Annotated in this window: 373 protein-coding genes, 1 tRNA gene and 2 pseudogenes (1 of these 376 cut by a window edge); 181 read left to right on the top strand and 195 right to left on the bottom strand. The window is 43.3% G+C overall.

Annotated elements, in window-relative coordinates:
- From uvrA to FSB76_RS18260, 3 genes are all read left to right on the top strand, one after another.
- Positions 1-2,361 carry the 3' portion of an excinuclease ABC subunit UvrA gene (gene uvrA / locus FSB76_RS18270; protein ID WP_225976542.1) on the top strand. The gene continues 576 nt to the left of window position 1, outside the view, so only the last 2,361 of its 2,937 coding nucleotides appear in the window; its start codon lies beyond the left edge, outside the window; the stop codon is at positions 2,359-2,361.
- Positions 2,362-2,652: 291 nt separating this feature from the next.
- Positions 2,653-4,944 carry an IPT/TIG domain-containing protein gene (locus FSB76_RS18265; protein WP_147055808.1) on the top strand — a complete coding sequence of 764 codons (2,292 nt, stop codon included), beginning with the start codon at positions 2,653-2,655 and terminating at the stop codon, positions 4,942-4,944.
- 226 nt (positions 4,945-5,170) lie between these two features.
- Positions 5,171-5,758: a glycoside hydrolase family 19 protein gene (locus tag FSB76_RS18260; protein ID WP_147055806.1), complete on the top strand. Its 588-nt coding sequence runs from the start codon at positions 5,171-5,173 to the stop codon at positions 5,756-5,758.
- A gap of 15 nt (positions 5,759-5,773) precedes the next feature.
- Here FSB76_RS18260 and FSB76_RS18255 read toward each other — a convergent pair whose 3' ends face one another.
- The 3 genes from FSB76_RS18255 to tsaD form a co-directional block, all read right to left on the bottom strand.
- Positions 5,774-6,169 carry a contact-dependent growth inhibition system immunity protein gene (locus FSB76_RS18255; protein ID WP_147055804.1) on the bottom strand — a complete coding sequence of 132 codons (396 nt, stop codon included), beginning with the start codon at positions 6,167-6,169 and terminating at the stop codon, positions 5,774-5,776.
- Between the two features lie 400 nt (positions 6,170-6,569).
- Positions 6,570-6,740 carry a hypothetical protein gene (locus FSB76_RS32195; RefSeq protein WP_158642930.1) on the bottom strand — a complete coding sequence of 57 codons (171 nt, stop codon included), beginning with the start codon at positions 6,738-6,740 and terminating at the stop codon, positions 6,570-6,572.
- 93 nt (positions 6,741-6,833) lie between these two features.
- The gene (gene tsaD / locus FSB76_RS18250) at positions 6,834-7,835 is read right to left on the bottom strand and encodes a tRNA (adenosine(37)-N6)-threonylcarbamoyltransferase complex transferase subunit TsaD (RefSeq protein WP_147055802.1); all 1,002 of its coding nucleotides are present in this window, start codon (positions 7,833-7,835) and stop codon (positions 6,834-6,836) included.
- Between the two features lie 210 nt (positions 7,836-8,045).
- Here tsaD and FSB76_RS18245 point away from each other — a divergent pair, with 210 nt between their 5' ends.
- The gene (locus FSB76_RS18245; protein WP_147055799.1) at positions 8,046-12,455 is read left to right on the top strand and encodes a translocation/assembly module TamB domain-containing protein; all 4,410 of its coding nucleotides are present in this window, start codon (positions 8,046-8,048) and stop codon (positions 12,453-12,455) included.
- A 123-nt stretch (positions 12,456-12,578) separates the two neighbouring features.
- Here the strand turns inward: FSB76_RS18245 and FSB76_RS18240 are convergent, their stop codons facing one another.
- The 3 genes from FSB76_RS18240 to FSB76_RS18230 all read right to left on the bottom strand — a co-directional run bounded on the left by FSB76_RS18240 (position 12,579) and on the right by FSB76_RS18230 (position 15,821).
- Positions 12,579-13,784, bottom strand: a complete 1,206-nt coding sequence (locus tag FSB76_RS18240; RefSeq protein ID WP_192910088.1) for a bifunctional 3,4-dihydroxy-2-butanone-4-phosphate synthase/GTP cyclohydrolase II — start codon at positions 13,782-13,784, stop codon at positions 12,579-12,581.
- A gap of 129 nt (positions 13,785-13,913) precedes the next feature.
- The gene (locus tag FSB76_RS18235; RefSeq protein WP_147055795.1) at positions 13,914-15,332 is read right to left on the bottom strand and encodes an LptF/LptG family permease; all 1,419 of its coding nucleotides are present in this window, start codon (positions 15,330-15,332) and stop codon (positions 13,914-13,916) included.
- A gap of 108 nt (positions 15,333-15,440) precedes the next feature.
- Positions 15,441-15,821, bottom strand: coding sequence for an START-like domain-containing protein (locus tag FSB76_RS18230; protein ID WP_090642033.1), 381 nt, complete (start codon positions 15,819-15,821; stop codon positions 15,441-15,443).
- A gap of 162 nt (positions 15,822-15,983) precedes the next feature.
- Here FSB76_RS18230 and FSB76_RS18225 point away from each other — a divergent pair.
- Positions 15,984-16,057 (top strand) — tRNA-Met (locus FSB76_RS18225).
- A gap of 110 nt (positions 16,058-16,167) precedes the next feature.
- On the opposite strand, the gene FSB76_RS32190 is transcribed toward FSB76_RS18225, so the two are convergent.
- From FSB76_RS32190 to FSB76_RS18205, 4 genes are all read right to left on the bottom strand, one after another.
- The gene (locus FSB76_RS32190; RefSeq protein ID WP_158642929.1) at positions 16,168-16,338 is read right to left on the bottom strand and encodes a hypothetical protein; all 171 of its coding nucleotides are present in this window, start codon (positions 16,336-16,338) and stop codon (positions 16,168-16,170) included.
- A 437-nt stretch (positions 16,339-16,775) separates the two neighbouring features.
- On the bottom strand, positions 16,776-18,185 hold the full coding sequence (locus FSB76_RS18215) for a S41 family peptidase (RefSeq protein ID WP_158642928.1): 1,410 nt from the start codon (positions 18,183-18,185) through the stop codon (positions 16,776-16,778).
- A gap of 42 nt (positions 18,186-18,227) precedes the next feature.
- The gene (locus FSB76_RS18210) at positions 18,228-19,679 is read right to left on the bottom strand and encodes a DUF4932 domain-containing protein (RefSeq protein ID WP_147055790.1); all 1,452 of its coding nucleotides are present in this window, start codon (positions 19,677-19,679) and stop codon (positions 18,228-18,230) included.
- Positions 19,680-19,780: 101 nt separating this feature from the next.
- Positions 19,781-20,539 (bottom strand): AraC family transcriptional regulator, encoded by a 759-nt coding sequence (locus FSB76_RS18205; protein WP_147055788.1) that lies wholly within the window; start codon positions 20,537-20,539, stop codon positions 19,781-19,783.
- Between the two features lie 492 nt (positions 20,540-21,031).
- On the opposite strand from FSB76_RS18205, the gene FSB76_RS18200 reads away from it, so the two are divergent.
- A complete protein-coding gene (locus FSB76_RS18200) occupies positions 21,032-21,271 on the top strand; it encodes a hypothetical protein (protein WP_147055786.1) in 240 nt (79 codons plus the stop codon).
- A 134-nt stretch (positions 21,272-21,405) separates the two neighbouring features.
- Here the strand turns inward: FSB76_RS18200 and FSB76_RS18195 are convergent, their stop codons facing one another.
- From FSB76_RS18195 to FSB76_RS18150, 10 genes are all read right to left on the bottom strand, one after another.
- Entirely contained in the window at positions 21,406-23,073 is a 1,668-nt protein-coding gene (locus FSB76_RS18195; protein ID WP_158642927.1) for a trypsin-like peptidase domain-containing protein, read from the bottom strand.
- 107 nt (positions 23,074-23,180) lie between these two features.
- Positions 23,181-24,332, bottom strand: a complete 1,152-nt coding sequence (locus tag FSB76_RS18190) for a TlpA disulfide reductase family protein (protein WP_192910087.1) — start codon at positions 24,330-24,332, stop codon at positions 23,181-23,183.
- A gap of 157 nt (positions 24,333-24,489) precedes the next feature.
- On the bottom strand, positions 24,490-25,437 hold the full coding sequence (locus FSB76_RS18185) for a hypothetical protein (RefSeq protein WP_147055782.1): 948 nt from the start codon (positions 25,435-25,437) through the stop codon (positions 24,490-24,492).
- A 26-nt stretch (positions 25,438-25,463) separates the two neighbouring features.
- Complete coding sequence (locus tag FSB76_RS18180) at positions 25,464-26,414, bottom strand: hypothetical protein (RefSeq protein ID WP_147055780.1); 951 nt, start codon at positions 26,412-26,414, stop codon at positions 25,464-25,466.
- Positions 26,415-26,430: 16 nt separating this feature from the next.
- Entirely contained in the window at positions 26,431-27,843 is a 1,413-nt protein-coding gene (locus FSB76_RS18175; protein WP_147055778.1) for a PKD-like family lipoprotein, read from the bottom strand.
- Positions 27,844-27,860: 17 nt separating this feature from the next.
- On the bottom strand, positions 27,861-28,709 hold the full coding sequence (locus tag FSB76_RS18170) for a DUF4843 domain-containing protein (protein WP_158642926.1): 849 nt from the start codon (positions 28,707-28,709) through the stop codon (positions 27,861-27,863).
- 10 nt (positions 28,710-28,719) lie between these two features.
- Complete coding sequence (locus FSB76_RS18165) at positions 28,720-30,189, bottom strand: RagB/SusD family nutrient uptake outer membrane protein (protein WP_147055773.1); 1,470 nt, start codon at positions 30,187-30,189, stop codon at positions 28,720-28,722.
- Positions 30,190-30,200: 11 nt separating this feature from the next.
- Entirely contained in the window at positions 30,201-33,638 is a 3,438-nt protein-coding gene (locus FSB76_RS18160; RefSeq protein WP_147055771.1) for a SusC/RagA family TonB-linked outer membrane protein, read from the bottom strand.
- Between the two features lie 158 nt (positions 33,639-33,796).
- Entirely contained in the window at positions 33,797-34,918 is a 1,122-nt protein-coding gene (locus tag FSB76_RS18155; RefSeq protein WP_147055769.1) for a FecR family protein, read from the bottom strand.
- A 197-nt stretch (positions 34,919-35,115) separates the two neighbouring features.
- Complete coding sequence (locus tag FSB76_RS18150; RefSeq protein WP_147061022.1) at positions 35,116-35,664, bottom strand: RNA polymerase sigma factor; 549 nt, start codon at positions 35,662-35,664, stop codon at positions 35,116-35,118.
- Between the two features lie 837 nt (positions 35,665-36,501).
- On the opposite strand from FSB76_RS18150, the gene FSB76_RS18145 reads away from it, so the two are divergent.
- Together FSB76_RS18145 and FSB76_RS18140 are read left to right on the top strand one after the other, a co-directional pair.
- Positions 36,502-39,645: a SusC/RagA family TonB-linked outer membrane protein gene (locus FSB76_RS18145; RefSeq protein WP_147055767.1), complete on the top strand. Its 3,144-nt coding sequence runs from the start codon at positions 36,502-36,504 to the stop codon at positions 39,643-39,645.
- A gap of 11 nt (positions 39,646-39,656) precedes the next feature.
- Positions 39,657-41,210 carry a RagB/SusD family nutrient uptake outer membrane protein gene (locus tag FSB76_RS18140; RefSeq protein WP_147055765.1) on the top strand — a complete coding sequence of 518 codons (1,554 nt, stop codon included), beginning with the start codon at positions 39,657-39,659 and terminating at the stop codon, positions 41,208-41,210.
- A gap of 504 nt (positions 41,211-41,714) precedes the next feature.
- On the opposite strand, the gene FSB76_RS18135 is transcribed toward FSB76_RS18140, so the two are convergent.
- On the bottom strand, positions 41,715-43,184 hold the full coding sequence (locus FSB76_RS18135) for an RICIN domain-containing protein (protein WP_147055762.1): 1,470 nt from the start codon (positions 43,182-43,184) through the stop codon (positions 41,715-41,717).
- An 875-nt stretch (positions 43,185-44,059) separates the two neighbouring features.
- Between FSB76_RS18135 and FSB76_RS18130 the strand changes: the two genes are divergently transcribed.
- The 3 genes from FSB76_RS18130 to FSB76_RS18120 all read left to right on the top strand — a co-directional run bounded on the left by FSB76_RS18130 (position 44,060) and on the right by FSB76_RS18120 (position 51,517).
- Complete coding sequence (locus FSB76_RS18130; protein ID WP_147055761.1) at positions 44,060-48,166, top strand: hybrid sensor histidine kinase/response regulator transcription factor; 4,107 nt, start codon at positions 44,060-44,062, stop codon at positions 48,164-48,166.
- Positions 48,167-48,479: 313 nt separating this feature from the next.
- A complete protein-coding gene (locus tag FSB76_RS18125; protein ID WP_147055759.1) occupies positions 48,480-50,303 on the top strand; it encodes a glycoside hydrolase family 35 protein in 1,824 nt (607 codons plus the stop codon).
- A 125-nt stretch (positions 50,304-50,428) separates the two neighbouring features.
- Positions 50,429-51,517 carry a glycoside hydrolase family 43 protein gene (locus FSB76_RS18120; RefSeq protein ID WP_147055756.1) on the top strand — a complete coding sequence of 363 codons (1,089 nt, stop codon included), beginning with the start codon at positions 50,429-50,431 and terminating at the stop codon, positions 51,515-51,517.
- A gap of 138 nt (positions 51,518-51,655) precedes the next feature.
- On the opposite strand, the gene FSB76_RS18115 is transcribed toward FSB76_RS18120, so the two are convergent.
- The gene (locus tag FSB76_RS18115; protein ID WP_158642925.1) at positions 51,656-53,806 is read right to left on the bottom strand and encodes a glycoside hydrolase family 31 protein; all 2,151 of its coding nucleotides are present in this window, start codon (positions 53,804-53,806) and stop codon (positions 51,656-51,658) included.
- A gap of 184 nt (positions 53,807-53,990) precedes the next feature.
- On the opposite strand from FSB76_RS18115, the gene FSB76_RS18110 reads away from it, so the two are divergent.
- Genes FSB76_RS18110 through FSB76_RS18080 form a run of 7 tightly spaced genes read left to right on the top strand, consistent with a single transcriptional unit; the run spans position 53,991 to position 61,551 of the window.
- Positions 53,991-54,845, top strand: coding sequence for an ABC transporter ATP-binding protein (locus tag FSB76_RS18110; RefSeq protein WP_147055753.1), 855 nt, complete (start codon positions 53,991-53,993; stop codon positions 54,843-54,845).
- On the top strand, positions 54,829-55,617 hold the full coding sequence (locus tag FSB76_RS18105) for a hypothetical protein (protein ID WP_147055751.1): 789 nt from the start codon (positions 54,829-54,831) through the stop codon (positions 55,615-55,617). Before FSB76_RS18110 ends, FSB76_RS18105 begins: the two co-directional genes overlap by 17 nt.
- 6 nt (positions 55,618-55,623) lie before the next feature.
- A complete protein-coding gene (locus FSB76_RS18100) occupies positions 55,624-56,016 on the top strand; it encodes a GntR family transcriptional regulator (RefSeq protein WP_147055749.1) in 393 nt (130 codons plus the stop codon).
- Positions 56,013-56,765, top strand: coding sequence for a head GIN domain-containing protein (locus FSB76_RS18095; protein WP_147055747.1), 753 nt, complete (start codon positions 56,013-56,015; stop codon positions 56,763-56,765). The genes FSB76_RS18100 and FSB76_RS18095 overlap by 4 nt, the downstream gene beginning before the upstream one ends.
- Before the next feature lie 6 nt (positions 56,766-56,771).
- Positions 56,772-57,659 (top strand): ABC transporter ATP-binding protein, encoded by an 888-nt coding sequence (locus tag FSB76_RS18090; protein WP_147055745.1) that lies wholly within the window; start codon positions 56,772-56,774, stop codon positions 57,657-57,659.
- 21 nt (positions 57,660-57,680) lie between these two features.
- Positions 57,681-61,313 (top strand): ABC transporter permease/M1 family aminopeptidase, encoded by a 3,633-nt coding sequence (locus FSB76_RS18085; protein WP_147055743.1) that lies wholly within the window; start codon positions 57,681-57,683, stop codon positions 61,311-61,313.
- 22 nt (positions 61,314-61,335) lie between these two features.
- Positions 61,336-61,551, top strand: a complete 216-nt coding sequence (locus FSB76_RS18080) for a hypothetical protein (RefSeq protein WP_147055741.1) — start codon at positions 61,336-61,338, stop codon at positions 61,549-61,551.
- Between the two features lie 69 nt (positions 61,552-61,620).
- On the opposite strand, the gene FSB76_RS18075 is transcribed toward FSB76_RS18080, so the two are convergent.
- On the bottom strand, positions 61,621-61,875 hold the full coding sequence (locus FSB76_RS18075; RefSeq protein ID WP_147055739.1) for a hypothetical protein: 255 nt from the start codon (positions 61,873-61,875) through the stop codon (positions 61,621-61,623).
- A gap of 278 nt (positions 61,876-62,153) precedes the next feature.
- Here FSB76_RS18075 and FSB76_RS18070 point away from each other — a divergent pair, with 278 nt between their 5' ends.
- Together FSB76_RS18070 and FSB76_RS18065 are read left to right on the top strand one after the other, a co-directional pair.
- Positions 62,154-62,687, top strand: a complete 534-nt coding sequence (locus FSB76_RS18070; protein ID WP_158642924.1) for an RNA polymerase sigma-70 factor — start codon at positions 62,154-62,156, stop codon at positions 62,685-62,687.
- A 136-nt stretch (positions 62,688-62,823) separates the two neighbouring features.
- Positions 62,824-63,633 carry a lysophospholipid acyltransferase family protein gene (locus tag FSB76_RS18065; RefSeq protein WP_147055734.1) on the top strand — a complete coding sequence of 270 codons (810 nt, stop codon included), beginning with the start codon at positions 62,824-62,826 and terminating at the stop codon, positions 63,631-63,633.
- Between the two features lie 84 nt (positions 63,634-63,717).
- On the opposite strand, the gene FSB76_RS18060 is transcribed toward FSB76_RS18065, so the two are convergent.
- Together FSB76_RS18060 and FSB76_RS32185 are read right to left on the bottom strand one after the other, a co-directional pair.
- Entirely contained in the window at positions 63,718-64,176 is a 459-nt protein-coding gene (locus tag FSB76_RS18060) for a nucleotidyltransferase (RefSeq protein WP_147055732.1), read from the bottom strand.
- 2 nt (positions 64,177-64,178) lie between these two features.
- A complete protein-coding gene (locus FSB76_RS32185) occupies positions 64,179-64,343 on the bottom strand; it encodes a hypothetical protein (RefSeq protein WP_158642923.1) in 165 nt (54 codons plus the stop codon).
- Positions 64,344-64,529: 186 nt separating this feature from the next.
- Here FSB76_RS32185 and FSB76_RS18055 point away from each other — a divergent pair, with 186 nt between their 5' ends.
- Both FSB76_RS18055 and FSB76_RS18050 read left to right on the top strand, forming a co-directional pair.
- Positions 64,530-64,727 (top strand): hypothetical protein, encoded by a 198-nt coding sequence (locus tag FSB76_RS18055; protein WP_147055730.1) that lies wholly within the window; start codon positions 64,530-64,532, stop codon positions 64,725-64,727.
- A gap of 35 nt (positions 64,728-64,762) precedes the next feature.
- A pseudogene (locus tag FSB76_RS18050) lies at positions 64,763-65,017 on the top strand (type II toxin-antitoxin system YafQ family toxin); the annotation flags it as partial.
- 5 nt (positions 65,018-65,022) lie between these two features.
- Here the strand turns inward: FSB76_RS18050 and FSB76_RS18045 are convergent.
- From FSB76_RS18045 to FSB76_RS18010, 8 genes are all read right to left on the bottom strand, one after another.
- Complete coding sequence (locus tag FSB76_RS18045; RefSeq protein ID WP_147055727.1) at positions 65,023-66,006, bottom strand: glycoside hydrolase family 43 protein; 984 nt, start codon at positions 66,004-66,006, stop codon at positions 65,023-65,025.
- A 202-nt stretch (positions 66,007-66,208) separates the two neighbouring features.
- On the bottom strand, positions 66,209-67,216 hold the full coding sequence (locus FSB76_RS18040) for a family 43 glycosylhydrolase (protein ID WP_147055725.1): 1,008 nt from the start codon (positions 67,214-67,216) through the stop codon (positions 66,209-66,211).
- Between the two features lie 330 nt (positions 67,217-67,546).
- Entirely contained in the window at positions 67,547-69,520 is a 1,974-nt protein-coding gene (locus tag FSB76_RS18035) for an alpha-L-arabinofuranosidase C-terminal domain-containing protein (RefSeq protein ID WP_225976242.1), read from the bottom strand.
- 301 nt (positions 69,521-69,821) lie between these two features.
- Positions 69,822-71,309, bottom strand: a complete 1,488-nt coding sequence (locus FSB76_RS18030) for an arabinan endo-1,5-alpha-L-arabinosidase (RefSeq protein ID WP_147055723.1) — start codon at positions 71,307-71,309, stop codon at positions 69,822-69,824.
- Position 71,310: 1 nt separating this feature from the next.
- Positions 71,311-73,398, bottom strand: coding sequence for an alpha-L-arabinofuranosidase C-terminal domain-containing protein (locus FSB76_RS18025; protein ID WP_147055721.1), 2,088 nt, complete (start codon positions 73,396-73,398; stop codon positions 71,311-71,313).
- 128 nt (positions 73,399-73,526) lie between these two features.
- Complete coding sequence (locus tag FSB76_RS18020; RefSeq protein ID WP_147055719.1) at positions 73,527-75,086, bottom strand: RagB/SusD family nutrient uptake outer membrane protein; 1,560 nt, start codon at positions 75,084-75,086, stop codon at positions 73,527-73,529.
- A 20-nt stretch (positions 75,087-75,106) separates the two neighbouring features.
- Positions 75,107-78,385, bottom strand: coding sequence for a TonB-dependent receptor (locus FSB76_RS18015; RefSeq protein WP_158642922.1), 3,279 nt, complete (start codon positions 78,383-78,385; stop codon positions 75,107-75,109).
- A 220-nt stretch (positions 78,386-78,605) separates the two neighbouring features.
- Entirely contained in the window at positions 78,606-79,700 is a 1,095-nt protein-coding gene (locus FSB76_RS18010; RefSeq protein ID WP_147055715.1) for a FecR family protein, read from the bottom strand.
- Between the two features lie 153 nt (positions 79,701-79,853).
- Here FSB76_RS18010 and FSB76_RS18005 point away from each other — a divergent pair, with 153 nt between their 5' ends.
- The 3 genes from FSB76_RS18005 (at position 79,854) to FSB76_RS17995 (ending at position 82,109) form a co-directional block, all read left to right on the top strand.
- Complete coding sequence (locus FSB76_RS18005) at positions 79,854-80,900, top strand: PDDEXK nuclease domain-containing protein (protein ID WP_147055713.1); 1,047 nt, start codon at positions 79,854-79,856, stop codon at positions 80,898-80,900.
- Between the two features lie 67 nt (positions 80,901-80,967).
- Positions 80,968-81,642 (top strand): cyclase family protein, encoded by a 675-nt coding sequence (locus tag FSB76_RS18000; protein ID WP_147055711.1) that lies wholly within the window; start codon positions 80,968-80,970, stop codon positions 81,640-81,642.
- An 86-nt stretch (positions 81,643-81,728) separates the two neighbouring features.
- Positions 81,729-82,109: a hypothetical protein gene (locus FSB76_RS17995; protein WP_147055709.1), complete on the top strand. Its 381-nt coding sequence runs from the start codon at positions 81,729-81,731 to the stop codon at positions 82,107-82,109.
- A gap of 136 nt (positions 82,110-82,245) precedes the next feature.
- Here the strand turns inward: FSB76_RS17995 and FSB76_RS17990 are convergent, their stop codons facing one another.
- Both FSB76_RS17990 and FSB76_RS17985 read right to left on the bottom strand, forming a co-directional pair.
- Positions 82,246-82,836 (bottom strand): RNA polymerase sigma-70 factor, encoded by a 591-nt coding sequence (locus FSB76_RS17990; RefSeq protein WP_147055707.1) that lies wholly within the window; start codon positions 82,834-82,836, stop codon positions 82,246-82,248.
- Between the two features lie 53 nt (positions 82,837-82,889).
- Positions 82,890-84,062, bottom strand: coding sequence for an aldose epimerase family protein (locus FSB76_RS17985; protein ID WP_147055705.1), 1,173 nt, complete (start codon positions 84,060-84,062; stop codon positions 82,890-82,892).
- Between the two features lie 307 nt (positions 84,063-84,369).
- Between FSB76_RS17985 and FSB76_RS17980 the strand changes: the two genes are divergently transcribed.
- The 6 genes from FSB76_RS17980 to FSB76_RS17955 all read left to right on the top strand — a co-directional run bounded on the left by FSB76_RS17980 (position 84,370) and on the right by FSB76_RS17955 (position 92,798).
- Positions 84,370-85,077, top strand: a complete 708-nt coding sequence (locus FSB76_RS17980; RefSeq protein ID WP_147055703.1) for an NUDIX hydrolase — start codon at positions 84,370-84,372, stop codon at positions 85,075-85,077.
- Positions 85,078-85,178: 101 nt separating this feature from the next.
- Positions 85,179-86,897: a ribulokinase gene (locus FSB76_RS17975; protein ID WP_147055701.1), complete on the top strand. Its 1,719-nt coding sequence runs from the start codon at positions 85,179-85,181 to the stop codon at positions 86,895-86,897.
- Positions 86,894-87,592, top strand: a complete 699-nt coding sequence (locus FSB76_RS17970; protein WP_147055699.1) for an L-ribulose-5-phosphate 4-epimerase — start codon at positions 86,894-86,896, stop codon at positions 87,590-87,592. Before FSB76_RS17975 ends, FSB76_RS17970 begins: the two co-directional genes overlap by 4 nt.
- A 1-nt stretch (position 87,593) precedes the next feature.
- Entirely contained in the window at positions 87,594-88,964 is a 1,371-nt protein-coding gene (locus FSB76_RS17965) for a glycoside hydrolase family 27 protein (protein WP_147055697.1), read from the top strand.
- Positions 88,965-89,018: 54 nt separating this feature from the next.
- The gene (gene araA, locus FSB76_RS17960) at positions 89,019-90,509 is read left to right on the top strand and encodes an L-arabinose isomerase (protein WP_147055696.1); all 1,491 of its coding nucleotides are present in this window, start codon (positions 89,019-89,021) and stop codon (positions 90,507-90,509) included.
- 582 nt (positions 90,510-91,091) lie between these two features.
- Positions 91,092-92,798 (top strand): sodium:solute symporter family transporter, encoded by a 1,707-nt coding sequence (locus FSB76_RS17955; RefSeq protein ID WP_147055694.1) that lies wholly within the window; start codon positions 91,092-91,094, stop codon positions 92,796-92,798.
- Positions 92,799-92,896: 98 nt separating this feature from the next.
- Here FSB76_RS17955 and FSB76_RS17950 read toward each other — a convergent pair whose 3' ends face one another.
- Complete coding sequence (locus FSB76_RS17950; protein WP_147055692.1) at positions 92,897-94,831, bottom strand: PAS domain S-box protein; 1,935 nt, start codon at positions 94,829-94,831, stop codon at positions 92,897-92,899.
- A 641-nt stretch (positions 94,832-95,472) separates the two neighbouring features.
- Between FSB76_RS17950 and FSB76_RS17945 the strand changes: the two genes are divergently transcribed.
- Positions 95,473-97,947: a TonB-dependent receptor domain-containing protein gene (locus FSB76_RS17945; protein WP_147055690.1), complete on the top strand. Its 2,475-nt coding sequence runs from the start codon at positions 95,473-95,475 to the stop codon at positions 97,945-97,947.
- 691 nt (positions 97,948-98,638) lie between these two features.
- Here FSB76_RS17945 and FSB76_RS17940 read toward each other — a convergent pair.
- From FSB76_RS17940 to FSB76_RS17930, 3 genes are all read right to left on the bottom strand, one after another.
- Positions 98,639-100,480, bottom strand: a complete 1,842-nt coding sequence (locus tag FSB76_RS17940; protein WP_147055688.1) for a gliding motility-associated C-terminal domain-containing protein — start codon at positions 100,478-100,480, stop codon at positions 98,639-98,641.
- Between the two features lie 324 nt (positions 100,481-100,804).
- Positions 100,805-102,553 (bottom strand): ATP-binding protein, encoded by a 1,749-nt coding sequence (locus FSB76_RS17935; protein ID WP_147055686.1) that lies wholly within the window; start codon positions 102,551-102,553, stop codon positions 100,805-100,807.
- 27 nt (positions 102,554-102,580) lie between these two features.
- The gene (locus FSB76_RS17930; protein WP_147055684.1) at positions 102,581-102,790 is read right to left on the bottom strand and encodes a hypothetical protein; all 210 of its coding nucleotides are present in this window, start codon (positions 102,788-102,790) and stop codon (positions 102,581-102,583) included.
- Positions 102,791-102,943: 153 nt separating this feature from the next.
- Between FSB76_RS17930 and FSB76_RS17925 the strand changes: the two genes are divergently transcribed.
- Together FSB76_RS17925 and FSB76_RS17920 are read left to right on the top strand one after the other, a co-directional pair.
- Positions 102,944-104,434 carry a ligand-binding sensor domain-containing protein gene (locus FSB76_RS17925; RefSeq protein ID WP_147055681.1) on the top strand — a complete coding sequence of 497 codons (1,491 nt, stop codon included), beginning with the start codon at positions 102,944-102,946 and terminating at the stop codon, positions 104,432-104,434.
- 267 nt (positions 104,435-104,701) lie between these two features.
- Positions 104,702-106,186, top strand: a complete 1,485-nt coding sequence (locus FSB76_RS17920) for an IS1182 family transposase (protein ID WP_147052047.1) — start codon at positions 104,702-104,704, stop codon at positions 106,184-106,186.
- A 138-nt stretch (positions 106,187-106,324) separates the two neighbouring features.
- Here the strand turns inward: FSB76_RS17920 and FSB76_RS17915 are convergent, their stop codons facing one another.
- Complete coding sequence (locus tag FSB76_RS17915) at positions 106,325-106,726, bottom strand: hypothetical protein (RefSeq protein WP_147055679.1); 402 nt, start codon at positions 106,724-106,726, stop codon at positions 106,325-106,327.
- A 1,112-nt stretch (positions 106,727-107,838) separates the two neighbouring features.
- Here FSB76_RS17915 and FSB76_RS17910 point away from each other — a divergent pair.
- The 4 genes from FSB76_RS17910 to FSB76_RS32175 all read left to right on the top strand — a co-directional run bounded on the left by FSB76_RS17910 (position 107,839) and on the right by FSB76_RS32175 (position 109,725).
- A complete protein-coding gene (locus tag FSB76_RS17910) occupies positions 107,839-108,975 on the top strand; it encodes an MFS transporter (RefSeq protein ID WP_147055677.1) in 1,137 nt (378 codons plus the stop codon).
- A 205-nt stretch (positions 108,976-109,180) separates the two neighbouring features.
- A complete protein-coding gene (locus FSB76_RS32180; RefSeq protein ID WP_158642921.1) occupies positions 109,181-109,354 on the top strand; it encodes a hypothetical protein in 174 nt (57 codons plus the stop codon).
- A 35-nt stretch (positions 109,355-109,389) separates the two neighbouring features.
- Positions 109,390-109,518 carry a hypothetical protein gene (locus FSB76_RS32720; protein ID WP_262713482.1) on the top strand — a complete coding sequence of 43 codons (129 nt, stop codon included), beginning with the start codon at positions 109,390-109,392 and terminating at the stop codon, positions 109,516-109,518.
- Between the two features lie 42 nt (positions 109,519-109,560).
- Positions 109,561-109,725: a hypothetical protein gene (locus FSB76_RS32175; protein WP_158642920.1), complete on the top strand. Its 165-nt coding sequence runs from the start codon at positions 109,561-109,563 to the stop codon at positions 109,723-109,725.
- Between the two features lie 80 nt (positions 109,726-109,805).
- Here FSB76_RS32175 and lpxB read toward each other — a convergent pair whose 3' ends face one another.
- The 3 genes from lpxB to surE are packed head-to-tail and all read right to left on the bottom strand — an operon-like array spanning position 109,806 to position 111,979.
- Positions 109,806-110,918 (bottom strand): lipid-A-disaccharide synthase, encoded by a 1,113-nt coding sequence (lpxB, locus tag FSB76_RS17905; protein ID WP_147055675.1) that lies wholly within the window; start codon positions 110,916-110,918, stop codon positions 109,806-109,808.
- Complete coding sequence (locus FSB76_RS17900) at positions 110,915-111,184, bottom strand: hypothetical protein (protein ID WP_147055673.1); 270 nt, start codon at positions 111,182-111,184, stop codon at positions 110,915-110,917. The genes lpxB and FSB76_RS17900 overlap by 4 nt, the downstream gene beginning before the upstream one ends.
- A 21-nt stretch (positions 111,185-111,205) precedes the next feature.
- Positions 111,206-111,979: a 5'/3'-nucleotidase SurE gene (gene surE, locus FSB76_RS17895; protein ID WP_147061019.1), complete on the bottom strand. Its 774-nt coding sequence runs from the start codon at positions 111,977-111,979 to the stop codon at positions 111,206-111,208.
- Positions 111,980-112,005: 26 nt separating this feature from the next.
- Here surE and FSB76_RS17890 point away from each other — a divergent pair, with 26 nt between their 5' ends.
- Complete coding sequence (locus tag FSB76_RS17890) at positions 112,006-112,551, top strand: Uma2 family endonuclease (protein ID WP_147055671.1); 546 nt, start codon at positions 112,006-112,008, stop codon at positions 112,549-112,551.
- Positions 112,552-112,582: 31 nt separating this feature from the next.
- Here FSB76_RS17890 and FSB76_RS17885 read toward each other — a convergent pair whose 3' ends face one another.
- From FSB76_RS17885 to acs, 3 genes are all read right to left on the bottom strand, one after another.
- A complete protein-coding gene (locus FSB76_RS17885; protein WP_090641334.1) occupies positions 112,583-112,768 on the bottom strand; it encodes a CsbD family protein in 186 nt (61 codons plus the stop codon).
- Between the two features lie 161 nt (positions 112,769-112,929).
- Complete coding sequence (locus tag FSB76_RS17880) at positions 112,930-113,493, bottom strand: hypothetical protein (RefSeq protein ID WP_147055669.1); 564 nt, start codon at positions 113,491-113,493, stop codon at positions 112,930-112,932.
- A 128-nt stretch (positions 113,494-113,621) separates the two neighbouring features.
- Positions 113,622-115,523, bottom strand: a complete 1,902-nt coding sequence (acs, locus tag FSB76_RS17875) for an acetate--CoA ligase (RefSeq protein ID WP_147055667.1) — start codon at positions 115,521-115,523, stop codon at positions 113,622-113,624.
- 263 nt (positions 115,524-115,786) lie between these two features.
- On the opposite strand from acs, the gene rpmB reads away from it, so the two are divergent.
- The 6 genes from rpmB to bshC all read left to right on the top strand — a co-directional run bounded on the left by rpmB (position 115,787) and on the right by bshC (position 120,957).
- Positions 115,787-116,020 (top strand): 50S ribosomal protein L28, encoded by a 234-nt coding sequence (gene rpmB / locus FSB76_RS17870; protein ID WP_090641306.1) that lies wholly within the window; start codon positions 115,787-115,789, stop codon positions 116,018-116,020.
- 104 nt (positions 116,021-116,124) lie between these two features.
- Positions 116,125-116,307 (top strand): 50S ribosomal protein L33, encoded by a 183-nt coding sequence (gene rpmG, locus FSB76_RS17865; RefSeq protein WP_067063463.1) that lies wholly within the window; start codon positions 116,125-116,127, stop codon positions 116,305-116,307.
- Positions 116,308-116,408: 101 nt separating this feature from the next.
- Positions 116,409-116,567, top strand: coding sequence for a DUF4295 domain-containing protein (locus FSB76_RS17860; protein ID WP_090641302.1), 159 nt, complete (start codon positions 116,409-116,411; stop codon positions 116,565-116,567).
- A gap of 190 nt (positions 116,568-116,757) precedes the next feature.
- Positions 116,758-117,723, top strand: a complete 966-nt coding sequence (gene ftsY / locus FSB76_RS17855) for a signal recognition particle-docking protein FtsY (RefSeq protein ID WP_090641298.1) — start codon at positions 116,758-116,760, stop codon at positions 117,721-117,723.
- 107 nt (positions 117,724-117,830) lie between these two features.
- The gene (rimO, locus tag FSB76_RS17850) at positions 117,831-119,165 is read left to right on the top strand and encodes a 30S ribosomal protein S12 methylthiotransferase RimO (RefSeq protein WP_147055665.1); all 1,335 of its coding nucleotides are present in this window, start codon (positions 117,831-117,833) and stop codon (positions 119,163-119,165) included.
- A gap of 142 nt (positions 119,166-119,307) precedes the next feature.
- Entirely contained in the window at positions 119,308-120,957 is a 1,650-nt protein-coding gene (gene bshC, locus FSB76_RS17845; protein WP_147055663.1) for a bacillithiol biosynthesis cysteine-adding enzyme BshC, read from the top strand.
- Between the two features lie 294 nt (positions 120,958-121,251).
- Here bshC and FSB76_RS17840 read toward each other — a convergent pair whose 3' ends face one another.
- The 6 genes from FSB76_RS17840 to FSB76_RS17815 form a co-directional block, all read right to left on the bottom strand.
- Positions 121,252-123,255, bottom strand: coding sequence for a M1 family metallopeptidase (locus tag FSB76_RS17840; protein WP_147055661.1), 2,004 nt, complete (start codon positions 123,253-123,255; stop codon positions 121,252-121,254).
- A 263-nt stretch (positions 123,256-123,518) separates the two neighbouring features.
- A complete protein-coding gene (locus tag FSB76_RS17835; protein WP_147055659.1) occupies positions 123,519-123,869 on the bottom strand; it encodes a Spx/MgsR family RNA polymerase-binding regulatory protein in 351 nt (116 codons plus the stop codon).
- Between the two features lie 9 nt (positions 123,870-123,878).
- Entirely contained in the window at positions 123,879-126,317 is a 2,439-nt protein-coding gene (locus FSB76_RS17830; RefSeq protein WP_147055658.1) for an outer membrane beta-barrel family protein, read from the bottom strand.
- 105 nt (positions 126,318-126,422) lie between these two features.
- On the bottom strand, positions 126,423-126,983 hold the full coding sequence (gene pth / locus FSB76_RS17825; protein ID WP_147055656.1) for an aminoacyl-tRNA hydrolase: 561 nt from the start codon (positions 126,981-126,983) through the stop codon (positions 126,423-126,425).
- A gap of 147 nt (positions 126,984-127,130) precedes the next feature.
- A complete protein-coding gene (locus FSB76_RS17820) occupies positions 127,131-127,583 on the bottom strand; it encodes a nuclear transport factor 2 family protein (protein ID WP_158642919.1) in 453 nt (150 codons plus the stop codon).
- Between the two features lie 502 nt (positions 127,584-128,085).
- A complete protein-coding gene (locus tag FSB76_RS17815) occupies positions 128,086-129,075 on the bottom strand; it encodes a glycosyltransferase family protein (protein ID WP_147055652.1) in 990 nt (329 codons plus the stop codon).
- 198 nt (positions 129,076-129,273) lie between these two features.
- On the opposite strand from FSB76_RS17815, the gene FSB76_RS17810 reads away from it, so the two are divergent.
- Both FSB76_RS17810 and FSB76_RS17805 read left to right on the top strand, forming a co-directional pair.
- Complete coding sequence (locus FSB76_RS17810) at positions 129,274-130,146, top strand: ABC transporter ATP-binding protein (RefSeq protein WP_147055650.1); 873 nt, start codon at positions 129,274-129,276, stop codon at positions 130,144-130,146.
- A gap of 6 nt (positions 130,147-130,152) precedes the next feature.
- Positions 130,153-131,724 carry a hypothetical protein gene (locus tag FSB76_RS17805; RefSeq protein ID WP_147055648.1) on the top strand — a complete coding sequence of 524 codons (1,572 nt, stop codon included), beginning with the start codon at positions 130,153-130,155 and terminating at the stop codon, positions 131,722-131,724.
- Positions 131,725-131,845: 121 nt separating this feature from the next.
- Here FSB76_RS17805 and FSB76_RS17800 read toward each other — a convergent pair whose 3' ends face one another.
- The 5 genes from FSB76_RS17800 to FSB76_RS17780 form a co-directional block, all read right to left on the bottom strand.
- Positions 131,846-132,175, bottom strand: coding sequence for a type II toxin-antitoxin system PemK/MazF family toxin (locus FSB76_RS17800; protein ID WP_147055646.1), 330 nt, complete (start codon positions 132,173-132,175; stop codon positions 131,846-131,848).
- A complete protein-coding gene (locus FSB76_RS17795) occupies positions 132,160-132,378 on the bottom strand; it encodes a DUF2281 domain-containing protein (protein WP_147055644.1) in 219 nt (72 codons plus the stop codon). The genes FSB76_RS17800 and FSB76_RS17795 overlap by 16 nt, the downstream gene beginning before the upstream one ends.
- 48 nt (positions 132,379-132,426) lie before the next feature.
- Positions 132,427-134,013, bottom strand: a complete 1,587-nt coding sequence (locus tag FSB76_RS17790; protein ID WP_147055642.1) for a capsule assembly Wzi family protein — start codon at positions 134,011-134,013, stop codon at positions 132,427-132,429.
- 23 nt (positions 134,014-134,036) lie between these two features.
- A complete protein-coding gene (gmd, locus tag FSB76_RS17785) occupies positions 134,037-135,173 on the bottom strand; it encodes a GDP-mannose 4,6-dehydratase (RefSeq protein WP_147055640.1) in 1,137 nt (378 codons plus the stop codon).
- Positions 135,174-135,290: 117 nt separating this feature from the next.
- A complete protein-coding gene (locus tag FSB76_RS17780) occupies positions 135,291-136,478 on the bottom strand; it encodes a hypothetical protein (RefSeq protein WP_147055637.1) in 1,188 nt (395 codons plus the stop codon).
- Between the two features lie 127 nt (positions 136,479-136,605).
- Here FSB76_RS17780 and FSB76_RS17775 point away from each other — a divergent pair, with 127 nt between their 5' ends.
- From FSB76_RS17775 to FSB76_RS17765, 3 genes are all read left to right on the top strand, one after another.
- Positions 136,606-136,809 (top strand): type II toxin-antitoxin system HicB family antitoxin, encoded by a 204-nt coding sequence (locus FSB76_RS17775; protein ID WP_225976241.1) that lies wholly within the window; start codon positions 136,606-136,608, stop codon positions 136,807-136,809.
- The gene (locus FSB76_RS17770; protein ID WP_147055635.1) at positions 136,806-137,336 is read left to right on the top strand and encodes a DinB family protein; all 531 of its coding nucleotides are present in this window, start codon (positions 136,806-136,808) and stop codon (positions 137,334-137,336) included. Before FSB76_RS17775 ends, FSB76_RS17770 begins: the two co-directional genes overlap by 4 nt.
- Before the next feature lie 258 nt (positions 137,337-137,594).
- A complete protein-coding gene (locus tag FSB76_RS17765) occupies positions 137,595-138,449 on the top strand; it encodes a UDP-2,3-diacylglucosamine diphosphatase (RefSeq protein WP_147055633.1) in 855 nt (284 codons plus the stop codon).
- Between the two features lie 282 nt (positions 138,450-138,731).
- On the opposite strand, the gene dxs is transcribed toward FSB76_RS17765, so the two are convergent.
- Positions 138,732-140,663 (bottom strand): 1-deoxy-D-xylulose-5-phosphate synthase, encoded by a 1,932-nt coding sequence (gene dxs, locus FSB76_RS17760; RefSeq protein ID WP_147061017.1) that lies wholly within the window; start codon positions 140,661-140,663, stop codon positions 138,732-138,734.
- A 198-nt stretch (positions 140,664-140,861) separates the two neighbouring features.
- Here dxs and FSB76_RS17755 point away from each other — a divergent pair, with 198 nt between their 5' ends.
- On the top strand, positions 140,862-141,608 hold the full coding sequence (locus FSB76_RS17755; protein WP_147055631.1) for a segregation and condensation protein A: 747 nt from the start codon (positions 140,862-140,864) through the stop codon (positions 141,606-141,608).
- 211 nt (positions 141,609-141,819) lie between these two features.
- Positions 141,820-142,548 (top strand): YjjG family noncanonical pyrimidine nucleotidase, encoded by a 729-nt coding sequence (locus FSB76_RS17750; RefSeq protein WP_147055629.1) that lies wholly within the window; start codon positions 141,820-141,822, stop codon positions 142,546-142,548.
- Positions 142,549-142,692: 144 nt separating this feature from the next.
- On the opposite strand, the gene FSB76_RS17745 is transcribed toward FSB76_RS17750, so the two are convergent.
- From FSB76_RS17745 to FSB76_RS17695, 11 genes are all read right to left on the bottom strand, one after another.
- Entirely contained in the window at positions 142,693-143,256 is a 564-nt protein-coding gene (locus FSB76_RS17745; RefSeq protein ID WP_147055627.1) for a DUF3109 family protein, read from the bottom strand.
- A gap of 7 nt (positions 143,257-143,263) precedes the next feature.
- Positions 143,264-144,040 (bottom strand): DUF3108 domain-containing protein, encoded by a 777-nt coding sequence (locus FSB76_RS17740; RefSeq protein WP_147055625.1) that lies wholly within the window; start codon positions 144,038-144,040, stop codon positions 143,264-143,266.
- A 146-nt stretch (positions 144,041-144,186) separates the two neighbouring features.
- Positions 144,187-144,702 carry a DUF2480 family protein gene (locus FSB76_RS17735; protein ID WP_090642291.1) on the bottom strand — a complete coding sequence of 172 codons (516 nt, stop codon included), beginning with the start codon at positions 144,700-144,702 and terminating at the stop codon, positions 144,187-144,189.
- Between the two features lie 548 nt (positions 144,703-145,250).
- Complete coding sequence (locus FSB76_RS17730) at positions 145,251-147,392, bottom strand: peptidylprolyl isomerase (protein ID WP_147055624.1); 2,142 nt, start codon at positions 147,390-147,392, stop codon at positions 145,251-145,253.
- A gap of 95 nt (positions 147,393-147,487) precedes the next feature.
- Positions 147,488-148,084: an LPS export ABC transporter periplasmic protein LptC gene (gene lptC / locus FSB76_RS17725; protein ID WP_147055622.1), complete on the bottom strand. Its 597-nt coding sequence runs from the start codon at positions 148,082-148,084 to the stop codon at positions 147,488-147,490.
- Complete coding sequence (locus FSB76_RS17720; protein ID WP_147055620.1) at positions 148,077-149,393, bottom strand: hypothetical protein; 1,317 nt, start codon at positions 149,391-149,393, stop codon at positions 148,077-148,079. The genes lptC and FSB76_RS17720 overlap by 8 nt, the downstream gene beginning before the upstream one ends.
- Positions 149,386-150,129, bottom strand: a complete 744-nt coding sequence (locus FSB76_RS17715; protein WP_147055619.1) for a type III pantothenate kinase — start codon at positions 150,127-150,129, stop codon at positions 149,386-149,388. Before FSB76_RS17715 ends, FSB76_RS17720 begins: the two co-directional genes overlap by 8 nt.
- Positions 150,129-150,821 carry a phosphoribosylformylglycinamidine synthase subunit PurQ gene (purQ, locus tag FSB76_RS17710; RefSeq protein ID WP_147055617.1) on the bottom strand — a complete coding sequence of 231 codons (693 nt, stop codon included), beginning with the start codon at positions 150,819-150,821 and terminating at the stop codon, positions 150,129-150,131. Before purQ ends, FSB76_RS17715 begins: the two co-directional genes overlap by 1 nt.
- A 126-nt stretch (positions 150,822-150,947) precedes the next feature.
- Positions 150,948-151,934: a DUF6427 family protein gene (locus FSB76_RS17705; protein WP_147055615.1), complete on the bottom strand. Its 987-nt coding sequence runs from the start codon at positions 151,932-151,934 to the stop codon at positions 150,948-150,950.
- A 77-nt stretch (positions 151,935-152,011) separates the two neighbouring features.
- Entirely contained in the window at positions 152,012-152,617 is a 606-nt protein-coding gene (locus FSB76_RS17700) for a hypothetical protein (protein ID WP_147055613.1), read from the bottom strand.
- Positions 152,601-153,077 carry an RNA polymerase sigma factor gene (locus FSB76_RS17695; RefSeq protein WP_147055610.1) on the bottom strand — a complete coding sequence of 159 codons (477 nt, stop codon included), beginning with the start codon at positions 153,075-153,077 and terminating at the stop codon, positions 152,601-152,603. The genes FSB76_RS17700 and FSB76_RS17695 overlap by 17 nt, the downstream gene beginning before the upstream one ends.
- A gap of 182 nt (positions 153,078-153,259) precedes the next feature.
- Between FSB76_RS17695 and FSB76_RS17690 the strand changes: the two genes are divergently transcribed.
- From FSB76_RS17690 to FSB76_RS17680, 3 genes are all read left to right on the top strand, one after another.
- Entirely contained in the window at positions 153,260-153,613 is a 354-nt protein-coding gene (locus FSB76_RS17690) for a YciI family protein (RefSeq protein ID WP_147055608.1), read from the top strand.
- Positions 153,614-153,660: 47 nt separating this feature from the next.
- A complete protein-coding gene (locus FSB76_RS17685) occupies positions 153,661-154,890 on the top strand; it encodes an RNA polymerase sigma factor (protein WP_147055606.1) in 1,230 nt (409 codons plus the stop codon).
- 156 nt (positions 154,891-155,046) lie between these two features.
- Positions 155,047-155,394 carry a TfoX/Sxy family protein gene (locus tag FSB76_RS17680; protein WP_147055604.1) on the top strand — a complete coding sequence of 116 codons (348 nt, stop codon included), beginning with the start codon at positions 155,047-155,049 and terminating at the stop codon, positions 155,392-155,394.
- Positions 155,395-155,531: 137 nt separating this feature from the next.
- Here the strand turns inward: FSB76_RS17680 and FSB76_RS17675 are convergent, their stop codons facing one another.
- Positions 155,532-159,770: a hybrid sensor histidine kinase/response regulator gene (locus FSB76_RS17675; protein WP_147055601.1), complete on the bottom strand. Its 4,239-nt coding sequence runs from the start codon at positions 159,768-159,770 to the stop codon at positions 155,532-155,534.
- 150 nt (positions 159,771-159,920) lie between these two features.
- Between FSB76_RS17675 and FSB76_RS17670 the strand changes: the two genes are divergently transcribed.
- Positions 159,921-160,271, top strand: coding sequence for a DHCW motif cupin fold protein (locus FSB76_RS17670; RefSeq protein WP_147055599.1), 351 nt, complete (start codon positions 159,921-159,923; stop codon positions 160,269-160,271).
- Between the two features lie 94 nt (positions 160,272-160,365).
- Here FSB76_RS17670 and FSB76_RS17665 read toward each other — a convergent pair whose 3' ends face one another.
- Positions 160,366-161,409, bottom strand: a complete 1,044-nt coding sequence (locus FSB76_RS17665; RefSeq protein ID WP_147055597.1) for a helix-turn-helix transcriptional regulator — start codon at positions 161,407-161,409, stop codon at positions 160,366-160,368.
- Between the two features lie 131 nt (positions 161,410-161,540).
- Between FSB76_RS17665 and FSB76_RS17660 the strand changes: the two genes are divergently transcribed.
- On the top strand, positions 161,541-162,995 hold the full coding sequence (locus FSB76_RS17660) for an RtcB family protein (RefSeq protein WP_147055595.1): 1,455 nt from the start codon (positions 161,541-161,543) through the stop codon (positions 162,993-162,995).
- 965 nt (positions 162,996-163,960) lie between these two features.
- Here the strand turns inward: FSB76_RS17660 and FSB76_RS17655 are convergent.
- Positions 163,961-165,118, bottom strand: coding sequence for a glycoside hydrolase family 130 protein (locus tag FSB76_RS17655; protein ID WP_147055594.1), 1,158 nt, complete (start codon positions 165,116-165,118; stop codon positions 163,961-163,963).
- Between the two features lie 476 nt (positions 165,119-165,594).
- Between FSB76_RS17655 and FSB76_RS17650 the strand changes: the two genes are divergently transcribed.
- The 5 genes from FSB76_RS17650 (at position 165,595) to FSB76_RS17630 (ending at position 172,368) form a co-directional block, all read left to right on the top strand.
- Positions 165,595-167,007 (top strand): 3' terminal RNA ribose 2'-O-methyltransferase Hen1, encoded by a 1,413-nt coding sequence (locus FSB76_RS17650; protein WP_147055591.1) that lies wholly within the window; start codon positions 165,595-165,597, stop codon positions 167,005-167,007.
- 300 nt (positions 167,008-167,307) lie between these two features.
- The gene (locus FSB76_RS17645; RefSeq protein WP_147055589.1) at positions 167,308-169,869 is read left to right on the top strand and encodes a polynucleotide kinase-phosphatase; all 2,562 of its coding nucleotides are present in this window, start codon (positions 167,308-167,310) and stop codon (positions 169,867-169,869) included.
- 341 nt (positions 169,870-170,210) lie between these two features.
- Positions 170,211-170,963, top strand: coding sequence for a nucleotidyltransferase domain-containing protein (locus FSB76_RS17640; RefSeq protein WP_147055587.1), 753 nt, complete (start codon positions 170,211-170,213; stop codon positions 170,961-170,963).
- The gene (locus FSB76_RS17635; RefSeq protein WP_225976240.1) at positions 170,960-172,030 is read left to right on the top strand and encodes a DNA polymerase beta superfamily protein; all 1,071 of its coding nucleotides are present in this window, start codon (positions 170,960-170,962) and stop codon (positions 172,028-172,030) included. Before FSB76_RS17640 ends, FSB76_RS17635 begins: the two co-directional genes overlap by 4 nt.
- A gap of 44 nt (positions 172,031-172,074) precedes the next feature.
- A complete protein-coding gene (locus FSB76_RS17630; protein WP_147055585.1) occupies positions 172,075-172,368 on the top strand; it encodes a hypothetical protein in 294 nt (97 codons plus the stop codon).
- A gap of 5 nt (positions 172,369-172,373) precedes the next feature.
- On the opposite strand, the gene FSB76_RS17625 is transcribed toward FSB76_RS17630, so the two are convergent.
- The 3 genes from FSB76_RS17625 to upp form a co-directional block, all read right to left on the bottom strand.
- The gene (locus FSB76_RS17625; RefSeq protein ID WP_147055583.1) at positions 172,374-176,513 is read right to left on the bottom strand and encodes a hybrid sensor histidine kinase/response regulator; all 4,140 of its coding nucleotides are present in this window, start codon (positions 176,511-176,513) and stop codon (positions 172,374-172,376) included.
- Between the two features lie 326 nt (positions 176,514-176,839).
- Positions 176,840-178,414 carry a Na+/H+ antiporter gene (locus FSB76_RS17620; RefSeq protein WP_147055580.1) on the bottom strand — a complete coding sequence of 525 codons (1,575 nt, stop codon included), beginning with the start codon at positions 178,412-178,414 and terminating at the stop codon, positions 176,840-176,842.
- 121 nt (positions 178,415-178,535) lie between these two features.
- The gene (gene upp, locus FSB76_RS17615; protein ID WP_147055578.1) at positions 178,536-179,180 is read right to left on the bottom strand and encodes a uracil phosphoribosyltransferase; all 645 of its coding nucleotides are present in this window, start codon (positions 179,178-179,180) and stop codon (positions 178,536-178,538) included.
- A 268-nt stretch (positions 179,181-179,448) separates the two neighbouring features.
- On the opposite strand from upp, the gene FSB76_RS17610 reads away from it, so the two are divergent.
- The 5 genes from FSB76_RS17610 (at position 179,449) to FSB76_RS17590 (ending at position 187,378) form a co-directional block, all read left to right on the top strand.
- Positions 179,449-180,768 carry a glycoside hydrolase family 2 TIM barrel-domain containing protein gene (locus FSB76_RS17610; RefSeq protein ID WP_147055576.1) on the top strand — a complete coding sequence of 440 codons (1,320 nt, stop codon included), beginning with the start codon at positions 179,449-179,451 and terminating at the stop codon, positions 180,766-180,768.
- Positions 180,765-183,755: a glycosyltransferase family 2 protein gene (locus tag FSB76_RS17605; protein ID WP_147055574.1), complete on the top strand. Its 2,991-nt coding sequence runs from the start codon at positions 180,765-180,767 to the stop codon at positions 183,753-183,755. The genes FSB76_RS17610 and FSB76_RS17605 overlap by 4 nt, the downstream gene beginning before the upstream one ends.
- A 5-nt stretch (positions 183,756-183,760) precedes the next feature.
- Positions 183,761-185,452 carry a glycoside hydrolase family 26 protein gene (locus FSB76_RS17600; protein WP_147055572.1) on the top strand — a complete coding sequence of 564 codons (1,692 nt, stop codon included), beginning with the start codon at positions 183,761-183,763 and terminating at the stop codon, positions 185,450-185,452.
- A gap of 142 nt (positions 185,453-185,594) precedes the next feature.
- A complete protein-coding gene (locus FSB76_RS17595; RefSeq protein WP_147055570.1) occupies positions 185,595-186,413 on the top strand; it encodes an SDR family NAD(P)-dependent oxidoreductase in 819 nt (272 codons plus the stop codon).
- Between the two features lie 59 nt (positions 186,414-186,472).
- Positions 186,473-187,378 (top strand): helix-turn-helix domain-containing protein, encoded by a 906-nt coding sequence (locus FSB76_RS17590; RefSeq protein WP_147055568.1) that lies wholly within the window; start codon positions 186,473-186,475, stop codon positions 187,376-187,378.
- 85 nt (positions 187,379-187,463) lie between these two features.
- Here FSB76_RS17590 and FSB76_RS17585 read toward each other — a convergent pair whose 3' ends face one another.
- The 6 genes from FSB76_RS17585 to FSB76_RS17565 form a co-directional block, all read right to left on the bottom strand.
- Entirely contained in the window at positions 187,464-189,125 is a 1,662-nt protein-coding gene (locus tag FSB76_RS17585; RefSeq protein WP_147055565.1) for a glycoside hydrolase family 28 protein, read from the bottom strand.
- A gap of 391 nt (positions 189,126-189,516) precedes the next feature.
- Positions 189,517-190,227 carry a LytR/AlgR family response regulator transcription factor gene (locus FSB76_RS17580; protein WP_147055563.1) on the bottom strand — a complete coding sequence of 237 codons (711 nt, stop codon included), beginning with the start codon at positions 190,225-190,227 and terminating at the stop codon, positions 189,517-189,519.
- Positions 190,224-191,243, bottom strand: a complete 1,020-nt coding sequence (locus tag FSB76_RS17575) for a sensor histidine kinase (protein WP_147055561.1) — start codon at positions 191,241-191,243, stop codon at positions 190,224-190,226. The genes FSB76_RS17580 and FSB76_RS17575 overlap by 4 nt, the downstream gene beginning before the upstream one ends.
- A gap of 193 nt (positions 191,244-191,436) precedes the next feature.
- Positions 191,437-191,598: a hypothetical protein gene (locus FSB76_RS32360; RefSeq protein WP_192910086.1), complete on the bottom strand. Its 162-nt coding sequence runs from the start codon at positions 191,596-191,598 to the stop codon at positions 191,437-191,439.
- Positions 191,599-191,621: 23 nt separating this feature from the next.
- Positions 191,622-192,509: a universal stress protein gene (locus tag FSB76_RS17570; RefSeq protein ID WP_147055559.1), complete on the bottom strand. Its 888-nt coding sequence runs from the start codon at positions 192,507-192,509 to the stop codon at positions 191,622-191,624.
- Between the two features lie 182 nt (positions 192,510-192,691).
- Positions 192,692-193,291 carry a GIN domain-containing protein gene (locus FSB76_RS17565; protein ID WP_147055557.1) on the bottom strand — a complete coding sequence of 200 codons (600 nt, stop codon included), beginning with the start codon at positions 193,289-193,291 and terminating at the stop codon, positions 192,692-192,694.
- 596 nt (positions 193,292-193,887) lie between these two features.
- Between FSB76_RS17565 and FSB76_RS17560 the strand changes: the two genes are divergently transcribed.
- A complete protein-coding gene (locus FSB76_RS17560) occupies positions 193,888-194,805 on the top strand; it encodes a helix-turn-helix domain-containing protein (protein ID WP_147055555.1) in 918 nt (305 codons plus the stop codon).
- Positions 194,806-194,930: 125 nt separating this feature from the next.
- Here FSB76_RS17560 and FSB76_RS17555 read toward each other — a convergent pair whose 3' ends face one another.
- Together FSB76_RS17555 and FSB76_RS17550 are read right to left on the bottom strand one after the other, a co-directional pair.
- On the bottom strand, positions 194,931-195,395 hold the full coding sequence (locus tag FSB76_RS17555) for an SRPBCC family protein (RefSeq protein ID WP_147055553.1): 465 nt from the start codon (positions 195,393-195,395) through the stop codon (positions 194,931-194,933).
- On the bottom strand, positions 195,376-195,717 hold the full coding sequence (locus FSB76_RS17550) for an ArsR/SmtB family transcription factor (protein WP_147055551.1): 342 nt from the start codon (positions 195,715-195,717) through the stop codon (positions 195,376-195,378). Before FSB76_RS17550 ends, FSB76_RS17555 begins: the two co-directional genes overlap by 20 nt.
- A 453-nt stretch (positions 195,718-196,170) precedes the next feature.
- Here FSB76_RS17550 and FSB76_RS17545 point away from each other — a divergent pair, with 453 nt between their 5' ends.
- The 19 genes from FSB76_RS17545 (at position 196,171) to FSB76_RS17455 (ending at position 219,167) form a co-directional block, all read left to right on the top strand.
- The gene (locus FSB76_RS17545; RefSeq protein WP_147055549.1) at positions 196,171-197,280 is read left to right on the top strand and encodes a ligand-binding sensor domain-containing protein; all 1,110 of its coding nucleotides are present in this window, start codon (positions 196,171-196,173) and stop codon (positions 197,278-197,280) included.
- 17 nt (positions 197,281-197,297) lie between these two features.
- A complete protein-coding gene (locus FSB76_RS17540; RefSeq protein ID WP_147055547.1) occupies positions 197,298-199,199 on the top strand; it encodes a sensor histidine kinase in 1,902 nt (633 codons plus the stop codon).
- Between the two features lie 52 nt (positions 199,200-199,251).
- Positions 199,252-199,878, top strand: coding sequence for a response regulator (locus FSB76_RS17535; protein WP_147055546.1), 627 nt, complete (start codon positions 199,252-199,254; stop codon positions 199,876-199,878).
- Between the two features lie 130 nt (positions 199,879-200,008).
- Positions 200,009-201,811, top strand: coding sequence for an IPT/TIG domain-containing protein (locus FSB76_RS17530; RefSeq protein ID WP_147055544.1), 1,803 nt, complete (start codon positions 200,009-200,011; stop codon positions 201,809-201,811).
- 376 nt (positions 201,812-202,187) lie between these two features.
- Entirely contained in the window at positions 202,188-202,715 is a 528-nt protein-coding gene (locus tag FSB76_RS17525; protein WP_225976239.1) for a hypothetical protein, read from the top strand.
- Positions 202,716-203,442: 727 nt separating this feature from the next.
- The gene (locus FSB76_RS17520; RefSeq protein ID WP_147055540.1) at positions 203,443-205,032 is read left to right on the top strand and encodes a vitamin K epoxide reductase family protein; all 1,590 of its coding nucleotides are present in this window, start codon (positions 203,443-203,445) and stop codon (positions 205,030-205,032) included.
- Between the two features lie 108 nt (positions 205,033-205,140).
- Entirely contained in the window at positions 205,141-205,332 is a 192-nt protein-coding gene (locus FSB76_RS17515; protein ID WP_147055539.1) for a bacteriocin-like protein, read from the top strand.
- Between the two features lie 276 nt (positions 205,333-205,608).
- The gene (locus FSB76_RS17510; RefSeq protein ID WP_158642917.1) at positions 205,609-206,832 is read left to right on the top strand and encodes a TlpA family protein disulfide reductase; all 1,224 of its coding nucleotides are present in this window, start codon (positions 205,609-205,611) and stop codon (positions 206,830-206,832) included.
- Between the two features lie 35 nt (positions 206,833-206,867).
- Positions 206,868-209,048, top strand: a complete 2,181-nt coding sequence (locus tag FSB76_RS17505; RefSeq protein ID WP_147055534.1) for a peptidase domain-containing ABC transporter — start codon at positions 206,868-206,870, stop codon at positions 209,046-209,048.
- 61 nt (positions 209,049-209,109) lie between these two features.
- Positions 209,110-210,510, top strand: coding sequence for an HlyD family secretion protein (locus tag FSB76_RS17500; RefSeq protein ID WP_225976238.1), 1,401 nt, complete (start codon positions 209,110-209,112; stop codon positions 210,508-210,510).
- 697 nt (positions 210,511-211,207) lie between these two features.
- The gene (locus tag FSB76_RS17495; RefSeq protein WP_147055533.1) at positions 211,208-211,705 is read left to right on the top strand and encodes a GNAT family N-acetyltransferase; all 498 of its coding nucleotides are present in this window, start codon (positions 211,208-211,210) and stop codon (positions 211,703-211,705) included.
- Between the two features lie 10 nt (positions 211,706-211,715).
- Positions 211,716-212,207: a MarR family winged helix-turn-helix transcriptional regulator gene (locus tag FSB76_RS17490; RefSeq protein ID WP_147055531.1), complete on the top strand. Its 492-nt coding sequence runs from the start codon at positions 211,716-211,718 to the stop codon at positions 212,205-212,207.
- A 161-nt stretch (positions 212,208-212,368) separates the two neighbouring features.
- Complete coding sequence (gene uvrB, locus FSB76_RS17485; RefSeq protein WP_147055529.1) at positions 212,369-214,393, top strand: excinuclease ABC subunit UvrB; 2,025 nt, start codon at positions 212,369-212,371, stop codon at positions 214,391-214,393.
- A gap of 156 nt (positions 214,394-214,549) precedes the next feature.
- Positions 214,550-215,134, top strand: a complete 585-nt coding sequence (locus FSB76_RS17480) for a Uma2 family endonuclease (protein ID WP_147055527.1) — start codon at positions 214,550-214,552, stop codon at positions 215,132-215,134.
- A gap of 218 nt (positions 215,135-215,352) precedes the next feature.
- On the top strand, positions 215,353-215,601 hold the full coding sequence (locus FSB76_RS17475; RefSeq protein WP_147055525.1) for a DUF4834 family protein: 249 nt from the start codon (positions 215,353-215,355) through the stop codon (positions 215,599-215,601).
- Between the two features lie 7 nt (positions 215,602-215,608).
- On the top strand, positions 215,609-215,896 hold the full coding sequence (locus FSB76_RS17470; protein WP_147055523.1) for a hypothetical protein: 288 nt from the start codon (positions 215,609-215,611) through the stop codon (positions 215,894-215,896).
- Between the two features lie 90 nt (positions 215,897-215,986).
- Positions 215,987-218,479, top strand: a complete 2,493-nt coding sequence (locus tag FSB76_RS17465; RefSeq protein WP_147055521.1) for a YfhO family protein — start codon at positions 215,987-215,989, stop codon at positions 218,477-218,479.
- A gap of 98 nt (positions 218,480-218,577) precedes the next feature.
- On the top strand, positions 218,578-218,808 hold the full coding sequence (locus tag FSB76_RS17460) for a DUF433 domain-containing protein (protein ID WP_147055519.1): 231 nt from the start codon (positions 218,578-218,580) through the stop codon (positions 218,806-218,808).
- The gene (locus tag FSB76_RS17455) at positions 218,808-219,167 is read left to right on the top strand and encodes a DUF5615 family PIN-like protein (protein ID WP_147055517.1); all 360 of its coding nucleotides are present in this window, start codon (positions 218,808-218,810) and stop codon (positions 219,165-219,167) included. The genes FSB76_RS17460 and FSB76_RS17455 overlap by 1 nt, the downstream gene beginning before the upstream one ends.
- Here the strand turns inward: FSB76_RS17455 and FSB76_RS17450 are convergent.
- A complete protein-coding gene (locus FSB76_RS17450) occupies positions 219,164-219,916 on the bottom strand; it encodes a glycosyltransferase family 2 protein (protein WP_147055515.1) in 753 nt (250 codons plus the stop codon). The two genes, FSB76_RS17455 and FSB76_RS17450, sit on opposite strands and share 4 nt — an antisense overlap.
- Entirely contained in the window at positions 219,909-221,201 is a 1,293-nt protein-coding gene (locus FSB76_RS17445; protein ID WP_147055513.1) for a glycosyltransferase family 4 protein, read from the bottom strand. The genes FSB76_RS17450 and FSB76_RS17445 overlap by 8 nt, the downstream gene beginning before the upstream one ends.
- A gap of 257 nt (positions 221,202-221,458) precedes the next feature.
- Between FSB76_RS17445 and FSB76_RS17440 the strand changes: the two genes are divergently transcribed.
- Positions 221,459-222,205 (top strand): class I SAM-dependent methyltransferase, encoded by a 747-nt coding sequence (locus tag FSB76_RS17440; protein WP_147055511.1) that lies wholly within the window; start codon positions 221,459-221,461, stop codon positions 222,203-222,205.
- A 1-nt stretch (position 222,206) separates the two neighbouring features.
- Here the strand turns inward: FSB76_RS17440 and FSB76_RS17435 are convergent, their stop codons facing one another.
- Genes FSB76_RS17435 through FSB76_RS17420 form a run of 4 tightly spaced genes read right to left on the bottom strand, consistent with a single transcriptional unit; the run spans position 222,207 to position 225,683 of the window.
- The gene (locus FSB76_RS17435; protein WP_147055509.1) at positions 222,207-223,124 is read right to left on the bottom strand and encodes a glycosyltransferase; all 918 of its coding nucleotides are present in this window, start codon (positions 223,122-223,124) and stop codon (positions 222,207-222,209) included.
- Between the two features lie 12 nt (positions 223,125-223,136).
- Positions 223,137-223,910, bottom strand: a complete 774-nt coding sequence (locus FSB76_RS17430) for a class I SAM-dependent methyltransferase (protein WP_225976237.1) — start codon at positions 223,908-223,910, stop codon at positions 223,137-223,139.
- A gap of 22 nt (positions 223,911-223,932) precedes the next feature.
- Positions 223,933-224,673, bottom strand: a complete 741-nt coding sequence (locus FSB76_RS17425; protein ID WP_147055507.1) for a class I SAM-dependent methyltransferase — start codon at positions 224,671-224,673, stop codon at positions 223,933-223,935.
- A complete protein-coding gene (locus tag FSB76_RS17420; RefSeq protein ID WP_147055505.1) occupies positions 224,673-225,683 on the bottom strand; it encodes a glycosyltransferase in 1,011 nt (336 codons plus the stop codon). The genes FSB76_RS17425 and FSB76_RS17420 overlap by 1 nt, the downstream gene beginning before the upstream one ends.
- Before the next feature lie 54 nt (positions 225,684-225,737).
- Here FSB76_RS17420 and FSB76_RS17415 point away from each other — a divergent pair, with 54 nt between their 5' ends.
- Positions 225,738-227,216 carry a lipopolysaccharide biosynthesis protein gene (locus tag FSB76_RS17415; protein ID WP_147055503.1) on the top strand — a complete coding sequence of 493 codons (1,479 nt, stop codon included), beginning with the start codon at positions 225,738-225,740 and terminating at the stop codon, positions 227,214-227,216.
- A gap of 211 nt (positions 227,217-227,427) precedes the next feature.
- On the opposite strand, the gene typA is transcribed toward FSB76_RS17415, so the two are convergent.
- From typA to FSB76_RS17400, 3 genes are all read right to left on the bottom strand, one after another.
- A complete protein-coding gene (typA, locus tag FSB76_RS17410) occupies positions 227,428-229,239 on the bottom strand; it encodes a translational GTPase TypA (RefSeq protein WP_147055501.1) in 1,812 nt (603 codons plus the stop codon).
- Positions 229,240-229,719: 480 nt separating this feature from the next.
- Positions 229,720-229,947 carry a type II toxin-antitoxin system VapB family antitoxin gene (gene vapB, locus FSB76_RS17405; protein WP_147055499.1) on the bottom strand — a complete coding sequence of 76 codons (228 nt, stop codon included), beginning with the start codon at positions 229,945-229,947 and terminating at the stop codon, positions 229,720-229,722.
- 24 nt (positions 229,948-229,971) lie between these two features.
- Positions 229,972-230,787 carry an alpha/beta hydrolase gene (locus FSB76_RS17400; RefSeq protein ID WP_147055497.1) on the bottom strand — a complete coding sequence of 272 codons (816 nt, stop codon included), beginning with the start codon at positions 230,785-230,787 and terminating at the stop codon, positions 229,972-229,974.
- Between the two features lie 134 nt (positions 230,788-230,921).
- Here FSB76_RS17400 and FSB76_RS17395 point away from each other — a divergent pair, with 134 nt between their 5' ends.
- The 4 genes from FSB76_RS17395 (at position 230,922) to FSB76_RS17380 (ending at position 235,021) form a co-directional block, all read left to right on the top strand.
- Positions 230,922-231,629 (top strand): alpha/beta fold hydrolase, encoded by a 708-nt coding sequence (locus tag FSB76_RS17395; RefSeq protein WP_147055495.1) that lies wholly within the window; start codon positions 230,922-230,924, stop codon positions 231,627-231,629.
- 127 nt (positions 231,630-231,756) lie between these two features.
- Positions 231,757-232,848, top strand: coding sequence for an ATP-grasp domain-containing protein (locus FSB76_RS17390; protein WP_147055493.1), 1,092 nt, complete (start codon positions 231,757-231,759; stop codon positions 232,846-232,848).
- 237 nt (positions 232,849-233,085) lie between these two features.
- Positions 233,086-234,183: a carboxylate-amine ligase gene (locus FSB76_RS17385; RefSeq protein WP_147055491.1), complete on the top strand. Its 1,098-nt coding sequence runs from the start codon at positions 233,086-233,088 to the stop codon at positions 234,181-234,183.
- 7 nt (positions 234,184-234,190) lie between these two features.
- Positions 234,191-235,021, top strand: a complete 831-nt coding sequence (locus FSB76_RS17380; RefSeq protein ID WP_147055489.1) for a type 1 glutamine amidotransferase — start codon at positions 234,191-234,193, stop codon at positions 235,019-235,021.
- A gap of 123 nt (positions 235,022-235,144) precedes the next feature.
- On the opposite strand, the gene FSB76_RS17375 is transcribed toward FSB76_RS17380, so the two are convergent.
- Both FSB76_RS17375 and FSB76_RS17370 read right to left on the bottom strand, forming a co-directional pair.
- Positions 235,145-235,846 (bottom strand): LytR/AlgR family response regulator transcription factor, encoded by a 702-nt coding sequence (locus FSB76_RS17375; RefSeq protein WP_147055487.1) that lies wholly within the window; start codon positions 235,844-235,846, stop codon positions 235,145-235,147.
- A gap of 2 nt (positions 235,847-235,848) precedes the next feature.
- Entirely contained in the window at positions 235,849-236,997 is a 1,149-nt protein-coding gene (locus FSB76_RS17370) for a sensor histidine kinase (RefSeq protein WP_147055485.1), read from the bottom strand.
- 562 nt (positions 236,998-237,559) lie between these two features.
- Here FSB76_RS17370 and FSB76_RS17365 point away from each other — a divergent pair.
- Entirely contained in the window at positions 237,560-239,821 is a 2,262-nt protein-coding gene (locus FSB76_RS17365; RefSeq protein WP_147055483.1) for a TonB-dependent receptor, read from the top strand.
- Between the two features lie 51 nt (positions 239,822-239,872).
- On the opposite strand, the gene FSB76_RS17360 is transcribed toward FSB76_RS17365, so the two are convergent.
- From FSB76_RS17360 to FSB76_RS17345, 5 genes are all read right to left on the bottom strand, one after another.
- A complete protein-coding gene (locus FSB76_RS17360; RefSeq protein WP_225976236.1) occupies positions 239,873-240,940 on the bottom strand; it encodes an alpha/beta fold hydrolase in 1,068 nt (355 codons plus the stop codon).
- Positions 240,941-240,995: 55 nt separating this feature from the next.
- On the bottom strand, positions 240,996-241,454 hold the full coding sequence (locus FSB76_RS17355) for an organic hydroperoxide resistance protein (RefSeq protein ID WP_225976235.1): 459 nt from the start codon (positions 241,452-241,454) through the stop codon (positions 240,996-240,998).
- Positions 241,455-241,587: 133 nt separating this feature from the next.
- Positions 241,588-241,992 carry a DoxX family protein gene (locus FSB76_RS17350; RefSeq protein ID WP_147055481.1) on the bottom strand — a complete coding sequence of 135 codons (405 nt, stop codon included), beginning with the start codon at positions 241,990-241,992 and terminating at the stop codon, positions 241,588-241,590.
- A gap of 58 nt (positions 241,993-242,050) precedes the next feature.
- Positions 242,051-242,221 (bottom strand): hypothetical protein, encoded by a 171-nt coding sequence (locus FSB76_RS32170; protein WP_158642916.1) that lies wholly within the window; start codon positions 242,219-242,221, stop codon positions 242,051-242,053.
- A gap of 5 nt (positions 242,222-242,226) precedes the next feature.
- On the bottom strand, positions 242,227-243,009 hold the full coding sequence (locus FSB76_RS17345) for a DUF1223 domain-containing protein (RefSeq protein WP_147055479.1): 783 nt from the start codon (positions 243,007-243,009) through the stop codon (positions 242,227-242,229).
- Positions 243,010-243,405: 396 nt separating this feature from the next.
- On the opposite strand from FSB76_RS17345, the gene FSB76_RS17340 reads away from it, so the two are divergent.
- Both FSB76_RS17340 and FSB76_RS17335 read left to right on the top strand, forming a co-directional pair.
- Complete coding sequence (locus FSB76_RS17340; RefSeq protein WP_147055477.1) at positions 243,406-244,410, top strand: sensor histidine kinase; 1,005 nt, start codon at positions 243,406-243,408, stop codon at positions 244,408-244,410.
- Positions 244,407-245,168 carry a LytR/AlgR family response regulator transcription factor gene (locus FSB76_RS17335; RefSeq protein WP_147055475.1) on the top strand — a complete coding sequence of 254 codons (762 nt, stop codon included), beginning with the start codon at positions 244,407-244,409 and terminating at the stop codon, positions 245,166-245,168. The genes FSB76_RS17340 and FSB76_RS17335 overlap by 4 nt, the downstream gene beginning before the upstream one ends.
- A 38-nt stretch (positions 245,169-245,206) precedes the next feature.
- On the opposite strand, the gene FSB76_RS17330 is transcribed toward FSB76_RS17335, so the two are convergent.
- The gene (locus FSB76_RS17330) at positions 245,207-245,914 is read right to left on the bottom strand and encodes a Crp/Fnr family transcriptional regulator (protein ID WP_147055473.1); all 708 of its coding nucleotides are present in this window, start codon (positions 245,912-245,914) and stop codon (positions 245,207-245,209) included.
- A gap of 184 nt (positions 245,915-246,098) precedes the next feature.
- Between FSB76_RS17330 and FSB76_RS32165 the strand changes: the two genes are divergently transcribed.
- Positions 246,099-246,260, top strand: a complete 162-nt coding sequence (locus FSB76_RS32165; RefSeq protein WP_158642915.1) for a hypothetical protein — start codon at positions 246,099-246,101, stop codon at positions 246,258-246,260.
- A gap of 250 nt (positions 246,261-246,510) precedes the next feature.
- Here the strand turns inward: FSB76_RS32165 and FSB76_RS17325 are convergent, their stop codons facing one another.
- From FSB76_RS17325 to FSB76_RS17300, 6 genes are all read right to left on the bottom strand, one after another.
- On the bottom strand, positions 246,511-248,706 hold the full coding sequence (locus FSB76_RS17325; RefSeq protein WP_147055470.1) for a family 43 glycosylhydrolase: 2,196 nt from the start codon (positions 248,704-248,706) through the stop codon (positions 246,511-246,513).
- A gap of 392 nt (positions 248,707-249,098) precedes the next feature.
- Positions 249,099-249,500 (bottom strand): DUF1348 family protein, encoded by a 402-nt coding sequence (locus FSB76_RS17320; protein WP_147055468.1) that lies wholly within the window; start codon positions 249,498-249,500, stop codon positions 249,099-249,101.
- 97 nt (positions 249,501-249,597) lie between these two features.
- Positions 249,598-250,473, bottom strand: a complete 876-nt coding sequence (locus tag FSB76_RS17315; RefSeq protein ID WP_147055466.1) for a helix-turn-helix domain-containing protein — start codon at positions 250,471-250,473, stop codon at positions 249,598-249,600.
- Between the two features lie 177 nt (positions 250,474-250,650).
- On the bottom strand, positions 250,651-251,967 hold the full coding sequence (gene ahcY, locus FSB76_RS17310) for an adenosylhomocysteinase (protein ID WP_147055464.1): 1,317 nt from the start codon (positions 251,965-251,967) through the stop codon (positions 250,651-250,653).
- A gap of 179 nt (positions 251,968-252,146) precedes the next feature.
- Positions 252,147-252,509, bottom strand: a complete 363-nt coding sequence (locus FSB76_RS17305) for a bactofilin family protein (RefSeq protein WP_147055461.1) — start codon at positions 252,507-252,509, stop codon at positions 252,147-252,149.
- Between the two features lie 98 nt (positions 252,510-252,607).
- Positions 252,608-253,480 carry a M23 family metallopeptidase gene (locus FSB76_RS17300; protein ID WP_225976234.1) on the bottom strand — a complete coding sequence of 291 codons (873 nt, stop codon included), beginning with the start codon at positions 253,478-253,480 and terminating at the stop codon, positions 252,608-252,610.
- Positions 253,481-253,678: 198 nt separating this feature from the next.
- On the opposite strand from FSB76_RS17300, the gene FSB76_RS17295 reads away from it, so the two are divergent.
- Positions 253,679-254,089 carry a BrxA/BrxB family bacilliredoxin gene (locus FSB76_RS17295; RefSeq protein WP_090640641.1) on the top strand — a complete coding sequence of 137 codons (411 nt, stop codon included), beginning with the start codon at positions 253,679-253,681 and terminating at the stop codon, positions 254,087-254,089.
- Positions 254,090-254,338: 249 nt separating this feature from the next.
- On the opposite strand, the gene FSB76_RS17290 is transcribed toward FSB76_RS17295, so the two are convergent.
- Both FSB76_RS17290 and FSB76_RS17285 read right to left on the bottom strand, forming a co-directional pair.
- On the bottom strand, positions 254,339-256,837 hold the full coding sequence (locus tag FSB76_RS17290) for a M1 family metallopeptidase (protein ID WP_147055458.1): 2,499 nt from the start codon (positions 256,835-256,837) through the stop codon (positions 254,339-254,341).
- A gap of 137 nt (positions 256,838-256,974) precedes the next feature.
- Positions 256,975-258,255 (bottom strand): metal-dependent hydrolase family protein, encoded by a 1,281-nt coding sequence (locus FSB76_RS17285; RefSeq protein WP_147055456.1) that lies wholly within the window; start codon positions 258,253-258,255, stop codon positions 256,975-256,977.
- A gap of 251 nt (positions 258,256-258,506) precedes the next feature.
- On the opposite strand from FSB76_RS17285, the gene FSB76_RS17280 reads away from it, so the two are divergent.
- The 6 genes from FSB76_RS17280 (at position 258,507) to FSB76_RS17255 (ending at position 273,821) form a co-directional block, all read left to right on the top strand.
- A complete protein-coding gene (locus tag FSB76_RS17280; protein WP_225976233.1) occupies positions 258,507-261,269 on the top strand; it encodes an ABC transporter permease in 2,763 nt (920 codons plus the stop codon).
- Positions 261,270-261,394: 125 nt separating this feature from the next.
- Positions 261,395-263,824: an ABC transporter permease gene (locus FSB76_RS17275; RefSeq protein ID WP_147055454.1), complete on the top strand. Its 2,430-nt coding sequence runs from the start codon at positions 261,395-261,397 to the stop codon at positions 263,822-263,824.
- 138 nt (positions 263,825-263,962) lie between these two features.
- Complete coding sequence (locus FSB76_RS17270) at positions 263,963-266,350, top strand: ABC transporter permease (RefSeq protein WP_147055452.1); 2,388 nt, start codon at positions 263,963-263,965, stop codon at positions 266,348-266,350.
- Positions 266,351-266,476: 126 nt separating this feature from the next.
- On the top strand, positions 266,477-268,849 hold the full coding sequence (locus FSB76_RS17265; RefSeq protein WP_147055450.1) for an ABC transporter permease: 2,373 nt from the start codon (positions 266,477-266,479) through the stop codon (positions 268,847-268,849).
- Positions 268,850-268,960: 111 nt separating this feature from the next.
- Positions 268,961-271,321 carry an ABC transporter permease gene (locus FSB76_RS17260; protein ID WP_147055448.1) on the top strand — a complete coding sequence of 787 codons (2,361 nt, stop codon included), beginning with the start codon at positions 268,961-268,963 and terminating at the stop codon, positions 271,319-271,321.
- 106 nt (positions 271,322-271,427) lie between these two features.
- Complete coding sequence (locus FSB76_RS17255) at positions 271,428-273,821, top strand: ABC transporter permease (protein ID WP_147055446.1); 2,394 nt, start codon at positions 271,428-271,430, stop codon at positions 273,819-273,821.
- 82 nt (positions 273,822-273,903) lie between these two features.
- On the opposite strand, the gene FSB76_RS17250 is transcribed toward FSB76_RS17255, so the two are convergent.
- The 4 genes from FSB76_RS17250 to FSB76_RS17235 all read right to left on the bottom strand — a co-directional run bounded on the left by FSB76_RS17250 (position 273,904) and on the right by FSB76_RS17235 (position 278,492).
- Entirely contained in the window at positions 273,904-274,542 is a 639-nt protein-coding gene (locus tag FSB76_RS17250; protein ID WP_147055444.1) for a gluconate 2-dehydrogenase subunit 3 family protein, read from the bottom strand.
- Positions 274,543-274,564: 22 nt separating this feature from the next.
- Entirely contained in the window at positions 274,565-276,301 is a 1,737-nt protein-coding gene (locus FSB76_RS17245; RefSeq protein WP_147055442.1) for a GMC oxidoreductase, read from the bottom strand.
- A gap of 126 nt (positions 276,302-276,427) precedes the next feature.
- Entirely contained in the window at positions 276,428-277,090 is a 663-nt protein-coding gene (locus FSB76_RS17240) for a 3-keto-disaccharide hydrolase (RefSeq protein WP_147055440.1), read from the bottom strand.
- Between the two features lie 346 nt (positions 277,091-277,436).
- On the bottom strand, positions 277,437-278,492 hold the full coding sequence (locus FSB76_RS17235) for a hypothetical protein (RefSeq protein ID WP_147055438.1): 1,056 nt from the start codon (positions 278,490-278,492) through the stop codon (positions 277,437-277,439).
- A 486-nt stretch (positions 278,493-278,978) separates the two neighbouring features.
- Between FSB76_RS17235 and FSB76_RS17230 the strand changes: the two genes are divergently transcribed.
- Positions 278,979-279,407, top strand: coding sequence for a CBS domain-containing protein (locus FSB76_RS17230; RefSeq protein ID WP_090640676.1), 429 nt, complete (start codon positions 278,979-278,981; stop codon positions 279,405-279,407).
- A 168-nt stretch (positions 279,408-279,575) separates the two neighbouring features.
- Entirely contained in the window at positions 279,576-280,808 is a 1,233-nt protein-coding gene (locus FSB76_RS17225) for a DEAD/DEAH box helicase (protein WP_192910085.1), read from the top strand.
- Positions 280,809-280,850: 42 nt separating this feature from the next.
- Here FSB76_RS17225 and FSB76_RS17220 read toward each other — a convergent pair whose 3' ends face one another.
- The 4 genes from FSB76_RS17220 to FSB76_RS17205 all read right to left on the bottom strand — a co-directional run bounded on the left by FSB76_RS17220 (position 280,851) and on the right by FSB76_RS17205 (position 286,096).
- Positions 280,851-282,092: a YdcF family protein gene (locus FSB76_RS17220; protein WP_147055436.1), complete on the bottom strand. Its 1,242-nt coding sequence runs from the start codon at positions 282,090-282,092 to the stop codon at positions 280,851-280,853.
- 289 nt (positions 282,093-282,381) lie between these two features.
- Positions 282,382-284,970 (bottom strand): TonB-dependent receptor, encoded by a 2,589-nt coding sequence (locus FSB76_RS17215; protein ID WP_192910084.1) that lies wholly within the window; start codon positions 284,968-284,970, stop codon positions 282,382-282,384.
- Positions 284,971-285,060: 90 nt separating this feature from the next.
- Complete coding sequence (locus FSB76_RS17210; RefSeq protein ID WP_147055434.1) at positions 285,061-285,402, bottom strand: winged helix-turn-helix domain-containing protein; 342 nt, start codon at positions 285,400-285,402, stop codon at positions 285,061-285,063.
- A 361-nt stretch (positions 285,403-285,763) separates the two neighbouring features.
- A complete protein-coding gene (locus tag FSB76_RS17205) occupies positions 285,764-286,096 on the bottom strand; it encodes a hypothetical protein (protein WP_147055432.1) in 333 nt (110 codons plus the stop codon).
- 434 nt (positions 286,097-286,530) lie between these two features.
- Between FSB76_RS17205 and FSB76_RS17200 the strand changes: the two genes are divergently transcribed.
- On the top strand, positions 286,531-288,015 hold the full coding sequence (locus FSB76_RS17200) for an aldehyde dehydrogenase (NADP(+)) (protein WP_147055430.1): 1,485 nt from the start codon (positions 286,531-286,533) through the stop codon (positions 288,013-288,015).
- Positions 288,016-288,090: 75 nt separating this feature from the next.
- Entirely contained in the window at positions 288,091-288,555 is a 465-nt protein-coding gene (locus FSB76_RS17195) for an SMI1/KNR4 family protein (protein ID WP_147055428.1), read from the top strand.
- An 8-nt stretch (positions 288,556-288,563) separates the two neighbouring features.
- On the opposite strand, the gene FSB76_RS17190 is transcribed toward FSB76_RS17195, so the two are convergent.
- Together FSB76_RS17190 and FSB76_RS17185 are read right to left on the bottom strand one after the other, a co-directional pair.
- The gene (locus FSB76_RS17190; RefSeq protein ID WP_147055426.1) at positions 288,564-289,094 is read right to left on the bottom strand and encodes a hypothetical protein; all 531 of its coding nucleotides are present in this window, start codon (positions 289,092-289,094) and stop codon (positions 288,564-288,566) included.
- A 104-nt stretch (positions 289,095-289,198) separates the two neighbouring features.
- Positions 289,199-290,011 (bottom strand): DUF3108 domain-containing protein, encoded by an 813-nt coding sequence (locus FSB76_RS17185; protein WP_147055424.1) that lies wholly within the window; start codon positions 290,009-290,011, stop codon positions 289,199-289,201.
- Positions 290,012-290,248: 237 nt separating this feature from the next.
- Between FSB76_RS17185 and recF the strand changes: the two genes are divergently transcribed.
- Complete coding sequence (gene recF / locus FSB76_RS17180; RefSeq protein ID WP_147055422.1) at positions 290,249-291,349, top strand: DNA replication/repair protein RecF; 1,101 nt, start codon at positions 290,249-290,251, stop codon at positions 291,347-291,349.
- Positions 291,342-291,632, top strand: coding sequence for a DUF721 domain-containing protein (locus FSB76_RS17175; protein WP_147055420.1), 291 nt, complete (start codon positions 291,342-291,344; stop codon positions 291,630-291,632). The genes recF and FSB76_RS17175 overlap by 8 nt, the downstream gene beginning before the upstream one ends.
- 453 nt (positions 291,633-292,085) lie before the next feature.
- On the opposite strand, the gene FSB76_RS17170 is transcribed toward FSB76_RS17175, so the two are convergent.
- On the bottom strand, positions 292,086-292,505 hold the full coding sequence (locus tag FSB76_RS17170) for a nucleoside-diphosphate kinase (RefSeq protein WP_147055418.1): 420 nt from the start codon (positions 292,503-292,505) through the stop codon (positions 292,086-292,088).
- A 201-nt stretch (positions 292,506-292,706) separates the two neighbouring features.
- On the opposite strand from FSB76_RS17170, the gene FSB76_RS17165 reads away from it, so the two are divergent.
- The 5 genes from FSB76_RS17165 to FSB76_RS17145 are packed head-to-tail and all read left to right on the top strand — an operon-like array spanning position 292,707 to position 297,622.
- Entirely contained in the window at positions 292,707-293,717 is a 1,011-nt protein-coding gene (locus FSB76_RS17165) for a DHH family phosphoesterase (protein ID WP_147055416.1), read from the top strand.
- Between the two features lies 1 nt (position 293,718).
- Positions 293,719-294,711: an FKBP-type peptidyl-prolyl cis-trans isomerase gene (locus FSB76_RS17160; protein ID WP_147055414.1), complete on the top strand. Its 993-nt coding sequence runs from the start codon at positions 293,719-293,721 to the stop codon at positions 294,709-294,711.
- Between the two features lie 56 nt (positions 294,712-294,767).
- Entirely contained in the window at positions 294,768-295,748 is a 981-nt protein-coding gene (locus FSB76_RS17155; protein WP_147055412.1) for an FKBP-type peptidyl-prolyl cis-trans isomerase, read from the top strand.
- Positions 295,749-295,796: 48 nt separating this feature from the next.
- Positions 295,797-296,564, top strand: a complete 768-nt coding sequence (locus tag FSB76_RS17150; protein WP_147055410.1) for a TatD family hydrolase — start codon at positions 295,797-295,799, stop codon at positions 296,562-296,564.
- A gap of 35 nt (positions 296,565-296,599) precedes the next feature.
- The gene (locus FSB76_RS17145) at positions 296,600-297,622 is read left to right on the top strand and encodes an asparaginase (RefSeq protein ID WP_147055407.1); all 1,023 of its coding nucleotides are present in this window, start codon (positions 296,600-296,602) and stop codon (positions 297,620-297,622) included.
- A gap of 311 nt (positions 297,623-297,933) precedes the next feature.
- Here the strand turns inward: FSB76_RS17145 and FSB76_RS17140 are convergent, their stop codons facing one another.
- Complete coding sequence (locus FSB76_RS17140; RefSeq protein ID WP_225976232.1) at positions 297,934-298,479, bottom strand: GNAT family N-acetyltransferase; 546 nt, start codon at positions 298,477-298,479, stop codon at positions 297,934-297,936.
- Between the two features lie 10 nt (positions 298,480-298,489).
- Complete coding sequence (locus FSB76_RS17135; RefSeq protein ID WP_225976231.1) at positions 298,490-299,899, bottom strand: MATE family efflux transporter; 1,410 nt, start codon at positions 299,897-299,899, stop codon at positions 298,490-298,492.
- 91 nt (positions 299,900-299,990) lie between these two features.
- Here FSB76_RS17135 and FSB76_RS17130 point away from each other — a divergent pair, with 91 nt between their 5' ends.
- Positions 299,991-300,860 (top strand): LysR family transcriptional regulator, encoded by an 870-nt coding sequence (locus tag FSB76_RS17130; RefSeq protein ID WP_147055405.1) that lies wholly within the window; start codon positions 299,991-299,993, stop codon positions 300,858-300,860.
- A 683-nt stretch (positions 300,861-301,543) separates the two neighbouring features.
- On the opposite strand, the gene topB is transcribed toward FSB76_RS17130, so the two are convergent.
- From topB to FSB76_RS17055, 15 genes and pseudogenes are all read right to left on the bottom strand, one after another.
- Positions 301,544-303,394 (bottom strand): DNA topoisomerase III, encoded by a 1,851-nt coding sequence (gene topB / locus FSB76_RS17125; RefSeq protein ID WP_147055403.1) that lies wholly within the window; start codon positions 303,392-303,394, stop codon positions 301,544-301,546.
- Between the two features lie 289 nt (positions 303,395-303,683).
- Entirely contained in the window at positions 303,684-304,046 is a 363-nt protein-coding gene (locus tag FSB76_RS17120) for a hypothetical protein (RefSeq protein WP_225976230.1), read from the bottom strand.
- Positions 304,047-304,374: 328 nt separating this feature from the next.
- Positions 304,375-305,091 (bottom strand): pirin family protein, encoded by a 717-nt coding sequence (locus tag FSB76_RS17115; RefSeq protein WP_147055401.1) that lies wholly within the window; start codon positions 305,089-305,091, stop codon positions 304,375-304,377.
- Between the two features lie 188 nt (positions 305,092-305,279).
- Complete coding sequence (locus tag FSB76_RS17110; protein WP_147055399.1) at positions 305,280-305,864, bottom strand: Crp/Fnr family transcriptional regulator; 585 nt, start codon at positions 305,862-305,864, stop codon at positions 305,280-305,282.
- 22 nt (positions 305,865-305,886) lie between these two features.
- Entirely contained in the window at positions 305,887-306,615 is a 729-nt protein-coding gene (locus FSB76_RS17105) for an ABC transporter ATP-binding protein (RefSeq protein WP_147055397.1), read from the bottom strand.
- A gap of 2 nt (positions 306,616-306,617) precedes the next feature.
- Positions 306,618-308,096: a DUF5687 family protein gene (locus tag FSB76_RS17100; RefSeq protein ID WP_147055395.1), complete on the bottom strand. Its 1,479-nt coding sequence runs from the start codon at positions 308,094-308,096 to the stop codon at positions 306,618-306,620.
- A gap of 182 nt (positions 308,097-308,278) precedes the next feature.
- The gene (locus FSB76_RS17095) at positions 308,279-309,559 is read right to left on the bottom strand and encodes a replication-associated recombination protein A (RefSeq protein ID WP_147055393.1); all 1,281 of its coding nucleotides are present in this window, start codon (positions 309,557-309,559) and stop codon (positions 308,279-308,281) included.
- Between the two features lie 276 nt (positions 309,560-309,835).
- Positions 309,836-310,702, bottom strand: a complete 867-nt coding sequence (gene tatC / locus FSB76_RS17090) for a twin-arginine translocase subunit TatC (RefSeq protein ID WP_147055391.1) — start codon at positions 310,700-310,702, stop codon at positions 309,836-309,838.
- 75 nt (positions 310,703-310,777) lie between these two features.
- Positions 310,778-312,111, bottom strand: a pseudogene (gene accC, locus FSB76_RS17085) (acetyl-CoA carboxylase biotin carboxylase subunit).
- A gap of 107 nt (positions 312,112-312,218) precedes the next feature.
- Positions 312,219-312,689, bottom strand: a complete 471-nt coding sequence (accB, locus tag FSB76_RS17080) for an acetyl-CoA carboxylase biotin carboxyl carrier protein (RefSeq protein WP_147055389.1) — start codon at positions 312,687-312,689, stop codon at positions 312,219-312,221.
- A 274-nt stretch (positions 312,690-312,963) separates the two neighbouring features.
- Positions 312,964-313,953 carry a beta-ketoacyl-ACP synthase III gene (locus FSB76_RS17075; protein WP_147055387.1) on the bottom strand — a complete coding sequence of 330 codons (990 nt, stop codon included), beginning with the start codon at positions 313,951-313,953 and terminating at the stop codon, positions 312,964-312,966.
- Positions 313,954-313,963: 10 nt separating this feature from the next.
- Entirely contained in the window at positions 313,964-314,902 is a 939-nt protein-coding gene (gene plsX, locus FSB76_RS17070; RefSeq protein WP_147055385.1) for a phosphate acyltransferase PlsX, read from the bottom strand.
- 15 nt (positions 314,903-314,917) lie between these two features.
- Positions 314,918-315,109, bottom strand: coding sequence for a 50S ribosomal protein L32 (gene rpmF / locus FSB76_RS17065; RefSeq protein ID WP_090652090.1), 192 nt, complete (start codon positions 315,107-315,109; stop codon positions 314,918-314,920).
- A 15-nt stretch (positions 315,110-315,124) separates the two neighbouring features.
- A complete protein-coding gene (locus FSB76_RS17060) occupies positions 315,125-315,649 on the bottom strand; it encodes a YceD family protein (protein WP_090652089.1) in 525 nt (174 codons plus the stop codon).
- A gap of 210 nt (positions 315,650-315,859) precedes the next feature.
- Positions 315,860-316,456 (bottom strand): hypothetical protein, encoded by a 597-nt coding sequence (locus tag FSB76_RS17055; RefSeq protein ID WP_147055383.1) that lies wholly within the window; start codon positions 316,454-316,456, stop codon positions 315,860-315,862.
- A gap of 299 nt (positions 316,457-316,755) precedes the next feature.
- On the opposite strand from FSB76_RS17055, the gene FSB76_RS17050 reads away from it, so the two are divergent.
- From FSB76_RS17050 to FSB76_RS17025, 6 genes are all read left to right on the top strand, one after another.
- Complete coding sequence (locus FSB76_RS17050) at positions 316,756-317,211, top strand: hypothetical protein (protein ID WP_147055381.1); 456 nt, start codon at positions 316,756-316,758, stop codon at positions 317,209-317,211.
- Between the two features lie 23 nt (positions 317,212-317,234).
- A complete protein-coding gene (locus FSB76_RS17045) occupies positions 317,235-317,891 on the top strand; it encodes a hypothetical protein (protein WP_147055379.1) in 657 nt (218 codons plus the stop codon).
- Positions 317,881-318,657: a sensor histidine kinase gene (locus FSB76_RS17040; protein WP_147055377.1), complete on the top strand. Its 777-nt coding sequence runs from the start codon at positions 317,881-317,883 to the stop codon at positions 318,655-318,657. Before FSB76_RS17045 ends, FSB76_RS17040 begins: the two co-directional genes overlap by 11 nt.
- A complete protein-coding gene (locus FSB76_RS17035; protein WP_147055375.1) occupies positions 318,657-319,322 on the top strand; it encodes a response regulator transcription factor in 666 nt (221 codons plus the stop codon). Before FSB76_RS17040 ends, FSB76_RS17035 begins: the two co-directional genes overlap by 1 nt.
- Positions 319,323-319,675: 353 nt before the next feature.
- Complete coding sequence (locus tag FSB76_RS17030; RefSeq protein ID WP_147055373.1) at positions 319,676-321,418, top strand: hypothetical protein; 1,743 nt, start codon at positions 319,676-319,678, stop codon at positions 321,416-321,418.
- 100 nt (positions 321,419-321,518) lie between these two features.
- Positions 321,519-324,935, top strand: coding sequence for a hypothetical protein (locus FSB76_RS17025; protein ID WP_147055372.1), 3,417 nt, complete (start codon positions 321,519-321,521; stop codon positions 324,933-324,935).
- Between the two features lie 164 nt (positions 324,936-325,099).
- Here the strand turns inward: FSB76_RS17025 and FSB76_RS17020 are convergent, their stop codons facing one another.
- The 5 genes from FSB76_RS17020 to FSB76_RS32845 all read right to left on the bottom strand — a co-directional run bounded on the left by FSB76_RS17020 (position 325,100) and on the right by FSB76_RS32845 (position 335,038).
- Positions 325,100-327,091, bottom strand: coding sequence for an alpha-L-arabinofuranosidase C-terminal domain-containing protein (locus FSB76_RS17020; RefSeq protein ID WP_147055370.1), 1,992 nt, complete (start codon positions 327,089-327,091; stop codon positions 325,100-325,102).
- 184 nt (positions 327,092-327,275) lie between these two features.
- Complete coding sequence (locus FSB76_RS17015) at positions 327,276-328,217, bottom strand: glycoside hydrolase family 43 protein (protein WP_147055368.1); 942 nt, start codon at positions 328,215-328,217, stop codon at positions 327,276-327,278.
- Positions 328,218-328,315: 98 nt separating this feature from the next.
- Positions 328,316-330,088 carry a family 43 glycosylhydrolase gene (locus FSB76_RS17010; protein ID WP_147055365.1) on the bottom strand — a complete coding sequence of 591 codons (1,773 nt, stop codon included), beginning with the start codon at positions 330,086-330,088 and terminating at the stop codon, positions 328,316-328,318.
- 18 nt (positions 330,089-330,106) lie between these two features.
- Positions 330,107-331,612: a family 43 glycosylhydrolase gene (locus tag FSB76_RS17005; protein WP_147055363.1), complete on the bottom strand. Its 1,506-nt coding sequence runs from the start codon at positions 331,610-331,612 to the stop codon at positions 330,107-330,109.
- Positions 331,613-332,236: 624 nt separating this feature from the next.
- The gene (locus FSB76_RS32845; protein WP_147055361.1) at positions 332,237-335,038 is read right to left on the bottom strand and encodes a PKD domain-containing protein; all 2,802 of its coding nucleotides are present in this window, start codon (positions 335,036-335,038) and stop codon (positions 332,237-332,239) included.
- Positions 335,039-335,408: 370 nt separating this feature from the next.
- Between FSB76_RS32845 and FSB76_RS16995 the strand changes: the two genes are divergently transcribed.
- Entirely contained in the window at positions 335,409-336,101 is a 693-nt protein-coding gene (locus FSB76_RS16995) for an OmpW/AlkL family protein (RefSeq protein ID WP_147055359.1), read from the top strand.
- Positions 336,102-336,250: 149 nt separating this feature from the next.
- Here FSB76_RS16995 and dnaA read toward each other — a convergent pair whose 3' ends face one another.
- From dnaA to FSB76_RS16980, 3 genes are all read right to left on the bottom strand, one after another.
- Complete coding sequence (gene dnaA, locus FSB76_RS16990; protein ID WP_090651550.1) at positions 336,251-337,678, bottom strand: chromosomal replication initiator protein DnaA; 1,428 nt, start codon at positions 337,676-337,678, stop codon at positions 336,251-336,253.
- Between the two features lie 434 nt (positions 337,679-338,112).
- The gene (locus FSB76_RS16985; RefSeq protein WP_147055357.1) at positions 338,113-339,657 is read right to left on the bottom strand and encodes an acyl-CoA mutase large subunit family protein; all 1,545 of its coding nucleotides are present in this window, start codon (positions 339,655-339,657) and stop codon (positions 338,113-338,115) included.
- 5 nt (positions 339,658-339,662) lie between these two features.
- Complete coding sequence (locus FSB76_RS16980; RefSeq protein WP_147055355.1) at positions 339,663-340,193, bottom strand: DUF7935 family protein; 531 nt, start codon at positions 340,191-340,193, stop codon at positions 339,663-339,665.
- Between the two features lie 93 nt (positions 340,194-340,286).
- Between FSB76_RS16980 and FSB76_RS16975 the strand changes: the two genes are divergently transcribed.
- Positions 340,287-340,634, top strand: a complete 348-nt coding sequence (locus FSB76_RS16975; RefSeq protein WP_147055353.1) for a HesB/IscA family protein — start codon at positions 340,287-340,289, stop codon at positions 340,632-340,634.
- A gap of 91 nt (positions 340,635-340,725) precedes the next feature.
- Here FSB76_RS16975 and FSB76_RS16970 read toward each other — a convergent pair whose 3' ends face one another.
- The gene (locus FSB76_RS16970) at positions 340,726-341,571 is read right to left on the bottom strand and encodes a peroxiredoxin family protein (RefSeq protein ID WP_147055351.1); all 846 of its coding nucleotides are present in this window, start codon (positions 341,569-341,571) and stop codon (positions 340,726-340,728) included.
- A gap of 159 nt (positions 341,572-341,730) precedes the next feature.
- Here FSB76_RS16970 and FSB76_RS16965 point away from each other — a divergent pair, with 159 nt between their 5' ends.
- On the top strand, positions 341,731-342,969 hold the full coding sequence (locus FSB76_RS16965) for an ABC transporter permease (RefSeq protein ID WP_147055349.1): 1,239 nt from the start codon (positions 341,731-341,733) through the stop codon (positions 342,967-342,969).
- A gap of 126 nt (positions 342,970-343,095) precedes the next feature.
- Here FSB76_RS16965 and FSB76_RS16960 read toward each other — a convergent pair whose 3' ends face one another.
- The 10 genes from FSB76_RS16960 to FSB76_RS16915 all read right to left on the bottom strand — a co-directional run bounded on the left by FSB76_RS16960 (position 343,096) and on the right by FSB76_RS16915 (position 351,399).
- A complete protein-coding gene (locus FSB76_RS16960) occupies positions 343,096-343,566 on the bottom strand; it encodes a phosphatidylglycerophosphatase A family protein (RefSeq protein ID WP_192910083.1) in 471 nt (156 codons plus the stop codon).
- A gap of 117 nt (positions 343,567-343,683) precedes the next feature.
- A complete protein-coding gene (locus FSB76_RS16955) occupies positions 343,684-344,502 on the bottom strand; it encodes a TerC family protein (RefSeq protein ID WP_147055345.1) in 819 nt (272 codons plus the stop codon).
- A 37-nt stretch (positions 344,503-344,539) separates the two neighbouring features.
- Positions 344,540-345,502: a hypothetical protein gene (locus tag FSB76_RS16950; RefSeq protein ID WP_147055343.1), complete on the bottom strand. Its 963-nt coding sequence runs from the start codon at positions 345,500-345,502 to the stop codon at positions 344,540-344,542.
- A 407-nt stretch (positions 345,503-345,909) separates the two neighbouring features.
- The gene (locus tag FSB76_RS16945) at positions 345,910-347,052 is read right to left on the bottom strand and encodes a toxic anion resistance protein (RefSeq protein WP_147055341.1); all 1,143 of its coding nucleotides are present in this window, start codon (positions 347,050-347,052) and stop codon (positions 345,910-345,912) included.
- A gap of 137 nt (positions 347,053-347,189) precedes the next feature.
- Entirely contained in the window at positions 347,190-347,804 is a 615-nt protein-coding gene (locus FSB76_RS16940) for a TerD family protein (RefSeq protein WP_147055339.1), read from the bottom strand.
- A 5-nt stretch (positions 347,805-347,809) separates the two neighbouring features.
- Positions 347,810-348,364 carry a TerD family protein gene (locus FSB76_RS16935; RefSeq protein WP_147055337.1) on the bottom strand — a complete coding sequence of 185 codons (555 nt, stop codon included), beginning with the start codon at positions 348,362-348,364 and terminating at the stop codon, positions 347,810-347,812.
- Positions 348,354-349,199 carry a phosphoribosyltransferase family protein gene (locus tag FSB76_RS16930; RefSeq protein WP_147055335.1) on the bottom strand — a complete coding sequence of 282 codons (846 nt, stop codon included), beginning with the start codon at positions 349,197-349,199 and terminating at the stop codon, positions 348,354-348,356. The genes FSB76_RS16935 and FSB76_RS16930 overlap by 11 nt, the downstream gene beginning before the upstream one ends.
- Positions 349,199-349,891 (bottom strand): HAD family hydrolase, encoded by a 693-nt coding sequence (locus tag FSB76_RS16925; protein WP_147055333.1) that lies wholly within the window; start codon positions 349,889-349,891, stop codon positions 349,199-349,201. Before FSB76_RS16925 ends, FSB76_RS16930 begins: the two co-directional genes overlap by 1 nt.
- Before the next feature lie 192 nt (positions 349,892-350,083).
- Positions 350,084-350,758, bottom strand: coding sequence for a TerD family protein (locus FSB76_RS16920; RefSeq protein ID WP_147055330.1), 675 nt, complete (start codon positions 350,756-350,758; stop codon positions 350,084-350,086).
- 65 nt (positions 350,759-350,823) lie between these two features.
- Positions 350,824-351,399: a TerD family protein gene (locus FSB76_RS16915; RefSeq protein ID WP_147055328.1), complete on the bottom strand. Its 576-nt coding sequence runs from the start codon at positions 351,397-351,399 to the stop codon at positions 350,824-350,826.
- A 530-nt stretch (positions 351,400-351,929) separates the two neighbouring features.
- Between FSB76_RS16915 and FSB76_RS16910 the strand changes: the two genes are divergently transcribed.
- Both FSB76_RS16910 and FSB76_RS16905 read left to right on the top strand, forming a co-directional pair.
- Positions 351,930-353,261 (top strand): serine hydrolase domain-containing protein, encoded by a 1,332-nt coding sequence (locus FSB76_RS16910; protein ID WP_147055327.1) that lies wholly within the window; start codon positions 351,930-351,932, stop codon positions 353,259-353,261.
- A gap of 150 nt (positions 353,262-353,411) precedes the next feature.
- Positions 353,412-356,189: a family 78 glycoside hydrolase catalytic domain gene (locus FSB76_RS16905; RefSeq protein WP_147055325.1), complete on the top strand. Its 2,778-nt coding sequence runs from the start codon at positions 353,412-353,414 to the stop codon at positions 356,187-356,189.
- Positions 356,190-356,475: 286 nt separating this feature from the next.
- Here the strand turns inward: FSB76_RS16905 and FSB76_RS16900 are convergent, their stop codons facing one another.
- Positions 356,476-357,366 carry a winged helix family transcriptional regulator gene (locus FSB76_RS16900; RefSeq protein WP_147055323.1) on the bottom strand — a complete coding sequence of 297 codons (891 nt, stop codon included), beginning with the start codon at positions 357,364-357,366 and terminating at the stop codon, positions 356,476-356,478.
- A 150-nt stretch (positions 357,367-357,516) separates the two neighbouring features.
- Here FSB76_RS16900 and FSB76_RS16895 point away from each other — a divergent pair, with 150 nt between their 5' ends.
- Positions 357,517-358,620, top strand: a complete 1,104-nt coding sequence (locus FSB76_RS16895) for a WD40/YVTN/BNR-like repeat-containing protein (RefSeq protein ID WP_225976229.1) — start codon at positions 357,517-357,519, stop codon at positions 358,618-358,620.
- A 156-nt stretch (positions 358,621-358,776) separates the two neighbouring features.
- On the opposite strand, the gene FSB76_RS16890 is transcribed toward FSB76_RS16895, so the two are convergent.
- Positions 358,777-361,179 (bottom strand): ABC transporter permease, encoded by a 2,403-nt coding sequence (locus FSB76_RS16890; protein WP_147055319.1) that lies wholly within the window; start codon positions 361,177-361,179, stop codon positions 358,777-358,779.
- A gap of 393 nt (positions 361,180-361,572) precedes the next feature.
- Here FSB76_RS16890 and FSB76_RS16885 point away from each other — a divergent pair, with 393 nt between their 5' ends.
- Together FSB76_RS16885 and FSB76_RS16880 are read left to right on the top strand one after the other, a co-directional pair.
- The gene (locus tag FSB76_RS16885; RefSeq protein WP_147055317.1) at positions 361,573-362,019 is read left to right on the top strand and encodes an AAA family ATPase; all 447 of its coding nucleotides are present in this window, start codon (positions 361,573-361,575) and stop codon (positions 362,017-362,019) included.
- Positions 362,009-362,782: a tRNA(His) guanylyltransferase Thg1 family protein gene (locus FSB76_RS16880; RefSeq protein ID WP_147055315.1), complete on the top strand. Its 774-nt coding sequence runs from the start codon at positions 362,009-362,011 to the stop codon at positions 362,780-362,782. Before FSB76_RS16885 ends, FSB76_RS16880 begins: the two co-directional genes overlap by 11 nt.
- 144 nt (positions 362,783-362,926) lie before the next feature.
- On the opposite strand, the gene FSB76_RS16875 is transcribed toward FSB76_RS16880, so the two are convergent.
- The gene (locus tag FSB76_RS16875; RefSeq protein ID WP_147055313.1) at positions 362,927-364,039 is read right to left on the bottom strand and encodes a DUF2911 domain-containing protein; all 1,113 of its coding nucleotides are present in this window, start codon (positions 364,037-364,039) and stop codon (positions 362,927-362,929) included.
- Between the two features lie 216 nt (positions 364,040-364,255).
- On the opposite strand from FSB76_RS16875, the gene FSB76_RS16870 reads away from it, so the two are divergent.
- Complete coding sequence (locus FSB76_RS16870) at positions 364,256-365,272, top strand: sensor histidine kinase (protein WP_147055311.1); 1,017 nt, start codon at positions 364,256-364,258, stop codon at positions 365,270-365,272.
- A complete protein-coding gene (locus FSB76_RS16865; protein ID WP_147055310.1) occupies positions 365,269-365,979 on the top strand; it encodes a LytR/AlgR family response regulator transcription factor in 711 nt (236 codons plus the stop codon). Before FSB76_RS16870 ends, FSB76_RS16865 begins: the two co-directional genes overlap by 4 nt.
- Positions 365,980-366,011: 32 nt before the next feature.
- Here FSB76_RS16865 and FSB76_RS16860 read toward each other — a convergent pair whose 3' ends face one another.
- Positions 366,012-366,953, bottom strand: coding sequence for a tetratricopeptide repeat protein (locus tag FSB76_RS16860; RefSeq protein WP_147055308.1), 942 nt, complete (start codon positions 366,951-366,953; stop codon positions 366,012-366,014).
- 114 nt (positions 366,954-367,067) lie between these two features.
- Here FSB76_RS16860 and FSB76_RS16855 point away from each other — a divergent pair, with 114 nt between their 5' ends.
- Together FSB76_RS16855 and FSB76_RS16850 are read left to right on the top strand one after the other, a co-directional pair.
- Positions 367,068-367,886: an AraC family transcriptional regulator gene (locus FSB76_RS16855; RefSeq protein WP_147055306.1), complete on the top strand. Its 819-nt coding sequence runs from the start codon at positions 367,068-367,070 to the stop codon at positions 367,884-367,886.
- Positions 367,887-367,913: 27 nt separating this feature from the next.
- Entirely contained in the window at positions 367,914-368,399 is a 486-nt protein-coding gene (locus FSB76_RS16850) for a cupin domain-containing protein (protein WP_147055304.1), read from the top strand.
- 223 nt (positions 368,400-368,622) lie between these two features.
- On the opposite strand, the gene FSB76_RS16845 is transcribed toward FSB76_RS16850, so the two are convergent.
- The 7 genes from FSB76_RS16845 to FSB76_RS16815 form a co-directional block, all read right to left on the bottom strand.
- Entirely contained in the window at positions 368,623-369,084 is a 462-nt protein-coding gene (locus tag FSB76_RS16845) for a MaoC family dehydratase (RefSeq protein ID WP_147055302.1), read from the bottom strand.
- A 93-nt stretch (positions 369,085-369,177) separates the two neighbouring features.
- Positions 369,178-370,794: an ATP-dependent DNA ligase gene (locus FSB76_RS16840; protein ID WP_147055300.1), complete on the bottom strand. Its 1,617-nt coding sequence runs from the start codon at positions 370,792-370,794 to the stop codon at positions 369,178-369,180.
- Positions 370,791-371,915: a ligase-associated DNA damage response exonuclease gene (locus FSB76_RS16835; RefSeq protein ID WP_147055298.1), complete on the bottom strand. Its 1,125-nt coding sequence runs from the start codon at positions 371,913-371,915 to the stop codon at positions 370,791-370,793. Before FSB76_RS16835 ends, FSB76_RS16840 begins: the two co-directional genes overlap by 4 nt.
- A gap of 79 nt (positions 371,916-371,994) precedes the next feature.
- A complete protein-coding gene (locus tag FSB76_RS16830; protein ID WP_147055296.1) occupies positions 371,995-373,569 on the bottom strand; it encodes an alpha-amylase family glycosyl hydrolase in 1,575 nt (524 codons plus the stop codon).
- Between the two features lie 550 nt (positions 373,570-374,119).
- A complete protein-coding gene (locus FSB76_RS16825) occupies positions 374,120-374,683 on the bottom strand; it encodes a dihydrofolate reductase family protein (protein WP_262713516.1) in 564 nt (187 codons plus the stop codon).
- Positions 374,684-374,885: 202 nt separating this feature from the next.
- On the bottom strand, positions 374,886-375,260 hold the full coding sequence (locus tag FSB76_RS16820; protein ID WP_147055292.1) for a TolC family protein: 375 nt from the start codon (positions 375,258-375,260) through the stop codon (positions 374,886-374,888).
- 104 nt (positions 375,261-375,364) lie between these two features.
- The gene (locus FSB76_RS16815) at positions 375,365-377,602 is read right to left on the bottom strand and encodes a CRTAC1 family protein (protein ID WP_147055290.1); all 2,238 of its coding nucleotides are present in this window, start codon (positions 377,600-377,602) and stop codon (positions 375,365-375,367) included.
- Between the two features lie 76 nt (positions 377,603-377,678).
- On the opposite strand from FSB76_RS16815, the gene FSB76_RS32160 reads away from it, so the two are divergent.
- Positions 377,679-377,843 (top strand): hypothetical protein, encoded by a 165-nt coding sequence (locus tag FSB76_RS32160; protein ID WP_158642914.1) that lies wholly within the window; start codon positions 377,679-377,681, stop codon positions 377,841-377,843.
- A gap of 229 nt (positions 377,844-378,072) precedes the next feature.
- Here FSB76_RS32160 and FSB76_RS16810 read toward each other — a convergent pair whose 3' ends face one another.
- Positions 378,073-378,621 (bottom strand): hypothetical protein, encoded by a 549-nt coding sequence (locus FSB76_RS16810; protein ID WP_147055288.1) that lies wholly within the window; start codon positions 378,619-378,621, stop codon positions 378,073-378,075.
- Between the two features lie 152 nt (positions 378,622-378,773).
- Positions 378,774-379,127 (bottom strand): winged helix-turn-helix transcriptional regulator, encoded by a 354-nt coding sequence (locus FSB76_RS16805; protein ID WP_147055286.1) that lies wholly within the window; start codon positions 379,125-379,127, stop codon positions 378,774-378,776.
- A 113-nt stretch (positions 379,128-379,240) separates the two neighbouring features.
- Here FSB76_RS16805 and FSB76_RS16800 point away from each other — a divergent pair, with 113 nt between their 5' ends.
- Positions 379,241-379,843, top strand: coding sequence for an FMN-dependent NADH-azoreductase (locus FSB76_RS16800; protein WP_147055284.1), 603 nt, complete (start codon positions 379,241-379,243; stop codon positions 379,841-379,843).
- Positions 379,844-379,939: 96 nt separating this feature from the next.
- Here FSB76_RS16800 and FSB76_RS16795 read toward each other — a convergent pair whose 3' ends face one another.
- The 5 genes from FSB76_RS16795 to cobA form a co-directional block, all read right to left on the bottom strand.
- Positions 379,940-380,374 (bottom strand): LIC_13387 family protein, encoded by a 435-nt coding sequence (locus FSB76_RS16795; protein ID WP_147055282.1) that lies wholly within the window; start codon positions 380,372-380,374, stop codon positions 379,940-379,942.
- The gene (locus FSB76_RS16790) at positions 380,371-380,829 is read right to left on the bottom strand and encodes an SRPBCC family protein (protein ID WP_147055280.1); all 459 of its coding nucleotides are present in this window, start codon (positions 380,827-380,829) and stop codon (positions 380,371-380,373) included. The genes FSB76_RS16795 and FSB76_RS16790 overlap by 4 nt, the downstream gene beginning before the upstream one ends.
- 1 nt (position 380,830) lies before the next feature.
- On the bottom strand, positions 380,831-381,142 hold the full coding sequence (locus FSB76_RS16785) for an ArsR/SmtB family transcription factor (protein WP_225976228.1): 312 nt from the start codon (positions 381,140-381,142) through the stop codon (positions 380,831-380,833).
- A gap of 293 nt (positions 381,143-381,435) precedes the next feature.
- Entirely contained in the window at positions 381,436-381,804 is a 369-nt protein-coding gene (locus FSB76_RS16780) for a DUF7009 family protein (protein WP_147055278.1), read from the bottom strand.
- Between the two features lie 6 nt (positions 381,805-381,810).
- Entirely contained in the window at positions 381,811-382,539 is a 729-nt protein-coding gene (gene cobA, locus FSB76_RS16775) for a uroporphyrinogen-III C-methyltransferase (protein WP_147055276.1), read from the bottom strand.
- 288 nt (positions 382,540-382,827) lie between these two features.
- On the opposite strand from cobA, the gene nirB reads away from it, so the two are divergent.
- On the top strand, positions 382,828-385,323 hold the full coding sequence (gene nirB, locus FSB76_RS16770) for a nitrite reductase large subunit NirB (RefSeq protein ID WP_147055274.1): 2,496 nt from the start codon (positions 382,828-382,830) through the stop codon (positions 385,321-385,323).
- Between the two features lie 88 nt (positions 385,324-385,411).
- The gene (gene nirD, locus FSB76_RS16765) at positions 385,412-385,762 is read left to right on the top strand and encodes a nitrite reductase small subunit NirD (protein WP_147055272.1); all 351 of its coding nucleotides are present in this window, start codon (positions 385,412-385,414) and stop codon (positions 385,760-385,762) included.
- Here the strand turns inward: nirD and FSB76_RS16760 are convergent, their stop codons facing one another.
- Complete coding sequence (locus tag FSB76_RS16760) at positions 385,763-386,458, bottom strand: Crp/Fnr family transcriptional regulator (RefSeq protein ID WP_147055270.1); 696 nt, start codon at positions 386,456-386,458, stop codon at positions 385,763-385,765.
- 439 nt (positions 386,459-386,897) lie between these two features.
- Between FSB76_RS16760 and FSB76_RS16755 the strand changes: the two genes are divergently transcribed.
- From FSB76_RS16755 to FSB76_RS16700, 12 genes are all read left to right on the top strand, one after another.
- The gene (locus FSB76_RS16755) at positions 386,898-388,439 is read left to right on the top strand and encodes an alginate export family protein (RefSeq protein WP_147055268.1); all 1,542 of its coding nucleotides are present in this window, start codon (positions 386,898-386,900) and stop codon (positions 388,437-388,439) included.
- A gap of 114 nt (positions 388,440-388,553) precedes the next feature.
- Complete coding sequence (locus FSB76_RS16750) at positions 388,554-389,843, top strand: MFS transporter (protein ID WP_147055266.1); 1,290 nt, start codon at positions 388,554-388,556, stop codon at positions 389,841-389,843.
- A 206-nt stretch (positions 389,844-390,049) separates the two neighbouring features.
- Positions 390,050-393,568: a nitrate reductase gene (locus FSB76_RS16745; RefSeq protein ID WP_147055264.1), complete on the top strand. Its 3,519-nt coding sequence runs from the start codon at positions 390,050-390,052 to the stop codon at positions 393,566-393,568.
- A gap of 4 nt (positions 393,569-393,572) precedes the next feature.
- Positions 393,573-395,012 (top strand): rubredoxin, encoded by a 1,440-nt coding sequence (locus FSB76_RS16740; protein WP_147055262.1) that lies wholly within the window; start codon positions 393,573-393,575, stop codon positions 395,010-395,012.
- Positions 395,013-395,084: 72 nt separating this feature from the next.
- On the top strand, positions 395,085-395,678 hold the full coding sequence (locus FSB76_RS16735) for a Crp/Fnr family transcriptional regulator (RefSeq protein ID WP_147055260.1): 594 nt from the start codon (positions 395,085-395,087) through the stop codon (positions 395,676-395,678).
- A gap of 79 nt (positions 395,679-395,757) precedes the next feature.
- A complete protein-coding gene (locus FSB76_RS16730; protein ID WP_147055258.1) occupies positions 395,758-396,510 on the top strand; it encodes an SDR family oxidoreductase in 753 nt (250 codons plus the stop codon).
- 256 nt (positions 396,511-396,766) lie between these two features.
- On the top strand, positions 396,767-397,774 hold the full coding sequence (locus FSB76_RS16725; protein ID WP_147055256.1) for an aspartate-semialdehyde dehydrogenase: 1,008 nt from the start codon (positions 396,767-396,769) through the stop codon (positions 397,772-397,774).
- Positions 397,775-398,051: 277 nt separating this feature from the next.
- Positions 398,052-398,459 (top strand): hypothetical protein, encoded by a 408-nt coding sequence (locus tag FSB76_RS16720; protein WP_147055254.1) that lies wholly within the window; start codon positions 398,052-398,054, stop codon positions 398,457-398,459.
- 47 nt (positions 398,460-398,506) lie between these two features.
- Entirely contained in the window at positions 398,507-399,100 is a 594-nt protein-coding gene (locus tag FSB76_RS16715) for a penicillin-binding protein activator LpoB (protein WP_147055252.1), read from the top strand.
- Positions 399,101-399,148: 48 nt separating this feature from the next.
- Entirely contained in the window at positions 399,149-400,570 is a 1,422-nt protein-coding gene (locus tag FSB76_RS16710; RefSeq protein ID WP_147055250.1) for a COG3014 family protein, read from the top strand.
- 359 nt (positions 400,571-400,929) lie between these two features.
- The gene (locus FSB76_RS16705; RefSeq protein ID WP_147055248.1) at positions 400,930-401,952 is read left to right on the top strand and encodes a nucleoside hydrolase; all 1,023 of its coding nucleotides are present in this window, start codon (positions 400,930-400,932) and stop codon (positions 401,950-401,952) included.
- Positions 401,953-402,208: 256 nt separating this feature from the next.
- Positions 402,209-402,364, top strand: coding sequence for a lmo0937 family membrane protein (locus FSB76_RS16700; protein ID WP_147055246.1), 156 nt, complete (start codon positions 402,209-402,211; stop codon positions 402,362-402,364).
- Positions 402,365-402,420: 56 nt separating this feature from the next.
- On the opposite strand, the gene FSB76_RS16695 is transcribed toward FSB76_RS16700, so the two are convergent.
- A complete protein-coding gene (locus tag FSB76_RS16695; RefSeq protein WP_225976227.1) occupies positions 402,421-403,188 on the bottom strand; it encodes an SDR family NAD(P)-dependent oxidoreductase in 768 nt (255 codons plus the stop codon).
- Positions 403,189-403,377: 189 nt separating this feature from the next.
- Between FSB76_RS16695 and FSB76_RS16690 the strand changes: the two genes are divergently transcribed.
- Positions 403,378-404,940, top strand: a complete 1,563-nt coding sequence (locus FSB76_RS16690; protein ID WP_147055244.1) for a M20/M25/M40 family metallo-hydrolase — start codon at positions 403,378-403,380, stop codon at positions 404,938-404,940.
- A 678-nt stretch (positions 404,941-405,618) separates the two neighbouring features.
- Here FSB76_RS16690 and FSB76_RS16685 read toward each other — a convergent pair.
- Complete coding sequence (locus FSB76_RS16685; RefSeq protein ID WP_225976226.1) at positions 405,619-406,398, bottom strand: GH12 family glycosyl hydrolase domain-containing protein; 780 nt, start codon at positions 406,396-406,398, stop codon at positions 405,619-405,621.
- Positions 406,399-406,699: 301 nt separating this feature from the next.
- On the opposite strand from FSB76_RS16685, the gene FSB76_RS16680 reads away from it, so the two are divergent.
- Positions 406,700-407,188, top strand: coding sequence for a CAP domain-containing protein (locus FSB76_RS16680; protein WP_147055242.1), 489 nt, complete (start codon positions 406,700-406,702; stop codon positions 407,186-407,188).
- 12 nt (positions 407,189-407,200) lie between these two features.
- Here FSB76_RS16680 and hemH read toward each other — a convergent pair whose 3' ends face one another.
- From hemH to FSB76_RS16665, 3 genes are all read right to left on the bottom strand, one after another.
- The gene (gene hemH / locus FSB76_RS16675; RefSeq protein ID WP_147055240.1) at positions 407,201-408,232 is read right to left on the bottom strand and encodes a ferrochelatase; all 1,032 of its coding nucleotides are present in this window, start codon (positions 408,230-408,232) and stop codon (positions 407,201-407,203) included.
- A gap of 207 nt (positions 408,233-408,439) precedes the next feature.
- On the bottom strand, positions 408,440-409,150 hold the full coding sequence (locus FSB76_RS16670; RefSeq protein ID WP_147055238.1) for a fatty acid desaturase: 711 nt from the start codon (positions 409,148-409,150) through the stop codon (positions 408,440-408,442).
- Positions 409,151-409,180: 30 nt separating this feature from the next.
- Positions 409,181-410,032 carry a 4-hydroxy-3-methylbut-2-enyl diphosphate reductase gene (locus FSB76_RS16665; protein WP_147055236.1) on the bottom strand — a complete coding sequence of 284 codons (852 nt, stop codon included), beginning with the start codon at positions 410,030-410,032 and terminating at the stop codon, positions 409,181-409,183.
- Between the two features lie 439 nt (positions 410,033-410,471).
- Here FSB76_RS16665 and FSB76_RS16660 point away from each other — a divergent pair, with 439 nt between their 5' ends.
- The 4 genes from FSB76_RS16660 (at position 410,472) to FSB76_RS16645 (ending at position 413,873) form a co-directional block, all read left to right on the top strand.
- Entirely contained in the window at positions 410,472-411,032 is a 561-nt protein-coding gene (locus FSB76_RS16660; RefSeq protein ID WP_147055234.1) for an RNA polymerase sigma factor, read from the top strand.
- Positions 411,029-411,592, top strand: a complete 564-nt coding sequence (locus FSB76_RS16655; RefSeq protein WP_147055232.1) for a hypothetical protein — start codon at positions 411,029-411,031, stop codon at positions 411,590-411,592. Before FSB76_RS16660 ends, FSB76_RS16655 begins: the two co-directional genes overlap by 4 nt.
- Complete coding sequence (locus tag FSB76_RS16650) at positions 411,573-413,012, top strand: DUF4097 family beta strand repeat-containing protein (protein WP_147055230.1); 1,440 nt, start codon at positions 411,573-411,575, stop codon at positions 413,010-413,012. The genes FSB76_RS16655 and FSB76_RS16650 overlap by 20 nt, the downstream gene beginning before the upstream one ends.
- Positions 413,013-413,096: 84 nt before the next feature.
- Positions 413,097-413,873, top strand: coding sequence for a TerC family protein (locus FSB76_RS16645; RefSeq protein ID WP_147055228.1), 777 nt, complete (start codon positions 413,097-413,099; stop codon positions 413,871-413,873).
- A gap of 78 nt (positions 413,874-413,951) precedes the next feature.
- Here FSB76_RS16645 and FSB76_RS16640 read toward each other — a convergent pair whose 3' ends face one another.
- Positions 413,952-415,139 carry a class I SAM-dependent rRNA methyltransferase gene (locus tag FSB76_RS16640; RefSeq protein ID WP_147055226.1) on the bottom strand — a complete coding sequence of 396 codons (1,188 nt, stop codon included), beginning with the start codon at positions 415,137-415,139 and terminating at the stop codon, positions 413,952-413,954.
- Between the two features lie 330 nt (positions 415,140-415,469).
- Between FSB76_RS16640 and FSB76_RS16635 the strand changes: the two genes are divergently transcribed.
- Positions 415,470-416,321 (top strand): DUF2911 domain-containing protein, encoded by an 852-nt coding sequence (locus FSB76_RS16635; RefSeq protein WP_147055224.1) that lies wholly within the window; start codon positions 415,470-415,472, stop codon positions 416,319-416,321.
- Positions 416,322-416,468: 147 nt separating this feature from the next.
- Here FSB76_RS16635 and FSB76_RS16630 read toward each other — a convergent pair whose 3' ends face one another.
- The 3 genes from FSB76_RS16630 to FSB76_RS16620 form a co-directional block, all read right to left on the bottom strand.
- Positions 416,469-418,181 (bottom strand): sodium:solute symporter, encoded by a 1,713-nt coding sequence (locus tag FSB76_RS16630; RefSeq protein WP_147055222.1) that lies wholly within the window; start codon positions 418,179-418,181, stop codon positions 416,469-416,471.
- Positions 418,182-418,289: 108 nt separating this feature from the next.
- On the bottom strand, positions 418,290-418,481 hold the full coding sequence (locus FSB76_RS16625; RefSeq protein WP_147055220.1) for a hypothetical protein: 192 nt from the start codon (positions 418,479-418,481) through the stop codon (positions 418,290-418,292).
- Between the two features lie 441 nt (positions 418,482-418,922).
- The gene (locus tag FSB76_RS16620) at positions 418,923-420,911 is read right to left on the bottom strand and encodes a M13 family metallopeptidase (RefSeq protein ID WP_225976225.1); all 1,989 of its coding nucleotides are present in this window, start codon (positions 420,909-420,911) and stop codon (positions 418,923-418,925) included.
- A 205-nt stretch (positions 420,912-421,116) separates the two neighbouring features.
- On the opposite strand from FSB76_RS16620, the gene FSB76_RS16615 reads away from it, so the two are divergent.
- Positions 421,117-421,851: a toll/interleukin-1 receptor domain-containing protein gene (locus tag FSB76_RS16615; RefSeq protein ID WP_192910082.1), complete on the top strand. Its 735-nt coding sequence runs from the start codon at positions 421,117-421,119 to the stop codon at positions 421,849-421,851.
- A gap of 40 nt (positions 421,852-421,891) precedes the next feature.
- Here the strand turns inward: FSB76_RS16615 and FSB76_RS16610 are convergent, their stop codons facing one another.
- Together FSB76_RS16610 and FSB76_RS16605 are read right to left on the bottom strand one after the other, a co-directional pair.
- Positions 421,892-423,943 (bottom strand): M13 family metallopeptidase, encoded by a 2,052-nt coding sequence (locus FSB76_RS16610; RefSeq protein ID WP_147055216.1) that lies wholly within the window; start codon positions 423,941-423,943, stop codon positions 421,892-421,894.
- Between the two features lie 87 nt (positions 423,944-424,030).
- Positions 424,031-424,273 carry a helix-turn-helix domain-containing protein gene (locus tag FSB76_RS16605; RefSeq protein ID WP_147055214.1) on the bottom strand — a complete coding sequence of 81 codons (243 nt, stop codon included), beginning with the start codon at positions 424,271-424,273 and terminating at the stop codon, positions 424,031-424,033.
- 399 nt (positions 424,274-424,672) lie between these two features.
- Between FSB76_RS16605 and FSB76_RS16600 the strand changes: the two genes are divergently transcribed.
- Entirely contained in the window at positions 424,673-425,812 is a 1,140-nt protein-coding gene (locus tag FSB76_RS16600; protein WP_147055212.1) for an acyl-CoA dehydrogenase, read from the top strand.
- Between the two features lie 58 nt (positions 425,813-425,870).
- Positions 425,871-427,127, top strand: coding sequence for a peroxiredoxin family protein (locus FSB76_RS16595; protein WP_147055210.1), 1,257 nt, complete (start codon positions 425,871-425,873; stop codon positions 427,125-427,127).
- 330 nt (positions 427,128-427,457) lie between these two features.
- On the opposite strand, the gene FSB76_RS32840 is transcribed toward FSB76_RS16595, so the two are convergent.
- Positions 427,458-428,426 carry a collagen-like domain-containing protein gene (locus FSB76_RS32840; RefSeq protein WP_317131351.1) on the bottom strand — a complete coding sequence of 323 codons (969 nt, stop codon included), beginning with the start codon at positions 428,424-428,426 and terminating at the stop codon, positions 427,458-427,460.
- Positions 428,427-428,630: 204 nt separating this feature from the next.
- On the opposite strand from FSB76_RS32840, the gene FSB76_RS16585 reads away from it, so the two are divergent.
- Entirely contained in the window at positions 428,631-428,903 is a 273-nt protein-coding gene (locus FSB76_RS16585) for a hypothetical protein (protein WP_147055208.1), read from the top strand.
- A 142-nt stretch (positions 428,904-429,045) separates the two neighbouring features.
- Here FSB76_RS16585 and FSB76_RS16580 read toward each other — a convergent pair whose 3' ends face one another.
- Together FSB76_RS16580 and FSB76_RS16575 are read right to left on the bottom strand one after the other, a co-directional pair.
- Complete coding sequence (locus FSB76_RS16580; protein ID WP_225976224.1) at positions 429,046-431,688, bottom strand: zinc-dependent metalloprotease; 2,643 nt, start codon at positions 431,686-431,688, stop codon at positions 429,046-429,048.
- An 84-nt stretch (positions 431,689-431,772) separates the two neighbouring features.
- A complete protein-coding gene (locus FSB76_RS16575) occupies positions 431,773-433,020 on the bottom strand; it encodes an aspartyl protease family protein (RefSeq protein ID WP_147055206.1) in 1,248 nt (415 codons plus the stop codon).
- 59 nt (positions 433,021-433,079) lie between these two features.
- Between FSB76_RS16575 and FSB76_RS16570 the strand changes: the two genes are divergently transcribed.
- From FSB76_RS16570 to FSB76_RS16515, 12 genes are all read left to right on the top strand, one after another.
- On the top strand, positions 433,080-434,405 hold the full coding sequence (locus FSB76_RS16570; protein WP_147055204.1) for a D-alanyl-D-alanine carboxypeptidase/D-alanyl-D-alanine-endopeptidase: 1,326 nt from the start codon (positions 433,080-433,082) through the stop codon (positions 434,403-434,405).
- Positions 434,406-434,639: 234 nt separating this feature from the next.
- Complete coding sequence (locus FSB76_RS16565) at positions 434,640-434,975, top strand: tRNA-binding protein (RefSeq protein WP_147055202.1); 336 nt, start codon at positions 434,640-434,642, stop codon at positions 434,973-434,975.
- Positions 434,976-435,446 carry a nucleoside deaminase gene (locus FSB76_RS16560; protein ID WP_147055200.1) on the top strand — a complete coding sequence of 157 codons (471 nt, stop codon included), beginning with the start codon at positions 434,976-434,978 and terminating at the stop codon, positions 435,444-435,446. It begins immediately after the preceding gene.
- Between the two features lie 182 nt (positions 435,447-435,628).
- Positions 435,629-436,240 carry a superoxide dismutase gene (locus tag FSB76_RS16555; RefSeq protein ID WP_147055198.1) on the top strand — a complete coding sequence of 204 codons (612 nt, stop codon included), beginning with the start codon at positions 435,629-435,631 and terminating at the stop codon, positions 436,238-436,240.
- 63 nt (positions 436,241-436,303) lie between these two features.
- Positions 436,304-437,329 carry a ferredoxin--NADP reductase gene (locus FSB76_RS16550; protein WP_147055196.1) on the top strand — a complete coding sequence of 342 codons (1,026 nt, stop codon included), beginning with the start codon at positions 436,304-436,306 and terminating at the stop codon, positions 437,327-437,329.
- A 135-nt stretch (positions 437,330-437,464) separates the two neighbouring features.
- A complete protein-coding gene (locus tag FSB76_RS16545; protein WP_147055195.1) occupies positions 437,465-438,178 on the top strand; it encodes a DUF4397 domain-containing protein in 714 nt (237 codons plus the stop codon).
- A 314-nt stretch (positions 438,179-438,492) separates the two neighbouring features.
- Entirely contained in the window at positions 438,493-439,908 is a 1,416-nt protein-coding gene (locus tag FSB76_RS16540; protein WP_147055193.1) for a DUF3863 domain-containing protein, read from the top strand.
- Between the two features lie 1,098 nt (positions 439,909-441,006).
- Positions 441,007-441,783 carry a metallophosphoesterase gene (locus FSB76_RS16535; RefSeq protein ID WP_147055191.1) on the top strand — a complete coding sequence of 259 codons (777 nt, stop codon included), beginning with the start codon at positions 441,007-441,009 and terminating at the stop codon, positions 441,781-441,783.
- Between the two features lie 633 nt (positions 441,784-442,416).
- Positions 442,417-442,908 (top strand): TIR domain-containing protein, encoded by a 492-nt coding sequence (locus FSB76_RS16530; protein WP_147055189.1) that lies wholly within the window; start codon positions 442,417-442,419, stop codon positions 442,906-442,908.
- 1 nt (position 442,909) lies between these two features.
- Positions 442,910-443,515 (top strand): Nmad2 family putative nucleotide modification protein, encoded by a 606-nt coding sequence (locus FSB76_RS16525; RefSeq protein ID WP_147055187.1) that lies wholly within the window; start codon positions 442,910-442,912, stop codon positions 443,513-443,515.
- Between the two features lie 5 nt (positions 443,516-443,520).
- Positions 443,521-444,066: a toll/interleukin-1 receptor domain-containing protein gene (locus FSB76_RS16520; protein WP_192910081.1), complete on the top strand. Its 546-nt coding sequence runs from the start codon at positions 443,521-443,523 to the stop codon at positions 444,064-444,066.
- A 1-nt stretch (position 444,067) separates the two neighbouring features.
- On the top strand, positions 444,068-445,519 hold the full coding sequence (locus FSB76_RS16515; protein ID WP_147055185.1) for an SIR2 family protein: 1,452 nt from the start codon (positions 444,068-444,070) through the stop codon (positions 445,517-445,519).
- Between the two features lie 41 nt (positions 445,520-445,560).
- On the opposite strand, the gene FSB76_RS16510 is transcribed toward FSB76_RS16515, so the two are convergent.
- Together FSB76_RS16510 and FSB76_RS16505 are read right to left on the bottom strand one after the other, a co-directional pair.
- Positions 445,561-446,541: a nucleotide kinase domain-containing protein gene (locus FSB76_RS16510; protein ID WP_225976223.1), complete on the bottom strand. Its 981-nt coding sequence runs from the start codon at positions 446,539-446,541 to the stop codon at positions 445,561-445,563.
- 22 nt (positions 446,542-446,563) lie between these two features.
- Positions 446,564-447,448 carry a nucleoside triphosphate pyrophosphohydrolase family protein gene (locus tag FSB76_RS16505; protein WP_147055183.1) on the bottom strand — a complete coding sequence of 295 codons (885 nt, stop codon included), beginning with the start codon at positions 447,446-447,448 and terminating at the stop codon, positions 446,564-446,566.
- A gap of 316 nt (positions 447,449-447,764) precedes the next feature.
- Here FSB76_RS16505 and FSB76_RS16500 point away from each other — a divergent pair, with 316 nt between their 5' ends.
- The 6 genes from FSB76_RS16500 to FSB76_RS16475 all read left to right on the top strand — a co-directional run bounded on the left by FSB76_RS16500 (position 447,765) and on the right by FSB76_RS16475 (position 451,906).
- A complete protein-coding gene (locus FSB76_RS16500) occupies positions 447,765-448,010 on the top strand; it encodes a hypothetical protein (RefSeq protein ID WP_147055181.1) in 246 nt (81 codons plus the stop codon).
- A gap of 175 nt (positions 448,011-448,185) precedes the next feature.
- Positions 448,186-448,383, top strand: coding sequence for a hypothetical protein (locus tag FSB76_RS16495; protein WP_147055179.1), 198 nt, complete (start codon positions 448,186-448,188; stop codon positions 448,381-448,383).
- A 769-nt stretch (positions 448,384-449,152) separates the two neighbouring features.
- Positions 449,153-449,392 carry a hypothetical protein gene (locus FSB76_RS16490; RefSeq protein WP_147055177.1) on the top strand — a complete coding sequence of 80 codons (240 nt, stop codon included), beginning with the start codon at positions 449,153-449,155 and terminating at the stop codon, positions 449,390-449,392.
- Positions 449,392-449,685, top strand: a complete 294-nt coding sequence (locus FSB76_RS16485) for a type II toxin-antitoxin system RelE/ParE family toxin (protein WP_147055175.1) — start codon at positions 449,392-449,394, stop codon at positions 449,683-449,685. Before FSB76_RS16490 ends, FSB76_RS16485 begins: the two co-directional genes overlap by 1 nt.
- Before the next feature lie 131 nt (positions 449,686-449,816).
- The gene (locus FSB76_RS16480; protein WP_147055173.1) at positions 449,817-450,425 is read left to right on the top strand and encodes a hypothetical protein; all 609 of its coding nucleotides are present in this window, start codon (positions 449,817-449,819) and stop codon (positions 450,423-450,425) included.
- A 461-nt stretch (positions 450,426-450,886) separates the two neighbouring features.
- Positions 450,887-451,906, top strand: a complete 1,020-nt coding sequence (locus FSB76_RS16475; RefSeq protein ID WP_147055171.1) for an LLM class flavin-dependent oxidoreductase — start codon at positions 450,887-450,889, stop codon at positions 451,904-451,906.
- Positions 451,907-452,211: 305 nt separating this feature from the next.
- Here the strand turns inward: FSB76_RS16475 and FSB76_RS16470 are convergent, their stop codons facing one another.
- From FSB76_RS16470 to FSB76_RS16450, 5 genes are read right to left on the bottom strand one after another with little or no spacing between them, the layout of a single operon-like run.
- Positions 452,212-453,000 carry an SDR family oxidoreductase gene (locus tag FSB76_RS16470; protein WP_147055169.1) on the bottom strand — a complete coding sequence of 263 codons (789 nt, stop codon included), beginning with the start codon at positions 452,998-453,000 and terminating at the stop codon, positions 452,212-452,214.
- A 33-nt stretch (positions 453,001-453,033) separates the two neighbouring features.
- Positions 453,034-454,311: an L-fucose:H+ symporter permease gene (gene fucP, locus FSB76_RS16465; protein WP_147055167.1), complete on the bottom strand. Its 1,278-nt coding sequence runs from the start codon at positions 454,309-454,311 to the stop codon at positions 453,034-453,036.
- Between the two features lie 36 nt (positions 454,312-454,347).
- Positions 454,348-455,559, bottom strand: coding sequence for a DUF6786 family protein (locus FSB76_RS16460; RefSeq protein WP_147055165.1), 1,212 nt, complete (start codon positions 455,557-455,559; stop codon positions 454,348-454,350).
- A gap of 7 nt (positions 455,560-455,566) precedes the next feature.
- On the bottom strand, positions 455,567-456,424 hold the full coding sequence (locus FSB76_RS16455) for a fumarylacetoacetate hydrolase family protein (RefSeq protein ID WP_147055163.1): 858 nt from the start codon (positions 456,422-456,424) through the stop codon (positions 455,567-455,569).
- Positions 456,424-457,602, bottom strand: a complete 1,179-nt coding sequence (locus FSB76_RS16450; protein ID WP_147055161.1) for a glycoside hydrolase family 172 protein — start codon at positions 457,600-457,602, stop codon at positions 456,424-456,426. Before FSB76_RS16450 ends, FSB76_RS16455 begins: the two co-directional genes overlap by 1 nt.
- Positions 457,603-457,992: 390 nt before the next feature.
- Between FSB76_RS16450 and FSB76_RS16445 the strand changes: the two genes are divergently transcribed.
- Positions 457,993-458,403 carry a DUF1801 domain-containing protein gene (locus FSB76_RS16445; RefSeq protein ID WP_147055159.1) on the top strand — a complete coding sequence of 137 codons (411 nt, stop codon included), beginning with the start codon at positions 457,993-457,995 and terminating at the stop codon, positions 458,401-458,403.
- A 226-nt stretch (positions 458,404-458,629) separates the two neighbouring features.
- Positions 458,630-461,308 (top strand): ThuA domain-containing protein, encoded by a 2,679-nt coding sequence (locus FSB76_RS16440; protein ID WP_147055157.1) that lies wholly within the window; start codon positions 458,630-458,632, stop codon positions 461,306-461,308.
- Positions 461,309-461,373: the final 65 nt, after the last annotated feature.

The raw sequence follows: 461,373 nt of genomic DNA, 5'->3' as shown, positions 1-461,373 counted from the left end.
TCAAAAATTGAAGCGCTTTTAGAGGATGCCAGCATTGTAGATGACGGTTCATGGCTGTTAGAAGAAATATCCGGCGAAGCCGTAACTGAAAAAACAAAGGCGAAAGGCAAAAAAACAAAGACGGTGAGCGATACTGAAAGTGCTACCGCCGCCATGCACTCTGCCGATACTTACAACGCGGTTCGTATTGTTGTCGACCGTATCAGCAAAAACGAAGAGGATGAAACGGTAAGCCGCCTGGGCGACTCTATCCAGACCGCCTTTTTTGAGGGCAAAGGCGATTGCTACGTGCGTTACCAGGAGGCCGACGCTGAGCAGGAAACCGAGCGCTTTTTTTGCGACCGTTTTGAGTTGGACGGTATTAAATTTGAAGAGCCTACCCCCAACTTTTTCAGCTTTAATAACCCTTACGGCGCCTGCAAAAAATGCGAGGGCTATGGTAAGGTAATTGGCATTGATGAAGATTTGGTTATCCCTGATAAAAGCAAATCGATATATGAAGGGGCCATTGCCCCATGGCGCGGCGAAAAGATGCGCGAGTGGAATGACAACCTGGTGAGGCATGCCCTGAAATTTGATTTCCCTATCCACCGCCAGTATAACCAGCTTACCGCTAAGGAACAAAAGTTATTATGGACAGGTAATAAATTTTTCCGCGGCCTTGATGAATTTTTCAAGGAGATGGAAGAGCAAACCTACAAAATCCAATACCGCGTTTTGCTATCGCGATACAGGGGCAAAACCACCTGCCCCGAGTGTAAGGGCAGCCGTTTGCGCCAGGATGCATCGTATGTAAAAATTAATGAACGCTCCATTACCGATGTGGTTTTGATGCCGCTTGATAAAGCGCTGGAGTTTTTCCAGGGCCTGGAACTTAACGAAACCGACGCCAAAATTGGTAAACGTTTGTTAATGGAAATAACCAATCGTTTGGTTTTCCTGAATGATGTTGGCTTGAGCTATTTAACGCTAAATCGTTTATCAAACACGCTATCGGGCGGCGAATCGCAACGGATTAACCTGGCTACTTCGTTAGGAAGCAGCCTGGTGGGCTCGGTATATGTATTGGATGAGCCGAGCATAGGCCTGCACCCGCGCGATACCCAACGCCTGATTGGCGTATTAAAATCCCTGCGCGATGTAGGCAACACCGTTTTGGTAGTTGAGCACGAGGAAGAGATTATGAAGGCAGCCGACCATATTATTGATATTGGCCCCGAGGCCGGTACCCATGGCGGCGAACTGATTTTCACCGGAACTTATGACCAGATTATAAAAGACGATAACAGCTTAACCGGCCGCTACCTAAGCGGTAAGGATGAGATAGCCATACCATCCACCCGCCGTAAATGGTACGATTTCATCGAGATAAAGGGCGGCCGCGAAAACAACCTGCAGCACGTAAATGCTAAATTTCCGTTGGGGGTACTTACCGTAGTTACCGGCGTATCCGGATCTGGCAAAACCAGTTTGGTAAAGCGCATACTGGCCCCTGCCCTGCAAAAAACACTGGGCAATTACTCGGGCGAGCAAACCGGATCATATGATAGTATTGAAGGTGATTATGCCAAGATAGAACAGGTAGAAATGGTTGATCAAAACCCTATCGGCCGTTCATCGCGCTCAAACCCGGTTACCTATGTAAAAGCCTGGGACGAGATCCGCAACCTTTACGCCGCACAACCGGCAGCTAAAGCAGCCGGCTTGAAACCATCGGCATTCTCATTTAACGTAGAGGGTGGCCGCTGCGATGTTTGCCAGGGCGAGGGTGAAGTAAAAATAGAGATGCAGTTTATGGCCGATATTTTCCTTACCTGCGAAACCTGCGGTGGCAATCGCTTTAAACAGCACATACTGGATATTACCTACAACGAAAAGAACGTAGCCGAAGTATTGCACATGACCATTGACGAAGCGTTGCAGTTTTTTGCCAAAGAGCCAAAGATCATATCCAAAATAAAGCCCCTGGTTGATGTTGGGTTAGGCTATGTACAGCTGGGCCAATCATCAAATACGCTATCGGGCGGCGAAGCACAGCGTATAAAGCTTGCATCGTTCCTTGTAAAAGGTAACAATACGCACAAAACGTTATTTATTTTTGATGAACCCACTACCGGGCTGCATTTTGCCGATATTAAAAAGCTGCTAAAATCATTTGATGCCCTGCTTGAACATGGTAATACCATTATTGTTATTGAACATAACATGGATGTCATTAAATGCGCCGACTGGGTGATTGACATTGGTCCCGAAGGCGGCGACCGTGGCGGTAAAGTGGTATTCGAAGGCATCCCTGAAAACCTCATCAAAGAAAAAAAATCGCATACCGGGCATTATTTAAAAGAACGGTTTGGGAAATAACCTATCTAAAATCAAGAAAGACTTCATAATTGGAGTCTTTTTTATTCCCTCTTAAATTTTATTTGCGGCAGCCGCAGTCCAATTATAAACCATGGTTGCAAAAAAATGCCCGCTTTAACGTCGGCGTCGTTAACCGGTTTATGTTCAATGGTGTATAAAGGAATAAACAACATCATTTTGTAACAACACCGTTATTACCATTAACGATATTTATGGTTAACCTTATCCGATTATTTTACGTTTAAATTAAAAAATACAACAAAAGGTCTATTCCTTATCATCATCATAAACATGGCGTTAAAAAATCTATCTAAATTATCTGCATTGGTATTATTGCTAATGGTAGGTTATTCATGCTCAAAAGGCAAAAACGATTCAGCGGATCCTTCGCTAATTACAAAACCCTCGCTTACGGCAAAAATAGACAGCACCGATTATAACCTGGATGCCGCGGCTATTACATCAACTTATTATAGTACGGATGGGGATGACGTAAAAGCACTGAAAGCTACAGGCCGGTTAAATACAACAGGAAATAAGATTGTATTTTTTATTAACGATTTTAAAGACGGCGCCATTGAGTTAAGCAAAAAAGCCGGAACGTCTTTCAACCCGGGTAATCCTCACTTAAAGATAAATGCGGTAGTAACCACCCCGCCGGTTCAAACCTATATCCAATACATTAAAGATGGCAATACTTATTATGCGGTATCGGGCACTATCACGGTTATTATAAAAAGCAATGGCACGGCAACCGTGAAATGGGATATTAAGTTTACCGATGCCAGGGGCCGTTCGTTTAATTCATCAGGCTCATTCGATCTTACTAATTTCCGGGCCAATGTTAAACCAAAAACTGATATAGTTGACCCAACACCTGTAAGTGATAAACCAACTATCGAAAGTATTAGTCCGCAAAAAGGGTTTGCTTTAGATACAGTTAGAATTACCGGTACAAATTTTAGTGCGGTAAAAACCAATAACGAGGTTAGCTTTAATGGCACTAAGGCAGTTGTAAGCTCGGCAAGCGCTACCCAACTGGTTGTTATCGCGCCCGCAGCGGCAGGCACGGGAAACATTACAGTAAGCATAAACAACGGCACTTCGGTAACCGGCCCTGTATTCACGTATTTATTACCGGCAACAATAACCGGAATTAGCCCGGCGAGCGGAAAAACAAACGATACCGTAGCTGTTAGCGGTACAAACTTCAGTACAGTATTGGCAGAAAACAAGGTATTTTTTCAAACAGGCGTTGGCATAGTATTAACCGCTACAAGTACAAAATTAACCGTGCGGGTACCTGCCGGCGGGTCAACAGGTGCAATAGCTGTAAATGTTAATAATGCCCGCACAAACATTACCGGCCCGGTGTTTACGTATACTAACAAACCCATTTTGCAAAGTATATCGCCCGCACAGGGCAACCCGGGCGATGTTATCACTTTTACCGGTACCAACTTTAGCACCACTCCAGCCACAAATATTGTTTTCTTTAATGGGGTGCGCGCAACGGTACTAACGGCTACTGCAACCAGGCTTACAGTGAAAGTTCCGGCCAGCGCTACTACCGGCAAGATAATTTTAAGTGCTGATGGGAATAGTGTCAATGAAGCATTGATTTTTACAGTGAACCCTCCAAAAACCTCGCTTGACTGGGCAGAGGTTTTCTCATCAATTAATTTGCAACAAAGCAACCAAATGGTAAGTACAGGGAGCAGCATCATGGTTACAGGAGGGCCACAGCAGGGCTATCTGTATTTTAGTGCAGACGGCAAATCATATACCGACGTTTATAATAATTTACCGTTTGGCCAGGGGCAAAAACCATCTATCAACATTATCAAAGCCGATAACAACAACTACTACGTTACCACAAGCCTTGGCATTGCAAAATCTACAAATGGCACTAACTGGGTAAAATTAGTTCCGGATGCTACATCGCCCAACAGGAGTTTTACGGGCATTACTGTTAACCAGGATAAAATCACTTTAATAGCGGGCAAAAAGGTTTATAAATCGCCTGATGGCGGCTCAACCTGGTCAAGCGCAGATATTTCCGGTCCGGGTACGCTCAATTACATCAGTAGTTTTTCAAATGAAAAGTACATGTTTGCTGTTGATACCAGTAAGAATTTTACTTCGAAAGAAGAGAAAATTTTTTACCAGTCGATAGATCAGGGCCGCACCTGGCGAGAAACCAGCGGCGTAACAGGTATCTACAATTATAACCTGGGCGAGCGCGATTTTTTAACAACATCGTCATACAATGTATTTTGTTCCTTTAGTTATAAAGGCTCGGGACAAAGCCTTGGCAGCACCCGCATATATCGTTCTGTAAACCAGGGCGCCACATGGGAAGACATAGGCAGCGAAGCATGCAGAGTAATAAAAACAGCCGGCGATATTGTAGCTTACGGCGCAGCTTACCTTAACCTATCCTTTAATAACGGTGATACATTTACAAAATACACTATACCAACGGGATATACTTTAGGAGGCATTGTAATTACTCCATCTTATTATTACATCAGCGCGTATACCACCACAGGTTCCAATAAGATATTCAGGGCTGCCCGATAGGTAATCCAAATCTCAAAAAACGGCTACGCTTTATAACAGCATAGCCGTTTTTTTATCTCCCGATATCCCCGGCAGCACTACTTAAAATCCTTAAAAAGATTTGCTACTTCGCTCCTAAATCGTTATATTTGACTAACATCCAACACCTTACCCAAATAAACTTTGCAGTTTTTTCTACCCGGGCGGGCGTCGGCTCAATCATCAACATACCTAAACTTACACTATTATGCCAGGAAGTAAAGCATTTTACGACACCATTCGCCCATTGTTTGGCGGACATTTCTCTCAAAGCCAGATTGATGGCATCGAAACTATCTTAACCGTTATTGCAGCAGCTGGCATAACCGATAACCGCAAAACAGCTTATATGCTGGCTACGGTGTTTCATGAATGCGCTCAAAAAATGCAGCCAATAGCCGAATTTGGCAAGGGCGCCGGCCATGATTATGGCAAAAAATTAAAAATGGGGGCTGGTCCTGGTCACCGGGTACCCTATACCACGCCCGATAAATTATATTATGGCAGGGGCTACGTACAACTAACCTGGTATGAAAATTATGAGAGCATGGGCCATTTATTGCATGTCGACCTGCTCGGAAATCCCGAACTTGCCTTAGATCCAACTATAGCCGCAAACATCATGGTTAAAGGGATGGTTGGCGGGCTATTTACAGGCAAGAGCCTTGGCAAATATTTTACACCAGACTTAACCGACTGGATAAACGCCCGCAAAATAATTAATGGCCTTGACCAGGCCACAACCATTGCGGGATATGCTCAAACGTTTTATAAAGGATTAACCGCGCCGGTTTAAAATAAGCAAAGGAGTTTAGGTGGCGAAAGAGCCCAGGGAAATTCCTGCGTCCTCAATTTCGTCATACCGGCTGTTTATCAAGCTTGTTACAGCGTTAAATAATTGTTGGTTATCCTCCCAAAAGGCAGTTTTGATTTTTAGCACAACTGCTAATAAGTCGCCGGGGTAGTAATCACCCTCGGCAAAAAGGTCTTCGGTAAGTTTTTCGATAGCCAGCGGTACAAGATATGGCAAACTAAACTCCTGCCCTATCATCAAACGCAGATTCTCTGTGTTAAATTCATTTAGCGGGACTTTTAATAGTTCCAGGCAACGTCTTACAAGTCGCGTTGGTGCTGTTGCCGGATCTTCAAGGGCTATCTTCTCCAGGTTTTGTAGTGACTTGTAGCGCCAATTATTTTCCAGCTTCATAAAATATAATCAACATGCCTAAGAAGCTCTATTAAATAAAAACGTCATTGCTTTATACACACCATCACGTATTAGGCTATATATACATCCGGTTGAACGCCGGCCACGACTCACCCGGCCGACGCTACGCTGGGCCACCCTCTCTTCACCTCCGGTGGAAAGAGGGCTCCGCATAGTAGTGTATTATTAATCAATTACTTACAAAATATAAATTTCCTAAACCCTCTATGCGGCGTAAGCCGGAGAGAGGGTCGGCCAGCGCAGCGTAGCCGGGGTGAGTCGTCTCCGCCATGCTATACTCCGCTGCGTGTCGCATGGGTTTAACGCTCAATAATCGTCTTTCTTTTATTTTCAAACAGCTTCTAAGTCCATTAACTTAATCAACCACTTAACTAATCAACTATTTGCCACCCGTTTTAACGTACATGTAAATAATACCGCCTATAACGGTAATGGCCAATACAATAAGCCCTGTAACGCCTTTCTTTTTATCCTGGCGCATTAGCCATACTAAAAATGCAACCAGCGGCAGCACAAAAACCGCCCAGAATATTAATGATGGAATACTCATAATTATTGATTTATTGAATTAGTGAATTACTGATTAGAATTGCAAAGTAGTTATTAGACATTCCCTTCAATTCAATAATTCAGTAATTCAAAATTAAAATATCATTCTTGCCATAGGTGCAATTTCCTGCCCTGCAAATTCACCTTTTAAATATTTATAGTAACCGGCAATTGCAATCATGGCAGCGTTATCTGTACAATATTGCATAGCCGGAATAAAGCTTTCCCAGCCGTTTTTTTCGCAAAGGGCCTGCAGGCCCAATCTTAAACCTGTATTGGCCGATACGCCGCCGGCCAATGCCAATTGTTTAATACCGTACTCTTTTGCCGCCCTTTCAAATTTATTGAGCAATATGGTTGCTATCCGTTTTTCAACCGATGCGCAAATATCGGCCATGTTTTCGCTGATAAAATCGGGGTTCCTGGCCACGTTATCGCGAATAAAATACAATATCGATGTTTTGAGTCCGCTAAAACTAAAATCAAAGCCCGGGATCTGTGGCTCGGGGAACTTGTAAGCATCCGGATTACCCTGCCGAGCGTATTTATCTATAAGCGGGCCACCCGGATAAGGTAAGCCTAATATCTTACTGGTTTTATCCATAGCTTCGCCTGCGGCATCATCCAGTGTTTGGCCAATAATTTCCATTTCAAAATAATCTTTTACCAAAACTATTTGCGTGTGCCCGCCCGATACGGTAAGGCATAAAAATGGAAACACGGGCTTATGATCGCCAATAAAGTGGGCCAGGATATGGGCCTGCATGTGATTAATTTCGACCAATGGCGCGTTTTGGGCAAGCGCAAATGCCTTGGCGAACGATACACCAACTAATAATGAGCCTAAAAGGCCCGGCCCGCGGGTAAAAGCTACCGCATCAATATCATTTTTGTTTACTTTTGCGTTCAATAGTGCTTGTTGAACGGCAGGAACAATATTTTGCTGATGTACCCTTGAGGCAAGCTCGGGGACAACGCCGCCATATGCCTCATGAATGCTTTGGTTAGCAATAACATTGCTCAGGATAACCCCATCAACGCAAACAGAGGCAGATGTGTCATCGCAAGAAGATTCAATTCCTAATATTACAGGCACAGTTTTAAATTATTGATTTATTGAATTAGTGAATTATTGATTTAGTAAATGTTTTTCAAACTATCATTTGGTTAAATTGTAAATGAAAGAAAATTCAATAAATCAATAATTCAATAACTCATTAATTAAAAAGGCAAAGTTATTAAAAAAGCACTCAAAATAGTATTCGGGCTGGTGTTGTTGATATTATTGACACTTAGCATACTTTTATTGGCTTTTCAATATAAACCTGTACAAACATGGGCTGCTAAAAAAGCGACCAAATATTTGTCGGATGAATTGCGTACTACAGTAAGTATAAAAAGCCTTTACATAAGGCCTTTTAGCACCGTAGTTATTGAAGGCTTATATGTACTGGATAAAAAGAAGGATACGCTGCTGAATACCCCTAAGCTGGCAGTAGATATTAATGGATTCTCTATTTTTAACAGCATCAAACAACGGCTTATCACTTTTTCGGCCATCGAGCTTGATAACGGCTCGTTTTACCTTAAAAAACAAAAGGACAGTACCACCAACCTCGATTTTATTATCAACTATTTTAACTCGGGCGATACTGCAAAAACCACCAGCAAACCCTGGACACTTAATTTTGATAAGATCACTATTAACAACTTCCACTTCCGGTACAAAAACCAGCTGATTGATACCGCAATGGCCCAGGTTAATTTTGACGATATTGATGTAAAACATTTTAGCACGGTAGTTTTAAACATGGATATCAAAAACCACCTGTTTAAAGGCAACGTGCAAAAGCTAACACTTGTAGAAAAAAGCGGGTTTTACGTTAAAAATTTAACCTCAAACATCACCATAGATACTAACCAGATCCTGGCTCAAAACCTTCATTTAAAAACCGGGCATTCTGATTTGAAAGATTATTTCAGGATGAAATTCAAATCGTTTAGCGATTTTGATGAATTTAACACGAAGGTTTACATGGATGGCGATTTTAAATCGTCGCGGGTATCATCGGCAGATATCGCCTACTTTACCAGCGGGCTCGAAAAAGTAAGCTTCGATCTTGGTTTGGATGGCCGGGCCCATGGGCCGGTTAGCAATCTAAAATCAAAAGGAGTTACCATAACCGGCGGCCAGGCTACCTTTATAAAAGGCGATTTTAATTTAAGGGGCCTGCCCGATTGGAATAACACCTTCCTGGAGTTAAGGTTTGACCAGATAGCATCCAACAAAAAAGATATCGATTATCTTATCAGTCATTTTTCGGGCCAGCCTAACCTAAAAGTTCCCGATATTATTAACAAATTTGGTAATATCAATTTCACAGGCAGGTTTAGCGGCTTGCAGAACGATTTTGTGGCATACGGTATTTTTAAAACCAAACTTGGCCGCTTCGATTCGGACATTAATTTAAAGATTGACAAAAAAGGGAACCCCAGTTACAGCGGTAAACTGGATGCTTTTAACTTTGACCTGGGCACCCTGCTTGATGAAAACAGCCTGGGCCGCACCACGTTTACATCAAACATAAAAGGCAGCGGCGACGACCTGAAAACCCTGAGCGAAAAGGGCGATGCTAAAATCAAATACATCGATTTTAATAATTACACTTATAATAACCTTACCATCAATGGCTCGTTTATAAAAAAACTTGCTGATGGGCATATTACTATCAATGACAAAAACATAAAGCTGGACCTGAAGGGCAAGGTAAATCTAAACGGCCAGCTGCCTGCTTATGATTTAGCTGCCACTATTAAGGATGCCAAATTAAACGCCTTAAAACTGATAAAAGATACTATCACCCTTAGTACGCAGCTAAAAACCACGTTCAAGGGCGATGACCTCAAAAACTTACAGGGCAATATTTTGCTATCGCCCATAAAAATTGTAGACCCACGCAATAACTACCAGGCCGACTCACTTTACCTATCGGCCAATGGCAGCGGTAATGCAAGGGAGATAGCCCTTAAATCTGATTTTGCGGATGCCAATATTAAAGGCAGTTTTGACCTTGCTACCCTGCCATCGTATTTTAAAACCATTGTTAAAAAGTATATCCCCTCGTTACAAACTACTATTGTACCACCCAAGCCGGAAGAGTTTGATTTTAACCTGACCATCAAAAAACTCGATCCGCTTACATCAATATTTTTACCCGAATTAAAAATCCCCGACCAGGGGAATTTTACCGGGCATTTTGATTCCAATAACAAAACAGCTACGCTATCGGGCTACATCAAAACGTTTAAATTCGGCAAAACAGTTTTTCATGATTTTATTATTGATGAAAGCACATCCGACAATTTGCTGGGGCTTAACGTTTCGCTAAAAAAAGTTGACCTAACCGACAGCCTTTTTATAAAGGACATTAACATAACCAACTTTCTTAAAAACGATAGTTTAAATTTTAACGTTAAGCTATCCGATAAAAATGCGGTGAACCAGCTGGATTTATACGGCCTGGTTGAATTTGGTAAAGATACTACCGCCAAATTAAAACTATTACCCTCGGATGTGATCCTGGAGCACGAAAAATGGAAAATACAAGACCAGGTACGTATCCGCCTGCTTAATGGCAAAACCCAGGTAACCGGCTTTGAGTTATCAAACGGAACCCAGAAGGTACGGATAAACGGTTTTATATCTGATAACCCTACTGATGTATTAAAACTCTCGTTTGAGCAATTTAATATGCGTACGCTTAACCAGCTTACCAAAACATCGGGCATATTTTTAAAGGGCTACCTTAATGGTGATGTAAACATGACCGCCATTACCGCAGATCCCGGGGTTGACGCAAAACTGTCTATCGATTCGCTTACCATGAATAAAACGCTTATCGGCAATGTAAAACTGGTATCAGCGCTGGATAACGACCGCAAGCAGGCCGATATGAAATTAAACATCGTGAACCGCGGCCTGGAAACCATGAACCTATCGGGTATATACGCCTTTGGAAAAGATACAGAAAACAACCTTGACTTTGATGTAAAAATGAACCAAACCGAGGCTATCATTTTTGAACCCTTTATTAAAGACCTGGTATCAGATATTAAAGGCAATATATCTACCAACCTGAAGCTGACGGGGCCATTATCAAAACCGCAACTGAATGGTGATGTAACCCTGGTAAACACAGGTGTAACCGTTAATTATTTAAAAACGGCTTATACCGTCAATACCAAAGTAAACGTAACCAATAGCATTATTAAGGTAGACAACATGGTGCTAAAAGATAAAAAAGGCGGCACAGGCACGGCCAATGGAACGGTAGATTTGAATAACCCATCTAATCCGGATATTGAGGTTGACCTGGTTGCAAAAAACCTTCTGGCACTGAATACCACTTTTAAGGACAACCATGTTTATTACGGTACTGCTTATGGCACCGGAAACTTTAGCTTTAAAGGGCCGGTTGATAACATGAAAATTGATATAACCGCGCGTACCGAGGCAGGCACAATTTTCAATATCCCGCTTAATACCTCATCAACAGCAAGCGAATACGATTTTATAAAATTTGTAAGCCATAGCGATACCGCAAAGGTTGTAGCCAAAGAGCGTGCATTCAACGGCGTAACCCTTAATTTTGATTTAACCGCCGATGAAAAAACCGTAGTAAGAATAGCCACCGATTATGGATTGCTGGAAGGCAGCGGGGTAGCCAATAACCTAAAGCTGAACATTAACAGCCTGGGCGATTTTGAAATGTATGGCGACTTTTTAATAACCACGGGCAAATTTGAATTTACCGCCAAAAACTTTATCAGTAAAAACTTTACCGTAAGCCAGGGCGGTACCATCAGGTGGACAGGCAACCCGGCAAATGCCGAGATAAACCTGAAAGCGCTATACGAGGTACGTACAGATCGTTCGCCGTTGTATACTGCCGCGGGCCTGCAATCGCCGCAGGGTAATAAGCAGGTATTGGTACAGGCCGAACTGATCCTGACCAAATCGTTGTTATTACCTGTCATCGACTTCGACTTTAACTTCCCTACCGATCCATCGGTAAAGGATGATGTGGCCACTTACCTATCCGATAATAACAACCGAAGCCAGCAGGCGTTAAGCATTATTGTACGCAGGCAGTTTTCGTCGGGCAGTAACAACAGTTTAACCAACCAGGTAATAAGCACCGCCGGCGATGCCGTTACCGAATTTGCTTTTAACAAATTAAACAACCTGATAGCACAATCAAACATTAAAAACTTTGATTTAAACATCCGCTCGTTTAATGAGGCCAGCGCCTCGCTGCGCTTTTTTAATGACAGGCTATCGTTCAACGGAAGTTTGTTTACCAATACCGCCTCAAACGATTTATTTAACAACAATAACACTACCCTTTTCAATCAAAGCTTTAATTCCATTAACAAAGATTTTGAAGCCCTGTACCGCATCCGGAAAGATGGTAACTTAACAGCCCGGTACTCGTACCGGATTTTAAACAGCACCACGCTAAACAATTTAAATAACCAGTTGCTGCCACAGTATGTAAACGGGTTGGGCCTGGTTTATCAACGGGATTTTGACACCTTCCGCGAGTTTATCCGCAACCTTTTCAGAAGCGGCAAGCGCGCCCAGGCCCCGGTAACACCATTACCGGTAACAAACCCCAATCCTATTGTTACCAAACCGGATGACGATGATCAATAGATGTGCAGATAAATACACCCATGGCCACAGAAAATTGTCCTATCCAATACAAAAAAAGCAGGCTGACATTAATCAACCTGCTTTTTTATTATCTGATTTCCGTGTATCTGCACATCTAAAATCTTAATGATCGCGCATAATGGCATGATCCATTTTGTCGCGTTTGGTACGCAGGTATAATTCGTTATGTGGGTTTGATGCTATTTCGATAGGAACGTTTTCAACAACCTCCAGCCCGTAACCAATAAGGCCTGCGCGTTTTTTGGGGTTATTGGTCATCAGCCTCATTTTTGAAATTCCAAGGCTGCGCAATATCTGCGCTCCAACGCCATAGTCGCGCTGATCCATTTTAAAGCCCAATTTAACGTTTGCTTCAACGGTATCGTAGCCGTTTTCTTGCAGGTGATATGCTTTTAACTTATTGATAAGGCCTATGCCGCGGCCCTCCTGGTTCATGTAAACAACAACGCCCTTACCTTCTTTACTTATCATCTCCATTGCTTTATGCAGCTGTGGACCACAATCGCACCGGCACGATCCAAAAATATCGCCGGTGACGCATGAACTGTGCACCCGGGTTAAAATGGGCTCACCGGGCTCCCAGGTGCCTTTTACCAAAGCAAGATGATTTTCGCCGGTATCCAACTGGGTGTAGGCTATCATTTCAAAATCGCCCCACTCGGTAGGCATTTTTACCGACACTTCTTTTTTCACAAGTGTCTCGGCATTTAAGCGGTAAGCTATCAGGTCTTTAATAGATACAATCTTCAGATCAAACTCTTTTGCCATAACCAGCAGGTCGGGCAGGCGGGCCATGTCGCCGTCTTCTTTCATGATCTCGCATATTACTCCGGCGGGCTCAAAACCAGCCAGTACGGCCAAATCAATAGCAGCTTCGGTATGGCCCGAACGGCGTAAAACGCCTCCATCTTTGGCAATAAGCGGAAATATGTGCCCCGGCCTCCCTAAATCTTCGGGCTTAGTGGCCGGATCAATTAATGCCAAGGTTGTTTTTGAACGGTCGGTGGCGGATATACCGGTTGTACAGCCGTGCCCCAGTAAATCAACAGAAACCGTAAAATTAGTTTCGTGCGATGTGGTGTTATGGCTCACCATCGGCTCCAGTTCAAGCTCGCGGGCTCTATCTACAGTAATAGGCGCGCAAACCAGGCCGCGGCCATAGCGTACCATAAAATTTATTGCCTCGGGGGTGGCGTTACGGGCGGCAGTTAAAAAATCACCTTCATTTTCCCTGTCCTCGTCATCAACCACAATGATCATTTTACCTGACCGTATATCTTCTATAGCTTCTTGTATTGTATTTAACATTATGTGGATATTACGTATGGCAAGCCTAAAAGGGTGCCATGATGTATTAAAGTTTAAACAAATTTAAACTATATTAAAATGATTCTGGTCGGTGCTATGTAAAATGATTTTGGATCGGTAGCTTGCCTATCAGGCTTCCTTGCGTTTAAAGATTTTATTAAAATATCTTTTATAGGCCTCCATATCAAATATCACCGAATCGGTAGCTGCTTTATAAGAAAGGAAGAGCCCGATGGGCGTTAGCACAATAATAGCCACCCACATACCAAATACAGTATTAACATTACCTGCCTTTACAGATTTTTCGCCTATGGTAGATATAATGTAATAGATGAGGAAAAATATCACCGAAATTACCACCGGCAGCCCCAGCCCCCCTTTACGGATGATGGCGCCAAGCGGCGCACCTATTAAAAACAATGCAATACAGGCCGCAGATAGCGTATATTTCTTTTGCACTTCCGAATCGTACCTGCGAATGGTAGATGCATCATTGCTATACTTATCGGCTCGATTTTTCAAAAAATCCTTTACCGACCGCACCTCAGATGCAGCGCTGGATAAGGCCATCTGCTGATCTGCAACTTTCATGCTTTTTAATACATCCTTATCGGCAGCAATATATTTTACTTTTGATTTAGCCGGTAAATTAAAATACTTGATGTATGGCGTAATAAGTTTGTAATTTAACATTACGGCAGCATCGGTAGCCTTTTGACTCGAATCGACAAAAAACTTAAGCTGCCTTAAATTCATCATCTGCGATGCGGATTTAAACTCATTTTCATCGGTTCGGCTAATTTTAAAGCCATCCAGCGAAAATTTTTGCTCCATCTCTTTAAACCGGAAGCGGGTAAAGCGTTGCCGCAGATCATAATTGGCGCCATCGCTTTTTGACTCTACGTAGTTTACACCTTCCTTTAGTTTTAACACCAGGTACTTATCGCCCATGGTACGGAACATGGTACCCTCGCGGGCCATGGTTACTTCGGTGTTATTGGTTTCGTCGTTTTTTTTATAAATAATAATGCCGTAAAGCCTTTGTCCGTCGGGATCTTTTTTGGTTACGCGAATAGTATAGCCCGGAAAGCTGGAACTGAAAATCATCTCGGGTAGTAAATCGGCCGATTTCTGTTTTCGGGCGTCATACAAAAGAGAATAGTATTTCAGGTTAGCTATCGGCAGCATGTAATCCGAAAAGAAGAAAGCTGCTATACTTAATACCGATACAACAATGATCATGGGATACATTGCCCTGCGTAACGAAATGCCTGCAGCTTTAATGGCCACCAACTCGTAATTTTCGCCAAGGGCGCCATAGGTCATAATGGTTGACAGTAATACCGATAGCGGCAGTGCCATGGCCACGTTGGTTGCCGAGTTGTACATCATCAGCTCCAGGATGATATACCAGGCAAAGCCTTTGCCAATAAGGTCGTCGATGTATTTAAACAAAAACAGCATCAGCAACACAAACATTACGATGAAAAGCGTGCTTACAAAAGGCCTTATAAATGATTTAAGCAGTAAAAGGTGGATCTTTTTCATCGGGGCAATTTGTATTTACAGGATAAAAACGCGCAACTGTGCAGGTTAATTTTCATTAACGCAAAATTAGCGTTTGGTAATACAAAATTAGCTAAAATTAAATTGGCCTTACGCGCCCAGTACGCTAATGAGATAATCGATCTGGTTGTCCCATATCAATTTTCGTTCAGGGATCTGGTCTTCCGTTGCAAAGTCGGTGATACTCAGGGCTACATCGTTGGTAAGTTCGTCTTGCAAAATTTCCATTTCAAAATAGCATTGTGGCTCATCCTCAAGCCATTTAAACCTAACCAGTTTATTTTCTTTAACTAAAATAAGTTTTGCTTTTTGCGGCTCATCATCCCAGGTAAAAGTAAAAACCTGGTCACGAACATTTACATCATCGGCAAACCATTGTGCTAACCCGTTAGGCTCATTTAGGAAAGTGAACAGTATTCTGGGAGATGATTTTATCTCATACTCAATAGTAAATTTCTTTTTTTCGGACATCGGGGTTTATACTTGAAAACAGGTTATGCAGTAAATGTTAACATTTTTTCTAAAGAAAACGAATTTCTGCTATATTTGCAAACCTTTTTAAGGAAGCACATTGTTTTATAAACATAGCTACTCTTTTTAACAACCATATAAAAAGAGGATTAAATTAAAAACGGCGGGGTAGCTCAGATGGTTAGAGCGTAGGATTCATAACCCTAAGGTCGGCAGTTCGATCCTGCTCCCCGCTACTTAAGGAAACGACACTTCGGAGTTGTTTCCTTTTTTTATGCCCATAAAAACCGGTTAGTCAAACAATTACGATAATCCTTTTGGTAGTTAGATTTTAGCAAAGAACCTCTTAAACCGTTTGACACAGTATAGCTTGCTCAAGGTCTTTTTCATAATAAGACGCCACCTGGTGTAATCCTAAAAGCTCCTGGTACATGGGGGCTTTAATGATTTCTTTAGCATCAGACTGTTGCTTTTCATTTCGTGCTACAGCTAATATACTATCCCTGTCGTTACTCATTAACAGCCGTTGCCATAAACTACTATGAATTTGTCTTTCTAACTGGCGGGTGGTCCAGTTGTTTTTTATCGACTCTGCTATATAGAAGTCGATTTTATCTTAACTATCAACACGCAGTAGTGTCTTGTAGTGTGTTCAGCCCAATTGCGAACGCAGTGTATTCGCAATTGGGAATGTGCGGTGAAACTGACGAAATAATTCTATCTGCCGTTTTTAAAATCCACTGCCATACTCCGGCTCCAACTGACCAGCAATAAATTTAGTGAGGTAATTGCCATAATCCGCCCGGTCTTTCCCTTGTGCTCCTCGTCGAAAATGCGTAAATCAATTATAAAAAGGACAGCTCTTTACTGATGCTGCCCAGCGGTACCTCTTGCCAGTGCCGCGAAGAAACGACAGGTTAAAGAAGATCAACAGCACAAAGCTAATCTTTGATCTTATAATTTCTTTATAAAGTCCAGCACCTCATCCTGTGGTGTTGCCAGATCATCGGCGATATCATATTTTGGCAAAACCGGATGCTGGTCTTTCGAATCACCATTTGCCCGCACAAACTGTTTGGTGGATGTCGCAAAGGAAAGGCCTGTGTTGGGCAGTTTGAGAAAGATCAGTTCCCCGTAGTCATTAGCGGGTTCGCCGGTAGGTTCGCCAACGAGCGTGGCCAGGTGATAGTCTTGTATGGCGTTTACCGTCATATTGGCGCTGGAAAAAGTATTAGGGCCGATCAGCACAAATACTTTTCCGGTATAGCGCAGGGGATTGGGAGCAGGTATTTTTGGCTTTTCCGCGTTACCGGAAATGATGCTACCATCAGGCGCATTCAGGTAAAAAGCCATCTGGGCCGTGTCTTTCGAATTTTCCCTGATCCGCTGTTTGTATTCAGCGCTTACCTTCCAGCGTTCACCGCCCGACATGCGGAAGGGTTTGCCGGTAATATAACCCAGCAGCGTTTCACCCAGAACCGAGTTGCCGCCGCCGTTTTTCCTGAAGTCAATGATGAGCTTTACGGCTGGCCTCTTCTTTAAGATAGTGAAACAGGAGTCGAGGTAATGTTTGAATATTTCCGGCTTTTCCGTCAGGTGAGTGATGTTGAAGTATGCCGTAGTTTTATCCAGGTAGGTAAAATTGTCTGCAGGCTGCCCGGATGCAGCCGGTAACTTAACTTTGCGTGCGGCCTGGTTGTCGCGCAGTTCCGGCCAGTTAACGGCGGTGAGCGTGGCGCTTCCGGGGTTCCCATTACGCAGGTAAGCGATATGATAGGGCGATTCGATACGGTAGAGGTACATGAATGTGATAATATTCCGGCATACATCAAGGGCACGGAAGGTTTTCAGACCACCCGCATAGCCGCTAAGCGTATCGATGAGTTTGCCTGCGCTGATTCCGTTGATCGAAGTAATCTGATCGCCGGGTAAAAGCTGGTTCTCATTAGAGCGGTCGAGGTTGACTACCAGGTTCCTGCCATCAAACCGGCTGATGCTGACCGGGAAAAGCAAGCGCCCGCCATTTTTGAGCCGGTCGATAATTCCCGGAGGGAAATCAAAGGTGCTGTGCCCCTCGCCAATAGCCCCTACCAGCCGGGCCAGCGGCGGCCAGGCTTCCCGTTCGGTCATGCCGTCATACATAACTTGCCGCACACTATCCGTAATTTTTTCATATTGTACTTTAGGGCAATGATGGTACATATCGGGATGTACCCGCGCTATTACAGCGGTAAGATAGGTGATATCGTTTTCCAACTGCTGCCTGCTGAAATGCTTTTCATTATTTTCGCTATCCTGCGCCCTTGCCATTGATGTTAAAGAGCATAGTAATAATAAGGCTGCTAATAGTTTGTTAGGTTTCATGCACGGAAGATGAAATAATAACGGGAAAGGTTGCATCCGGGATCACGATTTGGGGTGTAAAGTTTTCAGTTTTTGCAATACCAGGGGGACAAAATCATCGTAGGAAGGAAACCGGTGCTTGTTATGGTTATAAATTTCGAGTTCGGTTACGATGTCCGGCAGGTAGACGAATCCCGACTGCAAATTATCTTTCATGATCCGGTCTGCTGTAGCCGGATCACCCAGGTTCCTGGCGATCACAACTTCTCCCGCGCGTACGAAACTTTCATTTAAACAGATACGCCAACTGGGATAAGAGAGTTTGGTCATCTTTTCCTTAATTGGTGTAAACAGATATGCCGACGATCGGATCAATGTGTCCGGGACTTTTTCAATGGCTGGGTTGACAAATGAATGCCCGAACTCATGCACCGAAAGATCACGGATATGCTGCGGGTCGTCATAGCCAACCGCTGGATGTTTGGGATCAAAGGACTGGAGCGTAAAAGGTCCGAACGTATTATAGATCTTTCCCGGCTTCCGGTTCAGCTTGCCAAAACCCATTCCCGACGGTATGTTCAGGCTCGGTACCAAATAATAGCCGTTAAAGCTTTTTTGATAAAAGCCTTCCATAACCGAAATAAAATTAGCAGGCGGCAGGTTTTTCTCCACGTTAGCCCTCGCCTGTGCATAAAAAGGTTCGTTCTCTTTAAGATATTGCCCAAAGTTTACCTGCTTATAAAAAGCATTCAGCATGTTTAAAAACGCCGTGGCTTTTTGTTTTCCTTCTTCCAGGTCGCCCCTGGATGAAAAGGCCATGATCTGGTCCTCATCGGTGCCCCCATTCAGCCGGGCATTAGGTACCTGGTCTACCTCCAGCATTAGACTGATAAAAAAATCATTATAGAAGCCCTTAGCCTGGTAAGCCCGATAATTTTGCAGCATCGCGCAGGAATCGAAGTGCTGATAATGATAGTAATTGGCAATGGTTTTTTTGTACCACTCGGCGATGGTTACCCTTTTGCCATAGATAGTGACCGAGTCTTTTGTATTCATCACGTCCGGGCCATTGTCCAATTGCAGCATCAGGCCAAACAGTTCGATATTCTTATTGGTGATAACCTGTATATGCTTGTATTGCATTCTTGAATAATCCAGCTCAAATTTTCCCGAGGCATTCCTGCCTTCATACACAATTTTATACCTTCCGCTATTTGTAATTGGTAGCGTAAACGTAGAATCGACCGCGCCATCAATCTCGCTGTGCCAGATCATCTTGCTTCCCAGAACAACCGATAGGTTGAGGGTACCAGTGTTGTTGCTGGCTTTGCAGTGCAGCCGTAACAGCTCGCCGGTGGCCAGATAAATGGTATCGGTAGTTTTCCCGTTTAAATAATCAAAGTGAATGGTATTGGAGCCTGCAGCGGGGTAGCTGCTCCAGCCGCGTATGCTGTTAGCGCAGGAGCCCAGTACAAATGCGATAAAACAAGTGAATAAGGTACGTTGAATTTTCATGCTCAATGGTATCGGTTGTTAAACTGCAATAATATTGAACAGAAACTTTTTTCCTTTGTAAAATATTGCTCTTGTAAAAAAAACGGATGGGATGTAACAGTTCAGCCCAGGTAGCCGCCCGGCGTAACGCCAAAGTACTTCTTAAAGCTGTTGGTAAAATGGCTCTGGTCATAAAAGCCGTTCAGGTAAGCCACCTCCGCTAAAGGTACCTCGTTTATAAGCATTTGTTTGGTTTTACCCAGCCGGTATATCATGATATAGGTTTGGGGCGTAACGCCTTTCGCTTTCTTAAACTCCCGGATAAAATGGAATTTGCTCATCCGGAACATCCGGGCCAACCACTCCGTATCGATCGGTTTGTTCGGGTGCGATTCAATGATGTCATCGATTTGGCCGAAGATACCTAACCAGCGATTACTCTGCCCCGGATTAACCGAATACCCGGCAAGCGAACGAATACTATTTTCAAGCTGTGTCGCCTGGTGCTGTTTGGTGTCGAACAATTGCCGCAGGCTGTTAAAAAGCAAAGGATCATTAATAACCCTTTCAAGCGCCGCAACCTCCTTGCCATCGCTATAGTATTCCAGCAGCTCTTTGCTCAGGTAAAGGGTGTTGTAGCTGTAGCCCGGTTCGGCAAGCGAATAATTCCGGTGTACTTCGTTAAGCTGGGTAACGCTGATTGTACCGGCCGGCGCGATAAACTCCTGCTCCTGATTGTTTAATATTTCCGTACCCTTGGTAATCAGCGAAATACAGTAGTAATCATGGTAATGGAAAGGGAAATAGTTGTTCTCGTTCTCCGAAGAAAACAGTTCCAGGTTATCCAGGATATTTAGTCGCTTATACTCAAATGACGGCATCGGCAAAATGGTATAAGTCAAATATAACAGAATTTTCTGGCTTACAGGCCTCCCGTAAAGTACTGATTTATAATATATATGAACGCCGACATCGCCAAATGAGGCAAATACACACCCTGCAACTTTTCAAAGCTATCCTCCCCAGGGCAAACGCATCTAATTGGGTTAACATAACTTAACACATTTCAGAGATATTTTTTATATACACCTCATAATCAATATTTTATATTTAATCATGGTTAACATTAAACTGATAGTGCAATTTAGGCATATCCCAATATTTGTGCCGTTGCCGGCCAATGGCAGTCTCTTTGGTAACCGGATCATTTAACCACGATCAGGTTATAAAAAAAGTATAGTTTGATGCTTAAAGCTTATTCCGTTAGCTTTTATTAAATAAAAGCTTATCGACGTTAACTACTTAGATGCCGTTTGCGCTGCTATCCTCCCGGATAACTTTTTTGTTATATAAAATCGTCATAAATTCGGGCAATGAAAATTTTTAGTAATAGCAAAAAGTTCTTAGCTAGCCAAATTGTATCATACATTACATTTGGGTTAGCACTAATAGGAAAAAACTTTTCAAATATAGGATCTGAATTAGCACCTTTCAAGTATTATATTATAGCGTCTTTTTTCCTGGCTCAGGCATTTATGGTGTATTTTATAATTCAAGAAAACAAGCAAAAAGCAATAGCTAAAAATCGGTTAAAAGAGCTAAATCAATCATAAAATAGTCCAAGAATTGCCGGTAAGGGCTACATTGACAAAAAGCCCCGTGAAAGGGGCTTTTATTGTACTTAAGTGTATACGGCAAAATCAGAAGCGGTGCCAGGTAAAAAGCAGCAGCGCATTTAAGGTACGCGCTACTCCTTTTGAAATGAATCGGCGATAAATTTCAACACTTTTTTTGAGGGAATAGTTATGCTGACGGCACGGCTATACCTCGCAATGTTGATACCATAAAAATGGCCCTCGCAGTCAAATGCCGGCCCACCGCACCTTTGGGGCGTTAGCCTTGAATCGTGCGCAAATACTTCCTTAAAACCATCCCTCCTGTCGCTTTTGCCACCTGCAAATAACTCTGCCGGGTGATCAAAATGAACTGCAGGAACCGTACCAAGCACGGTTGCTTTAGTCATAAAAACTTCTGCTCTTTTTATTTTTAAGATTAAGGTATCACCCGGCCAATGCGCTTGCATCCGGGCTTTAAACTCACTTGCCGTATGAACTGGCAGGCCATTTATTTCGGTTACAGCATCTTTTGCAACTATTCCGTTTTTGGCCGCGGGCGAATTTGGCTTTACCCATAATGCCGACGTTGACGCATTATTATCGCCAACAAATATGCCCAGGTAACCTGCGTTCACCACCTTGGGCAACAAAAATAGTTTGCTGCCCAAAACTCCGGTTATATCTGCGGTATCGGGCTGTGGCGAGCGCAAAAACGTGCCAGGCGCTAAATCCAACAATGTATCTTTACATATTGCCTGATAATTTATTCCTCCCCTGATATCAGATGCAGGCACTAAAAGTACAAGGTCGTTTTCTTTATCACGGGAAATAATAGTAGCAGCAACCATTTTTTTGCCGACCATCACCACTGGTGCATCAGCTACTATTGAACTTTTACTTACAATGATGGTATGGTTTTTACTTGTTTTCAAATGCAATCCATCAACAAAAAAAAGCGCACCCAAGGCCTGTTGGCTTACACCATTTGAACTGCTGCGGATGGTTACACAAGTACCGTTAAGTTTGGATAAACGGGCTGCGGCAGGCTCTTTAAAAACGCTTTTGTTAACCCGCGGAACCGATATAATTACACTATCGGGCAATGCATGATAAACCGTTGGGAGCATTAAGCTTTTCCAATATTTTTTATAAAGATCAACCGGCACATCGTAGTTGGCGTCTTCGGGAACCTCTATGGCGCTGTGCAAACCGATTACGTTTCCCGAAAGATCGAACAGCGGGCCTCCCGAATCCCCCGGTTCCATCATACAGGTTGATTTGATAAATCCGCGGCTATTTTTCACTTCAGTTACATGGCCAAACCTTACGGTAGGCTTATCCTGGTTCAATGTTTCGGGATAGGCAATGCTGATTAATGGTTCGGCTACAACAAGCGCGGCCGAACTCCCCATATCGGCATAAGGCCAATCGCCTTTGGTTATGACCTGCATTATGGCTACGTCAGGGCGGGTTTTATCGGCTGCCAATTCTATCTTACCCAAGGCAACTGCAATTGCCTCTCTTCCATCCGGGAACATAACCTTGTAGGTAAGGCCAGGCCAGGTAACATGGGCCGCTGTAAGTATGTGGTGTTCTTTATCTACAACAACCCCGCTAAACTGCCCGCCGGTACGCTTATTGGCCGTTGTATCGTAACTCCACATACGTACACAGGCCGGGTAAGCTTTTTTAATACCAGCTTTTAACGCTTCTTCGGCTTTGTTTGGTTTGTTTTGCTGAGCACAGGCATATTGTGTTAGTAACACTGCCGCCAGGAAAATAAAATAAAATTTCTTCATCAGCTGTTTTATAACATCGCACATCGGGTGCATATTAAAAACCCAGGTATACAGTTTTTCAAAGCAAATTAATCAGCCTTCTATCTTTGTATAACCTGGGTTTTAAATTAGTTTTTAAATGTTTCGGCCAGTTTTTTGTTCAGCTCTTCTCCTATCAGGTTTACGCCTATCACCTTACCATCTTTATCAAGTAAAAAGTTTTGCGGTACAGCCCTAACGCCATAAAGGTGACCAACAGCGTTGTTCCAACCTTTTAAATCGGATACGTGGGTCCAGGTAAGGTTATCGGCAGCAATAGCGTTTACCCATTTGCCATGATCGCTATCAAGGGATACGGAGAGTATTTCGAAACCCTTGGCCTTGTATATTTTATACTGATCAACCAGGTTAGGATTTTCTGCCCGGCATGGCGAGCACCAGCTTGCCCAAAAATCTACTAAAACGTATTTACCTTTGTAGCTGGCTAAAGAAACCGGTTTGCCGTTTACATCATTTTGCGTAAATGCAGGGGCTTGCGCACCAATAACAATGTTTTCCATTGCCTCAATACGTTGCTTTAGCTCCTTACCGGCATCTGTTAACTGGTATTCTTTTTTGAGGGCATTAAAAATCGGCTTAACTATTTTAGGATCGAATTTATTCCCTATACCTTCAGACAACCCTACCAAACCGAAGTAAGAATCAGGATGATCTTTGGCAAACTGGATTTGCTTAGCAAAATGTTCGTCCATTTTTTTGTGGTACCGCTCGCCTACTTCCTTTACAAATTCCTGGTCGTTTTGTAATTCCGGTGAGCTGCTTATCTCGGCATTTGCTTCTTTTGCAAACTGCATTACCGTGCCGCCGGTTGTTTTTACATAAGCCTGGAACTCGTCATAAACTTTTGATCCGGTGAAAACAGCGTTGGCCAACGAATCTTTAGAGGCGATCACTACATTTTCTTTACCAAAGTAAATATATATCACATCGGAAGTTGGCATGTAAATAGCCCGGTCTTTACCACTGCCATCGTGAGATAGCGCCATACGCGCGGTAGCATAGCCCGAGTTATGGCCGGTAAACTTAAAAGTTCCGTTAACCAGCACAGCCGAGTCGGTGTGATTTGCCCCATTGTCCATATTATCCATATAGTCAAGATAAGCTTTGGCGGGTGCGTTCAGATTACCGATATGACCGGTAATGGTGAAATTGTTAGCTGTTTGTGCCGATGCGATGCATGGTGCCAAAGCGGTAAGGATCATTATAATTCCTTTTTTCATTTTTATGTGTTTTAGATGTTTCATTTTGATGTTTTTTTAAACAAACTAATGGATGGCCGCCAACGCTTTCCGTCGACAATGTTTCGTTCTCACCGAAACTGCTGCCGGGAGCTTTTTTGACGGCCTTTCCAAAAGCTAACTATTACTGATTTTAGTTTCAATACGGATATTTCACAGCTGGAAAATCCTCCTGCGCGTTTTTAAACTCCTGCTCCCACTCCATGCTCCAGCCAAATGCCAGGGTGGCTTGCGCCTTCAGGTTTACACCCGCGGCCCCGCTCCAGAAGTGAATAAACTCGCCCCAGTTTAAGTTGCGGGTGTACTCATAGCCTATGGCATTTTGCTTTTTGGGGAAATTTGCTGCCAACAACTTGAAATACTTGCTCAATACTGCCGCATGGCCGTATTTTGAATAAATAGGGTAAAACCAGTTTTTAAACCACTGCGAGTTTGCCCGGGGAAAATTATCATATTGTGACTGCATTTGCGTAAATACACGACCGGCTTCATCTTCCATCCCAATGTTCATGAGTACATCATAATTATATATCTCCATAAACTTACTATCGCCCCAAAGCACATCTGAAGGTGAACCCTGTACGCCGTTGTTGGCCCCGCAAATAATGTGACCGGTTTCATGTACCGGGATACCGATGATTTGCCCGGTTGGTGTAGACCAATCGCCCAGGCCGCAATCAATTGCATTACGGTAATCATGGCTGGCATCAAAATACGATGCCGGGTGGCCGCCTCCTAACGCATCATCAAATGGCGTTACTATACCGTGTAATACAACGTATAAACGCGAAGAGTCGCCAAAAGCGCCGTACGTTTTCTTTGCATACTGCCAAACTTTCGACATTGTTTTGTATGGCCAGGTAACCGTGGTATCCATATTGGCATCATAGTAAATAGCATCGTCAGCATCATAATACACTCTTTTCAGTAAATAAACATGTGGGCCGCCCCAATGCTCCTGCCAGGTTTTAGGCGGCGGGCCGCCATAAATTATCCCGGTACTTTTTGCTAAATCCTTTTTGCACGCGCTTAATAAGGCAAGGCATGCCAGGCATATTAAAATGCTTAATTTATTAATGGCCTTCATTGTTGTAATTTCTTGTTATTAAAAATCTAATAGGCGTACTTCACATTAGGAAAATCTTTTTGGGCCTGCCTGAATTGCTGCTCCCACTCATCAGTCCAGCCGAATGCGAATGTTGCCTGGGCTTTCATGTTATCGCCGGTAGCACCGCTCCAAAAATGGATAAACTCGCCCCAGTTTAAATTCTGGGTATATTCTGCTCCGTGCGGGTTTGCCATTTTAGGATAGTTGGCAGCCAGCAGTTTAAAGTATTTGCTAAGCACAGCAGCATGGCCATATTTGGAATAAATAGGATAAAACCAATTTTTAAACCACTGCGAGCCGGCACGCGGAAAGGTATCTACCTGTGCCTTAAGCTGATCATATACCCTTGCGGCCTCATCCTGCCTGCCAATGTTCATGAGCACATCATAATTGTATATCTCCATAAACTTACTATCGCCCCATAATACGTCAGACGGGGAACCTTTTACGCCATTATTGGCTCCGCAAACAATGTGGCCGGTTTCATGAATAGGGATGCCTATTTGCTGCCCTGTAGGATACTTCCAATCGCCCAGCCCGCAATCTATGGCGTTGCGATAGTCATGGCTTTCATCAAAATAAGATGCCGGATGGCCACCGCCAAGAGTTTCTTCAAATGGGGTAGATATTCCGTGTAAAACCACGTATAGCCTGGCCGAATCGCCGAAAGCGCCATACGTTTTTTTAACATACTTCCAGGTATCAGACATGGTTTTGTAAGGCCAGGTTACCGATTTATCCATTGACGGATCGTAATACACCGCTACATCGCTATCAAAATAAACCCGGTTTAGCAAAAATGTATGCGGACCGCCCCAATGCTCCTGCCAGGTTTTGGGTGGCGATCCCGGCGGGTCTTTTTCTACCGTGGCTGTTTGTTTATTTTTCTTACATCCTGCTGCCAGGAAAACGCAAAGCATGGCCGAAACAAGAATTATGTTTTTTGAAAATTTCATGATCTTAATTTTTTACTTACTTAATCACGATATCAACCGGCGAACCGGGGATACCGTCAAGCTGTTTTGTTACTACACCATTTTTACCTACGCTAACATCAAGGGTATACAAGCTCCCGGGCACACCCGCAGTAAGTGTATTACCATCGGCACTCAATTTTATCATGCTTACTTTTTTGCCGCCCATGTTGGCATCCAAAGTGCGTAAATCCTGATTTAAAGGGTTGTAGCGATATATTTTATCATCGGATGTGAAGTAGAAGACATCTACTGCCGATTTTTGCCATTTGGTATCGGCTTTTACATACGTTTCGCCTTTAAACTCGCGTTTGTAATATGTTTCTATAGCGCGTTGCGAGTAATCATCCATATCTATGTAAAACGAAAACTCATATATCTTGCCATCGGTATCCCTGAAATACGCGTAAGACTGCCCGGGCTGCGCCTGCATAAATACAATGTCGCTCATGCCTGTATTTAATGGGTTAAAGGCTTTACCTTTTACAGTATAGTCGGCCCCCATATAATTACCGCCGCCGTCAAAAGAAACAAATGCTTTGGTTGCTAAATCGAAACCAAAAAAGTAGCCTGGCGTACGGGTAAAAAACTTAGATAGTGTGTAAGTGCCGGATTGCGGGTTTGAAAACTTCCCAAAATCAGGTGCAAACGGCGCCGTTGAAGTAATGGACAAATAAAGCTTATTATTGATAACACCTGTTGGTACCCCTATGGAGGCTTCAAAACCCTGTGGGGTTATGGTGGCCGGCGCCACAAAGAATTGCTCATTAAAATACTTTTTCCTGAGCATGGTATTGCCATCAATAGTAACGCTGTTTTTGGTTGGGTCCTGGCAAATAACCCAGTAATCTTCGGCTGTACCGGGCTGATAGGCCAATGGCTTGGCAAATAGCTGGATAGGGTTATTGGGCAGATTTTCGCCCATCAGTGAAAAATAAAGGTTACTCAACACAGATCTGTCGGGCTTAATAAACGATAGTTTGGTTACCCCATTATCAACACTCAATACTGTTGTGCCGGTGGAAAATTGGGTATTGCCCTGTATTTTGAACGGAAAAAAGTATTTGATGCCGTTGCGTTTATCGGTAACTGTTAATTTAGCGTTACGCAGCTTTGGCGGCAGGTTATACACTATGGCAAGCGGGTAACCAGTATAAGTATCTGTACGCGCATCTTCATCAACGTAAATGTCCCATTGGTAAGAAAGATCCTTCAGGTAATCGGCATCATCAAACTGAACGTATGGTTCAAGCCTTAGGGTATCGCCGACCAGCGCGTTAAACGTACCATCAGTAAAATTTACCACAATGGGCTGCGATGGCGGATTATACTTATAGTTACCTAAATCCTTTTTGCAGGCGCAAAAGAACAAGGCAAACAGCATAGGTATATATAATATTTTGTACTTCATTGCTTTTAAATTAATTGTTATATCAGTATCTGATTTTTATTCTCATCCATAAAAATGAGCTGCTTAACTGTTGGGAAGTATTTGAGCCAAAACTTTTTATTTGGCGCGGCTTGATTATAAAAATCATAGTCGCCGGTGTTATCGTTCCGTGGGGTAAGCACAAATCCCTTGCTTGGATTTTGCTTGATCCAATTAAAGGGATCTATCAAAAACTCATGCATGTTGTTGATATAGTACAAATCGCGGGGGATATATAAGAAGTAATTAGGATCAACCTGTGGATCAAGCTGCACCAGATCTGTAGTGCCTGATGAAATTAAAAACAGTTGGTGCTTTACCCTGCTGTAACCACCCAATTGTCCCCAATATGGCCACCATACGGGCTCCTCTAACCGGTTAGAAAAAACAATTTGCTTGGAGCGGATATCCAACGGCAGGTTCGACGAAAAATCTGTCCCGCCCGAAACCTGCAGTGCAAGTTTTACCGAGTAATTAACCAAACCTGTATCGGTATTTAAAATGATAACCGGCACATGTATCGTGCCCGAATCGGCAGGCATGATATATGATGGTTTTAACGGCTGATAATGCAAAGTGCGCACAGCCGAAGAATTGGCCGCATCAACACTCAACACAAAGCTGCGGGGATGGTTAACCCTGTTGCCCGATATTTTTACAGGCACCCAAACGGTATCCTGGTTTAAGGTTGGGTTATAGGCAAATGAATATACTACGCTGTCGGTATTGGCATACCCAAGGTAAATATTATCCTTGCCGCCAGGTGCATTATATGTAATTAACGTCTCTTTTTTACAACTGGCCAGGGCCGCGCAAATAAGAAAGGCAAATATTAATTTTCTTTTCATATCTGTTTTTTTAGTTGGTTCTGTAAGCCTGTTCATCTTGTGGCAGCGGGAACATAAACACACCATTTGATGGCTGTATATTTTGCGTTGATGATACTACTACCGCATGATTTAATCGCTTATACATATAAAACATCTGGTTCTCGGCATAAAACTCTTTACGGGCTTCGGCCAGCAATAAATCGATGAAGGTGTTTTTAGCCGGTACATCGGTAAGTGTGTTGCCTATCCCGCGTTTCGCCCTTATGGTATTATAGTAGCCTATCGCCTTAACCGGGTCTGTGTCGTAGCTTGCTTCGGCAGCTATATAATACATTTCACTTAATCGAATAGCCGGCGCAACCAATGGATGGAGATTAGGTTCGGGATCAAGATTGGTAATGTATTTTTGCAAAACAGCCCTGTTTGGCCCACCTGTAGTAGCCGCGGTTGATAAAAACCATTGCTTGTAGCGCCAGTCTTCGGCTCCATCCTGTCCTACCTGGTAAATGTCATTAACCTGGTCAACAGTGGCGCTGTAAAGCGGGTTGCTTACAGTGAACAGGCTTTGAAGCTGGCCGTTTATGGCTTTAGTGTTAATAAACCAGGCGGCAATCAGTTCTTTATAAAAAATCCTGTCCTTTTTCTGAATGTCGCTATTAAAAAAATCGTCCTGATTTGTAAAAGGGAATCTTTTAGCGTTTATTACTTCCAATGCATTGGCAAGGCTGTTAACCTGGTCGCTTTTATACAGATAAACCCGGGCCAACTCGCCACATACTGCGTAATAATTAAGGCGATGACGCCTGTTTTGCAAAAACAGATCATTACTTGCTGTTTCGGTACTACCAACTGTTGATGGATAGCCAATTACATAGGCCGATGAAATGATAGGATCAGACATCAGCAATGTTTTCGCAGCGGTGAGGTCGGCAATTATCTTCGTGATCGCGTCGGCAGTAGTCGAAAACGGCGTACTGGTAACACCTACGGTGGTAACGTATGGTATTGCTTTGATATTTGGCCCCACTTTATATGATGGACCAAACATGCGAAGTATATCAAAATGCAGGTAAGCCCTTAAAGCCAGGCTTTCGCCTTTAATCAACTGATAATCCTTATCGGCAAACAGTGCTTTTTTATCATCAATAGCTGCCAGGATATAATTACAATTGGCTATTGCACGATAGGCTGATGACCAGGTGTTATCGTTTTTTGCTACCACACCACTAAGGCTATAATTAAAATTAGCGGTAGATTGTAGTATCACATCATTAAACTGGTAATTCTGCGATAAAATATCATTATTGAATGTCAGAACACCACCGTACAGCGATGACGATGCACATAGGGTGTAAACCCCGTTTAAAGCCTCTTTAAATCCCTGTTCTGTAGTAAAAAGATCGTCTTCATTGATTTGTGACTGCGGCTTTACATCCAAAAACTTTTTGCATGATGTAAGCAACATGATAACCACTACGGTGTATAAATATTTTTTCATGTTAGTCATTATTAAAATGTGGCTTGTATTGAACATGTTAAACTGCGGGCATAAGGGTAGGTAATGCCACGTTCTGTTTCGATGCTTGATGTGTGGAAAACATCATTAACTGTAAGGCTGGCCCTAACCATTTGCATACCTAACCTTTTAGCTAAGCTTTTTTTGATATCGTATGATAGGGTTACCGCCGGAAGATCGATGGTATTTTCCTTTTGCACAAAGCGCGATGTGGCGTAAGAGGTACCCAAATCGGCAATGTTTTTATATAGCGCTACATCCCCGGGTTTCTGCCATCTTTGTGCAAGGGCGCGGCTATCCACGTTAAAGCGCGGATCGGCGTTTTCAACCCGGTCAATCAGGGTTTGGTTAAACTGCTGGCCACCAAATTTGTAGTGAAAAGTAAAGCTCAGTAAAAATTGTTTATAGGTGATATTGCTGCCTAAGTATCCTTCAACCTTGGGTTCAGAATCGCCAATTGGCTGCGTATCGGCGATATCATAATTGTAGGTTAAAGAACCGTCTTTTTTAACAAGAATTTCTTTGCCGCTTTCAGGATCGATACCTAATGATTTTACACCCCAGATGGTATTGATGGATTGGCCCTCTGCAAAACGCAATAACGGGGTGCCTTGTACACCATTACTGGCGTTTGACTGATAATCATCGACGCTTTTATTGTAGGCTTTTAACGCGTTAGATATGCTTACTATCTTATTGGTATTGTGCGATAAGTTGCCGACGATATTGATATTCAAATCTTTCGACCGGTAAGCATTGGCGGTTAAATAAAGCTCATAGCCGCGGTTGCCCATATCGCCTAAATTGGCTTTGTAGGTACTGTAGCCAGTTGATGGGGCTATGTTAATGTCAGACAGTAAGCCTTTGGTAAGTTTGTAATAATAATGAGGGTTAAGTACGATGCGGTCTTTAAATAATCCCAGCTCTAACGACAGATCAAAATTGTTTGTTTTTTGCCATTTAAGATCAGAATTGCCATAACCGTTAACCGTTGCACCTACTCCGGTTGAGTACCAGTTAGATGTTTGATAAGTGTAAGTGGTATTGGACAACGATGGTGGAAAATCTACAGAACCAGTGATACCTGTTGACGCGGTTATTTTTAATCTTGAAATAGAAGGAAAGTTATTTTTAATAAAGTCCTCATAATGCATATTCCAACCGATACCGGTGGCCCAGAACGGCGCAAAACGCTGGTTTGAACCAAAAGCCGAAGAACCGTCAAGACGAAAAGTAGCATCAAGTAAATACTTGTTTTTGAAGGAATAGCTGCCACTGAAAAAAGAACCAATTAACCGGCTTGTAGCATCATTCCCTGCGGGCGCGGCATTTGGCGTGTAAGTACGGGCAAAACCAATATTAGTGAATTTGTCGTTTGAAAAGCCACGGGCCTCAAACGCTTTATAGCTTGAAGTTGCTGATGTTATATTTGAACCTAAAGTGGCATTTACGTAATGATCGCCAAGTTGTGTATTGTAAACAAACCTTAAATTACCATCAAGCTTTAAAGAGTTATCGGCCACATAATCATAACTGCCCCTGTTTTGAATATCGGCAGTAGGACCGTAAAAAAAACTGTTGCTTAGGGGCGATACAAATACATCTGAAGTCCCTTTGGTATCGGTAACGCTCATTAAACCAATTAACCGCAAGCCCTTAAAAATTTTCCAATCGATTGAAATATCGTCTAAAAGCTCCAGGTATGCCGACTTGTTAAAATTACCAAGGCTGGCTTCAAACAAGGGGTTATAAACAGGTTCGTTCCTGTACTGGCCGTATACCGGATCATTATAATGGGTATCTACAACCCAGTTGGCTATCTCCCTGATGTAATTGCCGTTTGCATCCTTTATGGGATAGTACGGGTTCATACTTACGTAATTAGAAAAATCGCCGTATTTTGATACAACGGAGTTAACCTGGCTCACGGTAACCTCGTTTTTTATCAAAACGTTACGGCTGGGATTATAAAAGAAACTCATTCCGCCGGTATACTGGTTACGTGACGACCCTTTCATTACGCCCGGATTGGTTTGATACCTCAAATTGATGCCGTACCTGAAAGTTGAATCACCACCTTCGGCATATAGTGAATGTTTATGGCCATATGAATTAATAAGGGGCTGCGATAGCCAATAGGTGTTTATGCCACTCACCACATTGCGCAGTTTACTGTAATATTCATTATCTAACTGATCCTGGCTCGATGCAGTATTATTAACAGTACTATATAAACCTGCAAGTTTTTCATATTGTAATTTATCGGCTGCGTTTAATACATGATACCCGGTAAGGTCTGGCGCTTGTACCGTAAGCTGGTAGTTGTATGAAAGCTGCAGTTTACCCGGTATTGGCGCTTTGGTTGTAATTACAATTACGCCGTTTGCAGCTCTTGAGCCGTACACAGCGGTGGCTGCAGCATCTTTTAAAATAGTTACCGACGAGATACGGTTCATATCCAGATCCACTACTTTTTCTAAAGACACTTCAAATCCGTCCAGTAAAAAAACAGGTAAATTATACGTGCTTGAAAGGTTATTTCGATCAATGATTTCACCATTTACCGATGGCAGAGTTGTTGAACCGCGAACGGTGATCTTTGGCAAAGCGTTAGGATCGGATCCGAGCAGGTTATTATCAGCAATCCGTAAAGAAGGATCAAACGTGGCAATACTTTTAATCAGGTTTTGAGGGTTTACCCGCTGCAGGTCGTCACCTTTGATCACGATGGCGCTACCTGTATAGTTGTCTTTTTTGATAACCTGGTAACCGGTGATCACCACATCGCTAATGGTGCTGTTTTTAGATGACAGGTTTATCTTCAGATACTGGCCATTTTTAATGGTCACTTCTTTAGTTTGGTAGCCAACATATGAAAATAACAACACGTCGCCCTGCTGAACACTTAAAGTAAACTCACCGCTGGCATTAGTTTGTGTGTATTGGGCTTTATTTTTTACGCTGATATTAACTCCGATTAATGGAATATTTGCCACCGAGTCAATCACCTTTCCCTGGATAATTACCGGTGCGGCAAAGCTGCCCGTTGCGGCGCCCGGTGCATGTTTTTCAGGAGCCTTACGACTGATCACAACGGTTTTGTTGATAATGGTATAACTCAAATCAAGCCCCTTTAAACAACTTGTTAAAGCCGTTTCAAGCGGTACGTTATCGATATCGATGTCTTGAGTTTGTTTAAGGCTGATCTTTTCCGGGTAAAAGAACATATACCCGGTTTGCTTTTTAATTTCTTTAAAAATAGTTTCGAGCGATGCATTGTGCCTTTTGATGGTTACGTTTTGCGCAAAAGTTGCCGCAGATAAGTGTAAGGCACAAATGAATACAAATAATGTAGTTAGTTTGATGATAGCGTGTTTTTGCTTTAACCCCCGTAATAAGCAAAGAAGAGGGTAAAGAAATTTTAATTTCATACTTTTGATTTAGAAATAGGTGATAATTAAGCAGGACACCGGTCAAAGTTTACTGCTTGCCTTTTTGATAGCCGGGAGATTAGCGTCTTTCGGCTTTTCTTTTGCGGAGGTTTTTAGTATTATTTTATCATAGGCGATTTTTCGTTTTAGGGTTTAGTTTAATCATTAGTTGAATGTGGGTTATAGGATACGATAAGGTTGTTATCTTTTTGTTCAAAATGAACCTGGTAAAGCTCCAGGATTTTTAACACATCACTTAAATTGCTGAACCTGGAAATTTCGCCATGAAATTTCTCATCAGAGATGGTTCCTGAGTAGCTTACATCTACATTGTACCAGCGCGACACCTGGCGCATAATTGTTTTAAGATCATCGCCGTCAAAAGAAAAAATGCCATTTTTCCAGGCTACTTCTTTTTCAGTATCAACCTCTTTTTTCAGCAAACCACCCCGATCTTCGGATATGCTTTGCTGCCCCGGCGCGATTATGGTTTTAGCATATTGGTTACTAACTTCAACAGAGCCTTCAAGCAGGGTTGTTTTAATACTGTTCTCGTCAGCGTAAGCATTTATATCAAAATGGGTACCAAGTACCCTCACGGCCTGAAAACCCGATTTAACTATAAATGGCATGGCCTTGTTTTTGGCCACTTCAAAGTAAGCCTCGCCCGTTAGCTCTACCTGTCGTTCTACCCCTTTAAATACAGTGGGAAAACGAAGGGAGGACATTGCGTTTAGCCAAACTTTGGTACCATCTTCCAGAATGAGCTGGTATTGGCCCCCCTTAGGGGTTGTTATGGTGTTGAAGCCTTCTGCCGCCTGGCCTTTTCCCTTTGCAGCATAGCTTAACTGGCCGTCGGCCACTTTAAGTACCGTTACGTTACCCTGGGTTGCAATACTTCCGTTTTTGGCATTATTTAAAACAATTTTGTTGCCATTTGCAAGTGTCAGAAAAGCCTTATTACCGCCTGGAAGAACGTTTGCAATATGAACGCCGCTTTGCTTAACATCCGGCTTCTTTAAAAGGAGATAAAAACCGAGCGACAATAAAATCAATACTGATGCAGCTATAGGCATCCACAATTTTGCAGGAGCTAATTTTTTAACATGACTACCCTCCTCCTCTTCTCCCGGTGATCCCAATTCTTCGTCCATCGAATCCGAAAGGTATTCATCGAGTTCCCCTTTTTCGGCCAGGTGGAAAAAAACCTCCAGTTCTTCCTCGGTCGACTTTTTCTCCAGGTATCGTTTTACAAGCTCTTTGTAATAATCTTTATCCATAAAAACAGATTTCTATGCCTAAGACAACAAAAAGCCACCTGTAGGGTAGCTTGATTTTATAAAAATTTAAAAAAAAGTTAATATTGACGAGAAGGATGGCCAAATGACTACGCCACGACAGAAAAATCGGGTATTTTGTAAGGATTACCTGCCAAAAACCGGAACAATTGGCAAAGTCAGTTGAAACCAAGGTTCAATTAACGGGATACTATTGCAAAAAAAACAGTCAAAGAAATACCAAGTTCTTTTTTTAAGGAAAAACTCAGCGCCTTCATGGAGGCCACCATATGATTTTTGACCGCATTCCTCGAAATTCCCAGTTCCTGCGCCACTTCGTCGTAAGTTTTTTCCTGTTCACGGCACATATAAAAAATTTCCCTTGTTCTTGGCGGCAGGCTTTCTAATACCCGCCTTAAAAATGCAAGATATTCCTGGTGTATCAATTCATCTTCGGTACTATTTCTTGCCGCATTAAAGCTATTTACAACCAGGCCCAGTGCAGCTTCGGAACGAAAAGCCGCCTTCATACAATTTAGCGTGTGGTTTTTGGCAGTTGTAAATAAATAACTTTTGAAGGATGTGACACCGGACAGATTACTTTTGTTTTCCCATAATTTAATGAATATCTCTTGGGTTAGGTCTTCTGCCAGCAATGGCGAGTGAACATACTTCATTACAAAATGGTAAATCAGCCCCTTGTACTTTCCAAATAAGCGGGCAAATGCCAATTCATCTCCTGCAATCATTTTTTGCAAAAGGCCCTTATCATCAACGGTATGGCTTAATCTCAAAATATACTTACACTATCAATTTAGTAATAAATCGGGCGGTAAATTCAAAAATAATTAAAATAAATAGGATTTCAATGAAGAATCGCCATTTAGGTGTCTGTATTTAAATCCCTGACCAATAGCAGGCCAATGTTCCATAACAGAACGTATTTTAATCAATTTAATAAGGCTATTGCGGTTTATTACCCCATCAATATTTTTTATCAAAATCGTTCGCCCAAATCCATCACAAGTTTAAAATGATTGTTTCTGGCGTAACAATGTTGGTATGAAATTTACCAATGAAGAAACATAAGATCGTTACTTCAATAAACCTTAAAAGATCACAGAAAGCTGGAAATGGAATACACCCCATTCTTTGGACAAATTTTCATGGCGAAACCTTCGGGAAGCGTTCTTTCAATCTAAAACTCCCTTTTTGCCCCTTCTTTTTTGCAGGTTAGCCCCTTTTGTTTTTAGCGTTTTTCAAAGACTTTGCCCTCTTGAATACTCGTCTAAAAATGACGGCTTCATATTAACCAATTACTCTATTTAATTAAACACCATCATGAGGAAAATTCCAAGAACCGCGTATGCTTTCAAAAAAGAGAAGCCGCCGGCATCTTATTAAAAACATTTCGACGAAAATGCCGGGATAAATTCCTGGCCCTGGCAATTGCTTGTTATTGTTAACTCCGGAGGCTGTGTTAGGATGCCAATATTACGTTTGTCTATGCGCTATCGCCAGCAGCATTAACATATAACTTGTACTTGCCCACTGAACCAACCAACTTAAATTTTAATAACCCAATTATGAAACGAAAATTACTTTTTCCAAATTATTTGTATTCCAGGGGGGGCCGCACTACGTTTAAAACTTTGGCATTATTTATATTGCCAATTGGTGCAAATGCCTTAACCCCTAATTTAATAACACACAACAATAACCCTATAATAGCGAAAATAGCTTCGAATAAAGCTGCGATTACTGTAAAAGGATCCGTGGTAGACGCTATTGATGGCCAGCCGCTGGTTGGTGTTTCTATCAGTATAAAGGGAACCAACAAAGGTACCCTGAGTGACTTAAAAGGAAGCTTTCAACTTTTGAATGTACCCGAAAATGCAGTACTGGTTGTAACTTATATCTCTTACGAGAAAGTTGAAATTGCAGTAAGTGGAAAAACTGACATTGCAATAAAGCTTCAACCTTCAATGAAAACACTGAACGATGTAGTGGTGGTAGGTTACGGAACGCAGAAGAAAGAAAACCTGACAGGCTCAGTAGGCGTTGTAAACACAAAGGATTTAGAAAGCAGGCCATTAACAAACACCGGCCAGGCCTTACAAGGTACTGTTTCTGGTGTTTTTGCGCTGCAAAGTTCAGGTAAACCCGGCGATGATAACACAGTTATAGACATTCGGGGGGTAGGCACTTTTGGAGATAATTCGCCACTGGTGTTAGTTGATGGTTTTCCCGGAAGCATAGGCGATGTAAACCCCAACGATGTTCAATCCATTTCGGTGTTGAAAGATGCTGCATCATCGGCCATCTACGGAAGCCGGGCGGCAAACGGCGTTATTTTAATTACTACCAAGCGGGGATCGGCAGGTAAAATACATGTTAACTATAGCGCATATGCAGGTATCCAAAGCCCAACCAGGCTACCCAATGTATTAAACTCGGTTCAATATACCACACTTTACAACGAAGCCGCGGTAAATACCGGATCGGCACCTGCGTATCCGGATTCGATTATTCAAAAATACGCGGCCCACAACAACCCGTTATACCCCGATATTAATTATTTCAAGGTGTATTATGGAAATGCCTATATGCAAAATCATCGTGTAAGCGCAACGGGCGGTAATGACAACGTTAATTATGCATTTATGCTGGGCCATTTGAATCAGGATGGAATCCTGGTGGCCACCAATTACAAAAAAACAGACTTCCGTTTGAACCTTGACACCTACCACTTAAAAGATAAAAGGCTTCGTGTTTCCGGTAATATTTCGGGTAATTTAGGAGTAACGGGGCAACCTACCGACCTTTGGAATGCCGAATGGTATTCTACCCTCGCTCCAATACACCCCCTTAAAGATGCAAACGGAAACTGGGTTTCTGTTAACGGAGAACGTAACTACTACGGAGAAATTAAAGAAGGCAGCACAAGCCTGCAAAAACGTTACAACTTTAACGGACAGGCAGAAGCAGAATATAAAATCCTTCCCGGTTTAAGCGCACAGCTTACTTACGCCTATAGTGCCATTTACACAAATACAAACGCTTTTCATGCCAATGTATCGCTGCAAAATCAAAACGGAACAACTACACAACTGGCTTCAAACCTGAATGTGACCGACGAAATTGATGGTCACTCGCTGCTTAATGGCTTATTAAAATATAATAAAACATTTAACCGGCATTCATTCAACTTATTGGGCGGTTATAGTGAAGAGGATTTTACCTATGATTGGCAAAGTGGCTATCGCGCAAATTTTGTGAACAATACGCAGCGTGTATTGAATCTTGGCGATGCAGCCACGCAGACCAATAACTCCGACAGCTACGACCTTGGCCTTCGCTCATTTTTTGGCCGGTTCAACTATGCATTTGACGACAAATATTTATTTGAAGCCAATATCCGGAGGGATGGTTCTTCCAGGTTTTCAAATGGTATAAAATGGGGCTCATTTCCATCATTCTCGGCCGCCTGGATTATATCAAAGGAAAATTTTATGAAAAATCTGAACTGGCTGGATTTTGCAAAAATTCGTGCATCCTGGGGGCGTTTAGGCAATCAGAATATTGGTAAATACTATAATGGCAGCGATGTCCTAAGCTCGGGCCAGAATTATTCGTTCGGCGGAACGCTGTACTCCGGTGTTGCCATTACACAAATGACCAACAAATACCTGACCTGGGAAACATCCCAGCAACTGGATTTAGGGATTGACATCTCTCTTCATAATAACATTGAACTTACAGCAGATTATTTTGATAAAAGAACCAAAAACCTGGGCCTGGTTCAACCGATTCCGTTAACCATGGCTCAGGCCGCCCCATGGGCAAATGCAGGCGAAGTGCAAAACAAGGGTTTTGAATTGGGCATATCTTATAAAACCACGTTTGACAATGGTATTAAGTTGAGGACTTCCTTAAATGTTTCCCACATCGTCAACAAAATTATCAGCATGGACGTACCTCAGCAGTATACCTCTCCCAAAGCTATTGTTGTTGGCTCTGCTATAAACTCATTCTACGGTTACCAGATGACCGGCATTTACCAGATCTCGGACTTTACATGGCAAAACAACAGCGATGCATCCATTCCTTATGCAAACCGCACCTATACACTTAAACCAGGTGTTGTTAAAGTAAGCGATTACAGTGCACAGCCCGGCGATATTAAATATGCCGACCTGAACGGTGACGGCATAGTAGACCAAAATCATGATCGTAAAATTATTGGCAAGCAGTTTCCTGATATAACCTATGCCTTTAACTTCAATGTAGCCTGGAAAGGCCTTGACCTTGGCGTATTTTTACAAGGCGTACAAGGCATGCAGGGTTATACCTACTATGAAATAGCTTCGCCTTTTAGCGGCTTTGCAAACGTTGGTACATGGTGGTTAAACAGGTGGACGCCGCAAAATCCATCTAATACCTATCCCCGCGTTACATTGGATGGCGTAAGAAATAATATCCACTCTTCTTTCTACGTAGAAAATGCATCCTATCTGAGGATTAAAAATATCGAATTAGGATATACTTTAAGCCCGGCTGCCATTAAAAAGATCGGTTTAAGCTCGCTTAGGATATATGCTAATGTGCAAAACGCTTTCACATTCACCAAATTCAAAGGATTTGACCCGGAACAGACCTCCGATCAAACAAGAGCTGAAGCATATCCGCAGGTGCGGATAATGACCGCAGGTATAAATGTTAATTTCTAAAGGATAAAATCATGAAGACTATATATAAAATCGCATTATTAGTATCTGTTATTAATCTTGCCGGCTGCCAGAAAAACCTTCTGGATAAGACGCCTAAAGCCCAGTTATCTCCGTCAACATTTTTTCAAAATGAAACCCAGGTAAAAATGGCTCTTGTCGGTATTTACAATGCATTACCGCCAAACGCTACTCCCGGCCATTTTTTCCAGTTTGAATTTGAATCGGATAACGCCTATTGCCAGGATGCCTGGCAGGGTTCAAAGGAAGTAGGGGCATGGCAAACCACATCTAACAGCTGGGCTCCGTATGCTAAGTGGACCCAGGACTACACTATTATTTCCAGGGCCAACGAGTTTTTGCAGGATGTTGCCTCCGCTAACGTTGATGCTGCTGTAAAAAGCCAGATGTCGGCAGAAGCGAAGTTTTTACGTGGTTATGCATATGCCGATCTGATTAACTATTTTGGTGATGTACCTTTAATTACCAAAGTTCAATCGCTCTCGGAAGCATATGTTTCAAGGACCGCTAAAGCCACCGTGCTAACCCAGATCATAACTGATTTTACAGACGCCGCAACGGCACTACCTGCCTCTTACTCGGGTTCTGATGTTGGCCGGGTAACAAAAGGAGCCGCATTGGCTTACAAAGCAAAAGTACTTTTGTATAATGAAAAGTGGGCCGATGCTGCACAGGCTGCACAAGATGTGATTAATCTGAATGCGTATAGTTTATATCCTAATTATGGTTTGATGTTTGATGAATCGCATGAAAATAACAGCGAGGTAATTTTTGATATCCAGTATATACCAACTACCCAGCCACAACCATGGCCATCATCTGCACTATCATTAAGCGTTTGGCCAACACCAAACGTTACTGCCGATTTGATAGATTCGTATTACATGACTAACGGATTGCCTATTACTAATTCAGCTTCGGGATACAATGCTCAAAACCCATATGTCAATCGCGATCCAAGATTGGCGGCCTCGGTAGTGTTGCCGGGCTCTTTGTGGGGCACAACAACCTACATACCTGCTAATGATGTGGTTCCATCCGGAGCACGCCCCCGTAAATACGCAGCAATAGGTATTGCAGACCCCAATAATTGTTCTCTCAATACTATACTGATGCGTTATGCCGACGTATTGCTGATACGTGCCGAAGCCCTGATTGAATCCGGAAGCACCGCAACGGAAATCTATACACTTATAGACAAGGTACGGGCCAGAGTAAGCATGCCAAAGGTTGAAGATGTAGAAGGAACAGGCTTAAGCCAGTCACAATTGCGAGCAATTTTGCGCCATGAACGCAGGGTTGAATTCTTTATGGAAGGCACAAGGTATGCAGATATGTTACGCTGGAAAGATCAGTCCCTGGTTCATGATGTTTATGGCTATGACAAATCGTTGTTGAGCAATCCGGCAAGCGCATCTACCTGGAAATTTAGTCAGGTTAAGTTAGATACCCGGACATTTGATGCTACCAAAGCATGGTTATGGCCGGTGCCCCAGGCTGATATTGACATTAACAAAAAATTGTTGCCCAACAACCCGGGATATTAAGGCGTTGTGGTATTACATCATTAAATGATATAATTTACTATCGCCTTAGCGATTTAACCCCCGATAGAACCGCGCATAGCGGCATATCGGGGGTTTTATTTTTAAATACGATATATCTGCTTTGTACACGTTTTTGAAATTTCGCAGCTGCCATAATATCAGCAGTATTGCAGCAAAGCACTTACTCCCATGATGCCGCAAAAGATGTATGTTTTTCCTGTATTTAGGTTGCTTTGCGTAAGTGCTGCATTCCCTATGATGCAGCTTTTAATTTCTTTTGCCGGCTTTATAAGCGTTACTTAAGATTAAGATGCCCTTTTGTGGAAACGATGAGTTAAAGCAATCTGCCCGATTTTAATTTCAATTCTTTTATATTGATGAATACACTGCTTTGCGAATTTTCAGTTACCAGTTACTATCAGGAACAAATCGTAAAATAAAAAAGGCTGCCCTTTTAAGGCAGCCTCCCAGATGTAGTGTTTCTTATCTTAATTTATAATGTTTTTACTGAGCTATAAGCGTCCATTGCTGGTTATAGCTTGTGCCGCTCGTCCACTGTTGCATAACAGAGCCATTGGCAGTTAAACCTCCTGTATCAAGGCATTTGCCTGTAGCCAGGTTAACTATCTTATAGTAACCGCCTCCGGCCGAAACTATTGACCAGCGCTGGTTATTACTGGTGCCTACTGTATATTGTTCAACTGACGATCCATCGGCGGTATTACCCCCGGTATCCAGGCATTCTTTACCGGTTACGCAGCTTAACGTATAATAACCGGCGGTATAGCTGATATTCCATTTCTGGTTGGCACTTGTTCCTGATGCCCATTGTGCTACGGTAGCACCATCGGTTGTACTGCCTAAATTATCAAGCATCAGGCCCGATGCCCGATTTTGTAGTTTGTACCGGCCATCTGCAATAGGGCCCAACCATACAGGCGATGCAGTAAGCTTCCATGACCACCTGAACATATTTGCTGTGCCGGGGCTAACTTCAACAAGGTTGTTATTAGCCTGGTACCACCGGTAGGTATCTATATCATTAACGCCCGACCATGCTATTGTTCCCATTGAATTATCTTTGGCATAAGCAAGCGCCCCGGTTAAAAATGCCTGATCAACATATACACCGGTATCCCATTGCCACCAGAAACTCATATTCCTGAATGTTTCTATACCAACTTCTGTTACTACAGTGCGTGAGGCATAGGAACCTGTTCTGGCCGACATGATATTGTAGTAGCTTGACCAAACATTATAGGAGCCCCAGAACCACCAGTAGCAGTGCAGGCCCAGGTATTGATTAGCCAATCTTGAATCGGCGCCAACCGCAGTTACATCAGCTGCGTAACCGGTACCATCCAGAATGCATTTCCCGTCTGCAGTGCTAAATGTGGTCAGGAAACCGGCATACAAATTATTTAAATCGGTACTTGAATAGTCCACAGGTTCATTTATAGGTTCATACAAAACAGATGTGTTGTTTTTATAAACATTATTTACAGTTGTCCACATGGTGGTCCATTGCGAAGTATCAGGTACATGATGCACGCCTACAGGCCAGTAGCAAAGTATAACCTTGCAACCATTGGATACAATTGCATTAATTGCAGCCTGGTACACCGGCCAATAGGTGGAACTTGAAGCCGTCCATGGGTTTATGGGCATCCTGATGGTGGTACCGCCGCTTATTTTAACTGCGCTTGAAATACTGGTGGCTAAAGCAGCAGCCTGGGTAGCGGTGAGCGATGTTGTCATGCCGCTGGGTAATACAACCCTTCCATCGCCCTCGTTACCGTTAGGGTCGGCCCAGTTTATACCACGAAAGCCATTGGTGTTGGTAGTTGAAAGGGCAAGGCTTTTCTTAGTAGATAAGCCCGAGATATCAGGGTTCTTTTGAATGGTGTTTTTTGAACAGCCCGTAATAACGGCTAACAGGCAGCATAGTACCCGGGTGGTTAATTTTTTTCTCATAAGTTTTATATTAAATGTTAAATAATCAGTCTTTACAATCAATTGGTTTTGTTTTTAAACATGGAGGAGATCTTCCCGGCGTGGGCACAAAACAAGTAACAACATCGGCCAACCGCAAAACAACCAAATGAATATGCAGCAACAGTTTTAATATTTTCATGGTAAACGTGTTAAAAAATTCAGATTTCCCGAACCAATAACTATTCATCAACCGCTGCCGGATGCTACCGTCAGCAATCTGGTTAGCCGGCAAAAGGGGCTGTAAGTAATGATGGAAATAGGAAATCCGTGTTTATATGGTTTAATCTAAATGTCCCATTAAAAGGATGTATTGAAAAGGGGCAAAGCCTCAATATTGCGGGGATAAAGTGTCATTTCAATTGATTTTTAAGGCAATAGCTCAACTTATTTCCATTTCATTAATTCTTTTTTGCCTCATCAATGCGAAAAAGGTACCGCCTTTCAGATGATATGCGTTTAAATTATTGTTATAAATACAATTAATATTTATTTAAATTTGAGTGCCATATAAACTTAATGTTTCACGTTATACGAAAGGTTCGGCTATAAATTTAAAAGCACCGATAGATCATTCAATCCTGGTCAAATAAAATTTGATCTTATCACCGCTAAGGAAAGACGTGTATCAAATAAAGATTTAACACTTCGGCCTTACACCTGCGCTTTTAATATGTCAACGGTCTGTGTTCTGCACTTGGCCGGAGTCGGGCCCGCTTATGTATAATAAGTGTACTAAATACAATATTTATATTAAATGACCTATTAAACAAGGTTGTGAAGCTGATTTTGTTCTGGCGCAAAATACCGGCAATAAACCGGTATAGTATTTATCTAATTAAAAGTGAAACGGATTTATGTATAAAGCTGTCTTGTTCTTCATCATTAATTTTTTGTGTGTAACCGGCCTAAATGCACAAACCCTACCTACCTCTCCAACCAACGACATCAAGAATTTTGCCTTAAAATCATATAATACGCACGACGGGCTACCATCCGAAAATGTAACCGTAGCACTTAAAGACAGGCGCGGCTACATGTGGATAGGAACCGACAATGGCCTTTGTAAGTTTGATGGCTATTCCTTTGAAAACCTAGTGAACATTCCGGGAAACACCACAAGTATAAGTTCAAATTATATTAATGCGCTTGCCGAAGATAAAAACGGCAACATATGGGTCGGGACGATGGACGGCTTAAATGTTTTAGATGCCAACACCGAAAAATTTGAACGGTTTTATCATAGCGATAACATCAAACAATCAATAAGTAACAACAAGATTTTTTCGATCTTATGCGATAGCGAAGGAACTATCTGGATAGGAACAGATGATGGTTTTGACCAATTTGCGGCAAGCAGCCGATCATTTATTACCTATAAACCTAACTCACAAAACAAGTTTTCGATAAAAGGAAAGTCGGTAAACGCCATTGTTGAAGATAATAACAAAAATCTTTGGCTGGGCAACTGGAATGGCGGGCTGAACAAGTTTGATAAGGTTGGCAAACGCTTTACCAATTATCCGCAACCTGAACCTTTGCATAAAAAAAGTCCTAATGATATCTGGAGCCTTTTCTACGATCAAAAAAAAGATTGTATTTGGGTTGGTACCTATTGGAGCGGCCTTTTCTGTTTTGATCCTAAAATTCAACAATATACCGCATTTCCAAGTCATGACAATCTTAATATAGGCGTTTTTAGCATCGATAATGCTAACGACTCCACCTTAGTTGCCGGAAGCAACGCCGGGTTTTACTTTATAAATAAGGGCAATGGCCAATGGCATAAAATTGGCGATGCTAACAGTACAGCCGATGGCTACGTTTACAATGATCACACCGGGATTATGTGGCTGTGCGGTAAAGATGCCTTAACAAAAGTGGATTTTACACAATATAAATTCCTTTTCATTCCATTATCAATTAAACCGCGCGAAGCAAAAAGCATGCTGCTACAAGGCAACATGTTGTGGCTGGCAACAAACAACGGACTTTATCAGTTTGATTTAATAAAGAAAACCACAAAGCTATTTAATCACACAAATGATCCGTCAAGTATCAGCAGCAACCAGGTTGGCAAAATATATTTAGATAATGATGGTGTATTATGGGCCGCTACCGAAAATGGCTTTGATAAGTTTGACGTTAAGAACAACCGGTTTATACACCACTTTCATCATTCGGCCCTGAGCAATTTTTTTAATGAAGATGTTTTCAGGGATATTCTTGAAGTAAGGCCCCATGAATACTGGCTCGCTACAGATGCCGGGCTTAAGATATACAACGAAGAAAAACAGCAATTCAAACATTATTATAACGATGATAAAAACCCTAATTCAATTGCCAGCAACCACATTTATAATCTTTTAAAAGATAAAAAAGGCAATGTGTGGATTGGAACGAACGGAAATGGGGTTGATCGTTTTGACCAAAAAACGGGTATTTTTCATCATTATGCTTATAACGACAAAAATGCCGGTAGCCTCAGCAATAATATTGTACATTGTATATTTGAGGATAGTAAAAAGAATATTTGGATTTGCACAGCCGCGGGCCTGAATAAGTATGTCCCGGAAAATGATGCTTTTATTGTTTACTCAAGCAAAGACGGATTTGCAAGCAATGTTTTCAATAACCTTGTTGAAGATAGCTTTGGAAATCTTTGGATTAACTCGGCTACGGGAATATCAAAATTTACTCCCCAAACATTAACTGTTACCAATTTTGATGAAGGCGACGGCGTATTTTCCCACTCGCTTATTTACAAGTCTGCAAATGGGCAGATTTATTTAGGCGGAAATTCTGGTGTAGTTGTTTTCGAACCGTCAAAAATCAAGCTTAATAATAAGGTTCCCCCGATTTACTTATCCGATTTTCAGGTTTTTAATAAATCTGTAAAACCGGGTAACAATTCGCCATTGAAAAAGCCGGTTAGTTTGGCTGATACGGCATCGCTTAATTACGACCAAAATGTATTTTCAATTGAATTTGTTTCACTTAATTATACCCATTCCGAGAAAAATGTTTACCGGTATAAGTTAGAAGGCTTTGACGAGAAATGGAATTTTAACGGCAGCCAGCGAAAGGTTACCTACACCAATCTTAATCCGGGAACCTATACATTTAAAGTAATTGCAAGTAACAATGACGGCGTGTGGAACAGAACGCCCAAATCCTTAATCATAATTATTTCTCCACCATGGTATCAAACCTGGTGGGCGTATACAATTTACACCATATTTTTTGCAGGGTTGGTTTATTTGTACCTGTTATACAGGGATCATCAGTCCAAATTAAAATATGAAATTCAGATTGCACATTATGAAAGCGAAAAAGAAAAGGAACTAAGCGAACGAAAACTTGCTTTTTTTACCAATATTTCTCATGAGTTCAGGACGCCATTAACATTGATCATTAACCCTGTTAAGGAGCTCTTGTTTAACGAAAAGAAGGCTATGGATGCCTCCAGTTTAACCATTGTTTACAGAAACGCGCGCCGGCTATTAGGCCTGGTAGATCAGTTGCTTCTTTTCAAAAAGGCCGAATCAGAATCCGATCAGCTTAAAATAAGCAATGTTAACATTGTCGATTTATGTAAGGAGGTTTATTTATGTTTTGTACACGAGGCGAAAAGGAAACAAATTCATCTTGAATTCATATCATCGGCCGATTGCCTGAATATTTATGTAGATAGAGAAAAAACAGAAATAGTGTTATTTAATCTCCTCTCGAATGCTATAAAGTTTACTGCGAAGCATGGGAAGATTCGCATCTCTATAGAAGAAACTGAGCAAGTGGTGTCAATAATTGTCGAAGACAATGGATGTGGAATCCCACCCGAAGTGGGTGATAAACTTTTTAGTCGTTTTTACCAGGTATCCGATTTAACCAGCACACCAACCGGAGGATTTGGGCTTGGATTGTACCTTGTCAAAAACTTTGTAGAACGCCAGGCCGGAACAGTTGAATACCAAAGTCAGATTGGGAAGGGTACATCGTTCACCATCACTTTTAAAAAAGGTAGTTCGCACGTTAAAGACCCGGTTATTTTAGAGCAACCAGCAGTTACTTCCGAGTTTTTGAAAGAGTTGATTGATTCTGAAACTACCGCCAATGATATAGTGTTGGCAGCAGACCCGGTTGAAGAACAATCACTGTCTGACTTCAAAACGTTATTAATCATTGATGATCATGAGGATATGAGAGAATACCTCCGTCAGATTTTCAAACTTGAATACAACGTTCTTGTTGCGTCGGGCGGCGAAGACGGCATAAAAATAATAAATGAACAATGGCCGGATATTGTTATATGTGATGTAATGATGCAGGGTATTACAGGCATAGAGGTTTGTGCGGCCATTAAAGGAAATATGGCAACTTCACACGTTCCGGTAATTCTTTTAACGGCCAGTGCATCAAATGAGATAAAGTTAAAAGGCATTGAAGGTGGCGCTGATGATTATATCGGAAAACCTTTTGACAAAGATATCCTGAAAGCAAAGGTGAATGGACTGCTAAGGAGCAGGAATACCCTTCAGCAATATTTTTATAATGAAATTACCCTGAACACCAACCCCCACAGCATCTCGATAGAGTACAAACGGTTCCTGGATTCCTGCATCCGGATTGTTGAGGATCATATCACCGATCCGGATTTTAACCTGCAATCCTTAGCCTCCGAATTAAACATGTCTTATTCCGGAATCTATAAAAAAATCAAAATGATTTCCGGGCAATCTGCAAATAGCTTTATACGGTCTATCAGGTTGCGAAAAGCGGCCCAGCTATTTGTACATAGCGATTTAAACATATTGGAAACCGCTTATGCTGTTGGAATAAAAGATATCAAATATTTTCGTGAGCAGTTTAAAAAAGTGTTCGACTTAAAACCCTCCGAATACATTAAAAAATTCAGAAAAAACTTCAAAAACGCTATGGTCAACCAGGTGGCCGAAAGAAAATAGACTGGTAAGTAGCAACTTGGTTTTGTCCCTATCTGAAATCTTAAAAAAATCTTCAGTTGGCAATGTATTGGGTATTGTGCAATGATATTTTTTTTAGCCGGCAGAAACCTTTACGAAAATAATTTCCCTGGTCTTTTTTTAGTGGTTTGCCCCTTCAATTTTGCTGGTTAGCCCCCTTTTTATTAATTGATTTTAAATCCATTTTAGCGGCATCAGCCAATGGCCTGAAGTATTAGTGAAGTTTAACCGCATCGTTAATACAATTTGAGAAAGTGTGCCAATTATCTAATCAATTATACTTTATTTATTTTTAATGAGATCATTTATTCTTTTTTTGACAGCAACCATTTTGCTAACGGGCGGCCTGGTCAAAGCTCAACCTAAACATCAATTCACTTTAGGCGATAACGACTTTCTGTTAGATGGCAAGCCTTTCCAGATGATCTCGGGCGAATTACACTATCCACGCATACCACGGGAGGCGTGGCGCGATAGAATGAAAATGGCAAAGGCCATGGGACTTAACACGATAGGTACCTATGTTTTTTGGAACCTGCACGAGCCTCAAAAAGGGCAATTTGATTTTGCCGGCAACAATGATATTGTTGAATTTATTAAAATAGCCCAGGAAGAAGGTTTGTGGGTAATTTTGCGCCCAAGCCCTTATGTATGTGCCGAGTGGGAATTTGGCGGCTATCCGTATTGGCTGGAAAATGAAGAAGGCCTGGTTGTAAGGAGTAAGAATCCACAATATTTAAACGAATATGACAAGTACATTAAGGAATTAGGAAAGCGATTGTCACGCTACCAGGTAAATCATGGCGGCAACATCCTGATGGTACAAATTGAAAATGAGTACGGGTCATACGGCTCTGACAAAGATTACCTGGCCATTAACCAAAAAATGTTTAAAGACGCTGGATTTGACGGGCTGTTATATACCTGCGATCCGGCTGCTGACCTGGTGAAAGGACATTTGCCAGGTTTACTGCCTGCGGTAAATGGGTTAGATAACCCGGCGAAGGTGAAGGATCTCATCAATCAAAACCACGATGGCAAAGGACCTTATTATATTGCCGAGTGGTATCCGGCGTGGTTCGACTGGTGGGGCACAAAACACCATACGGTGCCGGCAGAACAGTATACCGGGCGCTTAGACTCTGTACTTTCAGCCGGCATTTCGATAAATATGTACATGTTTCATGGCGGAACAACAAGGGGATTTATGAATGGGGCCAATTATAATGACAAATCCCCGTTTGAACCGCAAATAAGCAGCTACGATTACGATGCCCCACTTGATGAAGCCGGAAACGCAACACCCAAATTCTGGGCTTTTAGAAACATAATTCAAAAACATTTACCCGCCGGCGTTAATTTGCCTGCTGTTCCACCGGTTAAGCCCACCATCGTAATACCTCAAATTGAGCTTAATAATGTGGCAGGACTTGACGACTTAAAACTTGAAAGTAAGAACAGTCAAAATCCGTTAACCTTTGAGGATATGAAACTTGATTACGGTTTTATGTTATACCGAACCACGATTACAGGAGGAAAATCCGGTATATTAAAGGTTAAAAACCTCAGAGATTTCGCAGTAGTGATGATCAATGGGGAAACGGTGGGAAACCTTGACCGCCGTACCGGGTTAGATAGTATTAGTGTGAGCTTGCCTGCTGGAAATGTAACATTGGATATTTTAGTGGAAAACCTGGGTCGTATCAATTTTGGTAAATACCTGTTACAGAATAAAAAGGGAATTGTTGGCAAGGTATTTTTTCAAAATAATGAAATAACAGGTTGGCAAAACTTCCCTTTGCCATTAAAAACTGCGGGGAGCTACAAACCTAAACCTGGTTTGGCAAGTTCAAACACACCAGTTATGAAAAAGGGGGTTTTTTCATTGGCCTCATTAGGCGATACCTACCTGGACATGAGCGATTGGGGTAAGGGCATGGTTTGGATTAACGGACATAACTTAGGCAGATACTGGCGCACCGGCCCTCAACAAACGCTATATGTGCCACGCGAATGGTTGCACACCGGCACAAATGAGGTATTGGTTTTTGAACTGCTAAAACCCCAAAGCCAAAAACTTTCCGCGGTGGACAAACCGATTTTAGATCGTTTACAATAAGCCGGCATTTTATTCGCAACGCTTCTGAAAAATGCTTACCGATGGCAACATCGTCGGGCGGCTAATCATATATACTTTAACTGCAGGCTAATGCTTTTGCAAAAAGGATGACCTTTTATTTTAACATGAACCATATAAGAATTAAAATCAGTATTGCTTTAATTGCTTTTTTCTCGCTCAATTGTCAGTTTGCAGCCTTGGGGCAAAAAAGCAAACACAATTTTAACCAGGGATATAAAGGCTACTTATTTGCCTACTTTACCGGCAATCAGAAAAGTGAAGAGGCCATCCGGTTCGCAATCAGCATGGATGGATATCACTATCTTGCATTAAACCATAATGAACCGGTTATAAATAGTTCGGTTATCAGCGAAACCGGCGGCGTTCGGGACCCTCATATCCTGAGATGTGCCGACGGGAAAACATTTTATATGGTTGCAACAGATATGGTTTCTGCTAATGGATGGAACGCTAACCGCGGGCTGGTGTTACTTAAATCAAAAGATCTCATCCACTGGGCTTCATCCCCTATCAATTTTCAAAAACGTTTCCCAAATCAGGATAGTCTTTTGCGGGTATGGGCACCTCAAACCATATATGACAATGTTGCCAAAAAGTATATGGTTTACTTTTCATTAAAGCACGGCAGTAACCCGGATAAGATATACTATATATACGCCAATAAAAATTTTACTGATTTTGAAGGTGAGCCTAAACAGCTATTCTTTAGTCCGGATAACGCGGCCTGCATAGATGGGGATATAGAACAAAACGATGATAAATACTATTTGTTCTTTAAAACTGAAGATAGGGTACCGGGAATTAAGATTGCGGTTTCCAAAAGTTTAACCAGTGGATATGAGCTTCAAAGTGACCAATACGTTCAGCAAACTACGCTACCGGTTGAAGGGGCTGGCACTTTTAAATTAAATGATGGCAGCGGATTTATCCTGATGTACGATATGTATACCAGTGGCCGTTACCAGTTTACAAAATCGACCGATTTAAAAAACTTTAAGGTTATAGACAAAGAAGTAACCATGAATTTTAAACCACGGCACGGTACTGTTATGCCGGTTACCTTAAAGGAAATTAAAAAGCTTATTAGTAGTTACACTACTGCGGATATTGTTCTCCGAACCGTTAATGAGGGTGGGATAGTCCGAAACGAGTTGGTAGCTGATACAGTTAAAAAAAAGGTTCTGCGTCCTTAGTGCCAGGTTCAAACGCGAAGCTTTTAAACTAAAATTCGCCAAGGAATGTCTATTTTTTTAACAACTGTTAATTCATTACAAATAAGCATCATACAGAACATACCCAACGGGAGATGTTTAAAACTTCGGGCAGGAACTTTACCTGATCACTTCCCAGCTTTTTAAATAATACCTGCTGCCTTTAAAAGCACCGGTTTTTTTCACCACACCCTTACCATTCTGATAGCTCAAACTAAGGGTATTGTATTTCCCTTTTTCAAAGTCGAAGGTAACGCCATCATCTTCGAATAAGGAGAAAGGTTTCGGTTGATCGCCATACACATAGCAGGTAAGTTCAAAACGGGTTTCCGGGCTTATGTATTCTACGGGTCTGGCCAAAGGCAATATAGTGCCCTCTTTTACAAATATCGGCAGGTCGGTATAACTGGTTTTTATGATATATTCCTGTCTGCCCGGATATTTTTTACGGGTGTTAAAATCGTACCAATTGCCTGCAGGAAGGTAAACCTTTCGCTCATCGCTATTTTCAGTAAGCGGAGCGGCCAAAATTCCCTGTCCAATCATATATTCATCATCTATATTGAACACCTTCGGGTCAGTTGGATAATCAACAACCAGGGCTCTGAACGGCGGAATGCCCTTTGTATGGTAGTCGGCAAAAGCGCTATACAGATAAGGAACCAGGCTCATCCTGAAATTCAGAAGCTTACGCACATCGGCTTCTACAGCTTTCGCGTTCTCCATAAACTCGTTTTTATTGTTTTTATCTCTGTTGATTTGCAGCCATGGCGGATTTTGCAGATACCAGGAATTGTAAAGTGTTTGAGCAGAAAGTACCGCCGTTTGGCTGCGGCGCATCAGGTCGGCAACAGACCTTGATTCCCTCACCTCTGGCGACCAGATCAAACCTGAAAATCCGGAATTGCTGATCATCTGGATATATTCATGGTGATTATAGGTATCACTATAAAGCGACGCAGGATAAGAGGATGCAAATGCATTAGAGGACCGCACATCCAGAAAAGTGCGGGTGTTAAGTTCTTTATAAATATTATAAACTGTTTTTTGATATACAACACCGAAAACCTGGTGCATCTGCTCGCCGTTAATTCCTGAAGGAAAACGACTATGCTCCGGGAAGCTCCAGGTAGCATTCCCCGTGGTGAGGTTGGAGTTATCACACTCATCCATTTTAAAACCGGATATACCTTTGAGCACAAAGGTATCCTTATGATAGTCGGCAAATAATTTACTGGCTGCAGGATCAACAAAATCCGGAACAAGTCCGTTCCAAACCAGGTAATCTCCCGATTTATTTTTAAGGGGTACATAAAGCGGCGATTTAGGATTTACGAACGCATGTTCCCACAAGTTGATGTGAAACCCTTTAGTTTTCATCGTATCTATGAACTTGTCATGATCAGGAAAAAAATCCTTATTCCACACGTATGAGCAGGAATAGGCGGTTGTTTGCCATTTCGGTTCCAGGCCCAGCACATCGCAGGGAATGTCATTCGCTCTGAAATAATCAGCCATCTTTTCTACCTGTTGCTGGTTAAAGTCGGCCTTTACACGGTATTTAACGCCAAGGCCCCACATAGCCGGCAAGGCCCCGCCTCCCGAAAATAAATTATAACGCTGTAAAACATTAATCAAGTCAGGGCCTTCAAATATATAAACCTCAACGCCCTGTACACCCGGAACATCTACCGCCACATAGCCCGACGCAGGACGATCATTTTTATACAGTTCTTCAACAGAGTTACCGCTTTTGCCATCATTTACATGAACCGCACCCGTATTTTTAGCGGTGCTGCCACAGTAAAATGTAGTGTAATGCGAAGTATTCACCAGGATGCCATAACCTTTGTTCGATACATAAAATGGCATGGGAGCGTGGCTATAACCCAGGTCATGTGAAGGGTTATCATTTACTATCGGCTTTTTCCGAAGGCCTTTTTGATTGAAAGACCCCATTTGCAGGCCGAATCCATACAGCTGTTCTTCGTTGTCTAAAGGTATCTCTATAACCGCCCCGCGATCAGAAACATTGATCTTAATGTCGTTAACATTGAAGGGCAGTTTGGCTTCAGGCAATCTGCTCATCTCTGCCACCATCGGTTTTTCACCACAAAAGCTGTAAGGCGAAAACTTTTCCGGCTGGCCCGATGTGAGTTTTTTTACACCAGGTGCAACCGTTGCAACCTGCGGAGATTGTTGTGCGATAGCAAAAAAGGAAATGTTGTGAAGAAGTACAAACAGAAGTGCAAATCGGGTGGTAAGTTTCATAAACAAATATACAATCAAGCTTTCGTATCTCTCAATAATACAATGATGCATTAAAAGTTGGGCTAATGCTATATGTTGAAAATATTCCACCGGAAATATTATCGAAAATTATTTGTTAAGGGCTTGTATTTCTCAAATTTAGTTATGTACATTTGTAGTGCACTATCTAACTATAGCACCTATTATGATAGAGATTAAAGAACTGCATTTCGGGTACCAAAAAAACAAGCCGCTTTTTAATGGGCTAAACCTTTCCCTGAGCAAAGGCCATATCTACGGCCTGCTTGGTAAAAACGGGGCTGGCAAATCAACCCTGCTCAAAAATATGGTAGGCCTTACCTACCCGGCAAAGGGCGCCTGTTATTATAACAACAAAAATGTTTTCGGCAGGCCGGTTTCTGTTTTGGAAGATGTTTACTTTTTGGCCGAAGAGCTTTTTGTGCCCGATATTACACCTGCCCAATATGTTAAAAGCACCGCTGTATTTTATCCCAGATTCAGCAAAGCCGATTTTTACCGGTACCTGGCCGCTTTGGATGTTGATATGGATGCTGTGATGGATAAGCAAAGCTACGGCCAGCAAAAAAAGGCGATGATTGCTTTCGGGCTTGCCACCAACACAGGGTTGATGATTATGGATGAGCCTACCAACGGATTAGATATTCCGTCCAAAGTGCAGTTTCGCAAACTGATAGCTTCGGTATTAACCGAAGACAGGTGCATCGTGATATCCACCCACCAGGTACGCGACCTGGACAGCCTGATTGATACCCTGCTCATTTTACATCAAGGCGATATAGTAGTTAACCAATCGATGGATGAAGTGGCCGAAAAAATAACCTTTGGCAGCTATCCCGATTCCGAAGGCTTGCCTGTACTGTACGAAGAAAAAGGCCAGCGCGGCAAAAACGTTATTATGCAAAACACTACCGGCGAGTATAGCAAAGTAGATCTTGAGCTGCTGTTTAACGCCATTATTACCGGCAACCACCCTGTTTTACAAACCTTAAAAGCAACAGCAAATGAACCAGATATTTAACCTGAAACGTTTTGGACGGCTGTTTTACAAACATACAACCGAGCATTATAAAAGCTACCTGATGTCAATAACGGTACTTACCTGCGTACTGTTGCTGGGAGGGAGTTTACTGGTGTTTTTGATGGATGTGCGTATGGAACTGCCACTGCAGCTTTTGCTATTGGGCTGGGTTATACTATTCACCGGCACCATATTTACCAGTACCATATTTGCCGACCTTGGCGACGATAAAAAAGCGCTGGGCGCATTAACCCTGCCAAGCACTCATTTTGAAAAATACCTGGTGGCCTGGCTATACTCGTTCGTGGTATTTTTGGTGGTATCAACAGGATGTTTTTACCTGGTAATGCTGTTTTTATTACATGCTAAACATTTTCCCGGTCCGCCGCTTGAAATATTCAGCCTTTTTTACCGCGTGGTTGGTTTTGGCGGCAATGTGGTATTCATCATCCTTATTTTGTACTCGCTGTTTCATTCTATCGCTTTTTTGGGGGCTATCTACTTCAAAAAACTTCATTTTGTAAAAACCGCGCTGCTGTTTTTTATCGTGATAGCCATACTCATCACCCTTAACAACATCGCTATGCAATATATGATACACCGCGATATTATCCAGGTGGTGCCATTTACATCAGTAGGTTTTATGGAAAAAGGGAAGTACTATGCCGTAAACCCCGAAGATTTTGTTTGGACGGGCCAATTGGTATACATCATTATGGCATTTATTTTATGGACGGCTGCTTACTTTCGCCTAAAGGAAAAACAGGTGTAATGCATTATGGAATTTAAAGATAAGGATGCCATATACCTGCAGATAGCAGCTTATGTGAGCGAAAATATATTATTGGGCAAATGGCTACCCGAAGAAAAGATCCCCTCTACACGCGACCTGGCTGTTGAACTGGAGGTGAACCCTAATACTGTTATCCGGTCGTACGAGTTTTTGCAATCGCAGGAGGTGGTGATCAATAAACGCGGGCTGGGCTTGTTTGTGGCGCCCGATGGACCGCAAAAAGTGAAGGCCTATCGCAAGCAGCGTTTTATTCAGCAGCAACTGCCCGATTTTTTCAGGAATATATACCTGCTGGATATCGATATCAAGGATCTGGAGAACATGTACAAGGAATACACGGCCGGTTTAAGCCAGCCTAAAGCAGATGAAAACAAATGAAAACGAGTACAAAAATATTTATAGCCGCTTTAGTGTTCCTGGTGCTCTGCATCGGGGGATACGACCTGCTGCTCAAAAAGGAATTTTTAACCGGCCGGTACAAAAACTATTATTCGCACTTTACCCCGCTGCCATATAAGGATTTTGATGCCCTGGAAATAAATGCAGCACATAAAGCCAGTGTTGAGGTAGTACAGGGCCCCTTTGGTGTAAAAGCCGATCCCAATATACTTGATTACGTACAGTTTACCCAAAAGGGCGGGTTGCTGCAAATGAATATTCAATACAATACCAACCGGTTTTACAATGATGAAAATTACCGCATCATCATATCCTGCCCCAGCCTTTCAAGCGTAACCGCCAATGCCTTCATCGTTATCAATAAACAACGTGTTATTGATACTACAACAAACGACAACTGGAATTATGGTAAAATAATGATTAATGGCTTTAAGCAGGATAGCTTAGTCATAAGCCAGGATTATGGCAGCCAGGTTGTATTGGCCAATAACAATATAGGCTTGTTAAATGCTACCGTTGGGTTAAGCCCTTTCAGCGGTTCGCACATTACCATTTTAAAAAACAACCGCTTTAATGTGGCAAAACTACAGTTGCTTAACAAAAGTACCCTAAACCTTAACGAAGCTAAAATAAACCAGCTGGACTATCGCCCCGGCGATAGTACCCGGCTCATTATAAACGGGGCTGCCAAAAACAGCCTGCTACCCTATATCCACCTTAAACAATAGTAACTTATGAAATTACAAATCAATTCCCTTTCAAAAACTTACGCCAACGGGGTACATGCATTAAAGGATGTATCCCTCACTTTAAATAACGGCATGTTTGGTTTATTGGGCCCAAACGGCGCCGGCAAGTCATCGCTGATGCGTACCATTGCAACCTTGCAGGAAGCCGATAAAGGCAGCATTTTTTTAGATGACCTGGATGTGCTTAAAAACAAAACCCAGGTAAGGCAGCTGCTTGGCTACCTGCCGCAGGAGTTTGGCGTGTACCCCAAAATATCGGCCGAGCGTATGCTTGACCACATTGCGCAACTTAAAGGCATTGGCAATGCTGCCGAGCGTAAAGAACTGGTAGGCAGCCTGCTGGAGAATGTGAACCTATCTAAAGACCGCAAAAAACACCTGGGCACCTTCTCGGGCGGGATGAAACAGCGTTTTGGTATCGCCCAGGCACTGATAGGCAACCCCAAACTCATCATAGTTGATGAACCAACCGCGGGCCTTGACCCTGCCGAGCGCAACCGCTTTTACAACCTGCTGAGCCAGTTGGGCGAGAATACGATAGTGATACTATCTACCCATATTGTAGAGGACGTGAGCACGCTTTGCGCCAACTTTGCTATTATTTGCCAGGGCGAAGTACTATATGCCGGCCAGCCCGATACCGCCGTAAACGAGCTGGAAGGCAAAATTTACAGCAAAGCCATCAACAAGGCCGATCTTAATTTTTACAAAGATGATTTTTCGGTTATCTCTACCCAGTTAAAAACGGGGCAGCTGCACATCCGCATTATACAGGACGTGGAACCGGGCAACGGCTTTATTGCCGCAACCCCAAACCTGGAGGATGTATACTTTAGCAATATTGCCACCCGCGTCGATGTAAATACTATTTAACACGCTTAAAAACAAAACATTATGTTTCGGAAAATATTCATTTTCGAGGTGCAAAACCGCCTCAGAAGGCCCGCGGTTTATCTTTATTTTGCCGCCGCCCTTGCATTTACCATCATGACATTTGCCACCGGATCGTTACCCCTGGGCGATAAGGAGCACATCAACGCACCTTTTGTGCTGGCTTTATGGTGCGCTGGCATTACCATGTTTATGATGCTGGTAAGTTCATCAATCATGGGCGAACCGCTTTACCGGGATATTGAAAACAACACTAAAGATTATTACCTGACCTACCCAATTACCAAGGCAGGCTATTTTTGGGGCAGATATTTAGGCAGCTTTGTATTTATGCTTTTTATAGCCACTTCCATTATTATCGGGGCTTATATAGGCACAAAGCTTGGGCCGGCCATGGGCTGGAAAGATGCAAAAGAATATGGTCCTAATAAACTGATCTATTACCTGCACCCTTTTTTGGTGATGGCCTTGCCCAACCTGTTTTTTACCTCGTCGTTGTTTTTTGGCCTGGTGGCGCTTACACGGAACGTAAAGGTGATTTATACGGGTGGCATCCTGTTGTTTTTAGGTTATTTTATTTCTGTTTTTTTCCTGCAGCACACCAGTAATGCCACAGTAATTATCAATGCCGATCCTTTCGGCCTTAGTGCAGTACGTTTTATGTCGGGCATTACCACATCGGCCGATAAAAACACGATGCTGTTCCCGGTTACCGGCGCTTTTTTGGCCAACCGGTTAATATGGACGGGTGTTGGCCTGGCTATTTTGATATTTACCTACGTACGGTTCAGCTTCGAAAGATTTTTTAGCGGCAAGCGCGATAAAGCGGCAATCGATGATGTGGTTTCAAAAACAAAACGACCATTGGTATTAAAAGCCGATATTAGTTTTACCGGCTCGTACAACCGCAAAACCTTGTTTAACCTTGCACGGGTAGAACTCACCAACATCATCCGCGATAATTATTTCTGGATAATTTTACTGGCCGGCATGGGTTTCCTGGGCTTTGTATTCTGGCTGGGCATGAATGATTATGGGGTCGATTATCTCCCGCGTACGGTACAGTTAATGGCTATATTCAACGACGTCTTCCCTTTCTTCATTTTCTTTATCATCATATTTTACACCGGCGAAACCCTGCATCGCGATAAAGTTACGCGTTATGCTTTCATTAATGATTCTTTACCGCCGCCAAACTGGGTACTTAATGGTTCAAAGCTCATCGCCTTGCTGGTATTGGGTTTCGGCTTATCACTGGTGCCGCTGGTAACGGGCCTAGTTGTACAAACCATCAAAGGCTTTCATCAATACAACCTGTCGTTCTTTTTAATGTACGTATTTACGGTAATTATGCCACGTTTCCTGGAGATGGTGATTTTTGCTTATGTGGTACATGTTGTCATCAACAATAAGTTTGTGGCGCACGGGGTTGGGGTAGCTATATGGGTGCTGGTTTTCTTTTTAAATACCACCGGGATATTCAATTACAACCTACTCATTTACTCATATACCCCGTGGTACGGCATATCAGATATGGATGGTATTGGCCACATGCAGGCGCCGGTTTACTGGTTTAACCTGTACTGGCTGTTATGTGGCGGACTGCTCATCATTATAGCCGCTTTGTTTTATTACCGTGGCGTTACCAGTTCCTTTAAAGAGCGGCTGCAATTAGTTGGCCAACGGTTTGATACCAAAACCAGGCTATTCACCGCGGTTGTGGGCATCGCTTTTTTGGCTGTAGGCGCTTACAATTACTACAACATTAGCTACCTGAACAACTTTTTAACCAAAGGCGAAAACGACGACCGTGCAATTGTTTACGAAAAGACGTTAAAAAAATACGCCGGCCTGCCCTTGCCAAAGGTTACCCGCATAAAAATGTTTGCCGACATTTATCCGGACAAGCAACAGGAAGTGGTGAAGGCTTTTGTCACCGTTTTTAACCGTAGCGCAAAACCCATTGAAAAGTTATTGTTGGACGGAGACAACCTGACCGGCTATTCCATAAAAATAGCGGGCAGGCCTGTACCTTTTACCTATCCGCTTTTATACAAACGCGGCATGTTTAACTGGTTCAGGCCGAAACAGGATACAGCCGAATTCAGGTTATATCAGTTTGAAAAACCATTGGCTCCCGGCGATTCGGCGGTGTTCGAAATCAATTCCTATATAGCACACCAGGGTTTCGGGAATGGTCTGTATGCTCAAAACCAACTGCATAACGGCACATTTTTTAACGGTGGTCTGCCCGGTATGGGGTACGATGAGGATGATGAATTAAACAGCAATTACGAGCGTAAAAAAAATGGCCTGCCCGAGAAGCATGAAGAAGAAATAGCCCAAAATGATCTGGCAGGTATCAGCACCCTCAAATCTGGCAATGCATCCGATTTATCTGGCATCGACATTACGGTAAGCACTGCTGCCAACCAGACAGCTATAGCACCCGGCGATCTGCAGAAGCAATGGCGGCAAAACGGCCGGAATTATTACCGTTATACCAGTAACAAATTTTATGGCCCGCTGGCAATGGTATCGGCCAGGTATGCAAACCGGCACGAAAGCGTCCAACTTGACCATAAGGTAAACATCGACATTTATTATCACCCCAGGCATAGCACCAATATTGGCCGCATGATAATGGCATATAAGGATGGGCTGCATTATTTTTCAAAAGCATTTGGCCCCTATCCTTTCAATGATATCCGCCTGGCCGAAACCAGTGATTTTGGTCCGCACGATGCCTCGTTAAGTACGCTTGATACTTATGCCGAGCGCTATGCCTGGAACGCCAATTTTGAAAACCCCAACCAGTTTGATTTTGTATATTTTAACACCGGCCGCCAGCTGGCCCAGCAATGGTGGCGCTACCAGGTTGCGCCAAACGCAACCGTAGGATCGCTAGTAATACCCGAAGGCCTTGCCAGCTATAGCGCCCTGCTTTTGGCCGAGCAAAAGTATGGCAAAGACAATATGAAATGGATATTGTATGACCAGGTGAGCTTTTACACCTTTATCAGGCACAGGCTGGAAGAAAGGGAACATCCGCTGATAAAGGCAAATGAGTGGTTTTTATGGGGCGGCAAAGCAGGCCTGGTATTGTACACCCTAAGAGATTTAATGGGCGAAGACAGCCTGAACAGCGCCCTGCGCGAATTTAAAAATGCCTATGCTTTTAAAAGCAAGCCACCTTATGCGGGCAGCAATGATTTGTACAGTTACCTGCAAAAGCACGTGCCCGATTCGTTACAATATTATTTAACCGATACCTGGCAAAAAATCACGTTGTACGATAATAAATTGGTTGATTTAAAATCGACGCCAACGGGCAGGAAAAATGAGTACAAGGTTACCTTAACAGTAAATGTGGGTAAGGTTTGGATTGACAAAAAAGGCAATGATGTAGAAGCCAAAAACATGAACGATTATATAGATATCGGCGTGTTTGGGGCCAATACCACCAACAAGGAAGGCCGGTTGGTAACCAATCCGCTTTACCTTAAACGGCATAAGCTTACCGCCGGTAAGCACACCATAACCATGATTGTAAAAGGCAAACCCGTAAACGCAGGCATCGACCCATACAACAAACTGATAGACCGGCTTATGGGCGATAATTCAAAAGATTTTTAATAAACGGCCAACTATTTACCCAGTGCACCAAAAACAACTCCTAAACCTTACCATCAAAAAGCTCATCGGCGAGGCAACCGCCGATGAGCTTTTAGCACTTGATAACCTGGTAAAAAACCATCCCGAAGATGCATTTTTTGTAAATACCATGACCGCCTTTTTCAATACCGAAGCTGAAATTGAGGAAGGGCAGAGTGAACGGCTGTTTAACCGCATTAAGGGCAAAATAAAGCCATAGCAATGCAGCCCTTATGAAAAATTGCAGGCACCTGATTTTGTAGGGACAACCGAATTACCATTCCAGGCTTTAAATTTTACCACTCATAAAACCGATAGAGCGGGCTTCCTGCTCCTTCCCGGCAAGGCCCTGTATAAAAAGCTGCCCATCCTCAATTTTAAACTGAAGGCTGCGTTCATCAACCTTAAAACCATCTGCTTTTAAAACATCTTTTATCTTTTCAACCAGTTCTTTACGATCAAACACCGGGCTCAGCTTCAGTTGATCGGTTACCGGCTCAAGCACAATGCCATCGGCCTTATAAGAAAATATTTTTGATTCCATGCGATAAATGTCGTGATTATTGGATAGCCGATGCTTTATTGAATGTCACGATTTTTGATTTACTTTTCTGCAAACTGCGTATTTAATCATAAGCGCAATTGTACTTACTGGTTGTAATGATTAAGCCTGAACTGCCATAACTTTCATGTCGATAAGTTTTACTGAAAACGTTTTTTACGGAACCGGCTTAAATTGTTAAAATTGCAATTGTGAATACCTTATTTTTATACTGCTAAACAGGCGATTTATAACTTCATATACTGAGAAAATTAACCGGTTTGAGTATACAGGATTTGATCAGACGTATCCAGATTAATCAAGATGAATCTGCATTTAACGAGCTTTACAGACAGCAGTTTGCTAAGTTATTTCAGTTTGCCTTTTCGTTTTTAGGAGATAAGGAGGCGGCAGAAGAAATTATCAACGATGTGTTTCTTAAAGTTTGGTTGAACCGTAAAGATATGGGCCAGGTGCTCAATATCCAGGTATACTTGTACGTTACGGTAAAAAACGCCTGTTTAAATTACTTAAGGGGAGCCACCTCCAAACAACTCAAAGAGTTAAACATAGCCGAAGCTTACTATTTTCACCTCTCGGTTGATCCCGCCCAATTGCTTATCAGTAAAGAGTTGCAGGCTTTTCTTTTAACGGCTGTTGATAGCTTGCCGCCACGCTGTAAGCTCATTTTTAAAATGGTTAAGCAGGACGGCTTATCTTGTAAAGAAGTTGCTGCCATCCTTAACTTATCTGATAAAACGGTGTTTGCACAACTGGCCATCGCACTCAAAAAACTCGAAAGCGTTTTGCTATAATCCATCATTGTTTTTTGGCGATACCGATAAGGCCACAAAAGCAACTGTTTCCTCTCAAAACGTTACCCAGTCAACATGCAGAAAGCATAGCAACAACCGGGGGCATTCCTTTACATTGCCGGCATATATTTACCAAATGAGTTTAATCAGCAAAAACGATATCATAAAAGCTACCGGCACCGCCAGGCTTCCCGGTTTGGCTTCGCTGTTGATGAGACTGATGAAGATAGATGCTTTTAATAATATGATGCAACAGGCTGGGATTTTAACGGGTGTTGAATTCACCAGTTTTGCGCTTCAGTTTTTAGGCATCACCATCCGGGTTGACGAAGAAGACCTGGCCAACATCCCGACATCAGGTGCATTCATCGCGGTGGCCAACCATCCCTATGGCGCTGTTGAATCACTGGCGCTGCTTAATTTATTGGTATCGCGCAGGCCCGACACACTGTTTATGGGTAACTTTTTGCTTAAACGGGTGCCCAACCTGGCCGATTACATCATAGCAGTTAATCCGTTCGAAAAAATCAAAGACGGTTCAAGTATCAGCGGACTAAAAAACACATTGAGTCAGCTGCGGAACGGCACCCCCGTTGCCATTTTCCCGGCAGGCGAAGTTTCGGCATTTGACTTTAAAACGCAGCGTGTTACCGATAGGGAATGGCACCCCGTTGTTGGAAAGCTGATTGCCAAAGCCGGCGCACCCGTGCTGCCTATCTATTTTCATGGCGACAATGGCTTAGGTTTCAGCCTGCTGCGTTACATCCACCCTTCGCTCCAAACAGCCATGTTACCCGCTGAACTTTTCAATAAAAAAGGAATGGTGCTTCGGGTACGCATAGGTAAACCCATATCGCCCAGTGACTTCCATGCACAGCAAAAAAACGACGAACTGTTGCCTATACTAAGGGCTAAAACATACGGGTTAAAAGAGGAGGCTGCGTAGAGGTAGTATCTTTAGCCCATTTATGCAATGTGATTTGATCCTTACTTCGGCAATAAACGACCTTTAGATATCATCCCTTAATTTCTATATCTGTTCAAGCGCCAAAACATCGCTTTGATCTTTCGGCCCGTTTACCTGCTTTTTGTTGATTATCAGTTGATTGATATGCAGGAACGGTATTTTTACATTTTCAATATCGGCTATTGAGGCCATTTGCAAACATTCCTCAAAGGTGTATTGCTCCAGACCCTTCATTTCGGTGAGTATATCAAGCCGGAGACTATTGTTTAGGTGAAATTCAGTCCAGCCAGGTACAAATTGCATGGTTTCTATTATCGGATAGTCACCCATATTACAGGCTATGAAAGTTTTACGTAAAGCTCGCCTGTTTTCTAAATTGTCGTTAAGCCAAATATCCAGGTCGCCTGTGAAACGCAGATATCCATAGAAATTTATAGCATAGCCACCTATCAGAATATATTGCACATGGTGGTTTTGAAGGGCTTTCCAGAAATTTACAATTTCCTCGTCAAATACATCCACAATTATTTACTGATAAATGGTTTATGAGTTATTGAAGCTTTGCCGGCGGCTTGATGTATTTTATATAAACGGGTAGCCATTTCAAAACGCTCTTTATAGCTTCGCTTTAAACCCTCTTTTAAAAGTTCTAACTCTGCCTTATCAAATGATTGCTTCGCTTTTTCCATAACTTAAGCCATTAAATATTATCAAATTTAAGGAAAATACCTGCGAAAATAACGAACACACATATTTAAGCATAACGACTAAAGCTAAAGTAACAGCAAAACTCATCAGGGTTATAAAAACATAACATGTTTCTATTCAAGCTCATCACAATTCAGTAAATTTGTTTTAAATACAAAAGTGTTATTATGCAAATACTTGAAATAAATGTACCAGATAATAAAACCCGCCTTGTTAAGCAATTTTTAAAGGAACTTGGAGTGACTGTTAAAGTGAAAAAACAATCCAGCATTCCAAATGCGGATACTATTGCAGCTATGGCGGAACTTAAAGCCGGAGAAGGACGAAAATTCAAAAGTGTCGATGAACTGTTCGGTAGTATCTGATCAAGGAAGATGTTTGAAATAGTTACCTCACAAAATTCTTAAAAGATCTGAAACTGCTTAGAAAACGATCTGCTAAAGATTTACAGTTATTACAACAGGTTATTACTACGCTTGCCGAAAAAGGGCACAGCGGATTATCTAAAAAACACAATGCCCATAAACTCAGCGGCGACTATAAAGGTTATTGGGAATGTCACGTAAAACCTGATCTACTACTTATTTGGGATGAAAATGAACAAATAATGCTTCTTGAATTAGTGCGCACCGGCACACATTCCGATCTTTTTTAACCGTTTTACTTAACCTTACTCACCCCCTCGCTGGTCATCACCACTCTTTTTATAGTACCATCTTTATTGTAGTACAAATAATCGATACATACCGAACGGTGGAAGCTGCCTGCATCGGGCACCAGGGCGCCATTGTGGTATATAAAATAATCTTTGCCTTTAAAGTTGATGATAGCCTGGTGATTAGTGTTGGAGTTACCTGCAATTTCGTTGATGATGCCTTTATAAACCCAGGGGCCATTAATATTTCGGCTCATGGCGTAGGCTATTTTCTCGGGAAACTCATAGGCGTATGAAAGGTAATACCAGCCATTACGCTCATGTATCCACGGCGCTTCGGTATAGTGCGACAGGGTAATGGTTTTAATTTCGCCATCCAGTTCGGTCATGTTGGGCTTTAGTTTGGCGTAGTAGCAAATGCCGTTGCCCCAAAACAGGTAAGCCTGCCCGTCTTTATCAATAATAACCGATGGGTCTATGTCGTCCCAGGAGTGTTTAACGGCTTTGGTCATATCGTTGGTAACCAGGGCCGTCCCGCGGGCATCTTTAAAGGGGCCGGTTGGGCTATCGCTTACACCAACACCAATGGCTTTGCCGTGTATAGTAGCGTGCTCAACCGCTACATACCAGTAAAATTTGCCATTGCGCTCAATTACTTGTGATGCCCAGGCATCATCCCGCGCCCAGGTAAAATCTTTCACATTCATCGGCGAAGGATGTTCTGTCCAGGTAACCATATCCGAAGATGAAAAACATGTCCAGTTGTGCATTACGTAGCCGTTATGGTTGGCTGGGGCCTCGTCGTGTCCGGTATACAGGTATACTTTTCCTTTGTATACCATAGCGGCAGGATCAGCCGTAAATTCATGACGAATGATTGGGTTGCCGTCGGTATGGATAACGGTATCCGATTTTACAGTTTGCGCTTGGGCCGAAGCGAGGCAGCATAGTGTTAGTGATAGTACAAGCAGGTATTTTGATGTTTTCATAATGTATTAGATAAATCGTCATTGCGAGGTACGAAGCAATCTCCTACATGCTAAGTCCCACATAGTTCGGGATTGCTTCGTACCTCGCAATGACGGTTGTTTAGAACATTCGTTTAACTATATACGTTGCACGTCATAACGATTTTTTTCAGGTTTTACCTGGTGGATACCCGCAATGACGCAACTTTTATTTATCGTTTTTTTACCGTTCCCCTATCACCGGCCATCCATCAACCCAGCTCAATTTTTTTAATTGTAATTTGGATATACCCCTATCTGCAGCGTCGTAACCGTGGTAAATGATGTAATCGTCGCCGTCAAAGCGGGCAACACCATTATGGCCTACGCCATACCATTTATTATCGCCCTCCAATAAAATGCTGCCGCCGCCTTTGTTCATGGCCAGGCCGGTTTTATCAAGATAAGGCCCTTTTAACGTTTTTGAACGGCCGATGATCATTTTGTAAGTACTCTTAGGTCCTTTACAGCAGTAGTCTATCGATGCAAAAAGGTAAAAGTATTTATCATGCCTGTAAATAAACGGGCCTTCAATGGCGTTACCACCTGCATCAACCGGGTTACCATCCACAGCGGGGAGGTTTTCGCTAACCACTTTTCTGCGCGTTGCAATGGTTGGGATATTATCTATATTTTCGGCAACGCTTAACCTGTCGTTATTAAGCTTAACCAATTTCAGTCCATCCCAAAACGAGCCGAATACCAGGTAAGGCGTACAATCTTTATCGGTAAATAAATTAGGGTCGATAGCATTCCAATTGGTTTTACCGGGCACAGATTGGATCACTTTACCATGATCAACCCATTGATAAGCCGGATCATTAGGATGTAAAGTGGTATTGGTAGCCACACCAATGGCTGACGTGTTTTTGCCAAATGCTGATACCGAATAAAACAGGTAGTAAAGCCCGTTATAATACGAGATATCTGGTGCCCAGATATGCCCTTTAAAGCCGGGGATAGCATCAACCGCCCATTGTGGCGCGCTTGTAAACACAGGCTGTTCACGTTTCCAATGCACCTTATCTGCCGATGACCACATGGATATACCCATGCCGGTGCAAAAAATATAATACGCGCTATCCTGCTTCATGATCACCGGATCATGCACCGATATATCGGTTTTTAACTCCTGCGCATGCGTGATAATGCAGGAGGTTATTAAAAGGATGGCGATGGTTAGTTTTTTCAAAATGATGTTTGAAATTAGTTGTCATTTCCGAGTGATAAAATCCGCGGATTCTAATGGGGAAATGACATTTAAAAATAAAAGACTGTCATCCTGAGGAACGAAGGATCTATTTGCGAACTTTCTATCGGTCATGTACAGTTGATAGATCCTTCGTACCTCAGGATGACAGGAAAATTGGGTATGTCATCCGTAAACAAGGGACGAGTAAGAAACCCTCTCTTGACCTATTGCTAAAAATCTTGAACAATTTACATTCACAAGCTAATTAGGATGCAAAGCGTATAAGATTTCTCACTCGTGCCTCGTTTCGAAATGACATAAACTCAGTTCCTACTTACTCTTCAACCTGATTATTTTAAACGTATTAGGCTCCACGTTAACATTTACCGATTTGCCGCTTACCGCGATGTTGCTTTGTACCGGGCTTATCGCGGTTGGGTTATCCAACGAGTTTTCGTCGCTGCCTTTTTCGCTGTGTAGTGTAATCACCGTAGCTTTTTTCTGGTAGTTTCCACCGTCTATTTTAAAGCTTACATTTTGGGCCGTGGCGGCAGTATTTACAAATTTGATGATCAGCTCGTTGGTGTTTTTATCCAAACTGGCGGTGGCATAACAGCCGTCTTGCCCGGCGACCGACTCGTTGCCCAGCATCAGGGGTACCACATCGGTACCTTTGTTAAGCGAAAACAACTGCTGTACGTAGTAGTTTGGCGTACCGTAGCTTTTCAGGTTATCAAACCAGATCAAATCTGGTGTCCATTGCCAGCCGTCTACATGGGCAAAAAGTGGCGCGTATGATGCCATGTTAACAACATCGGCATTACGTTCAAGGCCGGTCATAAAGGCTGCCTCGGCAAGGGCGCATTCCCATGTATTTTTGTTTAGCGGGCTACCTGTTTGTACACTCTGCGCGGCATATTCGCCGGCAAATATTTTTGGCCCTTTGCGGTCGTAATTATCATAACGGCGGGCATTGTCCCTGAACCATTTTGGCGACGCGTAATAATGTTCGTCCAGGATGTCAGCGCCCAGGCTGCGGAAAGTTTTGTTCAGCAAATCAAACTCCGGCCCTTTAGGGAACGGACCTAAGGCCGATACAATTTTCACATCAGGGTATTTTTCTTTAATGGCTTTGGTAAATATCTTCCACCTGTCAATGTACTGCGGGCCCCATTGCTCGTTACCCACACCAATCAATTTCAGGTTAAAAGGTGCCGGGTGGCCAAGATCAGTACGTAACTTGCCCCATTGGGTATTCACATCGCCATTGGCAAATTCAATCAGATCAAGTGCATCCTGTAAATAAGGATCAAGCTGATCCAACGGAACCATTTCGGATGTGTTAAACTCGCAGGCCATACCGCAATTCAGGATAGGCAGCGGCGATGCGCCGATATCTTCGGCTGTCATGAAATATTCCATAAAGCCCAGGCCAAAAGTTTGGTAATAATCGGGCGCCGGGCGATGTGCGAATTCGGTGTTCCAGCGGTTAATAATGTTGGTGCGTTTGTCAATATCGCCAATACTTTTTTTCCACTGATAGCGGGTATTCAGTTCGCGGCCTTCTACAATACATCCGCCGGGGAAACGCAGGAAGCCAGGCTTAATATCGGCAAGCTTTTGTACCAGGTCGGCGCGTAAGCCTCCCGGCCTGTTTTTCCAGGTATGTTCAGGAAACAACGAGATCATATCCAGGTCGATAACGCCTTTGCCTGTTAGCCAAACATAAACCTTCGCTTTTTTTGCTGTAGCCGATGCCGTAAATTTTACGCTGTAACGGTTCCACTCTTTATCGGGCGCGCTCAAATCGGCTTTGCCAATGATGGCATCATTATCGCCATGCAATTCTATATTCAGTTTTACATTACTGTCGCCGTTTTGCCTTGCCATTACCGAAAAGCTGTACGTTTCGCCTTCCTTAATGCCGGTTCCACCACGGAAGCCTTCATTTTCCAAACCGAATGATCCGGTTTCTGATGTTACATAGGCTTTTATAAAATGAGGGTTTTCCGGCCTTTCGGTAGCACGGTTAATTACTTCTACCCGGCCTTCGCCGCCGTCTTTTTTATGATCGTCCCAGGCCATCATAGGCATGTTAAACTCAAACGACCGGTTTTTTATTAATTCGGCATACACACCACCGTCGGCAGCCTGGTTAATATCTTCAAAAAAGATACCGTACATGGTTTTTTGTATGGGTGTTTTAATTTTATCGGCCTGTATGGTATAAACCCGGGGCGTTTGCGCCTGTGCCGATAAAAGCATGCCTGCACCGCAAAAAGTAAAAAAAGCTTTCCTGATCATTGTTGGTTTGTATTGGTACGCTAAAACTACAAAAAAATATTAATAAGTGTAATTTTCACAATCATTATTTAAAAAATAAACAAATATCATTTCGGGTTATAAAATCTGCGGTTCTGTCGGAGGAAATGACATTAAAAATAAACTACTGTCATCCTGAGGAACGAAGTATCTCTCGTGAACTTTTCTATCGGTTATGCATGGCTGATAGATCCTTCGTACCTCAGGATGACAGGAAAATTGAACGTGTTATAGGTAACCAATTTATAAGTGAGAATGAATATATCCTACAACTTGTTACTACCTATTTCTTCTTCCCCCAAACAGCTATACCAGCATTATCCAGCCCGGTAAATATTAACGTTGATGCAACTTTGTTTTCCCAGTCGCGTTCGCGTTCAACTTTTAATTTGTAGGTGGCACCTGCAGCGTACTTTAAGGTGATATAAGGCGATGCGTAAGTCCAGGTATCGGTAGCGTTGCCATCTATGGTACCGGCGGCATCCAGTTTAAAGGTAGTAGCTACCTGGAAATCGGGATTGGTTTGCTCGGTGCCGTAACCTACCACTACATGATAACCTAAAGTTATCTTTTCGTAAGTACCTGCTATATCGGCACTGGCAATAGCTGTTTGGGCAACATTGGCATAACGCTCCGGCGATACAACCGGCCAGCCATCAGGTGTCCATGATATTTTGCGAACATGAAGATCCATAAAATAGGAGTTAACGCCCGGCCGGCCCTGGTGCGCCATAAAATATTGCCCGCTGCCATCGTCAAATACGGCACAATGCGCGGTTCCCTGCCAGCCACCATGGCCGTTGAACTGGTATGGTGCCAAAACCATCGGCCCATGATCAACATTGGTATTGATATCCACCCCGTTATAATCATAAAACGGACCGGTTGGGCTATCGCCCCTGCCCACCCTAACATTGTATTTGGTTTGCAGCCAATCGTAACTGATAAACAGGAAATATTTTTTCAGGTCGGGATTGTAAATCACCTCGGCGCCTTCAATGTTGCCATTGTATTTGCCACCCGTAAAACCACGGTTAGCAATGCGTTTGCCTTTATCGCCGGGAGATGCCGCAAGGCCGGTTGAAGCATCCAGCTTTAAAATATAAATACCATCCCATGCCGAACCGTAATACATATACTGCTCGCCTGCGGTGGTGGTTACGACCGTTGGATCGATGGCGTTGGTTTGGATGGATGCATCATTGGCCGATGTTACCACTACCCCTTTTTCGGTCCACGGCCCTTCGGGCGATGTGGCGGTTGCCATGCCGATAACGCTTAAACGCGCTACGGCCGATGACAGGGAATAATACAGCCGGTATTCTGACCCTACGTTCATTACATAGGGTGCCCATAACGAGTTAAACGGCGTACCACCCTTGCCTGTGATATACGCCGAACCCTGCGCCGGTAATGTTGAAAACACCCAGCCCACAAATTCCCATTGCACCAAATCCTTTGACCGGCGGATTTGCAGGCCCGACCGGACATCTATCCCAAAACCAACATCGGTACTGTAGCAATAATAATAATCGCCAAATTTTTTGATGGATGGATCGTGTACGTTGTATACTGTCCATTTTGGGTAATAAGTAAAAGCCGAGATATCGGCATAGGTATCCGTAATGGAATTGATATCAAAAGCTGCGGGGGGCACCGGTGTTGTAGTTGTATCTGTTTTGGCTGGCGCAGGTGTTTCCTTTTTTGAGCAGGATAACATTACTATTGCTAATGCTGCTGTTGCCAATAGGTATTTTGCTTTCTTCATCATGCTATTTCCCGGTTTTATAATTGTTTATGTTGAGTTCGAATAGTGTTACGCTTAAAGGCCAGGTGATGAGTACCTGACCGGCATTTTTTACTGCTGATGGTATAATGCCGATTGTTGGTTTAGCTCCCGGCACATTGATGGCTTTTAAATCGCTGCCTGCTATAGTCCATTTTTGCCCGTCGGCGGCAATGCTTATGTTTTTATATAGTATATGCAGCGTTTGTGTTTGCCTTGTTGGATTAACCACCGCGATGGTTATTTTTTTACCATCATTAGTCAGCGCGGCCATTACATCTAACGGATAGGTGCTACTGCCCGATGAAACAGCCGGCCTGTCGGCACCTGTGGTTCCGGCAATTTGGGGCTGATCGGCATTACCGCTTACCATTACCGGGATACTGCCAAAATGATCGGCATATAGTTTAATAACCAGGCCATTGGGCTGCATGGCGCTTGCGGTTGCGTTGTACAGCAAACCCAGCGGCGCGCTTGTAGATGTATAGGCCGACATTTTGATAATATCCGTATGCCGGGCTATTTCATTAAAACCTTCGGCAGTTGCCAGCGCGTCTTCCAATCCCCAGCCATCTTTCATGCGCCATTCGTCCATCGCCATCAGGATGTTCCTGCTTTTAACTTCGGGGATAGTGTTCAGGTATTGTTCAAAAGCTTCTGTCGCCCCTTTTATACGGTTGGGCAGGCGCCTGATGCGTTGCGGTAACGAATCGTTTACATGATCAAACCGTTGCGTTTTTTCGTTGTAGGCCGAATCGGATATGGGGTATAAATGTTCGGCTATAAAATTCATGTACCTGGCATCGCGGGCCAGCAAATTGCCCGACCAATCCTGCTCCGAGCCGTAGCTATACGGCACATGTGCAATTTCGGGGTGACTAACATATACCGATGTCGCACCCATTTCAAATGGCGATGCGCCGGATGCCACCAGGATAATTGATGGGTCTTGTTTTTTCATTTCCCGGGCAAAAACCTCGTGTTTTATCACGTAATATTTTATAGGCATGTGGCCCAGTTGCCACTCGCCATACATCTCGTTACCTATACCCCACCATTTTACGTTATAGGGCTGCGGATGCCCGTTTTGGGCCCTCAGTTTACCCATTGGAGTTGATGCCGCACCATTAACATACTGTACCCATTGAGCAGCTGAATATGCCTCGCCAAAACCGGCATTTACGCCAATGTAGGGCACCACATTCAGTAACTTGCAAAGGGTCATATATTCATCCGTACCAACATCGTTTGATTCCATGGCGCTCCAGGCGTAATCATATTTGGGGGCTCGTTTGTCCCTCTCGCCGATACCATTGCGCCAATCATAACCGGATGATGCATTACCGCCCCAGCGGATGATGCCCAAATTCATCTCCCTTAAATCATGCAAAATATCGGCCCTGAAACCTTGTACATTATCGGCAGGCATTAAAGAAACCGCGCCGATATTAAAGAAACCATTACCTTTTGCCGAAACCTGAAAAGTGGCTTTGCCTGTAGTTGCCCTAAACTTAAAAGGATATTTATGAAACCCGCTGGTTATCACCGGAAGCGCGATGCTCAGGTTGCCTAAATTATCATCAGCAGTAATATTTATATTTATTGTGGTGCCTTTTTTGGCTTTAACAATTACGTAACCGGCATAAGCCTTATTTTTAAAAAAAGTAAGGCCGCCTTGTTGTATACCGTGTGCTGCCTTATTTTCCATGATAACTTTAACCGAATGCTCCCCTGTGTAGACGTTCGCGCTATCCATTTTTACAAACGCATCGGGACCAAGCGGCTTCCATCGGCCTAAATAGTTACGGGAATTACCGGGTATTAATTTTTCATTTGAGTTTACCGGGTAAAAGAATTTCCGGTCGCCCAGCATTTCGGCCCACAGGCCACCTTCAAAATAATTAAACAACAATTCAATAAACTGCCCGTACACCAGTTTTGATATTACCGGCCCTTTATGGTCCGCATCAATAGTAACATCAACAACGGCTTCCTTTTGATTTATGGATTGCGCATTAACCCGTTGCTGAAACGCAAGGCATATGCAAATTATAAAGCAAAGTTTTTTTATCACCGCAAATTTTTTTTGGAGTTAAATAAGCTGCACCGTTTATAAAAAACGGCACAGCTTTAACCTAACCTGAATTATTTACTCTTATGCAGAAGCGCTTATTTACGCCTCTGCATAATATTTAACCTTGCTTAGTAAGTAGCATTTTGTTTAAAACCAGGATTGTTATCAATTTCTGATTGCGGGATAGGGTAATATTCGCGACCGGCCTGGTAAGTATTAAACTCGGCGTCGCGCGATTTTAATAAAGCCAGTTTAGCCGGATCCTGCAACCATCCCCAACGGCGGATATCATCAAAACGGTGGCCTTCCAAACAAAATTCCAACAACCTTTCGTGTGCAAGCTGGTCGCGCATCTGGGCCTGGTTCATGCCTGGTTTGGTAGTTGCCAAATCGGGCAGTTTGGCACGGGTGCGCACCATCTGTATGTACGGATAAGCCTGTGCTGTCTGGCCGGTCTCGTTCAGACACTCAGCATACATCAGCAATACATCGGCGTAACGCATAATCCTTTCGTTGATGCCCGAGCGCCAGTCAAATTCATCGGCACGGGTATCTCCGTTTTCATATTTGCGGCAAAATATATCGTTCAAATCGGCAGGGTTATTCTTGTACCTTTCAAAAAACGATTGGCCATATAAAGTTTCGCCCGGTTTGTTGTAGTAAATGGTGGCATCAACCCTTGGGTCAACGTTGCCATCAACCGTTTTTTCGATCATGTATTCATTCAATGCCGAAAATGTAGGCTGCACGTCTGTCCACCCAAAACTACGCGGAGCAAATGTAATAGCCCTTGCCGATGTACGGCCCCAGGTTGATACCGGCGCACCGCCCCAGCCAAGGTCGGTTCCCCCGGCATCGCGTGAAAACTGAACTTCGAAAATCGACTCAGAATTATTTTCGTTGGCCTCGGTAAAGTTGTCTTTATAGTTTGCAACAAGGCTGTACACGTTTGCGTCAATAATCGCTTTAAACTGCGTAGCGGCGCCGGCAAAATCTTTATTAAACAATAAAGCTTTGCCCAGGAATGCCATGGCGGCGCCTTTAGTTGCGCGGCCAATTTGCCCTGCATCGGGGCCATTGGTTGATGTATAGGATGCCGGCAGTAAAGCAGCAGCCGCGGTAAAATCATCCTCTACCTGTTTCCAGCCTTCGGCCTCGGTTGATTGTTTTACAAAATAATCGGCCGATGTTTTTACATAATGGGTAGGTAATGATACCTTACCAAAAAAGTTAACCAGGTGAAAAAAGTACAATCCTCTTAAAAAATGGGCCTGGCCAAGTATGCGGCTTTTTAAACCAGCATCCATTGTAATATTAGGCACATTATCCAGCACCTGGTTGGCGCGGGCCACACCTTCGTAATACGCACCATAAGCCCAGCCGTAGCCTGCGCCATCGGCAGTACCCAACGCAAAACGGCCAATGTTATAAAATGCTGTCCACGGGCTGTTGCTGCGTACATCATCGCCCCTTATATCCAGCATAGCGGGTGTAAAACGCATGTAAGTACCATCAATAATTAAACTGCCATAAGCCGCATTTAAGCCCGCGATGGCATCGGCCTGCGTTTTCCAGAATGACGCCGCTGTTTGCTGATTTGGGTTTACCTGGTCTAACTTCTTAGTACAGGCGCTAAGGCATACTACAGCTGCGAATGCCCATATAAAATATTTTGTGTTTGTTTTCATGACTCTGTTTTTAATAAATTTTACAATCCTACCTGTACACCTAACATAACCGTTCTTGGATTTGGAAACGATCCGTAATCGTAGCCACGGCTAAATAAACCGTCGCTTATAAAATCAGGGTCGTAGCCACGGTATTTAGAAATGATCAATAAATTCTGACCAGACAGATACACTCTTAAGCTGCTGAAAACATGTGTTTTATTTAAAATATTTTTAGGTATGGTGTAACCTAACTGCGCGTTTTGTAATTTGATATAGCTTCCGCTTTCCACAAACCTGTCAGAGAAACGCGCATTGCCGTTAGGATCGCCAATGATTGGCCGCGGGATGTTGGTATTGGTGTTTGTGGGCGTCCAAAAATTCAGCTCGGCTGTTGATGAATTGCCGTACTGGCCAACCATCAGATCATGATATACACCGTTAAATACTTTGTTGCCAGAGCTGCCCTGCAGGAAGAACGAAGCATCAAAGTTTTGATACGATGCGCCCACGTTTAAGCCGTAATATAGTTTCGGAATTACCGAACCCAGGTAAACCCTGTCGGCATCGGTAATCACATGGTCGCCGTTCACATCTTTAAATTTAACGTCGCCGGGCGCTGCCAATGTTTGGGTGGCATGGCTGGTAATATCGGCCTGGTTCTGGAATATACCTTCGGTAACAAAGCCATATAGCTCGCCTACTTCGCGGCCAACTTCTGTTTTACTGCCTGCGCCGTATATAGGGTTGTTGGTGCCGCCCAATTTTAACACTTTGTTTTTAAGTGTATTGGCATTGGCAGTAACATTCAATTGCAGCTTGCCAATATTTTCGCGATAGCTCACAGAAAACTCAACACCTTTATTTTCTGTTGATGCCGCGTTGGTAGTTACCGATGCAGGTACCGAACCCACCGATAAAGGCAGCGGAATACCCGCCAGGATATCGGTAGATTTTTTATAAAAATATTCGGCGGTAAATGCCAGTTTATCCTGGAAGAAGCCAAAATCGATAGCTGCGTTAGCAGTTGATGTAGACTCCCATTTAATGCTAGGATCGCTCACAGCCACTGTAGTTGCACCAGGTGCAAGGGTATTGCCAAACAGGTAGCTGGCGTTGCCATTGATGTACGATTGGTACATGTAGTTGGCAAAATTTTGGTTACCCAATACACCATAACCGGTGCGGAGCTTTAAGCTGCTGATGAATGATGGTAAATGAAAAGCTTTTTCGTTACCCACATTCCAGGCAGCAGCAACTGAAGGAAAGTTACCAAAGCGATTTTTAGGACCAAACCTTGACGAGCCATCCCGCCTGAAGTTTACGGTTAACAAGTAACGGCTATCGTAGTTGTAGTTTAACCTGCCAAAGTATGATAGCAAGGTGCTGGCATCTTTATACCCATCTAAACCTTTTGAGGTTGGATCGGCAATGGAACCGAAGGTAAAAAACTGAAGGCTGCCGGCTGCCGATGCTGTACCGGTAACAAACTGGTTATGATCTTCCTGGTATGATGTACCCGCCAAAACGTCAAACTTGTGTTTGCCTGCGGTTAGCTGGTATGATAAGGTATTTTCAACCAGGCCGGTATGCGCGTTCCCGTTTTGATCGTTAAGGTAATATTTGGTATTCAGGTAATAAAAACCAAGGTCGTATGAGGGTTCATAATGAAAGTTCTCATAATCGGTACGGTCGTAGCTTACGTTAACCTTGTATTTAAGATTTTTAACCAGTTCCAGCTCGCCCCAAAAATTGCCGAACATGCGGTTACGGTTGCTGTAGTCGGTTACCAGGTTATTCATACCAATAACGTTAAGGGTAATAGCCCTTTGGGTTACGTTATCGCTGCCGCCGTAGCCGCCCAGCCTGTTAGGGTCATAAACCGGCATGGTAGGTATAGCAGTTAACATGCTGGTAAGGCCACCGCCAAATACCGCGTGCGAACTTGTGATAGCCGGGTTGTTTTTATGCGATTGAGTGTAGGCTGTTTTACCGCCAAAGCTAAATATGCCTTTTTTACCCTGGAAACTGCCGGTAAAGTTATAGCGCTTGTAACTTTGCGGACCTGATAATGTGCTGGTGTTATCAAAGTACCCAAGGCCAACGTTATAGCTTATGGCATCGCTGCCGCCGGATAAATTCAGGTTATGATCCTGTATTTTACCGGTTTTAAACATTTCTTTTTGCCAGTCGGTATTGGTTTTACTGATGAAAGCAGCATTTGTAGGGTCATTTGCCGGGGCAATGGTTAAGCCGGCATTTAACTCCGCTGCGGTAGTTATTTTTTGATAACCTACCCTATCGGTAACATCCATCCGTTTGGCAATATTTTGCAGGCCGTAATAGCCATTATAATTAACTTTTAAAGGGCCCGATTTGCCTTTTTTAGATGTAATGATAACCACACCTGTAGCCGCGCGCGAACCATAAATTGCTGCTGCTGACGCATCTTTTAATACCTGTATGGTTTCTATATTATCGGTAGGGAAATCAAACGGCGCATCAATGGGCACGCCATCAATAACAAACAGGGGGCTGTTGTTACCAAATGTAGATATACCCCTGATTTTGATTTGTACAAAGCCCCCCGGCTCGCCAGATCCCTGTACACTTACACCGGCTGCCTGGCCCTGTAATAGCTTGGCCACATCATATGATGCTGTTTTTTTGGCATTATCAACGTTTACTACCGATACAGAACCTGTAAGGTCTTTCTTCTTTACCGATCCGTACCCAACAACAATAACCTCGTTTAATGAATTTGACGATGCTTTAAGCTGAACATTAAGCGACGAGCTACCGTTCAAAGGCACCTCCTGCGTAGTATAGCCTACAAACGAAAACACCAATACCACGTTACTGGCGCTGGCATCCGGAATGTTTAACACATACCTTCCCTGAACATCGGTTTGCGAGCCGGCGCTTGTTCCTTTTACTTTGATGCTTACGCCGGGCATAGGCATGCCTGCCTCATCGGTAACCTTACCGGTTACGGTAAGTACCGATACCGTGGCACCTTTTTCTGACAGTATCACCAGGTTATTTTCGCTTAACTTGTAAACCAGGTTTGTTTTGGCAAGCAGGGCGGCCATTGTTTCATCTAACGATGCATTGGCAACGTTAAGGCTGGCGGGCAATTCATTTTTTGCCAGTATATCGTCGTTGTACAAAAAGCGGTAGTCAGATTTTTTTTCGATCTCCTTGAACGCCTTTTTTAAGGTAACATTCTGGAAATTAACATTGATAACTGTCTGGCCATATCCTTTTGCAAAAACCTGAAATGACGATACAATCACCAGGGCAAGGATAAATTTAAACATAAGAAATATTTTCAAAAATTGGTTTAACCGCACTTGGTTAATGCGGGGTACATTTTTTTTCATAATTTAGCATTAAGGTTGTTTTAACTATTTGGTTTTCAAAAGGGCTGGTAGTTAACTTTTACCATATTAGCGGGGGAATGGTGGAACATTCTTCCGCTTTTTGGCTTTCAGTTTAGATACTTATTTAAGCATAGGCTGTTAATTAATGGTTTAATGGTTAATAAATTAAAACTTGATTATTGTCGGTTTTATAATGGAAATAGGTTGTAGTTTTTAATGCTTTTAAAGCTTTGCCTATGGTTTCGTTTTTAAACTTACCGGTAAACCTTAGTTTTTTAAGCTCATCGTTTTTAAAAACAATGGTAACATTATAGCGGCGTTCCAGTTGTTTGGCCAGGCTTTCAAAGTCTTCGGCGTCAAAAGCAAGCTTATTTTCAACCCACATGGCTTCAGAAGGCAGCGTGTCTTTTTTGGCCTGGTGAATCTGCCCCAAAACCATCAATGGCGTTTCTTCGGTTATGCTTTTGTCTGATGGCACTAAAGCCTTGCCGGTTAAAACGGGCTGCTCATTATTGATGGTGAGCTTATCGGCGGCTTTTAAAATGATCTTTTTCTCGGGTGTTTTTAAGATGGTTAATTCTATGCGCCCATGTATCAGCGATGCTTCGGATGTTTTATCGTTATTATAGGCCCTTACATTAAACCGGGTGCCCAGTACTTTAATGCTGATTGTAGAGGTGGTAACTATAAACGGGTGCTGAGCATCTTTAACCACGTCAAAAAGCGCCTCGCCCTGTAACGTGACTTTTCTTTGTTCAAGCCCGTAGCTGGCATCATAAACCAGTTTACTGCCGGCGTTTAGCCATACCCTGGTGCCATCAGACAGCTGAATTTTACTGATACCGTTTTGTGGGGCAGTTATTTGGTTTGACTTAACAGGCCCTGTTGCATCTTTTTTATTTATCACAAAAAACAGCAGCGCAAAACAGGCGGCCACTACCATCGAGAAAAACTTAAGAAACTTAATAATGCCCGATTTGGATTTACCGTGTTCCTGGTTTTCTGATTGGGCCAACTCGTCGGCCTCTGCTTTATCGGCTGTATCAAGCTTATCTTCAAAGGCAGCCCATTTGGCTTCCAGCTTGTCGTCGGCTTTTATTTTATTTTCTTCGCGCCATAAATTTTCCAGCAAATCAACCGGATATAAATCGGTACCGCCTTGTCGCAAAAGTTCTTCAAGTTCGGCCAACTCCTCGGCGGTAGCCTCCCCACTTAACTTTTTACCAATAAGTATCCAGATATTGTTGATCATTATTTATGTCTCTATTTGTAAAGACTGTAATTAATGAGGATACCCTGGTGGAAAATGAAAATTATTTAAAAAAGATCAGCTTGCGATTTTTGTTGGCCACATCTATCGTAGGTATAATGATTCTTATTAGTTTTGAAATAGCAGCATGTAAAAATGAAATCAAAAAACAATCCTTTCCCGCTTTTTGAAAATATCAAAACCATAATAGCCGAAACACAGCATTATATCGTCAGGAATGTTAATGCAGCTATGATCCTTACTTATTTTCAAATAGGTAAAATGATTGTAGAAGATGAGCAGCAAGGAAGCCAACGTGCTGAATATGCTAAAGAAACATTGACGCATTTAAGTAATGGATTGAATAAAGAGTTTGGAAAGGGGTATTCCTTGTCAAACCTGGAATACATGAGAAGCTTTTATATTATTTACCGCCATCGAATTCCCCAATCAGTGATTGGGAAATTCAATCAGTTATTAATTCCCCAGACAGTGTCTGGGGAATTAACCATCCCATTTCATTTAAGCTGGACTCATTATATCCAGCTCCTTAAAATTAAAAACGAAGATGAACGTAACTTTTATGAAATAGAAGCGGCGGGAAATAATTGGTCGGTAAGAGAATTGCAGCGGCAATACAATTCAGCGTTATTTGAAAGGTTAGCTTTAAGCAAAGATAAAGACGGAGTTAAACAGCTTGCAACAAAAGGGCAAATAGTAGAAAAGCCTGCCGACGCACTTAAAAGCCATTACGTGTTAGAGTTTCTCGGGTTAAAGGAAGAAAGTAAATACTCTGAAAGTGACTTTGAAACCGCCATTATAGATAAGTTAGAGCATTTTATGCTGGAACTTGGTAAAGGGTTTCTATTTGAAGGAAGGCAGCGCAGGTTCACATTTGAAGGAGATAACTTTTTTGTTGATCTTGTTTTTTATAACAGGCTTTTAAAATGCTTTGTACTTTTCGACTTAAAGATTGGAAAGCTAACCCACCAGGATATCGGGCAGATGCAGATGTATGTAAACTTTTACGACAGAAAAATAAAAACGAAGGATGAAAACCCAACAATAGGTATAATTCTTTGCAAAGAGGAAAACAGAACGGTTATAGAATTCACTCTTCCGGAGGATAACAATCAAATATTTGCCAAAGAGTATAAAGCGGTATTACCGAGCAAAGAAGCTCTTAAAAGACAGCTGGAATAAACAGATATATTATATTAAAGCACCAGTAAAGTTAAATCCACCCAAAAACCATCAGTTCTCGCAGCCAATGAAGCCATCCAACAACAAACCCAAACTGATAGACCTGAGTCACATCATTTTCGACGGATTAATAACCTATAAAGGCCTGCCGGCACCCATCATTTGCGATTATTTAAGTCGCGAAAAATCAAGAGGGCTTTATGAAACCGGCACAGAGTTCCAGATAGGGAAAATTGAAATGGTAACAAATACGGGCACATACATTGATTGCCCTTTCCACCGGTTTGAGCATGGCGCCGACCTGGCCGAAGTTTCCCTTGAACAATTTGCCAACCTTGAGGCCATCACCGTAAATGCCTGCAATGCAACATCAATTGGCGCCGATTTTTTTAGTGATAAAGATGTGCGGGGTAAGGCCGTAATTGTATTTACCGGTTGGAGCAAACACTGGAATACCGACGCCTATTTTGAAAGCCACCCCTACCTTACCGCCGAAGCTGCTCAATATTTAAAGGAGCAGGAAGTAAAACTGGTGGGTATAGATAGCCATAATATTGATGATACTACAGGCAAGAGCCGGCCGGTACATACCACATTATTGGGTGCCGGCATTTTGATAGTGGAGCATTTATGCAACCTGGACAAACTCCCCCCGGATGGTTATAAATTTAACGCTGTACCACCTAAGTTTAAGGGCGTAGGCACCTTCCCGGTAAGGGCTTACGCGATGGTGACGGGCTGATGAGGAAGCTTCATGGTGTTAACAAAGCAATTTTCAATAGCCTGTTTATGTTTATATACCAGATATTTGATCAAAAAAATCACCAAATGACCAGGAAGATAATATCGGTTATTGCAGGCTATGCCGTGTTTGCAGTCAGTTCGGTTTTGCTGTTTAAGTTAATGGCCCAGCCCCCTCACCAGGATGCACCAGTCACTTTTAAAATGTTGACCATAGTTTATGGTGCATTTTTTTCAATTTTAGCCGGATTTATACTGCAATTGATAGCCAGACAAACAAAACTTACATTAAATTTCATTTTAGCCTTAGTTATTTTTTTGTTGGCGGCCATATCCATGCTAACATCCGGCGGCAGCCATTGGACGCAGCTATTTGCTATGTTTATTTTTGCGCCGATATCTGTTTTAGGCGGGTATTTGAAGTTGCGGTTGGTGAAGCAGGAAGTTAAAGAAAAAGCTAAAGAATGACATTGCCTTGTATAAATGTAAACTTTCGACCCTTATTGCCTTGTATAAATGCAAACTGCACAAAAAACCACTACTCACAACCAATCTACGCTGTATCAGAATTGAATCCATCAGTATAAACAGATGCTATCCCTCATTACTTTTCAGAAAGCACTTTTCCGTGAGCCGGAACCTGGTCTTTTTGCGAATTAATTATCCCAACCGAAATCTGTCGGAGCGCGTTACCCATATGGTATTCTACCGTTTTGATAGACAGGTTTAACAGTTCGGCAACTTCGCGATATTTAAGGCCATCCTCTTTTACCAGTTTAAAAACCAGTTTGCATTGGTCGGATAATTTACTGAGCGAGTTGTTGATAAGTGCTGTAGTATCGCTGCATATCATTTTGTCTTCGCCTGTAGCTGCCGAATCGGCAATCTCTACCTCAACATCATCAATATTTACCTGGTTCAGCTTCGCTTTTGAAACATGTGTTAATGATTTGTTTTTAACCGCCATGTAACAGTAATTGCTAAAGTTACCAATGTCGGTTAGTCTTGCCCGCTGCATCCAAAGGTTTAAAAACACATCGTCTATGATCTCCTCGGCGGCCTCATCCGTTTTTACAAACGATTTGGCAAACCAAAATAATTTGCTGTAATAAAACAGGTACACCCTTTTAAAGGATGTCCTGTTGTTATTTAAAGCAATATCATTTAGCAGATATTTTATTTCGGTATCCAACATCTCAATTCGGGATAATAATCATCAAACGATAATACCAATTAGCTTAAAAAATTCTATTTATTGCTGAATTTGTAGATGGTTGTGGTATGATAAGTCTGCCCTGGCTTTAACTCAGTTGATGCAAACGAAGGCTGGTTTGGCGCATCAGGAAAATGCTGTGTCTCCATACAAAATGCCGACCGGTGCAGGTATGCTTTACCGCCTTTACCATCTTTGGTGGCGCCTGTTAAAAAGTTACCGCTATAAAACTGCAGGCCCAGCTCGTCGGTGTATATGTCCATCACAATACCGGTTTTAGGGCTGCTTACCGTTGCTATCGATTTGCTGATATCATGCTTATTCAACGCGAAGTTATGATCGTAACCTTTACCGTTTTTCAGTTGATCGTCTTTATCGTTAATGTTGGCACCAATGGCTTTTGCAGTGGTAAAATCAAAAGGCGTGCCTTTTACCGGCTGTAATTTCCCTGTCGGTATCAGTGTTGTATCAACCGGGGTTATGTTGTCGGCGTCAATTTTTACAACGTTATCTAATATAGTAGAGTCGCCCGCGCCGTTCAGGTTAAAATAAGCGTGATTGGTAAGGTTTACTATGGTAGTTTTATCTGTTGTTGCAGTATACTCTATTTTCAGGGCGTTATCAGCTGTTAGCGTATAGGTTACTTTGCTGGTAAGCGTACCGGGGTAACCGCCTTCGCCATCTTTAGATACGTAAGTAAGGTTTAGCGTACTGTCATTGGGTTGCGCGGCATCAAATACCTGTGCGTAAAACCCTTTAAAGCCGCCATGCAACGTATTAACACCATCGTTTATATCCAGCTGGTAAGCTTTGCCGCCCAGGCTAAATTTCCCTTTGCCAATGCGGTTACCGTAGCGGCCTATAATGGCGCCAAAAAATGGCTCTTTAGGTTTCTGGTAGGTTTTTACGCTATCATATCCTAAAACCACATCGGTCAAAACTCCTTTATTATCGGGTACCAACAGGCTTACAACGCGGCCGCCATAGTTGGTAATGGCTACGCTGGCGCCTTTGCTGTTTTTTAACGTGTAAAGTTTAACAGCCTTGCCATTTATGGTAGCCTCAAAGTTTTTGGCATCGGGAGCTGCAGCTTTAACTGTTGATGTAGAATCGGCGGCAGGCTTCTTTTCGGCTGGGCCGCTGCAACCAACTAATAGCGATAACGCCATGCTGTAAAATAAGTACTGTTTTTTGTATACTTTTTGCATAATTCCTGAAGTTTTTTGCCGCTTTCTTAAACCTTTTTGAAGTTTTTTTAACGGTTTAACTGGTTATAATTTGGTGTTTGGTTTTGTGATCGGGGCAATTGGCCACCCTAATTAAAATCTAAGGTAGAATAAAATTTATTTAATTGTGAAAAAAACAATTAAAATATTTTTACTTTTATTGGTGTAAGCCAAACACCAATAAAGTTCGCTAAATCAATTTTAAACCTATTTTGCCAGTAAAATGGCATTGTATTTTGATTTTTTGGCGGTCAAAAAAATTACTTTTGGCGCTTTTTTATCCCACTTCATGCAAAAATATTCTAAACAAACGCGACTTTTACTGGCAGTTGACTGCATTATATTTGGATTTGATGGCGATACGTTGAAAATTTTGCTGATTAAAAGAGGCTTCGAACCCGAGAAAGGGAACTGGAGTTTGATGGGCGGTTTTGTACAGGTTGCCGAAAGCCTTGACCAGGCTGCCAACCGTATTTTAAAGCAACTAACCGGCCTTGAAGGTGTCTACTTAGAGCAATTACACACATTTGGCAGCACAAAGCGCGATCCTATTGAACGCACCGTATCAATTACTTACTTTGCTTTAATAGATATCAACAAATACGAGATACAACTAAGTAAAGATTACCATGCCGATTGGTTCCCCCTAAAGCGTGTTCCCAAACTCATTTTCGACCAGCAGGAAATGGTAGAGACTGCAAAAAAACGCATCAGGTACAAAGCCGCCATGCACCCTATTTTGTTTGAACTTTTACCGGCCAGGTTTACAATTCCGCAATTGCAAACGCTTTACGAGAGTGTTTTTAACACCCAGATTGACAAGCGGAATTTCAGCAAACGAGTTTTGGCCACCGGTTTGCTCATTAAACTAAACGATAAAGATAAATCCGGCTCAAAGCGAGGCGCATACTACTATCAGTTGAATATGCAAAACTATTATGCTAAATTTCAGGCATTTATGAATTTTATCCCCAACCCCGATACACTATCAAATTAAGTTTTAAAGCCCCTGTTTTAGTAGCAATTAAAATGTTTTTGAATAAAAATTTTTTATTGTAAAAAAATAAGTGTTACTTCAACACGAATTATTTAACCAATATGAGAGAAGACCAATTTGTGATTGGAGTGGACTATGGGTCCGACTCTGTTCGCTCCGTGTTAATCAACGCACACAACGGCGAAGAAATAGCCTCATCAGTATTCAATTACCCACGCTGGCAGCAGGGTTTATTTTGCAAACCGGCCGAAAACCAGTTCAGGCAACATCCCCTTGACTATATAGAAGGATTAGAAACTACTATAAAAGACTGTATTGCAAAGGCAGGCGGCGCCGAAGTTGCAAAAAAGGTAAAAGGCCTATCGGTAGATACTACAGGATCGACCCCAATTGCGGTTGATAAAACTGGTAAGCCATTAGCTTTAACACCCGGTTTTGAGCAAAACCCCAATGCCATGTTCATTTTATGGAAAGACCATACTTCGGTATTGGAAGCCGCCCAGATCAATGAACATGCCACAAAATTCGATACCAATTATTTAAAATATGTTGGCGGCATCTACTCTTCCGAGTGGTTTTGGGCCAAATTGCTGCATATTGTAAGGGTTGATGCCCAGGTACGCGAAGCCCTGCACTCGTGGGTAGAACATTGCGATTGGATCCCGTTCCTGTTAACAGGCGGTACCGATGTTAAGGAAATTAAACGTGGCCGCTGCTCTGCCGGTCATAAAGCTTTATGGGCCGAGGAATTTGGCGGCTTGCCACCTGATGAATTTTTCTCGTCGCTTGATCCGTTATTGACGGGTATTACCGATAAACTATTTAAAGATACCTATACCGCAGATGAAGCCGCAGGAACACTGAGTGCAGAATGGGCCGAAAAATTAGGCTTATCTACCGATGTTATTGTAGGTACCGGTGCCTTTGATGCGCACATGGGTGCGGTAGGCGGGCAAATTGAGCCTTACCACTTAAGTAAAGTAATGGGTACATCAACCTGCGATATTTTGGTAGCGCCATCTGTTGAGGTTGAAGGCAAACTGGTAGCAGGTATTTGCGGGCAGGTAAATGGCTCGGTTATACCTGGGATGACGGGCTTAGAAGCAGGCCAATCGGCCTTTGGCGACACTTATGCCTGGTTTAAAAATGTGCTTTTATGGCCTTTAAATAACCTGTTATCGCAGTCAGCCATTATAGATACAGCAACCGCCGAGGCTTTAAAAGCCGAAATGGCCGAGCTGATCATCCCCGAATTAAGCCGCCAGGCCGATTTGCTGCCTTTGGATTTTGATAACGAGTTATCTATCGATTGGTTTAATGGCCGCCGTACACCTGATGCCAACCAGGAGTTAAAAGGCGCAATAACCGGTTTAGGTTTAGGCAGCGATGCGCCACGCGTATTCCGTTCACTGGCCGAAGCTACCTGTTTTGGGGCTAAAAGCATTGTAGAGCGTTTTATCAGCGAGGGTATCCCGGTTAAAGGTATTATAGGTATTGGCGGCGTGGCCAAAAAATCGCCGTTTGTAATGCAGATGATGGCCGATGTATTGGGTATGCCTATCCGCATTCACCAATTTAAACATACCTGCGCTCTTGGCGCGGCCATGTTTGCGGCTGTTGTTGCAGGCATTTACCCAACGGTTGAGGATGCCATGCAGGGCATGGGCCGCGGCTTTGATGTGGAGTATTATCCTAATAAAGAAAAAGAAGCCTTATACCTGGCCCGTTACAATAAATACAAAACCTTAGGCAGTTTTATCGCTCAGCAAATAGCTGCAAAAGCAACCCAGGGTGTTAAAGATAATTCTGTTTTGGCATGAGTAAGTATCAACACATAAAACAAGCTGCTTATGAAGCTAATATGCAGCTGCCCAAATTGGGGCTGGTGCTTTTCACCTTTGGCAATGTAAGCGCTGTAGATAGGGAACTGGGCGTTTTTGCTATAAAACCAAGCGGTGTACCTTACGAAGATCTGTCGCCCGAAAAAATGGTGATTGTTGATTTTGATGGGGTTACGGTAGAGGGCGATCTGCGCCCGTCGTCGGATACCAAAACGCATGCGGTGCTTTATAAACACTGGCCAAACATTGGCGGTATTGTGCATACACACTCTACTTATGGCACCGCCTGGGCGCAATCTCAGCGTGACATTCCTATCTTCGGCACCACACATGCCGATCACCTGACAGCCGATATCCCCTGTGCCCCGCCTATGAGCGATGAAATGATTGAAGGCGACTATGAATACCAAACCGGTTTCCAGATCATGGATCATTTTGCCGCCGAAGGGCTGGACTATAACGAGGTAGAAATGGTGTTAGTAGGTAACCACGCGCCATTTACATGGGGTAAAACGCCACATAAAGCCGTGTATAACAGCGCCGTTTTAGAGGCCGTAGCCCAAATGGCTTACCTTACCGAGCAAATCAACAACCAGGCGCCGCGCCTTAAAGATTCGCTCATTAAAAAGCATTTTGAACGCAAACACGGACCAAACTCTTATTACGGCCAATAAAATGAAATCGACTTTAATTTATATCGGTATCCTGGCGGCAGGACTATTGGGCGCGAACACCGCATCGGCACAAACTGTAGCCGCTACCCCGCCCATGGGCTGGAATAGCTATAATTGTTTTGGTTCGGCAGTGCATGAAGATGAGGTAAAAGCCAATACAGATTACATGGCCGCCAATTTAAAACAGCATGGCTGGGAGTACATTGTAGTCGATTTTTTATGGTCGTACGATAACCCTCCGGGAAGCAATATCGGGAATCCGTTTCAGTTGCGTTTACAGGATGGCTCATACGTGCCCTGGTTAAGTATGGATAAATTTGGTAGGTTAACACCTCAACCCACCAAATTTCCATCGGCATTTGGCGGTAACGGGTTTAAGCCTTTGGCTGATTATGTACATGGCAAAGGTTTAAAATTTGGCATCCACGTAATGCGGGGCATTCCAAGGCAGGCTTACTGGTCAAAGTCGCCGGTAAAGGGCACCAACGGTATCACGGCCGATATGGTTGCCGATACCAACAGCAAATGCCCATGGATGAACCATATGTACGGCCTGGATATGAAAAAGCCCGGCGCACAGGAATACCTCAATTCTATTTTAGAACTGTATGCCTCATGGGGTGTTGATTTTATTAAGGTAGATGACCTATCGCGCCCTTACAGTAATGCCGAGGTGGAAGGTTACCAAAAAGCCATCCAAAATTGTGGCAGGCCTATAGTATTGAGCCTTTCGCCGGGCGAAACTCCTGTAGCACAAGCGGCTCATGCGGTTAAGTATGCCAATATGTGGCGCATGGCCGATGATTTTTGGGATAACTGGAAAGAGATATTGCACATGTTTGATTATGCCAAAAGCTGGGAAGGTGTAAGTGGTGCTGGCCACTGGCCCGATTGCGATATGATACAAATTGGTAAGCTAAGCAAACGTGGCCCGGTTGGGCAAGAGCGTTACAGCCGCTTTACCGAAGATGAAGAAATTACTCACATGACCTTCTGGAGCATTTTCCGTTCACCATTGATGATTGGCGGCAATATGCCCGAAAATCGGGAATTTGAACTAAGCCTGTTTACCAACGACGAAGTTTTGGCCGTTAACCAAAAAGGAGCAAGCCCCAAACAACTGTACAAAAAGGATGGCGCTATGGTATGGTATTCTACTATTCCGGGCACTAAAGATGTATACGTTGGGTTATTTAACATCAGCGATGCAAACGGAAGCGTAGCTGTAAACTTTGCCGCCCTTGGCCTTAAAGGCAAAGTAAAAGTGCGCGACTTATGGAAAAAACAAGATGTTGGCCAGTTTAAGAACAACTACCAGCAAAACATTAACCTGCATGGTGCAGCCTTACTAAGACTTTCGCCTGCAAACTAACCGACTAAACAAGCAATCAATAACTCAATAAATCACTAATACACTAATTATAAAATGATTGACCTTAAAACATTTGAAGTTTGGTTTATTACCGGGAGCCAAAACTTATACGGGGAAGAAACACTAAAAAAAGTTGCCGAACACTCGCAGGAAATAGCTGCCGGCATTGACGCGACCGGCAATATCCCTGTTCGTGTGGTATACAAACCTGTGGTAAAATCGACCGAAGAAATTTATGAAACCCTGCAGGCTGCAAACGTTGCCGAAAACTGTATCGGCATCATTACCTGGATGCATACTTTTAGTCCGGCTAAAATGTGGATCCGCGGGCTAAGCATCCTTAAAAAACCGATGCTTCACCTGCATACCCAGTTTAACCGCGATATTCCATGGAGCTCGATAGATATGGATTTCATGAACCTGAACCAAAGTGCCCATGGCGACCGCGAGTTTGGCTTCATGGTATCGCGCATGCGCATGAACCGTAAGGTGGTTGTTGGCCACTGGCAGGATCCTGAGGCATTAGCACAAATTGAGACATGGGCCCGTGCTGCCGCCGGCTGGTACGACTGGCAAGGTGCCAAATTTGTACGCTTTGGCGATAATATGCGCTTCGTAGCTGTTACCGATGGCGACAAAGTAGAGGCTGAACTGAAATTTGGTTTCTCGGTAAATACCTACGGTATTGGTGACCTGGTAGCGGTGATTAACGCAATAAGCGAAGAATCGGTTAGCGAACTGATAGAAGAATATGAGGCTACTTACACCATGGCCGATGACCTTAAAAAAGGCGGCGCTAAACATCAGTCGGTATATGATGCTGCTAAAATTGAGCTGGGTTTGCGCAAGTTTTTGGTTGACGGCGGCTTTAAAGGCTTCTCGGATACTTTTGAAGACCTGCACGGCATGATCCAGTTGCCAGGTATTGCCGCCCAGCGCCTGATGGCCGATGGCTTTGGCTTCGCCGGCGAAGGCGATTGGAAAACTGCCGCCCTGGTGCGCGCATTTAAAGTGATGGGTGCTGGCCTGCCGGGTGGTAATGCCTTTATGGAAGATTACACCTACCATTTTGACCCTAACAACGCCTTGGTATTAGGATCGCACATGCTGGAGGTGGATGCTTCATTGGCAAATGGCAAGGCAGCGTTAGAAGTTCACCCGCTGGGTATTGGCGGCAAGGCCGATCCTGCGCGTTTGGTATTTAACGTGGCCGGCGGTGCAGCGCTTAATGCATCAATTGTAGATATGGGCAACCGTTTCCGCCTGTTGGTTAACGAGGTTGAAGCCGTTGAACCGGTTGAAGACCTGCCAAACCTGCCTGTTGCCCGCGTACTTTGGAAACCACTGCCCGACATGAAAACCGGCTGCGCAGCCTGGATTTACGGCGGCGGCGCACACCACACCGCCTACAGCCAAAATCTGACTGCCGAACACTTGCAGGATTTTGCTGATATGGCAGGCATTGAGTTTTTAAGGATTGGCAAGGATACAACTATACCACAATTCAGAAATGAGATATTGTGGAACGAGGTGGCTTATAAATAGGAAGAAGAAGCCCCCTCTAAATCTCCCCCTGAAGGGGGAGACTTTTGATTTGCATGACATCAACCCGTCATTGCGAGGTACGAAGCAATCCCGAACTATGTGGGACTTAGCATGTAGGGGATTGCTTCGTACCTCGCAATGACGGATTATTTAAGAGTTAGCAGAAAACGAAGAATTCTGTTAATTCTTAAATTCTGATTCAGACAATGCGTTAGGGATAGCAGCGGATACCGGCCCGTGACTAAGGCCTATGTAGTATGAGCGGATAGCCCGGGCCAAAGGCAACGCCGGGGAAAGAGTCAAGAGATTAGAATCAAGAGTTAAGACTTTTGAGGATTGGGGAGTAAGGACGAGAGAATACACATTAATAAAATACTGTCATGCTGAGGTACGAAGCATCTATTCGCGAACTGTTCTGTAGGTCAGGTATGGCGTAGAATAGATCCTTCGTTCCTCAGGATGACAGTTGTTTAAAAACAATAATACCAAACACACAACCCACGATGGGATTCCGGTTGTGTGTTTTTATACAAAACAGCAAAAGAGAGAACGAATACAATAAAACTAATTTAAACCCAATTTATGAACAAATTTTCAACCATTGATTACGTCATATTCGTGATCTATTTTATTGTGGTATCCAGTTATGGTTACTGGGTGTACAGCCGCAAAAAAAAGGCCAGCATATCGGCGAGTCATGATTTCTTTTTGGCCGAGGGGTCACTTACCTGGTGGGCCATCGGAGCTTCGCTTATTGCATCCAATATTTCGGCCGAGCAGTTTATTGGCACCAGCGGGCAGGGTTTCGCAGTGGGCTTGGCTGTGGCAGCTTACGAGTGGGTGGCGGCAATAGCGCTCATTATAGTAGCGGTATGGTTTATCCCGGTGTATCTGAAGAACAAAATTTTCACGATGCCGCAGTTTTTGCATACGCGGTATAACGAAACGGTGAGTTTTATTATGGCCATCTTCTGGCTGTTTTTATATGTGTTTGTTAACCTTACCAGTATATTGTACCTGGGCGCGCTGGCTATTAATAACCTAATAGGCGGCGACATCAGTTCGATGCACAATATCATCATAGCGCTTGCTGTGTTTGCCTTATTCATCACCCTTGGTGGTATGAAGGTAATTGGCTTTACCGATGTAATACAGGTATTGGTGCTTGTAATAGGCGGCTTGGCTACTACTTACATAGCTTTAACGCTGGTGAGCGAGCATTTTGGTTTAGGCAAAGATGCTATAGCCGGTTTAAAAATGATGTTTAAGGATTCGCCCGAGCACTTTAAAATGATGATGGCTAAACCAAAAACAGACGCGCCACAAGCCGAGATTACCAAATACCTGGCACTGCCGGGTATAGCCATGTATTTTGCAGGGCAGTGGATTGTGAACCTGAACTATTGGGGCTGTAACCAGTACATTACCCAGCGTGCCTTAGGGGCCGATTTAAAAACCGCACGTACAGGTATCCTGTTTGCCGGTTTAATGAAACTGGCCATGCCTATCATCGTAGTAATACCGGGTATTGCAGCTTATGTATTATACAAAAATGGTGGCTTGCAACATGAAATGGCATCGGGCGGACATTTCAATTCGGATAATGCTTACTCGGCTATATTGGGCTTTTTGCCCACCGGGCTAAAAGGGCTTTCGGTAGCGGCGCTTACTGCGGCTATTGTGGCTTCATTGGCGGGTAAAGCCAACAGTATCAGCACCATTTTTACGCTGGATATTTACAAAAAGCACATGGTTAAAGATGCCGACGAGAAAAAGATGGTTTGGGTGGGCAAGCTCACCATTTTGGCGGCGCTTGTATTCTCCATCATCCTTACCTGGAAAGATCTTTTAGGTATTGGCGGCGAAGGAGGTTTTACCTTTATCCAGAAATATACCGGCTTTATTAGCCCGGGTATCTTCGCCATATTCATCTTAGGTTTTTTCTGGAAACGTACTACAGGCGCGGCTGCTATTGCAGGGATACTTACAGGCTTTGCCATGTCGGTACTGTTTAATAACTATGCACCTGCTTTATTTGGTCACGAAACTATCCTGTACACCGCCTTCCCTAATGGCAAAGGAGGCTGGGAAATTCCATTCCTGATCTGTATGGGCTTATCGTTTATGTTTACCATCATTGTGATGGTGATCATCAGCCTGGCCGGGCCAAAAATAAACCCTAAAGCTTTTGATATTCCGAAGGCTATGTTTAAGGTTGATAAACAAACCCTGGCATTAATTATAGTTACACTTTTATTACTTACCATGCTGTATGCCAAGTTCTGGTAGTACAAGAATTTTGTTATAGGTTACATTGATTGAATCCCCCGATGGCTTAATTGCCAGGGGGATTTTTTGTTGCCCATTATGACACCGTAAATCGGCAATTACGATAAATCCACAGCATCATCTATCTTGCTGTGTATTTGGTAAACAATGCCATCCATCTCGTTCAGGGTAATTTTAAGCAATGCAAATATTTCCTCCTTATCTTCTGCACTGTCGGCCATATCTGCCAGTGTCATCAGGCCCAGCATGGTGGCAACCGGCCGCCTGATCTCATGCGAGCTTAGCCATGCTATTTCTTTTAAAAATTCATTCTGCCGCTTATTTTCCTGGATGGATTGCTTTAAATCGTTGATGTCTTTAATAACCCCTATCAGCCTTACCGGCTCCTTTTGTTCATTATAAATAAAATAGCCCTGGTCCATAATATATTTATAAACGCCATTGCCGCAATTTATGCGGTATTCGCAGGCCCAGTTTGTTTTGCCTTCGTTTCTGATTTTTTGCTGGCTTGTTAATACTTCTTCAACATCATCTGGGTGGATGAGCTGGCGCCACCATGCCAGGTTATAAACTATCTGGTGATAAGCAACATCAATTAATTGCATTAAACTGGCGTTGTAAACAATAGTATCTGCGGGTATATTTAAATCATAAATCACATCTTTGGTTGCCTGTGCCAGCAGTTCATACCGTTCAACAGCCTCCTTTAACTTAGTATCTTTTAGTTTGTTTTCGGTTATATCCGAAAAATAAACCGCAACGCCATCGTCGGTTGGGTAGGCAGCCAGCCTTATCCATTTGTTTAATACCAGCGAATATTCCTCTATTTTTACTATCACCCGCTCCTCCAGCGCTTTTTGATAATAAGGATACATGCGGTTTCGCTCTTTGGGGAATAGCGTAAAAATACTTTCGCCAACAATTTTGGCAAATCTGCCGCCTACAATGTCTTCAAAAGCCTGGTTAATACGGGTAATGCACATGTTATAGTCTAATGCAAAAAAAGCATCACTAATACTATTCAGGGTATTTTCAAGGTTGCTTAAATGCCTGTTTTTTTCTACTTCCAGCTCCTTTAACTCGGTAATGTCCTGCATCGAGCCAATTACCTTTAGCGGCATGCCCGGCACGGTTTCTAAACGGGCCAGTTGCCGCATATACCGGGTCTCGCCATTAAGCACTTTTGTCCGGTGAGTAACATCAAGCGTTTTGCCATGGGTCATTAAATCATTAAGGCCGGCAATCATCATTGGCCTGTCTTCCGGAAAAACATGTTCCAGGTAAATATCAAAAGGTTCACGCTCATGATCCCGATTGATACCGGTAAGCGTGTACAACTCATCCGACCATAGCAGCTTCCGGGTATCCGGAAAATATTCCCAGCCGCCAACCTTTGATATCAGTTGCGTTTCTCTTAAGTTTTGTTTCTTACTTAAAATATCCTGGTTTATCTTCTCTAACCTCTGCTCAAATAATAACTGCTCGGTCATATCCCGAACCATTACCATCACATTTGGGTTATTATTGAAAGTTATTTTATGCGATGTAACGCTTACATGAATAATGCTGCCATCTTTTTTAATATGCCGCCAGTTGCCGTTCAAATTCAAACTGGCCGATAAACGTCCGGCAGCCCCAATCAACCTTTCAGTATCTTCGGCCGGGCGAATATCCAGGATACTTTTTGTTAAAAACTCGTCGCGGCTGTAACCGTAGGTGCTAACAGCGGCATCATTAACCGAAACTATGTTTAATTTATCGTCATATATCCACATAGGCACCGGGTTACTCTGGTACATACTGCGGTACTGCGTTTCGCTTTGTTTTAACTTCGTGTCGTTCTTTTTTATCAGGTAATACAAAAAGAACCCGCTGGCTATTACAAAAAAATACCCTTTGGCACTGCTGATAAGTAAAACCTGCTCACCGGTAAAATTATGCTCCAGATAAAACAGCAAACGATCACTAAAAGTGATCCAGAGCAAACTGATAATGATATAAATAATGGCTATCCGTAAAGCACCATGCCGCATTAGCTTCGCGTTAAATTATTTATTAAATTAAACGTTTAAATACATTATTGGTTACAATAAATATTTATAGGCGCCAATATATTGTATTACTTCTTTTACTAAGAAAGTATTTTTAAAGCATGCTATCAATGTAATCAATATTTGCTTTAAAACAATAATGGCTTGTAAATACAACATAAGTGTAAAAAAGAGGGGGGCGGTTTTGAGGGCAACTTGATTGCTGACGGAATAAGCTTGTGACATACAAGTATTAAGCGATACTTTGTTTTTATTACCCTGATCCTGCCTAAATAATAGAGGTATCAGGTGTTAACCATGATAAAATATAAAATATTGATTACCAAATATTTATAATATTTTATCTAAAATGTGTTAAGTTATGTTAACCCAATTGCATGCGGTTGCCTGTAGCGCCCCAGGGAGACGCCCCGGCCGTTCGTAATGGTGGCATTGTTTCTTATAAGTTCCTACAAACCATTAATCCCGCTTATCTATCGACCAGGGGGCTGTTTGTGTCGATAAACCGCTACCAGCTATACCCAAGCAACTCTCCGTCATGTTGATTTGTCTTCTGGTCGATTATTTCTTTACGCCCGTCTATCGCGTTTTACCAAACGGCCTCATTAGTTTTTATTTGGAGCATGAAACTAAAATTACAATTCCTGCTATTGTTCCTTTTACCAATCACTATGGTAAAGGCCGCTACTATAATTACCGATGCGGGCACCGGCATTACCGGTACCGTTATTGATTCAGTGAGCCAAAAACCGGTAGATTATGCTACCGTATCTGTTTTTGACCAGGCAAGTAATAAGGTTGTAAATGGCACCGTAACAGCTACCGATGGCAAATTTACCATTGATAAATTACCTGCGGGCACTTACCGCATAAGGATAAACTTTATGGGCTATGCCAATAAAACCATCGCCAATATTAAAGTTGAGAGTGGCATGCTTAAACTGGGCCGAATTTTACTTAGCCCCGATAGCAAATTGCTGAAAGAAGTACAGGTTACCGGCAAAAAAGCATTGATTGAAGAAAAGATAGACCGCACCGTATATAACGCCGAAAACGACCTTACCGCCCGCGGCGGCGATGCCACAGACGTAATGAAACGCGTGCCCATGGTATCTGTTGACCTTGATGGCAATGTAAGCGTGCGCGGCAGCTCAAATATTAAAGTGCTCATTAACGGCAAGCCTTCGGCCATGGCCTCGGCCAGCGTGTCCGACGCTTTAAAACAAATCCCTGCCGATTTGATTAAAAGCGTGGAGGTGATCACTTCGCCATCGGCCAAATACGATGCCGAAGGATCTGGCGGGATTATCAACATCATCCTGAAACAAAACACATTGCAGGGCCTTACCCTTAACCTGAATGCAGCCGCGGGTACACGCGGTGCCGATTTGGGCCTTAACGGCGGCTACAAAACCGGCAAGCTTACCTTTTCATTGGGTGGCTTTGGGCGTACTGGCTACAATATCCCCGGCGAGTTTAACAATAGCCAAACAGTAACCAGCCTTACTAACGGCGATGCCTTACAAACCACACAATCGGCCAATACACACAACAAATATTTGTTTGCCCGGTATAATGCCGGATTAGATTATGATATCAGCGCGCATAACTCGCTTAGCCTGGGGGTAGTATTTGGTGCCAACAACCACCCCACCGTACAGGACAACTTTTTAACCAACAGCTACCTGAATGATGTGCTTACCGGTTCGTCGCTGCAAAAAAACAATATCACCAACAATTCCAACTCGGTTGATGCCACCCTAACTTACACGCTCACCGGCAAAAAGCCCGACCGGGAGTTCAGTTTTTTGACCGAGTACAGCCAGAATAACCGCCACAACAACTTTGAAAGCATTTTTCTTGATCAAACAGATGGCGCATCAACGGGTGGTTTAAAAAACAATAACAACAGCGTTAATAAAGAACTTACCCTTGAGGCCGATTACCAAACGCCGCTTGCCAAAAACCAGCTGCTTGAATTTGGCGCCAAGGATATTGTAAGAACAGTAACCAGTAATTACACCTACCTATCGGCAGCCGATGGCTCGCTTGACTATCAGCCTGTATCATCGGCCAGCCTGTCAAACGCGTTTAATTACAAGCAAAATGTGGCATCGGGATACGTGTCATTTACCTTTAACCCCTTTAAAAATTACACCATTAAGGCCGGTACCCGGTACGAGTACACCTCCATCAGCGCCGATTTTCAGAGCGGGCAGGCAGTCAACATCCCCGATTATGGCATATTGGTGCCCAGCCTTAACATCAGCAAAAAGTTTGATAACGGCGACATGATTAAACTGGGCTACAACCGCCGCATACAGCGCCCATCTATCGAGTTTTTAAATCCCAATATACAGGCGTCCAATGCGCTAAATATAACCAGCGGTAACCCCGGCCTGCAACCCGAGTTTACCAATAATTTTGAGCTGGCCTACAGCACCAATATCAAGAGCAACCATTTCAATATTTCGGCTTTTATGCGCAATACCAATGATGCTATCCAAACCATCCGGTCAAGCAGCGGCGATACCATAAAAACAAGCTATCAAAATTTGGGCAAGCAAAATGCCTATGGCATGAGCTTATCGGCCAACCTTACGCTCACCAGCAAACTAAGTCTCAATGGCGGCCTTGATATGTACTATTTAGATTTGGATAACCAGGACCCCGACCCGCTTTTCCGCGCGTCAAACCATGGCTGGGTGGCCAACTACCGCATATTTGGCAGCTATGACCTGTCAGACAAGTACTCGGTACAGGCATTTGCCTTTCGCCGCTCGCGCCAAATACAGCTACAGGGTTACCAGGGCAGTTTCGGGGTATATAATTTAAGCTTTAACCGGAAGTTTGCCAACAAAAAAGGAAGCATCGGGATTGGTGCAGATAACTTCCTGACTAATGGTTTCAGGATACCAACAGTTGTTAATTCGGGCAACATTAATCAGAATGCGGTAAACATTATGCACAACCGCAGTATCGAACTTACATTTACTTATAAGTTTGGAGGCCTTTCGGCAGAGAAGCCTAAGAAACCCAAAAAGGCCATTAACAATGATGACTTGAAGGAAGGCAGCAGCAATAATAATAACAATTAAAAAAACCGCCCCTCGCTTTGGTATCGTACACCAACGAGGGGCGGATAGTTTATCACTTCACCTTATCTGTTATTTCAATCTCCGCCATGGCGCGACTGCTAAATTCCAGAAACTAAGTTTTACTTCTTTTTATATACTTTCTATACAAGTATTCGGCATATCCCACACTAATATAATCTGGAAACTTCCAGTTGGGATAGTACTGTCTTTTAATATATTTTAAGGCGCTAAAAAACAGAATAGCCGCAATTAAAAAGATACCTAAACTCAATAGTATGATACCGAGTACTACAACAATATCCATAATTTATTCATTTTGGGTTTGTACGCTTCAGCTAAAATAAAGGTTTCATTTGTTTTGATTAATAATTTTTGCTTCCTGTGCCAAAATTAACCTTTAAACAAACTTATCAATAAATCTTCAGTTATTATATTCTCCGGGGTAGTAAATGCAAACTGTGACAACAACTTTCATTTAACATACATAAAAAAGGTTAATGCCCATCAAGAATTACGTGGCCGGATGTCGCCGGAACAATATTATTTAAATTTTTAACAAATCATTGCCATAAACAACGCTGTTAACAGGAATGGCAAACAGCCTCGGATATCAGAACGCCAGTACACAAGTTACCAATATCAGTCGGCCCGTGCTTTAAAAATGCCGGGGCTTTTTAAATACATGGCATTGCTAATTCAGTAAGGTAATAGATCCTGAAAACAATTGTTTGCCGTTTTTGCCCGATATAACGTAGTAGTAAACGCCTGCCGGCACAGGTTGTCCGTTCTTTCTGCCATTCCACGATGCTGTAGTCCCGGTGCTCCGGAAAACTATTGATCCGTAGCGATTAAATACTTTTACCAGTACCGATGCATCTGTCTCCAGCCCTGTAATGTTCCATGTATCATTTTTACCATCGCCATTGGGTGTAAATGCCGATGGGATATGAATATCCGGGCACGAACTTATTACATGTATCACCTTATCGCTGGGGCAGCCGTTGGCATTTATTACGCTAAGACTTATTGTTTGCGGGCGATCTGCAATAAACGTATTGCCGCCGTCAACACCGTTCCATGTATATTTTGAAAAACCCGTGGGCGCGGTTATGGTAACCGGCGCGCCGGTATAAGTGCAAAATGAGGTATCGGCCATATTAAGAATAGCTACCGGTAAAAACTGTAGGTCGATACCCGCAACTGCCTGGCAGCCCGCTGCCGAAGTTGCCGTTACGCTGTAAGTGCCCGTGGTACTTACGCTAATTTTATCGGTAGTTTCGCCGGTTGACCAACTGACCGTGCTGCCCGCGCTATGAACTGCAGTAAGCTCCAGCGGTTGTCCTTCGCATAATTTAGTTGTAACGGCCTGGGTAATGCTCACCGTGGGCAATGGATTAAAGGCCAACCGATATGCTGCCGAATTAACCACGCAGGTGCCCAGCGCTGTACTGGTAACAATTACCGAATAATTACCGGCATCGGTTGTAGTAACGGTTGGCTTGTTTTGCCAGGCGGTTACCGTGGTGCCATCGCGTTGCCAGGTAATGGAATAAGCGGCATCGGTAGTAATACCGGCATCAAGCCGGGCTAAATCGCCTGTGCAATAGCTTACTTTATCGGGCGTAATTACCGGTGTTGGCAGGTTGTAAACGTTTACCTGTACCTCTTTTGATGGTATCCAGGTACCCGGGCAGGTGCTTACCTCCACTTTATATTTGCCGTTTTGGGTTGTTGTAAGTGTTTGAGATAAATTACCGGTAAGCACGCCGTCCTTGTACCAACGATATTGATAAGCAATATCGCCCCCAACTGTTAACACTGCTGTACCCCCCTGGCAAACGTTTACATCGCCGGGATAATTAAATGTAAAGGTGGGAGCAGGCGTAAATACAAGATGATATACCGGCGACTCCTTGGAACAGGTATTAATAGGGTTGCGCACTGTAAGCATATAGGTTCCCAACTCGCTCACGCTTATTGATGCCTTGTTAGTAAACTGCGTAAGCTCATGCCCGTTAAGGTACCAGTTTAATGAGTAGTCACTGCTGGCAGGTAAATTTGAATTTAAAATGGCGTTGCTGCCTCCGCAATGGGTAGGCTGATCGGGCAGTATCTGTGGTTCCGGAAGATAAATTACATTAACCTGCACTTCTTTTGTTGATACCCATACATCTTTTTCGGAGCTAATTTCGGCCCGGTATTTTCCTGTTACCTGTATGGGATATAGTGTGGTAACATTGGTAGTTAGTACACCATCCTTATACCACCGGTACAGGTATTCGGGATGGCCTTGTACCTGCAGCGTTAAAGGCACATTATCGCACTTGGGCAAAACATCGGGATAATCAAAACTAAATATAGGCGCTACATTAATAATTTTTTTGCGGCTTGCAGACGTTTTCAAAACAGCCTTGCGTGACGACAAATGGTGGGCCGACACGAGTGCCACGCCTTGTTGGGCATTGGCTTGAGGAATAGCGATAAAGGCAGCCAGTAACAATAGTATAAACCTGGCTATACGGTGTAAAGTCAATTTCAATCAGGGGTTTGGCAAATATAGTTTTTATTAAAAACCATACACATACCTTTTACCGAATTTGTAAACTAATTGTTACGCTGTTTGATTAAAAAAATAGCGGGAAAGAGTCAAAAACCAGGGGTTAAAAATCAAAGACAAGACTTCTTTTGGCTGCTTTACGAGGACCGACCGCTGTTAAATCTTAAAAAATTAAAATCACTTCCTTAACACACGGATTTGCAAGATGCAAAAAAACCTCTCTGCCCTCTCGAGAGCGCACGGGCCTGGGCCTGGGCCTTTTAAATTCTAAAATAAAAAGTCCGAAATCCTAGATCCCAGCTACACCCCTTCTTTAACCCCGGTATGTTTTTTAATAACGGTTGATAGTTGCTGCGGGTTGAAGGGCTTGAGGATGCAATCGTTAAAGCCGCTGGCCAGCAGGTCGGCGAGCATTTTTTGGTCTACAAGGGAGGCGGTGAAGGCGATGACGGGTACCAGGGGGTATTTCTTTTTGATTTCGAAAACGGCTTCGTAGCCGTTCATTACGGGCATTTCCAGGTCGAGCAGGACAATGTCATAATGGGGGAAATCTTCCAGTCGGGCCAGGGCTTCCACGCCATCGTAGGCGGCATCAACCGTGGCGCCAAAGCTGGTGAGGGCCTTTTTGGCTACCATCATGTTTATTTTGTTATCCTCGGCCAGCAGCACCCTTAGTAATTTAAGATCGCCATTGTCGGCTACCGGCTTTAGCGGTATAGGAAGCGGCGCCACATGGGCAATGTTAAAGGTTAAGCCGAACGAAAACTTGCTGCCCCTGCCTTTTTCGCTTTCGAGGGATAGCTTGGCCCCCATCAGCTGTAATATGCGGTTACAAATAGTAAGGCCAAGGCCGGTGCCGGTAAGCTCGCGGGTGCCCTCGTGGTACACCTGCCAAAAGCCCTCAAAAATCTTCTCCTGGTCGGCCTTATCAATGCCGATGCCGGTATCTTCAATCACAAAGTCGACGGCTATTTGCTTGTCGTTTTTTTTAAGGCAGGTAGCTTTTAGCTTTACGTAGCCGTTGCCGGTAAATTTAAGGGCGTTGGCAAAAATATTGTTGAGCACCTGTGTAAGGCGCATATCATCGGCCAGTACCAGGATATCCAGTTGGCGGTCAATATCGGCCAGTACCTCAACATTACTGTTTGCCGATAGCACTTTAAAAGGTAGACATACATTGAGCAAAAAGTTGCTTAAATTGATGGTGATGGGGTGCAGTTCCAGTTTGCCGGCCTCTATCTTGTTAAAATCGAGGATATCATTTACCTGCTGCAGCATATGATCGGCCGAGCTTTGGAGGATACTGATATACTCGGCCTGCCGCGTGGCCGAGTTCTCCTGCTTCAGCAGGTTTACAATACCGATGATGCCGTTTAAGGGCGTGCGCAGCTCGTGCCCCATGGTGGCCAGGAACTGGGTTTTGGTATTGATAACCCTATCACTTTGGCTAACTATCTCTTCTATATACTTTTTTTCGAAAAACGTGTACAGCGCCGCCAGCACAATGGTTGAGCCAAGCGCGGTGAAGCGGTTAACCAGGGCCAACCGGGCCGATTGGCCGGCGGTAAAATCAGCCAGCGGGGGCACATAGTTACCAATAACAATACAGGCAACAAAGGCAAATATCATAATGCCCACAAAAATGCCTGGCTTTTTACCCTGCTTATGCTTTAGGTCGACAACCAGGGGTACTGCTATAAGGGCCGGAAAAAAGTAAAGGTACTGGTCGGTTTGCAACCCCTCCAGCAGCACCAGGCATATTAGCAGTCCGCAGATGACCGAAAATATAGATATGGTAAGATCTTTAATGGCATCCTGCCACTTTAGTACCACAAACATTAAAATAGCCAGGCAAAAGCAAGCCAGCAAAAACGACGACACATACATGCCGATAAAAGCATCATAAACCGATAAAAACACCCCAAGCGACAAGGCCGACAATCCCAGCTGGTAAGTGCGTTTGGATACTTCCTTTAAATCAAACAAAAGATCCTGCCGCTTAGGGTCTGTATTAACCGGCTGATGGTATTTATCGGTAATTTTATCCATAGAGGTAGCAGTTAGCCTGCCTTAATTTTATTTGATATTGTTTTTACAAAAGCATTTACCTGTTGCAGGCGAAGCACTTACAACTGTAGGCAACAATTTGGCTTTGTAAAAGTACTTATATATTCTAAAAAATTGCAATGCAACAGGAGTGTCGGCGAGTCGACTCACCCCGACGAGGCTGCGCCCGTCTGCCCCTCTCTCCGCTTCGCGCATAGAGGGGCGAATTTTTTTTTTCATTTCCTCAACCCTCTTTGCGGCTTCAGCCGGAGAGAGGGTGGTCGGGCGCAGCCTCGACCGGGTGAGTCTTCGCCGGCGTTCCCCTTTGTAACAAAACTTTAACCTAATTTAACTATTATAAGTTTGGTGGTTTGCGTTTGCTTTCTTTATTTTATGAAATTAATGCTGACATTGTTATACCCATCCAAAACCGGTAAGCTATTGGTGCTTACATGCTTTTTAGTTTTCGTATTTCCCGCGGTAGTTTGCGCGCAAAATCTTTTTTTGCAAAAGATTGAACTGTGCAGCGCCGAAAATTATTGCATCGACTGCGGCAGCCCCAAAGCTACCTGTAGCCAGTTTACGCTCGACCAGCTATGCGACCGTATTAACCGCAAGTATTCGTTTAAAGATGCCAACGGGTCATTAACCTTCCAGGTATTGGTTGAGCCTTCGGGTTTTAGCTGTGTACTAAGCCATACCGATGTAACCAACAGCCCACTTACCGCCGATATCATTCGCCTGCTGAACGGCAGCTTGTGGAAGGCCGCTGTTGACCATGGCAAACGCGTGGCATCATCGGTAAATGTGCAGTTTAAAATAGCTTTTGGCCGTATTTCGGCCCAGATGCTGCGGATGGACCTCGAGCAGATGAAGCCGCCCGGCCCGCCAACTATTTATAATACCAGTACCCAGTATACCAACCCATCGCTCAACAGCTACGAATTTACCAAATGGACGCGCTACGATTCGCCCCTGCCCGATAACGTGAGCCAATCAAGCGCGGTTGACGCTACCGACGTGCTTTGGTACGCCACCGCCCACGGCCTTACCCGTTTTGATGGCACCACCTTTAACCCGGTTAATGAATACAACTCGCCCTTTACATCCGAAACGGCTGTACAGGAAATTACCGTCGACAAGGAAAACGCCAAATGGGCCTACATTGATAACGGTATTTACAAATGCACCGATGCCGGCTGGCAGGTGTACGATTTTAAAAAGTTTATAAAAAGCCCGGTTACCCACATCATAAAAAGCCGCAACGGCGAACTGCTGTTTACCACCAAAGATGGCATGGTAGTGGTACGCAAAGATAAAGTGGTGGTGCTTAACAAGAAAACCATCCCGCTGCTGCCCTCAAGCAACGTAACTTTTGCTTATGTGGATAACCGCAAACGCCTGTGGATTGGTACATCAAAAGGCACCATCCTTATCGAGAAAGACCTGCTGCCTACCACATTTACCACATCTGATACGCCACTGAAAAACGCCAGCATATCCGGCGCAGCCGAAGATGAACAGGGCAACCTCTATTTCTCATTAATAAGCACCAACAAAGCCGCTGCCGATGATGATAACGAAGGCATCGCGGTATTACGCCCCGATGGCACGTGGCTGCATTTAACCGACAAAAATTCGGGCATGCCATCAAACCACGTAACCAGCATTATGTACGATAAGTTTGAACACGTACTATGGCTGGGCACCGATCAATCGGGCCTGGTGCGGTACGATTTAAAAAACAGCTGGGAAAACTACAACAACGCCAACTCGCCCGCTCCCGGCTTCAAAATTTACCAGGTGGTGCAGGATTCCAAAGGAGTTATTTATGTTACAACAGCCAATGGTTTGCTGAGGATAAGAAAAAGAGGGACGTTTTGAGTTAGATTTGAGATATGAGACGTGAGATTTGAGATGGAATTAGCCGGCGGCAACGCTGGTTAATACTCACCCGCCCATCGCTGCGCTGGGGCACCCTCTCTTCTGCTGCGCAGGAAAGAGGGGCTTGAACGACTGATACTTAATCTAAAAAATAATATAAAACGCTTCCAGGCCCCTCTTTCCGGCGAAGGTGGTTGTTGCACAACGCGACGATAAAAAGTTCTTTGAAGTATTGATTAAAACAGTGCTTTTTAGTAAATTAAAGGCATGCAAGGGAAAAAGGTACAGCAGGAAAGCTTGTTCATTCAGTTTCAGCTTTCAGACTATGTTCCGGCCGATAATTTCTACCGTCGGCTGAAAGGAATGCTTGATTTGGATTTTTTATATAAAGCCACTTCAAAGCACTACGGTAAAGAAGGTCAAAAAAGCATAGATCCTGTCGTGTTTATGAAATTGATGCTGGTAGGTTACCTGGAAAATATCAATAGCGACCGTCGCATCATTACCTCGTCGGGAATGCGCATGGATATCCTTTATTTTCTTGGATACAATCTTGGCGAGGATTTGCCTTGGCACTCTACTCTAAGCCGTACCCGTAAGCTGTTTGGCGAGAAAGTTTTTCTTGAAATTTTTAAACAAGTGCTGAAGCTATGCATTGACAAAGGCTTGATTTCGGGCAAGCGGCAGGCTGTCGACAGTGCATTGATACCGGCAAATGCTTCCAAACATAGTATGGTTGAAAGGATTGTAATGGAAGATGCATCCGTTTTCAGCCGGGAACTCAATGATAATATAGAAGATGTGCCTTCGAAACCGGAAACGCCGAAAGAAAACAACAAGAATGACCAGGAGAAAAAGGATAAAAAAGGACCGACGAATCAAACACATTACAGTCCTTCAGATCCTGATGCCCGCTTAACCACTAAACCCGGAAAACCGATGAGGTTATATTACCGGGCACAGATGAGTGTGGATACCGCCAGTCACTTTATTACCTATATCCAGGCTTTTAAGGGGAATGAGACCGATAACACCAGCCTGCCGGTGATGTTGCCGCAGATCATGGACAACCTTTCCGGCGGTCATGTTTCGCCGCCCAGAGAAATCCTGGCAGATACAGGCTATAGCAGTGGCAAGGCTATCAGGGCTTTAACGGCAAACAAACTTAAAGGATATATACCTAACCCCGGAAGTTATAAATCTTCAAGGGAAGATGAAGGCTTTAAATATGATGACAAATATGACAGATACATTTGTTTAATGGGAGTACAGTTACCCTTCAGACGTGTCGAGTGTGCTTATAACGAACCAACAGTACATAAAAAGATCTATGAATCAAACATCAGCGATTGCAAGAACTGCCCCCTCAAAGAAATCTGTGCCAATAAAAAAGGGTTTAAAAAGCTGGTTGATTCGGCCGATAAGCCACTCTATGAATATATGCGGCAGCGAGTAGAAAGTCCCAAAGGTAAACTGATGAAGTCGCTACGCTCCAGTACCGTTGAGCCGGTCTTTGGTTCCTTAATTAACTATACCAGTTTAAGAAGGATAAATACTAAAGGTCTTAAACAAGCTAACAAAGGGATGCTTTTAGCTGCTGCCGCTTACAATATCAAAAAACTGCTCGCCTACAAACCCAAGCGGTTAAAAGAACTGAAAATGCCAGTCATAAGAGCAATAAACGACTTATTTTACCGAATGTATACTTTATTTACTCAGCATTATCTTTCAAATCCAATGCTATCGTTTTAATCAATATCTCAAAGAACGTTGTACAATCTCACGACTGTAATTATTATTAGTAGTTGCGCAACGATCACCGAAGCCGAAGAGAGGGTGGCGGGCGCAGCCTCGCCGGGTGAGTCTTCGCCGCCAAACCCAACTCACAACTTACATCCCCCTCAGCCTCACATCATCCGCCACAATCCTTTCAACCATAATACTGCGTGTACCGGTTGCATTTTCGTCAAAAGCATTTACATCTATAGCGCCGTAATTGTTAAGCGCGTCAACAGCCTCCTGGGCCAGCCTGGCCGATGGCGCGTGTACGGTTACAATGGTGCCGTTACGGCCTGCTGTGGCATGGGCTTCGGCCTCATGCCTGTTATCAAACAGGTGGTTAAAAAAAGTGGCTATCCGGTCAATAGCGCCGGGCTCGTGCGCATTGTGGCCTGCCAGGGCTTTATGGGTGTGCTGGTCTAAACTATCGGCGTCAAACTCGTTGCCCAACAGGTATTCGCATACATCGTCGGCAAGGGTAACATCTTCAAAAATACCTACTACTGTAATCATACGTTAGTAATAGGTGGTTGGGTTAAATTGTTTGCGCTTTGAGTCGGAAAGTCCGGAAAGTTAAAAAGCGGCCACTATACAAATAATTCAAAAATCTCATATCTCATATCTAACATCTCAAATCTAAAACCGGGCGTTTCCCGCTGGTAGAAGCGGGCCGGGCTTTCCCCTCATACGCACACAGGGCCTTAGCCACGGCCTTCCCTTATAGCCCCCCCCACCGCGGCCGGTATCCGGTACAATCCCTAACGCTGATATTGGGGTGAGCTTTTAGCTTTGCAACATAAAAATATGCTTACCGCCCGCAGTAGCTTTACATCAGGCACAATCATCAAAAAGTGACTACAGGTAACACGGCGCAATTTTTATTTGATGTTATAATATCTGATTTTGGGCAGGCGGAAATTATTTTAATTCAGTTGTTAACCGGGGTGTTAGAGAACCCCTTAAAACAAGTAAAGCCCCTGATGGGCAGGGGCCTTTACTAACCAATTATAAACCTAAATTATGAGAAGACTTTTTTTGTGTTTGTATTACGGTGTAAAAGTAACACTAAGTTTTTATATTCCTTTAAATTATTTTGTAATTTTATTGTAACTTTTATCAAAACAAGTATATCCTGCTGTTTGATTATCAAAAATACAAATATTTTATTATTAATGTGATAATTTTTTAAAAAATTAATTGCACCGTATTAAAAAGTCACTAATGCCAAAAGAATACAATACTTTTCTCAGTTTTTTTTCATAAAAAATCAAAACAAACTAAAATAAACATCTAAAAAATTAAAAATTACCTTGAAAAAATATTTTAAAATGCTTTTTCACTGAGTTTATGTCAAATTTTATTCCAAAAATAGATCCTTAAATAAAAAAATCACATATAATTAATTTTTTTCTCTCACTTATCAAAAAAAATCCGATTTTTTATTAATAATCTAAACTCCCTACATCTGAAGATATTGTGAGTCCGGGTATAAAATTTACTTTAAATAAGCACAATTTAAAAACTGCTTCCTCATTTTTGCAACGCGTTTTTCCGTTTTTCAATTTATGACAGTCACCACGCCTACAAAAACACACCCACATTTAACGTCTTTCACCTTATGGATCATGACCATTGCCACTTGCCTGGTAGTGGCCAATATTTACTACAACCAGCCCTTGCTGGCCGATATTGCACACACTTTTAAAATATCTGATAAAAAAGCCCAGCAAGTGTCGCTGTTTACCCAAATTGGCTATGCTACGGGTTTATTGTTTATTATACCGCTGGCCGATATGCTTAAACGCAAGCGATTAATATTGATAGATTTTACTCTTGTTATAATCTCGCTGTTAATAAGCGCAGCGGCGCCATCGGTGCTTGTGCTAACCATAGCCGGTTTTTTACTGGGAGTATCATCTGTAATACCGCAATTACTAATACCCATGGCCGCACACCTGGCTAAACCGGCAGAGCGCGGCAAAAAAATTGGCTTTGTGATGAGCGGCCTGTTAATAGGTATATTATTATCACGTACACTAAGCGGTTTTATTGGCGAACATTTTGGCTGGCGTACTATGTACTATATAGCTACGGGATTAATGCTGGCTATGTGGCTAATGATATTTTTCTTTTTACCCGAAGTTGAGCCCGACTACAAAGGCAACTATAAAAACCTGATGAAATCGCTTATTCACCTGGTTAAAACTCAGCCTAAACTCAGGATGGCTGCTTTCCGGGGCGCTTTATGCTTTGCCGGCTTCAGTGCTTTTTGGACCACGCTTGTGTTTTTACTAAAACAACCCCAGTTTAACGCGGGCAGTTCTGTAGCCGGCCTGTTTGGCCTGGTAGGAGCGTTTGGCGCATTGGCAGCCGGCTTAATGGGAAGGCTAAGCGATAAAATGGACTCGTACAAACTATCAGGTTATACATTATTATTGGTGCTCATTTCTTTTATCATCTTTTACTTCTCAAACAGCAGCATTACTGGTTTGGTTATAGGTGTAATTGTGCTGGATATGGGAGTACAGGCCACACATATTTCCAACCAATCTATCATATTCGGTTTGATACCCGAGGCCCGCAACAGGTTAAATACAGTATACATGGTGTCTTATTTTATAGGCGGCGCATCGGGCACATTTTTGGCCAGCCTGGTTTGGAAAACTTACCAGTGGACCGGTGTGTGTGCTATTGGTGTTACATTGGCCGTCATCGCGCTGGCTGCGCACTTTATTAACTACAAAAAAAACGTTCGGAATTAAAGCAAGTGTTCGGTTATTGAGTACTAAGCGAACAGTGATTTTTGCGTTCTGAAACCCACGTTGTCCAAAATTTGAATTTTTATTCAAAATAAAAGTTACTCAAAAACAGCTATTTACATGTTATTGTAAAAATATTTTGAGCCAAAGATGACTTTTATGTTTTTTTGGCACGCTGTTGGAATACTACTCAACAAATGTAGCTGTTATGGAAACTAAAAAGACAACGGTTAAGGAAAGCGAAAAGGAATGGGAAAATCCGGTGGAGCCAACAAAAACAACAGATGCACGCGATGAGGAGCAAATTTTAAGGCAATACAACGAAGCAAAACGCCGCAAAAATAACCTTACCGAAAACCAGGAAACTGAAAAAAAAGATTGAACAAAGACATTTAAAACATACAAAAAACTAAAACTATGAAAAGCACCAAAAAATTATCTACCAACAAATTAGTAGCGCGTTTTGATAACGAATTAAAATTGTTACTAATGAATGATTTGAAATCTATAAAAGCTAAAGCAATCCGTTTAGCAACCGCAGCCTAATTAAACTTACAACACACTTACCTATATATAAAACATCTACCTATGAAAGCCTCTAAAACAAACCCAACCATCAGCGAATTAATTGCCCGCTTTGACGACGAGTTACTGAACATTTTATTGGAAGATCTTAGGAACTTCAAAGAAAGAAATCAATTTGTGCACAACAACAAGAAGGTAGCAGTACCATCAACACGTAAAGCTGCCTGATCATCATATATATCTACATCTACCTTTTAAAGTACAACATCGCACCTATGAAAACGATAAAGCCCTGCTAAAACAGGGCTTTATTTTTTTACAGCGTATTTAACAATCAGGCTGGCCGTTTTGGCCGATGCGCCAGGCCGGCCCATTCTTGCGTCAAGCGTATCATAATCTGCCAGCATCTGTTGCCGGTAGGCCCCTTGTTTAGCAATAGCGCCAAGCTCGGCCGCAATTTTCAGTTCGTTACAGTCGTCCTGGATAAGCTCTTTTACTATTCCCTTATCTACAATGAGGTTAACCAGCGATATAAATTTAATTTTAACCAGCATGCGGGCTATAGCAATGGTTAATGCGTTGCCCTTATATACCACCACCTGTGGTATGTTAAACAAGGCAGTCTCTAAGGTTGCTGTTCCGGAGGCAACAATGGCGGCGTGCGCGTTGGTTAACAAATCGTATGTGGCATTAAATATTACAGGAATATTGGCATCCTTCACAAACTGGCTGTAAAATTCAGGTTTAAATGAAGGTGCGCCCGCTATAACAAACTGGTAATCTGCAAACTGTCCGGCTACGGCAATCATATCTGGCAATAAATAGTTTATCTCTTGTTTCCGGCTGCCAGGCAACAGCGCTATTATTTTTTTACCCGATATATCATTCTGCTTTAAAAATTCAGAATTAGGCTCAAACGCGGTTATGGCATCCAAAAGCGGGTTGCCTACATAATCAACCTCCATTCCCCAGCTTTTATAAAAATCAACCTCAAAAGGCAATATGCAAAACAGGTGGTCAACTATCCGCTTAATTTTCAACACCCGTTTTTGGTTCCAGGCCCAAACTTTGGGCGAGATGTAGTAATTAACCGACAGACCAATGGTTTTAGCGTATTCTGCTATTTTCAAGTTAAAACCCGGGAAATCTATGAGCACCAAAACATCGGGTTGGTAAGCCGCAATATCGTCTTTGCAGGCTTTCATGTTTTTAAGGATGGCGCGCAAATTAATTACAACCTCTACAAAACCCATAAAGGCCATATCGGCATAATGCTTCACTAGGGTTCCGCCTTCAGCCTGCATCAGGTCGCCGCCAAAAAAACGAAACTCGGCCGCCGGGTCAAGCTCCTTTAGCGCCTTCATGAGGTTAGCCCCGTGCAAATCGCCCGATGCTTCGCCGGCTACCAGGTAATACTTCATCTGATGGGTTGTAATTTGAGTAAAAACACCGCCGCTGCAAATACAAAGGTCGTCAATATCATGCCCGCGCCTATGTTGTCTTTGCCTGCCTTAAAACAATACCGGATAATGAAAAGATTGAGCGCGATGGCAATCAGATAAGGGATACCTGGTTTATTCAATATCAAAAAGCTGCCTTTAAGCAGGTATAAAAAAATAAACAGGCTAATTCCCGGCAATACAGCCCCGCCAAGCAAACCAACCACTATACTATTATTTTTAAGCATGTATATTATTTAACAAGCAATTTATACATTAAATTTCCAGGTGTTTAAAAACGGGATAGCATGGTGCGCCGTCATATCAAACTGAATAGGCACTACCGACGCGTAATTGTGTTCTAAAGCCCAAACATCGGTATCCTCGCCCCCGTCATTTAACTGAAAAACGCCTGTGAGCCAGTAGTATGGCCGTTTATGCGGATCAACCCGTTCATCAAACTCCTCGGCCCATTTGGCGTTGGCCTGGCGGCAAATCTTGATCCCTTTGATGTTGTTCGTGTTCGGAAAATTTACATTGAGTAATGTATTGGCCGGCAAACCGTTAGCTAAAACCTGTAAGGCAAGCTCCTTCACATATTTAACGCAGTGGCTAAAGTTGGCATCCAGGTTATAATCATCTAAAGAAAAACCAATAGATGGAATACTTTCAATAGCACCTTCAACCGCGGCCGACATGGTGCCCGAATACAATACGTTGATAGAATTATTTAAGCCATGGTTAATGCCGGATACGCATAAATCGGGCTTAAGCCCTTTAAATATTTTATTTACAGCAAGCTTCACACAATCAACCGGAGTGCCGGAGCAGCGGTACATTTCAATACCTTCGTAAATATCCACCTTATCTAAACGCAGGGGTTTACCTATGGTAATGGCATGCCCCATGCCCGATTGCGGACTATCGGGCGCAACAACCACTACCCTGCCTATCTCGCTCATGGCTTCAATTAATACTTTGATGCCAGGGGCGGTTATGCCATCATCGTTAACAACAAGTATGGTCGGTTTGATTGATTTCATCATGCGAAATTAATTATATTTGATTTATGCTGACGACTGAAAAGAAATTAACTCTTGATGAATATATGCAGATGCCCATTGGTGCACCTTACCAATACATTAATGGCTGTTTAATTGATTGGCCGTCCCGAACAGTAAATCATCAACTTACCCTTGCAGCGGTAGCTACAGCGTTTATAACTTATGAGGACAGGGTTAAAAACGAAGGCACTTATTTAATGGGACCAATTGAAGTAATACTCGACACTCAAAACTCCTTTCAGCCAGATTTTGTTTACGTTGCCGAAGAAAGGCGCGATATCATTAGGGATTATATTCATAGTCCGCCCGATTTGGTTGTCGAGGTTCTATGGGAAAAGAACGCTTATTATGACCTTCGCCCTAAAAAAGATACATACGAAAAATACGGTGTAAAAGAATACATCATTATTGACCCTATAGCGCAAAACGCCGACCTTTACGCGTTAAGGGATGGCGCTTATTACCTTCATCAAAAAGCGCAAAAAGGCGAAACTCTCAAATCTTTAATCTTGCCTGGTTTTGCAATAGAACTTGCAAAGGTTTTCAAATAAAAAGGCCCCGTTCCCGGAGCCTTTTTCCTTATTATAAACTGTTTATCCATTTCACCAGTTCATCGCGCGTTTTGCCGGTTTTTTGCTGGAGTTTCCCTAATGTTTCATCGTCTTTACCTTCTTCGTAAGTTAAATCATCGTCGGTAAGATCGCCGTAGGCTTGTTTTATTTTGCCCTTCAACTCGTTCCAGCCGCCCTTAATTTGTAATTTATCCATGATGTTTTTTATTTAGATGTATTTGTATAACACCCGGGGAATAATATGGTTTTTGAGAAGAATCAAGAGTTAAGAATTAAGACAAAAGCGCACATGGGCGATTAGAAATCAGTTATCGGCTAAAACAAAAAATCTTAACTCTTGATTCTTGCATCTTGATTCTATTCACCAACAAACTGCTTCAGCACTTTTCGTTCAAAATCATGGGAGGGCCATAGTTCTATTTTGTAATGGTCTGTACCCTCATCCGCTTCGGGATCATTATTGGCCAGGCCGTACGAATAAACCCTGATGCGGTAGTAGCCCGGCGTTACAATGGCTTTCAGTTGAATTTTGCTATCGGGATAATCAAGCACTTCCAGTATGCCTGAACTTATCCTCAGGCCAGCCTCAACCACGTGATCGTATTTTTTAAAATCTTTTTCCCTGCTTGCAGCATCCAGTATATCAAGCTGTGCTTTTACATGGCCAAAACTTTCAATGCTAAGGCCAACTATATCCCTGTCTTTCGCTGTCGCCATCCTATCGTTATATGCAGAGGACGTCCAAAAAGCGGGATCGCCGGTTTCACCGGTAAACGCCGAATCGCAAAGGTAAAACTGGTTGTCTTTGGTAAAAAAATCGAGCCGGTATCGTGCAGATGGGCGGCCTTTAAAAGAAAAAAAAGCCGTTGACGCTCCTAAGCAAAGGAAAAGAAATGCACGATACAACTGTCGTTTATTCATACAATTAAGATAGAATGATGCAAGTTATATTAAAAAAGAGTTAAGCCTGAGCATCATCGAACAAAAACAAAGAGTCGAGAACCAAAGATTTCAATCTTGATTCTTGACTCTTAATTCTTGATTCTCTCCTACAAAGCTCCCGCTTTAATTTCTTCAACCACGGCAGGGTCAAGCAAGGTAGATGTATCGCCCAGGTTTGATGTTTCCCCCTCGGCTATTTTGCGTAAAATACGGCGCATAATTTTTCCCGACCTTGTTTTTGGCAGCCCGGTTACAAACTGGATTTTGTCTGGTTTGGCTATGGCGCCTATTATCCGGGCAACAGTCATGGTGATATCCTTGCGAGCAAGTTCCGAATCGCCATGCTGGTTAGGGCATACCACAAAAGCATAAACACCCTGCCCCTTAATATCATGCGGGTAACCAACAACCGCCGATTCAACAACGCTGCTGTGCATGTTTATGGCATTCTCTACCTCGGCGGTACCAATACGGTGGCCCGATACATTCAATACATCATCAACACGGCCTGTAATACGGTAGTAACCATCTTCGTCGCGTAAACAACCGTCGCCGGTAAAATACATATTTTCGTAGGTAGCAAAATAGGTGGTGCGGCAGCGCTCATGGTCGCCATAAGTAGTACGCAACATACCCGGCCATGGGAATTTAATACAAAGGTTACCGCTTACGCCATTACCTTCTATCACTTTACCATTTTCGTCAACCAAAACCGGTTGTACGCCTGGCAACGGCAGGGTTGCATACCCCGGTTTAGTTGGCGTAACGTTACAAATTGGCGATATCATTAACCCGCCATTTTCTGTTTGCCACCAGGTATCGGCAATAGGGCATTTGCCATGACCAATTTTTTCATCGTACCAATGCCATGCTTCTTCGTTTATCGGCTCGCCCACCGAACCCAATTTGGTTAACGAACTGAGGTCTTTACCTTTCAACGGCTCCTCGCCAAAACTCATTAACGAGCGGATAGCTGTTGGCGCGGTATATAATATATTTACTTTAAACTTATCTACAATATCCCAAAAACGGCCGGCATCCGGATAGGTTGGCACACCTTCAAACATCAATGTTGTTGCCCCCTGCGATAAGGGGCCATAAACAATGTATGAGTGCCCGGTTATCCAGCCTATATCGGCGGTACAAAAATAAACTTCGCCTTTGTTGTACTGAAATACGTTGGCAAAAGTATAACCTGTATAAACCATGTAGCCGCCTGTGGTGTGCACCACACCTTTGGGTTTACCTGTTGAACCAGATGTATATAAAATAAACAACATATCCTCGGCATCCATTACCTCGGCAGGGCAATCGGGATTACCCTGGGTTTCTACCTTTTTAACTTCATCTTCCCACCAAACATCACGGCCTTTTATCATAGATACCGGCGTGCGGCTGCGGGTTAACACAATTACTTTTTTAACAGACCGGCATTGCACCAACGCATCGTCAATAACACTTTTTAATGGAATGGCTTTATTGCCACGGAAGCCGCCATCGGCGGTAATAACTATATTACACTCGGCATCGTTTATCCTATCGGCAATTGATTGTGCCGAAAAACCGCCGAATACTACTGAATGGATAGCGCCAATACGGGCGCAGGCCAAAACGGCAATAGCCAGTTCGGGAATCATCGGCATGTAAATACAAATACGGTCGCCTTTTTTTGCGCCGTTGTTTTTTAAAACATTGGCAAACTGGCAAACTTTATCGTGCAGCTGGCGATAAGTTAATATCCGGTGATCTTCCTGCGGATCATTAGGCTCCCAGATGATGGCTGGCTTATCACCAATGGTGTCGAGGTGACGGTCGAGGCAATTTTCGGTTATATTTAACTTGGCGCCCTGGAACCATTTTATTTTAGGCTCCTTAAAATTCCAGTCCAATACGTTATCCCACTTTTTTTGCCACAAAAAGTTTTCGGCTATGCCTGCCCAAAACTCTTCGGGCTGCTCAACACTTTGCTGGTATACCTGCTTGTATTCGTCAAATGATGTAATCTTCATAGTGTTTATAATGGAGGGCCTAATTTAATAATTTATATATGATGTAAATATTAATTCTGTAACTTTTTAAAATTATTTAAAAAGTACTTTAATTTAGGTGATAAGGGTGCTGTAAACAAGCACTATCCTCTCAATTTTGGCACTTATAATGGCTTTTTGAATTTATTTAACAATTTTTGAAAACGCTATTGAATATTTGATTAAAAAGTCTGATATTTGCAAACTCTTTTTGAATAAAGGGTTGATAATTAAAAATATTTGTCATGTCAAGAATTTGTGATCTAACAGGAAAAGCATCTATAGTTGGTAACAACGTTTCTAACTCAAACGTTAAAACTAAACGCAGATTTCATCCTAACTTAAAACTTAAAAAGTTTTATATCCCTGAAGAGGATAAATGGATTACCTTAAAGGTATCTACTTCAGCAGTAAAAACTATCACTAAAAATGGTATTACTGCCTGTATCAATAAATTTGTAAAAAAAGGATACATTTAGTAGTTGTACGTTAACGGTTTTACAAATTGTAAAATTAACGACGTACGGTATAATTTGAAAAATTACGTAAGCCGTGACGGTGATGCGTACAACATAAAAAGAAAATGGCAAAAAAAGGCAACAGGGTTCAGGTTATATTAGAGTGTACTGAACACAAAACAAGCGGTATGCCAGGCATGTCTCGCTATATTACCACCAAGAACAAAAAAAATACCACTGAAAGACTGGAAATGAAAAAATTCAACCCGGTTTTAAGGAAAGTAACTGTTCATAAAGAGATTAAATAGGTTATACGTTAAACGTTTTACGTTATACGTAGGATCAAGCTAATTAAAATGTTTAACATTACGTAATACGTACCACGTAAAACGTACAACACAAAAACAACATGGCAAAGAAAGTAGTTGCAACACTGAAAGTAGCAGGTAAAGGCAAAGAATATTCAAAAGTTATCACAATGAACAAATCACCAAAAACAGGTGCTTATTCATTCAAAGAGCAAATTGTTCCTAACGACGCTGTTAAGGACATCATTGCAGGCAAATAATATCTGCTTAAACTTTTGATCAAAATATCGAAGCCGTCTTGTTTTTACGAGAGGGCTTTTTTTGTTGAGGTCTGAACCGGAATTAAACGAATTAAAGAATTACCAGAATTCTATTAATTCCTAAATTCGTTTAATTCGGGTTCAGAAAAAATCATCTGCACATCTGTAATCTAAAATCTGCACATCTAAAATGGGATTATTTGATTTTTTTAAGAAAAAGGAAAATACACAGCAGGAGCAGCAAGCCCTTGATACCGGTTTAGAAAAAACCAAGGATAATTTTTTTTCAAAGATAACCAAGGCCGTCGCAGGTAAATCAACCGTTGATGATGATGTGCTGGATGATTTGGAAGAGATCCTGGTAACATCAGACGTGGGCGTAAAAACCACGCTCAAGATCATCGAACGCATTCAGGAACGTGTAGCCCGCGATAAATACATTGGCACCGGCGAACTGAATGTGTTGCTGAAAGACGAGATCCAAAAACTCCTGGCCGAAAATAATAGTAATGATTTCCGCAATTTTGAATATGGCGATCATAAGCCCTATGTAATCATGGTGGTTGGCGTTAACGGTGTAGGTAAAACTACTACCATTGGCAAATTGGCCCATAAGCTAAAGCAGGCCGGCAATAAAGTGGTGCTTGGGGCTGCCGATACCTTCCGCGCCGCAGCCGTTGATCAATTGCAGCTTTGGGGCAAACGGGTTGATGTAAAAGTGGTAGCGCAGCCAATGGGGTCTGATCCGGCCTCTGTAGCTTATGATACCTTACGCTCGGCTGTTGCCAACGGAGATGATGTAGCGATAATTGATACTGCCGGCCGCCTGCACAATAAAGTAGGCCTGATGAACGAGCTTACCAAAATTAAAAATGTGATGCAAAAGGTAATTCCCGGCGCACCACACGAAATACTATTGGTATTGGATGCATCAACCGGGCAAAATGCCATTGAACAATGCAAACAATTTACCGAAGCTACCAACGTAAACGCCCTGGCTTTAACCAAGCTTGATGGCACAGCTAAAGGCGGTGTAGTAATAGGTATATCAGATCAGTTTAAAATCCCGGTAAAATATATAGGTGTGGGTGAAGGCATGGAGCATTTACAATTGTTTGACAGGCAAGCTTTCGTCGATTCCTTATTTAAGCAATAAAAACATAACAATACCGTCATTGCGAGGAACGAAGCAATCCTCGGCTATGCAGGGCAGCCTATATAGTTCAGAGATTGCTTCGTTCCCCGCGATGACGCTTTAATATTATGAGAACTAAAGAAGTAATTCGTGAACCTAAAACAGTGAAGCCCCGTGTTAACGTGGTTACTTTAGGCTGTTCAAAAAACATATACGATTCTGAGATATTGATGGGCCAGCTTAAAGGCAACCAGTTTGATGTGGTGCACGAGGCCGAAAAGGTAGGTAAAAACGATATCATCGTTATCAATACCTGCGGCTTTATCGATAACGCCAAACAGGAATCTATTGATACCATCCTCCAGTATAGCGAACTTAAAGAGCAAGGCAAAGTTGGTAAGGTAATAGTTACCGGTTGCTTAAGCGAACGTTACAAACCTGAGCTGGAGGCCGAGATAACCAACGTTGACGCCTATTTTGGCACCAATGACCTGCAAAACCTGCTGGCTTCTGTGGGTGCAAACTACAAACACGAGCTGATTGGCGAACGTTTATTAACCACCCCATCGCATTTTGCTTATTTTAAAATTGCCGAAGGTTGTAACCGCCCATGCTCGTTCTGCGCCATTCCGCTGATGCGCGGCAAGCATTTGAGCACACCTATTGACCAATTGGTTAAAGATGCCCAAAACCTGGTTAAAAACGGAACCAAAGAATTAATACTCATTGCCCAGGACTTAACCTATTACGGCCTCGACCTGTATGGTAAACGTAACCTGGATGAGTTACTACGCCGCCTGAGCGATGTTAACGGTGTAGAATGGATCAGGCTGCAATACGCTTACCCATCCGGCTTCCCGATGGAGGTTTTAGATGTAATGGACGAGCGTGATAACATTTGCAAGTACATGGATATGCCCTTGCAGCACATCAGCGATGATATGCTTAAATCTATGCGCCGTGGTATCACCAAACAAAAAACAATCGACCTGGTAAACCAGATTCGTGATAAAGTACCCGGCATAGCTATGCGTACTACCCTCATCACCGGCTACCCGGGCGAAACCCAACGGGATTTTGAAGAAATGGCCCAATGGGTTGAGGACACCAAATTCGATCGCCTTGGCTGCTTCACTTACTCGCACGAGGAAAAAACACATGCCCATTCATTGGTTGATGATGTGCCCGACGAAGTAAAACAAGAACGTGCCGACGCCATTATGGAAATTCAGCAGGGAATTTCTTTTGACAAAAACCAGGAAAAAATTGGCCAAACATTTAAGGTTTTGGTTGATAAAAAAGACGGCAACTACTTTGTTGGCCGTACCGAGTTTGATTCGCCGGAAGTTGACAACGAGGTTTTAATTGATGCCAGCATTGATTACGCAACCGTTGGCAGCTTTGTTAACGTGAAGATAGACAGCGCCGAAGACTTTGACCTTTATGGACAAATTGTAAAATAATTTGATTTACAATTCCCTGTTGATTGATTTTAATATTTAAAAATCTAAATTCGGCGTCGGCATTAAATATTTGATGCTGATTACATGTTTTATATTTGGATATTTTAAATCCGAAATCGAACATCCGAAATCCAAAATCAAAATGGAAGCCTCCTGTATAAGTTATAAAGAAACCGGATTTTTTTCGCCCACTGTTATTGACTACATCGAAAACCGGGCCGACCTGCAACCTTTTTACGGATACCGCCCGGATATGGACGGATTTGCCGAAGTGCTGAAAAATAAAAAAGTTGTTGCCGATCGTGAAATTCTATACCGTGTTTTATCCAAACAATATGCGGAGAAGTCCGAAAGTCCGAAAGCGGGTAAGTCCGAAAGTGAAGCTAACGTAAAACGTATAACGTACAACGTACAACCTCTTACTGCTCAAAACATCGAGCTTCTGAAACTCAACAATACCTACACCATAACAACCGGGCATCAGCTCAACATTTTTGCCGGCCCGCTGTATTTTCTTTATAAAATAGCTACAGCTATTAAGTTAGCCCAGCAATTAAAAACTGCTCATCCCGATAAAAACTTTGTACCTGTTTACTGGATGGCCAGTGAAGATCATGATTTTGCCGAGATTAATTATACCAACATCGGCGGCAAAAAAGTACATTGGTGGTACGAGGCTTCGGGCGCAACCGGCCGTATCAATCCCGATACTATGCGGCAGGCGCTTAACCAGTACAAGGGCGTTTTAGGGATGGAGGGCCACGCAGTAGAAGTTGCCGAAATTGTAGAAACCGCCTATACCCAATTTGATAAACTGGCCGATGCTACCCGCTACCTGGTAAACGCGCTGTTTGGCCAGTATGGTTTGGTAATCATCGATGCCGACGACCATGAGTTTAAAAAGCAGTTTGCCCCAAAAATGGAGCAGGATATCATCAACCAAAACAGCTTTAAAAACATCACGGCTACTAACGAGCAATTGCACAAACTTGGTGTGCACATACAGGTTAATCCCCGCGAAATCAACTTTTTTTACCTGAAGGATAGCCTGCGCGAACGCGTAATATTTGAGCACGACAATTACCAGGTAATGAATACCGAAATCCGTTTTACTGAGGCGGAATTGAAAGAAGAAATTGCTGATTATCCCGAACGCTTTAGCCCTAATGTAGTGATGCGGCCGCTGTACCAGGAGTGCATCTTACCCAATATAGCCTACATTGGCGGCGGCGCCGAGGTGGTTTACTGGTTAGAACTGAAAGCTAACTTCGATTTTTACAAGGTTGATTTTCCCATACTCATCCTGCGCAACTCGGCACTGGTTGTTAAAAAAGACCAGGCAGCAAAGGTTAAACACATGGACCTTACAGCTGCCGATTTGTTTAAACCAAACGATACGCTTAAAACCGACTGGATAAAAAAACACAGCAACCACAACCTGAGCCTTGAAGGCGAATGGCGGGAAATGAGCGCCCTGTTCGAAAAGATAAAGCTACGCTCTTATAAAATAGACCCTACCCTATCGCCCTCCGCATCTGCCGTACAGGCAAGGTTAAAACATGCTATTGACAACCTGGAGAAAAAGCTGATCAAAGCCGAAAAACGCAACTATGCTACCAGGCTTGAACAATTAGCTGTAGTTAAAGCCGAGCTTTTCCCTAAAGACAGCCTGCAGGAACGCACCGAAAATTTCGGTTTAATGTATGTACGCTGGGGCCAATCGTTTATTGACGAATTGGTGCGTCATTTTGAACCGCTTGCGTTTGAGTTTACGGTGTTAACGGAGGAGTAAATACTAAAGCATAAAATTTAAACGTCTTTGCTTCTTACCTTATAATGACGTAATTATAAGTTACTGACTATCAATATAAAATACTCGTCATTGCGAGGCACGAAGCAATCCCGAACCATGTGGGACTTAGCACGCCGGGGATTGCTTCATACCTCGCAATGACGGTAGTTTAGAAGATTCGTTTGACTATATCCATTGCGCATCATAACGATTTTTTCAGGTTTTACCTGATAGATACTCGCAATGACATAGTTTTCAAACAAAAAACCCGGCGTGAACCGGGTTTCTTTATTTTTATTTCTTTGTCCAAACGTTATTGTCGGGGTTGTAATCCGGTAATACTTTGTCAGGGTCGTAGGTAACAGATTCAATTTCTTCTGTTGATGGATATTTAAATGTCCAGGTGGCGTTGCGCTCCCAAACTTCAACAGGTAGTTTCAGCCTGTCCACTTTGCCGCTTTTGGTTTTTACCTCCAGGGTAACCGGCATAGCCAATTTACCCAGGTTATCAATGGTGATCATAGCGCCTTTAGTTGCATCGTTATCAACATATTTTACATCGCTTACGGCAACATCCAAACGCCAGTTGTTCAGGAACCAGCCTCTCCAGAACCATTGCAGGCTTTCGCCGGATGCATTTTCCATGGTGCGGAAAAAGTCATCAGGTGTTGGGTGTTTAAATGCCCAGCGCTTGATATAGGTTTGAAACGCGAAATCAAAACGCTCGGGCCCTAAAATCTGTTCACGCAGCAAGGTAAGGCCAACGCCCGGTTTAAAGTATAACAGGATACCGGTATTTTTTTCTTTAAGGTTGGCCGGCTGACTTAATACAGGCTCCAACTCTGGCCTTGTTAACACCAGGGCTGTTTTATGCATATCACCGGCCTTGCGGTTGTATTCTCCGTTATTAAAATCGGCGGTTGATAACGTATTGATAAAAGTATTAAAACCTTCGTCCATCCAGCCGTATAAACGCTCGTTTGAACCTACGATCATCGGGAACCAGGTGTGGCCAAATTCATGGTCATTTACGCCCCAAAGGCCGCCTTTTTTTGCAGTATACCCGCAAAATACAATGCCCGGATATTCCATGCCACCCACAATACCGGCAACGGCAGTAGCAGCAGGGTAAGGGAATTCAAACCATTTTGCCGAGTTGTATTCAATAGATTTTTTCACATACTCAGTTGAGCGCGACCAGGCGTCCTGTCCATCGCTTTCAACCGGGTAGGCCGAAATAGCGATAGATTTTTTACCGCTTGGCAAGTCCATTTTAGCTGCATCGATAATAAACGCTGCAGATGAAGCCCACGAAGCATCACGCGCGTTCTTTATTTTAAAGCGCCAGGTAAGTGTAGCTTTACCAGCCGGGCGCGATTTAGGGTCGGTAACCTCGGCAGCCGAACGGATAACTACCGTTTTTTCGCTTGTGGCAGCCTGTGCCCAGCGCTTTTGCTGCTCAGGCGTATATACTTCGGTTGGATTCAATAATTCGCCAGAAGCCACTACAATGTGGTTTGCAGGAGCAGTAATGCTCAGGTCAAAATCGCCATACTCCAGGTAAAACTCACCCGGGCCGGTGTAAGGCTGGGTATTCCATCCCATTACATCGTCATATACGCACATGCGCGGGTACCACTGGGCCACAGTGTATATTTTCCCGTTTTTTGATTTTTTATCATCCAGGTAACCCATACGGTCTGATCCGTAATTAGGCGATACAAATGAATATTCTATTTTCAGCTTTACGTTACCGCCATTGGCAGTTACCTGTTTTGGCAAAAATACCTGCATGCGGGTATCGCTAATCAGGAATTTAACATCGGTAGTGCCGCCTTTTGCGTCAACAGCTTTTACCGATTTTATTTTGTAGCCCGCATCAAACGCTTCGCCACGGCCCCAGTTACGGCTGCCGGTTGGTGGTACAATTGCCGTACCGCGGGAATCTAACTTAAACAAATTCTGATCCAGCTGCATCCATAAAAAACTCAGGTTTTGCGGGCTGTTGTTGGTATAAGTTAAAACTTCCGATCCGGTAATCAGGTTACTTTTATCATCCAGGGTTGCGGCCAGGCTGTAGTCGGCGCGGTTTTGCCAGTATTTTGCGCCTGGCTGTCCGTCGGCTGCACGAAACTCGGTACCATTTTTAGTATAAAACGGAGGGCCAAAAGCTTCATGATAACTGTAATCAGATGCCGGTGCGGCGGCTGGAGGAGGGGTTGGTGCCTGTTGCGCGTTAACCGCAGCAACAGCCATCATAAAGGCCGTACTTAAACCGGCCATTAGTTTTAAATTCATTTCAGTCAATTTTGAGAATACAAAGCAAGTATACGTAAAAAAGCTTTTTTAAATAGCCCGTAAAATGATTGTTACGCTTTTATTAAGGATTGAATTACTGATTTATAGAATTATTGATTTTTTTACAATAGCCTATTAATCAGGTAGATTTAATTACCTAAACAAACTCCGAAATGAGGAATTTTGCCTGATTTTCTGAATACTACCGATGATGCACCTTCGTGTGCTGTTTTTTAACACTTGCAGTGATAATTCCTTTTCTTCTACTTCCCCAAAAAATGATCCGCATAAACCTTTTCATCAAAGCCAAAAAACAGGAAACCGTCATCTTCAATAACCGGGCGTTTAATCATGCTTGTTTTTTGCTGCAGTAGTTGCAGGGCATCTGTGCTGGTTTTTACGCTTTCTTTAACCGCCGGGTCAAGCTGTTTCCAGGTTAGGCCCTGCTTGTTCATAAATTTTTCGTACCCGGCTTTTGTATCCCATTCCTGCAGCTTTTCGGTGCTAACACCCAGTTTTTTAAAATCCTGGAAATCGTAATCAACTTTGTTTGCTTTAAGCCAGTCCAGGGCTTTTTTTACTGTATTGCAATTGGTAATTCCGTAAACTTTCATACCGCAAAGCTATTGATTTCCGCCTCCACTTTTACTACCGCCGCCCTTGGTATCATCATTATTGATACCACGTTGGTTCTTTTTAATATCACTATTAAGCTTACCAAATTTATAATTAAGCCTTATAGCAAAGTTACGGTATGGGTTGGTGCCACTGTAGGTATTATAAAAATCATTTGTGCGGGTATAGCCATGGTAAGTGCGGTATTTACTGTACGGGTTGTTCGCAACCAGCGATACTGTAAATGTTTTTTTGAAAAACTCTTTGGAGGCCACATAGGAGTTAAATATAAAACTGCTTGATTTTCCCTGCAGCGTTACATCGCCGCTAAAGAAACCCGCATCCAGCGCCAAGCGGTAGCCTCCGTCAAACTTATAGGCTAGGTTTCCAAAAGCGCGGCCGGTATAACCGTCGTTGGTATAAAAGCTACCATTATACGTACCCTTGAGCCAGATGTGCGAAATTCCGCCATTGATGCTAACGGTAAACTTTTTGGTGATAGTTAAATTGGTATTCAGGTTTAAACCAAGGGTGCGGTTGCTGCCCAAATTTTGATACGTGGTGTAAGTAACGGTATCAATCAGCGTGCTCACATTCTGGATAGAGTTATTGGAGAAAGCGTAGCTCAGCCCCGCATTGATAGCTGCTTTTTTAAAATTGCTATACGTAAGCTCAAATGTATTGTTAAGCTCGGGCCGCAGCTGCGGGTTACCGGTGGTTACAAACTTTGGGTTTGAGTTATCAACAAAAGGGTTTAGCTGGTATATTCCAGGCCGCTGAATGCGCTGGGTGAAGCCAAAATTAAAACTGCTTGTTTTAAAGCTTCGCTGTATGGAAATTGACGGGATTAAATTATTGTATCCCCTATCCAGCGGTGTTCCGGCAAAATCGGCGCTAACCTGGGTATGTTCCAGGCGTAAGCCGCCTTTGGCCGTCCATTTGGTAAATTTTACCTGGTAGGAGTTATAGGCACTGTATACGTCCTGGTGATAATCAAATGTATTGGTCTGGTTAGCGTCTACAACGTAATCGCCGGTATTGGCGTCCTGGTTTTCGCGCCTGTAATCACTAAAATTATTGCGCAGTATCACCTTACCGCCCATCTCAAGGTTCACTTTCTTAAATGGGTACACATAATCTAACTGAAAGGTATGGGCCTTGTCGCCTGCCTTATTATACTGCCTGAAATTGGGATTGTTAACATCATCAAAATTAAGCCTGTCGCTAAAAACATTGCTGTTATACTGGTTACCCGGCGAATAGCTGTATTTATAGGATGCGGTAAGCAATTCATCCTTTTTATTTTTGAACCCAAGCTGGTAATTAACAGAGATATCTGTCCCCTTATCGTGGTTTGTCCCATCGCTTAAACTACGATAAGCCTCGGCAATACTGCCATCTTTTTTTATCTGAGTTGATGTCTGATCGCTGTTCTGATTAAAATTGCCGCTAAACAACTCGAACGATCCTGTTAGCAGGTTCAAACTATCCAATTCGTAACTTAACTCGGCATTAGCGTATTTGTACTTCCCTTCAAACCAGCCATTACCGTTTTGATTTAAAACCGATTGCGAAACGTTTTGTGTTTGCGAACTTTGGTTGCTGTTGTTAACCCTGTTTTGATTACCAAAACCGGCGTAGCCCGACAGGCCAAATTTGCCTTGTTTTACCGTAGCATTTAAATTGTAGCCCGGCCCCCAAATGCTGTTAAACCGCGAGTTGATACTGCCGTTGTAGCCCTGGTCGGCATTTTTTTTGGTAACGATATTGATAATGCCCGATAAACCCTCCGCATCGTATTTTGCGGGTGGCGTGGTAATTACCTCTATCCTTTCAATATTGGTTGCCGGCATAGCCTTCAGCACATCCGACGGATTTTTAGCCATCAGAGCCGACTCTTTACCATTTACCAGTATCTTATAATTGCCGCTTCCTTTCAGCCTTATTTTGTCGTCGCCATCAACCGATAGCAAGGGCACCTTACGCATCATATCCAGGGCCGATATCGCTTTACTTTCCGGGTCGGCCTGTACATCATAAGTAAGCCGGTCAACCTCCTGTTTCATTACCGGCCTCACGGCGGTAACACTCACCTCGCCCAGCTGCTTGCTGGCAGCCGACATATATATTTTCCCGGCATCAACTGCAGATGCGGTAGCTTTTACCGGAAACGTTTTTGATGCAAACCCCACAAATGCCACAGCCAACTGGTACGTTTTGCCTTCGGGCGCTTTAAGCTCAAAGCTACCGTCTTCTTTGCTAAGGGTGCTTTTTACCGATGCCTTTGTTGCGGCATCCTGCAAAACAACCGTAACATAGCCCAAAGGCTTGTTTGCCGCCGAATCAATAACTACACCTTTAACGGTAATGTTTGAAGGGCCGGGGTTTTGCGCTATAGCCAATATCGAGAAACAACAGCAAATTACTGTGAGTACAAATTTTTGCATAAGGAATTTAGGTGATATGACGCAGCAAGATACCCATGTGTTGCAACATGGAACAACTATTTAACACTTTTTAACTAATTGGTTAGTTATCAGCCGGTAAAATTTTTATTTGTTAAACCTGGTCATGGTTAGTTCGGTACCGATGGTGCAAAAACTCTTCACCATTTCTATCGAGCGATCAATCAGCGCAGGCAGTTCGGGTTTCTCGTCATCATCAAAACCACTCAAAACATAATCAACCTGCCTACCTTTAGGGAAGTTATCCCCCACCCCAAAACGCAGGCGCGCATAATTATTATGGCCAAGTGTGGCCTCGATATGCTTTAAGCCATTGTGCCCGGCGGCGCTGCCTTTAGGTTTTAAGCGCAGTGTGCCCAGGGGCAGCGCAATATCATCAACAATAACCAGCACATTCTCCAACGGAATTTTTAAATCTTTCATCCAGTGGTTAAGCGCTTTTCCGCTCAGGTTCATAAAAGTAGTAGGTTTGATAAGGCAAAGCGTGCGTCCTTTAACAGATACCTCGGTATAATAGGCCAGGCGCATATTATAAAATTTGGCGCCCTCCTGTTTAGCCAGTTCATCCAAAACCATAAAGCCTATGTTATGCCGGGTATCGGCATATTCGGGGCCTATATTTCCAAGTCCTACTATTAGATATTTCATTTAGGGGAGCAAAGATAAAAGTTTTTTGGATTAAGGATTTTAAGACCGGGGCTGCTTTTAAAATTGACGAGATTTTTTCGCGCTGATATGCCGGGGGCGCAAAGTGATTTGTCTCAAATATTTGAAGAGTATGGTAATGCCGAAAAATTACTGTACAGCTTTTCTGTCGGCTATAACCTGGTGTGCCTGTTTTGGCAGGTTTGCATTACCGCTCTGGCTTTCAAAATCAATTTTATGGTAAGTAATAAGCCAGGTATCATCGTATTTGGCCAGCTTGGTATGGTAATTTGCTGTCACAACCCAAACCTGGTCGCCCAGGAAATGACTGGCAACCGTGCTATAAAAAACATCGGCCATTTTACCGTTTAGTTGCACCTTAAATGCCGAAACACGGTGGTCTGTTTTATCAAAGCCCGGTAAAAATGAAGCCCAGTTATCTACTATCTGCGCCGGGCTAAGTTCTGCCGGCCCAAAGCCATTCATTGAAGAATAATCAAGTGTAACCACCGGTGCCAGTATACTTTCTATTAATGCCCAGTCATGACTGTCGGCGCCTTTAAATAAATTAGTTACTGCGTTAATTATTTTATTGCCTTCCATGGTATTTAGATGTAAAGCTATTGAATTTGTTTCAAAACAACATATAAATCGGTAATTGTGCTTAAAACAAACTGCATAAGATGTAATTAACAAGTATAAAAAACACAATTTTATGGGCGGTATAAACATTGCGTTATGCACGCATTATTGTGAATGGTAAAGTTTTGCGAAACGCTAAAGGGATAATGATGGGTATCGCATGGCGGAGACAACTCACCCCGACGACCCCGATAATATCGGGGCGTCTGCCCTCCCTCCGGCTTGCGCCGCATAGAGGGGCTAAAAAATAAAAAAATGAGCTTCAACCCTCTTTGCGGCGCAAGCCGGAGAGAGGGTGGTCGGGCGCAGCCTCGACCGGGTGAGTTTTAGCCTGCGTTCAAGAGAATGGGTTAAATTAAATACCAAGGTAAGTACGAGGCAATAACGATCGTTTTTTAGGCAGCTCTACGTCCGACAGGGAAACCCCACTTTATACTTACGGCTTAGTACTTATGACTTAACACTACCTCGCGTATTGCTTCACCAGCTTATCAACTATCTGCGCGGTTTCATCCGGGAAATCAACAATAATTTTTTTATCATCGTTAATCCACTTAGTTAAATGGCCACCGAAAGAGTCGTTAATCTCGGGTACTACAGGCACGCCCAGTTTTGAGGCCGAAAGGGCGTTGCATTGTTGCTCATACTGCCCTTTCATGGGTATCATCATCACTTTCTTTTTCAGGAACAGTGCCTCGGCAGGGCCTTCAAATCCGCCGCCGGTTAGTAGTCCCTTGCAACTGGCCAGGCTTTTATTAAAGGCCTCATTATTTACGGGGAATATCTGCACATTGCCGGCCTGCATCGGCGTTTTCTGGCGCTTTGAAAACACCTCCCATTGTACATCTTTTACCGCGCCTAAGTGTTTCAATAGTGTTTTATCGTCATATGCAGGCAGGTAAACGCTGTAATGTCCCAGGTTACTGGTTTCCATCTGCCGTATCTCGCTGCGGATAACCGGTGTATTTATAAAAGTATCGTAGCGTTCAAAATGAAAGCCCACATGATAGGTAGTAGGCGAATAATTTTTTAACAGCCACTGCGCAAAAGGATCTTTTTTTTCGGGACGGGGGGTATTGGGCGATACAAAAGAACATTGATGACTTAACGATACCGAGGGCACACGCTGAAACTTACAGGCCCAGGCACTTACCGGCTCAAAATCGTTAATTACCAAATCGTATTGTTTTAAGGGAAGGTGCCGCAAATCGTGCCAAAACCGGCGCAGGTTCATGATTTTCCAGGTTGCCCAGTTATCAACCCCGCCATTGGTGCCAAAAACAAAACTAACCCCATGAAACCTGTATTTTAAAGGCTGCGATAATGAAACCTCGGCCTCGGTGCCGCTTACCAGCAGGTCAACCTCGCCATATTGCTGTAATAAAGGTACAATTTCGCGGGCCCGGCTTATATGCCCGTTGCCGGTTCCCTGTATGGCAAACAGTATTTTCATGTATATAGAATTAGGGGCAATTTAGTAAAAGGAAATGTTTTGATGATATTTAAATAGCTAAAGATTGTTATTGAGCAAGCTACAATAAAAGAAATTGACGGGGAGGCGGTAAATTGAATTGATACCCTCATGTAAATTTGCCGGTTGGTGTAACTTAAACCTGCAACATGCATCTTACAGGGCATAAAAAGCACACCGATGTCCTTAGTCATAAAAAAACTGACCAAACAATATAACCAGCATAAAAGCGGCCTTACCGATTACTCCATCACCATTGAAAAAGGCGTATTGGGCCTGCTTGGCCCCAACGGCGCGGGCAAATCAACACTGATGAAAATTATTGCCACCATCAGCAAACCAACAAAAGGAACTCTGTTTTTAGATGGCGAAGATATTGTTGCCAATCCTGATAAAATTCGTAAAATATTGGGCTACCTGCCGCAGGATTTCGGGGTTTACCCAAACCTTAACGCGTACGAATTTTTAGAATATATAGCAGCCATGAAGGGCGTAGGCGGCAGCGGCTTACGCAAGCGGATAGACCTGTTGTTAGAAGGTGTTAATTTAACTGCCGATGCCAAACGCCCTATTGGCACCTACTCCGGCGGGATGAAACAACGGATTGGCATAGCACAAGCGTTATTGAATGACCCTAAAGTGTTGATATTTGATGAACCCACCGTTGGCCTTGATCCCGAAGAACGGGTAAGGTTTCGCCAGCTGATATCTGACCTGGCCGACGATTGTATCATCATCCTGTCATCGCACATCGTTTCGGATATTGAAACTATAGCCGATGAAGTTGCTATCATGAAAAACGGCATACTGCTTAATAAAGCTGCCCAGCCGGATATTATAAAACTGGTTGATGGTAAAGTATTTGAAGTACTGGTAAGTAATGATGAAATTGCCGGTATCCGCACCAAACACCAGGTTATTGATACCAGCCGGCAAAAGGATAAAACCAGGATTCGTTTTATCACCAGGACCGGGCAGCCCGAAATGGGTGCAATAGCTGTAAATGCCAGTTTAGAAGATGCGTATTTGTTTTTAACGCAAAATAACAACTAAAGCGCCGTGAGATACATTTACAGCATTATTAAAGCCGACTACCTGCAGCGCACCCGCAGCTACGCTTTCCTGATTACCCTGGCTATTACCTTTTACGCGGCCTACTCTTTTGTGCCGCCGCCAACGGCATCATATACTACTTTAAATGTTGTTGGTTTTAAAGGCGTTTATAATTCGGCCTGGGTAGGTTATGTTTCGGGCATGATGACCGCTATTATGCTGTCGCTTTATGGTTTCTTTTTGGTAAATGGCGGCATTAAAAAAGATATTGATACCGAGGTTGGCTTAATTATAGCTACCACCCCCATTACCAATTTTGAATACCTGCTTAGCAAAATGCTTAGTAATTTGTTGGTGCTGCTCACTATTGCCGGCTGCACTTTTGTGGTTAGTATTATTATGTTTTTTGTGCGCACCAGTGGCTCTTCCTTTATTATCAGCAATTTCATTATCCCTTATTTACTGTTTGTGGTGCCTGCCATGGTTTTTATATCATCGCTGGCGGTAGTGGCCGAAGTATTTTTGGGCCGAAAAAGTATCCTGCAGTACATCGCCTTCTTTTTCTTTTTCGGCGCGCTGATGGCTAATGTAAATGGGCAAAAAAACGAAACACTTGCTGTTATCATTGATCCGTATGGTGTACGCACCATGACAACCAGTATCAAAAACCAGGTAAATACCCAATATCACCAACATATTGAAGGGGTTAACCTCGGTTTCACTTTCAACAGTAAACGAGGCTTCCGGATATTTGAGTGGAACGCTATAACCATAACCGGCCTGTTTTTAGCAAGCCGTTTATTATGGCTTATGCTGTCAATGGGCTTGGTTTACCTCTCGTCGTTCTTTTTTCACCGGTTTGATTTTAAACGGGCTCTAAAGAAAAAGGCGGCTGTAGCCGACCCGCAGCTTACCACGCCGGCTTTTGCAGCCACCGGCATCAACCGCACGCTGATGCCGCCTTTGGTTACCGACTACGGTATCTTCCCCTTCATCAAAACTGAGTTGCTTTTACTGGTACGTAAAGGATCTAAATGGTTATGGCTTATTATTGCAGGGGTATCTATAAGCATGCTGTTTGCGCCGATAGGTATTTCGCACCTGTATATATTGCCTGTACTTTGGTTTTTGCAGGTAACGCGCCTGTCGGAACTGGCTACGAAGGAAGAAACCTATCGCCTGCATTATTTTACTTATGCATCCTACAAGCCCTTACAGCGTATGCTGCCTGCACAAATACTGGCAGGGGCGATATTAGGTATCGTTTTAGCATTTCCGCTGATATTGCGTTACGTGATTGCCGGCAACGGTTACGCCATCTTCAATATCATCAGCGGGGCTGTTTGCATTGTATTATTAGCAGTTTGCATTGGAATTATCAGCAAGGGTAAAAAACTGTTCGAGATCATTTTCTTTTTACTTACCTACGCGCTTACCCAGGCCATACCCATTGCCGATTACCTGGGCGCCATACCGCACAATAACCACATCATTTACATAGCTGTTATTTTGGGGCTGAACGTTTTTTTGGCGATTGTTAGTTTCGTGGTGAGGGGATATCAGTCAAGGCATTTGTAGGAGGTTGATTTTTCGGTTGTATCAGGATGACTTATCCCTAATAAACTTCCGGCTACTTTAAATAAATGTTTCGACCACTTGGTGGCAGAAGTAATATTATTGATTAACAGCAACGATGATTCTATGAAAATAGCTTCATAAATACATTTGAGACTTTTACTATACTTGATTCTTTTAAAGTCTCTGCTTTACGAACAATGATTTTCTTATCAGCAGTAAAAATTCTGGATGGGCGGATATTTGAAGATATGGGCAACGAACCGCTTGCGAAATCAATAGCATCAATAGCAATAGCATACGTATCGTTACTTTGTTGGCTGGTTATCTGGCAAAGAATAATGTCGTCACCAGGAAGATTGGCCAAAACCAAAGCCGGTCTTTTTTTGCTACCTGACAAATCAGAGAATGGAATGGGGATAACTACAATGTCGCCTTTTACAAATCCTGCCATGCCAAATCTTCTCCGGGAGTTAACCAGTCTTTTGACAAAACCTTTTCGCTTGCAAAATGAGTCTTAACGTCGTCCTTTATCTCAGTTGATTTATTCGCCTCTTCAATTGTAAATGCAATTACCTCTACTTGCTTACCAACAAAATCTTCCGGCAAACTGATAGAGATATTCCTATTAACGGGCTTAACAACTGTCCTTATCATATCCAAATATACAAAAAGTAAATTTTAAATCTCGGCTATCATCCCTTATTAATGCGCCTTATAACTTGCTAAATCATTATACATACTCCTAAAGGAACTGCGGATACCAAAACTCAGCATAGCGGTTTTGTCATGAAACTGATCATTTTTCTCGGTACGGTAAAGGCCGCCCAACTCAATGCGCAGGTTATATTTGGGGTTTAGCAAATAAGCTATTTTCCCCTCCAGGAAAACCATGTTGGTGGTTAAGCCCTGCCCTGTGTAGTTGCCATACTGCCTTGATGGATCGATGTACAATTGAAAAAGGTCTTTACCATAATTCTGGCCGTTTATATCTAATCCATAATGCCCGTAATCAAGCTCACCGCTAAAGTCAAACCGTTTGTACGAGTAATTTAACAAGCCCACAACCTCGCGCAGGTTTGCTCCCCAGGGGTGAGCCAATGGCTCGCCATTATCTGCATAGTTTTGTACCGAGCTACGTTCCGAATAAGTGTATGGCTTAACGTTATTGCTTTCAACTAAATAGTTAAGGCCTTTAATGGCAAACAGGTTTGCGCCCCTGAAGCCAATTTGCCAGGCATACTTGTTACGGGAACTGCCGTTGCTGGAGAAAAAGTTTTTACTTTCAAACTCATCCAATGCAAACTGGCCATAAGCGGTAATGCCATCGGTAATTTTGTACCTGCCGGTAAAACCTATCAGCGCATTGTCTGGCGAGCCGTTGGATGCTTCAACCGGCCTCAGAAATATTAAAGGATTGATGTAGGTAAAATCAAACCCACGCTGGTGGCCAGCATCGTCTTTAGCACCCCATATAATCGAATCAAAAAATCCGAAAGCCAGGCGGTCGCTTACATTCCAGTCTAAATAGTGAAATACTGCAAACTTCTTACGATCATTATTGTCAACCCGTGCAGATAAAGGATCATCCATATAAGTCCACATGGCCATATACCTAACATCGCCCAATGTGGCCGTTACTTTAAAAAACGGGTAGGGCGATGCATAATCAGACAAAAGTACCGACCGGTAACCATCGCCTATAAAATTTTTATCGCGCCCCAGGCTAACATTTAAATATTTGCTTGGTGTGTAAGATACCAGCCCTGTAATGTACGACCAGCGGTACTCGCTGCCGTAAAGGCTGCCATATGCCTGCCCGCGCACTATGCCCACCTGGTTGGTGTAAGTAGCCAGATACTCTGGTAACTGCGCCCGGTTTTCGTACCCGGTTATGTTGTAAGATAGCTGGCTGCCCAGGGTACCACCAATTTGTAGCCCTAACGAGCCGAAACTTGTATTTTTCTTTCCTGAAAAATCGCGGCTCAAATTAAAGTCGGGCAGCAGGTCGGCATAAAAAGTGGCATTATTGCTTTTTACATCTATCTGATGTTCACTAAAAAAACGACCTTTAAACCCACCCGCACTGTTCATCAGTGAATCATAATGATGTTTCAGCAATGAATCGTCCAAAAACGGTTTTAAAGAACTGTGCACCCGGGTTTTGGTGGAGTACACATCTTCGTTAAGCTTTTGGTAAAACTGGTACGAATAGGGTTGATACTCAGACTGGGCTTTTACAATTCCACCTGTTAAAACAAATAATATAATTGCGGTAAATATTTTCTTCATATGTAGAATTGATAGATCAATTTTTATTCAAAATAATTTAATGTTGCAAAGCCACCCTTTTTCAAATACTCGTCCTTTTTTACCAAATGCAAATCGGCCTGTATCATATCGGTAACCAGGGCCTGCAAATCATATTTAGGTTTCCAGCCTAATTTTTCAAACGCTTTTGTGGCGTCGCCAATTAGCAGGTCAACCTCGGTAGGCCTAAAATAGCTGGGGTCAACCTTAACAACCGTTTGCCCGAATCTTAAAAAATCGAGGTTTAAACCAAGTTCAAAAGCACGTTGTTCATCAATATCAATAATCACGCCGCGTTCATACTTATCGCGGCCACTAAATTCAACTTCGATGCCTAACTCGTTAAAAGCCATTTTTATAAAATCGCGCACGGTTGTGGTTACACCGGTAGCTATAACAAAATCCTCGGCTTTGTCCTGTTGCAGCATCAGCCACATGGCCTCAATATAGTCTTTGGCATGCCCCCAATCGCGCTGGGCCGATAGATTGCCCACATACAGGCAATCCTGCAAACCTAATGCAATTTTTGAAGCCGCACGCGTAATTTTACGGGTAACAAATGTTTCGCCCCGGATAGGGCTTTCATGGTTAAATAAAATGCCATTGCAGGCATACATTCCATAAGCTTCGCGATAATTCACTATTATCCAGTAGGCGTACATTTTTGCCACCGCGTACGGCGATCTTGGATAAAACGGTGTAGTTTCACTTTGCGGCACAGCCTGAACCAGGCCATAAAGCTCGGATGTGGAGGCCTGGTATATTTTGGTTTTTTTGGTAAGATCAAGCAGCCTCACCGCTTCTAAAATACGGAGTGTGCCTATTCCATCAGCATTGGCGGTATATTCGGGAGTGTCAAAGCTTACCTTAACGTGGCTTTGCGCGGCCAGGTTATAAATCTCATCGGGTTGTACCTCCTGAACCAGCCTGATGAGGTTGGTAGAATCGGTAAGGTCGCCATAATGAAGTTTAAATTTCACATTAGCTTCATGCGGATCGGCGTATAAATGATCAATCCTGTCAGTGTTTAATAACGACGATCTCCTTTTTACGCCATGTACTTCATAGCCCTTTTTTAATAAAAATTCAGCTAAGTATGCACCATCCTGACCAGTAATGCCCGTTATTAAAGCTTTTTTCATCAATATTAAAGTGCTAATACTTCTATATTACAATATTATCCAATTTAATTGTAAAAACAGCCATGAGGCCTTACATAAGTTGTTTTCATTAAAGCAAAATATGGTTACACCATGATGTTATGAGTTATCCCTGTACTTTATATTAGTCAACTTATTGGGCTTCAGGTACAGGTAATCGTTTTTAAAATCAAGGATCATATTAAAACGTTTTAACAAATCATTACCCAAATAGTTTATCTCAAAACCAACCGGATTTTTAGATCCTAATATCAGCGTTGGTATGTTTGTAAGGTTAAAGCTGTTCAAGTTAAAAGCCGGTGATAATACCGTCCTTGTTTCAAATGCTGTTCCCTGCGGATCGTGAAGTATAACGGTGCGAATGAGTTTTAAATTGGCGGCAAATTTTTCTCTCGCGGCCCAGGTGCTATCTAAAATAATGGCTTGTTCAGACCCTATATCCATACTGAAATTACCCGTATGTTTTTTGCCGTTTATTACAAACGTGCCTTTAATGTACGGAAACGAACGTGCAAATTCCATTTTTGATCTGATATAGCCGTTTAAAGCACGGGGTAACTCCGAATGGATAATCAGTAAATTATGGTCGTAATCCACCTCTACCTGTTTGCCTTCAAACACGTTCCAGCCAATACGGCCATCCATTTCATGTGCTGTTATGTTGGTGGTAAGCACCTCGGGGTTGTTTATCACCAGGTTACCCATTTGCAGTTTAAAAACCTTGTTAAGGTTTTTGTAATTTGGCCTGGTTTTACCCGCCAGGGCATCAGGCTGATTTGATAATAATTTTGTTTTATGCAATATGGCATCCCTGGTTAAATGAAAATCAAAAGAGCTGATGTCAAAGTGCAGGTTTAACGTATCGGTATTGTTAATAACGGCAACTATCTTAATGGCGTTAAAACCGGTAAGCTTAAATGGAATGGTATCTGTAGTAAGTATCTTGTTTTTTATTTTATCATCGGGCGGGATAGCGCTGGCAATTTGGGTGTAGCAGGAATCTTTACCGTTTAGCAGAATAATAAAATTGAACCGTGTACCAGGCTTTACTTTTACCCTGATAGAATCAATATCGGTATAAAATGTAACCCATTTGGCTTTTCGCGTTCTATCGGCGGTAAAAACATCGGGCCGGGCTGCCGGCGAAAGCGACCATACATTTTTATCAAAATACCCCCCATCATTTATTGATACAGTTTTTGAGGTAGCTTTTATAACCGGCAGCTTTGATTGCGCAAGAATTTGTTGGGTTATTAAAAAACATAGGAAAAGGCAAATGTATTTCATGATAGGGTTGTATCCGTTGATAAAATGCAGACAAATCAAATATACATATGTTGGCCTATCGGAACAACGCGGTACTTCAGTTATTAAGTTTTAACAATTGTGTTATTAATATAATGCCTTACAGCAAATGAATAGTAAAAGAAATTATTATGTAAATTTGTATATGGCGCGACCCTCATACTGTATATTACTAACTGCCGAGCAAGAAGGCGGATTTAGTGTTTCTGTTCCTGAGTTACCTGGTTGTTTTACTGAAGGAGAAACGATTGAAGAAGCCATTGATATGGCTAAAGAAGCAATCAGGTTATACATAGAAAGTTTCGATTCATGAGCACCGTAAAAGAACGCCGCTACATTAACGCCGCCCTTGACAGTTACCGCGAAAAACTGGACACCATTCCAGATGATCAGTTTGCCGAAACTCCGCCTGGCGGCGGTTGGTCATACGCCGAGGTTTACAGCCACATATTGCAGGCTACCTTAGGTTCGTCAATAGCATTGGAGCGGTGTACACATGGCAGCTGCCCGCCAACTAAAGCCGGCGTAACCTGGGAAGGGCGCCTGTTATTGTTAATGGGGATGTTTCCGCCGGTAAAAGTTAAAATACCTGATGCTGTTTCTGACAAAATGGTTGCCGCTAAAATAAGCAAAGAAGACGCCAAAAACCTGATCATCAAATGCCGTAAACGAATGGATACCACCGCGCCGCTTATTGACGGGGCCCCGGCTGCAAGCCGTTATAAACATCCGCGGTTGGGCATGCTTAACGCCAGGCAATGGTTCCGGTTTATCCGGATACACCTGGAGCACCATTTAAAACAGCTGGAGCGTATCAAAAATAAATTATCGCAGGCATGAAACCTTTCACATTTAACAGAGTCTTAACAGTGTGATAATGTTAGGTTTCTGATATTTGTAAAAATCATTGTGATGAATTTTGAATACGCTTATTTGGTTGTTATAGCTTTACTGCTGTTGGTAGGTATCTTCTATATCAGCCCTTATGAATTAACTGTTAATGAGGACGAAGACGACGAATAATCGTTTGTTTAGTATTTATTTAAAATTCAAGAATCGGCAAAACCTGCCGCCTGTGCATTTAATCCCCTAATTTTAATGGCAAAACGCGAAGTAGATATTGTAGTAATATCCGATGTTCATCTTGGTACTTATGGATGTCATTCAAAAGAATTGCTTAAATATTTAAAAAGCATTAAGCCTAAAATACTTATCCTTAACGGCGATATCATTGACATCTGGCAGTTCAGCAAATCGTATTGGCCCGAGGCGCATATGAAGGTGGTTAGGCGTATATTAAAATTTGTTACCGAGGGCATCCCCGTATACTATCTTACCGGCAACCACGATGAGATGCTGCGTAAATTTGCCGATTTTGACCTCGGTTCCTTCAAACTGCTCAACAAAGTAGTATTAAATATTGATGGCAAAAAAGCCTGGATTTTTCATGGCGATGTTTTTGATGTTACCATGCAGCACTCCAAATGGCTGGCCAAACTGGGCGCCGTAGGCTACGATACCCTGATACTTATTAACAGCATGACCAATTGGTTATTAACCGCTATTGGCCGTCAGAAAATGAGTTTCTCGCAAAAGGTGAAAGCCCGCTTTAAGGAGGCTGTAAAGTTTATAAACCAATTTGAGCAAACCGCCGCCGACCTTGCTGTTGATAAAAACTACCAGTATGTAATTTGCGGACATATTCACCATGCCGAGATCAGGCAGATAGAAAATACCGATAAAACGGGGTCTGTACTGTACCTTAACTCGGGCGATTGGGTTGAAAGCCTATCCTCACTTGAATACCAGAACGGCAACTGGACTATCTTCAAATACAATCCTGAAGAGTTTAACACCGATGCCGACGAGGATGACAAAACCGATGCCGAAGACCTTGATGCCAAAATGGATGTTAAAAATTTGTTAGACAGGTTTAGACAGGAAACTGAGTAGAGCAACTCTTTTACGCTACCTATTTGTGTAGATATCCTTAAAAAAATGTCATTTCGATAGAGCGAGTGGGGTGTGGCACGGGTGGTGCGAAAGAGAAACTATCTCTTGAGCGTAGCGAAAAATCTTGATCACCCTTCACCAACAAAGTCTATCGGGATGCAAGGCGTACAAGATTTTTCGCTACGCTCAAGAGATTGTTTCTCCTCACCTCCAACACACCAGCCTACGCTTGGTTCGTCGAAATGACAAGCTATTTAATTGACTACTGAATTATTCTAAATTTTACGATGCGATAGTATGCGCATTGCGCTGGGCGCCTAAGTTTTTAACCTGCCTGGCAATTCCGTCGGCATCAAAACCACATTCGGCCCAAAGTTCGGGTTGTTCGCCGTGTTCAACAATCCTGTCAGGTATACCTAAGCGTTTTACCTGGGTTTTTTGATAGCCGTTATCGGCCATAAATTCCAGTATCGCACTGCCCATCCCGCCTTCAAGGCAACCGTCTTCAACCGTAATCACTTTATCAAACTTCCTGAATACCTCGTGTAGTAAAGCTTCATCAAGTGGTTTCACAAAACGCATATCGTAATGAGCAGGATAGTAGCCCTCGTTATTTAGCGCGGCTATGGCTTTTACAGCCTCGTTCCCGATGGCTCCGATAGAGAGTATCGCTACATCTTCACCGTCGCAAATTTTGCGGCCTTTACCTACCGGGATGGCCTTGAAGGGGCGTTGCCAGTCAACCATCACACCATTACCACGGGGATACCTTATTACAAAAGGCCCCATGTTTTCCTGCTGGGCTGTGTACATCAGGTTACGCAGTTCTTCCTCGTTCATCGGTGCCGATACCGTCATGTTCGGGATGCAACGCATATAGGCCAGGTCATAAGCGCCGTGGTGAGTTGGGCCATCTGCACCGGCAAAACCGGCGCGATCAAGACAAAGCACCACATTAAGTTTTTGTATGGCCACATCGTGTATCACCTGGTCATACGCCCTTTGCATAAAGCTGGAATAGATATTACAAAACGGAACCAGGCCTTGTGTTGCCAAACCGGCCGAGAAAGTTACCGCGTGCTGCTCGGCAATGCCCACGTCAAAAGCACGGTTAGGCATAGCCTTCATCATCAGGTTTAACGAACAGCCCGATGGCATTGCCGGCGTAATACCCATTATTTTAGGATTTTGCTCGGCCAGTTCAATAATGCTATGGCCAAACACATCCTGGTATTTAGGAGGCTGCGGCTTATCGTATTTGGCTTTCTTTATCTCGCCGGTAATTTTATCAAATAAACCGGGGGCGTGCCACTTGGTTTGGTCTTTTTCGGCCAGGGCGTAACCCTTGCCTTTAGTGGTAACGCAATGTAATATTTTGGGGCCCGGGATATCGCGCAGATCTTTTAAAACTTTTACCAGGTGGTTTACATCGTGGCCGTCTATCGGTCCAAAATACCTGAATTTTAAAGCTTCAAAAAAGTTGCTTCGTTTAAGCAGGGTGCCTTTTATGCTTTTTTCTAATTTCTGGGCAATTTTAAACGCATCCGGGCCAATAGCCGACAGCTTGGCCAGCACATGCGCAATATCGTCCCGGAAACGGTTGTAGGGCTTGGATGTAGTAATGTCCGTTAAGTATTCCTTCAAAGCGCCTACATTAGGATCGATAGACATGTTATTGTCGTTCAGGATTACCAACAGGTTGGAGTTTTCGATACCTGCATGGTTCAAAGCTTCAAAGGCCATACCAGCCGTCATGGCGCCGTCGCCAATAACGGCAACGTGCTGTCTGTCGGTTTCGCCTTTGTACTGCGATGCCACGGCCATTCCCAAAGCAACAGATATAGACGTTGATGAGTGGCCAACGCCAAAAGTATCATATTCGCTTTCAGATCGTTTGGGAAAACCGCTGATGCCTTTATAAATCCGGTTGGTATGAAACTCCTCGCGACGGCCTGTGAGTATTTTGTGGCCGTATGCCTGGTGGCCTACGTCCCAAACTAATTGGTCGTAAGGTGTGTTCAAAACGTATTGCAATGCAACTGTAAGTTCCACAACCCCCAGACTGGCGGCGAAATGGCCGCCATTTACCGATACAACATCGATGATATACTGGCGCAACTCCTGGCAAACCTGTCCAAGTTGATCTTCACTAAGTTGCTTTAAATCAGAAGGGTAATTTATTTTTGATAATAAATCGCCGGCCGGTACCTGCATTGACATTTGTAATCTGTATTTAACTTACAAAGTAAACTAATTATTTATAAATAAAGCATATCGATTTGTATTAAAAAAGAGGCAAGAGTTAAGAATCAAGAGTCAAGACAGCCGCCTTATCCCAGGTTTAATTACCTATTTAAAAAAATCTTATCTCTTGATTCTTGATTCTTGATTCTTGACTCTATTTTTACAGTCATGACCGACGACAGCTTTGCCATACATTTACCCCAGTTTGAAGGTCCGTTTGATCTGTTGCTGTTTTTTATTGAACGCGATGAACTGGATATCCACGACATCCCAATTGCCAAAATTGCCGACGATTTTTTGAACTACATTCACCAGATGACCAGCCTGAATATGGAGCTGGCCAGCGAGTTTATATTTGTTGCCGCAACCCTGATGCGCATTAAGGCCAAAATGCTGCTGCCCCGCTACGAGGCCGAAAATGCCGCAGATGATACCGATACCAAGGAAAACCTGATCCGCAAACTGATAGAATACAAAAAGTTTAAGGAACTATGCGACGAACTGCGGCCATATGAGGAAGAGCGTTTTAAACAGGAGAAACGAGGCAACATTAAGCACGACCTGGAGCAGATAGAAAAAGTAGTACTGCCCGGCGAAGAGCTATCTGAAATAAGCCTGTACAAGCTAATGATGGTGCACGAACGCCTCATGCGCAACTACCTTAACCGCAGCGAAGAGGTGAAGCATACCGTAGTGCAGTACCCTTACACTATCGAAAAACAGAAGCAAGCTGTTGCCGACCTGCTTAAGATCAATAAAATGCTCGATTTTAAGGCGCTCGCCAAAGAATCGGAAAATAAGGTCCATTTTGTATACAACTTTTTGGCTGTGCTGGAGATGCTGCAACAGGAACTGATAGACATACAAATCGGCCTGGGCTACAATAACTTTTGGATATCGCCTAAGGAGATATGAGACGTTAGATTTGAGATTTGAGACAGAATATGACTGGCGAAATGAAGGTTTATTTACACCAGATTGCCGCTGTTATACTCGATGGAGAATCAGCTGTTAATGTTTTTAAAAAAAAAGGTAGCGGCAACCAATCTAATAACGAACTTTGCAGGGCGATGGATAATTGACCGGCGGATGTTGCCCCTTCGTATCGCAAACGCATAATATCCAAATGAAAAATCAATCAGAAGCTCCCGTTCCCAAATCCGAAATTAAAAGGCATATCTTTTTCGATCTTGATCATACCATCTGGGATTTTGATAAAAATGCGGAGGAGGCTTTGCATGAACTTTATCACCTTCACCAGCTGGAACGCATCGGCCTTACTTCTGCCGGTTTGTTTATTGAAACTTATACCCGTAATAACCATCAGCTTTGGGCACAATACCATACCGGGCAAATCACTAAAGATGAACTACGAGATGCACGGTTTAAACGCACCTTTACCGATCTTGGCCTGCACCCCGACCTGATGCCGGTTGATTTTGAGGATGCCTACGTGCAGTTGTGCCCTACAAAAACAAACCTGTTTCCGCACGCCCATGAAACGCTCACTTACCTGCAATCAAAATATACGCTACACCTCATCTCCAACGGTTTTAAAGACTCCACCCGGATAAAAATTGCCGGTAGTAACCTGGCAGGCTATTTTAAAAATATTATCATCTCTGAGGATGTAGGTGTAAACAAACCCGATAAAGCTATATTTCAGCATGCGATAGACCTTGCCGGAGCCAACAAAAAAGAAAGCGTGATGATTGGCGATAGCCTGGAAGCCGATATTTACGGCGCTTTAGGATTTGGCATGGACGCTATTTACTTTAACCCCTTTAATGCGCCAAAGCCGGAAGATGTACCCGTACAGATAGGGCATTTGAAAGAGTTGGTGGGGATGTTTTAAGATTTTAAACAGCAAAGTCAAACAGCTATTAAAATACATCATCAACACCTACAAGGAGAGGAAGACAATCTCGCTAAGTTTTAGTGGCTCCAACGGCCTAAAAAGCAGCATACCGAAGCAGTTTGCCCCAGAAAGCAAGCCTACTTACCTTCCGGCTACTTCATTTTCCAATTCCTGGTACCATTCAGCGCCATATTTGCGAATCAGCGGGCCTTTTAAGAATTCGTGAACGCGTACTTTCAATTCGTCGCCAAAGGTGCAGGCGGGACTACAAATGCTCCAACGGTCGTAATTTAACACATCAAACTCCGGGTAGGCTGTAATGCGTATGGGGTATAAATGGCAAGAGATGGGTTTTTTCCACGTAACAGCCCCCTCTTCATAAGCTTTTTCGATGCCGCATTTAGTGATGCCGTTTTCCCAAATCACATAAGCACACTCTTTGTTGGTATCTACACAGGGGGTGGTGTAATCACCTTCAAAATCCTTTACATAAGTACCCACCTTTTCGATGGTCTTGATACCCTTGGCCGTTAGGTAAGGCTTTACTTTTGGATATATTTCTTTTAAAATATCAAGTTCGTCGGCATTCAGGGGAGCACCCGAGTCGCCTTCCAGGCAGCAGGCGCCTTTGCATTTGTTTAAATTGCAAACAAAGTTTTCTTTAACTACATCTTCGTGCACCAACACGTTACCTACCTCAATCATATTCAATTTAATTCTTTATGGGGTTTAACGGATACTTCAACCCGCTTGCAGATTGTAGCTCCATTGTTATACTGCCTAAAATAACTTCAACATGCGCCTTTACAGGTATCCTGTTGCCATCATTGGTAATCCAAAGGTACAATTTACTATCCTTACGAAAAATACGCCCCGGGATAATTGTAGGGTTAAATTTCAAACAGTTAAAGGTGCCCATATCACATTTAATAGTTTCTGTACCAACATAAGTGATATTCATTTTATGAAAGCCGTCTTCCAAAAAATATTGCAAATCAAATGTATCGCCTGTTTTAAGCCTGGATACATCAATGGTACGCGCAAAATAATAAGCCGATACAAAATCATATGAATCGCCTTTGTATGAAAACTCGCCTTTATTAGCGGTTACTTTTTTGTCTCTTTGATCAAAAGTTGCCTTGTCGGTATGCTTCCATTTACCTTCGTGCCGGTCTTCGCTGTAAAAGTAAGGTAACAATGTATTTTGATCTACATATGAATCGTAACGGTTGCGCACCTTGTAAAATATATCAAAGGTACCGGCTGTCTTTCCTTCGGCAATCAAATGAAAGGCGTTGCCTGGTAATTTTTTATCGCTGGCTTCAATCCTGATATTAGCTTCGGCTGCGGTAAAAAAGCCATACTGCATTTTATAACTCAGTTTTTCGCCTACTTTAAATACCGGCTCAGTTACTTTTGCAAGTTCCTGTGCAAAGCCCGAAGTGTAAAACAGTATAAAGAACAAGGAGCACGGGACGATTTTTTTCATTAATGTTTGCTTTTAACTGAAGCCAATTTGTGTTTATAACCAGCACATGAATAGGACAATTGATACTATAAATGGTTTAAACCCATTTTTATTGCATGAGCCGGAAACTATTGGATAGCTGGATCGATGAAAAGCAAACAGTAATGTTAATCCTTACGCTTATAAATTGGTACCGTCGAACATGGCTCGCCAAACATAATGCTTTTTACTATGGGTGTTAATTTTTTGGTAAGCTCCACATAGGCCGAAACGGGCACCGCTATATCTCCGCATCCTTTTAATACAATACGTTGGCCCGCGTATTGTTCCAGGTCGGCTTTCGCTATCTCTTTTTCAAACAAAACTGTTTCTAATACATCCGCATTGCCAAAAACAACTTCGCGGGCATAAGGTGCCATACGGTTTGCCAGTAACATGTAAGCCCAGGTTGGCACAATAGCATCAGCGCTACAGGTAATACCTACGTTTTTGTCCTGGTATTGCGTAAAATCGTGTTCTTTTATAAAATCGCGCAAATCTTTTTCGCGCAGCATCAGGCCATGGAACAGGTTATCTTTAATGTCGTAAATAACGCGTTCGCCTGCAGGGTAAAACGAGGCGGGATCTAAGGTAACCAAGCCGCTTTGGGCTACTTTATTTACTATATTTTCCTGTATATCCATAACGTTAAATTCTAAATCCTAATTTCATTAAATTCTAAATCTTAATTTTTAAACTCTAAAATTAAGTTTGATTTTGCTTTGTAAATCTCCGTTCCTATCCCTGATATGCCCGATTTTCCTGTCATCCTGAGGTACGAAGGATCTATCAGCTGTGCATGAACGATAGAAAAGTTCGCGAACAGATCCTTCGTACCTTATAATGACGCGCTTGTAAGCTACTGAATATCAATATCAAATTACTGTCATTGCGAGGTACGAAGCAATCCCCGACATGCTAAGTCCCACATAGTTCGGGATTGCTTCGTACCTCGCAATGACGGGTTTTATAAATGTTATTTCACAAACGTCATCACTGTTTTTCCCAGCTTACCCGGTGGCTACTCAGGATGACCGTTTTTAATTTTTGTATGTCATTTCCGCTTTACCCACCCCTATATTTTACAAGTCTGTTTGTTCACCCGCATTAACAACTTTAAAAATCCCCAGGCAAAAAAAATCCGGGAGACAGTTTAACGCTGTTCCCGGATGTAAAATTACTTTAATTTATATTATAACAGTTTAGCCCTGTTATCTTTTACATTGGCATTATCTTTCAACGCATCTAACACATGTCCGTCTGCACGTTGTATTAAGGTTTGCGCTATTTGTTGTTTTTGCCTTAAGTTGTTGGTAAGCGGTGCCGGATTGGTAAACCCATCAACAATATAAACAAATACGCCTTGTTGGCCGTTAACCGGTTTTGAAAGCTTGTTGGGCTGAGAACCGAAGATAGAACCCACAACTTTGTATTCGGCACCAGCCTGGCCCGGAATAATCGGGTTAGCAAAAACAATATTTTGTACCGGAACTGCTTTAGTACCTACCTTTTGAGCTACCTGATCAATTGATGATGATCCGTTCAGCGCAGCCGCGAATTTTTCATTCAGTTGTTTTGCTTTTACTTCGTTGCGCACAGCAGGTTCAATTTGCTTTTTAACAACGTCAAGCGGTAAAATACCCTTAGGCTTAATTTGAGTTAAACGAGGGATGATGTATTGATCGCCAACTGTAAATACTTTATCGGCAAGGTCGCCTTTGTCGGCCTTAAATGCCCATCTTACAACTTCGCGGGCATTATCTAAACCAGGCAGGCCCGAGGCGGTGCCGGCAACATCATCAGCGGTAAGTTTTTTAACACCTTCTTTTTTAGCTTCGTCATCAAAATTATCTTTTGTTAAAGCAGCTAAAAATCCCTGGGCTTTACTATAAGCTACAGTTTGTGTTTTACTGCTGGCAACAATTGGTTTATCAACAACAGCCACTTTAATTACTTTTACCGATCCTTTTTGATCCTCAACCTGTATAAGGTGAACACCAAATTGCGAGGTAACCACAATCAGGCTGCCTTTGCTTGCTTTAAAAGCGGCATTGGCATATTCGGCGGTTATTTGACCCTGGCCGCCCGCCATCAAGCCGTTAACATCAAATGAAGGTATTTCGCCACCTTTAACAGCACTGCCTTTATCTGTAGAGAAATTGGCAACAAAATCTGTAAACGGCCTGCCGCCTTCAATTAACTTTTTAAGTGAATCTGCTTTAGCTCTCGCTTTTTCGATACCACCTTCAATTTGAGGGTTAATCAAAATATGTCTTGTCCGCACCGAGTCGAAGGTAGTTTTAACGTCGCTCAGTTTGGCAATTTTATAGCTTCCGTTTGATACGTAAGGGCCATAAACAAAACCTTTGGCAGCGTTAAACATCAAAGTATCCAACTTAGGCTCAAACGCGCCTTTTTTCTGGAATACAAGCGGGGTTTTAGTTTCAGAGTTAATCTGCACAAAAAGCGAATCGTTGGTGCTTACTTTAATACTATCAACCAGTTTGTTTACTTCGGCCTTAATAGCAGCGCTATCCTCTTTAGAAGGGGAACCATTGAAAGCTACATAATCAAATGACCTGGTTTCCTGCTGGTTTTTAAACTCAGCTTTGTGGGCATCATAGTACGCACTGTAATCGGCATCGGTTAAAGTTACCTTGGCATCTGGGATAGACGCGTAATCAAGTGTAGCATATTTAAAGCTAACTAATTTATTTTTTGCCTGGTAATCATCATTAGCCTCTAATGAGTTTACGTACAAGCCATTGGTAACAATAGCCATATACTTGGTTTTTTGTTTGGCTTCAAATACCTGTTTCAGGAATTCTCCCCACTGATGTTTAGCAGCAGTATCGGCTTTAGCCGATGATATAAAGCTTAAATACTGGTTAAGTTTGTTTTTATCAAACTGGCCGGTTTGCTGATCGGCAAACTGTGGCACGCGGGTTATCTGCTGATCGGGATTGTTACCGGTTACCATAGCCGCGGCCTCATCATCGCCAACGGTTAAACCTAATTTCTCAATCTCTTTATTAAGCAGCAGTTCGCTTATAACCTGGTTCCAGGTAGTTTCCTGAACATAGTTTAATATCTGGGGCGAAATACTTTGCCCCGATTGTTGCCTAAACTGATTTGTGTTTTGGTCGAGTTTTTTATTAAACTCATCTAATTGAACTTTTTCGCCGTTTACTTCGGCAAGTTCGTTGCGGTCATCTTTAAAAAATGACCCACCTGATCTTACTACCTCGCTCACGATGAATGCAAAAAGTGCAACCCCAATAAAGATTGCCAGGATTTTTCCCATCCGTTCGCGCAAGAAACCCATTATACCCATATACTTCTGTAATTATTATATTCTTTTAAAAGAGGGCGCAAGATACAATTTTTAGTAAAATTCTATAACACAAAATTTTCCTGAAAAAAACAACATTATTGTGTCACTTTTTCGTCTACGTGAAATACGCCCGTACTGCTTTTGAGCGTGGGGTGCAGGAAGGCGTCATCACTTTCAAAACTATCGCCGTTCATTACGTTGCCTCCATTCATGGTTACCTGTACAGGTTTGTGCGAATAAACTTTTTTTGTGGTCTGGTCCCAGTAAAGTTCGTCAGATTTATAGGTTTCGCCTTTGGCATTGGTTGCCACTACGTTTTTATGAAACTCAATAAGCTTTTTAGTATCGCGGGAGATACCCGTATCTGCAACAATATTGCCCGATTCCTGCTGGGTTTGTTTATCGTAAAGTATAACTTTTACGCCTTTGGGCATCAGCTTATAGGGTTCTTTTGTTTGGTACTGTAGCATAAGCGGCGCTAACAGGTGCAATTTAACCCTTGCCGAATCGCTCATAATAAGGTCAACCCCGGTTGTTGGTTCAACCACAATCCCCACTTCGTTAGATGCAATCTCTTTAACCTTGTTCAGGTCATTTTCGCATGAAGTTATAAACAAGCCAAATAAAGGCAATAACAGCAGGCTTGCACCTTTCATATATTTTGCCCCGCTGTACATGCTGTTATTAGTCAAATTTATATTTGGTAAACCACCTGTCGTTTAACGTAAAGCCTAAGTGCAGGTTAACGTAGTTTTCTTTAACCAGGCCATTAGCCAGCGTACCTCTTTTACCAACCTCGGCCGAGAAGTTGATTTTGTAAAAACTACCGTTATTAGGGCGTAAAGGCAAACCAAAGCCGGCGGTTACAGCTACCCTTTTTATGCGGGTGTTATTAACAACCATGTAAGTTTCATCGTAAATACCACCTATGCGGTAATCAACAGTAGCCAGGTAGTTGCGTATGGTAGCTATGTTTGGTGTAATTTGCGCGCCAACATTAATGGTGCGGCTATTTACCAAACCCTGGTTTTGACCATTAATAGTATAGTTTGACCATTGCCCCATAGAGTAATCGGCGCCGATTAAAAATTTACCGTCATTTTGGAACGATACCCCAAACCTGTTTATTTGCGGCAGCTTCAGTTTTACTGATGACCCTTGTTTATTTATCACACTATCAACCGCGATGTTGGGATTGCCGTTGGCATCGTTGGTATAATGGCTTACAATGAAGCTTGATTGCGAGTTGAGTTTTGATCCCGCTGATGCCGAGTAGCCCAAGATAACATGTTTGGTTTCGGAAAGATCAATGGAATACTGTAAACCATAATCGTAATTTAAACCGCCAATGGCATTGGTTTGCTCAATTTTTGTGCTCAAAAATCCTGCAAGTCCGGGCGTTTCGGTGGTGGTATTATCTTTTAAATTACCAAATATATAGGAAACATTACCACCTATTAGCAAATGTTTGGCAATTGTAAAGCCGTAGCCTATGTACGCTTTTGATAAGCCGCCATCGCCATTATAAGTATAATTGGTAGTATTGGTATCGGCCGGCGAAGAAGTACCCAGGCTGCTAACCGATTTTTTATAGCTATAACCACGTTCGCTGTAAGGCAACAAACCAAAACTCAATGCCGAATGCTTGCTTACGGGAATACCAAAAGCTATATGGCTTAACCTGAAGTTTTTATTGCTTTGGCTGCTTTGCCCGGTTTGGCTCAAGGTTGAAAAGTTGCTGTAAATACCTATATCAATAGTAGTTAAATTAATAGCCGCGTATGATGCAGGGTTAAGGAAGTTGATGTTGTTAAACAAGCTAATCCTGTTGGTAGCAACGCCAATGCCGCCTGTACCAAGGCTTTGGGCCGTTGATTGTGGGCTGATATCGCCCAAACCGAACCTTGAATATGGAGAGCTGGTGGTAGACTGCGCGTTTGCTGCAAATACAATTACTGCAGAAAATAGAAGTGTTAAAAGAAACCTGGTATATTTAATCATTATGCTTTTGTATAGCTGCGTTTAATCCTTTTAAAACCAAATAAGGTTCAATTTTTATATAGGGGGCAAAGATGCTGTTTTTTAACAGCGTATCAAAAAAAATACTGTCGCCCCCACTTAGCACAATATTTAGTTGGTTATCAACGGCTTTATAGCTTTCAATAAACCCGGTTAACTCATATTTTATACCGTTTTGCACGCCCGAGCGTATAGCGGTTTCGGTATTGTTTCCGTAGCCTGGCGTAAACCCGGCATCGGCATTAATAAGCGGCAAACCGGCGGTATAATAATTTACTGCCTTATAACGCATATTTAAACCTGGTGATATGCTGCCTCCAAAATAATTCCGGTTGGCGTCAACATAGTCGTAAGTTATGCAGGTGCCGCCTGCTATTACCAGGGTATTTTGCTCTGGGTATATATGGCTTGCCCCTATTACGGCAGCCATTCTATCGGTACCAAGTGTTTCGGGGGTTAGGTAGTGGTTTTGTATTCCACTGGTCATGGTGTTGTTAAATGTAACCAGCGGTATTTTAGATGTTAAGCTTGTTTGCCAGGGCTCCACATTTTTTTTTACCGACGATACTATTCCCCTGTCAACGTTATATTCACTGATCAGTTCATCCGGCCTGGTCACGGGCACATCTTCAAATTGTTCAACCGTAAGCAACTCATCAAGCTTAAAAACGGCAATCTTTGTAAATGTGTTACCAATATCGATAACCAGGCTGGTCATCAGGCCCTAACTACTGATAATATTGATTCAAAAATGGCCAGTCCGTCTTCGTTAGCTAATAATGAATCAGCAGCACGTTCAGGGTGAGGCATTAAACCAAATACGTTGCGGGCAGCATTGGTGATACCGGCAATATTTTCCAACGATCCGTTAGGATTGGCATCAGCTGTAATATTACCTGCCTCATCGCAATAGCGGAACATTACCTGGTCGTTATCATTTAAGCGTTTTATCACATCAGCACTGGCAAAAAAGTTACCCTCGCCATGGGCGATAGGAATTTTATATGCCTGGTTCTGCTCTAAACCAACGGTAAGCAACGATTGGGTTGTTTGTGGTTTAAGATAAATGTTGCGGCAAATGAATTTACGATTTTCGTTATGCAGTAAAGCGCCATCCAGCAAACCGGCTTCGGCCAATATCTGGAAACCGTTACAAATACCCATTACGTAACCGCCTTTTGCAGCAAACTGGATAACCTCCTGCATAATTGGCGAAAAACGGGAGATAGCACCTGAACGAAGATAATCGCCAAAGGAGAAACCGCCGGGTAAAACAACAAAGTCTACACCTTGTAAATCATGGTCTTTATGCCATAACCTTACAACCTGCTGACCCATTATTTTTTCTAATACATATATGATGTCTTCATCACAGTTAGAACCGGGGAATATAACTACGCCAAATTTCATCTGATTTGTTTTTTGTGTAAGTTTTTATGATACTACAATCGCCTGGTTGTTTGTTTAAACAGCAGCCAATAATAGTTTCACGCTACAAAACTAATATAACCGCTGAAATTTGGACGAATGTAAAAGTTAAAATTTGTTAAACTGAAAGTAGATAATGCTGATTAACAGCAATAAAAACAGGCTTTCGTAAAACCATTTTTTGGTTGCATACAAAAAATAATAGGCAAAAAACACCGCGGCGGGCGCTATGCACAACAAAAAATGGTTTATGTGAAAGGAGGCGTTCACGTAAAATGAAAAGCCGGCAATCAAAAAAATAAAAAATAAAAGCTGGAAAGATTTACGGGTTTGCACGTAACTTTTAAAGAAATTTTGCTGCAATTTAAAAATGCAAAGCACCAATATTAATAAAACAGGTATCAGCAGCAGGTAATTATAGGAGTTAATGCTGATGTGATCAGGAAACTTTTTACCCAGTGGCAACCAGATATTGTAAAAAACGGCAATCTTATCGTTTAGATAGTAGAACACTGCCAAAAAGAAAAAGATGGTGGCATACCCCAAAATGCCCGATACCCACTCGCGCCAGTTAAAGGGCTTAAATAATATGAGTGATATCCAAATGATCAAAAAAAGGTAAATAAACGGGAAGTAAATAAGCGAACCAAGCGCAACTATCATGCCTGCATCATAAGATATTGATTTGGCATTATCGCCTTTGTATAAGCTAAATAGCTTAAATAACATCCATAGCAGCAAAAAGTTACAAATAAGCGGCGCGCTCAATATCAAAAAAGGCGAAAACAACCCCGAGAGCGTTACATACATCAAAGCCGGCAAAAAAGAGGGCTTGCTTAATAAATTATAGTGATTTATTAAATAGTTAAGCAGCAATGCTTGTATCAGTATCAACACTGCTGCAAAAAAAATATTCAGCCCGGGCGACAGTGCGTACTCATAAGCAACCGGCACCAGCAGGCGTGCAAACGGCTCAACAAACACAAACTCCAGTTTACCGGGTACCTGTATCATATAGCCCAGCCGGGTAAGGAACAATACAACCACCAGCCACAATACATTCAAAGGATTAAAAGACCGGAAAACCTGGATCATAGCGGGCGATATTTTGCGGCGGTAAAATTAGCACAAAAAGCCAAAAGAGTGGTAATAGATTTAAGGAGATAAGCCTGCTACGCTCCTTCAGGTTCATCTAATTGCTTATTTATAGCCTGTAATTTTGCTATGGTAGCGTTTATATCGGCCTGCTGCCTTTTAAACTCACGGGGTGTTATATAAAAGTAGGCAAAGGCTAACCACCCCAATGAACATACACTGGATACTATCGCCCAAAAAAAACTCATTTTTCTTTCAAACTCTATCATATATAAAAACAAGCCTGTTCCTAAAAACAGGAAATATAATTTTAATACCCTGGTTTGAATGAACTGCTGCTTTTTTTGTATCGACATTAATTCGGCCAGGTAAGTAAAGGCATCCGTTTCGGGGTGGCTTTTAAAGAGGCCCATATACAGGCCATTGCTTACGATCATAAAAGCAACTATGGCAAATATAATAAGCACCACACCAATGGTAGTAGTAAGTACCCGGGTATCTAAATTGACCGCTACGTATATTATCAAAATTACTGTTGCAAACAATACCAGGTTGGTCCATATCAGTTTATTTCTTGTTTTATTTTTTATGCCCATGGCCTTTTTTATTACGGCTTTAATATCGGGTTTATCGCCTGCGGGCTGTTGCTGCCAAAGCGTTTTTAAATCAATATTGCTGCTCATACTTTTTAAATTTTTGAGATAGTTTTTCTTTAATCCTGTAAACCTTTACCCTGATGTTGGTTTCAGAAAGCCCGGTAATAGCGGCTATTTCGGCTTGCTTTACATCTTCCAGCTCCAATGAAATGATGATGCGGTCAATCTCGGGCAGTTCGGCTATACATTTATACAGCAGTTGCACCTGGCCTTCGGTATCGGGTGGCGGTTTATCTTCCAATTCGGCCGGCATCTCGCCAATTGGCATCCGGTTTTGCTTTTCCAGCTGGCGCAGGCAATGGTTTGATGCGATGCGAAAAATCCAGGTGCCTATGGCCGATTCGTTCCTGAACTGATCGAGCTTTTGCCAAACGGTAATAAATGTTTCCTGGGTAATATCGCGGGCACGGTCATGATCGTTCATGTAACCCATGCATACACGGAAGATTTTGCTGTAATAGGTATCATAAATTTCTTCGAACGACATGCCCTTGATTTGTTTTCGGTTATTTAGATACCGGATTTTTTAAAATGCTACATTTATTTTCCGATGGCAAATTTGCCGTATCTTGAACCGTTAATTGAAATATATAAATTATTTTTCACCTGCTGTCCTATTCCATAAAACCTGATCGTCTTACAGCTTTAATCACCAAAATTTAAATCATCATGAACGAATTTTTATTGATCTTCAGACAAGTTGAAGAAAACGCAACAGAGTCACGCTCGCCAGAGCAAATGCAGGCAACCATGAAATTGTGGATGGATTGGCTGGGCGGCATTGCCGCGCAAGACAAACTGGTTAGTAACGGCAACCGCCTTTATAACGGCACCGGATCGGTGGTAAGGCCTGGCAACGTAGTTACCAACGGCCCTTATGTTGAAATAAAAGAATTAATAGGCGGCTACTCCATGATCAAGTGCGATACATTGGAAGAGGCTACCGAAATTTCAAAAGGTTGCCCTATTTTGCTGGTTGGCGGCAATGTTGAGGTACGCCAGGTTGTGCCCATGAATATGTAATTTTATGCTGCCACCTCCCCGCATCCGGGAGGTGGCTTTATACCACCATGAACAAAACTGAACTGTTGCCGCATTTATTTCGTACCGAGTACCGCAAAATAGTATCGGTACTGTACAAGCACTTTGGTTTTGAGCATCCCGAAATTGCCGAAGATATTGCCAGCGAAACTTTTTTAAGCGCCGCCGAAACCTGGGGGCTTAAGGGCCTGCCCGAAAACCCCGTTGCCTGGCTTTACGCCGTAGCCCGCAACAGGGCCAAAGACTATTTAAAGCGCAATAAAATCTTCGACCAAAAAGTTACCCCCATCCTGCAATCGGGACAGCCGGACTATGCTGAGTTTGAAATAGACCTATCGGACAAACACATTAATGACAGCCAGCTACAGCTAATGTTTGCCATATGCCAGCCGGTGTTGCCTGCTGAAGCACAAGTGAGCCTGGCGTTACGAATTCTATGCGGGTTTGGGATTGATGAAATTGCCGATGCTTTTTTATCCAACAAAGCCACCATTAATAAGCGCCTGTTCAGGGCTAAGGAAAAACTGCGGGAAGAAAAAGTAAAGATTGAATTCCCGGCAACACCGCAAATAAGCAAAAGGCTGCAGGCTGTTTTAACCACCTTATATTTATTGTTTAACGAAGGCTATTACTCTACCAGCCAGGATACCACCTTGCGTAAAGACCTCTGTTTAGAGGCCATGCGCCTCACCTACCTGCTCATTGAAAATGAGCTGACCAACCTGCCCGAAACTTGCGCCCTGATGGCACTGATGTGTTTCCATTCCTCGCGTTTTGACGCGCGTACCGACGAACATGGCGAAATGGTACGTTATGACGATCAGGATACCAGCCTTTGGGTTGATGAACTGATACACAAAGGAAAACATTACCTGGAACTGGCATCTAAAGGCAACCAGGTAAACAAATACCACCTGGAAGCGGCCATTGCCTACTGGCATACTGTAAAGGAGGATACGATAGATAAATGGGAAAGCATACTGCAATTATACAACCGCCTGCTGCAAATTGCCTATTCGCCGGCGGCGGCGCTCAACCGTACTTATGCCTTGTATAAGGCCCGCGGTAAACAAGATGCCATTATTGAAGCCGAAAAATTGAAGCTGAACGATAACCACTTATACCATGTGTTATTGGGCCATTTGTATAAAGATGCAGATAACACACTGGCCATAGCCCATTTGCAAACCGCGTTAAAGCTTGCAAAAACCGCAAGCGAGAAAACCCGCATCAAAAAAGATTTAGCGCAATTAAAGTAACCTGATTTTCGTTAATTTTATACAACTATCTAATAATACCTATTACTTTATTAATCATGCAATTACGATAGTTTTTAGTCGAAAGCCTTAAGCTCTCAGCAAAAAAGAATAAATTGACTTTTGACTCAAGACTTAGTACTATTAACTTAACACCACATGGCTTACGACGAACAATTAACCAACCGCGTACGCGAAGCATTAAGCGAACAGTCCAAAGTTGACGAGATAAAAATGTTCCAGGGGTTGTGCTTTATGGTTGATGATAAAATGTGCGTTTGTGTGCGCGATACCGGCCTGCTTTTCCGCATTGGCCAAAACCAGGCAGCTGTAGAATTAGAAAAAGGCGATTGCCGCCAGATGATAAACGGCAGCCGCGTAATGAAGGACTACGTTTGGGTTGATGGCAACGACATTAGCGCCAACAAAAAGTTTAGCCATTGGATGGAATTGGCTTTGGAGTTTAATAAGTTAGCTAAGGCATCTAAAAAACGCGGGAACAAATGAAGGGTGAAAGGCGAAAGTTTTTTCTCCCCAGGCGAATGTGTCTTCACGGTCATCTTTCCAAGATGCATATTGCTTGCTAAAGTAACGAGAAACAGTTTTTTGTAATTACCCACAACCGCGGGAAATCTTTTTTACTCTTATTCTACCCCCGCCTTATCGGCCCGCTTCAGCAACTCAATCAGTTCATCAATACGCATTGGTTTGGCTATGTAATCATTCATGCCTATACTTAAGCACGCTTCCTTGTCTTCGGGCATGGCATTGGCCGTCATGGCGGCAATGTATGGCTGTTTTATAGCCTGGTTACGAATAAATTTGGTTGTTTCCAGGCCGTCAAGCTCGGGCATCTGGATATCCATCAGCAATACATCGTACTGTTTTTCGGTTATTTTTTCCAATACTTCGTAGCCATTGCTTACCATATCAATATTATAACCCAGTTTAAACAATACCCGCTCCACCAGCTTTTGGTTTATCAGGTTGTCTTCGGCCACCAATATTTGCAACGGATGTTCCTGGGCAAAGCTGGTTTGCAATAAAAACCGCTGTGCGCCTTTAACCTGTGGTTCATCTTTCTGGTTGGTAAGGGCGGCATTAATGCTTTTCCATAAATTATTTTGCTTAACAGGTTTGGTTAATATGGATGAGAAAAGCTTCGGAAACTTTTTGCGGGTTTCGTCGCCTATCGAACTCAGCATAATAACGGGCATCGGGGTTTCAAATCGACTCACCTCCCTGGCAAGGCTTACGCCATCGGCATCAGGCATTTGCATATCTGTTATTATCAGCGATATGGCCTGGTGGTGTTTCAATATCTCTAATGCTTGTTTTACCGATGTGGCCAACACAGGCGCCAGTTTCCATTGCTGCAGCTGATTTTTGAGAATGAGCAGGTTGGTCTCGTTATCATCAACCAACAGCACCTTTTTCCCTTCTACATTGGCCAGGCTTGATGGGTAAAGGTGGTATTTTGAGGGCACCTTACTGCGGCTTGCCTTGATACTGAATTTAAACACCGAGCCTTGCCCATACATACTTGATACGGCAATTTGTCCGCCCATTAATGTTACCAGCCTTTCGCTGATGATAAGGCCTAAACCTGTGCCACCATATTTGCGTGTTGTTGATGAATCAACCTGCGAAAATGCCTGGAACAGGCTCGCAATTTTATGATCGGGTATGCCTATACCGGTATCCTTTACGCTGAAACCTATCTCCAACGCATCGTTCCCCAAATCGTTAACCAAAAAAATATCTACAAATACCTCGCCCTTTGGGGTAAACTTGATGGCATTGTTTACCAGGTTTATCAACACCTGTTTAACGCGCAGGCTGTCACCTACAATTTGTACAGGCAAAGCGTAATCTATCTGGTAAATTAAATCAATGTTACGTTCGGCAGTACGTTTGGCAAAAATATCCATCACTTCTTCTACGCTTTGCCGCAGGTCAAAATCATCCTGCTCCAGTTCCATACTGCCCGATTCTATTTTCGAGAAATCGAGGATATCGTTAATCACGTTAATTAAGTTATCGCCGCAGGTTACAATGGTTTCTGTAAACTCCCTTTGTTCGTCGTTCAGTTCGGTTTCCATCAGCAGCGATGCCATACCTATCACCCCGTTCATCGGTGTACGGATTTCATGGCTCATAGTGGCCAGGAAAACGCTTTTGGCCTGGTTGGCACGGTCGGCCTCCTGCCGGGCCAGTTGTTCCTGCTGCCGCTGGTCCATCAGCTCTTCCGATTGTACCTGTAATTCTTCATTTAAAGCCTGCAGGTTTTCAGACTGTGCTTTTAACTCCTCTGATTGCTGTAGTACTTCGGCGGTACGCTCTTTAACCTCGTGTTCCAGTTTTTGCTTTTGTTTAATGATACTATTTAACCGGTAGCGGTACAAGGCCCAGGTTAAACCGCAAATGAGCAAAGCAATCAATATTTTAAACCACCAGGTATCCCAAAATGGCGGAACAATGATAACTTCAACACTTAAAGGTTTTGACGACCATCCGCCTGAATTGTTGCGGCACTTAACCCTAAACACATAATTACCTGGCGGCACATTGGTATAAACAGCTGTGTTTTTGCTCCCTACATCGTTCCAGGCCTCATCAAAATTTTCTAAAATGTAGGCATAGTCCTGTTTATCAGTTGAAGCAAAACTTAACGAAACAAATTCGAAAGAAATGATAGATTGATCATAATTCAGGGTGATGGATTTGGTTTCGGAAATTTCCTGTTTTAACGGCGACGGATCATTTACGCCCCTGCTAACCGGCACCGACTTATTGAATAATTCAAAATCAGTAAGCCTTAAAGGCGACTCATGCTGTGCTACTTTCAGCATTTCGGGATTAAAGCGGTTAAAGCCGTTTAAGCCGCCAAAATAAATATTGCCCTCGTAATCCTTCAATGCCGAGTGTGGTTTAAACACATCGCTTTGCAAACCATCTTCAACAGAAAAATTCCTGAATGTTTTTTTTACCGGATCATACAGCATTAATCCCTTGCTGGTGGTAATCCACAAATCGTTCCTGTTGTCCTCGCGGGTAGCGTAGGTGAAGGCTGTTGGCATGCCCTCTTTTGCCGTAAAAGTTTTAAAAATGCCGGTTTTAGGCTCAAATACGTCCAGCCCACCGAATGTGCATAACCATAACTTGCCGGTATGGTCTTCAAAAATATCAACCACCGTATTGTTGCTGATGCTGTTTTTACCCTTTTGGTGTTTAAAACGGGTAAAGGAGTTTGTTTTTTTATTATAAAGGTTTAGCCCGGCATCGTTAGTACCTACCCAAATACGGCCTTCTCTATCGCAAAAAATGGAGTTGACTATATCGCTGCTCAAACTGTGTATATCTTTGGGGTTATTTTTATAGGTGATAAAACTGTTGGTTGCCGGTTGATATACACTTACGCCCCCACCAAAGGTGCCCGCCCATATTTTATTATCCTGATCAATGGTTAGCGCATATACATCATTACCGCCCAAACTTGTAGAATCGGCCGGGTTATGCTTATATCGCCGGAATTTTTTGGTGACAGGGTCCATCACGCTCAAGCCCTCGGTCCAGGTGGCTATCCACAGGTTTTTATGGGCATCCTGTTTTACATCCAGTACATAGTTGCCTCCAATACTGGTATCATCATTTTTTTTGTATTGATACGAGGTGAACACCCCGGCCTTCCGGTCCAACAAGTTGAGGCCTCCCCCATCAGTGCCAATCCAGATATTTTGGTTGCTGTCTTCCGTTAAACACAGCACAAAATCATTTGATAAGCTTTTGGGCGACGAGGTATGTTTAAAATGCGAAAAGCGGGCTGTGCTCCTTTTAAACATATTAACGCCGCCGCCAAATACCCCTACCCACATGTTGCCAAGGTTATCTTTAGTGATCACATCAACCGAGTTACCGGTAAGGCTGGTATTGTCTACATCGTCGTGTATATAGTTGTTGAATTTGTTTTTGGAGTAGCTAAAAATACTGATCCCCCCGTTTTCGGTACCAATCCAAATGGTGCGGCTTACCCCCTCGGCCAGGCTTTGAATGCTGTTGTTTGATAGTGAATTATCGTTACCTGGGTTATTTACAAAATGACGAAAGGTTTTATTGGTATCGTTAAACAAATTCAGGCCATGCTCAAAAGTACCTACCCACAGGCGTTTGTCCCTGTCGCGCAAAATGCAGGTTATACGGTTAGCCGATATGGAGCCTGCATCTTTATCATTGTGTTTAAAACGGATAAAATCATGCGTTTGCGGCCGGTATAGGTTAAGGCCCTGGTCAAAAGTACCTACCCACAGGTTACCAAACTGGTCTTTATGCAGCGCGGTTACCTGGTTGCTGCTTAAACTGTTGGCTTTATTTTTTTCATTTTTAAAATTGGTACACAACCCGGTTTTTATATCAAAAAGGCTAAGGCCTTTGGTTGACGTGCCCAACCATAATTTTCCGTTGCCGGCCAGCACTATTTTGCTGATATTATCCTCGGGGATACTCTTACTGTTTTTATCGCTATGGCTATAATGGCTGAAGCGATCTGTCTTTCGGTCGAATTTATTCAGCCCTTCGGATGTGGCTATCCACAGATTGCCATTTTCGTCTTCGGCAATATCAGCAACGTAATTACCACTGATGGTAGTTACGTCGGTAGGTTCGTTGCGATAAACTTTAAATTTATAACCATCGTATCGGTTAAGGCCATCGCCGGTTCCTATCCAAATAAAACCGCGGCTATCCTGTATAATGCAGTTAGGGTTAATTTCGGACAGACCCTTTGCCGAGCCAAGGTGCTCAAAATGAATTTGCCGGATTTGCCCGAATAATGACGTAGTTAAGGCCGTAAATAAAACTATCAGAAATTTTTTTATGCCATTCATTATTAATTAACAAAGTGAAAACAGGAGTTAGGGTGCGCACTTTTAGCCGATAGCTATTTATACGGCCTTTTTTATTGAAAGTTAACACTTTATTAACAGATGACAATTCATCAAACAAAATAATAGTTTTGGACTATAAAATATGACTATATGAGCAACATCCCGTTTACAACCCTTGATTGGGCCGCCGTTGAAAAAACGGTACACCAGGGCGAGTCTGGAACTGCATTTTGGCAAACAGTACAATTTCCCGGCTTAAGGATAAGAATTGTGGAGTACAAAGATTTGTACCTGGCCGATCACTGGTGCCAGAAAGGCCACATTGTACACTGCCTGGAAGGCTCATTTGTTACGGAACAGCAAAACGGCGAAAAAATTACCCTTAAAAAAGGCATGACCTATGTAGTATCTGATGATCTGAGCTCGCATCGCTCTTCGGCCCGGGAAGATGTAAAGCTGTTAATTATTGATGGCGATTTTTTGAGGAACAGCGATTTGTGAGGATACAGATAGCGCAATGAACAAAACAGAAGCTAAACTACGCCCTATCAAACGTTTGCGTGATATTAAAAAAGTGAACGGGGTTAAAATAAACTTAGCCATCGGCCCCGTCATCAATAGCCGATGGAGTATCATACCTGTTCAGCGATTTTTGCAATAACATTTTCATCTGTTTAACCAAAATCCTGGGCCCCAATACTTTTATTTTTGGCCCGAAGCCCAGCAGTTCGCGCTCCAGTTCAAAATTCATGATCACGCGGATGGTAAAAACTTTGCCGCCGTTCTCCTCGCTAACTACTTTTTGGGTGTGGTGCAGGGGCTTGGTAATTACGTAAGGCGCGTTGGCATCGTCAATCCAAAATACCACCTGCGTATCGCGCTGTCCCGGTGATTTGGTTACGCCGATAACATCATTATAATAAGTGCCAAAATCTATCGATTTATTTTCGCGGTATTCATCGGCATGCTCTTCTATGGTTTGAATCCTGTCGAGCGCCAGGTTTAGCATCTGGGCGTTTCTTTTATGTGGCATGCCCAATACAAACCAACGGTTGCGATATTCTTTCAACAGGTACCCGCTAAAACAAAAGGTGCTGGCCTCGCGTGCTTTGAATGATTGATAAGTAATGCACATGGTTTTTTTAGCTACGATGGCTTTACGAATAACCTCGATATATTCCAGTCCCTTCAGGTTATCGTTCTTTTCAAAATCGATAACCGGCGTGCTGTGCGTTTTTTGGGAATATATTTTATCTTCCAGCTTGCTCACCATTTCGTTGAGGTCGGTAAAGTGGTTAAAGCCTTTAAATTGTTTTAGCAGGCTTGATACCTCGCTCAAAACTTTTAAATCCTGCTGATTGATGGGGCTGTTGGTAATGCTGTAATTTTTATCGGCATAGGTGTAGTACTTTTTATCTACCACTATAATTGGCGCCTCATAGCCCAGCTTATTACTGCGCATCATCTCGATATCGGCCTGTACCGAGCGGCGGCTTACGCCTTTATCAATACCTTCAAATTCGTATAAAGCATCTGAGCAGGCATCAATCAAATCGTCAAGCGTCCATTTTTTATAGCGGTTTTGAAGGCAATTGTCGATAGTACGGTAGCGGATAAGGGCATTGCGGTTTACAGGCATGTTTTGATTTCGGAATTCGGATTTTCGATGTCGGATTTATTTTGGATGAATTTATGATTTATTTTTTTACTGCGCAAAAAGACTGCGCAGTGGCTGTTTTATTTTGTATCATCAAAAAGATAATAATGGTCATGGAAAAAGAAAAGATCAGCAACAACGACTTAAAGGACCTGGGTATTAATGACGTGGATATATTGGTAAGCTTTGGCCGCGTGGCATCGGGCTTATTGAAAAACGAGGTAATGAACAAACCGGATATACTGGCCAACCTGGAAGCTTTAATTAACAACCCGGCACCCTACCTGTTTAACAACGATGGCAAGTTTAAAAACCTTGCCGAAAATGTTATCGCTTTGCGTAAAGAGGGGCGTTTTTTAAAACAGCTACAGAACGAGTTTAAGCTAAAAAAGGAAACTATCGATTTCCCGGTTTGGGGAGCGGAGCATATTCATGCAGGCGCAATGGCCCAAATGCGTTCGGCTGTGCAGTTGCCGGTTGCTGTTGCAGGCGCTTTAATGCCCGATGCCCATCAGGGCTATGGCCTGCCTATTGGCGGTGTGCTGGCTACAACAGCCAATACCATTATACCCTTCGCGGTGGGCGTGGATATTGCCTGCCGAATGTGCCTGAGCATTTTTGATTTGCCCGCGCAAATGATAGATACCGAAACGGATAAACTGAAAACCATGCTGGGCGACCATACTTTTTTTGGCATGGGATGTACTACAAAATCGCATTTTGATAGCTCATTGTTCGATAGCAATACCTGGGGCGAAACCAGGGTGATCCGTTCGTTAAAAAACAAGGCTTATGCGCAGTTGGGTACCAGCGGAACAGGTAACCATTTTGTGGAGTGGGGCGAACTAAGCATTGCCGATGGTGTTTTGAACGGGATACCCGCCGGTAATTACCTGGCTTTGTTGTCGCACTCCGGTTCGCGGGGCTTTGGGGGTAGCGTGGCCAATCATTACTCTAAAATAGCCATGAACAAAACCAGGCTGCCGGCCGAAGCCAAACACCTGGCCTGGCTGGATCTGGATAAGGATGAGGGACAGGAGTACTGGATTGCCATGAACCTAGCCGGCGAGTATGCCAGTGCCAATCACCACGAGATACATAACAAAATAGCCCGTGCGCTTAACCGGCAACCGGTTATGATGATTGAAAACCACCATAATTTTGCCTGGAAAGAAAAGCTGGCCGATGGTACCGAAGTAATGGTACACCGTAAAGGGGCAACCCCGGCAGGCGAAGGTGTGTTGGGTATCATCCCCGGATCGATGAGTACGCCAGGCTTTGTGGTACGTGGCAAAGGCGATGCGGCCAGCATCAACTCGGCATCGCACGGTGCGGGCCGGTTAATGAGCCGGAGCGCCGCTTTTAAAGCATTGGATAAAGCAGCCATTGCCGCCAACCTGGTTGATAAACGCATCACGCTGATGGGGAGCGATATGGACGAAGCCCCGATGGCCTACAAGGATATCCACACCGTAATGGCCGCTCAAAGCGACCTTGTTGAGGTGCTGGCCAAATTTGAGCCGAGAATTGTGAGGATGGCCGATGCAAGGGAAAAGCCAGAGGATTGAGGCATATTTTATACGATTATTAACAAAATTAATACCTAAACCTGCGTTGGTTCGTTTCACGGGCCAGCGCTAATTTTATTTATGATGAAACCTATCCCATCAACTGCCGAAGTATTGGATTGAATTAGCTTTTTTCCCCAGGCAAGCCATATTATTTAATACTATTTTTTTCTTCCTAACCCTATTGTAAATGAGCGATTTTGTGCTTAACTTCATACTACCAATTTCAAATAAACCAAATATACAGGAGAAGTCGTCATGAAGAAAAATGTCACTGTAGTTAATCAGCCCGAGAAGGCGGAAGCTACAAAATCTGAATCAGTACCCTGCCAAAGTTTTAACCCCAAAATGTATCGCGATCATACGCGTTGTGATCATTCGCATGGGCGGGTTAATAAATTTCCGTTCGGCAGCAGCCACGGACCGTTATCGTTTTAGAGAGAATTTTATAACGACCTCTTTGCGCAGGCAGGCCGTCCCTTGGCCTGTGTGTTTAAGGGTGCACACTTGCGTGCTTAAAAAGTATGCGCCCTTAAATTTTTAGTCTTAAGTCTAAAGCCTTAAGTTCTAAGTCAGAAAAGAATTAACTTAACTTTTGATTATACACTTTAACATTATTAAACGAATAGTCTTCAGGACAATCGCTTTTAAAAATTGATGTAGAAAGGTAACCCCTACGGGGCATAAAACACATTTTACAATTTGTCTACAAATATGTAGCCTCTACGAGGCATAATGGCAAAATACCTGGACAGGTGCCTGCCTCGTAGAGGCTACCAATTTGTAGCAATATCTATCTAAATTTCTTTTATGCCCCGTAGGGGTTACCTACCTCAGCATTAAAAAATCATTATTGAGATAAAAAGTTTAGTCGTGATTTCGCCGGGATAGTCTTTCATCGAAATCCTCAAGTTCTACATCAAAAAATATTAAAAGACTTTCGACTTAGAACTTAAAACTTAGCACTAATTCCCCCCAACCGGATCGGGCTTAGCCGGATTGGCCGGGTCATAAACCGCCACCCCTACCCGCGAATCGGCGCAGCCATAGTACAGGTACCATTTCTTTTTAAAGTAAACCATCCCCTCAATAAACACCGTTCCGTTAACATACTGCCCGCTTTTTTCGAAGGGTTCCATCGGCCGCAAAAAAGGCAGATCAAGCCGGGTGATGTTCTTCGCCGGGTCCTTACTATCAAACAAAGCCTGCCCAGCGCAGTACGAATTGGGGTTAAACCTGGTATCACGGCCTTCGCCTGGTTTGTTTTTGCCGTTGTAAAACAATATGATTCCCTTATCGGTCATCAACGCGGGCGGGCCGCACTCGGTAAGGTCGCTGTCAAAATAGCCGGGGCGTGGCGATATCAGTTGTTTTAATTCCATGTTTTTATCTACCACGGGCGCCCAGTCAACCAGATTGGTTGATGTTGCTGCATACACATGCTGCTCGCCCCAATACAGCCAGTATTTTCCGTTTATTTTGATGATCACCTGTTTGCCATTCACCACTTTGGTAAGTATCGATGCCGATTTGCTGGCGATGTTAAAAAACTTACCATGGTAAGCCGTTTCAAAAATGGGCCCATGCTTTTTCCAGTGGATAAGGTCGGCTGATGTTGCTACGCCCAGGCGGGGCAGTTTACGGTTCCATTCGGTATAAAACACAACGTATATGCCGCCAGCGGTAACGGCCACACGCGGGTCTTCACAGCCCCCCGGCCATTCATAGGGTTTGGCGCTATCGTTGGCCGGGTAAAGCACGGGGGCTTTTCGCCTTGTAAAATGCAAACCATCGCTGCTTTCGGCATATCCCAGCCGTGATGTACGGAAACCAATGCCAATACCAAACTTATCTTCGGCCCGGTATAAAATCACCACCTTGCCATTTTTTACCGCCGCGCCAGGGTTAAAAGTATCGTTAGCCTCCCAGGCCACCGGCTTTTTACTCATCGGGTCGATAAATGTGAGGCTGGTATCGGGCGATATAATAGGGTTCAACTTTGCCGGGCGCGCAAAACCGCCAAAAGCCCAGTCGGGCAGCACATTGGCTGCGGCCTGCCCAAAACATGCCCGGCTTAACAGGAATAACGCAAAAGTCCCGGCTATTTTAAAAATTGGTTTCATAAACGGATTATATTGGTTTACAATAGTACGTGGTATTATGGCGGAATAAAAATTAAATGTTTGAGGGGGGTAGCTATTGGATAATCCTGATATGTATAGTTTTATTGAGGCATCGGCTTTGAACGCCGACTAAGACTCACCCGGCGAGGCTGCGCCCGCCACCCTCTCTTCAACCTGCGGTTGGAAAGAGGGGCTTGAAAATTTATTATTTATTTTCCCCCTGAGAAAGTAATAAAACAACGTTCAACTTTCAAGCCCCTCTTTCCTGCGCAGCAGAAGAGAGAGGGTGCCCCAGCGCAGCGTTGGGCGGGTGAGTCTTCGCCGCCATACTAAAACGCCATTCATCTACCCAAGGAAATCATATTTCACAACCTTTGTCTCTCACTACGCAAAAAGGCTGCGCACTACCCTCCTTACTTTGTTTCCTGTTACAAAACATCAATAAATAATTATACATTAAGCGCAGCTATCAATTTATGTTACTCACTATATCCACTACCCATTTCCCGGCCGATGATCTGAGCTTTTTGCTGCATAAGCATCCGGCGAAGATCCAGTCTGTTGATATTTCTTCGGGCAAGGCCCATATATTTTACCCGGAGCTAAGCGCGCAAAAATGTACTGCCGCTCTGCTGCTTGATATAGATCCTGTTGGGCTGGTACGCAGCGCAGGCCCTAAAGGGAATGATTTTGCACTGGAGCAATATGTGAACGACAGGCCTTATGTAGCCAGTTCGTTCATGAGCGCAGCCATAGCCAAGGCTTATTCATCAGCCCTTAACGGCCGCTGTAAAGACAAGCCCGAACTGGTTGATACAGCCATGCCCTTTACCGCAAAGCTGGCCGTATTGCCTGTTAAAGGAGGCGAGGTAATATTAAAAGCGCTTTTTGAACCTTTGGGATACGCCATTAATGCGGTACAACATCCGCTGGATACAACTTACCCTGATTGGGGCAATAGCCGGTATTTTACCGTGGAGTTAAGCCACCAGGTAACCTTGCAGCAATTGCTATCGCACCTGTATGTGTTAATCCCGGTATGTGATAATGATAAGCACTATTGGGTAAACCAGGAAGAGATAGAAAAATTACTGGCCAAAGGCAAAGGCTGGCTGGAAACACATCCCGCAAGGGAACTCATCGTTCGCCGTTATATGAAAGGCCAGCGGTCATTAGCCAACCAAACGCTGGATGTTTTACTGAGTAAAGACCAGGTTGACGCCGATACTGCTGAAATGGAAAGTCCCGGAATAAATGATGCGGAAGAGCCACAGTTGCGCATCCATGACCTGCGTTTACTGGCTGCCAAAGATGAATTACTATCTGCCGGCGCCAAACGAGTGGTTGATTTGGGTTGTGGCGAGGGCCGACTGATCAAACTGTTATTAGCCGAAAAGCAATTTGAATTTGTTTTGGGGATGGATGTAAGCTACCGCTCGCTGGAAATTGCTAAAGAAAGGCTGAAGATGGACCGGATGACCGAAAGGCAGTTACAAAGGGTACAGCTAATACAGGGATCATTAACCTATCGCGATAAACGACTGCAAGGTTTTGACGGCGCTGCCCTGGTAGAGGTAATTGAACACCTGGACGAGCATCGGTTAACCGCGCTGGAAATATCGGTATTTGAATATGCCAAACCAGAAGTTTTAGTAGTAACCACACCCAACGCCGAATACAATGTACGCTTTGCCGATCATGAGGCCGGCAAAATGCGCCATAACGATCACCGTTTTGAATGGACAAGGCCCGAATTTGAAGCATGGGCAAACCGGGTGGCCATACAGTTTGGCTACGCCGTATCATTTAAACCCATTGGCGAGGTTGATCCCGAGGTAGGTGCGTTAAGCCAGATGGCGATATTTAAGCAAGAGGAAAGTGGGTTATAGCCCGCATTTGGCGAAATTCTGAAGGGGGAATAACGTATATCGCATGGCGGCGACGACTCACCCCGACGAGGCTGCGCCCGTCTTCCCCTCTCTCCGACTGCGTCGCATAGAGGGGCGAAAAAAGAAAAATAAAAAATGGATTTCACCCTCTTTGCGGCTTCAGCCGGAGAGAGGGTCGGCCAGCGCAGCGTAGCCGGGGTGAGTCGTGGCCAGCGTTCAAAGCCTATGATTATTTGAACCGAAACACCCCGTGCATAATTCGCTTAAGTATGACGGGAGAGGAATTAAACAAAAGAAGAAATGTCAAGAGATAAAAATATAAAAATACCCGAATTGGCTTTAGTGGTGCTGATAGGTGCAACAGGCTCGGGAAAATCGAGTTTTGCCCGGAAGCTTTTTAAACCAACGGAAATTATATCGTCGGATACCTGCCGTGGCATGGTGAGCGATGATGAAAATAACCAGGCTGCATCGGCAGATGCTTTTGCCCTGGCAAGGTACATTACCGGCTTGCGTTTAAAAAACGGCTTGCTTACCGTGATAGACGCGACCAACGTACAGGAAGAAGCACGCCGCGACTGGGTAAAACTGGCCAAAGAGTACCATTGCCTTCCGGTGGCCATCATCCTGAATATGCCCGAAAAAGTTTGCGCCACCAGGAACGCCTTGCGGCCCGACCGTAATTTTGGCGCTCATGTTATCCCGCAGCATATCTCGCAGTTAAAGCGCAGTTTTAAAAAGCTGAAGTATGAAGGTTTTCGCAATATCATCGAATTACGGTCGCCAGAGGAGGTGGATGCCATAACCGGCATCGTCCGCGACCCATTGTATAATAACAAAAAGCACGAAAACGGCCCGTTGGATATTATAGGCGATATACATGGATGCTATGACGAACTGGTAACCCTGTTGGGCAAATTAGGCTATGTAAACAATGCAGAAACCTGGGCGCATCCCGAAGGCAGAAAAGCCGTATTTGCAGGCGACCTTGTTGACCGCGGGCCTAAAACGCCCGAAGTGTTAAAATTGGTAATGGCGATGACAGCCGCCGGTACGGCATATTGTGTACCGGGTAACCATGATATAAAACTAATGCGCTGGCTTAATGGTAAAAACGTACAGTCTAAGCACGGCCTGGAAAAATCAATTGAGCAATTAGCGGGCGAAACGCCTGAATTTAAGAACCAGGTAAGCAAATTCATTGATGACTTAGTAAGCCATTATGTATTTGACGATGGCAAACTGGTGGTTGCCCATGCGGGACTAAAGGAAAGCATGCAGGGGCGCGGATCCGGCGCGGTGCGCGAGTTTTGTTTATATGGCGATACAACGGGCGAGATAGATGAATTTGGTTTACCCGTAAGGCTTAACTGGGCTGCCGAATACACCGGCAAGGCTATGGTAGTTTATGGCCACACGCCGGTACCGCAGGCGCAGTGGTTAAACAATACCATCGATATTGATACCGGCTGCGTATTTGGCGGATCACTTACAGCGTTACGCTACCCCGAACGGGAACTGGTTGCTGTAAAAGCGAAGGAGGTTTACTGCGAACCGGCAAAGCCTTTAAACTATGTTAAGCCATCAATAGATAGCTTAACCCTGCAACAGGAAAACGACCAGGTACTGGATATTGCCGATTTTACGGGAAAACAAATTGTAGAAACCCGGTTGGGCAACAATATCACCATCAGGGAAGAGAATGCCATTGCGGCTTTGGAAGTGATGAGCCGCTTTGCCATTAACCCAAAATGGCTCATTTATTTGCCGCCAACCATGAGTCCAGGCAAAACCAGTATACTGGATGATTACCTGGAGTTCCCGACCGAGGCGTTTGATTATTACCAGGCGGCAGAAATTGGCCGGGTAGTTTGCCAGGAAAAACATATGGGGTCAAGGGCGGTAGTTATTGTGGGTAAAAACGAGGCCGCCATTAGCAAGGCTTTTGGCATCAGCAATGAGGGTATTGGCACCATTTATACCCGCACCGGCAGGGCATTTTTTAATGATAAAAATACCGAGCAGGCCTTGCTTGGCAGGCTGAATGAGGCGTTGATCAATTCGGGATTTTACGAGCGTTTTGATACCGATTGGGTTTGCCTGGATACCGAACTGATGCCATGGAGCGCCAAAGCGCAAGCTTTATTGCAAACACAGTATGCCGCTGTGGGTACGGCCGCCACTCATGCTTTAGCCGAAGTAACCGACGCTTTAAAGCAACTGGCCGCCAGAGATGCCAATGGCGAAACACTTTTGGTCGAATACAGTGAAAGGCAACAGGAGGCAGCAAAGTTTACAGCTGCTTACCAGCGCTATTGCTGGCCGGTAAACAGTTTGGACGATTACAAGCTGGCGCCCTTCCACATCATGGCATCCGAAGGGAAACTATGGACGGACGAAAACCACGAGTGGCATATGGAGCAGATTGCGAAGATCTGTTCGCATGACCCGGCCATATTGCTGGCAACGCCTTATAAGGTTGTAAACCTGAATGATGCTGCCAGCATAAACGAAGCTACAGAATGGTGGTTAGCATTGACAGCTAAAGGCGGCGAGGGCATGGTAGTTAAGCCCTATCATTTTATCGAAAAAGATAAAAAGGGACTGATACAGCCCGCCATTAAAATACGGGGCAGGGAGTACCTGCGAATTATTTACGGCCCGGAATATACCGCGCCCGAAAATATAGAGCGACTAAAATCACGGGGGCTAAACGCCAAAAGAGGCCTGGCCTTACGCGAGTTTTTACTTGGCGTTGAAGGGTTACAGCGTTTTACTGATAAGGAACCGTTAAGGCGTGTACACCAGTGCGTGTTCGGCGTACTGGCCATGGAAAGCGAGCCGGTTGACCCGAGATTGTAATTTTTTGTAGAGACGCATAATTGCGTCTCCCGCGTTTAGGTGTAAGATTTGTGGGTCCAATTGTGAGTAACCATCAGATAGCACCTTAAAAAAAATGTTATGACGTGCAACGAAATATAGTTAAATTATATGTCCTAAACTACCGTCATTGCGAGGTACGAAGCAATCCCGAACTATGTGGAACTTAGCATGTCGGGAATTGCTTCGTACCTCGCAATGACAAATATTCGATATTGACAGTCAACAACTTATAAACACGTCATTATAAGGTTGATTTGCGTGGGTGATTTGCATGCGGGAGACGCAATTATGCGTCTCTACATTTTTTTTAATATTTTAACATGAAACAAACCATCCTCCAAAAACTGCTCGAACTGGAGCAGTCTGAAAATATAAAGATATTGTACGCCTGCGAATCGGGCAGCAGGGCCTGGGGCTTTGCCTCGCCCGATAGTGATTTTGATGTGCGGTTTATCTACTCCCGCCCTGCCAACGATTATTTGAGCATTATTGAAATGCCCGATGTTGTTGGCCTGCCGGTTAACGAGGTATTGGATATAGGCGGCTGGGATTTAAAGAAAACTTTAAAGCTGTTCATGAAATCAAACGCGCCCTTGTACGAGTGGCTGCAATCGCCCATAGTATACCGGCAGGATGATGCTTTTGCTGATGAGTTGCGCAGTTTGATGCCGGGCTATTTTTCTTTACGATCTGCCGGAAACCACTATTTATCTATGGCGCATAACACCCTTCGGGATGATTTGCAGGGCGAAGAGGTAAAACTTAAACGATATTTTTACGCGTTGCGCCCGGCGCTTGCCTGCCGTTGGATAGTGGAGAAACAAACCGTACCGCCAATGGAATTTGAAAAGCTACGGGTATTGTTGACCGATAACAAAATACAGGCCGCAATAAACGGGTTATTGGCAAAAAAACAAATGGCCGATGAAAAGGCGATGATAAAGTCGGTTGATCTGTTAAACGAATGGCTGGCTGATACCCTGAATAGCTGCAAAGCGCAGCTACAACAATTTACATCAGAACAGCAACCGGCGCAGCCGTTAAATGAGGTGTTCAGGAGGTATATACAATGATGGACTACAAGGAATTAAAATTACGTAAAGAGTTGATCCTGCTGGATTGTGTAAGCGGCAGCACCGCTTATAACCTGAACGTGGCCGGATCGGACGTGGACAAAAAGGGCATTTTCATGATGCCGCAAAAACAACTGTATGGCTTTGAGCGGCAGGAACAGATAGCCAATGCCACCAATGACGAGGTTTATTTTGAGATAGGCCGGTTTCTTGATCTGCTGGTTAAAAACAACCCCAATATCCTGGAGTTGCTAAACACCCCGGCCGGGCATGTATTGTACCGCCATCCGCTGATGGATTTGGTAAAACCTGCCGATTTTTTATCAAAACTGTGCATGGATACCTTTGCAGGCTATGCGCAAACACAAATAAAAAAGGCGCGGGGCCTCAACAAAAAGATAAACCGGCCGATGGATAGCGAACGTAAATCGGTATTGGATTTTTGCTATGTGATACACAATAGCGGCAGTATCCCGTTAAAGGAGTGGCTGGGGGGAAACCACTACACCCAGGAGCAATGCGGCCTTGTTAGCCTGGACCATTTCAGGAATGTGTATTTATTATACCATCAAAACCAGCTGACAGAAGGCCGGTTAAAAGGGCTCATCTCTGGGGCCGGGGCTGATGATGTACAGCTAAGCCAGGTACCCAAGGGAATTGAAAACCTGGCAGTGATGAATTTTAATAAAGATAGCTATTCCATTTACTGCCGGGAATATAAGGAGTACCAGGCGTGGGAAGATAAACGGAACGATTTGCGGTACCAAAGTACGCTGTCGCATGGCAAAAGCTACGATGCCAAAAATATGATGCACACCTTCAGGTTGCTCAACATGGCCGAAGAAATAGCTGTATCTCAACAGGTAATAGTACAACGCAACGACCGTGATTTTTTACTCAGGATCCGCAACGGCGAATTTGAGTTTGACGAACTGATGAAAATGGTGGAAGGAAAAATGGAAAGCGTAAAAGCGGCCTATGAAACATCAACCCTGCCCGAAAGGCCGGATATGGATAAAACCGAATTGCTTTTAGTGCAGATAAGAGAGGCTTTTTATAAAGGCTGACTTTAATAAAAAAATAAACAGCCGCTTATAGCGAATTCAAAAATATGGCTATAGATTTTTATGACTTATTGGACACGAATAAAAAAAAGATATTATTTGAAATCAGCCAGGATAATTTTGCTGAAATTGAATTTGTTTTTTTGCACCTCAGGGAAAAAACAGGCCTGTATATAGATGCTTATGGCAAAAGCAGAATTTACCGGAGCCATGTGGATATGCTTGTTTCTTTTATGACCGAAAGCATGAAAGAATCAGCTTCGAACAAAAGAAAAATCCTGTCTGAAACTATAACAAAGTTTAAAATCGTTGATCAGGGATTTTTAACGGAAGGCGACTAACCCGCCTAACTTATGCGCACGCTACCTTTTAACGCCCATTTTTCCAGCTTGTTCACCAGGTCGTCCAGTTTAAATGGCTTGCTTATATAATCGTCCATACCTGCATCCATACAAATTTGCAAATCGGTTTGCAGTGCATTGGCTGTCATCGCAATAATAAAAGGACGCTCGGGGAAACGTTTTTTTATTATTCGCGTGGCTTCCAGGCCGTCCATTTTGGGCATTTGTACGTCCATCAAAATCACGTCGAATGTTTTTTTATTAACCAACTCCAGGGCTTCCAATCCATCGGCAGCCAATTCGGCTTCATATCCCAGTTTACTCAAAACCTTCATAATTAATTTTTGGTTCATCTGGTTATCTTCAGCAACCAGAATATGCAATGGGTACCTTTCCGAGAAATTATCAGGCAGTTTATGTTTGGCAGCATCGGCTGGCACCTGCTCGTTGCCGGGTGCGTTTACATGCCTGGCAAGCTCTTTTATAATATGCTTGTATAAATTATTTTGCTTGGCAGGTTTGGTTAATATCGCACAAAAAAGGCCGGGGTTATCCTTATGGAAAATATAACTTATCGAGCTTAAAAGCATTATTGGTAAATCGGGATATTTAGCCCGTATTAAATTGGCCAGCTCAATCCCATCCATAAACGGCATTTGCATATCTGTAATAACCAGTTTAAAATCGTGCTGTTGCGATAAAATATCAAGGGCCTGCTCGCCCGAATTGGCCACCACCGGGCTTAGCTGCCACTGCTCCAGCTGGCCTTTTAAAATCCGGCAATTGGTATCGTTATCATCAACAATCAAAATCGCGCTTTTTTCAAAACCAATCATACTTTGGTTTATTTGCACGGCATCTTGCAGTAAACTCCTTTGTGTATGAATATTAAACCTGAAAGTACTTCCTTTGTCAATTTCACTCTCCACACTAATTTTACCGCCCATTAGCTTCACCAGCTGCTCGCTTATAACCAGGCCAAGCCCGGTACCACCATACTGACGGGTTGTTGATGAATCAACCTGCGAAAACGCTTTAAATAGCCGGTGCAGCTTATCGGCAGAAATACCAATGCCAGTATCTTTTATATCAAAGCTTAATTCGATGTGATTATCTTCTGACGTACTGAGCAAATGTACAGCCACATAAATTTCACCTTTTTTGGTAAACTTGATAGCGTTACTTATCAGGTTGATCAGGATTTGCCTAAGCCTTAAACTATCCCCAATAATTTGCGCCGGTACGTCATAGTCAATCTGGTAAACCAGGTCGAGTTTTAGATGAGCCGCCTTTAGGGCAAAAACATCAAAAACTTCTTCAATACAGGTACGCAGGCTAAAATCCTTTTCTTCCAGCTCCATGTTGCCCGATTCTATTTTAGAAAAATCTAAAATATCGTTGATAACTGCCAGCAGGTCTTCGCCACAGGTTTGTATAGATTCGGTAAAGGTTAGCTGTTCTTCATTTAAAGGCGTTTCGGCAAGTAAAGAAGCCATCCCGATTACCCCATTCATAGGCGTGCGGATCTCGTGGCTCATGGTAGCCAAAAATATACTTTTGGCGCGGTTAGCTTCTTCGGCTTCAAGCGCCAATTTTTTCTCTACTTCTATTGCCCGTGCCAGCTGCTCGGTACGTTCTTTTACCTGGCGCTCAAGCTCGGCTTTTTGATTTAATATGGCACGCGTACGGATAACATAAAATGCCGGACCGCTTATAATAAAAGTTAAAGCTACAATTAGCTTAAACCACCAGGTGAGCCAAAATGGAGGCGCAATATAAATAGTGATAGCCGTGCCTTTGTTGTTCCATTTACCATCGTTATTTGATGCTTTAACCCTGAATGTATATGTACCCGGATCAAGGTTAGTATAAGTGGCGGTTCGCTTATTGCCAACATAGTTCCAGTCTTTATCAAAATTTTCCAGCTTATAGGCGTATTGGTTTTTTTCGGGAATGGTATAATTCAGAGCTGCAAACTCAAAAGTAAGTACCGAGTGTTTATAGGAAAGGTTTATGGAGCTTGTTTCGCTGATATCTTTTTGAAGCACCGAATTTTTATCGGCGGTGCTTACCTGCTTGTTAAAAATTTGCAACCCGGTAACATAAACCGGAGGAATAAAGTCATTATCTTTTAAGCTATCCGGATAAAAAGTACTGAATCCGTTTACGCCTCCAAAAAACATTTCCCCGTCGGCAGTTTGAAAACAGGAGTGGCTTTTAAACTCATCGCCCTGCAACCCATCAGAAATGCCGTAGTTTCTGACGGTTTGGGTTTGAGGATTAAACCGGGAAATTCCTTTGTTGGTGCTTATCCAGAAGTTGCCTCTACCATCTTTTAAAATCGCACGGATCATGTTGTTGGGCAGACCTTCCCTTTCGGTATATATCGTAAAAGTTTGGTTGTGCCTATTAAAAAGGTCAAGTCCGCTGTTGGTGCCAATCCATACATCACCATTATCAGCCTCTTTTATTACATCAATAGTGTTGTTTGATAGGCTATGCTTGTTTCCCTCATCGTGCCTGTAATGGGTAATACTGCCGGTTTTCGGGTTTAATATATCCAGCCCATTATCGGTACCTATCCACATATTACCTTGCCTATCCTGAAACAGGGCGGTAATAATATCGCTGCTTATACTGTTATTATCCTGCGGGTTATTCCTGTACCGTGTAAACAGGCCGGTTTTTACATTATAGTAATTTAGCCCTCCTTTCCAGGTACCTACCCATATGTTGCCTTCATTGTCTTTACACATAATATTGACATCAGAAAGGGAAAGGCTGCGTGGATTATTTGCCTGCGGCAGGTGATGGATAAAAGTTCCCTTTCTTTTATCAAACAAGTCAAATCCGCCAATGTGGTAACCAATACTGATAATATCTTTATTTATTGGCACAATAACCATAGGGTAATTATTACTTATGGTATTACTGTTATTATCGTTATGCAGATAATGCACAAAGGTCTTTTTTTTCCGGTTAAATAAATTCAAACCACCCCCATCGGTGCCGATCCATATGTTTTCGTCGCTATCGTCTCCGGATATACCCAGCACATAGTTATTGCTCAAACTATTTGGATTGTTTGGATTTTGACTATATGAACTGAACTTATTGCCCAACGCCGGTAAAAAATCGACACCACCCGAATATGTGCCTATCCAGGTATTTCCTGTATCATCCTTATACAAACAATAAACAGAGTTACTGCTTAGGCTGTAAGGATCATTTGCATCAAATTTGTAACAAACAAATTTATTTGCCCGATAGTCCAGCACACTTATGCCGCCATTTTCGGTTCCTATCCATAGCTTCCCGTCAGTTTCCAGCATCGAAAGGATATCGTTATGGCAAATACTGTTACTATTATTGGGATCGTGTTTAAAATTTATAAATGAGTTGCTGGCGGGGTTATATAACGCAAGCCCGCCGCCGTGTGTACCTACCCAAATATTGCCCTTGCTATCTTTATAAACTGCTTTTATCCAGCTGGCGCCTAAACTGGTATTGTTTGCCGCATCATGAAAATAACCAATAAACTTACCGTTTTGGGGATTAAAATGGTAAAGCCCGTCGTCCGTTGCTATCCATAGCCAGCCATTATTATCTTCGGTAACTTTGTATATAAAATCGCTAATTACATTGTTTGTGCTTTTATCTGCATGTGTAAATTTTTTAAATGAACCATTTGTAGTATTAAACAGATATAAGCCCTTACTGGTACCCAGCCACATCCTTTTTTTACTATCCAAAAAAACAGACATGACAGCAAAAGTTGTTTGATTGGAGTAATGGATAAATGTATTTGTAGCCCGGTCAAATCTATCAAGCCCGCTTTCGGTCCCAACCCATAAATTATGGGAACTATCTTCCGTTATTGATTGTACATAATTATCTATAATTGTTGTCTTGTTATTCTGATCGTGCTTATAATGGGTAAATTTATAGCCATCGTATTTGTTAAGGCCGTCTTCGGTCCCAAACCACATAAAGCCACGGCTATCTTTAATAATGGCTGTCACGTGGCTTTGGGAAAGACCCTGGTTTGTACTAAGCTGTTTAAATTTAAGGGCGGGTGTTTGCGAATAGGACGATCCGGCAAAAAGTTGGTATAAACACGAAATAAAAAGAAATATTCGACTCATTTTGTTGTGTTAATACTTTTTATTGCAGCGTCATTTTAAGTTAGTTTGGCGTATACTCATACGGGATTTAAGCCGAATAGTTTCATATAATGTAATATAACACCGTTTATTTAACTTGCTAATTATTTAATTTACAAGCCATTTAAGTAATTCCCCGCTAAAAATTTCGGCTAAAGAAAAAATCATGGGGCCACGCAACTGAATATCGCGCAAAGAGGCATATTTCAATTTAAGTAGTCTCCGATACTGTTACAATGTAATTGCCGGCGCTAAAAAGGCCCCCTGATTCTGAAGGGAGGTTGGCCTGCGTTATGATATAATGCAGCCTAAATAAATTGCAGCTTTTCTTCCTCCAGGTCAAGGTATAAAAGGTGCCGCCGGATGATTTCTTCGTCGATGTTCACATCTTCCTTATTTTTGTTAATCAGCCATTTCCTTTGCAGGTTAAGCACATCGCGGTAAACCGATTTAGATTCTTCTGTCATCAATAAACCATCAGCTAATTGATCGTTATTTTGCCACTTAAGCGCCATTTGCTGAAGCATTGGCTGCCTGCTCACCTGCTCGCAGCAGTTTGAATTTAAATATAGCAACGCATGCTGATTTAGCTGTTTCCTGATATCGTTGTAAACTTCTTCGTCGGGCGCCACTTCATCGGGGTCGGTTAAATTCAGTTTCCTGATCAGGTAAGGCAAGGTTAAACCCTGTAGCAATAAGGTGGTTAAAATGACTATAAATGTAATGAACAAAATAAGGTTCCGCTGCGGAAACGCCGCCCCGTTGGCCAGGTAAACCGGTATGGATAAAGCCGATGCCAGCGACACCACCCCACGCATACCCGACCAGCCAATCAAAAAAGGTAGCTTAAAACCAGGATTTCTACTATCGGCAACTGTAATAAAATTCCGGGCTACCAGGGTAACCAGTACAGCTGCAAAGGCTGATAAAATGCGCCCAACAATTAATACCCCGGTTACCAATAAACCATAACCAATAGCCCCGGCTATGGATACCCGTTCGAGCCCGGCGGTAATCTGGGGCAAATCGAGCCCGATGATCATAAACACCAAACCGTTAAGCACAAAGCTAAGGCTGTCCCAAACGTTTAAACCACCCAGTCTCGAGCTGCTGCTCAGGTAACGCAACCGGTAATTGGATAGCAGCAGGCCGCCACTCACCACGGCCAGCACGCCCGAACTATGAACGGCCTCGGCTGCTATATACATCATATAAGGTGTTAACAGGGATAATGCAATATCTGTATTGGTATCGGTTGGCAGGTATTTATGTGTTTTCATAAACATGTAGCCAATAATAAGGCCAATGCCTATGCCACCTGCCAGCATCCACACAAAGCTTAAAGCAGCCTGATGCCAAACAAAGCTGCCGGTTGCCACTGCTATAAGCGCAAAGCGGAAAATAATGAGCGAGGATGCGTCATTTAAAAGGCTTTCGCCCTCCAAAACATATGACAGCCGCTTTGGTACTTTTACAAATTTTAAAATAGCCCCAACGCTCACCGCATCGGGAGGTGAAACTATTGCGCCTAACAAAAAACCAAGTGCCAATGTAAAGCCGGGGATAAAATAATTAACAATCAGCGCCACAGCCAGTGCAGTAAAAAACACAACAAGAAAGGCAAAACTTCCGATGATCCGCCGCCAGTGCCAAAGTTCTTTCCATGAAATGTGCCATGCTGCATCATATAGTAAGGGAGGAAGGAACAAAATAAAAATTAATTCCGATTCGATATGCAATGTAGGCAGGCCCGGGATAAAACTGATGCCCAAGCCGGCCAATACCAGCAAAACGGGGTAGGCAACTTTTATTTTCCTGCTCAGCATGATCAATAATAATATCACAATAACCAGGCATAAATAAAACGGAAAATCGTCAAGCATTTGTACAGGAATTAAACTACAGCCTAATTTATAAAAAATGCGGATGTAATTTGTGGAGATTGCCCCACCCTTTGTAAAAAATTAAAAACCCGACATCGAAAATCCCAATTCCGAAATCCCACTACATCTTTTCGCCAAACGCCAGATCTCCGGCATCGCCCAGGCCGGGTACAATATAGGCTTTACTGGTCATCTCCTCGTCAATGGCGCATACCCATAGTTTGGCTTTAGGCAGGTTGGCGCGTACATGCGCTATGCCCACGGTGCTGGCAATTACGGCGGCTATGTGCAGCTCTTTAATATTATATTGTGCCATCAGCTCCTTACAAACAGATACCAGGCTTTGGCCGGTAGCCAGCATGGTATCGCACAGGATGAGGATTTTATCGTTTAAGTTCGGCGTCGAGATATGGTCTACCTGGATCAGGAACGAGCCTCCTCTTTTTACTTTACGATAGGCGGTTATAAATGCCGATTCGGACTGATCGAAAAAATGCATAAAGCCCTGGTGAAAGGGCAGCCCGGCCCGCAGGATGGTACCCAACACGGGCTGGTCGGCAGGAGTATTGATGTTGGCTATGCCCAAAGGGGTTTGTACTTCTTTGGCTTGATAATGCAGGGTTTTGCTAAGCTCATAGGCCAAAATTTCGCCCAGCTTTTCCTGGTTGCGCCTAAAGCGGGCCTTATCCTGCTGAATCTCCGTATCGCGCAATTCGGCCAAAAACTGGTTGGCAATTGTATTGGTTTTATTGAGGACGAAAATCATGTTTAAAATTAAGTTATTTTGAATGAAACAGTATCATTTATTTCATGGCAAATATTCCTGAGACACGCTTTTCCTCACCAAAACCTGCTAACATTTTAACACTGGCACATTAGTCTATCAAAAATGTGACACGTTAAAAAAAACCTCCGCAACAACATAAAACGGTTAAATCTCGTAAAAAGCTTAGTTTTGATTTCAAATTACACGTCTGAAATTAGCCTGAATCCCTAACACGAGCTCCATTTTTAAGCGAACTGAACTAACATCTATGACATTTTATTCTTTCAGATTAGTGGTCACTTATTTAATGCTTTGTTTTTTGCTGCTTGCCTGCAATAGGGTACAGCCTGCCAACAATATGGGCAAAACAGTTTTTATCAAAAACGAAAACGGCAAATACACCTTGTATCGCAATGGCAAGCCTTTTTTTGTGAAAGGAGCTGCGGGGTACACTAACCTTAAGCGATTAAAAGAAGCCGGAGGCAATACCATAAGAGTTTGGGACACGCTACACCTAGCCAATATTTTAGATTCGGCACAAGCCAACAATTTAGCGGTAATAGTAGGTTTGCCCATGCCGCCCAGCCTAAAAATGGACGAGTTTTACAACACGCCTCAGGCGGCTATTGTTACAAAAAAAATCACCAGTTTAATTAATAAATATAAAAACCATCCGGCGCTTTTATGCTGGTGCCTGGGTAACGAACTGTCATTCCCCATCAGGCCCCGGTTTAACCAGTTCTATACTATTTTTAATAACCTTGTTGACGTTATTCATCACGACGATCCGCAACATCCCGTAACCACAACCACTGTGGGATTCCAAAAAGAAGATATTTTTAACATACAGCATCGCACACCTGTTGATTTTATATCGTTTAACATTTTTGGCTCGATACAAACCTTAAAGCAAAACCTGCAGGATTTTAAATGGCTTTGGAGCGGTCCGTTCCTGATAACAGAATGGTCTGTTGAGGGGCCCTGGGTGGCCGGCAGCCAAAATATATGGGGCGCATATGTTGAAGATAGCAGCACAAAAAAAGCCGAACAATATTTAGCCATCTACCGCAACTATATGCCGGTTGATAATCCCAGGTTTTTAGGATCGATGGTTTTTTATTGGGGGCAAAAACAGGAACTTACGCCAACCTGGTTTAGCCTTTTTGATGAGCAGGGAGCCCAAACCGAGGCCGTAAACGCCATGCAATATTTATGGACCGGTAAAAAGGCCCCAATGAAAGCGCCCGACATTAAGTACATGCTGGTAAACAATAAAGGCGGGCATGATAACATTTTGTTTAGCCCTAAAACCACAACCTTTGCAGTAGCCTATATGAACGAACCAGATACGGCCAAACTAACCTATAAATGGAAACTATTTGCCGAAGATTGGTTTAAGCCCAATGGTATTTTCGGCGAAAAGCCATTAAAGAATATAAAAGACGCATTTACTGAAAATAACGGGCCTGTAGCAAAATTTAAGGTACCGGAAAGCGAAGGCCCCTACCGTTTATATGTTTACGTTTATAACAATACCGGTTACTTTGCAACTGCCAACGTTCCGTTTTACGTGTTGAATAATCCATGAAGAGCAACAGTATAAAACCACCTTCAAAAAAGCAATTGCTTAATTTGAGGCTAATGATTGTGATAGGGCTGGTTTGCATGTTTTTTTTCATGCATAGCTTGCTCCGTACATCAGTGGTTGGTTATAAACCGCTTTACTGGATGCTGATTGTAACTTTTGTTTACACCTTTTTTAAAGTAATTTACGAGTGGTACCATTATTGGTCAATCAGCGTACCCGCCACGCCGCCTGTAACCAGGCAATATACAGTGGATGTTTTTACAACATTTTGCGCAGGTGAGCCCTACGAGATGATTTTAGAAACGCTCACTGCTATCCAGAATATTACTTACCCCCATGAAACTTATTTATGCGATGAAGCCAACGACCCGTACCTGAAGGAGGTTTGCGGGCAATTGGGGGTACATCACATTACTCGTGTTAAAAAAACAGATGCCAAAGCAGGTAACATTAACAATGCCTTGGCTCAATCATCGGGCGAGTTATGTGTGGTACTTGACCCCGATCATGTGCCCTTCCCGGAATTTCTGGATCCCATCGTGTCCCATTTCGATAATCCCGAAATTGGTTATGTACAGGTAGTACAGGCCTATTACAACCAGCGCATAGGTTGGATAGCAAAGGGCGCCGCGCAGCAAACCTACCATTTTTATGGCCCCATGATGATGTGCATGAACAGCTACGGCACCGTGCAGGCCATTGGGGCCAACTGTACCTTCAGGCGTACCGCGCTTGAATCAATTGGCGGGCATGCCGCCGGGCTGGCCGAGGATATGCATACCGCCATGCAGCTACATGCCAAACAATGGAAATCTGTTTACGTACCACAGGTGCTGGCCCGCGGCCTGGTGCCTGCTACCTTATCGGCCTATTACAAGCAGCAAATAAAGTGGTCGCGCGGGGTGTTCGAGCTACTGGTTACCTCCTACGTTAAACTATTCACCAAGTTTACCTGGCGGCAAAAAATCCATTACGGGCTGTTGCCTTTTTTTTATTTATCGGGCTTTATTTTCCTGATTAATTTTTCTATCCCGGTTTTATCGCTGTTCATGAATGTGTATCCGTTAAAAATGGATTTTTCGGACTTTTTGGTTATCAGCGTCCCGTTTATCACCTCGGTTATTTTAATAAGGCACTTTGTGCAGGAATGGGTGATGGAAGATAACGAACGGGGCTTTCATGCAGTAGGAGGGCTTTTACTTATTGGCACCTGGTGGATTTTTATACTGGGCTTTATATATACCATTATCCGTAAAAATGTTCCGTACATCCCTACCCCAAAAGATGTTAAGGATGAGAAAAATTTAAAAAACAACTTGCCAAACATTGCGGTGCTGGTAATTTCACTATCGGCCATTGCCTGCGGCCTTTATTCCGATTGGAGCCCGTTTACCCTTTTTATGTCGGCTATAGCGCTGTTGAATTGCCTGTTTATGGTGTTTATGCTCATCGCGAGTTCTGAGCTCAAACTGCAAATGTTTTTGGGCAACCATAACACCATGTTCAATATTGTATCTAACGTAAAAACAGGCAAAAAGCATTTTTGGCTGTTAAGAAGAAGGGTGTACACCGGGGTGAGAAAAGTTAACCTGATACTTACGGTATTTGTGATATGTATCAGCGTTTACGTTTCCAGGGAAGATACTGATAATGGGGCCGACGTTGGCAATGCAGGCAATTACAGCGTATTACACAATGGCGAAAATTCTATTATTAAGCCTGGTTCTGCAGATACGGCAGGGTTATGGAAAATTATTAACCAGCAGCAATTATATGCTCCGGCTGCCAGGCCTGCCTTGTTACCTGCAGATAGTAATAAAACGGTAACAGACAGGCTTACCCAGCTTAAAAACATCCTTTTAAATCCGCACATATTTCCAGCTGTTAAAGGTGTTATTTATCCCAAAGGCCACTACTGGTATAAAAATATATCGCCGCTCACAAAAAAAATAATCGTCGCCGATTTTAAAGAAATGCGTGCCGCCGGCGTAAATACCATTAAGATATACGGACCTAATATTTACGACCATTCCACTTTTGAGGCCGCCGCGCAACAGGGGCTCAAAATCCATTACAGCTTTTGGATTCCCGATGCCCAAAACTTTATTGACGAGGCCGATAATTTAGACGATGTGGCTAAACTTATCTTGAAAACGATAAACAAAAACAAAACCAATGCCGATATTACCGCCTGGAACTTGGGCAATAGCAGCTATCAGCAATTAAGTAGTTTTTACCATACGCCCCAATTATTTTACGCCCAATACCACTACATCAGGTGGCTAAAACAATTGGTGAACGATATAAAACTTGCAGACCCCACCAGGCCCCTAACCTTTGATGTGTTACCGGTACCTGCATTGGCAACAACACTAAATTTACTGCATGCTCAAATACCCGCCATAGATGCCTTTGGCCTTATTATTAAGGATAAGCCATCATTAAAATACATTACTACCGATATAACAGCCCCTTATTTTATAAGTAATGCAAACCCCATAAGCTTAAAAAATGCTGCATGGCCGCGCGGAGGCATTTTTTATGCCAGCTGGCAGGATCAGCAAAGCGGGCCGGTTACCACCTTTGACGGTTTAAAAGATGTATGGGGACGGAATAAACCCTATCTTCATCAAATAAGTATGGCATGGCATGGCACCATACCCGATAATAATTTGCCCCCGGTGAGGATACTAAAGCCAGCTTTAACTACCAACCCCGGGGCCTCGTTGCCATACAGCGCATTGATATATGCCTATAATAAATGGAATGTTGCTGCTTATTTAAAAACCAACCTGCGTTTTGAATGGTACCTGGTAAAAATTGATGCAATGGGCAGCGCTATCAACATGAGTAAAATTGGCGATGGGCCTACCATATACGTTAATATACCGCCTGGCAGTAATAGTTATCGCTTATACATGGTGGCCGTAAATGGCAATAACGCCAATAATGATTATGTTACGTTAAATACGCCACTTAAAAATTAACAAGCTTGAAAAACATTCGTTCAAAACGTTTGCTGTTTGCAGGATTGGCCATTGCGTTGCTGGCGGTGGTGCTTTGGCTACTTAAGCCGTTGTACCGTTCTTACTATCTTAATATTTATTACCCCTCAAATGAGCGCCTGGGCGGCATTTTTAACGTCAATAATACAGGGACCGATTTGCAGCCGGGTAATGTGGTATCATACAAAGCCACCTGGAGGAACAATGCGCCATGGTATGACAAAGGCGAAATTGAAAAAGAGCTGGTAAAGCACGATGTAATGTTAACTGTTGAAACCTGGCTATCTGGCGTAAACTACAATACCAATGTTTTAACAGAATTAAAAAACGGGAAGTTTGATAAGCAGATACTTGAATTAGCCGCCATAATTTCAAAAGCCCGCAACCAGGTATACGTCCGCTGGAACCCGGACATGGAAGTGCCTACAAATTTTTACCCATGGCAGTACCAATCGCCTCAGAGCTATATCACTTCGTTTAATTACTTTGCAAAAAAGCTAAAACAATACGCACATAGTGCCAAAGTGGTTTGGAGCCCATCGGGCTATCCCGGTGATACCGAATACTGGCCCGGCAATAAATATGTTGATTATGTGAGCATTACCCTTGGCAGCCCTTCAGAAAACAGCGTAAATTTTTATCCGGCGGCCAAAACAACTCAAGGAATGCTAAGGCAAAAGCTGCATCGCTTAAGGTTTATTAATAAGCCCGTATTAATTGTGGATGCAGGGAATATTTCAAATGCAACCTTCCAGCCAACCTGGCTGGCCGAAGAGAAGGCCTACATTAACAGATACCGCCAAACGGTATACTCCGACAGCAATTATACCGATAGCTGCAAAGCCAAGCCCATCAGAAAAGTACTGCAGGTGGGTGTATTTGATCCGAATAAACGGTTGCTTAATCAAAAAAATATTACTGTAGAACATTTATTTACCGATTTTGGCGAGGTAGAGCGTGGCGATTTTGAAAAAAAGTTTTTGGAGGTTACCGGCAGGCACCATGATGTTATTGTTACCATGGAGCCCTGGAAAGATGCCGCCCACAAGGCCGATACCCTGACACTGGAAAGGATATTGAATGGCACTTTTGATCAGCAGATCAAAAAATTATTCAGTATCATTTCGGCAACCAACCAAACGGTTTATTTGCGGTGGATGCACGAGATGGAGATTCCTATTCACCGTTATGCATGGCAAAGCCAGGACCCGGTTACTTATATTACCGCCTACCGTTATTTTATGCAGTTTAACGGCGGGCCGGGCAAAAATGTAAAAAAGGTTTGGGGCCCTGCCGGCGACAGAGGTTCGGCTGATTTTTGGCCCGGCAGCGACGTGGTTGATTTTATAAGTATTGCCATTTATGGCCTGCCCGATAAAAACATAACCGACCCTGATAAACAAGAAGCGTTCAGCACCATATTTAACCGGAAATATTTCAGAATGCGATTTTTGGGTAAACCTTTATTTATCACCGAATTTGGTGTTAAAGGTCCCGAAAGCTTTCAGGACCAGTGGCTTGCCGGTGCCGCCAAAACAATAAATGCCAACCCGCATGTTTTTGGCGTGTGCTACTTTAATTTATATGACAACCCCAAAGCCTGGGGCAGCATTAAAGCCCCCGACTGGAGTATGACACCCAAATCTATGGCCAAGTTTTGCCGCCTGTTGAAGCGGTAAAGCATGAAGCCAAGGTTAGTAGCGGGAGTATTTGCAGCATTTCATCAGGCGCTAACGTAAAAAAGTATCAGCCTTCCGTACTTTTGAATAAGTGGCGCGCCGGGGCATCCGATAGCTTTGCATTATCATTTAACACAAAACGATGTCAAAGACTATTTTCATTACAGGAGCTTCCAGGGGATTTGGAAAAATCTGGACAGAAGCATTTTTAAAACGCGGCGATAAAGTGGCCGCCACCGTGCGCGATCTCAATTCATTACAAGAGCTGGTGCAACAATATGGAAACGCCTTGCTGCCAATAAAACTGGACGTTACCAACCGCGCAGATTGCTTTGCCGCTGTAAAAAAAGCGCAGGACCACTTTGGTGCTATTGATGTGCTGATTAACAACGCAGGCTTTGGCCTTTTTGGTGCTATTGAGGAAACGGATGAACAAAATGCCCGTAAGCTGGTTGAAACCAACATATTCGGTTTATTGTGGATGACACAGGCAATAATACCGGTAATGCGCAAGCAGGGCAATGGCCACATCATCCAGCTGTCGAGCACATTAGGCATTACCCCGGTTCCAATTATGGGGGTTTACAGCAGTACCAAGTTTGCTGTAGAGGGACTTAGCGAAACACTTGCCGCCGAAGTAAAGGATTTCGGGATTAAAGTAACACTCGTTGAGCCCAATGCTTATTCAACTGATTTTACCACTTCCTCGGCCATATATGCCCAACCTATGCAGGAGTATGATGAGGTAAAAAGCGCTTTTCAATCTCGCGTAACAGATGATATCTTTGGTATTCCTGAATCTACGGTGAAAGCAATTTTTAAACTAATAGATTCGCCCCAACCTCCACTCAGGCTTTTCCTGGGGAAATTTGGGTTGCTTTATGCCAAACAGGCTTACCAGGACCGGCTTGCCACCTGGGAAGAGTGGCAGGATGTGGCAGTGGAAGCACACGGAAAATAATTAATTAAAACAAATACAGCAGGGTCTGTGTATAACATCGATCCTGCTTATTTAAGCATATGAAACATTTCAGGAACCTCAGCAATCTTCATAGCAGCCTCGGACTTCCGCCGCCTGAACATCCCATGATCAGCCTGCTCAAATGTGATGCAACCCTTCATGCCAGCGGCAGCCTTAGCATTGTTGAACACACGAGCGATTTTTATTTAATTGGCTTCAAGAAAGTAAAATCCGGCACAATGATGTACGGTAAAACCAAGTATGATCATGCACAGGGAAACATGTTTTTTGTTAGCCCCAGGCAAATTGTAGCACTCAATGAGATGGAAATAGATGGAGATGGATTCCTGATCTATTTTCACGAGGACTTTTTAATTGGTCATCTGCTGCGCAGCGAGATCAGGAAGTACAGCTTTTTTGAATATGAAACCAGCGAGGCTTTGCATCTTGCGCCTAAAGAAGAGGAGCTTGTTTGGGATTTATTTCTTAAAATGGATATGGAGTACCGAAACAACCAGGACGAATATAGCCGCGACATTATACTTTCCCATCTTGATTCAATGCTAAAGTACAGCAGGCGGTTTTATAAAAGACAATTTATTAACCGGGCCGTATTGACGGGCAAAACAGTGTCGAAGTTCAACGAAGTGCTGAACGATTATTTTGAAAAAGGCCTTGTCCGCAAAAAAGGCTTCCCAACAGTAACCTATATGGCATCCCAGCTCGGCCTTTCACCACGATACCTGAGCGATTTGTTGAAACAGGAAACCGGGAAAACAGCGATTGACCACATCCATTTGTTTTTAATCTCCGATGCAAAAAATCTAATTACGGCAGGCGATCAGTCGATTTCAGAAATCGCCTATCAATTGGGGTTCGAAAATCTTCCCTATTTTTCAAAGTTATTCAAAAAAGAAGTTGGCATTAGCCCGAATGAGTTTCGCATTAAACTCAATAATAATTAGTTATTAAACAAGCAACTCATTTGCCATAGCACTGCATTTTCATTCACATTGTAACAGTGCTTTTATAGCATTCGTAAAGCAAAGATTAATCGCGCAATTTTACGGCATTTTTTGTGGCTCCTGCAGCAAATGATAAAGCAACGCCGGCTTTTGAAATATCACCGCCATCAATTTTAATATTGCTGCTGGCGGCACCTTCAACACGCATAAAAACAGCTGCCGGGCTAAGTACACGCGTCGCGGTTAGCAAAACATCCTGGGTATCAATCAGCCGCAGTACCGATTCGGCATCTTTATTTCCCTGGGCGTTCAGGCCATTTATAGCGGCATCTGTTACCTGGTCAAAAACCAGTGCGGGCCTTAGCTCGGGCGTGGCAACTTCAAATCTCACGTTATTTAAAGTAAGGCCCTGGGCATAGCGCGCATATAAACCATAAGCCGGAAAAACCCCGTCGGCATAATATTCACCCGCATTTTTTGGCACATCGCGTACCGCGGCGTCTTCTGCCGTGCCTCCACCTGCAAAAGTGATATGAACATCGTTAAAGCTGATATTTTCGAGTAAAAAACCTTCGGCACCGTTAATAGCTATACATGATTTTATTTCGCCTGGGTGATAATTGCTGGTAAATTCGGCATCGGCAAGCTGAACGGGCACAACAACATTGGCGTGAATACCATTGAAAGATATATTACGGGCCGTACCCGGATCATCAACCGAACCCATGCCTATTGATATGGGGCCGGTTACCTTATGCATCACCAGGTTAGAGAATGAAATATTTTCCATCCGCGAGTGGCGCTCGCAACGCATTTTTATAGGGCAGCCATAGGCTTCTAAAATGATGCAGTTGGAAATTGTAATATTTTCGGCAACCCCGCCGCCAAAACGAAAAACCGACCACCTTGTGCTGAACGTGCAATTGGTGATGGTAATAAACTTGCAGCTGCCAAACAGCGCACAGGCATCATCCTGCGATTGTACATCGCAGTTAACCATATGAACATACTGGCAACTGATGAAATGAAAACCATCGTTATTATGAATTACCCGTCCGCGGATATGGATGCCATCAAGCTTTACATAACTGCTTTGAATAATGCGTACAGAATGATAGGCACAGTCTTTCAAAAAAATATCATTAACAATAACGTTTTGACATTGGTAAAAAAGCAAATGATAGGGCCGGTGATTGCCGCTAATGCCAGCAGGTGACGGCGCTCCTTTTGTAGGGCTGCGGAATTGTGCACCCTGCCCATCAATAGTACCCGGTCCTTCAACACGAATATTATCGGCTTTTACCGCAAATAGCAAGCCTACATTGCCATCGTTTAATGTGGTATCGCCTGTAAGTGGGATAGCCTGGGCAGCGTAGTATTGTTTACCATCGGCGCTGCCCAGTAATTTACCCTGTGCGGCTATGTGCAGGGTAACATTGCTTTTCAGTTCAACCGTGCCTATAACAAACACACCGGCAGGCACCAGTACCGTGCCGCCCTGGTCTTTATTGCAGGCGTCAATGGCGGCCTGCAGCGCTTTGGTATCAAGCGTTACGCCATCGCCTTTGGCGCCGTAATCCATAATGTTGTAAATACGGGTACCCAACAGCGGGTCGGCTTTTTGGATATTTGCAGGTTGTGCATGTAAAAGTGCTGGCGCGGCAGCAATTATGCCTGCGCCCGCAGAAGCTTTTGTAACTGTTTTTAGCCAGTTGCGTCGTGAAAAATTATCGTCGTAAGTTTCCATTGATCATCAGATAGTAAAATGTTTCTCAGGCCCGTTGTACGCGTTTAACAGGTTATAATTGGTTGTTAAGGGCTATTGGCCAAATCAAAATTAAGTTTATTTTTATGGGGATATCAGCCACTTTTTGGCTAAACAATAATCCGGATTGTCTTTTATCCGGGCAGCCTTCCGTTTAAAAACAAACAATACTATCTTTATTTATAAAATGATAATTTATGACCTGGAATACCAATACGCTGTGGGTGGAAGTAGCCGTTGTGTCTGTCTTTTTCCTGCTCGGCAATATATTTCTTGGCCATTTTGAGGAGCGAAGCCCTAAAAAGGTGCCTGAGCGCGTGTGCTGTTAAATCAAGATGGATTACGAAACCGTTTTGAGGTTGACTACCTTAACTCAAAATTTCTTTTTATTAATGAGATCCATAAATGCATCCCTGAATTTTTCGCTGACGGGGATTCGTTTATCGGCAATATAAATATGGTTATCTTCAATTTTGCTAAGCTGTTCATAGTTGATGATGTATGAATTATGAACCCTGATAAACGGCGGGTTAAGCTGCTCTTCAATATCTTTTAAGCGGCGGTATACCAGCAATTGCTCGCGGGCTGTTACCAGTCTTACGTAATCTTTTTCCCCCTCAAAATACAGGATATCCCTTAACACTATCTTCCTTAATGTTTTGCCCGATTTTACAAAAAATAAATCCTGGGCCTGCACGGCATCCGGCTGCTGCTCCGGTTGGTATTTTGCAAAATAGGCTTCTATTTTTTGTACCGATGACAGGAAACGTTTCAGCGTAATCGGTTTCAGCAGGTAGTCGATGGTGTTAAACATGTAGCTTTCCGCGGCATATGCTGAATAAGCCGTGGTGAAAACAATTCTGGTTCGGGTTGGCAACAGGGTAGCCAGCTCCATACCGCTGAGCTGCGGCATATTAATATCCAAAAAAATAAAATCAACCTGGTTTGTTTTCAAAAACGCAAGCGCTTCCAAAGCATTGTAGCATTTGGCTTTTAACTTCCATTGGGTGCTTTGTTTTATCAGCAATTCCAGCAGGTCAACCGCGTCTGGTTCGTCATCAATAATAATGCAGCTTAAATTCATTGGAGCGGTATTTTTAGCAATGCGGTGTATAGCCCGCCAGTGGTATCAATAGCCAGTTCAAAATTTGAACCATATAACATAGTGAGCCTTTGGGTTAAATTGGCTATTCCAAACCCCTTTGATGGCCCGGTTGCTGTTGATATAATTATACGATTGATGGTTTTAAAAATCAAATAACCTTCTTTTTGTACCAGCGAAATATTCACCTCATTTTGCATGAGCGACTTATCAATGCCATGTTTAAAAACATTTTCGACAAAGGTCATGAGCAACATAGGCGGAATACGCAGCTCGGGGTTATATGCCTTCCCGAAATTAATGGTGGCGCCATGCCTTATCCGGATTTTTTCAAGCTCGATATAGTTTTCAATAAATGCAACTTCGGTATTTACCGGTACTACATCTTTGGGGCTTTCGTCAACAAAATAGCGCATGATATCCGATAGCCGCTCTATTAACCCCGCTGATATCGGATCGACCTTATACACTTTGTAATAAATGTTATTTAACGTATTGAACAAAAAGTGCGGCTGCACCTGCGATTTAAGCAAATTAAGCTCGGCCTGGCTTTTTTGCAGCATTATTTCTTCTGCTCGTTGTTTCAGGGCAAAATAGGCAATGGATATCCGGAAAATCAGGCTGAGAACATAGATGAGTATACCGCCCGGAACATAGCCGAGCAGTGTGGGCAAACTTAGCTGCGCTGTTTTCATTAATGCATAATGCTGGTACAACGTTATTAATACATAACCCCGCAAAATCCCCATAACTAACAGAAAAATTACCACCAGGGCGCCATACCAAATAAATCTCCCCTTCTGATAAAATACCGGGTATAAAATAAGGATGTTGCCATAAATAATAATGGCGTAAGATGTTGTGTTGACTACCGTATAAATAACCGATTTGGGCAAACCATCCATCGGTAACAACGAAAAGAAAATTAACAGCAGTACGGCCGCCCATATCAACACCTGGAGCTGAACAATGCCCGGTTTGTACCTGGATATTTCCATCAAATTTCCCCGTTTTTTAAATTGACGAACCAGCCGGCAACGTTATGAATTACCTATCCTTACTGCTTGCGGGCTGTTCCTATTCAAAAATACCAACCTTTTTTGTTTTCAGGTACCATTTTACACCGTTGGGGTATTTTTCACGATGATTACAGTAAAAATTCAGATAACCGGGTGTTCAGGAACCTGGCGGCTACAACTTAATTCCTTGCTCAATCATTGCCGAGGCTAATTTTGCCGGAATTGGCCTGCAAGCACAATTTTTTTGATGCTGCAGGTGCCACTCCACGCGCTGATTAAAGGTTGGGTTTTTAGGCATTGGATTATCCAGATGCCATTGTTTATTTATTTTCATGCCTGTACTGGTGCGTAATAAACCTAAAATTCGGGAACTGAATCCATCGGGTATGGATAAACCAACAAGGGTACTGTTGTATTTGCTGCCATCTTTTTAGTAACGCTCGATTTAAGAAAGAAATCAAGCAGATTGCTTTTCCGGTGAACCATCACCAGCATATCCGGCTTTTCGGTTTCCAGTACCCAGGCCAATCCTTTTTTCACATCTTCGTTAGGAAAATTACGGTAGCTAATACGTTTGTAATCAACCTTAAGTACCACCTCCTGCATAAACGAATTTTCTGCTTTGTTATGTTTGGTATCTGTGGGCAGCTCGGGGTTCACATTCCCAATCACTATGTTGGCAGCGTATTGATGCGCCAGGCCGGCTACTGCATTTATATATTTAACATCGTTTGGATCCAGGTCGCTTGCAAAAATGAGTCTTTCAATATGTTTAATCGCAGCATTTTCAGGAACCAGCAATAAAGGGAGTTTGGTATCGTCAATAAGCTCGCGGCAATTGTTACCTAAAACAAATGTTGATACGGTATCGGCCCCGTGGGTGCCTGCAACCAGCAGCACAATATTCTTATCTTGCTCAAGGGTTGCCAGGGTGTTTACAACCGGGCCTTCTTCGCATCTGCAGCTAATCTCGGGCATAAACGCACCTGGCGAAGGCCTTTCCCTGAGGCCGTGTTTTAGCTTGTCGCATAACTTTCTTAAAGTCTTTTCGGCATCTTTTTTTATTTCCTCGTACTCGTAAACAGGCCAGGCCAGTTGGGCAGTCGCCATAGGTACATCTGCCGGTACCAGGAATGCGTTAAACAGCAAAACATTTGCTTTTATTTTTTTGGCCAGGTGCAGGGCATATTTGGCTATATGCTCCGAACGCTCAGAAAAATCGATAAGTACAGCTATAGTTTTCATGATGACTCAACTTTAATATAATGTTGTAAAGTTGGATAAAAGCGCTGGGGCAAAAAATGAGCGCCGTCACCTAAAAGCCTGTCTTTAATCAATATCTATAAGCAAAAACCATGAAACAAAAAAAGCTACCTGCTTAGCAGATAGCTCCCGTAATATATGATGGACTTTTGCAAAAGTCGGGCTTATATGCCAATTACACTGCGGCCCATACCTGCGGCTAAAATGGCTTTGTTTTCAACTAAATGGGTTACAGCAAAGTTGCTATTGTTAACATTCGACTGAATTGCCCTGTTAAGGTTTAATTCTTCTGTTGCGCCTTTCAAATCTGCTGTCGCATTATCTTTTACAGTTAAGGTAGTACTAAAAGCATCTAAGTTTAAACTGGCTACTGCGCTGTTATGCAAATCAACGTTAAATTCAATTTTTGACAGTTTACCGAATGATGTTAAGGATGAGTTATCAAATACCGAAACGGAACGCAGGTCGGCAGCGCTTACCCAAACTACCAGTTTTTCGTTGGTATAAGAGGCAATGCTTAACACGCCATTTTTGGTTTGCACCAAAGCACGTTCGGCATAGTATTTATTGTAAACTTTTACCTGGTCGCGGGTGGCGTCAGAGATGTATAGTTCTACATTACCATGAACTTCTATTTTATTGATGGTGCTGATATCATTTAATACAGTGAAGGCATCAATTGTTAGTGATTTGGCGTAGGTTGATTGTGTTAATCCTAACACAACAACAAACATTGTGATTACGGATAAAATTTTGGTTTTCATTTTTGTATTTTTTAATTGTAATTGTTAATTAATTGCATTGATTATCTATAAATGCAACCAAAAAACGGGGCCAATTTTAACCCGATATTGTCGCCCTGTAGGGTTATATATTGGTGTCCTGTTTTCCACTGCAAAGGTGTGGTTTCTCTCCATGAAAACATTCATCTTAGTGTAAAAATTACACTATTATTTTCAACAACTTTCCCTTACATAAAAGCAATACAAACCACTGATTATTAATAAATTATACAGAATCTACAATTTCCACTATGCTATTTACAGTTGTTTACCACAGCATCCCATCCCTCAAAAACAATTTTCAGGCGGCGTAAAATGGCGTGGGATGCTGAGTTTTTTTATCACCAATATTGTATTAATGCCGCCCGCAGGGCGGGCAAAACACATCCTCGTTAGCGTCAACGCACCGGCCATAAGCCTTTGCTGCCAGCGGCTAATTATTAGGCTACAACAATAGTAGATTTGGCTACACGCCGGTATCTCCTGATGCATACCTTTGAACTGATAAAATAAAAGCGGTGAAGATGACCCGTTGGGAAATTGCCGTTGTCTTTTATGAAAATTAAGTACATTGTGATATGCCAAATATGCAACCCAGGCGATTTAAAACAATAAGCGAATTTCACCAGTTCAGGGGTTTGCCTAAGCCGGAGCACCCGCTAATAAGCGTTATAAACCTGGAAAATGTTACCCAGGTACCCGGCGCTGAAATGAGCATGGTAAAAGATTTTTATTCGGTTGCATTAAAAAGAAATTTTAATGCGCGGATGAAATACGGACAACACGATTATGATTTTGACGATGGTATTATGTTTTTTATGGCACCCGGCCAGGTTTTAAAAATTGAGACCGATCCCAATGCCGCATTAAATCAATCCGGGTGGATGTTATTGTTTCATCCCGATTTTTTATGGAACACGCCTTTAGCTAAATCAATTAAGCGCTATGAGTATTTTGATTATTCGGTGAAAGAAGCCCTATTTCTGTCGGAAAAGGAGGAAAACATCATTGGGGCTATAATGCAAAACATCCAGCAGGAATATCATTCAAACATTGATAAGTTTAGCCAGGACATCATTGTTGCACAAATTGACGTATTGCTTACTTATTCGGAAAGGTTTTACCAGCGCCAGTTTATCACCCGCAAAATAGCTAACCACCAGATTCTTGATCGTTTGGAAGCTATTCTTACTGCTTATTTTAGCAGTGAGGCCCTGGCACAAAAAGGATTGCCTACAGTTGCTTACATTGCCGAAACACTAAATGTATCGCCCAATTATTTAAGCGGCTTATTAAAAATATTAACAGGCCAAAGCACCCAGCAGCACATTCATGATAAGCTGATAGAAAAGGCAAAAGAAAAACTATCAACCACCAATTTATCAGTAAGCGAAATTGCCTACGAATTAGGGTTCGAACATCCCCAATCGTTTAGCAAATTATTTAAAACAAAAACCCATTTTTCGCCGCTGGAGTTCAGGCAGTCATTCAATTAACGGGGTAATATGGTAGAGGCTGCCTTTGCCGTTAAAGGCATCCTCTACCCTCCCCTCGCACAAGATCTGCGAAAAAATGGAGCTTAGCGTTCACGCACCATTTACCCCCGCAGGCCGAATACAACCTACCCCAATTTTACACCTTTTACGTATTGGTTTAGTTTTTCCAAATTCTGTTTCAGCCCTTCGTCGGCTTTAAAGGTTTTTACAACTTGTATAAATTGCTCACGCGATTCAAACAGCATATGCCAGCTAATGTGTGTTTGTTCGCCCTGCGCTTCAAATTCAATAGTGGCAACAAATTTAGGGCCGCTCACATGTTCATAAACTATTTTTTTAAGCGGGATAACCTCTTTGAATATGCTTTTGTTTTTATAATCTGTTCCGTCGGGGCCATGCATTACCAGGTCCCACTCGCCTTCGGGTTCAACATCCATTTTACTAATGGTGTTGGTGAAACCGTTTGGGCCCCACCATTTGGCAATATGCTCTGGCTGGGTCCATACTTCCCATACCAGTTCAACCGGGGCTTCCAATGTTCGGGTCAGGCGTAATTCGCGGTCGGCAGTGTTACTTTTTGTGTTTTCCATTTCGTTCATTTTTTAATTGTACAACATAGTTTTCAAGATTATCTAATTTGCTTTCCCAATGCTGGCGGTACTGATCTATCCAGGCCGATACCTCGCCGAGCTGATCGAGCCGGGCTTCGCAAAACCTGTCGCGCCCATGCCGCTTAACGTTAATAAGGCCGCAATCGGCCAGGATCTGGATGTGCAACGATATCGCCTGGCGTGTAACATCAAAGTTTGCCGCTATAGTGTTCACGTTATGCGGCTGCGTAGCAATCATGTTAATTATGGCCCTACGGGTAGGGTCGGCTATGGCCTGGTAAACGTCTCGTCTGGTTTTCATTATTCGCAAGTACTTACTTGCAAATATAAATGCAAGCAACTACTTGCGCAAATTTTTTTATGTTTAATTCTCCTGCGGTTCCATCAGGGCAATGCAACTAAATGGCTAAACCAAATAAGCTTACAGCGTCGGGAAGTTATAAACATCAAACGATGCCTTGTTTTATTGGCTGATAGTGGTTAAATGACCCGGGGCCTGTGGTAATTACATTGGCCAACAACAGGCACAAATATTTGGATGCTTCTAAATTGCACGCTCAGTTTAGTGTTAACCATGATAAGATATAAAAAATTGATTATCAAATAATTATAAAAAATATTTTTAAAATGTGTTAAGTTATGTTAACCCGATTAGCTGCGTTTGCCCTAACGGTACCGGGCGGCGGTGTGTTAAAATATTTTTTTTACCAGGTAAACAATTAGCTGAATACCATATCTTTAACTATCTCGAAACATGTACCGAAAACTCATCTTGGTTTTATTGCTGAATGGTATGGCGCTTGCTGCCCATTCACAAAAGCTGGACAAAATACTGCCGGCATATTTTTCTGTAAAAGATGGTTTGCCTGATGCCACCATCAATACAATTTGCCAGGACGATGATGGCTTTTTATGGCTGGGCACCAACTATGGCTTAAGCCGGTATGACGGGGTTGAGTTTAAAAATTTTTATCACTCCAAAACAACAAGCTCGCTGCCGGGCAACAATATCATCTCCATACAAAAATTGCCCGGCCACCGGTTACTGGCAGCCACCTCAACCGGCTTATGTATTTTTAATACCAGGACTAATATATTTAAAACCCTGCTGGTGCCGGCTTCGGCAAAAATGTTCCCTTTCGAAAATAATTTTTACATCGCATCGGTAGATAAGCAAAACAACATTTGGGCGGCCTCGCAAATGGGGCTTTATAAGCTCGATCAAAACCTTAATATACTTCAATTTACCAGGGGGGCTAATGACCAGGGAGCAACCTTGGTTATGTTCGTCGAAAGTATCCACCCCCTACCCAACGGAAGCGTTCTTTTCAGATTGGTGAAGGATAAAAAAATTCAATATCATATCTATACTCCCGCAAGCAACAAAATTATTCCGTTAAACCAGTTAAAGGGGTATCCGCTATCGGTGATAGATAGCTTAAACGTGAGGGATATTGCGTTTGATAAAAAGGGCAATTCGTGGTTTGTAAAACATATGGTTGATAGTGTTTTCTTCTTGAATTCCTTATCCGGCCAGATAACTGCCTCGGCTTTCAATCATTTACCCGGCAAAGGCCAGATATATTATAACACCCACATCAACCTGCTAAATAATGGACTGGCAACTTGTACCCTAAACGATGGCGGGCTGGCGTATTGGAATACCCAGGCATCGGCCGTTGGGCGCAGCGATTTTAAAAGCGACGTATTACTACCCAAACAACATGTGTTTTGCACGTTATTTGATACCGAAGGCAACCTTTGGGTGGGTACCGGCAATGGTTTATATAAGTTTACGCTGATTGCCAACGGCATTTCTACATCGGAACTGCCGGCATATAACCCCGGGATCACCGTGGGATAGACCTATCGGGCACTTTTGTGGTTAAAGAACATATTTTTTTAACCACCACCGGCGGCGGGATATTTTATACCAATCTGCTTAATACGCCATGGAAGGAGCTATTAATTGGAAAAACTGCAGATGTAAACGACACCTGGAACATAAGAGCCGCGGGAGTGGATAAATTTTGGATAGGTACACAAAGAGGTATATATGAATGGAAAAAAGGCATGGCCGGCCCCCGGCCTGTAAATGTGCCATTAATTGGAAAATGCCCCGTGATTACCCAATTTACCGATAAGGAAAACGTACTGTGGATGGGCCTTGGCGAAGGGAATGGCCTTGCTGCTTATAATTTAACTAACAATAGCCTGCAGCTTTATTCAAAAAAGGACAAAGGCAACCAATTGCCCATCAGGTTCCCCGTTTGTATTGCCGAGGATGAATTTGGCGACCTGTGGATGGGCGGTACCGAAGGGCGCGGGCTGGTAAAGTGGAGCCGGACCAATCATCAATTCGCGTTGTTCCCCCCGGCTTATAATACCGATTTTGATAATGGCGTCATCAATACCATCTATGCAGATAAAAGGGGCAAGATATGGATGGGCACCAATGCCGGCCTGGTGAAATTTGACATCAGCAGCCAAAAGTTTAAAAAGGTTGATATGCCCGAAGCCCTATCGTCAAATACGGTTTACAGCCTGGCTGCCGACAATAAAGGCCGCCTATGGATTGGCACTAAAAACGGATTAAACTGCATGGAACCCGGCACCGGCCATTTTTTTTTATTTGGCGGTTATTACCCATCGTCAGAAGATCCTGTGTTAAGCGTAAAGTACGACAGCGCCGCAAACAAGGTATATTTTAATACGGCCCATATATTTTACAGTGCAATACCAAACCAATTGCTGCGGCCACGCCGGGCCCCCGGCGTATTAATTACGGCTGTAACTTCATCGGGCAACAATTTAAACCCGGCGCAAAGCATCAGCCTGCCTGCCAACGATAATAATATCAGCATCGCTTTTAGTGCGGTTAACCTGGTTGATGGTATGCAAAACAGGTATTATTACCGACTTAACAACCTGAGCAAAAATTGGATCTCGGCAGGCCGAACGCGGCAAATATCATTTTCAAACCTGTTGTCGGGCAATTACACTTTCAGCGTTAAAGCACAAATGGCCGATGGTACTATGAGTACAAACCAGGCCACCCTGCTTTTTTCGGTGCAAACCCCTTACTATAAAAGCTGGTGGTTTATTGTTTTAGCCATCATAACCACAGGTGGTATTATTTATTTCATCTACCTTAACCGCATCAGGCAGGTGCTGCGGGTTCAGGCTATCCGCAATAGCATCGCTACGGATTTACATGACGATATTGGTTCAACCCTTAGCAACATCAATATACTTACCGAACTGAGCAACGCCAACCTATCAGCGCCAGAACAAGCCCGGAGCTTTTTGAAACGGATAACCGAAGAAGTAAACACCTCCAACCAATCATTAGATGATATTGTGTGGAGCATAAACACCCTTAATGACAGCTATGAGCAAACTGTGGCCAGGATGAAAAGATATACCGCCGAATTGTTTGAAGGTGCAAACATTGCCTATCATTTCCACTTTGACGAGAAGATAGCCTATAAAAAGCTGCACATGGAAAAAAGAAAAGACATTTACCTGGTGTTTAAAGAGGCGGTAAACAACATTTACAAACATGCTGCCGCAACGCATGTCGACATCAGCCTGCAAAGCCATCAAAACCATTTGCAAATGATTATTAAAGATAATGGCAAAGGCTTTGATACCACACAGCCTACTTCACGTAACGGTATAAAAAACATGAAAATACGGTTGGCAAAGTGGAAAGGAAGTATTTCAATTTTGTCGGCCATCGATGAAGGTACTTTGCTTACCATTATTATACCCGTGCTTTAATCACTCAAAAGAGTGATAGGCCTGTTAAATAGTAAACTGTAATTTAGCACTTATGCCGGTAAGTATAGTTTTATTTGAAGATAACGATCGTTTGCGCGAGTCGTTGGCCTACCTGCTTAACAGCGACCCTGATTACGCGGTTAAAGGCAATTTTGATAATTGCACCCAGGCAGCAGAAATTATAGAACGGCTTAAGCCCGATGTTGTGCTGATGGATATAGATATGCCCGGCAAAACAGGTATAAGTGGCGTTGCTATGGTAAAACAAGCGCGGCCGGAAACTGCTGTAATCATGTACACTGTTTTTGAGGACGATGAGAAGCTTTTTCAATGCCTTTGCGCGGGGGCCAACGGTTATTTACTAAAAAAAACGCCGCCAGCCCGGCTGTTTGATGCCATTCGCGAGGTATTGGATGGTGGCGCGCCCATGTCGCCGGTGATTGCCAGAAAAGTGCTGATGTCATTTCAGCAAAAAACCGATAACCAATATAACCTCACTTCGCGCGAAACGGATGTGTTGCAGCTTTTAATAAAAGGGAACAGCATTAAAATAATTGCCGACGAATTGAACATGGCTTTTGATACCGTGCGCTCGCACCTCAAAAAAATTTACCTGAAACTTCATGTAAACTGCGGCAAAGAAGCGATAGCCAAGGCGCTGAAAGAAAAAATATTGTAATATGCTAACCTGGTTAACCGGCGCTCAATTCACTCAAAAAGAGGATTGACCATCGTTCCAAATATGCTCAATTTCATGGGTAAGTAAGCGCGGCTTTAACATCTCCGGCTAAAACGTAAAACTATACCTTATGAAAACAAAACTCACCTACTCTATTTGTATATTTTTTGTGATGTCTTTTATTTTGCCCGGCTGTAAAAAAAGCAGCCCGGTACTCATACCTGTAAAAGTACCTGCAATTAATACCATCAGCCCTACTTCTGGCATTGCCGGCACTGTAGTTACTATCAGCGGCGCCAACTTTAGCGCTACAGCTGCCGATAATACCGTAAAATTTAACGGAACTGATGCAACCGTTACATCGGCAACGGCAGGTAAGCTGACTGTAACCGCACCGGCAGCGGCCAGCACCGGGGCCATAACCGTAACTACTGCCGGCGGCACCGCTACCGGGCCGGTATTTACTTATTTATTGGCGCCAACAATTGCAACAATCAGCCCTGTTTCGGCCAAAGCAGGTACCGCTATAACAATCACCGGGACAAACTTTGACGCGACTGCGGCCAACAACACCGTTAAATTTAACGGTGTTGCTGCGGCTATTACATCGGCTACAACCACAAAATTAGTGGTTACCGCGCCAGCCGCGGCCACCAGCGGGGCCGTAACCGTAGCCACATCAGGCGGAACGGCAACCGGACCTGTATTTACCTTTATTGTAGCCCCAACTATCACGGCAATTAATCCAACATCGGCTGCCGAGGGTGCCTCAGTAACCATTACCGGGACTGATTTTGATGCCGTAGCTGCTAATAACACTGTTAAATTTAACGGTACCACCGCCAGCGTTACCACTGCAAATACTACGCAACTGGTTGTTAAAGTGCCAACCGGCGGCAGTTCAGGAAATGTAACTGTTACCACCGTTGGCGGTACATCTAATGGCATAGCTTTTACATACACAGCGACCGGACCAACTGTTTATGTACTTGGCTCCGATACCCGCAGCGGCTACGGTTGGTGGAAAAATTCTTCTTTTACGGCTATCCCCTCCTGCACAAGCGCATATGCTATGGTTGGTTCAGGTACTGACATCTATATTGCAGGCCCAACTACCGCAAATGTTCCCACTTACTGGAAAAATGGCACAGCTGTGCAGCTATCTTCGCAAACCGGGTACACGTTTTCGATAGTTGTTTCGGGCACCGATGTTTATTGCCTGGGCCAGATTAACGGAACTTACTATGTCTGGAAAAATGGCACGGCCACCCAGCTAACAACTACAACAGTCACTAATATCGGAGGCTCGGGCACCAGTAATTATTTAAACAATGCTTTAGCCGTGAGCAATGGCGATACCTACGTGGCCGGGGCACGATATCTGGGAACTTCTACCATTTTAAAAGCTACTTACTGGAAAAACGGCACACCAATTGACATAACCGATGGCATACACTCGGGTAATGCGCAGGCAACGGCCATATGTGTTTCGGGCGGTGCCATTTACATAGCTGGTTTTGAAGAAATAAGGGACCCTGCTTCGGGCGGAATTATCAATAAAGCCCCACGCCTCTGGAAAAATGGCATTTCCATACCATTAACCACACCGGGCAACAGCTTATTCAACAGCGTTTCCAGCATACTGGTGTCGGGCGGTGATGTTTATGTGGGCGGCCAATACAACGGCGCGGGGGCAGTTTGGAAAAATGGCACCATGCTTACTCCATCCGCCTATGCAGTTGCCGAAAACGTATCTTCGTTGTTCTTGTATAATAATACCGATTTATATATCGGCGGCGCATCGTCATCATCAGGCGAAAACGGCTATTGGAAAAATGGGGATTTTGTTGAAATGGACCCGGGATGCACCATACTGGGCCCGGGTTGTGCGCGTACATCGGCAAACCAGGTTATTTCTTTGTATGTTAAATAATTATTGGTACGCCTAAGCCGGTAAAGTATTATAGGTAAATAAAGCCACAAAAAGCCTGCATATATGTAAGCTTTTTGTGGCTTTAATGGAAAACAGGGAAGCACTTGCCATGTACCCGGAAGTTATTCAACAATATAATAATTGTAATCATCGGCATGTTTTTTTACGTCCGCCACCGGCGCAATGTTTTTTATAGTCTTTTTCAATTACAACCGCCTGAATTTAACTCATCGCAATACGGGCAATATTCATTTACATCCTTATTACGGCGCTGATGCTTCCGGCATCCGCTGTTCTGTAAGGCATAATTTACGTTGACAGGCGTTATTTTTGAATTAAAAAAAGCTTACATTCATACTAATAAATCAACCGGAAAATGAAAGCGACGCAGATGAAAAAACTATTACTTTTTGCTGTTTGTTTGGCGTTTATTTGGCAATCGTGCAATAAAAGTACCGCGCCTGTATTGGCTGCCACCAGTGCTATATCGGCAACTATCGATGGGAGTAATGAAAATTTTAATACTGTTGATAGTTCGGGTTATCGTAATACACCAACTTATTATTCGGCTTTCATTTCGGCAAAAAACGGCACATCGTCTACCGCCGATAAAATGGAACTGGATATATACTCGCCAACTCCCATCGCCGTTGGTACATACAACCTTACTAAAAATTACAACCCGCCATTTGGCATTTTAATCATCTATAAAATTAATGGCAGCAGCAATTTTGCCAACGATTATGTTGTTGATTACACGGGCAATCATCCGGCATCTATAACCATATCGTCAATCAGTACCACCAATATACAAGGCGCTTTTAACGGAACATTAATTGTGGCCAACAACTCTGGCGCAACCAAAACAATTTCCGACGGGAAATTTAACATCGATCTTAAATAAGTGTTCAGCAAAGTCTGTGGGCGTTACCTAATAATTATCGTAATAAACCCTACGGCGGCACGATATAGCTGAAACCGCGTTAACCGGACAGGTTTTAATTTAAAGGAGGCAAAAGGCATAAACCATTTTTTTATTTCGGTTTGCGGGTAAGCGTTTTTTAACACTGATACATGTAAAATAATGAACATGCATACGGCCATAATAATGTGGGTGAGTATAAATAAAACGTTCATGGTAATAGTGGTAAGTGTAAATTAAGTATTGGCTGAGTTACCATGCTGATTACCAAATACGGACCAAATACACAAACAACTCAAAATCAACAATTTAATAAATTTAAATTACTTACCAGCTGCGATATATCGTTAAAACACAGTTGAATACACGCTATTTGGAAAATTGGCTGATGAGGTTGCAAGTTTATAAGTTATTGAGACAAATGTTGGTGTGTTTACACCCGTTAAAAGATAACCACGCAGGTCAGATCCGGAAAAAACAACATTTTGCTCCTGTACCGGCAATTTCATAGGTGTTCAAATTTATGGTGCTAAATCCCGGTCGATGCCTGTTTAACCCCGGCATTTACAGCAACCGGCGAACAACACTTCAAATATTATAACAATATTTTTCATATATACAACCCGTATTTTAACGGTGACAGCACCCCGTTAAAATACGGGTTGCGGCTGATAGAAACACAGATTAACTTCAACGAAAATCTACCTGAATGCTGTTTATCAATAATTATGAAAATGCTGATGCCGTGGCCATCATGCTCCTAAAATGCTTACGGATAAATATTCCCGCTCATGAAATAGTAGCTGAATTAAGCAAACACCCAGACTATCCAAGTTTATTGGCTATAAGTGACGTATTACAAAATTTTAACGTGAATAATGCTGCCTACCAGGTTAGCATACACGATGCGGGTAAGGTACCCTGCCCTTTTATTACCAACCTTAACCGGGGCGACGGTGAGTTTATTGTAGTAGATAAATTGACCGACGGGGAAGTATTTTTTTATAACGACAAAGGAAAACAGAAATTACCACGCACTACTTTTGATAAGTTTTTTGGTGGCGTTGTGTTAACCGCCGAAAAAAGCAGCGATTTATTAGAGCAGCAGGCCAAAACAAAACTATCAGTCGCAAGCTATCGGTTACCTGCTATTATTGCAGGTATATTAATTATACTTTCAGGTTCATTAATTACCCATTCAACTTACCTTGCTAATGTAACATGGCAAATAATATTTTTAACCATAGTTAAAACATCCGGACTGGCTACCACTGTATTATTGCTTATCCAGGGTATTGACGGTAACAATCCATTAGTGCAAAAACTATGTCAAAGTGTGGGCAAAAGTAATTGCAATGCTGTTTTAACATCCAAAGCGGCAAACGTATTTGCATGGCTTAGCTGGAGCGAGGTTGGTTTTCTTTATTTTGCAGGCACGTGGTTGCTGTTGCTTTTTGGCAATGGCTCGGCTTTAGTTTGGTACACATTACTTGTACTTAACCTGGTAAGCCTGCCCTATACATTTTACTCTATTTATTACCAGGCGCGCATCGCAAAACAATGGTGCTTACTTTGTTGTACGGTGCAGGCTATTTTGTGGCTGGAGTTTATTACTATGGCTTTATCAAACGTAACCGGGGTGCCGGTGTTTACCGCCGCTGGCTTAAGCAACATAGTTATATGCCTGTTAGTGCCCACTATATTGTGGGCAATTGTAAAGCCTTACCTGCTCCGCCTACAGCTTTTATCCCCCCTGAAAAAACAATTACGCACATTTAAATACAATGTTGAATTGTTTAATAATATGCTTAAAGCACAGCCCCGGTACGCTATGCCTGCCGAAGACTGGAGCATTGTTTTGGGCAACGCCGAGGCTAACAATATCATTACAATGGTAACAAATCCATACTGCCAGCCATGTAGTAAAACCCACCAGGTACTTGATAACTGGCTTAACCAAAACCCCAATTTACAGGCGCGTATTATATTTACCGCCAATAATAACGACAGCGATATTAAAACCCCGGTAAGCCGTCACCTGATGGCGCTAAATAAGCTGACCGATAAAACCATTGTTAAACATGCCCTGCATGATTGGTACGGGCAAAAGCAAAAAAGCTACGACGCATGGGCAAAAGCTTACCCGGTGCAGCTGAATGAAACAGAATTTTATAAAATAGACCAGCAAAAAGCCTGGTGCCAAATGGCCGAGGTTACGGCAACACCGGCTTTATTACTTAACGGATACCGCCTTCCGAATATTTACCAACTACCCGATTTAAAATATATGCTTGAATAAGCGTTCAAAATACTTTTTGGCCAAAGGTGAAGGAGCATGTACTTCGATAATGTATGCCACTATTTGTCAGGTGAAATTGACTATCAATTTTAAAACATAACTATTATTATGGAAATGCAGAAAAAACTTTCAAGAGAAGAGATGAAAGCCATTACTGGTGGAAAATTGGCTTGTAACTGCCAGTGCAATGGCGCAGGCACCTGGAGTGCTTCATACAGCTCATCAGCGGCCGCGTATCATGATCTTCAAACCTATTGCAGCGGCGGAGGTTCTTGCCACTGTACAGAACCTGCAGCATAGTAACCATTAGTTAAATTTAACTAACAAAATGAAGCAAGCTATCGATGCAAATTGATAGCTTGCTTCGTAACTTACACAAATATGAAATATATATCATTTTTATGCTTCATGTTATTTTCCCAATGCGGGTTTTGCAATGTTAAAATCAGCGGAGAGTTGATTGGCATAAAGGGAGCAACAGGGGTAGGCGTATTTTTGCCGGTTGGAAATCATCCTAATGACTATCGCCAAACAATATACCCTGTTGTAAATAATAAATTTAATATAAATTTCAACGTGTCATCTGAGGTATTTATCAGGGTACGGATTGGTTTAAGAACAATTTACTTAATTGTTGCCCCTGGCGATAATATCAGCTTCAAATATTTTGATAATCCTGATAAATATAAATCTTTAAAATTTGAAGGTACTAATGCTGCCGGCCAATACTGGTATAATGTATATAACTTTCAACCACTTGATAACTATAATCACCACGGAAGCCTTTTGCTGGCACTTGCAACCGAAAGTAAAGACCAGGGGCTAAAAAAAATAGGGAAATTTATTTTTGAGCAAACCCAGCCGCTTGATTCTTTATACAAATTAAAGCAAATAAGCCCCCAGTTTTTCCTGCTTGCTAAAACCGATATTCGGGATATGCACGCACTTAATTTAATTAAAGGCATAACCACTCTTCAGGAAAAGAACAAAAACAGTCAGTTAAATGACAAATACCAACGCATTAAAGATGCCTTATTCTGCTTTGCAGGCCCTGCCAAAATCACCAACACCCAAACATACTTTGGCGCTATGTTTTTAGGTTATTACTATGAATCCAAACTCGAAGAAAGCAATACCAACAAATCAAACAGCTATAAATTAGGCCCTTACAGCGGATACCAAATGGCTCCCGCTGCAATAAAAAACTTTTTATTGGGCGATATATTACTATTTCAAAAAGTAATCGGCACCAATGAATTCAATTTCACAACCGCCTTTGCTCAGTATTGTAATGATTTTCCCGAAAGTCCATATATAGCCCTGCTTAGGTCATTAACATTGACAGCCGCCAACGCCAAAACCACTAAACCGGGAGCAAACATTTCAATAGATACTGCCACCACTTACAATACCTTTAATGATATAAAACGGCATTTTAAAGGAAAGTCGGTTTATATTGATTTATGGGCAACGTGGTGCGTTCCTTGCCGGGCCGAGTTCCCTTACTATCCCGGCCTGCAGCCAAAGCTTAAACAAAAAAGCATAACATCGGTATTTGTATCTATAGATATACCAATAATGAAAACGCAATGGGTTAACCTTGTTACCCAGAACCATTTAGATGGCTATCATATCCTTGCGGGCAAAAGCTTACAGTCAGATATAAAGAAAATTGTTTATCAACAAGGGCAGGTATCCATCCCCCGTTACATTATTTTAAATAAGGATGGCAGGGTAGTTAGCTGGGATGCCCCAAGGCCCAGCAATCCAGCACTTGGCAAGTTGCTTGATAAATTGTAAGGGAAACAGTTGTTAATAATATTACATCAATATCTATGAAGCCCTTTGTATTTTACAAACAACATGATCAAATGGATTGTGGCCCAGCTTGTTTACGCATGGTAGCTAAACATTACGGGCGTAATTTTCGCCTGCAAAACCTGCGCGAGCTTTGCGAGATCAACAAAGAGGGCGTATCCATGTTAGGCATGAGCGATGCGATTGAAAAGATAGGTTTCAGGTCGTTAGGAGTTAAGCTTAGCATTGCCGGTTTAAAAGAAGCCGAATTGCCTTGTATTTTACATTGGCGACAGAACCATTTTGTGGTACTTTACAAAATAAAAAATAATAAATTTTACATAGCCGACCCAGCAAATGGCCTGGTTGTAATTAACGAGGATGATTTTAACCGCAACTGGTTAAGTACCGCCGATGGCAACGAAGGTATAGCACTATTGCTGAGCCCAACACCACTATTTTATGAACAGGAAGACGAAAAAGGCAGCGAACTGCGCTGGGGCTTTTTATTGCGCTACCTGGTCACTTATCGCCAATTGGTAACCCAGCTTTTATTTGGCCTGGGTATAGGCAGTTTACTACAGTTAATAACCCCGTTTTTAACGCAATCTATAGTTGATATCGGTATTAATACACGCAACCTTAATTTTATTTACATTATCCTGTTTGCACAAACTGCCCTGATCATCGGGCGGGCAAGTGTTGATTTTATCCGGTCGTGGATTTTGCTGCACATCAGTACCAGGGTAAACATATCCATCCTCACCGACTTCTTAATTAAGCTTATGAAATTGCCTATCAGTTTTTTTGATACCAAAATGACGGGCGATATTATGCAGCGAATGAACGATCAGAAAAAAATTGAAGGTTTTTTGACGGGATCAACCTTAAGTACTTTATTCTCGTTATTTAACCTTTTAATATTTTCAGTTGTGTTGGCCTATTACAATGCCACCATATTTTTGGTATTTGCAACATGCAGCGCCCTTTATACCATTTGGATAATGCTGTTTTTAAAACGCCGGCGCGAATTGAATTATAAAAGTTTTGATGTGGCTTCAAAAAACCAGAGCAGCATTGTACAATTGGTAGGCGGCATGCAGGAAATTAAGCTTAACAACTGCGAACAGCAAAAACGCTGGGAGTGGGAACACATACAAGCCCGTTTGTTTAAGTTTAACGTTAAAAGCCTTGCCTTAAGCCAGTATCAGCAAGGCGGGGCTACATTTATTAACGAAGGCAAAAACCTGCTTATTACCTTTTTAAGTGCGCAGGCGGTTATTAATGGGAATTTAACTTTAGGTGCAATGGTGGCAGTGCAATATATTGTAGGTCAACTAAGCAGCCCAATAGAGCAATTGCTGGGCTTTATACAAGGGTTTCAGGATGCCCGCATCAGTTTAGAGCGCTTAAACGAAATTCACCAGATGGCCGACGAAGAACCATTGGATAAAGAATGGAACCATACCCTGCCCGAAAATAAAAGTTTAAGCCTTGCCAACATTACATTCCGTTATCCGGGAGCAGGGAACGAGCCTGTGCTGGAGAACATCAGCTTTCAAATTCCGCAAGGTAAAACAACAGCTATTGTGGGCATGAGCGGTAGTGGTAAAACCACAGTATTAAAACTGCTGCTCCGTTTTTATGAACCGCAAAAAGGCGAAATTAAAGTAGGCGGACACCCCATAAACAATATTGGCTTTAAAACCTGGCGCAGCCAGTGTGGGGTGGTAATGCAGGATGGCTTCATATTTTCTGACAGTATTGAACGTAACATTGCGGTGGGTGATGAATACCCCGACAAAGAAAAACTACGCCACGCTATAAAGGTTGCCAACATACATGATTTTATTGATGGCTTGCCATTGGGATTAAATACCAAAATAGGTGCCGAAGGTAATGGAATAAGCCAAGGGCAGCGGCAGCGGATGCTGATAGCAAGAGCTGTTTACAAAAATCCCGAATACCTGTTTTTTGACGAAGCTACCAATGCCCTTGATGCTAATAACGAACGGATAATTATGAATAACCTGGGCGAGTTTTTTAACGGACGCACGGTGGTGATAGTAGCGCACCGCCTAAGTACAGTAAGTAATGCAGATAATATAATTTTATTAGATAAAGGCCGGATAATTGAGCAGGGAAGTCATTTTGAGCTTACGGCACTGAAAGGAAGCTATTATCAACTGGTTAAAAACCAACTGGAATTGGGAACTTGATTACAAGACGCTAATACCATATGTTAAATAATTAAACAAATAAAAAGCCAACGCAAAACAAATGCCTTCAATTGTATTTGAAACTCCACCACCCGAGAAAACTGATGGCTCGAACAGCATTATCGTTTTAAAAACTCCGCCCGTAGGCCAAAACACCATACTGGGGAATGGCATAGCTTTAAAGTCTCCGCCGCAAAGGCATGCCGATGATATGCAGGATATTATTACCGCCGTGCCATCATGGATATTACGTTGGGGCATTACGCTATTTTTTGCAATATTGATTTTATTAATTGGTTTGGCGGCCTTAATCAAATACCCGGATATTATTAAAACAAGGTTAAAAATTCAATCACCCAATTCGCCCAAGCCGGTTGTTGCAAAGATACCGGGCAAACTGGTTAAGCTTTTGGTAAACGAAAATGAACTGGTTGTAAAAAACGAGCCGCTGGCATTCATTGAGAGTACAGGCAACCATCTTCAAATAATGCACCTTACTCAAAATTTAACAAAGCTGCAAGATGATATTGCCACAGGTAAACTAATTAATAACAGCCTTTTTACGCAGGCGAACAGCGCAGCACTTGGTGAACTTCAAGCTGCTTACCAGACTTTTTACCAGGATTTTATTACCTATCAATCAGCGGTAAACAATGGGTTTTATCTAAAAAAGAAGACGTACCTTGAAAAAGATCTTGCCGATATAAACCGCCAAACCGGACAATTACAGCAAAGCAAAGCCATCCAGCAACGTAATTTTAAACTTGCAGATGATGAGTATACAATGCATAAAAAACTTGCCGATCAAAAGGTTGAAACCCAATCTGAACTACGCCAACAAGAAGCTAAATTTTTGGCTCAAAAATCACCGTTGATACAAACAGAGTCGGCGCTGGTTGCCGCCAATAATAGCTACACCGGAAAGCAAAAGGAAATTTTGGAATTGGATAACCAAATCAGCGAACAAAAAGCCAGGTTCAGGCAGTCGCTCAACAGTTTAATAAGCCAGGCCGAAGATTGGGAAAACAAATATATTCTCAGGGCGTCCCAGGCAGGTAAAATATCGTTTCCGGGTATTATCCAGGAAAACCAGGTACTAAGTACAGGGCAGGAAGTTTTTTATGTAAACCCCGGTAACGAAGCTTTCTTCGGCGAGATGGACATACCGCAAGACAATATGGGAAAAGTAAAGGAGGGACAGCCCGTACTTATAAAACTGAGGAGTTACCCGTTTGAGGAGTATGGTTTAATAAAAGGCAAAATAAATTACATCGCCGAGGTGCCTTATAAAGACAGTGTTTTTGTATCGAAAGTTGATTTTAAAGTAGGCAAACCGATAAATAATAAACGTCCTATTCATTTAAAACAAGGCATGATAGCCGAGGCCGAAATTATTACCGAAGATGCCACCATATTTCAGCGAGTTACCAGGAGCGTATTTAAAATAGTGGCTAATAAATAGCTATCAACAGCAGCCAGGTTACAAATTTAACAAAGCGCGTGTCCTTAAAATCATGCCGGTAACCGGCAGCATCTACGTTAAGGTCATCTCATGATTAACGTGATGAGCCCAATGATGGTACCATATAGCTGGAGCCGCGTTTACCGGAGAGGTTTTAATTTAAACGAATTAGAAGATCTATCCCACTATTTTATTTCTTGTTTCGGATTTGCTTCCCTTAACACGGATATATAAAATGGCGACCATGCATAATGCCATGGTGATGAGGGTGATTAAAAAAATGTGTTCACGGTGATAATGTTAAGTGTAAATGCTTTTGTTTATACCAATGGCTACCAAATAAATACCAAATAAATACCAAATAAATACCAATTACATAAAATACTTAAAATCAAATAGTTAATTACTACTGATTTATAACTGCGCTGCGATATATCGTTAAAACACGAGATTGCATTTTACCAAATCTCAATAAGCCCGAATTTGCTGCCATCCTATTTCAAACTCCTGTTGCCTTGATTTTAAACTCTGACACGTTACCACAACTGTTTCATTTGTTCCTGGTAAAATTACGTTTCGACTGGAGGGCGATTTTAGCCATCATTTCTTTATATTATGTCATAAAATGAATTTCATTTCAACTTTAATTTTCAATATATGTAGTTAACTACGTATATTAGTACATAAATAAATTATTATGAGTACAATACTTGAAATTACCCCCTTAAACAATGCTTACTGTGATCAGATCATCAATATTATACTGCCCATACAACAAATAGAATTTAATGTACCGGTAACACTGGAGGGGCAGCCCGATTTATTGGATATCGAAACCAATTACCACCAAACCGGCGGCAACTTTTGGGGTGCCAAAATTAATGGCGAACTGGTGGGCACCATAGCCTTAATAGTCATCGACGGTAAAGCCGGGGCATTACGCAAAATGTTTGTACGCAAAGAGTACCGGGGTAAGGAACTTGGCATTGCGCAGCGTTTGCTGGATGAATTGATTGCTTATTGCAGGCTACAGGATATTACAGCTATATACCTGGGCACGGTAGATATGCTGAAGGCGGCACACCGTTTTTACGAAAAAAATGGCTTTACGCAATTGGCCAAACAGAATTTGCCCCCATCGTTTCCGCTGATGGGTGCCGATAATATTTTTTATGAGTTACATTTGAACAATTAACCACAAGCGGATGAATGTTATTGATGAATCGGGCATTTTAGCCATCAGTACCCGGCTGCAGCGCCTGGCTGATACCCTGCGCAAAGATGGCGTGCTGATTTACAAAGCCAACAATATTGATTTTGAGCCCAAGTGGTTCCCGGTTATTTATACCCTGCATTATAAACCTGTACTTAGTGTTGTTGAGCTGGCTAATGAAATTGGCTATACCCACCCCTCCACCATCAGCCTGCTGAAGGAGCTGGAAAAAGAAAAACTTATCCGGTCGAAGAAAGACAAGGCCGACGAACGCAAACGCCTGGTACTACTTACGGCCAAAGGCCAGGAACTGGTGGAGCGCATGCGCCCCGTGTGGGCCATTATTAAAGCCGCCGCCGCTGAACTTACCAATACCCAAAACAACATCATGAAAGCCATTGATGAAGTAGAAGAACAAATAAGCCTGCAAAGCTTTTTCGCCCGGGCGCAGCGGTTAAAGAGTGAGGGGAAGCAAATGGATTGATCGTTTTGCCACCGTCCACATCGAACATAAACCGGGAATACCTGTTGTAAATAGACATAAAAGATCGGAATCAAACACTGTTGACATACTGTTGTCATTATTGATCGCTTACTTTGATCTGTAAACCCTATTGCGGGATTATTTGTATTTTTACATTACACATGGATTTTAATTTAACTTCCCAATACTTCCCCACCGGCGATCAGCCTGAAGCCATCAGGCAACTGGTTGAAGGTGTAAACAATGGCGATCCGTTCCAGACACTTTTAGGCGTTACAGGGTCGGGCAAAACATTCACGGTGGCCAATGTTATCCAGCAAACACAAAAACCCACGCTGATACTAAGCCACAATAAAACCCTTGCAGCTCAGCTTTATGGCGAGTTTAAGCAGTTTTTTCCGGAGAACGCAGTTAACTATTTTGTATCCTATTACGATTATTACCAGCCCGAAGCTTTTATACCCACCACCAACACCTACATTGAAAAGGATTTACAGATAAACGAGGAAATTGAAAAGCTGCGCCTGCGCACAACTTCGGCTTTGATGTCGGGCCGAAGGGATGTGATCGTGGTGTCGTCTATATCGTGCATTTACGGTATGGGTAACCCCGAGGATTTCGCGCAATCGGTATTCAAATTCGCGGTGGGCACCCGCATCAGCAGGAATGCTTTTTTACACCGTTTGGTGGAGATATTATATGCCCGCACCACCGCCGATTTTAAGCGCGGTACTTTCAGGGTTAAGGGCGATACGGTGGATATTTTCCCGGCCTATATGGACCACGCCTACCGCATTTCCTTTTTTGGCGATGATATTGAAGAACTGACGACTTTTGACGTAAGCACCGGCAAAACCATCGAGAAAATGACCCATATGGTGGTTTACCCCGCCAACCTGTATGTAGCCCCGCGCGAACGTTTTGTGCAATCCATCTGGGCTATACAGGAAGAATTGGAAACCCGTAAAAAGCAGTTTATAAACGATGGCCGTTTCCTGGAAGCCAAACGCCTGGAAGAGCGGGTTAATTACGACCTGGAAATGATCCGCGAGCTGGGCTATTGCTCTGGTATCGAGAATTATTCGCGCTTTTTTGATGGGCGTTTACCGGGGGCGAGGCCCTTCTGTTTATTGGATTATTTCCCGGATGATTACCTCATGGTGATTGATGAAAGCCACGTAACAGTACCGCAGATCAGGGCAATGTATGGTGGCGATAGGTCGCGCAAGATGTCATTGGTCGATTATGGCTTTAGGCTGCCGGCTGCGCTGGATAACCGGCCACTCAACTTCCAGGAATTTGAAAAACTGGCACCGCAAACAGTTTATGTAAGTGCTACACCTGGTGATTTTGAATTGGAAAAATCGGAAGGCGTAGTGGTTCAGCAGGTTATACGTCCTACGGGGTTGTTAGATCCGGTAATAGAAATCAGGCCGGTAATAAACCAGGTGGATGATTTGTTAGATGAGGTTGATCGTACTATAAAAATGGGCGACCGGGTTTTGGTAACTACCCTCACCAAACGTATGGCCGAAGAACTGGCTAAATACATGGACAGGTTGGGTATTAAATGCCGTTACATTCACTCCGAAGTGAAAACCCTGCAAAGGGTAGAAATTTTGAGGGGATTGCGCCTGGGCGAGTTTGATGTACTGATAGGCATTAACTTATTACGCGAGGGACTGGATTTACCCGAAGTTTCGCTGGTGGCCATCCTTGATGCTGATAAAGAAGGTTTTTTAAGGTCGGAACGGTCATTAATCCAAACCATTGGCCGCGCTGCACGAAACGACCGTGGCCGGGTTATTATGTATGCGGATAAAATTACCGATTCGATGCAGATAACGATGGATGAGACTAACCGCAGAAGAGAAATCCAAATTGCTTACAATACAGCCCATGGCATTACACCAACTACGGTAGGCAAATCCCGCGAAGAGATTATGGAGCAAACATCCGTTGTCGACTTTAAAGGCGGCGTTCAAAAAGCTTATGTAGAGGCGGATATGGCAACTTTAGCGGCCGACCCTATTGTTCAATACATGACCAAACCCGATCTGAAAAAATCAATAGACAATACCAAAAAAGAGATGCTTGCTGCCGCCAAAAATATGGACTTCCTGTTGGCAGCCAAACTGCGCGATGAAATGTTTGCGCTGGAGAAAATGATGGAGGAGAAATTTTAGATGTGCAGATTTCAGATGTGCAAATATGCAGATGCGAAATTTATACATCGGCGATAATGTAGTGATTGTAAAATCATTGCCGGGGGTTTTCAATCTGCACATCTGAAATTTGAAATCTGCACATCTAAATCGTTATTTTTGATTAAAATTTAAGTTATGCAACTATCTGATCTTGATCTTACTAAAAGCTATTCATACGCCGATTACCTTCAATGGACGTTTGATGACAGACTTGAATTAATTAAAGGTAAAATTTTTAAAATGACGCCGGCACCGGCACAACTTCACCAGCGAATCTCATGGCAAATATCCGGCGAACTTTATAGCTATCTTAAAAATAAAAAATGTCGGGCATATACTGCACCTTTTGATGTGAGACTACCGCGCAAAGGTGAAAATGAGGATAAAAAAATTTTCACCGTAGTGCAACCTGATATATGCATCATATGTAATCCGCTTTTGTTAGATACCCGTGGTTGTACAGGTGCTCCTGATATTGTTGTCGAGATACTTTCTCCCGGAAATAATCAAAAGGAGCTCCGTAATAAGTACGAAGTATACCAGGAGGCTGGTGTTAAAGAGTACTGGATAGTTTCTCCGCAAGATAAAACTTTTTTAAAATACACGTTAGTAAACAATGCTTACCAACCTTCAAAACTAATGACGATTGGCGATATCATAACAACCGAAATACTCCCAGGCTTTGATTTAGTTCTTGATACTGTTTTTGCGGATAATTAATTGATAGATGTGCAGATTTCAAATGTGCAGATATGCAGATTAGGAATTTATACGCATGGTGATAATGTAATGATTGTAAAATGATTGCAAGATTTATCTGTCTGTATACCTAAAAATCATCTGCACATCTGAAATCTGCACATTTGCACATCTATCCATACATCTAAAAAACAATTTCTCCGTTATATACTTATATTTGTAAGCTTAAAATTAATCAGATGTTACTTATTCTTTTCCTGATCATATCAATTTGTGTTTTATACATTATCCGCAGTTTAATGCGGTATCTTATACCTGCTTTGTTCCAAAGTGTTATCAATAAAGCACAACAACAGACTCAGCAGCAGCAAAACTATCAGCAAAGAAAGCCCGAAGGAGCAATAAAAGTTGATTATATTCCCGAAGGGAAAAAAGGCAAATTACCGGATACAGAAGGTGAATTTGTTGATTATGAAGAAGTAAAATAAGCCTTTTATGTTGCCCGACGAAGTATACAAACGACGCCCAAACCACAATAATACGCCCGAGTCGATAACATTGATTATTGCCAATTTTATTGTTTTTGCCGTAGCTACCCAGTTGTTTGTATCCGCCACCAAAATCCATACTTTTTTTTGGGTAATAGTAGGTGCACTGGCGGTTTATAACTTTTTTAACATTCGTAAGTACCGGGAAGATTACAATAAGGCGCAGGTAATAGCTTATGTTTTAAGTTTGATTATTATGGTTATTTTCTTTTTTGTAATGCGCGGCCGCTCATAAGCCTGTTAAGTAAATCCTTTACAACTATAATTCCTATTCCCGTTCAATTTTCTATTTTTGAGGAATTAATATCCATTTCAAAAAACTTAAATGAATAACTGGTTTAAGCGCAATAGTGTTCACCTCATTATTGTAGCAATTTTTATAGCAATTTCCTTTGCTTACTTCATTACTCCACTAACGCAGGGTAAAGTATTATTTCAAAGCGATGTATCTCAGGCGCAGTCGATGCAAAAAGAGATCAACGACGTTAGAGCGGCTACCGGTAAATCACCATTATGGACCAATCAAATGTTTGGCGGCATGCCGGCTTACCAAATATGGGCACCATTTCCATCTAACATCACCACGCATGTTATCGACGTATTGAAAACGGTTTTCCCAAACCCGGTTGATACCGTATTGCTGTATTTATTAGGCGCATATCTTTTATTCAGCGTATTGCGCCTATCGCCCTGGCTGGCTGCCGCGGGGGCAATAGCTTTTGCCTTCTCGTCGTATAATTTTATCTATATCACTGCAGGCCATAGTAACCAGGCCTATGCCATCGCATTTTTTGCGCCTTTGCTTGCAGGCATTATTTTAACGTTACGTGGGCGATACCTCTTAGGCGCTTCGCTTACCGCGTTTTTCCTCGCTATGGAAATTCGTAGCAACCACGTACAAATGACCTATTACCTGTTGCTATCTATAGCCATACTATTGGGTATCGAACTTTATCATGCTATAAAAGAAAAGCAAACCAAGCCATTTTTAAAGTCGATAGGCTTTTTGGCGGCAGGCATAATGCTGGCTATCGCGGTGAATGCGGGTACATTATGGACAACATATGAATACAGCCAATACACCATCAGAGGTAAAGCGAATTTAACTACCAAGGGCGCCGCAGGCCCTAACCATGGTTTAGATAAAGATTATGCTTATACCTGGAGTCAAAGCGTTGGCGAATGCCTTACCTTTTTAATTCCGAACGCTTACGGAGGCGGAAGCAGCACAGTTGCCGACGAGGATTCCAAAGCGGTAAAAATATTAACCGATAAAGGTGTTGATGCCGGGCAGGCCCAGGGATTTGTTTCACAATCATTATATTATGGCAATAAGCCAAGCACATTTGGGCCATGGTATTTTGGCGCAGCCATATGTTTTCTTTTCATTTTAGGCCTGCTCATTGTTAAAAACCGCATTAAATGGTGGGTTTTAGGAGCAGTATTGTTAAGCATGCTCTTATCATTCGGTAAAAACCTCCCTTTCCTGTCCGATTTCTTTTTCAACTATGTGCCTATGTACAACAAGTTCAGGGCCGTTGAATCAACTCTGGTAATCGCGGCATTTTGCTTCCCGATATTGGCACTACTTGCTGTTAACGAGGTTATTACCAATACAGATAAAGCGTTCATTTTTAAACGTGCTAAAATTGCGTTTTATATTACAGGCGGCTTGTTATTAGTTATGATAGGGGTTCCGCAAATATTGTTGAGTTTCAGAGCTGATGAACATGCAGCATTTGTGGCCAACCTTACCCAAATATTCAAAGGCGACACCGGCACTGCAAATTCTGTTGCCAACGCTATTGTTGATGACAGGGAAAGCCTTGAACGTGCAGATGCTATCCGCTCGTTAATTTTTGTTGTGTTAACTGCCGGCCTGTTATGGTTAATTATCGAACAAAAAATTAAAGCGAATATTGCTGCTTTGCTGCTGGCGGTAATTGTTATAATTGATATGTGGAGCGTTGATAAGCGCTACCTGAAGGATGCAAACTTTGTAGCTAAATCCGACCTGGAGCAACAATATACCCCACGCGAGGTTGATCAGTTTATTATTAAGGATACCGATCCTAATTTCCGGGTATTTGACATGACATCGGGCGATCCTTTTCATGACTCGCACTCGTCTTATTTTTATAAAACTGTAGGCGGTTTCCACTCAGCACGGCTAAGAAGGTTTGATGAATTGATTCAGAACCAATTTACCAAAAGCGTAAATCACGATGTACTGGATATGCTGAATACGAAGTACATCATCACGGTTGATCCTAAATCGGGCAATGCAGGTATGCAAGCTAACCAAACCGCCTGCGGCAACGTATGGTTTGTAAAAAGCGTAAAATTTGCCGATAACGCCGACCAGGAGATGCAAGCCATCAGCAGCTTCTCGCCAAAAGACGAGGCTATTGTTGACAAACAATATAAAAGCATGATTGATGGAAAATCGGTGGGTGCCGATCAGGCTCCGACTACTACAATAAAACTAACCAAATATGAGCCGGAGCACCTGACCTATGAAAGCAGCAGCCCGGTCGCACAAGTGGCGGTGTTTTCAGAAATTTATTACGACAAAGGTTGGACCATGACCATTGATGGTAAAGAATCGCCTTACTTCCGTGCCGATTATTTATTAAGGGCTGCGGTGATCCCTATTGGCAATCACACCATCAAATTTGATTTCCATCCTACATCTTATTATGCAGGTGAAAATATCTCTTTAGCAGGATCTATCTTGTTGGTATTGGCCTTAGGTGGTGCCGCTTATACCGAAACTAAAAAAAAGCCGGCAGCTAAGCCAACTGCAAAAAAAGCTTAATATTGGCTGATCAAAATTATCTGACAAAGAGCGATGGGCGAAAGTTCATCGCTCTTTTGTTTTCTGATAAAATCATAAGTATTTTGTAAATTTACATTATGAGCAATTTACTCGAAAGAATTACTGTTGATCCGTCTATATGCCACGGTAAGGCATGTGTTCGCCACATGAGGTGGCCTGTCGAAGTTATTATTGACCTGATAGCTTCAGGAATGTCATTTGATGATATTTTGAACGACCATCCCGAGCTCGAAAAAGAAGATATACTTGCCTCCTTATCTTACGCCAAAATCAGCTTATCGGGTAAAACTTTAGAAGAAGTTAATTAATGAACTTTTTAGTTGATGTTCATTTACCTATAACACTTTCGAAATTCCTTAGTAATCAAGAAGGATGTATAGCAATACATGTTAACCAGATATTGCAAAAATGGAATACCACTGATGCTGAGATTTGTAAATATGCTGATGAAAACGACATGGTGGTAATCACAAAAGATCAGGACTTTAAAGATTCTCACTTTGTTAATAAAACGCCAAAAAAGATCATCAGAATTACTTTAGGAAATATTTCAAATAACGATTTAGTGTCGGTTTTCATGAAGAACTTCTTCCTCATCTTACAAATGTCATCAAAAGAAGCTTTTTATCTTGAGATTGGTAAGGAGCGGATTACCTCGATTGGTTAATCATTTGTCCGCTTATTCTTCAGCCAGTACCAGCCAAGATTGAAGGCTATTACAAAATGATTTAATACAGTTGGTATTAACCCATAATACCGTTTCATAATATCAAAACGTTCCTGTAAACTTTGGCGATGCTTCTTTTTCGACATCCCCCCTACCAGGTATTTGGCAACATACCTGTTTACATTCACTATTTTTTTCGCCTTTTTCGCGGCGCGGATAATCCATTCAATGTCTGCACTTAGCTGATATTGCCCATCGTAAGGTTCGGCTAATGCCCGCCTTACGTATATAGCCTGGTGACTGATACTCATGCCATATTTGAACCCACGCCAGGTAAACTTTTTCGGGGCTTTATGGCGGCGCTGTCCTAAACTTTCGCCACTGTCAGCTATCATTTCGGTTTCGCCGTAATAAATATCGGCGGCAGCGGCAGCGGCAAAAACAGCGGTTACGGTATCTGCATCGTAAAACTCGTCGCCCGAGTTCATGAACATAACGTAATCGCCCGTGGCTAACGCCAGCCCCTTGTTCATGGCATCATAAATGCCTTTATCTTTCTCGCTTATAAATTTGTGAATACGATGCTGGTATTTAGTGATTACCTGCAAAGTTCCGTCTGTTGAGAGGCCATCTACAATGATATATTCAATATTGTTGTAGGTTTGATTTAAAACCGACAAGATAGTGCGTTCAATATCGCGCACGTTATTGTATACTATGGTGATAACACTAAGCTTAGGATTAAACATCGGCGCCTCCTTTACCTTTTAACAGGCTTTGATAAAGTTCGATGTGCTTTTTGGCAATCACCTCTTCAGAAAATGTTTCCATTACCGTATCCCGGGCCTGTTTTTGCAGCAGCTGTGGCTGCGGATGTTTTATAACCCACTCCATGCCATCTGTAAAGCTCTCTGCCGAACGATAGGTGGCCAGGTAGCCGTTGTATTCATGCTTAACCATATCTGGTATGCCGCCCGTTGTAAAGGCTATAACCGGCGTTCCGCAGGCCAGGCTTTCCATAACGGTGTAAGGCAGGTTATCTTCAAGGGAAGGAATCAGGAATGCGTCGGCAGCGGCATAATGCAACGCCAACTGTTCGTCGTTATTTATTGTGCCTAAAAAGCTGGTTTTAAATGGAAAATCGAGCAGTCCTTCGGTTCCCCGATTGCCAAAAACAACCAGTTCTATTTTTTCGGCATCGATGCCCGAACGCTGCTTCAGCAACTCCATGCTGTCCAGCAAATATTGCGTCCCTTTATGCGAATCTTTGCGCGACGGCATAAACCCGCTTAAAAAAATGAATTTATCAGTCGGCAATCCCGCCTTTTTTTTTGCCTGTTGTTTGGCAATTGGTTTAAAAATATCGGTTTCGAGCGTATTAGGTATGTGATGAACGGCTTTACCAAACATCAGGCTGCTGGCGGCTATTGATTGCTGCATCCACAAGCTTGGGGCAGCTATCGCAAAATCAAGTACCTCATAAGCTTGTTTTTTTTGCTTCCATATCTGATGCGAAATATCGTTATCCGAAGGCTTAACCAGCAAGGGGCAGTTACCACATTCGTGCATAAAATGATCGCAGGCGTAACGCACATGACAACCACCGGTAAAGGCATTGCTATCATGAAATGTCCATACAACAGGCTTATTGAGTTTGGCCACCTCGGCAATATGTTTCGGATCAAGAAAACCATGGTTGATCCAGTGCAGGTGAATAATATCGGCATTCTTAACATCCGGGTGATGAATGACGGACCGGCCAAACCAGGTAAACGAAAACGGTGTTTTCATCTGTGGCTTTAAAAACCGCTTCGCCAGTATCCGCTCCAATATGATAGTAAAGGCAGCATATGATTTTTGAATTTTGTTTGTATTGAACGTGCCTATTTCCGGATTGCTGCCAAATTTATAATGCACCAGCATTCTTGATGCTACACCCTGACTTATTAATGCACGGTTAAGGCGCATGCAGCCCCGGCCCGCGCCGCCATTGCCATCATAGGTATTTAAATGCACTACTTTTAACGTTGACATGAATTACATGTTTTTAATCAGCTACGAATTACATCAATTTTAACCAATTTTACGAATTGAGCATGTGTGGAATTAAAAAGATCAGGTTGCCCATCTATTAAATGGGGTTGGTTTCGTAACTCATTTTGTTGATAACCTGATTATTTAACCACTACCGGGTTGCTGACAACATTTGGCACATGCCTGCAGTTCAATATTAATTCAATTTCATTGGCTTTACTATGTGAATTCGTACTAATTTTATTTCCTTTGCACTTATGAGCAATGAACTCACCGATAAGGCTTTTTGGGCTAATTACTGGGAATCAAAAAAAGATATAGCATTTAATGTTCCTGTAAATCATACTTTTCATAAATTACTATCAAAGCTAATTACAGAAAATAAACTATCATCTGCCATAGAATTAGGTGGTTTTCCGGGGTACTATACTATATTCCTAAAAAAGTATTTTGGATTAAAAACCGCTCTTTTTGACTTTTATATTCATCCCAAAACATTAAAAGAGGTATTAAACATTAATGATTTGAGTGAAAAAGATATATCTGTAATTGAGGGCGACCTATTTAAATATGAACCACAGGCACAGTACGATCTTGTTTTATCATGCGGACTAATAGAACATTTTAACGATACCAAAGACATTATAAACAAGCACTTGTCATTTTTAAAACCCGGCGGTACGTTATTTATTACTTTACCTAATTTTACGGGGGTAAACGGTTGGATGCAACGTAAATTTGATAGGGATAATTACGACAAGCACAATATCAGTAGTATGAACCCCAATTTATTGGCCAACTATTGCACCAGCCTGGGGTTGAAAAATGTAAAAGCTTATTATTATGGACAATTTTCCATATGGCTGGAAAATCGTGCACAACAACCGGGGCTGGTTAAATTATTTTTTAAAGCTTTGTGGTTTACAGGTAAAATAACAACCAAAATCATTCCTATTGAATCAAAGTTATTATCTCCGTATATTGTACTAACTGCAACAAAGTAATTTATTTTTTGGAGATATATTTTTCCCGTAATTGTTTAACAAACCTAACTCCCCTTTGCACCAGGTTTCCTTTTCGGTTGTTCAGAAAATATTTAATAGCCTGGTAAGCCTGATGATTTTCTGTTATTTCTGCAGGGAAATTTTTTACCGGTTGCCTTGCAATTTGCACCTGGTAAATATTTTCGTTATTGGAATGTACACCGCTACCATCATGGCCTATATTTTGTATAAAGGATTTTGAAGGGTTTAATGTTAAACCGCCCTTTAAAAAGATAGAAGCATACCAACGTATAGCCCAGGAATTATTTTTACCGGCTTTAAAATTCTGCATCTGTTTCCAAAAATTCATTTTGCCCTCTATAGAGAACTTAAGAATCTTTAGCGGATCAAACTGCGCAATAAGCTTATCAATATCGGGTTCAAAGTTGTCCCAGGCATGCGCCCATGTTGCCCAGCCCCAACTGGTGGCAGCACGGTAAAAAAACAATTCGGGCAAATCCTTATCTTCCAAATTATACATATACGCGCCGATATGCATCACTTTTTTTTGGTTTTGGTAACGGGCAAGCGCCTCATTAAAATACTGCAGGGTATAAGGCGACGACAATAAATCGTCTTCAAAAACAATCACCTTACCATACTCATAAACCAGCTGGGTAACACCACTGATGATAGATTCGGCCAAACCGAGGTTATTATCACGCAAAATTAATTTCACCGATTTAAAGCCTGTGGTTTCCTTAGCAACCTGTCTTACTTCATCAACTTTAGCACGGTCTGCTTCAGATTTAGCAGCATCGCAAAAAATGTACAAACGGGATTCATCTGCCAAAACATTTTTTTGCAGATGGCTGATGGTACGACGTGTATGGTCGGGCCGGTTATAAACAAATAAAGCTATAGGAGCAAGTTTTTGCATCGATCGGGAGAATCAGAATAATTCAGGTTGATTGGCGGCCTTTTTACATAGAACGGTATAAGCGTTGGCAAATTGTTCGCTCACCTTCTCTCCCATAATTTTACCAAGGATGGTTTTAACCATAAACTCGGTAGTTATACGCAGGTTTTTTAAAAGGCTTTTATGTTTCTTTTGATTAACGTACATGTTGAATTTGGTAACCTCGGGCTCTATCATCGAAGTAAGATCCTTTTCTACTTCAAAACCTTCAGTGGCCAACAGGTAGCGCAACGATGTTGGCGTATATACATTAATATGCCCGTAAGCCAAAAAATGTTTAATGCGCGCATCAACGCCGCGTTTGTAATCGCGTGGTACTTCAATAACGCATCGTTTTGCTACCCTCTTTATTTCGCGCAACAATATTCGTTCATGCTCTACATGCTCCAACACGTGCGATAAGATGATCAGATCAAAACTATCATCAGCAAAGGGCAGCTTGTAACCGTCAAATACCTGTGCGGTTTTCAGATTTTTTATACCACGCGACAGGATATAATCAACCCCGCTACCCGAAATTTCAACAGCCTGGTACTCAGGCGCAAAATTATCATCAGACAAAATCTTTAAAATACTGCCATCGCCGGCACCCACTTCCAGGACGTTTTTAAATGTTAATCCTTTGCAAACGTCAATGATATGCTGCGCTTTATATTTGGCCCCCAGCATGCGCCAGGCTTCATCATGTTGTTGATAAAATTGATCATACGCGGTTTTATAGTCGCCGCCAATAATTGATTCCTGCATAACTTTGGTAAGGTAAATTTATTTATAATTCCTTCTCCAGGTCATTAACAAAAGAAGCGAAGGTTTCCGGCGACTTCAGATTCAAAAAAGTTTCGCGGTTTTTATCCAGATCGGAATAAGTCAAACCGTCCATTTCCCCATCTTTAAAAGAAAATGCTTTCTCTGGCTGGCCCAACCTTATAATACCCACGCCATGATCGCTGTTAATAACTCTTATATCCAGGTCTTTTCTTTCCGAACGAAGTTTTACAATGGCTTTCCAAACGTCGCCGTTCCATTGATTTATCCATTGCGGATGCGAACCCACCATTGCCGCTGCTTCCTCTGAAGTATAGGCACGTACAGCGGCAGGCTCAGATAAGGGGTTGCAATCATGCACCAGGATAAGCCCACCTTTATTTAAATATTTAAGTGAGTTCTCAATATCCTTAACCACCTGCTCATATAAATGCAGTCCATCGATAAATATTACATCAATGCCACCAATTTTTTTGATATAGTCGCGTTTCTGTTCAAAAAAATCATCGCTTGTAAGCTCAAAAAATTTGTTATTGAAATTAGACAGATTTTTAATATAAGCCTTTATCTTCTTTTTGGCTTTGATGATAAAATGCGGGTCCACCGCTATTTTCCTGTCGGCTTTGATCTTAAAAAAACAAAACCCAGTTTGTACACCAACTTCAAAATAATTAACTTTCTTTTTCTTCTTCTTTAGCACATCGATACAATCCTGTATCATGTGGTACCTTTGTAGTTCGCTCATTAAAATTTTTCTGAATTTACTTTGCCCAGTTTTCCTTCAAGGCCGTCATTAACTGCAGACAATAGTTTTTTATATGGTTTTACTTTTAAACTGAGTAAACTTACTATAAATAAATAGGCCAAATATAGGTGTTTATTTATTTTAAATATTAATTTATTGTGGTTTGCTACCCGCGAATAAAAGTACATCCTGTTTCTTATTGCATAGTAGGTTCTGAAATTCCACTGATCAAGCAAACGGGAATGAAAAGGTTTACGCTTATACCCTATTCCCTGTGATTGATCTACATCAATAACCCTGCAGGAAGGCACAAGCCAGATAGCCCCATTATTTTGCGTTATTCGGTAGGTGTATTCAGAGTCATCTACATATAAAAAGAAATCGTCATTTGGCAAGCCTATTACATCAACCATTGCCTGGTGAAATAGCAACCCACCATAAGGGACATAGGGCATTTGCACATACTTTTTGAAGGCTATATCCTTCCTCCGTTTGTCGCGCAACTTGTAAAATTGATTATGCAGGATCCTGAACAAATTGAAGCCCATAAAATTATCCCGAACCAGGTAGTACCTGTAGGGGTCTTCGCCTTTTGCTATCCTGATATGAACGGCCCTATCCGGCCGGAGGCAAAACAATGCTTTTTTATTATTTTGTCCGGGTATTTCATCCCACATGCGCAAAAGTTCATGTAAAGTATCTTCTTCGGGTACATTATCATCGTCAAGTAGCCAGATGAAATCAGCGTCAATGTTTTTATGGGCATAATTTATACCCTGCTTATACCCTCCCGCCGATCCTATGTTTTCATTATTATTTAAAACCGTGACCCTATCGTCATCTAATTGGGTAGCAAGATCGCTTACACTATAAAATGACGCGTTATTTATAACCACCACCCCACTTACCTGCGCAAAACCGAGCACACGTTTAAGTACCTGGTTTAAAAACTGCCCCCTATTTGCATAGGTAACCGTTAACACACACACTTTATATTTTATATTTGCCATGTACAGTTCAAAATTATCATTTTACTTCATACAACACAGCGGTTAAATAACTGAATGGGCATAATAAAACAACAAACCATTAAAGGTTCTATCTACTCTTACCTTGGCATATTAATTGGTTTTCTTACAGTAAGCATCGTTCAACCCCACGCCCTATCGCCCGAAGGCATTGGCTTAATAACGCTGTTGGGTTCCTTATCGCTCATGTTTGCACAATTTGCCATATTGGGTTTTAATGGTACGGCAAGGTACTTTCCATATTTCAGAAGCGAAGAAAACAAGCATAACGGCTACTTATTTTTGTCGTGCATAATTTCGGCAATTGGCAGCTTTTTGTTTATAATAATTGCTTATGTATATAAAGATGAATTAGTTGGCCATAACCAAAAGAGCGTCCTTTTTGAACATTATTACTGGTACCTGGTGCCACTTACCATTTTCACCCTGTTTTTTAACGTGTTTGATTTGTACGCCCGCATGCTTTATAACATGACTACGGGGCTCATACTGAGAGAATTTACCAAAAGGATTTTCGTACTGATTACCATTTTGCTTATCTATTTTCATTTGGTAACCTTTGATACCTTTATGGTACTTTGGTTTTTCGCCAACATCATCCCCACGGCATTAATTATCATCAGGTTGATTAAAGACAACCAGTTTTCACTTAAGCCAAACCTGGATTTTTTGACTAAAGACATGGTGCGCAAGCTTGTGGGTATTTGTTTTTTTACTATATTAACAGGCGCATCTCCCTTAATTATCCAAAACATTGATAATATCCTTATTTCAAAAAAAATGGGGTTAGACCATACCGGTGTATATTCACTAGCGTTTAATTTCGGCCTTATTATCTCGCTTCCTTCGCGGTCATTGTATAGTATAGCCTATACCGTTATAGCCGAATCATGGCGGGCAAATGATCTTAAAAATATTAAGTCTATTTATGAAAAAAGTTGTGTTACCCAGTTAATCAGTGCATTGTTCATCTTTATACTGATATGGGCAAACGTTGATAATATTTTTGCCATACTTCCGCCTGTATTTAAGGAAGGAAAATATGCTATCTTTTTTGTTAGCCTTGGTTTCTTTATCGATTCGGCAACAGGTGTTAACCTTGTGATATTGGCTACCTCAAAATATTTTAAATACGACTCCCTATTTAATGTACTGTTGGTAGGTGTAATAGTTATTGCCAATTTAATATTAATTCCCATATATGGCATTACAGGCGCTGCCATAGCCTCAGCGCTTACTTTTTTTATTTTTAATCTTTTCAGGTATTTATTTATTCTGATAAAATTTAAAATGCAGCCCTTTAAAATCCAAAGTCTGTTGGCTATAATAGTTGGCGTTTTGGTTTACTATCTTTCGGTATGGATAATTCCTCATTTTCAAAATTTCATTGTCGATACCACAATCCGTACGGCGTTTATTACCATAATTTATATCCCGGCAGTATATTTCCTGCAACTATCTGACGATATCAACGGGATTATAGACAGCCTGATTTTTAAATTAAAACGGCGATAGTTTCGTTTTAGATGGTTTAGAGATTTACAAAATCACCATCGTTTCGCGCATCCATAGATTAGCGGTGCTGGGAGGGTGGAATAGGTATACTTCGGGGATACGCCGTAAAAGCATTCTTAATGGCGGCAGGGCGATTTCCTGATCCCACTTCGGAAATAAAAAAGCCCTCCGGAATTACCGAAGGGCGCTATACTATAACCTACTTACCAAATTATTGGCTTGTAAATTTCTTAGCGTTTATTTTACGCTCGTTTTCGTTCAGATAAATTTTACGTAAACGGATGCTTTGCGGCGTAACCTCGATGTACTCATCAGCCTGGATGTACTCCATTGATTCTTCTAACGAGAATTTGATAGCCGGTGCAATCCTCACGTTAGTATCGCTACCAGATGCACGCATGTTAGTTAACTGCTTGCCCTTGGTTAAGTTAATTACCAAATCGTTATCGCGGATGTGCTCGCCTAATACCTGTCCTTCGTAAATATCAACTCCGGGATCAACGTGGAACCTGCCACGATCCTGCAATTTATCAATCGCGAAAGCCGTAGTTTTACCTGTATCCATAGATACCAATACACCATTTAACCGGCCAGGGATAGTACCTTTCCATGGTTCGTATGCTTTAAAGCGGTGTGCCATAATAGCCTCGCCACCTGTAGCGGTTAGTACGTTGTTACGTAAGCCTATAATACCACGTGCAGGGATATCAAACTCAAGGTGTTGTAAATCGCCTTTAGGTTCCATTACCAATAAATCACCTTTACGTTGGGTTACCAGCTCAATTACTTTACCTGCAACATCGCCCGGCACATCAACAATCAGGGTTTCAACCGGCTCGCATTTAACACCATCAATTTCTTTAACGATAACCTGCGGCTGGCCTACCTGCAATTCGTAACCTTCGCGACGCATGGTTTCGATCAATACTGATAAGTGAAGAATACCACGACCATACACCAGGTATGAATCAGGCGATTCGGTTTCAACAACCTTAAGCGCCAGGTTTTTTTCCATCTCTTTGTACAAACGGTCACGTAAGTGGCGCGATGTAACAAATTTGCCCTCTTTACCAAAGAAAGGCGAAGTATTGATGGTGAACAACATATTCATGGTAGGCTCATCAATTTTGATAACTGCCAGTTGCTCTGGTTTTTCAAAATCGGCAATCGTATCGCCAATATCAAAACCTTCAATACCAACTACAGCACAGATATCGCCCGAGCTAACTTCTGTAGCGCGTACTTTACCTAAACCTTCAAAAGTATAAAGTTCTTTAATTCTTGATTTTTGGATAGTGCCATCGCGTTTTACCAAAGATACCGGCTGATTTTCTTTGATGGTACCACGTGCCACACGACCGATTGCAATACGACCTACGAATGAAGAATAATCCAAAGAAGTAATCTGCATTTGTAAAGTACCTTCGGCAATAGGTGCAGGAGGTATGTTCTCCAAAATAGCATCCATTAAAGGGAAAATATCTTCTGTTGGTTTTTTATAATCGGTGCTCATCCAGCCTTGTTTTGACGAACCGTAGATAACCGGGAAGTCCAGTTGCTCTTCAGTAGCCTCAAGGTTGAAGAATAATTCGAAGATCTGTTCGTAAACTTCTTCCGGGCGACAGTTTTCTTTATCTACCTTGTTTACAACCACAATTGGTTTTAAGCCCAAAGCCAAAGCCTTTTGGGTTACAAAACGAGTTTGAGGCATGGCGCCTTCAAAAGCATCGCAAAGTAATAATACACCATCCGCCATTTTCAATACACGCTCAACCTCGCCGCCAAAGTCGGCGTGACCAGGAGTATCAATAATGTTTATCTTAACGTCTTTATACCTTACCGAAACGTTTTTTGATACGATGGTGATACCTCGCTCACGTTCCAGGTCATTGTTGTCCAATATTAATTCACCAGTTTCCTGACCATCGCGAAAGATGGCGCAACTGTGTAAAATTTTGTCAACCAATGTAGTTTTACCGTGGTCAACGTGTGCGATAATCGCAATGTTTCTTATTTTTTGCATGAAATATGCCCCTATAAATTTGGCGCAAAGGTACGTTTAATATATGGGATTTTAAAACGCGGTCAAGTTATAGTTACAGATTTAACAATTTCATTACCAAAGAGTGGTAACCGGGTACGATTTAAAGTGTTGATCGGCAGAGATAATGGTGAGTTTTTTCAGTAATAGCCTGAGAAATGATCAGCCGATCAAAAGGGTCTTTATGAAAATGTTCAAGTTTATTCAAATATTGCAAATGATGAAATTCTATACCGATATTTTTGAAACCATTGCTGTCCATAAAAACAGGAAGGCTTTCAAAATCAAGTGTCAATTTTAACTTATCTAATCCTATCTTTATCGAGATTTCCCACAAACTGACGGTACTTACAAATTTAACAACTTATTGATCTTCAATTACAACTTTGGCATTGTCGGATAATGCAGAATTACCATCAATATACCATAAAAATGTATGAGTATCTAAAAGGTAGTTTACTGCTACATATAATCTTTAAAGTCCTCTAAAGGCTCATCAAAATCATCGGCCATATAACCGATAATTCCTTTGCCCCCACCAAAACCAGCCTTAACCTGAAATGAAGTGGATTCAGTTGCCGATTCGTCAATGTGATATTCCATCAGCAATGCATCTATATACCCTTCCACTTTAAGCTTGAGGTTATCTGGCAGCTTATTAAGTTTCTTTTCAATCACCTCTGTTCCCATAAAGCTAATTTACAAAAACTTATCCTACCTCCCAAACGCCCAGCACAAAAACTTACCCATTACCCTGCCCCAGGTTTCGGTATTATGGCTACCGCCAACTACCTCGACATAATGAATATCCGCAGGGCGAGAATAGCCTTTTCCCTCCAATTCCTTAATCAGGTCGATGGTGTCGTCAATAGCGTCTATAATCCCGTTCTTGTTCCTGTCGCTGGTTTCATCTTTGGTGCCGGTTTGCAGCCAGAATTTCAATTCGGGCTTACCTTCGGTTTCTCTAACCAGAGCATGCGCAATGCGGTCATTGTCAGTATACCCTTTAGCTAAATCCTTGCATCTCCACCAAAACGAGCCGGAAAATACCCCTACCTTATCAAATACGTCGGCATTATTCCAGCAAATATCAAATGCCGATAATCCGCCTAAAGAAAAACCTGCGAAGGCCTTGCTTTCAAATTCGTGAATACCTGTTTCGGCTTTTATCCGTGGCAGCAATTCAGTTATAATAAATTGATTATAAATATCAGCCTTAGCACCTCGCTTTTTAAAATCGGGCCTGCCGGCTACGCCGTATTCCTGCAGCCTATCTTCTCCCGCGTGTACGGCTGCCACCAACAATGGTTTTATGCGGTTGGTGTTATATAGTTGTTCCAATGTTTGGCTAAGCGCAAGGTTTTCCAGCTCTTGCCCATCGTTCAGCAATAACAAGCTTAACGGCTCCGCAATTTCCTGTTCATCGGGTATTAATAGCGTGCATAATACCTCTCTTTTAAGCAAGGCAGAATTTATCGTTATCGTTTTTTCTATTATCGTCATTTCTGTTTCAGCCCAGCCCCAATTCATCTTAAGTTAATTTTAAAGGGCACAAAAGTACGGTATGTTTTCAAATTATTACGCTAACGTATTAATTTATCAGTTAGTTGCCTTTTTCAGTTAAACCACTTAACTTACATCAATTAAAACTTAAACTACCCATTTTGATAGAAAAATATCATCGCTGGTACTCGCCAAACTTAAACCTGCATGTAGAAATGCTGGTATTTGGCGATCGCGGATTTCCTGTCATCTTGTTCCCTACTACAAAAGGGCGTTATCACCAAAACAAGGATTTTGGGCTGATTGACAGCGTAAAATGGTTTGTAGAGCAGGGCCTGGTAAAGATTTACTGCCCCGATACGTTGGACGACCGTACCTGGTATGATAAAGGCATCCACCCTGCCGACCGTGCCCGGAATTATAGCTGGTACGATAAAATGCTTTTGCATGAGCTGGCGCCCTGGGCTATGCATGAGACCGGCATTGGTAAAGTAGCAGTTGCCGGGTGCAGTTTTGGCGGTTACCATGCAGCAAACTTTGCTTTTAAACACCCCGAGAAAGTAGCACACCTTTTTACAATGGGTGGCGCCTTTGATATCAAAATGTTTACCGACGGCTTTTATAATGATGATATTTTTTACAACAACCCGGTAGATTATTTACCTGGCAGCAACGCGGGCGACCTTTGGAACATCAACATCGTCCTGGGCACATCCGAGCACGATATTTGTAAAGATTATAACATACAGTTATCAAATATTTTAAACAAAAAAGGCATTAAGCATTGGTTGGATATCCGCCCGAATGCCAGCCACGACTGGCCAATTTGGAAGGAAATGTTTCCGCATTATTTATCAACGATTAAATAGAATCAAGAATTAAGAGTCAGGAATCAAGACAGAAAATAATACAATCTAAAACTTAAAATCTACATAAAAACAGCCAGGAGCCTAAAAATGCAAACTGCAAACCGGCAACTGCAAACTGAACAACACTATGAAAAAAATAGGCATCTTATTCGGACAGGAAAATTCGTTCCCACAAGCTTTTGTGGATAGGATAAACCAGAAAGCAGAGAAAAACATATCGGCGGAATTTGTACGTATTGATAAGGTGATGCAGGCCGAACCATTGGATTATGCTGTTATTATCGATCGCATTTCGCAGGATGTTCCCTTCTATCGGGCGGCATTAAAAAACGCGGCCATTTGTGGTACTGCGGTTATTAATAATCCATTTTGGTGGAGCGCTGATGAGAAGTTTTTCAACAACGCGCTGGCCGTTAAAATTGGCGTACCGGTACCTAAAACGGTGATACTACCTTCAAAAGAGTTGCCCGATGATACTACCGACAAATCTTTCCGCAACCTGGCTTACCCGTTGGATTGGGATGGTATTTTTAACTACGTTGGTTTCCCAGCTTATATGAAGCCCTTTGATGGCGGCGGCTGGAAAGAGGTTTATAAGCTGGAAGATAAAGACGACTTTTTTGATAAATACAACAAAACTAAGCAGTATGTGATGATGCTGCAGGAAGAGGTTGTATTTGACGATTACTTCCGCTGTTATTGCATTGGCGGCAAGCACGTACGCATTATGCAATACGAGCCGCGCAACCCGCACCACCTGCGTTACGAGCACGGCAAAGCTCCGGCAGCCAAAAAACTTTTAGATACTGTTAAGGATTATGTAATAAAACTTAACCAGTTTTTAGGCTACGATTTTAATACCGTGGAATTTGCCATTCGCGATGGTATCCCCTACGCTATTGATTTTTGTAACCCCGCCCCCGACGCCGAAGTAACCAGCGTAGGCCAGGACAACTTTGAATGGGTGGTTGAAACAGCTGCCAGCTATGCCATTGAACGCGCAAAAAAACAAAAGGATGGTTTAGATAACCTTACCTGGGGCGAGTTTGTAAAAACATCGGCAGCTAAAACTCCGCTGGTGAGTGTGAAAGCAAAACCGGCTAAGGCGGATGTATCCGTAGCCAAAGTTGACCATGCTATTGAGGTAGAGGGGAAAGTAAAAAAAGAGAAAGCAGTGAAGGTGAAGAAAGTGGAAGAGCTAAAGAAAGCCCCCAAATAAACATTTGTCATTTCGACGAGGTACAAGGAGAAACAATCTCTTGGGCGATAGCGAAAAATCTTATACGCCATACTATACAACGGTGTTCCATGAATTGCATGGCGTATAAGATTTCTCCTCACACCAACGCTCAAAGCCAGCCCTTGTTCGTTCGAAATGAAAATTTGTTTATTAGTAATGAAGCGAATACATAAAAGCATTCAGGATGGGAACTGAATGTATTTAACCTAACCAATTATGAACAAGTTTACCTTAGGTGTTGAAGAAGAATTTATGGTGATTGATCCCGTAACCAGGGAACTAAAATCGCATGAGCAGAGAATTGTAGATAGCGCGCAAAAAATCCACGAAGACCAGGTGAAGGCCGAAATGCACCAGGCGGTTGTGGAGGTAGGCACGCATATTTGCCATAATACAACCGAAGCCCGTAAAGAGGTAAGCAAACTGCGCACAACGGTGGCCATGCTTGCCGGTGACATTGGCTTGCGCATTGGTGCAGCGGGAACGCACCCGTTTTCGCATTGGCAACATCAGCTCATCACAGACCATCCACGTTATTTCGAGATTGTAGATGAAATGCAGGAGGCTGCCCGCTCCAACCTTATTTTTGGTTTACACGTACATGTGGGCATCCAATCGCGGGATATGGCTATCCACATTGCCAACCAGGTGCGGTATTTTTTGCCGCATGTGTATGCCCTATCAACCAATTCGCCTTTTTGGGAAAGCCGAAATACCGGCTTTAAATCTTTTCGTACCAAGGTATTTGATAAATTTCCTCGTACCGGTATTCCTGATTATTTCAGCAGCATTGAAGAGTATGATAACTATATCAAGCTATTGGTAAAAACCAATTGTATCGATAACGCTAAAAAAATCTGGTGGGATATCCGGGTTCACCCATTCTTCGAAACCATCGAATTCCGCATTTGCGATTGCCCTATGTTGGTTGATGAAACCATTGCGTTTGCAGCGCTTTTCCAGGCGTTGTGTGCCAAATTATACAAGCTGCGGCAGCAAAATATGAAGTTTATAACCTACTCACGGGCGCTTATTAACGAGAATAAATGGCGGGCCGCCCGTTACGGCATCGATGGCAAAATGATTGATTTTGGTAAAGAGATGGAGGTAAACACCCGGTCGTTAGTTTTGGAATTGCTTGATTTCGTCGACGACGTGGTTGACGACCTCGGCTCGCGCGATGACCTGCAATATGTTCACAAAATACTTGAAACCGGTACCGGGGCCGACAGGCAGCTGGCCATTTACCAGCAAAATAATAACTTTGCAGATGTGGTTGATTATATCACATCGCAAACACTAAAAGGACTATAACGACAGGATGACAACGAAACCGGAAATAAAAGTAGCCATACTTGATTTGTATGATGGGATAGCTAATGAGGGGATGCGCGGTTTCCAGGATATTTTAAACAGATATAAGGCAAAACACGATTTAAATATCAACTATAAAATTTTTGATGTTCGCAGGGGATGCGAGGTACCGGGGCTTGATTTTGATATTTACATATCAAGCGGGGGCCCGGGTAGCCCTTTACATGAAGGCACAGAATGGGAAAAAAAGTATTTCAGGCTGACCGACAGGCTCGAAGACCACAATCTATCCAACACTACCGATAAAAAGCACGCTTTTTATGTTTGTCATTCTTTCCAGCTAATGTGCCGCAAGTACGAGCTCGGGGATATCAACACGCGCCGTTCGCCTTCATTTGGCGTGTTGCCGGTAAATAAAACGGGGCCCGGTTTAACCGAACCCTTGTTTGAAGGCCTTGCCGAACCATTTTACGCGGTTGATTCAAGAAGCTGGCAGGTGATCAATCCGAACGAAAACCGGTTTAAAGAATTGAATATGCAGCTGGTGGCTATCGAAAAAGAACGACCCCACATTGATTTGCCACGGGCCATGATGGCCATTCGTTTTGACGAGTACTGCTTTGCTACCCAGTTTCATCCCGAAGCCGACGCCAATGGCATGAAAAACCTGCTTTTAAAAGAAGACAAAAAAGACGAGGTAATTAACGAACATGGCGACGTAAAATATAAGGAAATGCTGAGCCACCTTGCCGATCCTGATAAAATTAGCCACACCCAACAAACCCTGATTCCAAACTTTTTAAACCAGGCGGTGATGAGTTTGCAGGGGCTGGCGTAGGGCGGTTACTCAACCATTGTTATTGCGAGCACTAAATTTGCGTGGTGATGCTTATTGACAGTGTATAGACAAAACATTTGAAACCCACAACTGGGATTTCGGCGTATTGACATATATAAACTTCTAATTAACCAAAGCCCGGATAGTTTCATAGTAAGCATCGCTCACTGGCAGCTCAATAGTTGTTAGCCGGGCTTTGCGGTTTTGGATGGATTTTATTTTATGTACCGGCACGATGTAGCTGCGGTGAATGCGCTGAAATTTATCGGGGGGCAGTTTTTTTAGGGCCTCCTTTAATGGCATTTGGGTAAGTACGGGCTTGTCGTTAGTTAAATGGATGCGGATGTAGTTTTCCATGCTCTCAATGTATTCGATGGTGCTTAGGTCTATCTTTACCACCCGGTATTCGGAGTTCACGTACAGGCTTTCGTTTGGATTATCCGGTTTGCCATTTGCGTGGTTTTTATACTCGTAATAGGCCAGCGCTTTTTCAACGGCCCTGGTAAAGCGATCAAGCTCCAGGGGTTTTTCAACAAAATCAACGGCCTCCAGCTGAAAGCCATCGTAGGCGTATTTGCGGTATGAGGTAGTGAAAATAACCATGGGCTTTACCGTTAGCGATCTCATGAGGTCGATACCCGAGATATCGGGCATGTTGATATCCAGGAAAAGGAGGTCGATGGTGGTGTTTTTCAGGAATTCGGCCGCCGAAATTGCGTCTTCAAACGTGCGGACGAGTTGCAGCGCGGGAAACCGCGATACATATTCGGTGATAAGCCGTAACGCTAAAGGTTCATCATCAATGGCTATACATTTAAGCGTCATGGTTAAGTTGGTAAGGTTAGCTGAACAATGTACTCCTGGTTATCGTTGCTGATATTTAATACATACCTGCCGGGATATAAATGATCTAAACGTTTGCAGGTGTTTTTGATGCCTATCCCGGTGCTATGGTTATCACTGTTATTTAAACCGAATATGTGGTTTTTACAATAAAATTGCAGGGTGGTCTCGCCGGCAAGCAATTTAATTTGGATGGTTGTGCTTTCGTGTTTACTTACACCGTATTTGAAAACATTTTCAATAAAGGTCATGAGCAGCAGGGGCGCTATTTGTTTTCCGTCTACCTCGCCTTCAACCTTAAAATTAACTACAGTGAGGTCACCAGTGCGCAGGCGCTGCAGTTCAATATAGCTGGCTATGCAATCAACCTCACGCTGCAGGGGGGCAAAATTCCCGGTTATGTCTTCGGTAACATATCGCATTATTTTTGAAAGCCGCATAACGCTGTCGGCTGCATGATCGTCGCGGGTTAAAACCAGCGTATAGATATTGTTCATGGTATTGAACAAAAAGTGTGGGTTGATTTGCGCTTTTAAAAAAGAAAGTTCGGCAGTGGCTCTGTCTGCTTCAGCACGGGCTGCTCTTTGCTCGGTAAGCAGCCATTCTCTTATGGTTTTAATGGCCGTGCTGAGGGCTATTACCGTAAAAAAGATGAAAAAGCTGGTGATATCAAGCGGCTGCCCAAACGGCGACCGGCTTAAAGGCCTGTCGCGAAAGGTTGACAAACTGGGACTTTGCCCAGGCCCCGGCGGCCTTCCGGGCTGGAAATGTTCGCTGCCCGGCCTATCTAAAGGTGGCTGCTTGGAGGGTGGGCGACTATCATCCTCTTTTTCCCTGATGTGCAGTAAGCGGTCAAACGGCCGGATACAATAAACGCCAAAGAACAGGATAAAAACAGCTGCCCCATACAAAACATGCTTTTTTTGGAGCAGCAGGCGCGGAACAAAAAAGTAGGCGTTGCTGTAAAAAACCACCATAAAAGTAAATCCAAATAACCAATAGTCGGGGCTTTGCATCAGGGTGATGTCACCGTCAAAACTGCCGCCGCGATGCAGAAAAATAAGCGGAATGGCCATGAGGGTTACCCAGCCGGCAACATGCAGGATAATAGAAATAGCTTTAATTCGTGACATAGCCTAAAGTAACACAATAGCCTCCACAAGAAAGTGAAAACATCGGTGACTGGCTTAAATGTATAGATGAAATGGCAAATGCGTAATTTAAAACTACCGATAAACACAGGGCAAACGCATCTATCTGGGTTAACATAACTTAACACATTTCAGATAAAATATTTACAAATACTTAATAATCAATATTTTATATTTTATCATGATTAACATTAAACTGAGTACCCAGTTGGGGAGCATCCAATACCTGTGCATAGCTATTCAGATGTGTTTGCCCTGCTATAAATACTGGTTAAGGCGCTGATGGGATGCTTAAAAAACACCGTTTTTTTAACCACAATAACCTTTCACCACCAAAAAGTGGGCATTCATCCATACCCCCTGTTGTAAACAGAAGATTGCCGCTACGTTTACATTGTATTTTAAAAACACCTATTATTGGAGTTTTTAAAATGCTAATTAGAGCGTTGGCGGCATGCCGCTACCTTTGTACTGCTTCAAGGATTTAATTTGATAAAAAAGGTAAAATGGGAAGCCTTTGCTTTATATGTACGCGATTTGTAATATGAAATTTAAAATATTGGCTATAAGCATATTACTATTGAAAAGCAGGTTATACGCGCAGCAAAAAAACATTTCGGGCACCGTTATCGACAGCGCTACCCGGATGCCGGTTAATGGTGTTACTGTAATTTTAAATCCCATAAACAAAACGGACATTACCGACGAGACAGGGCGCTTTGCTTACCGGAACGTGGGGCCGGCAGTGCAATCAGTTACTATTACAGCTGTTGGCTATCAAAAAAAAGTTGTTTTAATAGCCGACCTTAAGCTGAGCCCGCTGATTGACCTGAGTCCCAGGCTTACACAGTTAACCGATGTAGTAATAACCGCTGATAACCCGAACCCTTATAAGGCGATCAGCGAAACCGATATTAAGCTCCGCGGTGTGTCCAATTCACAGGAAGTGCTGCGTATAGTGCCGGGCCTATTTATTGGCCAGCACCAGGGCGGCGGTAAAGCCGAGCAGATTTTTTTGCGCGGTTTTGATAATGACCATGGTACCGATATCAATTTGAGCGTTGATTATATGCCGGTAAATATGGTTTCGCAGGCACATGGCCAGGGTTACGCCGACAGCCATTTTATTATCCCCGAAACGATAGAAAGTACAACCTATCAAAAAGGGATGTATAATGTGGAGAAAGGCGACCTGGCCGTGACCGGCTTTGTAAACTTTAACACAGCCAATACCATTGCCGCTAACCAGTTCAAGGTAGAAGGCGGGCAGTTTAACACCTACCGGATGTTTGGCATGGTTAACCTGCTTGGCCAAAAAGCCAAAGCCAATAATCAATCGTGGTATGCGGCCTCTGAATACCGGTACAGCGACAGTTATTTTGATAACCCGCAGCATTTTAAACGCTTTAACTTTTTTACCAAATACCACGGAAGATTGAACGCCAACAACTGGCTTACCATCAGCGCATCCACTTTATACAGCAAATGGAAAGCATCGGGCCAGATCCCGGAGAGCGCGGTAAACGATGGCACTATCGGCTTTTACGGCTCACTTGACCCCAACGAGGGCGGGATAACGTCACGAACGAACGTAAACGCCCAGCTTTTAACCACCCTACCTAATCACGACATCGTCAAAAACCAGCTTTATTATTCGCGTTATAAATTTGATTTGCACACCAACTTTACATTTTACCTGGCAGATACCGTTAACGGCGATGAGATACGGCAACGGGAAGCCCGCAATTTGTACGGCTACAACGGCAGTTACCAGCACGAAGGCTATATCGGCAATATCAAACTAACAACCGAAGCGGGTATCAATACCCGGCTGGATATGACCAAAGGTTCGGAACTATCCCATACCGTTAATAATTTCACGGTCATCAGCCCGATTAAACTGGGTGACATTACCGAACTGAGCGCCGGCGCCTACCTGGGCGAAACATTACAGTTCAGCTCAAAATTTTCGATGAATGCCGGGTTAAGGTTCGACCAGTTTTATTACCGGTATAACAATAAACTGGCTACCGACACTACACTTAACGGCATTGGCGTGTATACCGCCAATAATAATACAATCAGCCCCAAACTCAACTTTTACTATCGTGCTAATGATAAAACCCAATTCTATTTATTAACCGGCAAAGGTTTTCACTCCAATGATACCCGGGTGGTAGTAGCGCAGGGTGGTTTGCAAACGCTGCCCGCTGCTTACGGCGCAGATGCGGGTACCGTATTTAAACCGGCCAAAAACCTGTTGTTTAATGCTGCCCTGTGGTACAGCTACCTGCAGAAGGAATATGTATATGCAGGCGATGGTGGTTCGGTAGCGTTTAGCGGCCGTACCCGCCGCATTGGGTTTGATCTATCCGGCCGCTACCAGCCGCTTAATTCACTGTATTTTGATGCAGATGTAAATTACGCCCATGGCCGCTCGCCCGATGACCCGGCGGGTGCAAATTACATTCCTTTGGCGCCCGTTTGGAGCAGTACAGGGGGGTTAACCTATACGCTTAAAAACGGCTTAAACGGCAGCTTGCGCTACCGCTACCTTGGCGACCGCCCCGCAAATGCCGACTACACCCTTACAGCTAAAGGTTATTTTATAAACGACCTTGTGTTAAACTATACCCAGCCAAAATACGAAATTGGCCTAACCATTAATAACCTGTTTAACGTGAGGTGGAAAGAAACCCAGTTTGAAACTATTACCCGGCTAAAAAACCAGGCACCTGTTGATGGGATTGCCTTTACCGCCGGCACTAAATTTGCCGCTTTGCTGCATTTTGGTTACTTTTTTTAACAGCCAGCATTGCCTGCTTTTACACCGGCAGGCAACGCGTTAAGTATCAACTCAATAACCATCCACCTCAACAATGGCATCTGTAAAAGCCTGCGGGGCCTCCTGGGGCAAATTATGGCCCGCGCCTTTGATAATGTGATGCGTGTGGTTGCCTGAGAATTTTTTGGCATAGGAGGCGCCGTCGGTAGCCGGGGCAACACCGTCGGAGTCGCCATCCAATGTAATGGCGGGCACGGTAATAACCGGGCTTTGGGCCAGCAGTTTTTCAATATCATCATATCGTGTTTCGCCATCGGCCAGGCTTAAGCGCCAGCGGTAGTTATGTATCACAATGCTCACATAGTCGGGATTGTTGAACGATGCGGCTGTTCGCTCAAAAGTGGCGTCATCAAAGTCCCACTTAGGCGAAACGTTTTTCCAAATGAGCTTGTTAAAATCGTGCCTGTTGGCTTCATAACCGGCGAGGCCCCGTTCGGTAGCGAAATAATACTGATACCACCATCCCCATTCGGCTTTTGGCGGCAATGGCAACTTGTTACGTTCAAGGTTATTGATCAGGTAGCCATTTACAGATACGATGGCCTTGCAGCGGCTGGGCCAAAGCGCGGCAATGATGCCGGCGGTGCGTGCCCCCCAATCGTACCCGCCAAATATGGCCTTGCCGATATGCAACGCATCCATTAAAGCAATAATATCCAAAGCCACGGCCGCCTGTTGCCCGTTACGGAATGTTGCAGCCGACAGGAAACGCGTTGTACCATGGCCGCGCAGGTGCGGTACAATAACCCGGTAACCTTTTGCTGCCAGCAGCGGGGCAACATCTGCAAAACTATGGATATCATAAGGCCAGCCATGCAACAAAATCACCACAGGGCCATTGGCCGGGCCGGCTTCGGCGTATCCAACATTTAATAGTCCTGCATCAATTTGTTTTATTGTGCCAAATGAGGCATTGGCCTGTTTAGCTTTATTGGTTACCGGCGCATGCGCAGGGCTGGCTTTTGCATTTGCAGAACCAAGCATAGCAAGCGGGCCGGCAGCAAGTGAAATAGCGGCAGCGCTTAAAAAGCGGCGGCGGTCAAATTTGAGGTTTTGCGACATATCATTCATTGCTATCATTTTACCGTTCCGGGGCTGCTGTTGAACAGCGGCCCCGGCATGGTAAAAGGTGTTATTAGATTAAGTTAATTTGTACGTTGATATTACCCCTGGTAAGTTTAGAGTACGGGCATGTTTGGTGTGCGGCATCTACCAGCGCCCGGGCAACTTCTGTTGATAAACCTGGCAGGCTTACGTTAAGGCGGGCCTGTAAAAAGTACGCGCCATCGGTGTTACATAAGTCAACTTCGGCATCAACGGCTACATCGGCTGGGATCCTGACTTTCATTTGGCCAGCAGCAATTTTCATGGCACCGATAAAACAAGCCGACCAGCCTGCGGCAAACAATTGCTCGGGATTGGTGCCGGTACCTTCGCTGCCGGGAACAGACAGTTTAATATCGAGGTTACCATCGGCACTCCTTGACGAGCCTCCGTCGCGGCCACCTGTAGTATGGGTTTTACCGGTGTATAATACGTTTTGAGATGCTGCTATAGCGGTTGATACTGAACCGCTTATTTGATTATTTTCCATTGTTTTATTTTTAAAATTGTTTTTTTGTTGAGTCAAAAGTACCCTCACTTTGATTTTTTTACGACCATTAAACAGGGAGCTGGACAGATTTGGCCCTGAGTTAGTCATTTTAAAAGCCGGGATGGTCTCAGTTTCAGGCGACGATTAACTGCGTTTTATGTGAATTAAGCTTGCGGAACTGTATGTAAGTAATAATGATAACCACAAAGGCTGTAGCTGATTTAATAAGATCGGCGTTGTTGCTGATGGCGTACCCCGATGCAAATGCAAAGATGACATCGAAAACGAGACCTGCGAAAACCCAGTCTTTAAGCCACCGGAGTTTGTGGGGCACAAGGAGCACGGTTATGCCAAGAATTTTCGAGATCCCTAACAGGGTAATAAAATATGGGGGATAACCCATTTTTAACGTTTTGGTATAAGTGAGCGGATTTTTGGTGATCTCGAAATAGCCGCTTGCTAAAAAAAGCAATGACAGCAGTACAACGCCCACCCAATAAATAATTTTTGATGTTTTTGATGTGCTTAAATTGTTCATGATATTGTTGTTTGATTTAATGAAATTGTTCGCTTATGGCTGTATGGCCTGATGCCTTTTAAATCGGCTGCGGCTGGCTGGTATCCTTTTTCTTTTTAATGGTAATGCTTACCATTTGGCAATCCTGCGGATTGCTTTCAAATGGGGCGCTTGCCAATAATGATAAAGACAACAGCGACAACAGCCCCGCAATCAGCCTGTTTTGTTTGTATTTGCCCGGCTTTTTCATAATGCTTATTTGAGGCCGGCTTTGGATGCCGCTAAAATTTCGCCGCTGTTTTGATTTTGCACCAGGCATAGCACTTCCCAGTTTTGCGCGCTAAAGTTTTCAAGCAAGTCAATAGTGGTGCTGCCTGCGCCGTTGTTACTTAGCTGCTCCGTTTGTATTTTGCGTACTATTTGTATGTGCGATAGTATGCGCCCGGCATTTTCGCCACGCTCTACCCTATTTTGTGCGTTTTTTTGTACCAGGGCAATCAATACATCGCTGCCGCCAGGTGCGCCTGTAGTTTGGTATTGCAGTTTCAGTTTACTCCCGTCCTGCTGCGCCCGGAGTATAAGCGTGGCCGCCGGGTTGGTTGCCAGTCCATCAGCAATGGCACTATTAAGGGCAGTCTCATCCGATCCTACATACTCGGCTTTCCCGTTTACGATAACCTGTGGCGTATAAATTTGTGTACCGCCCAGCCATTGCCCATATTGCCGTTGCCTGGCCGAAAAACCAGCGTTGCTGAAAACATCTTTCCAGCCCAGCCGGTTCCAGTAATCAACGTGATAGGCCAGCACATAAACCGCTTTGCCCTGTGTTTGCTGTTGTATTTTTGCCAGTAACTCATCGGCCGGCGGGCAGCTTGAACAACCTTCGGAGGTAAACAACTCCAATACAACAAAACCTTTTCCGCCTGCTTTTGCTATATCTTTTTTTGCGGGTATTTTGCCGCTGCCCATCAGGGCGTAAACCGACAGGGCACTGATGATAAGGCCCATAATTAGCGCTAAAACTTTCAATGATCTCATGATACTTGTTATTTTTTATGCAAACCTATTAGCAAACCCGGCGGCCCTTTAGCTAAAACCAGTCGGATTAGGCATAATTTGGGGCGAGTTGGTTAAATGAAACGCCGAACTGGTCAACCGATGGATTTGCGGCCAAAACCATTAAAACCTTTGTTAGCAGGGGCTTTATAGGGAGCAAATGGTATGGCAGCAGGTGCAATAAAGGCGCTGCTTTTGCATGTCTGCGCGGGGGTGCAAAATGCCTATGCCGGGTACAATATTGGCTGATTGGGCTATTTAGCATGCGGTATCAATCTGCATTATATTTTAACTTAGCGGGATGATGCGCTCACAGGAGCTGGCACATGGCCTTATAAAAGAGGTGTACTTGTTAAATGCTACATTTAATTAGCCAACATGAATAAAACAACATTTAAAATATCTAACAAAATAATCTGGTTAAGCTCGTTTTTCCTGGGCGTGCTTACTTCGGTTCCCAAAATTGCCGAGCATCATTTTAACCCGTACGAAGCACTTGTAGATTCAACGGTAACTTTCCTGTTCGCGGTTTTTATATGGTATTATAATATTGTTACGCTGCCGGCATACACCTCGCGCGATGTTGCCAACGGGTTTTCGGTACTACGTTTGGTTAAAGGCTTGTTTTGGGGGATAGCGGTAATGTTTATTTTAGCTTGTATCCAGCAATTTTTGCTCTCTCATCTTAATTTTGGCCCGGTAATGCTCATGTTCGAGGTAAGGGGTATACTGGTGAACATTATGTTTTATATGTTTTTAAACATGGCCTACCAAAGCTATCAAAACCAGCAGGTGGGTATCGAACTGGAGCGCACCAAATCAGACAACCTGGGTGCACAATATGAATTACTTAAACAGCAGGTAAACCCTCACTTTTTATTTAATAGTTTGAATACGTTAAAATATATGGTGGAGAGTAATGATGAGCATTCGGTAGATTTTATTTTAAAGCTTTCGAATTTTTACCGCTTTACCCTCGAAAGCCGCAAGCTCGACCTGATAAAACTTGCCGATGAACTGGAGATACTTGATGCCTACATTTTTTTATTAAAAGCCCGGTTTGAAGAAGGCATCCATCTTTCGGTTAATATTAATGCCGATTACTATCAGTCACTTATCCCTCCTTTTACCTTACAGCTCCTGGTAGAAAACTGTATAAAGCACAATGTGGTATCGGTAACACGCCCCCTGCAAATCCGCCTGTATTCGGCCGATGGCTATATTGCTGTTGAAAACGAGGTTCAGCTTAAAAGAACACCCGAAGCCTCAACGGGCATGGGGCTCGAAAACATTAACCAGCGTTATATTCACCTGCTTAATAAAACCATTAGTATTGAAGCCGGCGAAACTTTATTCACTATTAAACTTCCTGTCATCTCATGAATATTATCATTATTGAAGACGAGCTTAAAGCGGCAAAATCACTTGCCGATCTTATTTTAAAACTAAGGCCGGCGGCCAATATCGTAGCAAAACTGCAAAGTATTGAAAGCGCGATAGATTATCTTACCCAAAACGCGCAGCCCGATCTTATCTTTATGGACATCCAACTATCCGACGGGCTGTGCTTTGAGATATTTAAATCGGTTAAAATAAACTGCCCCGTAGTTTTTTGCACCGCCTACGGCGAATACGCCATGGACGCCATCAAGGCCAATGGTATTGATTATTTATTAAAACCCTTTTCAAAAGACGAGCTACAGGAAGCGTTTGAAAAGGTTGATAATTTAAAAAACTTTTTCCAGCAGCATGCACAACCCAACCTGGATGTGTTATTAAAAAAGATTGGACTTGATGAGGGAAAAAAAAGCTTCCTGGTTTTTAAAAATAATAAGTACAGTACTATTCAAACCGAGCAGATAGCCTTTATCTATATCCGCAACGATACACCAACCATCATGACGTTTCAGCAGCAGGAATACGCCATCACCCAATCATTAGACCAGGTTCAGGAACTCCTTTCGGCCAAACAATTTTTCAGGCTCAACAGGCAATACCTCATCAACTTTAGCGCAGTTAAAGAGGTAGAACACTATTTTTCGAGGAAACTTTTTGTGAAACTTGTAATACCCAGCCCGGATAAGCTGCTGATAGGTAAAGAAAAAACAAGCGGCTTTTTAAGCTGGCTCGAAAACAGGTAACATCTGTATGCTGCAGCCATGTTTTTTTGACGGATATACTATTTATAATTGGATCTTTTTATCAAGCCTTTAATGTCTGTAACCACAATATTTCGGCTCTCCCTGGTTAACAAACCTTCTTCTTTAAATTCCTTAAGCAGGCGGGTTACATTTTCCTCGGCAATACCGGCTATATCAGCCAAGTCGGCCCTTGACACTGTCAGAACAGTATTTGCGTTAATTGTGCCATCTTCTTTATATTTTTCCCGGAGTACAATTAGCGCTATCGCGAGCCGCTCAGCGGCATTTCTTTGGGCAAAAACCAATACGCTATTGGCTAAAACCATAACCTCATGACTTAATGCGCCAAGCAGCTGCTGCGCAAAATAAGGGCAGTTTTTTACGGTAAACATAAAGTCGTCCGTCGGAATAAAACATATCCGGCTGCCTTCAAGCGCTGCCGCCGAATCCGAATAGCGTTCTCTCGAAAGTACGGCATGGTAACCAACCAATTCTCTGTTACCCGCGACATATATCGTCTGCCTTCTTCCGGTGTGGTCAGCTTTATATTTCTTTACTTTACCGCTAAGCACGAGGAAAACTCCGGCAGGCAGTGTATTTTCTCTGAAAATTATTTCTCCTTTCTTATAAATATGGCTTGTGCTATTTATAAGTAAACGGTTATAGTCATCTGTTGTCAATAGCCCTAACGCCGATGCCGTGATGAAATTCCATTTCTCTATCGGAAAAATTCTGTTTAGGCTCATGTGCAAAATTACCGAAACCAAGTATTATATAATATGATATAAGTGCGGCGCAAACATGATAAATATCACTTTTTTGACTGATTATTTTCTTTCATGAAAGTTAAAAAACGCGCTAAATTTGATAAGAAAAGCAATTTTTGTTTTACCAGGAAATTTACATTTAACCACTCCTTAAGAAAAACCAATGATAGCCATAACTTTCACAAGAGCAAGTGACTACCTTAGTGTTGGGAGTTTATGGCAAAATATAGGTTTTTACGCTATATTAATAGTATTAGCATGTATGTTAACCAACCAATTTGTTTTGTTAAAAGCGCGTAATGGCAAAAGACAAAAAAATCTTTAAATAGATAGTTAGTAAATTATGCAATTTTACATGCCTGGCTTGCATATGCCATTGTTTAGCCTGGATTTCATGCTTTATGATTCGTACATAATTAAGAATGGAAAGGTAGATGTTATTCAAGCCTTCCCATCCTTAAATAACTTCGCCTGGTTTAATATCAGAACATTTGGCTGCAGTTAAAGCGCCATTACCAAACTGTACTAAAATTTATAATAGCATAAAATACCTGTGAAGCCAACGGCAACCAACCCTACTTGCTTAGCACAACTCCTTTAATGCCTTTATGCGTAGGGGCCACCTCTTTTATACTCCCGTCATTATTAAACTCCAGTTTATCAATACACACTTCCCGGTTGTAGCCGGCTGCATCGCCCATGGTAATACCTTTGGGGTAATTAAAACGATGGTATACAATATACCATTCGTCGCGGCCGGGAATTTGTATAACCGAATTATGCCCGGTTCCGTAAATGCCTTCTTTGGTATTTTTAGCAATTACCACGTTGTTTGCAGGCACCGTTATTGGCCCAACAGGCGAATTGGATGTTCCATAATGTACCGTATAATCGGGGCTGCGCGTATCGTTTTGCGACCACATAAAATAATAGATGCCTTTACGGTAAGCTACATAAGTACCTTCGTTATAATGCCTGTCGGGTGTTAATATTTTTGTGGTACCGGTTTTTAGCGATATCATATCGTCATTCAACTCGGCGCAGGCCATGTAGCCGTTGCCCCAGTATAAATAATTTTTGCCTGTTTGCGGGTCGGTAAAAACATCGGCATCTATTTGCTGGCCACCTTTTACGCCTGCGGGCAAACTATCAACCAGCGGTTTCCCCGAATCAACAAAGGGCCCGGCCGGATCATTGGCCACAGCTACGCCAATTTTTTGCGCGGCGGCGAAGTAGTAGAAATATTTATAGCCCCCTTTTATCTTTTTTTCGATAATGCAGGGCGCCCAGGCATTCCGTTTTGCCCAGCTTACATCCCTGGATAAATCAAGTATCACGCCTTCATCCTTCCAGTTAACCAGGTTGGCCGATGAAAAGGCTTTAAAATAATTGCCGCTCCAGCCGTCAAAACCATCGCTTGTGGGGTACAAATAAAATTTGCCCGTTTTTTCGGCATACAATATTTCGGGGTCGGCATAGTAGCCTTCAATTACCGGGTTGTGGTTTTCCTGTACTTGTACGTTGTAGGTTTCAGGCTTTTTGCCTTTGATGGTCGCTGTATATTTCACCGCGCCTTTGGTAAAGTTTTGCGCAATAGTAGGCGTTACTGTAATGCCGGGCAACGCATTGAACGCCGGATTAAATGCCTTTAAACCGGTGCCGGGCAATACCGGTAAGGTGAGGGTGTGAGTGGCAGAATCTAACACAATATTGATCTTTTTCACCTGGCCCGACCGCGGCGACAACATCACATCATCTGTGCTGGCCCATTTGGCAGTAAGGCGGGCGGCCTCCTGCGTTGTTATTGGCATAACTGTACCATGCCGCGGGTGAAAGTTCATGGTTACCTCGTTATCAATAGCGGTAAAATGTTCCAGATCGGTAGTACGGGTAAACTGGTATTTACCTTCGGTATACCTGTCATACATCAGGATATAGGCGTTACTGTTGTTCAGTTTAAAAGTACCAGCGCCTTCTACCGGCGATTTGGTTTGCTGTATATATTTATCTATCAACACATAACCTTCGGTCAGCTTATCTGATACGGCAATTTTAATTCCGGCTCCCGAACCTTCTGTTTTAAAAAACAAGTGATATTTTCCATCCTTATAAACAATATCCCCATCAATACAGGCTCCATTGTCGGGCTTAAAAAATAGTTGTTTGGGCAAAGTTTCCAGTCCCGAAAAATCTTTGTTGGCATAAGCGTAATAAATTTTATCAGGCCCGTTGCCAAAGCGCATCGACCAATATATCATGTACTTGTTCAGCTTAGGGTCGTAAATAGTTTGAGGGGCCCACACCCGGTTTACACCTTCAAACTCCTTAAATACCTGCGGCACAATAACCGTATGTGACGTCCAGTTGATTAAATCGGTAGATTGCATCAGTACCATGGCTGTATCCGGACCCCAGCCGTACTTTTCGGTATTCATGTCGGTTGCAACCATGTAAAATGTTTTGCCGTCGGCCCCCCTCAGGATATGCGGATCACGCACTCCCCCGGTTGTACTTATGGCCGCCGAACTTAAAACCGGCAGGTTGTTGTTAAGGGCCCGGTAATGATACCCATCGGTACTTAAGGCAAAACGAATTGCTTCACCTTTTTTGCCGCCTGTAAAGTAGGTAAACAAATACGCCGAATACGCATCGGCTTTAGTGGCCTTTTTAGCCTGCTGGTTGCCGGCAGACTGAGCAACAACACCCGACGCATGTCCAAGTATTGTTAAAAACACAATTAAAAAAAGCCGCGTGCATTTCAGGGTGTTCATACGTAATAAGTCTTTTCTTTAAAAATATACAGGTTATAATGGTGTTTAGCATCAGACGGGGGCAATTTTTACGCCCTGCGAATCCGATGTCAATATTAATTTAAAAGTGTCAAAAACACAATTATTTTGATAATTTTATTTTTGAGCTCACCACAATCATTTAAGTTAATAAGCCCACCGGCCTGCATATATGGGTTATACCCATGAAGGCTGAATGATAGTTAACATCACTTTTTGTTAAGCAGCTTAACAAAAATCCGATTATTGTAGATATCAACCCTGTAAAATAGCAACGAGTAGTATAAATGGAAAGCGGCGGAATTTCTTCCGCTGCTTTTTGCGTTAATAGCCGCATTGCATCATAACACTAACTTTATTCACAATTTCTGCCCTCAATGAGGTATTGGCTCGTCATTATAACTGGCAAAGTTCATTTGCACAAGGCCATTATCATCAAACTGAAAAACCTGCACGCCGTAGCTTCTGTGCCACTGGTTTTCGGCATTGTGCCATTCATATTCAAATGTTACTGCCATGCGGCCTTTCAATGCCCCCCAAAGATTAAGCTTGATTTTAAAGCCAGGGTTTTGCTGCCATTTACCTGCCAGGAATTGTTTGATCTCGTCCCGCCCGTTTAAAAATGAGGTTCCGAAGCGCATTTGGGCTTCAGTGGCATAATTTGCGGCTGCTTTGTCAGGGTCGAGGCTGTTCCAGTCATTTTCTAACAATTGAAGTTTTTCTGCCGCGTTATCCATATCCCATGGAGGTAGCGGATATTTTTTCTCTGTTTCCATAAAGCAAAGGTCATGAGATACCGGATACCCCAACATGGATAGATCGTGCTTTAACATGGACGATCGCTATTGCCAAAAAGAGGATGGAGAAAAAGGTCTAAGCGTTCGCCTTGTCAAACCCGACCGTATCCCTGAAAAACTGTGGGGAGATGGCCACATGGCTTTTAAAAAAACGGCTGAAGTAAAATTCATCAGTAAAGCCCAATTCATAGGCAATTAGTTTAACTGGCTTGGCGGTAAGGTATAATTGTCGTTTTGCTTCAATAATTATTCTATCTGTTATAAGTGCCGAGAGGGTTTTATTAAAATGGATTTTGCTTATCTTGTTTAATGCAGCAGTACTGATGTTTAATAATCGGGAATAATCGCCAGCGCTATGCAACGATTTAAAATGCTGTTCAATAGCATCCTTTAAGTCATTTAAAATAACAGGGGGCTTGGGCACAGATGTACCTGCTAAACCCCGTTGTCCCATTTTTATCCGCGAAGCATTAATGAGTAATATTTTGAGGTAGGATATCAACACCTCTAATTGAGCGACTGCCACCTGCTGCAATTCGGTTTTAAGCTGCATTATGGTGGTCAGCAACAATTGTGTTTCGACGATGCCAAGTGAGGTAACCGGCGATTCGTAATTATTATTAAACAGTACGCCGTTGCATGATACCTCGTTACGGTGCTTATGCAAACAAAAAAACTCGGGATGGAAGTTAACCATAACACCCCTAAACTCCCCTTTGCTTTTAATTTCAAAAGGCTGATAAAGGGAAAGGCAGATCAGGCTGTTTTCGGTAAAGTTGTATTCAGAAACATCTGCCAGCACCGTACCCCTACCTGCCAGCACCAAAATCACCGAAAAATAATTATATTTATTTAAGATGCAGAAATGCCGGTCATCATTAAAGGTGTAAACCTTAAATGCTAACGATTTAGTTTGAGGATTAACCAGTTCTAATACGTTATCGTCGTCCATGGTGAATGGTAAAGATAGAAAGGGTGAGGCCAAACTCAATACATTGATTAAAAAATGCAGTTTGTAATTTGCATGCGGGAAACGCAATTATGCGTCTGCAAAAGGAAAATCACAAAAAAGGCACAGTCCTAAAACCATGCCTTTTCTATTTTTGACTTTTGAATTTTTATTTTTGACTTAGTAACGGTAGTATTCCGGTTTAAACGGACCTTCAACAGTTACGCCAATGTAATCGGCCTGGTCCTGGTCTAAAACTTCCAGTTCAACACCTATTTTGGCAAGGTGTAAGCGGGCAACTTTTTCGTCAAGGTGTTTTGGCAGGGTGTAAACTTCGTTTTTGTAAGCGGCACCGTTTGTCCAAAGCTCTAATTGAGCTAAAGTTTGGTTGGTGAACGAGTTACTCATTACAAAGCTTGGGTGGCCTGTTGCACAACCTAAGTTTACCAAACGACCTTCTGCTAAAACGATAACATCGCTGCCTTCAATAGTATATTTATCAACCTGTGGTTTAATCTCGATTTTGGTGTTGCCATAAGCGCCGTTTAACCAGGCCATGTCAATCTCATTATCAAAGTGACCGATGTTACAAACAATAGCCTTGTCTTTCAACGCGCGGAAGTGCTCTTCGCGAACGATGTTTTTGTTACCTGTAGCGGTAACAACAATATCAGCCTCTTTAATAGCAGTACCTAATTTTTTAACTTCAAAGCCTTCCATAGCTGCCTGTAATGCGCAGATAGGGTCAATTTCGGTAACGATAACACGTACGCCAGAGTTACGCAATGAATCGGCAGAACCTTTACCTACGTCACCATAACCGCAAACAACGGCTACTTTACCGGCCATCATTACGTCGGTTGCACGGCGGATGGCATCAACCAACGATTCGCGGCAACCGTATTTGTTATCGAATTTCGATTTGGTAACAGAGTCGTTAACGTTAATAGCAGGCATTGGTAATGTACCGGCTTTCATACGCTCATATAAACGGTGTACACCTGTAGTAGTTTCTTCAGATAAACCTTTAATATCAGCAATCAGTTCAGGGAAACGATCCAATACCATATTGGTTAAATCGCCGCCATCGTCCAATATCATGTTTAATGGTTTGCGGTCTTCGCCAAACCACAGGGTTTGCTCAATACACCAGTCAAACTCTTCAGCGTTCATACCTTTCCAGGCGTAAACAGAAATACCTGCGGCAGCAATAGCGGCAGCGGCATGATCCTGGGTTGAAAATATATTACATGACGACCAGGTAACTTCGGCACCAAGTGCAATTAAAGTTTCAATTAAAACGGCTGTTTGGATGGTCATGTGCAGGCATCCTGCAATACGGGCACCTTTTAATGGCTGGCTTGGACCATATTCGGCTCGCAGCGCCATCAGGCCCGGCATTTCGGCCTCAGCCAGTTCAATCTCCTTGCGGCCCCATTCGGCCAGTGAAAGGTCTTTTACCTTGTATTTAACAAAAGCAGTTTCTACTGATGACATATCGTTTTCAATTTTGTGCAGCAAATTTAAATCATATCCCCGTTAAAATGAAATAGGCAGCAAAGTAAGGGGGTATTTGTTGCCATAGGGCAAGTGGACAGCGAGAGAATATCTCGTGGAATTTACCCGACTGCCTCTATATTGCTTTTGTCTTGATTCCTGATTCTTAATTCTTGATTCTATTCCACCACCCCCATGCTCAGTAATCCATTATAAACGCCGCCGGTTTCAACCAGCAGGGTTTGGGTGGTTATAGTACCTGTGATTTTACCGGTGGCCCGTATTTCAAGGGATGAAGTTTTGATATCACCAGTTACTGTGCCGTAAACAACAATCTCTTTAGTAATGATATTGCCGTTAATAAGGCCTTTTTCACCAAGAATAAGGCCTTCATCAACTGTAACATCACCGGTTACCTGTCCGTCAATGCGGGCAAATGCCGGGGCTTTAAAATTGCCGCCAATTTCGCAGCCTTCGCTTATCAGGGTTGATATGGATTGCAAATCGAGCGATACTTTATCTTTTTTACCGAAAATAGCCATAGTTACGTTATAGGTTGTACGTGTTAAGTTTTACGTTTTTGCATAAACATGAAGCAAAAAATATTTGAACGTATTACGTAAAACGTCCAACGTAAAACTTACTTATTCAGTGTTAAAAAATTAACCGGGTTTACGGCTTTGCCGTGCCTGCGTACCTCGTAGTGCAGGTGTGCGCCGGTTGAGTGGCCGGTTGAACCAACAAGGCCAATCTCATCGCCCAGGTTTACTTCCTGCCCTACTTTTACTTTTATTTTAGATAGGTGCCCATAAACAGTCTGAATATCATTAATATGCTGAATGCGGATGCAGTTGCCGTACCCACCGGCCCAGCCTGCAAAAACAACCTTGCCGCTTGCGGTACATTTTACCTCGTCGCCACGTTTGCCCTTAAAATCAATTCCGGGATGAAATTCGGCGCTGGCACTGTCAAAAGGGTCGCTGCGGTAACCAAAAAACGAGGTGAATGAACTGATGCGGGGGTAGCCCATGGGGGTAAATGCAATAGTACCCATCAGGTGGTTAAGGTAATCGTTGTACAGCGAGTATACTTCGCCATCATTTAGCTTTTTACCCTCGATGTTGTTATCGCCGCCAATTCCTTTGGTGCTAAAACCTTTTAAGCCACGGCGGCGCAGGTAGTCATTAATCGTTTTTAGTTTACCTTCAATGGCTTGAATATAGCTTTGCGCACTACCCTGTTTAGCCTCGGCCGGCGCCGCAACCTGTGCAGGTATAGCACCTTTTAGTTTTACTATCTGGGCCATCAGCGCTTGTTTTTCAACTTCCTGCTGCTGGTTTCGCCACCTCAAATAAATGATACTTGCCACCAAAACCAATACCACCGACAAGGCGCCAAGCGCGTAATGTTTAAGATTGTTAAGGTGTTTTGTTTTAATTTGTAAAGACCGTGTAGGCTGTTGGTTTTTATTAATAACAACAACGGTACTGATATCAGATGTCTTTTGTTTCATCAAACTCATAAATTAGGGGCGGCAATATAACAATTACATCCAACAAATCAATAGCCATTATAAACAAACGCCTTACCGTCTGGCGGTTATCATAAGGCTACATCGTCAGCATATTGTTATTATTGCGTTTTTTAAACGTAAACTGTTAATCATTTCTTATTTTTGTGGTTGATAAAAATTCAAAAAAATAAACATACCATGTATCCAGAATATTTAGTTGCCCCAATGCGGGAAGATTTAACCAGGGTTGGTTTTGAGGAGTTGAAAGATGCCGAGGCGGTAAAAAACGCTATTGAAAGCGAAGGTACTGTATTTGTAATGGTAAATTCAGTATGTGGTTGCGCTGCCGCAAATGCACGCCCTGCCGCCAGGATTGCCGCTGCCAATGAAAAGCACCCCGATAAATTAGTTACCGTTTTTGCAGGTATGGAAAAAGAAGCCGTAGATGCTGCACGTAACTATATGCTGCCTTACCCTCCGTCGTCACCGGCTATGGCATTGTTTAAAGATGGCAAACTGGTACACATTATTGAGCGCTACCAGATTGAAGGCCGCCCTGCCCAAATGATTGCCGATAACCTTATTGGGGCTTTTGAACAATACTGCTAATTTTAGGCGAAAGCCGAAAGGCTAAAGGCGAAAGGTAAAAGCTAAAAGGTTAAGGATGGTAAAGTCCACAATATTTTAAGCCTGCAAATAAAACGTTAAATAAAAAGCCCGGGAGATTTCAAATCCTCCGGGCTTTTTATTTTAATTATCTGCACATCTGTAATTTGAAATCTGCACATTTAAAATCTGCCTTTTTTCATTTTCAAATCTTCAAATTACCAAATTTTCAAATTCTTTCCATCTGCACATCTATTTAGTGTCGTTGATTTGCTTAATTGCATCGTCGGCTGCTTTTACTGTTGCATCATCATGCATTTGCTCACGCTTTTCTTTAATGTTGGTTATAAATTTAATAGCGGCATCGCCTGCGCCCTGTGGTTTATATTTTATACCAAAGTCTTTAATCTGACTTATACCTTGCTGGGCGTACTCTGGTTTCTGAACACGACCTGCCATGGCACTAAACTTATCGAGGGCATTATACTTTGCCTGCGGCGCAGCTTCGTCAAATTGCTTGTACACAAACGCCCATTGGGCATCAGTTCCGCTGGTGGCGTAAACATTCATCATGGCCGCGGTTAAGCCTCCTTTGTTATCGGCTTCATAATTTTTTGCCAGGTTCATGGCCAACGCCGGGTCGAGCAAATTAATGGCGTTTAATGCAGCACCCTGTACTGCATATGACTGACTGCTTAGTGCCTGTTTAAACAAATTCATATTACCCGATGCTTTAAGGCTACCCAACGCAGCTATAGCCTGGGCCTGCACCAATGTATTATCATCTGTTTGCACCAGCCTGGCCAAAATAGGCTGCGCCGCGTTACGGATGGCATCATTATCCAGCTTAATTGTACGGATGGCTTTATTGCGCAAACCGTAATACTTATCATTCAAAGCTGCAATCAGAACTTTTTGCGCATCTTTTTCGCCTTGCTTATCGGCTACTGCATTAATGGCTTCCAGCCTATCCAGATAAAGCGGCGCGTTAAAATACTGAAAAGCAAATTCCTGCAAGGTTTTATGGTCGGTTTTTTTAACCAGTAGTATTTTATCACCATCAACATTTACCAGGTCGGGTTTTGATGCCAGCTTGAAGGTTAGTGTATCGTGTTGGTTGTTCATCCAAACCTTATGACGTGTTTTTTTGCCGCCTGCGTAAATATCAATGGCCATTGGCAGTTTAAATATCTGCCCATCCTGGCTTTGCTGCAGGTAAACAGTTTGTGTTTTGGTGGCATCGTCCCATTTATAACTAATATCCAGTATAGGATGGCCGGCACCATAATACCATTGATTAAAAAACCAATTCAAATCGAGCCCACTGGCTTGTTCAAGAGCTAAGCGCAATTGCTGGGCTTCGCCGTTTTTAAAGGCATTAGTGGTCAGGTAAATATTCAGGCCTTTATAAAAAGCTTCGTTGCCTAAATAGTTACGCAGCATATTTAATATGCGACCGCCTTTTTGATAGGTAACCACATCAAATACATCCTCTTTATCTGCGTAATGAAAGCGCACCAGGTTTTTGGTACGTGCATCCGGCGACCGCAGGTAGTTTTGCATATCAATATAGTTATGCTCGTCGGCTACATCTTTGCCGTATTTATGTTCGGCCCAAAGGGTTTCGCTAAAGTTGGCAAATGATTCGTTTACGGTTAGGTTGCTCCAGCTTTCGGCGGTCACATAATCACCAAACCATTGGTGAAAAAGCTCATGTACAATAGTACTGCGACCATCGTCATAATAGGCATCTAACAGTTCGCGGTGGGTACCTTGTACATAAGCACCGTGCAAGGTAGCAGAGGTATTTTCCATCGCACCGCTTACATAATCGCGAACTACAATTTGCGAGTATTTATACCAGGGATAATCTACCCCTAAAGTTTTGGAGTAAAACTCGATAGCTTCGGGTGTCATCCCGAAAATTTCTTTGGCGTATGGTGCATACTTAGGCTCCAGGTAATAGTTTACTTCTTTGTTGCGCCATTTATCTTTATAGATCTTAAAATCGCCAACGGCCATCATAAACAGGTATGGCGAGTGTGGCAAATCCTGTTTCCAGGTATCGGTGCGGGTACCATCAGCGTTGTTTTTTTGCGATACCAGTTTGCCGTTTGACAAGGTTACGTATTTGGATAGCACGGTCATGCTAATCTCTTCGGTAGTTTTCTGGCTTGGTTTATCAATGGTAGGGAACCATGCCGATGAACTTTCGGTTTCACCCTGTGTCCATATCTGGGTTGGTTTATCTTTTTCGGTGCCATCGGGGTTAATAAAATACAGCCCCTTAGCATCGTTAATAGCAGCGCTGCCTTTTACTTTAAGCTCATTTGGTTTGGCAGTGTAGTCAATGTAAATGGTGTAGCTCTCGTTATTGCGGTAAACTTTATCCAGTTTAATAGCCACGCTCAGGCTATCCTGATAAGTAAATTTCAGTGGCACGTTTTTACCGTTTTTTACAACAGCAATGGTTTTTAAGTCCATGCCTTTGGCGTCTAAGCGGAGTGTATCAGTAGGATAAAAATGTGGTTTTAACGTAACCCATTCCTTGCCGTACATGTAATGTTTTTTGTAATCGAACCGAACATCCAATTTGGTGTGCACCAGATCGTTGACCTTACGGGGTGTTTCGCGGTAAATTTTAAGTGCGGGATCTTCGGGCTGGGGCGTTTGCTGGGCCTGTGATGATGTAAACGTGGCAGACAAAGCCGCGGAAAGCAGTAGTGTAGATAATAGTTTCAAATCAGTCATATATGGTAAATAGTATACAAACAGCAGCGGATGTATTATAAACTAATACACCTGCCGGGGGCAAAAGGTTTTGACCCTCAACGCACGTAAGACGCGCGGTAAACATTAATGTTACCGTTACAAGAATTTATTTACCGTTATAAGCTGTATATTTTCCCCTCTTTCATGATAAAGCTTACATTTTTCATTGCTTTTATATCAAGTAAGGGGTCGCCGTCAACCGCAACAATATCGGCTGATTTCCCACTGGCTATGCTGCCAATTTTCGAGCTCATGCCCAGCAGATCGGCGGCGCTGCTTGTTGCCGATTTTATGGCTTCCATTGGCGTCATGCCACCTTCAACCATGTACTGAAATTCAATGTAGTTTTTACCGTGTGCGTATACTCCTGCATCGGTACCAAAGGCAATTTTCACGCCGGCCTTGTAAGCCCTTGTAAATGTTTGTTGTATCTGTGGCCCTATTTCCAATGCTTTACGGGCAATTACCGGCGGAAAGAAACCAGGAATGCGAGCAGAATCGGCAACCGATTTTCCGGCAATGATGGTGGGTACATACCAGGTACCGTACTGTTTGGCCAGTTTAATATCTTCATCGTCCATAAAGGTGCCGTGTTCTATCGAGGTTACGCCACCCAGTATAGCCCTACGTATACCTTCGGCGCCGTGGGCGTGGCAGGCTACTTTAAGCCCGTAATCTTTGGCTGTTTCTACAACGGCCTTTATTTCGTCGATGCTGAATTGCGCACCCGATCCATCCTCGCTTAAATCCAATACCCCGCCTGTCGATGCAATTTTGATCACGTCAGATCCGCGTTTAAATTGAAGCCTTACAGCTTTTATCAATTCGTCCTTGCCATCGGCTACGCCCTCATCGGGCCCCGGGCGGTGGCTAAAAGCATCATCCCTGAACCCGTCCGACGGATCCATATGGCCGCCACTGGCCGATATTGCCCTGCCGGCAGTTATCACCCTGGGGCCGTCAACCAAACCCTGCCTTATTGCCTTCCGCAGGCTTATATTTACTCCGGTGCCACCAAGGTCGCGCACGGTAGTGAAGCCTGCCATTAAGGTCCGTTTGGCAAATACCGATGCCTGGTAAGCAACGTCGGCATCGGTTAATGTAAAACCCTGGATAGCCGAATTTTTATTAAACTGAGATTCGAGGTGTACATGGCAATCAATTAGCCCCGGCATTACCGTTTTGTTTTGCAGGTTAACTACCTTATCTGTTCCGGTTCCTGATGTATAACCTTTCTGGATATCTACAATGGTTTTACCCTCAACAACTATAGTTATTTGTGTTTGCGCTGCCGGCGAGGTTCCGTCAATCAGTTTTCCGCATTGGATATAAGTTTTTTGGGCCGATGCGGTTTCTGCAACAAAAAGAAGAAAAACGAAGAGGATAATTTTTTGCATATAAAGATGAGTTACCGTTACTTAAGCTAAAATATGATTATTTTTCACAAATCTGTATAGCTATTTCCGGACGGGCCAAACCGATACCGCTTCCGCATAAAACCGAACACCACATGTTCGTATTCGAACACCCGGCGCATTCTTACTTATACAAACAACTGATTTACTGATATTTAAATAAATGGCACATATTTTATTCTATGTAATTAGTAGGATATACCCTGGTATCATAATTTATCTACCTGTAAGCTATGGATATAGAGGAACACGTTTGGCAACTGGCAACAAAAAAACTGGCTAACGAGGCATCGGCAGATGAGCTGCTTGAGCTGGATAAGTTGTTAATGGAAAATCCTGAACTAAAAACCTCCCTGATGTTAATTTTTGACTGGTGGCAGGATGAAAAAGAGGATACCGCAACTAATAGTCCCTTGTTATTTGAAAGAATACTGCAAAAAATAAAACCTGCAGATACGATGGCCGGCGAAAACACCAGGGTTGTGCCACCTTATTTGCCTGCCTATAAAGAACATTATAAATCGGATAAAAGGGGTTCAATTTTAATTAATATCGGTATGATTAAAAATTATTTAAAAGTTGCGTTAAGGCAATTACAAAAGCAAAAAATGTACGCGGCTATTAAAATTGGGGGCTTTGCGTTTAGTATTGCCGCCTGTTTATTGATTGCCTTATATATCCGGGACGAAGTTAGCTTTGATAAAAACTACCCCGATGCCGATAGGATTTACCGGGTTGTGGGTGCCTATAATATAGATGCCATACATGAAAAAGGCACTTCGTGGCCCGCAGTTATGGCCAAGACCTTAAAAAACGATTATCCGGAGGTCGAGAAATCGGGCCGTTTGATGCCAAACTCGCTGTTTTGGGGAGCCGGCAGCAACGAGTTGAAACGTGCCGATGGCGTAGAAAACACCCATGAGGATGGTTTTGCGTACGCCGATCAGTCGTTATTGGAGATGCTAAAAGTGCCCATGGTGTATGGCGATCTGGCACACGCCCTTACCGAGCCGCAAACCATGGTGATATCAAAAAGTAAAGCCGATAAATATTTCCCTGGCCAAAACCCGGTTGGCAAGGTGATGTACCTGAACAATAACAAAAGCAGGCCCTATAAAATTGGTGCGGTAATGCAGGATTTCCCCGCAACAACACACCTGCATTATAACTTTTTGCTTACCCTTACCGGTATTAAATTTTGGGATGGCGAGCAGGAAACCTGGGGAGCCAGCAATTACGATGTTTACGTGCTACTTAAGCCGGGGGCAGATGTTAAAGCCTTAAATAAAAAGATAACCGATGGCATAATACAAGGCTACTACATACCCGATATGAGAAGGGGTGGCGATAAAAACGCGGATAGGATTGCCGGTGCTTTAACTATGTTTTTGCAAAACATCAAAGATATCAACCTATACTCTTATGATATCCGTGATGGCGTTTCGCACGGCGATATCCGTTTTGTGTGGTTGTTTGGGGCGGTAGCAGGCTTTATATTAGTGATAGCCTGTATCAATTTTATTAACCTGGCCACAGCAAAATCTGCCAACAGGGCAAAGGAGGTAGGTTTACGTAAGGTGGTAGGTTCGCAACGCAGCGGGCTGATCAGCCAGTTTTTAACCGAGTCGTTAATTTACAGCTTTATCTCCTTTATTATAGCCATTATTTTGGCTGCGTTATTAGTGCCTTATTTTAATACACTTGCAGCAAAGACATTAACCATACCATGGCAGCACTGGTGGTTTATGCCCACTATAATGGCTGCCGCGGTAGTAGTTGGCATATTGGCGGGTGTTTATCCCGCATTCTACCTATCCGGCTTTAAACCTGTAGAAGTCTTGAAAGGCAAGCTGGCTACGGGTAGCAAAAGCTCTTTTTTGCGCAACGGGCTGGTTGTTTTTCAGTTTACCACATCCATTATATTAATTATCAGCACGGTAGTTATTTATAACCAGATGCATTACATACTGAATAAAAAGGTAGGTTTTGAAAAAGACCAGGTGCTGATGATACAAGGCACGCACACGTTGGAAGGCGAAGTGCAAAACTTCAAAAACGAATTACTGAAGCTATCGGCAGTAAAAAGCGCCACCGTGAGCGATTTTTTACCGGTATCGGGTACCAAGCGTAACGGCAATGAGTTTCATAATGAGGGTAAACAGAAAATGGAAGCCGGTACGGGTGGCCAGTTTTGGGATGTTGATGCCGACTATATAAAAACCCTGGGCATGACTATAGTGGCCGGCCGGGATTTTACCCCTAAACTAAAAACCGACTCACAGGCGGTAATCATTAACCAAACCATGGCCCAAAAATTAGGCCTTAAAAACCCCATCGGCAAAAAAATAAGCAATTATGGCGCGCCTGTGCCCATTATTGGCGTGGTAAAGGATTTTAATTTTGAAACACTAAAGGGCTCGCTTGACCCGCTGGTGATGCACCTGGGTAATAGTCCGTCTATCGTATCGGTAAAAATTAAAACCGACGACGTAAAAGGTACTTTGGCGCAGATAAATGCGGTATGGAAAAGCTTTTCGCCAAACCAGCCCATCCGCTACAGCTTTATGGATGAGCAATTTGCCAACATGTATGCCGACGTACAGCGTATGGGCCGCATATTTACCAGCTTTGCCGTACTGGCCATTATTATAGCTTGCCTTGGCCTATTTGCCCTGGCCGCCTTTATGGCCGAACAACGCAGCCGCGAAATAGGCATCCGCAAGGTACTTGGTGCAAGCATAGCCAACATTACCCGCCTGCTCTCGCTCGATTTTGTTAAGCTGGTATTTATAGCCATCCTGATAGCGTCTCCCATATCCTGGTGGGCTATGAATAAATGGCTGCAGGATTTTAACCCCAGCAACCGCATCAGCATCAGCTGGTGGATGTTTGCCCTGGCGGGGATAATGGCCATTGTAATCGCAATTTGTACCGTGAGTTACCAAAGTATCAAAGCCGCGTTAATGAACCCGGTGAAGAGTTTAAAAGCGGAGTAAAAAAGAGTCAAGAGTTAAGAGTCAAGAATCAAGACATTTTTGTCATTAGTCGTTTCGCTTCGCGATCATTAGTGAAATACATAAGGATTTAAAAAGCGTATCACGTACAACTTAAAACGTACAACATGTTAAAGAGTTATTTAAAAACAGCGTGGCGGTTTTTGTTAAAAAACAAAACCTTTAGTTTCATCAACATTATAGGCCTGGCTACGGGTACCTTGTGTTGCCTGTATATTTTGCTGTATGTGCAGGACCAGTATAATTATGATAAACAGCATAAGGGTGTAGAAAATACTTACCGGGTAACAACCGACCTGGAACTGACAGGCGATAAGCACCATAGCGGGGCAAGCTCGCCGCCGATAACCCCGGCTATGCGGAATGACTTTGCCGAGGTAAAGCAATTTACCCGCGTGGTAACTACCGAAAAGTTTGGCGCAAAACAACACCTGCTGCGTTACAAAGAAAAGTCGTTTTATGAGAAGGATGCGCTGTTTGTGGATTCTACATTTTTCGACGTATTCAGCTACCATTTTGTGAGTGGCAGCGCTACCAGCGCGTTAACCGAGCCATATTCTATAGTGCTGTTTAAGCCTGTGGCCGATAAACTTTTTGGCAGCGAGAATGCAGTTGGCAAAATGATATCAATTGATAACTCTTTTGGCAAACACGATTATAAGGTTATGGGCGTGGTTGACGAAAGCCTGGGCAAATCGCACATTCATGGCAATATGTACATAGCGATGAACAGCGGTGGATTTGGCGAATCGGTACGGAGGAATGATGCCTGGGCCGGCAACAACTTTCTGTACGCCTACATTAAATTAAGGCCCGATGCCAGCGCCGCAGCCCTGGAAAAAAAGCTACCCGAATTTTTGAATAAATATGCGGCCCAGCAGCTAAAAGCTATCGGCATGAAAAAGGTATTACACCTGCAGCCGGTAAACAGCATTCATACTACCCCGGGGTTTGAAAACGAACTGAGTAAAACCCTCGATCCAAAGTTTTTATTCCTGCTGATATTGATTGCCGTAATGATCCAGGTAATTGCCTGTATCAACTTCATGAACCTATCTACCGCCCGCGCCTCAAAACGCGCAAAGGAAGTTGGTGTACGCAAAGTGATAGGCGCAGGTAAAGGCGATTTGATCAAACAGTTTTTAGGCGAATCGTTCCTGCTGGCATTTATTGGTGTTGCCATTGCATTGCCGCTGCTCATATTACTGATGCCTTATCTCAACCAGGTTACCAGGGCAGATATCCAGTTAGATTTTTTCAGCAATTACAAAATCTGGATAATGCTGTTAAGCCTTGTAGCTGTTACCGGCCTGGTTGCTGGCAGCTATCCTGCATTTTACCTATCGGCTTTCGAAGCAATTAAGGTGATCAAGGGAAATTTTACCAGCCAGGTTTCGGCAACCGGCATCCGTAAATCACTCGTTGTATTTCAATTTGTTTTATCTATAGTTTTGGTTACAGGTATCATTGTTATCTATAGCCAACTAAACTATATCAAGAATAAGGATCTTGGTTTTGATAAAAACCAAAAGCTCATCTTCAATTTTTACACCGAAGCATCCCAGAAAAAAATGGCGGCTTTTACTAATGATCTGAAAGAACTATCGGAAGTAAAAGCAGTAAATAATGCGGATAACTATTTAGGGCAATTTGTACCGCATGATCATGGCGTTTTCCTGGCAGGTGGCAATATGGCTGCCGCTGTTGACGCCCAAAACATTAATACCGACGAACATTTTGTAAAAGCAAATGGCGTAAGCTTAATAAGCGGCCGCGATTTCAGGCTGAACGATACCAACCGCGTATTAATCAATGAAACATTGGCCAAACGCCTTGGCCTGGATGTGCAAAAAGCGCCCGGCACCAGGCTGTATTCTCAATACGATGGCAAACCCGCCACTTTTGTTGAGGTAGCCGGCGTAATGAAAAATTTTAATTACAATTCCCTGCACAGCGAGGTGCGGCCTTTTATGATGGTGTACCAAAACGATCCGGGTTATTTTAATTGTATGCTGGTATCTGTAGGCAGCAGCAATTATAAAACGCTGCTCGATAAAATTTCGGCAGTTTGGCGTAAAGATTTCCCCGAGGTGCCGTTTGAATATACTTTCCTTGATACCGAGGTTCAAAAACAATACGAAACCGAGATCATGCTATCGCAAATCATCAATTCATTTACAATGGTGGCTATTGTGATATCATGCCTCGGCCTGTTTGGCCTGGCAGCTTTTAGTGCCGAGCAGCGCAGCAAAGAAATTGGCATCCGTAAAGTATTAGGCGCAAGCGTAACCGGCATAGTGCAATTGCTATCGACAGATTTTTTAAAGCTGGTGATCATTGCCTTTGTAATAGCCACACCTTTGGCCTGGTGGGGCATGAGCAAATGGCTGCAGGATTTTGAATACCGAGTAACCATTAGCTGGTGGATGTTTGCCCTGGCCGGCATATTGGCCGTAATAGTAGCCCTGTTTACCGTAAGCTTCCAGGCCATAAAAGCGGCATTGATGAACCCGGTGAAGAGTTTAAAAGCAGAATAGTATCAAGTAGTAAGTATCAAGACCGCATCTGGCGAGTTAGAATCAAGAATCAAAACAGCTGCAATGAACTTAATCCGAAAATCAAAAATCTTGCTACTTGATACTCTAAATGAACCAGTGAACTAATGAACTAAAAAGATGAACCAACATTATTTTAAAACAGCGTGGCGTAACCTTATTAAAAATAAGGCCAACTCCTTTATTAATATAGCCGGTCTTTCGGTGGGTATGGCGGTGGCTATGCTGATAGGCCTCTGGATTTGGGACGAGCTTTCTTTTGATCAGTACCATGACAACTATAACCGTATAGCACAGGTTGAGCAGCATTTGAAAAATAATGGCGAGATAAACACATGGTCGGCAACTCCCTATCCGCTGGCTAATGAGTTGCGTAAAAACTATGGCAGCAATTTTAAATCGGTGGCTATGGCAACCGGTTGGGGAAACCACCTGTTAAGTCTTGGCGATAAAAAACTGAACAAGATGGGTATCTATTTTGAGCCGCAAGCCCTTGAAATGTTTACGCTCAAGATGCTTAAAGGTACCCGCGATGGCTTGAAAGCCCCCTACTCGGTTTTGATATCGGCATCAAATGCCAAAGCCTATTTTGGTGATGCCGACCCGATGAACAAGGTGTTAAAAATAGATAACAAGCTTGACGTTAAAGTTACCGGCGTTTATGAAGACCTGCCCCGCAATACTACCTTTGGCGAGATCACCTTTATTGCGCCATGGCAATTATACTTTAATAATACCGAGTGGGTACGCACAGCTGCCGATCCGTGGCGGCCAAACTTTGTACAGATATTTGTTCAGCTGGCCGACAACACCGATTTCGCCCACGTATCCGCCAATATAAAGGATGCCAAACTGCGTAATATAAACCCCGAACTGGCTAAAAAGAAACCGCAGCTGTTTTTACACCCCATGAGTAAATGGCACTTATATAGTGATTTTAAAGATGGTATAAATATTGGCGGCCGAATTAAATATGTCTGGTTGTTTGGCATCATAGGCGTATTTGTATTATTGCTCGCCTGTATCAATTTCATGAACCTGAGTACTGCGCGAAGCGAAAAAAGGGCCAAAGAAGTAGGCATCCGCAAGGCAATAGGTTCGTTACGCAGCCAGCTTATTTACCAGTTTTTCAGCGAATCGTTATTGTTTGTGGTGCTGGCGCTGGCTTTATCCGTGGCGCTGGTGCAATTAAGCCTACCGTTTTTCAACTCTGTATCTGACAAAAGCATGTCTATCCTGTGGACCAGCTCACCGTTTTGGCTCATGATTGTTGGCTTTAGTTTATTTACCGGGTTAATAGCCGGCAGCTATCCTGCGTTTTATCTGTCGTCATTTGAGCCCATCAAAGTTTTGAAGGGGGCGTTTAAAGTTGGGCGCTTTGCAGCCTTACCGCGCAAAGTATTGGTGGTAATACAATTTACGGTATCAATTGTCCTTATCATCGGGACTATAGTGGTGTTTAAACAGATCCAGTTTGCTAAAGACCGGCCCGTTGGCTACAGTCGGGATGGATTAGTTTCTGTCCCTGTAATCAACGACGATGTTCATAAACACCTGGATGTAGTAACAACCGAACTGTTAAAAAGTGAAGCAGTAATATCTGTAGCCGAAGCGGGCGCCGCCCCTACAGAATATGGATCAAGCAGCAGCGGTTTTGACTGGAAGGGCAAAGACCCCAATATGAGTGTTGATTTCCTGACCGAAGGCATCTCTTACGACTATGCGAAAACCATAGGCTGGACATTTAAGCAAGGCCGGGCATTTTCTAAATCATTCCTAACTGATTCATCAGGTGTAGTAATTAACCAAACAGCCGCTCACTTTATGGGTTTTAATGACAATGCCATTGGCGAAACGATTAAATGGAACGGCGAACCGCTGAAAGTGGTGGGTGTAATAAAAGATATGATCGTTAGTTCACCTTATGAAGAGGTGAGGCCGTTTTTGTATTACCTGTCTAAAAATTCCGAATCGACTATCCTGCTCCGGATCAACCCCAAAATGAGCGCCGCATCTGCGCTTGCCAAAATAGAAAGTATTTTTAAAGTTTATAATCCGTCACAACCATTTGAATACCAGTTTGTAGACGATGAATACGCCAAAAAATTCGGCAACGAGCAGCGCATAGGCAAGCTGGCCGCCTGCTTTGCGGGGCTGGCCATATTTATCAGCTGCCTGGGCTTGTTTGGCATGGCATCGTTCCTGGCCGAGCAGCGCATTAAAGAGATTGGGGTACGTAAAGTGCTTGGAGCATCAGTATTTAGCCTGTGGCGCTTAATGTCGGTTGATTTTGTGGTGCTGGTGTTTATATCCATACTGGTTGCCACACCGGTATCGTATTACTTTATGCATAACTGGCTGCAAGGCTACCAATATCACGCCGGCATAACCTGGTGGATATTTGCCGCCGCCGCCACAGGGGCTATGATAATAACATTGCTAACCGTAAGCTACCAAAGCATCAGGGCTGCATTATTGAACCCGGTGAAGAGTTTAAAGACTGAATAAAAAGAAGAATCAAGAATTAAGAGTCAAGAATCAAGACAGAAGCATTGTTTGTAGTGCTGGCGTTAGCCCACAGACAAGACCAATGAACTAATGAACAAGTGAACCAATGAACTAATGAACTAACATATGTTAAGGAATTATCTAAAAATCGCCTGGCGAAACCTTATCAGGAATAAGGCACATACTTTTATAAATATAGCGGGCCTTTCTGTAGGGCTGGCTTGTAGTTTATTGATCCTGCTATGGGTTCAAAACGAACTGGAGATGGATGCTTATCATAAAAACAGCAGCCGTCTATTTTCTGTTTATGAACGTCAGTATTACGATAATAAAATTGTTGGCCAATATAACACCCCTGGCTTATTGCCCGACGAGCTTAAAAAGCAAATCCCTGAAATTGAGGCATCAACTGGCATTTCATACGGCGGCGAAAGCACTTTCCGTGTTGGCGATAAAATCCTGAAAATGGGCGGCGTTAATGGCGGTGCCGACGTTTTTAAAATGTTTACCATTCCTTTGCTACAGGGCAACGCGCAAAACGCTTTGAATACGCCGGTAAGCTTAGCCATCTCCAATAAAATGGCAAAAGCCTTTTTTGGCAGCGCGCAGGCCGCCATTGGCAAAACCATCCGTTATGAAAACCGGAAGGATTTTAAAGTTACCGGTGTTTACCAGGACCTGCCCAAAACGTCATCGCAGCAATACGATTTCATCATGAACTGGGATGCATTTTTAGCAGATAACGATTGGGCAAAAATATGGGGTAACAACGGCCCCTCAACCGTTATCATGTTGCGCCCCGATGCCAACCCGGCTTTGATAGAAAAAAAACTAACCCACTTTTTAGACAACCTGAATAAAAACCAAAAGAAAGGCACATTTACCGAAGAGCTGGGCATGCAGCCATTTAAAGATGGATACCTGTACAACAATTTCGAAAACGGCGAATTTAAAGGAGGCCGTATTGAGTACGTACGCCTGTTTACCATTGTGGCTATTTTTATTTTGCTGATAGCCTGCATCAACTTCATGAACCTTACAACAGCCCGCTCGGTTAAGCGTGCCCGCGAAATTGGGGTGCGTAAAGTTGTTGGCGCGGTGCGCTCGGTGCTCATAAAACAATTTATAAGCGAATCGATGCTGGTAACTACGCTGGCCGTAGTGGTTTCATTATTGTTATTGGTATTACTATTACCCGTGTTTAACAACATTACCCAAAAAGAGATAGCGCTACCATTTCACCTGCCAGCTTTCTGGTTAAAATTGGCTGCAATCACTTTAATTACCGGCTTTATATCGGGCAGTTATCCAGCTTTGTTTTTATCATCTTTTAATCCGGTTAAGGTTTTAAAAGGGACATTGAAATTAGATACCGGTACAACCATGTTCCGTAAAGGGCTGGTAGTATTCCAGTTTTTCCTGTCGGTAGTCATGATCACGGCAACCATCGTTATATCAAAGCAAATGGATTATGTGCAATCAAAAAACCTGGGCTTTGATCGCGAAAATCTGATTTACATCCCGATGAATGGCGAACTGATTCATAAATACCAGGCCTTTAAAGACGAGGCTTTGCAAATGGCAGGCATCAAGTCGATAAGCCGGATCACGGCTACACCAACGGGGCTTGATAACGGCACCAGCGATGTTGATTGGGTAGGTAAAGATCATAACGTACAAATCCAGTTTACACAGGTATCCGTAGGATACGATTTTGTAAAAACCATGAAACTTAAAATGGCTGCCGGCCGCGATTTTTCGAAGGCTTACGGTACCGATTCGGTAGGATACCTCATTAATGAAACAGCGCTAAAAAGATTAAAATATGCCGATCCTATAGGTAAGCCTTTAACCTTTTGGGGCAAAAAGGGGCAAATCATCGGCGTATTAAAAGATTTTCATTTTGCATCGCTGCATGAGCAGATCCAACCGCTGATCATCAGGTATGGCGAGCAAGAAGGTTATGGTAATATCCTGGTGAAAACCCGGCCCGGCAAAACCCGCGAAGCATTGGCCAGTTTGGCAACCCTGGCTAAGCAAATTAATCCCGCATTCCCGTTCAGCTACACCTTCAGCGACGACGAATACCAAAAGCTTTACCAAAACGAGCAGATAGTAACCAAACTTTCAAACGCGTTTGCGTTCCTGGCTATATTTATATCGTGCCTTGGCCTGTTGGGGTTAGCCATGTTTACTGCCGAGCAACGCATCAAAGAGATAGGCATCCGCAAAGTATTGGGGGCCAGCGCAGCTTCGTTATTTACCCTGCTATCGTCAGAGTTTTTGCTGCTGGTTATCATTTCGCTGTTTATCGCCCTGCCGGTATCCTGGTATGCCATGAGCGCCTGGCTGCGTGATTTTGCTTACCAAACGCCAATGCATTGGTGGATATTTGCCATGGCGGGCGGTATTATCATTGTTATAGCCATGGTAACCGTAAGTTTCCAGGCTATAAAAGCGGCGCTGGTTAATCCGATAAAAAGTTTGAGATCGGAATAGAATTAAGAGTCAAGAGTCAAGACAGAATTAGTCATTAGTCATTTCGCTGCGCTGTCATTGGTCATTTAGTTGAGTTAAAAAACGTATCACGTACAAGTTAAAACGTACAACATGTTTAGGAATTACCTCAAAATCGCGTGGCGAAACATCGCCAAAAACAAAGTGCATACATTTATTAATGTAGCAGGATTATCAGTTGGCATGGCGGTAGCTATGTTGATAGGCCTTTGGATATGGGATGAGTTATCGTTTGATAAGTATCATCAAAATTATGACCATGTGGCCCAGGTAATGACTACCCAAACGGCCAACGGCGAAACAGGCACATTCGGGTCGACCGTGGTGCCCCTCAGCGCCGAACTGCGTACCAAATATGCGGGCGATTTTAAGCTGACCGCACTTACCTGGGAGGGCACACATATATTAGCTGTTGGCGATAAAAAGATATCACAAAACGGCATGTGGGCCGAGTCCGATTTGCCCGCTATACTTTCGTTAAAAATGATAAAAGGGGGCTATGCCAGCTTTAAAGATCCTTCATCCATTGTATTATCACAATCTGTAGCAATAGCTCTGTTCGGCAGTGCCGACCCTATAAATAAGGTGGTACGCATTGATAACAAAACCGATATGAAGGTAGCCGGCGTTTACCAGGATTTGCCATATAATACCACCTTTTACCCTACTAAATTTATGTTACCCTGGAGCAGCCCCGCAAACTGGTGGAATACCCAAAGTTCTGCATGGGATAACCATGGCTGCCACCTATTTGCTTTGATGAATGAGCATGCCGATTTTGCCAAAGTATCGGCAAAGATCAGGAACATTACCAAGCCTCATTTTAAAATGAACGACGAGGTAATGCAAATACATCCCATGGCCAAATGGTACCTGTACAGCGATTTTAAAAACGGCAAAGCAGTTGGCGGCCGCATTGAGTTGGTGTGGCTGTTCGGCATCATTGGTACGTTTGTATTGCTGTTGGCATGTATCAATTTCATGAACCTGAGCACCGCCCGCAGCGAAAAACGCGCGAAAGAAGTGGGCATCCGCAAAGCGATAGGCTCTATCCGCGCGCAATTGGTGAAACAGTTTTTGAGCGAATCGCTGATGTTTGCATTTTTAGCTTTGGTGGTTACGCTTGTTTTGGTTTTAGTTGCTTTGCCCTATTTTAATAACATTGCCGATAAGCAAATTGCCATGCCTTTTATTAATCCCTGGTTTTGGGCAGCCGCTTTGAGCTTTACTTTTTTTACCGGAATTATAGCAGGAAGCTATCCGGCATTTTACCTATCGGCTTTTGAACCAATTAAGGTATTAAAAGGAACTTTTCGTGTTGGGCGTTTCGCTTCGCTGCCGCGTAAGGTTTTAGTGGTTGTACAGTTTACGGTATCTATTGTGCTCATTATTGGCACCATTATCGTTTTCAGGCAAATTCAGTTTGCGCGCAACAGGCCTGTTGGCTATACCCGCGAAGGCTTAATTACGGTTGATATGAACACCCCCGAAATTTATGGCCATTATGAAACCATGCGGAACGACCTGATCCAAACCGGCGCAGTAGCCGACATGGCCGAATCAAACAGTTCAACAACCCAGGTATGGTCAAACAACGGTGGTTTCGGCTGGGCTGGTAAAGCCCCCGGCTTCGATCCAACATTTGGTACAATAGCCGTAACTTATGATTACGGTAAAACCGTTGGATGGAAGATAATTGAAGGCCGCGATTTTTCAAGAAGTTTCCCTACGGATACCGGGGCGTTTATCTTAAATGAATCGGCAGTAAAACTAAGCGGACTTAAAAACCCTATTGGTAAAACCATGCATTGGGCAGGTAAAAACCATATTGTAACCGGTGTGGTGAAGGATATGGTGATGGAATCACCGTACAAACCTACCGTCGCTACCGTTTTTCATATGAACCCGGGCTGGGTTAACGTTATTACCTTGCGCGTAAACCCTAAAGTGCCTATGCGCGAAGCCCTGGGCAAAATTGAACCTGTGTTTAAAAAATACAATCCCGGCAGCCCATTTCAGTTTAAGTTTAATGATGATGAATACGCCCGCAAATTTAGCGACGAACAACGCATAGGCAACCTGGCTACCGTGTTTGCTGTGCTGGCTATCTTTATCAGCTGCCTTGGCTTGTTTGGCCTTGCATCATTTGTTGCCGAACAACGGATAAAGGAGATAGGGGTACGTAAAGTGCTTGGCGCATCGGTGGCAAACCTGTGGCGTTTATTATCAACCGAGTTTGTGGTGCTGGTAGTTATATCATTACTTATTGCAATCCCTGTGGCCTATTATTTTATGAACGGCTGGCTTCACCAATACCAGTACCGGTCGCCAATAACCTGGTGGATATTTGCATTATCGGGTACAGGGGCTATTGCCATTACATTAATTACCGTAAGTTTCCAGGCCATCAAAGCAGCACTGATGAACCCGGTAAAAAGCCTGCGCTCGGAATAGAGTCAAGAATTAAGAGTCAAGAATCAAGACAGGAAGCATAGTGATAGTATAAGGCACCAGAAAAGCCCAATGAACTAATGAACAAGTGAACCAATGAACCAAAATCATGTTTAAGAATTATATCAAAATCGCCTGGCGAAACCTTATAAAAAATAAGGCGCATACTTTTATCAACGTTACCGGGTTATCGGTTGGTATGGCTGTTGCTGTGCTGATAGGCCTTTGGATCTGGAACGAGTTATCATACGATAAGTACCATGATAACTACAACCGAATTGTGCGGGTAATGCAGCACCAAACCTTTAACGGCGAGGTAGGCACACAAAACTCAATCCCCCTGCCATTAGGTTACAAACTGGGCGAAGAGTATAAAAGCGATTTTAAATATGTGGTGTTATCTACCTGGAACTTTAACCATATCATAGCCTCGGGTGATAAAAAACTATCCTACGCAGGCTCATACATGCAGGCCGACGCGCCTAACCTGCTTACCCTCAAAATGCTCAAGGGCACGCGATCGGCATTGAAAGATCAATCGTCTATCATCCTTTCGGCATCATTGGCCAAAGCCATTTTTGGCAACGCCGACCCCATGTTTAAGGCTATAAAAATAGATAACCAATGGAACCTGAAGGTAACAGGGGTGTACGAGGATTTACCTCACAATACCAGCTTTAAAGAACTGGGCTTTATTGCACCCTGGGATCAGTTTATGACCCATCAGCCTTACCTTAAACAGGCCCGTGTAACATGGGGTAACAACTCCTGGCAATTGTTTGCGCAGCTACAACCTAATGCCGATTTGGACCGGGTATCTGCCAGGATAAAAAACCTGAAAATGGAAGGTTTGAAGCTTAATAACGACAAAATTGGTTTAACGTTTAAAGCTGCCATCTTTCTACATCCCATGAGTAAATGGCACCTGTATTCTGAATTCAAAAATGGCATCAATACCGGCGGCGATATTAAGTTTGTTTGGATGTTTGGCCTTATCGGCGTATTTGTATTGCTGCTGGCTTGTATCAATTTCATGAACCTGAGCACCGCCCGTAGCGAGAAACGGGCCAAAGAAGTAGGCATCCGCAAAACAGTTGGTTCGCTGCGTAGCCAGCTAATCGGGCAGTTTTTTATGGAATCGATGTTGATAACCGTTTTCGCGTTCTTCCTGGCGGTGGTTTTGGTACAACTGATATTGCCGTGGTTTAACCAGGTTGCCGATAAAACCGTAGCGATACCGTGGTTTAATCCCTTGTTTTGGATTATGGGTATTGGCTTTAGCATTTTTACGGGTATTATAGCGGGTAGCTATCCGGCTTTTTACCTGTCATCATTCCAGCCGGTAAAAGTATTAAAGGGCACTTTCAAGGCAGGCCGTTTTGCTGCCCTGCCGCGTAAAATATTGGTGGTGCTACAGTTCACGGTTTCGGTTACCCTTATTATTGGTACCGTCATTGTTTTCAGGCAGGTACAGTATACCAAGAACCGCCCGGTAGGATATGACCGTACCGGGCTTATCCAGGTTGATATGCGTACCGACGAGATTCATAATCATTTTGATGCCGTACGGAACGACCTGATCCAATCGGGCGCTATTGTTGATATGTCTGAATCCGACAGTCCGCTAACGGATATATACTCTGATAACAGCGGCTTTAAATGGCGCGATAAAGATCCTGCCCTACAGGACGATTTCGGAACTATAGCCGTAAGCGCGGAATTTGGTAAAACCGCGCTATGGAAGGTAGTAGACGGCCGCGACTTTGCCAAAAACAACTTAGCCGATTCATCGGCAATGGTGGTAAACGAGGCAGCGGTTAAATTTATGCATTTGAAAAACCCGGTAGGCGAAACACTGGAATGGTATAAAAAATTCCAGATCATTGGTGTTGTAAAGGATATGGTGATGTCATCGCCTTACGAGCCAATACAGCCTACCGTTTTCTATCTTACAAAAAACAGCGGCGGGATGATTAACATCCGCATTAACCCTAAAGTAAGCCCGCATGAAACGCTGGGTAAAATAGAAACTACCTGGAAACAATATGCTCCCGGCAGCCCCTTTGAATATAAATTTACCGACGAACAGTACGCCCAAAAATTTGCCAACGAAGAGCGCGTAGGTAAACTGGCGGGTTTCTTTACCCTTTTGGCCATCTTTATCAGTTGTATGGGCTTATTTGGCATGGCATCCTTTATGGCCGAGCAGCGCACTAAAGAAATTGGCGTTCGCAAAGTATTGGGTGCATCGGTGTTTGGCCTGTGGCGCTTAATGTCGGTAGATTTTGTGGTACTGGTCTCCATATCCCTGCTTATATCTATACCAACCGCCTACTACTTTATGCACGGCTGGCTACAGGATTATAAATACCGCGCCGACCTTTCCTGGTGGATATTTGGCGCAACTGCATTAGGATCAATCATGATTACCCTGCTTACGGTAAGCTATCAAAGTATTAAGGCCGCGCTGATGAACCCGGTGAAAAGCCTGAGGTCGGAATAGAGGCAAGAATCAAGAGTCAAGATAGGAAATATTATGCATGCACAACAAAAAAGGAGCTTTGCAGCTCCTTTTTTGTTGTGCGTTATACGCCGGCTTTTACATCCTGCATATTGTAGTGTTTTAGAACATCATCAGGTACACCGGTCCATTTGTTAGGGTTGTTGCCGGCAAAACCAATATCATCAATACCCATTTTGGTAGTATAAAAACCCGATGCGGTTAAATCGCGCATACGGTTAAAAAAGGCTACACCCTGGGCCATTTCTGGTTTGGCTTTGGCGGGGTAGGCTATCATATCTACCAGCTCTATCTGCTGTGCATGGCTACAGTCGGTAAATACCTTGCCAAAACGGTTAAGGCATTGCAAATCTAACCAGCGCAAACCGCCACGCATAGGGGTTTGATGATCGGGAATATCCTTCACAATAAACTCGATAAAATCAGGCACTTTGGCATCTGATGCGCTGCCCGATTTTTCGTCTTTTGGGATAATAATATCTCCCAAAACGGTAATGGTAGCCATTTCTGCCGCTGTAAAAAATTTATCGCCATTCAGCTTTTTATCGCGCTCAACCTCAAAAGGCTGGCGGCCGGCCTCTGCTCCTGTAGCCGCAGGGGCTGTTTCTTCTGTTTTTGGGGCACCAGGTTTACAAGCTTCCAGTATTAATCCTGCCGAAAGTGTGGTAAAGCCTAATGCTTTAAGGGAATCACGTCTGTTCATAATATTTTATTGGATTAACTTGTTAAACGTTTAGTGCTTTTCGTTGCTGTAATATGTATTCTGCAGTACGCATACTCATGGCCAGGATTGTCCAGGTAGCGTTTTTATCACCTTGTTGTACAAATGGCGCGGCATCAACCACAAACAGGTTTTTGCAATCATGCGCCTGGCACCATTTATTCAGGGCCGACTTTTTAGGATCGTTACCCATACGGATGGTTCCAACTTCGTGTATAATTTTACCTGGTGCTTCCAGGCCATAATTGGTTTCGGGGCCTTGAGGAGGGCCATAAATGGCGCCGCCCATATTATGCATAATTTCCTGGAAGGTTTCCTGCATGTGCTTGGCCTGCTTAATCTCTTCATCGGCCCACTTGTAATGGAAACGCAATACCGGGATACCATATTTATCAACTACGTTAGGGTCAATCTCGCAATAGTTATCGTAACGCGCAATAGCTGTACCACGGCCGGCCATGCCAAACTGGGTACCATAAAAACGGCGGTAATCGTCTTTTAACGATGCACCATAGCCGCCCGCATCTTTCATTTTACCATCGCGGCCCGGTACCGCCCCGTTCATATTCTGGATGCCGCTGCCAAAGCCGTATGATGGCATGTGCATACCGCCACCATATTCGATGTGGTAGCCACGCGGAAAATCAAGTTTCTTATTATCAAGCCACCACGGCGAGTAGATGTGCACACTGCCCACACCATCTTCATTGTAGCGTTTGCGGTCCATCAGTTCGGGCAGGAAACCGCCGGCACTTGAACCGGTTGAATCATGCAGGTAATGGCCAACCACACCACTGCTGTTTGCCAAGCCACCCGGATGCTGGGCCGATTTGGAATTAAGCAGGATACGGGCCGATTCGCCCGCGCTGGCGCCAAGGATAACTGTTTTGGCGTTTACCTGGTACTCCTGCAAATCTTCGCGGTTTACGTACGATACGCCTGTGGCTAATCCTTCGCTATTGGTTATCACCTCGCGCACCATTGCGTTGGTAATTACTTTTAAGTTGCCGGTTTTAACAGCCGGGATAACCAAACATGATGATGCCGAGAAATCGCCATAAACTTTACAGCTACGGCCGCACTGGCCGCAAAAGAAACAAGCACCACGATCCTTATTACCCGGCAAAGCTTCGGTTAAAACCGAACCTCGGCCAGGGATAATGGTAACGCCGGCTTTTTTGGCCCCTTTTACAATATACAGTTCATTAAGCCTTGGCTTTGGCGGGGGCAGGTAAATACCATCGGGTTCGTTTTCAAGGCCTTCTTTGGTACCGTAAATACCTATCATGCGGTCAACCTTATCGTAGTATGGTTTTACATCGTCGTAAGTTATTGGCCAATCATCTGTAAGGCCGTCTTTTGCCTGGAAATCCTTTGGCCCCATACGTAACGATATACGACCCCAGTGATTGGTACGGCCACCCAGCATACGCGAGCGGAACCAGAAAAATTCAGTTTTGTCTTTAGTTGTGTAAGGTTCACCATCAATTTGCCAGCCACCAAAAGCTGCGTCAAAATCGCCAAAAGGGCGGGTGGTACCGGCGCCACGGCGCGGCGACTCCCACGGCCATTTTAACTGGGCCGAGTCTTTTTGCGGATCGAAGTAGGCACCGGCTTCCAGCATCAGTACTTTAATGCCGGCATTGGCCAATACGTAACCAGCCATACCGCCACCTGCACCCGAACCAACAATTACTACATCATAAGTTTCAGATGATTTTTTAATTTGTAGATCGCTCATATTATCTCAAAAATATCCTTTGTTTTAAAACAGGAAAAATTCACGCTTCAGGCATGCATTAGTTTAAATTGGATTATCGGTATAAATATATTGAACGCCATGCGTAAAATATACTTTGTAAATAAATTATAGTTGCTTAATTGATATTTTGCGGAACGATACCACGTGGCCATGATCCTGCAAAGCGATGTGGCCTTTTGGATATGCGGCAAAATCGGCCCAGGTTTTAAATTTGCTGTTGGCAAGCAATGTTTTCCACTCCTCGCTGCCCATTTGTACATCAACTATTTTGGTGCCGTTGAGCCAAAAGGTAAGGTGCCCGTCTTTTTTGCGTAATTTAACTTTGTTCCATTCGCCGGCAGCTTTTGCAACATCGGCTGATGGTGCTTTCATATCGTATAGAGAACCGGCAAGGTGGTTGGCTTTTTTATTGTCTTCGGCATCTTTATTATCCAAAACCTGCATTTCGATACCGGTTTGGTAAGTGGCGCCAAATTTAGGGTCTTCATGTACACCAAAAATTATTCCGCTGTTGCCGCCTTTTTCAATATTCCACTCCAGTGTTAACTCGTAATTTTCGTACTCGTCGTTAGTAACCAGGTCGCCCTGGTCTTCGGCTTTCGGATCAAGCTGTAAGGCGCCGTCAACAACTTTCCATGCTTTGGTGTCGGTTTTTAAATAGGTGTGCCAGCCGGCTGTTGTTTTACCGTCAAATAACGATTTAGTTTGGGCCGATGCGGCAAAATGCAGGGCAGATACAGCCATCAGGCTCAATAGGATCTTTTTCATCGATAGTGTTTTATAATTTAACTGGAGATATAGTACCCGTTTGGATGGCTAAATATATCTGCTTTTTGTTAATGCTAAAACGATTATCGGAAAAATAAATTACAATCAGCTGTAAACAGGTGTGTAAAAATATGGATAGGTTGGGGAGTTGCCAGTGGTGAGTTGTGACGGGTGTTTCAGGTTGAAAGGTCAACAAGGTTATCTTCTAACTCAAACGGCTGTATGTATTATGGTTTTAAAGGCGCGTTTACAACGGCTAACGCTGTCACTGTGTTTTTATATCAATGATCGTTTCGAATTTGACAAATTTAACGGCCGTTTTACTCACAACTCACAACTCACAACCTTACTCAGCGTGTTTGTGAAAGCCGAATGATAAGTTGGCGGCAATGCCTATCATGCCATAGCCATAACTATCCTGGAAGCTTTGGTTATAGTCATCCTGGCCGCGGTAGCCTGCGCCGACCATAAAGGCTGTTCCCTGCATAAATGGAAACGAGTAATAATATTTAAGACTCACGTTCAGGCGTTTTTTTACATCAAAAGTCGAGTAGTTATCGTACTTGTCGGCTATATAGGTAAAATCAAATTGAATGCGCTGCCAGTTTTCGTAGGTTTTACGGCCCTGCTCCAGCGGATCGTCATAAGCCTTCACAAAGTTGTACATGCGGCTGCCGTTAATACGCACAAAGCCGTAATGATCTTTTAAACCCTGTGAAAGGCCCAGATTGAACAATCCGGCGTGTACCTCCAGCGCTACGTTATCGTAACGGTTAATGGTGAGCCCCGGCTTATCAACCCGCTTACCTGTGTAATAGGTAAGGGTGTAAAAGTTGGTGGTAAACTTACCGCTATCAACATTAAAGGTTCCGTCCTTATTTAGCGATGGTCCCCTAACACCGTTGGAGTGGTGCGAATAGCCAAACGATAAAAATTTTGGCCTGTATGTATCTTCATTTAGCCTGTAAAACACATTGGCGTTAGGCATATAGCTGGGCGATTTTACAGGCGCGTCGCGGGTATCCAGCAAGCGTATTTTTACCCTTGAAGTAAACTCGAAAAAGAAACGCGATTTGGGTGTACTGAACAGGATAAAATTTGGCGAAAGATCGGCAACCAGTTGGGTTTTATCCGGCTGAAAATATTCATTACCGGCCAGCGAAAGCCGCATGTTTTCTTCAAATATGTTATCAAACGCGTGGTTAATAATATGGCGCGATAAACGCAACGAATCGGCCCGCCGGCTGGTATCGCTGCTTAATGTTGCAGCCCTGGCTGTTATGCTTTGAAAAAGTACAAATACAAGGCCGAAAATGATTTTTGAAGGAGCCCGTTTTAATTTATGCTGAAAGGCTGTAGTAGCTTTGCTCGCCCGGGCCTTAGTAAAGGTAAAATTGTTCAATGGAGTAGTGCTTTTGAATAGACCGATATAAAGTTTAAATAAAATAAGGCTTAACTAATGTGATGCATCCAATAGTTAAATACCATGCCACAATATTAATTATTAATCATTTTTGAGTAAACGGGCCTGTGTCAGGAAAGGGTAAAGCTTGGCCAAAATGCCCATTTAAGTGCAAATACGGCATATTACTACTTCCGGTTTTTACAGTAGCATTACAGTTGAGGGTTGCTTTGGGGTAATGACATAGATAAAAAAGTCGTTTAAACATCTATATCTCGTTGCAAAAGCTTACTTTATTTCGTCAATTAGGTGTATCTCATCGTAAATCAGCACCACTTTTAAATGAGATGCGGATTTAACTATAAACTATTCAACCTACCGCTAACCCCTTAAATTGTTTATATATATAATTTAAAATCCATTTGCTTTTAATCGGGAATTGTTATATTTGGTTATAAGCCAATCCCTAATTTTAACCTGAGTATCATGATAAAAGTTTCGAACATACTGGCCCGTAAGGGTGGCGGTGCTATCAGCATTGATGCAGGTACATCTGTTTTGGAAGCATTGGAACTAATGGCCGCCAAAAACATCGGCTCGGTAGTGATAACCGAAGACGGCGAATACCTTGGCCTGCTTACCGAGCGTGATTACGCCCGCAAGGTGATCCTGAAAGGCAAATCATCCCACGAAACACTGGTGCGCGAGATTATGAGCACCGGTCTGCCCCGCATCGTGCCCGAAAACTCCATAGAAACCTGTATGCATATCATGAGCGAAAGTAACATCCGCTACCTCCCCGTTTTTATGGCCGATAAACTTTGTGGTATCATTTCCATTAATGATTTGGTGAAGGAAACCATCCTAAGCCAACAGGAAACTATTGAGCAGCTGAGGGGGTATATACATTCCTGATATCGGAATTGAGATTTTCGATTTCGGATTTTATTCAAATATTACCACCATAGATATTCTGTCCGTCACAATTGTAGGGCAGGCGTTCGCCTTGTGTTAATCGATTTGCTGTAAACCTCTATATCCAATTAAATTTTCATACCTTGCATAATTTACTTATAAGATATAGTGACTTTTCAGGATTTTAATTTCAACGAGCAATTATTTGAAGGCATAGAGAGTATGGGTTTTACCACCCCTACCCCCATACAGGAAATGGCCATCCCCGCAATTATGCAGGGAAAAGACCTTATTGCCTGCGCCCAAACCGGTACCGGTAAAACCGGCGCCTACTTATTGCCAACCCTTAATCATATTACCGGTACGGCCAAACACCAAACCAGCGTGCTTATTTTAGCGCCAACCCGCGAGCTTGCCCAACAGATAGACCAGCAGGTAGAAGGCCTGGCCTATTTTACCGGCGTTAGTTCTATAGCCGTATTTGGCGGTGGCGATGGTATGGCTTACGAGCAGCAACGCCGCGGCATCCAGAATAATGTAAACATTATTATTGCCACGCCGGGCCGCCTTATTGCGCACCTTACATCGGGCGTATTAAAGCTTAATCACTTAACCCACCTGATATTGGATGAGGCCGACCGCATGTTGGACATGGGCTTCAGCGACGATATCATGAAAATCATCAGCTACCTGCCTAAAACCAGGCAAACGCTGCTATTTTCGGCCACCATGCCGGGGCGCATCCGTTCATTAGCTAAGGCCATTTTGAAAGATCCGGAGCAAATCAATATTGCTATATCGCAGCCTGCGGTAGGTATCGATCAGCAGATCTACCGGATGCACGATCAGCAAAAAACGCCTTTACTGCAATTGATCCTGCGCGATGCCGCTTATACAAGCACTATCATTTTTGCATCCCGTAAGGAGATTGTAAAATCGTTATACAAAGAACTGAAAGCAGCCAAAATCAACGCCATGGCCTTCCACTCCGACCTGGAGCAAAAGGAGCGTGAAGAAATCCTGCTGAAATTTAAAAACAGGCAGTTGCCGGTTATTATTGGTACCGATGCGCTTTCGCGCGGTATTGATGTAGAGGGTATCGACCTGGTGGTTAACTACGATGTTCCGGGCGACCCGGAGGATTATATCCACCGCATAGGCCGTACTGCACGCGCCGCCACAACCGGCACGGCTATCACTTTTGTAAACCACCGAGACGAGCGTAAATTAAAAAATATTGAGCAACTGATGGATCGCGCTATCCGCGTAGTTGGTTTGCCCGATGAGTTAGCTGCTATACAACCTGCACCACAATCGGCCCAGTCTGACGATAAACGAAACCCCAAAAGGCCAAACAGGCGTTTTAACAAAAACAAACCTAAGCCTAAGAATAACGGTTAAGTCGAAAGTTAAGACTTAGAACTTGGGACTCAAGACTTCGGCCTATGGATCCAGCGGCTCAAGCGGATTTATTTGTAACGATGCGATATTGGGGTAAAACTCCTGCTCGGTATTTGATAATCGCCTTCCAAGGGAGTATGGCACGTAGCCCAGGTCGGCTACGCAGCGCTTATCCATGTACGAGATATAATAGCTCTGTATTTTATTGGTCGATGTGATAAAAGGCTTGTTAAAAGGCATGCCGTACCTGAATATCAGCCGTGCGCAATTGCGCAGGTTGGTGGTAGTATGGCGTGCCTGGGGCTCGATAAAAATGCCATTTTCGGGAATTTTCAATTGATTAACCAGGTACTTTTTCATTTCCTCGGCCTCGGCAAACCGGGTCTTAAAAGGGTGTACCCTGCCACCAGACACCATAATGAACGGCGTTAAACCCTGTGCAAATTTTAAGGCGGCTATTTTACAGCGCTCAATACTCCCCTTACTTATGGATACCCCTGGCTTATCGGGTCCCTCACCAGGCACGAGGATCAAAGTATATCGATATTTTTTCCAGTTGATGGTTTTTAGCCGGTTGTAAGCTGCTTTGTTGGCCTTTTGCTCCAGAGGTTCGTCGTTGGCGGCATCGTTGCGGCCATTTATATCCAAACTGTGCAGGGCATAATTTAACGATGGCAGATAAAAAAGCTTTGTACTGCTGCATTTTTTAACAATGGCTGTAGCCCCATCGGCAATTAACCTGGGGTAAGTATTGCGGTATACATTAAAGTTGATAGAATCCACATCCGGGAAGTTGGGCTTTTTACCTTCGGCATACACCTCAATGGTGTGGTTTATAGCCAGGGCATCCTGCTCCCAGGCTTTTACCAGCATTGCGGCCGGCGCCAGCGAATCGTATTTAATATAACAGCCCGAAGGGATTAAATGGCTTTTAACCAGCAGGCCCAACGCATTATTAGGTTTGTATAAAGCAAAAAGCCTGTCGCCGGCTGTTTTTATTTCCTGCTCCGAAAATTTTAACGGTTGTATAATGCTACGAAAACCCTTATTCGCCTTTAATGAATCCTGTATATTTTTAAGCTTAGCCTGTGCCATGCGTGCCAAAATAGCATCGCTGCCAATAAGCTTAGTGGCCGGTGCATAGTTTTGGAGCAGGTTTAACAGGTAGTAATTTTTGATCTCGGTATAGTTTTTCCCAATCAGCCGGTATTGCTGGCTGGCATTTTGGGCATTAACATGCGGGGAGCAAAGGCTTACAAAAAGGATTAGCAGAAATTTCTTCATACAGGATGCAGCGAAACAAGGTTTCGGATTAAAATTAGATAAACAAAGTGTTAATCAATAAAATACACGCTTTGTTTTAGCTTGAATAAAAAATGCCTGCAATTTGACGCATATCGCATGGCGGCGAAGACTCACCCGGTCGAGGCTACGCCGCAAAGAGGGTGAAAAAAATGGAGGTTACCCTCTATGCGGCGCAGCCGTAGAGAGGATCGGCCAGCGCAGCGTAGCCGGGGTGAGTCGTTAACCAGCGTTTAAGCAAATATTATGGAATTTCACTTCACTCCCTAACCTATTTTATATTCAGCGTAAGCGTTGTATAATAAAAGCCGCCAATAGCCGGGCCGCCTAAAAACGAATAGTAATATTGATTGGTAAGGTTACTGGCCCCAACTTTTACATTAAGGCCGGTTTTTACAAAATCGTAATTGACCTGGGCATCAATAGTACCGTATGATGCTACATTGCCATTAACCAAAAACGATTGCCAGTAAAAACCGCTTTGCCATTTATAGGTGGCATTAAAGCCAAAATTGCCAACAACATGATTACCGCCAAAAGAGTAATTAGTGATCCATTGCGGGGTATTAAAACCATCTTCCAGGGCATCCTCGTTGGCGGTGCGCTGTAGTTTGGCGTACGATACATTTCCGGTCAAAATATATTTTTGCCATAGGCGATAGGATAAACCCAGGCTGCCGCCAATATTGTAAACCACACTTTGCGAGTTTGTCCATACCCGGTAACGGGCTTGTTTGGTTTTGTCGTTCAGGTAGTAAGGGATTGAATCGGGCTTGGTGGTTCCGGGTACGTTCAGTTCAATCTGCCCTATAAAATTATTGTAACGGTTGTAGTAAAAATCGGCATCCACACTCAGGTCGCCATTAAAAAACAACGACTTATAGCCTGCCTCAAACGAGTTGATGTGCTCGGGCTGCAGGTAGGTATAGGTATTCTTTTTAAGCAGACCTTTTTCTTTTTCGATAGCCGCGCTGGTTGACATGCCCGCGTTAAAATCATTTTTAACTGCTGCCTGGAAAGCATCTATCGACGTACGCACATAGGAATTTTCAAACACCCCGTTTGATACCACCCTTAAACCACCAACCCTTTTTACACCACCGCTGTTTACATTACTAAAAGCCTCAAAAATACTTGGGAAACGATAACCACTCTGGAACGACACCCGGAAATTTTGCTCTGGTATAGGCGAAAACACAGCAGTGAAACGAGGGTTCAGTTTCAGGCTAAAGTAGTCGTTTTTATCAGCGCGCAGGGTAGCCGACAGCTTTAACTCATTATCAAAAAGTGATTTGGCTACCTGGGCGAAGCCGCCGGTCTTGCTGTAATCAAGATTGCTGTATTCCTGGCCCTTTACATAATTAATAAAATAGTTACCATCCGGGTGGATGATGTAGGTGCGATGATCAAAACCTGCCATCAGTTCAAGACCTGTTTGTTTTTTAAACGTTGATGAAATGGCGTTTGAGATATCCACCTGCCCTTCGGCATGCCACATATCATCCTTAACCCGCAATGCGGCGCCAACATCCCAGTTATTGATATCGGCCAGTTTATCAAGCGTAGCTTTAAATGCCGCAGTTCCGGGCTGGTAGCGGCCGGCGTCGGCCAGCTGACGTGCCTGTTGCAAAGCCTGTGGCACGGTAGCACCTGCGGACGTGGCGGTATTAAAACCTTTGGTAAAATCGGCATACCAGGTATTATCATCTTTATAATTACGGTCGATATTTTCGCCGGCCGAACGCAGGTTGTATGATTTGCCGGTATTTTCGCTGGTCCAGTAGGCCCGTACCTGGTAAATGTTATTCTTCAGCTCAAGCGCGTGTTGCTGCAAAACATAACCCGAAAGTCTAAAACGGTTGGCACGCTGGTAAATATTATCCAGGTCGGCAAAACGGTAGGTGTAAGTTAAGCGGGTATTATCATTAATTTTATAAGCCAGGCCAACATCAACCTTTACGTTGTGCAGGTTGTAACTGGTTACATCTTTTTCGGCGTAGCCGGTGCGGGCAATGGAATATTGTTTATCGCCAAGCGTTACGGTTTTCCTGTCGGATGATTCGTTACCATAGCCATTCACCGGGTCGTAACCGGGGTTGTCGGGGCCGCCGGCAATACCTAATTTTGCGTTGGCAGCAGCATTTAAATCGGTGCGGTTATCGGCAATCCAATCATATCCCGTAGTATAAGTTCCGTTTATTTTAAAGGCGAACTTTTTGGAGATAGCCTTGGCCAGCCTGAAACTGGTTTCAGAAAACAGCTTTGCAGATGTCTCCGAATCGCCAATATGGTTGATACCTGTTTTTTGCTGAATACTGATGCCCTGGCTGGTGAAAGGATCTTTGGTGATAAAATTGGCCAGCCCGTTGATGGCATTCAAGCCATATAATGCCGATGCCGTGCCGGGGATGATCTCCACACTTTCAATATCCAGGTCGCTCGGCCCCATGGCGTCGCCAATTGGGGCGCCAATGTGGGGTGCCTGGTTATCAACCCCATCAACCAGTTGGGTAAAACGAACGTTGGTAGTATTGGCAAAGCCGCGGGTATTGATGATCCTGAAGCCCAGGCTGGGGGTTATCAGTTGTACGCCTTTCACATTTTCCAGCGCGTCAAAAAACGATGGTGCGGCAGATCGTCTGAAATCGGCGGCGGTTATTTTCTCGATACTTACCGGCGACCGTAAAATATTTTCGCTGATGCGCGATGCGGATACCACAACTTCCCCAAGCTCCTGCTTTTTAATTTGCGTGGTATCATTTCTTTTGGCGGTAGTATCTTTTGCTTTTTTATTGCTTTGGGCAAATAGTGTACTCCCTGCAAGTAACATCATTGATAGTAAGGCGTAGTGTTTATTCATATTGTTTGGTTAAATTTCGATATGTTTTTATTTATATAACGATAATCAAAAAATAAACCGGCTATGCAAACCGGTTTACTATGCTGTAATTTATACTTCTATAAGCGGACTATTATCCTTCAAAAACTCCCTGAACTTAGCCTGGAAAAGTTTGTACTGCTCAATAGCTTTAAACCCTTTTTCGGTAAGTTGCGCACTGCCGCCGCCCTTACCGCCCCGTTGCGAAATGACAACCGGCGTGCCAAAATGCTCGTTCATGTAATTAATAATATCCCATGCCTGCCTGTACGACATTTTCATTTGTAAAGCCGCCTGCCGTAAAGAACCTGACTGCTGGATGCGTTCCAGTAACTCAACCCGGCCATGGCCAAGCAGCTTTCCATCCGGAGTTTCAAACCAGATTCGCCCGTTTAAGTTCAATTCCACACTCATTTAATTACAAAACACACTTATTTTTTACATAATTAATATTTATCGCAAATAAACGACCATTTACCGGGATATTTTTAAGAATTTCAACAAAAAAAGGCCAAACATATGGTTTAAATAATACACTATCATATAAAATAGTCAATTATCAACATTTTATATGATGTAAAACAGCGCCCTCAGTTCCCCAATCAACCCATTTTCCAAAGATTAGTCGTGCACAACATTAATACCTTACACGTTTACATGATATTTTTTTAGCTACTAATTTAAGTACAAAAAATGCGTTCGCCGTTTTAACGGAAACGCATCAGGTTATCTTGATAGCTATGTTAAACACAGCCTCTCAAAGCTCAGGTAAATTTTATGACCTCGGCCTTTTCGGATTAAAGGCTACCAGGTAATTCAGGTCTTCAACCGGCGGGTTGCGCTCATCAATTTTCTGTGGTTCTTTGTTGAACGTTTGATTAAGACGCGTTTTTACGGTATGAAATACTTGTAGCAAAATTTCGGGGCCAACTTTGGCGGCGATGGTTGGGTAATAATCTTTTTGAATCCTTATTCTGTCGGTATTGGTTACCATGCTCAATTCCCAGCTATCCTCGGCTTTAAAGCCAAATTCTTTAGCAGTGTTCAGCAGGTCGTACATGTACATGCGGGTTTCGGTTTCAATAGATCTTTCGGCAGCAACTGTCATATGATTATTTTTTACGGTATTGCAGCCTCTTAGGGGCTGGTATTATGTTAAAGCTTAACTATCACCGTATCAGAAAATGGCAACGCCTAAGTTATGTAGTATATATTAAGGAAGGAATGCTGAAAGATAGCCATAATTAATCATTAAACCGCATTTATTAAATATTAATTAAATGAAGGGTAATTCAAATCGCCCCAACAGGAAAAAAACGCATTTCCACCGCCCTGGTTTATGTTTCCACTGATTCATAGATAAAATAACAGGGGTCGAGAAAATACCTACAACGACAAAAAAACCTTTTAATCACTCCTGAAAAACGACAAAATACTGTTAGTACCAGTTAGAAAACACCCACCGCTTTTGTCCCGCTTTAAATATATTTGCCTAAACATACATGCGGTGCAAACCGTTGTTCATTCAAACTTACATGTGCCATGGCAAATAATTTTAAAGAAGCAAGCGTTGACGAAATAACCCAGGTAATGCAACAAGCGCAAACAGCATTTGAAGCTTACCAGCAAACCAGCATCGAGCAAAAAAGCGTCTTTTTAGAGGCTATCGCTGCCGAAATTGAAGCTTTAGGCGATGGCTTGCTGCAAAAAGCATCCGAAGAAACCAACCTGCCTATTCCCCGTTTAACCGGCGAGCGCGCCCGCACCACAGGCCAGCTGCGCATGTTTGCCACCATGCTGCGCGAAGGCAGCTGGGTTGAAGCCAGTATTGATACTGCTAATCCCGACAGGGCGCCGTTGCCTAAACCCGATGTTCGTAAAATGCTTACCCCTTTGGGGCCGGTAGTTGTTTTTGGGGCAAGTAACTTTCCGTTCGCTTACTCAACCGCAGGCGGCGATACCGCCAGCGCTTTGGCCGCAGGTTGCCCCGTAGTAGTAAAAGCACACCCGGCCCATGCCGAAACTTCTGAGATGGTGTACAGCGCTATCAAAAAAGCCATTGTAAGCAGCAACATGCCCGGGCATATTTTTCAGCATGTACACGGCACCTCGTTTGAAAGTGGCAAAGCTTTGGTGCAGGCCGATGAAACAGCGGCAGTTGGCTTTACCGGATCAACTGTTGGCGGTTTGGCATTGCTGCAATACTCATCGCAACGCAAAAAGCCTATCCCGGTGTTTTCGGAGATGGGTAGCATAAACCCGGTTGTATTTTTGCCAGATACCCTCAACAAAAACGCTGCCGACCTGGCCGCACAATATGCCGGTTCCATAACTTTGGGCATGGGCCAGTTTTGTACCAACCCGGGCCTGATGCTGGCCATTGAAGGCGACGGACTTTACAGTTTCCTGGACAGCCTTGGCAAAGGCATTGAAGCCATAAAGCCCGCCAAAATGCTACATGCGGGTATCCACACGGCTTACCAAAAAAAGAGCCACGAAGCGTTAGCGCAGGATGGTGTTAAGGTGATCCAAAAATCGGCTGTAGAGGCACAGGATATCGAGGCTTTACCAACTGTTGCCCTGGTAAGCGGCAAAACATTTTTAGCCAACCCATTACTGCACGAAGAGGTTTTTGGGCCATATTCACTGATGGTAAACTGTAAAGACGAGCAGGAACTGCTTAAAGTATTAAAATCGGTATCGGGCCAGTTAACCACCACGGTAATGGGTACCGACGAGGATTTTGCAGCGCATAAAGCCTTATTACAATTACTGCCGTCAATTGCCGGCCGCGTATTGTTTAACGGCGTACCAACCGGGGTTGAAGTTTGCCATAGCATGGTTCATGGCGGCCCTTTCCCGGCCACTACCGATAGCCGCTTTACAGCAGTAGGCACCAACGCCGTAAAACGCTGGGTGCGCCCGGTATGCTACCAAAACTGCCCCGACGGCTTATTGCCTTTGGCACTGCAAAACGCCAATCCTTTGGGAATTTGGAGGCTGGTAGATAATGAGTGGAAGAAATAGAACAATTAAGCCATAGCGATTAATTCAAAAAATCGCTATGGCTTAATATTATTTGATTATTTTGGGTCATCATACATGCTTCTTTTCAACTCTATCACCGATGTTATCAATTATCTGAAAACCAATTTAGATGATACCGATATAACCCTCAATAAGGGAGCAAGCAAAAATCAGATAGAAGCTGTAGAAAATGCCTACAACATAAAATTACCGGACGACATCCGGCAGTTTTATGAATTCGCAGACGGTTTTATATCTGAGGAGGATCAATTTAGAATAATTGATCTGAATGAAATTATAACCGACCGGCGCGATGGAAACGAATTGCATTTTGCCGAATACCTTACCTATTGCGATATGTGGGGACTGAAGGTTGAGCCAGATGATCATAATCGCTATTCAATTACATACCCTTATAAAGGCGATATAATTTTAACCAATTCTTTTACCGAATTTTTGAGGCGTTTTCTTACCGGTGGCGTATTTGAAACAGGGGGATTGTATGATTGGCGAGACAAAATCATTAAACTCCAAAATTGATACTTATACTAAGACGTTGTTACCACCGTATGCGAACCATCAGGATTTACTACGATGGTTGTGTTGCCGGCTGCTTTAACTGCAACTGAGTGCGAACCATCAGGATTTACAATAACCAAAGTTTGGCCGTTATCTATCATCGTAGTGTGTGTTCCATCGGGATTTACGATTGTCGAGGAAGATCCATTTTTTATTACTGTAGAATGTGTACCGTTTGGATTAACAACAGTGATGGTTGGCCCACTGTCTATCCACAACGAATGTGTGCCATCTGAATTGGTAGCAGTAGTTGTTTGCCCGGTTTGCGATACTACCGTATTTGTACCATCGGGATTTACTATGGTAGCTATTTTACCGTTTTTAATTATGGTACCCAGCTTGCCATCCGCGTAAACAAAAGTAAAATTATAGATACTGTCTTTACTTGATTTTACAGCATTATAAACTGCAAGGTCGTTGGTGTTAAATATTGCTGTTTGTTGGGCAAATACATTGCCGGTAAAAGCTATTGATAACAGGATGAGGATAAGTTTTTTCATGAGGCAGCAGGTTTCCGGATTTGACTATAATAGCCCTAAAAGGTTTAATAGCCATTTGCAAAAAACCACTGTTACTGCCTCAATATTGTTGGCCGATCGGCCAATTACTTCCCAAACCGTTTTACCACATCAGGCGCAGCACCTGGCAGTTTAATTTTATAGCGATAGCCTCCGCTAAAAAAATCTTCTTCCCGCAAAAACTCATGGCTGTTTTTGCTTATCCAAAAAGTTTGGGTATAGTGCTGCCCCTTATAATCGGCTTCGGTAAGCAGCTTCCAGCAGTCAACTTTTTCATTGTCCAATGTGGCCAGCTCTTCGCTGCCGGTTACTTTGTAAACCGCGTATTCGGGGGTGTTGCTCACTGCATCGTAAAAATTGATGGCAAATGTTTTGCCGGCTGCAAGGGGCAACATTTCAAAAGTTTCTATATCCAGGTTCCAGTTAAAATAAGGCTCTTTAACATTTAACAAAAAATCCTTCGCCAGGTTATTTTTCACGGTATCGGCACCGGTAATTTGGGCAGCGGCCCAATTAAAAGCTTTGGTTTTTGTGCCTATAGTTTCCGAATGATAAACCGGCGTAAAATCTGATGCCCTGTTTGCCGAGAATGTCGACCGGTACGATGCGCTGTCGGCTGCATACCAATGCTGGGTTACGGAAATAATCTCCTCGCCGTTACGATTACCGGTTTCTACATCGCGCAGCCAGACAGACATGCGCAAACGCCTATCATCTTTCGGGTTTTGAAAATACACCAGGTATTGTCGCAGTCCGGGTTTAAGGTTGGCTAAAATGAGGCGTTTATCTTTTAAGCGAATAGTATCTGTTTGGGCCATTGCCCTGGGGCAATGCGCGGCCAGTAATAGTAAAGTAAGCGTAATGGCTATTATTTTTTCAATTATATGTTCGGTTTTCATGGTAATTTATTGTGCCGGTAAGGGTTTTTAATTCTATTTATATAACCAAAGCTGCTTTTTGGGTTCGGGCAATAAAAATCATTTCAACGGTTGCAGTTTTATTTTTAACGTGTTTGCCTTTTTGTTCAATAAATCGTTAGGTGTCATTTGGCAAACGTACAGCGCTATCAGCCATTTTCAAATTTTCAAATCCTCAAATCAATCCCATCCAACCAAAAACCTTACCTTTACAACCCCATGTATCTGCAGCAGCTATCAGTTATCAATTTTAAAAATTACGAGGAGGCCGAACTTGTTTTCAGCAAGGGTGTTAATGCCTTTACGGGTAACAACGGTGCGGGCAAAACCAATTTGCTTGATGCTATACATTACCTGTCGCTTTGTAAAAGTTACTTTAACCCTATAGATAGTCAGCAGATAAAACAAGGCACCGATTTTTTTATTATAACCGGTGTTTTTAACAAAAACCAGCAAACCGAAGCCGTGGCCTGCTCGGTAAAACGGAACCAAAAAAAGCAGTTTAAGCGTAATAAAAAAGATTACCAGCGCCTGGCCGACCATATTGGCCTGCTGCCATTGGTCATGATATCGCCGTACGATACCAGTATTATAACCGAAGGAAGCGAGGAGCGCCGCAAGTTTATTGATAATGTAATATCGCAAACAGATAACCATTACCTTGATGAGCTGATAACCTACAACAAGGTACTGGCCAACCGTAACGCCCTGCTGAAGCTGATAGCTGATACCGGCCGGTACGACCCAAGCCTGCTGGAGGTAATGGATGAGCAGCTGGTACAGTCGGGCAACCGCATATTTGAACGCCGCAAGGCCTTTATGGAAGGCTTTACCGAAATTTTTAATAAACACTACAGCTTTTTAAGCGACGATGCCGAACTGGTTGAATTGGCTTATGAGTCGCAGTTATTGCAGGACGATTTTGCCGGCTTGCTGAAAAAAACGGTGGAGCGCGACAGGGCTCTTGAACGTACTACTGCCGGTATCCACAAAGACGACCTTCAATTTGGTATCCACGGCATGGCCATGAAAAAATTCGGATCTCAGGGCCAGCAAAAATCTTTTTTGATAGCACTTAAACTGGCACAGTATACTTTTTTATACCAGCAGAAGGGATTTAAGCCCCTGCTACTACTGGATGATATTTTTGACAAGCTGGATGACGAACGTGTTACCAAACTAATGAAGATGGTGAGCAACAATGATTTTGGACAGGTATTTATTACCGACACCAGCATAAAGCGGGTAAGTGAAATATTTGATAAAATTGCTGTGGAGGTTAAATTATTTAATGTGAGCAAAGGAGCTATCGATGCGTAAAACAAACGACAAATCATTAAAAGAGGCCATTGAGCAAATGCTTAATGTATACAAAATAAAGCGCCGCTATGATGAAACCGGGGTGGTTGCGGCATGGCCCGAGTTGGTTGGCAAATCGGTAGCAAACCGTACCAAGGAATTATTTATACGCGATAAAAAATTGTTCCTGCGGATTGAATCGTCGGTAATAAAACACGAATTGATGCTGATGCGCAGCCAGATCATAGATAAAATTAATGCCGAAGCAAAAGGGGTGTTAGTTGAAGAGATTGTATTTCTGTAATACTTGCTTGCAAAAAAATACCCTGATTGGGGAAACCGGGTAATAAATGTATCAAACAAATGCCACAAACTGAATATTACCTTTCCCTTGAAATGCGAAGCTGACGTGCGCGGATATGTTGCCTGATGCCCAGATCATCGGTAATCATGGAATATATTAAAATAAACAAACCCGGGATAACAAAGGCTAATTGAACTTCGGGGTGGCTTTTATAAAGCAATATTGTGCATGTACATAAGCATACAACAATTAGCGCATATATAACAACCTTCAAAAACAGTTTCATATCCAAATGAATTATTGGGATTTTGTCCCGGTTTATAGCACAGTTTAGGTTAACAAAAAATTCAACCCCGTTTTGTAAACTTACAAATTTATATTTAACAACACAAAACCCGCACCATAAATATTCAGGGATGTAACGTTTGTATTACATCCCTAAATATTTGATTATTAAAATTTCTCGAACGCCGAGAAAAAGAAGCTGCCTTCAATTGCTGCATTCTCGTCCGAATCGGATCCATGAACAGCATTGGCATCAATTGATTTAGCAAACAGGTTACGGATAGTACCTTCCTCGGCCTTAGCAGGATCAGTAGCACCAATTAGTTTACGAAAATCTTCAATAGCGTTGTCTTTTTCCAAAATGGCCGCAACTATTGGTCCCGACGACATAAATGTTACCAGGGCATTATAAAAGGGGCGCTCTTTATGCACTTCATAAAACTGGCCGGCCTTTTCGGCGCTTAAAGCTGTGTATTTAAGGGCTATTATTTTAAAACCGCTTTTGGTTATCTTATCTATTATAGCACCAATATGTCCGTTTGCAACGGCATCTGGCTTAATCATGGTAAAAGTTCTGTTTGTGGTCATTATATTAATTATTTTTTGGTTGTAATTGAAATGTGATAAAGTGGACTGCCGGTTGCTTGCCCCGACCGTCAATGGTTGCTTTATATTTAAATTTTGCCGCAAAAGTAGCTTTTTACATCTGTAAGATAAAGCTTTTTGTGTTAAAATAGATGGTTTGTATTTAATTTATTTATTTAGCTTTGCAACTCTTTTTTAAAATTGATGTTAGATTTAGCCGCGCTTACAGAACTTTTAGCAAGCCCCAGAAAAATAGTGATCACTACCCATCATAAACCTGATGGTGATGCTATGGGCTCGTCATTAGGTTTGTATAATTATTTGATACAGCAAGGCCATCATGCCACGGTTATTGCCCCTACAGATTATCCTGCTTTTTTAAGCTGGCTGCCCCGTAATGGCGATGTTGTCATATATACCGAGCAGGCCGAAAAATCGGCAGCGTTAATTGCCGATGCAGAGCTTATATTTTGCCTTGATTTTAATGCATTAAGCCGCATCAATGAAATGGGTGTTTTAGTAGGCGAAAGCAAGGCTTATAAAATCATGATAGATCATCACCTGGAGCCGCAGGACTTTGATGACTACCGCCACTGGAATATTAATGCCTGTGCAACGGCCCAGCTTATTTATGATTTTATTGTTAACGAGTTGCACCATCGCGAATTGATTAATGCCGATGTGGCAACCTGCTTATACACCGGCATCATGACCGATTCGGCGTCCTTCCGCCTGCCCAATACCACATCAACCGTACACCGCATTGTTGCCGATTTGATTGACCTGGGCGCGGTTAACTGGCGTATTCACGAACTGGTATACAATAGTGCAACCGAAAACCGGTTAAGATTTTTAGGACATTGCCTTGCAAATTGCCTTGAGGTGCTGCCCGAATACCATACCGCCATTATTGCCGTTAATAATACCGATTTACATAAATACGATGTTGATACCGGCGATACCGAAGGCATTGTAAACTATGCGCTATCAATGGCCGATATAAAACTGGCTGCTTTTATAGTTGAACGCAGCGACAGGGTAAAACTTTCGTTACGGTCAAAAGGTGAATTTCCGGCAAACGAAATTTGCAAAAAATATTTTGATGGCGGCGGTCACCGCAATGCGGCCGGCGGCCATTCAAGTAATACCCTTGAACAGGTTGTACAACAATTCAAAACCATTTTACCCGAATATAAAAAACTATTAAATCAATAAAATGAAACAAAAATTAATGTTCCTGGCCATTGCTGCAATTGGATTTTCAAGTTGCAACGGAGGCTTTAAAAAAGGAGATGCTGGGTTGCTTTATAACATCCACACATCTAAAGGCGGTACACATATCAAAGACGGCGACTTTGTGAGCGTAAATATGATTGTAAAAACCGATGGAGATTCGGTTTTGAGCAATACTTACGACATGGGGCACCCTATCATCATTATGCCAATGCCTAAACCACAGGCTAAAGGTGATATTTATGCCGGCCTTGAGTTGCTGGGCGAAGGCGACAGCGCTACTTTTAAAGTACCAACCGATTCGATATTTAAAGGTGGCCAGCAGCGTCCGCCAAACCTGAAAGGCAAATTTTTAATATTCCAGGTTAATGTCAATAAAGTATTGGCAAAAGGCTCACTTACTGAGCAGGTTTTCCGTGGCAGGGTACAGGATTACTTAAAAACTCTTACCGAAGCGATGAAAGCTCAGGAGCCGGGCAAAATCAAAAAATATATTGCCGATCATAACCTTAAAGTTACAACTACCGCATCGGGCTTAAACTACGTTATTACTACACCTGGTACAGGCCCAACCCCCGCAGTTGGCGATACCGCTGTTGTTAATTACACAGGCAGGCTTCCAAATGGTAAAATATTTGAAACCAGCGTTAAAGAAGTAGCTATAAAAGAAAAACAACCCATTGAACCAGGTCGCCCGTTTGCACCTCTCCGTATCCCGGTTGGCCAGGGTAAAGTTATACCAGGTTGGGACGAAGGTTTGCAATTGATGAATAAAGGTTCAAAAATTACCTTGGTTATCCCTTCGGCTATTGCTTACCGAGATCAGGGTGTTGGCCCTATCGGCCCATTCACACCAATCATTTTCGAAATGGAAATGGTTGAAATTGTGAAACCTAATCCAAATGCACCAAAACCGGTTATGCCGCAAATGCAAATGCAACAGGCGCCAAGCCAGTCGCAACCTACTCAAAGATAATTTATAACGCTTTTACAGCCTTCCCGACAAGCGTCAGGAAGGCTTTTTTTATTTTTATGAAAAACATTTTTTATCTACTAACGGCCCTGTTTGGCATAGCTACGCTAACTGCCCATGCACAAACCGGTATGCAAACCACGCCAGCCGGCGCCCAATACCAGATATTTACGCATAACACCGGCGAAAAAATTAAACTGAATGACATCGTTTATTTTAATTATATCCAGATGACAGATAAGGATTCGGTTTTATACAGCTCATTTAAAACGGGCAAGCCTCAACCGGCTCAAATCCGTCCATCGCAAAATGTAGCCGATTTGATGGATATCTTCCCGCTGCTGGCCCTGAATGACAGCGCAATGGTGAAAGTACCTACCGACTCGATTTTTAAAGGACATGAAGAGGCGCGTCCGCCGTTTTTCCCTAAAGGCAGCAAGCTGGTATTTATCCTGAAAATTATCAAAGTACAATCGTTACAGGAAGCTATGGCCGAACGTACAGCGGCTATCGAAAAGATGAAATCACAGGAAGCCACTGAAACCAACACCTACGTTACAGCAAATAAATTAAGCCCGGTTACAACAGCGTCAGGCTTAAAGTATATTATAACCAAGGCGTCTGCCCTGCGCAAGCCATTGGATGGCGATACAGTAATGGTTAATTATACTGGCTATTTACTAAACGGACAGCTATTTGACACCAGCGTACAGGCAAACGCCAAAGCAGCAGGTGTTGAGCAACCAGGCCGTCCTTATGAGCCTATACCGGTGGTTTTAGGCGCACACGCCGTAATACCAGGCTGGGAAGAAGGCCTTGCCCTATTGCATGAGGGTTCAAAAGCCAAATTTATTATCCCGTCAAAATTGGGCTATGGCGAGCAAGGTATGGGTAATGGCGCAATTCCGCCCTACGCAACCCTCGTGTTTGACGTTGAAATTGTAAAGGTAAAACCAGGCAAACATGTACCCGTTGCCGCCAGGCCAGGCGTTAAGCACACGGTCAGGAAAAAAACAACTGTAGCTAAAAAGAAAAATTAAGCTTAAAAGCCTTCCCGATAAACCGGGGAGGCTTTTTACTTTTGCAACATGGTATTAACAGACACCCATACCCATTTATACTACGAAACTATTCCCGTTAAACGCGCTGCCCTTGTGCAGCGTTGTATCGACAATGATATCAGCCGCCTGTTTTTGCCCAATGTAGATGCGGCATCGGTGCCGCTGGTTTATGACCTGTTACAGGCTTATCCCGGTTTATGCTACCCTATGCTGGGCCTGCACCCCTGCTCGGTAAAGGCAGATTGGGAGCAGGAACTGGCAGCCATTAAAGCAGCGCAAGGGCAACATCCAATTTACGCCATAGGCGAAATTGGCATCGACCTGTATTGGGACAAGGCTTTTTTAACCGAACAGGTTAAAGCCTTCAAACAGCAGATTAACTGGGCTAAAAGTCTTGATCTGCCCATCGTAATTCATTGCCGCGATGCCTATGATGAGGTTTACGAAGTATTACAGCAGGAAAATGATGACAAACTACGAGGGATATTCCATTGTTTTGGTGGCACTGTAGAGCAGGCCCAACAGGTGATTGATTTGGGATTTCACCTGGGTATAGGCGGAGTTGTTACCTATAAAAATTCCGGGCTTGACAAAGTTGTGGCCGAAATTGATTTAAACCATATAGTTTTAGAAACAGATTCTCCGTACCTTACGCCCGTTCCGTTCCGGGGTAAACCTAATGAAAGCTCGTACTTGATTTATATTGCCCAAAAAGTGGCGGACCTGCACCAAACCAGTGTGGAGGAGGTTGCGCGTGTTACAACCGAAAACTCCAGGCTGATATTTGGTATATAGTAATTGAATGATTTATACAGCATAAAACCTAATTAATGAGCCAGATACTGATCATTTACACCGGCGGTACCATAGGGATGATGAGCGATCCTGTGACTAAGGTGCTCAAGCCTATCAACTTTGAGCAAATAATGGATAATGTGCCCGAACTGGAGAAACTGAACTGCCGGATCAAAGTACACTCTTTTGACGAGATCATCGATTCATCAAACATGAACCCAGCCATCTGGAGCGACCTGGCCGGCCTTATCGAATCCAATTATCATGATAACGATGGTTTTGTAATCCTTCACGGTTCAGATACTATGGCTTATACTGCCTCAGCATTGAGTTTCATGCTCGAAAATTTAGGCAAACCCGTCATTTTTACCGGCTCGCAATTGCCTATCAGCGCCATACGTACTGATGCCAAGGAAAACCTGATGACGGCTATAGAAATTGCCAAAGCCAAAAAGAACGACCGCGCCCGAGTACCCGAGGTATGTATCTATTTTGATTACAAACTATTCCGGGGGAATCGTGCCTTTAAATATAATTCATCAAAGTTCGAGGCCTTCCGCTCGCCAAACTATCCTATCCTGGCCGAGAGTGGCGTACACCTTAAATTCAGCGTAAACGATATCAGGCACCCGCAGGATGGCGAAAACCTCATCATCCACAATAACCTCATAAGCGATGTAGGCGTGTTAAAACTTTACCCGGGCATAGGCACAAAAGTGGTTGAGGCCATTTTAAATGCTGATGTACGCGGCGTGGTAATGGAAACTTTTGGGGCAGGCAATACCACAACCGACGCATGGTTTATCAGCCTGCTGGAGAAAGCCATTAAAGATGGTAAAGTGATTGTAGATATTTCACAATGTAAAGTAGGCACAGTTGAACTTGGCCGTTACGAAACCAGCAAGCAACTTAAAGATATGGGTGTAGCCAACGGTTACGATATGACCTTTGAATCGGCAGTAACCAAAATGATGTACCTATTGGGCAAGTTTGATGACCCGGCCCTGGTAAAACATTATATGGAAACGGATTTAAGGGGCGAGATAACCGTATCGTAGCCGCAACGCAGGCGCAATTTCTTGTGCGGGTATCGGGCTTAATGGCTTATCTTATAAAAGGGGTGTCATTTCGATAGAGCAGGGTGGCCGCAAGCGGGAGGGCGAAAGAGAAACTATCTCTTGAGCGATAGCGAAAAATCTTATACGCCCTGCAGTCCAACATGCTTATCGGACTGCAGGGCGGACAAGATTTCTCCTTACGCCGTCGCTCAATGCCCTCCCTTGTTCGTCGAAATGGCAATTATTTTGATCTAGACTTGTGGCTTCCGGCTCACAATCAACTCAACCGCATCCATTCCGCAGCCTGCATATCAATCCAAATAACGTTTCATCATCAAATCAGTTTGCAAATCATCGCCCAGCCAAAAAGGATGCGAACCAAACACTTCAAAACCATTCTTTTTATAAAAAGCCAGTGCCTTGGCGTTATGCTCCCAAACACCAAGCCATATATAGGTTTTCTTCATCTGCGCGGCAATATCAAGGGCCTTATCAAAAAGTAACTGGCCAACTTTTTTGCCGTGAAAAGCCTTAAGCACGTAAATCCTTTCTACTTCTAAAGCATCGTCATCCTTCACGTCTGTTTGTGCCGGCCCGTGGTTAATTTTTACGTAACCAACTATATTACCATCAATCTGCGCCATGTAAAACTCCGAATTGGGGTTGTTAACCTCCCCGGCAAGCTTCTCATTGGCAAAAGCAGTTGCCAGGTAATCCTCCATATTTTCGGGCGTGTTCAAATGCGCGAAGGCTTCGTTAAAGGTTTCGATGCCAATTGCTTTTAAAGTCTGGATGTTTTGCATATCCACTTTAATAAACCGGATGCCGGCGCTGTTCATGGTCATTGTATCGGTCATGGTTGTATTGTTATGATTCAAGTTGTACTACATTGTTAAATAAATGCTCCTGCGCCGCCGGCACGTTATCAGCAAAATATTTCGCATTGACCAGGTGTCTGAAACGAAGGTAAAGCAGTGCCGATGCTACCAACAGGCCACTATAAAGCCCCAGCCACACCCCTGTTAAACCCATAGGAGTATGCAGGCCCAGTGCAAAAGCCACCGGCAGGGCAACGCCCCAGTAAGCGGCCAGGTTAATTAATACCGGGTATTTTAAATCGCCCAGGCCTCGTAATATACCCAGGCTCACTACCTGCAGGCCGTCAAAAACCTCTAAGCCGGCGGCTATAATAAAGAGGTTGCCCACCATACTCACCACCTGCAAATCAACCGAGATAACTTTAGGCAAAACGCTCTTTAAAACCAACAACAGCCCCCCGGTAACCAGGTGAAATATAATGGTTAGGTGATAGCTTGCCAATGCCGATACCCGCAGTAAATAAAACTTTGCCTGCCCCAAAAAGTAGCCGGTTTGAATGGCCGCGGCTGTACCTATACCGTTAACCGCGTAATAAATAAACGACAGATAATTCATTGCTATCTGGTACGCTGCCAGCTGCCTGGCTCCTATTATCCCTACTATAAAAACCGCTGCGCTAAATGCGCTTATCTCGAAAATGTTTTGCAACACAATGGGAACACTGGTGGCCAGGATTTTTTTGAACCGCCCCACATTAAACTGAAAAGGACGACAGCCTTGCAGGAATTTATTAAACCTGTGTTTTTTAAGTACAAATGTAGCCATAACTACGGCCATCAGCCCCCTGTCGATAATAGCGCTGTAACCTATGCTTTTGGCACCCATGGCCGGCATGCCAAACAAGCCTTTTACCAATATAATACCCACTACAATATTGATTACATTACCCCAGATACTTACCTGCATAGCCAGCCTGGTAAAACCCAAACCTTCGGCAAACTGCTTAAACGATAAAAACAGCATCAAAGGGATAATGGATAATCCCAATAACACCAACAAAGGTTTGGCCTGGGCCACCACAGCAGCATCTAAACCAATATGCGCTATTAAGTATTGCCCGCCAAACCAGGTGATAATTAACAGCATTAGCCCCGTCAGGATATTAACTACAACGCTATGCCACAATAGCCGGCCACATTCCCGGTAGTTACCTGCCCCGTTTTCGCGTGCTACCAGCGGGGTTATACCGTATGATATGCCTATTGCAATAATTAGCATCAAGTTAAAAAACCCATTGGCAATAGCCAGCGCTGCAAGCGGTACCGTACCGGCAAAGTGACCCAATATAATGGATGCCGAAAAGCCCACTAACGGATGCCCCACCTGCGATATCATTACCGGGTATGCCAAACGCATAGTAGCGCTGTAATGGGTTTTATATTTTTTAAAAAAAGTCAAACGGTTTTTATTTGCTGTAAAAGTAACTGATGTATAAATGCTAAAAAATGCTTATTTTAGATTAATTAATGATTTTAATGCATTAATAATTATGGATTTACAGCAGATAAAAAACTTTTTGGCACTTGCGGATGAGCTTCATTTTTGGAATACATCGGCCAAACAAAACATTACCCAATCGGCATTAAGCAGGCAAATTAAATCGTTGGAGGATGAGTTGGATGTGCAGTTATTTGAGCGTACCAAGCGCAGTGTTAAACTAACCCCCGCCGGCGAATTCCTGAAAACCAAATGGGCCGGTATTGTAGATGAGTTTAATTTCATCCACCAGTTTGCCAAAAAAATCGAACTCGGCGAAACGGGGTCTATCAGGATAGCGCACCCGGATTCTATTTCGTTTTCTACCCTGCCGCAGCTGATACTTGATATATCCATCCGTTATCCCGAACTGAAGATTGAAATGATCCAGCTGGCTTATGAAGACGAACAGGAATTTTTAACCAAATACAAAATCGATCTCAAATTCAGCCGCGATATAAACCGGCTGGATAATATCAGCACGATGAAAGTACAAACAGATCACCTGGCCCTGGTATTGCCCCAGGAGCATGCGTTTAAAGAGTTGGCAGATATCACCGCCAAATCATTACAAACGCAAAAGTTTATTATGCCGCGATCCAACAGCAGCAGCAGCTACAGCCAGCTTACCCGCCAGGTGTTTGAACATTACGGCATATCGCCCGAGTCTTTTTATACATCCGATTTTGGATCAACCATCATTTCGCTCATCACCAGGCAATTTGGCATCAGCATAATGCCTTATTCCTACGCCAATCAGGGCTACCAGGGCATCCGTTTTATTGAACTTCCCTTTGAAAGCAACCTGTTTGTACACTGGCGAACGGATGACCACAGTCCTATACTGAAAAATATTTTAAGAATGGTTGAGGGGTTGGCTTAGGAAGGAGAATGAGGTTCAAATTAGAAAAATGTTAGCTGTTGCCGGCCATTGGCGTGAACTATAAACATTCTCTTTCGTCATTTTCCACTTCATAGTTCCCGGATTTTACAACTGGGGATGACATATCCAATTTTCCTATCATCCTGAGTGGTAAAATTTCGCGAAATTGTGAAGGGGGAAATAACATACTAAAGAGCGTTGTCATGCTGAGTGGTAAAATTTCGCGAAATTCTGAAGGGAGAACGACAATCAAAAATAAACGACTGTCATCCTGAGGAACGAAGGATCTATTCGCGAACTTTTTTGGCGGTTATGCATGGCGTAGAATAGATCCTTCGCTATCGCTCAGGATGACAGAAAATGAAACATGTCATGGGTAGTCTGTCGAAGCATAGCGGGCAAAGACCTCTCCGCGCGACCCTTCGACAGGCTCAGGGTGACAGGCCGGCGCACCTCGAAAAGAAAACATGTCATGGGTAAGTACGAAGGTCCCCGCCGAAATTCATTGCCTACAGCTATCAGTTCAGTGTTAACCATGATAAAATATAAAATATTGATTATCAAATATTTATAAATAAAATATCTAAAATGTGTTAAGTTATGTTAACCCAGTTAGATGCGTTTTCCCTGGGTCAACAGAAAGTTCGCAAACCATTATTCGAATTTTAATCAAACCAGGCTCTCTAACTTACTGCAACTCCTGCTCCAGCCGGCTCAATCTTCAATGCCTTGCCTTCGCGCAGCAGCTCCTGGGTAATAGCGCGGGTATAGGTCTTGATCTCTTCCTGAAAATCGGCTACAGATGCACCGGTACGGATCTCTTCCAGGCGTTTTTCCCAGTTACCTGTCAGTTCGGCCTGGGCTATTTGCTGATTTTTTACCACCTGGTATACTGCCAGCCCGGTTGGGGTGGGTACCAGGTTCTTTTTCTCGCGCAGGATGTAATTACGTTTTAATAATGTTTCGATGATGGAGGCACGGGTAGCCGGGGTGCCCAGGCCGCTATCTTTCATGGCGTAACGCAACTCTTCGTCGTCAATTTCTTTTCCGGCCGTTTCTAAAGCTTTAAGCAGACTCGCTTCGTTATACAGGGGTTTGGGCTTGGTTTGTTTCTCTAACAAAGCCTTATCTGTAATAGGCAGCTTCTCCCCTTGTTGTACTTTGGGCAGGGTTGGGTTTTCTTCGTCTTTCTTTTCGTCGTCAGTTTCGTTAAACACGGCGCGCCAGCCGGGTGTTTGTATAACGGTACCGCTGGCCATAAACAACGAACCTGATTCGACGGTGATCTTGGTGATCTCCTTGATACAATCCTGGTGAAAGGATTCCAGCATGCGGCCGGCAACCATATCGTAAACAGCCTGTTTATCGGGCGTTAGCTGATAAGGAGGTTCGCCAGTGGTTAATATGGCATGGTGATCGGTTACCTTTTTTGCGTTTACGCTGCGCTTGCTCAGCTTGGCACCAGATAACAGGGTGGCTTGTTTGCCAAAATCGGGATGCTCTTTTAGTTTTTCAATTAAATCCGGAACGCCTGCAAATACATCATCGCCAATGTAACGGCTGCCGGTACGCGGGTAGGTTACCAGCTTGCCTTCGTACAGGTTTTGCAATATATTAAGGGTTTGATCGGCAGTGAAGCCCTTGCGCTTGTTGGCCTCCTGCTGCAGGCTGCTCAGGTCGTGCAGTAAGGGTGGTGGTTCTTTACGGGGCTTGGCCTCCAGATTTATAATATGGGCACCCTGCGGAAAGCCCGATGCCACATCCTCAACCTTATCAAAAATAACCTGCGCTTCTTCTTTGGTTTTAAAGTTATTTACCGAGATGGCTTTAAACACCTGCCCATCCTTATCGGGCTGTATACTTACCTGGTAATAAAGTTGCGGCACAAAATTTTTATTATCCAGGTAGCGCGAACAGATCATGGCTAGCGTAGGCGTTTGTACCCTGCCTAATGATAATACACCCCGGTTGCCCGACGACAGGCTTAAGGCCTGCGTGGCATTCATCCCCACCAACCAATCCGACTGCGACCGGCAATGTGCCGAATTGAACAGCGTATCGTAGTCGCTACCCGGCTTCAGGTTGCGGAAACCTTCTTTAATAGCCTCATCCGTTTGGGATGAGATCCAGAGCCTTTTAAAGGGCTTTTTACATTTAAGATAGTAATAGATATAGCGAAAGATAAGCTCACCTTCGCGCCCGGCATCCGTAGCTACAATAATTTCAGTAGCTTCATCAAACAGGCTTTTGATAATATCCAGCTGTTTTTTAACAGAGGGATCGTCAATCATCCCATCCTTTGATTTTACCTTACGGATAGAGAGTTTGAACTTGGGCGGCAGCATGGGGAGGTTTTGAACGCTCCAGCCGTAATAGCCATATTCCTGCGGGGCTGCCAGTTGTAACAAGTGGCCAAATGCCCAGGTAAAAGTATAGCCCTTACCCTCCATATAGCCGTCTTTTTTTGTGGTAGCGCCAAATACTTTGGCAATTTCGCGGGCAACGGATGGCTTTTCGGCTATAATAACTTTCATGTTGGTTCATTAGTTCACTGGTTCATTAGTTCATTGGTGAATAGTTTGATACTCAGCGCTTCGTTATTAGCATGGCTTACTTTGCTTGCAAGCAGTATGATAACTGGGCGGCCAACAAATAAATTTAGAACCGGGGAACAAATATATAAACTAAAGCGCCCTACGACGCAAACTAATTACCAACGAAAGGGCGAACTAATCTAAGGCACAACAAATCAAGCCACCGAAAGAAAAGGCCAAAGAACCAAGCTCCCGCCAGACCAGACCAATGAACTAATGAACCAATGAACTATTTAAGCGCCTCGTATATCTCTGCAGCAAGCAGGCCGCTGCCACCGCCGTAATGCTGTACAATGCGGATATCAGGCTTACAATCACGAAAGTATTGGCTAAGCCGGGATTCTGATTCAGGCGGGATTCCGCCGCCAAGGAGCACAAGGGTAAAACCCTGCGCATCAAAAGCCTGGATAGCTTCATCGTCGGTTTGGCAGCCGGTGGCATTCCAGGCCGGGTTATTGTTTACCAGCCGTACCACAGTTGCCAGAATTTCGGGATGGCGGCCGATAACGAGGATGGGAATAGTGGGAGTTGAAGCCGAAGCCCCCTCTAAATCTCCCCCTGAAGGGGGAGACTTTTGATTATCTTGATTCATATTTGTTATTTTTTACTGTCATTGTTATCAATACTACATATCCGCTTAGCATACGACGACGTTGCTGCGCTTATAATAACCTGTTTGTAAGTTATTGACCGTCAATATTGAATATCCGTCATTGCGAGGTACGAAGCAATCCCCTACAAACTAAGTCCCACATAGTTCGGGATTGCTTCGTACCTCGCAATGACGGTAGCTTAGAGCATTCGCTTAACTATATTTCTCTGCACGTCATAATTTTTTTTCGGATTTTATCCGATGGGTCCTCGCAATGACGATAGTTTTAACCCATTTACTCATCATCTGCACATTTAAAATCGGCACATCAAAAACTCATCGGTACTTCCATCAGTAAAAATTCCGCATCGGTACTTGCGGTGATTGTAAAACCTTCGGTGTCCCAAATGCCTAATGCATCACGGGTGCCAACGGCCTGGCCGTCAATCTGTACTTCTCCGCTTAATACAAATGCGTATACGCCGTTGCCGGGTTTGTGGATGGTGTAATCAGTACTTACGCCTGCATCAAATTTACCTAAATTGAACCATGCGTCCTGGTGAATCCATACGCCGGTATCATCCGGATTGGGTGATAGTACCTGTTGCAGTTTATTATGGCGGTCATCAAGGTTCAGGGTAAGCTGGTCATACCGGGGCTCTACGTTACGCTGGTTAGGGTAAATCCATATCTGCAGGAATTTTACCCGTTTGTCTGGATCCTGGTTGTACTCGCTATGGTAAATACCAGTACCGGCGCTCATAGCCTGTATGTCGCCATTTTTAATAACCGCCACGTTATTCATGCTGTCCTCATGCTCCAGGTTGCCCTCCAGGGGTATGCTAATGATCTCCATGTTATCATGCGGATGTTTGCCAAAGCCCATACCCGCGTCAACGGTGTCGTCATTTAAAACGCGTAATGCGCCAAAGTTCATTCTCTCGGGGTTGTAATAACTGCCGAAGCTGAAAGAATGATAACTATTCAGCCAGCCGTGGTTGGCGTGGCCCCTTGTTTCGGCTTTATGTAAAACGGTTTGTGCCATGATATTGTTTCCTCTGTTTTGTTGATATAAAGGTACAGCGGGATTAGCAAGGGGAAGTTGATGTAGGTCAAGAATTTGCATGTGGGGTTAGGTTATACGTGGTACGTTTTACGTGATACGCATAACCTGCTAAGCCTTGTACGTAAAACGTACTACGTATAACCTGCAAGCCATATACGTAAAACGTATTACGTACTACGTACAACCTTTTTCCTCATTCTGCTAAAAAACTCCGGTGTAACGCCAATGTACGATGCTATTTGCTTTTGGGGCAGGGTATATATCAGCGTGGGGTAACGTTTGCAAAAATTGTTATATCTGTCCTCGGCCGTCAGGCTTAAGCCGTCTATAAGGCGCTGTTGGCTTGCAACCAGCGAATTCTCGACCAATACCCGAAAAAAGTGCTCAAATTTGGGTATCTGCTTATATAATGCCTCCTGGTTAATTTTACTCAATAACAGCACCTCGGTGTCTTCCAGCGCCTCTACGTTCAGCATGCCGGGCTTCTGACTTATCAGGCTGTACATATCGGCCATCCACCAATCTACCGGGGCAAAACTAAGCACATGCTCAATCCCATTTTTATCAACTGTAAAGCCACGCAGGCAGCCGCTGGTTACAAAGGCCGAGTGTTTGCATATATCGCCATCGCTCAACCAAAATTGTTTACGCTTTATGGTTTGCGGCCGTAGCATACCGGTAAAAATGGTCTGCTCATCGGCGGTTAAATGAATATGCTTGGCAATGTTGTTTAGTATGAGGGTAAATGACATGCCCAAAGGTAAAAAAGACCGTCTAAATATCCTTAGTCAGCTCGCCTGCTTCCTGGCCTACGCCAAAATAATTTTCCAGCTCCTTAAGTGTTGATGAACTGGTGGCTATATCTTTTATAATCACCCCCTTTTCCATCAGCAGGATACGGTCACATACATCGGTGATGTGGTTAAGATCATGGCTGGATACAATATTGGTTACGTTTTGGCTTCTATTAAGCTCCTTCAGCATGTTTTTTAGCCTAAACTGGGTACTGGGGTCAATGTTGGCAAAGGGCTCGTCAAGCATCAGCAATTCGGGTTTTTGCAGCACACAGGATGCCACACCAACCTTGCATTGGTTGCCTTTGGATAAGTCGCGGATGTATTTGCCTTTTTTCAGGATTTCGCCGTTAAAAAAATCAGATAGCTTTACCAGGGTTTCATCAACGGTGGCTTTGCTTTGCTGGTGCAGGCCGCCAATAAAGTACAGGTACTCTTCGGGGGTAAGATAATCTATCAGGAAACCTTCATCGAGGTAGGATGCGGTGTAGTTTTTCCAGTTTTCATGACCGGCCACAACTTCACCATTAGATAACACTTCACCTGTTTCGGGCCGAATGAGGTCAAGTATCATCCTGAACAGCGTGGTTTTACCCGCTCCGTTATTACCTACCAAGCCAACGCTTTCGCCCTTGTTAATTATCAGGTGCGGTACATCAACTACGGTTACGCCGTTATATATCTTTTTCAGGTTTTTTATTTCAATCATAATTATTTATTTCTGAAGCCTTCGGCTATTTGATATCTTTTTGTGCGATAGTCTGTTTCAAGCACTTTAACCCAGTAATTGCGGGTTAATACGCCTGCCAGACCGATAGCGGCAATTAAGGCAAGCCCGATATTGGGATGCTTTAATAACGCAAATGGGCCATATATTACAAACGGCGTAATCATTAACGGTAACGATAATATCCATTGGGTAGCGCCAACACCTTCCCAGTTAAAGGCCGCACCTTTCGACAAATCGAGCCGTTTAAAATTGCGATTGGCAAAATAAAGTACCATTGTTGTATTTACGCCAATATTCCACAGGTACATTATAAAGTGTGTAATCAATACGCGCCATCCAAAATAAACGTAAGGCGTAGTTAAGATAAAAAACACTGTTGATATGGTGGTAAACAACAGGTATTTAGCCTTAATAAAATCGGCAAAGCTAATTTTATTTACAAGCAACCCGTCAAAATGCGATGCCTGCCAGCCAAACATAAATTGCCCGTAATTAATAATGAAAATGCCGGTCATAAACATGCCCGCAAAAACCTTGTACCCATCACCATGGTAGTGGCTGTTAGAGTAAAAAATTAACCCGTAAAACATAAAAAACAAGCCCATAACCAATGCCGAGCGCGACCGCTTATTGCGTAAAACCAGCTTAATTTCATTTGCCGCCAGATCGCCTACAGAACCAAAGCGGGACAGGAAGGGGATATCGGTACTGCTTTTGTATGAGCTAACTTTGTGTGCGGTAAGGTCTTCAAGATAAAGGTTTTGCTTTAGGTATAAAAAATTTAAATAATACATAGCCAGGCCCAGGATAACCGGCAACAAGACCATAGCGGGCATGGTTAGTAATTTACCAAAAAAAGCGTAAGAGATGGCGCGTAGCGAAATGATATGCCATAAATAATCGCCCGTGATAATAAGGGCCAGTACTGCCGCCGAGATCAAAAATACCCAGCCGTTAATATTCGACTTTCTTTTAAGGTAAAGCGCCAGGTAATTATTAAATACAGTAAACCCGGCTATTGATACAACAAACGCCAACACTATAATTGCCCCGGAGTCGGGTGCTATTACTTTGAAGACAAATGGCAGAAACAATACAAAGGGCCACAAATTAAATACCGATAGTGATGCCGACAACGCCAGGTACTTTACCAGGAAATTCCTTGTTATGGGTAAATGCAGATAAGGTTGTACCCTAAGCGTAGGTAATTCCTGAAATTGTAACCGCATCAATAAATCGAACAAAAAATAAATAAGGATTATGCCGCAAAAAGGAATCACTAATTCCTCGTTAGGATAAAGCTGTTCGAGTATTTTATCCAGAAAGAAGCCTGCAGCAAGTACATTGATAAACAAGTACAGAATTAACAGCCCCATTACCACCCGGATGGCAATACTTTTTCCTGTGTTTTTTGATCGCCAGAAAGCTTTTAATTCATGACTGATAAAGGATGTAACCATAGGAATAGAATCAAGAGTTAAGAATCAAGAATTAAGACAAAAGCTTAAAGTGTTGTAAAAAAATCATGTTGCAAGATATAGATTTTATGAGCCTGATTGAAAACCGCGACTCAATAATATAAGCCAATTAATCAAACCCTCATTTTTGTCTTGACTCTTGATTCTAATATCTTGACTCTTCTTCAATACTTATACCTATCTCCCCAAAGTTTCTTTAACTTCTCTTTTGATTCATTTTCTCGGGCGTTGTTACCGGGCTCATAAATTTTTGTACCGCGGATAGCGTCGGGCAAAAAGTCAAGGTCGGTAAAATTGCCTTCATAGCTGTGGGCGTATTTATAATCTTTACCGTAGCCAATATTTTTCATGAATTTGGTGGGCGCGTTACGCAGGTGCAGGGGCACAGGCAAATCGCCAGTTTGCTTTACCAATGCCATAGCAGCGCCAATGGCTGTTGTAGCCGAATTACTTTTGGGCGATGTGGCCAGGTAAATTGCCGTTTGTGATAATATCAGCTGCGATTCGGGCATGCCTATCTTATTCACTGCCTCAAAACAACTTTGGGCCAATAGCAGGGCATTGGGATTGGCATTGCCAATATCCTCTGACGACAGGATAAGCATACGTCGGGCGATGAACAAAGGATCTTCCCCTCCTGCAATCATCCGGGCCAGCCAGTACACGGCACCGTTAGGATCGCTGCCGCGCATGGATTTAATAAAGGCCGAAATGATATCGTAATGCTGCTCGCCGGTTTTGTCATACAGCGCCATATTTTGTTGTACATGCTCCAGTACAACCTCGTCGGTTAAAACAATGTCGGCACTGTCAAAGGCGTTTACCAGCAACTCGAAAATATTGAGCAGCTTGCGCGCATCGCCGCCCGAGAGGCGCATAATGGCCTCGTGATCTTGTATGATAATGTGCTTTTCTTTCAACACCACATCTTCCTGCATCGATTTCTCCAGCAGGTTCAGCAAATCTTCTTCGGCGAGGGGCTGTAAAATATAAACCTGGCATCGCGACAATAAAGCCGAGATCACCTCGAAGGAAGGATTTTCGGTAGTGGCGCCAATAAGCGTAACTATGCCACGCTCAACGGCGCCCAGCAACGAGTCCTGCTGCGATTTGGAGAAGCGGTGGATCTCATCAATAAACAATATCGGCAGCGTTTGGCCGCCTTGCTTTAGCAGTGATGCTTTTTCGATAACTTCACGCACATCCTTCACGCCCGAGTTAATAGCACTGAGCGCAAAAAAAGGGCGATTTAAAGATTGTGATATAATATAAGCCAATGTAGTTTTACCTACCCCCGGCGGCCCCCAAAACAGCATCGACGGCAATGCGCCCGATTCGATGGCTTTGCGTAACACCGCCCCCGGCCCAACCAGGTGTTTTTGGCCTACATAATCATCCAGTGATTTTGGACGCATCCGTTCGGCTAATGGTGGGAGGTTGGTCATGTAGATGTGCAGATTTTAAATTTCAGATATGCAGATGATGGGCTGCAAATGTTTGTTAAAGGTGAATCATTCAAATGTGCAAAATGCCGCTGAATAAACAAAGCCCCACCGTTATTAAACGACGAGGCTTTCATAAAGTTTTTATCTGAACCTGGATTCATCAGATTAATGGATTACACAGATTACAGAAACTTGCAAATCCAAAAAATCTGATAAATCCGTTTAATTCGAGTTCAGACAAAAGTACATCTGATCAATCATCTGCACATCAATGGCTTACACTAATCCGTCTTCCTGCGCGCGTTTCAGTTTCCGTTTTTCAACTACGGCTGATACCAGGATGCCTACTTCGTATAAAGCAAACAAGGGGATACTTACTACGGTCATGGTCATCATATCTGGTGTTGGTGTAACAACCGCAGCAACAACCATAATAACGATGATAGCATACCGCCTGGTTTCACGCATAAATTTAGCGGTAAGGATACCCAGGTTTGATAGGATATACACCAAAATTGGCAGTTCAAACACGATGCCTGTTGCCAGGGTTAAGGTGGATACCGATGACAGGTACGAATCGATATCGAATAAATTCTTGATAGTTGCACTTACCGTATAGCCCGAAAGAAAGTTAATCGACTCGGGCGTAATAACATAGTAGCCAAATAATACACCAATAATGAACAATGCTGTTGCATAAAACACAAAACCAGATGCGGCTTTACGTTCCTTTTCGTGCAGGGCCGGGCGTACAAAACGCCAGATTTCAAACAATAAGTACGGGAAGCCCAGCGTAAGGCCAATAATTAATGACGAGTTGATTTGCAGGGTAAATTGCCCGGCCATCTCGGTATTAATTAATTGGATGTTTATTTTATCGATACAAAAACCCGGGCGGTGCAAAAGGTCGCCCAATGCGCAAAGCATCCGGTACGTCCAGAAGGTTGGCTTGCTTGGCCCCATGATAATGGTGTCAAAAATCCAATCGTAAAAATAAAACACAAAGCTTGTAATTACTACAATGGCTAAAGCCGATCGTATCAAATGCCATCTTAAGGCTTCCAGGTGATCGAAGAAGGACATTTCGGCCTCCATCGTTTTACCTTTATCTTTTATGGCTTTAATTAATTTATTGTCGCTCATTGTATGTTAAATACCGCTGTATAAACGCTATTGTGCTAAGTACGTTTTATTGAATGAAGATAGTTTGAATTTATTTTACATTTCAAACGTTTCCATAAACTTGGTGGTAAAATTACCGGCCCTGAAGTTTGGATCTTTTAACAATTTTAAATGGAACGGGATGGTTGTTTTTACCCCCTCAATCACAAACTCGCTTAAGGCGCGCTCCATGGTGCTCAAAGCTTCGTCGCGGGTTTGGGCGCAGCAAATTACTTTAGCAATCATCGAATCGTAGTTTGGCGGGATAACATAACCCGTGTATACGTGGGTATCTATACGCACACCATGGCCACCCGGCGAATGGAAGTTGGTGATTTTACCCGGTGACGGGCGGAAGTTATTGTAAGGGTCTTCGGCATTGATACGGCACTCAATGGCATGCATGGTTGGCTCGTAATTTTTACCCGAAATTGGGATACCGGCAGCCACTTTGATTTGTTCTTTGATCAAATCAAAATTAATTACCTCTTCGGTAACCGGGTGCTCAACCTGTATGCGGGTATTCATTTCCATAAAGTAAAAGTTGCGGTCTTTATCAACCAAAAACTCTACTGTACCGGCACCTTCATATTTAACGGCTTTGGCGCCTTTAATAGCGGCCTCACCCATTTTTTTACGCAGTTTTTCGGTCATGAAAGGCGATGGCGATTCTTCAACCAGTTTCTGGTGACGGCGCTGGATAGAGCAATCGCGTTCAGACAGGTGGCAAACTTTGCCATACTGATCGCCAACTACCTGTATTTCGATGTGGCGTGGGTCTTGTACATATTTTTCGAGGTACAAGCCATCGTTACCAAAAGCAGCACCTGATTCGGCCCGTGCCGAATCCCAGGCATTTTCAAACTCTTCGTCTTTCCAAACAATGCGCATCCCGCGGCCACCACCACCGGCAGTTGCTTTTAATATTACAGGGTAACCTATTTTATTAGCTATCGCGATGCCCGATTTAATATCGGTTAACAAACCATCAGAGCCTGGCACAATAGGTACGCCAGCCTTTTTCATGGTTTCTTTAGCCGAAGCTTTATCGCCCATGGAATTGATCTGATCGGCCGTAGCACCAATAAATTTGATACCGTACTCGGCGCAAATGGCCGAAAATTTGGCATTTTCCGAAAGAAAGCCATAGCCAGGATGTATTGCATCAGCATTGGTTAATTCGGCAGCCGAAATAATGTTTGGGATATTTAAGTAGGAATCGCGGCTTGGGGGGGGCCTATGCAAACAGCTTCATCAGCAAAACGTACGTGAAGGCTATCGCGGTCGGCAGTTGAATATACAGCTATGGTTTTAATACCCATCTCTTTACAGGTACGGATAATTCGCAGGGCTATTTCGCCCCGGTTAGCTATTAATATTTTTTTAAACATCTTTTAAATTTGAGGATTTGAGGATTTGAAGATTTGAAAATTATTAAATCACACCCATTTAAAAGGCGCATTTTCAAATCTTCAAATTTTCAAATCTTCAAATTAAACTAAACTGGTTCTACTAAAAATAAAGGCTGGTCGTACTCTACAGGTGATGCATTATCAACCAATACTTTCACAATACGGCCGGATATTTCCGACTCGATTTCGTTGAAAAGCTTCATGGCTTCAATAATACAAACCACGCTGCCGGTTTTAATTTCGTCGCCAATGTTTACAAACAACGGCTTATCAGGGCTTGCCGAGCGGTAAAAAGTACCAATCATTGGCGATTTGATTGTCAGATACTTTGATGTATCCGGGCCGGCAGGTGCTGCCGGGGCAACGGGTTCAGCTGCAACCGGTGCCGGTGGCAATACAACAGGCGCGGTTTGCGCCGGTATGCTGGCATGGATAACCTGCGGCTGTGTTTCGTTGGTTTTTATCGTAATCTTAAAATCCTTTTGCTCAATTGACACTTCGTTTACGCCAGATTTTGACACAAAGCGAATAAGGTCCTGAATTTGTTTAATATCCATAGTTGGGATTAATTGGTTGGGGACAAATTTTATATCTAAAGTTATACAAATGTGCAGATTTCAGATGTGCAAATATGCAGATGTTTTTTTTATGTGCAGATAAGCAAAGCTAAGATATGCAAAAGTGTTTTTAGTTATTATACATTAGTTAGTACTGCAACGATTTACAGTGTATTAAGACATCTTGTTAGATAAATAGTTAACATTGGCAACTTACAGATGTTTTTATTTTTTTCATCTGCACATCTGCGCATTATTCTTCTGCACATCTAAATTAATACGCCCATCTTAAATAGATGCTGCCCCAGGTAAAGCCGCCGCCAAAGGCTGCCAGTATCAGGGTATCACCTTTTTTAAATTTACTTTCCCACTCCCATAAGCATAATGGGATGGTGCCGTTTGTTGTATTGCCGTAACGTTCAATGTTAATAATTACTTTATCATCGCTTAAGCCTGTGCGCCTTGCAGTGGCATCGATAATACGCTTGTTGGCCTGGTGTGGCACCAGCCAGGCAACGTCTTCGCCGGTAAGGCCATTGCGCTCCATTACCTCATGAGCTACATCGGCCATATTGGTAACGGCAAATTTAAAAACAGCCTGTCCTTCCTGGTAAGCAAAATGTTCGTGATTGTCAACTGTTTCGTGCGATGCCGGGCGTACAGATCCACCAGCTTTTTGGTGCAGGTAGGTAACTCCGGCGCCATCGCTTTTTAAAATGGAGTCCATCACACCGTTACCTTCAAAGTTTGGCTCAAGCAATACGGCGCCGCAGCCATCACCAAAAATAATACAGGTGGCACGGTCCTGGTAGTTTACTATCGACGACATTTTATCGCCGCCTACAACCAGTACCTTTTGGTGTTTGCCACTCTCGATAAACTGCGATCCGGTAGCCAGGCCAAAAATAAAGCCCGAACATGCGGCCGAAAGATCATATCCCCAGGCATTTTTTGCCCCTATTTTATTAGCCAGAATATTGGCTGTAGCCGGGAAAACATAATCTGGCGTAGTAGTACAAAAAATGATCAGGTCAATTTCCTCGGCGCCGATGCCGCGTTTTTTCAGCAGCGCCTGTACCGCCGGAACGGCCATATCAGATGTGCCCAGGCCTTCGCCCTTTAATATGCGGCGCTCCTTAATGCCGGTACGGCTTACAATCCACTCGTCATTTGTATCAACCAATGTTTCCAGTTCCTGGTTGGTTAATACATAGTCGGGCACGTAACCATGTACAGCAGTAATAGCGGCATGAATTTTACTCATCTTTATATTTTTACTGAAAAGCTTGTTTAATTTTATCAACCAGGCCGCTCTCCACCATGTTTTTTGACAAAAGGACCATGTTTTTTATAGCCTCGGGGCTTGAAATGCCGTGGCCAACAACAACCGGTGCATTTACCCCCAGAATAGGGCTGCCGCCATATTGCTCATAGTTAAACCTATCAAAAAACTCATCTTTAAACTGTTTTTTGCGTGTAATAACATAAAACGTTTCGGCAAGCTTTAATATTACATTACCTGTAAAACCATCGCATACAAAAACGTCGGCCCCTTCGCTAAACAGGTCGCGGCCTTCAACATTACCAACAAAATTAAACAGCTTGGTTTCTTTCATCAAAGGATAGGTAGCCTGGCAAAGGATATTGCCTTTCTCTTCCTCCTCACCTATATTCATGAGGGCTACCCTTGGGTTTTGGATAGCATATACCGATTGGGCAAATAAGCTGCCCAGTACGCCAAATTGAAGCAATACCTCGGGTTTGCAATCGGCATTGGCGCCTACATCCAACAAAATACCCAAACCTCCTTTAAGTTTGGGTACAATGGTAGTCATGGCCGGGCGCACAACGCCTGGGATAGTTTTTACACTAAACATAGAACCAACCAGCATGGCGCCGGTGTTTCCTGCCGATGAAAATGCCTGAATTTTACCTTCCTTAAGCAACTGAAAGCCAACCGAAATACTCGAGTTTGGCTTTTGTACAATTGCTTTGGTAGGATGTTCGCCCATACCAATCACCTCGGTTGTATGCACAAACTCGAAATGATCGGGGCTAACATTATTTTCCTGAAGAATAGTAACCGCAGTGTCTTTATCTCCTATCAGCACCAGTTTTTGGTCGGCAGATAAAGCCTTATAAGCTTCGATTGCTCCTAAAACAGTTGCTTTGGGAGCATAATCACCGCCCATAATATCTAAGCCAATCTTCATTTTCAGAAAATAAACTTAGGCTACTGCTGCTTTCTCAATAAGTACTTTACCGTTATAGTAAACGTTACCATCAACAGTATAAGCCCTGTGCGGCAAGTGTATAGCACCGGTAGTTTGGCAAGTGGTTAAAGTTGGAGCTTCAGCTTTGTAATGAGTTCTGCGCTTATCTCTTCTTGATTTGGATATTTTACGTTTTGGATGTGGCATGATCCTGCTATTTTATTATTTATTTATTTTTTTGAGTACATCCCACCGTGGGTCTGTATCCTCAGTTTGTTCTTCGTTTCCTGCCAGGCTGTTAAGCCTGTCAAGCATTTCTTTATCACAATATGAAGTATTACCCTCATCGTTGCAAACCGATATAAATGGCATGGCAACGTTTATGTACTCATATATCAGCCCGGCAATATTAATCTCATGATCATTTTTGCTCAGGGTAATAATCTCGTCATCTTCATCAATCGGCTCCTCGCTAAACTTGGCAATTTGCTGTTCGGCAATATCCAGCGTTTGCGGATATTGGGCCAAACACCTGTCGCAGCTTGCATCAACGGTGCCTTTAATGTCAAAGTTCAGGATAATCATTGTCTCCTGTTTATCCAGCTCAACAACGCACTGCAAGTTAGCCTTTTTAACCAGCGAATATTCAAATTCGTCAAAAAAAGCATCATCAACAGTAAAATCAAACCGGTGTTTCCCCAGTTTTAATCCCGTAAAAGGAATCGAATATGTTCTAAGCGATTTCAATGAGCAACAATTAGCCCGCAAATGTATGGAAAAATACCATAACTGGAAAGTGTTTTTTGAAAAAGGCAAAAGGTGAAAGGCGAAAGGTAAAAGGTTGGCTATATGAGGTTGAACAACAAGCACTAAGATTGATTGCCATGATAACCAGCCAGGGCCAGTTTACCAACCCGGAAGATTGGCTCTGCATTGCAAAAAACATATAATGAATCCTTATTTATTCAGATAAATGTACTCTTTTATCCGGTAATCATGCTGCAGTGTCGGAATTTCCAGGTCGTGCTCCAATATCATCGTAGTTGCCGAAGGCATGTAAATGTTGTAGCCCACGCTTTTTAACGCCACCAGGTTTTCGGCATCTAACGCATAAACCTGCTGCGGCAAATTTTGCGATGCAGCTGCTGTAATGGAATAACCCTCAAAACTAACATGGTATTTAAAACCCAAGTTGGGTATGATATTGGTATTTACACGCAGCTTACTATCGGTATTTGAAGCCTCATAATCGGTATAAAAGGCGTTAAAGGCATGCGTATTTGAAATTGCTGCGGTGCTATCGCTGTTAAATACAACAAAATCGTTTTGGGTAAATTTACCGGGCGCTACCAGGTTGGGTATAGCGGTTTTTAAATCGAGCGTTTGAACACTATCTTTAGTGATATACCATTTGCCGGTTAACGAATAAGTGCTGGCTATTGTGGTGCCTGCACCCTGAGCACCGGTTACAGGTTTAGCCGAATTATCCTTTTTACAGGAGTTTAAACAAACCAACAAAACCGCGGCAATAAGCAAGTTAAAATTCCTTTTCATAAAATTTCCTGTTAACAAAAAATCGGCACGAAAACCGGTGTCCAAAATTCTACTTAAAGTTAAAAACAAGTATCCATAAAATTTGCCCGGAACAAATTTCATAACTAATAAATAATTTAGTTTTAACATCAGTAGCCTTGGATTTTAATATCATCTACCTTAATAATTATATGAATATATATATTAATTTAGCCCAGCTATCATATGCAATAATCCACCTTTTTATTACACAAAAGCCAGTTATTTATTTCCTGATTTTTCTATCGAATAATATCAATAACAATTTCAACCTAAGTACCATGACACACAAAACCGAACACAAAAAAGATCCCTCAAAAACAACCATCAGCCTTGAGCTTGCCAAAATCCGTATCGACAGGTGGCTAAATGCTATGCTGCAAATACCTGGCTTTAAAAAGAATCCAGATTCCATTCCGCGGGCTATTTACATCTCTTTTGATGACATTGATGCATTAAAAAAAGAATGTGAGCAATACTATTCAAAAGACACTTTGGTTGGCATCAGAGTGTATTTTGGGATAGCCGGCGAAACAATGCCTGTCTCGGCAACGCCCGACGATATGCGTGGGCTTGTTGTACCTGTTTTAAAGGTTCACCCTTCGGCGCCACATACCGATGCTGTACATAAGGATGCAAGCAATCCTAACCCGAACGATACCAATGTTTATGATTTCACTTCACCCTGCCCTCAATATTGCGATAAGCAAAGTGAATTATTTGTACCTATTTCTTAGACTAATCTTTTAGTATATCTGTAATGAAACACATATACGTTACAGTTTTAGTGCCTGCTACGGTGTTAGTACCAATAGGAGTAGGTTTAATAAAAACAGTTTACAAGGACGTTCCATCAAAAACAATGCTGTTATACTTGCTTTTTGCAGGTATAACAGATGTTGTAGAACGTATCTTAGGCGTTCACCATGTTAATAATCTACCTCTACTACATTTTTATACTATTGTTGAGTATTTATTTATAGTTAGGTACTTTCAATTGATATTAAATACCTCTAGTTCAAAATTATTTAAGATATCGTTAATAGCGTTTCCCGTTTTAAGTATCCTTGATTTTATTTTCATTCAGGATATCCATCAATATAACTCATACCCAAGACCTATCGCAGCAATAATTATTATTGCTTTTTGTGTTTACTATTTTTTCAGGTACAGTGAAAACGAAATTAAAAGTCACTGGTTTAGCGTTCCGTCAAACTGGATCTCTGCCGGCTTAATGATTTATTTCTCCAGTTCATTATTCTACTTTGCTTTCCTAAATATCATTTCGCAAAAAGCAAATCAGGGCAATCATTATATGAATCTCTATTTCATTTTCGGCGGGGTCCATGCTACCCTTGTATTACTAATGTACCTAATGGTAGCAGTTGGCTTTTTACAGGTAAAAAATGAAAGATAATATTTACGTTTTATTACTGATCAGCATGGGCGGCGTGTTCATGCTGGTAGTATCTTTCGTAGTTATTTTTATCCGCAACCAAAACAACCTGTTAAAAAAACAGCGCGAATTACAACAGGCGGAGCTCAGGCACCAGCAGGATCTGTTGAAAACAATTATCGTATCGCAGGAGGCGGAGCGCAAACGTATTGGCCAGGATTTGCATGACGATGTGGGCACTGCCCTGTCAAACCTCCGTATTACTATTGAATTGTTTAATAATACTGCCATTGGCGAGTTTTCAGACACCTGTAAACACCAGATAGATAAAATTGTACAGGATGTAAGGCATATCTCGCATAACCTGTCGCCCCCCGGTCTTGAACTGTATGGCTTTATGGGGACTTTGGAAGAGCTGGCCGAGTTTATTACCGCCACCGGTAAATTGCAGGTAAACATTACCGATAACACCAACTCGTTAACAGATCGGTTTGGTACCGATGTATCCCTGTCTTTATACCGGGTTTTTGAAGAATTACTAAACAATACCATTAAACATGCCAACGCCAGCCATGTAAATATTAATTTTGATGTAGCAGACGATCACCTGCTGATTAGTTACCACGACGACGGGCAAGGTATTGCTGCTGCCGATAAAACAAAAAAAGGAATGGGCAGGCAAAACATAGAAAGCAGGCTGAGCATTATTGGCGCAGCTTACCAAACAGATTGGCCAGGCGGCAATGGGTTTAATATGAGCATCCAGCTTAAAACAGATAATATTTAATGGAGCAAATTAGGGTAGCCATCGTCGACGATCAGAATATTTTCAGGCAAAGCCTGGCAATACTCATTAACAGTGTGCCCAATTTTGAGTTGGTTGCCGATGCCGGCAGCGCTGCTGCCCTGCTTGAAATTTTAAAAACAATCCCGTCCCTCCCCCAGGTACTGTTGCTGGATATGAATATGCCCGGCATGAACGGCATCGAGCTTAACCAATTGCTACAGCAACAATACCCGCAAATAAAAGTGATGGTGCTATCTGTACATTCGCAGGAAAGGCTTATCGCCAAAATGGTTTCGGCGGGTGCATCCGCTTATCTTTTTAAAAATTGCGATAAGGAAGAACTGATTACCGCCATTCAAACCGTTCATCACACCGGCTTTTACATTAACAGGCAAACACTGGCGGCTATCCAGAATGCCGCGGCCCGGCGTGGCAAAAGTACAAACGTTTTCAGCACCTCGCCCTTTGAGCTTACCAACCGCGAAAAAGAAGTGCTTGAACTGATCTGTAAAGAATATGCCAGCTCCGAAATTGCCCAAAAGCTATTTTTAAGCATCCGCACTGTAGAAGGCCATCGTAACAACCTGCTCCTTAAAACCCAAAGCCGCAATACCGCCGGCCTGGTATTGTACGCCGTAAAGCACCAGCTTATAGAGGTGATTTAGCCCTGGCGTACGTACTATTACTTTAACACCCCCGTATTACTACCTGATTTATATTAGCCGCATTACTGCGCTTAAACCGCCCGCCTATATCCCGTTACTTTGAAATGTCAAAACCAATAAGCGCTTAAAAATAAATAGACAAAGGCCGATACCGAAAAGCCTTAACAGAGTAGGTTTATCAAAAAAATTAAAACAATGGGAGGGTGCCAGATAAACAACCCGCAAAACCTAACCTAAAAAGGCAACTACCAAACAGCAACTATCCTTTTTTTAATCTGGCTATGCGTGTATCAGCCCGAGAGTAAACCATAGGATAAACTCACAAAAAAAATAAAAAATAAAAAACAAATCTCATGAGCGCAAAACAATCATTCCTTTCCGACCCTCATTATGGCTACGACTTTGTAGTAGCAACAACGCAGGCAAGTATCAATTCTACAATGAAAGAATACTTGTATAAAATTAAACAGCCAACAACATATATCTGTTTTTTGGCAGATTCTTTAGGCAACCCGACCACCCCTATTACGGTGGAAGATCTGGTAACAAAAACAGGTATCAACCCCTTTGATATCCCCGATGGTACGCCTTACAATGATGCCCGGATTACTAAGTTAACACAAAGTATGTTTGTGTGCGCATTAAAAATTACCGCAGGCCTGCCGGCTGGTATATTACCGGCAAATTTGCCCCCAACTATCGACCTGGGCTCGTCGGCATCAAATGTCACCTTCAATTTATTGTGCAGCGAATTTACGGTTATTCAAAACTCGCCGCCCAGTGGCTTTGGCGGTGTGGGTAGCTGGAATGTGTGGAGCCAGCCATCAGATACCCCATGGTATTTTTCCAACACCGTAAACTTGGTGTATGCCGATTTAGATAGGGAATTAAACACCACGTATTTTAATAACCACCCCGATGAACAGGCTGCTTTAAAAGCCAAACTTTATAACCTTGGTTCGGGTGCATTTAGTATTCAACAGTTACTTTTTGATTTGGATAACGCTGCCCTGCAAACTGTGCCCACGTTTAAGGGGATTCCTCCGGGTTCTAACGCAGCTTTAATGCTTACCAAATCGTTTACAAACCTGTATTTTGGCATTTTAAAGAATGAAGGCGAGCCTATATTATCTGTACGTGCCATATCCAATACGCCAGATGGGTCTACGTTAAGGTTAACGGCAATGGAACGGGTTGTAGACCAGTTTGTAGATGGCAATGGGATTGTAATATCCTCGCCAACGCCGGAGCAAAAAAACGTGGCTGCACTTTGTTATGTATGCGCGGCAGACAACAAACCTTTACCAGCGCTTTCATCGTTTACCTGGAATTGGGTGGAGCCATCAGAGGTAGACGACGAAAGCGGCATCATTGCCATTAACAGGAATACGATAGCCAATTATTTTAAAAACCAATTAATGCAAACGGCATCCCGTTCATGTATAGGCGTAAGTGTATATGTCAGTCACAACTCGGATAGCTGGATTACCGGTGTTGTGAATTATTCATGGACGTTGACCAAAAACAATACGCCACAAACTGCCGCGGTAGTATCTGAGGCCGGTAATCTTGGTACTATTATAAGGATAGGGTACACAAGCGAACAACGGGATACCACCGATTCCGGAGCTACTCACGGCGAATTGGATTTAGGCAGTAGCTACGACTGCACAGTAAGCGTAAGCGGCAACCAATTAACTATAGTACAACATTTAAAAATTCATGCGTACGTCAAATGGGATTTAAGTGGTACAGGCTGCGATGTTTATAATAAAACCATTACCGATGTATATACGTTATCGGCAAGCCAAAGCGGCGATTTGCTCCTGAGTGCCCCGGTAAGTACAACTAACGATCAGTCAGAAGACCCGGACCCAAGTTGGCTCGATAACCTGTTCACCAATATTAAAGATATAGCCAACGATGTTAAAAATACGGTAACCGGTTTTGTAGGCACAAGCTTTACAAGCTATTTACCTGGTGCGGATTTACGGAATTTTGTTTTTCCGGGTACAAAAGTATTTGCTTACAAAGACGCTTCATTTTCTGACAACCAGGACCTGGTTTGCAAAATTACCTATCAAAGCCCATCATAATTAATTTACACATCAAAGTTCATTGCCCGGCAGCTAAACTGCATTTTATAAGCCGGGATAGTCGTTTGCGGGCAATGAACTTTATTAAACTAAACCAGTCATGTCAAAAACAATTATCAATAGTTCATCAGAATTGATGACAAATTATGTGCATGCCTCTGTTGTATCGCCATTAAAAAAGTTTACGGCTTTGCAAAGCAACAACGGGCACGCCCTGTTATTTACTATAGGCACCAACGGCGCATTTAACCTTTTAAAAGAAGATAGCGGCACAACGGCGGCCGGTTGGTCTGATATAGATTTAAGTACGGCTCAAATTGCCAAAGATTTCCCCGGGAAATCAAATACAGTATGCCGCACTTTCGGTGCCAGCCAAAGTGTGCACGATGGTTCGGTAAGCTTGGCCATGATCGTCACTGATAACGATGGTGCCGATAGCCTGTATTTATCTTTAGGTAATTCCAATCAAAATTTAGCCTGGTGCAATGCTCCGGCCTGGGTTAATTACCCATATGATTGTCCAGATTTTAAAGCACCAAAACTACAGGTAGCAGATGTGTTTTTTTCGGAAAGTACAGGCGGGGTTGAGTACATAGTTATAGATATTATCCGCGACCCATCAAGCACTGTTAAAAATATTAAACGCTTTTATATCGATCAAACTAAACCAAATGAACACTACTGGCAGCTGCACGATATCAGTGTGGATGTTGAAGCCGGGCAATACAGCACTTGCATGGGCAGGATGCAAAATGGAATGATAGATGGTTTATATACAGCCGGAAAAGCGGCTGCAAACGGGCAGCTTATTTTTACACCGCTTCAAAACATATTTGGCGATGGGCCGGCCAATCCCACCTTACTTAATCTCCCAAATGGTTTAATTGCCGATAGTATAGCAGCATCCAGGAATTCCGATCTGTCAACCGATTTATTTTGCACAAGCGGCAACGGGTTATACTATTTTTCCAGTAGTACGCAGCTTACATCCGGGGCCGTAGGCCAGCCGCTATTCAATAACGATTTATTTGAAGAAGTGAAATACCTGTTTGCAGGCAGCACAAACGATAGGGTTTATGTTTGGGGTTTAAACGAAGCCAACCAGGTTTTTTACACCTATTGCCCGGTTAGCCAGATCACTATGGCATCTGCATGGAGTGTTCCTTTACCCATTTTAACAAAGGTTGATGTGATATCGCCCTACATCAATGCGGTAAACAATGGCAATACTTTTTTTGCCGTAGGCGATATCGACCTGGTAAAAATGACCCAATCGCCCGAGACAACTATCTGGAGACAGGAGCATATACACTTACCCGCGCCGTTACCTACTTCGCCAAGTATTAAAATAGATTCATATACTACACGGATAGTAGCTACAGACGAGTTTAACCAACCCTTGCCAAATCATTCTTTAATGATAAGCGCAGGCACACGCAGCAGCTTCTACATCAATAATCTTTATTATATTTTAGATACTAAAGCTATACCGGTAAGCACGGATGCGATGGGTTCAATAACCATTATCGAAAGTGTAAAATCATTAAACGGAAATAAAATCACGATATCTGATAGCGACAATACCCCATTGGCACAAATAGACCCGATGGCTAAAACAATTGATAAAGTTACGCAGCTTAATACCAGCAATGACTTAAAAAAGGCAACTATCACGTATCAAAACGGCAGCACAAAGCAATTGGTTGATTCGGGTGTATCAGATGATGATTTAAACGCCGCAGCCAAATCAAATGCCGCGCTAAAACAGGCTTACGATAAATTTAAGGCGCCTGACACTGCCCAGATGCTTAGAGTTAGCAGCAATGGGGCTTTAACTATAAGTGCTTTGAGTATTGGTGATAGCATAGTTGCCGATTTTGGCGACCTGTTAGGGTACCTGGATTCAGGTATAAATGCAGTTGTAAGTGTGATAGAGGATGAAGCGGGGCAAGTATGGCACTTTGTTGCCAAAATAGGCGAAAAAATTTATTCAAGCGTGTTAGATGCAGTCGAAAAGGTTTACTCGGCATTCGAATATGTATTTAACGCTATTAAAACAGCCATAAAAGATCTGATAGATTTTTTGAAGTTTTTGTTCGAGCTCGCAGACATGAAACGGACCCAGCAAGCCGTCAAAAACATGACTAACCTGTTCCTGCAATATCAAATTGATGGTTTAAAAGATTTAAAAACAAACTTCGATGGTTTTATCGGGGGCGTAGAGGCAAAGTTAGACGGCTGGCTTTTAAATAAGCCCAACCTTGATAATCTGGGCAGCGCCGCAGTGAATCAACTATCCAACCCCGGTCAGCATCAAACTGCCCCAAGCTACTTATTATCCCATCATTTAAATTCCAACATCAACAATGCAACTCTAACCAAAGCCGCGGCTGCTACAACCACCGCCGATCCTGATAATGTTATCGATGTACTATTAAACTTAATAAACCAGGAAGAGCAGGTGGTTATTGATACAGTGAGTAAAATAATCGACTTATTTAAAAATATCAATTCGATGCCTATCGCCGATATTGTAAAACAATTCCTGGATATTTTATCGCATACCATATTAGATACCGCAAAAAATGTTTTAGATGCTGTATTTGATGTGATTTTTATTGTCGCTAATAAAGTATTTGAATTGTTAAACGATGAATTTCATATCCCGGTAGTTTCAGATATCCTTGCCGATTTTGGTATTAGCCTGCCATCATTAATGGATATACTTACCTGGGTAGTGGCTATCCCGGGCACGTTATTGTATAAAGTTGTATTTAATGAGGCCCCATTTCCTGATAATGCCCAAACATCAAAATTCATTAACGCAAAATCATTTTCTGAGATTTTTGGCCAACCGGAAATGGTTAAAAACAAAATGATGGCAGGTGCTTTAACAGCAAATTTTGCCGCCGAAAACACAGCCACAACAAACAACAATACGGGCGATGCTAAAAGTTTTAAAGCATTTCATGTCATGAGCGGCATAGCAGGTATTTTAAACACGCCAGTGAGCGCAGCTGATGCCGTAGACCCAAATCCTGCGAATGAAGAAGGTAAAGCAAGTGCATTTTTCTCCATACTTAGTGGTGTTACCTGGGGCCTTGCCAGCTTCCTTGATCCACAACGGCCGGTGCAGGATACACCTTATTCAATAGCGGCAAAAGTGTTTTTAGGTTTAAGGATCTTTAACCTGGTGATTACATCCGGCAAGGTACCTGCAATTTCGCAGCACAGAAAAATTGGTTCAATAGCCGATGCTTTAATTGGTATTGCCAACCTTGTGTTTACTATAGAGCACCTGGTAGAGCTGAGTAACGAACCAGCCGATAACTCCCGGACGCTGGCCATATTAGACGAAACATCTTTTTGCTTATCATATCTCGTTCGATGGGGCTACTGTGCAGCGGTATGTGTAGATAACGCCTATGTTAAAGCAGGCGGTGTAGCAGCTATCGTTATCGGTAATTTAGGGTATTCGGGATTGCAGATAGCCGAAGCAGCCAGTTACAGCCAGTAATAAATATTTAATTCATACTGTAAAATTGTAAGGGGAAGCGAAAGCTATCCCCTTTTTATGAAATATTTTGTCCCCGCGGGGTTAAGCCTGATGTAGTACTGTGCCTCTCTAAAAAATAAACCTTCCTAAGCTTTATGGCCAGCTGCCATAAATTCAACCATACATTAATTTCCTTTTAAGCTGATGCGTATCACACTTAACGAATAGGGCGGTACTGCGTAGCTGCCCAGTTGCGCTACGCTGATTTCGGCATGTGAAGGCACTATGTTTTTAGGATTATCGATGGTGTTTTTATCAGATGGTTGCCCCTGCAACACCTCAATTGTGGCTTTGGTGGTAGCGATACCCAAACCCGCAAGATTTGCGCTGGCAGTTGCAGTATGCGGGCCGGCGTTCACTATTTTTAAAATAATATCGCCGGTTTTACTGTTTTGCACGCATGATGCTGCCAGGGTCGAGTCGGCACGGGCACCGGGCTGGTTAAATGATATAGCATTGGGAATGTACACATCGCCCTGGTTAGCCGAGAATAATTGCTGTACATAGTAATTTACCGTGGGTGCCAGGGTTTTGTTATTAAAATAGATGAGGTTGGGGTTCCATGAGGTATGTTTAAGATTGGCCAGCAGCGGCGCGTAGGATGCCATTTGCACAATATCGCCATTACGTTCAAGGCTGGTCATAAAAGCGGCTTCCGAAAGCGCGTTGACAAGGGTGTTGCCCCATGATGCATATTCGCCGATGTATACTTTTGATTTTGGCCGGCGGTAGCTGTCATACCGGTTATTATTTTTCAGGAACCATTCGGGCTTTTCGTAAAAGTGTTCGTCAACAACGGGCACCGATAGCTGGTCGGCAAACTTCCATCCAAGGTCGTAATCTTCACCTGCCGGTGAAGGGCCTACTGTGCCCACGATGGTAATTTCGGGATGTTTTGCACGTACGGCATCGTATATCATTTTAAAGCGGTCCCTGAAATCGTTGGTTTGCTTGTCCTCATTGCCAATACCCACATACTGCAGGTTAAAAGGTTTTGGATGGCCGGCTGTCGCCCGTTTGGAGCCCCAAACCGAGGTAACGGGCCCATTGGCATATTCTATCAGGTCGAGCACATCCTGGATATAGCTTTTCATTTCGGTCAAAGGAATTCCTTTTTGGCCGGTACCGCCTATCCGCCAGGTACCGCCCGAGTTTTGGCAGCTTACACCGGCCGCCACCACCGGCAGCGGTTTGGCGCCAATATCCTCGCAAAATCTAAAATACTCATAAAAGCCCAGGCCTGTGCTTTGGTGATAATTCCAGATGTTGCGCTGCTGTACACGCCGCTCAACAGGGCCAATGGTGTTTTTCCAGCGGTATATGTTATTAATACCATCGCCATGCACCAGGCAGCCGCCCGGAAAACGGAGAAACTTAGGCTGAAGATTGGCAACGGCCTGGGCAAGATCGGCCCGTAATCCGTTCGGCTCATTTTTAAAGGTATTGTGCGGAAACAACGAAACTTCGTCGATTGCCAATACCGAACGCTGCCGGGCAAGTACCGTGAGGCTTGCCGAATCGGCGTTTGCTGTGGCGGTAATAGTGCCTGTATACTTTTTCCATGGACCGGCCTGGGTTTGGAATGAAAATGTACCGTATACCGCGCCCTTGTCTCCGCGCAGCTGCACCTGCATATCAACAGGGTTGGCCGATATTTGCCTTACGTAGATAGAAAAATCATATTTCTGGCCGGCTATAATGCTGATGCCATCGTACCCGGCATTGGTAATGCCCACACCCTGCTGCCCGGCGTCATCGATATTCAGCTGCACATAGTGCGGATTGTTGGGATGCAGGGGTTTAGCTGTTTCTACAGATATGGTACCGTAACCATAGCCCTCGGTAGTGTACTCCCAGGCGGTTAGCGGGTTCCAGTTTTTTCTGTCGCTGGCGCTATACTCAAATGACCTGTTCTGGATAAGCTCGGCATACATGCCGCCATCGGCCGCGTAACTCAGGTCTTCAAAAAACACCCCAAACAGATCCTTGCTGATAGGTTTGGCACCCGGAATTTTAATTTTTTGCGCACCTAAAGAAGCACTACCCTGGCCACTGGCCAAATCAGTAATAAACAACAGAACCAGGCATAACACCGGCCAAACACGCTTAACAGACATCAGGTTTAATTTTTTGAGGTTTATAATTAATAATTGTGTAAAGAACAATTATTAACAAATATATGCCTTTTTGCGATAAATAAAAATTAGTAACCCGTAATTTAATTATGCTATCCCTATTTAACTAAAAACACCCTCGACTATTATTATTGTTATTTTGACAATTATAATAAACAACAGGGATTTACTCCTTTAATAACTTAAGCGCAGTTTGTTTAGAAATTTCGATAACCGTTCCGTGGGCCATTTTAAGATCAGTGGCCTGGCGTTTCCACGTTTTCAGATCCTTAGATACAAACAGGTAAGCAAAATCGCTTTCAAATGGATCTGTAAACATGCAATAATTTGAACCGATTTTTACTATCGATGGCCCTTCGTCGCCGGTTGATGGGGTTACCGGCCCATGTTCATCACCCCAGGGCCCTTCCGGGCTTTGGCCGGCCCGGTAATAAATATTAGGGATATGGGTGTTATCATCTTTTTTATAAAATAAAAGATAGCGTTTGTTATCCTTATAAATAAAGGCATCTATAGGCCCCTGGTTGCCGCTTGCGCCGCCCGCCGGAGATCCGTTGCGGAAAAGAATAGCGGGCTTGCTAAATACCTTGAAATCTTTTGTAGTTACAAAATAAATCCTGCCTTCTCCTCCTTTTTTCCACGGACCAACATTTGACGACCAATAGATCATGTAGTTTTTCTTTTGGGGGTTATAAAATATTTCGGGCGCCCAGCAATTGCTGGTGCTATCTATACCTAAACCTACAGGGATGGCTTTTTCTTCTTCCCATTTTGCCGGATCTTTGGATTCGGCATAACCAATATTTTTTCCTTTCCAGCCGGTGGTCCATACCATCCGGAAAATTCCATCTGTTCCCAGGTTGATGCTGGGATCCCTGATCAGTTTTTCGCCTACCTGGGGTGTTGCTACAACCTTTCCCTGGTTAACCGGCAGCCAATTGATGCCATTGGTGCTTACCGCAAGGTTAACGCCGGCATTTTGCTCAACAAAATAGGAAAAAAGGAAAAATTGCTTTGCATTGGTATCGGGTTTTGTTTGTGCATGAGCTACGCCAACACACACCGTTAGCAAGGCAATCAGTTGAATAAGCACCGGTTTTTTTATCATTTTTTATCGTTGGTTAAAATCTGTTTGTACAATTATTTTGTATTGTTAGCCGGCCGCAACATCATTCAGGAGATAAAGAGCCGGCCTCCCAGATGGTGTCATTTAATAAATACGACTTGACCGCTTTTGACGATGCCATTTTCGTTAAAACGCTCTACGGTAAAATAATAGCTTTGTTTGCTATTTAAATTTCCAATTTCGGCGCCGTTTTTTCCGTTTACCTGGTAGTTTTGATACATTTTGCCAGGTGCGATGCCATACCTGATATTATAACCTGTTGAAGATTGACAGGCAAGCCATTTTAAACGGATACGGCACCGGTCGGTACTGTCCCTTATTGCAGTAAAAGTAATTTTTTCTTTGGCCAGTTGTTGCAATTGCTTTCCGAATACCCGCAGTCCCCATAATGCGAAAGTGCCGCCGGGAACGCTCACGTTCCTGATACGCAAATATTTTGCATATACCGGTTTAGCCAATTCAATATAGGGGTGGGGGTTATCCTGCGCTGTTAACCACGTATTGTTTATTAGTGTCCAATGGGTATTGTCGGCCGATACTTCCAATAGATAATCGTAAGCTTCATGGGGCTTCCGGCCGTATATCCCGGCATTATGATCGGCAAAATTTATTTGTATCGCATTAATTCTGCATTTGGCTTTCAAATCCATACTTATCCATTCCTTATCACTGCCGGTTGCCGCACTCCAATATGTCCTGACATCCTCATCTGCCGCCAATGAAGCCTCGTGCCCCCTGATTTGGGACGAGACCGAAACCGGCTTGTTATAAGACAGCAACGCCCATCCTGTAGAGAGAGCAGAGGGGCTGTTTATCCGCCTATCGGGTACAAAAAAAGGATAATCGCCATAACCGGTGTAGGTATAAGCATCCTCCGGCGACCGGAAAAAAGCCGGAAAGATTCCCAACCGGCGCTCATACCGATGGTGCACCGATATGGTCATTGTCGAGATTCTCCAATAATTACCGTATTTGTCCAGGAAGGTACTGCTATGCCCCGCGCTGCCTATAAAGCCTCCCTGCCTGGCAGAAAACGGATTATTCGGGGCCAGGCGGAAAGGGCCTAAGGGTGAATCGCCAGTGTAAAGCCCATCCGAATAGCTTTTAAATTCTGTTTCGGGACAAGCATATTGCAGGTAATATTTCCCTTTAACCTTTGTCATCCACGCCCCCTCAATCCATGGCCGGGAGGGCAGCTCGTTATGCTCGCCCGAACGCTCCCAGCCATTAACAGAGCGGTCGCTATTGATAAGCGGAATAGGCGGGGTTTTGGGCATCAGGGTTTTCATGTCCAGTTCAACAACAAAAATAGGATTGATATTTGAGCAGCCATAATAAAGATATAGCCGGCTATCATCATCAAAAAACAAATCCGGGTCTACCAGGCTAATCGGAAATGCCGGGTTGGCAACTGTCCACTTTCCGCTTTGCGGATTACCTGTTTTGTATATCTTGCCTCCATCCTTCCCGGTAGAGGCCATAAACAAAACCGTATCTCCTATCACCACGGCGGTTGGCGCATAATCCTCTAAGGGCAAATCATCCGTTTTTATAAGTTTCCATTGCTTCAGGTCGGGCGAATGCCAATACCCACCCGATTTGGAAGCAAAAAGATAGTACTCGCCTTTAAAAACGATGACGGCAGGGTCTGCCGCCTCCCTGCGCGACGGTGTATCAAGGCAAAACCTATAGTTCAGATCCAGCGGATTACATATGGTGTACTGTGCTTTTTGATGCCGGTTCTGCGCGCGCAAATTACCGCAACCAACCAATACAGTTAATAGTACCAGGCTGGAAACTATGGTGGCTGTCTTTAATATTTGCAAAATATACTCTTTAATATGTTGGTTCATTTTTTCAGCATGGTTGCATTAATGTAGCTTCATTTCCCATAGGCCCGGCACGCCGGATAGCACGGTTACCCTAAGATACCTCGCCGATCCTATTTTAGCGGCAACCTCCGGCGACCGCACTGCCGGTTCGGTGTTTGTTTTAACCGTGAGCCATTTTTTTCCGTCGGTTGATTTCTCCAGCTTCCAGGTATGCCCTAAGGTAGAGGCAACAAAATACAACTCGCACTTGTTAACCTTTTTAACCGATCCCAGGTCGGCTTCAAGCCAGGGCTGGGTATCACCGGCTGCCATCCAAAAAGTTCCGTAGTTGCCATCCACCGCATTTTCGGGCTTACCATTCATGGTGCGCTCAACGGCAACAACGCCCTCGCCCTTATCGCGGGGAGCAATGCCTGCAATACCGGATATAGCGGTGTCGATAACAGACTTGATTAAAGAATCCGGCCTGGAGTCCGACGCCTTAACAGCCACTGGTTTTATGGCCGCGGGGTAGCTGTTTTTTAACAGCGCACCAATACCGGCGCGGTTTACCTTCACGGGTTTAATGGTGCCATCGGCATTAAAATCCAGCTTATTGGCAAAAACCTGCCGTGTTGTATAGCCATTACCATATTCCAGGTAAAAGAAAACGTATTGCCCGGTGCCTGGCATTTCAAATACGTTGCCATGCCCTGGCCCCCAAACATTGGCGGCGATATCCGACTGTAGTATAATATCTGGACCTGCCGGGGCCGAATACGGCCCCAGGGGGCCGGCTTTGCTCATCATATAGGCGTACACATAGTTTGAGCCACCGCTTAGCGTATAAACATAGTAATAGATTCCTTTGCGCTTGAAAAGAAACGGACCTTCAGAGTAGCCGGCCCGCGAGGTTTGTATAATCACTTTATCTCCGGTCAGGGTTTTCCAGTCGGGGCTAAGTTTCGATATATTTCTTTTCCTCCACACCAGGTAGGCCGATCCGTCATCGTCAACAAACGGGTCGCCGTCAATATCATTCGCTACCGGCTTAGCTTCTTCGCCGGCTTTTTCGGGTTCGTTAAAGTAAACACCCGTGCCATTGGTAAAATGAAACGGCCCTTCGGGTATGGGGGCAGTAAGCAAATAAGTACCCACCTGCCCATTGGGTTTAACAATGGTAGCAAACATTTGGTATGCACCGTCTTTTTTAAATACCTTTCCGGGCGCCCAAAAACGGAAATATCCGGTTTTGGGCGCGCCATCCCTATCTTTGTAGTTGTAAGGCTTGCTCCAGTCAATAACCGGTAATATATTACCGCTGTAACTCCAATTGATCATATCGGGCGATTTCCATACCACCGGCGGGCCCATCCTGTCAAGCTTCCGGTCAATGTCCGACGTTCCGTAAAGATAATATACACCATTGAACGTAACTACCGAGGGATCTGCCGAGTAATCCGGGATAACCGGATTAAACCCCAACTGCTGGGCATAACACACCCCATTTAGTATTGTTAATAGCAGTGTGATAAAGAAGCTTTTACTCAATCTGTAGTTACACATAATTAATTAGGTTGCTTTTATTGGGGTTTATGTTGCAGAGGCTATAGTACCCGCAGCGCACTACAGCAAAAATAACGGCTCCATTGGTTATTCCCGGACTTCAAATATCATTCATTTTTAGCATCGGCAAAAGGGGGTAAATTGCTCAAACAGCGGGGATAATGACACTCCGCCACTGTTTTTGCCCTTTTAACAGTTAATATCCCTGTTTTCAGTCAAACTCAGATATGGTTGCAGATATGCCAGCCAATGCGCGGATACGGCCTATACTTATTTGCCCCTAACCGGCAAAAACAGCAATACCGATGCAGGGAGAAGACGGAAAGTATGCCCTGCCCTCTATCGCCGTGAAACGACGGCAACATAAGTTTTAATTTTTTAAAAATCATTGCATATTTCTTGATAAAAATTGCTGTTTACTGCATATTTATTTCGCTAATCAGACACATTTTTGAACACCTTTTCAAAAATGCATTTTTTGATTTTATCTTTTGACAAAAAACGCCCTTGTTCAGCCAAACCAACAACCATCCGAACACTTAATACCCTGATTACAAACGCAATAACCACTCACCCCCGAACACCCGAACAGTGTATGTAAAAAGCGAACGCTTTGCATACAAATCACCTGATTATCGTTAATGATCCCGACATGGTACTCCGCCCGTGTTTCGGGTTGATGATATAATAGTATACGCCGCCCGGCACAGGGGTACCATTGTAAGTGCCATCCCACGGAACCGCGTACCCTACCGAGGCGAACAGCCTGGCGCCGTAACGGTTATAAACCTCAACGGTGCAGTTGGTGTAAGTGTTGAGGTATTTGATGTTCCATTGGTCGTTAACGCCATCGCCATTGGGGGAGAAAGCATTAGGTACAACCGGCCCCTGCAATACGGAAACATTCACCTGCCCGCTTACCGAGCAACCCGAACTGTTGGTCACTGTAAGGGTATAGGTGATATCGTCGGTAGGTGTAACCGTTGGGTTTAACAAGGTAGCATCGTTAAGGTAAGTTGCCGGCGACCATAAATATGTCAGCCCTGTACCCGTTGCAGTAGCAGGTAGCCTGGCGGTTCCGCCGGATAATACCGTAATGTCGGGTCCGGTAGTAATAACTGGAATAGGGTTTACAGTAATAGCCTGACTTGCCGAAACCGGGCAGGAATTTGTTGCCGTGTAAACGTAGTTTATAGTAAAAGTACCGGCTCCTGATACAGTTGGATCAAATATACCGGTACTACTTACCCCAGTGCCTGAGTATACACCTGTACCGGCTACGCCAGCGGTTTCCTGGGCTGCTAATTGTACAGTGCCGCCATTAACACATACTGCCGATGGTGCAGTGAAAGTTATATCGGGTACGGCAAGCAGGGTAATGGTTTTATCCATAATAGATACGCAGCTGCCGCCGGAATAAGCAACCATGCGCACCTGGTAGTTTTGCGAGGCCGGGGTATGAAAAGCCGTATAGGTGTGATTATATATTTTTCCATAGCTTGGGCTTTCGTCAGTTTCAACTGTACCCGGGTTATTACCATAATCGTAGTACCACTCTACTTTGGTAATGCTACCAAAATCGACCGTAGAAGTGTTGGTAAAGCTTACCTGCTGATCGCTGCACAGCGCTGATGTATTGGCCACGGTGAATGATGCTACGGGTATAGATCCATTCACCGTAAAACTTTGAGTAATTGCAGATGTACAGCCACTTGCCGATGTTACCGTAAGCGTAACCTGGTACACCGCTGCCTGGGTATATTTATGCGATGGATTTTTCAGGGTGGATGTATTGGGATTGGCAGTGGTTGCATTCGCATCGCCGAAATTCCACAAATAAGTAAAACTCCCTGTGCTGTTATCGGCAATAGTGCTGTTATTCGTAAATGTGGCCGATGCATCGGCCAGGCAAACATCGGGCATCGCGAATGCAGCTACAGGCAACGGGCTTACCGTAAGGCTTTTTGTAAGTGTAGCCGTACACCCGCCTGTGTTGGTGATGGTTAACTTTATGCTATAAGTACCCGCGCTGGCGTACAGGTGGGTAAAAGCTGTGTTGGTGGTTTTGGTTTCGGTTGTGCCGTCGCCGTAATCCCAAAGCCAGGTGGTGATTGTACCCGTGCCTGTTGTTGATTGATCGGTAATGGTAACCGCCTGGGTTAAACAATCGGGCGTGGTAAAGCTGAATGCCGCTACCGGCAGCGCGTTGATGGTTACCGTTTTGGTGATAACCGATGGCGTACACCCGGTATTGCCCGTTACAGTAAGCGTTACTGTATAAGTACCTGTTTTAGCGTAGGTATGCGTAGGGCTTTGTAATGCCGATGTTTGCCCATCGCCAAAGTTCCAGGCCCATGATTGTATGGTTGATCCGTTGGTTACCGAGGCATCGGTAAACACATTTGCTGTACCCAGGCAGGTTTGATCGGCAGTAGTAAATGCAGCCACCGGCGCCGGGGTGACTATTAGCGTTAAATTATTAGATGCCACAACACAGCTGGCCGATGTGATATTTGCTGTTATTGCCGAGACCAGGCGATACAGATAAGTGCCCGCCGTAGTAGGGGTTGTAATAGTATACGTGGTAGCCGTACCGGCGGTACTTAGGTCTGTCCAGCTGCCGTTGGTATACATTTGTAGTTTTTGCACGTACCCGCTGGCCAGTGTACTGGTAGCATTAATAGTATATGTTTGTGCCGAACCCGCGCATGTGGTTTCGGTACCTGTGGTTGAACCGTTGAAAACAGCCGAAACAGTTGAACCGTAAGGACTGAAGGTGATGTCATCTACAGCGAAATCGTTACCCTGCGTGCCGCTGGCATTACTCACCAGTTTAATTACCACGTCGCCTGTGCCCGCGGGTAAGGTGAAGTTTGCCGTGTAATTATGCCATACATTGCCGGTAGGTACATCGCCGGTTGATACGCCTGTTCCTAATTCGGTTACACCATCAGCGGCGTAAATGTGAAAAACCATATTAGGCAATATACCACCTGTTGACAGTACATTTTTAATCCAAACGCCAAACTGATACTGGGTGTTGCCGCAAAGGCCGGGGACCGTATGGGTATAAACCGTGCCTGCCTGTACGTTTCCGTTTACCACCATCATATAGCCGCTGGTATTACCCGTTGTTTCATAATCATGATCGTAACTGGTTACAAAGCCGCCGTGTACAGTGGTATTGCTTTGGTTTGTTATGGTGTAATAGTTTTCGCCAATTTGCCCGCTTGCACTGTAAACGTAAGTGGTAGATCCTGAATCAGCAGAAAGCGCGCCGGCCCTTGAGGCAGTGCCCGAACCAAAGGTTATTTTAACAACCGGGTCGCCCAGGCTTTGTGCCTCAGCCTGGCAGTATGAAAACAGGATATACAGAAAACAGGCGATAAGGGCAAGCGGTTTGCCGGGCTTTAAAGTAAACAACATCTATAAGCACAATTAATTTGGTGGATTGGCGCAACAGTGCACAGCCAATCTGTACTAAAGATGTTGTAACATAGGCGTATTTACAGTAATGTATCGATTAACTGGCTGTTTCAATCGGTAAATGAAACACATCATTTAAACTAAAACAGGTTTGAGGACAGGGCACGTTTTGTTTGTTGATTTATGGGCGCTGGCAGCAGGCGGTTAATCATGTGCATGCAAACTTTTCAGGCACATGAATATACCCTCGTAAAATTACCCGGCAATCTTCTAAATGGCCATGATTAGTATCATTTTGCTTAATGGCTTTAGGCATATTTAGATATTTAAGGGCCGATACCTTTGACCTATAATTAAAAAAACAAACAAGATGAACAAATTATTATTATCCGTTTTTACAATATTAATGATAGCCTCATTAAGAGGTTTTGGTCAACAAAAAAGTGAGTGGAACGTACGCGTTCGCGGTGTATATGTTGCTCCGCAGGAAAGTGCAACTATTGGTGTAATTGGTGGCGGTATCGATATCAGCAAGGTTGTTATCCCCGAAATTGACTTTACGTACTTCTTTATGAAGGATTTCTCGGCCGAACTGATACTGGGCACATCAAGGCATAAAGTAAACACTACGGCCTCAAATTTAACCGCTATTGGTGGCAGCTCATCTGCCGATGTTAGCCTGGGCAAGGTTTCATTATTGCCGCCAACGCTTACTTTGCAATATCACCTGCCAACGGGCATCGCATTTAAACCCTATATAGGCGCAGGTGCCAATTACACTATTTTTTATAACGCAAACGCGGGTGGAGTGGTAAAAAATGTTAGTTATCAAAACAAGTTCGCCTTCGCTACCCAATTGGGTTTCGACTATGATTTGAATAAGAAGTTCTTTTTGAACATAGATGTTAAAAAAGTGTTCTTATCCACCAATGCAAAGGTTGATGCATCCAATTTAACACCGGCATCAAGTCCCGAACTGGCGCCTACCCTGGCAGGCATTAAAGCCGATGTTAAAATTAATCCATGGCTAATTGGTGTAGGTTTTGGTGCCCGATTTAAATAAACCCCAGGTAATGCCATAATAAAACTCTACTTAAAAACCACCGCGGGCAACCAGCTTACGGTGTTTTTTTCATTTTACATATATACCTGTTTAATAAAAAAGCCCTGCATGTTGATGCAAGGCTCTTAGCAATATGATTGGCAGGTCGGTTACGACATTTTTAATTTCTTTTGGATGTCGGCAACGTAACCTTTAAACTTTTTATCGGTATCAATCAAATCTTCTACAGTTTGGCAGGCATAAATCACGGTAGAGTGATCGCGGCCACCAAAGAAATTACCTATTGATTTTAATGAACTTTTAGTATGGGCCTTGGCCAGGTACATAGAAATTTGACGGGCCTGCACAATTTCGCGTTTGCGGGTTTGTGATTTCACCATCTCGATAGGTACTTCAAAATATTCGCAAACCAGGCTTTGGATATATTCCATCGAAATTTCTTTCGATGAGTTTTTCACAAAGTTTTTCAACATTTGTTTAGCCAGGTTCAGGTCAATCTCCTTACGGTTTAAGGTTGATTGTGCCAGCAACGATACCATGGCGCCTTCCAGCTCACGTACATTGTTATCAATATTATGGGCTACGTATTCAATAACATCGTTTGATAGTTCGATACCATCCTGGTAGATCTTATTTTTAAGAATAGCCATACGGGTTTCCAGATCAGGGATCTGCAAATCGGCCGACAGGCCCCATTTAAACCTCGATAAAAGGCGCTCTTCTAAACCAGCCAAATCCTTTGGCGCCTTATCTGATGTAATAATCAGCTGCTTGCCGCTTTGGTGCAGGTGGTTAAAAATGTGAAAGAAAAAGTCCTGTGTTTTTTCTTTACCGGCAAAGTTGTGTACATCATCCATAATGAGCACATCAATAGCCTGGTAAAAATTAACAAAATCGTTAATGTTATTATGTTTAAGTGCGTCTACAAATTGCTGTGTAAATTTCTCGCACGATACATATAGTACCAATTTATCGGGCAGTGAACGTTTTATTTCGTTACCGATGGCCTGGGCAAGGTGTGTTTTACCTAAACCTACGCCGCCATAAATCATTAACGGGTTAAATGAAGTACCACCCGGTTTCGCGGCCACTGCGTAACCGGCCGACCTGGCCAGGCGGTTACAATCGCCTTCAACAAAATTTTCGAAGGTATAGTTTCTGTTCAGTTGCGGGTCAACATTTAACTTTTTGAGGCCGGGTATCACAAAAGGATTTTTAATGTCCTTATTAATAGAGATAGGGATCGGCATCGACTGATTTTTTGACTCGGCTCCATTTCCGTTCGAGGGCATATTAGTTGTATAGGGTTTACTTGATGATGATTGCTCAACAACAATATTATACTCTAAACGCCCTTCATCGCCCAATTGTTTTTTAATCGTTTTGCGTAATAACCCTACGTAGTGCTCTTCAAGCCATTCGTAAAAAAACAAACTTGGTACTTGTATCGTCAAGACACTCCCTTCCATTCTCAAGGCTTTTATCGGCTCGAACCAGGTTTTAAAGCTCTGGGCCGGTATGTTGTCCTTTATGATCTGAAGACAGCTATTCCAAACGTTAGTACAAGTTTTTTCCATATTAGATATAAGTAATTATTTGATTTCCAACCCCTCAGTCAACTTATTTCGGGACTGTTACGGAACATCAAATGTGTCCAAAAAAAGTGTATAAAAAAATTAAATTTTCACTTTTTTAACATTTCCCAAGTTATCAACAAAAGTTGTTTTTAAGTATAAAATTTGTATATAACGCAATGTTTTGTAATAAAAAATGCAATTGAATTATTTTTAATTTAATTTTTCGCATTGTGGCTAATACACTAAAAATCACCAAAATAACCTTGCTTTTCTTTACTTTCATACAGCAAAATCGAGGCAATTTTTTATCCTTTTCAGCCTTTTGCGTTGCACTAAAAACTAAAGCACTGGTTTAATGCTTATTAAAAATAAAAGCTGTTCTTTTGTTAATTATGGCACGGTACCTATACAAACCTGAAGCCCAACCCGCGGTACTAATATTCCCCAAAAACCTCCCGCAGTATATCCGCGATTTCTCCTAAGGTAGCATAATTTTCAACCGAAGATACTATAAAAGGCATTAAATTTTCTGTGCCCCTTGCTGCTATTCTTAATAGTTGTAAAGTTGTTTCAACAGCTTGGTTGTCTCTTTTGTTTTTGAGTTTTTTAATTTTTTCTATCTGCATTTTGCGGATGGAATCATCAACCCTAAACACACCCGAGGGGGCGTCTTCATGCTGGGTAAATTTGTTTACACCCACCAGGATTTTATCGCCGCTTTCAATATCATTCTGATACTGGTATGCCGACGCGGCTATCTCCTGTTGAATATAATCCTGCTCTATGGCTTTAACAGCGCCCCCCATGGCTTCAATCTTGTCCAGGTATAATTGCGCAGCGGTTTCTACCTCGTCGGTCAGGGCTTCTATAAAGTATGAGCCAGCCAGCGGGTCTACAGTATCGGTAACCCCACTTTCAAAGGCGATGATTTGCTGGGTACGCAGGGCTATTTTGGCTGCCGCCTCGGTTGGCAGGGATAAAGCTTCGTCGTAACCATTGGTATGCAGCGATTGGGTGCCGCCTAATACCGCCGCCAGGGCCTGGTTACTTACTCTTATAATATTATTAAGCGGCTGCTGTGCGGTTAAGGTCGATCCGCCGGTTTGGGTATGAAAACGCAACTTTTGTGCACCGGCATCGGTTGCTCCTAATTCTTTGGTAATATGCGCCCACATTCGCCTTGCAGCCCTGAACTTGGCTATCTCTTCGAAAAAGTTATTATGGCAGTTAAAAAAGAAAGACAGCCGCTTGGCAAATACATTTATATCCAGCCCTTTTTCAAGCGCCGCCTTTAAATAGGCTTTGCCGTTGGCCAGGGTAAAAGCCAGCTCCTGTACCGCCGTTGAACCAGCTTCCCGGATGTGATAGCCCGAAATAGATATGGTGTTCCACTTAGGCACTTCCTTGCTGCAGTATTCAAACACATCGGTAATTAACCGCATTGATGGAGTGGGCGGGTATATATAAGTACCGCGCGCGGCGTACTCCTTTAATATATCATTTTGAATGGTGCCCGAAATCCGGCCCAGGTCTGCCCCTTGTTTTTTTGCTAACGCGATGTACATGGCCAGCAAAATAGCTGCGGTAGCATTAATGGTCATGCTGGTGGTAATATCCTTAAGCTGTATACCATCAAACAATATTTCAATATCCTCCAGCGAATCGATAGCTACGCCAACTTTACCTACTTCGCCTTCGGATAGTTCATGATCGCTGTCGTATCCAATCTGCGTAGGCAGGTCAAAAGCTACCGAAAGACCGGTTGTTCCCTGGCTTAATAAATAATGATACCGCTTGTTTGATTCTTCGGCAGTTGAAAAGCCGGCGTACTGACGCATTGTCCAGGCTTTGCCCCGGTACATGTCTTTTTGAATGCCTCGTGTAAACGGGAACTGGCCCGGCAGCTCGTCCATCCTGGAGGGTTCGGTGTAAACTTCCTTTATTTCGATACCAGATGTGGTGCTGAATTTTTTAGCCATGTAGTTTAAAATAATTCTTCCAGATCTTGCCTCACCAGGTTAATGGCTATCTCATACGGATCATCTTCTAACTGACTTAAGTGGATGAGCACGGTTTTGCTCAGGTCCATGGCGGTAGCGTTTTGAGGGAGGCCTTTTACAGCGTTGTTTACCAGGCTCAGGGTGTCGTCCTTTACTCTTTTCATTACTGCCCAAACCCGGCTGCTTACATAAATTTGCTGGGTAACGTTATGCTGAAACTCGGTACGTATTTCGTTAACAATAACAATATGCAAATCGGCAGCCGAAAGGCCGCCTGCATTGAGGCGAATGAGCATATTAGCGGGATTAATACGATCAATAAATAACACAACGCGCTCGTAGGCTTGCAACCGCAATGGCAGGGTTTGGCTGCTTACACTACGCTTAAGCTCCAGCAGCTGTACCTGGTTTTGTTTATCAAGATATGGTTTAACCAGGTAAAAGGCTATCCATATAACACCGGCGCCGGCTACGGTAAACTTTAAAATATCAAGTAAATATTGGGTTGTAAGCATGGTTATTAAAATGTTATACAGAGGTCATAAAATAGCTATGGATGTAAAAATCCACATTTTACCTTATATTTGTATAGTTAAATATAAAATAAGATGAGTACTGCTGTTGAAATTTTACCGGTATCATTTACACCGGGCGCCGTTAAGGAACTTTTTAAGTTGAAGGATCAGCAAGAGATTGGCGATGAGTTTGGCCTGCGTGTTGGTGTTGAGGGTGGTGGCTGCTCGGGTATGAGCTACGTACTGGGTTTTGACCAGAAAAAGGATGGCGACCAGGAATTCATTATTGATGGTATAAAAGTATTTATGCACAAAGCCCATGGCATGTACCTGATGGGTATGCAGATAGATTTTCAGGACGGCTTAAATGCCCGTGGCTTTACATTTAACAACCCTAATGCTGCAAGCAGCTGTGGTTGCGGAACATCATTCTCTGTTTAAAATAGAATCAAGAGTTAAGAATCAAGATTCAAGACGAAGAATATAAAAGTAAAGTAAAAAGGCGGCCCAACGGGTTGCCTTTTTACTTTACTCACAGTATTTTATCAATAGTTTTTTTCATCCAATATGGTGCACTGGGCGACCGGCCTACCCAATGCAGGGCTACCTTTCCTGTTTTATCAAGTATAAGATTGGTAGGGTAAAGTTCGATGCCATATCGTTTGGCCAAATAGCCTCCCTCGGCTATGATCTGGTAATTGAAAGGCGTATCATCCATGAATTTTTTTATATAACTTTTAACATCCAGCGATACCGATACAAAAACAACATTATCATTCCCTTTGTAGCGGGCAACAACATCATTTAACTCGGGCACTTCCTGCATACAACCCGGGCAGCCTATAAAGAAAAAATTAAGCACAACAACTTTGCCGCGCAAATCTTTCAATGATATCCTGTTTCCGTTGATGTCATGGCTGGTGAATGGTGATATCTCTTCGCCTACCTTAAAATAAGCCGATTCGTTGGGCTTGGGCCATGCAGCCATATAATCGTAAGGCTCGCCGGGTGGCGTAGTTAGGGCAGGCGTTTCCGGGGCATTATCTTCCTTTGGTGCCGGTGCATCGTGAATAATGTTTGGGGGTTGATTACCTTTTACAATAATAAACTGGTTATTAATATTATTCCAATCGGCGGGCCAAATGGAATATTTCCTGCTAACCATTAACTTATTCCATTCTGCCATTGGGTATATCTTCCCGGCCGAATCTTTAACTACCGAATTCTTATCTAATTCCCATCTTATGGTTTTTGCGCTTGTTTTAACAACATCCTGGGCGCAGGCGATTGCGCTTAAGGTAGTAAGCATAATCAGCAAGCAGATATTTCTGATCACAAATGACGCATCCGTGTAAATATTTAAGGATTGTGATTTCATAAGGCGGTAAACTAACGGTAAGATATTATTTATTGATCAAATAGTCAATAGTATTTACCCAGCGAACTTGATTATTGTACTTGCAATAAAAACATTTTTGATGCTGTAACAAATTGGTATAGTGCTTAGTCATACGGTCAAGTTTTTTATTTTGATAGCATGCCGGTAAAAACCTCCTACAGAGAAAATATTTCGATTGCGTTACAATCCATTGCCGGTAACAGGCTGCGTACATCGCTTACGGCTTTAATTATTGCTATTGGTATAATGGCGCTGGTAAGTATTTTAACAGCTATTGAGGGGATACGGCAGTTTACCAATGATGCCTTTGCCGATTTGGGCGCCAACTCATTTACCATTCAAAACCGCGGCGAAGGGTTGAATTTTGGTAACGGCGGCCACCGCAAAATGTACCCGCCCATTACTTACGACCAGGCCGACCGCTTTAAAAAAACATTTAAACTGCCTGTTATCATTGCTGTTAATATTGATGTTACCGGCACCGCTGTTGCTAAATTCGGCAGCGAAAAAACAAACCAGAATATTTCGATATCCGGATCAAACGAAAACTACCTGGCCACCAGTGGTAAAAAACTCTCTTTCGGCCGTAACTTTTCAACTTCAGAATTGGAGCATGGTTCAAACGTGGTACTTATTGGCGACGAGATTAAGCAAAAGCTTTTTAAACACTCCGACCCGGTTAACCAAAACGTTTTTATTGGTGGTAACAAATACAAAATAGTGGGCGTAATTGCCTCAAAAGGTTCAAGTTCATTTGGTGGCGATAAGTTTTGTATTATCCCTATATTAAAAGCCAAACAAATTGACACCAATAGAAATGCTTCCTACACAGTTACCGTTAAAGTGAAAGGCCCTGGTGCTTTGGATGCTACCATTGGCGAGGCTACCTCGTTATTCAGGAATGTGCGCAGCCTTAATGTGGCCAGCCAGGATAATTTTGAAATATCACGAAGTGATTCGATCCAGAAAGAACTATCCGGTCAGCTGGCCGGGATTACTGCCGGTGGATTTGCCATTAGTATCATAACGCTGATTGGCGCTGCTATTGGCCTCATGAACATTATGCTGGTATCGGTAACCGAACGTACCCGCGAAATTGGGGTGCGTAAAGCCATAGGCGCCACACCTGCCGTAATACGTAAACAGTTTTTAATTGAGGCTATTGTAATATGCCTTATAGGCGGGGCGGCGGGTATAGTATTAGGTATGGCCGCCGGTAACGTCATCGCTGTTCAGATAAGCGGAACCTTTGCCGTGCCATGGGGATGGCTGATATTCGCGGTAGTACTATGTACATTCATCGGGTTGATATCTGGCTATTACCCGGCTAAAAAGGCCGCAAAGCTTGACCCGGTTGAAGCCCTGCGATACGAATAAGCTAAAAGCAGAAGGCTCAAGGCTGAAAGCAGGCAATAAAAACATATAACCCACTAAAATTCTTATCATAATAAAAATGCCGCAAGTTGTTAACAAGCGGCATTTTGCATTAATATCTTTTTTAAGTTAGCAGGTAAATTTAAGTCTGAATATAATACAAACCAGCCAAAGCACGGCGTTGGAATATACGCCTGCCAGTACATCGTCCATCATTACACCTGTACCACTGGGCAGGGCTTCCATTTTACGGATACCAAGCGGTTTAACAATATCAAAAAAGCGAAACAGTACAAGCCCGCCCAATAAAATGTAAAGGTTTTGCGGTAAAAACAACACCGAGATAAGCATACCGGCAACTTCATCTATCACCACGCGCGAACTGTCTTCGCCCCAATCCGGTTCAACCTTGTTGCTCACGTATACACCCCACAGGGTGATAACGATGGTTATAGCCAGTAAATAAAATGGATTTTGTAAAGCAGGAAATTGCCACAACAGCCAAATGCCGCCGCAGGTAACTATAGCCGCATAAGTGCCGCCGCCCTTTAAAAAACCGATGCCGAATATTGAGGCTATTATTTTGTTAAATTGGATCATTGTTATTCGTTCATTTGTTCAAGGTTCATTTGTTCATTGGTGCGTAGTTTGTCAGACTAACTTACTGCCTGCCACTTTTGCCAACTGCTAACTAAAAACCGCCCACTGCCGACTGAACTACTGCTTATCCAAAACATCTTCCGCGGCTTCTGCTACCTCCGGTTCGATGGTGTGGCGCCTGGGGAAGTTGAATAGCAGCGATGTTAATACAGGTATAATAAATATGGCTACTGTAAATACCGATGTAGCTATATCGGCGCCCTCGCCTTCCATCATTTTAGAGAAACCTGTTTCCGGGTAAAAGTGGATATATAATGATGCCGATAATTTTAAACCCAATACACCTATTACAATAAATGCCACAGTTTCCAGGAAGGTAAATTTCTCCATCAGCTTAACAAAGGCCTGGGCAACAAAACGCATAGCCAGTATGCCTATGAATACGCCTATGTAAATCAAAACCACATGATCTGTAAAAGCTACTGCAGCAAATACGTTATCAATAGAGAAAGCCAGGTCCATTAATTCAACCAGCGCAACGGTGGCCCAAAATACCCCAAATACACCCACTGTTGATTTATATAGCCAGTTTTTGCTTTTGTCAACCTCTTCTTCTTCGCCTCCTGCGTTTGCAGCCTGAATTTTACCTTTAAAATAATCAAAGCAAAGGTATAACAGGTATAAGCCGCCAATGGGTTTTAACCACCATATTTTTACCAGCCACGCGGCCAGGAAAAGACAAACACCCCGCAATACATAAGCGCCAATGATACCATAACGTAAAGCTTTTTTACGCTGATCTTTAGGAAGATCGAGCACCATGGTTGCAAGCACGGCGGCATTATCTACAGATAGCAAACTCTCTATCAGGATCAGGTTTAAAATAATGAGCAGGCCGGCTTTAATATCGGGGCCTAATATTGTATGTAAATCCATATAAACAGGTAATGTATTTTTGTTAAGGTTAAATAAACTAAATTAAATCGGTATTGAGCATGCTTTTTAAAATATTGGCTTGCACATCGATATTGCTGATATTATCAAGGAAGGTAATATCCGAGATCTTTTTATAATTATCGGCAAGCAGGGCGGCAATTTCCGGCGGCATATGAGCTTTCATCGCAGCGGCGTTGCCCTCAAGCCTGTCGTTTTTGTCTTTGAGTTCATACATCAGCCGCTCTTTTTTCGACATATTGGTGGTCATATCCAGCCCGGCTATTTTTGCCACGTCAAAAAACACAAACAGGTTATCGCCGGGGGCATATATAAAATACCTATCGGCCTCAATAAATTTGTAAACCTCGATAACCTGCGCTCCTGATTTTAAACCGCAATAAAACTCTGTTTTAAAATCATATTTGCACAACACCCCCATCAGCTTACGCTGAATTTTGGCGTATTCATTTTTGTAAACGTCCGTTAGGTTAAAGGCCGTAACCTCTTCCATCAGGTCGGTGCTGATAGTGTAAAAAAAATCGGCCGCAAACCTTGAGCTAAACGCGTTGATGTTTTTAGACAGTGGGTTTTCTGTTGAACTATCCGACAATACCTGGAATAGCTTTCGTAACGATAAGTTGATCTTGAGCGCCTGCCTTTGCTTTTCAAGGTTAAAGTTTGCCAGGGTATAAGTGGGGTCGTTCAGCCGTTCAATCATCTCGCGGTTAATCTGAATTTCATCAAACAACAGGCTTACATTGGTCTCGTTGTTCTTTTTGATCTTCCGGAGCAAATCTATGAGGCTTTGGGTAAACTGTAGGTGGAACAGGTCGAGTTTATTGATATCAAGCTCGGGATTGGCCTCAAACAGTTTATGGATTACCTGGCTGCGCAGGTAAATTTTATAAATCATATCGTCGCCAAAAAATACAGAAAGCAGTTGCAGCTTACTGAGCATCCGGTTACTCTGATTTAAAATATTTAACCTGTTTTCGTCCATGGAGAAGGAACAAATTTACGAAAAAAGAAACCCCACCCAAACCCTACCCTGAAGGCGAGGCCTTTAAATGCAAATCGCCTGTGAAGACACAGGCGATGGGGAAATTAAGTCATTACGAGCGCAGCGCGGCAATCGCGAACTGTGCAGTGTGTGCAAGATTCGAGATTGCTGCGTTCCTTATAATGACGTGTTTGTAAGTTATTGACTGTCACTATAAAATATCCGTCATTGCCACGAAGCAATCCCCTACATGCTTAGTCCCACATAGTTCGGGATTGCTTCGTACCTCGCAATGACGGTAGTTTAGAGCATTCGTTTAACTTATATCCCTTGCACGTCATAACGATCTTTTTCAGGTTTTACCGGATGGATACGCGCAATGACATAAAGAGATGATGGGACTTCGCTTACGCGTTAGTCACATGCTTTTTCAACTCTGTTTCCAGTGTCTGCAATTCGGTGTTAAGTACCTTTCTGTTGGCAGTACCTTCATCATGAATACGTTTTACCTCGGTAAGGGTTTCAATCAGCGATGCGGTTGTGCGTTTCAGGGTATCCAGCGATACTACCGTTTTCTCATTCTCGCGGGCAACGTCAATACTGTTTTGTTTAAGCAGCTCGGCATTTTTTTGCAGGATGGTGTTGGTTGTATCCGAGATCTTTTTCTGCATCTCCACATTTTCCTTCTGGCGGTTCAGGGCAACAGCTATCGTAAGCTGATTTTTCCAAACCGGGATGGTGGTTGATACGATGGATTGTGCTTTCTCGGCTATGGTAGTGTTATTACTTTGCACCACGCGTATTTGTGCCAATGATTGCATCATGATAAACCTTACTACTTTCAAGTCGGCAAGGCGTTTATCAAGGCGATTCACAAAATCGCGCAGGTCGGCAATTTCGTAATCGTTATAGGCCGATGGGTTGGCATCCATTTGCGCCAATTGCTCACTCAGTTCATTGTATTTTAACTGACCGGATATGATCAGCTCTTCCATCTGGTGGATGTAAGTCACGTTGCTGTCAAACATAGTTTGCAACGAACTATTGTCCTTCAGTGAGTTAACCCTACCTGCCTTAATCTTATTGGTGATCTTATCGATGTTGTTAATCACCGTATCGTACTTCTGAAATAGTTTTTTGGCATCAAATACCAGCTTTTTCATGAAAGGGATATGGGAGATAAACGAGGTGAACGCGTTTTGGTTCAGCTCATCTACGTCAATATAGTTCAGTTCGGTAAGCAGGTCGTTTATCAGCAAACCAACTTCGCCGGAGTTATAGGTACGTACCGAAGTTAAAAAGTTGTTACTATACTTCTCCATCGATGCCTGCACATCAGTGCCATAGTTAAGGATGGAGTTAACATCCTTAGGGTCAAGAGCCTTGGCTACTTCACTGTACTTTTGCACTTCGGTAGGCGTAATGTTAGTTAAATCTACATTACCCTCCTTATCCAGTAATTTTACAGGAGTGGTTGTTCCCGGTGCCGGAGTTATATCCAGGTTAACCGGGGTTATATTTATCGGGGTGTTATTTGGTGCGCCTTCCATTTTCTTGCGTTTTTAATGGTGATTTTGGTCAGTCGTGAGTGGTGAATGGTCAGTTGTGTGTAGTTAGTTAGTTAGTTAGTGTTGATATGCTTCTATACTTACCATTCACTGCTCACTATTCACCACTCACCAACTCACTATAAATAATTATTGGTAACTGTTTTAACGGTTTCTTCCAGTTTGCGGTCGCGGGTTGGTTCGCCAATGGCATTAAATTTCCATTCGCCGTTCTTTTTGTAAAAAACGCCCATAACCATGGCAACGTGGCCCGCAAAATCTTTACTGTGTGCAATATCATAGGTAGCAAACACTTCGTTTACACGGGTTGGTGTACCTTCATAAATGCGGATGGAGGCGAAAGGAATAGTACCAAAATCCTGTCCGCGAAAGCTGTTCAGCATAAATGCTACATAGGCTACCGATGCAGGCAAACCCGGAAGGTTTACAGTAATTACTTCATTGTCAATACCGTCGTTGCCGTTTAAATCGCCGGTAAGGTCGTCGCCGCTATGTTTTACCGAGCCATCTTTTGATTTTAAATTGCCGAAATAGATCACATCTACCAGGCGTTTGCTTTCGTCAAACAAAGCGCAACTGGCGTCAAGATCAACCGCTTCTTTGGTTACGCCAAAGCCAAAAAGGCCTTTTTTTTCAATGGCTCCCCAGTTAATACCCACGCAAACACTTTGTAATTTGCTGCCGTTACTTTTTTCGAGGCTGATGCGTTGTCCCTTTTGAAGATTAATTGCCATAGCCGTTATTGATATTTGTTTAAATAATCCTGCAGGCCACCTTTCATACCAACGCCAACAGCTTCAAATTTCCAGTTATTATCTTTTTTGTAAATACGGCCAAACTCAACAGCGGTTTCTATCGAGAAATCTTCTTCCAGCTCATATTTCAAAATATCGGCACCTGTTTCGGCATCAAATATCCTGATGAATGAGTTGCGCACCTGGCCAAAGTTTTGCCTGCGTGCTTCGGCCTCATGGATGGTTACTACTATACAAATTTCAGATACCTGCGGGGAAATTTTAGACAGATCGACCTTTACCTGCTCGTCATCGCCATCGCCCGCGCCGGTAAGGTTATCGCCGGTATGCTCAACCGCGCCATCCGGGGATACCAGGTTGTTATAAAACACAAAATATTCGTCGGCCAGTAATCGTTTATTGTCGCCCAAAATAAAAACAGATGCGTCTAAATCGAACGCGCTGCCTGTTGATGAGCTATTGGTATCCCAGCCCAGCCCTATAGTAAATTTGGGGGCGTGGATGCTTTCGCGCTGGCCTTTTTGCAAATTAATTGCCATGTTTAATCAGATTTTTATTGTTTATAAATAGGTTTTTGGTAATAAAGTTAAGGTTTTGGGCATAGGCATCAATAGTATGGTAGCCATTGCCCAAAGCCATATCATATAGCAAGTTTACAAAATCCATTGTTTGGTTTTGTATAAAAATACTAAAGCAATCGGGATTGTAATTCAATATATATTTAACTATCCGGGTATTAATAGCAAAGTTGCCGCTTTGTATAATGGGCTCCAGGTCGAAAATAGTTTTTACCTGGTGATAGTTTAAAAAGTTCTCGATGTTGGGGTGGATGGTTTTATTCACCAGCTCGGCAAAGTACAGCATATAAATATCATTGCTCAGGCCGTATGCATCCACCATCTTCATGATCATGCGCTCGTGGCTGCCGGTTATTTTAATATCATCTAAAAATATCAGCGTTTTACCGGTCAAAAAATCCTTGTCGATATGGAATGAGTCGTTCCCTATCAGGTTCATTCTTTGCTCGGCGTTCAGTTCGCCATAATCTTCCTTATACGTAATGGTGCGGTGTACCTTGGTTTCCTGCACTACTGCGTATCCGTGTTGTGCCAGCCAGCGGTTAAGGCCGTATACAAACCATGTTTTCATGGCAAAGGTAGCTGTTGGGATAAACGAGTAAGGGCTTGATATCACCACAATTTGCTGCGTGATGGGTTGTTTTGATAAAATATGCCCAATAAAACCATCCGCTAAAGCGCAGCCAAATTTCCGGGCTACGGCTTCATCCCCAAATTTGAAACGGCTGTAGCTATCCGGGCAAAAGCCGAAGCTGCTATCGTTATCAACATGATGTAATGAGTAGGTAGCGTTCATTAGCTTAATAAGGCTAAAATAGATTGGTTGTTTGAATTGATAAGCAAACTTTTTATACCGGCCGCAAGTGCACCGTCAATATCAGCTTTAGGGTTATCGCCTATATGTATAATATCAGTTAAATTGATATCCTTATGGGTGTTAACCTGTTTGATGTTTTGCAGCATTAAATTAAACAAGGCCGGGTTTGGCTTCGACATCCCCACCTCGTCTGAGTACAGTTGAAAATCAAAGTAATTGCTCATCTTTAATTCCACCAGTACCTTTCTTAAGGTTGCCCCCTTTATAAAACCGGTATTGCTTAACAAACTAAAGGTACTACCTGTTTTATCTTTTAGATGCTGCAACGTGGAAATTGTTACAGGCGAGTATACCAGCGGCAAGTAGTAAAACAACAGCTTCTCCATATCCTGGTACAGTTTGCCGGTATCAATATCTGATAAGCTGAGCTGATTGTCATTAATCAGGCTAATCACCATCAGGTACATCTCATCGGCATCAATGTTTTTGCCTGTGTTTTCATTCACCGCGTTGCACATCAAATCCACCTGCCTGAAAGCCCTGGCCACCTCGTCGATGCTTTTACCTGCAGGATTAAAATCCCGGTGAAAGATTTTGGTACGCTCTATTTTAAAATATGGATTTGATTTGATCAGCGTAAGCCAAAGATCGAAGGAGTAGTGTTGGTACATTGCAGGCCGTGTAGGTTGTACGTGATACGTTGTAAGTTATACGTTTTGCCTAATTAGCAAATATAGATGTACAACAAAATTTTCAATATTGTTAGCCATTATAAATATAGGTTGTACGCGATATGTTGTAAGCTACACGTTTTTTTACCAAACAGGCACGTACAACGTATAACTTACAACGTACAACCCAATTCAATACTGTTTAAGTAGTTCCAAAAAATTATCCGTTGCAAATGGTTCGCCAATGGCGCGGAATTTCCAGGTTCCGTCTTTACGGTATACCTCGGCAAATTTCATGGAGCACATACCGTTGTAGGTGGCATCGCCCGACAGGCTGAATTTGGCTATCTCTTTGCCATGGTTGTCAACAGCGCGGATAAAGGCATTCTCGACCATGCCAAAATGCTGATTTTTCCTTTGGCCCTGGTATATGGCTACAATAAACAGGATGCGATCGTATTTCGGATCCAGCGCATCCAGTTTCACGATGATTTGCTCATCATCGCCAGCGCCAGCGCCTGTACGGTTATCGCCCGTAAGCCAGATATGGTTTGATGGATGGCGCATGGAGTTAAAATAAACCACATCGCCCTCATATAAATTTATTTTGTTGCCGTTGGGTTTTTGAAACGTGCGGCCCCTGTTGGCCACATGGCCGTTTTTATCCAGCAGGAAAGCTATAGCATCCAGGTCATACTCCACTTCTTCACCGCCGCCGCCAAATAGTTTGCCCAAAAAACCGCCGCCACCGCGGCTTTGCCTTACATCCCAGCCTAAGCCAATGGTCACCGACGACAGGTCGAAGCTTTCGCCCTTATCATTTTTACGAAGATCAATTGTTTGACCTTTAACCAGATTAATTGCCATAATAATATTGTTAATCAATAAAAGCCAGCCCCCTTCCGGGGAGGGTTGGGTGGGGACGCCCCTTGTTATTTAATAATTTGCCCCTTAAAATACTTGCTTAAAAAGAAGGCAAGATCCTCCTTGTAACCCACGCCCGATGCCTCAAACTTCCAGGCGCCGTTACGGCGGTATAAACGGCCAAACTCAATAGCTGTTTCGATAGAAAAATCTTCGCCCAACTCATATTTGCAAACTTCGCTGCCGGTTTGCTCATCAATAATGCGAATGTATGAATCGCGCACCTGGCCAAAGTTTTGCCTGCGGGGCTGTGCTTCGTGAATGGTTACCACAAACAATATCTCCTGTATTTTACCATCAACTTTAGTTAAATCAATATTGATAGATTCATCATCGCCGCCATCGCTGTTGCCGCCCGAAGGATCGTCGCCGGTGTGATGAACAGCGCCGTCAGGCGAATCTACGTTGTTATAAAAAACGAAAAATTCGTCTTCAGGTACAAACCTGTTGCCATCTATCATGATAGCCGATACGTCCAGGTCGAAATCATAACCTGTGCCTTCATTTGGGTTCCAGCCCAAACCAACTGTCATTTTCGACAGTCCGATATCTATTTTTTGTCCTTTTTGAAGATTAATAGCCATTGTAAAATGTATTTATATATTGACAAGCAGGCCGCGTAATTGTTACGAAAATGGCCTCAAATTTTGCTTAACTAAGGTTTAAAATGCACAACTAAGGTATATGTTTTTTTGATATACAGTATGAAATAAAAATGAAGGAACCAACCCGCCCTATTCCCCGAAAAGGGTACGCCCTATAGGTCCGATGCCTATGATGCGAAGGAATTTGCAGACTGCTCCCGCAGGGCAAAAGCCCGTCAGAAAGCTGGCCGGGCCAGACGCTGGCACCTGGCATCGGGCGCGGGCCGGTATACGTCAATATCGAACATAAACTAAGGGCATGCTATTGGCGAAGGCTAAAATCGTTTTAGCATAAGGTTTACTTATTAGCATGGGTATTATTAAACCATTAATACATTTGCTAATCCGTTTTAGCATGACGTATACCTTTCAACAAGGGCATTTAAAGCAATCACCTGTTTAAACAAACCGCCACGCAATACAGTTGCACAACAAACGTTATTGCTTTTGTCACCTGAACTATTGCAAAAATGATCCGAAAACTGCTTTTTATTTTATTGCCAATATTGGCCTTGCTATCGGGCTGCCATAAACATAGTTTTAATAAACCCAGGTTAGACACCTTACTGGTTACGCTGAATGCGCATGAGCAGAATATGGGTAGCATCGCGATAGCAGATAACGGAACGATTGTTTACCAAAAGGCTTTTGGCTACAGCCGAATAAATGGCACTATTAAAACGCCGGCAAATGTTCATACCAAATACAGGGTGGGGTCTATCACCAAGATGTTCACCGCTGTTATGATTTTTCAGCTTATTGAAGAGGGTAAGCTTACGCTAACTACTACATTGGCTAAGTATTACCCGCAATTACCCAATGCAGGCAAGATTACTATTGCCCAAATGCTGAGCCACCACAGCGGGCTTCATAATTTCACCGCTGATTCGGGTTATCTTAACTATATGGGCAAGCCGAAATCTGAAGCGGAAATGACAGCCATTTTTGCAAAGCAGAAAGCCGATTTTGAGCCCGGCATTAAAGCCGCGTATAGCAATACAAATTTTGTACTGCTGGGTTATATCATCGAAAAAATTACTGGTAAAAGCTATCCCGAAGAACTGAAGGAACGCATTACAACCAAAATAGGATTGGAAGATACTTATTATGGCACTAAAACCGATTCGTTAAATGATGAAGCTTATTCCTATAACTACATCTCTGGATGGAGCCAGGTGCCCGAAACAGACATGAGTATTCCGGGCGGCGCAGGAGCCATTGTAGCTTCACCTACCGACCTGGTTCACTTTATCGACGCACTTTTTGCCGGCAAACTCATCAGCAACACAAATTTGGAGCACATGAAACTGATGAAGGATAATTTTGGTATGGCGATGTTTATTTTTCCCTTTGATGATAAAACAGGTTATGGCCATAGTGGCGGTATCGACGGATTTTTGAGTCAGCTTATTTATTACCCGGCCGATAAGCTGTCGGTGGCTTACATAGCCAACGGTATCCGGTATCCTACTAATGAGATTGTCGCGGATGCTTTGAGCATTTATTATAATAAGCCCTTTGCAATGCCCGAATTTAAGAGCGTTGAGCTTAAAAGTGCCGATCTGGATAAGTACCTCGGCAATTACTCCAGCGTTAAAATGCCCCTAAAAATAGCTATTACTAAAAACAAAACAACGCTGATAGGGCAAGCCACCGGCCAAAGCGCCTATCCGCTCGAGGCCAGGGGTAACGATAAATTCGTACTGGATTTGGCAGGGGTTTCACTTCGGTTTGATACCGTTAAGCACAGTTTTTATTACTTTCAAAATGGTGAAACCTATTTGTTTACCAGGGATAAATAGTTGGAAACACTCCATGGCTAAACTGTAAAATTTTCCTATTGCTGTTTCTCCGTTCCCGCAGGGTCTCTCTTGTTATAATACCATCAGGATTACTTGACCCGATAACTATTACCAGCGAATAATTTTAATTTTGTTATAAAAAATACGCATATGATCCTGAGTGTTAAAAATATTGGTGTGTGTGGTTTATTGTTATTGGCATCGCTAAAAATATCTGCCCAAATCGCTGTATCGGCTTTGCGGTGCGAATATCGGGATACACCCGTAGGCATAAATACACCAAACCCGCAGCTTAGTTGGCTTTTGTTATCTAATGCACAAAATGTTAACCAAACTGCTTACCGCATATTAGTTGCTGATGATCCGTTGCTGTTACAGAAAAACGATGGAAACATTTGGGACACAAAGAAGACCATGTCTGATCAGTCTATCCAGGTTATTTTTACAGGCAAAAAACTAATAGCTGCAAAGGTTTATTACTGGAAACTAATGGTTTGGGATAATCACGGTAAACCTTCGGCCTGGAGCAAGCCTTCACAATGGCAGATGGGCTTATTAACAGCCGACGACTGGAAAGGTGCAAAATGGATAGCTTATGAAAACATTCCCGATTCATTGCGCCTGGTACCTGCTATTGCGAATACCGGTGACAGCAGGTGGAATAAAGGCAAAGACATTTTACCCATACTACGCAAGGAAATTAATATAAAAAGGGAAATTAAAAAGGCGACCATATTCATCATCGGACTTGGTCAGTTTGAATTAAGCATCAATGGAAAAAAGGTTGGCGACCACTTTTTAGATCCGGGATGGACGCAATATGATAAACATGCTTTATACGTTTCGTTCGACATTACTAAAAACCTGGTAAAGGGCGATAATGCATTTGGGGTAATGCTGGGGAATGGTTTTTATTACATCCCGGGCGAACGCTACCATAAACTGAAAGGCGCCTACGGCTATCCCAAAATGATATGCCGTACGTTAATTGAATACAAAGACGGTACAACCCAGAATATGGTGAGCGACGAAAGCTGGAAAGCAGCCCCCGGCCCGGTTACATTTTCAAGCATCTACGGTGGCGAAGATTACAACGCCACCTTATACAATAAAGGTTGGGATAAAGCCGGCTTTAACGATACACAGTTCAGGAAGGCAGTTGTTGTATCCGGCCCCCCGATACTTGAAGCACAGGCGGCGGAACCGTTAAAGATATTCGATCAGTTTACTGTTAAAAAAATTACGCACCCCAAGCCAGGTGTTTGGGTGTATGATATGGGGCAAAACGCATCGGCCATTCCGCAAATAATGGTAAAAGGCAAGCGCGGGGCTGTTGTTAAAATTACCCCTGCCGAGCTTTTGGACGACAAAGGCCTTGTTATGCAGGCCCCTGTTGGAAGCCCTGTTTACTTTAATTATACGCTTAGCGGCCAGGGTACCGAGGTATGGCATCCGCAGTTTATGTATTATGGTTTCCGCTACGTTCAGGTTGAGGGCGCGGTGCCTGCAGACCAAGCCGAAAGTTCAGCGCTGCCCGCCATTGTAGAAATTAAAAGCCTGCATACCCGCAACAGCGCTGCTACAATCGGATCATTCAGTTGCTCCAATGAATTGTTCAATAAAATATTTAAGCTGATTGACTGGGCTATAAAAAGCAACACAGCCAGTGTATTTACCGACTGCCCTCACCGCGAAAAGCTGGGGTGGCTGGAAGAAGCACACCTGGTTGGCAGTTCGATACACTATAACTATGATATTGCCACGCTTTGCCGTAAAGTGATAAAGGATATGATAAACGCGCAAACGAAAGACGGTTTAATACCCGACATAGCGCCAGAGTTTGTACAGTTTGACGGTGGTTTTCGCGATTCGCCTGAATGGGGAAGCAACGGTATTATTTTGCCGTATTACGTTTACCAATGGTACGGTGATAAACAAATATTGAACGAGAGTTATGATATGATGACGCATTATGTGGCCTATCTTGAAAAAAAATCAAAGGGCCATATCCTGTACTTCGGCCTCGGCGATTGGTATGATATAGGTCCGGGGGATCTGGGGCCGTCGCAATTAACGCCTGCAGGAATAACCAGCACCGCCATTTACTATTATGATTTAACCCTGCTATCAAAAATTGCCCGGATACTAAATAAGCCCGAAGACGAACAAAAATATACCGCATTGGGCGCCGAGGTAAGAGCTTCATACAACAAAACGTTTTTTAATACACAAACAAGCCAATACGGTACAGGCAGCCAGGCGGCCAATGCCATGTCGGTATATATGGGACTGGTCAATCCCCAAGATAAAAATAAAGTAGTTGCCAACCTTGTGCAGGATATCCGTAATCATAACAATGGTATTACTGCGGGCGACATTGGTTACCGCTATTTATTGAGGGTATTGGATGATGCAGGCCGTTCTGATGTAATATTTGATATGAATAACCGCTCAGACGTGCCGGGTTATGGTTACCAGATTGCACAGGGAGCAACATCGCTTACCGAATCGTGGCAGGGCAACCGTATATCCAGCAATAACCATTTTATGCTTGGTCACTTAATGGAATGGTTTTATAGCGGCCTTGGAGGCATCAGGGCAGATACAGGATCAATAGGTTTCCGCCATATTATCATTCGTCCCGAAACGGTAGGTGATGTAAGCGAGGTGAAAGTAAACTATCAATCTCCGTATGGTAATATTAGCAACGAATGGAAAAAAACACCTGCTGTTTTTTATATGAACACAACCATCCCGGTTAATGCCAACGCAATAATTTATTTGCCGGCTAAAAAAAACAGCTTAATTAGGGAAGGCGGTAAAAGCATCACCATTAATAAAAATATAAAACTTTTAGGATTTAAAAACGGCAAAGCACTCATTAAAGCGGGATCTGGTAAGTACTCCTTTACCGTGGCTGGCAAATAGCAATGTGTGAGCAGCCTTTCTCCGGGGACTTAAATTGTAAAAGAAGAAGGTAGTGAGCTATAGTGGCAGATGTATCAGGGCAAAGGCATCTAAATGGTGGTAATTAATAAAAACGCTACAGATGAGGATAAGTTGGCATAAGTTTTAACAAATTGCCGCCAGAATTGAGGTTATTGAAGACAATTCCAACAAACACAAACAGCCCCCGCTGGCGCAAGCCTCCTTGCTTGTGTGGCAACATGCTTAATATATTCCATAAGTTCAATTCGGCGCGCGAAAATTCCTCTTACGCACTAATCTCAAGCTTATACCCTTTACCGCGTATAACAACGATTTTAATATTGGGATCGGGTTCCAGTTTTTTTCTGAGTTTTGATATAAACATATCCAGGCTGCGCCCCACAATAACGCCTTCGTCTTCCCATATTTCTTTTTGTAGCCGGCTTCGCGCTATGGTCTGGTTGGGTGCCGATGCAAAAATGAGCAGCAGGCGCGTTTCAGTTCCGGTCAGGTCTGTAGTGTTTCCGTTTATTGTGAGCTTACGATTCTTCTCATCAAACAACACCGCGCCCAAAGTAAACATGTCAGTGTACTGATCGTCGGGCAAGTTTTTTTTCGGCTTAACCGATCTAAAAAAAACAAAACCAACAAATGCTAAAAATGGCAGGCTGCCCAGCAGATATCCATTTTTTGCTGTAATTATACCCGCCGGTTTGAATTTAATGTTGATCATGTAACATGCTGTGGGTTGCTTTCTTCCTATACATGCCACAATATCATCTTTCTTATTTTGGGATATAGCGTATCCATAAATTATATCTGAGTTGCCACAGTTTAAAACGTTTACAACATAGTCACGTGCCAGCGGGTCTTTGGCCAACAAACGGCTGGTAGTATTCACCAGCGAGGCTGGTTGAAAAGTAAGCTTATTCTCAAACGTTATCTGGTATTCATTTTCTGCAATTTTTTTTACCGGGAGCACCCTTGATGTACTGTCGCCCGATTGTAAGAGCAGTTCATGGCCGAGCCTGCGGAGCAAAACCTCCCTCCTGGCTATATCGAAGCTGTCATCGTTCTTGATACTGAAAGCCACGCAGATCACAGCTATAAAAGGAAGTATCGTCAAGCCGAACAGGTACTTGCGTTTCCCGGCGAGTAGATTTCTGCTATCTAACATAGTGTCAATATTTTATTTACAAAGTTTACATTTTTATTTACAATCCAAGTTCTTCACGCCGAAATATATCAAAGTAATTTTGCTCCATCAATTCTGATAGGAATCATAAAATGCATGATTAAACATATGTTTTACTTAAAATTTAAAAAAATGAAAAAGCTATTTGTATTTGTTCCGGCTATCGTCCTGGTATTATTTCTGCTAAATTCTTTTGTGCTAAAAGAAAAGGAAGCAAAAAGGAAACCAATAAAAGAAGGCAAATCATCGGCGATTGTCAACGTGATTTTTAAATCTGCCGATGGCGGACAAACATGGCAGGATATTAGTGAAGGACTGCCTGAAAATTTGCAGAGAGAAGGTGTGTGGAGAGATGGTTTATTTGCAAATGACAGTGGGCTATACTTACGTGCCGGAAAAGGGGTTTATCATAGTGAACCAAATTCCACAACTCCTTTTTGGACAAAAGAAATTTTCCCTGGTAACCAGCGTAACATTACCCCCGGCAATAATGGGATACTTGCCTATGATTTCAGGGGTCGTTTTTTACAAAAAATAAACGGGACGAATAATTGGTCGCCCATGTACACGAATTTTCAAGAGCAAGCCGTACGCTTAGACAGAACGGTAGATTGGATGTACAAAAATTATAAAGAGAGAGAAGTACGCACCGTTTTTGAAACTGCCGCAGGCACAGTTTTCATTGGCACCGGCAATAGCCTTTTTAGATCTACTAACGGTGGAAAAACCTGGAAACAAGTGCATCTTAGAGACGGTAGAATGAAATTGGCAGAATCGGACGGTGTACTCCTGGCTACCAGCAAAGATGGAATATTAAGATCGACCGATGATGGCGAAAACTGGGATCGTGTGATTAGCGAAGGTGGCGTTGGCATCGCTGTGGAACGTATAGATGGAGGATTTGCTGCTATAGTAAACAATACAATAACCCAAACAAATAGCGTACACATTTCACTGGATAGTGGAAAAACCTGGAATGCTATAGGCGAAGAACTTCAACCTTCCTGGAGTAGTTCATTAATGAAACAAATAGGCTTGTTTAAATCTTCACCGGAGATTTTATCAATTAAACAAATGGGTAAATATTTAGTATGCGGCCGCTCAGATGGTATATTCCGGTCAGCTGACATGGGCAAAACATGGAAAAAACTTTTACTTCCTGCTGCAGAAAATTTTGGCTTCAATTTATCTGTTTCGGGCAACGTAATTTATGCCATACCAAATAAAGGATGTTAAAAAACTAAAGCTCAGGAATAAGGTGTGTTGCGGATTTAAATCATTGGGTAATTTTTGGAATTTCCTGGTGTTTGATTCTTATTCGTAATGATTCGTTTTAAGTATTAAAGGCTTGCCGGTTACAATACCGGCAAGGCCTAAAATCCTGACTTAAACTTACTCCGATCTCAAACTCTTCACCGGGTTAGCCAATGCGGCTTTTATGGCAGTGTAGCCTACGGTGAGCCAGGCTATAATCAATGAGCCCCCTATAGTTGCGGCAAAAAACCACACACCTATCATTATCCGGTAGGCGTAGTGCTGCAGCCATTGATGCATAAAATACCAGGCTACAGGGGTTGCAATTAAAAATGCAATAGAGATAAGGATGGTAAATTCTTTTGAAAGCATCACCAAAATATCTTTTACAGGCGCACCCAGCACCTTGCGGATACCAATTTCCTTTTTACGCTGCACAGCCATAAATGAAATAAGGCCGTATAATCCCAGGCAGGAAATAAAAATTGCTATGCCCGAAAATATTTTATAAAGCAGCGAAAGCTGGTTTTCCTGCTGATAGGCTGATGCAATGGACTGGTCTAAAAAATTGTATCCAAATATATAGTCCGGAAAATACTGATTCCACAGCTTTTCCATCGCCGGGATAATGGTTGTTGTATGGCCAAGGTTTATTTTTAGGCTTACCATACCATATCCTTTTTTCATCGTAGTCATTACCACCGGCACCATGGGGTCCCGTAACGAATTAACATGAAAATCTTTTAAAACACCTACTATTGGTAACATTTTCCCGGCAACCTTTATCTTTTTTCCGATGGCGGCTTGCGCATTTGGTAAGCCAAGTCCCCGCACAACAGTTTCGTTCACCACAAACTCGCGCATAGTATCCGAAGGTTGGTAAATGCGGCCCGCTGCAAACTGTAAATGGTATAAATTAAAAAACGAGGTATCGGCTTCATTCATGTTCGTAATCATATTGGGCTCGGTAGCGTGATTTTCGGGCGTGCGTAAATCGGTATAATATCCGCCGCCCGCCGGCGATGCCATACTCAGGCTAAAATCCCGTATGCCTGGCAGTTTTAGCAGGTCGTTGCGTAGCGCCTCCATTTTGCTCGCCCCAATACTATCGTTCGGGAAACCGGCATTAATAACGGCATCTTTATTAAATCCTAAATCAGCCATCCGAAAGTAATTCATTTGCGATGCAACAATCAATGTTGCGATGATGAGCGTTTGGGCAATTACAAATTGAAATACAACCAAACACCTGCGAAAAGAAATTCCTTTTTGACGCTCGGCCCCGGGAGATGATCCTTTTAGCACTGTAACTGAATTAAAGCCCGATAATACCAGCGCCGGGTAAAAGCCAGAAAAGGCGGTTACCAGCACCAATGCCAGCAGCATAAATAAAAGCACATTGTTGCTGTACAATATTGTTGTGGCAAGGTGAATATTAAGCAGCTCATTGATATAAGGGATGCAAAACAAAGTAACGCCGGTTGCCACTATTAACGCAAGTAAGCAGGTTATGCCTGTTTCGCCAAAAAACTGCATCATTAACTGCGTGCGGCTGCCACCCAGCACTTTCCGAACGCCCACCTCTTTACCCCGGTTCATGGCCTGCGCGGTAGTAAGGTTAATAAAATTTACACAGGCAATAACCAGCAGAAAAATACCTATTGCGCCTAAAGCGTAGGTCAAATCTTTACTAAAAGTATGCCCGTTGTAATTATTAAACCGCGAATCGGAATGTATTTGGTTCAATGGTTGCAAAACAAGATCGTATCCGGCATTTCCGGGCGAGGTATGTTTGCCCATAAATCCGTTCAGTAAATGGTCAAAATGTTCTTTAGTCTCGTTCGGTGCCAGTTGTACAAAACAATTATCCGCATCATTTATACTTCCCCAGCTGTTAAAATCAGCATAATTACGCATGGTTTCGTAAGACAATACACCTTTTATCGGAAAATCTGTATTCGGCGGAATATCATCAAGGATACCGGTGACCTTAATATTCTGGCCATCCATTTTTAATGTTTTGCCTACGGCTGTTTTCCAATCGCCAAAATATTTAGTGGCTAATTCTTTAGTAAAAAGCGCGGTATTTGGCTCATTAAGCGCATCTTTTATATTGCCTATAGCAAGACTAAAATCAAACATCTTAAAAAACTGCGGCTCAGTAAAAAACAACCCATTTCCTTCGTTAAATTTTTTTGCAACTGATCCGTTAGCCGATGGCACTAAAACCTGCACGTTATAATCGGCCGCAATAGCCGCAACATTAGACAGTTGCTGAAAATCAGACCGCAAGGCAAAAGTAGTAGGCACAGTTACTCCCGCCCGGTAGCCATCGTCGGCCCGGTTTTTTGCGGCGCGCACTACCCTGTAAATGCTGTTCTTTTTTGTGTGAAAAGTATCGAAACTTTGCTCATATTGGATAACCAGGAATATCAGCAGGAAAGCCGCGAAGCCAACGGCGAGGCCAGAAATATTAACAAATGAGTTAGATTTCCGTCGGCCCAGGTTTCTGAGCGCGGTTTTAAGATAGTTCTTTATCATACCTTTTCGTTCATTTCATTGGTTTCCGGATCAGAAAACAACCAGATGGACTTGTCGGTTCCTAAATTCTGATTCATTTAAAATACTCACCAAGAAAATGCCAAGCTTGTAAATTATTATATATCAACAAATTAAATAAAAAACCACACTACTTGTTCGTCCGGTTTTGATACACGCATGTTCGTTTATGGATTTGCCTGTTCTCCAGATTAAAGGCTCGTTGGTGTTGTCACTGTACCAACCAAAGTTGTAGTTCACATAATCCTTTAGTTGCAAACCTAATATAATACAAGGGCTTCGGTGAGCCGACAGAATTTAATGTGATTGGGGATAGGACTTATGGGGGATTTTAATATAGATTTGTTTACCGCGCTCTGGTGAGCCCTTATAAAAATGGAAGCAGTGATATTTTGCGGTATTCAGGCAACAGGAAAAAGTACCTTTTTTAAAGAGCGGTTTTTTAATACGCATATGCGTATTTCTTTAGATCAGCTAAACACAAGAAATAAAGAACTCAGGTTTATTGAAACTTGTATACTCACATTTCAGCCTTTTGTGATAGACAATACCAATCCCTCTCCGGAAGAAAGGGCAAAATATATTGCCATTGCAAAAGCAAATAAGTTTAAAGTGATTGGATATTATTTTCAATCAAAAGTAGCCGTTGCATTAGCGCGTAATGACCAACGGACGGGTAAAGAAAAGATTCCTGAAATTGGAATAAAAGGAACTTATAAACGACTGAACCTGCCACAGATGGATGAAGGATTCGACGAACTATATTATGTAACAGCCGAGAATAATATGTTCACGGTAAATGAATGGTCAAATGAAATTTGATGAGCTGGATGTTAAAATGAGGGTTTATGAAACCTCTCAGGACCGCTGCGTTTTACCTGGTATGTACATGGTAGCCAGAATTGACGGACGAGGCTTTACCCGGCTAACAAAGGAAGTGCACCGTTTCGAGGCGCCTTTTGACGAAAAATTTCGCGATTTAATGGTTGAAACGGTAAAACATTTGATGAATTGCGGTTTTAACGTAATTTATGGTTATACCGAAAGTGATGAAATATCATTACTCTTTCATCCTGATGAAGGTCTTTTTGGGCGAAAGACCAGGAAATACATTTCCATACTGGCGGGAGAAGCGAGTGCTAAATTTTCGGCTCTTTTGGGAAACGTAGGAGCCTTTGATTGTCGGCTATCAGAACTTCCCAACATACACCTGGTTGGGGATTATTTCAGGTGGCGTAATGAAGATGCGCACAGAAATGCGTTGAATGCGCACTGCTACTGGCGTTTGAGGCAAGATAACTTTAATGCAAGAGAAGCTACCTCAAAAATTGAAGGGATGAGTATTGCAGCCAAAAACGAATTACTGTTTCAATACGGTATTAATTTCAATAACCTTCCTGCATGGCAAAAACGAGGAATAGGTATTTATTGGAAAGATGTAAAAAAGGAAGGCTTTAATCCAAAGAACAACGAGCATGTGTTAGTTGACAGGCGGAACCTGCATACTGATTTTACGCTGCCCATGAGAGATGAATATGACCTATTTATACATGACCTGGTAAACAAGTACGAGGACAAAGGCTAAGTTGGAGACAACGCTATAGGCGTTTGGAGGAAATAAAAAAAGGAGGAACACCCGATTCCCCACTTTCTTATTTCCTCCAAACACACTACAACATTTTCCATTCTGCCAATTCTCAAATTCTGAAAATTCTGATGCCGACAGCCCCTACTTCGCCGCCTGCAAAGTGGCTACCATTTTATCAATAGTATCCTTATTTATTTTGCCAACAACCTGTTTTTGGGCTTTCAGGGCATAGGGCAGGGCTTTTTTGTTATCGCCAACGGCCATGTACCCACGGGCCATACCTGTGTTGGTTAAAAACTCGTCGGGGTGTTTTTGGTAATCAAGCTTAAATACCTCAAGCGCTTCCTGACCTCTGTTTTCAGCAATAAGGCTTTTGCCATAAAAATAAAGGTCGTTAACATCGGCAAAAGGCAGGGCAGTTTTCATGGTGGCAGTTGCTTCGGCGCTGCGGCCCAAATCACTCAATATTGCCGCCTTGGTTTTCCAGGTCTGGAATACCTGGTTGCCGCCAAAATTTACACTGGTTGCGGTATCGGCCCATAGCAGGCCTTCTTCCAGGTTGGTTTTATTTTGGGCGCAAAAGGCGGCGGCCTGTTCCCAGCTTTCCCAGTTAAAGCCCTTGTTGGTACGCAGTTCTTTCCTGAATACGGCAAGCTGTGTGGCAGGCAGGTCAACATCAACCTTAAACGGAATTACCAATTTTTCCCATTGTAATTCAATTACTGCGCTGGTTGGGGTTTGGTCGGCAAACTCGTATTTAAGCCATTCCACACTCGTCGCTGCCGGTACTGGTTTCACTTTTACGCGCAATACATCCTCGGCCTGGTTATAAAAAAAGCTGCCCCACGAGGTAGCGTTTTTTGAAAATATCAGCGTACTCTCATCAGCGCCATAGGCAATAAAAAAGCCATACTTACCGGCAGCCAAGGGCTGGCCTTCCACCTTTACATCGGTAGAAAACTCGATGGTGGTATTTTCATTGGCCCCGGCCCGCCATGGTGCTGCTTTTGAGGTACCAAAACCCAGGTCGGCATAGCCATTATAAACAAGCTCGCCCCAAATATGTCCGTCGCGCTTATTCACATGCGGGCGGCTGTAGTTAATGGTTACATCGGTAATGCCTATCATTTCGGTAACGGATGCTTTTTTATTGCCGCCGCTTGGTATTGATGTAAGCAGCTGGGCGTGGGTAAACCCAGTAAAGGTAAACTGGATAACAACCGCCATAAGGGCGGCAATCAGTAATTTTTTCATTGTATAAGCTTTAAAGGTGCGGTTGAAAATTGAATAATTAAAGCTTGATTTTATTAACAACAAGGGCAAATGATTTCAACCCTTGCCCCGTTATTTTTAATGCTTGCCCTTAATATCTCAACTTCCGCTGTATGGGCTGGCAAGTAATTGGTTGAATATTGGGGCCTTTTGGTTGAAAATCAGCCGCCCAAAACAAAAAGCTTTGTACATTTAAAAATGAATTTCATTAAAAACATGCCCACGCTTACACGCCTGCAATGGGTGATATGGATAGCGGTGTTTTTTATCATCTTTTTTTCGATACTGCCGGTTGATGGGTTTAATCATGCCAGCATTTTTACTGTTATCAGTGTTGCGTTTTACCTGCTGGTTATTTATGGCAACATTAAATTTCTGTATCCCCGCTTTTATGAAAAAGGGCATCGTGTGCAATATGTAATTTATGTGGTGTTATTACTGGTTATTGGCGGCGTGGCGCGTGGCTTTTTAATCATGTACTCGTACAACACGTTTTTTGCCAGCCACCCCGAAAAAATGACTTTTAGCATGATGCTTAATTTTGTGGTAGCCGGGTTTATGACCTATTTGCTCAGCTTTATTTTCAGGATAGCGCTGGCTTACTTCGAAATTAAGCAACAATCAGAAAAAATACTGGTGCAAAAAAGCCAGGCCGAGCTAAACCTGCTTAAATCGCAGGTGCAGCCGCATTTCCTGTTCAACACCCTCAATAATATTTATTACGAGGCTTATGTTGATTCGCCCCGCACCGCCAAACTGGTAGAGCAGCTATCCAACATTATGCGCTATTTTGTGGATGAAAGCCCAAAAGACGAGGTATCCGTTAATACCGAGATCCAGTTTTTGGAGAATTACATCGCCCTGGAAAAAATAAGGATCAGGCATGAAATAGACATCAATTTTATACAGGATTGCAGCCCGCACCTGCAAATACCGCCCATGCTGCTCATGACATTTGTTGAAAACATTTTCAAGCATGGTATTGACAAAGCCAGTATCGACAATAAAATTGAGCTGGCACTGGTGCAGCAAGGCCGTTACCTCACATTTGAAACCAAAAACCGTATTTTTAATCAAAAAACTGATGCCGCCGGCGGTTTCGGGATCCAGAATTTGCGCAAACGGCTTGATCTGTTATACGGCAATAAATTTGAACTCACCATCAGCAATACCGAAGAAATGTTTACGGCCTTCTTAAAAATTCCATTAGCATGAATTTAAGCTGCATAATTATCGACGACGAACCAAATGCGGTTAAGCTGCTGGAAATGATGGTTGGCCAGTATACCAAATGGGCGCTGCTGGCCAAATGCTACGATGCACTGGAAGCAATGGCGTTTTTAAAGGAACAAAAGGCCGATTTTATTTTCCTGGATATTAACATGCCCCAGCTTACCGGTATGGAACTGGCCGGCCTGTTATCAAAAGATACCAAAATTGTTTTTACCACGGCCTACTCACAGTACGCTGCCGAAAGCTATACCTTCCAAACCATCGATTATTTATTGAAGCCCATAACGCTTGAACGTTTTTTGGCCGCGCAGTTAAAAATTGAGGCTTATTTTTCAAAGAACCAGGCCAGCGAGAAAATACCGCCCGCTGTTGGCAACGAATACTTTTTTGTAAAATCGGGCAAGGAACTGCGCAAGATCCTGCTCGATGATATTCAGTATTTTGAGGGGCAAAAGGAGTACGTGCGCCTGGTAACCAGTACCGAGCAACTGCTGATATACCGCCGCATCAAAGACATTGACGAGCAGCTTTCGCCACCATTTGTACGTGTGCACAACTCCTATATTGTAAACACCCGCCAGCTTAATAAAATAATGGACAACCACATTTACATAGCCGGCAAGCAGATACCCATCAGCGAGAAATTTAAAGATGCTTTTATGGGGGTGATACAGCAGCGGATATTTTAAAATGCGGGCTGCGCCAACACCGGTTTAGCATCTTACATTTTGCCCTTTTCTATACGGATATAGGTAAGGTCATAGGCAGTAACCCACGTTTTGCCACCATCGGCCGATGTTTCATTAAATTGCCTCACTTTGTTGGCCCCAAGGTTGTAGAATATAAACCGGCCGGTAAGCGGATGCCCCTGCGCATCTGCAGTAGTAAATGTAAAGCGCATGGCACTATCCGCATATTGGCCATTAACAAACTCCTGTATTCCGTTAGCATAGTTACCAACCCAGGTCTGTTTCCATTTGCCGTTAGCCCCATCAATAAAATTTAGGCTTTTGCCGCTGCTTGAACCGTTGGTGGCCTCCCAGTTTTCTAACAAAGCGCAACCGCCAGATACCATTTGCACCAGGCTGTGGCCGGCAAGAGTATTTGTGCCTGTTGGATACACATTCCATTCGCCAACCCAAAAGTCAAACTGCCGCGCCTGCGCATTTGCCATGCAGGGATTTAACGTGAAATAAACTTTTTGGCGTATTTGCTTAAAACCGGGACTATTCCTCAATGAGCCGAAATCTTTTAAAGTATCCATTTCGGCCAGGTTACTATAGCCATAAGCCGCGGCACTGTCAAGATCATTAACCGAAATGGCGATTTTACCTTGCAGCGCATAAACCTTGGCCATGCGCGAATAAATGATAGCCTTAAGCGGCGCGGCAACTTTACCCATCAAGGCTTTTTGATAAGCTATTATAGCCGCATCGTAATTGCCCAGGTAATATTCACAAAACCCCAGGCGATTCCAGGCCAGGCCATTGTGCGTTGTATCGGCTAAAACCAGTTTGTACTGTTTTTGAGCACCCGCCCAGTTTTGTGCAAAAAAAAGCGAATCGGCCTTTTTTATACCCGGTAAAGCAACCTGCGCTTCGGCCCGGAACACCGGTAGCACCAACAGTGCCAACGCCATCACCAGCAAAATGATTTTCTTCATAAACTTTTATTGATATGGTAAAAATCCGCTAAAAGGGTGTATAAAAATTGTACAAAAGCGAAATTTGGGCATAAAGTGCCGTAACAAAGATAGAATTTGAGCATCTTTATGTAAATGCAGTTTCAAAAAAAATACCCGGCGGCAGCTTTGACTTCTTTTGTGAGGCATTACTGGTATTTTGAAATTGGCGAAGATGAGTTACCGTTTTCGCAATTAAGCTTTCCGTATGGCGCTTTTGAACTTATTTGTTACCTGCAAAACCCCAATACCATGCGCTGGGTTGGCAGCGTAAATGATTTTATTGAGCCCGTTATTTTTTACGCAGGGCAGCTTACCCAACCATTTATAATGACTTTTAATAAAAAATGCGTGTGTGTTGGTGCAAGCATGCAGCCATGGGCCGGCAATGTATTATATGGCACCCCATCGGCCGAGTTTACAAACCAACTTGTGCCCCTGCATGAACTTGAGCCAAACGATGGCTTGTATGAACGGTTAAAAAACTGTACAGATAAGGAAGCTCTATTTAAGTGCCTGGAAACTTACCTGCTTGCCCGCCTGTTAAATCAACAGATCGACCCTTTAATTTTTAACATTGCCACTCATATTGTAAACAACCCAATGCGCGGAGCGTTAGCGCCTTATATTACCGATGTAGGTTTATCGCGCCGCAGGATAGAACAGCGGTTTATAAATGCCACGGGATTATCAATGGGCTTGTTTACGCGCAAAGTGCGTTTTCAAAAAGCTGTTTATTTGCTAAAACAACCTTATCCTGGCTTAAACCTGAATGCAATAGGCCTGCAGGTTGGTTATTATGATCAATCGCATTTTATTGATGATTTTAAAACCTTTTCGGGGATGTGCCCCGGAGATTTTGTTGCCCAAAACACCGAATTAAAAGGAGTGTTACAAGAGCTGGTGCTGGCTTAGCATCGTTTTAAACACGATAAATGAAATATGGAAAATAACGCCGCATACTGGATCAACAAACTAAACCTGATGCCACACCCCGAGGGTGGTTTTTATAAAGAAGTTTTCCGGTCGGAGATTGAAGTGAAGGCGGCTTATAGCAACAAGCTAAAACAGGCCATCACGTCTATTTACTACCTGTTGGAAGGAGATGACTATTCGGGTTTCCACAGGCTAAAGTCCGACGAGATCTGGTATTTTCACAAGGGGTCGCCATTGCATATCCATGTACTGACTAACGCCGGATTGCTCCAAAGCATCGAGCTTTCTGACCTTGAAACCGGCAACCTATCCGTAGTGATCCCGGCGGGTTTATGGTTTGCGGCCGAAATTCCATCCAAACAAGGCTATTGCCTGGCCAGCTGCGCCGTTGCACCAGGTTTTGATTTCAGCGAATTTGAAATGGCCGAAAAAGATGCGCTATGCAAGGGTTATCCGCAGTATGAGGGCTTGATAGGCAGACTTTGCCGTTAGGAGTTACGAGCTACCGTCATTGAGGTACGAAGCAATCCCGAACTATGTGGGGCTTGGCATGTCGGGGATTGCTTCGTACCTCGCAATGACGGCCATTTGATATTGACAATCTTGTAGCTAGACATAGCACATATGCAGGTTCGGTTTGCATGGCAACGAGATTGCCACGCTATCGCTCGCAATGCCATAATTTCCTAAACGCTACCACACAAATCAATTTGATTTACGCGTTAAAGTGGTACACAAAAACTATCTCGCCGGTAAAGGCCGGTTTCTTTTGATCTTTAATTTCAAGGGTGGTTATCATGGTGGCTTTAATTGGGCCGCGCAGGTTTACCAGGCCGCCAAGTTTTACTTTTAAGCGCACTTCCGAATCAACCAGCACGGCCTGTCCAAAACGGAAGTTTTCAATGCCGTAGTTAATCTCCATTTTCAGGTTTTCAACTTTCACAATCTCTTTCCATAAATAAGGCACAAGTGATAGGGTGAGGTAGCCATGGGCTATAGTTGCACCAAACTGGCTTTCGGTTTTAGCCCTCTCCGGATCGGTGTGAATCCATTGGTGGTCTAATGTGGCATCGGCAAATTTGTTGATCTGTTCCTGGGTAATTTTGTACCATGACGAAACGCCAAGCTCGTTCCCTATTTGCGCTTCAAATTCAGCGAAGTTATTGATGGTTAACATTGATGGTCAGTTTATTGATTAAAAGTTGGCGAAGTTACAAAAATTTAACAATCCTAATTTCTATATCCCGGGGTGTAAGCGCGTCACAAGGCCTTATTCGCCCAGTAAAGCTTTCAAACTTTCCAGTGTATCGGCTTCTTCTTTCGGTTTATCATGCCGCCAGCGCAGTATCCGCGGAAAACGCAGCGCGATTCCTGATTTATGACGGGTTGATTTGTTGATCCCTTCAAATCCTATTTCGAAAACCAGCTCGGGCTTTACCGTACGCACAGGGCCAAATTTTTCGATGGTGTTGCGTTTAATAAAGTAATCAACCTTGTTAATCTCGGCATCGGTAAGGCCCGAATAGGCTTTGGCAAAGGGGACCAGCTTATCGCCATCCCAAACGGCAAAGGTATAATCGGTATATAAATCGGCTCGCCGGCCATGTCCTTTTTGGGCATAAATCATCACCGCATCTACCGATAGCGGATCAATTTTCCATTTCCACCAGTCGCCGCGACGGCGGCCAACCTGGTAGGCGGCGCTTTTGCGTTTCAGCATTACGCCCTCGGCTATCATGGCACGCGATTGCCCCCTTATTATGCCCAACTGTTCCCAGCTATCAAAATTGATTAACTCCGAAATCCGGAACAATTCGGCAAAGGGTGTTGTAGCCTGCAATGTTTCCAATATTACCCGCCTTTCGCTTTGCGTTTTCGGGCGGATGTCCTCGCCGTTATATTCCAGGCAATCATAAGCTATAACCGCCACCGGGCTCTCTTCCAATATTTTTTTGCTCAGGTTTTTTCGGCCTATACGGGTTTGCAGCACATTGAATGGCATAGGCAAACCGTTCTGAAAGCTCAGTATCTCGCCATCTATTACCGTGCCATCGGGCAGGGCATATAAGAAGGGATGCAACTCCGGAAATTTTTCGGTCGCCAGGTCTTCGCCGCGGCTCCAGATAAAAATTTCGCCGCCCCGTTTTATCAGTTGTGCACGTATGCCATCCCATTTCCACTCGGCCTGCCAGTCACTGGCCTGGCCAAGCGAGACACCCACCTCGCCTGGTGTTTTTTGTTTTTCGGAGGTCTCCTGTATGGGGTAGGCCAGGAAAAAAGGGTACGGCCTGGAAATGTTGGCCGCTGCGTTCTGTTCTTCCATTAATTGGGCAAACTGCAAAGTTTCGGGCATCCAGCTACCCATAATACGGTGGGTAAGAACGGCGGCTTCCAGCCCCGAGATATCAGCCAGCGCCTTGATAACCAAATTTTGCGATACGCCAACCCTAAAACTGCCGGTTAGCAACTTGTTAAACACAAAACGTTCCTGGCTATCCAGCATAGCCCAGGAATTTAGTAGCCATTCCTTTTTCTGTTCTTCAGTTTTATTGCCAAGGGCGTTTATCTCGGCTATCCATTCTGTAAGCGTTTTGCTGCTGCTTTGGTTACTTTGAGGCATCAGCAGGGCCATGGTTTCGGCAAGATCGCCTACTACGTGGTAGCTTTCTTCAAACAGCCAGGCCGGGATGTTTGAGGCTTCAATAGCCCAGTTGCGTACCAGGGTTGAGTTAATTTGCCGCTTAGGTTTCCGGCCTGTAAAAAGCGCCAGCATGTGCATTTTATCCGTATCGGGCACAGCAGTAAAATATTCCTTTAAAACCTTAACCTTCTCGCTGGTTTTATTGGTTTCATCTAATGATAGAAAAAGTTGGGCAAATGCTTTCATGGGTTAAGCCCCCCAAAAGCCTCACCTAAATCCTCTCCAAAGGAGAGGGCTTTATTTGCAGGTTCAATATTATTTCTTTCGTCTTGATTTTCAAGCTCGCTCTCCTTTGGAGAGGGCTGGGGTGAGGCTTCTTCTTCGCCTCCATACAAGGTATGTACCTCATGCGCATCAAATCCTATCCCGTTTAAATACCTTGCAAAGGTGGCTGTGTAGCCGTGAGTTAAATAAACGCTTTGGCAGCCGGTGGCGTCAATGGCACTGACGAGGCCATTCCAATCGGCATGGTCCGACAAAACAAATCCGCGGTCGGCCGCGCGGCGGCGTTTGGCACCGCGGATGGCCATCCATCCCGAGCAATACCCAAAACTATAAGGCTGAAACTTACGCATCCATGGGGTGCCCGCCGATGATGGCGGGGCGATGATGATACCTTTGCGTACATCCTCTTTCACCGAATCGGCGGTGATGCGTTCTGTGGGGTTTAAAATTACACCATTGCGCCGAAGGGCTTCGTTGGTGTTTTCAATTACGCCGTGGGTATAAACCGTGCCGTTAAATAAATCAAGATTTTGCAATATGCGCTGTGCTTTGCCAAGGGAGTATCCTACCAAAACCGTAGCCACGCCGTTATGCAGGTTGCCGCGCCACCAATTGTTAATGTCGTCAAAAATTTGCACCTGCGGTTTCCAGGTGTATACCGGCATGCCAAATGTGCATTCGGATATAAAGTGGTGGCAGCGCACGGGCTCAAAAGGTGTGGAGATACCATCATCTTCAACCTTGTAATCGCCCGAAACCACCCATACTTCGCCCTTGTACTCTACCCTGATCTGCGCCGAACCGATGACGTGCCCTGCGGGGTATAGCGATATGGCAACACCGTTTTTCATAACCGTTTCGCCATACTCCACTGTTTGTAGTTGAATTTCGCCAAGCCTGTAAAACAATACCTCGCGTGATAAATGGTGGGCCAGGTAATGCTTATGGCCCATGTAGGCATGGTCGGCATGGGCGTGGGTTATTACGGCATCGTCAACCGGTTTCCATGGGTCAATATAAAAACGGCCCTGCGGGCAGTAAATGCCGCTATCTGTAAATTCAAGGAGTTGCTTTTTCGCCATGGTACATAGTAAACCGTTGTGGCCAAAATAAGTTTGCCGCCGGCAACCTTGATAGGCTGCAGCCGGCGTATGGCCCATGCTACTCCACTGTCCAGGCAGCGATAGTGTATGCAGGGAGATTCACGGGCATCTTTCCATCATTAACCGTTGGGCTCTCTTTCCCTATAAACTGGCCTATCTTTTTACCCCGGGCGTAAGGCGCATCTACTGTTGCCGCCTGATCTTTATCAGACAAATTGACTACCACAATTACCGCCTTGTCGCTATTCTGCCTTATAAATGAAAATACCTGGTCGTTATTGTTTATTAATGTTTTATAGCTGCCTTTGGTAATTGCCCTGTTTGATTTACGCAGGCGAATCATCGCTTTGTAATAGTTAAACAATGAATTGGGATCTTTCCGTTCTTCTTCCAGCGAGATACCATCGTTTGGTTTATCATCGTTAAACTCATCCTTATAAGGGCCGGTTTGTTTGTACCAGTAGGCCATGCCCTTGCCCTGGCCGGATGCGTACCATTCAAAGGCCTGCCGTTCGGGAATTTCGTTGGCATCGGTTGCGCCAAATTTGGCGCTGGTGCCGGTCATGCCTAACTCCTGCCCATAATAAATGGCCGGCACGCCCCCCATCAGCAGGTTAAGGGCGCAACCCACTTTTAGCTTGGCCAGGTTGCCTTTTACTTCAGATGCAAAGCGCGGTACATCGTGGTTCTCTACAAAAACAACCTGCTCTTTGCCCGGTGGCAGCATGGCCAGGGTCGAATCGGCGTTGGCCATCAGTAAATCTTTCCTGAACAAACGGATGGCAAATGCCAGCCGTAAGCCAAATACGCGGTCAACGCCGCCTTTTTGCAGGTAATCCAATCCTAAGCCAAACCAGTTGGCCTGCTCGGCCACAATTTTTATTTTAGGGTTAATAGCCCGCAGCCTGGTTAGCAGCGGGTTCCAGAAGGTATCAAACAAATGGGGCAAGGTTCCTTTGTTATCCAGGTTATCCATCATATGATCTAACCGGAAACCATCAACACCATCTTCAAATTTGCCATTCTTATCCGGATCAAGCCAGTAGCTAAAAAGCTGGTAATTATACTCCTTTGATTTAGCGCTGTTTAAATTGGCTGTGGTAATTTTATGTGTTACGCCATCATAGCCCTTTAATTCGGTAAGGTTGTACACTATGGACGATGGTTTTTTATTTTCCTTATCATCCCACAAAATATAATCAGAAAACCGCGATTTGGGGTTACCCAAAGCGTCTTTCCACCATTCAGAATCTTCGGTAACATACTGGGTTTCCATATCCATATAAAACTTCATACCCCGTTTGTGCAACTCCCTTATCAGGGCCAGGTAATCCTGTAGTGTGCCGTACCTTGGGTCTATCTTCTTAAAATCGATAGCGAAGTAATTGTGATAATAAATAGATTCATAAAGCGGCGTGCATAAAATGGCTGTAACACCCAACTCCTGCAAATAATCCAGCTTTTGGCGGATGCCATTCAGGTCGCCATGATTATCGCCATTGCTGTCAAAAAAGCTGCGCTCAAAAATGTGATAAATAATCTCGTCGTCGCCTTTTTGCTTAGCAGGAAATGCAAATGAGGATAAGGCAATACATAGCAAGCCCGCGAAAGCGATAGATATTTTTATTTTCATGGTGTTATAACTGGCATGCAAAACAACAGAAACAAGTACCAATATACAATGAATAAATAGTATTTAAAATGGCGCATCTTATCTGTAAAAATTGCTCTTATTGTTTTTATGGTTCGCCGCTACTTTATTTAAGGATAATATACTCCATTATTTACCATTTTACGGCTGTTTTAATCGCCCTTCCGCCTAAACTCCTGGCTGGAAGCTATAATTCAATCTTCAGCAAAACGTAAATGACTGAAAATTAATTTATTGGAAAATACGTTAATGAGAATTATCATTTTTATGTCAATTAGGCTACTGCATGCATACGATTTTTAATAATTTAAACGTTAATCTACTTTGCGGGCGTTCTTGCCTGCAAATAGTGATAAGGTTTAGGTTTAAAGTCCCCAAGCAGCGAGTGCAAGGGGACTTTTATTGTTAAAGGGGAATCTGCATAAAATTTAGCTTTTTGGAGAAGATTAAGTATATAACCACGAAAAACCGCCTTACCTAATTTTCATCCCTGATTTTAATGTCTTCATCATCCTGTAAAGTCCAGCATCTGCTATTGTTTCTTCACTTCGTAACATAGCTCTACCATGCCGCTTTTGTAGGCGGTAACGCTTTTTAGGTGCAAGGCACGATCTTGCCCTACCTGGTCAAAAAACGGAGTGCCGTCGCCCAGGATAACGGGCAAAATTGACTGTCTTATTTCGTCGGCTAAGTTTAAGCGGATGAAATCTTTTGCAAGTTTAGCGCCACCTACCAGCCAAACATTGCTGTAATTGGGTTTTAGCCGTTCGTTCACCAATTTGTCCAGGTCGCCCGAGTAGGTTTCAATGTTTTGCCGGCTAACGGGCAGTTTTCTGTGGGTTAGTACAATAGTTGGCACATCCCCGTAAGCCCACCCGTATGATTTTGAAAGCTCCAAAGCGTGTTCATACGTACGTGACCCCATGATGTAGCAGTCTATCGTTTTAAGGAATTCAGCTGCATCCTGTTCGGTACCATTTACCCCATCCTCGTAACTATCAGCGGTATCAAACCATGAAACGCTATTGTCTTTTTTGGCTATATAACCATCAAGACTTGAAACCATATGTATGGTTATTTTACATGTGCCGCTCATCATCTATGTAATATTTGTGATTGTACATGATCGGCTGTTATTTAGTTGTTAATCAATAATATAACCCCGCCATAATTACTAAATCAAAGCGCTCAACCCGATAAAAGCTTCGCTCCCTGTTGTTCGGACAGACCCCAAAAAAAGGGCCGTCCTTTTTGAGGCAGCCCTTTTATTATCACCTTTATCAGGCTTTAAATGTTTATTATTTGCTTGCGCTCCAGCCGTCGCTCCAGCCTGTGCCACCTGCAGCTTTTGAGCTTTTTACCAGCTCATCATATTTTAATTTTTGAGCAGGGGTTAAAACAGCTTTAATTTTTTTTATTGTTGCTGTACGCAAAGGCTCAATAGCAACCAGCATTTTGGTATTATCGCCTTTAGTCTCAGTTTTAATTTTGTCAAACTTGGCCGATGACTCAGTATAAATTGCAGCAACTTTTTTGCATTGCGGATCAGTAAGTTTTAACTTTTTTTGCAATTCCATCGCTTTTTCTTCCGGTTTGCTGCCGGCTGCCATCTGGGCAAAGCTTGCTGTTGTTAATCCGATAAACAGGCAGCATAATAAAATTAATTTTTTCATCTTTTAGGTTTGATTTAAGATTGTCCGTTATTTTAAATAAATGTAGTTGGTTTTATTGAAAAACAGATAAGCTGCCAACACATTTATAATTACAAACTTACAACTTAATTTGTTTTTGCCGCCATAGGCATACACATTGTCATATCCTGTTTATCAATAAAAGTTAATTTAGCCAATTGTGTTACTTTATATTGATCTACGCCTTCTGTTATCCTCAAAAACTGGTTAGGCGATACGTTTGTAAAATGCTGAACCGTACCGCTGCCGGCCCATTTTATTTCAATATCGTCAATTACTTTTGCCTGCCCTATGCCAATTTCCTGGCGTAATGGCGATGATCCAAAGCTTCCGCCGGAGTTTACATCTTTATAAACACTTCTTTTTACACCGTTTTCGGTAAATGTTAGTTTAATGTGGCTCCCTATAGCTGCCTTATTGGCCTTTACACCATCGAGTTTCAAGCTTATCCAGTTATTATTGTTACTGCGCGGGTTAAGGTATAACGAGCTGGTGTACGAATCGCCGATGTAAGCGCCCCCCATTTGGGCAAATATATCCTGGTTGCCGGTATTTCTTAAATCGGCAAAGGCAATACCATGCCCCTTTTGCAAATTGCCCAGGCGCGATGAGGTGGTGATGTCAATAAATTTTTTCCCGCCATCATTTCTGAACATTTTATTAGGCACCAGCGACCGAAAATCGGGATTACCGGTTCCAAAATACATATCCAGGTAGCCATCATTATCAATATCGCCAAAGTTGCCTCCCATACTATAAACCACTTTATCTAAACCAACCTGGTGGGTTACATTGGTAAAAGTGCCATTGTGGTTGTTGTGGTACAAAAATACGTTGCCGGCATCAGGGATGGCTTTACCTAAAGCTGCCGCAGCGCTGTAATAGGCCAGCGGGCGGTTAAAGCTATAATCGCTCACCAGCACATCCTGCCAGCCATCATTGTCATAATCGTAAAACCAGGTAGTAAAGGTTCGTTCTTTATTTTGAGCAAAGCCCGCTTTTTGGGTTACATCTTCAAAATCAACCTTGCCGCCTTTAATGCCTTTGTTCCTGAGCAGGTATTTACTGCCGGTCATGGTCGAAATAAAGATATCCGGATAACCGTCGTTATCATAATCGGCAGATGTTACGCCTTTTACAAATGACATAACATCGCAGTGCGCTTCTTTGGTAACGTTGGTGAATGTACCATCGTGATTATTAATGTACAACATACATGTTGATGAATTGCCGTCCATATCCTGTGTCGAGGTCTCGGTACCAACAAAAACATCCAGCCATCCGTCGTTATTAAAATCGGCCCAGGTGGCTGTTTGGGTTGGATGGAAATATAACAGGCCGCTTGGTATTGTTACGTCGGTAAAAGTACCATCACCATTATTACGCAGCAACGAGCTGGGCTGATTGCCATAGCCTTTGGTAAGCCACGCGCCTCTTAATACAAAAAGGTCGATATTGCCATCGTTATTATAGTCGGTTTGCTGAATATTAAGCCCCCCGGTTACCCCCTTAAGGCCGCTGTACTCTGTACGATCGGTAAATGTACCGTCCTTATTGTTTTCAAAATAGTGCATCGGGTCGCTCAAATCCCAGGCCGATGTGACGATATCCAGGTAGCCATCGTTGTTAAAATCATCAACAGCAACCCCTCCTGCCCTGCCGTTAACATTTAGGCCCAGGCTTTTTGCAATATCTTTAAATGGTTTTTGTCCGGCAACACTGTCGGCATTCAAACCGGGAATCAAAACATTTTTTGGAACATTTTGCGGGTACTCGCCCAATGTCATGTAGGCAATGTTAAGCAACCACCTTGATTCCATATCATCCGGATGTACCTTTAAAATAGTTTTATAAACCTGGATAGCTTTCCTTGATCCGGTTTGAAGTTTGTGTACACCATCATTTTTGATGGGAAAAATGCACGACGAACCGGTATGGTTAAGCATGCAATTGCTGCGTTCGCCAAGGCGCATATATGCAATGCCCACATCAGACAACAGGCGGTCTGATGGCATAAACTCCAGTCTGTTTATTATATTTTCATAAATGCTTACCGCCTTTTCTTCCTGCCCGGCCATAATCAATAGCGATGCCTGGACCGACAAAAGCCGGGAGTCCTGGTCGTTAGGCGGTATTTTAACCAACGAATCGCAATAGGCGATCTTTACTTCGGGGTTAAACGGGTTTGCCATGTCGTTGTTTTTTTTATTCAATTGCTGTAGCAACTCAATCATTTCCTGGTGCGATGATTTTGGACTTGATGCTATTATGGTAAAGCCTATTGCTACAATGAGCGTTAGGGCTGCGGCTATTTTTATTTTCATTTTGGGCTAATATGATATTATCTTAAAAGCGATATTATTTCAAACACCTGCTTTTTAATAAATAAAGTATTGATATATGCTGGTAAAAGTCTGGGCGGGCAAAGCCACGGCCAAACAGGATGCCAATCCGGATGAGATACTATTAACTACGCATTTTGAGTGCTGTGTAGAAACCAGAAATGTTTCCTATGAGGTATCCAATTTTCCTGTCATCCTGAGGTACGAAGGATCTATCAGCTGAGCGTGACCGATAGAAAAGTTCGCGAATAGATCCTTCGTACCTCAGGATGACAGGTTGGAAACTTTCAGACTTACGAAGTTTTAAAAACTTCGTAAGTCTTTCGCCTGCGTGCCATTCTGCCCTTTATAGTTTGCAAAATTTTACAACTTAGCGCGGGCGTAAACACACCTGAAAACATAACATAACAATAGTAGTTAATGGTATCCTTAACGAGTTAGGCATTAAGAAATCAGCAGGTAACCTTAGGCGGTTGCTCGGGAATATCCTGGTGATAGTGCACCAGTGGCTGTACGGGTTGTACAATATTTTTTTGAATATTTTTTATAGGGCAGCAAAACTCAATGTGCGCAAAGGCTACACTAACGTTGTCCTGCATAATGGTTTTGCCATAAGGCACATGGTCTTTTTGTGGTACCGGAATATCTTTAACCCCTTTGGCATTCAGCACATTTTTATCAACCGGGCGTGTAGTTTCATAATTAGGAATGCACATAAGGTGTATGGCCGTACGTGTAACCTTCATTTTTACGTAGTTGTAATTGGTATTACCAAATTGTATTTGCCCGGCTATATTTTCAAACCGTTTCCAATCATGAATATTGGGCAAATTAACCGGGATGGCTATTTCAGTAAGGTCTTTAACATCATACAAACCCTTGCCCACCTGTTGGTTGTAAAATTTATTGGTTTTATAAACCAGGTATTGATGCAATGCCAATTGACCGCCAATATTTAGCAGGTGAATACTTAGCAATAAAAGGGCAACAATCTTTTTCAAGCTGATTTATAGGTATAAAGATGTTTAAAGGTGCGATTTATAAATATATTTTCAAAATTTATTTATAACTATAAGTAAATAGTAATATTCATTAATTGGAAAACAGACCGCCATTGCGGGTGATAACCAGCGAATGCTGTAAAAAACAGCATTTATCGCTCCCTTCGCAGCTTATCGCGATGCATAGTGCCCCATTTAGATAGGGCAAGCAATATATCACTCAATGTATCGGCGTACTCGGTTACCCGGTACTCAACTACCACCGGAGTTTGGGTATGCACCGTTCTTGATATAAAGCCATTTAGTTCCAATTCCTTTAACTCGGCAGATAATACCCTGGCCGAAATCCCGTCAACGCTGCGCTGTATCTCGTTAAAACGCTTTCCCCCATCCCTTAACGCGGCAATCACCCTCAGTTTCCATTTACCGCCAATTACATACAACGCATCGCCAATGGGCGTAAGTACCGCGTTACACTCCGGAGACAGGCCTGCTTTATTATCCATAATAATTTGATTTTCAATTCAGTATACAAAAGGATAGCACTAACCTTTTGTATACTACTAATATTTTATAACCAAATGTAAATAGATTTGGCGGCATTAAAACAAAAAAAAACATGAAAAAGATATTGCATATTATTTCGAGCCCGAGAGGCGCGGCGTCACTAAGTATTCAATTAGGCAATGCCATTATCAAACAGTTAATTGGCAAATACCCGGGCAGCATCGTTCATGAAAACAACCTGGTGAACGAGCAATTTCCGCACCTCGAAGAAGCGCAAATCGCTTCGTTTTTTACCCCGGCGCAAAGCCGCACACCAGAAAACATCCTGGCCGCTAAACATTCGGACGATGCCATTGATGAGATCCGCGAAGCGGATATTATTGTAATTGGCGCTCCGGTTTATAATTTTGGGATTCCTTCTGCTTTAAAAGCCTGGATAGATCATATCGTAAGATCGGGCGTTACCTTCAAATACGATCAAAATGGTGCGGCGGGGTTAATTAACGGAAAGAAAATTTATATTGCCATGGCTTCGGGAGGCATTTATTCCGACGGTCCCATGAAACCGTTTGATTTTGTAGAGCCTTATCTTAAACATATTTTCAGCTTTATAGGCATCTCAGACATTACCGTGTTCAGGGTAGAGGGTTCTGCAATACCGGGTGTACAGGATACTGCGCTTGAAAAAGGGATCAGCAGTATCCATTTAAATTAATACACACTAATTAAACGCGGATTTCTTCGAATTTCACGAATTAAAAGTCACGGCTCCGGAGATAATTGCCGCAATTCTAAGAAATCCGCGTCTAATTTATGCCTGTATTGTTGATTTCCCTCGTTTTATAACCACCAGCGCAATAACCGAACACAGGCCGGCCAAAAATGTAAATGCTGCTGCAAATGGAAAGAAATAAATATACTCGATAACGCCCATAACCAGCAGAAAGACTGCCAGCACCGGCAACAGGCTTTTGGTTAAAGGATTGGCACTTTGGCTGCCAAATAACCATAAAAAAATAGCAACCAGCGGCAATACGCCTATCATAATAAAACCGTATCCCTCAAAAAAGCCGGCTAATGTTACCGACCTGCCCATGAAATCAAAGTGCTGGCTTTGCATGCCGTTAATAACCTGGCCCACTGCAGGGTTTGGCGCATCTTTCCAGGTAATAGCGCCAATGGTGTGGCCAAGGGTATGCAGCAACATCAATATCGCTGCAATACGTAATAATAGTTTGGCTGTCATAGTTCGGCAGTTTGTTTGTACAGGTCCATGATATGGCCCCAGCCCTGATCCATACTTTCAACAGCTTTGGTGCCTGCCAGCCTGTCCAGGTTTTTATGTTCAAATTTAATCCGGGTACATTTGGGGCCATCGGCTATAAAATGCACCTCAACTTCGGTAACAAGGGCAGGATCAAATTTAAAATCGCCGTTAATTTGCCATATCAGCACCAGTAAATCATTGGGTTGCCAGGTGTGCACGTATCCAACTTCGGCTTCGGCACCATCTTCGTGCCTGGAGTACCAGCGGCCGTTTAAGTTGGGTTCCAGCACCATTTCGGTCATGGGGGTACTGCCAATGTGGTGTGTTCTGGGCCACCACAGGTCTATTTTTTGAGTAAAAACCTTAAAAGCTGTGGCTTGCGACGCCTCAACCGTTAGCTCTTTTTTAATGGATGTTAAGTTTAGGATATTCATACTATTGTTTTTCTTGTTCTGCAATCAGTTTAAATGCTGCCAGTGCATCGTCCCAAAATTTGTCGAGGTAGTTGCGCATGGCCAAAACACCTTCCCTGTTTACTTGGTAAATGTTTTTGGCACCCTGCTGATGGATGTTTATCAGTTTGGCTTCTTTTAAAACCTTCAGGTGTTGCGATACCGCCGGGCGGCTAACAGGCAAGCCATCGGCAATATCAACCACGGCCAGCGGCCTGTCGCGCAGTTTTTCGAAGATTAATCTCCGGGTCGGATCACCCAATGCATTAAAGGCTTTTTCGCTCGCGCTCATCATATTAAAAATGGTAAGCAATAGCTTACCGTAAGTACAAACTTACTATTAAATTTTATTCATGCAAATAAAAAGTAAAAAACATTTCGGCTTACACATTGATTTACTGCCTGTTAGGTTCTATACAACACTATCCGCTGCTATTAAGTCGGGGAGGCTTATTTGCTGGGCACTTTGTGATAGATAAATAATAGCCTCATTGTAAAGGGTATCTGAAGAACCAGTTTGAAAGAAAGAAAAGTCGACTTCAGGAGAAATTATAAATTGCAGGAATAACAACACTGATATAACCTGCGTTATGCCTTTTTCTTCGTAAAATTTTCAACCAAAGGGTTTGGGTAATTATCACTCTGGTCTTCGGCTACATTATCCAGGCATTTAAAATCTTTTTCAACAAGCAGGTACATTTCGCTGCTATTGTTTTCATAGCCAACGCGGTCGGTACTGGTCCATTCAAGCGCCAAAGCGGCGGGCATATACATGGTAATGGTATTATCGGTAAAATCTGCCGTTAAAAATTCGGTCTCGGTACGCTGCAGGGCGTATTTAAATGTGCTGGTACCAAATTTGGTGCTTTCTTCCAGGTACCCATCCCTGCCAAAGGTTTCTACATCGGTTTTGGTAAGACGATAGCGTAACGAGTTTCCTTTTATCCTGATTTTCATACTTGTTTAATTGTTAACGTTAACCACATCGCCTATAATAATAATAGCCGGATAGGTAAGCTGGTTTTCGGCGGCGATAGCTACCAGGTCTTTAACCTGCCCCCGCGCCGATTTTTGTTTAGGTAGCGATGCGTGCTGAATAATAGCGGCAGGCGTATGCCCTTTACCCGAGGCTACGTAGGCAAGGGCAATTTCGGCCAGCTTTTTCATGCCCATATATATAACTACAGTGGCGTTGCTTTGCATAGCGCAGGCCAGATCGGCCGATAGGCTGCCGTCTTTTTTGGTTCCGGTAACCATCCAAACACTTTCGCTTACCAGGCGGTGGGTTAAAGGAATATCCTGAAGGCCCGATGCCTGCATGCTGGTAACACCCGGTATATAATGTGTAGTTATGCCATGCTGCCTGGCGTAAATAATTTCTTCAAAGCCGCGACCAAATATAAACGGATCGCCGCCCTTTAACCTCACTACATTGCCTTTGGTAAAAGCGTAATGCTTAATCAGCTCGTGAATTGTTTCCTGCGGGGTATAATCGCCGTAGGGTTGTTTGCCTACATACACCTTTTCGCAGTCGTCGCGGCAAATATCCAGCAACTCTTTATTGGCCAGGTTGTCATATAATACAACATTTGCCTGCTGTAATACCTTATATCCCTTCATTGTTATCAATTCCGGGTCTCCGGGACCAGCCCCAAGCACAAAAAGTTCAGGATTTTGAGTAATTTTTTGCATAATTTGAATTTTCACATCAAAAAACAAGCTTTTGGCCTGTTTTATTTTGATGATTTTGATAAAATGTTAAAATCAAACATTATGATTGATATAAAAAATGATATAAATTATATCATTAGCACTAAATTAACAATTAAAACATCAATAAACATGATTTATTTAATAAAAATCTTAAAATAAATTTCCATTTAATGTTTTTTTGAGTTATTATTGTGATATAAATGAAATCAGGGTCGCATTTGGTTCATTTAAGTTTGAAAATTGCTTTAACATTTAAAAAATTCCAACATGTCAAAACCAACCATTATTGTTGTTGGCAACGGTATGGTAGGCTATAAGTTTTGCGAAAAACTTTTAGCCAGATCAACCCAGTTCCAAATAATTGTTTTTGGCGAAGAGCCCCGTCACGCTTATGACCGGGTACATCTTAGCGAGTATTTTAATGGCAAAACCGCCGATGACCTGTCGCTTTCCACTTTATCATGGTATACCGATAATGGCATCGCGCTGCATTTAGACGATCCTATCCAGGAGATTAACCGCACAGCAAAAACCATCCACTCTTTAAAAGGTATTACCTTAAAATACGACTATCTGGTATTAGCAACCGGTTCATCTGCTTTTGTGCCCGATATCCCGGGGATAGAAAAAGAAGGCGTATTTGTATACCGCACCATTGAAGATCTTGAGCTTATAAAAACCTACGCTGCCAATGCCAAATCGGGAGCTGTAATGGGTGGCGGGCTGCTTGGCCTCGAGGCGGCCAAAGCCCTGATAGATTTAGGTATTACCGAAACACATGTTATTGAATTTGCGCCAAGGCTAATGCCAAGGCAAATAGATTCGGCAGGGAGCAACATGCTGCAGATGAAGTTAAGCCAGCTGGGCCTGCACATTCATTTAAATAAAAGCACAGCCGCCATTGCCGGCGATAAAAAAATCCAATCTTTAAAGTTTAATGATGATAGCCAGCTGGCAGTAGATATGCTGGTAATATCGGCCGGTATCCGCCCGCGCGATGAGCTGGCAAAACTGGCAGGCCTGCATGTGGGTACCCGCGGTGGTATAGTAGTGAACGAAAAAATGCAAACCAGCGATGAGCATATTTACGCCATTGGCGAATGTGCTTTATACGAGGGCATGATATATGGTTTGATTGCGCCCGGTTATGAGATGGCTGATATTGCAGCCGCTCATTTAACCGCGGCCGATAAATCTTTTTACGGTTACGATATGAGCACCAAGCTTAAGCTGATTGGTGTTGATGTGGCCAGCTTTGGTGATGCCTTTATAACCGAACCCGATTGCCGCACCATTTTATTTGAAGATACCCATAAAGGAATTTACAAGCGCATTAACATTACCAATGATGGCAAAAATTTACTGGGTGGTATTTTAATTGGCGATGCAGAAGCTTACAACATGCTGCTGCAAACCGTTAATAATAAAATAATACTCCCGCCCGATCCCGAAGATTTAATATTGGGCTCAAGAGGCGGTGCTGCAAGCGAAGGTGCCGGAGTAATGAACCTGCCCGACGATGCGCTTATTTGCTCATGCGAGGCGGTAATCAAGGGCGCAATCTGCTCGGCAGTAAGCAATGGCGGAGTTACCAGCATTGATGGCATGAAAAAGGGCACCAAAGCCGGCACGGGTTGCGGCGGCTGCGTGCCAATGGTGAAAGATTTAATTGCCGGCACCCTTAAAGCAAACGGACAATATGTTAAAAACTCTATCTGCGAGCATTTCGATTACTCGCGCCAGGAGTTGTTTGACCTGGTAAAGATTAATAAATTAAAAAATTACGACCTGGTGCTTGATCATTACGGCAAAGGCGACGGTTGCGAAACCTGCAAGCCGGTTGTTGCCAGCATACTATCAAGCCTTTGGAACGATGTGATTGTAAAACAGGAAGTAATACAAGATAGCAACGACAGGTTTTTGGCCAATATTCAAAAAGGAGGCACCTATTCTGTAGTGCCACGCATACCCGGCGGCGAAATTACACCAGATAAACTGATAGTAATTGGACAGGTTGCCAAGCGGTACGGCTTATATACCAAAATAACCGGCGGCCAGCGCATTGATATGTTTGGCGCGCACTTAAGCGATTTGCCGTTAATTTGGAAAGAGTTGATAGACGCCGGCTTTGAAAGCGGACATGCATATGGCAAGGCTTTGCGTACAGTAAAAAGCTGCGTAGGCAGTACCTGGTGCCGGTTTGGTTTGCATGACAGTGTAACCTTTGCTATCGAGATTGAAGACAGATACAAGGGCATCCGTGCACCGCACAAACTCAAAGGTGGCGTAAGCGGCTGCGTACGCGAATGCGCCGAGGCACAATCAAAAGATTTTGGAATTATAGCCACCGAAAAGGGTTGGAATTTATATGTATGCGGCAACGGCGGATCAAAACCACAGCACGCGTTGTTATTGGCTACCGATATTGATAAAGAGACGTTGGTAAAATACCTGGATAGGTTCCTGATGTTTTATATAAAAACTGCCGACCCGCTAACCCGCACCGCAACCTGGCTTAATAAACTGGATGGCGGAATGAGTTATCTTAAAAATGTAATTGTAAACGATAGCCTGGGCCTGGCCGAACAACTGGAAGAGGAGATGCAAATGCTGGTTAACTCCTACCACTGTGAATGGAAAGAGGTTATTGAAAGCCCGGCCATGCGTAAACGCTTTGCCCACTTTATTAACGCGCCCGAAGAAAAAGATCCAACCGCCCAGTTTGAGCCAATGCGCGAACAGGTGAAAGCCAAAGGATGGTAGGTTTCAAAGTCAAAAATCAAAAGTAAAAAGTCAAAAAAAAGGCTACAGGTTCAACAAGGGCTTGTCCGGCCGATAAAAATATAGCACAATGGAAACAGCGATAGAAACCAAATGGATAATGGCCTGCTATGTGGATGATGTGCCCGAAAATGGCGGATCGTGCATTAAACATGGCAATGAGCAGATAGCCATATTTAACTTTGCCCGCCGCAACGAGTGGTATGCCACTCAAAATCTTTGCCCGCATAAACAGCAAATGGCTATTTCGCGGGGAATGATTGGCAGTACCGGCGAAAGCTGCGAACCAAAGGTAGCTTGCCCCTTTCACAAAAAAGCATTCTCGTTACTTACCGGCGAATGCATCGGCGAGGAAGAACTGACTATAAAAACTTACCCCGTTAAAGTAATCGACGGAAAAGTATTTATAAGCGTAGCGTAACTAAAGGCTGGAATCCTGGGTAAGGGCAAATAATTTGTCCAGGTCGGTTATACTTATTTTTTTGCCATTGGTGGTAACAATACCATCTTGTATCAGTTCATTAACTACTCTAAAAACGGTTTCGTAAGTTGCGCCTGCAAATGAAGCCAGATCCTGCCGCGTAAGCTCGATATTAACATGCCCTTCATCATTAGTCCCAAACTGATCTTTAAGGGTTATTAAGGCGTGTGCCACACGCCCCTTTACCGGCATATGGGCCAGGTTGCGCATTTTCTTTTCTGCCTCCTGCAGTTCATCAGCAAAAAACAGCATCAGTTCATAAGTAAAATGAGGATTTACCTTTAAGGTAGCCTCAAAAAACTCCATATCTATATAACATATAATACCGGCTTCTAACGCCGTTGCCGAAATTGGGTAATGCGTGGCGTGTTTACCCAAAACCCGGTGGCCAAAAATAGCGCCCTTATTGGCAAAGCGAATAATCAGCTCCTTATCGGCCCCCCATTTTTTATGAACCTTAACATTACCCTCGTAAACAAAGTAAATACCGGTAACCGGGTCGCCTTCACTAAAAATAACCTGTCCTTTTTTAACAGCGAAGTTTTTTTTATTGGCCGCAACTGCAGGCAGCCACTCTTTAATGCAGCTTTTACACAAAAAACAAGTTTGATTATCGCACTGAGCTTTTTTTTTCATTTCGGGGTACAAATTTCTCTATTTACCAGCATTAAAAACCGGTTAAATTATATTTTGTTCGAAATTATCGAGTTTAAAACCTCAATAATTCAATGGATTTATATTTTTTATCGAATTTATTGCAAAAAATTCATTTTAACCACATCTAAAAATTATCAAAAACACATTTTAGTAATTTTTTTGACTTGCAAATTTAAATTTTTGCTAAAAATTCAACATTTACATGATTTTAATCATAAAAATCAACTTTAAAACGAATTAATTTGCATCTAATCATGAAATAAGATATATTTATGCTAATTAAATGATCATTTAAACAAAAAAGAAGTCGCCTATGGTGAAAATCAAAAAAATATAAAAAAGCCCTGCCGGGAGGTCGCATTCCCAGACAGGGTTAGTCCAGTTTTTAATCGCTTTAACAAATAAAAAACCAACTCAAATGTACAAAAATGTATCTAATCAATACACCATTGGCAAAATTCTATTAATTATATCATGTTTTATCTCCTATAATGCATCGGCACAGCTATCTGTAACCGGGCAGATTAAAACAAGGGGCGAGTTACGTGATGGTTATGGAACTTTGGAGCCAATTGGTAATAAAACCGCGGCCTTTGTATCGCAACGAACGAGGCTTACCTTTAATTATAAAAGCAGCCGCCTTATTTTCCAGGCATCCGTACAGGATGTAAGGCTTTGGGGCCAGGATGCATCAACCATCACCATTAATGATGGTAACCGCTTAGGTGTTCACGAAGCCTGGGCCGAATTAATTCTATCCAATAAAAAAGATACTTCCTTCAAATTCTCTCCTGTTGATTATTTTGCCATTAAAGCAGGCCGCCAGGAACTTGTTTATGACGACGAACGCCTGTTAGGCGCATCGGACTGGTTGCAGCAGGCACGCAGGCACGATGCCCTTGTTTTTAAACTACAGCAATCGGGCTGGCAGCTTGACCTGGGCTTAGCCTTTAACCAAAGCTCGGATGCTATTAATTACAACGGCACCTATTATACCCCTGCAAATGTGCCCGCAACGGTAAAGGACAGCAAAGGCAATTTGGCCAATACGCCGGCCGGCCTTATACCACTGGTTAATGCTGCGGGCATCAGTTCAAAAACAGGAAGCCCATCATTTTTAAACCCACCGGGTACCAACGGCTTAAATCAAAACTACAAGTCGCTTGAATATTTATATGTTGCCAAAAAAATCAACAAAACAAAAATATCCGGTCTGTTTTTGGCAGACCAATTTGGCAAGTATAAACTCGATTCGGTAAAAAATGTATCTGGCACAGACGAAGGTTACATTTACGGCCGCCGCTTTAACCAGGCCGGTGTAAATACAAGATATACAACCGGTTTGCTGGTAAACCCAGTATTTGGCGATAAAGACCAATGGGGCATAAACGGAGGCTTTTATTACCAGGGTGGCCATGATAAAGACGGCCTTGACCTGAGCGCCTATACCTATACAGTGGCCTTATTATACAAAGGAAAAAACTGGGGCTATACCGCCGGCTGGGATTACCTTTCAGGCAACGATGCCTTGTCAACCTCAAAAACCAACCACCGGTTTGATCCGCTGTATGGCACACCTCACAAGTTCTGGGGCTATATGGATTTCTTTTACGCGGGCAGCGGTTCGCCAACGGGAGGCTTAAGTAACCCCTATTTGAAAATTAAATATCTTTCAGATAATAAACGTTTTAGCACCGAACTGGCTAATCATTATTTCCTGCTGGCCCAGGATCAAAAAGGAACAAATGGGCAGGCCATTGGCAAATACCTGGGCACCGAGTTTGATTTAACCAACAGCTATAAGCTTAACAAGTTTACTACGGTTGATTTGGGTTTATCATACATGGCCGCAACCAGTAGTATGGAATATGCCAAAAGCCTAACACCGGGTTCAAGCAAACTGCACCCGTTTTGGGCCTACCTGCAGCTAAACATCAAACCGGAATTTTTGAATAAATAATATGTGAGCTCAAAGCCGAAGGCTTAAGGCCCAAAGCGAAGAATGGTAAAAATTAAAATAAACACTAAAAGCTTTTGGCCTTTCGCTTTCAGCTTTTAGCTAAAAAAACAGATCATGGAAAAACAACTGACCAAACTCAATATATTTTCATTAAAGGGCGTTCAAATGCGCACCTTTCATATTACCTGGCTTATGTTTTTTGTGTGCTTTTTTGGCTGGTTTGGCCTGGCACCATTAATGCCAACCATACGCGCCGAACTGCACTTAACCAAAGGACAGGTAGGTAATACCATTATAGCATCTGTAGCGGCAACCATAATTGCCCGCCTTATTATTGGTAAGCTTTGCGATACCTGGGGGCCACGCAAAACAGCCGTCAGGCTATTAATAGTTGGCTCTATCCCGGTTTTTTTGGTAGGGCTTGCTCATGATTACACTTCGTTCCTGTTGTTTCGCCTGGCTATAGGTGTAATTGGTTCATCGTTTGTAATTACCCAGTTTCATACATCTATGATGTTTGCACCCAATATAAAAGGTACTGCCAATGCGGTAACCGGCGGCTGGGGTAACCTGGGCGGCGGTGTAACTAACATGGTTATGCCCTTAATATTTGCAGCAATTGTAGGTGCCGGTTTTACCAAGGCCGAAGCATGGCGCTACGCAATGATAGTACCGGGCGTAATGATGCTTATCATTGCCTTTTTATATAATAAATACACCAAAGACACGCCGAACGGCAACTACGACGAAGTAGGCTATGCCAAAACCAACTCTACCAAAACCGATTGGTCGATACTTGCCGACTGGCGTGTTTGGGCCCTGACAATGGCCTATGCGATGTGTTTTGGCATGGAAATTACTTTTGACAATGTGGCCTCGTTGCATTTTGTAGATACTTTCCACCTGTCGCAAAGTTCGGCCGGTTTCTGGGCGGGTATTTTTGGGTTTATGAACATTTTTGCCCGCGCTTTGGGCGGTATTGTATCTGATAAGGTTGGCGGCAAATTCGGCATGCGCGGCAAAGGCTTATTGCTTGCCGGTGTATTGCTGTTAGAGGGTGCCGGGCTTATCCTGTTTGCCAACTCGGGCAACCTTACTGCTGCTATCATTTCCATGCTTTCATTTGCGCTGTTTCTTAAAATGTCAAATGGCGCCACTTACGGCATTGTGCCGTTCATTAACAGTAAAAACGTTGGCATGGTAAGCGGTATAGTTGGCGCTGGCGGTAACCTGGGTGGCATGCTGTTCGGCTTCCTGTTTAAATCAACCACCATCACTTACGTGCAGGCTTTTACCTATATCGGCATAGCTGTTATGACAGTATCTGTAATTGTGCTGATAACCCGTTTTCAAAAACAAACAGTAACAAAAGAAGTAGAAGAACCGATGGTTGCGGTAGCGTAGCCTCACCCTGCCCTCTCCAAAGGAGAGGGTTCTGAAAATCGAGGCGGGGCAAATCAAACACGCAAATCAAAGTCCTCTCCTTTGGAGAGGATTTAGGTGAGGCTATTCAAACATGCAATTAAAAGTCCTCTCCTTTGGAGAGGATTATTCGCAATTTAAAATTTAGGGGCGCTCATGAAGGCGCTGCCATTTAAGTGAGGCCCAAAATGTCTATAAATAAACGCTCTGTTAATACATTAAAAAGTACCTGCTGTTATTGCGGGGTGGGTTGCGGCGTTGTTATTAACAAAGAAAAAAATGGCAGCATCACTTTAGAGGGGGATAAAGATTATCCGGTAAATAAAGGAATGTTATGTAGTAAAGGGCTTAACCTGCACTACACCGCCAATGATAAAACAGACAGGCTGCTGTACCCGCAAATGCGTTATAATAAAAGCATGCCCATGCAAAGGGTAAGCTGGGATGATGCTTTGGAACGTACAGCAGCCGTTTTTAAAACTTTCATCAACAAATACGGACCCGATTCGGTGGCATTTTATGCTTCGGGCCAATGCCTTACCGAGGAGTATTATGTGGTGAACAAGCTGATGAAAGGTTTTATAGGCAGTAATAATATTGATACCAATTCGCGCCTGTGCATGAGCAGCGCGGTAGTGGCCTATAAAGTAGCGCTTGGCGAAGACAGTGTACCGCTTTGCTATGACGACATTGAACTGGCCGATTGTTTTTACGTTACCGGCGCCAACCCGGCCTGGTGCCATCCTATTTTATGGCGACGGGTGGAGGCCCACAAAGCCGCCAACCCCGATGTTAAAATTATAGTAGTTGACCCACGGGCTACTGATACCTGCAGTATTGCCGATTTACACCTGCAATTAAATCCGGGTACAGACATTACGCTTAACCACGCCATTGGCCGGGTGCTGATAGAGAACGGCGATATTGATGTTGACTTTGTAACCAAACATGCCGATGGTTTTGAGCAATACAGCAAAATAGTATTTGAACGTACACTGGCCGAATCGGCCCGGATATGTGGCGTGAGCGAAAGCAACATCCGCCTTGCTGCCCGATACATTGGCGAAGCTAAAGGCTTTATTTCGATGTGGACAATGGGGCTTAACCAAAGCTCGGTAGGCGTAAACAAAAACTTAAGCCTCATCAACCTCAATTTAATAACCGGTCATATTGGTAAGCCTGGCTCGGGCCCGTTATCGTTAACCGGGCAGCCAAACGCTATGGGCGGCCGCGAGGTAGGTGGCCTGGCCAACCTGCTGCCGGCGCACCGTAACCTGGCCAATCCTTTACACCGCGAAGAAGTACAAAAGTTTTGGGGAGGTACCCAAATAGCCGCCAAACCAGGCCTTACCGCCACCGAAATGTTTGAGGCTTTGAACGATGGCCGCTTAAAAGCCATCTGGATTATGTGCACCAACCCGCTAACCAGCTTGCCCAACGTACGCCTGGCCGAGGAAGCGCTTAAAAAAGCAAAATTTGTGGTGGTACAGGAAATAAGCAACAAGCCCGAGACCCTGGCCTATGCCGATGTAATACTCCCCGCCGCCGCCTGGGCCGAAAAGGAAGGCACCATGACAAACTCCGAGCGGCGCATAAGCTACCTGAACAAGGTGTTGGACCCTCCGGGCGAGGCTATTCCGGATAGCGAGATCATTTGCCGCTTTGCCAAAAAAATGGGTTACAAAGGTTTTGATTATAAAAATGCTGCTGAAATTTATGCCGAGCACGCCAAACTCACCGCCAAAACCAATATCGATATCAGCGGGCTAACCTATGATATCATTAAACAACAGGGATCGGTACAATGGCCTTATAAAAAACGGAATGTAACTATAGGTACACCCCGCCTGTTTACCGATAAAAAGTTTTATACCGAAACCGGGAATGCACACATCAGCGCTGTTCCGGATACCCTCACCAGCGAAATACCTGATGAGGATTTTCCTTTTATACTCACCACCGGCCGCATTCGCGATCAGTGGCATACCATGAGCAAAACCGGCAAAGTGAACAAGCTTAACCAGCATATAAAGCAATCGTTTATGGAGATAAACCCGCTTGATGCTATTGAGCTTAACATCCAGGACGGCGACGTTACCATTATCAAATCGCGCCGGGGCGAGGTAAACGTAAAGGCAAAAATTTCGGCTGCTATAAAACAAGGTGTTGTTTTTGTGCCCATGCACTGGGGCAAAATCCTTAATAACGATTTGCACCGCATCAATAACGTTACCAATGATGCGGTTGACCCGATATCAAAAGAACCCGATTTTAAGTATTGCGCCGTAAGCGTGCAAAAGTACAAAAAGCCGTTCCAGCGGATTGTGGTAGTAGGCGCGGGTGCCGGCGCTCACGGTTTTGTACGATCGTACCGGGAGTTGAATAAAGACGATGAGATTACCATTTTTAGTAAAGAAGATTATCCTTTTTATAACCGCGTAATGCTGCCCGATTACATCAGCGGCGAACAAAGCTGGGAGCAGCTGATAAAAATGACCGACGAGGAGGAGCCTGAATTTAAAATAAGGTTGTTACGCGGCGTAAGTGTAGAAAAAATAGACCGTGCCAATAAATATGTGCTGGATAGCCGGGGGGTAAAAACTTATTACGATGTGCTGTTGCTGGCAACCGGCAGCCGGGCGGCTATCCCCAAAAATGTGCCCTCGTTACAAGGCATTTTCAGCATGCGCAGCCGTAACGATGCCGATAACTTTAAAAAGCATGTACCCAAAAACGGCCATGTGGTTATAGTGGGTGGTGGTTTGCTCGGTTTGGAGATGGCTGCTTCCCTGCGCGAAATAGGCGTAACCATTACGATCATCCAGCGAACGTCCCGGTTTTTGAACCGGCAACTGGATGAATTGGGCAGCAGGCTGTTACATGAGGAAATGGCCGACCAGGGCTGCGATATTTTTTATGACGACGAGGTTCAGTTATTTTATGGCCGCAGCAAACTAACCGGCATAGGCCTTAAAAGCGGGCGCAAAATTGATTGCGACGCCATGATATTGGCTATTGGCACAACCCCCAACCTGGAAATTGCCAAAGACTGCGGCCTTGATATTAAACGGGGCGTAATTGTAAACGAGCGGCTGCTCACCAGCGACCCCAGCATATATGCCATTGGCGAAATTGCCGAATTTAACGGCACACTGTATGGAATAACTGCCGCGGCAGAACAGCAGGCCGCCGTAGTAGCCGGTTACATGAATGGCGATATCGGCAGCTATTATAAAGGCAGCCTGTTCATGAACATCATTAAAATTCACGGTTTTGATTTATGCAGCATTGGCTTATCTGAATGCCCGGATGACAAGGATTACGAAGAGATAGTATTTATTGATAAAGCCAAACGCTACTATAAAAAATGCATTATTCACCAGGATAAGCTGGTAGGAACTATTTTAATTGGGGATAAAGGCGAGTTCCAGGAATTTAGGGAGTTGATAGCCAACAAAACCGAACTGAGCGATAAGCGTCTTAAACTGTTACGCAGCGGCAAAACCGCCGAGCCTGTTTTGGGCAAACTGGTGTGCAGCTGCAATAATGTGGGTGCCGATAATATCCGCAATAAAGTAGCTGCTGGCTGTACCCAACTGGCAGATGTTTGCAGCCAAACCGGGGCCGGAACGGGTTGCGGATCATGCAGGCCCGAGGTGAAAAGGCTGTTGGAGGAGGTGTTACAGCAGCAATTAATAAAAGTATAAGCAGATGAAAAAAAAGCAACTGATTAAAATAAACCTGCCGGGCGGGGTAGCCTCTGCCGGCGACTTTTACGAAATGCTTATCATCGCCCAAAATGCGGGCGCGGCCCAAATTCGTTTTGGTAACAGGCAGCAGCTTTATTTTGAAGTAGATGCCGGCCAGCTGGAAGACCTGGAGTTTGATATGCTGGGTGCCGGTATCGATCATGAAATTAATGCCGACCAGTTCCCCAATATTACAAGCTCATATATTGCCGATGGAATTTTTAACCACGAAAACTGGCTGAAAGAAGGTGTTTACAAAGACATTTTCGACCTGTTTGATTATCAGCCCGAACTAAAAATAAACCTGGTTGATAGCAACCAAACCTTTGCCCCCTTTTTTACCGGGAATTTTAATTTCATCTCGTCGCCGGTAAGTAATTACTGGTATTTGTATATCAGGTTTCCTAAAACCAATATCCTGTATTGCTGGCCTGTATTGGTTTATTCGGACGATATCCCGGCCTTGTGCAAAGCCGTGCAGCAGGTAATATTTGCCAACAAATCTTTGTTTTATGACCAGGCCGAGGTCAACGCCGGTTTGCTGTACCAATTGGTTGCCACTAATAACCAGTTTGTGATTCAGCAAATAGACCAGCCGTTAAACATCCCCGAGTTCCAGTTACCCTACTATGAGGGTTTTAATAAACAGGGTAATAAATATTGGCTGGGTATTTACAGGCGTAACGAATTATTTGACATCGAATTTTTGAAAGATATCTGCAACCTGTGTATGCAAACACGGGTGGGGCAGTTGTATATCAGCCCATGGAAATCATTGCTGGTTAAAAACATAGAGGCTAAACACCGGCCTTTATGGGGCAATTTGTTAAACAAATACCGGGTTAACATAAGGCATGCCTCAAACGAATTAAACTGGCAGGTAGAAGACCTGTGCAGCCAATGTCTTGATTTAAAACAACAACTGGTACGCGAATTTGAGGAGGCCGACCTGCGCACATACCGCCTCAGTTTCGCCATTAAACGGTCGCCAAAATCGGGGATCTACGGCTCTATCATGATCCGCGAGCGCAAGCCCGATGAGTTTGAAATTGTGCATACCCGCGATTTTAACCACAATACCCGCGAGTTTGTGGTGTATAAGCAAGGTGTGGCCAAAACCGACCTTGGCCGGCATTTAATTGCCCTTTGCGATTTATTTTATGAGCAGCAAAGCAATATCAATCAATCAACCCCAGTTGCAGGCAGGGAAGATATGCACAAAGCAAGTCATCAAAAAACAGTACACCAGTGTAAAAATTGTTTCACTATTTATGATGAAGCATACGGTGATGAATTAAACGGGCTTTTGCCGGGTATTTCGTTTAGCGATATAAGCAGTTTTGAGTGCCCTACCTGCGGTGCTGGTAAAGAGGATTACCAGGAACTGGTTTGCATGGCGTAGCAAATCTGTTTAAAAAGCCATCAAGTGTCCCTCTCATAATATTTAATTATACTTGTTATAATTTTCACACTGATGGATGACTTAAGCCCCTTTATAAAATATATACAAAGGTTAGTAACACTGTCGCCCGCCGACCTGGCCGAATTTTTAGCTGGCTTTAAATTAAAAAAGGTAAAAAAGAAGCAATTCATTATTCAGCCCGACTTTATTGCCAAACACCGTACCTATATTCTGCAAGGCGCATTCCGTTCGTACGTTGTTGATAACGAAGGGATTGAACATACCATTCAATTTGCAATTGAGGATTGGTGGATATCGGATATTAACAGTTTTTTGTACCAGAAACCAGCCACCATGTTTGTGGTGGCGCTGGAAGATAGTATCGTACTACAAATAGACTTCGAAACTGAACGGCATTTAAAACAAGCCAAACATCAATTCGAAACCTTTTTTCGCATGGCTGCCGAACGTACCGCTGCTTTTCATCAGCGGCGGATCATTTCAACCCTAACGCGTACAGCCGAAGAACGTTATAGCGATTTTTTAGAAACATATCCTTCGGTAGCCCAGCGCCTGCCACAATACGCTATAGCCTCCTATCTCGGTATGACTACCGAGTTCCTTTCTAAAATCCGCAACCATAAAGTGCGCAAAAAGTTGAAGTAGTTCAACCTTATTTCCTAACCTGGTTCATCGTTAACTTTTTGCAGAGGCAGCACCTTTGTGTTATTAAAACAACACAAAAATGTCAGGTAAATTAAAAAATAAAGTGGCCGTAGTTACAGGTGGTAACAGCGGCATAGGTTTTGCAACCGCGAAATTATTTGCAAATGAAGGTGCAAAGGTGGCCGTTACGGGCCGCGACCAAGCCACCATAGCAACATCGGTAGCCCAAATTGGCAATAATGCCATTGGCTTTGTAGCCGATGTGGCCAACATTAACAGCATAGCCCCTGTTTATGAAAAGGTTAGCAGCACCTTTGGTAAAATAGATATACTGGTAGTAAATGCCGGCATTGTATACCTATCGCCCATAGCGGATGTTACCGAAGAAATGTTTGACCAGGTAAGCGATATCAATTACAAAGGTGTTTTCTTCACCGTTCAAAAAGCGTTGCCTTATCTTAATGATGGTGCGTCAATCGTTATCACTTCATCAACCGTCGCTAATAAAGGTATTGCCGGAGGTTCAGTTTATTTATCAACAAAGGCTGCCGAGCGCGCCTTGGTAAGGGCCTTTGCCGCCGAACTTGTTGGCCGTAATATTCGTGTGAATGCGCTTTCACCAGGATCTGTTGGCACCCCAATATTTAAAAAGGCCGGCTTTGCCCAGGAACAGGAAGATGCTATGAATCAGTTTTTTGCAACGGCAACCCCAATGAAAAGGGCTGGCTCGGTTGATGAAATGGCCAAGGGCTTTCTATTCCTTGCATCTGACGATTCATCGTACATGACAGGCGGCGATCTGTTGCTGGATGGCGGCTTCCGCGATTTATAAGCAAATACGATAATTTAATAACACGGCGACTTGCAGAGTTTTTAAAACTTTGCAAGTCGCCGTGTTGCATATAATCGCCACCAACAATTACTCACCCAATCAACTATTCACCATTCACCCAAGCACTATTTAACTACCAATCAGGTAGATTATCTAAAAAAATGTGCATATTTGGGGTTCAAAATTATTATTTCACAAATTAACACGCAATGAAGCATCCGAAAGGAGTTTCATTACAATTAAAAACAATTAAACAATGAAAGTCGCAGTAGTAGGTGCTACTGGCTTAGTAGGCACCAAAATGTTGCAGGTTCTGGCAGAACGCAACTTCCCCGTTACAGAATTAATTCCCGTAGCTTCCGCAAAAAGTATTGGTAAAGAAATCACTTTTAAGGGTAAGCAGTTTAAGGTAGTTTCTGTTGAGGATGCGATTAAGATGAAGCCGGACGTTGCAATTTTCAGCGCCGGCGGCAGTACTTCATTGGAGCAGGCACCGCTTTTTGCGGCAGCAGGCACAACCGTTATTGATAATTCATCGGCCTGGCGCATGGACCCAACCAAAAAACTGGTTGTGCCCGAGGTAAATGCCGACGTATTAACCGCCGATGACAAAATTATTGCCAACCCAAATTGCTCAACCATACAAATGGTAGTGGCTTTAAAACCGCTTCACGATAAATATAAAATTAAACGCGTAGTAGTATCTACCTACCAATCGGTAACCGGTACCGGCGTAAAAGCTGTTGACCAGTTGTTTAACGAGCGCAAAGGGATTGATGGACCAAAGGTTTACCCATACACTATCGACCTGAATGTGATCCCTCAGATTGATGTGTTTACCGACAATGGTTACACCAAAGAGGAGATGAAAATGATCCTGGAAACTAAAAAGATCATGGGCGATGATAGCATTAAAGTTACTGCTACCACCGTTCGTATCCCGGTTATGGGCGGTCACTCAGAGTCGGTTAACATCGAGTTTTTACATGATTTTGATTTGAGCGAAGTACGCGAGCTATTAGCCAATTCGCCGGGTATTGTGGTGGTTGATGATACCGCCAACCTGAAATACCCGATGCCGCTTGACGCGCACGATAAAGACGATGTTTTTATAGGCCGTTTACGCCGCGACGAAAGCCAGGATAATACACTGAACTGCTGGATAGTATCGGATAACCTGCGCAAAGGCGCTGCTACCAATGCCGTGCAAATTGCAGAATATCTGGCAGCAAAGCATTTGATTGGCCAGCCGGTTGAAGCGTAATTATTAGTGAATGGTTGATTGAGTTGATTAAGAGAGTGGTTTTTAGCACTCGTTAACTCAACCCAAAACTTAAAAATATCACAGGGATAGTCGGCTGATTATCCCTGTTTTTATATAAAAGCTCTCCCTTAAAAACAGCCGCGCCTGCCTGTTAGTTAATCGCTGCCTCATCATTAAGTAAAAAGATGCTTATTAACATAATTTAACGGTGTATCTGCGTTAACTTATTACGTTTAATAGCGTCATTTGTATTTCAATTACATTATTTTATTTCACCATGAAAACTAAGATAATTATAGCAGCCCTTGCCGTTTTTGGCAGTTTGTACAGCGGTGCGGTTAGCGCGCAGCAAACCGCCTTACTTGCCGATCAGAACCCGCGATATAAAGAAAGCCAGGCTAAATACGCCCGTGGGGCAGATAGCCTTACCCGCTTACAAGGCACAACCATACAGGATACCTACAAAGCTTATGACTGGTACGAGGCCAGGCTGGAGCGCCGCCGCCAGAACCGCGAGTGGAGACATCAGGAACGCATGAATGGCTACTTTGATTACACGCCGTCATGGGGGTTTTACGATAATTACTATTCGCCATCAATCAACTTTGGCTTTGGCGGCCGCTGGGGGCGCGGCGGATACCACGGAGGCCGTTCCGGTATCGGAATTGGTTTTGGCTGGTATTAATTAGCGCCATGCATCACTTACTATCATAATTTAACAACCTACTATCAATGAAATTTAATAACATTTTAACCATTGCTGCATTTGCAGTTTCAACATTTTTTGCAGCCTCATGCTCAAGGCAGGTAACACGCGTTAGCACCGATCAAACTATAGATGTAAGCGGTAACTGGAATAACAGCGACTCGCGGATGGCGGCCGAAGAACTAACGGGCAAAATTTTAGGCGCAAGCTGGATAGAAACTCATCAAACCGATCACCAGGGCAAAAAGCCGGTGGTAATTGTGGGGTTTGTGCAAAACAAAAGCCACGAACATATTGATGCCGAAACTTTTTTAAAGGATATTGAAAGCTCATTTATTCAAACCCAAAAAGTACGTTTGGTACAAGGTGGTAAGAAACGCGAAGAACTGCGTGCCGAAAAAGCCGACCAGCAAACCAATGCTACCGTATCAAGCATGAAACAGTTTGGCTTAGAAAACGGTGCCGATTATATACTACAAGGCTCTATTAATTCGATAGTTGATTCGCACAAACGCAAAAAGGTTGTTTACTACCAGGTAAACCTCGAACTCACCAATATTCAAACAAACGAAGTGGTTTGGATTGGAGAGAAAAAAATAGCCAAATACGTAACAAATTAAAGTAAGAAAGCCTTGTGCCGTTGCGTTCAGGGTTCCTTACAGCTTAAAATGATAAACATACGTACGCGTTTTTTCCGCGCATCACCTGTTATTGGGGTGATGCTTTTTTTATTTGGTTGTACCACTTACAACCAAAGCCTTACTTCTTATTACAAAAATGTTTATGCAGGCAATTATCCCCAGGCCGAAAAAGACCTGGATAATAATGGCCTTATCCAAAAGCCGCGCAATAAACTCCTGTACCTGATGGAGAAAGGGCGGGTAGCGCATCTTAGGGGAGAATACGAATCAAGCAATAAGTACTTTAACAATGCCGATCAATTATTGGATAGTGGTTTAAGCGGTGCTGCCGACGCGGCCGTTGGCTTATTACTTAACTCGATGTCGCAAACATATAAAGGCGAGGATTTTGAAAAATTCATGATCCATTATTACAAGGCGCTGAACTACCTTTATCTGAACAATACCGAAGATGCCATTGTAGAAGCCCGCCGCATCACCCTGCAGGCGCAGGACCAGGGCGATAAATTTAACAATAAAGACAACCGTTACTCAAACGATGCATTCGCCCTAATGTTCCAGGGCATGCTTTACGAACGGAATAACGATGTAAACAATGCCTTTATATCATACCGCAACGCTGCCGAGATCTATCTGAAAAATCCCGATCAAACTTATTATGGCACACCTATGCCCATGGGACTAAAGGAAGACGTGATCAGGACCGCCATGTTGAACGGCTTTACAACCGAGGCCGACCAGTTTGAAAAAACATTTGGTATTCAGTACACCCTTAATAAACCCAATGAAGGCGGCGAGCTGATCTTGTTTTGGGAAAACGGACTTGCGCCGGTTAAAACACAGGAAGATTTATTTTTTAGCCTGGTGAGGCATAGCGATGGCGGGTTGTTTTTTGTTAACGGTGCCGGTTTAGAAATCCCGTTTAACTATAGCGGCGACAGGAACAGGGTGAACCTGAAATCTGTAGAAAGTTTGCGGGTTGCGTTTCCAAAGTATATTGCCCAAACGCCTTATTATTTAAGCGCCGATATTAGTGTCAATAATCAACAAATACCTTTAGAAAAAGCCGAGGACATTAATGAGCTGGCTTTTAAAACGCTTCAGCAGCGTACCTTAAAAGAACTGGGCAAAGTGCTTGCAAGGCTTGCGGTAAAAAAAATGGCCGAATATGGCCTGCGTGCCGCAGCCACAAGCGATGGTAAAACCAACGGCGTTTTAGAAGGGCTGGGCTATGGCGTACAACTTTACAGCCTGTTGTCTGAAAAGGCCGATACCCGTAACTGGCAGTCCCTGCCGTCATCTATTTCTTACGCCCGCGTACCGCTGCAAAAGGGGGTTAACAAAGTAAATATCGTATTAAAAAATGCCCAGGGCGTTGCCGAAACCAAAACAATTGAGATACAAGGCAACGGATCAATACAGTTTTATAACTATGCGACGTTGAGGTAGGGTATGCGTTTATAATATTCTTAGTGAAAACCTTTGGCCCGTGTATTGTAATTCTACTTATCCTAACGCCAGTAAACGTATTTGGCCAACACTCCAAGATAATTAAGGCAGACTTGCTGACTGCATACCTATGATACCGAAGAGCCGGAAGGCGTATTTGCTGTATTTAACACTAAGCCAGACCTTGGTTATATTTATCCCGACCGTAAGGTATTTAACCTAAGCTAAGCTGCAAATTACTATGCCCATATGTGCGGCTATACACGATGATAAATAGGCCGTGTTAAATAATTTCAGGCCAGATTATTTGAAAGGTAAAAGCATTATATTGCCATTACCAATTAACACCCCAAAAAATCATGGTCAAACGCGTTATCCTTGCCTGCCTGGCGCTTGCTTTTATTATTCCTCACGTTGCTATCGCTCAAGCAACAGCTGCCAATAAGCCGGTGTCGCCACGTATCCGGGTGATAATGGATAACGATTTTAGCGGCGACCCTGATGGCTTATTTGCCCTTACACATTTAATGTTGTCTCAATCCGTAGATGTCAGGGGCATCATAGGCTCGCATTTAAAAGCGGGTGATGGTTTTGATCCGTCAAAAACCCAGGCAGATAATGCCGCAAAAAAAGCGACAGAGCTGTTAAGTATCCTGAAAATGACGGGACGGGTGCCGGTAGTAGCAGGTTCAAACACCGGGATGCTGAACGATACCACCCCGGTAAAAAGCGCAGCCGTTGATATGATTATCAACGAGGCTTCGCGAACCGATACCCAATTGCCCCTATATGTAGTTTGCGGTGCCGGGCTTACCGAAATTGCATCTGCGGTTTTAACCAACCCGGCAATTGCCGGCAAACTCACCCTGGTATGGATAGGAGGCCCCGAATACGCCGACCTGGCCCTGCCCCCACCCAACTACTCCAACCCCGAATACAATCTTAATATCGATATTGCTGCCGCCAGGGCAGTTTTTAACCATTCGCAATTAAGGCTGTGGCAGGTGCCGCGCAATGCTTACCGCCAGGCTTTGCTGCCCTATTCGCAACTGCTACTCAAAATTAAGCCCCACGGCGAAGCGGGCAAATATTTAACTAATGTGATAGAGGGTTTGATGACACGCATCCAGCAATGGCACCTGAATATTGGCGAAACGTACGTTTTAGGCGATAGCCCGCTGGTGTTGCTTACTGCCTTACAATCATCGTTTGAGGCCGACCCTTCGAGCAGCGAATATACGCTGAAGAACTGCCCGAAGATAAATGCACAGGGCGGTTATGATTATAATGCAGGTGGCCGCAACATCCGTGTATACACCCGATTGGACATCAACCTGATGTTTAACGATTTTTTTGCTAAGCTGGAACTGAATGCCAGATAGCTTTCCGAATTATCAAAAAAAGATAGTTTATAAATTACAAGGTAAATTTACAGGGATAAAAATGCCCATTTATTAATATGCACACCGATAGTTGTATAGAATAATAACCTATTTACCTTGTTTTAAGTACAGAAAACAGGCTACGAAAGCGTCGTTCCCGCCTGTTTAAGGTAGAAAACAGAGTTGGTATTTAAATTGTAAATGGTTTAATACATCATTTGAAAAACAATTTTATAAACAATTAAAAAAATCTATCATGAATTCATTACTGTATATCATTGCTGTTATCCTGATCATAGGCTGGGCAATCGGCGCGTTTGTTTACTCTGTAGGTGGTTTAATCCACATCCTGTTGGTTATTGCTATTATAGCTGTAATACTTGGTTTTTTACGCAGGGATACGGCTATATAAGCTGCTATTCAAATAAATATCAACCCCAGTCTGCAAAACAGGCCGGGGTTATTTTTTTAACTCCGCAGGTACGATGCACCATTAATGTCAATTATACCACCACTGCTAAACTCCATCCCCGGTGATGCATAAATAGCCACCAATGTGGCTACCTCCTGCGTGTTTGCCACGCGGCCAAAGGGGCTTTGGTTTTTTATTGCCTGGCCGGCAGGGCTGTTCAAAATATCGGCAGTCATATCTGTTTCTGTAAACCCGGGCGCTATAACATGTATACTTACACCCTTTGGCGCCAACGCAATAGCCAGCGATTGGCTCATCGAGTTTAACCCTGCCTTACTTGCACCATAGGCAGGGCAATCGGGCTCGCCACGGAAGGCCCCGCGAGATGAAATGTTCACTATTTTACCACCGCCCTGCTCGGCCATCTGCCGCCCGGCAAAATAACACAGGTTGGCAGCGCCCACCAGGTTAACATCAATGGTTTGTTTCCACATGGCAAGCCAGTGCGTATAATCAGCATCCATGATCTTGTGCTCCAGGAATACTCCTGCGTTGTTTACCAATACGTCAATACCGTTATACTTTGCTATAAAAGCCTTCATAAAGGTTTCAACCGCGCCGGCATCCTGTATTTGCAGTTGCCAGGCGCTGTGCCCAGTTCCCGGCAGCAAGGCAATTGTTTCGTCGGCTGCCTGTTGGTTGCTTAAGTAGGTTATGGCAACCTGTGCACCCGCAGCCGCGAACAGCTGCGCACAAGCCCGCCCTATACCGCGCGAACCGCCGGTGATTAAAACCCGCTTGTTTGTAAAATCAAATGTCATCATAGCCCTGTTGGTTGAATAACAAATAACGGAAAACCTAAGCCATAAAGCGCATCAAAATTTAAGTTTACCATGTGTTTGTATATTAAAAACCTGCTCAATGTTGTCAGCGGTTCACATTTCCTGTACATAATTTATTCCTGCATCCATATCATCAAAAAAATCTCTACTTTTAACTATCACACCCACGTTATGAAACATCTGACCGTTAAAACACTACTGGGCTTTAGCCTGTTTGCCTGCACCGCAGCGTATGCGCAGCAGGAAACTATTGACACCGCTGCCTTCCGTAAAATCAGGAATGCGGAGCTTACCAGTTCCCAAATTCCGCAAATTGCGCATTACCTTACAGATGTTTCGGGGCCAAGGCTTACCAATTCGCCGGGTTACAAGCGGGCTGCTACCTGGGCTGTTGAAACCATGAAAAAATGGGGTTTAGCCAATGCCAAAATGGAACCCTGGGGCGAATTTGGCAAGCAGTGGGAAGTGCAGGATTTCAGCATATCAATGCGTGCTCCTTATGTGCAGTCTGTGCGGGCATATCCTGGGCCGTGGAGCGCCAATACCAAAGGCTTACAGCAGGGGCAGGTAATACTGCTTACACCTGCAAACGCCATGGATACGGCTTACCTGGCCAGCCACTCAGCCGATTTTAAGGACAAATTTGTACTGGTAACCGGCGGTGCCGCCAGCAGTGCCGAAAGATTTGAACCATCGGCAACACGATTGGCAGATACCGCCCTGGCCAACCTTAAGGATGCCTACATGATTGATAAACCGACGATACAGATGTATCAAGGCTACTTCAAAATTTTTGCGAAGATTGATGAATTGCTTAAATCAGCCGGTGCGCTGGCCTACATTACCACCGGCAGGAATAACCATAACGGAACGGTGGTGGTGCAGGCCTTCGGTGACTATAAAAAAATAGTGGCCGAAACCGTACCCAAAGTAACCATGTCGGCCGAAGACGGGCAAAAAATAAAAAGGCTCATCCTATCCGGCCACAAAGTAGAACTGGCCTTAAATATAAGCGGCAACCTCACAACCGACAATCCTAAAGGTTACAATGTGGTTGCCGAAATTCCTGGTACCGATGCCAAACTGAAACCACAGCTGGTAATGCTTGGCGGCCATCTTGATTCATGGCAGGCCGCCACGGGCGCCACTGATAATGCCGCCGGCTGCATCGTGATGATGGAGGCCGTACGATTGCTGGATTCATTGGGCCTTAAGCCTAAACGTACCATCCGCATAGCCCTTTGGAGTGGCGAGGAGCAGGGCCTGTTAGGCTCTTTTAATTATGTAAAAAACCATTTTATGGATGGTACAACATTCGCCCTAAAACCCGAACAGGCAAAAGTATCAGCCTATTTTAACCTCGATAACGGCACCGGCAAAATAAGGGGCATTTATGCCCAGAATAACCAGGCCGTAAAACCCATATTTACCGAATGGTTTAAACCCTTTGCAGACCTGGGTGCCCAAACCGTAACCCTGAGTAATACCGGATCAACAGATCACCTCAGTTTCGATTGGGCGGGCATCCCCGGCTTTCAGTTTGTGCAGGACCCCATTGATTACGAAACCCGCACCCATCACAGCAACCTGGACGATTATGACCACCTGATAATTGACGACCTTAAACAAGCTGCCATTATTGTAGCCTCGTTTGTATACCAAACCGCTACCCGCCCTGATATGTTGCCCCGCAAGCCGTTGGTAAAGGAAAAGTTTGTATTTGATGGTTTTTAGGGATGATAGATTTGTGTGTTCAGAAACTCCTATCAGGATGTGAATATCCAGAATGCTAAGAGTTGTCGCCAAAACTTACTCTTTTCTATGGCAACTATAATGTTGGTGACGACACTTAACAGGAGCGGCAGGGCAATGCCAACATGAAAAGAATACCTACCGTTTCTTCTATTAAGGAAAAATACCCGTTAAACGTTTTTGTTCTTTTGCCACTAACCGTGTAAGTAATTTCTTTATGCTGAATCTTCCTAAGGGCCATCGGCCCGACACATATTGTAGCCGCGGGTTTCAACCCGTGGATGAATGACAAAAGACCAACAAGAGTGCCATGGGCACGGTCCATATTTGGGACAAATCCAGGTATTTCAAGATGCTACCTGTTCATAATATGGATCGAACCTATGGTTCTCAATCGTTTTCTCGTTTTTTTCCACGGGTTAAAACCCGTGGCTACAAGATTGGCCGAGGCTACGCCTCTAATATGTGTTGAATAGGTACCAATGAGCTAGCTTATTATATAGATTAAGTATGGAAAGCAATATCTATTGTTTATCGTCAAACTGGTTTGACTTATGGGGCGCCCCGATCTATTAATTACAACAAATCCCTTATATAACGCAACAGCCCCTGATCTTTCGATCAAAGGCTGTTGCGCTGATGAGTGTCTTTTGGCACTTATCAATTATAAGAAACCGAATAGCTGTTACAGGTAAAGTTTAAACCGCCCCCGTTAGTGCCGTACGACGAAGTAATCTCGAAACCGAACTGCACATTGCCCAAGGTAATATTGCCAAACCAACCTTTGTTTTTTATCCATGTTTGAATAGCCTTAACATCAACAGTTGCTGATGAAGTGTTGCTTGTGCGTAAAAACGAGTAAACGTTGTTTGAACCGTTGTTTCCCCTGAATACATTCCAGGTATGGCCACCTACGCTAACGTTGGTATATACAGGCACCGCCGCGCCGCTGGCATTGTAGTTGTACGATATGGGTTTAACATTACCGCTGCCGCTGGAGCTGCCGGTGTAGTTTAACCAAAGCATGGTTTCGTTTTGGTTGCCGCTATCCCATATATCATAGGTAGCTTCCCACGCGCCGCTTGACGGAACAGTAAAGTTGGCACTGCTTGTACATGAGTTTAAGCTGCTTAAAGCCACACCCACATATTTGGTGGAGTTGGGATATGATTTTATTCCACCTGTATTAGGGTGGTTGGCCCAAACGCCCCAGTTGCTATAGGAGTTTGCCCAAATATTTTGCGCACCGGCTCCCGAGCCCCAAACATCGTTATAAACGGTATATCCCCCGTTTGACCATGACCCATAGGCTGCACTTGACGACCAGTTTGCTTTTACCTGTGCTTCAGTAGCGGTCGGTAATTCAGCATTGTTTTTTTTACAGCCCAGGGCTAAGCCTGCAACCGCGATGAACAGGACCACGTGTTTTTTCATTTTCATAATTTTGGTTTTTAATGGTTTATATTGGTTTTGATATATGCGCAAATAATGATGCATTTTATTAACGCTCAGGCAAAAAATCGCTAAAGCCCGGCAGGCCGTTGCTTAGCACTGTTTAACAATTGGTTAAGTCAAAACTATAAAGTATGGTAATAGCCGTTGTGGATACTTAGGGGTATAAATGTCAACTATGGCTATTTTCGCTACAGTTAAAAAATATTTGTTATACTTTTATTGCTGCGCTGCGGGTTAAAGCATCGGTAGGACTATCAAAAAAATCAGGATATTATCAGGAAATAAAATGGCAAAGCGTTTTTTTTATAGTTGGCAGTTTTTGTTTGGCTGCCTGCTTTTTACCTGCGTGGCAGCATGTAAAAAAGAAAATGCCATTATAGTTGGGCGGGTGGAATTAGCGATGCTCGATTCTGTAAATAAACTACGTGCAACCGGCTGTACCTGCGGAACCGTTTTTATGCCCCCTGCAAAAAAACTAATGTGGAATTATAACCTGGCCATCGCCGCGCAGGTTCATGCGCTTGATATGAATAACAATAACTACTTCGATCATATCTCCCCCACCGGTACCTCGCCCATACAACGGGCCATAGCCGCGGGGTACACAGGCCAGTATATTGGCGAAAACATTGCCAAAGGATACACCACCATTGGCCAGGTAATGCAGGCCTGGAAAAAAAGCGACGACCACTGTAAGGCCATGATGGATACGCTTTATGTAGAAATGGGGGCTTACAGCTATAACGGCTACTGGGTACAGGAATTTGGCCGGTGACTATTAATAACCTCAGGCCGAAATATGGTTATCCCTCACCATTTTTTCCAGTGCCGAAATCCAGGTTGGCGAGTCGTTCAGGCTTTCTACCAGTTGTACGCGCTCGCCGCCAAGGACTTTAAACTCGTCGCCATATTCGGTAGTTACTTCGTAAACGGTTTCCAGGCAGTCGGCCACAAAAGCGGGGCAAAATACAAGCAGGCTTTTTTTGCCGACTTTGGCCAGGTTGGCTACAATTTCGCTGGTATAGGGCTGTACCCAGGGGTCGTTCCCCAGGCGTGATTGAAAGCAAATGGTATATTTTTCTTTGGGAATATTTAGCTTTTCGGCAATCAGCTTCGCGGTTTGATGCGACTGAGCCGAGTAGCAAAATTTATTGGCATCGGTAATGGTTTCGCAGCATTTATCAACCTTTAAACAATGCTTGTGCGTATGGTCGGCTTTAATCAATTGTCTTTGCGGCAGGCCGTGAAAACTAAACAGCACATGATCAAATTTTTCGGGATCGTATTTGGCGCCGTTTTCGGCAAAGGTGGCAATCATCAGTTCGTTATCATGAAACGAGTTCACAAATGATATGGTTGGCTTGGTAGGCCATTGCATCAGCAACTCCATCACCTTATCATAAACAGAGCCGGTACTGGCCGATGCATATTGCGGAAAAAGCGCTATTACCTGTATATCGTCAACCAACGCATCTTTCAACCTGTTCAATGCCGATTCAATAGTTGGGTTTTGGTAACGCATGGCCAATTCAACAACATACTCATCGCCCAGGCGCTGTTTTAAAGCTTCCTGTTGTAAAATGCTGTAATGCATCAGCGGCGACCCGGTAGTATCGCTCCAGATAGCCCGGTATAATTTGGCCGATTTTGGTGCACGGAACGGAACAATTATTCCGCGAACCAGTAAGGTACGCAGCACCGGGTTAATGTCAATAACCCGCGGATCCATCAAAAACTCATTGAGGTAGGTACGCACGTCGGCTGTCGACGCGCTGTTTGGTGTACCCAAGTTGACTAATAAAACACCTTTTTTGCCCATAATTTTACAGTGTGCGAAATTAAATAATTTTTGGCCCGGCAACGGAGTATGAGGTAAATAAATTACAAAAGGATTAAGAGTCAAGAATCAAGAGCCAAGAATCAAGACAGCTTCAGTTTGGTGGCGAAGCAAAAAAAGCAAGAGTTAAAATCAATCAGCTTTGCCAGGCCATAAAGTTGATAGCATATTTCCAGGCTACAAGTGCAGCTATCTTGATTCCTGGCTCTTGACTCTTGACTCTTGATTCTCCTCCCCTCGCCACAGCATCCACCACGGCGTTCCCGGCGAATGGTGATGCTCATAGTGATAGCCAAAAAAGTAGCAGCTAAAAAATGCCCGTATGTGGTTTTTCTTTTGGCTTCGGGCAAAGTATATATTATCATGCTCGCCTTTGTGGGGTTGGTAAGTGCCAAAATAAAACAGTTGCAAAGTGCTAAGCAACGATGGCGCTACCCAAAACAGCAGCAGGTTTTGCTGTGGAATCCAGATTTTTAATACATTAAACAATGCCGCCATTACTACAATTTGCCATATAGAAAGATAGTTGCGGATAAACCTTACATACCAACTCCAAAAACTGCCGTTGTGGTAATCCGGGTCGTGGGTAGTGTGTACATGGCTGTGATGTAAATGATGTTTGGTATATAACTGCGGATACCAGAATGACGCATATAAAAAAGTGCACAGGTAACCAACAAAGTTGTTGATGCCCCGGTTGGGTGATATGCTGCCGTGCATGGCATCGTGCGCGGTGATAAACAGACCGGTATATAAATGCATTTGCACCAAAACCAACAGGTAAACCAGCGGATTGACAAAACTAAAATTCCATTGCATTAATAAAATAATAGAAAATATCCAGGAACCCGTTACCGCCAGGGCAACCAGTAAACCGATATTGGATGGGCTTTTTTGCATGCGGGTTATACAACAGCAAAAAGCGTGCTGTTAAATACTTTCAATGGCTTCTTTTACCTGCTGCATCAGCCACATCGGGGTTGATGTGGCGCCGGCAATGCCCACGGTATCATTTGGCGAAAACATCGATGGATCCAATTCATCTGTCGATGAAATGAAATAAGTATTGGGGTTATGCTTGCGGCAAACCTCAAACAGCACCTTGCCGTTTGATGATTTCTTGCCCGACACAAACACTATCTTATTAAAACGGGTAGCAAACTTAGGCAAATCCTTATCCCGGTTTGATACCTGGCGGCAAATGGTATCATTGGCTTTCAGGTTATACCCACGGGCTATCAGCTCATCTTTTACATTGTAAAACTTTTCCATGCTTTTGGTGGTCTGGCTGTACAGGGTAATGTTTTGGGGCAGCTCCATATTGTCCAGTTCGGCAATATCCTGGAAAACCAGGGCTTCGTTATTGGTTTGCCCCTGCAGGCCAACAACCTCGGCATGGCCATGCTTGCCAAATATCAATATCTTCTCGTTTGAATCGTATGATGTTTTAATCCGGTTTTGCAGTTTTAATACTACCGGGCACGATGCATCTATCAGGGTAATATTATTCTCTAATGCGGTGCGGTAAGTGTCGGGGGCTTCGCCGTGGGCGCGGATAAGTACTTTCTCGTTGCGCAGGTTTTTCAGTTCGGCGTGTTCAATAATGCGCAGGCCCTGTGCTTTCAGCCGTTCAACTTCCTCGTCGTTATGCACAATGTCGCCCAGGCAGTACAGGTAGCCATCTTCGGCCAGTATCTCTTCGGCCATATCAATGGCATAAACCACCCCAAAGCAAAAGCCCGAATCCTGATCAATAGTAACCTTTAAATTGTACGCTCCCATGGTGTTGCAAATATACCTATGATTTTGTTGATTATTTAACAGGATTGTAAAGATTAGGTTTGATGATGCTATGGTTATCCGTTTTTAACTATTTACTGTGATGGTTTAATCTCCCGGCAGTTTTAAAACGCCAGGACCCCGATTTCTCGACTTGTTTTTTTACGTTTCTTGTAAAAAAAATCTTGGTTTTGATTTTGTATTAATTAATACATGTTTTGTTTCAATAAATGATGCATTTGTTGCAAAAAAGTTCGGATTAATAGCCTTTTTTTCACCTGTTTGTGCATGAATAAGGGGGCTTTTAAATATAAAAACAAGCGTGTACATTTGTACCGTTCTGCACATTTGAAATCTGAAATTTGCACATCAATAAATTATTTCCCCGTTTCGTGCAACGTTGTAAAATAGCTTGCGTCTATTAATCTGAAGCTTAACGCAATTGGAAGCAATATTTATAGATAAACATTATAGCCTGGTGCTGGAGTGCAAACAAGGGAGCAAAAAAGCTTCTTATGAGCTATACCGCCTGTATTCAAAAGCGATGTTGAACGTCGCCTTTAGGATAGTAGGCAATATTGGCGAGGCCGAAGATGTTTTGCAGGAAGCTTTCCTTGATGCTTTTAACAAGCTAAAGGATTTCAGGCAGGAAACCACATTTGGGCTTTGGCTCAAACAAATAGTGGTAAACCGGTCAATAAATTTGCTCCGTAAACGAAAGCTGGAGCTTATTGAAATAGAGGGAGATCACCTGGAAAACATTCCGGATGAGGAACCCGAAGATGAGGACGACGTGCAATACCAGGTGGCACTGGTTAAAGAGGCTATGAAACAATTACCGGATGGTTACCGGCTTGTATCATCCCTTTACCTGCTGGAAGGTTATGATCACGAAGAAATTGGACAAATATTAAGTATATCTGAAAACACCTCAAGAACCCAGTTTTTGAGAGCTAAAAGGAAACTAATGGAAATTTTAAAAGGAAGAGGAAAAGTGTCATGAGCAAGCGATTTGAAGATTTCATGAAAAATAACCACGATGAATTTGACGAGATCGAGCCATCGGCAGATCTGTGGAGTAAAATAGAGGCGCGTTTAGATACGCTGGATGCGCCAAAAAAGCGCGAAGCCAAAACCTTTTCGCTCACTTTCGTGCTAAAAATGGCCGCATCCATCATCGTGGTGATGGGTATCGGTTTCGGGGCATATCTCCAAAGCCAGAAAGGCGCAAAAAGCGTTGACCTGGCGGCTATTAACCCCGAATATGCCAAACAGCAGGTGCATTATGCATCATTGGTTAAAACGCAGCTTAACCAACTTAAAACGGCATCAAAAGGCGACCCGCAGTTGTTTAAAGAGTTTACTGCCGAGATTGCCAAAATGGATTCGACCTATAAAAAACTAAATAGCGATTTAGCCACAAGCCCTAACCAGGAACGTGTTTTACGTGCAATGATCCGGAACTTGCAAATACAAACCGATGTGCTTAGTCAGCAATTAAATGTAATAGAGCAGTATAACGAGACTAATAAAGATCAAAAAGATGAAATCAAAAATATTTAAACCTTTCCTGTTTACGCTGATGGTTTTATTAACCATAGGCAACATGGGCTTTGCCCAACAAAAACCTGCAAAACCGGCTAAACCTGCAAAGCCGGCCCTGGCGCCCAAGGCAGCCCAAACGGCTGATGATGACGACGACGATTCGGACATGGATTCGAAAGATTATCAGCAAAAAATGAAAGATTTGCAGGCTAAAATGCATGATCTGCAGGTAAAAATGAACTCGCTTAACAGGCAAAAGTTCAACAAAACCATGAAGCAGAACATGAAACAGTTCAGCAAAAGCTTTAAAGGCTATGATAAAACGTTCAAATTTGACAGCTTAAAAGGTTTTGCCTACAAGTTTAACGACAGCATGCTAAACTTTGCTTATAAATTTGATACCCACATAGCCCCGATGATAGCCTATGGTTTTAAAGATTTTGATAAAACCTTCAACTTTAACTACAATATAGATGGTGATGATGACCTGAAAGTACAAACCGGAGACGAAGTTGTAAAAACCAAAAGCTACAGCAAAAGCTACAGTGTTGATGGCAACGATGTAATTAACATTGATAATAAATTTGGCAAAATAACCGTAAATACCTGGGCAAAAAACGAGGTGAAAGTTGATGTGCAGATAAAGGTTACCACCAACGATGCCGATAAAGCACAAAAAATGCTGGATAACGTGAACATCCAGGATAGTAAGGACGGAAACGGTGTTTATTTTAAAACCTCGATAAACTCCAATAACGACAATAATGGCTCATGGGGCGGCTTATTCAGGAGTGGTAATTCGGTACGGTCAATGGAGATTAACTACACGGTTTACATGCCTGCAAAAAATCCGCTTACCATCAGCAACAAGTACGGCGCTACCGATTTACCCGATCTTGGCGGCAAACTCATCATCAGCAACTCATACGGCAGCCTGGTGGCTAAAGCATTAAGCAACAACGGCAACCAAATAAGGGTAAAATACGGCAATGCCACCATTGGCAACTTAACCGGCAGCGATCTTGATGTAGCTTACGGCAGCCTAAGCCTGGGCGATTGCGATAAGCTTACAGCCAATTTGAGCTATAGTTCGGCAAAAATTGGGCGTATTAAAACATCGGGTACCATTAACGTTAAGTTTGGCGGCGGCATCAGTATTGAAGATGTAGACAAAAACCTTAAAGACCTTTCAGTACGGTCGTCATATTCCAGCATAAAGCTGGGCCTGGGCGATAGCCAAAGCGCCGATTTTGATGTAACCGTGCGTTACGGCAGCTTTAACTATGGCAACCACGATGTAAGCCTTACCAGCAAAAGCCCCGCCGATGGCGAGCGCGGATTTAACCCAACCAAAAACTATAAAGGTCATTTTGGCAAAGGCGGTACCGATAAAACCATCACCATCAATTCAACTTTTGGAAGTGTAAACTTTGATTAAGCGATAAATTCATCCTTTTACGCAAGCCCTTGCCCTAAAAAGCAGGGGTTTTGTTATTTTTGGGCTTAACCACATCGCGCACCTATGGATTTATCAATATTTGCCCAGGCCGAATCCTGGATCTCCCTGCTTACACTTACCGTTTTAGAAATCGTTTTAGGTATAGATAACATTGTGTTCATTTCCATATTGTCAGATAAGCTGCCTGCAAAACAGCAAAGCAAAGGCCGCCGGGTTGGTTTAGGCATGGCCATGATTACCAGGATTCTGTTGTTGCTATCCATTAGTTGGGTGATGACGCTTACCACGCCCCTGTTTAGCCTGAGCCATTTATTTAATATTACCGACCCGGATTGGGCAGAAAAACTGGCTATATCAGGCCGCGACCTGATCCTGATTATCGGCGGCTTGTTCCTGATCTATAAAAGTACTGCCGAAATTCACCATAAAATTGAGGGCGAAGAAGAAAATAGCGAAAATGTAAAGCCACAAGGGTTTATAGCCACTATTATCCAGATCATGTTGCTGGATATTGTGTTTTCTTTAGATTCTGTAATTACGGCCGTGGGTATGGCCAGCCATGTAGAGATTATGATCCTGGCGGTTATCATAGCCGTAGGCATTATGATGTGGGCATCAAACAGTGTATCGGGCTTTGTAAACAAACACCCCACGGTTAAAATGCTGGCGCTATCTTTTTTATTGCTGATAGGCGTATCGCTGTTGGCCGAGGCGTTTGAACAACATATCCCCAAAGGGTACATTTACTTCGCGATGGCATTCTCGGTTTTGGTGGAGTTATTAAATTTGAAAATGAAGGGGAATAGAGTCAAGAATCAAGAGTCAGGAATCAAAAAATAGATTTGTGTTCATCTTCAAGGCATAGCAAAACGTTTTTTCCTCTGTCTTGATTCTTGGCTCTCAAATCTTGCTTCTTCTTTAAAACACCCGGCAAAGCAGCCCCTTCAAGTATTCTCCTTCAGGGAATGAAGCCCTTACCGGATGATCTTCCGGCTGGTGGAACTGGTATATAAATTGTACCTGTTTACCGGCATCTAAAGCAGCCCAGGCTATTACCTGTTTAAAGGTTTCCATATCCATAGCGCCCGAGCAAGAGTAAGTGGCCAGCAAGCCGCCTTCGTTCAGCAACAGCATGCCCAATCGGTTCAGGTCTTTGTAAGCGCGGGAAGCCCTTGTTAAAGCTGAACGCGATGGTGCGTACTTAGGCGGATCGAGCACTATAATGTCAAACTTTTCGCCATCATCCCTGAATTTACGGAGTTGGGTATTTACGTCGGATTTGATGGCGTTATGTTTATCGGCATCCAGTTTATTAAGCAGGATGTTTTCCTTTAACGTTTCAATGGCCAGGGCCGAGCTATCTACACTGGTTACAAATGCAGCGCCATTTTTAAGGCTGTTCAGGGTAAAGCCGCCGGTATAGCAAAAGCAATCCAGTACTTTTTTGTTTTTGGCATAAGTGGCAACCACGTGGCGGTTATCCCGCTGATCGCAATAAAACCCGGATTTTTGCCCCTCGGTGATATTGATGCCGTAAACCACATTATTTTCCAGCACCTCCACTATTTCGGGTGGCGGGTTGCCTGCTAATACTTTATTCTCGGCTTCGCCCATGCCCTCATGCGCCCGGGATGCTGCATCGCTTTTATCCGAGATACTTTCGGGGTTCAGCAGCTTTTGCAATTCGTCAATAATTACCGGCATCATCCGTTCCATGCCCGATGTAAGCACCTGCACCGCCAAATGCCCGGCATATTTATCAACTATAAGCCCCGGCAGGTAATCCGATTCGCTAAAAACCAAACGACAGGTATTGGTGCCGTTTTCCAATACATTGGCGCGGCTTTTAACTGCCGTTGCCAATTTACCGCGAAACCAATCGTCATTAATTTCAGCGGCCTCATCCCATTCCAACAAACGTAAAGCAACCCTCGATTGATCGTTATAAAAACCATAGGCCATAAATTCGCCTTTGGCATTAAGCAGGCGTACCACATCGCCATTGGCGGGCTTACCCTTTACTTTATCAATAGCCCCCGAAAATACCCAGGGATGCCTTTGCACAACAGCTTTCTCTTTGCCTTTACTTAAAACAACGTCTATCATGGGTGCAAAGGTAGTAAATTAGTGAGTGGTTGATTGGGTTGGATTAAGTTGAGTAAGAGAAGTAGTTGCCTTGGATATCTGTTCTCCAAAAACCAACCTCCTGCCTATCTATCCAACCCAATCAATTCAAGCTAACCTAATCAACTTAATCCAACTCAATCCAACCTAATCAACCCAATCAACTCAATCCAACCTAATCAACCCAATCAACTCAATCCAACCTAATCAACCCAATCAACCACTCCCCATTAAACCATTCATCATTTTATTACTCCAATACAATATTTTCCAATTAAAAACATTTGGTATCTTAGTATCCGAAACATAAACATGAGAAAAATTTACCTATTGGTAGCTACAGTGCTATTGGCATGTTGTAGCTATAAAAGCTATGCCCAGGTACCCCGCATTCCTGAGGCCAGTTCTACACAAACCATTATCCAGGATTTTGGCCTGGGTAAAGTAACCGTTACTTACTCGCGCCCAAATGTTAAAGACCGTAAAATTTTTGGCGGCATCATTCCATGGGGCGAAGTTTGGCGCACCGGTGCCAATGCAGCCACTGTAATTACCTTTTCTGAAAAAGTTTTAATTGAAGGCAATAGTGTACCCGCAGGCAGCTACTCACTTTTCAGCATCCCCGAAAAAAATGAGTGGACTATTATATTAAACAAAGTAGTTAAACAATGGGGCGCCTATAGCTATAAACAAACAGAAGATTTTTTACGCTTCACCGTGAAACCCATGCGCGTAAGCGAAAAACGCGAAACCTTTACGATGGCTTTTGCCAACTCAACCACCAAATTTTCTGACCTGTACCTGGTTTGGGACCATACTTCGGTTATGATTCATTTACAAACAGATGATGACGCCAAAATAACCGCAAATATTGATGAGCTAATGAAAGGCGACCGGAAGCCTTACTATTTCAACGCTATCCAGTATTACTACGAAAACAACAAAGATGTTGATAAAGCTTTAGGCTGGGTTTACGAGGCAGAAAAAATTGAGCCTAAAGGCCCCTGGTATAAACTTTGGGAGTCGCGTTTGCTATTACGCAAAGGCGATAAAGCAGGCGCCATTGCGGCGGCCGAAGCAGGCATAGCGCTATCTAAAGCCAGTAAAGATGATGAATACGAACGTTTAAATAAAGAAGCGCTGGATCACGCGAAGGATTATTAAGAAACCTCCCCAACCCTCTCCTTTGGAGAGGGCTTAAAATAGCACATATAAAAAAAGGCTTTTTGCTTGATGCAAAGAGCCTTTTTCTTTTCCCCTCTCGAGAATTGAGCGGCTGCAGGGGTGTGTTTCGCGTTCTGGGTAGCAAATTTAGGTTGTTTCAGTCTCAGCAACAACCCTTTTTTCACCAACCACCCTGTTCAATACCAGCCCTAAAATCATTACCAGGAAACAACCTATCGGGTTAAGCCACAGGTAAGCTACCGTTTTAGTTAGGCCTAAATATATAATGGTAGCTTCGCTGATGATAGCGGCAATAAATACAGCATTGCCGTTTATGCGTTTCATATAAAAGGCTACAACGAATACGCCCAGCACGGTACCATATATGTATGATCCCAACTGGTTTACCGCCTCGAGCAGGTTGCCCAGCTTGCTGGCATATAAGGCCATAATTACACACACCACTCCCCAAAATACCGTTGCCAACCGCGATGCATTCAAATAGTTTTGATCGGATGCATCTTTATTGATGGTGCGTTTGTAAATATCAACAACCGTTGTAGATGCCAGCGAGTTTAATGCGCTGGCTGTTGAACCCATCGACGCCAGGAATATAATGGCTATCAATAGGCCCACCAATCCACGTGGCAGGTATTGCTTTACAAAGGTGAGAAACACGTAGTTGGTATCGTTATCATCGGCGCCGGCGTTGCTTTTCTTCATCACATCAATGGCTTGCTTCCTGATGTCTTTGGCTTGCTTATCGGCATTTTTGAGGGCTGCCTGGGCCTGGCTTACCTGGTTGGCGTCTTTACTGTCAAAGGCTTTAATCAGATCGTTGGTTTTGGCTTTTCGCTGTTCAAAGGCCTGGGTATATTGCTGGTCAAGCTGGTTGTATGCCGCGGCGTAGCTGCCCTTACGCACATTATCCACCTCGTAATTGTTAAAAAACATGGGCGGGCGGTTAAACTGGTAAAAGGCAAATACCAGCACGCCAATCAGCAGGATCAAAAACTGCATGGGGATTTTGATCAACCCGTTCATAATCAACCCCAGGCGGCTTTGCCCAATGGAACTACCCGTTAAGTAGCGGCCAACCTGGCTTTGATCTGTACCAAAGTATGATAGTTGTAAAAAGAAGCCCCCTATCAGCCCGCTCCATACATTATAGCGGTTATCCCAATCAAACTTCCAGTCAATAACGTTCATGCGGCCAAGCTTGCCCGCCATTTTTACGGCATGCGTAAAACCAACGCCTTTGGGCAGCATGCTAACCACTAAAATTCCGGCCAAAAACATCCCCGCGAAAATGATGCTCATCTGCAGCAACTGGGTGTATGATACGGCTTTACTGCCGCCGTAAACGGTATAAAATATCACCAGGCCACCTATGAACAGTGTGGTATAAACGGTATTGATGTTTAATATGGTTGATAATATAATAGACGGCGCATAAATAGCCACCCCGGTTGATAAGCTCCTGAGCACCAAAAACAGGAACGATGTTAGCGCCCTTGTCTTCAAATCAAAACGCTGTTCCAGGAATTCGTATGCGGTATAAACCTTCAGCCTGCTAAACATGGGCACAAACGTAACGCACAGCACAATCATGGCCAGCGGCAGCCCAAAGTAAAACTGCACAAAACGCATCCCATCAGAGTAGGCCTGACCGGGGGCCGAAAGAAAGGTAATTGCGCTGGCCTGCGTGGCCATAACCGAAAACCCAACATGATACCAGGGCAACGAGCGGTTGCCCATTAAAAACTGGTCGATATTTTTATTGGTGCCGCTTTTCCAGATGCCGTAGGCAACTATACCAAAAAGGGTGAGGGCTAAAACAATCCAGTCGGGTAAGCTCATTCAAAATATTTTGTAATGAGCCAAAATACAAAAACTAAAAAAACCAGCCATGCGGCTACTATGCCGTAAAACTGGTTCCAATTACTTATAAATGATGGTAAATCCGGATCAGATTTTTTCGCCACGGCCCCTAACCAAAACATTCAGGAAGAAAGCGGCAGTTAATAAGCCCAATACACCACCAACAACAATCCAGGTTAAACCTTTATCAATTATGGCACCTACAAATGCACCCGATACAAGTGCTACCAGGTAGTATATATAATCTAAATTTTCTTTTACTTCTTCTTGGTGTTTCATATTTGTTGTTTTGTAACCCCGCAAAAATAGGTGATTAATTGAATTTTAGCAACAGTTTATTTTGGTAGAATTTGATGTATCAATGTAAGTTAAAAAAAGTTGACGAACCTACCAATATTTACTTTTATTCCGCATTCAAAAAGTCTTACTACTTGATACTTACTGCTAAAGTTGGCGTTGCCTGCGGCCCGGGTCATTCGCTCATACTGCACAGGCCTTATCCACATTGGCCGGTATCCGCTACTCCCCCTAACGCAAATCGCGGAAAGCTTGTTGTTTATTCTATTTCGTTCAAACTGGGCAATTTAGTTTTATCTACTCCATCACCCAAAGAACATCCGAAAAAGCGATCTGTGAAGACACAGATCGCGGAAAAAGAAAACTTTGTGGTATCAATCCTGCTAATCAAAAGCTCCGCTTTCAGGGGGCTGGGGGGCTTGCCTACCAAATCTTTACCCTTTTAGCCGGATCTAACCACATCTTATCCCCCTTTTTAATGTGGAAAGCTTCATAAAACTCCGGCACATCACTAAAGGGACCATTTACCCGCAAAAAGCCGGGGGCATGCACATCTGTTAGTATCTGGTTGGCTAATGCCTCGTCGCGTTCCTGGCCAAGCCAGCCAAGGGCGTAGCCCAAAAAGAAACGCTGCATGGGTGTAAGCCCATTTATCAATTTCCCTTCTTTATATTGTTTGGTTTTTTTAAAAGCATCAATACCTAACACTATCCCGCCCAAATCGGCAATATTTTCGCCTAAACTGGCTTTGCCGTTTACGTGCAGACTGTCAAGCACTACGTAGCTGCTAAACTGGTCGGCCAGCATGTTGGCCCGCTTGGTAAACCTTACCGAGTCGGTTGGTGTCCACCAGGTTTTCAAATTACCTTTGGCATCAAACTGGCGGCCTTCATCGTCAAACCCGTGGGTAATTTCATGACCAATGGTTGATGCAGCTACGTAGCCGTAAGCTACGGCATCGTCAACCTCGCTGTCTTTTACGCCGGGAATGGTAAATTGCGCTGCCGGCAGTGTTATCTCGTTGTTCGACGGGCTGTAGCTGGCATTGTAGGTTTGCGGTGTCATTCCCCATTCTGTGTGGTCAACCGGTTTGCCCAGCTTGTTAATATTAACCAGGTAAGCCCAATGCCTGGCCCGCATTACATTGCCGGCGTATGATTCCCTGTCCATTACCAACGTCGAGAAATCCTTCCACTTATCCGGATAACCTACTTTGGGATGAATGGCGTTCAATTTTACCAGCGCCTTTTGCTTGGTTTCTGGTGTCATCCAATCCAGTTTGGCAATATGTTCACGATAGGCTTGCCTAATAGCCTCAACCATATCTGTATAACGCCGCTTGGCCGTAACCGGGAAGTATTCTTTTACAAACAAAAAGCCAAGGGCTTCGCCCATTAAACCATTTTCGGTATCCAATACCCGTTTCCAGCGGGGCAGCTGTTCTTTACGGCCCGATATTACCTTACCGCCAAAACGGAAACTTTCATCGTCGACCGCCTTTGTAAGGTATGGCGAGTAGGATGCAATAAGTTTCCAGCGTAGGTAAGCTTTCCAATCTCCGGCAGCGAATGTTTTTAAAGCTGTATTTAAAGCCCTGTAATACTCCGGCTGTCCAACAATTACCGAGTCTACCGGTTTCAACTCCATTGCTTTAAAAACCGTATTCCAGTTAACATCCGGCGTAAGCGCGTTCAATTGCGCCAGCGTCATTTTATGGTAGTTGGCATAAGGGTCGCGTAGCTTTTCAAGCTTGCGGCTGCTATCGGCCAAAAATTTTTCTATCCTGTAAATACTTTCGGCACCTGCTTTAGCCTGCTGCTCATCGTAGCCTGTAAGTTTAAGCATGGTTGGCAGGTGGTTAGTTGTATAATCGGTGCGGATTTTAACCGTGCGGGCGTCTGTTTTAAAATAATAATCGCGGTTTGGCAGGCCTAAACCTGCCTGCCCCAGCTGCAATATCATTTTAGCGCTGTTTTTGGCGTCCTGCCCAACCCGCGCTCCAAATACGTTACGGGTGCCCGTAGTACTTAATACAGCCGCCGCATTTAAAATGGAAGGCACATCATTGGCCTGGTCTATCAAGGCTAATTGTGCTTTTAATGGGTCGATGCCGCGTTTTTCAATATTTACGGTATCCAAACCGGTAAAATAAAAATCACCAATTTTTTGTGTAGTGGTGCCTTTTGGGGCGTTGGCGGCCAAAGCATCCTCATTAATTTTCTTCAGCCTGTCGCGCAATTCTTCCGATACCACGTTGCCAATTCCCCAACTGGAGTAAGCTGCCGGGATAGGATTGCGCTTAAGCCAGCCGCCATTGGCGTACTTAAAAAAATCAGCACCGGGGCTAACCGACTGATCCAGGTTATCAAAAACAGGATCATTTGGTTTTGCTATATATGCGCTTAGTGCCATTGTAGTTAGCACAGCACCGCATAAAATAATTTTGTTGTAAGTTTTTGTCATGCAGAAAACGTTTGCATCAAATTTATCAAAAAACAAACGCCTTATTAAAAGGCGTTTGTAACATAAGGGATAGAAAGATAAATTTGAGATATCAACTTGTTACCAATAGCAATTATTGATATTCGCGTTGATTAATTACATCATTAAATAATTTATGTCTATTCCTAAAGTCTTTATCTCTTACTCTCATGATACACAAGACCATAAAAAATGGATCTTGGAGCTCGCGTACAGATTACGCAATAATGGTATCGATGCAATTTTGGATCAATTTGAATTAAAGCCAGGTGATGACCTGCCTCATTTTATGGAAACTAATTTGGCATCATCAGATTATATAATAATGGTCTGTAGCGAGAAGTATGTGGAAAAAGCCAACAGTGGAACAGGAGGAGTTGGCTATGAGAAGATGATTATCACATCAAATCTAATGAAACAGATTGATGTAAAGAAAATCATCCCGATTATAAAGCAGACGGGCGGTACTGATTTGCCAACGTTTCTGAAAAGTAAGCTGTATATAAACTTTTCAAAATCTGACGAATATGAATATTGTTATGATGAGTTAGTAAGAACCATTCACCAATCGCCGCTATTTGAAAAGCCTGAGATTGGGAACAATCCATTTACGAAAATCAACGAGGAAAAGCTAGAAGGGGATTTAGAATTATTAAATGCTATTCTAAAACAGATTATGCTTCATTATGAAGCAGGTGAAGATTTCTTTGAAGTTGTGGATTTAACTCAAGAGTTAAAAATTTCCCGAACGTTAACGGCTATAAAAATAGCGAGATTGAAAGAGCTTGGTTATATCAAATGGTATGCCAAGGGCAACTCTGTTCTACTAACTACTAAAGGTAAACAATACCTTCTTGATAATAAAATATAATTGATTGAAGAGCTCCTATTGTAAGGAGCTCTTCGGCCAATTACCAAATCTTCACCCTCTTATCCGGATCAAGCCACATTTTATCTCCCTTCTTTATGCCAAATGCTTCATAAAACTCGGGCACATCTGTAAACGGACCGTTTACGCGCATAAAGCCTGGGGCATGTTCGTTGGTTAATATCTGGCTTTGCAAGGCTTCCTGCCTGTCTTGCCCCAGCCATCCTAACGCGTAGCCTAAAAAGTAGCGTTGCAGCGGGGTAAACCCGTTGATGGTTTTGCCCTCTTTATATTGCTCTGTTTTTTTAAATGCATCAAGGCCTATTACTATACCGCCCAAATCGGCAATATTCTCGCCTTGCGTTGCTTTGCCGTTTATGTGTAGGCCGTAAATGGTATAGCCGTTAAACTGGTTGATGAGCATTTGCGCGCGCTGGGTAAACTTAACCGAGTCCTGGGGCAGCCACCATGCTTTCAGGTTTCCTTTAGCATCAAACTGGCGGCCCTGGTCGTCAAAGCCATGTGTCATTTCGTGGCCAATGGTAGATGCAGCCGCGTAGCCGTAAATGATGGCATCGTCAATATTCTCGTCTTTAAAGCCGGGTATGGCAAAAATACCGGCAGGCAGCACAATTTCGTTATTGGATGGGTTGTAGTAGGCATTATAAGTTTGTGGCGTCATCCCCCATTCGGTACGGTCAACGGGCTTACCCAGTTTAGCTGCGTTAAACTTGTGCTGCCAGTTGTTGGCACGCATCATGTTTAGCGCAAGCGGGCCGCGGTCAATCTCAAGTGTCGAAAAATCTTTCCATTTATCCGGGTAGCCAACTTTTGGCATTACTTTGCTCAGTTTATAATATGCTTTTTCTTTGGTTTGGGGGCTCATCCAGTCAAGCTTTTCAATATGCTCCTTAAAGGTTTCGCGCATGGCCTCAACCAGTTTTACATACCGCTCCTTAGTTTTTTCGGGAAAGTACTCTTTTACAAATATCTGCCCAAGCACTTCGCCCATTACACCATTTTCCAAATCAAGCACCCTTTTCCAGCGTGGTAATTGCTCCTTGCTGCCGTAAAGCACCATTTCATAAAAACGGAACAGTTCCTGGTCAAATGGCTTGCTCAGGTACGATCCGAAAGAGGTAACCAGGTTTTTACGCAGGTAGTTTTTCCAATCGGCAATACTGTAATCATGCAATGCCTTATTGAGGGCCCGGTAATATTCTGGCTGGCCAACAATCACGGTATCCACATCCTTGTAATCCATTTTTTGGAAGGTGGCTTTCCAGTCGATATCGGGCGCCAGTTTGCTTAAACCGGCCAACGTCATTTTGTTATAGTTACGGTAAGGGTCGCGCAGGTCTTCCAGTTTGCGGCTGCTATCGGCAAGCGCCGTTTCAAGGGCATAGGTTTGTTTGGCGGCAGCACCGGCAGCGTCAATAGGCAAGCCACTTAACCTGAATATTTTTGGCAAATGCGTTAACTTATAATCGGTGCGGATGGCAACACTATGCGCATCGGTATTAAAGTAGTAATCGCGATTTGGCAATCCTATCCCCGATTGGCCCAACTGCAACATTATTTTATCGCTGTTTTTACTATCCTGCCCGGCATAGGTACCTAATGGCGTAGTTACCCCTATCCCATCCAGGTGGGCAAATTCCTCAATAAGACCCTTTACATCTTTAATATCCTCAATCTTTTTCAGTTCATCATTAAGCGGCGTAATGCCCCGCTTTTCAATATCAACGGTGTCCATACCGCTGTAATAAAAATCGCCTATTTTTTGGGTATTGCTGCCTTTGGGCGCATTAGCTTTTAGTGCGTCTTCATTAATTTTCCTCATCCGGTCGCGCAGTTCCTCCTGTACCACGTTGCCTATCCCCCAGGCCGCGTATGCGCCGGGAATGGGGTTCTTTTTTAACCAGGTACCATTGGCGTATTTAAAAAAGTCGTCGCCAGGTTTCACACTGGTATCCATGTTTTTAATTACGGGGTCGTTGTCGGCATAAATTTTTGTCTTGTCTTTACAGGCCGGAAGCAGCACAATTGCAATGAGCCCGCTTAACAACAGGCCGGGTGTAGTCTTTTTGATCATCTGTTTGTTTGGGTGTATGTAAAAAAATACAACGATTGTATTGAATAATAGAATTTAGGACAGCGGTTTTATTAAAACAGGCAACTTTTAATAGATGCCCTGAAAAAAACCAGCCAATGAAACATCAAAATAATAACAAACTTTTCGGAGGGTATCCAGCCTGATATCAATTTTTCCAGACTCAAGCCGGGCAATATTAATGTTGGTTTCGGTAAAAAACTTCTCCTGGGTAACCTGGTTTTGCCGCCTAAGGTTCTTGATCTGTAGTGCTATTTTCTTTTTAAAAGCCTCGTCAGAATTGCTAAGATATTCAAAATCAGTAAGTAGCATAAAAATAAGATTAATTTTAGAATTTATCTTTAGTAGGGGCTCAAAAAATAATTTAACGTTTGATTATTAAAGTTCGTAAAAATTATCGGATTAAATAATTGCGCCGTAACTATTATTTATTGCCAATAACTATCAAAATAATAAATACTGGCAATAAATTTGTTTAAAACAATTCGCCCTGCATACAATCTGTGAAAAAAAATTAAATCACCTACCTGTGAAAAACTTTTTTTGAATTCTCAGACGCCCAAGTTGAGATTTTTTGTTCTTTGTTTTGGGTTTAATCAATAGTTTAAATTAATTAGGGGAAAGGGAGCTTCAAAAAAGGCTCTCTTTTTTTATGTTTATTTTTTACTATGCATGCATAGCAAATTGTTATATTTAGCTTTTTATTTTACTATGCTATTTGAATTTACAGAAGAGCAGCTGATGATTAAGCAGGCTGCCCGTGATTTTGCCCAAACCGAATTAAAACCCGGCGTTATTGAGCGCGATGAACATCAGCAATTCCCGGCTGAACAAATTAAAAAACTGGGCGAACTTGGTTTTTTAGGGATGATGGTTGCCCCTCAATATGGCGGTGGCGGCATGGATGCCATATCGTACGTATTGGCAATAGAAGAGATCTCGAAAATTGATGCTTCTACAGCCGTGATCCTTTCGGTAAACAACTCGTTGGTTTGTAACGGGCTCGAAAAATTTGGCAATGAATTTCAGAAAGAAAAATATTTAGTTCCCTTAGCTAAGGGCGAAAGCATAGGCGCGTTTTGCCTGTCGGAACCTGAAGCGGGCTCAGATGCAACATCGCAGCACACCACCGCCATTGATATGGGCGACCACTATCTGCTTAATGGCACCAAAAACTGGATTACTAACGGCAGCACCGCTTCAACTTACCTGGTAATGGCGCAAACCAATGGCGCCAAACGGCACGATGGCATTAACGCCCTTATTGTTGAAAAAGGCATGGCCGGTTTTACCATTGGCCCAAAAGAAAATAAAATGGGCGTTCGCGGTTCAGACACGCATTCTATTATGTTCGATGATGTTAAAGTACCTAAAGAAAACCGCATTGGCGATGAGGGCTTCGGATTTAAGTTTGCCATGAAATTATTAGAAGGCGGGCGAATAGGTATAGCCGCACAGGCACTGGGGATAGCATCCGGCGCTTATGAACTTGCTTTACAATACTCAAAACAACGCAAAGCCTTTGGCAAACCTCTGGCCGATTTGCAGGGCATTCAATTTAAACTTGCCGACATGGCTACCGAAATTGAAGCAGCGCGCCTGCTTTGCCTAAGGGCTGCCTGGCTAAAAGACCATCACCAGCCGTATGCACAGGCCAGTTCAATGGCCAAACTTTTTGCATCAGATGTAGCCATGCGTACCACGGTTGAAGCTGTTCAAATTCATGGCGGTTACGGCTTTGTAAAAGAGTACCATGTGGAGCGCATGATGCGCGATGCCAAGGTAACCCAGATTTACGAGGGCACATCAGAAATTCAGCGGATTGTAATTTCGAGGGAGATATTGAAATAATTGCCTAAATTTCATACTTTTGATAGTCTATTAATTTGGTAGACATTTTTATCGAGATATGAAATTAAAACCCATCATAGCAACTTTATCATGCGCCTTGCTTATACAGGCAGCATCGGCACAAACCAAACTTAAAACGGGTGTATGGCGCGGGGCGCTCAGCACCAAATCAGGGAACGAAATTCCGTTTAACTTTGATGTTAAAGATACTGCCGGCAAACAGCAATTGGCTATTATTAACGGGGTTGAAAGGTTTAAGGTTACAGATGTTGCTACCGTGGGCGATTCTGTATTTATACACATGCCGCTCTTTAACTCGGAATTTAAACTAAAGCTGGATGGCGATAAGTTAACGGGCAACTGGATAAAGCACCTGGCAAGCCAGGACGTTTTAACCCCGTTTGCAGCTACGCCAAATACTACCTGGCGTTTTTTGAAAGCACCCGAAAAACCGGCATTTAACATAGGCGGGCGATGGTCGGCCATTATTGGCGAGGGCGATGGCGCCGATACTACGGTGGGCGAGTTTAAACAGGTTGGCTCCAAACTAACCGGCACATTTTTAACCACCACCGGCGATTACCGCTACCTGGAAGGTATTGTTGCCGGCGATAAGCTATTCCTATCCTGTTTTGACGGTGGGCATGCCTACACTTTTACAGCCACCATTAAGGATGATAAAACGCTTACGGGCGGTAAGTTTTATGCAGGCTACTCGGGCTTGCAAAGTTGGGCTGCTGTAAAAGATGCTAACGCAAAATTACCTGACGCTTACTCGTTAACCGCGCTTAAACCCGGCTTTAAAAAAATAGATTTTACTTTTAAAGACATCGAAGGCAAAACAGTTTCCCTGCAGGATAACCGGTATAAAAACAAGGTAGTTATTGTACAGATATTAGGTTCATGGTGCCCCAATTGCATGGATGAAACCGCATACATGGTTAATTATTATAAAAAATACCAGCCAAAGGGGGTTGAGGTGGTAGGTTTGGCGTATGAACGCAGCAGCGATTTTGCCAAATCGCAAAAAGCATTGCAGCAGGTAAAAACCCGCTTTAATGTGCCTTACGAGTTATTGATAACCGGCTATACCAGTGATAAAGCCGAAACATCAAAAAGCCTGCCCATGCTATCAAAAGTAGTTGGCTTCCCAACAACCATCATCATTGATAAAAGCGGCGATGTTCGCAAAATACACACCGGCTTCAGTGGGCCGGGTACAGGCGAATACTACAAAGAGTTTATTAATGAATTTGAAAAGCTAACAGATGATTTGCTGGCCGAGGCCCCGCAGGCCGCTAAAGGCTCTTTTTAATTTACAATCTCGCCCTATTTTACCAATAACGTATCAAGTAACCATGAATGCCCGACTTTTTAGTCGGGCATTTGTGGTTGTTTGAGTTGTTAACCACCACCCTCTGCTGGTTGCAGCCATCATTTTAAGTAAAATTCCTGAAGAGAGAACAATCGATCTTGCCATCAATTTAACAAAGCGCGATTACCTGTAGCGCAGTTATGATTGTTGTGCCGCCCATTCAACCCCTTCTTATGAAGTTAAACTAACAACCAAACGTTCTTAAATAAAAAAGAGGCTGCCTTTTAAAGCAGCCTCTGGGGTGTTATTATAAGATCAGTCAGTTTTTAATTAATTCAGGTTTAACGCCGATGCAACATCGTTGTAATTTTTAAAGTTAAGGCCCGGGTGGGTAACCTGTAAGGTGGTTACGCTACCGCCCGGAATTACTACAACTTTAAAATCGTAGCCTGGTGAGTTGAAATTGGCAATAATGTTTACAAAACCCAGGCCCACATCTGATTGGTATATGGCATTAGTAATCCTGATGAAAGGCAGGGAGTAAAAGCTTGTTGTTCCTGTTACCCTTAAATACACCAATACCAAGCCGCTATTAACAATTGATTGTGTAATTGCCGGTACATTAAGCTTGGTTGCCGCCGCCGAGCTCACACTCTGGTTAGTTATTATATAGCTTTTTATGCTAACAGATCCATCGGCTCCTGCCGGGCCTTGCGGTCCTGCCGGGCCTTGTGCGCCTGTAGCTCCCGTTGCACCGGTAGCGCCGGTTGCCCCTGTAGCACCAGTAGCTCCAGTTGGGCCTGCCGGACCAGCCGGTCCTCTCGGGCCAACCGCACCGGTAGCGCCTGTTGCCCCCGTGGCGCCGGTAGCACCCGTAGCGCCGGTAGCTCCTGTTTGACCTGCCGGGCCTTGCGGACCAATTGGGCCTACTGCTCCCGTAGCGCCTGTTGCTCCGGTAGCACCCGTTGGGCCTGCCGGGCCTTGCGGACCTATCGGGCCGGTTGCACCTGTGGCTCCTGTAGCGCCGGTGGCTCCTGTTGGACCAGCCGGGCCAATGGGACCTGTTGCTCCAGTTGCACCTGTGGCCCCCGTTGCGCCGGTGGCTCCTGTTGGGCCGGGAATGCCCGTTGTTGCTCCTTGTGGTCCTTGTGGTCCTGTTGCACCTGTATCTCCTTTTGGCCCCTGTGCCCCATCTGCACCTGTTGCCCCGGTTGGGCCGGGTGTTTTATCCTTTTTGCATGAGTTTACACTTATCATGCAAAGCAATAAAACGGGTAATAAAAGTCGTAGTCTTCCCATAAAATATATTTTTAGTAGTATATAGTAACCTTAGTACGGATATGTGGATAATTAGTTTCAAAAAACAGCGATATAAAGCATTCTTTTTATTATTAATTAATTTTTTAGCCAAATCAGTTATCCACGGGTTTATTAAACAAATGTATAAAAGACAGTGCAACAAAATCCTTAACGATTTCGTTATACTTAAAAAACATTTAACCTATGAACAAACTCAGCAATAATTTACACGCAAAGGTCCATAATTGGATGGATGCGATCGGCTTTAGGCTTAATGCCTCGCAAACCAATGGTAAAAATAATGTTACAATCAATCATTATTTTTTTGAAACTTTCAACTTTTTTGAAAAAGCCACCAGAAATCATCCTGAAAGTACCAAATTTCTTTGCTTTGATGCCTATGGCGAAAAAATAAATGTAAAGTCGCTGCTCGATATACAGGTTGCATTTTTTGAAAACATAAGTCAGCTTAAGTAAACCCTGCTTTATTACCGCTATTTGTTCAATAGTAAAAGATATTTCGATGAGCATCAACGCATGCCAAAAATCATAAAAAAAGCCTGCTTAAGTAATTACCAAGCAGGCTTTTTTATGCAACTATTTTTATTGAAGAAATAAATTAGTTATCCACATTTGTTCTTGGCCAGCAATTAAGGTATCCTTTGCCGGTATTTTCTTTCGGCATTTCTTCGCCATTAATGCCACGTATAACTCCACCGCCAGGCAAGTTAACTATTGGCCTTGTTGGATTCAATGCTTCTTTTATGCGTAGCTTTAAATCAGCATAATGCGCGGCAGTTAATGCGTCGCCTCCCTTTGGTAAGCCGGCGTCAATTTTCTTTAGCTCGGCACGCACCATAGGCCTTATATCTGATAATGCCATATTAATTGGTGTCAATCCAAACGAAGCCAATACCTGCGGCGGGAAGCCCGGGAAGCCCCTGAAATCATCGGTCAATAAACTCCTTAGATTTTCCACATACCCGCGCTGTAAATTGCGTTTAAACGCATCTGGCTTACCGGCAGCAAAAATAGCCGGGCGCAGGTCGTTCAGCAATTCGGCTACGGTGTAAGCAGCTGTGCCATTTTTGGCTTCGTTATCATACATACGGGCCAGTCTTGATTGGCTAAGTACATTGCCAAGCACCGCTACCTGCATTCCTTTAATGCGGTTATACATTACACCATTATCAAACTTGCCCAGTTCGGCTTTATCAATAAGCCAATAAGGTGTAGCAAATATTTGTTTATTTAAAAATTCCACGGCATCATGCTGCAGGCCTTTACCTACAAAATCATATACCGGGCCTTTTTGATCGTACGTTTTAAAATTTTCGTTCATGCCGCCAATGTTGGTGGTTACATGGCCCATATAACGGTAATACTGGCCCAAAACTTCGTTGTAAAGCTCGCTTACATCGCCATAGTCTTCATTTTTTTGGTAGGTCCATTTTTCAAGGTTTGGCAAAATACGTTTCAGGTTGGCAATACCATAGGTACTTGCCTTCATTGCGTTATCGCCCAAATCTTCATTTTGCAGGCGCGGGTCAATTGATGTGCCCTGGCGGCCAAAGTAATACAGAGGGTTGCCGGCTTTTTTATTTGTCCAGTCGGCCAGTATATCTTTCTCCTGGTCGGCAGTTTTATTGCCGGGGAACCAGCTATAACCCCATTTTACAGCCCAAAGGTCGTACTCCCCAATTTGCGGATAAAGGTGCGTTACATTATCGCCAGGCTGGGCTATATAGTTAAAACGCGCATAATCCATAATTGATGGCGCGGTACCATGCTTATCCGTAAACGATTTTGAACGCAACGAATCGACAGCATAAGCATAGCTTGAACCAAAATTGTGGGGCAAGCCAAGCGTGTGGCCAATTTCATGCGATGATACAAAACGAATCAACTCGCCCATTTGCTCGTCGGTAAACTGGGCCTTGCGTGCGGCCGGGTTAACAGCTGCTGTTTGTATCAGGTACCAATCGCGCAGCAGGTTCATTACATTATGGTACCAGCCAACATGGCTTTCTAATATTTCGCCGCTTCGCGGGTCGGATACATGCGGGCCGTATGCATTTTCAACATCAGAAGCAAAGTAACGGATAACGCTATAGCGTGCATCTTCGGTACTAAATTCAGGATCCTGCTTTTTTGTAGGCGCCTCTTTACCTATAATGGCATTTTTAAAACCCGCGGCTTCAAATGCCTTATTCCAGTCGTTTATACCGGCAATTAAGTATGGCACCCATTTTTTTGGTGTGGCGGGGTCAATGTAATAAACAATTTGCTTTTTAGGTTCAACCAGTTGTCCTTTGGCATAAGCTGCCGGGTCTTTTGGCTCCAGTTTCCAGCGGTGGATATAGGCCGTAACTTCCGATTTTTGTTTATCAGTACCATAATCAGTTTGGCGCTGGCCAAAAAAACCAACCCTGGCATCGCTGATGCGTGGTTTCATTGGTGTTTTTGGCAATAATACCATTGATGTATTTAACTCAAATGTTACTGCGCCGTTTGAATTATCCGTTGGCGACTCGCCCGAGCGGTAAGTTTTTAACGTGCGCGCTTCCAGGTTAATAGGGAAGCTTTTGATAGTATCTATGTAAGACCGTGCGCCATCAACCCCTGAAATTTTATAGGCCTTTTTAACATCGTCCGATAAACCTATCGCGGCAATATCGCCATTGTAAAAATCAGTTACATCAACTAAAACCCCGGTAGTATCTTTATTAAAAGCCTTGATATCAAAAGAGGCTAAAACTGCATCAAGGTTTGAGTTTTTAACCGATTGATACATGTCAGATGTGCTATCGGCCCTTACGCTATAGCTGGGTACACGAATAAAAACCTGCTTATCATGGCGCTCCCATTTCCAAACCTGTTCGTTAAGTTGTTCGCCACCGTATTGCTGACCAAATGTTCTTAAACCGGCCGGAGTTTTTACATAGCGGGTTACAACAAGCATTTCGCGAACTAGTAACGAATCCGGAATTTCATAATAATACTTACCATCAACCTTATAAGTATTAAACAATCCGCTATCAGCCTTTATCTTACCTGTAATCAGGTCGCTGAATTTCTTAATACCCTCTTTTTTAGGGGCGCCAACGGTTGCGGTAGCAGTTGTACCACCGGGGCCGGCTGTTGTTTTAAGGGTTAAAGTTTGATTTGCCGTTTGTTTTTTTGTGGCGCAGGAGGCAGCCAAAACGGTTAAAATTAATGCAGTGCCGCGCATAAACTGGCCTGCCACAGGGTTTTTCTTCATTAATAAGTCTACTTAAACCGTAAACTTATGCAAAGTTTGCCGTTTTTTTATAAAACAGGTGCCTAATTAAATAAAAATGGGTAATCAAATTCTGCGTTTTAAGGTAAGCACTACCTTATCCAGCTTTTTATCATGAAAAACATCCAGCAAAAGGCTCCTGTCGTTCCTCGATCGGAATAATGCGTCAATTTCTTCAAGGCTCATTTTAGAAACCGGCTTAAAGTTAATGGCCACAATCTCGTCATCCCGTTCCAATCCTATTTCATCGCCGGCAGATCCGGGTTCCACGCGGTTTATAATTATCCTATCCAAATTGGCTCCGGCTGCATAGTATTCAATACCGCTCATATCGTGCTCAAAAGGCTCTTTAAAATTCATATTAGGTTTCAAATACATCGAATTTCCGGTATAATCGAATATGACCGAAAACCGTTTAAGCACACCAATGCCCAGGTTACCGTCCCTGGGTACCGAAAGCCGTGATTGGTTATTGCCATCGTCGGGAAAGGATGATATAATGCCTTTTATTTTAAACTTACCTATCTCCAGCGATTCCAGGCGGGCAATAAAGCCATTAATGGGCCCGTTTAACCCAATACCGAGATTGGCCGACGCGATAAATTTTTGCGGCAGCCCATAAATAGGTATAATTTTTTCGAGCGATATGGGGTGCCCGGCCCCCAGATCAATAATCAGTTTGCTTTTTACCGCACGGCCACCCTGCAGTATCACGTTGCTTTCTACATAGGGCTTCCTGTCTTCAATGGTTATGGGTACCTGCGTGCCTTTCCTGAAAACTTTAAGGTCTTTGGGGCGGCTAACAGTTACCGTGCTGTCCTGAAAATCTATTTTTACTGCCAGGTTGTTAAAAAACTCGTAGCCTATAAGCCCATGTATAGGCATACCCGCATAACCCGACAAACTAAAAAGATCTTTTTTTAATATAGCCGCTGCCACATCATAACTTACCAGCCCCGGAATATCTATCTTTAAGGCCGAGGTTACATAAGCTTCGGCATCAGCACCTTCGCCAAGCCCGGGTATTTTTAACGTACGTTTATTGGGGATGCTTATAGAATCGGCCAACTTGGGGTCGGTGATAATCATGAGGCCAACGCCTGTATCTAAAATAAAGTTAAACGGCCCCCTGTTATTGATGCTTAATTTAATAACCATAAGGTTACGCACCAGCTTAAAGGGTATGGTTACTTTTTTTTTGCGGGCATCTAAATCAAAGTACTGCGCATGGGCTGCCGTGAAACAAAATGCCAGCAGGCACGAGAGCCACAACGACCGGAAATGCTTTAGTTTATGAAATAGCTTAAGTAACAATTTGGTATAATTGGTAATATTAAATTTACAACATTAATTGGTTAAATAACTAAATATTTATGCGGGGCACAACATTTACATTTCTGATAACAATTTGCGGTTTATTATTGGGGAGTTGCAGTATTCAAAGCCATTCCATCAATAAACGGAATATTAAAAAGCAGTTTGAACAATCGCAGGTTTCCAATGATCATTTTACCGGTTTTGCTTTATACGATATGGATCAAAAAAAGATGGTATTTGAGTTAAATTCTGATAAATATTTTACCCCGGCATCAAACACCAAACTGTTTACTTTTTACACCTGCCTTAAAATGCTGGGCGATTCGATACCTGCATTAAAGTACGAAATGCACCATGATTCACTGGTGTTTTGGGGCACCGGCGACCCATCTTTTTTACACAGCGACCTGAAGGGGGTTAATGGTTTTAACTTTTTAAAGAACAGCAGTAAAAGCCTGTATTGGTCGGCCACCGGTTATACGGGTAAAATTTTTGGCCCCGGCTGGGGATGGGATGATTATAATGACGATTACCAACAGGAACTAAGCGCTTTCCCGATAGAAGATAACGAAGTATTTTTATATGGCGATGCCGATGGTAACCTACAGGTAAAACCGCAATATTTTAAAAGATTTTTAACCCGCGACCCCGATTTTAAGCCTGCCGGATTTAAATTACAGCGCGACCTGTTAACTAACCGGTTTGCCTATCCGCAAACAGACATTCCAAAAAAATTCAACCAACTGGTACCCTGGAAAACAAGCGACATGCTTACAAAGGAATTGTTGGAAGATACCTTAAAAAAGCCTGTTTACTTAACGTACCTGCCCATCAGCAGCTCGGCTAAAACCATTTATAATGCCAACGCCGATTCTGTATATCGCCGGATGCTGCAGCCAAGCGATAATTTTATTGCCGAACAATTGTTGCTGGTTTGCTCGTCGGTAAAGTTTAATATGCTAAACACCGATTCGGTGATCAATTATTCGAAGAAGAACTTTTTAAATGATTTACCCGATGAGCCGCAATGGGTAGATGGATCGGGACTTTCGCGCTACAACCTATTTACCCCGCGCAGCATGGTAAAATTACTTTGCAAAATTGCCGACGAAGTTAAAAATGACACCCTGCTGCATAGCCTGATGCCCGCCGGAGGGCTAACCGGCACCATTAAAAATGCTTATAAAACAGATGGCGGAAAGGCCTTTGTTTGGGCCAAAACCGGGTCGTTATCCAACAATCATAATCAAAGCGGCTACCTGGTAACCCGCAAAGGAAAGCGCCTGGCTTTCGCTTTCATGAACAACAATTTTACCCGGCCAAATAAAGATATCAGGGGCGAAATGGTGAGGGTGATGACATGGATACATGAAACGTATTAAGTAAAACAGATGCCTATTCCTTACTAAAATGGCGCTCAGCCTTTGTGTTGAAGATGAAACAGTAATATTTTTAAATTCCCTTATTGTTTTTGTCCCGGTTTTTATTCGACAATAAGCCACAATACATTGATTATTATCCGGATAAAACTTTTCACTATTTCATCTATTGAGCAACACCATAAAAAAGTCTTAATTCTTGATTCTTGTCTCTTGATTCTATTTTACCTTTGTGCCATGGAAACCATCACCTGGCATAATTTTGAGCAAGTAGAGTTGCGGGCAGGTACTATATTAGAAGCTATCGATTTCCCCGAGGCACGTAAACCGGCTTTTAAAGTAAGGGTTGATTTTGGCGAATTTGGCATCAAATGGTCGAGCGCGCAAATTACCAAACACTATACAAAGGAAAACCTTGTAGGAAGGCAAATTTTAGGGGTGATAAATTTCCCCAAAAAACAAATAGGCAAATTCATGTCGGAGTTCCTGGTAACCGGCCTTGCCGACGAAAATGGTGATATTGTACTGGCAGCCGTTGATAAACCTGTGCCCAACGGCAGTAAACTGATTTAAATGAGGTATATAAATTTCGAAGACGAGCCCGCCATATCCCCCGACGATTTTTTTATGGGCGAAGCCTTAAAAGAGGCCCGGTATGCCCTGGAGGAAGATGAAATCCCTATCGGCGCTATAGTAACCTACGGCGGCAAGATCATTGGCCGTGGCCATAACCTTACCGAGCGCCTTAACGATGTATCGGCCCATGCAGAAATGCAGGCACTTACAGCGGCGGCAAATTCAATGGGTGGTAAATACCTGCAGGGCTGTACCCTATACGTAACTATGGAACCGTGTGTAATGTGTGCCGGGGCATCCTACTGGTTCCAGGTAGCGCGGATAGTGTTTGGCGCTTATGATGTAAAGCTGGGCTTTGGCAGGCTTAACCAAAAAATAACCCACCCCAAAACCATAATCACCGGCGGTATTCGTGAAAATGAATGCTCAGAACTGGTGAAGAATTTTTTCAGGAGCAAGAGGAAGTAGGGATCAGAATTTTCAGAATTTAAGAATGGACAGAATGCTTTTATAGCTTGATAAGATTCTGCTAATTCTTAAATTCTGTAAATCCTGATTCAGACACAACCTTGACAATATTTTTAGAACAAAAAGTAAAATCTACTCTTATATTTGTTACATAACAATCATTAAACTTTAAAATTGTAATTATGGCATTTACACTACCGGCGTTATCCTACGCTACCGATGCATTGGAACCGCACATTGATAAACTGACCATGGAAATTCACCATGGCAAACATCACCAGGCTTATGTTACTAATTTAAATAAAGCCCTTGAAGGTAAGCCGGAAGCTGATAGCAGCATTGAGGATATCATCAAAAATATTTCAAAATTTGCGCCTGCTGTACGTAATAATGGTGGCGGCCACTACAACCACACCCTGTTCTGGACTTTACTTTCACCAAATGGTGGCGGCGAACCTACAGGCGCTTTAGCTGCTGCAATTACCAGCACTTTTGGTTCAATTGCCGATTTAAAAACTAAAGTTAACGAAGCTGGTGCAACCCGCTTTGGATCTGGCTGGGCATGGTTAATTGTTACTGCTGATAAAAAACTGGCTGTAACATCAACCCCTAACCAGGATAACCCATTGATGGACATTGCCGAAGTAAAAGGCACCCCAATTTTAGGTATCGATGTTTGGGAACATGCCTATTACCTTAAATATCAAAACCGCCGTCCTGATTATTTAACAGGCATCTGGAGCGTGATTAACTGGGCACACGTTGCCGAACTTTATGCAAAAGCGATAGCTTAATTTAAGCTGCCCATTAAAATATAAACGGCCCCTTACCATGTAACGGGGCCGTTTTTGTACCGTATGACCACTGATATACTGAAGCTTAAAGTTGAACAGATAAAATGGGAAGCCCCCGATACGGCTACCTTTTACCTGTCCAATACACCCGGCAAGCCTGTACTACACAAAGCCGGACAATTCCTCACACTGATATTTAATCATCGCAACGAGGAAATCCGCCGGTCATATTCTTTAAGTTCCTCGCCAGACGAGCCTTTGCTTTCCATCACCATAAAGCGTATCAGTAACGGCGAAATCTCGCGCTTTATGCTCACCAAAATAAAAGCCGGCGATGTGCTTAATGCCCTGGCACCGGCAGGCAGGTTTACGGTAAGTAACTATCAACAAGACAAATCCATACTCTTTTTTGCAGGCGGTAGTGGCATTACTCCCATATTCTCGCAGCTAAAATATATCCTGAACCGACCGGGCAAAAGCAGGCTTACGCTTATTTACAGCAACCAGGATGCTGGCTCCGTACTATTTAAAAGCGAACTTGACCTGCTTGCCACCCTTCACCCCGGCAGATTTAAAATCATTCACCTACTGAGCAGTGAAGCCAACCGCCTGAATGCCGACAGGGTTGAAAGTTTAACCCGGCAATTGGCACCCTCAGGCCTGGGCAATGCCGAATTTTACCTCTGCGGGCCATTTCCATACATGCGGATGATTCGCTTTGCGCTGGTGTATATGGGAATTGACCCTAAGCAGATCCGCAGGGAAAACTTTGTTTTAGAGACTGTCGCGGTATCTGCTACCGCCACTATTTTTGCTCCCCGTAATATCAGGATCAAATTCAACGGCGAACTTCATGACCTGCCCGTGGGCGAAAACCAGTCTATTTTGCAGGCCGCCCTGCAAAACAACCTGCCCCTGCCCTACAGCTGCCGCAACGGGGTATGCTCCACCTGTACAGCCAGGTGCATTACCGGAAAAGTAGAAATGGTAAAAAACGACGTGCTCACCAATGCCGACCAGGCCGCCGGCCTCATCCTTACCTGCACAGGCCACCCGGTTACTGACAATGTGGAAATTACTTTTGAATGATTTTGCAGCCATAAAATGACTGGATAAGGAGCAATAATAATTAACCGATAATGCTTCGTCTCAAATCCAACTCCTGTTGTAGCGTTTGCAAAAAAACATCCGTAATGGTTTTATATATACTTACTAACCATTACTATGAAGCAAATTTTTACACAAAGGGCAGGCATGATCGGGATGATATGTTTGCTTGCGGTTTCTTTAACATCGTGCCTTAAAAACGACGATAACCACCAATACATAGCGCCCAAAATAGCTTTGGTTTCGGCAATCAACGCCTCGCCCGATGCGCAGCCGGTTGATTTTTTCCTCGACCAGAACCGGGCCAATAACTTTTACATCCCAAGCGGCGAAAGTTTGGATTACATTAATGCCTATACCGGCAAACGCACCATCACATTTTACGTAGGCAATAGCAGCCAAAAAATCATCAGCGATACGGCTACTTTTGCAGCCAATAAACTTTATTCGGTATTTTTGGCTAACGTGGTAAGCACGCCTGCCATACTGGTTATCCCCGACTCGGTAGGCGTACCGGATGAAGGCAAAGCCGGCATCCGCTTTGTTAACCTGAGTCCCGATAACCAGGCGCTCGACCTGGTTGTTAAAGGCGGCGCTACCCTGGCATCGGCAAAAACCTACAAACAATACACCCCGTTTGTAACCGTTACCGGCGGCAGCACCTACACCTTCGAAATTCATAAGGCCGGTACAGCTACCGTATTGTATACCCTTACCGATGTGCGCATCAAAAACAAAACCCTCAATACCATCTGGGTGCAGGGCCTCTCGGCAGCTACCGATACAAAAAAGCTGACCGTCCATGCCCAGGAGAATGTATATTATTATTAGTGAGTGGTTGGAATGGTTGATTGGGTTGATTAAGTGAGTGGTTGATTAGGTTAAAAAATTAATCCCAACTATCAACCCAATCAACTTAATCAATCTATCAACCCAATCAACTTAATCAATCTATCAACCCAATCAACTTACCCTATTGCAGGTACAAGGTGTCCGTCCGTCCACAGGTACCGCTATGAACTTACCGCTACCGGACTACAAATCCCCCCCCAAAAAAGTCTTACATCTTGATTCTAACCTCTTGATTCTTCCCCAACCATTCCCCAATTCCAGTATATTTGGCTTCATAACATCAAATACATACCATGGATAGACGTGCTTTTGTCAAAACATCGGCCATTACGGGGGCCGGTTTAATTGCTGGTCCGCAGTTTTTAAAGGGTTTTGCTGCGCCTGTTAACAGTGCGGCAGCGCCCTTAGCTTTAAACGGCAACCGCTTTGTTACTTTTTGCATTATGGTACGTACTACGCCATGGGAGGTATCCAGAGATGTAAAGCTGCACCCGCGCGATGAAGCCAACTGGCATACCCTGGCCGGCGTTAAGGCTATGCGTGAAGCTTTTGCCAAAAACAATCCCGATGGGCGGCTCACCTGGGGGTTTACCCTGAACGCGCTGGAAGATAAACGTAAAAACTATGCCGAAATTCGCGCCTATACCGTAGAGTGCCAGCAAAAATATGGCGACGAGGTATCTTATTTCCCCGGTTACTTCCCGGCCATGTACCTGCCACGTGAAAGGATCAATAAAGAGATGACCGAGGCCATCCAGATCATTACCAACTTTGTAGGCAAGGGCTACCGGCCGCAAGCTATCATGGGTGGTTTTTTGTCTGCCGATAATTTAAAATACCTAGCCGTGCATGAAAACATCCACGCGGCACACGCCGTTATCTGGAGCCAGTTTAATATTGACGGCGGAGGTGCCGACGGTTCGCCCTCGTACCCCTTTTATCCTTCAACAGAACATTTTTGCAAGCCGGCGCAGGGCAGTACAGATTTTATCGATTGTGTAAACCTGGATGGCTGGACCATGGATTTTATTTGCGCCCGTCGCAGCGGAGCCATAGGTCAAAAAATTGACGGCTATAATAGTCGCCGTGGCGTAGGCCCGCTGGAAACGTATGTGGGCTGGGGACTGGATTTGGGGCACCGCGAAGTAATGCACACACAGTCTGTTCATTTTGATAGAGGCTTCGAGTTAAACAAATTTGGCTGGGTAACCAATATATGGGAGGCTCAACTGGTTTACGAGATGGGCAAAGATTTAATTTGCAACGCACTTGAAATGTGGGTAACCGATACCAAAAAACGCTGGCCCGATACCCATTTTATAACCTTTGGCGAGTATGGCAACATTTGGCGAAACCAAAATAAAAACAACAACCAGCTAAACTACCGTTTTGAAGAACGTGGCTCGGGCCTGGGCGACTCCTACAACAACCTGGAAATTAAATGGTATATGAATAAGGAGTTCAGGCTGGCTACCCTGCGCGACTGGCACCTAAACACCGCGCCCAAAGTAATCGACTTTACCCGCTACGATTTAAAAGCCACCGAACCCGCCGACCCAAGTCCCGCACATCCCGTAAAAAACTGGAGCCTCATCAACGTATTAAACCAAAAAGACACCCGCCCGCAGGATGCACCCAAATTGGTTAAGGGGCTTGATAAACCATCGCAGGATTTAATAGCCAGGTATTATCCCGAGGTTATGGTTTAACCTGCTGCCGGCGCAGGCGCGTGTTATTTCTAATTGCCAATGGCAGCGGCAGCGCCATATGCCGCCCTTTTTATCAACGCCAACCGCAGGGCAAACGCCTGTAAGTTGGGTTAACATAACTTAACACATTTCGAAAATATATTTTTTAAATACTTCATAATCAATATATTGTATTTTATCATGGTTAACATGGCTTACGGCAATTGTTAGGTAAAAGGCTTCAGCATGGGCTCACCCGTGCATCGTCGGTTACTCAAAGCGGCCCAGTGCTATTCCCTCCATCGGAATTGTAGCGAGGCGTTTCTCCACCCTGCAACTCCGCGTGTTAAGCCAAATGATTTCGGAATTCGGATGTTCGATTTCGGAGCTTTTTAATTTAGGATTTTGAGATTGTTTTTTAGTGTTTAAACGCTTCCCCTCCCCACAAATCAACCCCAAAAAAAGTCTTGATTCTTGATTCTAACCCTAACCTCTTCACTCTTCTTCCTGGCGTTCCCTGCGGGCCGGGCTGTGCGCTCATACGCCTGCAGGCATTACGCTCGTGGGCCTGTATCCGCTGCCATCCCTAACGCGAACGCGGGGACACAAACCCAATGTACGGTACCTTTGGCACAACCTGCTAAACAGTTTAGCACGAACATTAAAATGAGTAAAGGCGGAACACGCTAATACGTTTTAGCTGGTGTTGAGTAAAGGTTTGAGCGTTGGCTCGTCTGTGCTTTGATTGGTATTTATTAAAAGGAAGTCACAAGTGGCCTTCACGCGTGCACCCGCACAACACTGCGCCAAGGGATGGTGGCGGCGGGAATGCTACCCTCTATGCTATTAAGTTAAAGAGTTGACAGGTTGCTCCATCGGAGCAAAACATTTGTAGCAACTTTTTTGCGTGCCGTAGGTACGCTACATAAGTTCCGTACGGCACGGAGCATTGTTTTCCTATTTTTCTACAAATGTTATACTCCTACAGGGTTGAAAACGCTTAACTTAATTGTATTTAAAAGCAATAAGGGAACACAATACCCTACAAAATCATCGCGACTTGCATGCGGACAATAAAATTTGTTATTTGCCGCCTGCCAGGGTTAAAAGGCAGTTGTTATGCGTTTACAAATAGCATCCGATCTTCATTTAGAATTTCCTGAAAATGTGGAGTACATAAAGAAGAACCCATTGAAAGTAACCGGGGAGATCCTCTTGCTTGCGGGCGACGTTATGCCCTTAAAACTGATAGATAAACACCAGGATTTTTTCAGTTTTATAGCCGATAACTACCAGCAAACCTATTGGGTTCCGGGCAACCACGAGTATTACAATTTCGATATGGCTAACCGTACCGGTGCTTTCTCCGAAGCTATCCGTCCTAACGTAACGCTGCTAAACAATACAAGCATCCGGCTAAAAAATAGCCGACTGCATTTTACTACCTTATGGTCAAACATCGGGGCATCAAACGCGTGGTACATCGAACGGGGCTTAATGGATTTTCACGCCATCAGGTTTGAAGGCCAGCGCTTATCGGCACAACAATATAACCGGATGCATGCCGGGTGCGTAGCGTATCTGCATAGCTGCTTTGACAAAATGCCCGGCAGCAACGAGGGCGAAAAAAACATCATCATTACCCACCATGTGCCAACATTTTTGAATTATCCTGCTGAGTACGCCGGCAGCCCGCTGAATGACGCATTTGCAACCAACCTTGACCATTTAATTACCGCCTTTGATGCCGATTATTGGGTATACGGGCACAACCATGCAGGCACCGGCCATTTTACGCTCGGTAAAACCCAACTGGTAACAAACCAGCTTGGCTACGTACGGCACCGTGAGCATGGCGCTTTTAATACCGCAAGGGTGATTAGCCTGGACGAATAAAATACATTTTAGCGCAGGTGTTGAGTAGAGGTTTGTGCGTTGGCTCAACAGTGTCAATGATCGGTTTGTTTAAAGGAAATCGAAATATTCATATTCCTTTAAACAAACCATTGAAATTAAGACTTAAATAAAATAATACAAGGCATTTGGCAGCATTGAATTACTTTTAATCTGACAAGTTGATGTTAAATGAGACATAATGTCATTCCATCTGCCAAGGGATAATAATATCACAATAAATATATTTTGTTAGCAAAAAAATATATTTAATTATTTTACGGGAATTGGGGAATAAATTAATCAGATTGAGAAAATAGTTCCGCGATTTAAAATTCTCAATCTCAAGACGGTCAATAAAAAAAATCATGCCAAAATATACAATCTACTCCGCCTATGTTGATTCTTAAAATCGATAAAAAATTGGCCCGTACATTGAAACAAATTAATGGCAACCTGCAAAAATTTGGCGATCGATGCAGGCCACCATTGATTTAATTAAACTGCTTGCTCGCAGTTGTTATTTTAAAAACGCCGCAAAGGTATAAATAGTTTTTACATTTTAAACTTTTTTGCTTTGTGTGCGCTCAATTAAATGTACAACTAGCTGCTGTTGTAGTGAAGAATTGTATATTTATGAATAAAACTCGAAACATTTTCATTAGTCATCATGGGAAAGATGACCGCCACGTTCAGGGATTAAAAGACCGTTTGACCGACCAGGGATACACGATTCGAAATAGTTCTGTTGATTCTACCAAGCATACAGATGTCCGACCTAGTGACAAGCAGATTGCTAGGACGCTAAAGGATGGAATATCATGGGCTGGCACATTTATCTGCCTTATTGGCAGAGAAACTCATAGTCGGCCTTGGGTCGACTACGAAATAAAACAAGCCTATCTTCAAGGAAAAACAATTGTAGGTATTTATTTACATGGGTGCAAAGATGATGTGAATTTACCTGAAAGTTTTAAGCGCTATGGTGGCGCTGTGCTCGGGTGGAACTCGATTGACAAAGTCTGTGATGCTATCGATGGCAAGCCAATACCCGTGGAAAATCCGGACAGCAAACCACGTCCGCCTGTAAATACAGTAATAAGGGTTAAATGTAATAAGAAACGTTAAAATGGGATATTATTCATATAAGATAGAACACGATTTTGGATTAGCGCCAAATCCATTTGGCAAATACTGCACTTTAGCTGTATGCAAAGGTGCAATACGCAACAATAAACGTTTGCAAATAGGGGATTGGATATTTGGAACAGGTAGTGTTGCTCTAAATAGACTCCACTATTTAATTTACGCGATGAGAGTGGAAGAAAAAATCACATTTGAGAAGTATTGGGAAGATTCACGCTTTCAATATAAGAAACCTGTTTTAAACGGCAGTGTAGTACAACTTTATGGCGATAACATTTATCATAAAGACGAAGATGGTAATTGGATACAAGAAGATTCAGCCCATTCGCTAGATGGCGGCAAAGTTAATAAAGATCATTTGGATGCAGATACGGCAGGCAAATATGTATTGATTAGTGAAACCTTTTATTATTTTGGCGATCAAGCTTTTGAGATTCCGGAAGAATTTAGAGCAGTTTGTAGCAACGGTCGTAGCGTAAAAAGCCCGGCTATACCAACTGCGGTTGCTGATAGATTCGTCGACTGGCTAGTAGAAAACAAACGTTCTGGTATCAATGGTGACCCCATTAACTGGAAGATCTATAAATAGTAATTATGGCAATATTTACCAAAAATCAATTCGAAGCAACCGCGAGGCAAAAAGCAGGAGTTAGTGGTTTGCGGACCTATTTGACGGAAACACGCAGTTTTTCAAAGTCTTTATCAGCTACTTCCATATTTCTTTCTCATTCGCATCGAAATCGTCCAATTGTTGAACAAGCAAAAGTGTTTTTCGAGAATATTGGCTTGAAGATATATGTTGATTGGGCTGATGAAACTATGCCGGAAAAGACTAACGGAGCTACAGCTGCAAAAATTAAAACAAAAATATACGACAACGACAAATTTATTCTATTGGCCACTAATGAAGCAGTAATCTCCAAATGGTGCAATTGGGAGGTAGGAATTGGAGACACTTATAAGCTAACAAAAGATAAAATTTGTATTCTGCCTCTCGCAGAGAATAGTAAAGATTGGGAAGGCAATGAATATCTTCAAATCTATCCTAGAGTTGAGCATGGTGATTATTCGATAGATTATTACAAAATAGTATATCCTAATGGAAGAGAGGTTTCACTTGTCGATTGGCTAAAATTATAAGATGAAATTTACAAAACAACAAAAAGACTTTATTGATAAATATGCCGTTGAAGTTATGAATGGCGATGCAGCAATATTTGCGGGAGCGGGACTTTCAGCAGGGCTAGGGTTTGTAAATTGGAGGGAGCTATTACGAGATCTTGCAGAGGAAATCGACTTGGATATTGATAAAGAGTACGATTTAATCTCGCTCGCCCAATACCATTTAAACAAAAAATCAAGAGGCAAGATCAATAATAAGATCAAGAATGAATTTACAACCCTTAAGGAAGGGAGCAAAAATCACAAGTTACTTGCGCGGATAGGAATTGCTACCTTCTGGACAACAAATTATGATAAACTTATAGAGAACTCACTAGTTGCCGAAAAGAAAACAGTAGAGGTAAAGATAAGAAACGCCGATTTTGCAAGTAATATCAAGAAAAAGGATGCTATTGTCTACAAAATGCATGGTGATAAGGATAGCCCAGACGAGGCTGTATTAACCAAAGACGACTACGAAACCTATGCTGAAAACCGGCCTTTTTTTGCTACTGCACTTAGAGGTGATCTATTGTCCAAGACATTTCTGTTCATTGGCTTTAGCTTTGACGACCCAAACCTAGAGTATATTTTAAGCAGAATAAAAATATTGTTGAATAAAAATACTCCAACACATTATTGCTTTTTCAAAAAGGTTCACGAAAGTGATTTTAAAGGTAATGTCGAAGAACAAAAAGAGGCATTTCTTTACGCGAAAATTAAACAAGAACTTAAAATAGAAGACTTAGTAAGATATGGAATACATGCAATAACAGTTGAAGATTATCCAGATATAGAGAATATATTATTGGAAGTTGAACGCAGGATTAAATTAAAAAATGTTTTCATTTCCGGCGCGGCTCATACATACGAGCCTTATAATCAAGATAATGCTATTATTCTGATTCATAAACTAAGTTATGAGTTGGCAAAAGCAGGGTATAAAATCATTTCCGGTTTTGGATTGGGAATCGGTAGTATCGTAATAAATGGTGCGCTAGATTATAAACTTAATTCTAATTACCGAAATCTCGACGACCTTTTAATTCTACGACCTTTTCCTCAAGTCAAGTCAGGTATATCTGAGATTAATAAGGTTTGGACAGGATATCGTCACGAAATGATTGATCGCGCGGGTGTGGCTTTATTTTTTTTTGGCAATAAACTAAAAGATGATTCGGTTGCCCTATCAAGCGGAATATTGGAAGAGTTTGAAATATGCCTCCAACATAACGTAATCCCTATACCTGTCGGGTGTACCGGTTCAATGGCCAAGGAACTGTGGACGCGCGTTGCTGGTAATCCTGATGACTATTTACCAGATGACAAAGAGTTGTTAGATTTATTTAATAAGATTGGTGATGAGATATTAGATAATGACGCTTTAATAAGCATTGTTATGAAAATCTTGGAGCGCATTCGAAAGATATAGGATGGTTAACGGGCAGTACTTAGGTTGTTGTAGACGAAGCTTCAGAGCAAAAGGTTCTCGTTAATTCCCCATTTAGGAGGAAACCAGTAATTGATCACACCTTTTTGCGGACGATATATTTGTTTGATCCTTTTCCTGCCAGAATGCCCCTCCGCTTCCGGGTGCGCTACCCTAGCATACTTGTCGGTTTCACAAAATAAATTCTGACAATCAATCAATTGAAGCGGCCGCCCAAAAAGATCACGGAATTCAATACCTAAACGTTTGAATTCACTTTCTTGTATGTCTGTAACATATTCTATAATTTCTGTTTCACTATAATCACCCATATCAATGAAACATTTACTAATACCATCCCTTGCGCCAGGACCTGGTACTACAAAATCCATTTCATTAAAATCAATCATTTGACTATAGTTGATGTCTATAGCATATTGATATGCGAGAAACGGTCCAATTGTAGGGTAGCTTAATAACAGTTCATAAATTTCACTTAAAGAACGTGCTTCCAGTAATTTATTTGATAAATTTCCAGTAATCATTAGTTCAATAAGACGAAGATGATTTTGATGTTTGTAATCATAGCCGAATTCACTTTTAGCAGATGCCATAATATAGGCACCTGAATAAATCGTTTCATTAGCTTTCTTTGCTTCGCTAAGCACCTTATCGTACCGGTCGAAGTTGTAATTTCGCCAAGTTATTTCACCAATTTCATGTAAAAGCAGTTGCCAAGTCTCGATTTTGTTAAAAATTTTAAATAACAATATGCGGAACAACAGCTCGTTCGGCTCTTGATCTCCCTGGTAGATTACTTCTCTAATCAAATATTGGCTTACTCGGTCGGATGCGCGGTACGCGTTCGTAAACTTATGATTCTGTAAAATTGGATCCGTTGTCAAAAAGGGCAAATTCGCTATTTTGTTAAAAAAAACATTTTGCCTTTCGGCAGCGAACTTCCAATATGTGTCATATACATTTGAGACTTTGGGTTTAACTAACTTATTTATTATTAACATCATGAAATTACAAGAGGCGGTAAAGTTAATTTTTACCTAGATAAATCAAAGTTCTATTTTTTCTACTTACTAAAACTCTCCCCCCATGATTATTTCTGAGCGTGTTGAAAATTTCATATGAATTTAATATCGCCTTTTCCCACTGCTTCCCTGTGCATTCCTTAACTTCAGTATTCTTGACGAGATTTTGAACTTGTTTTATTACCCCAGAGTCTACACTTGAAACGTATTGCAAAAGGTTATGCTCCAATGCATGATGATAGATAAATAATGAAATCAACTCTTCCGTTATTTGAGATCTAGCTCCGTCCTCATTTTCATCAATTTCAGGATCACTTTTGCGTTTCAATTTCAATAGCTTTCTCAAAACTGGAGACCAACCTAATACAGCAAGGTAGCCGTAATGAAAAATATCATGATACCTATAACCGTCTTCTTCATAAGTATTATCAGTTAATGGATCGCCTATCATTAAGCCATCGCGTTTATCGATAATTTTGAGCTTTTTTCTGCCATCTTCATCATATGAAATAAATTCGATTTCAAATTCACCGGGAAATTTCTCCGCCTCTGGAAAAGCGCCATCGAAGTCCTTAAAAGATTCGGATTCGTCAACTAAAAATCGATCATGGATTTTTTCAAGATTGCGAACAGCAATTTCTTCTAAACTTATATCATTTTGTGTGGCAATAGCAGAGATATACCACAACACATCCCCTAATTCTTCGCCAAGCTTTCTTTTATACGCTACATATGAGTCGCCTACTCTTAATTTAATTTTTAACTGAGTAACCACTGATCCGACTTCGCCAATAATACCAAGGAATGGTACTATTTCGGCGCTTTCTGTATTTGATGCATTTTTTTGAATGGTTTTTTTCGCTTGTTCTTGGTAGGTTGAAAGTTCCATGTTTTAAATTTTAATAATTTCTTTGATAATTCGCGTGTTCCGAAAGCCAATTCACAATGCTTTGTGCCGAATACAAAAACAAGAAGAGCATTTGATAATGGATGTAGGTTCATCAAATGTAATTATGTTTTTTTAATAAGTGGTATTAATATATTCTTTCTTCCTTATTGCTCGTTCGCCTCTGTTGGTGTCCCAACGCGCCTTTGTTGGGTATTGTCACCATCAAATAGCGGCTTGTAAAAGGCTACAAAGTTTATGTGGCCGCCTGAAGGTTAGGTCAATTCTCCCACTTATAGCCGAAACCTGTTGTGAAGCATTGGTCAGCCATCACGCAAAGCCCATACTTATTACCTGCACTAAAAAAGAACTGATATGTCACCCTTTCAGGGCTTTGGTTGATGTGGCTTTTGTCGATGGGCGGTGCCCATCGCAGGCGGATGTCGCCCTTTCAGGGCTGTACTACGGATGGCAGTTGGGTACACAACCCGGTTTTAACTTTGCCCGCCCTGAAAGGGACAGATATGCCAACGCAGGGCAAAGCCCTGTGGCTATAACGCAATAACGTGTGAGAGCCCTGAAAGGGTGACATATCCCAGGCCGGGCGCTGAGTGTTGGATATGCGCTACCGCCCAGTTCTATCCCATTTTAATGCACGTGTTATGTCGTTGCCCGCAGGTTAGGCCGCTTGTGAATTTATAGGCAAATGTGAAGCACAGGCGGGCTCTTGTTCAAGGCCTGTGCTAAAAGGGCTGATATGTCACCCTTTCAGGGCTTTGGTTGATGTGGTTTTGTCGATGGGCGATGCCCATCGCAGGCGGATGTCGCCCTTTCAGGGCTGTACTACGGATGGCAGTTGGGTACACAACCCGGTTTTAACTTTGCCGGCCCTGAAAGGGACTAATATGCCAACGCAGGGCAAAGCCCTGTGGCTATAACGCGATAACTTATGAGAGCCCTGAAAGGGTGACATATCCCTGGCCGGGCGCTAAGTGTTGGATATGCGCTACCGCCCAGTCTATCCCATTTTAATGCACGTGTTATGTCGTTGCCCGCGGGTTAGGCCGCTTGTGAATTTATAGGCGATGTGAAGCACAGGCGGGGCCTTGTTCAAGGCCTGTGCTAAAAAGAACTGATATGTCACCCTTTCAGGGCTTTGGTTGATGTGGCTTTTGTCGATGGGCCATGCCCATCGCAGGTGGATGTCGCCCTTTCAGGGCTGAGCTATGGGTGGCAGTTTGGTACACCACCCGGTTTTAACTTTGCCGGCCCTGAAAGGGACAGATATGCCAACACAGGGCAGCGCCCTGTGGCTATAGCGCCATAACTTATGAGAGCCCTGAAAGGGTGACATATCCTGGCGGGCGCTGAGTGTTGGCTACCGCCCGCTTCTACCGCCGCTGCCGCCCCGATAATGCGGGGTGTAGCCCGCATGAAAATCGCAACGCTCATTTGTAGCACAAATCAACAATCTTCCCCGCAGTTCGCGTTAGTGATGGCAGTGGATACCGGCCTCGCGCCTAATGCCTGTGCAGTATGAACGTACAGCACGGGCCGCAGGCAACGCCATTATTCGTCATTAGTCACTGGTCATTAGTCATTGGTGGTTGGAGGTTAAATGCTTAGCTGGTGGTAAATAGTGTGCCTGCAAACCAATAGGCGCCATCGGTTTGTTTTTTTTTAAATTTATTTAGTTAAATTTGGTTTATGAGCGTATTGGTAAACACAAAAAACGAACAGGAAGAAAAAGTGCTATTGGCTTTTTTGGATAGCCTGCGCTATAGCTACCAGGCCGATGTAGATAAAAACGCCGATGAGCTTAACAGCGCGTTTATTGGCCAGTACAATGCCGAAATTGAACAGGCAGATGCTGCGATTGAAGCCGGGAGTTTTGTTAGCCACGACGATGTGGAGCAGCTTTTTAAAAACAGGAGAAAAGCGCTTTAATGCAAATTAAATGGAATAAATTGGCTGTAAAACAGCTGATAGATGCTATTGAATACCTGGAAGATAACGACCAGTTTGCCTATGCTGAGAAAATTGAACAGCGGATCTTATTAAAGATTAAGTCGCTTCCCCTTAAATCAGAACTCTACCAACCCGATAGACTGAAGAAAAACAATGATGGCAGTTTCCACGCCTTTGAAGTTGACAGCTACCGGATTTCGTACCGGATATTACCAACAGAAATACGGATATTAAGGGTGAGGCATTCAAGCAGAAGGCCATTTACCCGGTAATAGTTATAAGCCTCAAACTATCCCCGCAGCCCTCCTGATAAATATTTATGGACGTAGGCAAAATAAATTGGTAACAACGGGGCGGTAAATGCATCATATACCCAATTTTATAAAACCTACTCTTTGGGCAAATGATGAAGAAACATGCTGTTTTAATTGGTGTAGTAATCGGGCTGATTTTGATGGGGGTAGCCATTGGGCTTTACCCGGGCGGCACCATGTTTGATGAAACTACGGTGGGCTTTAGCTGGAGCCGGAATTTTATTAGCAACCTGTTTGGCGCCAGGGCCCTAAACGGCGCCCCAAACCCGGCCATGATTTGGGCATATGCGGGGATGCTGCTGTTCCCCTGTTGTTATGCGCTGTTTTTTGTGCATATGGCCGGCAAAATACCTGTAAAAAACGCGGGCATTATACTCAAATACCTGGGGCTGGCTAACGTGGTTTTTACGTTTTTAACCGTAACCCGCTATCACGATTTGATGCTGATTATATCAACCAGTTTGTTTTGGACGTGCATAGTGATCATCACCGTTTATATCCTGAAAACAAAGCTTCATTGGTTTAAGTTCCTGTGTATAATTTGTGTGCTGCTGTTTTACTACGGCGTATACCTGTGGGGCACCAGCAACTGGGACCTGCTGCCCACCATACAAAAGGTAAATTTCGCCACCTCGACCCTGCTGATTTTAGCGCTGGAGTATTTTACCAAAGCGGAGGATTTTGCTAATGTTCATTAGTTTATTGATGGATGGTGGTTAGGTTGGCGGGCGGAGGCTGAAAGGGGAATGACAAGCGGGCGAAAGACTTACGAAGTTTTTAAAACTTCGTAAGTCTGGGATTTTTTGACACATAAACATTGGCTTTGAACGCGGGCTAAGACTCACCCGGCGAGGCTGCGCCCGCCACCCTCTCTCTCGGCTTCGCCGGAAAGAGGGGCTTGAAAATTCATTATCTGGTTGGTTGCTTTTCAATTATAATATCCACCGTTCAAGCCCCTCTTTCCGGCGAAGCCGAGAGAGAGGGTGGCGGGCGCAACCTCGCCGGGTGAGTCGTCGCCGCCATGCGATATACGTTGTTTTTCCTTCATCCCCCCCGTTTTTTACCCCCGTATGACGGTGACGTAGGGCTATTGTTTAGCCAAAGTCATATCTGCCACCGGCCCTCGCATTGCTGCGGGGTTTAGGGTTAAATTTGTGGTATGAGTTTAAAAACATTGGATAAGCTGGCTTATTCGGTACTTGATTTGGCTACCGTGGTTGAGGGGCACCCTATTGCCGATACTTACCGGTTGAGCCTGCAGAACGCGCGGCAGGCCGAGCAGCTGGGCTATACGCGTTACTGGTTTGCCGAGCATCATAATATGATTGCGGTGGCAAGTTCGGCCACATCATTACTAATTGGTTATGTGGCGGGCAATACGCAGACAATCCGCGTGGGTTCGGGCGGGATTATGCTGCCTAATCATTCGCCGCTGGTGGTGGCCGAGCAGTTTGGCACCCTGGCTACCCTTTACCCCAACCGGATTGACCTTGGCCTTGGCCGCGCCCCCGGCACCGACCAGGTTACCGCCATGGCCATCAGGGGCGAGAACATGAACGCGTCGTTTTACTTCCCGCGGGATGTGGAGGCGCTGCAAAAATATTTTTCGGTCGATAACGCCGATGCCAAGGTTCGCGCCATTCCCGGCGAGGGGCTGGAGGTACCGATATGGATATTAGGGTCGAGCACGGATAGCGCCCGGCTTGCCGCGGCCAAGGGTTTGCCCTATGCCTTCGCCAGTCACTTTGCGCCGGCCTACTTTAAAGAGGCTATTAAAATATACCGGGATAACTTTAAACCTTCGGCCGTGTTGCAGCAGCCCTACGTAATGGCCTGCGTAAACGTAGTAGCCGCCGATACCGACGAGGAAGCCGAATACCTGGCCACCAGCGTTAAGCAAATGTTTATGGGCATTGTTACCGGCAAACGTCGCCTGCTGCAACCCCCGGTTGAAAGCATGGCCCACATCTGGAACGTGTTTGAAGAGGAAGCCGTGATGCAGATGCTGGCTTACTCGTTCATAGGCAGCAAGCAAAAAATTACAGCGGCCCTAACCGATTTTGTGGAAGAGAACGGGGTGGACGAGATTATGGCAACATCGCACATTTATGATAGCGAAGCGAAGCTGAAATCGTACAGGTTGTTTGCGGAAACGTTCATTGGTTCACTGGTTCATTAGTTCATTGGTGGATGGTGGTTAGTCATTGGCGGAAAGGCGGCGAAGACTCACCCTGTCGAGGCTACGCCCGACATCCCTCTCTTCTGCTGCGCAGGAAAGAGGGGTTTGGAAGCGTTTTATTTCTTACAATAAGTATCATTCGTTCAAGCCCCTCTTTCCAACGAAGTTGAAGAGAGGGTGCCCCAGCGCAGCGACGGGCGGGTGAGTATTCGCCGGCGTTTAAAAGTCTTGATTCTTGATTCTATTTTATGCTTTTGCCGGCGTTCAAATGTCTTAACTCTTGATTCTTGCCTCTTGATTCTATCTTAAGCATTCGCCAGCGCCCTATCCAAATGCGTGTACCCTCCGTCGACGTATACCAGTTGGCCGGTGGTGTGGCTGGATACGGGCGAGAGCAGGAAGGCGGTGGTATTGGCCAGCTCTTCGGCGGTGGTCATGCGGTTGCCCAGGGGTATTTTTGATTGAATTTCCTGGAGCTTGGCTTCGGGGTCGGCCATTTTGCTTAGCCAGGTTTCGTACAGGGGGGTCCAGCATTCGGCTACCACCACGGCGTTTACGCGGATACCGTATTTCAACAGCTCCACGGCCCACTCGCGGGTTAAGGCATTACGGCCACCGTTCGCCGCCGCATAGCCCGAGGTATGCCCCTGGCCGGTGTCGGCAGTTTTGGAGGTGATATTGACGATAGCGCCTTTGGATTTGATGAGTTCGGGCAGGGCGTAATGGGCCATCAGGTAATAATGCACCACATTTTTATGCAGCGATGCGATGAAGGCTTCGTAATTGCCGTCTTCCAGGCCTACACCATCATTTACCCCCGCGTTATTTACCAGGCCATCTATACGGCCATATTTGGCTACAGTGGCGGTAATGGCGTTTTCGTTGGCTTTAGGGTCGGTAAGTTCGGCCGCAACCTGGAAGGCCCTGCCACCGGCGGCTTCAACTTCATGGACAACTTTAAGATTATCAACCTCGCTGCGGCCTATAATAACCGGGATGGCGCCCTCGGCAGCCAAAACTTTAACTATGCCCTCGCCTATGCCTTTTGCACCGCCGGTTACTATAATTACTTTATCTGTGAGTTGTAAATTCATGGTATATGGATATTCGTTATAAAAATTGATTTGTTAGTGGGATACGGTAAGTTTCACCTCTTTTACTTTTAAATTTCGTATGGCAAAGTAAAAAACAAACAAAAAGCAGGCGGCCGGTACCAGGTAAGCAATCTGGATATTGGTCATATCAGATAGTTTGCCCATTATCGGCGGGAAAATAGCACCGCCTACTATAGCCATGATCACCAGTGATGAACCCTCTTTGGTTTTGGCCCCCAATCCCCGGATACTTAACGAGAATATCGTAGGGAACATGATCGACATAAAAAACTCGACTCCAATTAACGCGTAAACCGGGAACTTACCGTGTAAAAACACCGAAAGCACAATAAGCGACACATTGGTGATACCATAAATAGCCAGCAGTTTTACTGGGTTGATAAATGACATCAGGAAAGTGCCAATAAACCGGCCTGCCAGAAAAGCGAAAAGGGCCATAGTAAGGTAATTATTGGCCGCTGCCTCATCTACTCCAGCTACCCTTTCAGAAAAACGGATCAGAAAACTTCCTACACAGGCCTGCCCGCCTACATAAAAAAATTGCGCTACTACCCCAAACCTTAAACCCTTTTCGTTCAATAAGTCGGCAATACGCTCCAAAAAAGTGCGGTCTTCGTGCTGTGACAGGCCTTCACCTTCTTCAACAATTTCGGGCAAATGGGTACGCCATAACAGGATAGCCACTATAAGCACAGTAACTGCGATGATCAGGAAGGGCAATTGTACGGATGACGCCTCTTTATTTAAATAGTTATTCAATTGTAGCGACGACATGGCCTTCTCCTGATCGGGCGTAAGCACTTTGCCCGATAGTATGGCCTTGCCTCCTAAATAAGATGCCAATACCGCTGCAAGGCCGTTAAACGTTTGTGCAAAGTTGATACGTTGCGTAGCGCTCTCCGGATCACCTAACACGCTGATGTATGGGTTGGCGGCGGTTTCTAAAAAAGCAGCACCCGAAAATATGATGAACAGCGCCCCCAGGAAAAACGCGTAGTTACGTACAATTGAAGCCGGGAAAAACAGGAATGCACCAACCGAAAAAAGTATTAAACCAAACAGGATGCCCCCTTTGTAACCATATCGTTTCATAAACTGTGCAGCCGGTATGGGCAACAAAAAGTAAGCAAAATACGCCGCAGAATCTACCAGTGACGATTGCAGATCACTTAGCTGGCAGGCCTTTTTTAAGTGCGGTATCAGTATCGGGTTAAGATTTAACGCAAAGCCCCAGATAAAGAACAGGGATGTTATTAAGACCACAGCAAGCGTATTTTTATTTTTTGACATAATTGGGTTTTGTATAATTGGTTTATTGGGTTGCTTTTATTTTAATGCTGATGTAATATCTTTTATTGAAACACCCAGCGTTTTCAGGGCGATGGTGTTAAGTGCTTTTTCGTCCCCGGTAAAGTGGAATACGCTGTGCTTGTGCGCCAGCTTTTGGCCGGGTTTTAAAAACGCGGCTGGCGATACGCTTTCAATTTCGTAAAAAGGGCCCATCTGTTTGCCATCTGCCAGCGGGCCGTCGTTATAGGCGTTTACGGCATCGCCGCTAAAGGGGGCGGTGTCGGTTTTCCACTCCTGGTTAAGGTATCTGGCGCCGTTGTCAATATCAAAAACGGTAATGGTTAGTACCCGGTTGCTGGCATCATAGCTGCCGGCAATGTTTTTGGCCCGGTTTGGCGGGATGCCCAGCTTGCCGCGCGATTTGCCATCGGCTTTAAACAACAGGATGCCTTTCTTATAGGTGATGCGGTCGTTAGCAATCTCGCCGAAGTAATTGGTGGTGGCAACCTTGCCGGTGGCATTATCTACATATGGCACCACAATAACTGTTTTAGGCGATGGGGTAAACATATCCAGGTTCCAGAGACAGGGCGCGCCGGTGGTTTCGTCCCAGGCTGTGTTGCCGGTGTTGGTAATGGTGTTTATGGTGCTAAAGCCAACCAGTTTTATAGTGGCATCCGGGCTGATGCCCAGCAACCGGTTAATTGCTTCCGGTTCCATGATCTCGATATCCCTCTGGAGTTTGATATCCAGTTGCGTGCCAGCATAGTTTTGCAGCCGGGTAGTTTTACTCATAGATGCACGGGTATCCGACGAGGAAACCAGTTGCCAGCTTTCATTGTCAACCGCGGCCGGGGTATGCCAGTTAGCAAATTCCATTGGGGTACCCGGTTTAAAGAAAAGCGAGAACCTGCCCCCTTCGGGGCCAAGCCAAAGCCTGTCTTCGCCGCCAAAAGCGTTCATGTGCGGGTCGGGCTGTTTCAGGTCGAAGGTTTCGTATTTGATCCAGCCAAAACTTTTGCCGTTAAAGCCATCGGCTGTGGATGTAAATACTTTAGCCTGGTATTTGGGAGATACTGCTACCATGCCCAAACCGTTGTTAGTTTTTAAAACAATAATACTATCATGATGCAATAAAAAGTTAAGGTCAAATATAAAGCTGCCTTTAGGCGCCTTGGGCATCATCTCCTTGCACGATGTAAGCGTTACTATTGTTAAAACAAACACTAAAACTTTACCTCCTTTCATGATGCCATTATTTATGTTTAGGGTTAATACCGATGGTGTTGATCATGGTACCGATGTGGTCTATCGTAATATAAACCTCATCACCTACCTGTAAAGTAAACGTTGGCGGTGGCACCAGGCAGGTACCCGTCATGAGGTAACAACCCTGCGGAAAATCGCACTCGGCATATAAATAGCCCGCCAGTTCGGTAAAAGAGCGTTTAATGCGCGATATGGTGGTTTCATCCTGGTACACCGCGGCACCATCTCTTTTGATGAGGAGTTTGATGGCCGAATCAGCAGGCAATGGCTCTGCGCTTACATATAAGCAAGGGCCAAGTGCGGCACTTTTTTCGTAGATTTTGGCTTGCGGCAGGTACAGGGCATTTTCGCCCTCAATACTGCGCGAACTCATATCGTTACCAATGGTATAGCCCTGGATATTGCCTTTGCTATTGATGTACAGGGTCAATTCCGGCTCGGGCACGTTCCATTCCGAATCCTTACGGATGTACACCTCGCCGCCGTGGCCGCTTACCCGGTAGTGCGTGGCTTTAAAAAACAGTTCGGGTCTTGGGGCATCATAAACCTTATCGTACAAACTGGCCCCTCCCGAGCTTTCTGATTCTTCCATCCGGGCGTCGCGGCTTTTTAAATAGGTTACGCCCGCAGCCCAAACCTCCTGCGTGCCAATGGGCGGCAGTGCCCGGCTATTGGTAAATTCCTGGTATACCCCAGCGGTTAACGGCGTAGTATCGTCGATAACGGATTGCAGGTAGGCGGCCAGGTTGTCGCGGTTTACCAGTTTATCCCAGCTATCATCAATAATGTAAGCGGCACCTTCATGCTCCAGCAGGATGCCTTTGGCAATTTTGTATAGCTTCATCAGTTTACTTCCAGTTCGTCGCGCGACGGTAATTTGGGGAATGGGTTAGTTGGGCCGGTCTGGTACCAAAACACGGTGGATGCTATATCGTCCTGCAAAGGCATATAACGCCCGTCGTGTCGCCAGCCCAGTGCCTGGATGGTTACTTTCAGGCTTTTCTCAAACCTGATGGGGTCAACAATATGCCAGCGATACAGGCCGAAGCGCTGGGCCACGGTATAGTGGCCATCGCCGCCAATTACCTGGGCAAGGCCGCTGTAGGGTGTGTTAAATTCGGTATATTCGGTTTCGTTCTTTTCTTTGCCGTTGGCATCTTTATGCCGGGTATCAAAGTCATATGATCCGCAAAAATAATCCTCGGTACCGGTGCCGTTTATAGTAGGGAATTTGGTATCGCCATCCATGAAAAACTTAATCTCGCCCTCGCCCCACCAGCCGTTTTTGTGACTGCCGTAAGCTAAATAAGTGCCCACATACTGTCCTTTACCTACAATACTATCCACCAAAACATAATCTTTTTTATACGGCAGGGGATTGGTACGGCGAAACTGCGCATGAAAGTAACCCGCGTCATCGGGGATATCTGTCAGCGTATAATCAACCTGGTAATAGAGCACCATATCGTTATCATCAATGTTTTCCATGGTGATGCGGCATTTTTTGCGGAACGGCATTGGCCAGTAACAGTTAAAGGCACTGCCCGGGTTAACAGCCACCGCTAAACTGGCCAGGGGCGAATACTTACCCCAGCCCATACAAAAAAAGTCGCCAACGGGCACTTCAACAGCGGGAGTGGTTTCATCGTCCCAGTAAAAACGAAGGATGCTATAACGCCAGTTACCTGTAGGCGTCATCCAAATATGCTGAATGGCACCGCTTTCGTTAATTTCGGCAATGGTAAATGTGCTGTGTTTTTTGATAACTACGCTTGGGCTCACCTTCCAGGTCTGACCCAAATCGCGCGAGGCATTGGCACCCGTGCCAGTGGTGGCCATGCCGCCTTTGCCTTTCTCGCCGTTAAAATTTTCCGGACTAATCGACCGGGTTTTGGCATCGCTGGTGCGGTACAGGTTACCCAGGCCAACATCAAGACCATTAAACTTTTTTTGGGCAAACGCAACCGGTGCTGCCAGTAAAACAAACATCCAGCTTAGCAATAATAAAACGTAATTTTTCATCTTAAAAACATAGGTTATTTGTTAGTAAAAAATCAATAATGCATCAATTGGTAAAATGCAATACCTTATTTATTTGCTGTAACGCTTGCTTTATGCACAATAAGCCCAAAGCCGGTCACAATCATAAAGATAATTTTTTTTATTACAACCCGCTTTATTAGCATAAACTTCAAGGATATTAGCATGGGTAAGAACACTCAACCACTGAGCTTCATTACACCCGAAGAATTATCAGCCGTCAACCCTGAAGCCGCAACTGTAAAATGTAGTTTCTGAGCCAAATTAAGGGTTAAAGGAGCTAAAAATGGCTTAGCCGTTTAGTGGGCATCCGCTTTCAATCCTCCCCGATATTCAACATATTTGTATAACCTTAATAACCTGCAAATAACCATGGCCAAATTACCACCCAAAACAAACAGCCAACAGGTAACCGAATACATTGAAAAACTGGACGCCCCGGTTGCCCAAATTGTACAGGCCATCAGGCAGATAGTTTTAAGCGTGAACCCTGAAATTGGCGAAGAGATAAAATGGAACGCCCCCAGCTTTTTGTACACTGGCGAAATGAAGCCCTTTAACCCCAAAGAATATAAAAGGTATATCATGGTGATGAACCTGCATAAACGCATTTTGCTGGTTTTTCCCAGCGGGGCAAAAGTTATTGATAACACAGGACTTTTAGAGGGCGACTATGCGGATGGCCGCCGACTTTTATATATTAAGGATATGGATGATTTAAAAAGCAAAGAGGCTGGCATGAAAAAAGTGATATCAGACTGGCTTGCTCAGGTGGAGAAATAAGCACGGTTAATTTTTAAAAAAGCGCCTTATTTTTTTACTCAAACGACGTTTCCTTTTTTTAATTGTTGTACAAACACTCATTTTATCCAGCCAAACCACCTTGTTATTAACTTGTAATATTTGCGATACTAAAGTTACGCAATCGATGGAAATGTCTATATTCAGCCGATTTTAGCCACAAATCAAAAACCCAGGCAAGTACCCATAAAACCTCTCAATATTTTCTATGCGATTAAAAATTTCATTACTGCTGTCACTGTCTGTGCTTGTATTCAACTTCAGCAAAATAGTTGTTAAGCCCAAAATTCTGGTATTCACTAAAACATCCGGTTATCACCATGCATCCATTGCGGCAGGTTCTGCAGCTATTATAAAACTGGGCGCCGAAAACAATTTCTCGGTTGATACCACATCCAACGCTGCAAAAATCAGCGAAACCAATCTTAGCCAATACACTGCAGTTGTGTTTTTAAGCACTACCGGCTATATGCTTAACAATTACCAACAGGCCGACCTGGAACGCTATATGCAGGCAGGCGGCAATTTTGTTGGTGTACATGCCGCCGCCGATGCCGAATATGATTGGCAATGGTACGGCCGTTTGGTGGGCGCCTACTTTGACAGCCACCCTGCTATGCAGGAGGCCATATTAAAAGTGGTGGATAAAAATCATCCCTCAACCCGCGCTTTGCCCGATGAATGGAAAAGGACTGACGAGTGGTACAACTTTAAAAAGATCAGCAAAAATCTGCATGTGCTAATTAAAATTGACGAAAACAGCTACAAAGGTGGCATCAACGGCGATAACCACCCAATGGCCTGGTACCACGACTTTGAAAACGGACGCGCTTTTTATACCGAACTTGGTCATACCGACGAATCGTACAGCGACCCTGTATATTTAGGCCACCTGCTGGGCGGTATTAAATATGCCATTGGCGATAATAAAAAACTCGATTATTCCAAATGTACCACGTTGCGTGTGCCCGAGGAAAACCGTTTTGTAAGAACATCCCTTATTCAGGGTACTTTTTACGAGCCTACGGAAATGACCATTTTGCCCAACCTGGATATTTTAGTAACCCAGCGCCGGGGCGAAATCATGCTGTTTAAAAACGCCACCAAAACCATAAAACAGGTTGGTTTCCTGAACGCTTATTTTAAAACGCTGCACACTAAAGGCGTAAATGCCGAAGAGGGCGTTTTAGGCATCCAGGCCGATCCGGATTTTAAAACCAACCACTATGTATATATTTATTACAGTCCGGCCGATACTTCGGTAAACCGTTTATCGCGATTTACGCTTACAGGCGATACTATCGACAATAAATCAGAAAAAATTGTATTACAACTGTACTCTCAACGTGAAATTTGCTGTCATACCGGCGGCTCAATAGCGTTTGGGCCCGATCATTTGCTTTTTGTATCTACCGGCGATAATACTACGCCATTTGATGAGGGCAAAAACTTGCCCCATGATACGCATGCGTTTGCACCTTTGGACGACCGCCCCGAGCATTTAAATCATGATTCAAGGCGCTCTGCAGGGAATACCAACGATTTAAGAGGCAAAATCCTGAGGATAAAAATAAAAAGTGATGGTACTTATACCATCCCCGATGGCAACCTGTTTAAACCGGGCACCGCAGGCACCCGCCCCGAAATTTATGTAATGGGCGACCGAAACCCATACCGTATAGCCGTTGATAAAAAGAACGACTACCTGTACTGGGGCGAAGTTGGGCCCGATGCCAATAACGATAGCCTGGCTACACGCGGACCGCGTGGTTACGATGAATTTAACCAGGCCAAAGCGGCAGGTTTCTTTGGATGGCCGTTGTTTATTGGCCCCAATATCCCTTACCATGCCTATAACTATGCAACCGGCGAATCGGGCCCTAATTTTGACCCGCTGCACCCGATAAACGATTCCAGGAACAATACAGGCTTAAGAGAACTGCCGCCTGCACAACCTGCATTTATCTGGTATCCTTATGGCGAATCGAAAGATTTTCCGCAAGTTGGCTCTGGCGGGCGTACTACCATGGCCGGCCCCATTTATTATACAGACCTGTATCCCAAAGCAACACGCCTGCCCGATTATTATAACAAAAAAGTATTTTTTTATGATTGGATCCGCGGCTGGATAAAAGTACTTACCCTGCAACCCAATGGCGACCTGGACAAAATGGAACCGTTTATGGCCACCACCAAATTCAACTCGCCTATTGATATGGAAACCGGTCCCGACGGGAAAATTTATGTGCTTGAATATGGCTCGGGCTGGTTTACAAAAAACAAGGATGCCGGTTTGGCCCGTATTGATTACAATAACGGCAACCGCGCGCCCGAAGTAAAAAGTATTACGGCAAATAAAGCATTCGGTAAATTGCCTTTAGCGGTAACTTTTACCGCAACCGCAACCGATCCGGAGAATAACGCAATGACCTACACCTGGAACCTGGGCAACGGCATCAAAAAAACAACGGCTTTGCCAAAGCTGGTTTATACGTATACTAAAAAAGGCAACTATAATGTATCGGTTGAGGTTAAAGATGATGAAGGCGCAGCCACGTTAAGTAAAACCACACCGGTATTAGCCGGTCAGGATTCGCCAGATATGAAACTAAAAATGGCAAACATTAAGGCTAACGCCGCGGGGATGACCTTAATGATGTCTTTAGATTGCAAGGCTTGCCACAAAGTAGCCGAAAAGTCAGTAGGCCCGGCATTTACCGACGTTGCTAAAAAGTACCCCAAAAACGCAGCATCAACCGCGCACCTGGTTAAAAAAATAGCAACCGGCGGTCACGGGGTTTGGGGCGATGTGGATATGCCCGCCCACCCTAACCTAAAACCGGCTGAAATTAAACAGATAGTTAACTGGGTATACTCACTTAAATAATCGTTTGCTATATCCATAACAACAAATCCGGCTTGCAAAACAGGCCGGATTTGTTGGTTTAAGCG

This window comes from Mucilaginibacter ginsenosidivorax (assembly GCF_007971525.1).
In the GTDB taxonomy this organism is placed as follows: Bacteria; Bacteroidota; Bacteroidia; order Sphingobacteriales; family Sphingobacteriaceae; genus Mucilaginibacter; species Mucilaginibacter ginsenosidivorax.
This window is presented reverse-complemented; position numbering and strand designations above follow the sequence as displayed.

What these genes read in the sequence shown, in the direction of transcription:
- FSB76_RS18265 (WP_147055808.1), top strand. Translation starts at nt 2,653, where the DNA reads ATGGCGTTAAAAAATCTATCTAAATTATCTGCATTGGTATTATTGCTA.
- FSB76_RS18260 (WP_147055806.1), top strand. Translation starts at nt 5,171, where the DNA reads ATGCCAGGAAGTAAAGCATTTTACGACACCATTCGCCCATTGTTTGGC.
- FSB76_RS18255 (WP_147055804.1), bottom strand. Translation starts at nt 6,169, where the DNA reads ATGAAGCTGGAAAATAATTGGCGCTACAAGTCACTACAAAACCTGGAG.
- FSB76_RS32195 (WP_158642930.1), bottom strand. Translation starts at nt 6,740, where the DNA reads ATGAGTATTCCATCATTAATATTCTGGGCGGTTTTTGTGCTGCCGCTG.
- FSB76_RS18240 (WP_192910088.1), bottom strand. Translation starts at nt 13,784, where the DNA reads ATGTTAAATACAATACAAGAAGCTATAGAAGATATACGGTCAGGTAAA.
- FSB76_RS18235 (WP_147055795.1), bottom strand. Translation starts at nt 15,332, where the DNA reads ATGAAAAAGATCCACCTTTTACTGCTTAAATCATTTATAAGGCCTTTT.
- FSB76_RS18230 (WP_090642033.1), bottom strand. Translation starts at nt 15,821, where the DNA reads ATGTCCGAAAAAAAGAAATTTACTATTGAGTATGAGATAAAATCATCT.
- FSB76_RS32190 (WP_158642929.1), bottom strand. Translation starts at nt 16,338, where the DNA reads ATGAGTAACGACAGGGATAGTATATTAGCTGTAGCACGAAATGAAAAG.
- FSB76_RS18215 (WP_158642928.1), bottom strand. Translation starts at nt 18,185, where the DNA reads ATGAAACCTAACAAACTATTAGCAGCCTTATTATTACTATGCTCTTTA.
- FSB76_RS18210 (WP_147055790.1), bottom strand. Translation starts at nt 19,679, where the DNA reads ATGAAAATTCAACGTACCTTATTCACTTGTTTTATCGCATTTGTACTG.
- FSB76_RS18205 (WP_147055788.1), bottom strand. Translation starts at nt 20,539, where the DNA reads ATGCCGTCATTTGAGTATAAGCGACTAAATATCCTGGATAACCTGGAA.
- FSB76_RS18200 (WP_147055786.1), top strand. Translation starts at nt 21,032, where the DNA reads ATGAAAATTTTTAGTAATAGCAAAAAGTTCTTAGCTAGCCAAATTGTA.
- FSB76_RS18195 (WP_158642927.1), bottom strand. Translation starts at nt 23,073, where the DNA reads ATGAAGAAATTTTATTTTATTTTCCTGGCGGCAGTGTTACTAACACAA.
- FSB76_RS18190 (WP_192910087.1), bottom strand. Translation starts at nt 24,332, where the DNA reads ATGAAAAAAGGAATTATAATGATCCTTACCGCTTTGGCACCATGCATC.
- FSB76_RS18185 (WP_147055782.1), bottom strand. Translation starts at nt 25,437, where the DNA reads ATGAAGGCCATTAATAAATTAAGCATTTTAATATGCCTGGCATGCCTT.
- FSB76_RS18180 (WP_147055780.1), bottom strand. Translation starts at nt 26,414, where the DNA reads ATGAAATTTTCAAAAAACATAATTCTTGTTTCGGCCATGCTTTGCGTT.
- FSB76_RS18175 (WP_147055778.1), bottom strand. Translation starts at nt 27,843, where the DNA reads ATGAAGTACAAAATATTATATATACCTATGCTGTTTGCCTTGTTCTTT.
- FSB76_RS18170 (WP_158642926.1), bottom strand. Translation starts at nt 28,709, where the DNA reads ATGAAAAGAAAATTAATATTTGCCTTTCTTATTTGCGCGGCCCTGGCC.
- FSB76_RS18165 (WP_147055773.1), bottom strand. Translation starts at nt 30,189, where the DNA reads ATGAAAAAATATTTATACACCGTAGTGGTTATCATGTTGCTTACATCA.
- FSB76_RS18160 (WP_147055771.1), bottom strand. Translation starts at nt 33,638, where the DNA reads ATGAAATTAAAATTTCTTTACCCTCTTCTTTGCTTATTACGGGGGTTA.
- FSB76_RS18155 (WP_147055769.1), bottom strand. Translation starts at nt 34,918, where the DNA reads ATGGATAAAGATTATTACAAAGAGCTTGTAAAACGATACCTGGAGAAA.
- FSB76_RS18150 (WP_147061022.1), bottom strand. Translation starts at nt 35,664, where the DNA reads ATGATTGCAGGAGATGAATTGGCATTTGCCCGCTTATTTGGAAAGTAC.
- FSB76_RS18145 (WP_147055767.1), top strand. Translation starts at nt 36,502, where the DNA reads ATGAAACGAAAATTACTTTTTCCAAATTATTTGTATTCCAGGGGGGGC.
- FSB76_RS18140 (WP_147055765.1), top strand. Translation starts at nt 39,657, where the DNA reads ATGAAGACTATATATAAAATCGCATTATTAGTATCTGTTATTAATCTT.
- FSB76_RS18135 (WP_147055762.1), bottom strand. Translation starts at nt 43,184, where the DNA reads ATGAGAAAAAAATTAACCACCCGGGTACTATGCTGCCTGTTAGCCGTT.
- FSB76_RS18130 (WP_147055761.1), top strand. Translation starts at nt 44,060, where the DNA reads ATGTATAAAGCTGTCTTGTTCTTCATCATTAATTTTTTGTGTGTAACC.
- FSB76_RS18125 (WP_147055759.1), top strand. Translation starts at nt 48,480, where the DNA reads ATGAGATCATTTATTCTTTTTTTGACAGCAACCATTTTGCTAACGGGC.
- FSB76_RS18120 (WP_147055756.1), top strand. Translation starts at nt 50,429, where the DNA reads ATGAACCATATAAGAATTAAAATCAGTATTGCTTTAATTGCTTTTTTC.
- FSB76_RS18115 (WP_158642925.1), bottom strand. Translation starts at nt 53,806, where the DNA reads ATGAAACTTACCACCCGATTTGCACTTCTGTTTGTACTTCTTCACAAC.
- FSB76_RS18110 (WP_147055753.1), top strand. Translation starts at nt 53,991, where the DNA reads ATGATAGAGATTAAAGAACTGCATTTCGGGTACCAAAAAAACAAGCCG.
- FSB76_RS18105 (WP_147055751.1), top strand. Translation starts at nt 54,829, where the DNA reads ATGAACCAGATATTTAACCTGAAACGTTTTGGACGGCTGTTTTACAAA.
- FSB76_RS18100 (WP_147055749.1), top strand. Translation starts at nt 55,624, where the DNA reads ATGGAATTTAAAGATAAGGATGCCATATACCTGCAGATAGCAGCTTAT.
- FSB76_RS18095 (WP_147055747.1), top strand. Translation starts at nt 56,013, where the DNA reads ATGAAAACGAGTACAAAAATATTTATAGCCGCTTTAGTGTTCCTGGTG.
- FSB76_RS18090 (WP_147055745.1), top strand. Translation starts at nt 56,772, where the DNA reads ATGAAATTACAAATCAATTCCCTTTCAAAAACTTACGCCAACGGGGTA.
- FSB76_RS18085 (WP_147055743.1), top strand. Translation starts at nt 57,681, where the DNA reads ATGTTTCGGAAAATATTCATTTTCGAGGTGCAAAACCGCCTCAGAAGG.
- FSB76_RS18075 (WP_147055739.1), bottom strand. Translation starts at nt 61,875, where the DNA reads ATGGAATCAAAAATATTTTCTTATAAGGCCGATGGCATTGTGCTTGAG.
- FSB76_RS18065 (WP_147055734.1), top strand. Translation starts at nt 62,824, where the DNA reads ATGAGTTTAATCAGCAAAAACGATATCATAAAAGCTACCGGCACCGCC.
- FSB76_RS32185 (WP_158642923.1), bottom strand. Translation starts at nt 64,343, where the DNA reads ATGGAAAAAGCGAAGCAATCATTTGATAAGGCAGAGTTAGAACTTTTA.
- FSB76_RS18055 (WP_147055730.1), top strand. Translation starts at nt 64,530, where the DNA reads ATGCAAATACTTGAAATAAATGTACCAGATAATAAAACCCGCCTTGTT.
- FSB76_RS18045 (WP_147055727.1), bottom strand. Translation starts at nt 66,006, where the DNA reads ATGAAAACATCAAAATACCTGCTTGTACTATCACTAACACTATGCTGC.
- FSB76_RS18035 (WP_225976242.1), bottom strand. Translation starts at nt 69,520, where the DNA reads ATGATCAGGAAAGCTTTTTTTACTTTTTGCGGTGCAGGCATGCTTTTA.
- FSB76_RS18030 (WP_147055723.1), bottom strand. Translation starts at nt 71,309, where the DNA reads ATGATGAAGAAAGCAAAATACCTATTGGCAACAGCAGCATTAGCAATA.
- FSB76_RS18020 (WP_147055719.1), bottom strand. Translation starts at nt 75,086, where the DNA reads ATGAAAACAAACACAAAATATTTTATATGGGCATTCGCAGCTGTAGTA.
- FSB76_RS18015 (WP_158642922.1), bottom strand. Translation starts at nt 78,385, where the DNA reads ATGTTTAAATTTATCCTTGCCCTGGTGATTGTATCGTCATTTCAGGTT.
- FSB76_RS18010 (WP_147055715.1), bottom strand. Translation starts at nt 79,700, where the DNA reads ATGATCAACAATATCTGGATACTTATTGGTAAAAAGTTAAGTGGGGAG.
- FSB76_RS18005 (WP_147055713.1), top strand. Translation starts at nt 79,854, where the DNA reads ATGAAATCAAAAAACAATCCTTTCCCGCTTTTTGAAAATATCAAAACC.
- FSB76_RS18000 (WP_147055711.1), top strand. Translation starts at nt 80,968, where the DNA reads ATGAAGCCATCCAACAACAAACCCAAACTGATAGACCTGAGTCACATC.
- FSB76_RS17995 (WP_147055709.1), top strand. Translation starts at nt 81,729, where the DNA reads ATGACCAGGAAGATAATATCGGTTATTGCAGGCTATGCCGTGTTTGCA.
- FSB76_RS17990 (WP_147055707.1), bottom strand. Translation starts at nt 82,836, where the DNA reads ATGTTGGATACCGAAATAAAATATCTGCTAAATGATATTGCTTTAAAT.
- FSB76_RS17985 (WP_147055705.1), bottom strand. Translation starts at nt 84,062, where the DNA reads ATGCAAAAAGTATACAAAAAACAGTACTTATTTTACAGCATGGCGTTA.
- FSB76_RS17980 (WP_147055703.1), top strand. Translation starts at nt 84,370, where the DNA reads ATGCAAAAATATTCTAAACAAACGCGACTTTTACTGGCAGTTGACTGC.
- FSB76_RS17975 (WP_147055701.1), top strand. Translation starts at nt 85,179, where the DNA reads ATGAGAGAAGACCAATTTGTGATTGGAGTGGACTATGGGTCCGACTCT.
- FSB76_RS17970 (WP_147055699.1), top strand. Translation starts at nt 86,894, where the DNA reads ATGAGTAAGTATCAACACATAAAACAAGCTGCTTATGAAGCTAATATG.
- FSB76_RS17965 (WP_147055697.1), top strand. Translation starts at nt 87,594, where the DNA reads ATGAAATCGACTTTAATTTATATCGGTATCCTGGCGGCAGGACTATTG.
- araA (WP_147055696.1), top strand. Translation starts at nt 89,019, where the DNA reads ATGATTGACCTTAAAACATTTGAAGTTTGGTTTATTACCGGGAGCCAA.
- FSB76_RS17955 (WP_147055694.1), top strand. Translation starts at nt 91,092, where the DNA reads ATGAACAAATTTTCAACCATTGATTACGTCATATTCGTGATCTATTTT.
- FSB76_RS17950 (WP_147055692.1), bottom strand. Translation starts at nt 94,831, where the DNA reads ATGCGGCATGGTGCTTTACGGATAGCCATTATTTATATCATTATCAGT.
- FSB76_RS17945 (WP_147055690.1), top strand. Translation starts at nt 95,473, where the DNA reads ATGAAACTAAAATTACAATTCCTGCTATTGTTCCTTTTACCAATCACT.
- FSB76_RS17935 (WP_147055686.1), bottom strand. Translation starts at nt 102,553, where the DNA reads ATGGATAAAATTACCGATAAATACCATCAGCCGGTTAATACAGACCCT.
- FSB76_RS17930 (WP_147055684.1), bottom strand. Translation starts at nt 102,790, where the DNA reads ATGAAAAAAAAAATTCGCCCCTCTATGCGCGAAGCGGAGAGAGGGGCA.
- FSB76_RS17925 (WP_147055681.1), top strand. Translation starts at nt 102,944, where the DNA reads ATGAAATTAATGCTGACATTGTTATACCCATCCAAAACCGGTAAGCTA.
- FSB76_RS17920 (WP_147052047.1), top strand. Translation starts at nt 104,702, where the DNA reads ATGCAAGGGAAAAAGGTACAGCAGGAAAGCTTGTTCATTCAGTTTCAG.
- FSB76_RS17915 (WP_147055679.1), bottom strand. Translation starts at nt 106,726, where the DNA reads ATGATTACAGTAGTAGGTATTTTTGAAGATGTTACCCTTGCCGACGAT.
- FSB76_RS17910 (WP_147055677.1), top strand. Translation starts at nt 107,839, where the DNA reads ATGACCATTGCCACTTGCCTGGTAGTGGCCAATATTTACTACAACCAG.
- FSB76_RS32180 (WP_158642921.1), top strand. Translation starts at nt 109,181, where the DNA reads ATGGAAACTAAAAAGACAACGGTTAAGGAAAGCGAAAAGGAATGGGAA.
- FSB76_RS32720 (WP_262713482.1), top strand. Translation starts at nt 109,390, where the DNA reads ATGAAAAGCACCAAAAAATTATCTACCAACAAATTAGTAGCGCGTTTT.
- FSB76_RS32175 (WP_158642920.1), top strand. Translation starts at nt 109,561, where the DNA reads ATGAAAGCCTCTAAAACAAACCCAACCATCAGCGAATTAATTGCCCGC.
- lpxB (WP_147055675.1), bottom strand. Translation starts at nt 110,918, where the DNA reads ATGAAGTATTACCTGGTAGCCGGCGAAGCATCGGGCGATTTGCACGGG.
- FSB76_RS17900 (WP_147055673.1), bottom strand. Translation starts at nt 111,184, where the DNA reads ATGCTTAAAAATAATAGTATAGTGGTTGGTTTGCTTGGCGGGGCTGTA.
- surE (WP_147061019.1), bottom strand. Translation starts at nt 111,979, where the DNA reads ATGAAATCAATCAAACCGACCATACTTGTTGTTAACGATGATGGCATA.
- FSB76_RS17890 (WP_147055671.1), top strand. Translation starts at nt 112,006, where the DNA reads ATGCTGACGACTGAAAAGAAATTAACTCTTGATGAATATATGCAGATG.
- FSB76_RS17885 (WP_090641334.1), bottom strand. Translation starts at nt 112,768, where the DNA reads ATGGATAAATTACAAATTAAGGGCGGCTGGAACGAGTTGAAGGGCAAA.
- FSB76_RS17880 (WP_147055669.1), bottom strand. Translation starts at nt 113,493, where the DNA reads ATGAATAAACGACAGTTGTATCGTGCATTTCTTTTCCTTTGCTTAGGA.
- acs (WP_147055667.1), bottom strand. Translation starts at nt 115,523, where the DNA reads ATGAAGATTACATCATTTGACGAATACAAGCAGGTATACCAGCAAAGT.
- rpmB (WP_090641306.1), top strand. Translation starts at nt 115,787, where the DNA reads ATGTCAAGAATTTGTGATCTAACAGGAAAAGCATCTATAGTTGGTAAC.
- rpmG (WP_067063463.1), top strand. Translation starts at nt 116,125, where the DNA reads ATGGCAAAAAAAGGCAACAGGGTTCAGGTTATATTAGAGTGTACTGAA.
- FSB76_RS17860 (WP_090641302.1), top strand. Translation starts at nt 116,409, where the DNA reads ATGGCAAAGAAAGTAGTTGCAACACTGAAAGTAGCAGGTAAAGGCAAA.
- ftsY (WP_090641298.1), top strand. Translation starts at nt 116,758, where the DNA reads ATGGGATTATTTGATTTTTTTAAGAAAAAGGAAAATACACAGCAGGAG.
- rimO (WP_147055665.1), top strand. Translation starts at nt 117,831, where the DNA reads ATGAGAACTAAAGAAGTAATTCGTGAACCTAAAACAGTGAAGCCCCGT.
- bshC (WP_147055663.1), top strand. Translation starts at nt 119,308, where the DNA reads ATGGAAGCCTCCTGTATAAGTTATAAAGAAACCGGATTTTTTTCGCCC.
- FSB76_RS17840 (WP_147055661.1), bottom strand. Translation starts at nt 123,255, where the DNA reads ATGAATTTAAAACTAATGGCCGGTTTAAGTACGGCCTTTATGATGGCT.
- FSB76_RS17835 (WP_147055659.1), bottom strand. Translation starts at nt 123,869, where the DNA reads ATGAAAGTTTACGGAATTACCAATTGCAATACAGTAAAAAAAGCCCTG.
- FSB76_RS17830 (WP_147055658.1), bottom strand. Translation starts at nt 126,317, where the DNA reads ATGCAAAAATTTGTACTCACAGTAATTTGCTGTTGTTTCTCGATATTG.
- pth (WP_147055656.1), bottom strand. Translation starts at nt 126,983, where the DNA reads ATGAAATATCTAATAGTAGGACTTGGAAATATAGGCCCCGAATATGCC.
- FSB76_RS17820 (WP_158642919.1), bottom strand. Translation starts at nt 127,583, where the DNA reads ATGGAAGGCAATAAAATAATTAACGCAGTAACTAATTTATTTAAAGGC.
- FSB76_RS17815 (WP_147055652.1), bottom strand. Translation starts at nt 129,075, where the DNA reads ATGAAAATACTGTTTGCCATACAGGGAACCGGCAACGGGCATATAAGC.
- FSB76_RS17810 (WP_147055650.1), top strand. Translation starts at nt 129,274, where the DNA reads ATGTCCTTAGTCATAAAAAAACTGACCAAACAATATAACCAGCATAAA.
- FSB76_RS17800 (WP_147055646.1), bottom strand. Translation starts at nt 132,175, where the DNA reads ATGGCAGGATTTGTAAAAGGCGACATTGTAGTTATCCCCATTCCATTC.
- FSB76_RS17795 (WP_147055644.1), bottom strand. Translation starts at nt 132,378, where the DNA reads ATGATAAGGACAGTTGTTAAGCCCGTTAATAGGAATATCTCTATCAGT.
- FSB76_RS17790 (WP_147055642.1), bottom strand. Translation starts at nt 134,013, where the DNA reads ATGAAGAAAATATTTACCGCAATTATATTATTTGTTTTAACAGGTGGA.
- gmd (WP_147055640.1), bottom strand. Translation starts at nt 135,173, where the DNA reads ATGAAAAAAGCTTTAATAACGGGCATTACTGGTCAGGATGGTGCATAC.
- FSB76_RS17780 (WP_147055637.1), bottom strand. Translation starts at nt 136,478, where the DNA reads ATGAAATACATTTGCCTTTTCCTATGTTTTTTAATAACCCAACAAATT.
- FSB76_RS17775 (WP_225976241.1), top strand. Translation starts at nt 136,606, where the DNA reads ATGAATAGTAAAAGAAATTATTATGTAAATTTGTATATGGCGCGACCC.
- FSB76_RS17770 (WP_147055635.1), top strand. Translation starts at nt 136,806, where the DNA reads ATGAGCACCGTAAAAGAACGCCGCTACATTAACGCCGCCCTTGACAGT.
- FSB76_RS17765 (WP_147055633.1), top strand. Translation starts at nt 137,595, where the DNA reads ATGGCAAAACGCGAAGTAGATATTGTAGTAATATCCGATGTTCATCTT.
- dxs (WP_147061017.1), bottom strand. Translation starts at nt 140,663, where the DNA reads ATGCAGGTACCGGCCGGCGATTTATTATCAAAAATAAATTACCCTTCT.
- FSB76_RS17755 (WP_147055631.1), top strand. Translation starts at nt 140,862, where the DNA reads ATGACCGACGACAGCTTTGCCATACATTTACCCCAGTTTGAAGGTCCG.
- FSB76_RS17750 (WP_147055629.1), top strand. Translation starts at nt 141,820, where the DNA reads ATGAAAAATCAATCAGAAGCTCCCGTTCCCAAATCCGAAATTAAAAGG.
- FSB76_RS17745 (WP_147055627.1), bottom strand. Translation starts at nt 143,256, where the DNA reads ATGATTGAGGTAGGTAACGTGTTGGTGCACGAAGATGTAGTTAAAGAA.
- FSB76_RS17740 (WP_147055625.1), bottom strand. Translation starts at nt 144,040, where the DNA reads ATGAAAAAAATCGTCCCGTGCTCCTTGTTCTTTATACTGTTTTACACT.
- FSB76_RS17735 (WP_090642291.1), bottom strand. Translation starts at nt 144,702, where the DNA reads ATGGATATACAGGAAAATATAGTAAATAAAGTAGCCCAAAGCGGCTTG.
- FSB76_RS17730 (WP_147055624.1), bottom strand. Translation starts at nt 147,392, where the DNA reads ATGGGTATAATGGGTTTCTTGCGCGAACGGATGGGAAAAATCCTGGCA.
- FSB76_RS17720 (WP_147055620.1), bottom strand. Translation starts at nt 149,393, where the DNA reads ATGATTAAATATACCAGGTTTCTTTTAACACTTCTATTTTCTGCAGTA.
- FSB76_RS17715 (WP_147055619.1), bottom strand. Translation starts at nt 150,129, where the DNA reads ATGACCAGCCTGGTTATCGATATTGGTAACACATTTACAAAGATTGCC.
- purQ (WP_147055617.1), bottom strand. Translation starts at nt 150,821, where the DNA reads ATGAAATTTGGCGTAGTTATATTCCCCGGTTCTAACTGTGATGAAGAC.
- FSB76_RS17705 (WP_147055615.1), bottom strand. Translation starts at nt 151,934, where the DNA reads ATGATCCAGGTTTTCCGGTCTTTTAATCCTTTGAATGTATTGTGGCTG.
- FSB76_RS17700 (WP_147055613.1), bottom strand. Translation starts at nt 152,617, where the DNA reads ATGAGCAGCAATATTGATTTAAAAACGCTTTGGCAGCAACAGCCCGCA.
- FSB76_RS17695 (WP_147055610.1), bottom strand. Translation starts at nt 153,077, where the DNA reads ATGTCGTTCGAAGAAATTTATGATACCTATTACAGCAAAATCTTCCGT.
- FSB76_RS17690 (WP_147055608.1), top strand. Translation starts at nt 153,260, where the DNA reads ATGAACGAATTTTTATTGATCTTCAGACAAGTTGAAGAAAACGCAACA.
- FSB76_RS17685 (WP_147055606.1), top strand. Translation starts at nt 153,661, where the DNA reads ATGAACAAAACTGAACTGTTGCCGCATTTATTTCGTACCGAGTACCGC.
- FSB76_RS17680 (WP_147055604.1), top strand. Translation starts at nt 155,047, where the DNA reads ATGGCTTACGACGAACAATTAACCAACCGCGTACGCGAAGCATTAAGC.
- FSB76_RS17675 (WP_147055601.1), bottom strand. Translation starts at nt 159,770, where the DNA reads ATGAATGGCATAAAAAAATTTCTGATAGTTTTATTTACGGCCTTAACT.
- FSB76_RS17670 (WP_147055599.1), top strand. Translation starts at nt 159,921, where the DNA reads ATGAGCAACATCCCGTTTACAACCCTTGATTGGGCCGCCGTTGAAAAA.
- FSB76_RS17665 (WP_147055597.1), bottom strand. Translation starts at nt 161,409, where the DNA reads ATGCCTGTAAACCGCAATGCCCTTATCCGCTACCGTACTATCGACAAT.
- FSB76_RS17660 (WP_147055595.1), top strand. Translation starts at nt 161,541, where the DNA reads ATGGAAAAAGAAAAGATCAGCAACAACGACTTAAAGGACCTGGGTATT.
- FSB76_RS17655 (WP_147055594.1), bottom strand. Translation starts at nt 165,118, where the DNA reads ATGAAACCAATTTTTAAAATAGCCGGGACTTTTGCGTTATTCCTGTTA.
- FSB76_RS17650 (WP_147055591.1), top strand. Translation starts at nt 165,595, where the DNA reads ATGTTACTCACTATATCCACTACCCATTTCCCGGCCGATGATCTGAGC.
- FSB76_RS17645 (WP_147055589.1), top strand. Translation starts at nt 167,308, where the DNA reads ATGTCAAGAGATAAAAATATAAAAATACCCGAATTGGCTTTAGTGGTG.
- FSB76_RS17640 (WP_147055587.1), top strand. Translation starts at nt 170,211, where the DNA reads ATGAAACAAACCATCCTCCAAAAACTGCTCGAACTGGAGCAGTCTGAA.
- FSB76_RS17635 (WP_225976240.1), top strand. Translation starts at nt 170,960, where the DNA reads ATGATGGACTACAAGGAATTAAAATTACGTAAAGAGTTGATCCTGCTG.
- FSB76_RS17630 (WP_147055585.1), top strand. Translation starts at nt 172,075, where the DNA reads ATGGCTATAGATTTTTATGACTTATTGGACACGAATAAAAAAAAGATA.
- FSB76_RS17625 (WP_147055583.1), bottom strand. Translation starts at nt 176,513, where the DNA reads ATGAGTCGAATATTTCTTTTTATTTCGTGTTTATACCAACTTTTTGCC.
- FSB76_RS17620 (WP_147055580.1), bottom strand. Translation starts at nt 178,414, where the DNA reads ATGCTTGACGATTTTCCGTTTTATTTATGCCTGGTTATTGTGATATTA.
- upp (WP_147055578.1), bottom strand. Translation starts at nt 179,180, where the DNA reads ATGATTTTCGTCCTCAATAAAACCAATACAATTGCCAACCAGTTTTTG.
- FSB76_RS17610 (WP_147055576.1), top strand. Translation starts at nt 179,449, where the DNA reads ATGACATTTTATTCTTTCAGATTAGTGGTCACTTATTTAATGCTTTGT.
- FSB76_RS17605 (WP_147055574.1), top strand. Translation starts at nt 180,765, where the DNA reads ATGAAGAGCAACAGTATAAAACCACCTTCAAAAAAGCAATTGCTTAAT.
- FSB76_RS17595 (WP_147055570.1), top strand. Translation starts at nt 185,595, where the DNA reads ATGTCAAAGACTATTTTCATTACAGGAGCTTCCAGGGGATTTGGAAAA.
- FSB76_RS17590 (WP_147055568.1), top strand. Translation starts at nt 186,473, where the DNA reads ATGAAACATTTCAGGAACCTCAGCAATCTTCATAGCAGCCTCGGACTT.
- FSB76_RS17585 (WP_147055565.1), bottom strand. Translation starts at nt 189,125, where the DNA reads ATGGAAACTTACGACGATAATTTTTCACGACGCAACTGGCTAAAAACA.
- FSB76_RS17580 (WP_147055563.1), bottom strand. Translation starts at nt 190,227, where the DNA reads ATGAATTTAAGCTGCATTATTATTGATGACGAACCAGACGCGGTTGAC.
- FSB76_RS17575 (WP_147055561.1), bottom strand. Translation starts at nt 191,243, where the DNA reads ATGGAAATATCCAGGTACAAACCGGGCATTGTTCAGCTCCAGGTGTTG.
- FSB76_RS32360 (WP_192910086.1), bottom strand. Translation starts at nt 191,598, where the DNA reads ATGAAAATAAATAAACAATGGCATCTGGATAATCCAATGCCTAAAAAC.
- FSB76_RS17570 (WP_147055559.1), bottom strand. Translation starts at nt 192,509, where the DNA reads ATGAAAACTATAGCTGTACTTATCGATTTTTCTGAGCGTTCGGAGCAT.
- FSB76_RS17565 (WP_147055557.1), bottom strand. Translation starts at nt 193,291, where the DNA reads ATGAAAACCAAAATTTTATCCGTAATCACAATGTTTGTTGTTGTGTTA.
- FSB76_RS17560 (WP_147055555.1), top strand. Translation starts at nt 193,888, where the DNA reads ATGCCAAATATGCAACCCAGGCGATTTAAAACAATAAGCGAATTTCAC.
- FSB76_RS17555 (WP_147055553.1), bottom strand. Translation starts at nt 195,395, where the DNA reads ATGGAAAACACAAAAAGTAACACTGCCGACCGCGAATTACGCCTGACC.
- FSB76_RS17550 (WP_147055551.1), bottom strand. Translation starts at nt 195,717, where the DNA reads ATGAAAACCAGACGAGACGTTTACCAGGCCATAGCCGACCCTACCCGT.
- FSB76_RS17545 (WP_147055549.1), top strand. Translation starts at nt 196,171, where the DNA reads ATGTACCGAAAACTCATCTTGGTTTTATTGCTGAATGGTATGGCGCTT.
- FSB76_RS17535 (WP_147055546.1), top strand. Translation starts at nt 199,252, where the DNA reads ATGCCGGTAAGTATAGTTTTATTTGAAGATAACGATCGTTTGCGCGAG.
- FSB76_RS17530 (WP_147055544.1), top strand. Translation starts at nt 200,009, where the DNA reads ATGAAAACAAAACTCACCTACTCTATTTGTATATTTTTTGTGATGTCT.
- FSB76_RS17525 (WP_225976239.1), top strand. Translation starts at nt 202,188, where the DNA reads ATGAAAGCGACGCAGATGAAAAAACTATTACTTTTTGCTGTTTGTTTG.
- FSB76_RS17520 (WP_147055540.1), top strand. Translation starts at nt 203,443, where the DNA reads ATGCTGTTTATCAATAATTATGAAAATGCTGATGCCGTGGCCATCATG.
- FSB76_RS17515 (WP_147055539.1), top strand. Translation starts at nt 205,141, where the DNA reads ATGGAAATGCAGAAAAAACTTTCAAGAGAAGAGATGAAAGCCATTACT.
- FSB76_RS17505 (WP_147055534.1), top strand. Translation starts at nt 206,868, where the DNA reads ATGAAGCCCTTTGTATTTTACAAACAACATGATCAAATGGATTGTGGC.
- FSB76_RS17500 (WP_225976238.1), top strand. Translation starts at nt 209,110, where the DNA reads ATGCCTTCAATTGTATTTGAAACTCCACCACCCGAGAAAACTGATGGC.
- FSB76_RS17495 (WP_147055533.1), top strand. Translation starts at nt 211,208, where the DNA reads ATGAGTACAATACTTGAAATTACCCCCTTAAACAATGCTTACTGTGAT.
- FSB76_RS17490 (WP_147055531.1), top strand. Translation starts at nt 211,716, where the DNA reads ATGAATGTTATTGATGAATCGGGCATTTTAGCCATCAGTACCCGGCTG.
- uvrB (WP_147055529.1), top strand. Translation starts at nt 212,369, where the DNA reads ATGGATTTTAATTTAACTTCCCAATACTTCCCCACCGGCGATCAGCCT.
- FSB76_RS17480 (WP_147055527.1), top strand. Translation starts at nt 214,550, where the DNA reads ATGCAACTATCTGATCTTGATCTTACTAAAAGCTATTCATACGCCGAT.
- FSB76_RS17475 (WP_147055525.1), top strand. Translation starts at nt 215,353, where the DNA reads ATGTTACTTATTCTTTTCCTGATCATATCAATTTGTGTTTTATACATT.
- FSB76_RS17470 (WP_147055523.1), top strand. Translation starts at nt 215,609, where the DNA reads ATGTTGCCCGACGAAGTATACAAACGACGCCCAAACCACAATAATACG.
- FSB76_RS17465 (WP_147055521.1), top strand. Translation starts at nt 215,987, where the DNA reads ATGAATAACTGGTTTAAGCGCAATAGTGTTCACCTCATTATTGTAGCA.
- FSB76_RS17460 (WP_147055519.1), top strand. Translation starts at nt 218,578, where the DNA reads ATGAGCAATTTACTCGAAAGAATTACTGTTGATCCGTCTATATGCCAC.
- FSB76_RS17455 (WP_147055517.1), top strand. Translation starts at nt 218,808, where the DNA reads ATGAACTTTTTAGTTGATGTTCATTTACCTATAACACTTTCGAAATTC.
- FSB76_RS17450 (WP_147055515.1), bottom strand. Translation starts at nt 219,916, where the DNA reads ATGTTTAATCCTAAGCTTAGTGTTATCACCATAGTATACAATAACGTG.
- FSB76_RS17445 (WP_147055513.1), bottom strand. Translation starts at nt 221,201, where the DNA reads ATGTCAACGTTAAAAGTAGTGCATTTAAATACCTATGATGGCAATGGC.
- FSB76_RS17440 (WP_147055511.1), top strand. Translation starts at nt 221,459, where the DNA reads ATGAGCAATGAACTCACCGATAAGGCTTTTTGGGCTAATTACTGGGAA.
- FSB76_RS17435 (WP_147055509.1), bottom strand. Translation starts at nt 223,124, where the DNA reads ATGCAAAAACTTGCTCCTATAGCTTTATTTGTTTATAACCGGCCCGAC.
- FSB76_RS17430 (WP_225976237.1), bottom strand. Translation starts at nt 223,910, where the DNA reads ATGCAGGAATCAATTATTGGCGGCGACTATAAAACCGCGTATGATCAA.
- FSB76_RS17425 (WP_147055507.1), bottom strand. Translation starts at nt 224,673, where the DNA reads ATGAGCGAACTACAAAGGTACCACATGATACAGGATTGTATCGATGTG.
- FSB76_RS17420 (WP_147055505.1), bottom strand. Translation starts at nt 225,683, where the DNA reads ATGGCAAATATAAAATATAAAGTGTGTGTGTTAACGGTTACCTATGCA.
- FSB76_RS17415 (WP_147055503.1), top strand. Translation starts at nt 225,738, where the DNA reads ATGGGCATAATAAAACAACAAACCATTAAAGGTTCTATCTACTCTTAC.
- typA (WP_147055501.1), bottom strand. Translation starts at nt 229,239, where the DNA reads ATGCAAAAAATAAGAAACATTGCGATTATCGCACACGTTGACCACGGT.
- vapB (WP_147055499.1), bottom strand. Translation starts at nt 229,947, where the DNA reads ATGGGAACAGAGGTGATTGAAAAGAAACTTAATAAGCTGCCAGATAAC.
- FSB76_RS17400 (WP_147055497.1), bottom strand. Translation starts at nt 230,787, where the DNA reads ATGAATTGGGGCTGGGCTGAAACAGAAATGACGATAATAGAAAAAACG.
- FSB76_RS17390 (WP_147055493.1), top strand. Translation starts at nt 231,757, where the DNA reads ATGAAAAAAATAGGCATCTTATTCGGACAGGAAAATTCGTTCCCACAA.
- FSB76_RS17385 (WP_147055491.1), top strand. Translation starts at nt 233,086, where the DNA reads ATGAACAAGTTTACCTTAGGTGTTGAAGAAGAATTTATGGTGATTGAT.
- FSB76_RS17380 (WP_147055489.1), top strand. Translation starts at nt 234,191, where the DNA reads ATGACAACGAAACCGGAAATAAAAGTAGCCATACTTGATTTGTATGAT.
- FSB76_RS17375 (WP_147055487.1), bottom strand. Translation starts at nt 235,846, where the DNA reads ATGACGCTTAAATGTATAGCCATTGATGATGAACCTTTAGCGTTACGG.
- FSB76_RS17370 (WP_147055485.1), bottom strand. Translation starts at nt 236,997, where the DNA reads ATGTCACGAATTAAAGCTATTTCTATTATCCTGCATGTTGCCGGCTGG.
- FSB76_RS17365 (WP_147055483.1), top strand. Translation starts at nt 237,560, where the DNA reads ATGAAATTTAAAATATTGGCTATAAGCATATTACTATTGAAAAGCAGG.
- FSB76_RS17360 (WP_225976236.1), bottom strand. Translation starts at nt 240,940, where the DNA reads ATGATAGCAATGAATGATATGTCGCAAAACCTCAAATTTGACCGCCGC.
- FSB76_RS17355 (WP_225976235.1), bottom strand. Translation starts at nt 241,454, where the DNA reads ATGGAAAATAATCAAATAAGCGGTTCAGTATCAACCGCTATAGCAGCA.
- FSB76_RS17350 (WP_147055481.1), bottom strand. Translation starts at nt 241,992, where the DNA reads ATGAACAATTTAAGCACATCAAAAACATCAAAAATTATTTATTGGGTG.
- FSB76_RS32170 (WP_158642916.1), bottom strand. Translation starts at nt 242,221, where the DNA reads ATGAAAAAGCCGGGCAAATACAAACAAAACAGGCTGATTGCGGGGCTG.
- FSB76_RS17345 (WP_147055479.1), bottom strand. Translation starts at nt 243,009, where the DNA reads ATGAGATCATTGAAAGTTTTAGCGCTAATTATGGGCCTTATCATCAGT.
- FSB76_RS17340 (WP_147055477.1), top strand. Translation starts at nt 243,406, where the DNA reads ATGAATAAAACAACATTTAAAATATCTAACAAAATAATCTGGTTAAGC.
- FSB76_RS17335 (WP_147055475.1), top strand. Translation starts at nt 244,407, where the DNA reads ATGAATATTATCATTATTGAAGACGAGCTTAAAGCGGCAAAATCACTT.
- FSB76_RS17330 (WP_147055473.1), bottom strand. Translation starts at nt 245,914, where the DNA reads ATGAGCCTAAACAGAATTTTTCCGATAGAGAAATGGAATTTCATCACG.
- FSB76_RS32165 (WP_158642915.1), top strand. Translation starts at nt 246,099, where the DNA reads ATGATAGCCATAACTTTCACAAGAGCAAGTGACTACCTTAGTGTTGGG.
- FSB76_RS17325 (WP_147055470.1), bottom strand. Translation starts at nt 248,706, where the DNA reads ATGAACACCCTGAAATGCACGCGGCTTTTTTTAATTGTGTTTTTAACA.
- FSB76_RS17320 (WP_147055468.1), bottom strand. Translation starts at nt 249,500, where the DNA reads ATGGAAACAGAGAAAAAATATCCGCTACCTCCATGGGATATGGATAAC.
- FSB76_RS17315 (WP_147055466.1), bottom strand. Translation starts at nt 250,473, where the DNA reads ATGGACGACGATAACGTATTAGAACTGGTTAATCCTCAAACTAAATCG.
- ahcY (WP_147055464.1), bottom strand. Translation starts at nt 251,967, where the DNA reads ATGTCATCAGTAGAAACTGCTTTTGTTAAATACAAGGTAAAAGACCTT.
- FSB76_RS17305 (WP_147055461.1), bottom strand. Translation starts at nt 252,509, where the DNA reads ATGGCTATTTTCGGTAAAAAAGATAAAGTATCGCTCGATTTGCAATCC.
- FSB76_RS17300 (WP_225976234.1), bottom strand. Translation starts at nt 253,480, where the DNA reads ATGAAACAAAAGACATCTGATATCAGTACCGTTGTTGTTATTAATAAA.
- FSB76_RS17295 (WP_090640641.1), top strand. Translation starts at nt 253,679, where the DNA reads ATGTATCCAGAATATTTAGTTGCCCCAATGCGGGAAGATTTAACCAGG.
- FSB76_RS17290 (WP_147055458.1), bottom strand. Translation starts at nt 256,837, where the DNA reads ATGACTGATTTGAAACTATTATCTACACTACTGCTTTCCGCGGCTTTG.
- FSB76_RS17285 (WP_147055456.1), bottom strand. Translation starts at nt 258,255, where the DNA reads ATGCAAAAAATTATCCTCTTCGTTTTTCTTCTTTTTGTTGCAGAAACC.
- FSB76_RS17280 (WP_225976233.1), top strand. Translation starts at nt 258,507, where the DNA reads ATGGATATAGAGGAACACGTTTGGCAACTGGCAACAAAAAAACTGGCT.
- FSB76_RS17275 (WP_147055454.1), top strand. Translation starts at nt 261,395, where the DNA reads ATGTTAAAGAGTTATTTAAAAACAGCGTGGCGGTTTTTGTTAAAAAAC.
- FSB76_RS17270 (WP_147055452.1), top strand. Translation starts at nt 263,963, where the DNA reads ATGAACCAACATTATTTTAAAACAGCGTGGCGTAACCTTATTAAAAAT.
- FSB76_RS17265 (WP_147055450.1), top strand. Translation starts at nt 266,477, where the DNA reads ATGTTAAGGAATTATCTAAAAATCGCCTGGCGAAACCTTATCAGGAAT.
- FSB76_RS17260 (WP_147055448.1), top strand. Translation starts at nt 268,961, where the DNA reads ATGTTTAGGAATTACCTCAAAATCGCGTGGCGAAACATCGCCAAAAAC.
- FSB76_RS17255 (WP_147055446.1), top strand. Translation starts at nt 271,428, where the DNA reads ATGTTTAAGAATTATATCAAAATCGCCTGGCGAAACCTTATAAAAAAT.
- FSB76_RS17250 (WP_147055444.1), bottom strand. Translation starts at nt 274,542, where the DNA reads ATGAACAGACGTGATTCCCTTAAAGCATTAGGCTTTACCACACTTTCG.
- FSB76_RS17245 (WP_147055442.1), bottom strand. Translation starts at nt 276,301, where the DNA reads ATGAGCGATCTACAAATTAAAAAATCATCTGAAACTTATGATGTAGTA.
- FSB76_RS17240 (WP_147055440.1), bottom strand. Translation starts at nt 277,090, where the DNA reads ATGAAAAAGATCCTATTGAGCCTGATGGCTGTATCTGCCCTGCATTTT.
- FSB76_RS17230 (WP_090640676.1), top strand. Translation starts at nt 278,979, where the DNA reads ATGATAAAAGTTTCGAACATACTGGCCCGTAAGGGTGGCGGTGCTATC.
- FSB76_RS17220 (WP_147055436.1), bottom strand. Translation starts at nt 282,092, where the DNA reads ATGAAGAAATTTCTGCTAATCCTTTTTGTAAGCCTTTGCTCCCCGCAT.
- FSB76_RS17215 (WP_192910084.1), bottom strand. Translation starts at nt 284,970, where the DNA reads ATGAATAAACACTACGCCTTACTATCAATGATGTTACTTGCAGGGAGT.
- FSB76_RS17210 (WP_147055434.1), bottom strand. Translation starts at nt 285,402, where the DNA reads ATGAGTGTGGAATTGAACTTAAACGGGCGAATCTGGTTTGAAACTCCG.
- FSB76_RS17205 (WP_147055432.1), bottom strand. Translation starts at nt 286,096, where the DNA reads ATGACAGTTGCTGCCGAAAGATCTATTGAAACCGAAACCCGCATGTAC.
- FSB76_RS17200 (WP_147055430.1), top strand. Translation starts at nt 286,531, where the DNA reads ATGGCAAATAATTTTAAAGAAGCAAGCGTTGACGAAATAACCCAGGTA.
- FSB76_RS17195 (WP_147055428.1), top strand. Translation starts at nt 288,091, where the DNA reads ATGCTTCTTTTCAACTCTATCACCGATGTTATCAATTATCTGAAAACC.
- FSB76_RS17190 (WP_147055426.1), bottom strand. Translation starts at nt 289,094, where the DNA reads ATGAAAAAACTTATCCTCATCCTGTTATCAATAGCTTTTACCGGCAAT.
- FSB76_RS17185 (WP_147055424.1), bottom strand. Translation starts at nt 290,011, where the DNA reads ATGAAAACCGAACATATAATTGAAAAAATAATAGCCATTACGCTTACT.
- recF (WP_147055422.1), top strand. Translation starts at nt 290,249, where the DNA reads ATGTATCTGCAGCAGCTATCAGTTATCAATTTTAAAAATTACGAGGAG.
- FSB76_RS17175 (WP_147055420.1), top strand. Translation starts at nt 291,342, where the DNA reads ATGCGTAAAACAAACGACAAATCATTAAAAGAGGCCATTGAGCAAATG.
- FSB76_RS17170 (WP_147055418.1), bottom strand. Translation starts at nt 292,505, where the DNA reads ATGACCACAAACAGAACTTTTACCATGATTAAGCCAGATGCCGTTGCA.
- FSB76_RS17165 (WP_147055416.1), top strand. Translation starts at nt 292,707, where the DNA reads ATGTTAGATTTAGCCGCGCTTACAGAACTTTTAGCAAGCCCCAGAAAA.
- FSB76_RS17160 (WP_147055414.1), top strand. Translation starts at nt 293,719, where the DNA reads ATGAAACAAAAATTAATGTTCCTGGCCATTGCTGCAATTGGATTTTCA.
- FSB76_RS17155 (WP_147055412.1), top strand. Translation starts at nt 294,768, where the DNA reads ATGAAAAACATTTTTTATCTACTAACGGCCCTGTTTGGCATAGCTACG.
- FSB76_RS17150 (WP_147055410.1), top strand. Translation starts at nt 295,797, where the DNA reads ATGGTATTAACAGACACCCATACCCATTTATACTACGAAACTATTCCC.
- FSB76_RS17145 (WP_147055407.1), top strand. Translation starts at nt 296,600, where the DNA reads ATGAGCCAGATACTGATCATTTACACCGGCGGTACCATAGGGATGATG.
- FSB76_RS17140 (WP_225976232.1), bottom strand. Translation starts at nt 298,479, where the DNA reads ATGACCGATACAATGACCATGAACAGCGCCGGCATCCGGTTTATTAAA.
- FSB76_RS17130 (WP_147055405.1), top strand. Translation starts at nt 299,991, where the DNA reads ATGGATTTACAGCAGATAAAAAACTTTTTGGCACTTGCGGATGAGCTT.
- topB (WP_147055403.1), bottom strand. Translation starts at nt 303,394, where the DNA reads ATGAAAGTTATTATAGCCGAAAAGCCATCCGTTGCCCGCGAAATTGCC.
- FSB76_RS17120 (WP_225976230.1), bottom strand. Translation starts at nt 304,046, where the DNA reads ATGAATCAAGATAATCAAAAGTCTCCCCCTTCAGGGGGAGATTTAGAG.
- FSB76_RS17115 (WP_147055401.1), bottom strand. Translation starts at nt 305,091, where the DNA reads ATGGCACAAACCGTTTTACATAAAGCCGAAACAAGGGGCCACGCCAAC.
- FSB76_RS17110 (WP_147055399.1), bottom strand. Translation starts at nt 305,864, where the DNA reads ATGTCATTTACCCTCATACTAAACAACATTGCCAAGCATATTCATTTA.
- FSB76_RS17105 (WP_147055397.1), bottom strand. Translation starts at nt 306,615, where the DNA reads ATGATTGAAATAAAAAACCTGAAAAAGATATATAACGGCGTAACCGTA.
- FSB76_RS17100 (WP_147055395.1), bottom strand. Translation starts at nt 308,096, where the DNA reads ATGGTTACATCCTTTATCAGTCATGAATTAAAAGCTTTCTGGCGATCA.
- FSB76_RS17095 (WP_147055393.1), bottom strand. Translation starts at nt 309,559, where the DNA reads ATGACCAACCTCCCACCATTAGCCGAACGGATGCGTCCAAAATCACTG.
- tatC (WP_147055391.1), bottom strand. Translation starts at nt 310,702, where the DNA reads ATGAGCGACAATAAATTAATTAAAGCCATAAAAGATAAAGGTAAAACG.
- accB (WP_147055389.1), bottom strand. Translation starts at nt 312,689, where the DNA reads ATGGATATTAAACAAATTCAGGACCTTATTCGCTTTGTGTCAAAATCT.
- FSB76_RS17075 (WP_147055387.1), bottom strand. Translation starts at nt 313,953, where the DNA reads ATGAGTAAAATTCATGCCGCTATTACTGCTGTACATGGTTACGTGCCC.
- plsX (WP_147055385.1), bottom strand. Translation starts at nt 314,902, where the DNA reads ATGAAGATTGGCTTAGATATTATGGGCGGTGATTATGCTCCCAAAGCA.
- rpmF (WP_090652090.1), bottom strand. Translation starts at nt 315,109, where the DNA reads ATGCCACATCCAAAACGTAAAATATCCAAATCAAGAAGAGATAAGCGC.
- FSB76_RS17055 (WP_147055383.1), bottom strand. Translation starts at nt 316,456, where the DNA reads ATGAAAAGGAATTTTAACTTGCTTATTGCCGCGGTTTTGTTGGTTTGT.
- FSB76_RS17050 (WP_147055381.1), top strand. Translation starts at nt 316,756, where the DNA reads ATGACACACAAAACCGAACACAAAAAAGATCCCTCAAAAACAACCATC.
- FSB76_RS17045 (WP_147055379.1), top strand. Translation starts at nt 317,235, where the DNA reads ATGAAACACATATACGTTACAGTTTTAGTGCCTGCTACGGTGTTAGTA.
- FSB76_RS17040 (WP_147055377.1), top strand. Translation starts at nt 317,881, where the DNA reads ATGAAAGATAATATTTACGTTTTATTACTGATCAGCATGGGCGGCGTG.
- FSB76_RS17035 (WP_147055375.1), top strand. Translation starts at nt 318,657, where the DNA reads ATGGAGCAAATTAGGGTAGCCATCGTCGACGATCAGAATATTTTCAGG.
- FSB76_RS17030 (WP_147055373.1), top strand. Translation starts at nt 319,676, where the DNA reads ATGAGCGCAAAACAATCATTCCTTTCCGACCCTCATTATGGCTACGAC.
- FSB76_RS17025 (WP_147055372.1), top strand. Translation starts at nt 321,519, where the DNA reads ATGTCAAAAACAATTATCAATAGTTCATCAGAATTGATGACAAATTAT.
- FSB76_RS17020 (WP_147055370.1), bottom strand. Translation starts at nt 327,091, where the DNA reads ATGTCTGTTAAGCGTGTTTGGCCGGTGTTATGCCTGGTTCTGTTGTTT.
- FSB76_RS17015 (WP_147055368.1), bottom strand. Translation starts at nt 328,217, where the DNA reads ATGATAAAAAAACCGGTGCTTATTCAACTGATTGCCTTGCTAACGGTG.
- FSB76_RS17010 (WP_147055365.1), bottom strand. Translation starts at nt 330,088, where the DNA reads ATGAACCAACATATTAAAGAGTATATTTTGCAAATATTAAAGACAGCC.
- FSB76_RS17005 (WP_147055363.1), bottom strand. Translation starts at nt 331,612, where the DNA reads ATGTGTAACTACAGATTGAGTAAAAGCTTCTTTATCACACTGCTATTA.
- FSB76_RS32845 (WP_147055361.1), bottom strand. Translation starts at nt 335,038, where the DNA reads ATGTTGTTTACTTTAAAGCCCGGCAAACCGCTTGCCCTTATCGCCTGT.
- FSB76_RS16995 (WP_147055359.1), top strand. Translation starts at nt 335,409, where the DNA reads ATGAACAAATTATTATTATCCGTTTTTACAATATTAATGATAGCCTCA.
- dnaA (WP_090651550.1), bottom strand. Translation starts at nt 337,678, where the DNA reads ATGGAAAAAACTTGTACTAACGTTTGGAATAGCTGTCTTCAGATCATA.
- FSB76_RS16985 (WP_147055357.1), bottom strand. Translation starts at nt 339,657, where the DNA reads ATGGCTAAAAAATTCAGCACCACATCTGGTATCGAAATAAAGGAAGTT.
- FSB76_RS16980 (WP_147055355.1), bottom strand. Translation starts at nt 340,193, where the DNA reads ATGCTTACAACCCAATATTTACTTGATATTTTAAAGTTTACCGTAGCC.
- FSB76_RS16975 (WP_147055353.1), top strand. Translation starts at nt 340,287, where the DNA reads ATGAGTACTGCTGTTGAAATTTTACCGGTATCATTTACACCGGGCGCC.
- FSB76_RS16970 (WP_147055351.1), bottom strand. Translation starts at nt 341,571, where the DNA reads ATGAAATCACAATCCTTAAATATTTACACGGATGCGTCATTTGTGATC.
- FSB76_RS16965 (WP_147055349.1), top strand. Translation starts at nt 341,731, where the DNA reads ATGCCGGTAAAAACCTCCTACAGAGAAAATATTTCGATTGCGTTACAA.
- FSB76_RS16960 (WP_192910083.1), bottom strand. Translation starts at nt 343,566, where the DNA reads ATGATCCAATTTAACAAAATAATAGCCTCAATATTCGGCATCGGTTTT.
- FSB76_RS16955 (WP_147055345.1), bottom strand. Translation starts at nt 344,502, where the DNA reads ATGGATTTACATACAATATTAGGCCCCGATATTAAAGCCGGCCTGCTC.
- FSB76_RS16950 (WP_147055343.1), bottom strand. Translation starts at nt 345,502, where the DNA reads ATGGACGAAAACAGGTTAAATATTTTAAATCAGAGTAACCGGATGCTC.
- FSB76_RS16945 (WP_147055341.1), bottom strand. Translation starts at nt 347,052, where the DNA reads ATGGAAGGCGCACCAAATAACACCCCGATAAATATAACCCCGGTTAAC.
- FSB76_RS16940 (WP_147055339.1), bottom strand. Translation starts at nt 347,804, where the DNA reads ATGGCAATTAATCTTCAAAAGGGACAACGCATCAGCCTCGAAAAAAGT.
- FSB76_RS16935 (WP_147055337.1), bottom strand. Translation starts at nt 348,364, where the DNA reads ATGGCAATTAATTTGCAAAAAGGCCAGCGCGAAAGCATCCACGCCCCC.
- FSB76_RS16930 (WP_147055335.1), bottom strand. Translation starts at nt 349,199, where the DNA reads ATGAACGCTACCTACTCATTACATCATGTTGATAACGATAGCAGCTTC.
- FSB76_RS16925 (WP_147055333.1), bottom strand. Translation starts at nt 349,891, where the DNA reads ATGTACCAACACTACTCCTTCGATCTTTGGCTTACGCTGATCAAATCA.
- FSB76_RS16920 (WP_147055330.1), bottom strand. Translation starts at nt 350,758, where the DNA reads ATGGCAATTAATCTGGTTAAAGGTCAAACAATTGATCTTCGTAAAAAT.
- FSB76_RS16915 (WP_147055328.1), bottom strand. Translation starts at nt 351,399, where the DNA reads ATGGCTATTAATCTTCAAAAAGGACAAAAAATAGATATCGGACTGTCG.
- FSB76_RS16910 (WP_147055327.1), top strand. Translation starts at nt 351,930, where the DNA reads ATGATCCGAAAACTGCTTTTTATTTTATTGCCAATATTGGCCTTGCTA.
- FSB76_RS16905 (WP_147055325.1), top strand. Translation starts at nt 353,412, where the DNA reads ATGATCCTGAGTGTTAAAAATATTGGTGTGTGTGGTTTATTGTTATTG.
- FSB76_RS16900 (WP_147055323.1), bottom strand. Translation starts at nt 357,366, where the DNA reads ATGTTAGATAGCAGAAATCTACTCGCCGGGAAACGCAAGTACCTGTTC.
- FSB76_RS16895 (WP_225976229.1), top strand. Translation starts at nt 357,517, where the DNA reads ATGAAAAAGCTATTTGTATTTGTTCCGGCTATCGTCCTGGTATTATTT.
- FSB76_RS16890 (WP_147055319.1), bottom strand. Translation starts at nt 361,179, where the DNA reads ATGATAAAGAACTATCTTAAAACCGCGCTCAGAAACCTGGGCCGACGG.
- FSB76_RS16885 (WP_147055317.1), top strand. Translation starts at nt 361,573, where the DNA reads ATGGAAGCAGTGATATTTTGCGGTATTCAGGCAACAGGAAAAAGTACC.
- FSB76_RS16880 (WP_147055315.1), top strand. Translation starts at nt 362,009, where the DNA reads ATGAAATTTGATGAGCTGGATGTTAAAATGAGGGTTTATGAAACCTCT.
- FSB76_RS16875 (WP_147055313.1), bottom strand. Translation starts at nt 364,039, where the DNA reads ATGAAAAAATTACTGATTGCCGCCCTTATGGCGGTTGTTATCCAGTTT.
- FSB76_RS16870 (WP_147055311.1), top strand. Translation starts at nt 364,256, where the DNA reads ATGAATTTCATTAAAAACATGCCCACGCTTACACGCCTGCAATGGGTG.
- FSB76_RS16865 (WP_147055310.1), top strand. Translation starts at nt 365,269, where the DNA reads ATGAATTTAAGCTGCATAATTATCGACGACGAACCAAATGCGGTTAAG.
- FSB76_RS16860 (WP_147055308.1), bottom strand. Translation starts at nt 366,953, where the DNA reads ATGAAGAAAATCATTTTGCTGGTGATGGCGTTGGCACTGTTGGTGCTA.
- FSB76_RS16855 (WP_147055306.1), top strand. Translation starts at nt 367,068, where the DNA reads ATGCAGTTTCAAAAAAAATACCCGGCGGCAGCTTTGACTTCTTTTGTG.
- FSB76_RS16850 (WP_147055304.1), top strand. Translation starts at nt 367,914, where the DNA reads ATGGAAAATAACGCCGCATACTGGATCAACAAACTAAACCTGATGCCA.
- FSB76_RS16845 (WP_147055302.1), bottom strand. Translation starts at nt 369,084, where the DNA reads ATGTTAACCATCAATAACTTCGCTGAATTTGAAGCGCAAATAGGGAAC.
- FSB76_RS16840 (WP_147055300.1), bottom strand. Translation starts at nt 370,794, where the DNA reads ATGAAAGCATTTGCCCAACTTTTTCTATCATTAGATGAAACCAATAAA.
- FSB76_RS16835 (WP_147055298.1), bottom strand. Translation starts at nt 371,915, where the DNA reads ATGGCGAAAAAGCAACTCCTTGAATTTACAGATAGCGGCATTTACTGC.
- FSB76_RS16830 (WP_147055296.1), bottom strand. Translation starts at nt 373,569, where the DNA reads ATGAAAATAAAAATATCTATCGCTTTCGCGGGCTTGCTATGTATTGCC.
- FSB76_RS16825 (WP_262713516.1), bottom strand. Translation starts at nt 374,683, where the DNA reads ATGAGCGGCACATGTAAAATAACCATACATATGGTTTCAAGTCTTGAT.
- FSB76_RS16820 (WP_147055292.1), bottom strand. Translation starts at nt 375,260, where the DNA reads ATGAAAAAATTAATTTTATTATGCTGCCTGTTTATCGGATTAACAACA.
- FSB76_RS16815 (WP_147055290.1), bottom strand. Translation starts at nt 377,602, where the DNA reads ATGAAAATAAAAATAGCCGCAGCCCTAACGCTCATTGTAGCAATAGGC.
- FSB76_RS32160 (WP_158642914.1), top strand. Translation starts at nt 377,679, where the DNA reads ATGCTGGTAAAAGTCTGGGCGGGCAAAGCCACGGCCAAACAGGATGCC.
- FSB76_RS16805 (WP_147055286.1), bottom strand. Translation starts at nt 379,127, where the DNA reads ATGGATAATAAAGCAGGCCTGTCTCCGGAGTGTAACGCGGTACTTACG.
- FSB76_RS16800 (WP_147055284.1), top strand. Translation starts at nt 379,241, where the DNA reads ATGAAAAAGATATTGCATATTATTTCGAGCCCGAGAGGCGCGGCGTCA.
- FSB76_RS16795 (WP_147055282.1), bottom strand. Translation starts at nt 380,374, where the DNA reads ATGACAGCCAAACTATTATTACGTATTGCAGCGATATTGATGTTGCTG.
- FSB76_RS16790 (WP_147055280.1), bottom strand. Translation starts at nt 380,829, where the DNA reads ATGAATATCCTAAACTTAACATCCATTAAAAAAGAGCTAACGGTTGAG.
- FSB76_RS16785 (WP_225976228.1), bottom strand. Translation starts at nt 381,142, where the DNA reads ATGATGAGCGCGAGCGAAAAAGCCTTTAATGCATTGGGTGATCCGACC.
- FSB76_RS16780 (WP_147055278.1), bottom strand. Translation starts at nt 381,804, where the DNA reads ATGAAAATCAGGATAAAAGGAAACTCGTTACGCTATCGTCTTACCAAA.
- cobA (WP_147055276.1), bottom strand. Translation starts at nt 382,539, where the DNA reads ATGCAAAAAATTACTCAAAATCCTGAACTTTTTGTGCTTGGGGCTGGT.
- nirB (WP_147055274.1), top strand. Translation starts at nt 382,828, where the DNA reads ATGTCAAAACCAACCATTATTGTTGTTGGCAACGGTATGGTAGGCTAT.
- nirD (WP_147055272.1), top strand. Translation starts at nt 385,412, where the DNA reads ATGGAAACAGCGATAGAAACCAAATGGATAATGGCCTGCTATGTGGAT.
- FSB76_RS16760 (WP_147055270.1), bottom strand. Translation starts at nt 386,458, where the DNA reads ATGAAAAAAAAAGCTCAGTGCGATAATCAAACTTGTTTTTTGTGTAAA.
- FSB76_RS16755 (WP_147055268.1), top strand. Translation starts at nt 386,898, where the DNA reads ATGTACAAAAATGTATCTAATCAATACACCATTGGCAAAATTCTATTA.
- FSB76_RS16750 (WP_147055266.1), top strand. Translation starts at nt 388,554, where the DNA reads ATGGAAAAACAACTGACCAAACTCAATATATTTTCATTAAAGGGCGTT.
- FSB76_RS16745 (WP_147055264.1), top strand. Translation starts at nt 390,050, where the DNA reads ATGTCTATAAATAAACGCTCTGTTAATACATTAAAAAGTACCTGCTGT.
- FSB76_RS16740 (WP_147055262.1), top strand. Translation starts at nt 393,573, where the DNA reads ATGAAAAAAAAGCAACTGATTAAAATAAACCTGCCGGGCGGGGTAGCC.
- FSB76_RS16735 (WP_147055260.1), top strand. Translation starts at nt 395,085, where the DNA reads ATGGATGACTTAAGCCCCTTTATAAAATATATACAAAGGTTAGTAACA.
- FSB76_RS16730 (WP_147055258.1), top strand. Translation starts at nt 395,758, where the DNA reads ATGTCAGGTAAATTAAAAAATAAAGTGGCCGTAGTTACAGGTGGTAAC.
- FSB76_RS16725 (WP_147055256.1), top strand. Translation starts at nt 396,767, where the DNA reads ATGAAAGTCGCAGTAGTAGGTGCTACTGGCTTAGTAGGCACCAAAATG.
- FSB76_RS16720 (WP_147055254.1), top strand. Translation starts at nt 398,052, where the DNA reads ATGAAAACTAAGATAATTATAGCAGCCCTTGCCGTTTTTGGCAGTTTG.
- FSB76_RS16715 (WP_147055252.1), top strand. Translation starts at nt 398,507, where the DNA reads ATGAAATTTAATAACATTTTAACCATTGCTGCATTTGCAGTTTCAACA.
- FSB76_RS16710 (WP_147055250.1), top strand. Translation starts at nt 399,149, where the DNA reads ATGATAAACATACGTACGCGTTTTTTCCGCGCATCACCTGTTATTGGG.
- FSB76_RS16705 (WP_147055248.1), top strand. Translation starts at nt 400,930, where the DNA reads ATGGTCAAACGCGTTATCCTTGCCTGCCTGGCGCTTGCTTTTATTATT.
- FSB76_RS16700 (WP_147055246.1), top strand. Translation starts at nt 402,209, where the DNA reads ATGAATTCATTACTGTATATCATTGCTGTTATCCTGATCATAGGCTGG.
- FSB76_RS16695 (WP_225976227.1), bottom strand. Translation starts at nt 403,188, where the DNA reads ATGATGACATTTGATTTTACAAACAAGCGGGTTTTAATCACCGGCGGT.
- FSB76_RS16690 (WP_147055244.1), top strand. Translation starts at nt 403,378, where the DNA reads ATGAAACATCTGACCGTTAAAACACTACTGGGCTTTAGCCTGTTTGCC.
- FSB76_RS16685 (WP_225976226.1), bottom strand. Translation starts at nt 406,398, where the DNA reads ATGAAAATGAAAAAACACGTGGTCCTGTTCATCGCGGTTGCAGGCTTA.
- FSB76_RS16680 (WP_147055242.1), top strand. Translation starts at nt 406,700, where the DNA reads ATGGCAAAGCGTTTTTTTTATAGTTGGCAGTTTTTGTTTGGCTGCCTG.
- hemH (WP_147055240.1), bottom strand. Translation starts at nt 408,232, where the DNA reads ATGGGCAAAAAAGGTGTTTTATTAGTCAACTTGGGTACACCAAACAGC.
- FSB76_RS16670 (WP_147055238.1), bottom strand. Translation starts at nt 409,150, where the DNA reads ATGCAAAAAAGCCCATCCAATATCGGTTTACTGGTTGCCCTGGCGGTA.
- FSB76_RS16665 (WP_147055236.1), bottom strand. Translation starts at nt 410,032, where the DNA reads ATGGGAGCGTACAATTTAAAGGTTACTATTGATCAGGATTCGGGCTTT.
- FSB76_RS16655 (WP_147055232.1), top strand. Translation starts at nt 411,029, where the DNA reads ATGAGCAAGCGATTTGAAGATTTCATGAAAAATAACCACGATGAATTT.
- FSB76_RS16650 (WP_147055230.1), top strand. Translation starts at nt 411,573, where the DNA reads ATGAAATCAAAAATATTTAAACCTTTCCTGTTTACGCTGATGGTTTTA.
- FSB76_RS16645 (WP_147055228.1), top strand. Translation starts at nt 413,097, where the DNA reads ATGGATTTATCAATATTTGCCCAGGCCGAATCCTGGATCTCCCTGCTT.
- FSB76_RS16640 (WP_147055226.1), bottom strand. Translation starts at nt 415,139, where the DNA reads ATGATAGACGTTGTTTTAAGTAAAGGCAAAGAGAAAGCTGTTGTGCAA.
- FSB76_RS16635 (WP_147055224.1), top strand. Translation starts at nt 415,470, where the DNA reads ATGAGAAAAATTTACCTATTGGTAGCTACAGTGCTATTGGCATGTTGT.
- FSB76_RS16630 (WP_147055222.1), bottom strand. Translation starts at nt 418,181, where the DNA reads ATGAGCTTACCCGACTGGATTGTTTTAGCCCTCACCCTTTTTGGTATA.
- FSB76_RS16625 (WP_147055220.1), bottom strand. Translation starts at nt 418,481, where the DNA reads ATGAAACACCAAGAAGAAGTAAAAGAAAATTTAGATTATATATACTAC.
- FSB76_RS16620 (WP_225976225.1), bottom strand. Translation starts at nt 420,911, where the DNA reads ATGGCACTAAGCGCATATATAGCAAAACCAAATGATCCTGTTTTTGAT.
- FSB76_RS16615 (WP_192910082.1), top strand. Translation starts at nt 421,117, where the DNA reads ATGTCTATTCCTAAAGTCTTTATCTCTTACTCTCATGATACACAAGAC.
- FSB76_RS16610 (WP_147055216.1), bottom strand. Translation starts at nt 423,943, where the DNA reads ATGATCAAAAAGACTACACCCGGCCTGTTGTTAAGCGGGCTCATTGCA.
- FSB76_RS16605 (WP_147055214.1), bottom strand. Translation starts at nt 424,273, where the DNA reads ATGCTACTTACTGATTTTGAATATCTTAGCAATTCTGACGAGGCTTTT.
- FSB76_RS16600 (WP_147055212.1), top strand. Translation starts at nt 424,673, where the DNA reads ATGCTATTTGAATTTACAGAAGAGCAGCTGATGATTAAGCAGGCTGCC.
- FSB76_RS16595 (WP_147055210.1), top strand. Translation starts at nt 425,871, where the DNA reads ATGAAATTAAAACCCATCATAGCAACTTTATCATGCGCCTTGCTTATA.
- FSB76_RS32840 (WP_317131351.1), bottom strand. Translation starts at nt 428,426, where the DNA reads ATGGGAAGACTACGACTTTTATTACCCGTTTTATTGCTTTGCATGATA.
- FSB76_RS16585 (WP_147055208.1), top strand. Translation starts at nt 428,631, where the DNA reads ATGAACAAACTCAGCAATAATTTACACGCAAAGGTCCATAATTGGATG.
- FSB76_RS16580 (WP_225976224.1), bottom strand. Translation starts at nt 431,688, where the DNA reads ATGAAGAAAAACCCTGTGGCAGGCCAGTTTATGCGCGGCACTGCATTA.
- FSB76_RS16570 (WP_147055204.1), top strand. Translation starts at nt 433,080, where the DNA reads ATGCGGGGCACAACATTTACATTTCTGATAACAATTTGCGGTTTATTA.
- FSB76_RS16565 (WP_147055202.1), top strand. Translation starts at nt 434,640, where the DNA reads ATGGAAACCATCACCTGGCATAATTTTGAGCAAGTAGAGTTGCGGGCA.
- FSB76_RS16560 (WP_147055200.1), top strand. Translation starts at nt 434,976, where the DNA reads ATGAGGTATATAAATTTCGAAGACGAGCCCGCCATATCCCCCGACGAT.
- FSB76_RS16555 (WP_147055198.1), top strand. Translation starts at nt 435,629, where the DNA reads ATGGCATTTACACTACCGGCGTTATCCTACGCTACCGATGCATTGGAA.
- FSB76_RS16550 (WP_147055196.1), top strand. Translation starts at nt 436,304, where the DNA reads ATGACCACTGATATACTGAAGCTTAAAGTTGAACAGATAAAATGGGAA.
- FSB76_RS16545 (WP_147055195.1), top strand. Translation starts at nt 437,465, where the DNA reads ATGAAGCAAATTTTTACACAAAGGGCAGGCATGATCGGGATGATATGT.
- FSB76_RS16540 (WP_147055193.1), top strand. Translation starts at nt 438,493, where the DNA reads ATGGATAGACGTGCTTTTGTCAAAACATCGGCCATTACGGGGGCCGGT.
- FSB76_RS16535 (WP_147055191.1), top strand. Translation starts at nt 441,007, where the DNA reads ATGCGTTTACAAATAGCATCCGATCTTCATTTAGAATTTCCTGAAAAT.
- FSB76_RS16530 (WP_147055189.1), top strand. Translation starts at nt 442,417, where the DNA reads ATGAATAAAACTCGAAACATTTTCATTAGTCATCATGGGAAAGATGAC.
- FSB76_RS16525 (WP_147055187.1), top strand. Translation starts at nt 442,910, where the DNA reads ATGGGATATTATTCATATAAGATAGAACACGATTTTGGATTAGCGCCA.
- FSB76_RS16520 (WP_192910081.1), top strand. Translation starts at nt 443,521, where the DNA reads ATGGCAATATTTACCAAAAATCAATTCGAAGCAACCGCGAGGCAAAAA.
- FSB76_RS16515 (WP_147055185.1), top strand. Translation starts at nt 444,068, where the DNA reads ATGAAATTTACAAAACAACAAAAAGACTTTATTGATAAATATGCCGTT.
- FSB76_RS16510 (WP_225976223.1), bottom strand. Translation starts at nt 446,541, where the DNA reads ATGATGTTAATAATAAATAAGTTAGTTAAACCCAAAGTCTCAAATGTA.
- FSB76_RS16505 (WP_147055183.1), bottom strand. Translation starts at nt 447,448, where the DNA reads ATGGAACTTTCAACCTACCAAGAACAAGCGAAAAAAACCATTCAAAAA.
- FSB76_RS16490 (WP_147055177.1), top strand. Translation starts at nt 449,153, where the DNA reads ATGAGCGTATTGGTAAACACAAAAAACGAACAGGAAGAAAAAGTGCTA.
- FSB76_RS16485 (WP_147055175.1), top strand. Translation starts at nt 449,392, where the DNA reads ATGCAAATTAAATGGAATAAATTGGCTGTAAAACAGCTGATAGATGCT.
- FSB76_RS16480 (WP_147055173.1), top strand. Translation starts at nt 449,817, where the DNA reads ATGATGAAGAAACATGCTGTTTTAATTGGTGTAGTAATCGGGCTGATT.
- FSB76_RS16475 (WP_147055171.1), top strand. Translation starts at nt 450,887, where the DNA reads ATGAGTTTAAAAACATTGGATAAGCTGGCTTATTCGGTACTTGATTTG.
- FSB76_RS16470 (WP_147055169.1), bottom strand. Translation starts at nt 453,000, where the DNA reads ATGAATTTACAACTCACAGATAAAGTAATTATAGTAACCGGCGGTGCA.
- fucP (WP_147055167.1), bottom strand. Translation starts at nt 454,311, where the DNA reads ATGTCAAAAAATAAAAATACGCTTGCTGTGGTCTTAATAACATCCCTG.
- FSB76_RS16460 (WP_147055165.1), bottom strand. Translation starts at nt 455,559, where the DNA reads ATGAAAGGAGGTAAAGTTTTAGTGTTTGTTTTAACAATAGTAACGCTT.
- FSB76_RS16455 (WP_147055163.1), bottom strand. Translation starts at nt 456,424, where the DNA reads ATGAAGCTATACAAAATTGCCAAAGGCATCCTGCTGGAGCATGAAGGT.
- FSB76_RS16450 (WP_147055161.1), bottom strand. Translation starts at nt 457,602, where the DNA reads ATGAAAAATTACGTTTTATTATTGCTAAGCTGGATGTTTGTTTTACTG.
- FSB76_RS16445 (WP_147055159.1), top strand. Translation starts at nt 457,993, where the DNA reads ATGGCCAAATTACCACCCAAAACAAACAGCCAACAGGTAACCGAATAC.
- FSB76_RS16440 (WP_147055157.1), top strand. Translation starts at nt 458,630, where the DNA reads ATGCGATTAAAAATTTCATTACTGCTGTCACTGTCTGTGCTTGTATTC.